305 protein-coding genes (2 of these 305 running past the window's edge) are annotated in these 461373 nt (G+C 70.1%); 149 read left to right on the forward strand and 156 right to left on the reverse strand.

Annotation, left to right across the window (positions count from 1 at the left end; all coding sequences use genetic code 11):
• A protein-coding gene (locus OV427_RS46230) for a 30S ribosomal protein S1 (RefSeq protein ID WP_267862635.1) crosses the window boundary here: on the reverse strand, positions 1-851 show its 5' portion. It extends 862 nt beyond the left edge of the window; only the first 851 of its 1713 coding nucleotides appear in the window; the start codon lies at positions 849-851; its stop codon lies beyond the left edge, outside the window.
• Positions 852-1489: 638 nt separating this feature from the next.
• On the opposite strand from OV427_RS46230, the gene OV427_RS46235 reads away from it, so the two are divergent.
• A complete protein-coding gene (locus OV427_RS46235) occupies positions 1490-2614 on the forward strand; it encodes a sterol desaturase family protein (protein WP_267862636.1) in 1125 nt (374 codons plus the stop codon).
• Between the two features lie 195 nt (positions 2615-2809).
• Here the strand turns inward: OV427_RS46235 and OV427_RS46240 are convergent, their stop codons facing one another.
• Positions 2810-3427, reverse strand: coding sequence for a hypothetical protein (locus OV427_RS46240; protein WP_267862637.1), 618 nt, complete (start codon positions 3425-3427; stop codon positions 2810-2812).
• A 229-nt stretch (positions 3428-3656) separates the two neighbouring features.
• Between OV427_RS46240 and OV427_RS46245 the strand changes: the two genes are divergently transcribed.
• From OV427_RS46245 to OV427_RS46265, 5 genes are all read left to right on the forward strand, one after another.
• Positions 3657-9362, forward strand: coding sequence for a type I polyketide synthase (locus OV427_RS46245; protein ID WP_267862638.1), 5706 nt, complete (start codon positions 3657-3659; stop codon positions 9360-9362).
• A 100-nt stretch (positions 9363-9462) separates the two neighbouring features.
• A complete protein-coding gene (locus OV427_RS46250) occupies positions 9463-28929 on the forward strand; it encodes a non-ribosomal peptide synthase/polyketide synthase (RefSeq protein WP_267862639.1) in 19467 nt (6488 codons plus the stop codon).
• 36 nt (positions 28930-28965) lie between these two features.
• The gene (locus tag OV427_RS46255; RefSeq protein ID WP_267862640.1) at positions 28966-30345 is read left to right on the forward strand and encodes an MFS transporter; all 1380 of its coding nucleotides are present in this window, start codon (positions 28966-28968) and stop codon (positions 30343-30345) included.
• Positions 30346-30436: 91 nt separating this feature from the next.
• A complete protein-coding gene (locus tag OV427_RS46260) occupies positions 30437-30643 on the forward strand; it encodes a hypothetical protein (RefSeq protein WP_267862641.1) in 207 nt (68 codons plus the stop codon).
• Between the two features lie 145 nt (positions 30644-30788).
• Positions 30789-31436 carry a hypothetical protein gene (locus OV427_RS46265; RefSeq protein ID WP_267862642.1) on the forward strand — a complete coding sequence of 216 codons (648 nt, stop codon included), beginning with the start codon at positions 30789-30791 and terminating at the stop codon, positions 31434-31436.
• A 21-nt stretch (positions 31437-31457) separates the two neighbouring features.
• Here the strand turns inward: OV427_RS46265 and OV427_RS46270 are convergent, their stop codons facing one another.
• From OV427_RS46270 to sppA, 13 genes are all read right to left on the reverse strand, one after another.
• Positions 31458-32603, reverse strand: a complete 1146-nt coding sequence (locus OV427_RS46270) for an acyl-CoA dehydrogenase family protein (protein ID WP_267862643.1) — start codon at positions 32601-32603, stop codon at positions 31458-31460.
• 10 nt (positions 32604-32613) lie between these two features.
• Positions 32614-33066, reverse strand: a complete 453-nt coding sequence (locus OV427_RS46275; RefSeq protein ID WP_267862644.1) for an AgmX/PglI C-terminal domain-containing protein — start codon at positions 33064-33066, stop codon at positions 32614-32616.
• 5 nt (positions 33067-33071) lie between these two features.
• Positions 33072-34214: an acyl-CoA dehydrogenase gene (locus tag OV427_RS46280; RefSeq protein ID WP_163996539.1), complete on the reverse strand. Its 1143-nt coding sequence runs from the start codon at positions 34212-34214 to the stop codon at positions 33072-33074.
• 36 nt (positions 34215-34250) lie between these two features.
• Positions 34251-34949: a hypothetical protein gene (locus tag OV427_RS46285; RefSeq protein WP_267862645.1), complete on the reverse strand. Its 699-nt coding sequence runs from the start codon at positions 34947-34949 to the stop codon at positions 34251-34253.
• Between the two features lies 1 nt (position 34950).
• Positions 34951-35727 (reverse strand): enoyl-CoA hydratase-related protein, encoded by a 777-nt coding sequence (locus tag OV427_RS46290; RefSeq protein WP_267862646.1) that lies wholly within the window; start codon positions 35725-35727, stop codon positions 34951-34953.
• A gap of 18 nt (positions 35728-35745) precedes the next feature.
• A complete protein-coding gene (locus tag OV427_RS46295; protein ID WP_267862647.1) occupies positions 35746-36594 on the reverse strand; it encodes a 3-hydroxyacyl-CoA dehydrogenase family protein in 849 nt (282 codons plus the stop codon).
• A 69-nt stretch (positions 36595-36663) separates the two neighbouring features.
• The gene (locus tag OV427_RS46300) at positions 36664-37086 is read right to left on the reverse strand and encodes a hypothetical protein (protein ID WP_267862648.1); all 423 of its coding nucleotides are present in this window, start codon (positions 37084-37086) and stop codon (positions 36664-36666) included.
• 2 nt (positions 37087-37088) lie between these two features.
• The gene (locus OV427_RS46305) at positions 37089-37583 is read right to left on the reverse strand and encodes a hypothetical protein (protein WP_267862649.1); all 495 of its coding nucleotides are present in this window, start codon (positions 37581-37583) and stop codon (positions 37089-37091) included.
• Positions 37584-37601: 18 nt separating this feature from the next.
• Positions 37602-38687: an Mrp/NBP35 family ATP-binding protein gene (locus OV427_RS46310; protein WP_267862650.1), complete on the reverse strand. Its 1086-nt coding sequence runs from the start codon at positions 38685-38687 to the stop codon at positions 37602-37604.
• A gap of 203 nt (positions 38688-38890) precedes the next feature.
• Positions 38891-39490, reverse strand: a complete 600-nt coding sequence (locus tag OV427_RS46315) for a hypothetical protein (protein ID WP_267862651.1) — start codon at positions 39488-39490, stop codon at positions 38891-38893.
• A 41-nt stretch (positions 39491-39531) separates the two neighbouring features.
• Positions 39532-40389 (reverse strand): sulfurtransferase, encoded by an 858-nt coding sequence (locus OV427_RS46320; protein WP_267862652.1) that lies wholly within the window; start codon positions 40387-40389, stop codon positions 39532-39534.
• The gene (locus tag OV427_RS46325) at positions 40386-40997 is read right to left on the reverse strand and encodes a hypothetical protein (protein ID WP_267862653.1); all 612 of its coding nucleotides are present in this window, start codon (positions 40995-40997) and stop codon (positions 40386-40388) included. Before OV427_RS46325 ends, OV427_RS46320 begins: the two co-directional genes overlap by 4 nt.
• A gap of 13 nt (positions 40998-41010) precedes the next feature.
• Complete coding sequence (gene sppA / locus OV427_RS46330; protein ID WP_267862654.1) at positions 41011-42789, reverse strand: signal peptide peptidase SppA; 1779 nt, start codon at positions 42787-42789, stop codon at positions 41011-41013.
• 103 nt (positions 42790-42892) lie between these two features.
• On the opposite strand from sppA, the gene OV427_RS46335 reads away from it, so the two are divergent.
• Positions 42893-43237, forward strand: a complete 345-nt coding sequence (locus OV427_RS46335) for a hypothetical protein (protein ID WP_267862655.1) — start codon at positions 42893-42895, stop codon at positions 43235-43237.
• Between the two features lie 10 nt (positions 43238-43247).
• Here OV427_RS46335 and rtcA read toward each other — a convergent pair whose 3' ends face one another.
• From rtcA to OV427_RS46365, 6 genes are all read right to left on the reverse strand, one after another.
• Entirely contained in the window at positions 43248-44324 is a 1077-nt protein-coding gene (rtcA, locus tag OV427_RS46340; protein WP_267862656.1) for an RNA 3'-terminal phosphate cyclase, read from the reverse strand.
• 163 nt (positions 44325-44487) lie between these two features.
• On the reverse strand, positions 44488-46428 hold the full coding sequence (locus OV427_RS46345; protein WP_267862657.1) for a CocE/NonD family hydrolase: 1941 nt from the start codon (positions 46426-46428) through the stop codon (positions 44488-44490).
• Between the two features lie 136 nt (positions 46429-46564).
• The gene (locus OV427_RS46350; protein ID WP_267862658.1) at positions 46565-47065 is read right to left on the reverse strand and encodes a response regulator; all 501 of its coding nucleotides are present in this window, start codon (positions 47063-47065) and stop codon (positions 46565-46567) included.
• 193 nt (positions 47066-47258) lie between these two features.
• The gene (locus OV427_RS46355; protein ID WP_267862659.1) at positions 47259-48704 is read right to left on the reverse strand and encodes a sigma-54-dependent transcriptional regulator; all 1446 of its coding nucleotides are present in this window, start codon (positions 48702-48704) and stop codon (positions 47259-47261) included.
• Entirely contained in the window at positions 48694-50037 is a 1344-nt protein-coding gene (locus tag OV427_RS46360) for a sensor histidine kinase (RefSeq protein WP_267862660.1), read from the reverse strand. The genes OV427_RS46355 and OV427_RS46360 overlap by 11 nt, the downstream gene beginning before the upstream one ends.
• Positions 50038-50067: 30 nt before the next feature.
• Positions 50068-50304 carry a hypothetical protein gene (locus OV427_RS46365; RefSeq protein ID WP_267862661.1) on the reverse strand — a complete coding sequence of 79 codons (237 nt, stop codon included), beginning with the start codon at positions 50302-50304 and terminating at the stop codon, positions 50068-50070.
• 444 nt (positions 50305-50748) lie between these two features.
• Between OV427_RS46365 and OV427_RS46370 the strand changes: the two genes are divergently transcribed.
• The 5 genes from OV427_RS46370 to OV427_RS46390 are packed head-to-tail and all read left to right on the forward strand — an operon-like array spanning position 50749 to position 55798.
• Positions 50749-51813 (forward strand): HlyD family secretion protein, encoded by a 1065-nt coding sequence (locus OV427_RS46370; RefSeq protein ID WP_267862662.1) that lies wholly within the window; start codon positions 50749-50751, stop codon positions 51811-51813.
• Entirely contained in the window at positions 51810-52571 is a 762-nt protein-coding gene (locus tag OV427_RS46375) for an ABC transporter ATP-binding protein (RefSeq protein ID WP_267862663.1), read from the forward strand. The genes OV427_RS46370 and OV427_RS46375 overlap by 4 nt, the downstream gene beginning before the upstream one ends.
• Entirely contained in the window at positions 52568-53506 is a 939-nt protein-coding gene (locus OV427_RS46380) for an ABC transporter ATP-binding protein (RefSeq protein WP_267862664.1), read from the forward strand. Before OV427_RS46375 ends, OV427_RS46380 begins: the two co-directional genes overlap by 4 nt.
• Before the next feature lie 7 nt (positions 53507-53513).
• Complete coding sequence (locus OV427_RS46385) at positions 53514-54644, forward strand: ABC transporter permease (RefSeq protein ID WP_267862665.1); 1131 nt, start codon at positions 53514-53516, stop codon at positions 54642-54644.
• A 17-nt stretch (positions 54645-54661) separates the two neighbouring features.
• A complete protein-coding gene (locus tag OV427_RS46390) occupies positions 54662-55798 on the forward strand; it encodes an ABC transporter permease (RefSeq protein ID WP_267862666.1) in 1137 nt (378 codons plus the stop codon).
• A gap of 2 nt (positions 55799-55800) precedes the next feature.
• Here the strand turns inward: OV427_RS46390 and OV427_RS46395 are convergent, their stop codons facing one another.
• Positions 55801-56481, reverse strand: coding sequence for a YdeI/OmpD-associated family protein (locus OV427_RS46395; RefSeq protein WP_267862667.1), 681 nt, complete (start codon positions 56479-56481; stop codon positions 55801-55803).
• Between the two features lie 128 nt (positions 56482-56609).
• Between OV427_RS46395 and OV427_RS46400 the strand changes: the two genes are divergently transcribed.
• Positions 56610-58040, forward strand: coding sequence for a M1 family aminopeptidase (locus OV427_RS46400; protein ID WP_267862668.1), 1431 nt, complete (start codon positions 56610-56612; stop codon positions 58038-58040).
• Positions 58041-58044: 4 nt separating this feature from the next.
• Here OV427_RS46400 and OV427_RS46405 read toward each other — a convergent pair whose 3' ends face one another.
• Positions 58045-59367: a hypothetical protein gene (locus OV427_RS46405; protein ID WP_267862669.1), complete on the reverse strand. Its 1323-nt coding sequence runs from the start codon at positions 59365-59367 to the stop codon at positions 58045-58047.
• A 118-nt stretch (positions 59368-59485) separates the two neighbouring features.
• Between OV427_RS46405 and OV427_RS46410 the strand changes: the two genes are divergently transcribed.
• A complete protein-coding gene (locus OV427_RS46410) occupies positions 59486-60160 on the forward strand; it encodes a DUF2267 domain-containing protein (RefSeq protein ID WP_267862670.1) in 675 nt (224 codons plus the stop codon).
• Positions 60161-60179: 19 nt separating this feature from the next.
• Here OV427_RS46410 and OV427_RS46415 read toward each other — a convergent pair whose 3' ends face one another.
• Together OV427_RS46415 and OV427_RS46420 are read right to left on the reverse strand one after the other, a co-directional pair.
• Positions 60180-60479 carry a hypothetical protein gene (locus OV427_RS46415; protein WP_267862671.1) on the reverse strand — a complete coding sequence of 100 codons (300 nt, stop codon included), beginning with the start codon at positions 60477-60479 and terminating at the stop codon, positions 60180-60182.
• Positions 60480-60505: 26 nt separating this feature from the next.
• Complete coding sequence (locus OV427_RS46420) at positions 60506-60898, reverse strand: hypothetical protein (RefSeq protein WP_267862672.1); 393 nt, start codon at positions 60896-60898, stop codon at positions 60506-60508.
• Between the two features lie 208 nt (positions 60899-61106).
• On the opposite strand from OV427_RS46420, the gene OV427_RS46425 reads away from it, so the two are divergent.
• The 3 genes from OV427_RS46425 to OV427_RS46435 all read left to right on the forward strand — a co-directional run bounded on the left by OV427_RS46425 (position 61107) and on the right by OV427_RS46435 (position 65518).
• Positions 61107-62927, forward strand: a complete 1821-nt coding sequence (locus OV427_RS46425; protein WP_267862673.1) for a GAF domain-containing sensor histidine kinase — start codon at positions 61107-61109, stop codon at positions 62925-62927.
• Positions 62928-62996: 69 nt separating this feature from the next.
• Entirely contained in the window at positions 62997-64241 is a 1245-nt protein-coding gene (locus tag OV427_RS46430; protein ID WP_267862674.1) for an MFS transporter, read from the forward strand.
• A 251-nt stretch (positions 64242-64492) separates the two neighbouring features.
• Positions 64493-65518: a hypothetical protein gene (locus OV427_RS46435; RefSeq protein ID WP_267862675.1), complete on the forward strand. Its 1026-nt coding sequence runs from the start codon at positions 64493-64495 to the stop codon at positions 65516-65518.
• 93 nt (positions 65519-65611) lie between these two features.
• On the opposite strand, the gene OV427_RS46440 is transcribed toward OV427_RS46435, so the two are convergent.
• Both OV427_RS46440 and OV427_RS46445 read right to left on the reverse strand, forming a co-directional pair.
• On the reverse strand, positions 65612-65806 hold the full coding sequence (locus tag OV427_RS46440) for a hypothetical protein (protein WP_267862676.1): 195 nt from the start codon (positions 65804-65806) through the stop codon (positions 65612-65614).
• Positions 65807-65918: 112 nt separating this feature from the next.
• Complete coding sequence (locus OV427_RS46445; RefSeq protein WP_267862677.1) at positions 65919-67151, reverse strand: threonine aldolase family protein; 1233 nt, start codon at positions 67149-67151, stop codon at positions 65919-65921.
• A gap of 409 nt (positions 67152-67560) precedes the next feature.
• On the opposite strand from OV427_RS46445, the gene OV427_RS46450 reads away from it, so the two are divergent.
• From OV427_RS46450 to OV427_RS46460, 3 genes are all read left to right on the forward strand, one after another.
• On the forward strand, positions 67561-68982 hold the full coding sequence (locus OV427_RS46450; protein WP_267862678.1) for an esterase/lipase family protein: 1422 nt from the start codon (positions 67561-67563) through the stop codon (positions 68980-68982).
• A gap of 106 nt (positions 68983-69088) precedes the next feature.
• Positions 69089-70525 (forward strand): hypothetical protein, encoded by a 1437-nt coding sequence (locus OV427_RS46455; protein ID WP_267862679.1) that lies wholly within the window; start codon positions 69089-69091, stop codon positions 70523-70525.
• A gap of 29 nt (positions 70526-70554) precedes the next feature.
• A complete protein-coding gene (locus OV427_RS46460) occupies positions 70555-71922 on the forward strand; it encodes an MFS transporter (RefSeq protein WP_267862680.1) in 1368 nt (455 codons plus the stop codon).
• On the opposite strand, the gene OV427_RS46465 is transcribed toward OV427_RS46460, so the two are convergent.
• The gene (locus OV427_RS46465) at positions 71876-72646 is read right to left on the reverse strand and encodes a 3-hydroxybutyrate dehydrogenase (protein WP_267862681.1); all 771 of its coding nucleotides are present in this window, start codon (positions 72644-72646) and stop codon (positions 71876-71878) included. The genes OV427_RS46460 and OV427_RS46465 overlap by 47 nt on opposite strands.
• An 89-nt stretch (positions 72647-72735) precedes the next feature.
• Here OV427_RS46465 and OV427_RS46470 point away from each other — a divergent pair, with 89 nt between their 5' ends.
• From OV427_RS46470 to OV427_RS46480, 3 genes are all read left to right on the forward strand, one after another.
• On the forward strand, positions 72736-73092 hold the full coding sequence (locus OV427_RS46470; protein ID WP_267862682.1) for an energy transducer TonB: 357 nt from the start codon (positions 72736-72738) through the stop codon (positions 73090-73092).
• Between the two features lie 70 nt (positions 73093-73162).
• A complete protein-coding gene (locus OV427_RS46475) occupies positions 73163-74971 on the forward strand; it encodes a hypothetical protein (protein WP_267862683.1) in 1809 nt (602 codons plus the stop codon).
• A gap of 83 nt (positions 74972-75054) precedes the next feature.
• Entirely contained in the window at positions 75055-76314 is a 1260-nt protein-coding gene (locus tag OV427_RS46480; protein WP_267862684.1) for a hypothetical protein, read from the forward strand.
• A gap of 97 nt (positions 76315-76411) precedes the next feature.
• Here the strand turns inward: OV427_RS46480 and OV427_RS46485 are convergent, their stop codons facing one another.
• Positions 76412-77350, reverse strand: a complete 939-nt coding sequence (locus OV427_RS46485) for a LysR family transcriptional regulator (RefSeq protein WP_267862685.1) — start codon at positions 77348-77350, stop codon at positions 76412-76414.
• Between the two features lie 146 nt (positions 77351-77496).
• Here OV427_RS46485 and OV427_RS46490 point away from each other — a divergent pair, with 146 nt between their 5' ends.
• The 3 genes from OV427_RS46490 to OV427_RS46500 all read left to right on the forward strand — a co-directional run bounded on the left by OV427_RS46490 (position 77497) and on the right by OV427_RS46500 (position 83261).
• Complete coding sequence (locus OV427_RS46490) at positions 77497-78372, forward strand: NmrA family NAD(P)-binding protein (protein WP_267862686.1); 876 nt, start codon at positions 77497-77499, stop codon at positions 78370-78372.
• Between the two features lie 501 nt (positions 78373-78873).
• Positions 78874-79743, forward strand: a complete 870-nt coding sequence (locus tag OV427_RS46495; protein WP_267862687.1) for a hypothetical protein — start codon at positions 78874-78876, stop codon at positions 79741-79743.
• 191 nt (positions 79744-79934) lie between these two features.
• Positions 79935-83261 (forward strand): carboxypeptidase regulatory-like domain-containing protein, encoded by a 3327-nt coding sequence (locus tag OV427_RS46500; protein ID WP_267862688.1) that lies wholly within the window; start codon positions 79935-79937, stop codon positions 83259-83261.
• Between the two features lie 127 nt (positions 83262-83388).
• Here OV427_RS46500 and OV427_RS46505 read toward each other — a convergent pair whose 3' ends face one another.
• Positions 83389-84834, reverse strand: coding sequence for a M16 family metallopeptidase (locus OV427_RS46505; protein ID WP_267862689.1), 1446 nt, complete (start codon positions 84832-84834; stop codon positions 83389-83391).
• Between the two features lie 491 nt (positions 84835-85325).
• Here OV427_RS46505 and OV427_RS46510 point away from each other — a divergent pair, with 491 nt between their 5' ends.
• On the forward strand, positions 85326-85637 hold the full coding sequence (locus OV427_RS46510) for a hypothetical protein (protein ID WP_267862690.1): 312 nt from the start codon (positions 85326-85328) through the stop codon (positions 85635-85637).
• A 597-nt stretch (positions 85638-86234) separates the two neighbouring features.
• Positions 86235-88298 carry a hypothetical protein gene (locus OV427_RS46515; RefSeq protein ID WP_267862691.1) on the forward strand — a complete coding sequence of 688 codons (2064 nt, stop codon included), beginning with the start codon at positions 86235-86237 and terminating at the stop codon, positions 88296-88298.
• A gap of 61 nt (positions 88299-88359) precedes the next feature.
• Here OV427_RS46515 and OV427_RS46520 read toward each other — a convergent pair whose 3' ends face one another.
• From OV427_RS46520 to OV427_RS46530, 3 genes are all read right to left on the reverse strand, one after another.
• Positions 88360-88794: a hypothetical protein gene (locus OV427_RS46520; protein WP_267862692.1), complete on the reverse strand. Its 435-nt coding sequence runs from the start codon at positions 88792-88794 to the stop codon at positions 88360-88362.
• A 251-nt stretch (positions 88795-89045) separates the two neighbouring features.
• A complete protein-coding gene (locus OV427_RS46525) occupies positions 89046-89726 on the reverse strand; it encodes a CHAP domain-containing protein (RefSeq protein ID WP_267862693.1) in 681 nt (226 codons plus the stop codon).
• Between the two features lie 231 nt (positions 89727-89957).
• The gene (locus OV427_RS46530) at positions 89958-90575 is read right to left on the reverse strand and encodes a GNAT family N-acetyltransferase (protein ID WP_267862694.1); all 618 of its coding nucleotides are present in this window, start codon (positions 90573-90575) and stop codon (positions 89958-89960) included.
• Between the two features lie 107 nt (positions 90576-90682).
• Here OV427_RS46530 and OV427_RS46535 point away from each other — a divergent pair, with 107 nt between their 5' ends.
• Both OV427_RS46535 and OV427_RS46540 read left to right on the forward strand, forming a co-directional pair.
• Positions 90683-91678 (forward strand): bile acid:sodium symporter family protein, encoded by a 996-nt coding sequence (locus tag OV427_RS46535; RefSeq protein ID WP_267862695.1) that lies wholly within the window; start codon positions 90683-90685, stop codon positions 91676-91678.
• A gap of 714 nt (positions 91679-92392) precedes the next feature.
• A complete protein-coding gene (locus tag OV427_RS46540; protein ID WP_267862696.1) occupies positions 92393-93325 on the forward strand; it encodes a bifunctional helix-turn-helix transcriptional regulator/GNAT family N-acetyltransferase in 933 nt (310 codons plus the stop codon).
• Between the two features lie 12 nt (positions 93326-93337).
• Here OV427_RS46540 and OV427_RS46545 read toward each other — a convergent pair whose 3' ends face one another.
• Complete coding sequence (locus tag OV427_RS46545) at positions 93338-94741, reverse strand: galactose oxidase-like domain-containing protein (RefSeq protein WP_267862697.1); 1404 nt, start codon at positions 94739-94741, stop codon at positions 93338-93340.
• A 231-nt stretch (positions 94742-94972) separates the two neighbouring features.
• Here OV427_RS46545 and OV427_RS46550 point away from each other — a divergent pair, with 231 nt between their 5' ends.
• The 5 genes from OV427_RS46550 (at position 94973) to OV427_RS46570 (ending at position 99362) form a co-directional block, all read left to right on the forward strand.
• A complete protein-coding gene (locus OV427_RS46550) occupies positions 94973-96412 on the forward strand; it encodes an ELWxxDGT repeat protein (RefSeq protein WP_267862698.1) in 1440 nt (479 codons plus the stop codon).
• A gap of 82 nt (positions 96413-96494) precedes the next feature.
• A complete protein-coding gene (locus OV427_RS46555; RefSeq protein ID WP_163996597.1) occupies positions 96495-97049 on the forward strand; it encodes a DUF2378 family protein in 555 nt (184 codons plus the stop codon).
• Positions 97050-97127: 78 nt separating this feature from the next.
• The gene (locus OV427_RS46560; RefSeq protein WP_267862699.1) at positions 97128-98195 is read left to right on the forward strand and encodes a hypothetical protein; all 1068 of its coding nucleotides are present in this window, start codon (positions 97128-97130) and stop codon (positions 98193-98195) included.
• Positions 98192-99100: a fumarylacetoacetate hydrolase family protein gene (locus tag OV427_RS46565; protein WP_267862700.1), complete on the forward strand. Its 909-nt coding sequence runs from the start codon at positions 98192-98194 to the stop codon at positions 99098-99100. Before OV427_RS46560 ends, OV427_RS46565 begins: the two co-directional genes overlap by 4 nt.
• Positions 99101-99110: 10 nt before the next feature.
• A complete protein-coding gene (locus OV427_RS46570; RefSeq protein ID WP_267862701.1) occupies positions 99111-99362 on the forward strand; it encodes a hypothetical protein in 252 nt (83 codons plus the stop codon).
• A gap of 24 nt (positions 99363-99386) precedes the next feature.
• Here the strand turns inward: OV427_RS46570 and OV427_RS46575 are convergent, their stop codons facing one another.
• The 4 genes from OV427_RS46575 to OV427_RS46590 all read right to left on the reverse strand — a co-directional run bounded on the left by OV427_RS46575 (position 99387) and on the right by OV427_RS46590 (position 106255).
• Complete coding sequence (locus OV427_RS46575) at positions 99387-100430, reverse strand: alpha/beta hydrolase (protein ID WP_267862702.1); 1044 nt, start codon at positions 100428-100430, stop codon at positions 99387-99389.
• A gap of 29 nt (positions 100431-100459) precedes the next feature.
• The gene (locus OV427_RS46580) at positions 100460-102010 is read right to left on the reverse strand and encodes a GMC family oxidoreductase N-terminal domain-containing protein (protein ID WP_267862703.1); all 1551 of its coding nucleotides are present in this window, start codon (positions 102008-102010) and stop codon (positions 100460-100462) included.
• A gap of 12 nt (positions 102011-102022) precedes the next feature.
• Positions 102023-104371 (reverse strand): GMC family oxidoreductase N-terminal domain-containing protein, encoded by a 2349-nt coding sequence (locus tag OV427_RS46585; protein ID WP_267862704.1) that lies wholly within the window; start codon positions 104369-104371, stop codon positions 102023-102025.
• A 162-nt stretch (positions 104372-104533) separates the two neighbouring features.
• On the reverse strand, positions 104534-106255 hold the full coding sequence (locus tag OV427_RS46590; RefSeq protein ID WP_267862705.1) for a hypothetical protein: 1722 nt from the start codon (positions 106253-106255) through the stop codon (positions 104534-104536).
• Between the two features lie 244 nt (positions 106256-106499).
• Between OV427_RS46590 and OV427_RS46595 the strand changes: the two genes are divergently transcribed.
• The 4 genes from OV427_RS46595 to OV427_RS46610 all read left to right on the forward strand — a co-directional run bounded on the left by OV427_RS46595 (position 106500) and on the right by OV427_RS46610 (position 110535).
• Complete coding sequence (locus tag OV427_RS46595) at positions 106500-106919, forward strand: type II secretion system protein GspG (RefSeq protein WP_267862706.1); 420 nt, start codon at positions 106500-106502, stop codon at positions 106917-106919.
• 149 nt (positions 106920-107068) lie between these two features.
• Positions 107069-107875 (forward strand): pilus assembly protein PilP, encoded by an 807-nt coding sequence (locus OV427_RS46600; protein WP_267862707.1) that lies wholly within the window; start codon positions 107069-107071, stop codon positions 107873-107875.
• 169 nt (positions 107876-108044) lie between these two features.
• Complete coding sequence (locus OV427_RS46605) at positions 108045-110156, forward strand: alkaline phosphatase D family protein (RefSeq protein WP_267862708.1); 2112 nt, start codon at positions 108045-108047, stop codon at positions 110154-110156.
• A gap of 97 nt (positions 110157-110253) precedes the next feature.
• The gene (locus tag OV427_RS46610) at positions 110254-110535 is read left to right on the forward strand and encodes a hypothetical protein (RefSeq protein ID WP_267862709.1); all 282 of its coding nucleotides are present in this window, start codon (positions 110254-110256) and stop codon (positions 110533-110535) included.
• An 89-nt stretch (positions 110536-110624) separates the two neighbouring features.
• Here the strand turns inward: OV427_RS46610 and OV427_RS46615 are convergent, their stop codons facing one another.
• Both OV427_RS46615 and OV427_RS46620 read right to left on the reverse strand, forming a co-directional pair.
• The gene (locus OV427_RS46615; protein WP_267862710.1) at positions 110625-112517 is read right to left on the reverse strand and encodes a methyl-accepting chemotaxis protein; all 1893 of its coding nucleotides are present in this window, start codon (positions 112515-112517) and stop codon (positions 110625-110627) included.
• A 22-nt stretch (positions 112518-112539) separates the two neighbouring features.
• The gene (locus OV427_RS46620; RefSeq protein ID WP_267862711.1) at positions 112540-113079 is read right to left on the reverse strand and encodes a PDC sensor domain-containing protein; all 540 of its coding nucleotides are present in this window, start codon (positions 113077-113079) and stop codon (positions 112540-112542) included.
• A gap of 171 nt (positions 113080-113250) precedes the next feature.
• Between OV427_RS46620 and OV427_RS46625 the strand changes: the two genes are divergently transcribed.
• On the forward strand, positions 113251-114486 hold the full coding sequence (locus tag OV427_RS46625) for an MFS transporter (protein WP_267862712.1): 1236 nt from the start codon (positions 113251-113253) through the stop codon (positions 114484-114486).
• Positions 114487-114489: 3 nt separating this feature from the next.
• Here OV427_RS46625 and OV427_RS46630 read toward each other — a convergent pair whose 3' ends face one another.
• On the reverse strand, positions 114490-115188 hold the full coding sequence (locus OV427_RS46630; RefSeq protein ID WP_267862713.1) for a type 1 glutamine amidotransferase: 699 nt from the start codon (positions 115186-115188) through the stop codon (positions 114490-114492).
• Positions 115189-115445: 257 nt separating this feature from the next.
• On the opposite strand from OV427_RS46630, the gene OV427_RS46635 reads away from it, so the two are divergent.
• Entirely contained in the window at positions 115446-115829 is a 384-nt protein-coding gene (locus OV427_RS46635; protein WP_267862714.1) for a hypothetical protein, read from the forward strand.
• 18 nt (positions 115830-115847) lie between these two features.
• Here OV427_RS46635 and OV427_RS46640 read toward each other — a convergent pair whose 3' ends face one another.
• The 4 genes from OV427_RS46640 to tesB form a co-directional block, all read right to left on the reverse strand.
• A complete protein-coding gene (locus OV427_RS46640; RefSeq protein WP_267862715.1) occupies positions 115848-117878 on the reverse strand; it encodes a DUF1592 domain-containing protein in 2031 nt (676 codons plus the stop codon).
• Between the two features lie 14 nt (positions 117879-117892).
• A complete protein-coding gene (locus OV427_RS46645; RefSeq protein WP_267862716.1) occupies positions 117893-119287 on the reverse strand; it encodes a DUF1552 domain-containing protein in 1395 nt (464 codons plus the stop codon).
• Positions 119288-119480: 193 nt separating this feature from the next.
• Positions 119481-120407, reverse strand: coding sequence for a DUF1963 domain-containing protein (locus tag OV427_RS46650; RefSeq protein ID WP_267862717.1), 927 nt, complete (start codon positions 120405-120407; stop codon positions 119481-119483).
• An 85-nt stretch (positions 120408-120492) separates the two neighbouring features.
• Positions 120493-121377 carry an acyl-CoA thioesterase II gene (gene tesB, locus OV427_RS46655; RefSeq protein WP_267862718.1) on the reverse strand — a complete coding sequence of 295 codons (885 nt, stop codon included), beginning with the start codon at positions 121375-121377 and terminating at the stop codon, positions 120493-120495.
• A gap of 171 nt (positions 121378-121548) precedes the next feature.
• Between tesB and OV427_RS46660 the strand changes: the two genes are divergently transcribed.
• The 3 genes from OV427_RS46660 to OV427_RS46670 all read left to right on the forward strand — a co-directional run bounded on the left by OV427_RS46660 (position 121549) and on the right by OV427_RS46670 (position 125243).
• Entirely contained in the window at positions 121549-123201 is a 1653-nt protein-coding gene (locus OV427_RS46660; RefSeq protein ID WP_267862719.1) for a M28 family metallopeptidase, read from the forward strand.
• Between the two features lie 132 nt (positions 123202-123333).
• On the forward strand, positions 123334-124248 hold the full coding sequence (locus tag OV427_RS46665) for a bile acid:sodium symporter family protein (protein ID WP_267862720.1): 915 nt from the start codon (positions 123334-123336) through the stop codon (positions 124246-124248).
• Positions 124248-125243: a hypothetical protein gene (locus OV427_RS46670; protein WP_267862721.1), complete on the forward strand. Its 996-nt coding sequence runs from the start codon at positions 124248-124250 to the stop codon at positions 125241-125243. The genes OV427_RS46665 and OV427_RS46670 overlap by 1 nt, the downstream gene beginning before the upstream one ends.
• Positions 125244-125338: 95 nt before the next feature.
• Here OV427_RS46670 and OV427_RS46675 read toward each other — a convergent pair whose 3' ends face one another.
• A complete protein-coding gene (locus OV427_RS46675; protein WP_267862722.1) occupies positions 125339-125836 on the reverse strand; it encodes an FKBP-type peptidyl-prolyl cis-trans isomerase in 498 nt (165 codons plus the stop codon).
• Positions 125837-126054: 218 nt separating this feature from the next.
• On the opposite strand from OV427_RS46675, the gene OV427_RS46680 reads away from it, so the two are divergent.
• Positions 126055-127035, forward strand: coding sequence for an RNA ligase family protein (locus OV427_RS46680; protein WP_267862723.1), 981 nt, complete (start codon positions 126055-126057; stop codon positions 127033-127035).
• Between the two features lie 28 nt (positions 127036-127063).
• Here the strand turns inward: OV427_RS46680 and OV427_RS46685 are convergent, their stop codons facing one another.
• Complete coding sequence (locus OV427_RS46685; protein WP_267862724.1) at positions 127064-128659, reverse strand: ribonuclease H-like domain-containing protein; 1596 nt, start codon at positions 128657-128659, stop codon at positions 127064-127066.
• Positions 128660-128674: 15 nt separating this feature from the next.
• A complete protein-coding gene (locus tag OV427_RS46690; RefSeq protein ID WP_267862725.1) occupies positions 128675-131092 on the reverse strand; it encodes a DEAD/DEAH box helicase in 2418 nt (805 codons plus the stop codon).
• Between the two features lie 84 nt (positions 131093-131176).
• Here OV427_RS46690 and OV427_RS46695 point away from each other — a divergent pair, with 84 nt between their 5' ends.
• A complete protein-coding gene (locus OV427_RS46695) occupies positions 131177-132424 on the forward strand; it encodes an SLC13 family permease (RefSeq protein ID WP_267862726.1) in 1248 nt (415 codons plus the stop codon).
• 6 nt (positions 132425-132430) lie between these two features.
• Here the strand turns inward: OV427_RS46695 and OV427_RS46700 are convergent, their stop codons facing one another.
• The gene (locus tag OV427_RS46700) at positions 132431-133270 is read right to left on the reverse strand and encodes a hypothetical protein (RefSeq protein WP_267862727.1); all 840 of its coding nucleotides are present in this window, start codon (positions 133268-133270) and stop codon (positions 132431-132433) included.
• 170 nt (positions 133271-133440) lie between these two features.
• On the opposite strand from OV427_RS46700, the gene OV427_RS46705 reads away from it, so the two are divergent.
• Positions 133441-134130 carry a general secretion pathway protein GspE gene (locus OV427_RS46705; protein ID WP_267862728.1) on the forward strand — a complete coding sequence of 230 codons (690 nt, stop codon included), beginning with the start codon at positions 133441-133443 and terminating at the stop codon, positions 134128-134130.
• A 9-nt stretch (positions 134131-134139) separates the two neighbouring features.
• Here the strand turns inward: OV427_RS46705 and OV427_RS46710 are convergent, their stop codons facing one another.
• The 6 genes from OV427_RS46710 to trpS all read right to left on the reverse strand — a co-directional run bounded on the left by OV427_RS46710 (position 134140) and on the right by trpS (position 144276).
• Complete coding sequence (locus tag OV427_RS46710; protein ID WP_267862729.1) at positions 134140-136425, reverse strand: cyclic nucleotide-binding domain-containing protein; 2286 nt, start codon at positions 136423-136425, stop codon at positions 134140-134142.
• Positions 136425-138551, reverse strand: a complete 2127-nt coding sequence (locus tag OV427_RS46715; RefSeq protein WP_267862730.1) for a HEAT repeat domain-containing protein — start codon at positions 138549-138551, stop codon at positions 136425-136427. The genes OV427_RS46710 and OV427_RS46715 overlap by 1 nt, the downstream gene beginning before the upstream one ends.
• 60 nt (positions 138552-138611) lie before the next feature.
• Entirely contained in the window at positions 138612-141161 is a 2550-nt protein-coding gene (locus tag OV427_RS46720; protein WP_267862731.1) for a pseudouridine synthase, read from the reverse strand.
• Between the two features lie 25 nt (positions 141162-141186).
• Positions 141187-142170, reverse strand: coding sequence for an SMC-Scp complex subunit ScpB (gene scpB, locus OV427_RS46725; protein WP_267862732.1), 984 nt, complete (start codon positions 142168-142170; stop codon positions 141187-141189).
• Entirely contained in the window at positions 142157-143026 is an 870-nt protein-coding gene (locus OV427_RS46730; protein ID WP_267862733.1) for a segregation and condensation protein A, read from the reverse strand. Before OV427_RS46730 ends, scpB begins: the two co-directional genes overlap by 14 nt.
• Positions 143027-143193: 167 nt before the next feature.
• Positions 143194-144276 carry a tryptophan--tRNA ligase gene (gene trpS / locus OV427_RS46735; RefSeq protein ID WP_267862734.1) on the reverse strand — a complete coding sequence of 361 codons (1083 nt, stop codon included), beginning with the start codon at positions 144274-144276 and terminating at the stop codon, positions 143194-143196.
• A 267-nt stretch (positions 144277-144543) separates the two neighbouring features.
• On the opposite strand from trpS, the gene OV427_RS46740 reads away from it, so the two are divergent.
• The gene (locus tag OV427_RS46740; protein ID WP_267862735.1) at positions 144544-145728 is read left to right on the forward strand and encodes a DUF4388 domain-containing protein; all 1185 of its coding nucleotides are present in this window, start codon (positions 144544-144546) and stop codon (positions 145726-145728) included.
• Between the two features lie 84 nt (positions 145729-145812).
• Here the strand turns inward: OV427_RS46740 and OV427_RS46745 are convergent, their stop codons facing one another.
• The 10 genes from OV427_RS46745 to OV427_RS46790 all read right to left on the reverse strand — a co-directional run bounded on the left by OV427_RS46745 (position 145813) and on the right by OV427_RS46790 (position 157625).
• Positions 145813-149361, reverse strand: a complete 3549-nt coding sequence (locus OV427_RS46745) for a VWD domain-containing protein (protein ID WP_267862736.1) — start codon at positions 149359-149361, stop codon at positions 145813-145815.
• Positions 149362-149701: 340 nt separating this feature from the next.
• Complete coding sequence (locus OV427_RS46750) at positions 149702-150964, reverse strand: RNA polymerase sigma factor (RefSeq protein ID WP_267862737.1); 1263 nt, start codon at positions 150962-150964, stop codon at positions 149702-149704.
• Positions 150965-150970: 6 nt separating this feature from the next.
• The gene (locus tag OV427_RS46755; protein WP_267862738.1) at positions 150971-151357 is read right to left on the reverse strand and encodes a YciI family protein; all 387 of its coding nucleotides are present in this window, start codon (positions 151355-151357) and stop codon (positions 150971-150973) included.
• 153 nt (positions 151358-151510) lie between these two features.
• Positions 151511-152440, reverse strand: coding sequence for a site-specific tyrosine recombinase XerD (gene xerD, locus OV427_RS46760; protein WP_267862739.1), 930 nt, complete (start codon positions 152438-152440; stop codon positions 151511-151513).
• Positions 152441-152588: 148 nt separating this feature from the next.
• On the reverse strand, positions 152589-153569 hold the full coding sequence (locus tag OV427_RS46765; RefSeq protein WP_267862740.1) for a hypothetical protein: 981 nt from the start codon (positions 153567-153569) through the stop codon (positions 152589-152591).
• Positions 153570-153588: 19 nt separating this feature from the next.
• On the reverse strand, positions 153589-154200 hold the full coding sequence (locus OV427_RS46770; RefSeq protein ID WP_267862741.1) for an L-threonylcarbamoyladenylate synthase: 612 nt from the start codon (positions 154198-154200) through the stop codon (positions 153589-153591).
• Between the two features lie 46 nt (positions 154201-154246).
• Positions 154247-155545: a cation:proton antiporter gene (locus OV427_RS46775; RefSeq protein ID WP_267862742.1), complete on the reverse strand. Its 1299-nt coding sequence runs from the start codon at positions 155543-155545 to the stop codon at positions 154247-154249.
• The gene (locus OV427_RS46780) at positions 155542-156759 is read right to left on the reverse strand and encodes a cation:proton antiporter (RefSeq protein ID WP_267862743.1); all 1218 of its coding nucleotides are present in this window, start codon (positions 156757-156759) and stop codon (positions 155542-155544) included. The genes OV427_RS46775 and OV427_RS46780 overlap by 4 nt, the downstream gene beginning before the upstream one ends.
• 31 nt (positions 156760-156790) lie before the next feature.
• A complete protein-coding gene (locus tag OV427_RS46785; protein WP_267862744.1) occupies positions 156791-157129 on the reverse strand; it encodes a hypothetical protein in 339 nt (112 codons plus the stop codon).
• A gap of 37 nt (positions 157130-157166) precedes the next feature.
• Positions 157167-157625, reverse strand: coding sequence for a general stress protein (locus OV427_RS46790; RefSeq protein ID WP_267862745.1), 459 nt, complete (start codon positions 157623-157625; stop codon positions 157167-157169).
• Positions 157626-157936: 311 nt separating this feature from the next.
• Between OV427_RS46790 and OV427_RS46795 the strand changes: the two genes are divergently transcribed.
• A complete protein-coding gene (locus OV427_RS46795) occupies positions 157937-158713 on the forward strand; it encodes a TVP38/TMEM64 family protein (RefSeq protein WP_267862746.1) in 777 nt (258 codons plus the stop codon).
• 49 nt (positions 158714-158762) lie between these two features.
• Here OV427_RS46795 and OV427_RS46800 read toward each other — a convergent pair whose 3' ends face one another.
• Positions 158763-159665, reverse strand: coding sequence for a LysR family transcriptional regulator (locus tag OV427_RS46800; protein WP_267862747.1), 903 nt, complete (start codon positions 159663-159665; stop codon positions 158763-158765).
• Between the two features lie 105 nt (positions 159666-159770).
• Here OV427_RS46800 and OV427_RS46805 point away from each other — a divergent pair, with 105 nt between their 5' ends.
• A complete protein-coding gene (locus tag OV427_RS46805; protein ID WP_267862748.1) occupies positions 159771-160421 on the forward strand; it encodes an NADPH-dependent F420 reductase in 651 nt (216 codons plus the stop codon).
• A gap of 12 nt (positions 160422-160433) precedes the next feature.
• Here the strand turns inward: OV427_RS46805 and OV427_RS46810 are convergent, their stop codons facing one another.
• Positions 160434-161192, reverse strand: a complete 759-nt coding sequence (locus OV427_RS46810) for a hypothetical protein (protein ID WP_267862749.1) — start codon at positions 161190-161192, stop codon at positions 160434-160436.
• 137 nt (positions 161193-161329) lie between these two features.
• Here OV427_RS46810 and OV427_RS46815 point away from each other — a divergent pair, with 137 nt between their 5' ends.
• Positions 161330-162163, forward strand: coding sequence for an AraC family transcriptional regulator (locus OV427_RS46815; RefSeq protein WP_267862750.1), 834 nt, complete (start codon positions 161330-161332; stop codon positions 162161-162163).
• A 94-nt stretch (positions 162164-162257) separates the two neighbouring features.
• The gene (locus OV427_RS46820) at positions 162258-163265 is read left to right on the forward strand and encodes an SMP-30/gluconolactonase/LRE family protein (protein ID WP_267862751.1); all 1008 of its coding nucleotides are present in this window, start codon (positions 162258-162260) and stop codon (positions 163263-163265) included.
• Positions 163266-163274: 9 nt separating this feature from the next.
• Here the strand turns inward: OV427_RS46820 and OV427_RS46825 are convergent, their stop codons facing one another.
• The gene (locus OV427_RS46825; RefSeq protein ID WP_267862752.1) at positions 163275-164219 is read right to left on the reverse strand and encodes a patatin-like phospholipase family protein; all 945 of its coding nucleotides are present in this window, start codon (positions 164217-164219) and stop codon (positions 163275-163277) included.
• Positions 164220-164403: 184 nt separating this feature from the next.
• Here OV427_RS46825 and OV427_RS46830 point away from each other — a divergent pair, with 184 nt between their 5' ends.
• From OV427_RS46830 to OV427_RS46840, 3 genes are all read left to right on the forward strand, one after another.
• On the forward strand, positions 164404-166056 hold the full coding sequence (locus OV427_RS46830) for a HEAT repeat domain-containing protein (RefSeq protein WP_267862753.1): 1653 nt from the start codon (positions 164404-164406) through the stop codon (positions 166054-166056).
• Positions 166057-166161: 105 nt separating this feature from the next.
• The gene (locus OV427_RS46835; RefSeq protein ID WP_267862754.1) at positions 166162-166950 is read left to right on the forward strand and encodes a hypothetical protein; all 789 of its coding nucleotides are present in this window, start codon (positions 166162-166164) and stop codon (positions 166948-166950) included.
• 75 nt (positions 166951-167025) lie between these two features.
• Positions 167026-167646 carry a nuclear transport factor 2 family protein gene (locus OV427_RS46840; protein WP_267862755.1) on the forward strand — a complete coding sequence of 207 codons (621 nt, stop codon included), beginning with the start codon at positions 167026-167028 and terminating at the stop codon, positions 167644-167646.
• Here OV427_RS46840 and OV427_RS46845 read toward each other — a convergent pair.
• The 5 genes from OV427_RS46845 to OV427_RS46865 form a co-directional block, all read right to left on the reverse strand.
• Positions 167609-169126, reverse strand: coding sequence for a phosphatase PAP2 family protein (locus tag OV427_RS46845; RefSeq protein WP_267862756.1), 1518 nt, complete (start codon positions 169124-169126; stop codon positions 167609-167611). The two genes, OV427_RS46840 and OV427_RS46845, sit on opposite strands and share 38 nt — an antisense overlap.
• Positions 169123-170112 (reverse strand): fatty acid desaturase, encoded by a 990-nt coding sequence (locus tag OV427_RS46850; protein WP_267862757.1) that lies wholly within the window; start codon positions 170110-170112, stop codon positions 169123-169125. Before OV427_RS46850 ends, OV427_RS46845 begins: the two co-directional genes overlap by 4 nt.
• Complete coding sequence (locus tag OV427_RS46855; protein WP_267862758.1) at positions 170096-171067, reverse strand: Rieske 2Fe-2S domain-containing protein; 972 nt, start codon at positions 171065-171067, stop codon at positions 170096-170098. The genes OV427_RS46850 and OV427_RS46855 overlap by 17 nt, the downstream gene beginning before the upstream one ends.
• A gap of 66 nt (positions 171068-171133) precedes the next feature.
• Positions 171134-171907, reverse strand: coding sequence for an SRPBCC family protein (locus OV427_RS46860; RefSeq protein WP_267862759.1), 774 nt, complete (start codon positions 171905-171907; stop codon positions 171134-171136).
• On the reverse strand, positions 171904-172482 hold the full coding sequence (locus tag OV427_RS46865) for a winged helix-turn-helix domain-containing protein (protein ID WP_267862760.1): 579 nt from the start codon (positions 172480-172482) through the stop codon (positions 171904-171906). Before OV427_RS46865 ends, OV427_RS46860 begins: the two co-directional genes overlap by 4 nt.
• Positions 172483-172631: 149 nt before the next feature.
• Between OV427_RS46865 and OV427_RS46870 the strand changes: the two genes are divergently transcribed.
• A complete protein-coding gene (locus tag OV427_RS46870; protein WP_267862761.1) occupies positions 172632-175541 on the forward strand; it encodes a carboxypeptidase regulatory-like domain-containing protein in 2910 nt (969 codons plus the stop codon).
• 136 nt (positions 175542-175677) lie between these two features.
• Positions 175678-176367, forward strand: a complete 690-nt coding sequence (locus OV427_RS46875; protein ID WP_267862762.1) for a hypothetical protein — start codon at positions 175678-175680, stop codon at positions 176365-176367.
• Positions 176368-176371: 4 nt separating this feature from the next.
• Here the strand turns inward: OV427_RS46875 and OV427_RS46880 are convergent, their stop codons facing one another.
• Positions 176372-177124 carry an alpha/beta fold hydrolase gene (locus tag OV427_RS46880; RefSeq protein WP_267862763.1) on the reverse strand — a complete coding sequence of 251 codons (753 nt, stop codon included), beginning with the start codon at positions 177122-177124 and terminating at the stop codon, positions 176372-176374.
• A 138-nt stretch (positions 177125-177262) separates the two neighbouring features.
• On the opposite strand from OV427_RS46880, the gene fdh reads away from it, so the two are divergent.
• The 3 genes from fdh to nrfD are packed head-to-tail and all read left to right on the forward strand — an operon-like array spanning position 177263 to position 182493.
• Positions 177263-180535, forward strand: coding sequence for a formate dehydrogenase (gene fdh, locus OV427_RS46885; protein ID WP_267862764.1), 3273 nt, complete (start codon positions 177263-177265; stop codon positions 180533-180535).
• A 3-nt stretch (positions 180536-180538) separates the two neighbouring features.
• The gene (locus OV427_RS46890; RefSeq protein ID WP_267862765.1) at positions 180539-181336 is read left to right on the forward strand and encodes a 4Fe-4S dicluster domain-containing protein; all 798 of its coding nucleotides are present in this window, start codon (positions 180539-180541) and stop codon (positions 181334-181336) included.
• A complete protein-coding gene (gene nrfD / locus OV427_RS46895; protein WP_267862766.1) occupies positions 181333-182493 on the forward strand; it encodes an NrfD/PsrC family molybdoenzyme membrane anchor subunit in 1161 nt (386 codons plus the stop codon). Before OV427_RS46890 ends, nrfD begins: the two co-directional genes overlap by 4 nt.
• Before the next feature lie 93 nt (positions 182494-182586).
• Here nrfD and OV427_RS46900 read toward each other — a convergent pair whose 3' ends face one another.
• Positions 182587-183867 carry a dicarboxylate/amino acid:cation symporter gene (locus tag OV427_RS46900; RefSeq protein ID WP_267862767.1) on the reverse strand — a complete coding sequence of 427 codons (1281 nt, stop codon included), beginning with the start codon at positions 183865-183867 and terminating at the stop codon, positions 182587-182589.
• A 244-nt stretch (positions 183868-184111) separates the two neighbouring features.
• On the opposite strand from OV427_RS46900, the gene OV427_RS46905 reads away from it, so the two are divergent.
• The 3 genes from OV427_RS46905 (at position 184112) to OV427_RS46915 (ending at position 189265) form a co-directional block, all read left to right on the forward strand.
• The gene (locus OV427_RS46905; protein ID WP_267863587.1) at positions 184112-184900 is read left to right on the forward strand and encodes a Uma2 family endonuclease; all 789 of its coding nucleotides are present in this window, start codon (positions 184112-184114) and stop codon (positions 184898-184900) included.
• A gap of 139 nt (positions 184901-185039) precedes the next feature.
• The gene (locus tag OV427_RS46910) at positions 185040-186146 is read left to right on the forward strand and encodes an isopenicillin N synthase family dioxygenase (RefSeq protein WP_267863588.1); all 1107 of its coding nucleotides are present in this window, start codon (positions 185040-185042) and stop codon (positions 186144-186146) included.
• Between the two features lie 521 nt (positions 186147-186667).
• Entirely contained in the window at positions 186668-189265 is a 2598-nt protein-coding gene (locus OV427_RS46915) for a response regulator (RefSeq protein WP_267862768.1), read from the forward strand.
• Here the strand turns inward: OV427_RS46915 and OV427_RS46920 are convergent.
• Positions 189257-190087, reverse strand: a complete 831-nt coding sequence (locus OV427_RS46920; protein WP_267862769.1) for a LytR/AlgR family response regulator transcription factor — start codon at positions 190085-190087, stop codon at positions 189257-189259. The two genes, OV427_RS46915 and OV427_RS46920, sit on opposite strands and share 9 nt — an antisense overlap.
• Positions 190080-191234 carry a sensor histidine kinase gene (locus OV427_RS46925; protein WP_267862770.1) on the reverse strand — a complete coding sequence of 385 codons (1155 nt, stop codon included), beginning with the start codon at positions 191232-191234 and terminating at the stop codon, positions 190080-190082. Before OV427_RS46925 ends, OV427_RS46920 begins: the two co-directional genes overlap by 8 nt.
• Positions 191235-191332: 98 nt before the next feature.
• Between OV427_RS46925 and OV427_RS46930 the strand changes: the two genes are divergently transcribed.
• Positions 191333-192655 (forward strand): hypothetical protein, encoded by a 1323-nt coding sequence (locus OV427_RS46930; RefSeq protein ID WP_267862771.1) that lies wholly within the window; start codon positions 191333-191335, stop codon positions 192653-192655.
• Between the two features lie 45 nt (positions 192656-192700).
• On the opposite strand, the gene OV427_RS46935 is transcribed toward OV427_RS46930, so the two are convergent.
• Positions 192701-194548 carry an SBBP repeat-containing protein gene (locus tag OV427_RS46935; protein WP_267862772.1) on the reverse strand — a complete coding sequence of 616 codons (1848 nt, stop codon included), beginning with the start codon at positions 194546-194548 and terminating at the stop codon, positions 192701-192703.
• Positions 194549-194848: 300 nt separating this feature from the next.
• On the opposite strand from OV427_RS46935, the gene OV427_RS46940 reads away from it, so the two are divergent.
• Positions 194849-196117, forward strand: coding sequence for an MFS transporter (locus OV427_RS46940; RefSeq protein ID WP_267862773.1), 1269 nt, complete (start codon positions 194849-194851; stop codon positions 196115-196117).
• A gap of 152 nt (positions 196118-196269) precedes the next feature.
• Positions 196270-199773: a pyruvate carboxylase gene (locus tag OV427_RS46945; RefSeq protein WP_267862774.1), complete on the forward strand. Its 3504-nt coding sequence runs from the start codon at positions 196270-196272 to the stop codon at positions 199771-199773.
• A gap of 58 nt (positions 199774-199831) precedes the next feature.
• On the opposite strand, the gene OV427_RS46950 is transcribed toward OV427_RS46945, so the two are convergent.
• Positions 199832-201079, reverse strand: a complete 1248-nt coding sequence (locus tag OV427_RS46950; RefSeq protein WP_267862775.1) for a hypothetical protein — start codon at positions 201077-201079, stop codon at positions 199832-199834.
• A 176-nt stretch (positions 201080-201255) separates the two neighbouring features.
• Here OV427_RS46950 and OV427_RS46955 point away from each other — a divergent pair, with 176 nt between their 5' ends.
• From OV427_RS46955 to OV427_RS46965, 3 genes are all read left to right on the forward strand, one after another.
• Positions 201256-204240: a serine/threonine-protein kinase gene (locus tag OV427_RS46955; protein WP_267862776.1), complete on the forward strand. Its 2985-nt coding sequence runs from the start codon at positions 201256-201258 to the stop codon at positions 204238-204240.
• Positions 204241-204288: 48 nt separating this feature from the next.
• Complete coding sequence (locus OV427_RS46960; RefSeq protein ID WP_267862777.1) at positions 204289-205893, forward strand: sigma 54-interacting transcriptional regulator; 1605 nt, start codon at positions 204289-204291, stop codon at positions 205891-205893.
• Between the two features lie 142 nt (positions 205894-206035).
• A complete protein-coding gene (locus OV427_RS46965; RefSeq protein ID WP_267862778.1) occupies positions 206036-206857 on the forward strand; it encodes a mechanosensitive ion channel family protein in 822 nt (273 codons plus the stop codon).
• A 35-nt stretch (positions 206858-206892) separates the two neighbouring features.
• On the opposite strand, the gene OV427_RS46970 is transcribed toward OV427_RS46965, so the two are convergent.
• Both OV427_RS46970 and OV427_RS46975 read right to left on the reverse strand, forming a co-directional pair.
• Positions 206893-208071, reverse strand: coding sequence for a bifunctional methionine sulfoxide reductase B/A protein (locus OV427_RS46970; protein ID WP_324290038.1), 1179 nt, complete (start codon positions 208069-208071; stop codon positions 206893-206895).
• A gap of 226 nt (positions 208072-208297) precedes the next feature.
• Positions 208298-209038 carry a hypothetical protein gene (locus OV427_RS46975; RefSeq protein ID WP_267862779.1) on the reverse strand — a complete coding sequence of 247 codons (741 nt, stop codon included), beginning with the start codon at positions 209036-209038 and terminating at the stop codon, positions 208298-208300.
• Positions 209039-209190: 152 nt separating this feature from the next.
• Here OV427_RS46975 and OV427_RS46980 point away from each other — a divergent pair, with 152 nt between their 5' ends.
• Positions 209191-209517 (forward strand): hypothetical protein, encoded by a 327-nt coding sequence (locus OV427_RS46980; protein ID WP_267862780.1) that lies wholly within the window; start codon positions 209191-209193, stop codon positions 209515-209517.
• Between the two features lie 276 nt (positions 209518-209793).
• Entirely contained in the window at positions 209794-211047 is a 1254-nt protein-coding gene (locus tag OV427_RS46985) for a DEAD/DEAH box helicase (protein ID WP_267862781.1), read from the forward strand.
• A 54-nt stretch (positions 211048-211101) separates the two neighbouring features.
• Here OV427_RS46985 and OV427_RS46990 read toward each other — a convergent pair whose 3' ends face one another.
• On the reverse strand, positions 211102-211332 hold the full coding sequence (locus tag OV427_RS46990; RefSeq protein ID WP_267862782.1) for a hypothetical protein: 231 nt from the start codon (positions 211330-211332) through the stop codon (positions 211102-211104).
• Between OV427_RS46990 and OV427_RS46995 the strand changes: the two genes are divergently transcribed.
• Complete coding sequence (locus OV427_RS46995) at positions 211331-212881, forward strand: esterase/lipase family protein (protein WP_267862783.1); 1551 nt, start codon at positions 211331-211333, stop codon at positions 212879-212881. The genes OV427_RS46990 and OV427_RS46995 overlap by 2 nt on opposite strands.
• A 434-nt stretch (positions 212882-213315) precedes the next feature.
• Here OV427_RS46995 and OV427_RS47000 read toward each other — a convergent pair whose 3' ends face one another.
• On the reverse strand, positions 213316-214212 hold the full coding sequence (locus tag OV427_RS47000) for a DMT family transporter (protein WP_267862784.1): 897 nt from the start codon (positions 214210-214212) through the stop codon (positions 213316-213318).
• A gap of 107 nt (positions 214213-214319) precedes the next feature.
• Between OV427_RS47000 and OV427_RS47005 the strand changes: the two genes are divergently transcribed.
• The 3 genes from OV427_RS47005 (at position 214320) to OV427_RS47015 (ending at position 216510) form a co-directional block, all read left to right on the forward strand.
• Positions 214320-215231 carry a LysR substrate-binding domain-containing protein gene (locus tag OV427_RS47005; RefSeq protein WP_267862785.1) on the forward strand — a complete coding sequence of 304 codons (912 nt, stop codon included), beginning with the start codon at positions 214320-214322 and terminating at the stop codon, positions 215229-215231.
• 89 nt (positions 215232-215320) lie between these two features.
• The gene (locus tag OV427_RS47010; protein ID WP_267862786.1) at positions 215321-215797 is read left to right on the forward strand and encodes a MarR family winged helix-turn-helix transcriptional regulator; all 477 of its coding nucleotides are present in this window, start codon (positions 215321-215323) and stop codon (positions 215795-215797) included.
• The gene (locus OV427_RS47015; RefSeq protein ID WP_267862787.1) at positions 215794-216510 is read left to right on the forward strand and encodes a hypothetical protein; all 717 of its coding nucleotides are present in this window, start codon (positions 215794-215796) and stop codon (positions 216508-216510) included. Before OV427_RS47010 ends, OV427_RS47015 begins: the two co-directional genes overlap by 4 nt.
• Before the next feature lies 1 nt (position 216511).
• Here OV427_RS47015 and OV427_RS47020 read toward each other — a convergent pair whose 3' ends face one another.
• Positions 216512-217348: an oxidoreductase gene (locus OV427_RS47020; RefSeq protein WP_267862788.1), complete on the reverse strand. Its 837-nt coding sequence runs from the start codon at positions 217346-217348 to the stop codon at positions 216512-216514.
• A 122-nt stretch (positions 217349-217470) separates the two neighbouring features.
• On the opposite strand from OV427_RS47020, the gene OV427_RS47025 reads away from it, so the two are divergent.
• The 5 genes from OV427_RS47025 (at position 217471) to OV427_RS47045 (ending at position 222265) form a co-directional block, all read left to right on the forward strand.
• Positions 217471-218376 carry a LysR family transcriptional regulator gene (locus OV427_RS47025; protein ID WP_267862789.1) on the forward strand — a complete coding sequence of 302 codons (906 nt, stop codon included), beginning with the start codon at positions 217471-217473 and terminating at the stop codon, positions 218374-218376.
• A gap of 168 nt (positions 218377-218544) precedes the next feature.
• Positions 218545-219585, forward strand: coding sequence for a pirin family protein (locus tag OV427_RS47030; RefSeq protein ID WP_267862790.1), 1041 nt, complete (start codon positions 218545-218547; stop codon positions 219583-219585).
• 139 nt (positions 219586-219724) lie between these two features.
• Positions 219725-220783, forward strand: coding sequence for a strictosidine synthase family protein (locus OV427_RS47035; protein ID WP_267862791.1), 1059 nt, complete (start codon positions 219725-219727; stop codon positions 220781-220783).
• Complete coding sequence (locus OV427_RS47040; protein ID WP_267862792.1) at positions 220780-221244, forward strand: hypothetical protein; 465 nt, start codon at positions 220780-220782, stop codon at positions 221242-221244. Before OV427_RS47035 ends, OV427_RS47040 begins: the two co-directional genes overlap by 4 nt.
• Positions 221245-221326: 82 nt before the next feature.
• Positions 221327-222265, forward strand: coding sequence for an FAD-dependent oxidoreductase (locus OV427_RS47045; RefSeq protein ID WP_267862793.1), 939 nt, complete (start codon positions 221327-221329; stop codon positions 222263-222265).
• A gap of 42 nt (positions 222266-222307) precedes the next feature.
• Here OV427_RS47045 and OV427_RS47050 read toward each other — a convergent pair whose 3' ends face one another.
• Positions 222308-223504, reverse strand: coding sequence for a beta-1,3-glucanase family protein (locus tag OV427_RS47050; protein WP_267862794.1), 1197 nt, complete (start codon positions 223502-223504; stop codon positions 222308-222310).
• Between the two features lie 466 nt (positions 223505-223970).
• Here OV427_RS47050 and OV427_RS47055 point away from each other — a divergent pair, with 466 nt between their 5' ends.
• The 14 genes from OV427_RS47055 to OV427_RS47120 all read left to right on the forward strand — a co-directional run bounded on the left by OV427_RS47055 (position 223971) and on the right by OV427_RS47120 (position 242216).
• Positions 223971-224819: an HpcH/HpaI aldolase/citrate lyase family protein gene (locus OV427_RS47055; protein ID WP_267862795.1), complete on the forward strand. Its 849-nt coding sequence runs from the start codon at positions 223971-223973 to the stop codon at positions 224817-224819.
• A gap of 51 nt (positions 224820-224870) precedes the next feature.
• The gene (locus OV427_RS47060; protein ID WP_267862796.1) at positions 224871-226103 is read left to right on the forward strand and encodes an aminotransferase class I/II-fold pyridoxal phosphate-dependent enzyme; all 1233 of its coding nucleotides are present in this window, start codon (positions 224871-224873) and stop codon (positions 226101-226103) included.
• Between the two features lie 31 nt (positions 226104-226134).
• Positions 226135-226665, forward strand: coding sequence for a MaoC family dehydratase (locus OV427_RS47065; protein ID WP_267862797.1), 531 nt, complete (start codon positions 226135-226137; stop codon positions 226663-226665).
• Positions 226666-226669: 4 nt separating this feature from the next.
• Positions 226670-227668: an NAD(P)H-quinone oxidoreductase gene (locus tag OV427_RS47070; RefSeq protein WP_267862798.1), complete on the forward strand. Its 999-nt coding sequence runs from the start codon at positions 226670-226672 to the stop codon at positions 227666-227668.
• Entirely contained in the window at positions 227661-227933 is a 273-nt protein-coding gene (locus OV427_RS47075; RefSeq protein WP_267862799.1) for an acyl carrier protein, read from the forward strand. The genes OV427_RS47070 and OV427_RS47075 overlap by 8 nt, the downstream gene beginning before the upstream one ends.
• Positions 227930-229324 carry an aminotransferase class III-fold pyridoxal phosphate-dependent enzyme gene (locus tag OV427_RS47080; protein WP_267862800.1) on the forward strand — a complete coding sequence of 465 codons (1395 nt, stop codon included), beginning with the start codon at positions 227930-227932 and terminating at the stop codon, positions 229322-229324. The genes OV427_RS47075 and OV427_RS47080 overlap by 4 nt, the downstream gene beginning before the upstream one ends.
• Positions 229321-229737, forward strand: coding sequence for an acyl-CoA thioesterase (locus tag OV427_RS47085; RefSeq protein ID WP_267862801.1), 417 nt, complete (start codon positions 229321-229323; stop codon positions 229735-229737). Before OV427_RS47080 ends, OV427_RS47085 begins: the two co-directional genes overlap by 4 nt.
• 41 nt (positions 229738-229778) lie before the next feature.
• The gene (locus tag OV427_RS47090) at positions 229779-230216 is read left to right on the forward strand and encodes a 3-hydroxyacyl-ACP dehydratase FabZ family protein (protein ID WP_420718388.1); all 438 of its coding nucleotides are present in this window, start codon (positions 229779-229781) and stop codon (positions 230214-230216) included.
• Positions 230210-231331, forward strand: a complete 1122-nt coding sequence (locus OV427_RS47095; RefSeq protein WP_267862803.1) for a beta-ketoacyl-[acyl-carrier-protein] synthase family protein — start codon at positions 230210-230212, stop codon at positions 231329-231331. The genes OV427_RS47090 and OV427_RS47095 overlap by 7 nt, the downstream gene beginning before the upstream one ends.
• Complete coding sequence (locus OV427_RS47100) at positions 231328-231912, forward strand: coronafacic acid synthetase (RefSeq protein WP_267862804.1); 585 nt, start codon at positions 231328-231330, stop codon at positions 231910-231912. Before OV427_RS47095 ends, OV427_RS47100 begins: the two co-directional genes overlap by 4 nt.
• Positions 231909-233318 carry a class I adenylate-forming enzyme family protein gene (locus OV427_RS47105; RefSeq protein ID WP_267862805.1) on the forward strand — a complete coding sequence of 470 codons (1410 nt, stop codon included), beginning with the start codon at positions 231909-231911 and terminating at the stop codon, positions 233316-233318. Before OV427_RS47100 ends, OV427_RS47105 begins: the two co-directional genes overlap by 4 nt.
• A 63-nt stretch (positions 233319-233381) precedes the next feature.
• Complete coding sequence (locus tag OV427_RS47110; RefSeq protein ID WP_267862806.1) at positions 233382-238205, forward strand: non-ribosomal peptide synthetase; 4824 nt, start codon at positions 233382-233384, stop codon at positions 238203-238205.
• A 409-nt stretch (positions 238206-238614) separates the two neighbouring features.
• Positions 238615-240492, forward strand: a complete 1878-nt coding sequence (locus tag OV427_RS47115) for a hybrid sensor histidine kinase/response regulator (protein ID WP_267862807.1) — start codon at positions 238615-238617, stop codon at positions 240490-240492.
• A 212-nt stretch (positions 240493-240704) separates the two neighbouring features.
• Positions 240705-242216 (forward strand): phosphatidylinositol-specific phospholipase C domain-containing protein, encoded by a 1512-nt coding sequence (locus OV427_RS47120; RefSeq protein ID WP_267862808.1) that lies wholly within the window; start codon positions 240705-240707, stop codon positions 242214-242216.
• Between the two features lie 81 nt (positions 242217-242297).
• Here the strand turns inward: OV427_RS47120 and OV427_RS47125 are convergent, their stop codons facing one another.
• The 5 genes from OV427_RS47125 to OV427_RS47145 all read right to left on the reverse strand — a co-directional run bounded on the left by OV427_RS47125 (position 242298) and on the right by OV427_RS47145 (position 248910).
• Positions 242298-243704: a LysM peptidoglycan-binding domain-containing protein gene (locus tag OV427_RS47125; RefSeq protein ID WP_267862809.1), complete on the reverse strand. Its 1407-nt coding sequence runs from the start codon at positions 243702-243704 to the stop codon at positions 242298-242300.
• A gap of 255 nt (positions 243705-243959) precedes the next feature.
• Complete coding sequence (locus OV427_RS47130) at positions 243960-244754, reverse strand: class I SAM-dependent methyltransferase (RefSeq protein WP_267862810.1); 795 nt, start codon at positions 244752-244754, stop codon at positions 243960-243962.
• Positions 244755-244770: 16 nt separating this feature from the next.
• A complete protein-coding gene (locus OV427_RS47135) occupies positions 244771-245931 on the reverse strand; it encodes a cytochrome P450 (RefSeq protein WP_267862811.1) in 1161 nt (386 codons plus the stop codon).
• Between the two features lie 596 nt (positions 245932-246527).
• Positions 246528-247979, reverse strand: a complete 1452-nt coding sequence (locus OV427_RS47140) for a serine/threonine protein kinase (RefSeq protein ID WP_267862812.1) — start codon at positions 247977-247979, stop codon at positions 246528-246530.
• A 223-nt stretch (positions 247980-248202) separates the two neighbouring features.
• Positions 248203-248910, reverse strand: coding sequence for a hypothetical protein (locus OV427_RS47145; protein WP_267862813.1), 708 nt, complete (start codon positions 248908-248910; stop codon positions 248203-248205).
• Positions 248911-249174: 264 nt separating this feature from the next.
• On the opposite strand from OV427_RS47145, the gene OV427_RS47150 reads away from it, so the two are divergent.
• Positions 249175-251604 carry an ABC transporter permease gene (locus tag OV427_RS47150; protein ID WP_267862814.1) on the forward strand — a complete coding sequence of 810 codons (2430 nt, stop codon included), beginning with the start codon at positions 249175-249177 and terminating at the stop codon, positions 251602-251604.
• A 62-nt stretch (positions 251605-251666) separates the two neighbouring features.
• Here OV427_RS47150 and OV427_RS47155 read toward each other — a convergent pair whose 3' ends face one another.
• The 4 genes from OV427_RS47155 to OV427_RS47170 form a co-directional block, all read right to left on the reverse strand.
• The gene (locus tag OV427_RS47155) at positions 251667-252413 is read right to left on the reverse strand and encodes a dienelactone hydrolase family protein (RefSeq protein WP_267862815.1); all 747 of its coding nucleotides are present in this window, start codon (positions 252411-252413) and stop codon (positions 251667-251669) included.
• A 197-nt stretch (positions 252414-252610) separates the two neighbouring features.
• Complete coding sequence (locus OV427_RS47160; protein WP_267862816.1) at positions 252611-254062, reverse strand: serine/threonine protein kinase; 1452 nt, start codon at positions 254060-254062, stop codon at positions 252611-252613.
• A 997-nt stretch (positions 254063-255059) separates the two neighbouring features.
• Complete coding sequence (locus tag OV427_RS47165) at positions 255060-256514, reverse strand: sulfatase-like hydrolase/transferase (protein WP_267862817.1); 1455 nt, start codon at positions 256512-256514, stop codon at positions 255060-255062.
• Between the two features lie 136 nt (positions 256515-256650).
• On the reverse strand, positions 256651-260829 hold the full coding sequence (locus OV427_RS47170) for an Ig-like domain-containing protein (protein WP_267862818.1): 4179 nt from the start codon (positions 260827-260829) through the stop codon (positions 256651-256653).
• Positions 260830-261103: 274 nt separating this feature from the next.
• Here OV427_RS47170 and OV427_RS47175 point away from each other — a divergent pair, with 274 nt between their 5' ends.
• The 5 genes from OV427_RS47175 to OV427_RS47195 all read left to right on the forward strand — a co-directional run bounded on the left by OV427_RS47175 (position 261104) and on the right by OV427_RS47195 (position 268887).
• Entirely contained in the window at positions 261104-261289 is a 186-nt protein-coding gene (locus tag OV427_RS47175) for a hypothetical protein (RefSeq protein ID WP_267862819.1), read from the forward strand.
• A 146-nt stretch (positions 261290-261435) separates the two neighbouring features.
• Positions 261436-264570 carry a hypothetical protein gene (locus tag OV427_RS47180; protein ID WP_267862820.1) on the forward strand — a complete coding sequence of 1045 codons (3135 nt, stop codon included), beginning with the start codon at positions 261436-261438 and terminating at the stop codon, positions 264568-264570.
• A gap of 192 nt (positions 264571-264762) precedes the next feature.
• Positions 264763-266994 (forward strand): mucoidy inhibitor MuiA family protein, encoded by a 2232-nt coding sequence (locus OV427_RS47185; RefSeq protein WP_267862821.1) that lies wholly within the window; start codon positions 264763-264765, stop codon positions 266992-266994.
• Between the two features lie 45 nt (positions 266995-267039).
• Positions 267040-267579 (forward strand): GFA family protein, encoded by a 540-nt coding sequence (locus OV427_RS47190; RefSeq protein ID WP_267862822.1) that lies wholly within the window; start codon positions 267040-267042, stop codon positions 267577-267579.
• A gap of 33 nt (positions 267580-267612) precedes the next feature.
• Positions 267613-268887: an MFS transporter gene (locus OV427_RS47195; RefSeq protein WP_267862823.1), complete on the forward strand. Its 1275-nt coding sequence runs from the start codon at positions 267613-267615 to the stop codon at positions 268885-268887.
• Between the two features lie 60 nt (positions 268888-268947).
• On the opposite strand, the gene OV427_RS47200 is transcribed toward OV427_RS47195, so the two are convergent.
• Positions 268948-269562: a hypothetical protein gene (locus OV427_RS47200; RefSeq protein ID WP_267862824.1), complete on the reverse strand. Its 615-nt coding sequence runs from the start codon at positions 269560-269562 to the stop codon at positions 268948-268950.
• Between the two features lie 167 nt (positions 269563-269729).
• Between OV427_RS47200 and OV427_RS50930 the strand changes: the two genes are divergently transcribed.
• Positions 269730-272150, forward strand: coding sequence for a protein kinase domain-containing protein (locus tag OV427_RS50930; protein ID WP_420718337.1), 2421 nt, complete (start codon positions 269730-269732; stop codon positions 272148-272150).
• A gap of 4 nt (positions 272151-272154) precedes the next feature.
• Here the strand turns inward: OV427_RS50930 and OV427_RS47210 are convergent, their stop codons facing one another.
• A complete protein-coding gene (locus OV427_RS47210) occupies positions 272155-272286 on the reverse strand; it encodes a hypothetical protein (protein WP_267862825.1) in 132 nt (43 codons plus the stop codon).
• A 156-nt stretch (positions 272287-272442) separates the two neighbouring features.
• Between OV427_RS47210 and OV427_RS47215 the strand changes: the two genes are divergently transcribed.
• A complete protein-coding gene (locus OV427_RS47215) occupies positions 272443-273213 on the forward strand; it encodes a DNA alkylation repair protein (RefSeq protein WP_267862826.1) in 771 nt (256 codons plus the stop codon).
• Between the two features lie 78 nt (positions 273214-273291).
• Here the strand turns inward: OV427_RS47215 and OV427_RS47220 are convergent, their stop codons facing one another.
• From OV427_RS47220 to OV427_RS47235, 4 genes are all read right to left on the reverse strand, one after another.
• Positions 273292-273804, reverse strand: a complete 513-nt coding sequence (locus OV427_RS47220; protein WP_267862827.1) for a hypothetical protein — start codon at positions 273802-273804, stop codon at positions 273292-273294.
• A gap of 412 nt (positions 273805-274216) precedes the next feature.
• Positions 274217-276676, reverse strand: a complete 2460-nt coding sequence (locus OV427_RS47225; protein WP_267862828.1) for an ABC transporter permease — start codon at positions 276674-276676, stop codon at positions 274217-274219.
• 97 nt (positions 276677-276773) lie between these two features.
• The gene (locus OV427_RS47230) at positions 276774-277925 is read right to left on the reverse strand and encodes an erythromycin esterase family protein (protein ID WP_267862829.1); all 1152 of its coding nucleotides are present in this window, start codon (positions 277923-277925) and stop codon (positions 276774-276776) included.
• 89 nt (positions 277926-278014) lie between these two features.
• Positions 278015-278968: a hypothetical protein gene (locus tag OV427_RS47235; RefSeq protein ID WP_267862830.1), complete on the reverse strand. Its 954-nt coding sequence runs from the start codon at positions 278966-278968 to the stop codon at positions 278015-278017.
• 882 nt (positions 278969-279850) lie between these two features.
• Between OV427_RS47235 and OV427_RS47245 the strand changes: the two genes are divergently transcribed.
• Complete coding sequence (locus tag OV427_RS47245) at positions 279851-280105, forward strand: hypothetical protein (protein WP_267862831.1); 255 nt, start codon at positions 279851-279853, stop codon at positions 280103-280105.
• Positions 280106-280280: 175 nt separating this feature from the next.
• Complete coding sequence (locus OV427_RS47250) at positions 280281-280877, forward strand: hypothetical protein (RefSeq protein ID WP_267862832.1); 597 nt, start codon at positions 280281-280283, stop codon at positions 280875-280877.
• On the opposite strand, the gene OV427_RS47255 is transcribed toward OV427_RS47250, so the two are convergent.
• Together OV427_RS47255 and OV427_RS47260 are read right to left on the reverse strand one after the other, a co-directional pair.
• A complete protein-coding gene (locus OV427_RS47255) occupies positions 280840-281283 on the reverse strand; it encodes a hypothetical protein (protein WP_267862833.1) in 444 nt (147 codons plus the stop codon). The two genes, OV427_RS47250 and OV427_RS47255, sit on opposite strands and share 38 nt — an antisense overlap.
• Positions 281284-281374: 91 nt before the next feature.
• Entirely contained in the window at positions 281375-281644 is a 270-nt protein-coding gene (locus OV427_RS47260) for a hypothetical protein (RefSeq protein WP_267862834.1), read from the reverse strand.
• Positions 281645-282875: 1231 nt separating this feature from the next.
• Here OV427_RS47260 and OV427_RS47265 point away from each other — a divergent pair.
• Positions 282876-284141, forward strand: a complete 1266-nt coding sequence (locus OV427_RS47265; RefSeq protein WP_267862835.1) for a cytochrome P450 — start codon at positions 282876-282878, stop codon at positions 284139-284141.
• Positions 284142-284182: 41 nt separating this feature from the next.
• Here the strand turns inward: OV427_RS47265 and OV427_RS47270 are convergent, their stop codons facing one another.
• From OV427_RS47270 to OV427_RS47290, 5 genes are all read right to left on the reverse strand, one after another.
• Complete coding sequence (locus tag OV427_RS47270) at positions 284183-285988, reverse strand: hypothetical protein (RefSeq protein ID WP_267862836.1); 1806 nt, start codon at positions 285986-285988, stop codon at positions 284183-284185.
• 75 nt (positions 285989-286063) lie between these two features.
• Positions 286064-287593 carry a caspase family protein gene (locus OV427_RS47275; RefSeq protein WP_267862837.1) on the reverse strand — a complete coding sequence of 510 codons (1530 nt, stop codon included), beginning with the start codon at positions 287591-287593 and terminating at the stop codon, positions 286064-286066.
• The gene (locus OV427_RS47280) at positions 287590-288306 is read right to left on the reverse strand and encodes a hypothetical protein (RefSeq protein ID WP_267862838.1); all 717 of its coding nucleotides are present in this window, start codon (positions 288304-288306) and stop codon (positions 287590-287592) included. Before OV427_RS47280 ends, OV427_RS47275 begins: the two co-directional genes overlap by 4 nt.
• On the reverse strand, positions 288303-288815 hold the full coding sequence (locus tag OV427_RS47285) for a sigma-70 family RNA polymerase sigma factor (RefSeq protein WP_267862839.1): 513 nt from the start codon (positions 288813-288815) through the stop codon (positions 288303-288305). Before OV427_RS47285 ends, OV427_RS47280 begins: the two co-directional genes overlap by 4 nt.
• A 72-nt stretch (positions 288816-288887) precedes the next feature.
• Complete coding sequence (locus OV427_RS47290; RefSeq protein ID WP_267862840.1) at positions 288888-289139, reverse strand: hypothetical protein; 252 nt, start codon at positions 289137-289139, stop codon at positions 288888-288890.
• 400 nt (positions 289140-289539) lie between these two features.
• Between OV427_RS47290 and OV427_RS47295 the strand changes: the two genes are divergently transcribed.
• The 4 genes from OV427_RS47295 to OV427_RS47310 all read left to right on the forward strand — a co-directional run bounded on the left by OV427_RS47295 (position 289540) and on the right by OV427_RS47310 (position 297819).
• Positions 289540-294534, forward strand: coding sequence for a non-ribosomal peptide synthetase (locus tag OV427_RS47295; RefSeq protein ID WP_267862841.1), 4995 nt, complete (start codon positions 289540-289542; stop codon positions 294532-294534).
• The gene (locus OV427_RS47300; protein WP_267862842.1) at positions 294531-296045 is read left to right on the forward strand and encodes a condensation domain-containing protein; all 1515 of its coding nucleotides are present in this window, start codon (positions 294531-294533) and stop codon (positions 296043-296045) included. Before OV427_RS47295 ends, OV427_RS47300 begins: the two co-directional genes overlap by 4 nt.
• A complete protein-coding gene (locus OV427_RS47305) occupies positions 296042-297241 on the forward strand; it encodes a cytochrome P450 (protein ID WP_267862843.1) in 1200 nt (399 codons plus the stop codon). The genes OV427_RS47300 and OV427_RS47305 overlap by 4 nt, the downstream gene beginning before the upstream one ends.
• A gap of 269 nt (positions 297242-297510) precedes the next feature.
• Positions 297511-297819 carry a hypothetical protein gene (locus tag OV427_RS47310; RefSeq protein ID WP_267862844.1) on the forward strand — a complete coding sequence of 103 codons (309 nt, stop codon included), beginning with the start codon at positions 297511-297513 and terminating at the stop codon, positions 297817-297819.
• Between the two features lie 146 nt (positions 297820-297965).
• On the opposite strand, the gene OV427_RS47315 is transcribed toward OV427_RS47310, so the two are convergent.
• From OV427_RS47315 to OV427_RS47345, 7 genes are all read right to left on the reverse strand, one after another.
• Entirely contained in the window at positions 297966-299885 is a 1920-nt protein-coding gene (locus OV427_RS47315; protein WP_267862845.1) for a hypothetical protein, read from the reverse strand.
• A gap of 13 nt (positions 299886-299898) precedes the next feature.
• On the reverse strand, positions 299899-301206 hold the full coding sequence (locus OV427_RS47320) for a trypsin-like serine peptidase (protein ID WP_267862846.1): 1308 nt from the start codon (positions 301204-301206) through the stop codon (positions 299899-299901).
• Positions 301206-301970: a hypothetical protein gene (locus tag OV427_RS47325; protein ID WP_267862847.1), complete on the reverse strand. Its 765-nt coding sequence runs from the start codon at positions 301968-301970 to the stop codon at positions 301206-301208. The genes OV427_RS47320 and OV427_RS47325 overlap by 1 nt, the downstream gene beginning before the upstream one ends.
• Positions 301971-302172: 202 nt before the next feature.
• The gene (locus OV427_RS47330) at positions 302173-304083 is read right to left on the reverse strand and encodes a hypothetical protein (protein WP_267862848.1); all 1911 of its coding nucleotides are present in this window, start codon (positions 304081-304083) and stop codon (positions 302173-302175) included.
• Positions 304084-304089: 6 nt separating this feature from the next.
• Positions 304090-304839, reverse strand: a complete 750-nt coding sequence (locus OV427_RS47335) for a hypothetical protein (RefSeq protein WP_267862849.1) — start codon at positions 304837-304839, stop codon at positions 304090-304092.
• Positions 304840-305021: 182 nt separating this feature from the next.
• The gene (locus tag OV427_RS47340) at positions 305022-307379 is read right to left on the reverse strand and encodes a hypothetical protein (RefSeq protein ID WP_267862850.1); all 2358 of its coding nucleotides are present in this window, start codon (positions 307377-307379) and stop codon (positions 305022-305024) included.
• A 58-nt stretch (positions 307380-307437) separates the two neighbouring features.
• Positions 307438-309804, reverse strand: a complete 2367-nt coding sequence (locus tag OV427_RS47345; protein WP_267862851.1) for a PAS domain S-box protein — start codon at positions 309802-309804, stop codon at positions 307438-307440.
• A gap of 293 nt (positions 309805-310097) precedes the next feature.
• Here OV427_RS47345 and OV427_RS47350 point away from each other — a divergent pair, with 293 nt between their 5' ends.
• Positions 310098-311096 carry a hypothetical protein gene (locus OV427_RS47350; RefSeq protein ID WP_267862852.1) on the forward strand — a complete coding sequence of 333 codons (999 nt, stop codon included), beginning with the start codon at positions 310098-310100 and terminating at the stop codon, positions 311094-311096.
• A gap of 85 nt (positions 311097-311181) precedes the next feature.
• On the opposite strand, the gene mtgA is transcribed toward OV427_RS47350, so the two are convergent.
• The gene (mtgA, locus tag OV427_RS47355) at positions 311182-312081 is read right to left on the reverse strand and encodes a monofunctional biosynthetic peptidoglycan transglycosylase (protein ID WP_267862853.1); all 900 of its coding nucleotides are present in this window, start codon (positions 312079-312081) and stop codon (positions 311182-311184) included.
• Between the two features lie 101 nt (positions 312082-312182).
• A complete protein-coding gene (locus tag OV427_RS47360) occupies positions 312183-314204 on the reverse strand; it encodes an Ig-like domain-containing protein (RefSeq protein ID WP_267862854.1) in 2022 nt (673 codons plus the stop codon).
• Positions 314205-314552: 348 nt separating this feature from the next.
• Between OV427_RS47360 and OV427_RS47365 the strand changes: the two genes are divergently transcribed.
• Together OV427_RS47365 and OV427_RS47370 are read left to right on the forward strand one after the other, a co-directional pair.
• Complete coding sequence (locus OV427_RS47365; protein WP_267862855.1) at positions 314553-316091, forward strand: chitinase; 1539 nt, start codon at positions 314553-314555, stop codon at positions 316089-316091.
• Positions 316092-316312: 221 nt separating this feature from the next.
• Positions 316313-317098 (forward strand): hypothetical protein, encoded by a 786-nt coding sequence (locus tag OV427_RS47370; protein ID WP_267862856.1) that lies wholly within the window; start codon positions 316313-316315, stop codon positions 317096-317098.
• Positions 317099-317158: 60 nt separating this feature from the next.
• Here the strand turns inward: OV427_RS47370 and OV427_RS47375 are convergent, their stop codons facing one another.
• Positions 317159-318376: a glycosyltransferase family 4 protein gene (locus OV427_RS47375; protein ID WP_267862857.1), complete on the reverse strand. Its 1218-nt coding sequence runs from the start codon at positions 318374-318376 to the stop codon at positions 317159-317161.
• 197 nt (positions 318377-318573) lie between these two features.
• Between OV427_RS47375 and OV427_RS47380 the strand changes: the two genes are divergently transcribed.
• The 5 genes from OV427_RS47380 to OV427_RS47400 all read left to right on the forward strand — a co-directional run bounded on the left by OV427_RS47380 (position 318574) and on the right by OV427_RS47400 (position 322794).
• Positions 318574-319113 (forward strand): GNAT family N-acetyltransferase, encoded by a 540-nt coding sequence (locus OV427_RS47380; RefSeq protein ID WP_267862858.1) that lies wholly within the window; start codon positions 318574-318576, stop codon positions 319111-319113.
• A gap of 47 nt (positions 319114-319160) precedes the next feature.
• Entirely contained in the window at positions 319161-320054 is an 894-nt protein-coding gene (locus tag OV427_RS47385; protein ID WP_267862859.1) for an alpha/beta fold hydrolase, read from the forward strand.
• Positions 320055-320174: 120 nt separating this feature from the next.
• Entirely contained in the window at positions 320175-321584 is a 1410-nt protein-coding gene (locus OV427_RS47390; RefSeq protein WP_267862860.1) for a WS/DGAT/MGAT family O-acyltransferase, read from the forward strand.
• Positions 321585-321756: 172 nt separating this feature from the next.
• Complete coding sequence (locus tag OV427_RS47395) at positions 321757-322440, forward strand: iron-containing redox enzyme family protein (protein WP_267862861.1); 684 nt, start codon at positions 321757-321759, stop codon at positions 322438-322440.
• A gap of 93 nt (positions 322441-322533) precedes the next feature.
• Positions 322534-322794, forward strand: coding sequence for a DUF3892 domain-containing protein (locus OV427_RS47400; protein WP_267862862.1), 261 nt, complete (start codon positions 322534-322536; stop codon positions 322792-322794).
• A 71-nt stretch (positions 322795-322865) separates the two neighbouring features.
• Here the strand turns inward: OV427_RS47400 and OV427_RS47405 are convergent, their stop codons facing one another.
• The 3 genes from OV427_RS47405 to OV427_RS47415 form a co-directional block, all read right to left on the reverse strand.
• The gene (locus OV427_RS47405; RefSeq protein ID WP_267862863.1) at positions 322866-323960 is read right to left on the reverse strand and encodes a helix-turn-helix transcriptional regulator; all 1095 of its coding nucleotides are present in this window, start codon (positions 323958-323960) and stop codon (positions 322866-322868) included.
• Positions 323961-324156: 196 nt separating this feature from the next.
• Positions 324157-325281, reverse strand: a complete 1125-nt coding sequence (locus OV427_RS47410; protein ID WP_267862864.1) for an alpha/beta hydrolase — start codon at positions 325279-325281, stop codon at positions 324157-324159.
• Between the two features lie 190 nt (positions 325282-325471).
• The gene (locus tag OV427_RS47415; RefSeq protein WP_267862865.1) at positions 325472-327814 is read right to left on the reverse strand and encodes a hypothetical protein; all 2343 of its coding nucleotides are present in this window, start codon (positions 327812-327814) and stop codon (positions 325472-325474) included.
• A gap of 146 nt (positions 327815-327960) precedes the next feature.
• Here OV427_RS47415 and OV427_RS47420 point away from each other — a divergent pair, with 146 nt between their 5' ends.
• Positions 327961-328344, forward strand: coding sequence for a VOC family protein (locus OV427_RS47420; protein ID WP_267862866.1), 384 nt, complete (start codon positions 327961-327963; stop codon positions 328342-328344).
• Positions 328345-328360: 16 nt separating this feature from the next.
• On the opposite strand, the gene OV427_RS47425 is transcribed toward OV427_RS47420, so the two are convergent.
• The 3 genes from OV427_RS47425 to OV427_RS47435 form a co-directional block, all read right to left on the reverse strand.
• Positions 328361-328870 (reverse strand): DUF1993 domain-containing protein, encoded by a 510-nt coding sequence (locus tag OV427_RS47425; RefSeq protein WP_267862867.1) that lies wholly within the window; start codon positions 328868-328870, stop codon positions 328361-328363.
• Between the two features lie 105 nt (positions 328871-328975).
• Complete coding sequence (locus tag OV427_RS47430) at positions 328976-330562, reverse strand: hypothetical protein (RefSeq protein ID WP_267862868.1); 1587 nt, start codon at positions 330560-330562, stop codon at positions 328976-328978.
• A 62-nt stretch (positions 330563-330624) separates the two neighbouring features.
• Complete coding sequence (locus OV427_RS47435; protein WP_267862869.1) at positions 330625-331461, reverse strand: SIR2 family NAD-dependent protein deacylase; 837 nt, start codon at positions 331459-331461, stop codon at positions 330625-330627.
• 214 nt (positions 331462-331675) lie between these two features.
• Between OV427_RS47435 and OV427_RS47440 the strand changes: the two genes are divergently transcribed.
• The 5 genes from OV427_RS47440 (at position 331676) to OV427_RS47460 (ending at position 379007) form a co-directional block, all read left to right on the forward strand.
• A complete protein-coding gene (locus OV427_RS47440; protein ID WP_267862870.1) occupies positions 331676-344680 on the forward strand; it encodes a non-ribosomal peptide synthase/polyketide synthase in 13005 nt (4334 codons plus the stop codon).
• Between the two features lie 42 nt (positions 344681-344722).
• Positions 344723-356359, forward strand: a complete 11637-nt coding sequence (locus tag OV427_RS47445; RefSeq protein WP_267862871.1) for a non-ribosomal peptide synthetase — start codon at positions 344723-344725, stop codon at positions 356357-356359.
• A gap of 34 nt (positions 356360-356393) precedes the next feature.
• Entirely contained in the window at positions 356394-358055 is a 1662-nt protein-coding gene (locus OV427_RS47450) for a class I adenylate-forming enzyme family protein (protein WP_267862872.1), read from the forward strand.
• 64 nt (positions 358056-358119) lie between these two features.
• On the forward strand, positions 358120-358830 hold the full coding sequence (locus OV427_RS47455) for a cupin domain-containing protein (RefSeq protein ID WP_267862873.1): 711 nt from the start codon (positions 358120-358122) through the stop codon (positions 358828-358830).
• A 23-nt stretch (positions 358831-358853) separates the two neighbouring features.
• Positions 358854-379007 carry a non-ribosomal peptide synthase/polyketide synthase gene (locus tag OV427_RS47460; protein WP_267862874.1) on the forward strand — a complete coding sequence of 6718 codons (20154 nt, stop codon included), beginning with the start codon at positions 358854-358856 and terminating at the stop codon, positions 379005-379007.
• 199 nt (positions 379008-379206) lie between these two features.
• Here the strand turns inward: OV427_RS47460 and OV427_RS47465 are convergent, their stop codons facing one another.
• Genes OV427_RS47465 through OV427_RS47480 form a run of 4 tightly spaced genes read right to left on the reverse strand, consistent with a single transcriptional unit; the run spans position 379207 to position 383836 of the window.
• On the reverse strand, positions 379207-380340 hold the full coding sequence (locus OV427_RS47465) for a type II asparaginase (protein ID WP_267862875.1): 1134 nt from the start codon (positions 380338-380340) through the stop codon (positions 379207-379209).
• A gap of 13 nt (positions 380341-380353) precedes the next feature.
• Positions 380354-381988: an aspartate 4-decarboxylase gene (gene aspD / locus OV427_RS47470; protein WP_267862876.1), complete on the reverse strand. Its 1635-nt coding sequence runs from the start codon at positions 381986-381988 to the stop codon at positions 380354-380356.
• Positions 381989-381998: 10 nt separating this feature from the next.
• Positions 381999-382844, reverse strand: coding sequence for a hypothetical protein (locus OV427_RS47475; protein ID WP_267862877.1), 846 nt, complete (start codon positions 382842-382844; stop codon positions 381999-382001).
• Positions 382838-383836, reverse strand: coding sequence for a hypothetical protein (locus tag OV427_RS47480; RefSeq protein WP_267862878.1), 999 nt, complete (start codon positions 383834-383836; stop codon positions 382838-382840). The genes OV427_RS47475 and OV427_RS47480 overlap by 7 nt, the downstream gene beginning before the upstream one ends.
• 241 nt (positions 383837-384077) lie before the next feature.
• Between OV427_RS47480 and OV427_RS47485 the strand changes: the two genes are divergently transcribed.
• From OV427_RS47485 to OV427_RS47495, 3 genes are all read left to right on the forward strand, one after another.
• The gene (locus OV427_RS47485) at positions 384078-385013 is read left to right on the forward strand and encodes a LysR family transcriptional regulator (RefSeq protein WP_267862879.1); all 936 of its coding nucleotides are present in this window, start codon (positions 384078-384080) and stop codon (positions 385011-385013) included.
• Between the two features lie 180 nt (positions 385014-385193).
• Complete coding sequence (locus tag OV427_RS47490) at positions 385194-386024, forward strand: pirin family protein (protein WP_267862880.1); 831 nt, start codon at positions 385194-385196, stop codon at positions 386022-386024.
• Between the two features lie 157 nt (positions 386025-386181).
• On the forward strand, positions 386182-387810 hold the full coding sequence (locus tag OV427_RS47495) for a hypothetical protein (protein WP_267862881.1): 1629 nt from the start codon (positions 386182-386184) through the stop codon (positions 387808-387810).
• 46 nt (positions 387811-387856) lie between these two features.
• Here the strand turns inward: OV427_RS47495 and OV427_RS47500 are convergent, their stop codons facing one another.
• Both OV427_RS47500 and OV427_RS47505 read right to left on the reverse strand, forming a co-directional pair.
• Positions 387857-389107 (reverse strand): MFS transporter, encoded by a 1251-nt coding sequence (locus OV427_RS47500; protein WP_267862882.1) that lies wholly within the window; start codon positions 389105-389107, stop codon positions 387857-387859.
• Between the two features lie 76 nt (positions 389108-389183).
• Positions 389184-390464: a hypothetical protein gene (locus OV427_RS47505; RefSeq protein WP_267862883.1), complete on the reverse strand. Its 1281-nt coding sequence runs from the start codon at positions 390462-390464 to the stop codon at positions 389184-389186.
• Positions 390465-390767: 303 nt separating this feature from the next.
• Between OV427_RS47505 and OV427_RS47510 the strand changes: the two genes are divergently transcribed.
• Positions 390768-391142, forward strand: coding sequence for a hypothetical protein (locus OV427_RS47510; protein ID WP_267862884.1), 375 nt, complete (start codon positions 390768-390770; stop codon positions 391140-391142).
• Positions 391143-391154: 12 nt separating this feature from the next.
• Here OV427_RS47510 and OV427_RS47515 read toward each other — a convergent pair whose 3' ends face one another.
• From OV427_RS47515 to OV427_RS47530, 4 genes are all read right to left on the reverse strand, one after another.
• Positions 391155-392171 (reverse strand): peptidylprolyl isomerase, encoded by a 1017-nt coding sequence (locus tag OV427_RS47515; protein WP_267862885.1) that lies wholly within the window; start codon positions 392169-392171, stop codon positions 391155-391157.
• Positions 392172-392365: 194 nt separating this feature from the next.
• Positions 392366-393409, reverse strand: a complete 1044-nt coding sequence (locus OV427_RS47520; RefSeq protein ID WP_267862886.1) for a hypothetical protein — start codon at positions 393407-393409, stop codon at positions 392366-392368.
• A 146-nt stretch (positions 393410-393555) separates the two neighbouring features.
• Complete coding sequence (locus tag OV427_RS47525) at positions 393556-394773, reverse strand: glycosyltransferase family 4 protein (RefSeq protein WP_267862887.1); 1218 nt, start codon at positions 394771-394773, stop codon at positions 393556-393558.
• 214 nt (positions 394774-394987) lie between these two features.
• Positions 394988-395626, reverse strand: coding sequence for a glutathione S-transferase family protein (locus tag OV427_RS47530; protein ID WP_267862888.1), 639 nt, complete (start codon positions 395624-395626; stop codon positions 394988-394990).
• Between the two features lie 137 nt (positions 395627-395763).
• Here OV427_RS47530 and OV427_RS47535 point away from each other — a divergent pair, with 137 nt between their 5' ends.
• The 6 genes from OV427_RS47535 (at position 395764) to OV427_RS47560 (ending at position 404893) form a co-directional block, all read left to right on the forward strand.
• Entirely contained in the window at positions 395764-397683 is a 1920-nt protein-coding gene (locus tag OV427_RS47535) for a lytic transglycosylase domain-containing protein (protein ID WP_267862889.1), read from the forward strand.
• Positions 397684-397963: 280 nt separating this feature from the next.
• Entirely contained in the window at positions 397964-399604 is a 1641-nt protein-coding gene (locus OV427_RS47540; RefSeq protein ID WP_267862890.1) for an alpha/beta hydrolase, read from the forward strand.
• Between the two features lie 198 nt (positions 399605-399802).
• Positions 399803-400636 (forward strand): DUF481 domain-containing protein, encoded by an 834-nt coding sequence (locus OV427_RS47545; protein ID WP_267862891.1) that lies wholly within the window; start codon positions 399803-399805, stop codon positions 400634-400636.
• 18 nt (positions 400637-400654) lie between these two features.
• Positions 400655-402247: an AbgT family transporter gene (locus OV427_RS47550; RefSeq protein WP_267862892.1), complete on the forward strand. Its 1593-nt coding sequence runs from the start codon at positions 400655-400657 to the stop codon at positions 402245-402247.
• A gap of 44 nt (positions 402248-402291) precedes the next feature.
• Positions 402292-403278, forward strand: coding sequence for a type II asparaginase (locus tag OV427_RS47555; RefSeq protein ID WP_267862893.1), 987 nt, complete (start codon positions 402292-402294; stop codon positions 403276-403278).
• Between the two features lie 58 nt (positions 403279-403336).
• Positions 403337-404893 carry a leucyl aminopeptidase gene (locus OV427_RS47560; RefSeq protein WP_267862894.1) on the forward strand — a complete coding sequence of 519 codons (1557 nt, stop codon included), beginning with the start codon at positions 403337-403339 and terminating at the stop codon, positions 404891-404893.
• Positions 404894-404904: 11 nt separating this feature from the next.
• Here the strand turns inward: OV427_RS47560 and OV427_RS47565 are convergent, their stop codons facing one another.
• The 4 genes from OV427_RS47565 to OV427_RS47580 all read right to left on the reverse strand — a co-directional run bounded on the left by OV427_RS47565 (position 404905) and on the right by OV427_RS47580 (position 409684).
• On the reverse strand, positions 404905-405597 hold the full coding sequence (locus OV427_RS47565) for a MarC family protein (protein ID WP_267862895.1): 693 nt from the start codon (positions 405595-405597) through the stop codon (positions 404905-404907).
• A gap of 11 nt (positions 405598-405608) precedes the next feature.
• Positions 405609-407405 (reverse strand): glutaminase A, encoded by a 1797-nt coding sequence (glsA, locus tag OV427_RS47570; protein WP_267862896.1) that lies wholly within the window; start codon positions 407403-407405, stop codon positions 405609-405611.
• Positions 407406-407501: 96 nt separating this feature from the next.
• The gene (locus OV427_RS47575) at positions 407502-408851 is read right to left on the reverse strand and encodes a DUF2254 family protein (protein WP_267862897.1); all 1350 of its coding nucleotides are present in this window, start codon (positions 408849-408851) and stop codon (positions 407502-407504) included.
• 17 nt (positions 408852-408868) lie between these two features.
• Positions 408869-409684, reverse strand: coding sequence for a hypothetical protein (locus OV427_RS47580; RefSeq protein ID WP_267862898.1), 816 nt, complete (start codon positions 409682-409684; stop codon positions 408869-408871).
• Positions 409685-409942: 258 nt separating this feature from the next.
• On the opposite strand from OV427_RS47580, the gene OV427_RS47585 reads away from it, so the two are divergent.
• The gene (locus tag OV427_RS47585) at positions 409943-410548 is read left to right on the forward strand and encodes an HdeD family acid-resistance protein (protein WP_267862899.1); all 606 of its coding nucleotides are present in this window, start codon (positions 409943-409945) and stop codon (positions 410546-410548) included.
• Between the two features lie 10 nt (positions 410549-410558).
• On the opposite strand, the gene OV427_RS47590 is transcribed toward OV427_RS47585, so the two are convergent.
• From OV427_RS47590 to OV427_RS47600, 3 genes are all read right to left on the reverse strand, one after another.
• Positions 410559-411110, reverse strand: a complete 552-nt coding sequence (locus tag OV427_RS47590) for a hypothetical protein (protein ID WP_267862900.1) — start codon at positions 411108-411110, stop codon at positions 410559-410561.
• 125 nt (positions 411111-411235) lie between these two features.
• Positions 411236-412723: an aspartate ammonia-lyase gene (locus tag OV427_RS47595; RefSeq protein WP_267862901.1), complete on the reverse strand. Its 1488-nt coding sequence runs from the start codon at positions 412721-412723 to the stop codon at positions 411236-411238.
• 126 nt (positions 412724-412849) lie between these two features.
• Positions 412850-415363, reverse strand: a complete 2514-nt coding sequence (locus tag OV427_RS47600) for an MASE1 domain-containing protein (RefSeq protein ID WP_267862902.1) — start codon at positions 415361-415363, stop codon at positions 412850-412852.
• A gap of 309 nt (positions 415364-415672) precedes the next feature.
• Between OV427_RS47600 and OV427_RS47605 the strand changes: the two genes are divergently transcribed.
• A complete protein-coding gene (locus tag OV427_RS47605) occupies positions 415673-416275 on the forward strand; it encodes a hypothetical protein (protein WP_267862903.1) in 603 nt (200 codons plus the stop codon).
• Between the two features lie 12 nt (positions 416276-416287).
• Here OV427_RS47605 and OV427_RS47610 read toward each other — a convergent pair whose 3' ends face one another.
• From OV427_RS47610 to mutS, 8 genes are all read right to left on the reverse strand, one after another.
• Complete coding sequence (locus OV427_RS47610; RefSeq protein WP_267862904.1) at positions 416288-418669, reverse strand: helicase-related protein; 2382 nt, start codon at positions 418667-418669, stop codon at positions 416288-416290.
• A 194-nt stretch (positions 418670-418863) separates the two neighbouring features.
• Positions 418864-421215, reverse strand: a complete 2352-nt coding sequence (locus OV427_RS50675) for a M4 family metallopeptidase (RefSeq protein ID WP_324290039.1) — start codon at positions 421213-421215, stop codon at positions 418864-418866.
• Positions 421216-421517: 302 nt separating this feature from the next.
• Entirely contained in the window at positions 421518-422507 is a 990-nt protein-coding gene (locus OV427_RS47620) for a fatty acid desaturase family protein (protein WP_267862905.1), read from the reverse strand.
• A 157-nt stretch (positions 422508-422664) separates the two neighbouring features.
• On the reverse strand, positions 422665-424086 hold the full coding sequence (gene hflX / locus OV427_RS47625) for a GTPase HflX (RefSeq protein WP_267862906.1): 1422 nt from the start codon (positions 424084-424086) through the stop codon (positions 422665-422667).
• A 92-nt stretch (positions 424087-424178) separates the two neighbouring features.
• Entirely contained in the window at positions 424179-425999 is a 1821-nt protein-coding gene (locus OV427_RS47630) for an N-acetylmuramoyl-L-alanine amidase (RefSeq protein WP_267862907.1), read from the reverse strand.
• A gap of 84 nt (positions 426000-426083) precedes the next feature.
• Entirely contained in the window at positions 426084-426848 is a 765-nt protein-coding gene (locus OV427_RS47635) for a DUF3592 domain-containing protein (protein WP_267862908.1), read from the reverse strand.
• Positions 426849-426998: 150 nt separating this feature from the next.
• Positions 426999-428027, reverse strand: a complete 1029-nt coding sequence (locus OV427_RS47640) for a DUF3616 domain-containing protein (protein WP_267862909.1) — start codon at positions 428025-428027, stop codon at positions 426999-427001.
• An 86-nt stretch (positions 428028-428113) separates the two neighbouring features.
• Complete coding sequence (gene mutS / locus OV427_RS47645) at positions 428114-430876, reverse strand: DNA mismatch repair protein MutS (RefSeq protein ID WP_267862910.1); 2763 nt, start codon at positions 430874-430876, stop codon at positions 428114-428116.
• A gap of 151 nt (positions 430877-431027) precedes the next feature.
• On the opposite strand from mutS, the gene nhaA reads away from it, so the two are divergent.
• Positions 431028-432383 (forward strand): Na+/H+ antiporter NhaA, encoded by a 1356-nt coding sequence (gene nhaA, locus OV427_RS47650; RefSeq protein ID WP_267862911.1) that lies wholly within the window; start codon positions 431028-431030, stop codon positions 432381-432383.
• 23 nt (positions 432384-432406) lie between these two features.
• A complete protein-coding gene (locus tag OV427_RS47655; RefSeq protein ID WP_267862912.1) occupies positions 432407-434104 on the forward strand; it encodes an ABC1 kinase family protein in 1698 nt (565 codons plus the stop codon).
• 14 nt (positions 434105-434118) lie between these two features.
• On the opposite strand, the gene OV427_RS47660 is transcribed toward OV427_RS47655, so the two are convergent.
• Positions 434119-434583, reverse strand: a complete 465-nt coding sequence (locus tag OV427_RS47660) for a DUF2267 domain-containing protein (protein ID WP_267862913.1) — start codon at positions 434581-434583, stop codon at positions 434119-434121.
• Between the two features lie 197 nt (positions 434584-434780).
• Between OV427_RS47660 and OV427_RS47665 the strand changes: the two genes are divergently transcribed.
• From OV427_RS47665 to OV427_RS47675, 3 genes are all read left to right on the forward strand, one after another.
• A complete protein-coding gene (locus OV427_RS47665) occupies positions 434781-434999 on the forward strand; it encodes a VOC family protein (RefSeq protein ID WP_267862914.1) in 219 nt (72 codons plus the stop codon).
• A 105-nt stretch (positions 435000-435104) separates the two neighbouring features.
• A complete protein-coding gene (locus OV427_RS47670; protein ID WP_267862915.1) occupies positions 435105-436193 on the forward strand; it encodes a M35 family metallo-endopeptidase in 1089 nt (362 codons plus the stop codon).
• 112 nt (positions 436194-436305) lie between these two features.
• A complete protein-coding gene (locus tag OV427_RS47675; RefSeq protein ID WP_267862916.1) occupies positions 436306-437700 on the forward strand; it encodes a DUF4157 domain-containing protein in 1395 nt (464 codons plus the stop codon).
• A gap of 253 nt (positions 437701-437953) precedes the next feature.
• Here OV427_RS47675 and OV427_RS47680 read toward each other — a convergent pair whose 3' ends face one another.
• The 4 genes from OV427_RS47680 to OV427_RS47695 all read right to left on the reverse strand — a co-directional run bounded on the left by OV427_RS47680 (position 437954) and on the right by OV427_RS47695 (position 445304).
• Complete coding sequence (locus OV427_RS47680; protein WP_267862917.1) at positions 437954-439279, reverse strand: amidohydrolase family protein; 1326 nt, start codon at positions 439277-439279, stop codon at positions 437954-437956.
• Positions 439280-439513: 234 nt separating this feature from the next.
• Positions 439514-442636: an efflux RND transporter permease subunit gene (locus OV427_RS47685; RefSeq protein WP_267862918.1), complete on the reverse strand. Its 3123-nt coding sequence runs from the start codon at positions 442634-442636 to the stop codon at positions 439514-439516.
• Complete coding sequence (locus OV427_RS47690) at positions 442633-443847, reverse strand: efflux RND transporter periplasmic adaptor subunit (protein WP_267862919.1); 1215 nt, start codon at positions 443845-443847, stop codon at positions 442633-442635. Before OV427_RS47690 ends, OV427_RS47685 begins: the two co-directional genes overlap by 4 nt.
• 5 nt (positions 443848-443852) lie before the next feature.
• Entirely contained in the window at positions 443853-445304 is a 1452-nt protein-coding gene (locus tag OV427_RS47695; RefSeq protein ID WP_267862920.1) for a TolC family protein, read from the reverse strand.
• A 201-nt stretch (positions 445305-445505) separates the two neighbouring features.
• Here OV427_RS47695 and OV427_RS47700 point away from each other — a divergent pair, with 201 nt between their 5' ends.
• From OV427_RS47700 to OV427_RS47740, 9 genes are all read left to right on the forward strand, one after another.
• Complete coding sequence (locus OV427_RS47700; RefSeq protein ID WP_267862921.1) at positions 445506-447458, forward strand: putative metal-binding motif-containing protein; 1953 nt, start codon at positions 445506-445508, stop codon at positions 447456-447458.
• Between the two features lie 2 nt (positions 447459-447460).
• Positions 447461-448159: an ABC transporter ATP-binding protein gene (locus OV427_RS47705; protein WP_267862922.1), complete on the forward strand. Its 699-nt coding sequence runs from the start codon at positions 447461-447463 to the stop codon at positions 448157-448159.
• A gap of 181 nt (positions 448160-448340) precedes the next feature.
• A complete protein-coding gene (locus OV427_RS47710; RefSeq protein WP_267862923.1) occupies positions 448341-449114 on the forward strand; it encodes an MlaE family ABC transporter permease in 774 nt (257 codons plus the stop codon).
• Positions 449111-449857 carry an MlaE family ABC transporter permease gene (locus OV427_RS47715; protein WP_267862924.1) on the forward strand — a complete coding sequence of 249 codons (747 nt, stop codon included), beginning with the start codon at positions 449111-449113 and terminating at the stop codon, positions 449855-449857. The genes OV427_RS47710 and OV427_RS47715 overlap by 4 nt, the downstream gene beginning before the upstream one ends.
• A gap of 8 nt (positions 449858-449865) precedes the next feature.
• Positions 449866-450618 (forward strand): ATP-binding cassette domain-containing protein, encoded by a 753-nt coding sequence (locus OV427_RS47720; protein WP_267862925.1) that lies wholly within the window; start codon positions 449866-449868, stop codon positions 450616-450618.
• Positions 450611-451621, forward strand: a complete 1011-nt coding sequence (locus OV427_RS47725; RefSeq protein WP_267862926.1) for an MlaD family protein — start codon at positions 450611-450613, stop codon at positions 451619-451621. The genes OV427_RS47720 and OV427_RS47725 overlap by 8 nt, the downstream gene beginning before the upstream one ends.
• A 17-nt stretch (positions 451622-451638) precedes the next feature.
• The gene (locus OV427_RS47730; RefSeq protein WP_267862927.1) at positions 451639-454389 is read left to right on the forward strand and encodes a phospholipase D-like domain-containing protein; all 2751 of its coding nucleotides are present in this window, start codon (positions 451639-451641) and stop codon (positions 454387-454389) included.
• A gap of 87 nt (positions 454390-454476) precedes the next feature.
• A complete protein-coding gene (locus tag OV427_RS47735) occupies positions 454477-455310 on the forward strand; it encodes a metallophosphoesterase (RefSeq protein ID WP_267862928.1) in 834 nt (277 codons plus the stop codon).
• A 160-nt stretch (positions 455311-455470) separates the two neighbouring features.
• Positions 455471-457198 (forward strand): DEAD/DEAH box helicase, encoded by a 1728-nt coding sequence (locus tag OV427_RS47740; RefSeq protein ID WP_267862929.1) that lies wholly within the window; start codon positions 455471-455473, stop codon positions 457196-457198.
• A gap of 21 nt (positions 457199-457219) precedes the next feature.
• Here OV427_RS47740 and OV427_RS47745 read toward each other — a convergent pair whose 3' ends face one another.
• The 3 genes from OV427_RS47745 to OV427_RS47755 form a co-directional block, all read right to left on the reverse strand.
• Positions 457220-457900 (reverse strand): Fe2+-dependent dioxygenase, encoded by a 681-nt coding sequence (locus OV427_RS47745; RefSeq protein ID WP_267862930.1) that lies wholly within the window; start codon positions 457898-457900, stop codon positions 457220-457222.
• A gap of 26 nt (positions 457901-457926) precedes the next feature.
• Positions 457927-460212 (reverse strand): TonB-dependent receptor, encoded by a 2286-nt coding sequence (locus OV427_RS47750; RefSeq protein WP_267862931.1) that lies wholly within the window; start codon positions 460210-460212, stop codon positions 457927-457929.
• A 203-nt stretch (positions 460213-460415) separates the two neighbouring features.
• A protein-coding gene (locus tag OV427_RS47755; RefSeq protein ID WP_267862932.1) for a PepSY-associated TM helix domain-containing protein crosses the window boundary here: on the reverse strand, positions 460416-461373 show its 3' portion. 449 nt of this gene lie beyond the right edge of the window; only the last 958 of its 1407 coding nucleotides appear in the window; its start codon lies beyond the right edge, outside the window — the gene reads right to left on this strand; the stop codon is at positions 460416-460418.

The raw sequence follows: 461373 nt of genomic DNA on the forward strand, positions 1-461373 counted from the left end.
TGCCACGGGTCCTCCTGGATCTGCTTGAGGCCCAGGCTGACGCGCTCCTGCGTCGGGTCGAACTTGAGGACGACGACGCGAACCTCGTCACCCACATTGAACATCTCGCTGGGGTGACCGATGCGGCCCCAGGACATGTCCGTGATGTGGAGGAGGCCGTCGATGCCGCCGAGGTCGATGAAGGCGCCGTAGTCGGTGAGGTTCTTGACCACGCCCTTGAGGACCGCACCCTCCTTGAGGTTCTTGAGGGTCTCCTTCTTCATCTCCTCGCGCTGCTTCTCGAGGAGGACGCGGCGCGAAAGCACGATGTTGCCGCGCTTCTTGTTGAACTTGATGACCTTGAACTCGAATTCCTTCGAGATGTACTGGTCAAGGTTGCGCACGGGGCGGATGTCCACCTGGGAGCCAGGGAGGAACGCCTTCACGCCGATGTCGACGGAGAGGCCACCCTTCACGCGGCCGACGATGGTGCCCTTGACGATCTCGTCGCGCTCGCAGGCGGCGCTGATCTCGTCCCAGATGCGCATCTTGTCGGCCTTCTCCTTGGAGAGGACGACCATGCCGGTGTCGTTCTCGCGGCTCTCCAGGAGGACCTCGACGGGGTCGCCGGCCTTGACCGAGACCTCACCGCGAGGATTGGTGAACTCGGAGATCGGGACCTGTCCCTCGGACTTGTAGCCGATGTCGACAATCGCGAAGTCCTTCGTCACCTGGACCACGGTGCCCTTGACGATCTCCCCTTCCTTCAGGATCCCGTCACCACCGCGCTCCTTGAGCGAGGCCTCGAACATTGCGGCAAAGTCTTCGTCGCCGCCGTCCATCCCGACCTGCTGGTTCACGTTCTGCTGCATGAAGTTGAAGTCCTTTGAAACGGTACAGCTGCCCCCTGATGGTGGGTAATACGGAGCAGCCTGCGGGGAGCAACGGGCCGCTGCGTTCGTCCTCCTCATTGAGGACTGGAATGTGATGGAAGCCGCGCACCCTAGACACCGATAATTCCGGGAGTCAAGCGAGGGCGTGCCCCATGTGCTGATCGGTGGATGGCCCACCCCGGGCATGTCAAGCCCCGGTGCCGGTGTCCGGCCGCAGGGTCACCAGGCGGACGGACGCGAATCCCGGCCGGATGGACCCTGCACCTACTTATGAACGGCCAGCCCCCCGTGCAGCCCTCCCGCCGCGAGCGCCCCCCCGAGCGCCTCGGTGGCCCGGCCGGTGTGCGGACGTCCTCCAGGTGCCCGAATCGGCTGTAAATCCCGGGGATTGCGACATGTTCCAGCCGCCTTCGTTCAGGACTCGGGTGGAGGCCCGCGAGTCCACTGACCGGCGTATGTCATGGGGAGGTGCGCCCGGGGGGGTGAACTGTTCCCGAACGTCGGCGGCCGCGGGCTCCTCCCCTCTTTGCCTTTCTTGAGACGGCGGGCACACGCGGCCTTCTGGTGGGCGGCCAACCTGCATAAGCTCACACGTCCCCGTTGAGCCAGGAATCACCGTGTCCACCCTCATCTCTCCCGCCGTCCGCACGGACCTCGGCAAGCGCGCCGGTGTCACGGCCGGCCTGCTCGGCGTGCTGTGCATCCTCGCCGAGTTCTGCTTCCTCTTCCCGCACCTGCTGGTGACGAACGACGCCCGGGGCTTCTACGCCGACCACATCGGCGTGTTCCGCGCCATCCTCCAGGGCTCCATCATCCTCACCTTCGCGCTCGGCATGCTGAGCGTGCTCACGCTGCGCTCCAAGGCGCACGGAGGCATCGCCATGGCGCTGGCGCTGGTGGCGCTGCTGATGGGCGGCGCGGAGGCCGAGCCCCTCACCCACCAGGCGCGGGGCTTCAGCGCGGGGCTGGACTACTTCATCCTCGAGCTGCTGGTGCTGGGCCTGCTCTTCATTCCCATGGAGCGGCTGTGGGCGCAGACGGAGCAGCCCATCTTCCGGGTGGGCTGGCAGACGGACCTGAAGCACCTCTTCGTCAGCCACATGGGCGTGCAGCTCATCGCCTTCGCCACGCTGATTCCGGCGCAGATGTTCTTCACCTGGGCGGTGAAGCTGGACTTCCAGGCCGCGGTGGCCGCGCAGCCGCTGTGGCTCCAGTTCTTCGAGATCCTCTTCGTCATCGACCTCGTGAGCTACTGGATCCACCGCGCCTTCCACCACTTCCCGTGGATGTGGAAGTTCCACGCCATCCACCACTCCAGCCTGCACATGGACTGGCTGGCCAGCTCGCGCTCGCACCTGGTGGACGTGCTGGTGAACCGGACGCTGGGCTTCGTGCCCGTCTTCATCCTCGGCTTCGCCCCGCCCGCCATCTACGCGTACCTGGTCTTCGTGTCGTTCCACGCCGTGTACATCCACGCCAACGTCAACCACCGCTGGCCGGTGCTGCGCTGGGTGTTCGCCACGCCCGAGTTCCACCACTGGCACCACACGTCCGACGACGAGGGCATCGACAAGAACTTCGCCGTCTTCCTCTCCTTCATCGACTGGATGTTCGGCACCGCCTGGCTGCCGGCCCACATGCCGAAGAACTACGGCACCACGAAGTTCCAGCCGCCGGAGACGTACCTGGGCCAGCTCGCCTACCCCTTCCAGAAGCACGAAGAGGAGACGCCGTACGGGTAGTACGGGTCGCTCGCACACAACCCGGATGTTTCACGGTTGAGACATTGAGCAGGGCTGAGCAACGCTTGTAGCCGCTGACGCCACAATCTCTGTCGCGGTGTTGCTCCGGAAGCAACAGCCACCCGGCCGTGCCAGGAAATCAGAAAGCAAGACCGGCCGGCGGGAGTTGCTGATCCGCCGGCCGGGCCCTTCGCCTCAGAAGCTGCCGAACTTGAAGAACAGCGTGCCGGCGAAGTTGCTGAGATCACTGCTCTTCAGCCCCTCCAGGTCCACGCCGCCCAGATAGCGGTAGCTGATCCCCGCGCCCACCCGGAAGAAGCTCAGGACGTTGACCTCGGTCGTCACCGTGGGCTCCACGGCGAAGAGGGCGTCGAACCCCAGGGTCTCCTCTCCGGGGAACTCCCCATGGCGTCGTCCCAGCCACCCTCCTCCGAGGAGAACGCCCACCGTGGAGTGCAGCACGCGGTGAGGCGTGAAGACGTACTCCAGCCACAATCCGCCATAGCCCAGGCGAAGATCGTAGCGCTCGCCCGTTCTGAGTGGGTACGCAGATTGCGTGGGGATCAGGCCATTGACCGCACCCCCCACGCCGAAGCGCCCATCGAGGAGCCATGCGCCGCGCCCACCCACGAGCAGCACGTTCGAGCCCAACATCCGTGAGTACGTCGCCGAAGGACCGCCGTATCCCCCGTGCTCAAAGTCGCCCCCCAGCAGCGTCTGCTGCTCGGGACGTGACCCGGGCGATCCATCACTGGCAGTTGGCACTGTCTCTGCATTGGCTGCGCTTCCAGCCAGCAGCAGCGCGGTCATCATCCCGTAGGAACCTACAACTCGATGTTTCATGACTGCCCCCTCTGTGAGCCAACTGAACACCGGGCGATTTCGAATCTGTCACCCGGAAATTACGAAAAGCAGTATTGACCTACTGTAAAGTTCTATTGTACTAAACATTTTTTGCGGGTTTAGAGCTGTCTATTAGGGGACCCGCAAAGCGACCTGTCAATCATTGGGGAAGGTCGCGATACACAGAGGGGGAATCACCATGGACGGGAGCACCGTCGAGAGCGGTATTGGTCTGTCTTCAGCTCAGAACCAGCAATCCCTGCTGGAGCCCATCGCAATCATTGGCATGGGCTGCCGGTTTCCTGGGGCGAGCCGGCCCGAGGCCTTCTGGAAGATGCTGACGGGCGGCGTGGATGCCGTCGGTGAGATTCCGAAGGACCGCTGGGACATCTCCACGTTCTACGACGCGTCACCCGACCGGCCGGGGAAGGCGACCACGAAGTGGGGGGGCTTCGTGAATCAGCCGCTGGGGGCGTTCGACGCCCTCTTCTTCGGAATGTCGCCGCGCGAGGCCGCCTACCTGGACCCGATGCAGCGGTGGCTGCTGGAGGTGGCGTGGGAGGCGATGGAGGACGCGGGCTTCAAGCCTGAGTCGCTGGCGGGCAGCAAGACGGGCGTCTTCGTGGGCGCCTTCACGGTGGACGCCTCCATCTTCCAGCTCCAGCCGAGCAACGCGGAGCTCCTCGGGCCCCACAGCGGCACGGGCACGGCGATGACCATGGTGTCCAACCGCCTGTCCTACTGGTTCGACCTTCGCGGGCCCAGCGTGTCGCTGGACACGGCGTGCTCGTCCTCGCTCGTGGCGGTGCACCTGGCCTGCCAGAGCCTCTGGAGCGGCGAGTCCACGCTGGCGCTGGCGGGAGGCGCCTCCGCCATCTTCCAGCCCGGCTACACCGTGTCCGAGTCCAAGGCGGGCATGCTGTCGCCGGACGGGCGCTGCAAGACGTTCGACTCGCGCGCCAACGGCTACGTGCGCGGTGAGGGCGCGGGCCTCGTGGTCCTCAAGCCCCTGTCGAAGGCGATCGCGGACGGCGACTCCATCTACGCCGTCATCCGCGGCACGGCGGCCAACCAGGACGGCCGCACCAACGGCATCACCGTCCCCAACGGGGAGGCCCAGAAGGCGGTGGCCCGCGAGGCGCTGAGGCGCTCCGGCCTGTCGCCGCACCAGGTGCGCTACATCGAGGCGCACGGCACCGGCACGCCGGTGGGCGACCCGATTGAAGCGCGCGCGCTGGGCGAGGTGTTCGGCCAGGGGCGTGGCGAGGGCGAGCGCTGCGTGGTGGGCTCGGTGAAGACGAACATCGGCCACCTCGAGGCGGCGGCGGGCATCGCCGGGCTCATCAAGGCGGCGCTGTGCCTCAAGCACGGGCAGATTCCGCCGCACCTGCACCTGCAGCGCACCAACCCCAACATCGACTTCGACGGGCTGAAGCTGCGCGTCCCCCGCGCGCTGGAGCCCATGCCCCAGGGCGAGGGGCCGGCGGTGGTGGCGGTGAACTCCTTCGGCTTCGGCGGCACCAACGCGCACGCGGTGCTCTCCGAGGCGCCGCCGGCGCAGCAGGCCGCGGCGGACACGGTGGCCCCGGTGCAGCCGGGGCCGTCCCTGATGACGCTCTCCGCGCGCAGCCCGGAGTCGCTGCGCCAGATGGCCTCGCGGTGGAAGGAGCTGGCCCAGGCGAACGCGCACGACGGCGCGCCCGCGCTGCGTGAGCTCGCGGGCGCGGCGGCCGCGCGCCGCCAGCACCACCCGCACCGGCTGGCGCTGGTGTCGGGCTCCTACCGCGAGCTGGCGGACACGCTGGGCGGGTGGCTGGAGGGCGCGGAGCGGGCGGGCCTGTCCTCGGGGCAGGCGTCGTCGAAGGCGCGCGGGGAGCTGGCCTTCGTCTACACGGGCATGGGCCCGCAGTGGTGGGGCATGGGCCGGGCGCTCCTGGCCGCGGAGCCGGTGTTCCGGCAGGCGGTGGAGCGCTGCGACGCCATCCTGGGCCAGTGGACGGATTGGTCGCTGATGAAGGAGCTGACGGCGGACGAGTCCGTCTCGAAGATGACGGAGACGCGCATCTCCCAGCCGGCCAACTTCGCGGTGCAGGTGGGGCTCACGGAGCTCTTGCGCTCCTGGGGCATCAACCCGTCGGCCATCGTCGGCCACAGCACGGGCGAGGCGGCGTCCTTCTGGGCCTCGGGCGTGCTCACGCTGGAGCAGGGCTGCAACGTTGTCTACCACCGCAGCCGGCTGCAGCACCTGACGGCCGGCCAGGGCAAGCTGGTGGCGGTCGGCATCCCCTACGAGGAGGCCGTGACGCTCATCGACGGCTGCGTGGGGGTGTCCATCGCCGCGGTGAACAGCCCCAGCTCGGTGACGCTGGCGGGCGACCCGGCGGTGCTGGAGAAGCTGGTGGCCCCGCTGTCCACGCGCGGCGTCTTCGCGAAGTTCCTCAAGGTGGACGTGCCGTTCCACAGCCACTACATGGACCCGCTGCGCGACGAGCTGCTGTCGTCGCTGGCGGACCTGCGCCCGGTGCGCGCGAAGGTGCCGCTCTGGTGCACCGTGACGGGCCAGCGCGCCGCCGGCCCGGAGCTGGACGCGCATTACTGGTGGCTCAACGTGAGAGACCCGGTGCGCTTCGCGCTGGCCGCGCAGAACATGATGGCGGACGGCTACCGCACCTTCCTGGAGATCGGCCCGCACCCGGTGCTCGGTGGCTCCATCACCGAGTGCGCCCAGCAGCGCAACTCGCCCGTGCGCACCCTGCCCACGCTCAAGCGCGGTGGGGATGACGTGCAGGGGATGCTGGGCACGGCCGGCGCGCTGTACACGCTGGGCGTGCAGCCGGACTGGGAGGGGATGTTCCCGGGCGCGGCGAAGCGCCCTACCCGGCTGCCCGCGTACGCATGGGACCGGCAGATCTACTGGCACGAGGCCGCGGAGTCCCGCGCCCAGCGCCTGGAGCCCATCACCCACCCGCTGCTGGGCAAGCGCCAGGTGGCCCCGGTGCCGACGTGGAAGGGCCAGGTGATGCGCAACGGGCCGACGTGGCTGGAGGACCATGCCATCCAGGGCGCGGTGGTGTTCCCCGGCGCGGGCTACCTGGAGATGGGGCTGGCGGCGCTGCGTGAGGCCACGGGGCGCGCGAGCGGCCCGGTGGAGCTGCACGACATCCGCTTCCGCAACGCCCTCTTCCTGCGCGAGCCCACGACGCTGCAGACCGTGCTGGACACGGACGAGCCGCGCTTCACCGTCTACAGCCGCGCCAGCGCGGCGGACCCGAACTGGCAGCCGCACACCGAGGGCCGCTTCCGCGCCATCACCGCCCAGCCCACCGCGCCCGGGAAGCTGGCGGCGGTCCGCGCGTCCTTCGCGGGCGCCCCGGAGTCCGGCACCGCGGAGTGCTACGAGCGGCTGCGCGCCCAGCACTTCGAGTACGGCCCGCGCTTCCAGGGCATCCAGAAGCTGTCCACGCGGGGCGACGAGACGCTCGCCCTGGTGGAGCTGAAGGACACGGCGGACCTGGCCGGCCTCGAGCTGCCCCCGCCCCTGCTGGACGTCTGCTTCCAGGTGCTCATCGCCGGCTCGCTGGCGTCGGGCGCGAAGGAGGCCTCGCTCCCCGTTGGGATTGATCGGCTCTCCCTCTTCGGGCCGCTGACCGGACGGGTCTGGGTGCACGGCCGGGTGCGCAACACCAGCCGGCGGGCGATGACGGGCTCGCTGGACGTGTACGCGGAGGACGGGCGGCTGCTGGTCGCGCTGGAGGGCATCCGCGTGCAGTCGCTGGAGGCCTCGGCCCGCTCGCACGCGACGCCGGAGATGTTCTACGAGATGACCTGGCACCCGCTGGAGAACGCCCCGGCCGCAGAGCCGGCGCGAGCCCCGGGGGCGTGGCTGGTGTTCGAGGACGGCCAGGGCCTGGGGGACAGGCTGGCCACGACGCTCGAGGCGGCGGGCGGCACCGTGGTGCGCGTGCGGCCTGCAACGGCCTACCGTGCGTCGCGGGACGGGCTGCGCTTCGAGCTGAACCCGGACAAGCGCAAGCACTTCGACCGGCTGCTGGACGACGTGGGCAGCCGCCTGCGGCCGGACGGCGTGCTGCACCTGTGGGGCCTGGATGCACAGGCCACGCGCGAGCTGACCACGGACGGGCTGATGGAGGCCCAGGGCCCCGGCCTGGTGGCGTTGATGCACCTGACGCAGGCGCTGCAGGCGGCGGCCTGGCCGAAGCCCCCGCGCCTGTGGGTGCTCACCCGGGGCGCGAAGCACGTGCCGGGTGACGTGCGCCCGCTGGAGGTCGCCCAGAGCCCGCTCTGGGGCTTCGCCAGCGCCCTCTTCCAGCAGGAGTTCCCGGAGCTGGCCGGCGGCGCGGTGGACCTGGACCCGTCCGCGCCCGTTGCGGAGGTGGAGCGGCTCCTCTCGCTGCTCCAGCGCCCGTCCACCGACTCCCTGGTGGCCATGCGCGGCGAGCAGCTCTGGGGCGAGCGGATGGTGCCGGCGCCGAAGGTGGCCTCGGGCTCGCTGCCGGCGCAGCTGCGTCCGGACGCCACGTACCTCATCACCGGTGGTCGTGGCGGCCTGGGGCTGGTGTTCGCCCACTGGCTGGTGAAGCGCGGGGCGCGCCGGCTGGTGCTGGCGGGCCGCACGGCGCTGCCCGACCGGCGCAGGTGGCACATGCTGGATGCGACGTCGTCCATCGGCCGGCAGGTGGCCGCGGTGCGCGAGCTGGAGGCACTGGGCGCGAGCATCCACCCGGTGGCGCTGGACGTCACCGACGAGAAGCGCATGAAGGAGTTCGTCGAGAACTTCCGCCGTGAGGGCTGGCCGTCCATCCGGGGCGTCATCCACGCGGCGGGCGTCGTCCAGCCCCGGCGCTTCGCGGACCTGGAGTCCTCCCAGCTCCGCGACACGCTGGCACCGAAGCTGGCCGGCGGGTGGAACCTGCACAAGCTGCTGGCGGAGGAGACGCTGGACTTCTTCATCCTCTGCTCGTCCGTCAACGCGCTCGGCTTCTCCATGGGCGTGGCGGACTACGCCGCCAGCAACTCCTTCCTGGACAGCCTGGCGCACTCCCGGCGCAACCAGGGGCTGCACGCGCTCTCCGTCAACTGGAGCGCCTGGGACGAGGTGGGCATGGCCAGCGAGGAGCAGGTGGCCCACGACTTCGAGCGGCGCGGCATCATCCCCATCCGCCCGGCCCAGGGCGTGGAGGCGCTGGAGCGCAGCCTGGAGCACGACCTCCATCAGGTCGTCGTGCTGGCGGCGGACTGGCAGCGCATCCTTCGCACCGGCTACCCGACGACGCAGCCACCGGCCATGGTTCTTCCCATCGTCGAGCAGCTCGCGGCGAGCACTCCGGCCCAGGAGGGCGAGGGACAGCAGGACGACGTGCGCGCGAAGCTCGCGGAGGCCGCGGACGACAAGTCCCGCCGGCAGGTGCTGGAGGACTTCCTGGCGGACGTGGTGGCTCGCACGCTGCGGCTGTCGAAGGAGCAGGTGGACCGGCAGCAGTTCCTCCAGGGACTGGGGCTGGACTCCATCGTCGCGGTGGAGCTGCGGCTCCAGGTGGTGAATGGCCTGGGCGTGGGCCCCACCCTCATCGAGCTGCTGCAAGGCGCGAGCGTCACGTCGCTCGCGGTCCTGCTGCTCTCGCGGCTGCAACCCGCCGCCGGAGCCACGGCCACTCCCGAGCCGGCCAAGGTGGTCCAGGCCCGGGTGGAGCCCGTGAAGGTCCAGCCCGTCGCCGCGATCGTCCGGGAGCTGCCGCCCGCGCCGCAGCCAGTCGCGGAGGTCGGTGACCTGGCGGCCACCCTGAAGGACCTGTCCCAGGAGGAGCAGGAAGCGCTCCTCCTCGCGGTGGAGCGGGAACTCGCGCAGCAGGCGGAGCATGCCGGCGTCGAGCGTGTGACCCACTAGCCGGGCCTTCCTGTCCCAATCCAGCAAGTCATCCACACATCGGGGGGGCCCCCTTGGGCCCCTGCCTTGTCTGTTCTTTTTTCCAGAGAGTGACGCGGACATGCAGAACTCGTTGAAGGATCGGTTGGCGGCGTTGTCTCCGGAGCAGCGGCAGCAGCTCGCGCAGCTCTTGAAGCAACAGGGTGCGCCGAGTTCGAACACGCTGTTCCCGCTCTCGCAGAACCAGTGGGGCCTGTGGTTCCTGTACCAGCTCGCCCCGGAGGCCGCCGCGTACAACGTGGCGCTGCCCATCCGCGTCCACGCGCCCGTCGAGCTGAGGGCCATGGAGCGCACCCTGGAGCGCATGGCCGCGCGCCACGCGGTGCTGCGGACGACCTACGAGACGACGGCCGAGGGCCCCCGCCAGCGGGTGAATGAGCGGCAGGGCATCGCGCTGGAGCAGCACGACGTGGCCGACGTGACGGATGCCCAGCTCTTCGTCCACATGCGCAAGAGCTACCTGCGGCCCTTCGACCTGCAGCATGGCCCGGTGGCGCGGCTGGACATCTTCTCCGTCGGGCCGGAGGACCACGTCCTGCTGCTCGTCATCCACCACATCGCCACGGACCTGTGGTCGATGGCGATGTTGCTCGAGGAGCTACAGCAGCTCTACCGCGAGGAGACGGGCGGAGCGAAGGCGGAGCTGGCGCCGCTGCCGGTGGACTATGCGGGCTACGTGCGCCAGCAGCGGGAGATGCTGGACGGGGCGCGCGGGGCGAAGATGGAGCAGTACTGGCTGGGCGAGCTGCAGGGCGGCCCCCAGCCGCTGGACCTCCCGGCGGACCACCCTCGCCCGCCGGTGTGGACGTTCCGGGGCGCGGTGCATGAGCTGAGCTTCGGCCCGGAGCTGTCCGCCAGCGTCCGGGCGCTGGCGCGCGCCGAGGGCAAGACGGTCTTCGCGGTGATGCTCGCGGCCTGGCAGGCGCTGCTGCACCGCTACACCGGGCGCACCGACATCATGGTGGGCACGCCCATGTCGGGCCGCACGCAGCCCGACCACCAGCGGCTGTCCGGGTACCTGGTCAACTTCGTGGTGATGCGCGGCGACCTGGAAGGTGACCCCACCTTCCGCGAGCTCACGGAGCGGCTCTACCGCAAGGTGCTCGGCGCACTGGAGCACCAGGACTTCCCCTTCCACCGGCTGTCCGAGCGGCTGGGGATGAAGCCGGACTCGAGCCGCCCGCAGTTCATCGAGGCGGGCATCTCCGTGGATGCGATGCTGCGCCTGCCCGGCCTGGGCGCGGGCTCGTCGCTGCCCGGCGAGCCGGTGCCCTTCTTCTCGCAGCAGGACGGCCAGCTCGACGTGCACCTGCACCTGGTGGACACGGGCTACGACATGATGGGCGCGCTGCGCTACTCGGCGGACCTGTTCACGCCGGAGACCGCGGCGCGCATGGTGACGCACCTGCGCCGGCTGCTGGAGGGCATCGTCCGCAGCCCCGGCATGCGTGTGTCCGAGCTGCCGCTGCTGGCCGAGGACGAGCGCCGCCGGCTGATGGTGGACTGGAACGCCTCCGCCGTGGCCCTGCCCGGCGATCCCCTGGCACACCACGTCTTCCACCAGCAGGTGGAGCGGACGCCGGACGCACTCGCCGTCGTCGCGGGGGACGTGTCCCTCACGTACCGCCAGCTCCAGCAGCGCGCGCGCCAGCTCGGCGGGCACCTGCGCTCGCTCGGTGTCGGCGTGGAGAGCCGCGTGGCGCTGTGCCTGGAGCGCGGCAGCGCCGACCTCGTGGTGGCCATGCTCGCCACCCTGGAGGCGGGCGGCGCCTTCCTGCCGCTGGACCCGGCGCATCCGCCGGAGCGACTGGCGTACCTGCTCCAGGACTCCGCCGCGCAGGTGCTGCTGACGCACCGCGCGCTGAAGGAGAAGCTCCCCGCGCACGGCGCGGTCGTCCTGTGCCTGGACGTCGAGTCCGAGGCCCTGTCGCGGCAGGCCGAAACGGCCGCGGCCCCCGCCCTCTCGCCGGACGACCTGGCCTACGTCATCTACACGTCCGGAAGCACGGGGCGGCCCAAGGGCACGCTGCTGCACCATCGCGGCCTGGTGAACACGGCGCTGGCGGCGGCGGCCAGCCTGCGCCTGGGGCCCGGGGAGCGTGCGCTGCAGCTCGCGTCGCCGGCCTTCGACGCGTCGGTGTGGGAGGTCTTCTCCGTCCTGCTGTCCGGGGCCACGCTGGTGCTGGCGTCGCGCGAGCAGTTGATGCCGGGCGACGAGCTCCAGGCCCTGCTGTCCGCCGAGCGCATCACCGCCATCACCTCCACGCCGACGGTGCTCTCACGCCTCCAGCCGGAGGCGCTGCCCGAGCTGCGCACGGTGGCCTCCGCAGGTGAAGCCCTGCCTCCGGCCCTGGCGCGCCGCTGGGCCGAGGGCCGCTTGATGCTGAACGCGTACGGCCCCACGGAGACGACGGTGTGCGCCTCGGTGACGCCGGGCCCGGTGGACCCGGACCGCATCACCATTGGCCGGCCGTTCGCGAACACGCGGCTGTACGTGCTGGACGCGCGGCTGCGGCCGCTGCCCGTGGGCGTGCCGGGCGAGCTGTACATCGGCGGCACGGGCGTGGCCCGGGGCTACCTGGGGCGGCCGGAGCTGACGGCGGAGCGCTTCGTCCCGGACGCCTTCGGCACGGAGCCTGGAGCGCGGCTGTACCGCACGGGCGACCGGGCCCGGTGGCTGCCAGACGGCGAGCTGGAGTACCTGGGCCGCCTGGACTTCCAGGTGAAGGTGCGCGGCATCCGCATCGAGCTGGGCGAGGTGGAGTCCGAGCTGGTGAAGCACCCCGCCGTGAGCGACGCGGTGGTGGTGGCGCGCGGGGACGCGGAGGACACGCGACTGGTGGCCTACGTCGTCGCCCCGAACGCGGACACCGCGGCCCTGCGCGCCTGGCTGCGCGAGCGCCTGCCCGAGTACATGGTGCCCACGGCCTTCGTGGCCCTGGAGCAACTGCCGCTGACGCCCAACGGCAAGCTGGACCGCAAGGCCCTGCCCGCGCCGGAGGCGGCCCAGCCGGTGTCCGTCGACCCGTCCGAGGCCCCGCGCTCGCCGGTGGAGCAGTTGGTGGCGGACGCCTTCGCGGAGGTGCTCGGCGTGCCACGCGTGGGCGTGAATGACGACTTCTTCGCGCTCGGAGGCCATTCGCTGCTGGCCACGCGCGTGGTGTCCCGCATCCGCGCCAGCCTGGGCCTGACGCTCACGCTGCGCAGCCTCTTCGAGTCGCCCACCGTCTCGGCGCTCGCCCGGAATCTGTTGGCCTCCGCGACGAAGGCGCAGGCGCCCGCCCTGGTCCGTGCCTCGCGCAACAGCACCCTGCCCCTGTCCTTCGCCCAGCAGCGCCTCTGGTTCGTGGACCAGCTCATCCCCGGGGACGCCGCGTACAACATCCCCGCCGCCCTCTGGCTGTCCGGCCGGCTGGACGTGGAGGCGCTGCGCCAGGCCTTCGAGGAAATCGTCCGCCGCCACGAGGTGCTGCGCACCACGTTCACCGTGAAGCACGGCGAGCCGGCGCAGCTCATCCACCCGCCCGCGCGCTTCGAGCTGCCGGTGGTGGAGCTCTCCGCCGAGTCCACGCCGGAGTCTCGTGACGAGGCGCTGCGCCGCTGCCAGGACGAGGCGCGCCAGGCCTTCTCCCTCTCCGAGGGCCCCCTGCTCCGCGCCTCCCTGATGCGGCTGGGCGACGAGGAGCACGTGCTGCTGCTCAACATGCAGCACATCATCTCCGACGGCTGGTCCGTGGGCGTGCTGGTGCGCGAGCTGGCCACGCTCTACGGCGCCTTCCAGGCCGGCCGGGCCTCCCCGCTGCCGGAGCTGCCGGTGCAGTACGCGGACTACGCGGTGTGGCAGCGCGACTGGCTGAAGGGCGAGGTGCTCGACTCGCAGCTCGGCTGGTGGAAGGAGCAACTCCAGGGCATCGCGCCGCTGGAGCTGCCCACGGACTTCGCGCGTCCCGCGGTGCGCCGCCAGCGCGGCGGCATGGTGGGCGTGGGCTTCCCGCAGGCGCTCGCCGAGAGCCTCAAGACGCTGGCCCGGCAGGAAGGGGCCACGCTGTTCATGGTGCTGGTGGCGGGCTTCCAGGTGCTGCTGTCCCGGTACTCCGGACAGAAGGACGTGACGCTCGGCACGCCCATCGCGGGCCGGGGCAGCCAGGAGCTGGAGTCGCTGCTCGGCGTGTTCGTCAACACGCTGGTGCTGCGCGGACGCATGGAGGACCGGCCGACGTTCCGCACCCTGCTGTCCCGGGTGAAGGACATGACGCTGGGTGCCTTCGCCCACCAGGACGTCCCGTTCGAGAAGCTGGTGGAGGAGCTGGAGCCCACGCGTGATTTGTCCCGCCAGCCGCTCTTCCAGGTGATGTTCGCCCTGCAGAACGCGCCCATGGGCGACCCGGCGCTCCCGGGCCTCTCCGTGCGCCTGCAGGAGATCGACAACGGCACGTCCAAGTTCGACTTCACGCTGTCCCTGGCGGAGACGGCGCAGGGGCTGGGCGGCTACCTCAACTACGACGCGGACCTCTTCGAGGCCGCCACCATGGAGCGGCTGGTCGCGCACTACCAGCGGCTGCTGGAGGGCATCTGCCGGACGCCGCAGCAGCGGGTGGACACGCTGGCGCTGATGACGGAGGCGGAGCAGCGCGAGGTGCTGGTGGAGTGGAACGCCACCGGCACGGAGTTCCCGCGCGAGGCCTGCGTGCACTCGCTCTTCGAGGCGCAGGCGGAGCGCACGCCGGAGGCCGTCGCCATCGTCGCGGGCGACGAGACGGTGACGTACGCGCAGCTGGAGCACCGGGCCAACCGGCTCGCGCGCCGGCTGGTGGGCATGGGCGTGGGGCCCGAGGTGCGCGTGGGCATCTGCATGGAGCGCTCGGTGGACCTGGTGGTGGCGATGCTCGCCATCCTCAAGGCCGGCGGCGCCTACGTGCCGCTGGACTCCGCGCACCCGTCCGAGCGGCTCGCGTACATGCTGGCCGACAGCGGCGTCCCCATCCTCCTGACGCACGGCACGCTGGGTGAGGGACTGGAGGCCCCCGGCATCCTCCCGCTGAACCTGGACACGGAGCAGTCCGTCCTCAACGCCCTGCCCCACCAGCGCGTGCGCTCGCACGTCACGCCGGAGGGGCTGGCGTACATCATCTACACCTCCGGCTCCACGGGCCGGCCCAAGGGCGTGGCCGTGCACCACCAGGCCATCGTCCGGCTGGTGATGGAGACGGACTACGTCCGGCTGACGCCCGAGGACCGGGTGGCGCAGCTCTCCAACACGTCCTTCGACGCGGCGACCTTCGAGGTGTGGGGCGCGCTCCTGTGCGGCGCGCGGCTGGTGCTGGTGCCACGCGACACGTCGCTGGTCCCCGCGGACCTGGCGAAGGCCGTGCGCGACAACGGCATCACCACCCTGTTCGTGACCACGGCGCTCTTCAACCGCATGGCGCGCGAGTACCCGAAGGGCTTCAGCACGGCGAAGCACGTGCTCTTCGGCGGCGAGGCGAGTGACCCGGAGGCGGTGCGGCGCCTGTTGGAAGTGGGGGCACCGCGGCGCCTGCTGCACGTGTACGGCCCGACGGAGACCACCACCTTCGCGACGTGGCACCGGGTGGAGTCGGTGGACGCCGGGGTGCGGAGCATTCCCATCGGCCGTCCGCTCGCGAACACGACGGGCTACGTCCTGGATGCGGCCCTGCGGCCGGTTCCTCGGGGCGTGGTGGGCGAGTTCTACCTGGGCGGCGACGGCGTGGCGCGCGGGTACCACGAGCGTCCGGACCTGACGGCGGAGAAGTTCATCCCGGACCCGTTCTCCAAGGTGCCGGGAGCGCGGCTGTACCGCACGGGCGACCTCGTGCGCCTGCGCGCCAGCGGGGACATCGAGTTCGTGGGCCGCGTGGACCACCAGGTGAAGCTGCGCGGCTTCCGCATCGAGCTGGGGGAGATTGAGACCGCGCTCCAGGCGCACCCGGACGTGACGGAAGCGGTGGTGCTGGTGCGCGAGGAGCACGGGGACCGCAAGCTCGTCGCCTATCTGGTGGCCCCGGACGGCAAGGTGCCCGCGCCCTCGGCGCTCCGTGAGCACCTGTCGCGCACGCTGCCAGAGTACATGGTGCCCGCGGCCTTCGTCACCCTCCCCGCCTGGCCGCTCAATGCGAACGGCAAGGTGGACCGCAAGGCGCTGCCCGCGCCGACGGGCGCCGACGCCGCGACGACGCTGACGGCCGATGATGCCCCGCGCACGCCGGTGCAGCAGTTGGTGGCGGACGCCTTCGCGACGGTGCTCGGCCTGCCCGCGGTGGGCCTGAGCGACGACTTCTTCGCGCTGGGAGGTCACTCGCTGCTGGCCACGCGCGTGGTGTCGCGCGTCCGCTCCAGCCTCGGCTTCGAGTTCCCCCTGCGCATGCTGTTCGAGGCCAGCACTCCGGGCCGGCTCGCCGAGCGCATCGAGACGCTCGGGCTGACGGGCACGCGGCTCCCGCCGCTGGTGACGACGTCGCGAGAGAAGCCCCTGCCGCTGTCTTTCGCGCAGCAGCGCCTGTGGGTCGTGGACCAGCTCATGCCGGGCGACGCCTCGTACAACATGCCGGTGGCACTGTGGCTCACGGGCACGCTGGACGTGGAGTCGCTGCGCCGGGCTTTCGAAGCGCTCGTCCACCGTCACGAGGTACTGCGCACCACCTTCGCGGTGGGCCAGGACGAGGGCCAGCCGGTGCAGGTCATCCATCCGCCCGCCCGCTTCGAGCTGGCCGGGGTGGACCTGTCCTCCCTGTCCGACGCCGAGGCTCGCGCGGAGGTGCAGCGCCGCGCCATGGAGGACGCACGCGCGCCCTTCTCCCTCGCCGAGGGCCCGCTGATGCGGACCTCGCTGCTGAAGCTGGGAGAGCACGCACACGTGCTGATGCTCAACACGCACCACATCATCTCGGACGGCTGGTCCGTGGGCGTGCTGGTGCGCGAGCTGGGCGCGCTGTACGTGGCCTTCCACTCCGGCCAGCCCTCACCGCTGCCGGAGCTGCCGGTGCAGTACGCGGACTACGCCGTCTGGCAGCGTGGCTGGCTCCAGGGCGAGGTGCTCGACTCGCAGCTCGGCTGGTGGAAGCAGCAGCTCGCCGGGCTGGAGCCGCTGGAGCTGCCCACCGACTTCCCCCGTCCCGCCGTGCGCCGCCAGCGAGGCGGCACGGTGGCCGCGCGGTTCCCCAAGGCGGTGACGGAGGGCCTCAAGACGCTGGCCCGTCAGGAGGGCGCCACGCTGTTCATGGTGCTGGTGGCCGGCTTCCAGACGGTGCTCAGCCGCTACTCCGGAAAGAAGGACCTGGCGGTGGGCACCCCCATCGCGGGCCGCCGCACGCAGGAGCTGGAGTCGCAGCTCGGCATGTTCATCAACACGCTGGTGCTGCGCGCCAGCCTGGAGGGCAACCCGACCTTCCGTGAGCTGCTGGCCCGGGTGAAGGACTCCACGCTGGGCGCCTACGCCCACCAGGACATCCCCTTCGAGAAGCTGGTGGACGTGCTGGAGCCCACGCGCGACCTGTCCCGCCAGCCACTGTTCCAGGTGATGTTCGTCCTCCAGAACGCGCCGACGAGCGCGCCCGAGCTGCCCGACGTCTCCGTGCGGCTCCAGGAGCTCGACAACGGCACGTCCAAGTTCGACCTCACCGTCTCCGTGCAGGAGACGGCGGACGGGCTGGAGGGCACGTTCAACTACGACGCGGACCTCTTCACGGCGTCCACGATCGAGCGCATGGTGCGGCACTTCGGGCGGCTGCTCGAGGGCGTGGCCACCTCCGCGGACCAGCGGCTGGCCGAGCTGCCGATGCTGGCGGACGCCGAGTGGAAGCAGCTCGTCGCCGGTGGCAACGCCCAGTCCGCTGACTACTTCAGCGACGCGTCGCTCTCGTCCCTCTTCGAGGCCCAGGTCGCGCGCACGCCGGACAACGTCGCCGTGGTCTACGAGGAGCAGCACCTCACCTACCGGCAGCTCGACGAGCGTGCCAACCGCATCGCGCACCACCTGCGCTCGCTGGGCGTGGGCCCCGAGGTGCCGGTCGGCCTCGCGGTGGAGCGCTCGCTGGAGCTGGTGGTGGGCCTGATGGCCATCCTCAAGGCCGGCGGCGCCTACCTGCCGTTGGACCCGGCCTACCCGAAGGACCGCCTCGCCTTCATGTGTGAGGACACCCGCGTGCCGGTGGTGCTCACCCAGCGCCACCTGCGTGACGAGGTGCCCACCGGAAACGCCCGGGTGCTCTGCCTGGACGACGCGTCCCCGGCCTGGGCCAATGAGCCGTCGCACACGCCGATCTCCGACGTGCAGCCGCACAACCTGGCCTACATCATCTACACCTCCGGCAGCACCGGCCGGCCCAAGGGCGCGCAGATCGAGCACCGGCAGGTGGTGCGCCTGTTCCGCGCCACGGATGCCTGGTTCGACTTCGGCCAGAAGGACGTGTGGACGTTGTTCCACTCGTACGCCTTCGACTTCTCCGTGTGGGAGCTGTGGGGCGCGCTGCTCTACGGCGGCAAGCTGGTGGTGGTGCCCTTCGAGGTGAGCCGCACCCCGGCGGACTTCCACGCGCTGCTGCGCCGCGAAGGCGTCACGGTGCTCAACCAGACGCCCTCCGCCTTCCGTCAGCTCATCCACCACGAGGAGCGCACGGGCGAGCACGAAGGGCTGTCGCTCCGCTACGTCATCTTCGGCGGCGAGGCGCTGGAGTTCGCCAGCCTCAAGCCCTGGTACGCGCGCCACCCGGAGGACGCGCCCCGGCTGATCAACATGTACGGCATCACCGAGACCACGGTGCACGTGACGTACAGGCCCCTGGCCGAGGTGGACTCGCGCGAGGCGCCGGGCAGCGACGTGGGCGTGCCCATCCCGGACCTGAAGGTGTACGTGCTCGACGAGCACATGCAGCCGGTGCCGGTGGGCGTGCCCGGAGAGATGTACGTGGGCGGCGCGGGCCTGGGCCGTGGCTACCTGGGCCGGCCGGAGCTCACGGCGCAGCGCTTCGTGCCGGACCCGTTCTCCACGGTGCCGGGTGCGCGGCTCTACCGCAGCGGCGACAAGGCGCGCTGGAGGGAGAGCGGCTCGCTGGACTACCTCGGCCGCCTGGACTTCCAGGTGAAGATCCGCGGCTTCCGCATCGAGCTGGGAGAGATTGAGACCGCGCTGCTCGCGTACCCGGGCGTGCGCGAGACGATGGTGCTGGCGCGCGAGGACGAGCCGGGCCACAAGCGCCTCGTGGCGTACGTCGTCCCCTCTCCCGTGGCGGAGGGGGCGGAGCCCGTCTCCCTGGATGTGACGGCGCTGCGCGGCCACCTCCAGCAACGGTTGCCCGACTACATGGTGCCGGCGGCCTTCGTCGTGCTGGAGGCCATGCCCCTCACCCACAACGGGAAGATCGACCGCAAGGCGCTGCCCGCACCGGACGCGTCCAACAACGCCCAGGTGGGCTCGAACTTCGTCGCGCCTCGCGACGAGGTGGAGCAGAAGCTGGCCGACATCTGGGCCGCCGTCCTGCGCCTGCCCCGCGTCGGCATCCACGACAACTTCTTCTCCCTCGGCGGCGACTCCATCCTCAGCCTCCTGGTCGTCTCTCGCTCGCGCCAGGCCGGCTTCCCACTCACCGCCCGTCACCTCTTCCAGCACCAGACCGTGGCGCAGCTCGCCGTCGCTGCCCGGACCGCCTCCGCCCTGGCCTCCATCGACCAGGGTCCCGTCACGGGCCCCGTCCCGCTGACGCCCGTGCAGACGTACTTCCTCCAGCACCAGGCCTCCCATCCGCACCACTTCAACCAGTCCCTGCTGCTGGCCGCGCATCAGCCGCTGCAACTGGACGTGCTGGACAAGGCCCTGCGCACCCTGCTCGTCCGCCACGACGCCCTGCGCCTGCGCTTCCGCAAGCAGGACGACGGCTCCTGGGCCCAGGACAACGCCGCGATCGATGAGGCTCCCCTCCGCCTGGAGCACCATGACCTCTTCGCGCTGCCGGCCTCCGAGCAGCTCTCCACGATGGAGGCTCACGCCACCCGCCTGCAGTCCTCCTTCCACCTGAGCCAGCCGCCCCTGCTCTGCGCGGCCCTCTTCCAACTGGCAGGCACCCAGCGGCTGCTCATCTGCGTGCACCACATCGTGGTGGATGCCGTCTCCTGGCGCGTGCTGCTGGAGGATCTCCAGACCACCTACCAGCAGCTGGTGAGAGGCGTTGAGCCCTCGCTGCCGCCCAAGACGACGTCCTTCCAGACCTGGGCGAACAAGCTCCAGCAGTACGCGCAGTCCGACGCGATGAAGAAGGAGGCCCGGACGTGGCTGCGGCATGTCGCCACGCCTCCGGCGCCCCTGCCCACCGACAGCGCTGGCCTCAACACCTACGCCTCCGCTCGCACCGTCACCCTCACCCTGGACACCGAGGAGACGCGGGCGCTGCTGCGCGAGGTGCCCACCGCGTGGCGCGGCAACATCCAGGACGTGCTGCTCACCGCCCTGGCCCAGGCCCTCTCCGACTGGACGGGCCAGCAGGACGTGTGGGTGAACCTGGAAGGCCACGGCCGCGAGGACTCCCTCATCGAGGGAGTGGACCTGTCCCGATCCGTCGGCTGGTTTACCAGCATCTACCCGGTGCACTTCCCCATGACTCGCGGCGGGACGGCGGGTGATGGCATGCGCACGGTGCGCGAGTCGCTGCGCCACATCCCCCACCACGGCGTGGGCTTCGGCATCCTCAAGTACCTGGGCCCGGACGAGGTCAGCGCCCCCCTGCGCGCACTGCCCACGCCGGAGGTGGCCTTCAACTACCTCGGCCAGCTCGATGCCTCCTCGGATGCCAACGCCATCCTCTCCCTGTCCAACGATCCGTCCGGCGCGCACTTCGCGCCGGAGGCGATCCGCATGCACCCGCTGGAGCTCAACAGCTCCGTGCTGGACGGGCGCCTGAGCCTCCTCTTCATCTACAGCGAGAACCTGCACGCGCGGACCACCATCGAGGCGCTGTCCCAGCGCTTCCTCACGCACGTGCGCGCCCTCATCACGGAGAGCCACTCCGACGATGCGAAGCGCCGGGGCACCGCGGACTTCCCGCTCGCCACGCTCACCCAGCCCGCGCTGGACGCGCTGCTCCAGCAGGAGGGCGCCGGTGTCGAGGACCTCTACCCGCTCTCCCCGCTCCAGCAGGGCCTGCTCTTCCACACCGTGCTCTCTCCCGAGTCCGGCGTGTACTTCGAGCAGCTCGCGTGGACCGTCAGCGGCGCCGTGGACATGGCGCACTTCCGTCGGGCCTGGCAGTCGCTCATCGACCGCACGCCCGTCTTCCGCACGAGCTTCGCCTGGTCGGACCTCGAGTCGCCGCTCCAGGTGGTGCACGCGCACGCGGAGCTGCCGTGGGAACAGCTCGACTGGCGCTCCCTGTCCGAGGCCGAGCAGAAGACCCGCTTCGCCCAGCTCCTGAAGGATGACTGCGCCCGGGGCTTCGACCTGCGCAAGGCGCCGCTGATGCGGATGACGGCGGTGCGCCTGAACGAGGACACGTGGCGCTTCCTGTGGAGCCACCACCACCTGCTGCTCGACGGTTGGAGCCTCAGCCCCGTGCTCCAGGACGTCTTCACCCTGTTCGACGCCTCTGCCTCGGGCCGTGAGCCCAGGCTGCCGGCCCGGCCGCCGTACCGCGACTACATCTCCTGGCTGCAGCGTCGCGACACGGAGGCGGATGACGCCTTCTGGCGGGCCGCGCTCCAGGGCTTCAGCTCGCCCACCCCGCTGCCGGCCGACACCCACGCCACCGTCCCCGAGGGCCAGCACGCCGCCCAGCACATGCTGGAGGTGGCGCTCACGCTGGAGCAGTCGAACGCGCTCCAGGCCTTCGCGCGCCAGCACCAGCTCACGCTGTCCATCCTGATGATGGCGGCCTGGGGCTTCGTCCTCGGCCGTCACGCCGGCGAGCAGGACGTCGTCTTCGGCAACACGGTGGCGGGCCGTCCGCCCGAGCTGCCCGGCGCCGAGGACATGGTGGGCCTGCTCATCAACACGCTGCCGGTGCGCATCCCGCTCCCGGACGCGTCCACGCCTGTGCCCGCATGGCTGCAGGGGCTTCAGGCGACGTACCAGCAGTCCCGCAACCACGAGCACACGCCGCTGGCGCGCATCCAGTCGCTGGCGCCGGTGCCCCGGGGCACGCAGTTGTTCGAGTCGCTGCTGGTCTTCGAGAACTACCCCATCGACGACTCGCTCACGCAGCGCACGTCGGCCATGTCGGTGCGGGACGTGGAGGGCGTGGAGCGCACCAACTACCCCATCACCGCCACCATCCTCCCCGGCCAGAAGCTGCGCCTGCGCCTCACCTTCGAGGAGCCCCGCTTCGCGCGGAACAGCATGGAGCGCGTGCTGGAGCAGTGGCGCCTGGCCCTGCTGTCCCTCGCGGCCCCGGAGACGAAGAACCTCGGGGACGTGACGATGATGGAGGCCGAGGAGCGGCATCGCGTCGTGGTGGAGTGGAATGCCACGGACGCCGCGCTCCCCGCGGACCCCTGCGTCCCGCAGGTCTTCCATCAGATCGTGGACCACATGCCGGACGCCACCGCGCTCGTCGCGGGGGACGTGTCCCTCACGTTCCGTCAGCTCCAGCAGCGTGCGCGTCAGCTCGCGCACCGGCTGCTGTCGCTCGGCGTCGGCGCCGAGGGCCGCGTGGCCCTGTGCCTGGAGCGTGGCAGCCCGGACCTCGTGGTGGCCATGCTCGCCGCGCTCGAAGTGGGTGGCGCCTTCCTGCCGCTGGACCCGGCGCACCCGCCCGAGCGACTGAAGTACTACCTGGAGGACTCCGCCTCGAAGGTGCTGCTGACGCACCGGGCCCTGGTGGATCGCCTGCCGGCGCATGGCGCGCAGGTGCTGTGCCTGGACGAGGAGTCCGAGGCCCTGTCCCGCCTGCCGGACACCGCTCCGGCGGCGAGCGTCACGCCGGAGAGCCTCGCGTACGTCATCTACACGTCGGGTAGCACGGGGCGGCCCAAGGGGACCCTGCTGCACCACCACGGCCTCGTGAACACGGCACTGGCCATCATCCAGGGCCTGCGCATCCAGCCGGGCCAGCGTGCCTTGCAGCTCGCGTCGCCCGCGTTCGACGCGTCGGTGTGGGAGGTCTTCTCCTCGCTGCTGTCCGGGGCCACCCTGGTCCTGGCCACGCGCGAGCAGCTCCTGCCCGGTGAGCCGCTCCAGGCGACCCTGGCGCAGCAGCGCATCGAGGTGCTGCTGGCGACGCCCACCGCCCTGTCCACGCTCCAGCCCGAGGCGCTGCCCGAGCTGCGCATGGTGGCGTCCGGTGGCGAGGCCTGCTCCCCCGCGCTGGCGCGAAGCTGGGTGAAGGGCCGCACGTTCGTAAATGCCTACGGCCCGACGGAGATCACCATCGTCGCGACGATGACGCAGGGCTCGATGAACCCGGAGCGCCTGAGCATCGGCCGGGCCATCCCGAACACGCGCCTGTACGTCCTGGACGCGGCGCTCCGGCCGCAACCCATCGGAGTGCCCGGAGAGCTGTACATCGGCGGCGTGGGCGTGGCCCGGGGCTACCTGGACCGCCCGGAGCTGACGGCCGAGCGCTTCATCCCGGATCCGTTCAGCACCGAGCCCAGAGCGCGGCTCTACCGCTCGGGAGACCGCGTGCGTTGGACGGAAGACGGCGAGCTCGAGTACCTGGGCCGCGTCGACTTCCAGGTGAAGCTCCGCGGCCTGCGCATCGAGCTGGGGGAGATCGAAGCCGCCCTGCTCGACCAGCCTTCCGTCCACGAGGCGGTGGTGCTGGTGCGCGAGGACGCCCCGGGAGACAAGCGCCTCGTCGCCTACGCAGTCCCGAAGCCCGGCGCCGAGCTGGACCTCGCGGCCCTGCGCGATGCCCTCAAGCAGCGGCTACCCGAGTACATGGTGCCCTCGGCCTTCGTCGTCCTGGCCGCGCTGCCCCTGAACGCGACGGGCAAGCTGGACAAGAAGGCCCTGCCCACCCCGGACGCCACGCAGCAGCTCCCGCAGGGTGAGTACGTCGCGCCCCGAGACGAGGTGGAGCAGAAGCTGGCCGACATCTGGGCCGCCGTCCTGCGTCTGCCCCGCGTCGGCATCCACGACAACTTCTTCTCCCTCGGCGGCGACTCCATCCTCAGCCTCCTGGTCGTCTCTCGCTCGCGCCAGGCCGGCTTCCCACTCACCGCCCGTCACCTCTTCCAGCACCACACCGTGGCCGAGCTGGCCGTCGCCGCCCGCTCCGCCTCCGCCCTGGCCGCCATCGACCAGGGCCCCGTCACCGGCCCCGTCCCGCTGACGCCCGTGCAGACGTACTTCCTCCAGCACCAGGCCTCCCATCCGCACCACTTCAACCAGTCGCTGCTACTGGCCGCACATCAGCCGCTGCAACTGGACGTGCTGGACAAGGCCCTGCGCACCCTGCTCGCCCACCACGACGCCCTGCGCCTGCGCTTCCGCAAGCAGGACGACGGCTCCTGGGCTCAGGACAACGCCGCGGTCGATGAGGCTCCCCTCCGCCTGGAGCACCACGACCTCTCCGCACTGCCGGCCTCCGAGCAGATCTCCACGATGGAGGCCCATGCCACCCGCCTCCAGTCCTCCTTCCACCTGAGCCAGCCGCCCCTGCTCTGCGCCGCCCTCTTCCAGTTGGCGGGCACCCAGCGGCTGCTCATCTGCGTGCACCACATCGTCGTGGATGCCGTCTCCTGGCGCGTGCTGCTGGAGGACCTCCAGACCACCTACCAGCAGTTGCTCAAGGGCGCTCAGTCCTCGCTGCCTCCGAAGACGACGTCCTTCCAGACCTGGGCGAACAAGCTCCAGCAGTACGCGCAGTCGGACGCGCTGAAGCAGGAAGCCCAGCGCCACTGGCTGAAGCACGCCGCCACGCCTCCGGCGCCCCTGCCGGTGGACCACGAAGGCCCCAACACCTTCGGCTCCGCCCGCACCGTCACCCTCGCCCTCGACTCCGAGGAGACGCGGGCCCTGCTGCGCGAAGTGCCCACGGCCTGGCGCAGCAACATCCAGGATGTGCTGCTCACCGCCCTGGCCCAGGAACTGGCGGACTGGACGGGACAGCCCGACGTGTGGGTGAACCTCGAAGGCCACGGCCGTGAGGACTCGCTCGTCGACGGCGTGGACCTCTCCCGCTCCGTCGGCTGGTTCACCAGCATCTACCCCGTGCACCTGTCCATGCCCCAGGGAGGCACGCCGGGCGATGGTGTGCGCGCGGTGCGTGAGTCCCTGCGCCACGTGCCCCACCACGGCGTGGGCTTCGGCATCATCAAGTGGCTGGGGCCCGACGCGCTCAGCGCTCCACTGCGCGCGATGCCGCTTCCGCAGGTGGCCTTCAACTACCTGGGCCAGTTCGACGGGGCCTCCGACACGTCGGCCATGCTCTCGTTCGCCAGGGAGTCCGCCGGCACCGAGGTCCCGAACGAAGCGCTCCGGATGCATCCGCTCGAGGTGGGCGGCTCCGTGCGCGAGGGCCAGCTGCAGCTCACGTTCGCGTACAGCGCCAACCTGCACCGCGAGGCCACCATCCAGGCGCTGGCTCAGCGCTTCCTCGCGCGGCTCCGCACCCTCATCACCGAGAGCCACACCGACGACGCGAAGCGCCGGGGCACCGCGGACTTCCCGCTCGCCACGCTCACCCAGCCGGCGCTCGACACGCTGCTCCACGCCGGCGTCGAGGACCTCTACCCGCTGTCCCCGCTCCAGCAGGGTCTGCTCTTCCACACCCTGCTGTCCCCCAAGTCCGGCGCCTACTTCGAGCAGCTCGCCTGGACGGCCAGCGGCTCCATGGACGTCGCCGACTTCCGGAAGGCGTGGCAGGCGCTCATCGACCGCACCGCCATCCTCCGCACGGGCTTCGTCTGGGACGGCGTCGATACGCCGCTCCAGGTGGTGCACGCGCACGCGGAGCTGCCGTGGGATCAGCTCGACTGGCGCGCCCTGTCCGTCCCGGAGCAGAAGGCCCGCTTCGCCGAGCTCCAGGCCGAGGATCGCCGTCGTGGCTTCGACCTGCGCCGGCCGCCGCTGATGCGGATGACGGCGGTGCGCCTGGCGGACGACACGTGGCGCTTCCTGTGGAGCCACCACCACCTGCTCCTGGACGGCTGGAGCCTCAGCCCCATCCTCCAGGACGTCTTCATCCTCTTCGACGCCTTCGCGTCCGGCCGCACCACGCCGAAGCTCCCCGCGCGCCCGGCGTACCGCGACTACATCGCCTGGCTGCAGCGCCGCGACACGGCGGCGGATGACGCCTTCTGGCGCACCACGCTCGAGGACTTCTCCGCGCCCACCCCGCTGCCCGCGGACACCCACGTCGGGCCGTCGGCGGGCGTCCAGGCCCGGCAGCAGACGCTGGATCTCCCGCTCACGCAGCAGCAGTCCGCCGCGCTCCAGGCCTTCGCGCGCCAGCACCAGCTCACGCTCTCCACGCTGACGATGGCCGCGTGGGGCTTCGTGCTCAGCCGTCACAGCGGTGAGCAGGACGTGGTCTTCGGCAACACCGTGGCGGGCCGCCCGCCCGAGCTGCCGGGTGCCGAGGCCATGGTGGGCCTGCTCATCAACACCGTGCCCGTGCGCATCCACGTGCCCGCCGCGGCCACGCCCGTGGCCACGTGGCTGGAGCAGCTCAAGGCCCAGCAGCAGCAGACGCGCAACCACGAACACACGCCGCTGGTGCACGTCCAGTCACTGTCGCAGGTGCCGCGCGGCTCCGCGCTGTTCGAGTCGCTCCTCGTCTTCGAGAACTACCCCATCGACGAGTCGATGGAGCAGCGCACCACTGCCATGTCGCTGAAGGACGTGGAGGGCGGCGAGCACACCCACTACCCCCTCACCGCCCTCGTGGTCCCCGGCCGCACCACGAAGCTGCGCCTCACCTACGAGGAGCCCCGCTTCGAGCGCGAGAGCATCCAGCGCGTCCTGGAGCAGTGGAGCCGCGCCCTGCTGTCGCTGGTCGCCCCCACGACGAGCACGCTCGCGGACGTCTCCATCATGGACGAGCAGGATCGCCAGCGCGTCCTGGTGGAGTGGAACGCCACCGACCTGGACTTCCCGCGCGACGCCTCGCTCGCCTCCCTCTTCGAGCAGCAGGCCACCCGCACGCCCGACGCCGTCGCTGTCATCGCGGGTGAGGAGTCCGTCACCTTCGCCGAGCTGGACGGTCGCGCCGCACGGCTCGCGAAGCTGCTGGGCTCGCTCGGGGTGCGTGAGGAGACGCCGGTCGGCGTCTGCCTGGAGCGCGGACTCGACCTGGTCATCTCGCTCCTGGCCATCCTGAAGGCCGGCGGCCACTACGTCCCGCTGGATCCGGCCTACCCGAGCCAGCGCCTGGGCTTCATCCTGGAGGACTCGCGGGCAGCCCTCGTGCTCACCCGCGCCGCCCTCGCGTCGGTGCTGCCCGAGAATTCGGCGCGCATGCTGTGCGTGGACTCGGACGAAGTGCAGGCCAGCGCCGCCGCACCGTCGGCCGTGCTGCCTCGGGTCTCCAGCAACCAGCTCGCGTACCTCATCTACACGTCCGGCTCCACGGGCCGTCCCAAGGCCGTGGCCATCGAGCACCGCAACGCGGTGGCCTTCCTGGCCTGGGCGCGCACCATCTTCCCGCCCGAGGTGCTCGCCGGCACGCTGTTCGCCACGTCCATCAACTTCGACCTGTCCATCTTCGAGCTGTTCCTCCCGCTGACCACGGGCGGCACGGTGGTGGTGGCGGACAACGCCCTGGCCCTGCCCACGCTGCCGGCCGCGAACCGGGTGACACTCGTCAACACGGTGCCCTCCGTCATGGCGGAGCTGCTGCGCTCGGGTCCGCTGCCCGAGAGCGTGCGGGTGGTGAACCTGGCCGGTGAGCCGCTGTCCACGACCCTGGTGCGCCAGCTCTACGCGCAGCCCAACGTCCAGAAGGTGTACGACCTCTACGGCCCGTCCGAGACGACGACGTACTCCACCTACGCCCTGCGCCAGTCGGACGGACCGGCCACCATCGGCCGTCCCGTCGGGAACACGCAGCTCTACGTCCTCGACGACCAGCGGCAGCCGGTGCCGGTGGGAGTGCCCGGAGAGCTGTTCATCGGCGGCGAGGGCGTCGCGCGTGGCTACCTCGGCCGGCCGGAGCTGACCGCCGAGCGCTTCGTCCACAACCCCTTCAAGCCCACGCCCGGTGCGCGCATGTACCGCACGGGAGACCGCGTGCGCTGGAAGGCGGACGGCACGATGGAGTACCTGGGCCGTGTCGACTTCCAGGTGAAGATCCGTGGCTTCCGCGTAGAGCCGGGAGAGGTGGAGACCGTCCTCTGCTCGCACGAGGACGTGCGCGAGGCCGTCGTCGTGGTCCGCGAGGACCACCCGGGTGACAAGCGCCTCGTCGGGTACGTGGTCCCCAAGGCCACCACCGCCAGCGTGGCGTCCATCCGGACCTTCCTCCAGGCGAAGCTGCCGGAGCACATGGTGCCCTCGGCGCTCGTCGTCCTGGACGCGCTGCCGCTGTCCCCCAACGGCAAGGTGGACCGACGGGCGCTGCCGGCGCCGACGCAGGTGGGCTCGGACGTGGCGCACGTCGCTCCGCGCGACTCGCTGGAGCTGGCCCTGACCCGGGTCTTCGAAGAGGTGCTCGGTGTCCCCTCGGTGGGCATCCACGATGACTTCTTCACGCTGGGTGGCCACTCGCTGCTCGCGGTGCGCCTCATGGGGCTGCTCCGCGAGCGCACCGGACGCAAGCTGCCGCTGGCCGCCCTCTTCCAGGCGTCCACGGTGGAGCAGCTCGCCGTCCTCGCCCGGCGCGAGCCCGCGCCCTGGATTCCGCTCGTCCCCATCCAGACGGGCGGAGACCTGCCGCCCTTCTTCTGCGTGCACCCGGTGGGCGGAGGCGTGCTCACCTACGCCGCGCTGGCGCGGGAGCTCGGGCCGCGGCAGCCCTTCTACGGACTGGAGGCCCAGGGGCTCGACGGCGCGGAGCCGCCGCTCGAGTCCATCCTGGAGATGGCCTACTTCTACATCGAGGCCATCCGCACCGTTCAGCCGCACGGCCCGTATCGACTGGGCGGCTGGTCGCTCGGCTCGGTCATCGCCTTCGAGATGGCCCGGGCGCTGCGCCTGCGCGGCGAGGAGGTGGAGGTGCTGGCCCTCATCGAACCCAGCCCCACGTCCTACGCCCGGGGCGAGCCCGTGCCGGACACCTCCGCGCTGGCGGGCCTCTTCGAGGCGGACCCCGCCCGGCTCGCGGCCGTGTCCGAGGAGCAGCGGCAGGCGCTGGAGCGCGTCTTCACCGCGAACCTCGGCGCACTCCACGCCCACACCCTGAAGCCGCAGGAGGGTGCGCTGACGCTGTTGCTGGGCGCGGACACGCAGGGCCTCCAGGGGGAAGGACCGACGCGTGGCTGGGATGTGCTCGTCGACACCGTGGACGTCGTCACGCTGCCCGGAGATCACCACTCCCTGCTGGCCGCTCCGAACCACGAAGCGCTCGCTCGCGCCCTGGCCTCCGTGCTGTCAAAAGCCAGCGCGGACGCGAACGACACCGAGACTCCGCGCCGGGTGGGCTGAGCCCCCGAGCGACCCACCCTTCACATGACTGCCTCCATGAACCCGACTCCACAGTCCGCAGCCCCCCGCCCGACGCGCGCGTTCGGCATCACCTGGCTGGGCCAGGTCGCCTCGCTCGTCGGCTCGGGGGTGACTCAATTCGCGCTCGGCATCGAGATCTACAAGCGCTCCGGCTCCGTCACGCAGTTCTCGCTGCTCACCTTCTTCTACCTGCTGCCCATGGCGCTGGTGTCGCCCCTGGCGGGCGCGCTGGTGGACCGGTGGGACCGGCGGAAGGTGATGTTGCTGAGCGACCTGGGGTCGGGCATCGCCTCGATCTGCATCTGGGCCCTGCTCCAGGCCAGTGCCGCGGGAGCCTGGAAGCTCGAGTCCTGGCACTTCTACGGCCCCATCATCCTCAGTGCGCTGTTCAACGCCTTCCGCTGGCCGGCCTTCCAGGCGAGCACGACGCTGATGGTGCCGAAGGAGCAACTGGCGCGGGCCAACGGCTTCGTGGAGCTGGCCTCGGGCGTGGGGCAGCTCGTGTCTCCGGTGCTGGCCGGCGTGCTGCTCCTGAAGATTGGCCTGGAGGGCATCGTCCTGATGGACCTGTCCACCTTCGCCTTCTCCATGGTGACGCTGCTGATGGTGCGCTTCCCGAAGCCGCCGGTGTCCGCGGAGGGCGCGGCGGCGCGTGGCTCGCTCTGGAAGGAGATGGGGCTGGGCTGGCGCTTCATCCGCACTCGGCCGGGGCTGCTGGGGCTGCTGGGGCTGCTCGCGGTGGTCAACATCGTCATGGGCATGGTGATGGTGCTCATCACCCCGCTCATCCTGAGCTTCACGGATGCGGCGACGCTGGGGAAGGTGATGTCCCTCTCCGGGCTGGGCATGCTCTTCGGCGGCATCGCCATGGGCGTCTGGGGCGGGCCAAAGCGCCGCATTCATGGCGTGATCGGCTTCGTGCTGCTGGCGGGCCTGCCGCTGATGCTGGCGGTGCTTCCGCCAAGTCCGTGGCTGATGGGCGTCTGCGCGGCGCTGTTCCTCTTCAACATCCCCATCGTGGCGAGCTGCGGGCAGACCCTCTGGCAGCAGAAGGTGCCGCCGGACGTGCAGGGCCGCGTGTTCTCGGTGCGGCGCATGGTGAACCTGCTCGCCGCGCCGCTGGCCTCGGTGCTGGCGGGCGTGCTGTCCGACACGCTCTTCGAGCCGTGGATGGCGAAGGACGGTGCGCTCGCGAACAGCCTCGGGCCGTGGGTGGGCACCGGCACCGGGCGCGGCATCGCGCTGCTCTTCGCGGTGCTGGGCGCCGTGCTCGTCGTGCAGGCCATTGTCGCCTGGCAGAACCCGCACATCCGCAACCTGGAGGAGGAACTGCCGGACGCGGAGGCTGGGGCCGCGAGCGCGGTCCCCGCGGCCGTGGTCCAGGCCTCCCACTGAGTCTGAAGTGGCCCGTTTGAACCGGCCTGACAGGAGTGATGTAGTCCGCGCGCCGTTCCCAACGGCGGACTACCCACCCTGAAAGGTCACAGTGATTCGTTCCGCGAAGAAGGCAGGACAGGTGCTGCTCGCCGTCGCCGCTGGTTTTGTCGTGTCGTTCGGTGCAACGCAGGCCTTTGCCGCGTCCCAGGCGGCGCCACTCAGTTATGACTGCCAGGCGTTCTGCGTTGACCCATGCATTGAAGCCGGATTCAACGGTGGCTTCTGCATCAACAGCAGGGAATGCGCCTGCTACTGAACCGCCTCGCCTGAGCTGAATGCCCCGCGGCTGAGCGCTGCCAGCGCTCACCGCGCGGGCCGGCCCCAGGGCATCAGCCCAGCAGCCTGGACGTCTCGCGGGCATTCACCATCCGCTGCACCTCGCTGGTACCCTGACACGAGGAATGGCCACGTTTGTCCACTGGAGCGGCGCCCTCCACTACCGGGAGCGCTTCTTCTTCATCGACGCTGTCAGGGGCTCAGGACTGTTCCAGCCCGAGCCGCATGGACTGCATCCCCAGGTTGTCTCCATCCCGGATGTCGGACGCTACCAATGCACCTACGGCGTCTCGGATGGGGCCCTGTACCTCGAACAATTCCGCCTGCGGCTTCCCTACGTCGAGCGGCTGCGCATCCGTACCGGACGTGGGCCCCGGCTGTTCGGCAGGGAAGCCTCGGTCGACCTCGATGAAAAGGAGCGTCTGCCCGTCCTATTCCAGGACCTGCACGCTCCCATTCCATTCACCGGGGGAATGCTGCTGGGCGATGGATACATCCACGCCCTCGACCTTCCCGAGCCCATGCGGGAGGTGCGGAGACACACCGCCCACACCGCCATCTGTTGGAACGAGGTCCACGAGCTGCGCTTCCAGGAAGGCTGCCTGACGGAAGCTCATGATGTGTCTGAGGCAACCGCCCGCCTGCGCGAGGAACTGGCCGTCGAGACGAGCGAGCCCGGCACCCCGGCCTGGAGCGAAGACCTCCAGCGCCGGCTCGGGGGCATCTTCCGCCTGGATTACGGTGGGCTGATGCCACCGCGCACCCTCCGGTGAACGAGGCCCGCGTCCCGCACTTCACCCCAGCAGCTTGAACGTCTCGCGGGCAATCACCATCCGCTGCACCTCGCTGGTGCCTTCGTAGATGGTCTGCACGCGGGCGTCGCGGAAGTACCGCTCCACCGGGAACTCGTCGATGTACCCGTAGCCACCGTGGAGCTGCACGGCCTTGTCCGCCAGCTTGTTGCTCATCTCGCTGGCGAACAGCTTCGCCATGGAAGCCTCGCGCGAGAACGGCTGGCCCTGCTCCTTCATGTACGCCGCGCGCAGCGTCAGCAGCTCCGCCGCCTCCAGCTGCGTCTTCATGTCCGCCATCATGAAGCGCGGGGCCTGGAACTCGCCGATGGCCTGACCAAAGGCCTTGCGGTCCTTCGAGTACGCCACCGCCGCCTCCAGCGCCGCCCGGCCCACGCCACACGCCTGCGAGGCGATGCCGATGCGCCCGCCGTCCAGCGCCGTCATCGCCAGCCGGAAGCCCTGCCCCTCCGAGCCCAGGAGGTTCTCCGCGGGAATTACACAATCCTCGAACGTCAGCGACACCGTGTTCGAGGAGCGAAGCCCCATCTTGTCCTCGTGCTTGCCGATGATGAGACCCTTCGTCCCACCCTCCACGATGAAGCACGACAGGCCCTTGTTCCCCGTCGGCGAAGTGCGCGCCCACACCACCATGACACCCGCGTACGCGCCCGACGTGATCCACTGCTTGCTGCCATTCAGGACGTACGTGTCCCCGCGCTTCACCGCCGAGGTGAGCATCGCGCCCGGGTCCGAGCCCGCGTGCGGCTCCGACAGCGCGAAGGAGCCGGCAATCGCCTCGCCGGAGACCAGCTTCGAGACGAACTTCTCGCGCTGCGCCTCCGTGCCGAAGGCGTTGATGAGCTCCGCGCACATGTTCGTCACGGCCATCGTCACGGACGTGGACGCGTCCGCCGCCGCCATCTCCATCATCGCCAGCGCGTAGGAGACGACGCCCGCCTCCGAGCCGCCGTACTTCGACGGAATGTTCACCCCGAGCAGGCCCAGTTCGCCCATCTCCTTGTAGAGCTCGGTGGGGAAGCGCTCTTCACGATCCAGCGTGCGGGCCTGCGGGGCCACGCGCTCGCGCGCGAACTTGCGGGCGGTGTCGCGGATCAGCGTCTGGGTCTCGGTCAGCTCGAGGTTCACGGCGGTCTTCCTACTCGATGGCCTTGAGGTTGAACGGATACTCGATGGGGTGGTCCGCGCCGTCCGGAGGCTTGGGGAACGTCATGGACGACAGCACCGCCACCACGCAGTCGTGCAGGCCCGAATCCTTCAGCGTGCTCGACTTCTTCACCACCTTCGCGCCCTTCACCAGGCCGTTGGCGTCGATGGTGAAGGACGTCATCAGCCGGCCCTCTACCTTCTTGTTCTTCTCCGCCAGGTGGTCCTCGTAGCACTCCTGGATACGAGGCTGGTTGTACGAGACGACCTCCTTGATGGAGTCCGGCGTGAAGGGCATGCGCTCGACATCCGGCCCCTCGCTCTTCGCGGGGGCCGTGGCCGGAGCCGAGGCGGGCTTCCCGCCGGAGGGCTTCTTCGCGGGCGTGCCCTGTGCGAGCGCCACCGCCGAAACAAGAAGGACCGCAGGGAAAAGGACCCGCTTCATCACGCCTACTCCTTCAACAGGTTGGCGGAGATGACGATGCGCTGAATCTCGCTCGTCCCCTCGTAGATTTCGGTGATGCGCGCGTCGCGCACGTGGCGCTCGGCGTCCATCTCCTTGCTGTAGCCCATGCCGCCGTGCACCTGGAGGGCCTTGTTCGCCACGCGGCTGGCCATCTCGCTGGCGTACAGCTTGGCCATGGCACTCTCCGGGCTGTGGCGCTGGCCCTTGTCCTTCATCAGCGCCGCGCGCCACACCAGCAGCCGGGCCGCGTCGATCTCCGTGGCCATGTCGGCGATCATGAACTGGATGGCCTGGTGCTCGCGGATGGGCTTGCCGAAGGACTTGCGCTCGCCCGAGTAGCGGACCGCCTCCTCGTACGCCGCGCGGGCGATGCCGAGCGCCTGGGAGGCGATGCCGATGCGGCCGCCGTCCAGCGTGCTCATGGCGACCTTGAAGCCGTCGCCCTCCTTGCCCAGCATGTACTTCGCCGGCACGCGCATGTCCTCGAAGAACATGGAGCAGGACCAGGCGGCGCTGATGCCCATCTTCTTGTCGGGCTCGGCGCGGATGAAGCCGGGGGTGTTGGTGGGAACGAGGAAGGCGGTGATGCCCTTGTTGCCCTTCTCCTTGTTCGTCATCGTGAAGAGGACGATGGCGTCCGCCTTCGGGCCGTTGGTGATCCAGTTCTTGGAGCCGTTGATGACGTACTCGTCACCGCGGCGCACCGCGACGGTCTTCTGGGCGGCGGCGTCGCTGCCGGCCTCGGGCTCGGTGAGGCCGAAGCAGCCGAGCTTGTCGCCTCGGGCGAAGGGCGTGAGGAACTGCTCCTTCTGCTCCTCGTTGCCGAACTTCATCACCGGGTCGCAGTAGAGCGAGTTGTTCACGCTCATGATGACGCCGGTGGAGGCACAGCCGCGGCTGATCTCCTCCATGGCGATGGCGTAACAGACGTTGTCCAGCCCGGCGCCGCCGTGGCTCTCGGGAACGGCGACGCCCAGCAGGGACAGCTCCGCGAGCTTCTTCACCGCGTCCGTGGGCCACGCGTGGGTCTCATCCCACTTGCGGGCGTTGGGGATCAGCTCCTTGGCGGCGAACTCGCGGGTCATCCGCTGGATCTCGCGCTGGACGTCGGTCAGCTCGAAGTTCATGAGGCTCCTCGACAGCGGGGAGGAAAAGAGAAAGGCCTACATAGTATGGGGGCTTCCCCTCGGGAACAGCGAAGAGGAAGGCCCCCACTGCAAGCGCGGGTTGACGTGCCGATTAGAGGACGACCGGGCGGCCGGCTCCCGGGAATCCAGGGGTGAGCCAAGGAACATGTTGAGTGGCACGGTGACGTCGAAGGTGACGTCCGTGCGGTCGCCCTCCCCCGTCCAGGCCCGCCGGAGGACCAGGGACAGGGTCCACGGCACGGTGTGCCGGTGGCGCTCGATGAGGTCGTACGTCAGCCCCACGCCCGCCACCCCGCCCGAGCCATCCTCGCCCCACAGCCCCGCGCCCTCCACGAGCACGCCGAAGCGCAGCGTGTCCGGGAAGGCATACACCCGCGCCCCGGCGAGCAGCCGGAAGACCGACGGCTTCAGCCGGAGCTGGGGCTCCAGGAAGGGCGAGACGATGAGCGTGGGCCCGGGAATGTCCAGGGGCGGCGAGGCCCAGGGATGGACGGGCCAGGACAGGAGCCACCGCTCCTTCGAGTCCGCGCCCCACTCGTAGCGAACATCCGGAATGAGCGGCTCGAGCGCGCACGCGGTGTAGAGGCAGAGCGTGCGCTTCCAGGAGACGAGCGCCGGAGCGCGCCCGTCCTCGTCCCCTGCTTCCGCGGCCCATGACGGCGCCGCGGCCAGGAGGCAGGTCAGCAGTCCCCCGGCCGCGAGCGTCCGTCGCACTTCACTTGCCGGTGAAGGAAGCGGGGCGCTTCTCCAGGAACGCCTTCATGCCCTCGCGCTGGTCCGCCGAGCCGAACAGCTCGCCGAACGTCTTGCGCTCCAGCCTGTTGGCGACGCGCAGGTCCTCGTCCGCGCCCTCGAAGATGACGTGCTTGGCTTTGGCGATGGCGAGCGGGCCGTTCTTCAGCATCTTCGCGGCCACCTCGCGGCAGTGCGGCAGGAGTGCCTCGGGGGCGAACACCTCCAGCACCAGGCCGATCTCCTTCGCCTTCGCCGCGTCGATGCGCTCACCAGTGAAGATGAGCTCCTTGGCGCGAGCGCGGCCCACCGCGCGGGTGAGGCGCTGGGTGCCGCCGAAGCCCGGGATGACGCCCAGGCCCACCTCGGGCAGGCCGAGCTTCGCCTTCTCGGACGCGTAGATGAAGTCGCAGGCCAGGGCCAGCTCGCACCCGCCGCCGAGCGCGAAGCCGTTGACGGCCGCGATGGTGGGGATGGGCAGCAGCTCCAGCGCGGCCATGACGCGGTGGCCGAGCTCGCCGAACGCCTGCGCCTCCGCCTCGCTCAGCGCCGCCATCTCCGCGATGTCCGCGCCGGCGACGAAGGCCTTCTCGCCACCGCCGGTGACGATGAGCACGCGCACGTCCGAGCCGATGGAGCCCAGCGCGGACTCCATCTCCTGCAGCGTCTTGCTGTTGAGGGCGTTGAGCGCCTTGGGACGGTCGATGAACAGTGTGGCGACCGCGCCGTCCTGCTCCAGCCGGATGTTCTCGTAGGCCATGTGCGTGGGCTCCTCGGGTTAGTACTTGTAGAAGCCGCGGCCGCTCTTCTTGCCGTACCAGCCGGCGTCCACGTACTGGCGCAGCAGCGGGCTGGGGCGGTACTTGGAGTCACCGAGACCCTTGTGGAGCACCTCGGCGATGTAGAGCACGGTGTCCAGGCCGATGAAGTCCGCGAGCTGCAGCGGGCCCATGGGCTGGTTGGTGCCCAGCTTCATCGCGGTGTCGATGTCCTCCACCGTGCCCAGGCCCTCCATCAGCGCGAAGCAGGCCTCGTTGAGCATGGGGATGAGGATGCGGTTGACGATGAAGCCCGGGTAGTCCTTGGACACCACCGTCGTCTTGCCCATCTTCTCGGCCAGGGCGCGCGTGGTGGCGTAGGTCTCGTCGGAGGTGGCGGCGCCGCGGATGAGCTCCACCAGCTGCATCACCGGCACCGGGTTCATGAAGTGCATGCCGATGACGGACTCGGGGCGCTTCGTGGACGCGGCGATGCGGGTAATCGGAATGGACGAGGTGTTGGTGGCGAGGATGCCGCCCGGGCGCACCACGGCGTCGAGGTCCTGGAAGATGCGGCGCTTGAGGTCCTCGTTCTCCGTCACGGCCTCGACGGCGAAGTCGACGTCCTTCGCCTCCTTCACATCCGTGAGGGTGGCGAGCCTGGCCTCGGCGGCGGCGCGCTTCGCCTCGTCGAGCTTGCCCTTCTCCACCAGCTTCTTCAGGCCGCCCTTGATGCGCTCCGCGCCCTTGGCGAGCCCTTCCTTGGACACGTCCGCCAGCGTGACGCGCAGACCGGCCTGGAGTGCCACCTGCGCGATGCCCGCGCCCATCTGACCCGCCCCGACGACGACGATATGCTCCGTTGCCATGGTGTTCGCGAACCCCTTGGTGGATATGTGAGTGACGTGGGGCGCCATTAGCCCACGCTCTGTGGTCGGTCAACGACCGGCGGGAGGCAACCGGAGCTGGCGGACGATGTAGACGTCCTCGCCTACAGACAGCGACTCCTCCAGGCGCACACGCGCTTCACGCCCTTCCACCTTCACGAAGAGCCGCGCGTGCCACGTCCCCTCGGGCAGGTCCATCTTGAACGTCTCTTCCGGCGGCGGGCCCGAGGCGTAGAAGCGCTCCTCGCGCTTGACCACCTTGCCCTCGTCGTCCACCACCTGGAGGTCCACGGCCCGCACCGCGCTCCAGCCCGGCCCGTCGAACTGGAGGTGCAGCTCGCGCTCGGGGACGGCCGTGCGTTGCCAGAGCCACAGCCCGAAGCCCGCCAGGATCAGCAGTGGCAGGCGCTTCATCAGCGGGCTCGAGCGCCAGTAGCCGCGCTCGGGCGTTGTCGCAGGAGGCGTGTCCGCCACCGCTACTCCTTCTTCGTCCGCTTGGCGCCGGGGCGCCGCGCGTTCAGCTCGGAGACGACCACGCGGGGCGTGCCGGACTTCTTCTCCTTCGGCTCACCAGGCGTCTCGTTCTCCGTGTCCGCCTTCTCCGGCGGCACGAGGCGGATCTGCGCCTTGATCTCCACCGTCATGCCGGACATGAGCTTGAGGAACTCGTCGCGCAGCTTCTCCGACTGGAGGAAGCGGCGCAGCTCGTCGGTGACGACGCGGGTGATCTCGTCCTTGGTCTTCTCCGCCTGACCGAGGATGAAGCCCAGCGCCTCCTTGGGCAGCTTGAGCTGGCCAGCGAGGTTGCGGATGCCCTCCTCCGTCATGAAGAGGGCACCCAGGCCGGCCACGGCCATGCGGCGCACGAATTCAGGCACGAAGCCGGCGGGCCCGCTGGGGCGCCCCGACTGCCGGTCGTCATCGTCGATCAGCGGGTCGGGCGGGAAGTCGTCGTTGCCGGCCGAAGCCATGAAGCCTCTCCTTGGGAGTTATCGGGCCTGCACCACCGGAAGCGGCACGCTCTTCATGCTCTGCGCGGACACCCGTCCCGCCACATTGCGAGCGACCTCCAGGAAGGCCTTCGCCTCCAGGCTGTCCTTCGCACCCAGCACCACCGGCACGCCCGAGTCTCCGGACTCGCGCACCTTCAGGTCCAGGGGGATCTCCCCGAGGAATGGGATGCCGAACATCTCCGCCGCCTTGCGACCGCCACCGTGGTTGAAGATGGCCGTGACGTGCGAGCAGTTCGGGCAGACGAACTGGCTCATGTTCTCCACGATGCCGAGCACGGGGATGTGGACCTTGTCGAACATCTGCTTGGCGCGCACCACGTCGGCCAGGGCCACGTCCTGCGGCGTCGTCACCAGCACGGCGCCCGCGGCGCGGATGGACTGGGACAGCGACAGGGCCACGTCACCGGTTCCCGGAGGCAGGTCGAGGACGAGGTAGTCCAGCTCGCCCCAGTTCACATCGCGCACCAGCTGCATCAGCGCGCCGTGGAGCATGGGGCCGCGCCAGATGAGCGCCTGGTCCGCCTCCACGAGGAAGCCGATGGACATCACCTTGAGGCCATGGGCGACGAGCGGGTCCAGGGACTTGCCGTCCGGGCTCACCGGCTTCTTGTCCGCAAGGCCCGTCATGAGGGGCACGGAGGGGCCGTAGAAGTCCGCGTCCAGCAGGCCCACCTTGGCGCCGTGCATGGCGAGCGCGGTGGCGAGGTTGAGGGCCACGGTGCTCTTGCCCACCCCACCCTTGCCGGCGCCCACGAGGATGACGTTCTTCACCTTGGGGAGCAGCGCGCCGCCGGGGACGCCACCGCCGGCCGCGCGGACCTGGGCGCCCCACTCGATGTCGAAGGTCTTGAGGCCGGGGACGGTCTTGAGCGCGGCCTCGGCGTCCGCCTGGATCTTCCCCTTGAGCGGACAGGCCGGCGTGGTGAGTTCGATCTTGAGCTTCACCGAGTCGCCCGCGATGCGGATGTCCTTCACCATCCCCGCCTTCACGAGGTCCACGTGAAGCTCGGGGTCCATGACCTTCGACATCGCCGCGAGGACTGCCGCCTCGGAAACGCTCATCTGAACACCTGAAACCTTTTGGAAAACGGGCGGTTGGGGGCCGCCAACGGGCGCGGAATCTGCCAGCCCCCCGGGGGCTGTCAACGTCGTTTAACGCCGCTGTACGTCAAGCGCACCCTGGCGGGCTGCCGCCCGGTGGAGCATGGCCGGCGGGCTGAAGGGGTCTATCAGGAGGACTGGAGGATCAGGGGGCGGGCGGGCCATCACTCGATCGATGCCACGCGGTACTCGCCGTCCTCCAGCACCAGGACCACCGCGCGGTCCTCTCCGAGGGGGAACAGCGCCTCCCCCGCGCCGACCCGGACGTTGGCGTTGAGGGCGAGCCGGGCCCGGCGCAGGCGCTCCTTCGCGAGGGGCTCGCGCTCGAAGTCCTCGCGCAGGCGCTCGGGGGTGTAGCGGGCGCGCAGCGGCGCGGCGAGCAGGCTCCAGGCCTTCTGCCACTCGCGGGCCTCCACGTTGTCTAGGAATCGCGAGAGGGCCGCCCGGGGCACGTCCGCCGGCCGGGCCTCCACCACGCGCCACCCTTGTGCGGTGTGGGCCAGGGTGACGGAAGGGGCACGGGCCTCCAGCACCGCGGTGCCCGAGCGCACGGCGGCGGCACGCTCGCGACGGGTGGCTTCTTCCGAGTAGCGGTCCAGGAAGGCGACCTCGCCCTCGGGCGCTCCGTTGGTGAGGGCGTAGGCGTCCTGGAGGCGCCCCTCGTCCAGGGCCCGGGCATAGGCCTCGGCGACGGAGACGGGCTCGCGCGGGGTGGTGGCGCAGGCGGCCAACAAGGGCAGGCAGAGGAGGACGGTGCGCTTCATGAGGGCGCGGAGGGTAGCACCCCTGGGCGTGCTCCACCGCTCTACGTGGTTTGAATTACGGGCCGGGTGGACGGTAGTGCCCACTCGCTCCACGAGCCGTCGTACACCTGGATATCGGAGTAGCCCGCGAGCGTCGCCGCGAGGGCATCCACGCAGGCCGTGACGCCGGACCCGCAGCTGAACACGAGCCTGCGGCGTGAGCCGATCCTGCTCTCGAACAGCGCCGCGAGCTCGCTCCCGCTCTTCGCGTACCCCTTCACCTGCACGTCCGTGAAGGGCAGGTTCACGGCGTTGGGCATGTGCCCCTGCCTCAGCCCCGCGCGAGGCTCCGGGTCGAGTCCCTCGAAGCGTCGTTGCGAGCGGGCGTCGATCACTGCACAGCTCGCATCTTCCAGGGCCCGTTCCACCGCCGCGGCGTCGCAGAACGCCTTCCCGGTTGGCGCCGCGACGAAATCGCCCTCGCGCTCGATGCGCTCCGGTTCCTGCGCGGTCGGATGACCGGCTTCAACCCACGCCGGTAGACCGCCGTCGAGCACGGCCACCTGCGCATGCCCCATCGCCCTGAACATCCACCAGGCGCGCGGGCTCGAATACAGCCCGACCCGGTCGTAGACGACCACGACGCTGTCGCGATTGATGCCGAGCTTGCGCACTTCGCGTTCGAAGTGCGCGGGCCCCGGCATCATGTGCGGGAGGGACTGCGCATGGTCGCTGAACGCCCCGTCGAGGTCAAAGATGCGAGCGCCGGGAATCCGCGCGGAAGCGCTCTCTGGCGCGGAGGCCGCGCTCGGGCCGACGGGCTTCAGCTTCACTTCCAGGATGACGAGGCGCGGCTCGCCGAGCATCGACTCAAGCTCGGACACGGAGAGGAGCGCTTCCGGAAATCTGGGATGAGTCATCGGTTCCTCCTGCGAGACACCCTCGTCCCGAAATATGCCTTCTCCTGGTCGAACGACTCGAAGGAGGAAGGCGCATCCGGGTAGAGCGCCCGCAGACTGGCCCCCGCCGCCTGGACGACATTGAGGCAGGCGTGGTCCAGGGAGCTCAGCAGGAAGGAGCCACCGGGCATGTATTGGCATTGGCCGACCAGGGACACGGTGGTCGCCCATTGCTCGCAGGCCGCTCGGATGCGGTACGGAGGCGCCACCAGCTTCGCGAGGGCCTCCCGATCACACAGCTTCACCCGGTAGTTCAGCGCGTAGTACGCAAGCTCCTCATCCCGGTCGCTGGAGAGCTTCCGCATGAGCCTCGCCACTTCCGGACTCGGGGGCAGGACGTACAGGGCGAACACCAGCACCCTGCGCTGAGCGCCGGACGCGCGTTGGATGCGAGCCGCGAGCACCGTGGAGTCGTAGCGACGCGCCAGTTCCCGAGCCAGGTCCCAGTCCGAGGCCTCGCACTTCAGGGCATCACCCGCGCAGGACAGGACCTGCTCGAGCTCCATCTGCTCGAGAGGCGGAGGGCCAGGAACCTCCGTCATCATGAGGACCAGCAAGAGTGTCAGCATGGCGATTCATCACTCATCCACGGCCATGCGCGAGACGGTCCCACAGCTCCGCCAGAAGGTCGCGGACCCTGTCGCCCAGGAGCCCGGAGACGTCATCGAATCCCTCCGTACCCCACGGCCCACCCAGCCTCCACGCCGTCGGGCACAGCGCATACGTCTGCGCCCGCGCCGCGCCCATCAGCAGCTTGAGCAACGAGAGCCTCCTCTTCGGCCCACCGTACGTAATGATGTCGAACCGCTCCGCGGACACCTTCGCCAACTCCAGCGCGCGGCCACAGGCCGCCTCGAAGCCGCCGACGTGGTCCACCAGGCCCACCCCCTTCGCCCGCATCCCCGAGTACACCCGACCCTCCGCCAGCGTGTGGATCTCCTCCGGCGTCCGGCCGCGTCCCTTCGCCACGTACCCCAGGAAGCCCTGGTAGATCTCCTCCACCTCCGCCTCCAACGTGGCGCGCTCGCGCGGCGTGAAGCCCCGTGAGTTGGAGTTCAGCGCCGCGTTCTCCCCCCGGACCAGCACCGTCTGGTGCACGCCCAACCGCTCCAGCAGCACGGACGCATCGAACTTCCCCGCGAACACGCCAATCGAGCCCACCACCGCGTGCGGCGTGGACCAGATCTCCTTCGCTCCCACCGCCACCATGTACCCCGCGCTGGCGCACACCCGGTCCATGAACGCGATGACGGGCTTCTTCCGCCCCACCCGCTGCACCGCCTCCAGCATCTGCTCCGACGCAATCGGCGCGCCTCCGGGGCTGCTGATGTAGAGCACCACCGCCTTCGTGCGCCTGTCCCTCCCCGCCGCCCGCAGAGCCCTCACCACCGCGCCCGACGACGCCATCCGCTCACTGCTCGCCCCCTGCCCGGGGACGATGACGCCCGACACCGGCACCAGCGCCACGCGTGGCGGCCGCTTCATCCTCCGCCAGCGCACCGGAGGAAAAGGCACCGTGGCCAGGTACGTCGCCATGGACTCCAGCTCCGTCTCGTCCTCGTGCGCCTCCCCGGTCTTCACCAGCCCCAGGTGCACCGGCAGGTCGGCCTCGCTGACCAGCGCGTCCACCAGCCCCGACTCCACCGCACGCCGCGCGCTGAAGGGCCCCTGGTCGATGAGCGCCCGCACCTCCTCCGGCGTCTTGCGGCGCCCCCGCGCCACCGCGTCCACGAGGTCCACGTAGCGCTCGTCCAGGAACGACTCCACCGTCCGCGCCTGGATGTCCGACACCGTCGCGTGGGTGAAGAGCTCCGGCGCCGTCTTGTAGTCGCCGCGCCGCACGAAGTGGGCCTGGATGCCCACGCGTGACAACCCCTCGCCCAGGGCCGTGGCCTCCGCCGCGTAGCCCACCACGTCCACCCGGCCCATGGGCGCCAGGAGCACCTCGTCCGCCGCGCACATGATGGGGTAGGCGTCCGTCTCCACGCTCACCGCCCAGGCCACCACCCGCTTGCCCGCCCTGCGGAACTCCGCCAGCACGTCCACCAGCGCGTCGCGTCTGGCCGGCGGCACGGCCAGGTTCTCCACCTCCAGCAGGATGCCCTTCACCCGGGCGTCCCCCGCCAGCAGCCGCAGTGACTCCCGGAAGCGCTCCACCGAGGTGACGGCGGCCGGCTCCGGGCGGGTACCTCCCAGTTGAAACCGGGACTTGCGCCGCTCGCGGTACGGAGGGTCCCCCGTCAACCGGAAGCGCACATAGGCCGGCCGGTGGCGGGCGGCGAGCAGCCGGAAGGGCAGTCCCAGCAGGCTCCGCAGCAGGAGGAAGAGGTTCGCGAGGGCGATGAAGGGTAGGCGCAGCATGGCGTCCAGGGGGGAAATGTGGGCGTTCCGGCCGTAACGGAGGGCCCACAACCGCGCAAGCCCTGTTCAGCCCGTCCGTTGGGTCGTGTTAGCCTCCACCCTCATGCGAAACGCCCTCCCCCGGCTCGTTCTCGTCCTCGCCCTCTGCTCGGGCGGTGCCGCGCTGGCCCAGCCCCGGCGCCAGGTGCAGGATTTCAAGGCCCAGCGTGAGCTGACGGCCGAGGAAAAGGAGATCGCCAAGCAGCGCGCCATGGGCAACAACCTCAACTCCTATGGCAAGGACATCCAGGTGAAGCAGCCGCCCGTCCCCTGGATGGCCATTGGCCTGGTGGGGCTCGTGTTCGCGGCCGCCGTGCCCTTCGGGTTCCGGGCCTACCGGAACACGACGAAGGAGATCTCCGGCGCAAACACCTTCGGTGCCAACCGGAGTGACGAAGAAGAGGCCTGAGCCTCGCTCGTCAGCGCGGGCGGACCTCCACGGCGCCGCTCGCATCCACGCTGACGTGCACCGGTAGGAAGCACTCCACCACGCGGGCATGCGTGGTGAGGTGGTCGGTGATGCGCGCCGCCGTGAAGCGCGTGGTGCCCGGTGTGGCAGGCCCCAGCCGTCCGGAGGCCAGCAGCGCCGCGGGCAGGAGGATCTGATCCGCGAGGTGCTCGTCGAGCGCGCCCCCGGTCTCCATGAAGTCCGCCAGCGCCACGGCGGCCTCGCGCCCCACCTCCTCCGCGGCACGGCCCCGCTCGCCCAGCGCGGTGAAGCCGGCGATGGTGTGCTCGAACTGGGCCAGCACGAAGGTGACGGTGCCCACCGAGCGCGTCACCGGCAGCGGCCGGTTCTCCGCCTCGGCGAGGATGCCCCGCTCGCGCAGGGCGGCCACCGCGGCGCGGGACTGGCGCTCGGCGATGGTGAACGGCAGCCCGCCGGTGAAGGACGACACGCGCACCTCGCGCAGCATGCCACGCGCGGGGAGCTCCACCAGCAGCGGCGGCTCCTGGGGCGGGCCCACCTCGGCGACAATCTCCCCCGCGCCCTCCGGGTAGAAGCCCGCGTGCGGCATGGTGAGCTGCACGGGCAGCCCGTATGCGCGAGCCACCGGCTGCCAGACGTTGGCGACGTAGTGGTAGCTGGGGCTGTGCGGCAGGTGCGTGCCGCCGCGCAGGGTGAGCTGTCCGCCGCCGGCCAGCGCCAGCGGGTAGACGAGACACTGGAAGAGCAGCGGCGTGCTCCCGGCGGTGCTCACTTCCAGCAGGTAGTCCCCCGCGCGCACGGGGCCGGGAGTGAAGGTGAGCTCGGAGGCGCCCACGGTGGCGCCCTCGCTGGAGCCGCCGCTCAGCGCCTCGGCGCCGCGCACGCAGGCCAGGTGCTGGGGACGCAGGCCCCGAGGGTCTCGCTTTTCGCGCAGTCGGCGGATGCGGAAGGGGCGACCGGTGATGAGCGACAGCGACAGCGCGGTGCGGAGAATCTGCCCTCCTCCCTCACCCTCACTCCCGTCGAGCTCCACCCGCCCGCTGTCGGGCCCCTCCGTGCCGGTCATGTCCCTCACGTCCAAGGCGTTACCGCGTGGCAGGTGCAGCGTAACAGGAACGCAGGGGGATCTCCCGTGCGGAACGGACGTCACACTTCGTCCGTCCGCCGGAGATGTCGGGCCGGAAGCACTGCGACTTCCGGCCCGCGCTTCGAGCCTTCGAGCTCGTGCCCTACTCGTCCGCGGACGGCAGCACGCCCACCTTCACGGAGCTGGGGTGCGCCGCGGACATGTACACGCGGTGGAACGCGCGCGTGAAGTCCGCGTCCTTCGCCTCGAAGATGTTGGGGACGAAGGTCTGCGGGTTGCGGTCGATGAAGGGGAACCAGCTCGACTGCACCTGGATCATCACCCGGTGCCCGCGCTGGAAGGTGTGGAACACGTCGTTGATGACGAAGCGCACCTTCGTCACCTCGCCGGGCTTGAAGGCCTTGGGCTCGCTGTAGCTGTCGCGGAAGCGGCCGCGGAACGGCTCACCGCGCACGAGCGTCTGCTGCCCGCCGCGGTTCTTCTTCCCCTGCTCGTCGTCGTTCTTCTTCCACCCGCGCAGCGTGCCCGGATTCACGTCCACCAGCTTCACCACCCAGTCCGCGTCCGTGCCGGTGGTGGACACCCACAGCTCCGCCTCCAGCGGGCCCGCCAGCGTCAGGTCATTCGCGAGCGGCTCCGTCTGGAAGACCAGCACGTCCGGCCGGCGCGACGCGAAGCGCTGGTCCTCCGTCATGTAGTTCTTGCTCCAGCCGGAGGTCAGCTCCTGCGTGTACGGCACCGGCTTGTCCGGGTCGCTCACGTACTCGGCGAAGGACTCCGTGGTGCCCGTGGGCGCCTTGTTGACCGACAGGACGCCCTTGGGCTGGAAGTAGAGCTTCGTCTCGCGCACGCCCTTGGGCGGCCAGCTCTCGAAGCGGCGCCAGCGGTTGGCGCCCGTCTCGAACACCAGCGCCTCTGGCAGCTCCGGCTTCTTGCCGTCCTTGAGGTACGACTTGAAGAAGTCGAGCGCCAGGTCCTGGTACGTCTCGCTCGTCTTGAAGCCGAACTCCGCGTCACCCAGCTCGTTGCCCTCCGTGCCCTGCCAGCCGCCGTGCCGCCACGGGCCCATGATGAGCGTGTTGGTGGTGCCCGGGTTCTGCTTTTCAATCGCCGCGTAGGTCCGCAGCGGCCCGTACAGGTCCTCCGTGTCGTACCAGCCGCCCACCGTCATCACCGCCGCCTTGATGTTCTTCAGGTGCGGCAGCAGGTTTCGCGCCTGCCAGAAGGCGTCGTAGTTGGGGTGCGCGACGAGGTCCTTCCAGAAGGAGATATCTCCCTTGAGGTGCTTCGTGTCCGCGTTGCTCAGCGCCCCCACGTCCAGGAAGAAGTCATACGCGTCCGGCGTGCCGATGTCGTACGGCTTCCACTCCTCGGCGTCCGTGGGCTGGGGCCGCGGCTTGCCGAACACGGAGAAGAAGCTGAACGCCATGCCCAGGTTGAAGGCGCCATGCCGGTGCATGTCGTCCCAGAACCAGTCGGCGATGGGTGCCTGCGGGGACACCGCCTTGAGCGCCGGGTGCGAGTCGATGGCGCCCGCCGACGTGTAGAAGCCAGGATACGAGATGCCCCACTGCCCCACGCGGCCGTTGTTGTTCGGCACGTTCTTCACCAGCCACTCGATGGTGTCGTACGTGTCGGTGCTCTCGTCGACGTCCTTCGGCCCGGACTTCTTCGGGTTGTGCGGGCGCACGTTGAGGTACTCGCCCTCGGACATGTGGGCGCCGCGCACGTCCTGGGCCACGAAGATGAAGCCCTCCTTCTCGAAGGCCTCGCTGGGCCCCAGCGAGTTCGCGTACCGGTCCACGCCATACGGCGCGACGGTGTAGGGCGTGCGAACCATCAGCATGGGGTAGCGCTTCGCCGGGGACGCGTCGACGGGCACGTAGACGGACGTGAACAGCCGCTTGCCGTCGCGCATGGGGATGCGGAACTCGTACTTGGTGTAGCGCGAGCGGATGCGGTCTACCCGCTCCTGGGACCAGCCGTAGGGCGGCTTCGGGGCTTGCGGGCCGGACTGCGCACCCGCGGGACCAGCAAGGGAGAACAACAGGAGTGCCGCGAGGCTGCGGGACACGGAGTGCATGCACGCTCCTGGAGGAGAGGGCGTCATTCAGGGGGAACACGACCGGCGTCGGAAACTCCGACTCCGGGGCGCCACCAACGCGGGGGCCGCCCTTTTGTTCCCCAGTCCGTGAAACGCCGCGGCGCGGCACACCGCCTTACTCCGACGGTGCCCCTTCCGGAAGCGGACGGGGCCCCGCGCGGAGGGAGCGCAGCTCGCGCTCGGCCTCTTCGAGCCGGGTGGACAATTCCTGCACGCGGCCTTCCTGCCGACGCAGCGCGGCCTCGGTCTGACGCAGCTCCACGAACAGGGCCACCCTGTCCCGCAGCACGTCCGACACCAGGGGCTTGCGCATGTAGTCCACGGCGCCCTGCTTGAAGGCCGGCTGCAGCTCCGGGGAGTCACCGTCCAGGCCCGTGAGGAGCAGGACGGGGGTACGCCGGTTGCGCTCGCGCTGGCGCAGCAGCGTCAGCACCTCCACCCCGTTCATGTCCCCCAGCCGCAGGTCCAGGAGGATGACGGCGAAGTCCTCGTCGAGCACCCGCCGCAGCGCTTCCTGCCCGGACGCGGCGCGCACCAGGCGCTGCCCGAGCGGCGCGAGGATGCACTCCAGGGCGAACAGGTTCGCGGGAAGGTCGTCGACCAGCAGGATGCTCACCTGCGCAGTCGCGGAAGTGGGACGTGGAGGCGTGGCGTCGGGCACGGGTCTCGAGCGGAGGGTCGCGGGCACGGTGCGGTCGAGAATGACCGGTTCCGCGCCGCTTCCATCGCACCCTCTCACGACAACCGCCCCGCGGTGCCGACAAGAAAACACTTCACCCGGGGAGTGGACGTTCCCCGGCCCGAGCGTCCTACCCCCGCCCTTCCCCGCCCTCGTCCGGGGCCGCGTCCAGCCCGTACTTGCGCAGCTTGTCGTGCAGCGTGGCGCGGCCGATGCCCAGCCTCCGCGCGGCCTCGCTGCGGTTGCCGCCGGAGATGCGCAGCGCGTCCAGGACGAGGCCCCGCTCGTACGCCTCCACGCGCTCCTTGAGGCCCGCGCCGTCCGGTGCATCCGCGCTGGCGCCGGGGCCCGGAGCGGTGGCTCCCGCCGGGGCACCGGAGGCCGGGGACTCGGGGACGGGCAACAGCCCCAGGTCCAGCTCACCGTCGCTGGAGAGTGCGACGAGGCTCTCCAGCGTGTTCTCCAGCTCGCGCACGTTGCCCGGCCACGGCAGCGCGCGGAGCTTCTCGATGAAGCCCTCGGGCACCTTCAACGGGCCCGTGTGGAAGCGGTCGCTGAAGCGGTCCAGGAACATGCGGGCCAGCACCGGGATGTCCTCCGGGCGCTCGCGCAGCGGTGGCACGCGGAGCTGCACCACGTTGAGGCGGTAGTAGAGGTCCTCGCGGAACGTCCCCTCCGCGGCCCGGCGGCGGAGGTCGCGGTGCGTGGCCGCGAGGATGCGCACGTCCACCTTGACGGGCCGGTCCTCACCCACCGGCCGCACCTCGCCCTCCTGCAACACGCGCAGCAGCTTGGCCTGGAGCGGCGGGGCCAGCTCGCCCACCTCGTCCAGCAGCAGCGTCCCTCCGTCCGCCTCTCGGAAGAGGCCCTGGCGCACGCGGTGCGCGCCGGTGAAGGCCCCCTTCGAGTGGCCGAACAGCTCCGCCTCCGCCAATTCCTCCGTGAGCGCCGCGCAATTGAAGCGCAGGTAGGGCCTGTCCGCGCGCGGCGAGGCCCGCACCAGTGCCTCCGCCACGCGCTCCTTGCCCGTGCCGCTCTCGCCGGTAATGAGCACCGTCACGTCTCGCGAGCCCGCGCGCTGGACGAGCTGTGCCAGCCGCCCCATGGCCTCCGAGGCGAACACCAGCGAGCGGGACAGGTTCAGCTCGCCCGCGAGCCGCTCGTTCTCGTCGCGCAGCCGCACCGCCTCCAGCGCGCGGGTGACGACGGCCAGCAGCTCGTCCACGTCGAAGGGCTTGCGGAAGTAGTCGTACGCGCCCGCCTTCACAGCATCCACCGCGAAGCGCTCCGAGCCGTGCGCGGTGACGACGATGATACGCGGCGCGTGGGGCTGGCCGTGCAGCCGCTTCACCAGCTCCATCCCGTCCACGCGCGGCATGCGCAGGTCGGTGATGACCAGCTCGTACGGCCGCGCCGCCAGCTTCGCCAGGGCGACCTCGCCGTCCTCCGCGACGTCCACCGAGACGCCGGGCAGGCTGCGCAACGTCTCCTTCAGCGTGAAGCGCACGCCCGCGTCGTCGTCCACCACCAGTACATGGTGGGTGGATTCCACTGCCGCGCCCGCGTCAGCCGGCATGGGCCACCTCGCCCGTGCCCACGGGCTTGAGGATGTCCGCGGGCAGCTCTCGCGGCAGCACCAGCTCCGCCACGCATCCGCCACCCCCACGGTTCGTCAGGGTGACTTCGCCCCCGTGCTGGCGCGCCAGCGCGCGCGCCACCGTCAGCCCCAGCCCGGAGCCCTTCGCCTTGCTGGTGACGCCTGCCTCGAAGGCGCGGTGGGCCACCTCGGGCGGCAGGCCCGCGCCCATGTCCTTCACGGACACCCGGGCCTCGCCGATGGAGTTGGCATCCACCTCCAGGAGGACCTGGCCTCCCCGGGGGCTCGCCTCGATGGCGTTGTGGAGCAGGTTCATCACCACCTGCTTCACCTTGCGCGCGTCGCACACGGAGAACACGGGCCCCTGCCCCACGCGCTCCAGCCGGATTTCGCCCTGGGCGGCGAGCCCCTCGTGCAGCACCAGCGCCTCGTCACACAGCGCCACCAGGTCCACCGCGCTCACCGACAGCGGGACGAGCGGCCGCGAGAAGTTGAGGAACTCCTCCAGGATGCCCTGCATGCGCACCACCTCGCTGGACAGCACCTCCAGGCGCTCGGTGGGCTGGGCGCGGCCGGCCTCGCGCACCATGAGCTGGGTGAGCCCCTTCACCGTGGCCAGCGGGTTCTTCAGCTCGTGGGCAATCTCCCCGGACATGGACTCCAGCGCGCGCGAGTAGGAGCGGTGGGTGGCCAGCAGCTCATCCCGCTGGTCCAGCGCCTCGCGGAGCATGTCGTCGAACGTCCCGCGGATGGCGGCGCCGGCCGTGTTGACCATGATGATGAACATGAACATCAGCAACGCGATGGCGAACATCCACGGCCGGGGCGGCGCCCCCAGATAGGACAGCGGGAGCATGGGCAGCCAGCCCGCGAGCTGGGGCAGCGCCATCAATGCCAGTGCCGCGAGCTCCGCCTTGAACACGCGCAGGTGCCACGTCCGCGGAAGCGTGGTGGCGCCCACGAAGGCCAGGGGGATGATCATGGGCAGCAGCGGGCTGGCGAGCCCTCCCGTCCCCGTCACCAGGCTCTGCTGAAAGAACACGCCGAGCAGGAGGTTGATGGGGACGCTTCGCCGGGTGAGCCCCTCGCGGCGGTAGCGGCGCAGCTCGTAGATGAAGAACGTCAGGGCACCCACCACCTGGAGGACCAGCCAGGTCATCCGCCACGGCGCGGGGTCCATCGCCGCCATCCACGCCACCGCCAGCATCAACCCCGCGCCGACGGAGGCGCGCAGCACCACCATGCGCCCGAAGATGCGGCCGATGTGCCGGAGCTGGATGTCGTCGAAGTTGCGCCGGGTCCTCGAGTCCATGTCCTGCCCCTTCCACTCACACCGCGCCGGTCATGGTACGCCGGCGCGGCCTCCATCAATCACCCGTAGCACGGGCCGGGCCACGCGCCGCTTCCCGCGCGTCCCCTTGCCGCCCTGCCCGCCTTCGTCCCCCTGGCGCGAGGGCTTCCGGTTACCGGGCGACGACTGCCTTCCGGCGCCGCCCCGCGCCCGTGGCGACGCCTTGGAGGTGGCGCGGGTCGGGCTCGGGAGTGGCAGACAGAAGAACAGGTACATGTCGAGCAGCATGGGGCGTCTTCCCTTTCCTCAAATGCGCACGGGATGTGGACCACGACTCGCTGAGCAATGGTGATGCCATCGTCCATGGCCGCCACCAGCGGCCCCTCTTCCCCGGGGAAAGAGGACGGGCGCAAGGTGCCACGCCGCCCTTTCCGCGAGCCCGTGAAGAAGCATGAAGATGCGGTAGCGAAGGACCCGCCCCCTCGGACGGAGCCCCGCGTGCGGCGCATGCGCAGCTTTCCTTCGGAGGGGGGTGTGACACACGAGGCACATGAGTGCCGGGCCAGGAGGAGACCCGTCGGCCTTCCGGCAGGGGTGCCGGGATTCCGACAGGGGGACCGCGCGGGCATCCGACACCCGGGCACTCCCTCCGACTGACGCGCTCACGGCATGGGGCTTGCCATGGGCTTCCCCGTCACCGCGCGACGTGCCGCGGCTTCGAGGGGAGAGTCCATGCGACGTGCCGTCCTGTTGTTCGTGGTCCTGGTGGGTGCGCTCGGCGCCCTGCTCGGGTTGCGCATCCTGAAGGACCGCCGGGCGGCGGAAGGGCCCGCGGGCGGCTCGGGCGTGGTGGAGGGCACCGGCGTGGACGTGCGCGCCCGCATCAACGCCCGCGTGCTGACGCGGCACGTGGAGGAAGGCGCACGGGTGGCCAAGGGTGCGCTGCTCGTCACGCTCGACTGCACGGAGCCCGAGGCGGGCCTCGCGGAGATGGAGGCCCGGCTGGCCATGGCCCGGGCGCAGGCGGACGCCGCACGGGCCGGCGCCCTGGCGGCCGGTCGCAACAGCGAGGCCGTCGCCGCGCAGGCCACCGGCAGCCAGGCGCAGATTGCCTCGCTGGCGGACCAGCAGGGGCTCGCGAAGCGGCAGGCGGAGCGTCTGCAGCAGATGGGCGCGGCCACCACCGAGGCCTTGCTGGACGAGGCGAAGGCCCGGGCCGCGTCGCTGGAGCAGCAACTGGAGGCCGCGCGTCACTCCAGCACGGCCGCCGGGCGGCAGGCCCGTGCCGCCACGGAGCAGGAGCGCGCGAGCCTGCAGCAGGCGGAGTCCGCCCTGCGCGGAGTGGAGGCCGCCGAGGCCACGCTGCGCCGCGCCCGCGTCACCGTGGCGGAGTGCGAGCTGCACGCGCCCATGGCGGGCACGGTGGAGACACTGGCGCTGGAGCCGGGTGAGTTGGCCCTGCCGGGCGCGGTGGTGGCGCGGCTGGTGGACACGGCCCGGCCCAAGGCCACCTTCTACCTGCCCAACGCGGAGCTGGCCGCGGCGCACCCCGGGCAGGAGGCCACGGTGCGCGCGGACGCGTACCCGGACCGCACCTTCCCCGCCCGCGTCGTCACCGTGGCGCGCGAGGCGGCCTTCACGCCGCGCAACGTGCAGACGCGCAGTGACCGGGACAGGCTCGTCTATCCCGTCGAGGTGCACATCGACGCGCCAGAGGGGCTGCTGCTGCCGGGCATGCCGGTGGAAATCACGTTGAGCCCCGGGCAGGCGCCGGCCGTGGCGGAGCAGCGGCCATGAGTGATGCGCCGGATGTCGCGCTCGAGGACGTGCGCAAGGGCTTCGGCGCCACCCAGGCCCTGCGGGGCGTGTCGCTGGCGGTGGGCCACGGCGAGGTGTACGGCCTCGTGGGCCCGGACGGCGCGGGGAAGACGACGGCCATCCGGCTGATGGCGGGCCTGCTGCGCGCGGACGGCGGCCGCGTGCGGATGCTGGGTGAGGACCCCACGAATCCGCGCTCCCAGGTGCGCGAGGGGCTGGGCCTGGTGCCCCAGCGCAACACCCTCTACGGCGACCTGAGCGTGGATGAGAACCTCCACTTCTTCGCGCGGCTGTTCGGCCTGTCGAAGGCGGACTTCGCCTCGCGGCGCGAGCGACTGCTGGACATCACCCGGCTGGGCCGCTTCACGGAGCGCCGGGCGGACGCGCTCTCCGGCGGCATGTACAAGAAGCTGGCGCTGGCGTGCGCCCTGCTCCACCGGCCGCGCGTGCTGCTGCTGGACGAGCCCACCAACGGCGTGGACCCGGTGAGCCGCCGTGAGCTGTGGGAGCTGCTCTACACGCTGGTCCACGACGGCATGACGCTGATTGTGTCCACGCCGTACATGGACGAGGCGGCGCGCTGCCACCGCGTGGGGCTGCTCTACGCGGGCGAGCTCATCGCCGAGGGCGGCCCCCGAGAGCTGGCGCGCCAGCACGGCGTGGCGGCGGCCAACTTCGAGGCGGTGTTCCTCGCGCTCGTCGAGCGGAGCAACGGCACCGGCGGGAGGGCCGCATGAGCACCGCCATCGAGGTGGAGCACCTGACGCGGCGCTTCGGCAACTTCACCGCGGTGAACGACGTGAGCTTCACCGTGGGGGCCGGAGAAATCTTCGGCTACCTGGGCGCGAATGGCGCCGGCAAGTCCACCACCATCCGCATGTTGTGCGGGCTCTTGAAGCCCACGGGCGGCCATGCCCGGGTGGCGGGCCACGACGTGAGCGAAGAGCCGGAGCGCGTGAAGGCCGGCATCGGCTACATGTCCCAGCGCTTCTCGCTGTACCTGGACCTGACGGTGCGGGCGAACCTGGAGTTCTTCGCCTCCGCGTACGGCGCACACGGCCGGGAATTGGCGACGCGCATCGGAGAGATGGTGGAGCGGATGCAGCTCACCTCCATCCAGGACGAGGTGACGGGCTCGCTGCCGGGAGGCATGCAGCAGCGCGTGGCCCTGGCCAGCGCGGTGCTGCACCGCCCGCGCATCGTCTTCCTGGACGAGCCCACCGCGGGCGTGGACCCGATGCAGCGCCGCTCCTTCTGGGCACTCATCCGCGAGCTGGCCGCGGGCGGCACCACCGTCTTCGTCACCACGCACTACATGGACGAAGCGGAAAACTGCGCCCGCATCGGCATCATGGTGGACGGACGGCTGGTGGCGCTGGACACCCCGGAGGGCCTCAAGCGCACGCACGCCCCGGGCCGCGTCCTCGAGGTGCGAGGCCCCAACCTGGCCCCCGCGCTGGACGCACTGCGCGGCCAGCCCGGCGTGCTGGACGTGAGCCGCTTCGGCTCGGGGGCCACGGTGAGGGTGGACCCGGAGCGGTTGACGGCGGAGTCGCTCGGGCACTGGCTGCGCGCGCGGGGCGTGGACCCGCTGGAGTTGGAGGAGTCCGCGCCCACGCTGGACGACGTCTTCCTGGCGCTCACCGCCGGGGCGCAACGAGGGGAGGACTGAAGCCACCATGGCCACTTCACACGCGCGCCGTACGGTGGGCCGCATCCTCGCCATGGCTGGCAAGGAGGTGCTGCACATCCGCCGGGACATCCGCACCCTCTACCTGGCGCTGGCCATGCCGGTGCTGCTGCTGGTGCTGTTCGGGTTCGGCATCAGCTTCGACGTGGACCACCTGGTCCTGGCCGTCGTGGACCAGGACCGCACCGCGCAGTCGCGCGAACTGGTGCGCAACGTGACGGCGTCCGAGGAGTTCATCCTCCAGTGGGAGGGCACGTCCCCTGAGGAAGGGCTGAGCGAGCTGCGGCGCGGAAAGGCCATTGCCGTGCTGGTGGTGCCCCGGGGCTTCGCCGAGGACGTGGCGGGGGGCGGGGCCCAGGTGCAATTGCTGGTCGACGGGGCGGACGGAAACACCGCCACGCAGGCGCTGGCCAAGGCCCAGGCGCTGGTGGAGATGGCGAGCAGGAAGCTCGCGGGTGCGGCGCCGAGGGCGCCTCCGCTGGAGGTGCGGGTGCGGACGCTGTTCAACCCGAACAGTCGCTCGGCGCTGTTCCTGGTGCCGGGGCTGGCGTCGTACCTGCTGGCCATCGTCGCGGTGCTCATCACCGCGCTCACCGTGGCGCGCGAGTGGGAGCGCGGCTCCATGGAGCAGCTCTTCGCCACTCCGGTGGGACGGATGGAAATCATCGTGGGCAAGCTGCTGCCGTACCTCGGCATCGGCCTGCTCCAGGTGCTGCTGGTGCTGACGGCGGGCGCGTGGATTTTCGACGTGCCGGTGCGCGGCAGCGTGGTGGCGCTGGGGCTGGGGGCGCTGCTGTTCCTCATCGGCATGCTGGGCCAGGGGCTGCTCATCTCCGTGGTGACGCGCAACCAGGTGGTGGCCACGCAGGTGGCGACGATGACGTCCGTGCTGCCGTCCATGCTGCTGTCGGGCTTCATCTTCCCCATCGCCAACCTGCCCCCGCCGCTGAAGGTGGTGAGCATGTTGATTCCGGCCCGGTACTTCGTGAGCACGCTGCGCGGGGTGCTGCTGCGCGGCAACGGCGTGGACGTGCTGTGGCCGCAGCTGTTGGCCATGGCGATTTTCGCAACGGTGATGCTGACGCTGGCCACGCGCCGCTTCCAACGACGGCTGGACTGAAGGGAGGGCCTGGACACATGCATCCCCTGGTCGTGCAGTACCGAGCCGTGGTGGTGAAGGAAGTCCGGCAGACGGTGCGGGACAAGCGCGTGATGGCGCTGCTCACCATTGCCCCGCTGATGCAGCTCTTCGTCCTCGGCTTCGCGGTGAACTTCGACGTGCGCCACGTGCCCACGGCGGTGGTGGACCGCGACAACACCTCGGAGAGCCGCGACTACGCGCGCACGCTCCTGGCCGGCGACACGCTGGATTTGAAGGCGGAGGTCCACGACGAGCGCACCGCGCAGGAATTGCTGGAGCGCGGCGAGGCCTCGGTGGCGCTGGTGTTCCCCCGGCAGTTCCAGGAGGACGTGCTGCGCGGAAGCGGAGCCCAGGTGCAGGCGCTGGTGGATGGCTCGGACCCGGTGCGCTCGGGCGTGGCGGTGGACGCGGTGGCACGGCACGCGGCGCAGCGGGCCGCGCGGCTCATGCAGACGGAAGCCGTGGCCCGGGGAGAGCTTCCACTCCGCCCACCGGTGGAGCTGGTGCCGCGCGTCCTCTACAACCCGGAGCTGTCCACGGCGGTGTACGTGGTGCCGGGCATCGCGGCGATGCTGCTGCTCGTCGTCACCACCATCATCATGGCCATGGGGCTGGCCCGCGAGCGGGAGAGCGGCACGCTGGAGCAACTCCAGGTGACGCCGCTCAAGCCCGGCATCCTGATGGCGGGCAAGGTGACGCCGTTCGTCCTCATCGGCCTGGTGGACGTGGGCCTGGCGCTGAGCGTGGGCGCCTGGGTGTTCAAGGTGCCGCTGCGGGGCAACCTGGGGCTGGTGGCGCTGGCCACCCTGCTCTACCTGCTGTCCACGCTGGGCGTGGGGCTCCTCATCGCCACGCTGAGCCGCACGCAGCAGCAGGCCTTCGTCGGAGGCTTCCTCTTCCTGCTCCCGGCGGTGCTGTTGTCCGGGGTGATGACGCCGATCAACGCCATGCCGGACTGGCTGGCGTGGGTCACGTACTTCAACCCCGTGCGCTACTACGTGGAGGTGCTGCGCGGCACGCTGCTCAAGAGCGCGGGCCTGGCCGACCTCTGGCGGCAGGTGCTGCTGCTGGGCGTCTTCGGCACCCTCGTGATGGCCATGGCCTCGCGCCGCTTCCGCAAGACGTCGACATGACGTCAGGGGTGCGGCTTCTCGTGCCGGGCGAGCATCGCCACGAAGTCGGCGATGCGCCGCGCCCGCGTCTCCGCCTTCTTCGCGTTATGGACGCGCCACAGGATGGCGTAGCGGTTGGCGGCGTTGAGCGTGGCGAAGAACGCGGTGGCGCGGGGATTGGCGGCCAGCGCCGCCGCCAGGTCCTCCGGGACGGTGGCCTTGCTCGGTGAGTCGTAGGCCGCTGCCCAGCGCCCGTCCTCCTTGGCGCGCTCCACCGCCGCGAGCCCGGAGGGCTGCATCTTCCCTGCGTCGACGAGGGCCTGAATCTTCTCGCGGTTCACCTTCGACCAGACGCTCTTCGCCCCGCGCGGGGTGAACTTCTGCAGCCACCACGCGTCGTCGAGGCTCCCCTTCTGGCCGTCAATCCAGCCCCACGCGAGCGCCACGTCCAGTGCCTCCGGATACGTGACGGACGCGACGCCCGCCGCCTTCTTCGCGAGCTTCAGCCACACCCCGCGCGACGACGCATGATTCGCCGAGAGCCACGTCTCCCACGCGCGCTGGCTCTCGAACGGGAGGGTGGGCAGTTCCCCCGCGGGCGAGGCCTTCGCCGTCGTCACGGGCGCCTTCTTCACCACGGCCTTCTTCGTGGGCGCGTTCTTCGCGGGCGTCTTCTTCACCACGGCCTTCTTCGTCGCGGGCATCGTCGTCGGGCTCCTGGCGGGAGCGGTCGGATAGCACGACATGCCGCGACCCGCGACGTCCTCAAACCCGGGCCGGAAGGTGTGCTAGGAGAGCCACGGGAGTTACGAGTATTTCCTGGAAAACACACATGATCCCTGTAGCGAGAAGAGTCGCCGTCCTGCTGTCCTTCACGAGCCTCTGGGCCTGCGGCCCCACCACGGAGCCCGCCGGCCCCGAAGCGTCCCCTGCCCCCGGAGCCGAGGTGCTGGGTGAGACGCAGGAGACCCTGTCCTGCCCCCCGCTTTCGGAGGGCTCGCAGTTCGGCTCGTGCCCCGAGCTGTGCACCGTCGTGAACCGGCTGCCGCTGCCGCTGCCCCAGGCGAGCCTGTCGCGCAACATCCTCGCCACCGCGCTGGACGTGAAGCTCGCCACGCTGAGTGCCACGGCCACCATCCAGGTGTCGCCGTCGGTCGCGACGGGCCTGTCGCTGAAGGTCGGCGACCTCGTCATCACCGGCGTGCGCAGCCGCTGCGGCACGCTGAAGTACACCGTGCAGGACGGACAGCTCGACATCGGCCTGCCGGTGTGGGCGAGCAGCGTCATCATCGACTACACCTTCTCCGAGACGCCCGACTTCGACGGCTACCTGCCCAACGGCAGCACCTTCACGTGGCCGTCCTTCTGCGAGAACCTCTACCCGTGCCACCCGGCGCTGGCGGACGGCGTGAAGTTCTCGCTGAAGGTGGGCAACCTGCCCGCGGGCAAGAAGGCCGTGTACCCCACGCAGATTCCCGGGGACGCCCCGGCCTACATGCTGGCGTGGGCGGTGGGCGACTACACCGAGCTGCCCCTGGGTGCTACCACCGCGGGGACGCAGGTCTCCGTCTGGCACCTGCCCGGTGAGGCGGCCGTCGCGACCTCGGGCACGCTCCACCTGAAGGCCGCGGTGGACTTCTTCGAGAAGCAGTACGGCCCGTACACCTTCGGCCGCAAGGTGGGCTCGGTGTCCGCCAACTGGGGCCCTGGCGCGTACGGCGGCATGGAGCACCACCCGTACTGGCACGTGGCGTCGGACGCCATGGACGACAAGTTGGTGCACCAGCACGAAGCCGCCCACGGCTGGTACGGCAACGGCGTGCGCATCCAGTGCTGGGAGGACTTCGTCCTCTCCGAGGGCACCGCCGAGTACCTCACCGCCCGCTCCGTGCGCGCCACCGAGGGCGCCGAGGCCGAGGCCGCCGTCTGGGTGCAGTGGACGGGCGAGCTGGAGCGCGCCGTCTCGCGCGGCGACACCCTCGCGTTGCCGGACTCCACCTGCAACGCGATTGACATCCTCACGCACCCGCTCTGGTCCAACATCCCCTACAAGAAGGGCGCGTTCTTCTACCGCGCGCTGGAGAAGCAGATCGGCACCGCGGCCATCGACCGCGTGCTGTCCCGCTTCTACCGCCAGCACGTGGGCGGCACCGCCCGCATGCAGGATCTGCTGGACCTGGTGAAGGCGGAGACAGGCCAGGACCCGACGCCGCTCGCCAACGCGTGGCTGCGCAGCCTGGGCATTCCCGCCGAGACGCCCTGAGCGTCTACTGGGGGCCGGACTCCGCGGTGGAGTCCGAGCCCCCACCCAGCTTCTTCTTCAGCGCCTCCAGCCCCTTGCCGCCGACCTCCTTCGCCGCGTTCAGCGTGTCACCGGCCTCGCGGGCCACCGTGTCCACCGAGACGGAGCTCATGCCCTGGCGCACGCGGTCCATCCAGGCGATGGGCGCGTAGACCTGCTTCGCCCGCTCCGGGCCGAGCACGGTGACGAGGATGTGCTCCACCCCGCCCGCCCGGGCGATGAGCGCCTGGCCCAGGATGACGGCCGCGCGCGCCTGCAGGAAGATGGGCAGCTTCTTGCCGTGCTTGCGCATCTCCTCCGCGCTCGCGTGGATCTCCTGCTGCTCGGCGGCGCCGAGGTAGGGGCTGGCGGCCAGCTTGTCGAGGTACTTCGCGGACTCCTCGTAGCGCTCGCGGCGGAAGTGGATGAAGGCCCAGCCCCACCACGTCAGCTCGTTCTCCACGCCCAGCTTCTCCAGCGAGCCCAGGCCGCGCTCGATGTCGTCCTCCGCGGCGCGCTCGCGCTTGAGCCCCATGCGGTTCCACGCGCGCGCGAAGTAGCCGGCGGCGAGCAGCGTCTCCCGGTACTGCGAGGACGTGACGCTCGCCGTCGCGGGGAACTCATCCAGCGGCAGCGTCTCCACCCCGGAGACGAAGGCGTTCAATTCCTCCTCGGCCGCGTAGTGGTAGCCCGCGCCGCAGAACGCGAGGCCGCGGTTGCCCTGGACGGCGGTGCGCAGGCCCGCGGGCCACGAGGGCTGGGGCGTGGAGCGCGCCAGCTCGTAGAACACCACCTCCGTGGCGGGGATGCGGTTGCCCCGGTCCGCGTTGTCGAGCACCAGCCAGAGGGCGGCGAGGACGGCGTGCTCCACGCCCGCGTCGTAGAACGGCAGGGGCGCCGGCGCCTCCGGCACGAAGCGGTTCCACAGCAGGGGGAACTCGTCCTCGTCGCGCTTCTCCAGCGTCTTCTTCGCCTTGTAGAAGGCGATGGCCAGGTCCAGGTACGTCCTGGCCATCTTGCGGGCGTCCTCCTCGCTGACGGCCTTCTCCGGCAGCTCCCGCGTCGCCGCGGCCGCCTTCCAGAGGGCGGCGACCTCCTCGGGCGCGTTCGGCTGGCCCTCGGCGCGCACGGTCAGCTTGAAGGCGCGGTACGGCACGAGCGCGTAGGAGTCACGGAGCTTCTTGTCGATCTCCGCCCGCTCCTCGGCGGCCCGCTCGGCGTCCGACTTGCGGCAGCCCGCCAGCACGGACAGGAGCACGAGGGAGAGAGCGGCGGTGGCGCGCAGGGTGATGGGGGTGTGGGAGTTCATCGGGAGCGGGACGGTAGCACGGGGCCCCTCCCCGCTCCTCGCGGAGCCACCGGGCGGCGGAGCCCGGGCGCAACGGCGCGGGCATGCACAACCTCTGCGGGAGCGGAGGACGGCGAACATGACGCACGACGAATTCCTGGCGCGAGTCGCCGAACGCGCGGGGCTGTCCGGCCCCGAGGAGGCCTCCCGCGTCGCGCGGGCCGTGCTCGGCGTCGTGGGTGAGCGACTCGGCCGGAGGGCGGTCTTGCGGCTGGCCGAGGACCTTCCCGGCCCGCTGGAGGGCATGCTGCGAAACGATGGCCCCGGCCAGGACTTCGACGAAGACGCGCTCTATGCGCGAGTCGCCGGCCGCGAGCACGTCCGTCCGGGCTTCGCGGTGGAGCACACGGGCGTCGTCTGTCAGGCGCTGGCCGAGGCGCTCTCCGAGGGCGCGCTGCACCGGCTCCACGAGGACCTGCCCGGTCCGCTCGGCGCCCTCTTCACGCCTCGCGAGGTACGCGAGCGCTTCGAATACGTCCACGTCGAGGCCACCCACCACTCCCTCGCCGAGGGCCACCCGGGAAGCCAGCACCCGCTGTCCGCGTCCCGGCTGGAGCGGGCGCACACGCACTCGGTGGTGAGGTCCGACAACCCGCACGGGGACACCAAGCTCTCCAGCGCCTCCGGACTCACCCAGGAACGCGAGCACTCGTCGCTGTCCAGCGCGTCCGGGCTCACGCAGGAGCGCCAGCACTCGACGCTGGCGACGGGCCACCCGGGCGCGAGGCTCGCGCGCGGCGACGACGAGGACTGACGCCGCGCGCTCTCGGGGCCTACCTGCAGAACCAGCCGTTCTGCACCCAGCCCCACTTGTTCACGTTGCCGTAGGCGAAGCCGTAGGCCCACTCACCGCTGGGCGAGTACTTCGTCACCTCCATCGTCTGCCCTTGATACAGCGTGCCGATGAAGATGCCCGCCGGGGCGTCGCGGACGTACAGGTTCTGCGCGCACACGGTCAGCCGCGGCCCCGCCCACGCGGGAGTCACCTTGAACGCCTGCCACGCGCCCACCGCGCAGAGTGCCACCAGCGCCACGCGCGCCACGTACGGCAATACGGTCCGATTCGTCGTCATCGTGTCCTCCTCGAAGCGCGGCGGGTTCAGAAGCAGCCCGCGATGGGGTTGTTGGGCCCGGCGCAGCGGGTCATGCACGAGCGGAGCAGGTAGCCCCAGTCGTCCGGCCCGTAGTCGAGGATGACGGCCCAGGACGCCGTGCCCGCGTCCTGGCGGATGCCGACCTTGTCGCCGTAGTACAGCGTGCGGATGGGATTCTGAGGCCCCGCCGTCGTCGAGTAGTTGCCGTACATCGTCGCGCTCTGACACGTGATGATGGCGTGGTCCGTGTAGGCCAGCTCCGTCACCGTGCCGCCCCGCTCGTCCGGGCCTTGCTCCACCGGGCGTTCCCCGGCCCCGGCCGACTCGCTTCCACAGCCCGCCATCACGGCCAGCAATCCCGAGACACCCACTACGACGGCGCTTCTCCTGAGGTTCATGGCGACGCGTCTCCCTGGAATGAATCCGACGACAGGAGATTTCTACCGCTTCCCTGGGAAGCCTCTCAATGTTTGATTTCCAGATTATTACAAAACAGCCAGACCTCCCGGACCCACCGGTTCGGGCAGGTGAAACCGGGCACTCCGGACCCGGGGTGATCACCATGTAGGTGAGAGGGAGGCGATTCCCTACGCGCGGGGGGCGGGCATGTACCCGGAGAGCAGCTCACACGAGGTCGGCACTCACGACGGTGCATCCCAGCGGGTGTCCGGGCGGTTGGAGAGCCACCTGGAGGAGCTTCAGCAGATCATCACCCGCCAGCGCCGGATGGAGGCCCTGCGGCGCACGGCCCTGCTGGACAGCCCCGCCGAGGAGGCCTTCGACCGGCTGACGCGGCTGACGACGCGGACGCTGCACGTACCGGTGGCGCTCGTCACCCTGGTCGACAGGGACCGGCAGTTCTTCAAGAGCTGCACGGGACTGCCCGCGCCCTGGTGTGACGTCCGGCAGACGCCCCTCACCTACTCCTTCTGCATCCACGTGGTGGCCAGCGGGCAGCCACTCGTCATCGAGGACGCGCGCAAGCACCCGGTGCTGAAGGAGAACCTCGCCGTGGATCAGCTCGGCGTGGTGGCCTACGCCGGCTTCCCCTTGAAGACGCCGAATGGCGAGGTTCTCGGCACCCTGTGCGCCATCGACACCGAGCCGCGCGCGTGGACGAAGAACGACCTGGCCATCCTCGCGGACCTGGCGACCTCGGCGACGACGGAAATCGAGCTGCGCGCCACGCGCGAGCTGGAGGGACAGGCCCGGGCCGCGGAGGCCGCGCGCGTGACGGCCGAAGCCGCGCGCCAGCGCTTCGCCCTGCTGGCGGAGCTGAGCGGCGCACTCGCGGAGCAGTTGGACCTGGGCCGCGCACTCACCCTCGCCGTGCGTTTGTCGGTGCCTCTGGTGGCCGACGGCTGCGTCCTCGACCTGCTCCAGGAGGACGGACGGCTGCAGCGCGAGGCGGTGGCGCACCAGGACCCGCGCGAGGAGCAGCGGCTGCGCGACGTCTCCGAGCCCCCCGGCCTCTTCCTCTCCGAGGCGGGCGACTCGTCGATGATGGCCGGCCACCTCCGCCTGGGAGACCCCGGAGGATCCTCCATCCGCCTGACGCTCATGGGGCGCGGCCGGGTGCTGGGCGCCATCAGCTTCACCACCATTCCCCCGCGCCGCCTGGGCGACACCGAGGTGGAGCTGGCGCGGGACGTGGCGCGCCGCGTGGCGCTGGCAGTGGACAACCACCGGATGAATCACGAGCTGCTCGAGGCGGTCCGCTCCAGGGATCGGTTCCTCTCCAGCGCCTCGCACGAGCTGCGCACGCCGCTGATGACGCTGCGGATCCAGTCCCAGCTCCTGCTGCGCATCACCCGCAATGAGAAGCCCTGTTCCTCCAGCGTGCTGACCTCCAAGGCGGACGTCATCGTGCGGCAGGTGGAGCGGCTGGGGCACCTGGTGGACGAGCTGCTGGACCTCGCCCGGGTGCGAGAGGGGCGGCTGCGCTATCACCTGGAGGAGCTGGACCTGGCGGAGGTGGTGCGGGAGGTGGCCATCCGCTTCCGCGAGGAGCTGTCACGCAGCGGCAGCACGCTGGTGCTGCGCACCGAGGGCAGCGCCCGTGGAAGATGGGACCGGGGCCGCCTGGAGCAGGTGATGACCCACCTGTTGGCCAACGCCATCAAGTACGGGCAGGGCCGCCCCATCAGCCTGCTGGTGACGAGGGATGAGCACACCGCGCGGCTCCTCGTCCGCGACGAGGGCATCGGCATCGCGGAGGCGGACCAGGCGCGCATCTTCGAGCGCTTCGAGCGCGCCGTGTCCGAGCAGCACTACGGGGGCCTCGGGCTGGGGTTATGGATCGTCCGGGAGGTCCTCGCGGGGATGGGAGGCACCATCGCCGTACACAGCCATCCGGGGATGGGCTCCTCCTTCACCGTGGAGCTGCCCCGGCACGGAGCCGCCGAGCAGACCCCGGTCCTCCACTGAGAGTGGGGGCTGGCGGGCCGCAACCAGGGTGGCGCGGGAGGGACGCGTGGGTTAGAGCCCCGTCCCAGCATGGCCGCCCTCGTCGACGACGCCTCCCCTTCCCGCTCGGTCTTCCGCCATCGTGACTTCCGCGTGTACCAGACGGCACGCCTGTGCGCGGTGCTCGCCATGCAGATCGAGTCCGTGGCCATTGGCTGGCAGGTGTACGAGCTGACGGGGAGCGCGCTGGCGCTCGGCTATACGGGCCTGGCCCAGTTCCTCCCCTTCCTCGCCTTCAGCCTGCTGGGCGGACAGGTGGCGGACCGGGTGGACCGGCGCGCCATCCTCGCGGTGTGCCAGGGGGTGATGCTGCTGTGCAGCCTGCTGCTGCTCATCTTCACCCTGGGGCACATCCGCGACGTGCGCTTCGTCTACGGCGTGCTGGTGCTCTTCGGCACCGCGCGCGCCTTCTATTCACCGGCGGGCTCCGCGCTCACGCCGCACCTGGTGCCGCGCGAGGAATTGACGAAGGCGGTGGCCGTCAACTCCACCACGTGGCAGGTGTCCACCATCGCCGGCCCGGCCGTGGGCGGCCTTCTCTACGGGTGGATGGGCGCCACGGGGGCCTACGTCGCGTCGGCTTCGCTGTGCGCGCTCACGGTGGGGTGGATTCTCTCGCTGAAGGTGCGCACGGGCAGCGCGTCCACGGAGAAGCTGTCCTTCGCCACGCTGGTGGCGGGACTGCGCTTCGTGCGACGGCAGCGGGTGCTGCTGGGCAGCATCACCCTGGACCTGTTCGCGGTGCTGCTGGGCGGCGCGGTGGCGCTGCTGCCCATCTATGCGCGGGACGTGCTGCACACCGGGCCGTGGGGCCTGGGCCTGCTGCGCTGCGCCCCGGCGGTGGGCGCCGCGTTGGTGGCCGTGTTCCTCGCCATGCGTCCGGTGGGTGAGCGTGCCGGGTGGAAGATGTTCATCGCGGTGGCCATCTTCGGCGCCGCCACGCTCGTCTTCGGTGTGAGTCGCTCCCTGCCGCTGTCGCTGGTGGCCCTGGCGGTGGCGGGCGCCGCCGACATGATCAGCGTGGTGGTGCGGCAGACCCTGGAGATGGTGGTGACGCCGGACGACATGCGTGGCCGCGTGGGTGCGGTGAACATGATGTGCATCGGCGCCTCCAACGAGCTGGGCGAGTTCCGCGCGGGCGCGCTCGCCGAGAGCGTGGGCGCCGTGCATGCGGTGGTGGTGGGCGCGGTGGGGACGCTGGTCGTGGTGGCGCTCTGGGCGTGGATCTTCCCGGAGCTGCGCGACGTGAACCGGCTGGACTCCGTCCGCGAATAGGCTCCCCCGGCAGGCCCGGCGAAAATAATCGTCCGCCGGCCTTGCCCGGATTTTCACCCCACGGGTCCAAGTTCGTGTGCCCCTCGGACCTTCAGGTGCTCATCGGCCGGTATGTCCGTGCGGAGGAGCTCCGCCAACCCCTTCAGCCTGACACCGTCACACCGAGCCTCCTGGGCGCTCTATCGAGGGGCGCGAAGCAAAGGGAGCGGTCCTCCCGAGCTTTGCCGAGCCGTCAACCCGAGGAGAGGTTCATGCGACGAGAGGCACCCCACGTTTTTCTCCACGTCGCAATCATGACGCTGCTGGCGCTGACAGCAGCCTCCGGATGCGGGCCCCCGTTGGAAGCAGAAGAGGCCGAAGTCGAGTCGGAGCCCCAAGCGATTCGATGCGACGACTGCGGCGACGACGACGACCCCCATGACCCCGGTGACCCTGAGCACCTTTGCGAACCCGGGCGCACCCGCTCGTGTCCGAACATCCATGGCTGCGTGGGGCAGAAGGTCTGCTTGGATGATGGTACGGACCATGGTCCGTGCACGGGCGGCGGAACGACCAATTGCAGGTGCGTCCCCGGCTCGGTAACGAGCTGCCAGCCCGAGGCGGGGGCGTGCGGCCAGAAGACCTGTAACTCCGACGGAAACACCTACGGCGCCTGCACCCAACTTCCGTGTGGAGTGTGTACGCCAGGGGAGAAGCGGGCCTGCGACTACCGGGGCTCGGCAGGCACTTCCCATTGTGCGCAGGGCGAGCAGACCTGCAATGCCTATGGCAGTGGCTTCGGTGCCTGTGCGGATCCCACGTATCAATGCGGCAGGTGGAGCAGCATCGACCCGAGGGAGTGCGCATTCACCGGCATTGCCAAGCATGCGGGCGTCCTCGCCGACATTCCGAGTGGTGACAGCAGGCAGGCCTACGTCATGAACCACCCGGCCAATGTCTACGGCATGCAGCTGTATGCGAAGGCCTACTCATCGGACATCTGGGGCAACGCGTGGGGTACCTTCGCGGTACCGAACTCCAGCTGCTTCGTCTACCGCTTGAGCTACCTGAAGACGTGCTCGAGCCCCTTCACCGGGAGCATTCTCTACAGGAATCCGGACACCGGCATGACCTTCAGGGAGAGCGCTGGTTTTCCCTGCATGAGCGCCTGCTTCGGATTCATCGATCGCAAGGTGTACGACCGCGAGCCCCAGTGGGGAAACGAGCCATTCCTGGGGGGTGGCTTCGGTGGACCGCCACGCTGCGAGACGATCGTCGGCACGACGTTTGAGTGGTGACCTGGAGCCGTTGGAGCTGAATGACAAGGGGCCTCCGCGCAGCTACTGCGAGCCGGGCTCGCAAGCTCCGGGGGAGCCCCAGCCCTAGGACGTCTAGGCCCGCTCTCCCTCGACGGAGACGCGGAGCCCGCCATGGGTGACGGTGATGGTGGGACGGCCGAACCACCCGCAGTGCTTGCAGACGGCGCTCGGCCCTGACGCGGACACTCGCACCGGTAGGTCCGCCGAGCACACCGGGCAGCCCTCCGGAATCTTGTAGTCACGCGATGTCGGCTGAACTTCGGTCATGCATCTGAGTTAACGCAGGACGAAGCCTCCGCAACCCACCGCGCCCGGGAGTGTCGGGCGCGCTTCGTTCCTTCCGTGAGCCTGGCTGCCTGCCCTCCACCCGGCCGGCCGCTCACGTCCCTTCGAGCAGCCGCGAGAAGGCGCGCGCGATGTCCGCGTCCTTGACGTTGCTCCCCACCACCTCCTCGCCCACCTGCAGCTCCGTCTCGACGACGCCGGGCACGCGCGTGGTGCTGAAGCCGCCGGCCACCCAGATCTTGTCCTCGCGAGCAATCCTGTCCCGCTGACGGGACAGCGCCCCCGGGTCGCCGCGCAGGTAGACGCGGAACATGTTGGTCTGCACCGGACGTGGCAGCACGGTGATGCGCGAGTCGGCGGCAATCGCCTCCGTCAGCGACTTCGCGCGCTTCGCGTACTCGGGGATGCGGGGCAGCACTTCGTCCAGGCGCATGGCGGCGGACGCCACGTAGGGCAGCATCTGGAAGAGGTTGCCGCCGTGCCGGTGCCGCCAGAGGCGCGCGGTTTTGACGAAGTCGGCGCTGCCCAGCACCATGGCCCCGCCGAGCGCGCCCACCATCTTGTAGAAGGACACGTAGACGGAGTCGAAGCCGCGGCAGATGTCCGCGTACGAGCGCCCGTAGAACGGCTGGCTCTCCCATAGCCGCGCACCGTCCATGTGGAGCTTCACGCCCTTCTCGCGGCAGGTGCGCTTCAGCTCCTCCAACTGCTCCCACGTCTGGAGCTGCCCGCCCAGCCACCGCACCGGCAGCTCGACGCTGACGGTCCCCAGCGGCTCCTTCGCGTCGAGCACGTCGCTGGCCAGCACCGGACGCGTCCACGGGCAGAGGATGACCTCGCGCAGCCCGTGCAGCACCGCGTGGGCGTCGTCCTCGTGCAGCACGTGGTGGGACGAGGGATGCACGCCCACGCGCCGGTTGCCGCTCGCGTCCGCGTACATGCGCAGCACGCACAACTGGCCCATGGTGCCCGTGGGCATGTAGCAGCCGTCCTCGAAGCCGAGCATGGCCGCGACGCGCTTCTCGAACGCCTGGATGAACTCACCATTGCCGTAGTAGTCGCGCGACACGCCCTGGCGCTTCACCCACTCGCCAATGCGGATGAGCTCCGCGCCCGCGTCAGTGGGGCCTCCGAGCGTCAGCGACGCGCGGCACTCGCGGCGGATCTTCTCGATTTCCGCCCGCGACGGCGGCGCGGCGGACGCACTCTTCGCCGGCGCGGGCGCGGGGGGCGTGGCGGCCTCCGCGGTGCCACGCAGCAGCGCCGAGCCGGACAGCAGGCCGGTGAGGGCGAGGAACTCCCCGCGGCTGAGATGACGTGGATTCATTCGGTGTGCGCCTTCCTGGTGACGTCGGAGTCCAGGGGCCAAACGTACACCCATGACGCGCCGCGATGGGTACCTGGCTTCGCAACACCTGACGCACCGCGACGCCCACCTCACGCCACCCAACCCCTGACGCACTGCAATACTGAATCAGGCTTCAACTCTGACTCGTGACGCGCCGCAATACTGAATCAGGCTTCAACTCGCGGCGGCCGAAAGATGAATCAGTCTTCAACTCCGGTTTGCTCCCGACGCTCCGGGTTTGGTACGAATCCTCTACTTGCGGCGCTGAGTGTCCACGCCGCAGGCCGGGGCTTCCCGCTATCCGGTGTGCTTCGCCGGCGGGAATCACCCGCACTTCCATCGAACCCTGTAAGCGATTGCAACGGAGCTACAAATGGCAACGCGTCGCATGAGTATTCGTGCTGTGGCGGTGGTCTTCGGGCTGTGCGGGCTGGCGTGTCAGAACCAGGATCCGGGCGAGGACAAGCCGCCCGTCGACGAGGCGTCGGCCGAGGTGAAGGCCTGTCGCGAGCGCATCGCGGCGAAGACGGCGGAGGTCCAGGCGGCGGGCATCGACATCTCCACCTGGTCCATCCAGGACGCGCCGGAGATGGCGGAGATCACCACCACCGCGCCGCAGACCCAGGACACCTACCGCACCTATGACGGCCACTACCGCCCGCTGACGAACCACCAGGGCTGCTCGGTGGACAACCTCTACTACGACAAGGCCAACACCGCCGGCACCACGCCGTACAAGGACGGCAACAACGACGGCAAGTGGACCGGCGCGGTGGCCTTCGGCGGCCCCAACGCGGCCACGGACTATATCGGCGGCGACAAGGCGAAGATCGACGGCTATCCCTGCGCGGCCAAGGAGTACACCCAGAACAACGAGGACAGCGCCAAGCCCATCATCATCCTCGTGCACGGCAACTCCACGCGCCCGCACACCTGGGAGAAGTTCGTCCTCCCAGCGGGCACCTCCGTCAACACCGCCACGGAGAACGTCCAGTTCACCGCGGACACCACCGCGCGGGAGCAGCTGGCGGAGAAGCTCATCGCGCTGCGCTACCGCGTCATCGCCGTGGACTTCCGCACGGACATCGTCACCACCATCGACCCGGCCGCCAACAGCACCACGCAGAACGCCGCGGGCAACATCGACCACGGCTGGGCCACGCCCATCCTCCAGTCGCTCGTGAAGGCGGTGATGAAGAACAACCCCAACCGCAAGGTGGCCCTCATCGGCCACTCGCTGGGTGTCACCGTCGTGCGCGACGCCCTGCGCCGCCAGTACGTGGAGTGGAGCTCCGGCCGCTCGGGCGGCGTCAACCCCTTCCCTCAGCTGAGCCACGTCATCCTCGGCTCGGGCGCCAACCACGGCGTGTCCACCTACGACACCCAGCCCAACTCGCTGTGCGCCGCCAACGACACCATGCGCGGCACCATCGTCTGCGAGATGGGCAGCCGCTCCAACTACGTGCAGACGTACTTCCACAAGCCGCTCAACGGCCCCCGCGACCTCTTCGCCACCCCCTGCGCGGACGGTGACTACGCCTTCGGCAAGACGGGCCAGTGCGGCAACAACGTCGTGAAGTACTTCACCATCACGATGACGGACAAGACGAAGGGCACCAACTACCAGGACTTCTACGTCTCCGAGGCCGCCTCGCGCATCGAGATGGAAGGCTGCGTGACGAACACGCTCACCACGCTGAGCGACTACGACACCAGCGGCTACTTCAACAAGGGCTTCATCGCGAACCACTTCGGCTCCATGCGCTCCAGCGCGGGCCTGGACCTGGTGCTGCGGTACCTGGCCCAGTAACGCGCGCATTCCCCCCTCCCCCCCAAGGCAGCAGGGCCGGCCCCGTCGCGTGAAGTCACGCGGCGGGGCCGGTCGTAGTCTCCCCTCTCCTTCCCGAGCACACCCAATGAAGCGACTCCCCTTCACCGCGACCCTGTGCGCGCTGGCCCTGGGCACCGTGCCGGCTGCCTGGGCCCAGACCCCCGCCCCCGCCAGCACCGAGGCCGCTCCGGCGGCGCCCGCCACTGACGCGCCCCAGGCTCCCAATGCCGCTCCCGCAGCCACCAGCGAGGCCCCCGCGCCCGCGCCGGCCGAGAAGGCCGACACGCCCGAGAAGGTCCCCACCCCCGAGGAGATGGCGGGCACGAGCGAGGTCATCGACACCGCGCCCCCGCCCGTCGTCCGGCCGCGCATCGCCGTGGGCAACGAGACCTTCTACGTGAAGCCGCTGCTCGCGCTCGCGGGCGGCATCCACGTGGAGAACCTCATCCAGACGCTCAACCGCAACCGCGAGAGCCGCGCGACGACGGTGGCCCTCACGCGCTTCGGCTTCGAGGGCCGTCTGGGCCCCTACGTCTCCTTCAAGAGCGAGTTCGAGCGCAACATCCGCGCGCACGGCTCGGGCGTCTGGGAGGGCACCGCGTCCTTCAGCGTCCGCGACCAGGTCATCCGCCTGCAGCGCTGGAATGCGACGGTGGAGGCCGGCATCGTCGTGGACCCGGCCAGCGTGGACTACATCTCCACCCACGTCGCGGACACGTTTCTCGCGGACAAGTACACGCGAGATCCGCTCCTCTACAGCGGCTTCAACCGCGGCCAGGGCGCGCAGGCGGCGTATGACTGGAAGGGCTTCCGGGTGGGCCTGGGCTTCACGGCCGCCAACCCGCTGAGCACGTCCAGCTCCTACCAGGTGGGCGGCTCGTTCGGCGGCGGCAGCCGCTTCTGGGAGCGGCCCCTGGGCAACTACCGCAACGGCCAGCCGGATGACGACCTGCACTTCCAGGTCCTCAGCCCGTCCATCGCGTACACGCACGAGCTGTTCGAGGCCAAGGCCATGGCCCAGGTCTTCGACGTGAACTACCAGACGACGTCGCGCACGGACCCGCTGCTGCACGGCAACAACCTGCGCGGCAACGTGCTGCTGAAGCTGCACACCAACGTGGGCATCCCCCTCTTCATCACCCCGTTCTTCAACATCGCCCGGGTGCAGAACGACGTCACCAACAGCACGCCGGGCTTCGCGGACCAGCTGCTGGGCACGCGCTACACGGCGACGTCGCTGTCGGCCGGCGTGGACTTCAACGTGCAGGGCCGCTCGGGCGTGGGCTTCCAGATTGCGCGCGTGTCGGACCGCTCGCCCAGCTTCGTGCCCCCCACCGGGGACTCGGCCGCCACCGAGCCCGTCACCCGCACGACGCAGACGTACCTCAACATCGGCGGCACCTACTGGTTCACCGAGGACGTGGCGCTGGGCGCCCGCTACGCGCGCTACCAGAAGAAGCAGGACAACGAAGAGGACGAGATTGACGCCTCGTACTTCATGACGCTCCGCCTGCTGCTGTAATCATGTCGTTGGAAACGGGAGGGGAAGGCATGGAACCCACGCAGCAGCGGCAGGACTCCATCATCAAGGTGGCGGTGGCGAGCTTCATCGGCACCGCCATCGAGTGGTACGACTTCTTCCTCTACGGGACGGCGGCGGCGCTGGTGTTCAACCGCCTCTTCTTCCCCTCCCTGGACCCGCTGGCGGGGACGATGGCGGCCTTCGGCACCTTCGCCGTCGGCTTCGTCGCCCGTCCGCTGGGCGGCGTGGTGTTCGGCCACTACGGCGACAAGCTGGGCCGCAAGGCCATGCTCAGCGCCACGCTGATGTTGATGGGCCTGGCCACCTTCGCCGTGGGCCTGCTGCCCACCTACGACACGCTGGGCATCTGGGCACCGGCGCTGCTCGTGCTGCTGCGGCTGGTGCAGGGCTTCGGCCTGGGCGGCGAGTGGGGCGGCGCAGTGCTGATGGCGGTGGAGCACGCGCCGCCGAATCGCCGGGGCTTCTACGGGAGCTGGCCGCAGATGGGGGCACCGGCGGGCATGCTGCTGGCCACGGCCGTGTTTTCCGTCTTCTCGCGCCTGTCGGAAGCGCAGTTCCTCGCGTGGGGCTGGCGCATCCCCTTCCTGCTCAGCTCGCTGCTCATCGGCATGGGCGTGTTCATCCGCCTGCGCGTGGCCGAGTCCCCCGTGTTCCAGAACCGCAAGCCGGAGGCCGCGGCCCCACGCATCCCGGTGCTGGACGCGCTGCGGACGTACCCGAAGCAGATCCTCCTGGCGATGGGGGCGCGCTTCGCGGAGAACGGCTTCTTCTACATCATCACCACGTTCGTCCTCTCGTACGGCACCGAGCGGCTGGGGCTGCCGCGCTCCACGTTCCTCAACGGGGTGCTGATCGCCATGTCGGTGCACCTGGTGGCGATTCCCGCGTTCGGCGCCGCGTCGGACCGCTTCGGCCGCCGGCCGGTATACCTGGCGGGCGCGGTGGGCTGCGGGCTGATGGCGTTCCCCTTCTTCTGGCTGCTCGACACGAAGGAGACGGGGCTCATCTGGCTGGCCATCTGCCTGGGCATCGTCGCGCACGCGGCCATGTACGGCCCGCAGGCGAGCTTCTTCTCCGAGCTGTTCGGCACCCGCGTGCGCTACAGCGGCGCGTCGCTGGGCTACCAACTGGCGTCGGTGTTCGCCGGAGGGCTGTCGCCCGTCGTCGCCACCGCGCTGCTGGCGCGCTCGGGCGGACAGGCGTGGCCGGTGTCGCTCTACATGGTGGTGCTGGCCGTCATCACCCTGGTCTCCGTCTGGCTGTCGGCGGAGACCTTCCGGGAGGAGCTCGCGGAGGCCCCGCCCCTCGCGAGCCCTGGCGAGACGGCGCTCAGCGAGCCGTCCAGCCGCAGTCCATCACCTGTGCCGCCCCGGTGATGCCGCCCGCGGCGTCCGAGCACAGGAAGGAGATGTAGGCGGCGACCTCGGAGGGCTCGAGGAGCCGCTTCACGGCGGCGGGGGCGAGCATGATCTTCTCGACGACTTCCGCCGCGGTGATTCCGTGGACGCGCGCCTGGTCGGCAATCTGCTTCTCCACCAGGGGCGTGCGCACGTAGCTGGGGCACACGGCGTTCACCGTCACGCCCTTGTCGGCGGCCTCGAGGGCCACCGTCTTCGTCAGCCCCATGAGGCCGTGCTTGGCGGAGACGTACGCGGACTTGTACGGCGAGGCCACGAGCCCGTGGAGCGAGGACACGTTGATGATGCGCCCCCACTTGCGCTCGTACATCAGCGGCAGGGCGTAGCGCGTGAGCAGGAACGGGCCGACGAGCATGATGCGGATGAGCTGCTCCCAGCGGTCCTCGGGGAACTCCTCCACCGGGGACACGTGCTGGAGGCCGGCGTTGTTGACGAGGATGTCCAGCCGGCCCCACTCGCGCTCGGCGGTCGCCACCAGGGCGCGGCAGTCCTCGCGGGACGAGACGTCCGCCCACTGGTAGCGAGCCCCCGGAAGCCGCTGCGCCGCCGCGGTGCCGGCGTCCTCGTCGAGGTCCGCCAGCAGCACGCGCACACCCTGGGACGCCAGGCTCTCCGCCACCGCGAGGCCGATACCATTCGCCGCGCCCGTCACGAGGGCACACCGACCTGAATCCTGATTCACGTTCCACCTCCGCGCGCCATGGTGGAGGAAGCCGGGACGGAGGGCAATGCCTCGGAGGCGGGAGCCGCGCCATGATATGCGGCGCCTACATGCACGCGTCTTTCTCCCGCAACCAGCTCGCCGGCTCCGGGCTGGCCGCCCTGCTCTTCCTCGCCCCTGGCTGCGCGGCCCACCGGACCGCCGAGACACCTCCAGCGCCTGCCTCCAGCACCATTCCCAGTTGCACGGACGAAGCGAAGGCGGCCCACGTCTCGGGCAAGGCGGTCATCCAATGCGTCATCAAGGCCACCGGTGATGTCAGGGACTGCGTCGTCAAGAAGCCGGTGCCGCTGATGACCGAGCACCTCGTGGACGCGCTGCACCGCAGCAAGTTCCCGCCCGTCGTGTACAAGGGCAAGCCCATCGATGTGGCCTACACCTTCACCATCACCCTGGACTGCAAGTAGCGCGGCGGCACGCGCGCATCCCTCTTCGGGGTAGGCTCACCTCCGCGGCACACGGAGACGAGCCACGTTCATGCCGGAGACCGGGGACGCAGCGGGCAGAAGCCCACGAACAGACGAAGCCACACGGACGCACTCCTGGTGGCGCTGGCCCCAGTCGCTGTACCTGGCCATGGGGCTCGGGGTGCTGGTGTCGTTGCCCTCGCTGAACGTGGGGCTCCTGCTCGATGACCTGCTCCACCGCATCATCCTCTCCGGGCAGCTCCGCGAGTACGGCGACTGGGGACCCCTGAGCCTCTACGAGTTCGTGGGCACGGCGAAGACCTCACCGGCGGCGCTCCGGGAGTCCGGCCTGCTGCCGTGGTGGACGTCCGACGTGCTGACGGTGCGGTTCTTCCGACCGCTGACCAGTGCGCTGATCACCCTGGACACCTGGCTCTTCGGCGACGCGCCCCTCCCCGCCCACCTGCACAGCCTCCTGTGGTTCCTGGGGATGGTGGCGGTAGTGGGCTGGTTGCACCGGCGCCTGCTGCCCGTGCCGCTGGCCGCGGTGGCGACCGTCGGCTACGCCGTGGCCGCGGCGCACCTGATGCCGGTGGCGTGGCTCGCGGCGCGGCATCCGCTCGTGTCCGGGGTGCCGGGCGTGCTGGCCCTGGCGTTCCACCTGCGCGCCCGGGAAGACGGCTGGAGGCCGGGACGCCTCCTAGCCCCGCTGATGATCGTGGTGTCGCTGCTCGCGGGGGAGCCGGCGATCGGTGCGGTGGCGATGCTCGGCGCCTATGAGGTGTTCGGCCGTCGCGAGGGCTGGCGTCGAGCGGCCGTGGCCCTGGCACCCTTCGCCGTCGTGGTGGCGGTGTACCTCACCTTCTACGCGGCCCGGGGCTACGGCGCGCGAGGCAGCGCCGCGTACCTGACGCCCGCGGGCGCGCCGGGGACCTTCCTGTCGAACGTGGGCCAGCGCGTGCTCGTCCTCCTGGGCGAATTGGTCGTGGCCACGCCCTCCGACGCCGTCGCGTCGGTGCCGCACCTGCAGCCCGTCTTCGCCGTGTGGGGTGGGCTCGTCACGCTTGGCGCATTGCTGCTGCTCCGTGCCCTGCGCGGACGTCTGTCGGAGCTGGAGCGGAACACGCTGCGCTGGCTGCTCCCCGGCGGGCTGGCTTCGGTCGTCCCTGGCGCGGTGGGCGTCGTCGGTGGCCGGGTGCTGGTGATTCCCCTGCTGGCGGGCACCGCCCTGGTGGCTGTGTTGCTCGTCCGGGGCTGGGAGGCCTCGCGAGAGCCGGGACGCACGCGGCTGACGCGCGTGGGGCTCCGGACGATGGTCGTCGTGCTCGGACTCGGGCACTTCCTCACGGGGCCGCTGTTCCGGGTGGTCATGGGCGTGGTGCTCGGCCAGATTGCCGAGGCCCAGTGGAGCATCGCTCGCGCGGCCCCACCGTGTGACGGCACCCTCGTCCTGGTGGCTGGGGCCGACCCCACCATCGCCAGCTTCGCCCCGGCGGCCATGATCCTCCTGGGCCGGTCGCCCCGGCACTTCCAACTGCTCAGCTCGGCGCCTCATGACCATGAGGTGGAGCGCACGTCTGACAGCAGCCTCGACCTCGTGGTGCGCACGGACGAGAGGAAGGTCGGCTTCTGGGAGCAGGTGCACCGGGACGTCTCGCCAGCGCCCGGGACGGAGGTACGGCTTCACGGGCTCCACGTCACCGTGAAGGAGTCCGTCGAGGCCGGGCCGATGCGCGTCCACTTCGACTTCGGTCGGCCCCTGGAGTCGCCGGAGCTGTGCTTCATGCGCTGGCACGATGGGGCGCTGCGGCTGCTGGCGCTGCCATCGCCAGGGCATGCCGTGGCGGTGCCTCACGAGCTGGGGCCCCTGAGGCTCTGACTCGACTTCCAGGTTGGAGATCTCCGCGCAAGCTCGACCCGAAGCGGTTGATAAACGCTGGAAGCCGCGTACGTTGTCCAGTCGTGACCCGACAACCCGAGCTCCCCTCACCCACAAGCACGATTCGCTTCGCAAGCCCCATCGGCCACGCGTCGCGGCTGCGCAACGGCGCGCTCTTCGTCGACACGAGTGCGGGCGCGCACATCGTCCGGGGGGACGCGGTTCAAGACCTTCCGCCGACCCCGTTGCGCTGGCCTGAATTGCCCCACCGCCGCTCAGCCAGCGTATGGGAGCTGACAGGGGGGCAGTTTCACTGTCACCGCGACTGGAAATCGACGAATCTCGCCTACGTTCTCGGCGCCGACGATGAAGTGACACTGGCAGGGACGGCGTTGCCGTCCGAGATCTCCGCTTCGGCGAATTTGAACAGGGCCCTTCCCGGGCTGCCGGGCGAGGCGATCTTCCCTTCCGGGAACAAGCTCGTGAGACTCAATGCGCTCACCGGCGCCTGCCACGTGATCCAGGTCGACGAGCGACCCGAAGGTCTTCGTCCGGAAGGTGCTCGTCTGGGCGAGTGGTACGTCGCGTGGACGCACCGGTTGGTCAAGGTGTTCGATCTCACGCTGAGGGAGCGGGCCAGCTTGTCGTTCCCGGCGGCGAACGTGTCGGGGGTCGCGGTGCTCGGCGAATGGGTGATCGTCCGATTGCAGAACGAGGTCCTCATTCTGGATTCGGCCCTCGAGGAGTATGGACGCGTCGCGTGTCGGGCCGCGCCGCGCTTCTACGAGCGCTCGGGCACATACGCAGCCGACGCCGACCACGGGTGGCTTCACCTGGCGGGCAACGGTCGCCTGTCGACGCTCGATGTCGCGGCGGGCAAGGTTCGATGGGAGACGGAGGTCTCCTCGGACGTCGAGGGGATCGTCGCTCTCGGGGACTTTCTTTGCGTGTACCCGCAGACGTCGGCGCACGCCTTCGCGAGGGCGGCCGCCAAGACCGGCTACGACCTGGTGCTCGGCAGCGTGGTGACGGCGCGGTTCGGCGGCCATGCCGGGCAGCTACGGGCCTGGGGCGTGGTGCAGCACGCCATCGCGCTGGGCGGCACTCGGCTCGCGTGCGTCTGGCACACGGTCACCCCTGCCGACGACCACCGCCGCACCGTTGCCGTCTGGATGGATCCTTCCGAAGAGGGCGACCCCGTCATCGTCGATGAATACAGCGGATTGTCGGGCGAAATATGCGAAGACGGCGACGGGGCCCTCGTTTCGTGGGGGTCCGGCACGCTCCTGAAGCGCTGGACGCTGAGTGCGCTCGAGTGTTGCGAGCCGACACGGCGCGACTGACGCTCCTCAGTAGGTCCGGGCAGAGCGCACTCAGTGGCGTAGAGGCGGGATGGAAGCCATGTGGAGGGTGCGGGCTGGAGTTGAGGCCAGTCTCGCTTCAGGCGCGACCCTTGTGGGCGACGCGGGCCGGGTCGGTGGCCGGCAGCTCTTCGAGGAAGTGGTCGATGCACGCACGGACCGCCGCGGTCAGCGAGCGATGGGCGCGATAGAGGAGGTGGACACCGCCCGACTCACCTTCGTAGCCGTCAAGGACGCGGACGAGCCGCTTCGCGGCGACGTCCTCGGCGCAGCGCACCTCCGGGAGCATCGCGATGCCGACTCCGGCGAGCACCGCACGGTGGGCGGCTGAGAACTCGTTCACATAGAAGCGTGGCGCCAGGGTGATTCGCTGTTTGCGGCGTCCCCGGGTCAATGTCCACGTCGCGAACCCATCGGTCGCGCGCGTCGCGATGCAGTCGTGGCGTGCCAGGTCTTCCAGCCGGCGCGGCGTGCCGCGCGCCTCGAGGTAACGCGGGCTCGCGAAGAGCAGCTTCCGGCTCGACCTCCACAGCTCGCGCGCGACGAAGTCGGTGCTGTCCACCACCTTCCCCGCGAGAATCGCGAGGTCGTAACCCTCGGCGAGCAGGTCGACCCGCCGCTCGTCGAGCTCGAGGTCGATGGACACGCCCGGATGCTTCGCGAGACAGGCGTAGACGACATTCGCCACGGCGGCGCCGAGGACGATGGGGGCCAGGATTCGCACGCGACCGCGCGGCTCCTTGCGGAGCTCGCGGACGTGGTCCGTCCCCTGCCAGACGTCGTCGACCGCCCGCTCGGCATGTTCGAAGTACGCGCGCCCCGCGTCGGTGAGGCGAAGGCTGCGCGTCGTTCGCTCGAGGAGCCGGATGCCGAGCACGGACTCGAGCCGCGCGATGCGCCGGCTCACCGTCGAGCCCGGGACACCGCGCTCGCGGGCGGCGGCAGTGAAGCTGCGCGCCTGGACGACGCGCACGAAAAGGGCGACGTCGTTCAGGTCCAGGTCGATTCGTGCATCCATGGCATCAATCGCTTTCCGCGAAGCATACTAATGCGCCACGGGAACACGGGCTACGTATCTGCGTGAAGACACCGGCGGAAGCCGGCGAGTCACCCGTGCGGCCTGGGACATTCCAACGCCGCCGAGGTGGAGAGGAGACCCAGTTCATGTTTCTCGTGTCAGGAATCACCGGCAAGGTCGGTGGCGCGGCCGCGCGGCGGTTGCTGGAAGAAGGGCACTCGGTGCGCGCGCTGGTCCGCGACCCGCTCAAGGCCTCGGAGTGGTCACGCAAGGGCGTCGACGTCCGCCGGGGAGACCTCAACGATGCCGCTGCCGTCGCCGGGGCCCTGGAAGGAGTCGAGGGGGCCTACCTGATGCTGCCCCCGGTCATCGCTCCGACGCCGGACTTCGCGGAGGTGAAGGCCATGATTGCCAGCTTCCGCGAGGCCCTGCGCCAGGCGCCTCCGCCGCGACTGGTGGTGCTGTCCTCGTTTGGCTCGCAGCAGCGCAGCGATCTCGGGCTCATCACCGCCACCCACCTGCTCGAAGAGTCGTTGGACGGCTTGCCCCTTCCCACCGCCTTCGTCCGGGCCGGCTCGTTCCTGGAGAACTACGCCCATGGGCTCGGGAGGGTTGCCTCCACCGGGTATCTCGACAGCTTCATGGCACCGACGGACCGATCCGTGCCGATGGTTGGCACGGCGGATATCGGCAACCAGGTCGCCCGGCTGCTGCTCGGCGGCTGGAGCGGCAGGAAATTCGTGGAGCTCGGCACCCGGTACAGCCCGGACGACGTCGCCCGCGCGATGAGCGAGGTGCTCGGCCGGCCGGTTCAGGCGCGGCCGATTCCCCGCGAGACGTGGGCGTCCAGCTTGCAGGCCATGGGCCTGGCGCCCGGCACCACCGGGGCCTACGAGGAGATGTTGGACGGCATCAACTCGGGCTGGATCGACTTCGGAGTGCCCGGCACCGAGCCGGTCGCCGCGACAGTGACTCCCGCCCAGGTGTTCGCGCAGGCGACGAAAGCCCGGGGCGCCGTCTGAGCCAGGGTGCGTCGCCTGAGTGACGGGCGATGCACCTGTTCCTCCGGTGGGTGGTTGGCCCGGCAAAGCCGGCGCGCCGCGCGTATAGGTGGCGGAGCGCAGGAAGACAATCTGCCGACGGCCACACCAACGGCCTCTGGACGCGGCTCAGGTGGCGGCGCGCACTCAATCGGGGATGAGGTTGCGCGGAGCGACACGGTGCGCGCGCCGCCGCGCAATGACCGTTTCGAAGCAGGGCTACCCGCGGTCACTCGGCGTGGCCGGCAGCTCTTGCCCTTCTCCATGGAGACATTCGGCCCGTGTTCCGCGGCTCCAGGGCGACATGGACGCGAGCCCCTGGACGCGGCTGCGTCCTGCCAGGAAGCAGCGGGAGCCCCGTGGCGCCTCATCAGAAGGGAGGCGAACGCTCGCGCCCGGTTGGCGCGCGATTTGCTCCTGAGCCGGCGCATGAGAGGGCCTGGCCGGCCTCCTTCCCCTCCACCCTGGAGAAAGTCCCCGTCCATGCCTGCCTATTCCTATGAGAAAGCCACGCTGAAGGTCGACGACTCCGTTCGCGCTGGCGCGAGCATCATGCAGGATGGGCTCGAGCATCTGCGGATGGTCGCCTTCGAGGGACCTCCCCGGGACTTCCGGCATCTCTCGGTCTATGGCGAAGAATGCCAGGAGTTGACCCGCATCGGAGCCTTGAGCATCCGCGAGGTGCGACGGCTCCTCAAGGCGGGGCCCACCAACAACACGATGCAGGGCAACGAGTTCATGTTCGGCGCGGACCCGACGATGGCGTACTCGCTGAACGTACTGGTGGACACGTGCTGGCAGGAACTGAAGGACAACAAGCCGCCGACCGCCAGGTACAGGCCCCTCTGGGATGGGGCGGCGTATGCGGCCGCCACCCGGGCCGCGGAGGGCGGCGTCTGCGCCGCCATCTCCTGGGTCACCCTCGGGGTCGTCACCCAGAAGGCCACCAACATCATGGCTTGTGTCTACTACGACAGCGCCCCGGATCATTCCTATGTACTCATCCGCAAGCGGGAGACGCCCTGGTTCGTCGTGGATCCCTGGGTGCGCGAACCCCGGCTCTGCCCCTGGAGGTACAATCACTTTCAAGGAAGCGCGGGGAATACACACTACTTCCAGATCACCCATCCCGTGGTGGACCCCTTCGGACAGCCCGTCCCGGGAGACCTGCTCCAGAGGGCCTTGTCGAAGGCGCAGCTCGTCGGCTACAGGACGCCCCACAAGCGCAAGGTCTGGGGTCATCAGACCAATGCCGCCGCCGGCCACGCGTCCACCTATGTGCCAGTCTGTGGCCCGGAGGAGTGGGGAACTGGGATCTCGCAGGACTTCCGCGTCGAACAACTGTGGGCCTGACGGCCAGCGTCTCCGCCCGAGAGGCTTCCGCGTGGGTCCGCGGTCGCGCAACCGGGCGACGCGCACTCAATCAGGTGTCAGATGATTTGTAGGGGGCATGGGGAGGCCCCTCGCGGCCATCCTGCCACCGCGTTGCACCTTCCAATGAACTGCGAGTGGTGGCCTCATCCGAAGTAGAGTCCGCCTCCTCCATGAACCTGTACCCATTGCGTCCCTGGACCTGCGCGCTGCTCGCGCTGTGCGCATGCGCCTCGGCAACCCGGTCTCCCCAGGCCCCCCAGACCTCCCAGGCCCCCCAGGCATCCGCGCCTGCCAGGCCCTTGCGCGAGCAGTGCCGCACGAACCTGGATGCCTGTTGGGAGCTCGACGAGTTTCACCCCACCTCCCCTGCCGAAGAGCAGGCCGGGTGCGAGCGCGGGGATGCCACCGACTGCTTCTTCCTCGGGCTGCACTTCGTGCATGGTGATGGGGAGGCCGAGGATAAGGCCCGGGGGTTCCAGCTGCTCGGTCAGTCCTGCCAGAAGCAGCACTTCGCGGCCTGTGAGCACCTGATGAGTTTGCGGTACGCCGGAATGGGAGGCGAGCAGGAGCTCTCCGCGGCGCGGCCCATGCTCGAGAAGGACTGCTCCGGCGACCAGCCCATGGGCTGTCTCCTGCTCGGTGAGCTCCACTGGCAGGCCGAGGGAGAAGCCCGCGACGTGACACGTGCACGCGCCTTCTACGAGCGGGCCTGTGAGCGCGGAGTGGCGAAGGGCTGCTCGAAGCTGGGCAGTTCACTGATCAAGAGAGGCGATGACGGTGAGGAGGTAGGTGAGGAGGTATCGGAGGCGGACCTCACCCGGGCGCTCAAGCTGTTCGAGCGGGGGTGCGCGGGAGGTGACGGAGAGGGGTGCGCGTCGCTGGGCTCGATGACCATGATCTCGCCGGACCCGCGCGCCGCTTGCGAGGCCTTCAAGAAGGGGTGTGAGGCGGATAGCCCCAGCTCCATCGCCTGCGAGGGCTACGGGGGCTTTTGCGACGAGGACTTCGGCAGCGACTACGTGATGCTGAAGGGCCAGGAGAAGGGCTGTAGGGATGGGAGCGGACAGGACTGCGAGTGGGCGGGCGAGGCCCATGAGATGGGCGAGGGCACGAGGAAGGCCCCTGAGCGCGCGGCGAGGCGCTACGCGCGCGGCTGCGAGCTCGGCTCCTTCCCGTCGTGCGAGCGGCTCGCGAACCTCGAGGCCCTTGGCTACCCGGGGGCGGCGCCCCAGTCGGAGAAGGCACGTCAGCGGCTGATCGAGGCCTGCGAGCGCAAGCTGCCAGGGGCCTGCGTCTCGCTGGGAAAGGCGCTGCGCGAGGGAAAGCCCTGGCTCCCCAGGGACCTGAAGGCCGCGTCCGGCTACTCCCTGCGCGCGTGCGAGCAGGAGGACGCGGAGGGGTGTGAGGCACTCGCCCTGGCCTACCAGGAGGGGCTCGGCGTGGAGCAGAGCGGCGAGCGGGCCTTCAAGCACCACCGCAAGGCGTGCGGGCTGGGCCGCATGGAATCGTGCGTCAAGACGGGCGCGAGCGCTGAGGCCCTGAAGCGACGCGAGGAGGCCGTGCGGGCCTACCAGCAGAGCTGCTTCCGAGGCACGGCCAGCGGCTGCGAGGCCCTGACCCGGCTGGGCGAGGCCGCCACCCTCGTCGAGCGCTCACAGTGGGTGGAGCTGTCCTCGTCGCGCCCTGGCGCCGAGACGTCCGACCTGCTCCTCCTCCCGGACTCGCCGCTGCTGCTCGCCAACGCCCGGGGGCAGCTCCAGCTCATCGATACCCGCACGGGCAAGCCCGTGGGGGCGCCGGTCAATCTCTCCAGCCGCGAAGTCCAGTGGAAGGCCCCGCACGGGATGAGCACGCTCATCCGCCACGCCCACGACCTCTCGCTGAGCTGGGATGCTCGCGCGAAGGAGCCCTTCGGCTTCTTCAACGACTCAGGCGGGCTGATGCTCTGGCGCCCGGGCCTCCCGAACCCGCCCTCTCCAGGGCCAGCGGTGAAGGAGCGGCGGTGCCTGCCGCTCGCGTCCCCTCCCTCCGGGCGCCGCGTGCTCCTGGCGATCTGCTCCGCGGACGCGTACCTCTCCCCGGTGCTGCAGGAGCTCGACGTGGAGACGGGCAAGCCCGTGGGTCCACGTGTGGAGCTCGAAGCCCCGGTGACGGCGCTCACGGTCTCCGCGGACGGCTCGCGGTATGCCGCGGGGCTGAAGGACGGAAGGGTGCGGCTCATCGACGCGGAGACCGGCAAGGTCACCGCGCTCCCCGGTGGGGACGCGAAGGAGGTGCGGTCCATCTCCTTCCACCCCACGCGGCCGTTGCTGGCCACGACGTCTACCGAATCGGATGGCGCGCTGTTGTGGGACACCTCCGGAAGCCAGTCCGCTCCGGTGAGGATTTCCGAGCAGGTGAAGCAGGTCCGCTTCAGTCCGGATGGGACGCTGCTGGCCGCGGCGGGTGCCCAGGAGGGGCTCCTGCTGCTCGATGCGAGCACGGGCCAGCGGGCCTCGCCCCCCATTCCCCTCGACGGCGGCACGTCCGAGTTGATCATCGTGTTCAGCCCGGATGGCAGGAGGCTCGCGGTGACGGACTCGGGGTACAAGGTGCTCCTGGTGACGCTCCGGGGAGCGGCCGCCAGCCGGAGCGCTGCGTCCGTGCCTCCGTGGTTCACGCGCATCCTCCCACTCGAGCCGCCCACGGTGCCGAAGCCGCCGCCCATCCTGATGGACGGCCGGCTCGAGGGGACGGTGCGCTTCGAGGGGAAGCCCGTGCCCGACGCGGTGGTGGAGCTGACTCCCAGTGATATCGAGTGGGATGACGCCAAGGCGCTCGGCACGAAGCGCTATCCGGTGCGGCCGGACGGTACCTTCGTACTCACGAAGGTGCCGCGCATCGGGTGGTGGCTCTCGGTCCAGGCTCCGGGGAAGAAGACCTGGACGGGCGGCTTCAAACTGCGCGAGCAGGCGCATCACACCGGCATCGACGTCTCGCTCGAGCGCGCGGCCACGCTGCGAGGCCGGGTGCTCTCCCCCGGCAAGAAGCCCGCCGCCGGAGTGCAGGTGTCCTGGCGGGGACCCTATTCGGAGGAGCGCTCCTCGGTGGTGACCGACGCGCGCGGTCGGTTCGTGATCGACCACCTCCACCCCCAGACGTACCGCCTCACGGCGCTCGCGCCCAACGGAGACATCCTCAGCCAGCTGGTGGCGCTCGACAAACCGGAGTCCCGGGAGGTGGAGTGGATCCTGCTCAAGCGCAGCGACCCCGCGGTGCTCCGCGTGCGCGTGGTCACCGAGGGAAGCAAGCCCGTCCCCGGAGCGAAGCTCCGCATGGAGCTGGGCATGCAGGGCGTCACGGACGCTCAGGGCCGATGGCACACCGACGAGCTGCACGGCACCCAGTATCACATCACGCCGACCGCCGAGTGGAAGGGGCGCTCCTACTCCGGAAAGACGGTGTCGGAGCCCTTTCCGGAGGAGGTGGTCATCACCATCCCGGACGCGCAGTTCTGAGTGCCCCCGGGGAAGATGCCTGGGCAGCCGTCTGCGCCAGACGGCTGCTCGGCCTCTCCACCGGTTCGGCGCACAGCCCCTCCCCCGCGGGTGCCGAAGCAGCCGGTGGAGAAGAATGGATCGGGCCTCAGGGCTTCATGAAGGGGCTCGCCGCGGCCCCGGGCTCGGGGAGGATGACCAGCGTCCGCATCCGCTCGGCGCGCACGTACTGCTCCAGATAGGCGGGCAGGACACCCTCGGCGAGGGCCCTGGCCACCTGCTCCTCGCGGACGCCACCGACGTCCACCCTGCCGGTGGCGCGCACCACCCGCGCGATGTCCATGGCGGAGACCGTGCGCGCCTGCAGCTCGAGCTCCTGGTTCAGCGTCGCCCGCACCCAGCCCTCGGTGTAGCTCCGGAACGGCATGGGCGCGTTGTACTTGCGCTGGTAGGGCCGGCGGGGCCCGTTGGCGGGCTCCCTCAGGCTCTCGGTGATGCCGTTGGCGAAGACCTCGAGCGAGCTCAGCAGGCTGGAGACGTGGTGCGGCGCCAGGCGCTCCGGCATCCCCGACCGCAGGACCACGGAACAGTGGAGCAGCGTCAGCCCATCCAGCTCCTGGAAGGTAACCGTAGCGGTCCTGCGAAAGGAGAGCGAGTCCAGCCCGAGGCTCAGGTCCAGCCACCGCTTCAGGACCTCCCGCGCCACCAATGACTCGGCGTATCTCCCCGAGTAGCGGCCCGGCACCGTCAGCAGGAAGTGGAGCTGCGCCGCGCTCACGGCCCCGTGCATCACCACCGGGGGCGCACGCTCGGGAAGGTCCGCGGGGGCGGGAGGCGGAGCGCGCTGGACGGGGGAAGTGGGGGCGCCGGTGCCCACGCCCATGAGGCCGGCGAGGCTCCTGGCCACCTCCGACTTCGCCTCCTCCAGCGGGAGGGGACCGGACACCACCAGCACCGCATGGGCCGGGGTGTAGTTCGCCTTCACGAAGGCACGGACGTCTTCCAGCGTGAGCCGGTCCAACGACTCGGGCGTCCCCTGCGCTGGGCGGCCATAGGCATGGCCCGCCAGCAGTTTTTCATGCAGCCACCTGCGCGAAGGCCCCTTGTCCATGGCCTCCTGGCTCACCCACAGCTCGTCGAGCTGCTGGGCGCGCACCTGGCGGAAGTCCTCCTCCGTGACGTGCGCCAGCGGGTCGGCCATGCGCTGGGCCTCCAGCGCCGCCGCCCGGGCGAAGCGTTCCGGTGACAGGGAGCTCCACAGCTCCGTGTCGTCGTAGGTAATCGTGCTCCGCGGCGTCACGTCCGCGGCCACCAGCCGCTCCTCCAGCGTCGGCGTGCCCGCGCCGCCGTGGCGGGCCCGCAACGACAGGCGCGCGGCCACCTCCGCCACGCCCTCCTTGCCCTCGGGCTCGTCCGTGGCGCCGGCGCGATAGGACACGTACATCGTCATCAGCTTCGCCCGCGAGTCCTCCCGCACCACCAGCCGCAGTCCGCTGGGGAAGACGTCGTTGGAGAGAGCCCCCGGCCGGGCGGAGCCGGGCCGCGGAGCCGTGGCACAGCCCCACAGCAGGACCAGGACGAGCAGGCAGGGCATGGAAGCATGGCGATGGGCACTTCGCATCGAGCCTGGTGATACCACGCCAGCAGGGACAGCGCCCCTACCGCAACCCTTGCAGCAACAGTAATCAAATCACCACGGCTTCATGCCATCGGGGTCTGCGGGAACGATGGTGTCTGCGACGAAGGCGAATCGCACGAGACCTGCCCGCTCGACTGTGATGGGCCCGCATGGCGAGCCCCGAGGGGACATCGAAGCTCCGCCCCTTGCCGACACCAGGGTGACCACGTGCCTCATCGAGGCCAGCCTGGGCGTCTCACCGTTCCGCCCCGCCGACTCCATGCACAGTCTGGTCAAAAACCAGGCGAACCCCTGCCCCATCGTCCACGTCTGACTCACGGCCCGGCTCCGAGAGCACCTGGCGCAGTCGCTGGGGGATGCGCTCGAACACCGCCGGTCGCGGAGTACGTCGGGTGGAGTTGCTAGCGTGGAAGGCTCAACCCGTAGCACCGACGTGAGGGAACGCGATGGAGAAGATATCGAGGCTGGTGGGCGCGGCGGCGATGGCGGCGTGGCTGGTGGGCTGTGGCGGAGTGGTGGCAGAGGACGAGGCGGCGCAGGCGCCGGTGGTGGAGACGCAGCAGCAGGCGGTGACGGATCCGCCGGGCTGGTACTACCGGTGTGTGGTGGACGCGAACGGCTACCAGACGGGGCAGTGCGCGCTCTGGTTCTCGCTCGGGTGCGGGACGGCGTCGACGCGGCACTGCACCGCGGGCGTCTACGCGCCAGCGACCGGCCAGCTGTGTGGCAAGCCGGTGAACGCCACGGTCTGCGACTAGAGAGTGTCCGCGAACGCGAGTTGACCGACGAGCAGTGGGAGCGGCTTGCTCCCCTGCTTCTGGAGTCGAGCCCCGCACCACAGTCGCCGCCAGAGAGCCGGGGCTCCTCCACCAGCGCATCGCCGAAGCAGACCGACAGCCTCGCGCGCAGGGGACTGCCAGCGAGCGCGTGCGTGAGCCGAGCCTCATCCGCCGCGCCCAGCCGGAGCTTCGAGTCGCTCTCCACGTAGCGCAGCACGGCGACGTCGCGGCAGCCGCGCTCATGCAGCGCCCGGAGCCGAGCGGGGCGCGCGCCATCCTGAACTCATGGTTTCGTTTTTGTCGCAGCGCGACATGAACAAGGCGTCTGGAATTGGACGGGGCCTTGTTGACGCGGCGCCAATAAGGGTCCATCATTCCCGCCAAACTTGAAAGGTGTGGAATCCGCGTTCAGCGAGACGCTCGGCGTTGACTCACCTCCGGGACTACCGCCTCGCCACGAGGCCTGGCTGTTGAGTCAGCAGCCTTGGCGGCCTGTCCCTCATGCGGACTTCACCTGCTTCCTGTCGCGCACCCGCGGCGGGGGTGTGGACACACGCAGCGAAAGAGGAGGAAGCCATGAGTGGAGTGAAGAAGTGGTTGGCGTCAGACAGGGCCACCGTGCCGTGGGTTCGAGCGTTGCTCGTCGCGGGAGCCCTGGTGTTTCCCGGCGTCTCGAGCGCGGGGGATCTGCTCGGCAGCAGCCGGGGCGGCTCGGTCCAATGGGACTTCTGCTACGGCAAGCCAGACAGCGCCTTGCTGCCCGTGGACCCGCGGACCCTGGTGCAGCCCGGCATCAGCAACGGCCGCGCGGTGCACTTCAATGCCTTCTGGAAGAACTGTCATGCCGACCCGGTGGCGGTGCAGGAGGTCGGCCCGGCGAAGACCTGTGGAGAGCTGCGTCAGCGCTTCAACCACGGCGCGGGGTTGCTGACGAACGGCCACCCTGGCGCGGGCGCGCTGTTCACCGGCACGGACCCCACGCGGCCCGAGTCGGGGCTGGGCATCGCCACCTTCACCGCGCCGCAGTACAACGAGCTGTGGCGAATCTGGGGCTTCCCATTCCGTCCCGACAACTTCGACAGCCTGGTGGCCCAGCGCTACGGGTCGGCGCTGAACTCCGAGCGCAATCCCTATCCGCTGCCCGGGCAGAACCCGAACTGGAGCAACGGAGGAAGTGGTCAGCTCCCGCAGATGCTCACGCAGCTGCGCAACCCGGATGGGAGCTGGAGTGGACGCATCGGCGTCACGTGCCACGCCTGCCACAGCGGCGCGGTGGGGACCCCGGCGGATGGTTCGGGGCTCGGGGTGTTGACGGGCGGTGGTAGCAGCCTGGCGGACCTGGACCTGTTCCTGAGCGACCTGCTGCCCCTGGGGTATCCAGCGTCACTGGCCACCTTCGCGAACCTCAACCGCACCCGGGGCACCAACAACGCCAGCGACATCAACCTCGCCTTCCTGTTCCCGGACGAGACGCTGCTGACGCCCGGCGAGGTCATCGGGCTCATCAACTCGGGGTCGACCGCCGGGATGGATACGCCCGCGTGGTGGAACATGGGACACCGGCCGGTGAAGTTCGTCGACGGCGTGTTCCCCATGGATGCGCCGCGCGTGGACATGGTGTTCTACACGCCGTTCTTCGGCCTGTTCGGTGGAGTCGGCGGGCCGGTGAGCGAAGCGGGACAGGACTGGATGCGCGCCAACGGCCCGCCGCTCAACACCTGGGTCGAGTCGCTCAAGTCTCCGCCCTACCCGCTTGCCATCAACACGACGCTGGCCGAACAGGGAGCCGTGCTGTTCCACACGCTCGACATGTGGGCTCCGGGGCGCAACAACACCGTGCCACGGCCCCAGGGCAACGGCTCCTGCGCGAGCTGCCATGGCGCGTACTCACCGCGCTACGTCAATGACTCCTCGTTCCTCGCGACCCCGGCGCTGGCGGGCATGGCGAGCTACATCGTTCCCCTGAACATCATCGGCACCGACCCGGTCCGGGTGAACACCAACAACCACGCGGTGCAGACCGCGGGCGCCAAGAACTTCTTCGGCTATCCGCAGACGGCCGGCACCGCCCAGGACTGCGGCCCGCAGAACCAGCCGCACATTCGCGGCAACCGGGAGCTCGGCTACCTCGCGCCGCCGCTGTACGGCGTCTGGGCCACCGCGCCCTACCTCCACAACGGCTCGGTCCCCAACATCTGGGAGGTGCTCAAGCCCGCGGACCGCAAGCCCATCTGGCGTCGTGTCTCCACGCCTCCGCGCTGGGATCAGCCGCTCGTCATCATGGGCTTCGACACGAACCTGCAGCGCGCGTATGACCCCGCGAAGCTCGGCTGGAAGTACGACACCATCGCCTGCCAGTGGCGCTCGCCGTTGAACCCCGCGGTGTCGCCGTACATCAACTGCGACCCGGGTGACGAGTTCCGCACGCCCCTGGCACAGGAGATGATGAACGTGCTCTTCAGCAACATCTTCCTCACCTGGAACATCCTCTATCCGCCAACACGCACGCGCCAGCAGCTCGAGGACCGGAAGATCTTCAACTCCCACGCCTTCGGGCAGGACAATGGCGGGCACGCGTTCAACTCCGTGCTCACCGACCCGGAGCGTGTGGCGTTGATCGAGTACCTCAAGACGCTCTAGGGCCACTCGGTACGCGGGGGGCGCGCTCCAGACCGTAGCGCGCCCCCCGAAGTGACATGCTTTAGAAATACGCCCAGGGATCGAACGTGTTCCAGTCTACCCATCCGTACGGGCGGCCCATGTAGACGAGGCCTTGAGCCGTCGGCTGTCCCGTGCTTGTGCCGAGTGCGAAGTAGATCGTATTGGCTTCGGCCTTTCTCGGACCCGCGCCCGCGCCACCCGCGTCTATGGCGATCGTGTTCAGCGCGCTCGCGTCCACGCCGTTTGCTACCAGCAGCGAGCGGATCACGTCGGGATTGTGGATCTTGACGGCATTGGTCAGCGTGGCATTCGCCGAGGACGACGTGCTGATTCTCTGCAACGCACCCTTGATCGACGCCTGCAGCTCCGCGGGGATCGATGATTCGCACGGAGAAGGTTCAGCGGCCTCCGCTGGAAGAGATGTCGCACTGCCTACCGCGAAGACGGACGCAAGGAACATCCACTTCAGGTTCATGGCGATCTCCGTGTTGAGGGACTTCCTTCGGGTGTGCGGCTCCGCCAGGCTCACCGCTCGATGACACTTGGCGCGACGATGCACCCTGAGCCTACGCCGAATTTCGTGTATTAGGGAAATGGCAGGTCTTACGGTGTAATCTGTCTATAGCCTGGTGGCACCTGCTCTCGTGCTCCTGCGATGGACGCAGACGCCCTTCTGGCGCTGTGCACCGTTGCATGCCGAAGCGGTGGTGACCGCACGGCGGGGCCTCATCGCCGAGGCGACGGGGTGAGTGCCTCCGGAGAGGCGAAGCCGGCGAAGAGTTCCCCGGTGACGTAGGCACGGTGTCCGTCAGAGGCGCGGCGGAGGTAGTCGTTGAGCACCTTGCGGCCCGTGCGGGCGCGGTGGGTGGCGGGCCAGCGCAGGTGCATGCGCGCGCGGGCAATGCCCTTGCTGCCGCGGTGGATGAAGGTGACGAGTCCTCCCGGGGACACGTGCTCGACGACGCCGACGTGGGTGAGCCCGTCATCCCGGCGCCCATCGCGGTCCCGGTCATACGTCTCGCGGAAGAAGACGAGGTCCCCCGGGCGCGGCTTCGCGCGGTGGAGGGCACCTCGGCGGCGCGCGGCACGGTAGATGTGGGTAACGCCGTTCTCGCCCGGGCGGCCGGGGACAGGCGCCATGAGGTCGATGCCGGCGTGGGTGTACGCCAGGCGAGCCAGCCCCGTGCAGTCGTCGGGCACGGTGTCGCTGACGGTGCGCAGGGAGGAGACACCGACGAGGCCGGTGGCCTTGTCGACGATGCGCTCACCGACGCGCGGGCGCGAGGCCGGCTTGCGGTGCGAGGATGGCTTCTTTTGCTTCGCGAAGGCGGCCTGCCCGGACGCAGTCCGAGCAGGCACGGGACGCCCGGCGTGCGTGGCGACATCCGTGCCTCCGTAAGCCATCATCGGAGCGACCACTGCGATAGCGACCACGAGGACGTGACGGAGCATTGTTTCGCCCGACGGGGCCCTCCGTGGGGCTATTCACTCCAGGCGTGTGCGCCGTCTGGCTTCCGCGCGCGCAGGCAGGCCCGCTGTCCACCTGCGCGCCGATCCACCGTCACGGGCCCACCTGCTCCGGACTCGCACCCGGGCCCCTGCGCCGCTGCCGCTCCCCTGCCCCCGCCCGCACGCTGTCTACCCGGGAGGACGCCACATGAACCACTGGGGCGGCCCGCCGTCGAAGCACGGCTCGATGCGCTGGGTGTCGAAGCCGAAGCCGCGATACCACTCCCGGTTGGACTCCTTCGCCGTCTCCAGGAAGCAGGGGTCGCCCTGCTCCGCCGCCAGCTCCAGTCCGCGCTTCATCAACCGCACACCCAGTCCGCGCCCCTGCATGGAGGGCTCGACGGCGATGGCGGCGAGGTACCAGTGCGGAGGCGTATGCGGATGGTAGCGCTCGAGCCGCGCGAGCGCCTGGAGCGCCAGCCGCGCGCGTCCCGGGAAGTGCCGGAGGCCCGCCCACACCGTCGGGAGGAATCGCGCCTGACGCCGGAGCGACTGCGGGAAGGCTCCCGGCCGCAGCCACGCAGCGACACCGGCCAGCCGCCCGTCCTCCACGAGGGCGTGGACGGTGCCGTGCTCCAGGCAGTCGATGACGGTGGCGCTGTAGAAGCGGGAGGACACCTTCGCGCGCGTCTCCGCGTCGCCCGGGAACAGCTCCGCGAGGAAGGGGTAGTCGTCGAAGGCGCGGGCGCACATCGGGCCCACCTGGTCGAGCAGCTCCGGGCCCAGCTCCTGGAGAGTCACGGTCATGGCGGCGTGGGACGGTAACACGCCCGCGGTGCACCTCCCGGCACGGGCCGCGTGTCGCAGCGGATGCCGGTGGAGGTCTCTCGCGGCACGGGGTATTGAGCCCCCACATGCCTCTGCGCCTCGTGAAACGGCTCGTACGGGATTGGTTCCTGGTCGGGATGGTTGCCGCCGTCGTGCTGGCCGCCCTCTTCCCCGACTTCGGCCGCACCGGGGGGACGCTGCACGCGGACGTCGTCGCCAACGTCGGCATCTTCCTCGTGTTCCTCCTGTATGGGCTCGGGCTGCCGCTGGCGAACCTGAAGGCCGGCGCCATGAAGTGGCGGCTGCACCTCGTGGTGCAGGCGTTCACCTTCGGGGTGTTTCCCCTGCTCTGGCTGCTGCTCAACCTCGTCGCGGGCCGCTGGCTTCCGCCGGACCTGATGTTGGGCTTCCTGTACCTGTGCGCGGTGCCGTCGACCATCTCCTCCTCGGTCGCGATGACGGGCCTGGCCCGGGGCAACGTGGCGGCGGCCATCTTCAATGCGAGCCTGTCGAGCCTGCTCGGCGTCGTGCTCACGCCGTTGCTCGTCAGCCTGCTGGCCACGACGACGGGACAGTCGCTCTCGCTGGGGGACGCCATCCTCAAGCTGGCGGGGCTGCTCCTGCTTCCGCTGGTCATCGGCCAGCTGCTCCGGCCGGTGCTGGGGGGATGGTTCGCGCGCTACCGGCGCTACACCAACATGTTCGACCGGGTGTTCATCCTGGTGCTGGTCTACGCCTCGTTCTGTGACTCGGTGAAGTCAGGGCTGTTCACGAACCATGGCGGCGGCGTCATCGCGGTGACGCTCGGAGGGGCGGCGCTGTTCCTCGCGCTCGTGCTGACGCTGAGCACCACGGTGACGCGGTGGCTCGGCTTCGAGAAGGAGGACGAGATTGCCGCGGTCTTCTGTGGCTCCAAGAAGACGCTGGCCTCCGGGGTCCCCATGGCCCGGCTCATCTTCGGCGCGCACCCGGCCCTGGGTCTCATCGTCCTGCCGCTGATGTTCTACCATCAGCTCCAGTTGCTGGTGTGCTCGGTGCTGGCCGAGCGCTACGCGAGCCGCGAAATACGGTCCACCACCTGAGCAGTACAAGGACACCCCCGAGCCCGAGCTTCGGAGTCTCGCATTCCCTGAGCTGGTCCGAAAAAGCCGGCCCGGCCAACTCGGAGTTGGGAAGGGGCGGCAAGCGGTTACCAGCACACCTCGCTGCGTGACCTCTTCGGCCACGCAGCGTCTGCTCGTCGCGGACCCTCCCGACGGAGGTTAGTAGCAGGAGCCACTGCAATAGACGCCGTCGCAGCAACTACTGCCGGTAATGCCACATCCCGTCGTCGGATAACGACTGAAGTCGCAGGCGGGGTAGCAACCACCACTGCCGGCGATTTCGATACCTACGCAGATGTGATTCGGGTTGCTGCACGGATAGTCATAATCACAGTACTGGACGGCCTGCTCAGTTTCCGAAGTGGAATCATCGACCTGAACGGTCGTGCCGCCACATCCGGCCAATGCGACTAGAGACGCTGCGGCTGCAAGGACCCATCCATGCGCTAGCTTGTTCATTGCATCCTCCGCTGGGTGAACCAGGTGCTGAGCACATGCTCTCAGAGGCCTGGCACCTGGAACAAGGTCGCAATGAGGGAGGTGCGCCGGGGAACGCTCAGAGCGATTCGGGGTGGGGCTGCTGGTGTTCTCGGCGCTGGCCGAGCGCTACGCCAGTCGCGGATCGCGGCCCCAGATAGTTGCCTCAGGCAACCAATTCGTTGACAATGGCAACGAATTCGGAGGAGCACGGACATGGGCGAGGCCAGGCACGAGCGGACCGTGGCGGCGGTGCGGCACTTCAATCGCTTCTACACACAGAGGATTGGCGTCCTGCCCGAGGGGCACCTGGAGAGTGACTTCTCCCTCACCGAAGTGCGGGTGCTGTACGAGCTGGCGAACCGGGAGCAGCCCACGGCGGCGGAGCTGAGCCGGGACCTGGGATTGGACCCGGGCTACCTCAGCCGCGTGCTGCGCGCCTTCGGCACCCGGGGCTTCGTGACACGGGAGCGCTCGGAGTCCGACGGCCGCCAGAGCCTCGTGCTGCTGACCCGGCGTGGTCAGGACGCCTTCTCCAAGCTCAACGCGCGCTCGAGCCAGGAGGTCGGCGCGCTGCTGTCCCGGCTGTCCCCGGCCCGGCAGAAGCGCCTGCTGGAGGCGATGCGGACCATCGAGGAATTGCTCGGAGACACGCCCGCGCGGGAGAAGGCACCCTACCTCCTCCGGCAGCACCGGCCGGGCGACATGGGCTGGGTCATCCAGCGCCACGGCCTGCTGTACTCCCAGGAGTACGGCTGGGACGAGCGCTTCGAGGCGCTGGTCGCGAGCATCGCCGCGAAGTTCATCCAGGAGTACGAGCCGGCGCGGGAGCGCTGCTGGATTGCCGAGCGGGACGGGGAGAATGTCGGCTCGGTGTTCCTGGTGAAGGAGTCGAAGACGGTGGCGAAGCTGCGCCTGCTGCTCGTGGAGCCGTCCGCGAGGGGGCTCGGAATCGGCTCACGGCTGGTGGACGAGTGCGTGCGCTTCGCCCGCGAGGCCGGCTACCGCAAGGTGCGCCTGTGGACCAACGACATGCTCCACGCGGCCCGGAAGCTCTACGAGCAGGCCGGCTTCGTCCTCGTCCACTCCGAGCCGCATGACAGCTTCGGAGACGGCCTCGTCGGGGAGACGTGGGAGCTGAAGCTGTAGCTCCCGATGCCATCACTGGGCGGTAATGCGCACCATCCGCCCCACCGACGGCACGCCCGTGTCGCTCACCAGGAACAACTGGTAGTAGCCCGGCGGCGCCACGTTGTTGTTCCGCGGCGCCGTCACCGTCAGGCTCCCCGAGCCTCGCGTGAAGCTCAGCGTAACGAGCCGCTGGTTCTGGTCGAACGCGTGTGTCACCGACGCGAGCGCCACCAGCGACACCCGCGTTATCTTCGCCGCGTCCGGCGTCGTCACCGTGAAGCTCGTCCCTGGCGCCACCGTGTCCGGTGCCCCGCTGACCCCGGGCCGCGCGCCCTTGAAGAGATAGGGCGGAGAGTAGACCTCCGCCGTGCGGCGCTTGCGTCCCCCCGCGCTCATCACCCTCCCGTCCGGCAGCAGCACTGCCGTCGCGTGGTAGCCCCGATACACCGTGTTGCTCGCCAGCCGCGTCCACCGGTTCGTCGCGGGGTCATACAGCTCCGCGTACAGGACGGGGGAGTCCGCGTTGTCGAAGCCGCTCCCCCGGCTGCCTCCCGTCACCAACACCCGTCCATCCGGCAGAATCGTCGCGTTGTGCTGGCGCCGCGCCGTGGACATCGATGCCACGAACTTCCAGGACGGCGAGGACGCATTCAGGTCGATGGTCTCCACCGTCGCAGTGGGCGGGTCTCCCCCACCGATGAGGAACACCCGGCCGTCGAGGATGACCGCGGGCCCGTAGCTCCGCGTGCCGAAGCTGCTGGAGGGCCCCGAGGACCATGAGCCCGTCCCCGACGTGTTCATCCACCGCGACGCGCGCTGCGGCCCCGCGTAGAAGAGCCGCCCGTCCGGCGCCAGGAACATGCGCGGGTAGTACGGCAGCTTGAGCCGGGCCCCCGTCATGTTCCGCCACGTCTTGCTGCCCGCCAGGTAGCGCTGCGGCAGTTCGTTGATGTCGCCCGAGCCGTTGATCTCGCCGGAGAGCACCATGACGTCCCCGTTCGCGAGCGTCGTGTTCGTCGGGTACCAGCGCCCCGCGTTCATGTCCGGCAGGTGCGTCCACGCCCCCGTGGCCGTGTTGTACAGGCTCGCATCCCTCAGTCCGACGTGGCTCTCGATGTGCCCGCCGGTGATGAGCAGCCGACCATCCGCGAGGTACGAGTGGCCCGCGCAGAAGATGTTGTACCCCGGGCGTGCCAACGACGTGACGGCATTGGTGGCGGGGTCCCATCGCCGGGGCGGGTCGTCCCCCTCGTCGAACTCGCCGAAGAACATCACCCGTCCATCCGGCTGCAGGCTCGCGTGCGTGGCGGTGATGGGCCATGACATGACGCTGGACCAGGCGCCCACGTCCGACGCCGCCGTCTGCGCCCGGGCCGGGCCGGCCAGCAGGAGGACTCCGGAGAGGACGGCCACGAGGCCTCGTAGCCAGGGCAAGGGAGTGCTCCACGACATTGCGGCCTCCAGGTCGGTGCTGCCAACGGCAGGGGGCAGAACCTAAGAGGCGTCTGGCGTGAGCCAATCGGTCCTCGCGTCCAGGGAACTGTCCGTCCCTGACGCCACGACTGTCGCGCGCAGGCGGGGCGTCCCCTCCTCCGGCACGGGTAGGCGTGGGCCCGAAGGCGGCCAGATTCCGCCTGTCCGTCCCCCCGCCTGTCGAGGTCTTCCATGAGACGCTGGCGTGCCCTCCCCCTGGTGCTGGCGTTGCTCCCCGGCTGCACCGAGCCCACGGCCTCCCCCCGGGACGAGACAGAAGCCGGAAGCGTCTCCGCGCAGGAGGCCTCGACGTGGGAGCCGTGTGACTTGACCCCCGTCTCGCTCGGCCCCGCCCTCGCGGACAGCGACCTGGACGCGCGCGAGCCCGTGCATGCCGGCGGGCGTCTCTTCTTCGTCGCGGGCGACGACACGACCGGGCATGCGCTGTGGGTGAGCAGCGGCACGCAGGGCACGGGGACGTTCAAGGTGAAGGACTTCCTCCCGGGGCCCACCGGCATGCCGCCCACGCAGCTCATCCGGGTGGGCGAGCGCGTCTTCTTCGCCGCCGAGGACGACGCCCATGGGCGCGAGCTGTGGACGAGCGACGGCACCGTCTCCGGCACCCACATGGTGATGGACGTCTGGTCCGGACCGACGGGCTCCTTCCCGGGCTCGTTCTTCGAGCACCAGGGCCGGCTCTACTTCGCCGCGGGTGACGAGGCGCACGGGCGCGAGCTCTGGACGAGTGACGGCACCGCCTCCGGCACCGTGCTCGTCGCGGACATCGAGCCGGGGCCCGAGGGCACCAACCCGGACCGGCTGGCGCGCGGCGGAGATGGCTCGCTCTACTTCATCGCCCAGGTCCAGATGTTCTACACGGCGGTGATGCGGCTCTCCTCGGGCGCCGCCCCCGTCGAGCTGATGCGCATGTCGAGCGAGGGCGCCGTCCTCGGGGGGCCCACGGCCGCGGGCCGCCGCGTGTACTTCGTCATGGGCGATCTGCACGGCCACAACGTCCACCTGATGGTGACGGACGGAGGCCCGCCCCTGCTCATCGCGGACTTCGCGTCCACGGGCGAGATGCGGGCACTGGGCGGGAAGCTCTACTTCGCGGCGTCCACGGACATGGAGGGCGAGGACGTGGAGTTGTGGCGGAGCGATGGCACCCGCAAGGGAACGTGGCGGGTGAAGGACATCCGCACCGGAGCCGGGGGCTCCTCGCCCGGCGAGCTCACCGTGCTCGGGAGCCACCTCTACTTCTCCGCGGATGACGGCCCGCACGGGCGCGAGCCGTGGGTGAGCGATGGCACCGTCGCGGGGACACGCCTCGTCACGGACCTGGAGCCCGGCGCGGCGGGCTCCTTCCCCGAGCGGCTGACGGCCCTCCAGGGGAACCTCTTCTTCAGCGCACAGACTTCAAAGCGCGGACGGGAGGCCTGGATGAGCAAGGGCACCACCGGGGTGACGGTGCCGCTCGACGACGTGGCGGCCGGGGCGCTCGATGCGTGGCCGAGGGGCTTCGTGCGCTCGGGCTGGGACCTGGCCTTCACGGCCGTCAATGGCCAGGGCACCCGGCGGCTGTGGGCCGTGCCCCTCAGGCCCGAGGGACGCTGTCCCACCAGCGCCAGGTAGGGCCTCCGGCCCCGTTCGAGCCGCACAGCCTCGTGTCCGTAGCACTTGACCCGACGGGGCGGGCCGGGGAGGAATGCCCCGCATGGCCGAGCGACTCGTCTTCCCACCCATCGTCGAGGGACTCTTCGTCCGGGGACTGACCGGGCGGGTGTCCCCGCTGCTCAAGGAGCAGCTGCGGATGGAGGGACTGGACCTGGACCGGCCGCTGCTCCCCGCGTACACGCTGGAGACGTGGATCCGCTGCGTGGCGCTGACGGCGAAGGCCCTGCACCCGGAGGAAACCGAGGCGGTGGCGTGGCGGCTGCTCGGCGAGCGGATGATTGATGGCTACCGCGACACCATGATGGGGCGCGCCCTGCTCGGGGTGATGAAGCTGTTGGGGCCCTGGCGGATGCTCTGGAAGGCCCAGCACGGCTTCCGTACGAGCAACAACTACACCGAGGTGCGCATCACCGAGCGCGGCCCGAACGAGGCCGAGGTGTGGCTCAACGAGCCCGGCGCGCTGCGGTACTTCAAGCAGGGGGTGATGCTGGCCATGGGACGCGCCGCGGGCGCCCCCGCGACCACGGTGGAGGTGAGCCGGTTCGACGCGGACAGCGCCACCTACCGGGTCATCTGGAACGAGGCGGGCCGCTGACACGGCTTGCCGGGAACACCGTGCCTCTGCGAGCGTTGGGCCTCGGCCGGCGCAGTGGCCGTCCATGAGGGGGACGATATGCCGTCGAGCGAGCGCGCCAACCTGCCGCGCTGGAAGGGCCAGCCAGGGTTCTTCGAGATCTGGTTCCTGGTGGTGCTCGACCTGAACGGGGAGCGCGCCTGGTGGCTGCGCTACACCCTCTTCACCCCCGCCCCCGGCGCGCCCGGGAAGCCCCGCGCCACCGTGTGGGCCGCCGCCTTCGACAGCGCCTCGCCCACGCCCACGGTGGCGCTGAAGTCCCTCCACCCCATCTCCGAGTTCAGCGCCGGCACCCCGGGGCGCTTCGGCATCCGCATCGGTGACTCGGAGCTGGGGCCGGGCCGGGTCCACGGACGGGTGGCGTCGGGCGGGCACTCCATCGACTGGGATTTGCGCTTCTCGCCGGAGACGTCCTCGGCGGTGCGCCGCGCGCCGAGGGGCACGGACCTGCTACCGCTCACCACGCACGTGGCGCACGCCTGCGACGACGTCGCGTTCACCGGCACCGTCACGGTGGACGGCCGGCGGTACGACGTCCGGGGTGCGCCGGGCCTGCAGAAGCACCTCTGGGGCCACCGGCGCATCGAGGAGCTGACGTGGCTGTACGTCCCCGTCTTCAACGAGGACCCGAAGGCCTCCCTGGAGGCGCTCTCCGTGCTGCCGAAGCGAGGCGGCTTCCCTCCCCGCCTCACGCCCATCTACCTGCGCACCGCGCAGCGCTCACACGCGTTCCACGAGGTGCCAGGACTGTTCTTCACCCGCATGGAGGTGCCTCGCGCGGGTGAGCTGCGCTTCGAGGCGACGTCCGCCACGGCCTCCATGAAGGGCCGCGCGTGGTGTGACCCGAGGACGCTGGCGGGGTACGCGTATCGGGACCCGACGGGCTGGGACGTCCACGTGGCGCAGAGCGACGTGGCCAACTGCGAGGTGGAGCTGTTCACCCGCCCCCACCCCTTCGCCGCGTGGCGCCCGAATGGCCGGCTCACCTCGGCGGTGGGCGCGGTGGAGTTCCATGCCCCCGAGCCACTGGAGGGCGTGCGCTACATCGGCTGGGATGGCACGTCGCTCGACGAGCCCGCGTCCCGTGGCGCCGTGGAGGGACTGTGAGGCTGCGCAGGCTTCCCGAGGCACAGCCCGCGATCATGCGGGCGCTGAATCCGAATCGGACGCCGGGGAGGCTCGTCCCGCTCGAGCTGGCGCCCCGGCACGTCCATGCGCTCGGCCTCACGTACGCGGCGCACATCAACGAGACGGGCGGCGAGGCGGACGGCCCGGCCATCTTCACCAAGGACCCGTCGTCGCTGCTGCACGAAGGCGACACGGTGAAGAGCCCCACGCACGACGCGCTGATGATGGCCGTGGAGCGGCTGGACGCGCGGCTGGTGGCCTCGCTGACGTCGCGGTCCTCCGCGCTGCCGCCGCTGCTGGACTATGAGGTGGAGCTGGGCCTGCTCCTGCTGGAGGACGCACGCGCCACGGACCTGGAGCGGCCCGGCTTCGCGCCGCCCATTGGATACTTCCTCGCCAACGACGTGACGGCGCGCTCGGTGCAGGTGCTGGGCGAGGGCCGGCCGGACCGGATGGCGTTCTGGTGCGCGGCGAAGAGCTTCCCGGGGTTCCTCGTGCCGGGGCCGCTGCTCTGGGTGCCGGAGACGCCCCAGCCAGCGGCATGCCTGGACGTGACGCTGTCCCTCACCGTGAATGGCGAGCCGCGCCAGCATGGCCGGACGATGGACCTCAGCCTGTCGCCGCGCGAGCTGCTGCTCCAGGCGGCTCGGGCGGCCTCCTCGGGTGTGCTGGAGAAGGGAGACGTCGTGCTCACCGGGACGCCGTCGGGCGTGGCCTTCACCGTGCCCTCGTGGAAGCGGAAGGTGGGCGCGCTGCTGCCGGCGGGCGCGAGGCTGTCCGCCGCGCTGAGGGCCCATGCGCGCAACCCGCGGATGCTGAAGCCGGGCGACGTGGTGGAGATGGACGGCGGGGTGCTGGGACGGCGGCGATTCGTCATCGGTTAGGATGGCGAGGATGAGACTCACACTCGCACTCGCGTTGCTGACGGGGGCGCAGCTCGGCTGCGCCACGCTGAACACGTCGGGCATGTCGGAGCCGTGCCGCAACGACTACAACGCCTGCCTCGACTTGTGTCAGCCGCCGCCCCGGGCCTCCAACCGCTTCCCGGAGGGGCCCGCCAGCAACAAGCCACAGAGCACCGAGACGGACTTCGACACGCCTGGCTGCGTCAACCAGTGCAACGAGCGCGCGAAGAGCTGCACCTGAGTGAGCCCCCCGCGCAAGGCCACCTCACCTCGTGGCCTCCAGCGCGTCCAGCACCAGCGGGTACGTGTCTCGCGCCGCCGTGCTGCCCATGAACGTGTCCAGGTGGCCGTACCCCTCCAGCACCTTGCGCTGGTACCACTTCGTCCCGTTCTCCTCGCGCAGCCACTCGTACGTCAGCTCCGTGGATGCGGGCAGGTACGTGCCGTTCTGCTCTCCGGACAGGAAGGTGATCGGCCGCCGCAGGTGCTCGGGCCGGAGGTAGGACGGCGGCTTCTCATGGCCGTACCGACGGAGGTTCTCCTCCTTGCCGTAATCGAACCCCACCGCGTGCCCTGCGCGCGCCATCTGCGCCAGGTGGCGGAACGTCAGCATGTTGCAGGGGCCGAACTGCTCCTCCAACCTGTCATGCGTCTCGCGGTTGAGCCGCGCGTGCTTGTACAGGTGCCCGTACATGAACGTCAGCCGGTGACACACCGTGCTGTCACACTCGTGGCTCAGCAGGTCCGAGAACTTCCCGAACGCCGCCTGCCACACGGGATTCTGAGGGTCCTCGTCCGGCGACAGGTAGTCGAGCGCCACGTCCAGCGCCTCCGGCAGCCGCAGCATCGCCTTGAGCTGCGTCGCCGGCGGGACGATGTGGTGCAGCGCCACCTGTGACGCCACCACGCTGCGCACGTCCGGCAGGTGTCCGGCCGCCATCGACATGAAGAACGCCCCCGAGCCCGCGCAGTGCACCACCGCCTGCACCGAGCCCGCCTTCGTCACCTCCAGCATCTTGCGCACCGCGGCCGGCATGTCGTGCTCGGCTGCCTCGTCCAGGGTGAACTGGCGCAGCGGCAGCTCCACGCTCGCGCGCCAGTCCAGCAGCCACGTGTCGTAGCCATGGCGCACCAGGAACTGGACGAAGTTCTCCTTCAGCGTGGGCAGCATGAACATGCCGCTCCACACCCCTGCCCCGTGCACCAGCAGCACCGGCCCCTTCGCCCCTCCCTGGTAGCGGGTGAGCCATAGCGGGACGCCGTCGCCCGTCTTGAAGTCGTGCCGCTGTGCCGGTGGAAGCGTGTCCATGGTCATCTCCTCGAAGTCACGAAACGGGGTCAGAAGCCGTGGGCCACGGCTTCGGCGATGCGCTCGGCCACCGCGCTGATGGTCATCACCGGGTGGAAGCCGATGGCCGTGGGAATGACGGAGCCGTCCGCGACATGGAGGCCCGGATAGTTGAAGACCTCGCCCTCGGTGGAGACGACGCCGCGCTCGGGCGAGTCCGCCAGGTGCGCCCCGCCCAGCGAGTGCACCGTGAAGGGCCGCTTGAACAACTGCCACGTCACCAGCGGCGCGTACGTGCCGCCGTACTGCGACGCCAGCTCCAGCATCGCCGCGGACATGCGCTTCACCAGCTCCGCGTTCTCCCCGGCGTAGTTCCACTCCACGTCCAGCCGGCCACCCTTGAGCCCCATGCGTCCGTTGGCGTTGTCCTGGCCGATGCCGAAGAGGTTGGACGTGCGCGCTGGATCCACGCGGTTGCTCATCGGCTTGCTGAGCAGCCCCTTCGCGAAGGCCTTGTGGACGAGCGGCCCCAGGAAGGTCCACAGGGGATAGCCGATGCCCTGGAACGGCCCCAACCGAGGCTGCCCCATGCCCGCCAGCACCCGCGTCGCGGGCTGGTTGAAGGTCGCCGTCACCAGCGTGAAGCGCGGCGCCTCGTCCGTGAAGCGCATCACCGTGGCCACGTCCGGGCCCACCCACGGGAGGATGTCCTCGCGCGCGTTCTGCAGCGAGCCCAGGAAGTCTCCATTGCCCGAGTACCCGTGCCCCAGCCGCTTGCTCACCCGGGGCAGGGTCTTCGCCCCGTCCCGGCTGCGCAGCAGCAATTCCACCGTCCCCAGCGTGCCCGCCGCCAGCACCACGCGCGAGCCCTCCACCGTCCGCCGCTCCCCCGTCGCCAAATCCTGGCAGTGCACCCGGTAGCCGCCACCCGGCGCCGGCTCCACGTGCGAGACGAGCGTGCGCGGCCACACCGTGGCCCCCAGCGCCTCCGCCCGCGCCAGGTACGTCTGGTCCATCGTGTTCTTCGCGCCGTGCTGGCAGCCGAACTCACACTCCGCGCACAGCTGGCAGATCTTCCGCCCCGGGCCGGGAGGCTCCGTCCAGGCCACCGCCTCTGGCGGGTCGAACGTCGCGCGGCCCATCCGCTGCGCCGCGCGCTTGAAGAGGTCGCGCTTGCGCAGGTCCAGCGACGCGGGCACGGGCTCCAGCCGCAGCTCCCGGGCCACCTTGTCGAAATACGGCTCCAGCGAGGCGCGGCTGTAGCGCGTCGGCCAGCGCGGGTCCTCGAAGATGGCGGCGTCCGGCCGCACGTGGATGTTGGCGTAGATGAGCGAGCCCCCGCCCACCCCGCTCGCCGTCACCGTGCCGATGCCGGACAGGAAGCGCACGTCGTACAACCCCTGCGCCTCCTGCCGCGACGGGTGGCGCCAGAGCAGCTCGTCCGCGCGAGTCACGTCGCGGGGGAACTCCCCGGGCCGGTACCTGCGGCCGCGCTCGAGCACCGCCACGGACTTCCCCGCCTGCGCCAGCCGCAGGGCGCTGATGGAGCCCCCGAAACCCGAGCCCACCACCACCGCGTCGTACCGCGTCGCCGTCGCCAAGGTGCGCTTCTCCTATTCCAGCTTCGTGCGGGCGAAGACGTCCCAGAGGTGGCCCATGAACATCTTCCCGAAGCGCCGCAGCGCGTCCGCCTTCGCCACGGGCGACTCCGTGCCCAGCACGGCGAAGGTCGTGAGTTGCTGCAGGAAGTCCGGCAGGTGCAGGCGGATGATGCCGCTGGACACCACGGGCGAGTCCCGCTCCGTGCCCCGACGGATGACGGTGTAGAGCGTGGAGGTGTCGTTCCACATGTCGAAGCCGTCGTCGTCCCGCACCTCCTTGTACCCGTCGAGGACGTACGCCTGGCCGTCCGCGCCGGTGAAGGGCAGCAGGTAGAGCATGCGCCGCTCATTGAAGCTGTCGGTGTCCACGAAGAGGTTGAAGACGCCGTTCACGACGTCCGCGCCCTCGGGTGGCGTGAGGCCGTTGACGTGCACCGTGCCCTGGACGATGCCGCCGTGGGCCTTCTCCGCGAGGAAGCGGTCCAGGCTCGGCAGGGTGATGGTGATGACGAACTCCGCCAGTTGCCCTGCCCGCTTCCCGGCCTTCTCCGCGCCCGTGAAGTCGTCCGCCGGTACATGCCCCGGCGCGTGGAAGCCGCGCATCCGCTCCGTGAAGCGCAGGCCCACCACCGGCGTGGGCGACGGCACCGTGCCACCCTCGGGAATCACCACCGTCCTCATCGGGTCCTCTCTTGGCACCACGCGTGCCGGTTGCGGTTCCGGGGAGAAGCGCAGCCCCGCGCGGAAGGGCTGCGGCTCCATGGGGGCGCGCTCCGGGGCCACCCAGCCGGGGTTGCCCAGGGCGTCGCGGATGGCGCGCTCCACGTTGCGCTCGGCCACCGCGGCGATGGTGGACGAAGGGTTGACGCCGGTGCTGGACGGCAGCGCGGCACCGTCGAGGACATACAGGCCAGGGTAGTTGTGAACCTGGCCGTCGGGCTTGAGCACGCCGTACGCGGGCGCCTCGGACATGGCGCAGCCGCCCAGGTTGTGCACCGAGACGGGGATGTGCAGCCGCTCCCACAGCGGGTTGTAGACGGCGCGCGCGCCCAGCGCCCGGGCGATGTCCTGGCAGAGCTGCTCCTGCGTCCGGTACAGCGGCAGGTTGGAGGGCACGTCCCAGCGCGCCTCCAGCTCTCCCGTGAGCGGGCGCAGCGCCAGCCTTCCATTGGCCCTGTCACGCCCCATGGCCAGGAACACGGCCTGGAAGCGCCCGCGCTCGCCCTCCATGGACGCCGCCGCCCGCGAGCGCTTGCGCAGCGCCTTCACCAATTCCTTCTGGAGCAGGTCCACCGGCACCTTCAGGTCCCGGCCCGGGTCCATCGCCTGGAGGATGCCGGCCACCTGTCCCGGGTGCCCGCCCTCCTGGAAGAGGAACCACGTCTTGTCCTTCCCCTGCCCCTGGTCCACCACCATGCTGGTGGTAATCGTGGGCCCCTCCGACGGGTCCCACAGCTCGCGCGTCTCCAGCGCGAAGGCGAGGAAGTCCCCGTTGGCCGAGTAGCGGCAGCCCAGCTTCTCGCCCAGGCGGGGCAGCGTCCCCCACTCGTCCCGGCAGCGCAGCAGCAACTCCGTGGTGTTCACCGCGCCCGCGCACAGGAAGACGCGACGCGCGTCCACGGTGCGCACGACGGCGCCCGCGCCATGGTCGACGAAGGTGACGCGGTAGCCCTCCGGCGACAGCGGCTCGATGCGCGTGGCCTCGGCCTGGGTGGTGACCTCGGCGCCGCGCTGCTCCGCGACGGCCAGGTAGTTGAGGTCCAGCGTGTTCTTCGCGCGGACGTTGCAGCCGATGTCGCACTCGCCGCAGTAGTTGCAGCCCTCCTGGTGCACGCCGAACTTGTTCGGGAGTGCCTCGCCCGCGGGAGCGAAGCGGACGGCGAGGTCCGGGTAGAAGAACTGCGCCTCCCGTCCGAGCTGGCGCGCCACGTCCTTCATCCGCTGCGTCTTGGTGGGCAGCCCCCGCGCGGACGCGGTGATGGGCTGCAAGTCGAGCATGTGCGCCACCAGATCGAAGTACGGATCCAACGACTCGCGGCTGTAGCCCTCGGGCCAGTCGGTGGCGAAGGTCTCCGCGGGCGGACGCAGGTGGACGTTGGCGTAGATGAGCGAGCCCCCGCCGTAGCCCGCCGCTTGAACGATGCTCATCCCCTGCATGAGCTTCACGTCGAACAGGCCCTGCCCGTGCTTCCACAGCCAGCCGTTGAGCGGGTTGTCCCAGTCGCGCGGAAAGCCGCCCTTGGGATAGCGCAGCCCTCGCTCCAGCACCCGCACGGAGAGCCCCGCCTGGGCCAGCCGGCAGGCGGCCACGGCTCCCCCGAAGCCGGTGCCGATGACCAGCGCGTCATACGTCGGCGCCATGTTCCCCCCCTCGTTGAAGACTAGACGCACGAGGTCCGGATTCTTGAAAGAACCCGTTAGTTGCTCAAGCCCCTCCCCTCAACCCCCTGGAATCGCTACGACCCGGCCCCGGTCCTCGCGGACCCGGGCCGGGCCGAGACATGTCTCATGTTTCAGCGGGGCCTACTTCTCGAAGATGACGCCGTACCTGCCGCCGTACGCGGTGACGTGGCGGACGCGGTAGTTGAACAGGCCCGCGTAGAGGTCGCGGTAGCTGCGGAACTGGTCCGGGGTGAGGTCGATGAAGGGAACCAGCGTCTTCGACGTGACGTGCCAGATGGCCTGGTAGCGCTCCCCCAGACCCGGGTGCCAGTACTTCTGCACACTGACCATCTTGAAGCCCGAGGCCTTCAGGGTGTCATCCGTGTCCCACAGGGAGGTCTCCGTCATGCCCTGGTAGGCGTACTGCGCCGTCACTCCCGGCTGCTTCACCCACGTGCCGGTGAAGAAGAGCTGGCCCGCGTCCAGGTACGCCGAGGCGTCCGTGATGAGGTAGCCCGCGTTGTAGTTGTCGTTGATCTGCGTGCCGAACCAGCTCGGCGTCATCTTGTGCCGGGCGATGAAGCCGGTGGTGATGGGCGCGTAGATGGCGGTGAAGCGGGCCTCGTCCGGCGCCGTCATGCCCACGACCTTGTCCGGGCGCCAGCCGAGCGGAATCCACGTGTCCGCGTCCGACTGGTGCTGCGCGAAGGTGCGGAAGGTGCGCGTGACGGGCGCGGACGGGTTGTATTGGAACGAGCCGCCCATCTTCCACGTCCAGCCGCTCGACTCGGTGGCGAGCGTGGAGGGGAACCAACCGAAGGACGCGAAGTAGTTGAAGCCCTGCTGGAACTTCCCCGAGTCCAGCCCGGCGAAGTCCTGGAAGAAGGGCGCATAGTGCGCGGCGTGCTGGTCGGCCTGGCCGCCCTGCCCCGTCGGGTACTCCGTCTGGTAGCAGGACGCGCTGAGCGCGTAGAGGCCGTACGGGTCGAAGAACGTCCACAGGTTCTTCTTCACTCCGCCCACCCAGTGCTCCGCGGGGCGCGCGAACATGATGTGCAGGTGCGTGTTGGTGATGGAGCTGTTCATCCCGTGCGCGCCGGTGAGCCCGGCCATGCCGATCTGCTGCCCCGCCTTCACCGTCTGGCCCTCGCTGACCAGAATGCCCTGCGACGGCGTGCCCCAGCGCGCTTCAATCGCGGTGAGCTGCGCGGACGTCACGCCGTTGGCCAGGGCCTTGCCGTCCGCGTCCGCCTGGTTCTGGTAGTTCTTCCACGCGGCGTCCGCCGTCGCGAAGGAGCCGGCGCCGTTGCCGTTCTCGTAATACGTCTTCGTCAGGCGGGCGCGGGCGATGTCCTCGTCCCGGCCGTCGCGCAGGTGGTGATAGACGGTGCGGAACTTGGAGCCGTCCTTCGCGGTGTGCTCGACGATGACGACGTTGCCCGGGCTGGGCATGTAGCCCACCCACAGCACCACGCCGTCCGCCACCGCGTCCACGCGGAAGCTGGCGCCGCCGTTGGCGTAGTCCAGCGCGTTGTGGCGCGAGTTGGCGCCGTACATCCAGCCCGTCACGGTCTGCACCGCGCTCTCGCGGAACGGCTTGTAGACGGGCATGCGCGCCACCGTCGCGTCGAGCCATGCGCCGCGGTTCACCATGCTGGCGGAGCTGATGGGGTAGTAGCCGTCCGGGTGCGAAGCGGCGACGTTCCCCGCCCCGTCGATGCGGTGGTACCAGTTGTTGGAGGTCGCCGCGGGGGCGGTCTGCGCCGCGCTGTCGATGTCGCAGGCCGCGTGGACGAACGAGGGCGCAAGGGTGCTCAGGGCCATCAGGCCGCTGGCGGCCGAGGCGAGGAAGTGGTTCTTCATGGGATTTTCCGAGGGAGGTGTGGTGGGGCTACGGCCATTGAACGAGAGCCGCCGCGGATATTCCCGGGCCTCTCGAAACGGCCGGGCACGCCGCCTGCACTGACGCACTCCCGGGCCCGCCACTGATGGCCGGTGGAGGGGTCCTCAGGCAGCGCCATGCGTCGGAGCCAGGGGGCTTCACGACAGCGCGACATCGGGGCGACGCGGTGGCCTGACAGAACGTCACGAGGGGTGCGGAACAGTCATGAACCAGAACAAGTCGAAGCAGCAGCGCCGTCGGAATCGCGGAATGACGCTCATCGAAATCATGGTGGTCATCACCATCCTCGGCCTCATCGCCGCGGCGGTGGGTGTCTCCGTGATTCCCATGTTGGAATCGGCCCGGAGGGATCGCGCCGCGCTGGACATCAAGAACATCCAGGGCGCGATGAAGATCTTCTACACGCAGAAGGGGAAGTACCCGGACACGGCCTCCGGGCTGAATGCGCTGGTGGAGTCGCAGGCGCTGGACGTGATGCCCAGGGACCCGTGGAACAACGACTACGTGTACATCAACGAGGGCGGCAAGCCGGTCATCATCTCCTACGGCGCGGACGGCACCGCGGGTGGTGAGGGCAACGACGCGGACATCTCCTCCGTGGACGAGCGCAAGGGCCGCTCGTAGCGCCAGCCTGGCTGCCCTCCCCCTTCCGGCGGTGGCTCCGAGTCAGGCGCCACCCCATGCAATCACCGGACGACTTCTCCATAATGAGCCCGTGCGGAAGCACACGCCGGCCGGAGACTCGCGCCGTGAAGGGGGAGGAGCTCCAACCGATGAAGAAGCTGCTCGTGTTTCTCGCGGTGGTGGTGGTGGCCGTCATTGCCGGCCGGCCGTTCGTGTCCCGATACGACGAGCTGGTGCGCCTGCGCGAGGACACCTACCGTGAGTGGGCGCAGATCGACGTGCTGTTGAATCGCCGGTACGACCTGCTCCCGCGCCTGGTCGCGACGGTGAAGGGCTACGCGGGCCACGAGAAGTCCACCCTGGAAGAAGTGGCGCAGGCCTACAGCGGATACACCCGCGCCTCCACCATTCCCCAGAAGATCCAGGCGTCCTACGAGGCGGAGCGGCAGCTGCGCAGCCTCTCGCTCTTCGGACAGCTCCACCCGAACCTCAAGGCCGACACCCACTTCACCGAGATGATGCGGCAGCTCGCCGAGACGGAGGACCGGCTCGCCAACCAGCGCATGCGCTACAACACCAGCGTCTCCGCGCTGAACAAGGAGGTGAAGAGCTTCTACGGACGGCTCATGGCCCGGCTGGCGAAGGTCGAGGAGGGCACCTACTACGAGCCCCCCGCCGAGACGAAGATGGCCCCTCCGGTCCGCTTCTCGCCGGTGGCGACCACCACACTCAGCGCGGGTGAGCTGCTGCTCAAGGGGACGCTCGCGAGCGGGAAGACGCGCCACGCCATCCTCCAGTTCCCGGACGGGCGCGAGCTGGTGGTGAAGCAGGGCATGGAGGTCAAGGAAGCCTCCGCCCGCGTCAAGCACATCGGTGACTCCGAGGTCACCTTCCAGGAGACCGTCTACGACAGCTCCGGCCAGCCGCAGACGCGCGAGATCCGAATCCGTCAGTGACTCGCCGAAGCCGCTGCCCGGCAGGGACTCCCCCTGCCCCGCCGCCGGGCCGTGCTGCCGGGAAGCGGACGGGACGGGCAGCCCCGCGTCCGATGGAGCGTGGCTCCGTGGCTCGTAACCTCGCGCGTTCTCCGGGAGCCATCCTCCCGGTGCGCCGAGGAGCCACGCCATGCCGCGAGTCCTGGACCGCCGTACCGTCCTGAAGTGCCTGGCCGCCGTGGCCGCGAGCACGGCCTTCGGGTGCTCCGACGATGACGACGACGACCTCCCCATCATCGAGGATCGTACCTTCTACCCGCAGTCCGTCGCGTCCGGGGACCCGCGCCCCACCAGCGTGGTGCTCTGGACGCGAGGCATGGACCCCGGCAACGCCGACGCGGATGTGACACTCACCCTCCAGGTCGCCACGGATGAAGGCTTCACCCAGCGCGTCCTGGCGCTGACGGGCGTCACCGTCACGTCGGCGCATGACCACGTCGTCAAGGTGAAGGTGACGGGCCTGGTGCCGCGCACGACGTACTTCTACCGGTTCCTCCAGGAGAAGAACGACCGGCGCGTCGCCTCGCCCGTGGGCCGCACCCGCACCGCCCCGGACGCCGGCACGGACACACCGGTGCGCTTCGTGGTGGCCAACTGCCAGAACTACAACGGCCGCTACTACAACACCTGGCAGCGCCTGGTGCAGCTCGACGAGGACCTGGACTTCGTCGTCTTCCTCGGGGACTACGTCTACGAGACCACCCTGGAAGCGGCCCTGCCCGGGAGCACGCGCCAGGTGAGCTTCACCGAGCCGGACGGTGCCCTGCGGCTGGCCAGCTCCGCGGGCACGGTGCTCGCGGCCGCGTCGCTGTCCAACTACCGCGACCTCTACCGGACGTACCGCTCGGACCCGTTCCTCCAGCAGGTGCACGAGCGCTACCCCTTCATCGTCACCTGGGATGACCACGAGTTCTCCGACGACTCGTGGGACGCGCACGCCAACTACACCGACGGGCGCCAGGACGAGAGCGAGCCGGAGCGCCGCCGCAACGCGGAGCTGGCCTTCTTCGAGTACGTCCCGCTGGACCCCGATGATGCGCCCGAGGGCGCGGTGAACCTGGACGCGACGCAGCTCTACCCGGACTCGCACATCTGGCGCAGCTTCGACTTCGGAACAGCGCTGCGCCTCATCGTCACCGACTACCGCAGCCGGCGCCCGGACCACCTCGTCCCGGAGGACGCCTGGCCCGCTACGGTGGCAGTGGACGCGGCGACGCTGACGGCCCTGGGCGTGGCGGGGGCCTTCACGGCGGACACCTTCGCGTATGTGGACATCAACGCGCCGGAGTACGCGGAGGCGAAGGGCATCCTCCGGCTGGCGTACACGCAGCTCGCGGTGGCGGCGGGGCTGACGCAGTCGGAAGCGGAGGCCCGCGCGGCGGCCGTGGTGCAGGGCCCCGCGGCGCTCGCGTACGTCAACCCGGTGCTCGCCCAGGCGGGCCGGGCGCCCATCTCCCCCACGGACAAGCCCCGGGGCCTCGGCTTCGTCCATATCGGGAAGACGGACCTCTTCTCGCGGCTGGGTTCGCGCTACGTGGTGGTGAAGGACACCTACGACGTGTACGCGGCGGCGCGCGACATCGCCACGGGCGGCGAGGCGCAGAACGCCCTGGGCGCCGAGCAGTCCGCCTTCGTGCTGGACGCGGCGGCCGGCGCGCAGACGTGGAAGGTGCTGGTCAGCTCCGTGTCGCCCACCTCCATGGTGTGGGACTTGAGCAACAAGCCGGACGTGGAGCCCGCGACGGTGCGCAACCGCTACTACTTCGACGTGGACCAGTGGGACGGCTTCCCGCAGGAGCGGGCCCGGCTGTTGGGAGAGTTGCGCGGACGCACCTCGGACCGGACGGTCGTGGTGTCCGGGGACATCCACGCGGCCTTCGCCTCCGTGGAGGTGGGCGTGCCCGCCCTCACCGCACCGGCCATTTCCTCCGCGTCGGTGAAGGAGGAGGCCGGCGAACAGGTGGCGGCCGCGGGCTTCCCTCCTGGCTCCGCGGTGTACCGGTACGTCGTCACCGAGCAGGACGCCACCCTGCGCGAGGGCAACCCGAACATCGCCTTCGTGGACACCGACTCCCACGGCTTCACTGTGGTGGAGGTGCGCGCCGACGAGGTGCGGGCCGCCTACCACCTCATCCCCAGCGCCGAGGCGGGCACTTCCTACGCCGACCAACCAGAGGCCCTGGCCGCGCGCTTCACGCGGCGGGACTTCGTCGTGCGCGGAGGCACCATCTCCGTGGGCTGAATGCCAGCCCACGGGGTGCCCGGTACCCGGCTCTGACAATGAACGTGCTATCCTGGAAAAGCCTTACAGCTCTGAAAACGTCTTCCAGGAGGTACGCATGCAGGCGAAGCGCTTCATCGGAAGTGCACTGGTGCTCGCGGGACTGGTTGCCGGGTGCGGTGGTGCCGGAGCGGACATGCAGGAGGAGTCCACCCTCGAGTCGCGCGAGGACGCGCTCCCCACGTGTGGGGGCCGCAGTTACGCGCGGATCTTCTACAGCGAGCCGGAGATGATCAACGAGGTGGGCAGGTGGTACTGCGAGTGCACCAGCGACTATGTCTATATGTACGGCCGGGCCACGGCGTACTTCGAGTTCACGGACGTCTCCCAATGTTTCTGAGCGGAAGGGCGTGCGCGCCTTTTCCGTAGACGGAGGCCCGTCACCCCACGCGGCCCGCTTCGGTGCTCCGGCGGGCCGCGCTGTGTCCTTCAGACGCGATAGGTGCTGGCCACGACGTCCATGCGCTGCGCCACGTCGCGCAGCAATTCGGTGGCGCGCTGGGTGCTCTTCAGGCCCTGCATCGTCTCGTCCATCATCCGGGAGAGGTCCGTCACCGCGGTGAAGATCTGCGCGACGCCCGCGTTCTGCTGCGTGACGGCGGCGGCGATCTGCTGAGCGGCGTTCGCGTTGTCCTGGATGATGCTCGACAGCTCGCGAAGGCTGTCGCCGCTGGCGCGCACCTGGGACAGGCCCGACTCGGTGCGCCGCTGCCCTTCCTCGGACAGGCTCACCGTCGTCTGGATGCCCCGGCGGATGTCCTCGAGGATCTCCCGGACGCGGCCGGTGGAGTCGATGGACTGGTCCGCCAGGCTGCGAATCTCGCGCGCGACCACGCCAAAGCCCTTGCCATGCTCACCCGAGCGCACGGCTTCAATCGCCGCGTTGAGCGCCAGCATGTTGGACTGGTCCGCCAGGTCCTTCACCGTCTGGGTGATGCCGTCGATCTGCAGCGTGCGCTCGGCGAGCTCGGAGATACTCCCGGCCACGCGGCCCACCTGCTCGCGGAGTTGCTCGAAGCCCTGGAGGCTGGCGCTGACGGTGGCCTCACCCGCCTGCCCCACCTCGCGAGCGCGCGAGCTGGCACCGAGCACCGTCTGCGAGCGGTCCGCCGCCATCATCGACGTCTGCTTGATTTCCTGCGCCGTCACCTGCGTCTCCTGGAGCGCGGCGGCCTGTCGCGTCAGGTTGCGCTCCTGCTGGGAGGCGGCGCTGGTGAGCTCGGACACCGTCTCTCCCAGCACGCGCGTGCCCTGCTGCAGGCTGGCGGTGGACTCGCGCAGGTGGCTCATCATCTGCGAGAAGGCATTCGCCAGTTCGCCCACTTCGTCACGGCGCGCGGGCACCTCCACCTTCTGCGTCAGGTCTCCGTCCCGGACGATGCGGCCCACCACCTCGCTCAGCGTGGAGATGGGCCGCGTCATTCCCCGCGCCAGCAGCCACGCGGCCACGCCGGCGACGAGCAGCGCCCCCACCATGAAGGCCACTGCCACCGTGGCGGCGCGCTGGAGCGGCGCGTAGGCCTCGTCCGGGTCCACCGTGGCCACGAAGCACCAGCCGTCGCCCACGTCCTTCACCGTCTCCTGATTGATGGCCTCCTCGTGGACGACATCCGCGGGACGCGACACCCCCGCCTCGTGCGAGTCGTACAGCGTCGTCCCACTGGCGGAGAGCACCTCCAGCGCGAAGCTCTGATGCCCCCGACCCTGGGAGCGCTCCAGGGCGGAGGACACCACGGTGCCCATCTGGTCCCAGTCGAAGGCGGCCAGCAGCACGCCGATGTGCGCCCCGCTGATGGGGCTGAGCACCGGTACCGCGAGCGGCAGCACCCGGCGGCGGAACACGGGGTCCACCTCGGTGAGGGCGCGGGTGTCCAGCCGGCCCTCGCGTGCCGCGCGGAACCAGTCCGACGCGAGCACGTCCTGGGTGCGGCCGGCGAAGGCCTCGCGCAGCGCGGGCTCGCTGGCGGAGACGGCGCGGCCGTCCTCGGTGAAGAGCACCAGCCCGGAGAAGGACGGGTGGCGCTTGTGGAGCGCGGCGAGCACCGCGTCGCTCTTCTCGAAGGTGTCGAACAGCAGCGCGCCGCGGAGGATGGCGTCCTCCGACCAGCTCCGCGCGTTGGCCTCGCGCTCGGCGAGCGCCGCCTCGACCAGGTCGCGCAGGCCCTCGGCCTCCACCTTCAGCATGGCGTGAATCTGGTGCTGGAGGTTCTCCGTCGTGGAGAAGCGCAGGAAGAGGTTGACGGGCAGCAGGGCGCAGAGAATCAGCAGGGACACCGCCAGCGTGAGGCGGGTGCGCAGCTTCATTCCGTCCAGGAGTCTCATCGGGGAGTGCGGAGGCAAGGGTTCAGAGGTCCAGGAGTGAGAGGCCGACGGTGATTGCGCCGATGGTCCGCGCGCCGTCGCGCACCGGGAGGGAGACCTGGATGACGTAGGCCTGGGAGGATTCGTCGAAGAAGGGCTTCTCGCGCAGCGGCTGGCCCTTCGCGTAGGGCACCTGGAACTTGGCCTCGTCCCCCTGCCAGTAGTCGGACGTGCGCCGCGTGGAGCCCACCAGCGCGCCCTGCTCGTCCATGGCGAAGGCCTCGGCCACGATGACGCCCAGCCGCTCACGGTACCGGTTCAGGACGCGAGAGCACGCGGTGTCCAGCACCCGCTGCTTGAAGGGAGTGAGCATGGGGCTGGCGCGCCACGTCTCGTCCTGCTCGCGGATGGTGGCCAGCGGGACGTGCCGCGCATTCTGGGCGAGCACGGCCTGGATGAGCTCGGGGTCCGCCGCCATCCGCCTCAGCGTCGGCATCACCCCGTCCACCTTCTGGAGCTGCGTCGCCCCATCCGCCGGGAGTTGCGCCAGCATCAACACCGCCAGACTGCTCAACCAGGCCATCCGTACTCCGCGTTCCCCCGGGTGCCAGCGCGACCGGGGCGGGGCCCCACCATGTCCCCACCTGAATGATACGGATTGTTGCACAGCCGACGTTGGAGGTTCGAAGGCGGCGGGGCGGCCTTGCCCTCCCCCACCTGTTCTGGATGGGCGCGAGTGGTGAATGATGGGCGCATGACTGCCACCTCCGTCCCGGTCGACCTCCAGCGGGCCGCCCGCCTGGCCATCGTCGTCGCCGCGCTGGGCTACTTCGTCGACATCTACGACATGGTCATCTTCAGCGTGGTCCGCGCGCAGAGCCTGGAGGCCATCGGCGTGCCGGCGGCCGAGCGGATGAGCGCGGGCGTCCGCCTGCTCAACATGCAGATGCTGGGCATGCTGGCTGGAGGCATCCTCTGGGGCGTGCTGGGAGACAAGCGCGGGCGGCTGTCCGTGCTGTTCGGCTCCATCTTCCTCTACTCGGCCGCCAACTTCGCCAACGGCTTCGTGCAGACGATGGAGCAATACGCGCTGCTGCGCGTGCTGGCGGGCATCGGCCTGGCCGGCGAGCTGGGGGCCGGCATTACCCTGGTCAGCGAGTTGATGTCCAAGGAGCACCGCGGATACGGCACGACGCTGGTGGCCACCAACGGGGTGATGGGGGCCATTGCCGCCGCCCTGGTGGGCAGCCGGCTGGACTGGCGCTCGGCGTACATGGTTGGCGGTGGCCTGGGCTTCGCGCTGCTGTGCCTGCGGATGACCGTGCACGAGCCCCGCCTGTTCACCGCGCTGAAGGACCAGGCGGTGCAGCGGGGCAACTTCCTTCGGCTGCTGAAGCCGGGCCCGTCCGCGCGGCGCTACCTGTCGGTGGTGCTGGTGGGCGTGCCCATCTGGTTCGTGATTGGCGTGCTCATCACCTTCGCGCCCGAGTTCGGCAAGGCACTGGGGATGAAGGAAATCCCGCTGGCGGCGCACGCGGTGCTGATTGGCAACGTGGGCACGGTGCTGGGAGACCTGGCCAGCGGCCTGTTCAGCCAGTTCACCCGGAGCCGCAAGCGCAGCGTGGCGCTGTTCCTGGGGCTGGGGGCCCTGGCCACCGTGGCGCTCTTCACGGTGGGGAGCACGTCGCTGTGGGCCTTCTATGCGTGCTGCGGAGCGCTGGGGTTCTCCGCCGGGTACATGGCGGTGCTCGTCACCATCGCCGCGGAGCAGTTCGGCACCAACCTGCGCGCCACGGCGGCCACCACGGTGCCCAACTTCATCCGGGGCTCCACGGTGCTGCTCACCTCGGGGTTGCAGCTCGCCACGCCGTCGCTCGGGCTGAAGGGCGCGGCGCTGGTGGTGGGTGGCGCCGCGCTGGTGGCCGCCTTCGCGGCCCTGCGCGGCATCGATGAGACGTTCGGCCGCGATCTGGACTTCGTGGAGGAGTGAGCGTCAGCGCCCGGCCGCCTCCGCGAAGTGCCGTGCGAGGCGCTGGAGCAGCTCGGTGTTCTCCGCCTCGGCAGCCTTGAGCTTGGGGAGCTGGGACTTCAACTCCTGGAGGTCCTTGCCACGCCGCTGGAGGTCCTCCGCCTCGATGTCGTACCAGCGCCCCAGCTCCGCGGCGGTCAGCTCCAGGTGGAACTGGAAGCCGTAGGACGTGCCGAACCGGAAGGCCTGCTGCGCGTAGCGGTCCGTGGAGGCCAGCAGCGTGGCTCCGGGCACCGGCTTGAAGGTGTCCCCGTGCCAGTGCGCCACCACCGTCTTGGGGCGCACGCCGGCAATCACCGGGTCCTTCAGCCCGTCCTGTGTCCAGCGGACGGGGGCGGCGCCCACCTCGAAGCCATTCTTGCCGGCGAAGACCTCGGCCCCCGCTGCGGACGCGAGGAGCTGCGCGCCCAGGCAGACACCCAGGCACGGGCGCTCGTTGGCGAGCCGCTCGGTGAGCAGCGCCAGCTCGTCGTGGAGGAAGGGGTGCTGGTCCGCCTCGTACACGCCCATGGGGCCGCCCATCACTACCACGAGGTCCGCGTCCACGTCCTCGCGGCGCACCGCGCGGAACCGATTCACGAGCGTGAAGCCCACCTCCGCCAGCACCGGCCCCAGCAGGCCGACTCCCTCATGCTCCTCGTGCTGGAACACCACCGCGCGCATCGTCGTGACCTCCGTCCGGGAATCGCGCGCGAGCCTAGCGGGATTCCTCGCGGAAGTGCGCCGTGGCATCCGCCATGCGTCACTCGCACCGTCCCCGAGGGCTTCGCGCAGCGGAGGCACTGCCGGGTCTGACGCAGCCGTCAGGGGCCCCGGAATTCACGCGGCGGGCCCTCGGAAATCCACGGCACTTCCAGGCACGACACGCACGCGTCCCGAGGCGCGCCGTCGGGAATGCTTCCTGCACAGTCACGCGTGACATGACTTCACGAAGCCTGATGCTGCTCCCGTTGTTGCTGCTGTCCGCCTGTGCCGCGGAGGACGACACGACCTGCGACAACGCCATCTGTCCGGCAATCTATTACCCGCCTGTGTCGCTCACCGTGACGTCACCGGCGGGCCGGGCCCTGACCGACGTCACCGTGACGGGAGCACAGAGCCAGTGCTCCCGAGTGGGGGACACCACCATCCTGTGCACCATCGGCTCGGGAGCAGGCGAGTACGTCCTCGACATCCAGGCGGAGGGCTTCCACCCGGTCCACCTGGAGGCGACGGCGGCCGCGCGTCCTCGGACCGAGTGTGACTGCTGTTCACCGGAATACGTGCCGCAGACCCTGGGGCTGAGGCTCGAGCCCGCGACCTGAGCGGACCCGAGCCTGGATTCACGGCTCCGCCGGCACGGGACAACGGTTGCGGAAGCTCTCGCTCATCGCGACGGCCACGAGCAGCTCCGGCAGCCGGTGTCCTCCCTGGGCGAAGCGCTCGTCCACGCTGCGCACCACGGGCCAGTCCGCGTCCGTCAGCTCGCGACCGAGCCCGTAGGCCAGGGCCTTGCGGCTCATGCACTTCGCGAACTCGGGGTCCTGCTTGAGGAGGGTGGCGAGCTGCCTCGGCCCCTGGAAGGCAACGCCCTGGAAATTGCCCGCCGCGTCCACCGGTGAGCCGTTGTCCACCTCGCGCCAGGCCCCGGCGGCGTCGTAGTTCTCCAGCCCGAAGCCGATGGGGTCCATCAGGTTGTGGCACCCCGCGCACGAGGGATTCGCGCGGTGCGCTTCCGTGATCTGCCGCAGCGTGGCCCCGGGAGGCAGCGTCGTGGGCAGGGCCTCCACGCCTGGAGGCGGCGGTGGCGGCTCCATGCACAACAGCCGCCCCAACACCCACCTCCCCCGGCGCACCGGTGAGGTCCGCGTGGCGAGCGACGACTGCGCCAGCAACCCCGCCTGTGCGAGCAGCCCTCCGCGCCGCCCGTTGGCAACGGCCACCCGCGAGGCCGACGCCGAGCCCGGCCGGGGCAGCCCGTAGTAGTCCGCGAGCCTGTCGTTCACGAAGGTGAAGTCCGCGTCCAGCAGGTCCAGCGCGCTGCGGTCCTCGCGGAGGAAGGTGCGGAAGAAGCTCTCGCCCTCCTCGCGCATCGCCTGCTTCAGCGCGGTATTCACATTGGGAAAGAGCGCCGGGTCCGGGCTGATGCCGTCCACCTGCCGCAGCCCCAGCCACTGTCCCGCGAAGTTCTGCACCAGCGCCTCGGAGCGCGAGTCCTTCAGCATGCGCCGCACCTGCGCCTCCAACACCACCGGGTCCTTCAGCCGGTCCCCGTCCGCCAGCTCGGCCAGCTCCGCGTCGGGCTGGCTGCTCCAGAGGAAGTACGACAGGCGCGAGGCCAGCTCTCGGCTGCTCAGCTCGCGCCTGCCGGAGTCCGGTGCCGGCGTCTCCACCACCTGGAAGAGGAAGTGCGGTGACAGCAGCACGCCCCGGAGCGCGAACTTCGTCGCCAGCTCGAAGCCATCTCCCGAGGTGCGCACGAGCGAGTACACGCCCATCAACTCCGCCACTTCTGCTTCCGTCGCGGGACGACGCCATGCGCGGCGCGCGAGCCGCTCCACCATCTGCCGCGCGCACGGCTGCTCGCCCACCTGGACCGGCTCACACACGCGCAGGGCCGGCTCGGCCGTGCCACCCGTCGGGGCCGGCGCCGTCACCTCCAGCCAGTCCACCAGCAGGTTGCGATCCGTGGACGTGTTCGGGTCATACGTGTCGTTGGTGAAGCGCACGGCGAAGCGCTTCTGCCCGGGCGCCGTCACCTTCACCTGCCGCGTATAGAGCGTAGGCGTGGTGGCGGGCACGTCGAGCGACGCCACCACCGTGCCGTCCAGCAGCCACTCCATCTTCACCGGGTCCGGCGGCGCCTGCGTGCCCCACGCGCGCACGGACAGTTGGTAGTCCCCTGCCCTCGCGAAGTTGAAGGTGGCCGTCAGGTCGCCGTTGGACCAGAGGTTCCACGCGGTGCCGTTCACCTCGGCCGCGCCCGTGGTGGCGCTGGCGGCCTCCGCTTCGATGCGCACCGCGGCGCCCGACGTGCTCGCGGCCACGTCGCGCGCCCACGCCTGGTCGATGAGGCGGCCCGCGGTGGCTTCGTACGCCTCCACCAGCGCGGGCGACACGCTGAGCAGGCTCGCCTCGTTGTCGAAGCCCGTGCCGGTGGGGTCCGCCGGGAAGGTGGACGCGGGGCGGCCCGTCTCGCCGAGCAGATCCCTCACGGTGTTGTCGTACTCAGCGCGGTTGAGACGGCGCAGGGCATGAGCCCCGTCCGAACAGTCGAGCGCGGCGGGCTCCTCCGTCGGGGGCCCGGCGGGCTTCTCGCCTGAGCAGGAGATCAGCAGCAGCGGCAGTCCGAACAGAATCGTGGATGAGCGCATGGTTCCCCTCCCCCTCACGCCAGTCCGGACAGCGGCCCCTGCGCGAGCGGACCGAAGCCGCCGCGCGGAATGCCGAAGGCCTGGAGGATGGACAGCAGGACGTCGCCACAGCGCTTGTCCTGCGCGCGCACGTGACGCCCGGTGCGGAAGGCGCCACCCGCGCGGCCCGCGAGGATGACGGGCATGTCGTAGTGGTTGTGCCAGTCGCTGTTGGAGATGTCGCTCGAGTAGTAGACCGCCACGTTGTCCAGCAGCGTGCCGTCCCCCTCGCGCACTGCCTTCAGCCGCTGCACGAGGCGCGCGAGCCTCGCCACCTGCCATCGGTCTATCTCCACCTTGGCGGCCTTCTTCACCGGGTCATTGCCATGGTGCGACGCGTCTCCGTGGTGCGAGAAGGCCCGGCCATTCACGGTGAAGGTCATCGGGCTCACGCACATGCCGAGCATCAGCGTGGCCACGCGCGTGGCATCGCACTCGAAGGACTTCACGATGAGGTCGCACATCAGGTCCGCGTACGCGGTGCGGTCCATGGGGATGCCCACTGGCTGCGCCCCGGGGCTGCACGCGGGCGCCGGATTGCCCTGCTCCGCCTTCTGGATGGACTGCTCAATCGCGCGGATGCCGGACAGGTACTCGTCCAGGCGGAGCTGATCCGCCTGGCCGAGCTTCCCCTGCAGCGACTTCGCCTGGGACGTCACGCGATCCAACACGCTGCGGCGGTACGTCCAGATGCGCCGCTCGGCGTCCGTGGGCCCCGTCGACGTCAGCGAGCCGAAGAGCCGGGTGAAGAGCACGCGCGGGTTGTAGACGTTGGGCAGGCGCTGGCCCCGGGCGAAGGAGACCATGCACTGCTCGCCGCCACTGCAATGGTCCTGCGTGTCGTCGTAGGACGACGTCTTCGGGTCGATGTACCCGTCACCATTCGCATCCTGGTAGCCCGGGTTGTAGTAGCCGTTGTTCTCCACGCTCAGCGTGAGCGACGGCACGCGCACCTGCGAGGCGGTGGCGCTGGCAATCACCTGGTCGATGGAGTCCGTGGCGCCCGCGGTGATGTGCTCGCTGGCGGTGAGCATCATCCAGAAGCCGCCCTCGTGCGTCTTTTCAAAGTAGTCCCACGCGCCGAGCCGCAGCCCGCTCAGCACCAGCACGTCGCCCTTCACCGTCTCCAGCGGGGAGAGGCTCGCGGGCAGCGCGTAGCCCGAGCCCTCCGCCGTAGGGAACCACTGATCCGGGATGACGCCCGCGGAGTGGAACATGCCCACGAAGCGCAGCGGGGGTTTGCCACCGGCGGCCTGCGCGCGCGCCACCGACGGCGCCATGGCCTCCAGCCACGGAAGCGCGAGCACGGCGCCCGCGGCGCCTCGCAGCACGCTCCGGCGGGAGAGCTCCCAGGATTTCGTTTTCGACACGCATTGCCTCGGGGGTGTGAGCCGACGACGCAGTGAGCAATGCGGGTGCCACGTCCGGAAAACCCCAAGAGTCCCAGAGAGTTGCAGCCTCTGTGGATTATCGGGTGTGGGTGGGTAGAGTCGACCCCACAGTCCGGTGTGGGGTGTCGACCCCGGGCGAGGAGGCGTGCGACGCCTCAGGGCCTACACGGCCTCACGCCGTCTGCCAGAACAGGGAGAACGCGTCGGGCGCGTGGCGTGCGGAGCAGGCGAAGACGTAGGCGCGGCCGGCGCCTCCGAGGTTGAGGTCGTCCTCGAACTCGGCGAACTGGAGCACCAGCTCACGCGGCGCTCCGCAGGAGCACGGGCCCGGGGTGGCCTCGCCCTGCACCCAGTCCGCGAAGCCGCCCACCTGGATGTCGAGCCAGCCGGACATGGCGGCATACAGGCTGTACTGCTCGGGCGTCGCGACACCGGCGGGCATCCGCACCGAGGGGCGCGACTCCCACGACTCCACCACGTGCGACTGCGCGAGCCGTGGACCCGTGGGCTCCACGGTGACGCCCAGCGGGCCGTCGGGCCGCGTCTGCACGAAGCAGCGCTCCGCACCCAGGTCCACGTCGTGGCAGGGACAGATGGCGCCCTCCATCGCATTCACGTCCACGCGCTGGCAGAGGAATACGTAGAGGAGCCCCTCCTGAGGGAAGCGCAGCGGCCGCTCGGGCCCCACCGCGACCTGCATGACGAAGGTGAGCGGCTGGCCACAGTGCCGGCAGCGCGGCCACTCCACGGGGGCGAGGAAGGCGGGCGGGCCTCCCAACCGCTCCAGCGTGTCGACGTGCGCGGGCGACGCCTCCAGCTTCGGCACCCACGCGTGGGCCACACCGTCGTCGCCAAAGGCCCGGCGCAGGTTCTCCTCGGTGAGCGCCTCCTCGGGCACGGGGGTGACGGTGCCGACGATGGGACGGCCCTCCTTGCGAGGCGCGCTCCGGAACCGCTCCACCATGAAGACGGCCACCGGGACGAGCAGACCCAGCAACAGATAGGGCATGGCCCGCTCGAGGGGGAGCAGCGTGACGAGCGCGGTGGAGGCCGCCGTCCACACGCCGAGGGCAATGAGCGTGACCCGAAGGTTCTTCACTGCGCGCATCGTGCCATGCCCCCAGGACACGCCGCCCGGTGATTTCGCGGGCTGCCCGTCAGCGCACGTTGTCGAGGCCGCGCCCTCAACCTCCGCGCTTCTTTCCGTCCTTCTCGACGATGCGCAGCAGTCCCTCTTGCGCCGCCGAGGCCACCAGTCGCCCGTCGCGGGTGAAGATGTTCCCTCGAGACAGGCCGCGCGCGTTGCCGGCCCAGGGGCTGTCCATGGAGTACAGCAGCCAGTCATTCACCTTCAGGTCCCCATGGAACCAGAGGGCGTGGTCCAGGCTGGCGCCCTGCATGTGCGGCTGGAAGAAGCTCGTGGCGTGCGGCAGCAGTGCGGTGCTGATGAGGTTGAAGTCGGACGCGTAGGCCATCACGTACCGGTGCACCTGCGGGTCATCCGGCAGGTCGCCGTCCGCGCGGAACCAGACGTGCTTGATGGGCTCGCGCTTGTCGGGATGGAACGGGTCCACGTACGCCACCGGGCGGATTTCAATCGGCTTGTCGCAGAGGAACTTCTCGCGCAGCCGCTCGGGGATGAGGTGGGCCTGTCGTCGCAGCAGTTCCAGATCCGTGGGCAGCTCTTCGGGCCCGGGCACCTGGGGCATGGCGGCCTGGTGCGAGAAGCCCGGCTCGTCGCCATGGAAGGACGCCATCAGCGTGAAGATGGGCTGGCCCTTCTGGATGGCGACGATGCGGCGGGTGGTGAAGCTGCCGCCGTCGCGCACGCGGTCCACCGTGTAGACCACGGGCAGGCTCGCGTCTCCGGCGCGCAGGAAGTAGCCGTGCAGCGAGTGCACGTGGCGCTCCGGCGTCACCGTCTGGCTGGCCGCCGACAGCGCCTGCCCCAGCACCTGGCCACCGAAGAGGTTGCGGAAGCCCAGGTCCTGGCTCCGGCCGCGGAAGAGGTTCTCCTCGATGGGCTCCAGCTTGAGGAGCTCCAGCAACTCATCCAGCACTCGGCTCATGGTCTCCCCTCCTAGTCGACCTCGGGTATCGATGTCTCGGGCGGCGGTGCCAGCCCTTCGTCGAGAATCGGACCCGGACCGGGGAGCCCGTCACAGCGGAATGCGGCGCGGTTTTCTATGTTCCCGCCGCGCGGCCACCGTCCCCGGCCCTACCCAAGCGAGCCCCACCTCATGCTCCGTCCCCCGCTCCTGCCCGTGCTTGCCCTCCTCGCCGCACCGGCCGTCCATGCCGGCGAACCCCCGGCGACAGCGAAGTCCGCGCCGGCCACTGCCCTCTCCCCCGAGGCGGAGCGCTGGTGGGGCCACGTCCGCTTCCTCGCCAGCGACGCCATGCAGGGCCGGGACACCGGCAGCGAGGAGTACCGCAAGGCCGCCGCGTACGTCTCCGAGCAGCTCGCCACCTTCGGGGTGAAGCCCGCGGCCGGCGACTCGTACCTCCAGCAGATGGAGCTGGTGTCGCGCACCCTGGTGGAGGCGCACTCGCGCCTGGCCCTCGTGCGCAACGGCAAGGAGACGCCCCTCGTGCTGGGCAAGGACGCCATCATCTCCTCGCGCTCGGGAGAGACGGGCACCGTGGACGCCCCGCTGGTGTTCGTGGGCTACGGCCTGTCCGTCCCCGAGGCGGGCCATGACGACTTCGCGGGCCTGGACCTCCAGGGCAAGGTCGCCGTCTTCCTCCGAGGCGGCCCGTCCGGCATCGCCGGCCCGGTTCGCGCCCACCATGCCTCCAGCGCCGAGCGCACGAAGGCGCTGATGAAGGCAGGCGCTGTGGGCGTCATCACCCTCCAGAATCCCAAGCACCTGGAGGTGCCCTGGTCTCGTGTCGCCGGGGCTCGCAAGAAGCCGTCGATGCAGTTCGCGGACCCGTCCCTCAACGAGGACCAGGGGATGAAGATTGCCGTCACCTTCAACGCCGAGCGCACCGAGCAGCTCTTCGCTGGCAGCCCGCACCGCTACAAGGACATCCTCGCGCTCGCGGACGCGGACAAGCCGCTGCCCCGGTTCGATCTGCCCGTGCGCCTCAAGGCCCGCGCCGAGTTCGTCAACGCGCCGGTGAAGTCCGCCAACGTGGTGGGCGTGCTGCCCGGAAGCGACCCGGTGCTGGCGAAGGAGTACGTCGTCCTCTCCGCGCACCTGGACCACGTGGGCGTGGGCGAGCCCGTGAAGGGCGACGGCATCTACAACGGCGCCATGGACAACGCGACGGGCGTGGCCGCGGTGCTGGAGGTGGCGCGGGCGATCCAGGCCGCGAAGCCGAAGCGCTCGGTGCTGTTCGCGCTGGTGACGGGCGAGGAGAAGGGACTGCTCGGCTCGAAGTACCTCGCCGCCCGGCCGCCCGTGCCCACCGAGAGCATGGTGGCCGACTTCAACCTGGACATGTTCCTGCCCCTCTTCCCGCTGACGCGGCTGATGGGCCTGGGCCAGGAGGAGTCCACGCTCGGCACGGCGCTACAGCAGGTGGCCGCGGCCCACGAGGTGAAACTCGTCGGGGACCCTGATCCCAATCAGATGCGCTTCATCCGCAGCGACCAGTACTCCTTCATCCTCGAGGGCGTGCCCGCGCTTGCCTTCAAGTTCGGCTTCGACAAGGGCTCGCCGGAGGAGAAGGCTTTCAAGACCTGGTACACGGACCGCTACCACGCACCGTCGGATGACCTGGCCCAGCCCATGGACAAGGAAGGCGCGGCGAGGTTCGTCCAACTGCTCGCGGGGCTGACCCGTACCGTGGCAGACGCTCCCGAGCGCCCGCACTGGAATACGAACAGCTTCTTCCGCCGCTTCGACACCACCGGCAGCCGCGGGGGGGCGGCCCTGACACCGTAGGCCCCACCTTCCGCCTCCGCGCCTGAAACACTGACGCAACGAGCCATCCATTGATTTCGGGGGGTGGCTTGAAGCGGGTCGCCTGATTTTGAGACGATCCTGCGTTCAACGCAGGACAGTGCAGGGGGGCGAATGCAGGCGAACGTCTTCACCGGGGTCCTGATGCCTGTAGCCCTGGGCATCATCATGCTGGGCCTCGGGTTGTCACTGACCCTCGAGGATTTCAAACGCGTCATCGTCTATCCGCGCGCGGTGATCGTCGGGCTGGTGTGCCAGATGTTGCTGTTGCCCGTGGTGTGCGCGCTGGTGGCCCACGCGTTCAACCTCCCTCCCGAATTGGCGGTGGGGTTGATGCTGCTGTCCGCTTCTCCGGGCGGGGCGACGGCGAATCTCTTCAGCCACCTGGCGCGAGGCGATGTCGCGCTCAACATCACGCTGACGGCGGTGAACAGCGCGCTCACGCTCTTCACCCTGCCCCTCATCATCAACCTGTCGATGACGCACTTCCTGGGCGAGGGGCGCGCGGTGCCCATGCAGTTCGCCAAGGTCGTCCAGGTGTTCGTCATCGTCCTGGGGCCGGTGTGCGTGGGGATGTTCGTCCGCTCTCGCCGCGCGGAGCTGGCGCAGAAGCTGGACCGGCCCATCCGCCTGTTGTCCGTCCTGTTCCTCCTCGCCGTCATCGGCGGCGCCGTGTACCAGGAGCGGGAGAACGCCCTCGGCTACTTCGCGCAGGTGGGCCCCGCCGCGCTCGCCTTCAACGTGGCCAGCATGCTGGTGGGCTACTGCGTGCCGCTGCTGATCCGGCTGCCGCGGAAGCAGGCGGTGGCCATCGGCATGGAGATTGGCATCCACAACGGGATGCTCGCGATGGCGATTGCCCTCAGCCCCACGCTGCTCGCCAATCCCACGATGGCGATACCGCCCGCCATCTACAGCCTCGTCATGTACTTCACCGCCGCCGCCTTTGGCTTCTTCGTCAGCCGCGGCCACGCCGAAGCGAAAGACCTCCCCGAAGTGTCGTCCCCCACGCCCGAGAAGGTGTCTTGATGAAGATGCTGCGCACCCCCATGTCGATGCTCACGCTGTCCCTGTGTCTCGGCCTCGCCGCCCCGGCCGTTGCACAGGAGGGCACCGCATCCCCGGAGACCCCGCAGTCGGCCACGCCGGAAGTCCCGCAGACGCCCGCGCCCACCGCCGACACCGCCCTGGCCGGTCCCCCCAGGGCGCCGGACCTCCGGCTCTACTTCGCGAACGCCAACTTCCTGCGCGCCAACCCCATCGGCATCGAGTCGCAGAATCGCCTCATCCTCCAGAAGCGGCTCTCCGACAGTGACTCGCCGCTGTTCCGCGACACGTTCATCAACGGCGGCGTGGCCGTGAAGCTCAACCCGGCCGCCACGCGCGTGGGAGCGGAGGTGGGTTTCCAGCCCATCGCCGTGTTCAACCTGAAGGCCACCGCCGAGTACGCCCGCTACTTCGGCCTGTTCGGCTTCCTCCAGTCCTATCCGAACCCGCTGGCGGACTTCTCGGACGACTCGCGCAGCACGACCGAGGACAACGCGTACAGCACCAACGGCATGCACTTCATGCTGGAGCCGACGCTGCAGGCGAAGGTGAGCAACTTCGTGCTGCGCAGCAAGGTGTCCATCGAGTACTGGAACGTGGACCTGAAGGAGGGAGACGGCGCGGCCTTCTACGACGCGTTCCTGGACACGCTCGTCCCCGGCAAGGGCTGGGTCTTCACCAACGACTCCGACCTGATGATGCTGGCGTCCCCGCAGCTCACCCTCGGCGCCAGGTTCAGCGCCGTGTGGCCGCAATACGACGAGGCGGCCGCGGGCGCCGCGCTGCCGGACAACAGCCACATGCGCATCGGCCCCATGGCCGCCTATGCCTTCCACACGCGTGAGGGCTCGACGTTCAACCGGCCCACGCTCTTCGTCAACGTCGCGTGGTACCTCAAGCACCCGAACCGCGAGGGCGCGATGCCGTACATCGCCACCGGCTTCGCCTTCACGTCCGACCTGCTCGGCGGAAGATAGCGTCCTGCCGTGCAGGTGTTCCCGTGGCCCGTTCCCTCAGTCCGGGGGACGGGCCACGGGCTTTTCGACTCTCCGGGCCTGGAAGGCCGCCCGAGTCAGTGGTCGTCGTGGTCGTGGTCGTCGTGCGGGCCGTGCGCGTGGCCGTGCTCGAGCTCCTCGGCCGTCGCGGTGCGCACGTCGCGCACGGTGACGTCGAAGTGGAGCGTCTTGCCGGCCAGCGGGTGGTTGAAGTCCACCAGCACCTTGTCGCCCTTCACTTCCTTGATGAAGAAGTCCACCTCGTCACCGTCCGGGTCGGTGGCGCTGAGGACGCCGCCGGCCACCAGCTCCAGGCCGTCGGGGAACTCGGTGCGGGGGACCTCCTCGAGGCCCTCCGGGTCGTAGTCGCCATAGCCCTCGTCGGGGGTGACGGTGACCTGGAGGGTGTCGCCCTTCGCCTTGCCCTCCAGCGCCTTCTCCAGGCCGGGGACGATTTCCTCGTGTCCTTGCAGGTAGACGAGCGGCTCGCCGGGCTCGCTCTCGTCCACCGCCTCGCCGTCACCGAGGTGGAGCCGGAAATCGATGGAGACGACGCTGTCCTTGGTAATTTTCATGGGGCCCTCATAGCGCACGGCGATGGCACATGCCTCAATGATGTGCCTGTCTGACAATGGAGCGAGCGTCCCTTCCCCGGCTTCTGTCCGATTCCGGCGAAGGAGGAATGCCGGACAGCCGCGCCCGCACTGGCGGAGGGAGTCAGCCTGCACAGGAGCCGCACGTCCGGAGGGCACGCGCGGCGCCCTCCCGGTGCCGGGTGTGCTCCGAGGGTGCCATGCGCTTCCGTCCCTTCCTGAAGATGCCCGCTTCCCGAGAGGTGAAGGACCGCGCCGGCCCGGGGGGGACCTGGGTCGCGCTGGAGAAGCTCCATGGCGCGCAGCTCGTCATTGGAGTCCGTGGTGTCCCCGGCGTGCGTGCGGGAGCGGTCCGGTTCGGCAAGCGGAAGGCCTGGCTGGCCGACGATGAGCCGTTCTTCGGCTGGCAGCTCCTGCGCGCGGAGCTGACCGACGGCGCCTTGCAGGTGGCCCGCGCCGTGGGCGGCGAGGGGCGAGACGTGTACCTGTACGGCGAGCTCTTCGGGGGCCGGTACCCGCACCCGGACGTGCCCGCGGTGCCCGGGATGGCGCCCGTGCAGACCGGCATCTGGTATGCGCCGGACCTGCGGTGGGCGGTGTTCGACGTGCTCGTGGCCGACTCCGAGGAGGACGAAGGCGTGCTGCTGGCCCATCACGAGGTGGAGGCGCTGGCGCGCGACGCGCGGCTGCTGACGCCACCGGTGGTGCGGCGCGGGCCGCGCTCCGAGATGGGCACCGTCCCCACCCGTGCGACGACACGAGTCCCTGCCCTGCTCGGCCTTCCGCCGCTCGCCGGCAACGTGGCCGAGGGCCTGGTCATCAAGGCGGACGCGCGCGCGGCGCCGGGCCAGCGCATGGCCTGGAAGCGGAAGATCGAGGAGTTCGACGAGGCGCGCTTCGACGAGAGCACCGCCTGGGACGCGGAGCAGCGGCTGTCGCCGGAGGAGCTGCGGGCCTGGGCGGAGCGGCTGGTCAACCCCGCGCGCATCGCGAGCGCGGTGTCCAAGTGCGGCCGGGCGTCGCGGGCGGCGGTGCTCGACGAGGTGGTGCTGGACGTGCGGGTGGACCTGGAGCTGGCGTTCCCCACCGCCTACCGCGCGCTCACGTCCGCCGAGGAGGAGCGGCTGGACGCCAGCCTCCGGGAGCGTGCCGCGCCCGAGGTGGACGCGGCGCTCCGGTAGGCGTCAGGTCGTGGCCCCGGTGCTCCGCTCACGCGTCGGAGCGCTGGGGCCGCCCGGCGAGGTCCAGCGGCCAGGCCCGGGCCAGGCGGGCAAGCCTTCCCTCCAGGCGTGCGACGCGGCGCTGATGGTCCTCGGGGAGCTCGGCCGCGGCGGAGAGCCTCGCGTGTTGGAGGGCTCGCGGCAGGTCCTTGAGGGCGTGCTCGTAGAGCTTCGTCAGCTCCAGGTGGAGGGTCGCCGCCTGGAAGCCCCGGGCGGAGTGGAGCGCCTGGTGCAGGTGCGTGGCCGCCGCGGCCGGGTCGCCCGCCTTGCGGGACAGGCGGGAGGCCAGCGCCAGTGCCTCGACACCCACCGCGCCCTTGTCCCCCGCGGCAGCCGCCTGGGCGAAGGCCTGCGCCCGCGCATAGTCGCGAGCACGGAGGGCCACGCCGGCGAACCCCAGCAAATCTCGCGGGTCCTCGCTCGCGGGCACCGAGGCGCCCGTGCCGCCCGCGCGGAAGCGCCGCACCAGCTCTCCGAGGAGCGCGGCCAGCAGCAGCAGGTCGTTGACGTTGTGCTCCAGCACGGGCGTCAGCGCCGAGCCGTCCCCTCCCCGCAGGAAGCGGAAGTACAAATCTGGGATGAGCGCGCCGTCCACGTCGCCGATGCGGCGGTGCCCGAGGACGGTCTCCTCCATGTGCACCAGCCGCGCGCCGGAGCCCCGGTGCTTGAAGACGCGGCGGGCGCAGTGCAGCAGGTCCAGGTGGGGCAGCTCCGCGGGCGTGGGCACACGGTTGAGCACGAAGCGCGTGCGGAGCAGCGGCCAGTCGAAGCTCTTGCCGTTGAACGTCACCAGGCAGGACGACTGCGCCATGCGCTCCGAGAGGACTCGGAGCATGGGGGACTCTTCTCCGAGCCGGCGCAGGAAGAGCTGATGCACGCGCAGCGAGCGCCCCTCGAACCAGGCGAGGCCCACGAGAAAGGGCACGGTGCCCGTGCCACCCGCGAGGCCCGTCGTCTCCGTGTCCAGGAAGAGCATCCGCTGGAAGTCCACGCCCGCGAGCTCCGCCTGCAGCGCGAGGCTGGCGACGAGCTCGCCCTCCACGTCCAGGGCTCCCGCGAGCGGGGCGCTGCCGTGGTGATGCTCGGGGGCCAGGAGGCGCTCGGAGACATGCACGGTGCCGAACGTCGTCGAGCGCGCCTCCACGGGCAGCGGGCCGGGAGGCGCCGGCGCCGGAGCCTGGGCCCGTCGCGCGGAGGAGGTCTCCTGTCGCTGCGACCAGTCCGCGAGCATCTGGCGCAGGTGGGCGATGCGCGGGTCCTGCGGACGCGAGGGCTCGGTGCCGGCGGATGATTCAGGGGCGGTGCTTCGCGTGCCGTCATTCGTGCGCGAGGCCGTGGCCGCGGTGACACCAGCGCCGCCCACGTTCCAGCGTGGCACACTCGAAGTCGAGGCAGCGTCGGACGCAGGGCTCGCGGAATGAACGTTCCTTCCGCCGCTGTCGGCCGCCGGAGGGGGGCTCCCTTCGAGCATGCCGTCCCCGGCTGGCACCTGTCCCTCAGGGACGACGTTGACGGAGGGCTTCGCCGGAGCCCTGCCCCCGGGACCCACGCCATTCAACCGAGCCAGCTTGCTCTTGAGGTCCATGGGCCCGCCCTCCGCCTACTGCATCCCCGCGACGCCGAGCGCCGACAGGACGTCGAGCCCCAGCCGCTTGCGGGAGAACGGCTCCACCGGTGCATTCCCGGGCGTCGCCCCCGTCGAGGGGCCGATGCACGCCGGACAGCCGTCCTCGCACGAGCACGACTCCAGCAGCCTGCGCGCGCGCAGCAGCAATTCGTCGCGCTGGTCATAGAGGCGCGCGGCCAGCCCCACGCCACCGGGAATGTTGTCGTAGAGGAAGATGGTCGGGTCGAAGCCCACGCCGCCGTCCTTGCGCGGCGGGCCCTCCGCGTCGTCACGACTGCCGAGCGTCTTGCCCACGTCCCTCGGGTCGATCATCAACCCCACGCACGCCACCGTGCGCAGCGCGGTGGCCACCCCGCGCAGCGCGTCGATGACCGAGGGCCGGGGCGCGCGCATCGAGCGCACCACGGACTCCGGCACCGTCAGCCAGAGCGACGTGGTGTGCATCTGCATCTCCGGCAGCGCCACGTCGCCGTAACCCACGTTCTCGTGCGTGTGGTACTTGATCTTCTTGTAGCCCACCACCTTCTCGATGACGCTGACCTCGCCCATGCCCGCGTGGAGGTCCGGCCCCATCGGCGCGGCCTGGTCCTCCTGGATGACGTGCACGCGCACGTAGGTCATCGCATCGGTGAAGTAGTCCGGCGCCACCTTGCGCACGAAGGCCTTGTGGTTCTCGTAGTCGAACTGCTCGACCTGGTACTGCTCGCCCTCGTGCTGGTAGATGGCCTGCTCGTGCAACATCGTGTGCGCCGAGCGGAAGTCCATCTCCGCCAGCGTCCGGTCCGTGCCGCGCTCGATGATGACGACGTTGTCCCAGCCCACGCTGCGCAGGGACACGTGGTTGGCCGGGTACGCATCCGTGGACCAGTGGAACACGCGCTTGCCCGCCTCGCCCACGGTGGGGTGCACCACCTCGTGCTGCGCGAGGAAGCCGAGCGCCTCCGCCGTGGACTCGGGCGGCACGTCTCCGAAGGGCTCGCCTTCCTCGAAGGGCAGCTCGAACGAGGCGCACTTGAGGTGCTGGACCAGAATCTCCACGTTGTCCGGGTCGATGCGCGCGTGCTCCACGGGGGCGCCGATGAGGAAGCGCGGGTCCGACGCCATGTACTGGTCCAGCGGCGCGCTCGACGTCACCAGGAGCGCCAGGCTTCCCGCCCCGCGCCGCCCTGCCCGGCCGAAGCGCTGCATCAGCGCGGCCACCGAGCCGGGGTAGCCCGCACACACCACCGCGTCCAGCGAGCCGATGTCGATGCCCAATTCCAGCGCGTTGGTGGCCACCACGCAGCGGACCTCGCCCGCGCGCAGCGCCGCTTCCGTGGCGCGGCGCGTGCCGGGCAGGTAGCCGCCGCGGTAGCCCTGGATGAGCGACGGGTCCAGCTTCTCCTCGACGAAGCGGTCGCGGAGGTACTTGAGCATCACCTCGATGTTGTTGCGCGACTGGCCGAACAGCAGCGTGGACACGCCCGCGCGTACCAGGTCCGCCGTCAGGCGCACCGCCGTCTTCAGGTAGCTGGCGCGGATGCCCAATTCCGCGTTCACCACGGGCGGGTTGAAGACCATGACGCGGCGCTCGCCGGACGGGGCGCCGCTCTCGGACACCAGCGCCACGTCGCGCCCGAGCATCCGCCGCGCATGCGCCTGCGGGTTGCCAATGGTGGCCGACGCGGCGATGAACACCGGGTCCGCGCCGTGGAAGCGCGCCACGCGCTGCAGGCGGCGCAGCACGTTGGCGAGGTGCGAGCCGAAGACGCCTCGGTACGTGTGCAGCTCGTCGATGACGACGTAGCGGAGGTTGGAGAACAGGCGCGCCCAGCTCGCGTGGTGCGGGAGGATGCCGGTGTGCAGCATGTCCGGGTTGGTGAGCAGCACGCCGCTGCGCTCACGTGCGGCCCGGCGCGCGTCCGCGGGGGTGTCCCCGTCGAACGTAATCGCACCGTGGGACAGGCCCGCCTCGCGCATCAACGCGCGGAGGGACTCCTCCTGGTCTCGGGAGAGCGCCTTGGTGGGGAACAGGTACAGGGCGCGGGCCTGCGGCTCGCGGGCGAAGCGGTCCAACAGCGGCAGGTTGTAGCAGAGGCTCTTGCCGGAGGCGGTGGGCGTGGCGATGACCAGGCTCTGCCCCGCGCGGGCCAGGCGGTAGGCCTCGGCCTGGTGGGAGAAGAGCTGCTCGATTCCGCGCTGGCGCAGGGCCTCGCGGACCTGGGGGGCGACGGCCTCGGGCACGGGCGCGAAGGTGCCGGCGCGCGCGGGCGTGGCCTCGTCGAGCACGAAGGAGGGCCAGAGCTGCCGGTCCGAGCGCCACCCCTGGAGGACGGCGTCCAGCCCGCGAGGCGCATTCCAGGGAGTGCGCCGGGGCCCGCCGAAGGCGTCGGTTTCCTTCTCAGGCTTCATGGGTCGGGCACTGTACAGGCGTACACCGGGGCGGACAACGCGCTTGCGGCGCGCCCGGCAACTCTCGGCTAGGGTGCCGCGCCCGTGGCCCTCGCCATCTTCCTGTTCACCTACGTTTTCATCGCCGGCGCGCGCCTTCCGTTCCTGAAGCTGGACCGGCCCGGCGGCGCGCTGCTGGGCGCCGTGCTCATGGTGGTGCTCGGCGTCGTCACGCCCGCCGAGGTCTTCAACCACAGCGAGAATCCCGCCCGGCATGCCATCGACGGGGACACCATCGTCCTGCTGCTGGGGATGATGCTGCTGGCGGCCTACCTGTCGCAGGCGGCCTTCTTCCGTACCGCCGGTGCGTGGGCCGTGCGCAGGGCGCACACGCCCCGGCTGCTGCTGGTGGCCGTGACGTTCATCTCCGCGGTGCTGTCCGCGTTCCTCGTCAACGACACCGTGTGCCTGATGCTCACGCCGCTGGTGCTCGTCACGGTGGACGACGCGAAGCTGCCGCCCGTGCCCTACCTGCTCGCCGTGTGCATGGGCAGCAACAGCGGCTCGGTGGCGACCTTCACGGGCAACCCGCAGAACATGCTCATCCAGGGCGCCTCCGGCCTGTCCTACGCCAGCTTCGCCGCGTACATGGCCCTGCCCGCCCTGCTCTCCACCATCATCGTCACCGGGGCGCTCGTGTACCTCTTCCGGTACGACCTGCCCTCGAAGCGCTTCGACCCGCAGCCGCCCCCGCCTCCGGTGGACCGGGGACTGCTGTGGCTCACTCTCGTCGTGCTCTTCGGGGTGGTGGCGGCCTTCTTCGCCGGCCTGCCCATGAGCTGGAGCGCCCTGGCTGGCGCCGCCGTGGTCATGGCCCTGTCCCGCCGCGAGCCGCGCGAGGCGCTGGAGCGCGTGGACTGGGTGCTGCTCCTGTTCTTCGCCAGCCTCTTCGTCGTGGTCTACGGCGTGAACAAGCACGGCTGGGCCGAGGAGATCCGCGTGCTCTTCGCTCCCCTCATGGTGGGCCCGCCCTGGCGCGAGACGCTCGGCTTCGCGGGGCTGACGCTCGTGGCGTCCAACCTCTTCAGCAACGTGCCCTTCGTCATGCTCGCGCGCACGTGGGTGCCCACGCTGCAGAACGTGGAGCTGGGGTGGCACGTGCTGGCACTGGGCTCCACGCTCGCGGGCAACCTCACCCTCATCGGCAGCGTGGCCAACCTCATCGTCTTCGAGGCCGCGCGCGGGAAGGTGAACATGACCTTCCTCGGCTATCTGCGCATCGGGCTGCCCGTCACCCTGCTCAGCTTCGTCGTGGGGCTGGCGGTGCTCCTCGCGGAGCACGCGCTCTTCTGAGCGTGCCTATTCCGGGTCCGGGTCCGGCAGCTCGCCCGCGGGCAGTTCCTTCTCGGGCGGCTTCGGCGGCTCGGGCGGAGACTTGCCGGCGGTGCCGGGGACGGTGTCCGGCGCGGCCGAGCCGGGCGGGTCCGCCACCGGTGGGCCGCCACGCCTGTCCCTGGGCGTGAGGTCCTTCACGAAGACACCGGCCACCTCGTCCAGCATCGTCGTCAGCGCCTGGCGGAACAGGTCCGGATTCTTGCCCACCTTGAACGGGTCCAGGTGCGCGGCTCCCGAGGCCACCTGGTCCACCTCGAACGGGCGGCGCCACACCTCCGAGCGCCCGTCCAGGGTGAACATGCGCCCGTAGCCGCGCACGTAGGCGCCCGCGTGGCCGCCCTTGCTGCGCATGCCGTACTCCTGGACGACGAACTCGACGATGGTGTCCGCGCCCAGCGGCGTCACCAGGTCGTAGTCCGGCGCGTTGGCGGGCACCTCCTCCACGAGGAAGCTCTCCAGCACCGACGCCACGCGCGCCGGGTCCACCACGCGCGTCCACGGGTACTCACGGGGAAGCTGCGTCAGCGTGTTGACGCGCAAGCGCTCGGAAATCTCGAAGCGCGTCACGGCGTGCTGCAGCTTCACCGTCAGCCGCCGGTCGGCCTCCACCGGCTCCAGCTTCTTGAGCTTGTCGCCGTACGCCGAGTCGTCGCGGAACACGACGCTCTTGGGCCCCGCACCGTCCTCGATGCGGGAGATGAAGGCGGGCCGCCGGACGCGGTCCAGGTCCGCGCCGGCCAGCCGCTGCGACGCACAGCCGGCGGTGAGCGCCAACGCGAGGAATGGAAGGACGCTTCGAGTCATTCACCCACAGTTGTATCCCAACTCGCGCCTTCATGCTCCTACCCGGCCGTACCCCTCCCTTTGGGGCATCCCATAACCGTCCGCTGGTATGCTCCCCCGCCGTGAGTTCCTCGCCTACCCCGCCCCCTGTTTCCTTCCCTGGTCGCAAGCGCCGGCTCGGGGAAATCCTGATGGACGCCGGCCTGCTCACGGAGACGCAGTTGCGCTCCGCGCTCGCCGAACAACGCAAGTGGGGCGGCCGACTGGGGCTCACCCTGGTGCAGATGGGCTTCGTGGACGAGAGCTCCATGGTCCACGCGCTGTCCCGGCAGCTCTCCATCCCCACGGTGGACCTGGAGGTATTCACACCGTCACCGGTGGCCCTGCAGGCGCTCCGGGTGGACATCGCCGAGCGGTACACCGTCTTCCCCACCGCCGCGGACCCGGCCAACAAGCTGCTCACCGTGGCCACCGCGGACCCCACCAACGTGGAGTCGCTCCAGGAACTGGCCTTCCACACCGGCCAGCGCATCCAGGTCGTCGTGGCGGCCGCGTCGTCCATCGAGCGCGCCATCCGCCGCAACTACCACCATGAAGTCACGTCCCCCACGGCGACGCCGCTGACGTTCGGCATGGACGAGCCCACCTTCGAGCTGGCCCCGCCCTCCGAGTCGGAAACCCTGCAGGCGATGTCGCGCATGTCGGCGCACCCCAGTCCCCGGGAGAGCGAGCTGCTCCAGCGGGTGGAGGAGTTGTCCCAGCAGGTGTCCACCCTGGAGCGCATGGTGGCCCAGCAGGCCCGCTCGCTGCGGGCGATGCTGGAGCTGCTGGAGACGCGGGGGCTGGTGACTCGCGACGACTACCTGGCGAAGGTGCGCTGAGCGCGCGCCTCACACCAGGATGAGCTCCTCGTCGACCTCTTCCGGCAGCTGGCCGGTGGAGGAGCGCTCGCCCAGCACGCGCTGGGTGCGTTGCAGGCGCTCGTCGCTCAGCTCGGAGATGAGCACCAGGATCTGCGGGTGGCTGGAGATGAGCGCGTCGAAGTCCGCGCGCGGCAGCCGCAGCAGCGTGGTGTGCCGCGAAACCGTCACTGTCGCGGTGGCGGGCGTCTTCTGCAGGAGGGAGATTTCTCCGAAGAGGTCGCCCTCCTTCAGCCGCGTCAGCAGGTGGCCGTCCTTGCTGACCTCCACCTCGCCGGACAGCACCACGTAGAGGCCGTCCGTCTGGTCGCCGTCGCGGATGATGACCTCGTCGCGCTCGACGTCGCGGGCCCGGAAGCGCTCCACCAGCGTGCGCCGGTCCTTCCGGTTGAAGGGCCGGAACAGCGCGGAGGTGTTCATCACGTTGGTCAGCAGCCGCTGCCGGCAGAACTTCTTCAGCGCCTGCGCTACCAGCGGATAGCTGCGTGACAGCTCGGCGAGCACCGGTGCGGAGATCTCCAGGAGCTGCGTGTCGTCGGACGCGCTCTCGACGGAGGCGGTGCGCGCCGCGCCGGACAGGAGCGCCATCTCACCGAAGCAGGCACCGCCTTCCAGCGTCGCGAGGTCCTGGCGCTGGCCGTCCTCCATCCGGAAGACCCGCACGGTGCCCTCGCAGATGACGTAGAAGGCGTCGCCGCGGGTGCCCTGGTCGATGATGCGCTCACCCGGGCCGAAGCGGCGCAGCGGGCAGCGCTCGAAGAGCTCGATGAAGGCGTCGCGGGGAAGGTCCGAGAACAACGGCACCGTGGGGAGGTCGCTCAGCGAGCGGCCGTCGGCGCCGACCTCCTCGGTGAGGCTGTAGACCTCTTCCTCCTCCGGGCTCGAGGGGATGGCCATGGCGGCGCGCTGGCTCAGCCCGGCCTGCGCGGCCAGCTCCACCGCGTGCAGGAGCGAGTCGCCCTCCAGCTCCAGCTCCGTGAACGACGATGCCCCCACCGCCTCCCGGAGCGACGCGCCGAGCTCTGGCGACAGCTCGCGCAACGGGAGCGCGGTGGCACCGGCGGGAGCCTGCGGCTCGGCACGGCGCGGGCGCAGGCCCGGAGGCGCGGAGGAGGCACTCGTGGGAGCGGGCTCCGAGGGGCTCACGGTGGACGCTGCCGAGTTCGAGTCACCGATGGGCGACGAGAGGGCCTTCCACTTCCCGCTGGGAGTCCGCGCGGACGGCGCCGCCTCCACGGGGGTATTGCTCGGCGTCGGCGGAGACTGGAGCGCGGTCGGAACGGCCACGCGCTGGGAGGTGCGCGGCGCGAGGCCCGGAGGCAGCGAAGACGTCGCGGGACGGGCCGCGACAGCGGGCTGAGCAGGCGTGCTCGCCGCGGCAGGCACGGTGTCCTTCGGCGAGGCAGCGACCGCCGCCGGGGCAGGCGCGCTCGGCGCACCCGGGGATGCAGTCACCTCAGGGGAAGCGGCCCGCGCCTCCTCGCGCGTGGGTGCCACTTCAGCTGCGGCAACCCCCTCCAGAACGCCACCGACCTCAGGCAACGGTTCCGCGGAGGCCTCGGCGTGCCCGGCGTCCTCCACCGGCTCGCCCACCAGGATGGGCTCGTCGTCAACCTCCCCTTCGGCGCGCGCCTCCCCGGCGTCATCCGACAGCCCCACGCTCACGGAGTGGAGGACCACTTCCTCCGAGCCGGACCGGGCCCCCGCTTCCGGTGCCTCCACGGAGAGCGACAGCTCCGCGGGCAGCTCGGAGGACAGGTCCACCGGCGTCCCCGTCGCCGCCAGCCCGTCACCCTCGACGTCCACCTCCAGGTCGATCTCCGCCACCGCCGCCCGGACCTCGGCGGGCAGCCGCGACGTCGAGACAGGCGCGGACATCGGCACCGGCGCCTCGGAGAGCGCGCTGCCCATGGGGCCACGGGCCCTCGCACCGGCGGGCGTCCCCCGGCGCGCGTACAGGTCCGCGAGCATCTGCTGCACGCCGCGATGCGCCGGGTCCAGCTCGAGGATCAGCTTGCTCGCGGCGATGGCGCGCGGAAGGAAGCCCTCCTTGGCGAAGCCCTCGGCGGCGGACTGGTACGCGGAGATGGCGCGGTCCCGCTGACCGGCCTTGGCCCAGGCGTCCCCCGTACGCAGACGCGACTGGAGGTCCTTCGGGTCGGCCCGGCAGTACTCCTCGTACAGCTCCGCGGCTTTGGAGAAGCGGCCCTTGGTGAAGGCTTCGGTGGCCTTGTCCTTGAGCTTGCGCAGCTCCATCAACGTGCCCCCCCGGCAGCGGTGCCGTCCTTCGTCAGCGCCGCGCCCGCGGACTCGCGGACGGAGCGGAAGTAGTCCCCCTTGAGCGCGGCCAGCGACTCGGCCTGCGCGGGGGTGCCAATCTTCTTCAGGGCCGATGCCGCGGCGGCGCGAATCTCCGGCAGGTCGTGGAACAAGTCCCTCGCCACCACCTCGGCCGCCTGCGTGTCACCGATGGCCCCGAGCGCCAGCAGCACGTCCCGCCGCGCCACGCTGTTCGGCTCGTCCAGCGCCTTGATGAGCGTGGGCACCGCGTCCTTCGCCTGCATCCGTCCGAGCAGCTCCGCCGCGAGCGCCGCCTCCGGGCCGCCCTCGCGCACCACCGTCTGCAGCGCCGCCGACGCCGAGGCCGCCGGCACGCCCGGGCCCCGCGTGAGCGCGTCCAGCACCAGCAGCTTCTCGCTGCCCATCTTCGGCAGCAGCTCCATCAGCGCCGCCTGACCGGCCTCGCCCGACTCCGCGAGCGCCTGGGCCAGCGACTTCTGCAGGTCACGCTCGGGCTCGAGCAGCCCCGCCTTCGCCACCTCCACGCCCTCGGGCCCCAGCCGGGCCAGCCCGACCAGCGAGGCCACTCGCAGGGGAGTGCTCGCGTCCTGGCTGTAGCCCTTGAGCAGCTCCAGTGCCCCCGGGGCCTTCAGCGCGCCCAGCGCGCGCAGCACCGTGGCCAGCGGCACCAGGCGCTCCGGCTCCACGTCGTCGTACAGCTCGGTGGGCACGCGGTGCTGCACCAGCGACTGCCCCGCCTCCTTCGCGCGGGCCGCGTTGAGCGCCTTCACGCGCTCGAAGAGCGTCGCGTGCTTGGCGGCACGATCCCCGTCGGCCGCGCCGTGGGCATGCGGCTCGGAGGGCGAGGTGGCCGGGTCGAAGCCCGGGCCGTAGCGCTCCGGCAGCTTCTGCGTCACCCAGTCGGCGCGCATCGCCTCCAGCCCCTTCACCTCCTGCTCGTACAGCTTCTGCAGCGCGGGGACGGAGGACGCGTCGCCCACCGCCGCCACGGCCTCCACCGCGAGGTTCCGCAGTGCGGTGTCCGGCTGGTTGAGCCACGGCGTTACCCTGGCCAACAGCGGCTGCGCCGTGGGCCCGAGTCCGATGACGGCCTGGAGCCCGCTGGCGGCCGTGGCCGGGCGGGCCAGCCGCTCGCCAATGGGGTCCACCGGGCAGCCACCGCGAGCGCGCATGCTCCTGCCGGCGTCCATCGCCTCGGCGGGAGCACCGTCCAGGACGATGGCGCACAGGGCGGCGTTCGTCTCCGGCGCGCGCGGGAAGGCGAGGATGGCGTCGAGCGCCAGCGGACTCACCGCGCTCTTCTCCACCGCCACCGCCTGGAGCCGCTGTGCGACGGCCGGGTCCTGCAGCTTCATCAGCGCGGTGATGGCGGACTCGCGCAGCTCGGGGAAGCTCTCGTCCAGCAGCAGGGCGATGGGCCCCACCGCCTGCCTGTCCCGGGCGTCGCCCAGGCCCCGCACCGCGGCGGCGGCGAGGATGACCTGGCTGTCGCGCACGAGCGGCAGCAACCGGCTCACCGCCTCCGGACGCCCGCTCTTGCCCAGCTCTTCCGCGGCGCCCACGCGCTCGGGGAGCACGCCCTCGGTGAAGGCGAGGAGGTTGCGGTCCCACTGGGCCTTGGCCTCGGCGGAGACGACCTCCGCCATGGCGTCGGGGACGTTGGCGTTCTTGAGGGCCTGGACGATGACCTGACGCGTGGCGCGGCCGCGGCGGCCGTACTGGAGCGTGAGGTACGCCTTGGCCTTGTCGTTCTTGACCTTGGAGAGCGCCATGGCGGCGCGCCCCTGGACGTCCTCGTCCGCGTCCTCGAGCAGCTCGCCGAGCAGGTCCACCACGCGGGGGTCCTGGCTCTCACCGAGTGCCACGGCGGCCTCGGCCCGGACGATGGCGGCCAGGTCCTTGGCCGCCCGGGTGAACAGGACGAGGTCGTCCGCGTTGCCCTGTCCCGCCAGCTTCTTCACGGCGAGGGCGCGGACCTCCGGACGGGGACTCTGGAGGTCGGCGAGCAGCTGGTCCCGGCTGCCGTTGCAGCCGAGGACCAGTGCCAGGACGAGGATGAAGGGGCGCGCGCCGGTTCGCATCGGTCTCCGCTGCGGGAAACGGTGGAAGATTCGGCGCCCGTTATACCACCGCGCAGGTTCTCAGCGGGGACGGCGGGGACCACCCTTCGGAGGGGGTCGGCCTGCACCGCCTCCTCGGGAGCCTCCCCGCTCGTCGGCGGGGCCACGGCGGCCGGCACGGACGACGCGCTCGTTGGGATTGCCGCGCGAGTCGGTCGGGCTCCACTCCTTGCGCTCAGGACGGCTGCCTGCCCCCCGAGCACCCGCGCCACCCCGGCCCCGAGGCGCTCCACCCTCGGCGCCTCGCGGCGACCACTCCTTGCGCTCCGGACGGCCCGCGCCGCCCGCGCGGGGACCGGACTCCCGGCGCTCGGGACGACCCGCGCCACGGGGGGCACGGCCTTCGTCACTACCGCCCCACGCCTTGCGTGCCGGACGGGCCGCGCCACCGGCACCGAAGCTCCGGCCACGCGGCCGGTCCTCGCCGCCCGCGCCGCGCTCGGGACGACCCGCGCCGCCGACGCCGTAGCCACGGGCGCGAGGCCTGTCCTCCCCCCCCGCGCCACGCTCCGGACGACCCGCGCCACCGAAGCTACGCGCACCACCGGCGCGCTCCGGACGACCCGCGCCGCCGAAGCCACGCGCACCACCGGCGCGCTCGGGACGACCGGCTCCACCGAAGCTGCGCGCACCACCGGCGCGCTCGGGACGACCGGCTCCACCGAAGCTGCGCGCACCGCCCGCGCGCTCCGGACGACCCGCGCCGCCGAAACCACGCGCACCACCGGCACGCTCCGGACGACCGGCGCCGCCGAAGCCGCGCGCGCCACCCTCGGGGCGGCTCCGGGGCGCACTGCCCTCGTCGCCGCCGCCAGACCACTCCTTGCGTTCCGGACGGCCCGCGCCACGGGGGGCACGGCCTTCGTCACCACCGCCCCACGCCTTGCGCGCCGGACGAGCCGCACCAGCCTCGTCACCACCGGCGCCCCACGTCTTGCGCACCGGACGAGCCGAGCCGCCCTCTTCGCCACCCCACGCCTTACGCGCCGGACGGGCTGAGCCACCCTCCTCGCCGCCCCACGCCTTACGCGCCGGACGGGCTGAGCCACCCTCCTCGCCGCCCCACGCCTTGCGTGCCGGACGAGCCGAGCCGCCCTCTTCGCCGCCGCTCCACTCCTTGCGAGCCGGACGGCCCGCGCCGCCCTCGCCACCACCGGCGCCCCACTCCTTGCGCACCGGACGGTCCGCACCACCCGCACCGAAGTTCTTGCCACGCGGACGGTCCTCACCACCCGCGCCCCTGGCACCGAAGCTCTTGCCACGCGGACGGTCCTCACCACCCGCGCCGAAGCTCTTGCCACGCGGACGGTCCTCGCCACCCGCGCCCCTGGCCGCGTAGCCACGACCACGCGACTTGTCCTCACCACCCGCGCCGAAGCTCTTGCCACGCGGACGGTCCTCACCACCCGCGCCACGCTCCGGACGCCCGGCACCGAAGCTCCGTCCACGCGGCTTGTCCTCCCCCCCCGCGCCCCTGGCACCGAAGCTCCGGCCACGCGGCTTGTCCTCACCACCCGCGCCGCGGCTCCGGGGCGCACCCTCGTCACCGCCCCACGACTTGCGCACGGGACGACCCGCGCCAGCGCCCTCTTCCGCCCCGCGCCCACGGCCGAAGCGAGCCAGGCCCGCACCACCGCCGGCCGCCGGCTTCCGCTCACGCTTCTCGGGACGCGCATCCATGGCACGCGCAGCCTTGGCCGCCGTGCGCGCCATCCCGGACTTCGCCTTGCGAGGCGCGGGCGACTCATCGTCCATCGACAGCTCTTCCTCGTCCCCTTCGAAGCCCGGCGCCGCGCGCCCGTGACGGCGCGGAGGCAGCTTCAGCTCCACGGCCGCGGGCTGCGCCCGGCCCTCGGACACCTCGTTCAACTGCTCCACCTCGCCCTTCTTCAGCGCGCGCAGCTCACCCGGGCGCATGCCCTCCACGCCGATGCCCGCGTACGCCGGACGGAACAGGCGCACCACCGGGTGGCCCACCGCCGCGCACAGGCGCTTGATGAGGTGCGGCCGCCCTTCGGCCACGACAATCTTGATCCACGTGTTCCGCTCGGCCGCCTCGAACACGTCCACCGACAGCGGCGTGGCCATGCCGTCTTCCAGCCGCACGCCACCGCGCAGCTTGTCCAGCGTGGCCGCGTCCGGCGCGCCCTTCACCTTCGCCAGGTACATGCGCGGCACCTGGAAGCTGGGGTGCGTCAGCTTGTGCGCGAGCGCCCCATCGTCCGTGAACAGCAGCGCGCCCTCGGCGTCGTAGTCCAGCCGTCCCACCGGGAACAGCCGCTTGCCCGTCTCCTCCACGTAGTTGGCCACCGTGGGCCGGCCCTGCGGATCCGACAGCGTCGTCACGACGCCAATCGGCTTGTAGAGCAGGTAGTACGAGGACTCATCCGGCGGAGTCACCAGCGTCCCGTCCACCGCGACCAGGTCCGTGCCCGGTTCCACCCGGCTGCCCAGCTCCGTCACCGTCTCGTTGTTCACCGTCACTCGGCCCGCGGTGATGAGCTCTTCTGCGTGCCGGCGCGAAGCCACTCCCGCGCGGGCCAGATACTTCTGCAATCGTTCGGCAGCCATCTATGCCTTCTTCCGTCATTGCCCGTTACTCGGGCTTGGGCCCCTCTTCGCCCGTCACGGGCTTCGGGGGCGTGTCCAGGACGCTGGAGCTGACCTTCTGTGTCCGGTCAGCGGCCTCCATGGCCTCCTCCAGCTCCTCCAGCGCGGCCTCACTCGCCGCCGCGCTCTTCTCCATCCGCTTCGTAAACCCGGGGTCCGCCAGGGTGTCCACGGTTCCTGCCGCAGCCGGCGCTGGCTGCGTTTCCTTCTCTACGATTTCCCGGTGCTCCTGCGTCAGCTCGTGGAACTCACGCAGCGTGGGCAGGGCCGACAGGTCCTTCAGGGCGAAGAACTCCAGGAACTCTCTCGAGGTCCCGTAGAGGATGGGACGCCCCACCTCTTCGCGCTTGCCCAATATCTTCACCAGCTTGCGGTCCATCAGCGCCTTGAGGACCGCACCGCAGTCCACGCCGCGGATGTCTTCAATCTCCGGCCGCGTCACCGGCTGCCGGTACGCGATGATGGCCAGCGTCTCCACCGCCGCGCGCGTCAGCCGCTGCGGCTTCACCCGCAGGTAGCGCCGCACGTACTCGCCCGAGTGCGGGTCCGTCCGGAACTGCCACCCCCCGGCCACCTCATACAGGACAATCCCGCTGATGCCGTCACGGTGGATGCCGGAGAGCTGGTTGATCGCCTCGGCGATGAGCGCCCGGTCGATGCCGGTGGCCATGAACAGCTCGTCCACCGACAGCGGCCGCTCCGCCACGAAGAGCACGCTCTCGATGACGGTGCGGATGCGGTCCGGCGACAGCTTCCGGCTCTTGGTGATGAGCTTCTCGAAAGACGTCTCGAGGTCCGGAACGGTGTCGTCCGAGTCCTCTTCAATCGCGACGGCTTCCACCTCGTCGAGGTCATCCGCCGGGCCGGGGCCGGTGACGGCGGCGATCTCGTCCTCGGAGAACGGGCCGGGGCCTCCGGGCGTGCCAGGGGCGGGCGTCTCGTCCTCGGGGCCGTTGCTACCGGTAGTCACTGTCGTCGACCTCCGTGGGGGCCAGCTTCTCCAGCGCGTCCCCGTTGGGTAGGAGCAGGATGGGGCCGAGCGGCTCGTCCTGCACCACCCGGATGAGCCGCCGCTTCACCATCTCCAGGATGGCCAGGAAGGTGATGACCACCTCCTGCCGCGTCCGCGTTTCCTGCTCGTTGAACAGGCTCTCGAAGAGGACCTGTCCGTGCGGCCGCAGGCGCTCGATGATGCGGAGGATGGCCTCGGAGAGCGTCACCCGCTCGCGCACCACCTCATGCTGCAGCTTGGGCGTCAATCGCTCCAGCACCCGGTCCAGCGCCTCGATCAGCTTGAGGACGCTGAACTCCTGGAGGCCCACCTCCTCCTCGGGGATGGGCACCGCCTCCACCGGCACGTTGCGGGTGAAGACGTCGCGGCCAAGGATGTCCTGCGTCGCGAGGTGCTCGGCGGAGTCCTTGTACTTCTGGTACTCCAGCAACCTGCGCACCAATTCCGCGCGCGGGTCGCCCGCCTCCTCGATGGCCGCGAGCGCCTCCGCGCCCTCCTGCACCGCCGCCGCGTCCTGCCGGGGCAGCAGCATGCGGCTCTTCAGGAGGGCCAGCGTGGAGGCCATCACCAGGAACTCACCGGCGATGTCCAGGTTGATCTCCCGCATCTTCTCCAGGTGCTGAAGGTACTTCTCGGTGATCAGCGCCAGGGGGATGTCGAAGATGTCGACCCGGTGCTCCTTGATGAGATGGAGCAACAGGTCCAGCGGACCCTCGAAGCTGGGCAGCGCGACGCGGAAGGCGTCACCCGGGCTGCGGGGCAACTCCCCATCACCGAGGCCCTCTTCGGCCGGTGCGCGGCGGCCCTCACTCACCGGAGGTCCTTGGGCTGCCTTCGAAGGTGTGTGAGGGACGGCTCGTCATCGCGCAAAGGCCCGACTTTCCTTGGCCTGAGGCGCGAGTCGGGGGGACACACCTCCTTAGCAGTGCCCCTCTGGTGGGTCAAACAATCGGCAGTGAAAGCCCGTTCAGTCACTCCACCTCAGGGGATGCCCACGGCGCGGCGGACCTTGTCCATCAGCTGGGTCGCCTCGGCGCGGGCGCGGGTGGCGCCGTCCTGGAGGATGCGCTCCAGCTCGGCCGGGTCGCCTGCCAGCTCGGCGTACCGCTTGCGCGCCGGGCCGAAGGTCGCATGGAAGGCCTCCAGCAGCAGCTTCTTGTACTCCCCGTAGCCCTTGCCGCCCGCCCTCCAGGACGCGTCCACGTCGCGGAACTCGGACTCGGGCAGCATCACCTTCATGAGGTCGTAGAGCGGCACCTCGGAGACGAGAGCCCCCTCCCCCGGCTGGGGAGCTCCAGGGGACTCGGACGCCACCTTCCCGTTGGCCCCGGGCACCGGCTTGGGCGCCTCCACCGGTGTGGAGTCCGTCTTGATGGACATGATGCGCTTCTTCAGCTCCTTGTCGTCCCCGAACAGGTCGATGGTGTTCCCATACGACTTGGACATCTTCCGCCCGTCGATGCCGGGCACCGTCTGGGTGGAGGACTGGATGCGCGCCGAGGGCAGCTTGAGGATGCCGGGCGCGTGGCCCCGCTCCTTGCCGTCCGGGTCGGCCGGGTCGTACCCCGGCACGTACTGCACGTTGAACTTCACCGCCCAGTCGCGGGCGAACTCGATGTGCTGGATCTGGTCCTTGCCCACCGGAACGGCGTCCGCGCTGTAGAGCAGGATGTCGGCGGCCATCAGCACCGGGTACGCGAAGAGGCCGAAGTCCGGGCTCTTCCCCTGAGCCACCTTGTCCTTGTAGCTGTGCGCCCGCTCCAGGTGGGCCACAGGCGCGACCACGCCCAGCAGCCAGTACAGCTCGAGCACCTCTTTCACGTCGCTCTGGCGGAAGAGCACCGCCTTCTTCGGATCCAACCCGAGCGCCAGATAGGACACCGCGGCGTCGCGCGTCAGCTCCAGGGCCCGCTTCGGATCCCTCACCTCGTTGAGCGAGTGGTAGTTCGCGATGAAGTAGTACGAATCGGCCTCGTCCTGGAGCTGCACGAACTGGCGAATCGCGCCGTAGTAGTTGCCGATGTGCAGCTTTCCGGACGACTGGACGCCTGAGAGAATCCGCATATCGATTCCAACTCGAGTGACGGGTGGTGGACGCGGCTGGTTCGCACACCCGCCGCGACCCTGCAACCTTCCGTTGCGGCTGCGGTGCTTCCGTCCGCTTCTGGAAACCCACCCCATCCTTTCGTGAAATTTTGCGGCGCCCTGGAAAATTCCCAGGAAATCCGGGCACTTGCAATGAGAAGGTGGTGGGTGGGACGATACCCTGGCAGCACCCCCTGCGAGCACGCGTGGGCACTTCGTTGAGCTACCTCGGGAGGATGCACCGGCATGGAGTCATTCAACGGGAGTCTCGCCAGCTATCGCCTGCAGATGGTGATGCCACCGCTCTTCACGGGGGCCGGCGTGGAGGGAACGCTGCGGGTGGAGCGAGGAGCCATCCGCCGGTGCTTCCAGGTGAAGGACGGCTTCCTGGTGGGCGAGAGCTCGAATGACGCGCGCGAGCACCTGGCGCAGGTGCTCGTGAATCTGCGCATCCTGGACGCCCCTCGGGCGGCGGCGGCCTTCGAGGCGGCCGAGGGAGCCGGCGTGCCCTACGGCACCTTCCTGGTGCAGCGCTGCTTCGTGGAACTGCCCCGGCTCATCGAGGCCATGGAGCACAAGGCGCGCGAGGCGCTCTTCGACTGCTACGACTGGGAGTCGGGCGAGGTGGAGTTCACCCCCGGGCTGCCGGTGATTGGCCGGGCGGTAGGGCTGAAGCTGCCCTTGTCCACGCTGCACCGGGACGCGGTGTCGCGGCTGCGCGAGTGGGGGGTGTTCCGGGACATCTTCCCCCGGCAGGACGTCACGTTCCGCGTGTTCCGTGAGTTCGCGGTGGAGACGTTCTCCGAGGAGGAGGACGTGCTGCTGGACCTGGCGTCGGGCGGGGCCACGCTGGGGGAGATGCTGGCGAACACGAAGGAGGGGCCGCTGTTCGCCGCGCGCTGGGTGCTGCACCTGTACCGGCGCGGAGCGCTGGCGCCGCAGCGGCCCAAGGGCCCGAAGGTGGGCGAGGCGGCGGAGTTGGCGGAATTGCTCAACCTGGTGAAGCGCTTCCTGGAGACGGGGAAGTACGACCACGCGGTGGCGCTGGCGGCGCAGGTGCTGGAGCGCGGCCCGGTGCCGGAGGCGCACGCGCTGTACCGCGAAGCGGAGGTGCGGCTGACGCTGGCGCTGAGCGACGAGCTGTTCGCGCTCGACGGGCGGCTCGTCTTCGAGCCGATTCCGCGCCCCACCCCGCCGGACCTGACGGCGGATGACCTGTACTTGTATTCGAAGCTGCGGGGCAGCCGGAGCATCCGGCAGGCGCTGCGCACGGCAGCCATGGGAGAGCTGGCGGCGTCGCGCTCGGTGCACCGGCTGATGGCGACCGGGCTCATCCGCGTGGCGTCCCTGCCCGGGAGCGAGTCGGCCTCCGCGACGCGGCGCGCGAGCACGGACCCGTACGGCATTCCGGTGGTCGGCGTGGGCACCTGAGCCCTGCCTGACGGGCGAAACGGAAAGGGCCACCCCCGCGTGCGCGGAGGTGGCCCTTCCTCACTCAGACTCCAGCGTTGGCGGCTACTGCTTCGCCGTCACACGCCACGTCACGCTCTCGGAGCTGGCACCCTTCCCGTCCTCGGCGATGACCTTCCAGAGGTAGTCCCTGCCGGACTCCAGCGTCACCGTCCTGGCGGTTTCGCGCGTCGGCTTCGACTCGCACGTCTGGAAGGTGAAGTCCTCATCCACACTCCAGACGCAGTGCCGGTAGAGGACGGTGTCCTGGTCCTTGTCGAAGGTGCCCTCCCACTGGAAGGTCATCGTCGCGGAGGCGATGGCAAAGTCCCTCGGGAACACCAGCCCCGGAATGCCGGGCGCGTTGTTGGCTTCAATCGTCTCGGACTCCACGAACGTGTGCGCGAAGATCGGGTCGCCCGTCCCCGCCACGTCCTGCGCGCACTGCAGGCGCCGGTCTCCGTTCACGACGGCGTGGCAGATCTCGAAGGCCTGCTCCATCGGAATCGACTTCAGCGCGTCCTTGACCGGAACCCCGACGGGCGGCTTGGTGACCTTGCACACGTCCGCCTTGTACTCCGGCCATTCCTTGATCGTGTACGAGTCGGTGGAGTACCCGGGCAGGTAGTCGAACAGCGACGTGGCGTTCGTCACCCGCCAGGAGTCCTCGAACTTCTCGTACAGCTGGATGTAGCGATCGTACAGGTTCGTCGGGCGAGGCCCCAGCTGCGTCCCGTCGGAAAGCGTCGGCAGCCAGTTGCCCTGGGCGATGGGACCGAGGATGCCCTCCGTGGCGCGCGCCTGCTGCACGCTGACGTTCATGTAATAGACCTGATAGTACGCCCAGAAATCGACGGTGATGATGATGCGCGTCCCACCCGGGCCTTCGATCTGGATGCCACCCTGCGAGGGCGTCCGGACGATGCGCCCGCCGCCGGCGAGCAGGAGCTCCGTGCCGAGCTGCACGGGCTTGCCATTGACGCGCAGCTCCAGCCCGTCTCGCCACTCGGGATTCAGGTGGTAGGTGATTCGGTTGTTGCCAACGCGTACCGCCACCGCCGTCATGATGCTCACGCACGAGGTCAGCCCGGTGTGCGCGTCCGGCCCCACGGGGCCTTCGGTCTGCACGGGCATGTGCCGCGCCTGGATCTCCATCCCCGGATCACGCAGCAGCACGAACTCGCCCGCGCTCTGGAAGTCGTAGCGCACGCCGTCGATGGTCGTCAGGTGCGGGTCACCCCACGTGGAGGGATTGCCACCCACGATCCAGCGGCGAATCGTGTCGATGTCCGCCTGGCTCAGCGCGGGCCCGCCACACGGCATCAAGCCGCCCGGGCAGGCTTCCGACGTGGCCGTGATGCGGCTGTACAGCGGTCCCGTCAGGGTGGTGGCCCGGGCCAGGGCATCGGCGTGCGGCGCCGTGAGCGGATTCACGAGCAGGCCGGACTGGTCCTCGGCGAGGTTCAGGGCCGTCCCGTAGTTGGAGTACGGCGGATAGTTGAGCCCGCCGTGGCACTCGACGCAGCTCTTGTTGAAGATGCGCTGCACGTCCGTGTACGTCGGCACGGCGTTCGCCGGAGGCAGCGACGCCAGCGTGGAGTTCACGTACGGAATCAGGCTGGCGCAGGCGTAGGGCGACGTGAGGCCGGGGATGGGGTCGGCGGTCAGGTTGGCCTGGATCGCAGTCTGGAGGGCGGAGTTGTACGTTGGGAAGATGTCGGCGAAGGCATAGGTGCGCGACCGGCCGCGCACGCCCATGGACCACTTGTCCACCGAGATACCGAGCGGCTCGAGGAGATAGCGGTACAGGGCCATGGGCGTCGTGTTCTGGCTGTAGATCTCACGGTCCACGAAGAGGCCGCCCATGTTCGTCGCGTCAGCGCCGCCGGCATCGATGATCCGGCGGAACACCTCGCTCCGCAGGCGGGGGAACGAGGCACTCGTCCCCGCGGTGGTCGCGGCGCCGTACTGCGGGACCAGACCGTTCACCGCGGGCCCGCTCGTGACCACGTACTGGTCTCCGTTCCGGTCGAGGTTGAACTTCTGGATGTCCACCTTCCGGCGCGGCACGCTCTTCTCGCGGATGTCCGTGTCGGTGCGGATGGCGTTGATGTTGTTGCCGCCGTGGCGCGACGTGAAGAAGGTCTGATCGAACGTCAGGGCCCCGTAGGGGCTGGTGACCGCTCCCGAGCCGATGGTGAGGCAGTTCTTCGCGATGGCCAGGGCCACCGGCCGGGGGTCGATGAACACGTTGCCGGTCGCCCAGCGGTGGCTCGCGATCTCATCCGCGACGCGCTGCTGGTTGAGGGTGCCGTCGAGGCCGCCGAGCAGGTCGAACAGCTGGACGCCGCGTCCCTCGCCCGCGGTGAATCCCGAGTGGTGGAACAGCGTGATGAACGTGCCCTGGCGGATGATGGAGCTGGTCGGACCCGAGGGGGGCGTGTTGTTGAAGTTGTACGCGGAGGAGACCGCCGGGCTGGAGCCCACCGGAGCCGGCTCGGCCGTAATCGGAGCCGACGCGTCGAACGAGAACTGGGGCGTGCCGTCGCCCGCACCACCGCGGAAGCGGGTGATCTTGTCGGCGGCGGGCAACCCGCCCAGCGGGGGCTGCAGGCGCAACTGCTCGATCAGGGAGCGGATGGCGTGGTTGTTGCGCCACGTCCAGGGGTTGTAGAGCTTGCGGTACGCGGCCGTGTCCAGCGAGCCCTGATACAGCCGGTCCCGGTTGAACGGCATCATGCCGCCCCAACTGTCATAGGGGTCCCAGTTGGGCTTGTTCTTCGTCTTGATGATACCCACGGGCAGGCCGTCCGTGCCCGGGAGGGTCGACCGGTTGAGCACGTTCCGCGTCGAGTGGCAGCTCGAGCACTTCAAGTCATCCACTTCGACCGTGCGCACGCGCGGCGGGATGGCGCCCATCGCGGGGATGGGCTTCAGGATGATTTCGTGGAAGCGGAAGTTCTTCGTGGCCGCGTCCCACTGCATGTATTCGATGACGTCCGGATGCGAGCCCGGGTAGGCGGTGTGCTGCATGGGTCCGATGGAGAAGACGGACTTCGCGTTGATGCTCGACAGGAGGATGCGCGGGTACTCGGCGGTGCCCGTCTGCAGGCTCTCCGAGCGCGTCATCATGATGGGGCTGTACTTGAACGGGGCGGGCAGCGCGGCGACGAAGCGGGCCACGGTGTCGACGCTGGGGTTGAGGGAGAGGTACGTCTGGATTTCGGCGGCCGTGATGTTGGTCGGGTCCGCGGCCGTGATGGTGGGGACGGGGGTCGTGAGGTTGAAGACCGGCCTCACCGACTTCGCCGTGGCCATGTTCAGGGTGCAGGTCAGCGCCATGCCCGTGCAGTCCGAGGGGGGCCCGGTGGTGGCTCCATCGGCGTCGGTGTCCCATCCACCGAAGGTGGACAACGCACCGGGCGTGGCGGTGAGCGTCACGGTGACGGACCCATAGGGTTCGTCACAGTCGGGGCCACCGGATTCATTGCAGTTGATGGTGCCCGACACGGACGAGGTGACCGTGCCCGTGCCGAGTCCCATGGTCACGACCTTGAGGGGGGCGGCCTCCGCGGTGAGCGCGAACAGCGAGGACGCGACGAGCAGTGCGCCCATGCCCGCTCGACGGTGGATGGGTGGGAAAGCTGGGAAGAATCTCTTGAGTCTCATGGTTGAGCTCCGTGGGGGTGTGCGCCCATGTCCCTGTCGTGCGTGCGCGTTGGGGCGGGCGTGAATGCTGCAAAGGCGCGGCCGTCCCGAACCGCGTGGAAACACCCTGCGACGCACGGCGGCATGTAGCCCCGAGGGTTACAGCGCCTCGTTCAGAGTGGCGTCGCGGGCCACAGGGGCCCGCCGCCACGTGCCGCGCGTGTGAAGGAAGCGCGCGGCGGCGGCGGATCATTCCGAGCGCACGGCACATGACCTGGCAGGGCACCCACTCCCGCAAGGCCGCGCTCTACGCCCCCGCGTCGCTCAGCCGCGCCGCCTGCGTGATGAGGTAGTTGCGCTCCGGAATGCTCGTCGTCCGGCCAGCCGCCTTGCGGTAGTTCGCGATGGCCGCCTCCGTCTCCCCTGCCCGCTCCAGCAGGTGTGCGCGAACGGCATCGAGCCGGTGATGCCCCGCCAGGCGCCCGTCGGCGTCGAGCGCCTTCAGCAATGCAAGCCCTGCTTGCGGCCCGTGCACCATCGCCGTGGCGACGGCGTGGTTGAGCGCCACCATGGGGTTGTCGGACATCCCCATCAGCACCTCGTACAGCGCCAGGATCTGCGGCCAGTCCGTGTCCTCGGCGCGCGCCGCCTCGTCGTGCACGGCGGCAATCGCGGCCTGCAATGGGTACTCCCCCGTCGAGCCCTTCGACAGCGCCGCGGTGACGAGCGCGATGCCCTCGGCGATGGCCTCCGGGTTCCACAGGCCCCGGTCCTGCTCGGGGAGTGGAATGGGCATCCCGTCCGGCGCGGTCCGAGCCGCGCTCCGGGCATCCGTCAGGAGCATCAGCGCGAGCAGGCCCATGACATCGCCATCGTCGGGCAGACGGGAATGCAGCATGCGCGTGATGCGGATCGCCTCGCTGGACAGGTCCGTGCGCTGCAGCTCGGGGCCGGAGCTCGTCGTGTAGCCCTCGTTGAAGATGAGGTAGAGCACGTGCAGCACCGCGCCGAGCCGCTGCGCGGTCTCCTCAGGCGTGGGCAACTGGAACGGGACGCCGGACGTCTTGATGCTCTGCTTCGCCCGGCTGATCCGCTGCGCCATCGTCGCCTCGGGCACGAGGAACGCCTTGGCAATCTCGGCCGTCGTCAGGCCGCCCACCGCGCGCAACGTGAGCGCGATGGCGGACGCCGACGTGAGCGCGGGATGGCAGCACATGAACAGCAGGACGATCGTGTCGTCCCGCCCCGCCGCCTCGTCGCTGTCGGCGCCGAACACCAACTGCAGCTCCGGTGGCACCAGGCTGACCACGAACTCCTCGCGGCGGCGACGCGCCGCCTCGGCCCGGACGTGGTCGGTGATGCGCCGCGCAGCGACTTGAATCAGCCACGCGCGCGGGTCATCCGGCACGCCGTCGCGAGGCCACTGCGTGGCCGCCGCGAGCAGGGCCTCCTGGACCGCGTCCTCCGACGCCGCGAAGTCACGGAACCGGCGGATGACCACGCCGAGCACCTGCGGCGCCAGCTCGCGCAGCAGGTGCTCGTTCCGGGGGTCGGGTGACGCGGGCCTCACGTGCACTCAGACTTGCGGCGCGCTCATCACCTGCCGCACCTCGATGGCCATGTTGATCGGCTTGCCGCCAGGGCCGGGCGCGGCGGACGCCTCGGCGGCGATGGCGTAGGCGCGCTCGGTGCTCTCGACGTCCACGATCCAGTAGCCGACGAGGAACTCCTTCGACTCGGCGAACACGCCGTCGGTGATGGGCTTGCCGTCGTTCCCCGCGCGGATGATCTTCGCCTGGTCGGGCCCGGCCAGGCCCTCGGCGGCCACCAGCTCGCCCGCCGCGCCAAGCTTCCTGGCGAAGCTCTTCATGAACTCGATATGCGCCTTGAAGTCAGCCTGCGACCAGCTGGAGATCTGGTACGGCCCCTTGCCCGGGTGGTTCATCATCAGCATGTACTTCATGGTCGACTCCCTTTCGGTACCAGCGACCCGTCATCGGGCGCGCTGTCATGGGTATGTCGAAGCCGGGCGCGCGCTCTCTACATGCCCCATGACGATTCTTTTTCGGCCGATTTTCCGCTGACACAACCCACTGGAATCATTGGGCTTCTGCACCTACGACGCCGTCTTCCGCTTCTTCGGCTTGGGGACGAACACGTCGCTGCGCGGGTGGAACTCGTCGTACACGGAGCGCAGGCGGGCGCTGTTCACGTGGGTGTAGATCTGCGTGGTGGCGAGGTCCGCATGGCCGAGCATCTGCTGCACGGCGCGCAGGTCGGCCCCCCGCTCCACGAGGTGCGTGGCGAACGAGTGCCTCAGCTTGTGCGGTGACAGCGGCTTGCGGATGCCCGCCTTCAGCGCGTAGCGCTTGAGCAGCTTCCAGAAGCCCTGTCGCGTGAAGCCCCCACCGCGAGGCGTGACGAACAGCGCCTTCGACTGCCGCTTCCCGATGACGGCCGGCCGGGACGCCTCCAGGTAGGCCTGCACCTTCTCGATGGCCACGCGGCCCAACGGGACGAGACGCTCCTTCGCGCCCTTGCCTTTCGCCACGAGGTAGCCCGCGGTGAGCTGGATGTCGTTGAGCCCCAGGCCGCACAGCTCGCTGACGCGCAGGCCGGTGGCATACAGCACCTCCAGCATCGCCTTGTCTCGCAGGCCCGTGGACGTGCGCTCGTCAGGGGCGGCCAGCAGTTGCTCCACTTCCTCCAGCGTGAGGAACGAGGGCAGCTTCTTCGCCGAGCGCGGCGTGTCCAGGTCCTCCGTCGGGTCCTTGTCGGCCATGCGCTCGGCGACGAGGAAGCGGTGGAAGCCCCGCAGCGCGGCCAGGTGACGCGCCTGACTGCGCTTGCCCACGCCCCGCTTGCCCAGCGCGGACAGGTGCGCGGACACGTCCTCCTGCTTCGCCCGCGTCACGTCGTCGAGGCCACGCGCCCGCAGGTCCTCGAAGTACGCGGTGATGTCCGCGGCGTAGGCGTCCACCGTCTTGCCGGACAGCCCGCGCTCCGCGCGGATGAAGGCGATGAACGCGTCGAGCAACCCTTCCATGGCCGCCACCGTACCGGAGGCCCGCGCCGAGGCAACTCAGCGTCCCACGGCCGGCGGCCTACAAGGCCCCCGGCCACACACCGGAACAGCCCACCGAGGCCCACCCGCCGCCCTACAGACCCCGGCACGCGGAGGCCCAGCCACCGTCTCAGCTCCGTGGCTCCGTCGCCCCATTCCCCGAGGCCGCCTCCAACGCCTGCACCACCCACGGCCACCCCACCAGGATGTTGCCCGGCGAGCGCAGGCACGCATCCGCCACGGCCAGCACCTCCGCCGGCCGCGAGCGCACCGCCAGCGCCAGGTGCCGCCCCAGGAAGGGGTGCGGCAGGTAGCTGAGGTTGTGGTGGCGCACCGGCACCCAGCTCAGCGTGGGCTTCCCGGTCCACCGCTCCACCGCGTACGCCACCGCCGACGCCAGCACCTCCAGCGCGTACAGCGGCAGCCGGAAGGCGCTCACCAGGAAGGCCACCAGCGAGCTCGCGGCCACCGCCCCCGCGAAGGACACGTTGGACGCGCCGCTCCACACCAGCATGGGAATCACGCTCGTGAAGATGGCCGCCACCTGCACCCGCACCACGGACGGGCCGCGCCCGCCGGAGATGCTCGCGATGCTGCCCGACGCCAGCCCCGCCACCACGCCCAGGCACGTGCCCACCGCCACGCCGGCCATGCCGCCCAGCAGCGGCCCGAAGGCGCCTCCCGCCGTGGCATGCAGCCCCACCAGCATGGACAGGCTCGCCAGCGAGCCCAGCAGCACACCCGACGCCAGCCCCGACACCAGGGCCAGCGTCAGTCCCGCCGCCGAGCAACACAGCGCCGACAGGCCCCACCCGCGCTGCAGCGGAATCCCCGCGCCGAAGAGCACCAGCGCCAGCACCCCCGTCATCAGCGGCGAGCCCACCACCAGCAACAGCAACAGGCGCTTCACGTAGAGGCCCGCGGCCCTGCCCCCCTCCGCCTGCTCACGCCAGAGCTGGCCGATACGGCCGCCCGGCACGCGGATGCCCGCGGCCCGCAGCCGGTAGTGCAGGTCCACCGGTCGGAAGAGTAACAACAGTAACAACTCGAGCAGCCCAGGTACCTGTTCCGGTACATCCACGGCTCCTGGCGCTGTTCCCCCCTGTGCCAAGACTTCCCCCCTTTGTCGGTCAATCCCCTAGCCTACCCTTGCCTTGCCTCAGGATTTCAAGCGTATCGCCGATGAGTGAAATCACGGTGGAGGGCTCGTTGAGTGTGACGCCCCCGTCAAGGATGAGGTCCAGGCCGTGTCCGAGCTCGGCCTTGATGTCCTTCGCGTCCGTGAGCGGCACACCCTCCGTGCTGGTCGCGGACGTGGTCACCAGAGGGCGGCCCAGCAACCGGGCCAGCTCGCGCACCAACGGAGCGTCCGGCACGCGGATGCCCACCTGCTTCTGCTTGGACATCATCAAATCCGGCACCAGCCGCGTCGCCTCCATGATGAAGGTGAACGCACCCGGAGTGAGTCCCTTCATGGTCCGGTACGCGAAGTTGCTCACGTGCGCGTACCGCGCCACGTCCGACAGGTCCGGGCACAGGAAGGACAGCGGCTTCTTCTTGTCGCGCCCCTTGAGCTGGTACAGCCGCTCGATGCCCTTCTTCGAGCTGAGGTCACACCCCAGGCCGTAATACGTGTCCGTGGGGTAGGCCAGCAGCCCGCCGCGCTCGAGCACCTCCACCGCGCGCTGCAGGTGGCGCGGCGACGGGTGCTCCATGTCCACCTCGAGGATGGGTGCGGCCATGATGTCTCCGTGGTTCCAGTAGCTGCCCGGTGAGATGCGGATCAGCCTATGCCGTTCCGGCCGCCTCGTCCGTGCGGATCTCCCCGCTGGCGGCCAGCGCCCGCCGCGTCAGCACCGGCCCCACCAGCTCGTGCGCGGTAATCATCGCGACGATGAGCACCTCCACCTGAGACCCGAACGTGGGGAACGTGCGGGACACCAGCGCCGCCAGCCCGAAGGTGACGCCTGCCTGGGAGATGAGCCCCATCCACAGGTGGCTCTTGAGGCGCGGGTCATCCACGGGCGCGAGCTTGCGGCACGAGAACCAGATGGCCCCGCCGCGCAGGCCCACCAGCAGCAGCGCCACCGGACCCACCGTCACCAGCGCGTCCAGCTTCAGCCCCGCGCCGGCCGCGGCGAAGAAGAGCGCGAACACCGGCAGGCCCGCCTGCTGAATCGCATGGTGGATGCGCTCGCCCGCGTGCTCGTCCAGGTTGGCGATGAGCGCCCCCGCCGCCAGGGACACCAGCAGCGGGGACAGGTGCAGCCGCGCGCCGCCCTCGGCCGCCGCGAAGGACAGGCCCACCAGGAACAGCGGCAGGTCCCGCTTCACCCCTCGCATGTAGACGAGCACCGCCACCGCCAGCACGCACCCCACGCCCACCGAGCCGAACAGCTCCCACCCCACCCCGCCCAGCAACTCCGCCACGTCCAGCCCGCCGCCGAAGCTCGCCTTCGTCACGCCCGCCGCCAGCGCGAAGGCCACCATGACGAACAGGTCGCCGATGATGACCAGCGCCATGAGGAACTCGGTGAAGCTGCCCCGCGCGCGCGTCTCCTGAACGATGGCGATGGTGACGGTGGGCGAGAAGGACACCACCACCGTGGACACCAGGGCGCTGACGGCCAGCGCCTGCGACACCGTCATGTCCGCCATGAATGGCAGGAGCGGCTTGAAGAGGAACGTGGCCCCGAAGCACACCACGAAGGTCAGCCCGCACACGCCCGCGCACAGGAGCGCCACCCGCGTGCCCACCCGGCGGATGAGCCCCAGCCGCAGCTCCGTGCCCGCCACCAGCGCGATGAGGCTCACCGCCAGCCCCTTCACCAATTCCAGCCCCTTCACGCCCGCGTTGGGGATGAAGCCCAGCGCGTACGGGCCCACCGCCACGCCCACCAACAGGTAGCCCGTGAGCCGCGGCAGCCCCAGTCCCTTGGCCACCTTCCCCGCGAACAGGCCGCACAGCAGCAGCGCGCCCGCGGCCAGCGTCACCGGCGTGCCCGCGTCCGCGCGCAGCACCTGCGCCCGGCTGATGATGGCCAGCAGCACCACCAGCAACCCCAGCCGGATGACGGCGCCCTTCATGTCGCCACCTCCACGCCCGGCTGTGCCCGCGCGGGCACCTGCGTGGGGCCCAGCACCTGGCGGAAGGCCTGGCCGGCGAGCAGCTCGTTCACCACCGCGCCCACCACCACCACGTCCAGCACGCGCTGCGACAGCCCGCCCGGCACCAGCATCCCGTACTCGGCGACGAGGCACAGCGCCAGGCCGCCCTGCGCAATCAGCGCGTAGCCCAGCCGCGGGGGCAGCTCCAGCGCGCTCCCCGCGAGCCGCTGCGCCAGCCTCCCGCCCAGCACCTTGCCCAGGAAGCGCAGCCCCACGAAGCCCGGCACCAGCGCCCACGCGCCCCAGTCCCGCGCGTGCACCCCGCAGCCCACCAGGAACACCAGCACCAGGAACGCGGGCCGCTCCACCCGGGCCAGCGCGCGCGACACCCGCTCCGCCGTGCGCCCGCCCACCAGCGCCAGCGTGGCACCGCACGCCACCCCCGCCAGCAGCGCGGACACGCGCAGGTACGCCGCCGCGCCCGCCACCAGCGCCACCCCGCCCAGCGTCACCGTGGTGAGCTCCGCCAGGTCCTTGAGTGAGTGCGTGAGGAAGGCCAGCAGCGCCCCGCACAGCACGCCCAGCAGCACCGCCAGGCACACCAGTCCCAGGCCCTCGCCGAGGTTGCTCGCCGCGCCCAGCACCAGCGCCAGCGCCAGCACGCCCATGCCCACCGCGTCGTCCAGCATGGTCAGCAGCGCCACGCCCAGCCCGCGCGCGCGGTCCATCCGCCCGGCGCGGTACGCCAGCACCGCGAAGTGGCCGGAGGACAGGCTCGCCGCGGCGCCCAGGAGCGCCGCCGCCCCCACCGCCGCCTGCGGGGACAGGTTGAAGGCGAAGAGCAGCGGCGCCACCAGCGGCAGCGCCACGAAGAAGAAGGCCGTGCCCGCGTGCGCGAGCGCCGCCGAGTACACCGGCCGGGGCAACAGCCGCAGCAGCCGGGGCTCCAGGTTGAGCCCGAGGATGACGCCCGCGATGCCCAGGCCGAGCGCCATCACCGGGCGCAGGCCCTCCAGGTTGCCCGGGGTGAGCAGCCCCACCACGGACGGGCCGAGGAGGACGCCCATGAGCAGGAAGAGGAAGCCGCTGGCCGCCAGCCTCGCCAGCGCCGGGAAGCGCCCGGGGTCCAGCACGCGGCTGGAGGCGAGCAGCGACAGCGCCGCGATGGAGAGGAGGACGAGCAGCGCTTGCACAGGATGTGCTTACACCGCTCCGTCCCTCACGTCACGAGCGCCGGTGCGTGGGCGCCGAGATCACCGGTAGGGCGACCAGGCGGCCCATGGGCGGGTCGTCCGCATCCATCTCCAGTTGTACGCGCTGCACCAGCCGCTCCATCTCCTCGGCGGAGATGGCGGGCAGCAGGCTCACCAGGAGGACGCGATCCTCGTCCGCGCCCAGCGCGAGGCTGCGAAGGCCCGCGAACACGGGCACCTCGGCGGACAGCGCAGCCGCCGCGCTCCGAGCACGAACCACCAACGGCTCCGGAATGCCAAACTCCCGGAGCCGGCGGATGGCCCGCTCGGTCCCCTCCAATTGTTCGAGGAACGTGATGACCAGGTACACGCGGCCGTCTTACCGGGTCCGCGCGCCTGACGCCACGCTACTCGTTGCCCTGGCCCTGACCGGTCGGCTCGGAAGCCGGAGGAGGCGCCACGGGAGCCGCGCCTTCCTGCGGGGCCTGGCCCTCACCGCCGGGGGCGGCAGCCATCGCGGCGCGAGCCGCGCGCTTGCCCTCTTCGATGAGCTTCTTCACCTTCTGCCCGCCCTTGCGGCCGATCTCCTCGTAGAAGTTCGGCCCGCGGGTGGCCTTGACGCGGTCACCACCCTTCTTGCCGATCTCCTCGTAGAACTTCGCGCCGCGCTCGGCCTTCACCGTCTCGCCGCCCTTGCGGCCAATCTCCTCGTAGAAGGAACGGCCCCGCTCGGCCTTCACCGTCGCGCCGCCCTTGCGGCCGATGGTCTCGTAGAACTCCCGGCCTCGCTCGTTGCGGACAGTCTCGCCGCCCTTACGGCCTGCCTCGGCCACCGTCATGCTGCCCTTGTTGTCCTTGTCCGACATGTCGCCATCTCCTCTCGTGACTGCCACCCGACCCTCGCCTCGGTGTCCCTTGCCTGAAACCTTGGGACGGAAGCGCCCCGATGCAAGCAAGCTCCGTACACCGCCAGCCGTTCGCGTCTGACACACCACACAAAAACCCGAGCAATTTCGGGGAGTTGGATGCGCTTGCCCAGCATTCGTGCCGGGCGGTGGCACGCCCGGCAGGACGCTTCATTGTTTGAAACACCGCACTGCACATTGCCGATTCCCGATCCACCTCCCACCTTCTGCCAACGGCGCGTCCGGCGATCGGGCCGCGGGGGAGGCACGGCGTGGCGCAGTCGGCGAAGAGTTGGCTCCGGGTCCTGGCACCGATGCTCGTCTCGGTGGGAGGCCTGGTGATGCTCCGGCTCCTCGGGCCGGACTTCATCGACCAGAAGCGCATCGCCTCCGTCCTGGAGCCGTTTGGCGACGCAGCTCCCCTGGCCTACGTCGCCTTTCTCGCGATCCGCCCGGTGACGCTGCTGCCCGGTCAGCTCCTGACCGCGGTGGGCGGGATGATGTTCGGGACGCTCGCAGCGACCCTCTATTCACTAACGGGCAGCTTCCTGTCTGCCATGTTGCTCTTCGGGGTGGCGCGCAAGCTGGGCACCCGGCCGATGAAGCGCCTGGCTGGCGGCAAATATCCGGCGCTGGTGCGGGCCGCGAGGCGGCACGACTTCCTCTTCGCGCTGATGGCGTGCATCAACCCGCTGTGCCCCACGGACGTCATGCTGGTGGCGGCGGCGGCCAGCGGCGCGCGGCTGTGGCCCCTGCTCGCCGGCGTCATGCTGGGCACCATTCCCGGCACCTTCCTCACCGCGCAGTTCGGCAGTGGACTGGCGCAGGGCCGCACGGTGATGACGGCCGTCTCGGCGGTGGGGCTGGTGGTGTCGCTGGTGCTGGGAGTGTTCATCGGCAGGCGCTTCTACAAGGAAATCAACGACGCGCCGGAAGAGGACCCGGACGCGCCGGCCCACGCCGCGTCGGGTGCCGCCCAGGACGACAGTCCCGGGACACCGGTGCGCCCGGGGCATTCGAAGCAGGATGGCGTACCCGCCACCTGGTAGGGCCCCGGCTCATCTCGTTGGACGCGCCTGACGGCTGAAAGGTTCCCGACTACGCGCGGCCCCCGGGTCGCAGCTCCTCCGACAGCAGGTGCAGGAGCGCCTGCACGCGAGGCACGGACTGCCTCCCGGGGAGGCACAACGCATGGACGGGAGGCCCCTCGGCGGAGTGCTCCGCGAGCACCTCCACCAGCCGCCCGTCCCGCGCGCGCTCATCGAGCATGAAGTCCAGCACCTGGCACAGGCCGGCTCCGGCCGCGGCGAGGTCCAGCAGCGCGGGGCCGTGATTCACGTCCATGGCCAGGTGCGTCCGCACGACTTCCGGCGGGCCTCCGGGTGCGCGGCGGAAGACCCACTCGCGCGCCAGGCCGCGCGGATCCACGAACTTCAGGCACGGGTGGCGCGCCAGGTCCTCCGGATGCGTCGGGGTGCCATGACGCGCGAGGTGCGCGGGCGCGACCAGCGTCACCCAGCGCGTGGACAAGAGCCGCCGCGCCACGAGGCTGGAGTCCTCCAACCCGCCCACGCGGATGGCCACGTCGATGTGCTCGTCCACCATGCGGCTGAAGCGATCATCCAGGCGGACGTGGAGCGTGAGCTGCGGGTAGCGGGCCTGGAGTCGCGCGAGCCGGGGCAGCACCACCGGCGCCAGGATGTGCGTCAGCGTCACCGTGAGCGGCCCCCGGGGGGCCTGCTGCGCCCGGGCCACCGTCTCCCTCGCCGCCCGCACCTGCGCCACCGCCTCGCGGGCGCGCTCGAGGAACTCCGCGCCCTCGGGCGTGAGGGCCACCTGCCGGGACGTGCGCTCCAGCAGCCTCGCACCCACGTCCTCCTCCAGCTTCCGCACCGCCTTGCTCACCGCCGCCGTGGTGACGCCGAGCCGCTCCGCCGCCTTCCGGAAGCTGCGCTCCTCGGCCACGTGGAGGAATGGGAGGATGCCCGCGAACAGGTCCATGGGCCGGATTGTCAACCTGGAGTTGATGATGGTTCAACTCCCGCGTGCTCGATGCGCGCCGGGTTGACGGTTAGGTTGGCCCCAACCACGAAGCAGGAGGACCTCATGAAGATTGCCATCCTGGGCACGGGCATCGTCGGCGAGACGCTGGGCAGCAAGCTGGTGGAGGTGGGCCACGAGGTGCGCATGGGCTCGCGCACGGCGAACCACGAGAAGGCGGTGGCGTGGACGAAGAAGGCCGGGGCCCGCGCGTCGCAGGGCACCTTCGCGGACGCGGCGGCCTTCGCGGAGCTGGTCTTCAACTGCACCTCCGGCACGGCCTCGCTGGAAGCGCTGAAGCTGGCGGGCGAGAAGAACCTGAACGGCAAGGTGCTGGTGGACGTGGCCAACCCGCTCGACTTCTCCAAGGGCTTCCCGCCCACCCTCTCCGTCTGCAACACGGACTCGCTGGGCGAGCAGCTCCAGCGCGCCTTCCCGGACGTGAAGGTGGTCAAGAGCCTCAACACCGTCACCGCCAGCGTCATGGTGAATCCGGCGAAGCTGCCCGCGCCGACGGACATCTTCGTCGCCGGCAACGACGCGGGGGCGAAGAAGCAGGTGACGCAGCTTCTCACCGAGGGCTTCGGCTGGAAGCGCGTCGTGGACCTGGGGGACATCACCGCGTCTCGCGCCACCGAGGGCCACATGTTCATGTGGCTCCGGCTCTACGGGGCGTTCGGCAACGCGGACTTCAACGTGCAGATCGTCCGGGCCTGAGCAGCGTCAGCTTTACGGAGTCCGCAACATCCGCCACGCCGTCAGGGCTCCCGCCGCGGAGACGAAGGCGCCCACCGCGGCGCCGGTGAAGTCCACCGCGAACTGCAGCGTACCCAGCACCAGCCCCAGCGCCGCGACGGCGGCGAAGCCACGGCGGACCCACGGCCGGGCCTTCCGGCCCCGGCCCAGGGTGACAGCGGAGACCCAACCCAGGCCGTTGGCCAGGAGCAGGCCCGAGGCCACGAACTCCGGGCCCAGTGCCCGGAACGCGAGCTCCAGTCCGGTGCGAGGCCTCGGCGCCTGGCCCGCCAGGGCCTCGGCGGAAGGGGGCCAGTGCCGCCCGGGCTCGTGTCCCATCGTCACGAAGGAGAGCTGCAGCAGGGCCGCGAAGAAGAGCGTGGCGGTGAGCGCCAGCCACGGCACCGGCAGCGACCAGAGCTCCCACCTGCGCATGGCGACCAGCCGCTCCGGAGGCACGCGCAGCGCGTGGGGGTAGCCCAGGTTCAGCAGGGTCCGCGTGGCCACGATGCTGGGCTGCTCCCCGACCTCGTCCATGAGCCCATCCAGGGCACCCGCCTCCAGCAGTCGCTGGAGCCCGGCCGAGGTCTCCTCCGTCCCCGCCTCCGCGGGCAGTCGCTCGATGAGCGCATTGATGGCCCCGGCCATGCCGGGCCGGCGCAGGTCCGGCGCCGTCGACGCCTCACGGGCGAGCGAGGTGATGAGGCCCATCAAGCCGCCGTGCGACGCTTCGACCTCGGACGCGGAACGCATGAACCGTGAGCGGCCCCCTCGCGCCGGGAGCGGCGCACCGCGCCATCCTACCGGGGCGCAACCACCCTCGCGCAACGCCGGTGCCCGGACCCTGGTGGAAACGCGGCGGGCCGGAGAACATCCCAGGGGCGACCGCCATGTCCCAGCCCCTCTGCGCCTACGAGACGCCCGACAGTCCCCACGCCCGGCCCCCGGGCATCGAGCGCTTCTTCATCCACGGCCGCCGCTTCGCCGCGGACATGCACGACCACCCCGTCTGGGAGATTGGCCTCCTGGAGGCCGGCGTCGTCACCACGGAGACGGACTCACGCCTGTACACGCAGGGCGCGGGCTCACATGGCGCCCTCTTCTTCGTCCCTCCTGGAGCGCCGCACGCGGCCTCGGCGGATCCGCGCCACCTGCCCATGCTGCGCAGCCTGCACCTGGAGCCCCGCGTCGTCACCCGGGCGCTGGAGGGCCTCTCCCGCATTCCCCTGCGGTTGCCCTCCGAAGTCACGGCCCTGGAGGACGCCCGCGCCGCGCACAGCTTCCTGCGCTTCCACCAGCGCCTGGGCGAAGGCGCGTCCGCGCTCGAGTGGGAGACGTGGCTGGTGGAGGCGCTGGTGGACCTCTTCGTCCTGCATGACGGAGAGGCCGTGCTCTATCCCGTGGGCCTGGAGGCCCGGGCCGTGCGCCGCGCCCGCGAGTACCTGCACGCCCACGCCAACGAGCGCGTATCTCTGGAGGACCTGTCCGGCGCAGTGGGGCTGAGCAAGTACCACCTGGCTCGCGTCTTCGCGCGGGAGACGGGCCTGCCGCCGCATACGTACGTGCAGCGGCTGCGGCTCGCGCGCGCCCTGCCCCTCCTGCGTCAGGGAGCGCCCGCGGGAGAGGTTGCATACGAACTGGGCTTCGCCGACCAGGCCCACTTCGCGCGCACCTTCAAGGACTCGTACGGCCTGACGCCCCGGGCCTATGCACGAGGCGCCTGAGCCTCGCGAAAACGAGGCAGCAAGATTCTTCAATAACGCCCGCGCCCCCGCTGACACCTTGCCTCCCGTTCGCTCATGAACGCGGAGGCAGACCATGAAGGCATCGAGTGTGAGCATCCTGGGCAGTGCGCTGTGCATCCTGGCGTGTGGCGGAGTCCTCGGGTGCTCGGAAAAGGAAGAGCCGCAGCCCACGCCGTCGCGCGACGGGGTGACGGAGATTGTGCTGCCGGGCAATGACTTCTACCCGGAGGGCATCGCCGCCAGCGCGGACAACACCCTCTACGTGGGCAGCCTGATGACGGGCCAGATTGTCCGCGTGCGCCCGGGCAGCAGCGAGGCGGAGGAGTTCGTCGCCCCGCGCTCCATCGTCACCGGCACCGTGGGCCTGCACGTGCAGGAGGACAAGCAGTACCTGTGGCTGTGCAGCAACGTCTTCGGCACCTCCAACGCGCCGGAGCTCATCGCCGTGAGCCTGTCCACGGGACAGGCCGTCCACCGGCACGTCTTCCCCGCGCAGGAGGGCGCCGGCTCCGGTTTCTGCAACGAGATTGCGCAGGACAAGGCCGGCAACCTCTACGCGACGGACAGCTTCCTCGGGCGCATCGTCCGCGTGCCCTCGGGGAAGCTGGACACCGACAACCCGGCGGAGGTCTGGGCTCGCTCCGATGCCTTCTATGGGCCGCAGGGACAGTTCGGCCTCAACGGGCTCACCTACGACGGAGCGTCCACGCTCTACGCGGTGAAGACGGCGGACGGGAAGCTGTTCCGCATCCCCATCGGCGCGGGCGGTGCGGCGGGCACCGTGCAGGAGGTGGTGCTGGACCGGCCGCTGGCGGGGCCGGATGGGCTGAAGTACTCCGCGTCGGCGGGGCTCGTGGTGTCCGAGCAGTACGCCACGGCCGTGTCGCGCATCGCCCTGTCGACGGACGGACGCGGCACGGTGACGAAGCTCCTGGAAGGGCTCAAGGACCCCACCTCCGTGGAGCTGGCCGAGGGCAGCGCGTGGGTTTCCGAGAGCCAGCTGACGCACCTCACCAGCGCCAACCCGCCGCCGCTGACGCTGCCCTTCTACGTCCGCCGCGTGTCCCTGCCCCAGCAGTAACGGAGACGGCTACGCATGCAGCGGGGGCACCGAGTACGGCCCCGGCTGCTGGGGCGCTCGCTCGCCCGGGCCCACACCCGTGGGCTGCATGGCGGAGCGGGCCATCTCCTCGCCGTGCCGCATGCGCATGCGAATCATCTCCGGCGAGAAGTCGAGCGTGTTCCCCAGCGGCTTCGCCGGCTCGATGACGGTGATGCGGCAGTACCGGTAGGGCGTGCCGTCGGGACGGCGCAGCGACACGCCCTCGTCGTACGCCTGGCGGACGATGTCGTTGATGCGGATGAAGGTCTCCACGTCGTTGAGGAGGATCTCGTTGATGGTGATGTCGGTGAGGGCGCGCACGGCCACATCGAGGATGTTGTTCGGGGCCTTCGCCGGCTCGACCTTCTGCGAGGAGCAGGAGATGACGACGATCTCCGTCGGGCCGTACTCCAGCGCGTCTCCCAGCGGCGTGACGTTGCGCAGGCCGCCGTCGACGAGGTAGGTGGAGCCGATGGGCTCCCAGATGACGGGCATGGTGGCGCTCTGCCACACGGCGTCCAGGAAGTCCTTCGCGTCACTGGAGACCAACTCGTACAGCCCGGACGTCAGCGACACGCGGCCCACGTGCGCGGGCACCACGTAGGGGCGACCCGTGGCGTTCTTCAGGATGAAGTCCCGCAGCGGCGTGCCGTCGTACAGCCCCAGCTTGCGCAGCAGCCCGATGCGGATCGCGATGACGGCCCAGGGAAACCGCCGGTACACGTCCGACTCGCGGATGTTGAGCCAGATGTCGTTCAGCTCCTTGTAGGCCTGCTGCGCCACCAGCGTGGCGTTGAGCGCGCCGACGGAGACGCCGAAGACGCGCTCCCACTGGAAGCCATGCACCTCGCGCAGGACGCGCTCGGCCCCCACCTGGAAGGCGCCCTTCGCGCCACCACCTGAGAGCACCAGCGTTGCGGGACGGTCCGTCATGGCCATGTGACACCTCCAACGAGTGGAGAAGGGATAGGCGCGGGGCGCGGGCGCGGAAATCGCCCCCGGGCGCGGCCTCGTGTCCACCGCGAACCAGGCGCCCCTCCCGGGGGCCCGGGGGTGCGATGCTGCGCGAGTCAGGACGGCCCCGACCGGACGTCCTGTCCGGCCGGTGGTGCCCCCCATGCGCGACGACGACGACCTTCACCAGCAGCGACACGGAGCACGGCCGGACGACCTCGCGTCCCTCCGGCGCCTGGATGCCGCGATGGTGCGCGCCGGCTTCCGGGTAGCGGGCAAGACGGTGCGCGAGTGGGTGGCCGACTTCGCCCGCGTGCGCGCGCGGTGGTTCGACAACGGCGAGGCCGTGAGCCACGTCATCGCAGCGGGCCTGGGCGCGGTGCCGGTGCTCGTGGACACCCTTCGGGCGAAGCGGCTGGACGTCCCTCCGAAAGCGGACTCGAGCGTCCGCGCGCAGTGCATCGAGGCTCTCGGGAGCATCGAGCCTCTGCCCACGTGCGCCATCCCCGCGCTCCTCGAGACACTGCGCACGCCGAGCGCCCGCGTGCGGTGGATGGTGCTCGCGGTGCTGGAGCGGATGCGCCCTCGGCCCACCGCCGCCGTCATCCGGGCCCTCCTCCCCTGCCTCCAGGACAAGCACGACGCGCAGTCGCGGAGCAGGGCCGCGCGGGTGCTGGCGCAAGTGGATGGAGCCCTCCCGGCGGAGGTCCGTCGCGCCGCGATGGCCCGCCTGATGGACTCCGACCGGAGCGTGCGCCGCCAGGCCCTCCAGGTGCTCGGCCGCTTCCCCGGAGACGCGGAGGTGCTCACCGCGCTGGAGGAGCAGGCCCTCCTGGATGACGTCAACCGCCTCGAGGCCCTGCGCATCCTCGCGGACCTGGAGCCTTCCCGAGCGTTCCCGCTGCTGCTGGACGTGGCGCGCAGGGCGGCGGAGGACCGGCCCGGGGACCAGCGCCTGGGTCAGATGGATGCCTTCGTCACGGTGCTGGCGCGGCGCGAGGAGGGCATGCGGGCGCTGCTCCTCATCGCCCGGCTGGGCGAGCGGGCCGTGTCCACGCTCCCGGAGCTCGTCGGATTGCGTTCGCTCACACCGATGGCGACCTACGCGAACGCGGCCATCGACGACCTCGCGAGAGACGTGCTCCGCCGCCGCGCTCCACCCCTCGCGCCCGAGCGGTTCCACGGCGCGCACGTCACCGCCCTGCTCCGGGATGTGCCACCCCCACGGGAGCCCGACGAAACCCCGGGGAAGGCGCTGGCGCGCTGGGCGGAGGACCTGCGGGAGCAGGGCCCCGACCTGATTGTCCGCGTCGCCCTGGCTGCCGCGCGACGGGTGCTGGGGCTGTGGGAATACCAGCAGCCGAACACCGAGGGAGTCCGGCGCGCCGTCATGGCCATGGACCGCTGGGTGTGCCAGCCCGCCGAGGCGCTCGTCCAGGACGCCCGGCTCGCGGGGTACACCGTCCCCAGTCAGTTCTCGTCGCCAGACGCGTTCTCCGCGGCCTGGTCGGTGACGTATGCCACGCGGTGCCTTCCCTCGGACGCGCCCGGGGATGCACAGCGGGAAGAGAACGAGGGCGACGCGCTCGGCGCATGTGTCAACGCCGCGTGCCGCGCCCTGAGCCGCCAGTCCGTCATCACCTGGGCCCTGGGCTCCAGCGAGGAGTCCCCCACACCGCTCCAACCCCGACAGGCGGCACAGGAGGTCCGGCGAGCCATCCTGGACGAGGTGCTCCCGTGGGCGCTGGGCACCTGGGACCCGGTCAAGGACGTCGTCCGGCTCGCGGACACACTGCGGGCCGGCGGCGCCCCCTGACTCAGCACCGGGCGGGCCTTGGGAGGAACGATGTGTCGCGTGGCCCGGCCCCCGCACTCGCTGCTGCTGGTCGGGGAGCCCTGCGACGGCTAGCGTGCGCGCTCAATGAAGTCCGCGCGTTCACCGCTGAGCATCCACCGCAACTCCCCCTGGGTCGTCGTGGGGGCCTTTTTCTTCTTCCTCTCCCTTTCGGCGGTCTACGCCTTCATCACGTTTCGGACTCCCTCGACGTGGCTCGAGGTCATCATCTCGGTAGGAGTGGCCGCCGTCGTGTGGGGAGGCTTCTTCGCCGTGCTCGTGCGCTTCCGTCAGGAGTGGGTGGAGTTGCACGCGGACGGCCTCGTCCACCACAAGCGGGACGGCGAGGTGCGACTGCCCTGGGAGCAGGTCACCCAGTACAAGGTGGACCTGTTGGAGAATCCCCATGCGGGAGGCAAGGTGCTCCAGTCCATCTGGTCGCGGCTGGCGGAGAACGGCAAGCGTCGCTTCTCCGGGGGGCCTTCCCTGACGTCGCTGACGCTGTACGGCCAGGACGGAGACGCCATCACGTTGCAGCCCCGGCTGCTCGGCTTCTTCGTCCTCGCGGAGAAGTCGCTGGACCGCGTCGACGCGGTGCTCACCCTGCGCCATGACGCGCAGCTGCGCGACGGTCGGCCGGTGGCGTTCGGCGAGGAGGTCCTCCTCACGGCGCAGGGGCTGTCGGTCCGCGGGGAGCTCCTGCCGCTGGCGGAGATTGCGCAGGTGCACGCCATTGACGGGCAGGCGCGGGTGCAGCGGCGCAGCGGCGGCTGGGTGGACCTGGGCCGCATTCCCAATGCCTACGCGCTGATGTCCACGCTGCGCGCCCTGCGCACGAGCAACCGGACCAAGACGTCTCCGGGCCTGCGCGGGTAGCGGCTTCCCGCGACGTCGTAAGGCTTCCTCCGGCGCTCCGCTTCGACGATGCTCCGGCCCCTCTCTGGAGGCCTCATGACGCGGACCCTCGGCGGTGTGGTGGCGGTGCTGCTCTCGTTGCTCGCGACACCCGTGTGGGCCCAGGACGCCGCGGCGGGCGGCGCTCCGGCGGACGTGGAGGCGACGCACAACGCGCTGCGCGCCCTCAAGCAGGACATGGAGGACGCGCTCAACACGCAGGACGTGGACCGGCTGGTGAAGCACCTGACCCCGGACGTCGTCTTCACCACCATGAACAACGACGTGCGCGTGGGCAAGGACGCCATCCGCGCCTACTACGACGAGATGATGCGCGGGCCGAACCGCGTCGTGGAGAAGCTCACCGCGAAGTTCGAGGTGGATGACCTCACCCACCTCTACGGCAACACGGGCGTCGCCTGGGGCTCGTCGAAGGACCACTACGTGCTCACGGACGGCACGGACATCGTCATCGACAGCCGGTGGACGTGCACCCTGGTGCGCCAGGGCGACCAGTGGCTGATTTCCGCCTTCCACTACTCCACCAACGTGTTCGACAACCCGCTGCTCTCGAAGCTGAAGTACTACGGGGCCATCTTCATCTCCGTCGCGACGCTCGGTGCGCTCCTGGCGGGCTTCGTCATCGGCCGGACACGGCGCCCGAAGGCCACGGCTTGACCTCGGCCGGCTCGCGGAGGAACGGCAGGCGGCGTGGCAGCCGCCTCGCCCGGAAGCCCTCGATGGAGCGGTGAAACAGGCGCAATAGCGGCATCCCGGTGCGCCCTTCGAGGGCGGACAGCTCCTCGGCGGAGCGCTCCAACAACACACGGGCGCGGCCGTACTCCGCGACCACCCAGGCCCGCCCCGCGTTCGAGCCCAGCAGGGCGTCGTAATCACCCGGTTCCGCGCCCTCTCCCCTCACCTCTTCCGCGACCTCGGCCGGCACGTTGTAGAGCCCCGCTTCCAGGTCCTCGCGCAGGTCGCGCAGGGTGGAGCACCAGCCGAACGCGTCGATGAGCGACGGCACGTCCGAGGCGCGCACGTCGGCGCTGGCCACATGCAGCATCAGGTCCACCGACAGCCGGAAGGTGTCCCGGTGCTGCGCGAGCAGCGCGTCGGCGGACAGCCACCGCCGCGCGCGCACCCGCTCCCGGTCCCTTCGCATGGTGCGCATGAGCGCGAAGACGTGCGCCCGCGCCTCCGGAGCCTCCAGGCTGTCGAGCAGCTCGCGCCCGAGCGTGGCCGCCGTCCCGGTGTCCTTCCCCTGCCCCGTCTCCAGCTCCGCGAGCAGCGCGTCCACCCAGTCGAGTGGCTCGCCCTTCACGGCCCGGTCTCCGTCCAGCACGTCGTCCACGAGCTGGAGGAAGCAGAATCCCACCCGGGCCACGCGGGCCTGACGCCGCCAGCGGCCCAGCGAGTAGCGATAGAGCACCAGACCGATCAGCGCATAGCGCAGGTGCCTGCGGGAGAAGCGGAACAGCTCGCGGGCACAGAGCGCCTCCACGCGGAGCGCGGCCAGGAAGTCTTCACGGCGGGCCCGGGGGGCGACGAACCGCCACGTGCCCCAGGCGAGCAGCGCGCCCGCCACCACGTCCACCACGTGGTGCTCGTGGATGAGCAGTGTCGACGCGGCGATGGCCGTGGCCCAGAGGCCCCAAAGCGCCCGCGCCCACCCGCCCGAGCGCTCCGCGTACGCCAGCGCGGCCGTGCACGCGAAGGCGACGTGGAGCGACGGCAGGTAGTTGCGCTCCAGGTTCAGGGTGTCGGCCACGAAGAAGATGTCGGCCCAACCGCCCTGCACGACGCGCGTGGGCCAGGCGACCTCCACGGGCAGCACCAGGTAGCCCACCGCGCCCACCACCGTCTCCGCGCAGAGCGCGAGCGCGAAGGGCACCATGTCCCTCCAGGTGCGGAAGACGAACAGGGACAGCAGCAGCAGCACGTCCATGCTCACGTAGACCGCTGCCCACGCTGGGACGAACGGGATGTGCCGCTCGAAGGGCAGGTCCACGCGAAGGCCGCCGGAGTAGAAACCCGTCACCCAGCTCGCGCCGCCGTACACGGCGAGGAAGAACAGCGCGAAGCCGAGCGCGAGCGAGCCCGTGAGCAGCAACTCCCCGCGCCGGGGCAGACCGAACAACGCCGGACGCCCGCTCATCGCGCCTCCACGGTGAGGGGCAGTGGCTCCTCGCGCGGCTGCGTACCGAACGATGCGGGCCCGCTCGTCGCATCCTCCACGGTGGCGGGCAGCGGTCGGGGCCCACGCCACATGGACAACCAGACGCGCAGGAACGACGGCCGGGGAGCGCTCGAATCCACGAAGCGGCCCAGGTGGAGCCAGGGCACGTGCGGGTGTCGGTGATGCGCGCGGTGGTAGTGGTAGTTGAGGAACAGCCAGCGCACGGGCGCGGCCACGCGCAGATCCCACGCCCCGTCGCGCACGTGTAGCGGAGACCACGCATGGTCCGCGTACTGCAACCCGCTCCAGTTGACGGCGAAGGCCGCGTAGCACAGCGCCTGGCCCGTCACGGTCAGGTCCAGTGCAGAGACGAGCCCGGCCTGCACCGCCACTGCCAGCAACACCTCCCACCGGATGGCCGCCCCCGGGGCGACCTCCAGCCGGCCCAGGTACGCATCCGCGCCCGTCTGCTCCCCATAGTGCGTACCCGTGCCGCGCAGTCGGTGCAGCAACCCGGGGATGAGGGCGAAGGCCACCGCGCCCACCGGCACGAAGAGCCAGTAGAGGCCACTGAGGATGGAGTACCACTGCGCGCGCTTGAGGAAGCGGTTGTCCCCGGGCCGGAAGTAGTCGAACTGCTCCAGCCGCGTCCGGTTGTGGCGGTGGTGGTTGAGGTGGAAGGCGCGCTGCATGGTGAAGGACGTGGGGAACAGCGTCGCCGCCACGCGCCCGAGCCCATCATTCACGCGGCGCGACGGGTGCAGCACCCCATGCGTCGCCTCGTGCAGCAGCGAGAAGACGGTGTTGTTCACGAACGAGAACACCCCCGCCGCCATGAGCCGCACGGCCCATGCGTCCGCATGAGAGGCCAGCCAGAGACACCCGGCGCACGCGGTCATCGCGGAGGCCAGGAGCACGACATTGAGGGTGGCCGGGATGGGCGTGTCCCTACCCTCGCTCGTCATCGCGGTCCTCGGGCAGGCTGGCGGTGAAGGCCATCAACTGGCGCAGGATCGGGTCCTCCGCGGCGCCGGCCGGGTTGAAGCGCATGCCGTGGAGCACGGACAGGTCCCTGCGCAGGAACGACGTGAAGAGCCACCGGGACACCGCGAGCGACAGCCGCTCCAGGCCCGGGATGCGGCCCCGGCGCGCGGCGAAGGCTAGCCGCACCGCCATGCCCGCCTCGGTCTTCCGGATGCCAGCGACGAGGGCGCTCCGCGTCCGGCCGAGGTCGCTCTCCACGGAGAGCAGCGTTCCGCCATGCACGGTGATGGTGACGCGGATGTGGTTGCCGGACAGCGTCTTCATCAGCCAGTCACTGGCCCCGGTGCCGGTGACGCGCGAGGTGTAGCGCAGGCGCAACGTGAACGGGTCCGGCCGCTCCACCACGGGCGCGTCCCGCAGTTCGCGGTGGTGCACGGTGCGCAGGTGCTCGATGTCGAACGAGTTGGCCACCAGCGGCAGCCAGTCACAGCGCACGGTGACTTCGCGTCCGGTGCGCCAGGACAGGTCCGCGGCACCCACCTCCGGCGGAGGACAGAGGACCACGGGTCCGTTGAAGACGAGGATGGCGCCGTAGCGCTCCACCACGGGGAACGGCCGCTGTCCGGGCCTGCCGCCCACGTCCGCCTGGCAGGCGCCGCTGCCGTCGAAGCGCCAGTGGTGCAGCGGGCAGCGCAGACAGTCACCGACGACGGTGCCGCCCGCGAGGTGCGTGCCCATGTGCGCGCAGTGCGCGGACAGCGCGTGCGCGCCGCCGCCCTGTCCCCGGAAGAGCACCAGCTCCCTTCCGCCGAGGCTGAAGCCCATCACCTGTCCGCGCCGGAGCGACTCGGACGGGCACACGAGGTGCCACGCCCGGAGCCGGCCCGGCTCGGGTTGACGGACCGGGTCCGCCCACGCCACGACATTCACCGCCATGGCGCGAGGCTAACGGACGGTACGGCCCGCTCGCCACCCGCCCGAACACCGTCTGTCACCGCGCGCTCACGCCGCCGGAAGGAACATTCCTTCCAGCCGGGGCTGCCACCGGGCCCGGAGCGCCTCGACGGCGGGCGCGTCCAGCCCCCAGGTGAGCAGGCAGACCCAGGCCTGCACCTCGCCATCGCAGCCGTTGATGTCCACGGTGATGCGCGCGTCGTTCCAGTTCTTCACGGTGATGCCGAGCGCGCGCGGAGGCATCCACAGGTCCACATTCCCTTCCAGCGCCTCGCCCGTGACGGCGCGGGCCTGGAAGGTCCGCTCTCCGGTGCGCTCCAGGCCGAGCACGCCCGGCCCCAACAGCCGCTGCCACGCCTGCTCCAACGACACGCTCCCCACCGGCACGGGCACCATCACCTGCTGCCCGGGGACGCCCGGGTGCCGCTCCAGCATGTGCTTGAGGTTCTGGAAGAACACCTCCCAGCCGCGGTCCAGCGCGTCGTACTCGGCCTCCCAGTCCGCGCCCTCGCCAAAGCCCGAGTGGACGAGCCGCAGCGTCGTCTCCCCGCCCTCGCCTTCGACATACCAGTCGGTGGCGACCTGCGGTCGCCCGGGGCTGCGCGTCTGGAAATGCTTCCCCTGCTCCCAGACCTCGATGCGCGACTGGTCCGCCATGCCGGGCCAGCTCAGCCACACGTAGCCGCCGACGCCTGGCTGCACCTTCGCGTCGAGCGCGAACCAGCGGACGATCTGGTCCGCCTCGGTGATGGCGCGCCAGACGGCATCGCGAGGGGCGTTGATCTTCACCTGCTTCTCGAGGCGCGTCTTGTCCTGGCTCACTCGGGGCTCTCCTTCTCGGGTGCGGCTGCGGGGTGAACGCCGAGGAAGAGGCGGTAGTGGCGCCCTCCCTCGGCCCTGTCGTCGTGGTAGCGGGTGACGAGCCGGGCGACGGTCTCCGCCAATTCCTCCGCGAAGGCATGTCGCGCCTTCGCGTTGGGGAAGCGCACGTCGGCCTGCAGGGAAAAGGTCGGCAGCGTCTTGCCCGCCGCCTGCGCGCGCTCGCGCAGGGAGGCCACCTCACGCACGCTGCGCGCGGCGACGGCGATGAGGTACGCGGACGAGAAGCGGTCCACCGCCGCGGCGGGGTCCGGGGCCAGCGAGGCCAGGGCCTCGGCGGACACGAGGTAGGCGCGCGAGCTGGCCTTCACCAGCCGCTCCACCACGTTGCCCTTGCGGCGCTCCTCGACCAGCTCGACCAGGCCCTGCTGCTCCAATTCGCGCAGGTGGTACCCGACCTTCTGCCGCGAGGTGTCCAGCTCGCGCGCGAGCGCCGCCGCCGTGATGGGCGTCGCGAGCCGCTCCAGGATGCGCGCCCGCATCGGCCGGGCCTTCGCCGCGCTGCTGTCCTTCGCCATGCCCGCCTTGTAGCTCCGACAAACTTTCCAGGTCAAGACAAAGAAAGTTTGTCGGTGGCCAGGAGGTTTTGTCGGCGCCAGGCTGGAACCCGTCCGGCGGCCCTGCTGTCCTGCGCGCGGACACGAAGAGGCTGGCTCCGGGAGATGGAATGAAGCGGAACGCACTCGTGCTGGTGGCAGTGCTGGCGGTCCTCGCGGTGAGCGGACTCTGGTGGGCCGGCAGGTCGGACGACGCCGGGCCGACTCCGTCCCGGGACACCGCTCCATCCACGACGGCCCCCGTCCCTGGCGGCGCATCGTCGCCAGGCGGAACGGCGACCACGGAGTCCCGAGGCGCGACTCCCGGCGAGAGCACCGTGGGCGGGACGCCCCTCGTCGACGAGCCGATGCGTGAGGAGGAAGGCACCCTGCGCGCCGAGGTGCACACCGCCTCGGGGCCGCGCTCGGGAGCGCGCGTGACGCTCTACTTCCGGGGGCTCGGTGCCTCCGGCGTGGGGAAGCCCGGTTGGTTCGTCGCGGGCAGCGGCGTCACCGACGCAGCGGGCGTCGTCGTGCTGCCCGCGCGGCCGGGCAACTACCTCGTCACGGCGCAGGCGGAAGGCCTCGCCAGGGCCCGCGCCTACGTCACCCGCCCGCGAGGTGAAGCCACGACGGCGGTGCGGCTCACGCTCGACGCGGGCGGCACCCTTGAAGGCGTCACGGTGGAGCGGGGCTCGAAGACGCCGGTTCCACTCACGGAGATCACGCTGACGCCTCGCACGTCCGCCGATGGCCTCGTGCTGCCCCCCACCCTCTCGGCGGGTGCGTCGGTGCCGGAGGAGGAGCGTTCCACCACCACCAGCGACGGGCGCGGCGACTTCCGCTTCCAGGGACTGGCACCCGGTGAGTACCAATTGGACGCCCGCGCACCGGGGCATGCACCCAAGCGACTCGGACGCGTGCACGTGCCCACCTCGGGGCTCACCGTGGAATTGGAGGGCTCGGCCTTCATCGAGGGCTTCGTCGAGCGGCCCGACGGCAAGCCCGCCCCAGGAGCGCAGGTCATCGCCTCGGGCACGGGAAACGCCGTGGAGACCGACACGAGCGAAGGAGGCGCGTTCTCGCTCGACGTGCCGCCGGGCGTGTACCAGGTCGCCGCGCGCCAGGGAGAGCTGACCGGCGCATCCCCCGCGCGCATCGTCGTAGGCGCGGGCATGACGGTCCGCGACGTGCGCATCCGCCTGGGCTCCCAGGCCTCGCTCGTCGGAGTCGTCCGGCGCAAGGACACGGGCGAGCCCATCAGCGGAGCGAGGGTCTCCGTCGCACCGGGCGCCCTCACCTTCAACTTCGATGAAGACCCGACCGAGGTCGCCAGCGCCACCTCCGGAGCGGATGGCCGGTTCGAAGCGGGCGCGCTCGCGTCGGGGATGTACGCGGTGACGGTGCGAGCGAAGGGCTTCAAGAAGTGGTCGCGAAGCGGCGTCAGCGTGCTGGACGGCCAGCGCTTCGACCTCGTCGCCGAACTGGACGCCCACGGCCGCATCGAGGGAACGGTGGTGGACGGAGCCGAGAAACCGCTGGCGGGCATCCACGTCACGCCCGAGTCGCGCTGGCGGATGGCGCCGCTGGAGGGCGCGCTCGAGACGGTGACGGACGCGCAGGGCGCCTTCGTCCTCGAGGGGCTCCCACCCGGAGACATCTACGTCGCGGCCCGACGCCCCGGCAGCGAGACGAACACCCGCGAAATGGTGAAGGTCGCCCCGGGCGAGACGAGTCGGGTCCGCATCCAGCTCCAGGAAGAGGGGCAGCTCGAAGGCACCGTCCGGCTCCAGGGAGGCCGCGTTCCCCCCAGGCCCGTCACCGTCTCCGCGCTGCGGGTCGGCGCGCCCTACTCCGAGTCCTTGAAGGTCGCGGCCACGCCCGACGGCGCATGGTCGATGAAGGTTCGCGCGGGCCGCTACCGGCTCACCGCGTGGATGACGGACACCGGCAACCAGAACGGCGACCAGGAGAAGGTGGTGGAGCTGGAGGCCGGCGGCTCGAAGCACGTGGACCTCGAAGTGCGCGAGGCGAGCCGCCCCATCGTCGTCACGGTGCTCGAGCCCAACGGCGCGCCCAGCGTCTCCGCCACGGTGATGGGCAGCGAGCCGGGCAAGAACGAGGTGCTGCTGGAGGACACCACCGACGCCTCCGGCCAGGTGACGATGGTGGCGGACGCGGTGGGCGGCCCCTCCGTGCACTTCTGGGCCACCAACGGCGGACGCCGGGGAGACCTGCCCTCGGTGCCGTCGTCTCGCACGGCCGTCACGCTCCAGCTCGTCGCGGGCGGGCGGCTGACGGGCACCGTGCGCTCGGCGGGAGGCCGCGCCGTCGAAGGCTTCCGCCTGGTGGTGACCTCCCTTCGCACCGACGACGACTTCCTCACCCGGCAGGAGCTGGACTTCGCGGGGGACCGGTTCGTCGTCGAGGACATGCTGGCCGGGAGGGTCGCCCTCACCGCCACGCTCCCGGATGGCCGCGCCGGCAAGGCGGAGGCCACCGTCACCGCTGACGGCGTCACGCAGGTGGACGTCGTCGTGGAGGCCGGAGGCGCCCTGACGGGCCGGCTGGTGGATGTCTCGGGCGCGCCGCTCGCGGGCGGGTTCGTGGACGTGGACGGCGTCTTCTCTCCGACGGCGGGAGCGGATGGCCGCTTCCGGGTGGAGGACCTCGCGCCGGGCCCCCACCGCGTCATCGCCTGGGGACGACGCGGACAGCTCGCGGACCGGCAGGTGACGCTCGTGTCCGGCAAGCCGGTGGACCTTGGTGACTGGCGAATGGGGCCCGGCCGCGTGGAGCCCGGGCGCCTGGGGCTCTACTTCGGCATGAGTGGTGACGACGTCACGGTGAGCCTGCTCGCGGAGGGAGGCCCCGCGACGTCACTGCGCGTGGGCGACGTGGTGCGGTCCATTGACGGCGCCACCGTGCGCGACGCGGGAGAGGCCCGCCAGCGAGAGCTGGGCGCACCGGGCAGCCCGGCCACGCTCGTCATCCTCCGCGAGGGGCGCACGTACCCCGTCACCCTCACCCGCGCCCTGTAACGCGTCGCACCGCGCCCGCGGGACGATGGACGGACGACCAGCCCGCGTGGCCGGCTCCGAATGATGTGAAGGGGAATTCACCCGGCCGCTGGGGCCCGGAAGGGGCCGCTGGCGGCGCCACGTCACAGGAGCCGTCATGACCGCCAGCACCCTCTCCGCGCCACAGCTCGTCACCAACAGCCGCATGCTCTATTCGAGCTGGATTCCCGCGGACCCGAAGGCCGCCGCCGCGCTGCTGCCGAAGGGCCTGTCGCCCGCGACCAATCGCGCCCTCTTCATGAACCAGTACGTCGTGGACTCGGCGGACCAGACGTCGGGCTTCGGCGCGTACTCGCTGACGTACATGGGCCTGGACCTCGAAGGTCACAAGGCGCCGGACGGCGTGACGCCGGGCCGCTTCTTCACGCACTACCTCAACTCCTCGCAGACGGTGCGCGACTACGTGAGCGAGCGCGGCGTCCCCGCGTCCGCGGGCACCACCACGCTGGAGCTGGAGGACGGAAAGCTGGTGGCGACGACACGCGTGGACGGTATCCCCATCATCCGCACGGTGGCGCGCGTGGGCTCGCAGGTGGCCTCGGTGGCGCGCGGCCAGCTCATGTACGTGACGCAGGTGAAACACAAGCTGATGGCCGGCAACTATCCCTACGTCGGCGACATCGCCTCCGGCTTCGAGCTGCTGTCCCTGGAGTTCCTCGCGCCGGACCACCCGGTGTACGCCCTGCGCCCGGAGAGCACGCTGCGCAAGGTGGAGGCCTGGTGCTGGTATGCACCCCGCGACTCGTTCGTCTACCCGGGCGGTGAGTACGAGCTGAAGGCGAAGTAGCCCCTCACCGCGCCCCCGCGACGAAGCGGGCCATCCACTCCACCGCGCCGCGGATGGCCTCTTCCCAGTCCTGGAGCGGCATCATGTGCCGGGCGCCGGGGAACTCCCGGTGCCGCAGCCGCCCGGGTGCCGCCGCGTAGACCGGGGCCAGCCGCGCGTGGAAGTTCCGGGCGCGCTCAGCGGGCACCAGCTCGTCCGCGCCCGCGTTCTGGCTGAACAGGGCCACCGGGAAGAAGCGCTCGCCGTGCAGGTGCGGGCTCTCCGGCAGCGGCAGGTTCCACTCGGGCGAGCCGAGCAGCGGCGCGGCGGCCGCCAGGCGCCGGTCCTCGAGCACGGCCGCGTAGGTGATGAAGCCGCCCAGGGAGACACCGCAGATACCCAGCCGCTCGGGCGCGGCCCCCTGCCCCACCAGCGCATCCAGGAGGGCCGGCACCTCCCGCGCGCTCGCGCGGACCACGGTCAGGAACTCCTCCTCCCGGCGCTGGAAGTCGGCGTAGCTGAAGCGCACGTCGAAGTCCGGATAGCGCCGCGCGCCGTGCCCCACCGCGTCCACGCCCACCGCGTAGAGCCCGCGCGCCGCGAAGGCGGACAGCTCCGCCGTGTTCACCTCCTTCGACACGCCGAGGCCGTGGAAGAAGAGCACCGCGCCCCGGCGCAGCGCCTCCTCGCGCGAGTCCACGTGGACGGCCAGGGCGGGCGCGCCCGCCAGCGAGAGTTCATGCGTGTGGAAGTGCACGAAAGCAGTCTGCCTGCCCATGCACGTCCCATCCACCCGGCAACACCCCGCGCGCCTCGAGCGTTGTCAGGTTGACGCCGCGCATCGCGCGCGCCCCCATGCCTCCAGTCCGGCCCCATCTTCCCCGCGCTGACGTGTGACTCACGCGGGAGGCCCACCTTGGGAGTGCTCGACCTGCTCGGCCGCTGGCCCGTATTCCGGCAGTTGCGGAAGGGAGACGCCACCGCGCTCGGGGACACGGCGATGAGCGAGCGCAGTCGTACGCTCGAGCCGCGCACCGTGCGGGCCGACCGCGTCGTGAAGTCCGTCTGCCCCTACTGCGCGGTGGGCTGTGGGCAGGACGTGTACGTGAAGGACGGCCGCATCCTCGACATCGAGGGCGACTCGGACTCGCCCATCTCCCGTGGCCGCCTGTGCCCCAAGGGCGCGGCCACCTTCCAGCTCGTCACCGGCAACCACCGCGTCCGCGACGTGCTCTACCGCCGGCCCGGCGGCACCGAGTGGGAGAAGCTCCCGCTGGAGCAGGCCATGGACATGGTGGCCGAGCGCGTGAAGCGCACGCGCGACGCCACGTGGGAGGCCAAAGACGTCAACGGCCTGGACGTGAACCGCACCCTGGGCATCGCCCACCTGGGCGGGGCCACGCTGGACAACGAGGAGAACTACCTCATCAAGAAGCTCTTCACCGCGCTGGGCATCGTGCAGGTGGAGAACCAGGCTCGAATATGACACTCGTCCACGGTGCCCGGTCTGGGCATCTCGTTCGGTCGAGGCGGCGCGACGACGTTCCAGCAGGACCTGCGGAACGCGGACTGCATCGTCATCCAGGGCTCCAACATGGCCGAGTGTCACCCCGTGGGCTTCCAGTGGGTGATGGAGGCGAAGGAGCGCGGGGCGACCCTCATCCACGTGGACCCGCGCTTCACGCGCACCAGCGCCATGGCGGACCTGCACGTGCCCATTCGCGCGGGCTCGGACATCGCCTTCCTGGGCGGGCTCATCCACTACGTGCTGGAGCACGAGCGCCACTTCAAGGAGTACGTCCTCCACTACACCAACGCCGCGAACATCATCCGTGAGGGCTTCCAGGACACGGAGGACCTGGACGGGTTCTTCAGCGGCTACCAGTCGGAGGACGGCAAGTACGACATCGCCACCTGGCAGTACGAGGGCGTGGGCGGCACCGTGCCCGCGGGAGGCCACAAGGAGCTCTACGCCGAGCCCGGCGCCGGCAAGGGCGGTGACGAGAGCGGCTCCGCCCGGTTCGATGCAAAGAAGGACCCGACGCTCCAACACCCGCGCTGTGTCTTCCAGCTCCTGAAGCGCCACTTCCGGCGCTACACGCCGGCCATCGTTGCGAAGGTGTGCGGCGTGCCGGAGGAGCAGTTCCTGAAGGTGGCGGAGGCGCTGTGCGCCAACTCGGGCCGAGAGCGCACCACCGCGTTCTGCTACGCGGTGGGGTGGACGCAGCACACGGTGGGCGTGCAGTACATCCGCACCGCGTCCATCCTCCAGCTCCTGCTGGGCAACATCGGCCGGCCCGGCGGCGGAATCATGGCGCTGCGCGGCCACGCGTCCATCCAGGGCTCGACGGACGTCCCCACCCTCTACAACCTGCTGCCCGGCTACATGCCCATGCCGCACGCAAAGCAGGGCCTGGACCTGGACGAGTACCTGGAGGACCACTCGGCCAGCACCGGCTGGTGGAGCAACCTGCCGAAGTACGCCGTGTCCCTCCTCAAGGCCTGGTTCGGCGACGCCGCGACGAAGGAGAACCACTTCCTCTTCGGCCACCTGCCCCGGCTCACGGGGAACCACTCACATATGCAGACGGTGGCGGACATGGCGGACGGCCGCGTGAAGGGCTACTTCGTCATGGGAGAGAACCCCGCCGTGGGCTCCTCCCACGGCTCACTCCAGCGCAAGGGCCTGCGCGAATTGGACTGGCTCGTGGTGCGGGACTTCACCCTCATCGAGACGGCCGAGTTCTGGCGCCGCGCACCCGAAATCCAGCGCGGCGACGTGAAGATGGAGGACATCCGCACCGAGGTCTTCTTCTTCCCCGCCGCCGCGCACACGGAGAAGGAGGGCACCTTCACCAACACGCAGCGCCTGCTCCAGTGGCGAGACAAGGCGGTGGAGCCGCCCGGCGACGCGCGCAGCGAGCTGCACTTCGTCTACCACCTGGGCCGCAGGCTGAAGACGCTCTACGCCGGCTCGAAGGAGCGCAAGGACCAGCCGCTTCACGACGTGACGTGGGACTACCCCACGCGAGGCCGGGACGCGGAGCCGAGCGCCGAGGCGGTGCTCCAGGAAATCAACGGCTACACCGTGGCCGACCGGAAGCCGGTGAAGGGCTTCTCCGAATTGAAGGACGACGGCAGCACGGCCTCGGGCTGTTGGATCTACTCGGGCTGCTACGCGGACGGCGTGAACCAGACGGCGCGCCGCAAGCCCGGGCGCGAGCAGACGTGGGTGGCGCCCGAGTGGGGCTGGGCGTGGCCGGCCAACCGACGCATGCTCTACAACCGCGCGTCGGCGGATCCGGACGGCAAGCCGTGGAGCGAGCGGAAGAAGTACGTCTGGTGGGACGCGGAGCAGCAGCGGTGGACCGGCGAGGATGTGCCGGACTTCATCGCGGACCGGCCGCCCGACTACCGCCCCCCGGAGCACGCGCGGGGCGTGGATGCGCTCGGTGGGACGGACCCGTTCATCATGCAGGTGGACGGCAAGGCGTGGCTCTTCGCGCCCAGCGGAATGATGGACGGTCCGCTGCCCACGCACTACGAGCCGCAGGAGTCCCCGGTGGAGAACGCGCTCTACGGGCAGCAGTGCAACCCGGCGCGGCTGGAGTGGCGTCGCCGGGACGTGCCGCTGCACCGTGCGTGGGCAGACCCGCGCTACCCCTTCGTCATCACCACCTACCGCGTGACAGAGCACCACACGGCGGGAGGCATGAGCCGCTGGCTGTCCTGGCTGAGCGAGCTGCAGCCCGAGCAGTTCTGTGAGGTGTCCCCGGAGCTCGCCGCGGAGCGCGGCCTGACGAACGGCGGCTGGGCCACGGTGCGCACCGCGCGCGGAGACCTGGAGTGCCGGGTGCTCGTCACCGAGCGCCTGCGCCCGCTGAAGCTCAACGGGACGTGGGTGCACCAGCTTGGCCTGCCCTACCACTGGGGCGTGACGGGGCGCATCCGCGCGAGCGGGGCCAATGACCTGCTGCCCATCGTGGCGGACCCCAACGTGGAGATTCAGGAGTCCAAGGCCTTCACCGGCGACATCGTCGCGGGCCGGCACGCCACCGGCGAGCGTTCCGCCACGAGTGCCGTGACGCCGGCGCTGCCGGCGGGAACGCCCGAAGCGCGGCGCGACAGCCTCCGCGTTTCCGAGCACGCGCACGACACGCAGCAGGAGAAGCTGGAACAGGAGCGGTAGGCCATGGGACAGAAGGGCTTCTTCACCGACACCTCCCTCTGCATCGGCTGCAAGGCGTGCGAGGTGGCGTGCAAGCAGTGGAACCAGCTTCCGGACGACGGCTTCCACTTCACCGGCATGTCCTACGACAACACCGGCGCGCTGGGCTCCTCGACGTGGCGGCACGTGGCCTTCGTGGAGCGGCCGGTGCCGCTGCAGGGGCAGACGACGGGCGTGGGGGACTTCTCGTGGCTGATGATGTCGGACGTGTGCAAGCACTGCCAGCACGCCGGGTGTCTGGAGGCGTGCCCCACGGGCGCCATCATCCGGACGGAGTTCGACACGGTGTACGTGCAGCCCGACGTGTGCAACGGCTGCGGCTACTGCGTGGTGGGCTGCCCCTTCGGCGTCATCTCCCGACGCGAGGACGACGGGCGCGCATGGAAGTGCACCCTCTGCTACGACCGGCTCGGCGAGGGCATGACGCCGGCCTGCGCCAAGGCGTGCCCCACCGAGTCCATCGTCTTCGGGGACCTGGATGAATTGCACGCGCGTGCGGAGAACCGCGTCCGCGCGCTGCACGAGCGGGGCGTGACGGACGCGTACCTGTACGGGAAGGACGCGAAGAGCCAGCCGGGCACGGGCGGGCTCAACGCCTTCTTCCTGCTGCTGGACAAGCCGGAGGTCTACGGCCTGCCGCCGGACCCGGTGGTGCCGACGAAGAAGGCGGGACGGACCTGGGGTGCGGTGGCGCTGGGCGCGCTGGGCATGGCGGCGGTGGCGCTGGGCTCCGTGCTGCTCGGACGGGAGGCGCGCCCATGAGCCCTCCGCCCATCGGAAACGAGCCGACGTTCCTGGACCGGCTGCAGCGCAAGCGCGACGGCCGCAACGTGGACCCGGCGCTGGGCGTCCTCTCCGGCGAGGCCGCGCAGCAGCGGGTGAAGGACCCGGAGGACCCGCACCCGGAACGGCGGCCCATGCCCACCCTGCCCTCGCAGCTCGCGACGGAGCGCGAGGCGGCACCGAGCTACTACGGGCTGCCGGCCGTGAGGGAGCCGGTGTGGATCTGGTCCATCCCCACGTATCTCTACGTGGGCGGCGTCGCGGGCGCGGCGAGCCTCCTCGGCTTCGCGGCGGACGTGGCCGGCGGCCCGGAACTGGCGCGGCTGGGGCGGCGCGGCCGGTGGGTGGGCACGGTGGGCGACATGCTCAGCGCGGGGCTCCTCATCAACGACCTGGGCCGGCCTTCCCGCTTCCTGAACATGCTGCGCGTGTTCCGCCCCACGTCGCCCATGAGCATCGGCTCGTGGGTGCTGGCCACCTCGGGCGGGCTGAACACGCTGGGGCTGCTGCTGGGCCAGCGGCGCGGCTGGCCAGGGGTGGTGGGACGGTGCGCCACGGCGGGCGCGGGAGTGCTGGGCATGCCGCTGGCGGGTTACACGGCGGTGCTGCTGTGCAACTCGGCGATTCCCGTGTGGCAGGCCACGCACCGCACGCTGCCGCTGTTCTTCATGTCCTCGGCCACGGCGGCCGCCGGCAGCCTGCTGTCGCTCCTGCCGCATGGGCCCGCCGAGGCGCGAGTGCTGCGGCCCTACCGCCTGGCGGGCAAGGTGGCGGAGCTCGTCACGGGCGTCGCCGTGGCGCGCGACGCGGCACGGGCGCCCGAAGTGGCGCGTCCGCTGCACGAGGGCTTCTCCGGGACGCTGTGGAAGACGTCGCGCGTGTGTTCGGCGGCGGGGCTGGTGCTGGACGCACTGCCCGGCCGGGCGCGGTGGAAACAGGTGACGGCGGACGTGCTGACCACGGCGGGAGCACTGGCGGCACGCTTCGCCATCTTCCACGCGGGCAAGGCGTCCGCGCGCAATCCCCAGGCGACCTTCCAGGGACAGCGCCAGGGGCTCGGCGCCGCGGAGGTGGTGGGCAACACCGTGGCCTCCGACGGCAGGCCGCTGAAGTTCCCGCTGCCCGTGCTGCGCTGAGCGACTCCCCTACTCCTTGCCGCCCTTGTGCGGCAGGAGCGTGTCCACCATGCCCTTGAAGGACTGCTCGAGGATGCCGCCCGGGTCAGGCAGTCACTCCGCCTCCGCCACGTCCTTCTCGAGGCCCACGTTGGTGGCGGCGCGGTTGTAGACGGCTTCGTCGAGCAGCCCCTCCTCGCGGGCCACCAGCACCGGCACGAGCATCTGCCCGGTGACGTTGGTGAGCGTGCGCATCATGTCGAGCACGCGGTCGATGGCGAGGAGGTAGCCCAGGCCCTCCAGCGGCAGACCGGCGGAGCTGAGCACCACGGTGGCCATGACCACCGCGGTGCCGGGCACGCCCGCGGTGCCGAAGCTGCCCAGCACCGAGGCGAGGAGGATGATGAAGTACTGCGACGCGGACAACTGCAGGCCGAAGTACTGCGCGACGAAGAGCGAGGCGATGGCCGGGTAGATGGCGCCGCAGCCGTCCATCTTGATGCTCGCGCCCAGCGGCACGGCGAAGGCCGCGTAGTCCTTGTTGACGCCCAGGTTGTGCGTGACGCTGCGCAGGGCCACCGGCATGGACGCGAAGCTGGACGAGCTGACGAAGGCCACCTGCATGCCGGGCGCGGCGCCGCGGAAGAAGCGCAGCGGGTTGAGCCCGTGCGCGAGCAACAGGCCGCCGTAGACGAAGAGGACGTGCAGCGCGCACGCGAGGTACAGCGCGAACACGAGGCGACCCAGGGGCAGCAGGCGCTCGAAGCCGTAGGTTCCGACGAGGGCGGCGATGAGGCCGAAGGTGCCCAGCGGGGTCAGCTCCAGCACGAAGCGGGTGACCTGAATCATCGCGTCGCTGGCCTCGCGGACCAATTCGCGCAGGCGCGCCGTCTTCGCGCCCAGCTTGACGAGGGCGAAGCCGAGCAGGCCGGCGAAGAAGATGACCTGGAGGATCTTCCCACCGGCGAGCGCGGCGAAGGGGTTGGTGGGCACGACGTCGAGGAGGACCTGCACGGGGCCGGGGACTTCGCGAGGGGTATAGGACTCGGCGAGCTGGAGCTGGCCCACGCCGACGCCGGGCTTCAGCAGGGTGCCGGTGCCGAGTCCCACGCCGACGGCGAGCGCGGCGGTGATGGCGAACCAGAGGAACGTCTTCCCGCCGAGCGCGGCCACGCTCTTCTGCCCGTGGAGCGCGGCCACCGCGTTGATGACCGCGAAGAACACCAGCGGCGTGGCGATCATCTTGATGAGGTTGACGTAGAGCGTGCCCAGCGGCTGGAACCACGGCCCCGCGGGAGGCCCCACCAGCCAGCCGACCAGCGCCCCGAGCACGAAGCCCCCGAGCACACGCTGCCAGAAGGGAATACGGAACCAGGCGGAGAAGAGCGTCTTCACGGTGGGCACCTCGGCGGAGCGACGGCGGACGATAACGGAGTGCTCCGAGGCGCGCAGGGGTTCACGGGCGAGCTGGAGTTGAAGTGTCCGTGGACGGGGACACCGCCTCTGAATCTGGATGGAGGCTGGGCCCGGAAAGCGCGAAGTGCCCGAGTGAAGCGGGCCACGGTGGCCCGGCCCGTCGCTTGCTGAGGGAGCCGTGGGGGCATTGACGACCGTGGCCGTGCACAGCACGCTTCAGGGCATGGGACGGCACGCGAACGAACGTGGAGAGGCCTTCCCCCGGGCCCCCACGCAAGCGGAGTGGGATGTGATGGGACCGGAGGAGCGGGCACGGGTGGTGGAGTCCCTGCCCGATGAGGTGACGGACGCAGAGCTGGCGATGCCGGAGGGAGACCTCCACTACTACGCCAAGGCGGAGACGCGGGACGCGCTCCTGGGCTACTTCGGCCGGCAGAAGCGCAAGGTCTATATCGGCTCGGAGCTGCCCATCTACTACCCGGGGGAGCGACGCTTCGCCCCGGACCTGCTGGTGGTGCTCGATGCCGAGCCCCACAAGCGAGGCAAGTGGATGGTCAGCAAGGAGGGCAAGGGCCTGGACTGGGTCATGGAGGTCCACGTCGGTGGCGACCGGAAGAAGGACGCCGAATACAACGTGGAGCGCTATGCCCGGCTGGGCATCCCCGAGTACTTCATCTACGACCGCTCGAAGGAGGCGCTGCTGGGGTATCGGCTCGCGACCCCCGATGCGCGGACGTACACGCCCGTAATGCCCAGGCAGGGGCGCTTCGACTCGCAAACGCTGGGCCTGGAGCTGGAGGTCGTGGACGAGAAGCTGCGACTGTGGGCGGGAGACGAGCTGCTGCTCGAATCCGCGGAGCTACTGGAGCAGATGCAGGGGATGATGGAACAGGTCCAGCGCCGCGCGGATGAGGCGGAGCGCCGCCTGGCAGAAGAGGCCCGCCGCCGCGAGGACGCCGAGCGGCGGCTGGCCGAGCTGGAAGCCCGGCTGGGCCAGCGCCCGCCGCACTGACCTCCCCGGCTGAGCCGGTTTTTCCCCCTGCCCTCCCACACCGGGGGCAGGTAGGAGGCGGTCGCCTCCCTGGCTGTTGGGGCCCATCCCCCACCAGGGTCTCCCCTTCGGGCCCGAGGAGCGATACACCTTGGCCACCATGGCCGAGACCTCTTCGCTCAACATCCCCACTGTCGACCTCGCCGACCTCGCGTCGGAAGACCCGGCGCGCATCGAGCGCGGCGCCGCGGCGCTCCGTGAGGCGTTTGGCGTCTTCGGTCTCGTGTACCTGAAGAACCACGGCGTCGACACGCAGGCCCTCAACCGCTACTACGACGCGTTCGCCGAGTTCATCGCCCGCCCCGCCGAGGCCAAGAAGCCCTACGGCCGCGCCGACATCTGGTACCAGCGCGGCTGGACGCCGCCGAACACCGAGGTTGCCGTCGCGGGCAACGGCCAGCCGGACTTCAAGGAGTGCTACTTCGTCGCGCCGTACCCCAACGACGAGCAGGCCGCCCTGGAGTTCCCCGAGCTGTACCCGGAGAACGTCTGGCCCCCGGACGCGCCCGCCTACTTCCAGGAAGGCCTGCTGCAGCTGGGCCGCTCGCTCCACGAGGCCGGACTGAAGCTCCTGCGCGGCGCGGCCCTGGCGCTGGGCCTGCCGGAGACGGTGTTCTCCGACTACTGCCAGCGCGCCCCGCACGTCACGCGAGCGCTCCAGTACCTGCCGCTCACCGCGTCGCAGGTGAACACGGACATCGTCTGGGGCGAGGAACACACCGACTTCAACCTGCTCACGCTGCTGCCCGGGGGCCGGTTCCTCGACCCGACCGGACGCGCGGCACCGGGCCCCGACAACAAGAGCGGCCTGTACCTTCGCACGCGCGCGACTGCGGAGGACCCGAAGGGGCAGATGGTGCGCGGCACCGCGCCCGCCGGCTGCATCGTGGCCCAGGTCGGCCAGCAGCTGGAGATCCTCACGGGCGGCACCTTCCTGGCCACGCCCCACGTCATCACCGCCCCGGGTGCGCCGGGCTGGCAGCGCCAGTCCGCCGCGCACTTCATGCACGTTCACACGAGCGCGGTGCTCTACCCGCTGCCGAAGTTCCGCACCCCCGACGCGGTCCGGAACTACGCGCCGCCGGTGCTCGCGGGCACGTACGACATCAAGACGCTCGTGGACATCGGCCTCGCGCCCCCGAGCGCGCTCGACAAACTGGGCTACCGCCACTACGACCGCCTCAACCGCCAGCGCTCCGAGTCGTAGGCGTCACTGATACACGAAACACAATCACAGCTCACGCAATCACAAACACAGACATTTTACGTCTGTGTTTTTGATTGCGTTTGAGCTTCGCTGCGTCCGGCGTGCCCCCATCCGGGGCACCTGTCGCTCGCGAAATTGACTGATAATCCGTTCATGTAGGCATTGCCACTCTCCGTGCCGCGCCAGCGCCGGTGCACGCTCGCGGCCCGCCCACCAGGACTAACTGAATATTCGTTCATGTAGGCGTTGCCCTCAGGGAGCCCTCTCCGGACCACGCCGCGCCCCCCGGAAAAATGGCTGAAGACTCGTTCATGTAGGCACGCCACTTACTGCATGGACGGCGGTGGGCGGTGGCGACTGTCATTGAGGCAACAGGTCCCTACGTCTTCAGGGCCTCCTGCTCAACGGTTCGAGCCATCTCGACTGTTCACCGTCGCATCGTGTGGCGCCCCCACGCTAAGGAGCCCCACGCCCGGCCGGCGCGGTCAGCAGCGGGACGACGAGCGCCACCTCCCAGCACGATGCCCGACCTCATCGACTTCAAGTCGCTCTTCGACGCCTCGCCGAATCCCTACATGCTGCTGGACCGCGAGCTGAGGTACGTCGCGGCCAACGCCGCCTACCTGCGGGTGACGGCGAGCCGGCTCGATGACCTCCTCGGGCGCTACGTCCTGGATGCGTTCCCGAACGATCCGGACGACCCCGAGAACGCCAGTGCGCGCCTGCTGCGGGAGTCCTTCAACCGGGTTCTCACGGAGCGTGTCCCCGACAGCCTCGCGCTGATTCCCTACCGCGTGCCCCGGGAAACGGACCAGGGCACGGTCCTCGAGGAGCGGTACTGGAGCGCCACCCACACGCCCATCCTCGATGCGGCCAGGGAAGTGGCCTTCATCCTCCAGCACACCGTGGAGGTCACCGAGCTGCAGCGGCTGAAGCAGGCCGTGCGGGATGCGGAGCAGGCGCGAGACCTAGCCCACGCCTCGCGGGAGCAGGACGAAGCGGGCGTCCTCCAGCGCGCCCGGTTCGTCCAGGAGGCCAACCTGACGCTGGACGCCGAGCGGCGCCACCTGCGCCGCCTCTTCGAGCAGGCCCCCGGCTTCATGTGCTTCCTCCGCGGTCGGGAGCACGTCTTCGAACTCGTCAACAAGGCCTACTCCCAGCTCGTCGGGCACCGGGAGATCATCGGCCTGCCCGTCCGGGAAGCGCTACCCGAGGTGGAGGGCCAGGGCTACTTCGAGCTGCTCGATGGCGTCATCACCACGGGCAAGGCCTTCGTCGGCCATGGCCTGAAGGCCCTCCTCCAGCGGCAGCCCGGCGCCCCGCTCGACGAGGTCTACATCGATCTGATGTACCAGCCCGTCATCGAGCCGGACGGTCGCATCTCCGGCATCTTCGTCCAGGGCCACGACATCACCGAGCAGAAGCGCGCGCAGGACGAGCTGCGCCGCTATCGCGACCACCTGGAGGACCTGGTCCGCGAGCGCACCCGCGCACTCGAGGACAGCGAGGCCGAGCGCCGACAGACCGAGGCCGCGTTGCGGCAGGCCCAGAAGATGGAGGCCGTGGGCAAGCTCACCGGCGGTGTGGCGCACGACTTCAACAACCTGCTCCAGGTCATCGGCGGCAACCTCCAGCTCCTGGACCGGGAGCTGGGCGGAAACGGTCCGGCCCGGCGGCGCGTCACCACCGCCATGGGCGCCGTCGAGCGCGGCGCCAGGCTCGCGGCCCAGCTGCTCGCCTTCGCCCGGCAGCAGCCGCTGGAGCCCACCGTCGTCAACCTCGGGCGCCTGGTGCGCGGCATGGACGACCTGCTGCGCCGCGCGCTCGGGGAGGACGTCGAGCTGGAGACCATCATCGGCGGCGGTCTCTGGAACACGTTCGCCGACCCCAACCAGCTCGAGAACGTCATCCTCAACCTGGCCATCAACGCCCGCGACGCCATGGAGAGCGAAGGCAAGCTGACCCTCGAGGCTGGCAACGCGATGCTGGATGACCACTACGCCCAGCTGCACCCGGAGGCTGCGGCCGGCCAGTACGTACTGCTGGCCGTCTCCGACACCGGCTGCGGCATGACGCCGGAAGTGATGGAGCGCGCCTTCGAGCCCTTCTTCACGACCAAGCCCGAGGGCCGGGGTACGGGGCTCGGGCTGAGCATGGTGTATGGCTTCGTCAAGCAGAGCGGCGGCCACATCAAGATCTACAGCGAGGTCGGCCACGGGACGACCATCAAGATCTACCTCCCCCGCTCGCTCCAGGTCGAAGTCGCGCGCACCGATACCGTCGTGGAACAGGTGGAGGGAGGCACGGAGACGCTGCTCGTCGTCGAGGACGACCCCGAGGTGCGCGCCACGGCCGTGGAACTGCTGATGGAGCTGGGCTACCACGTGCTCAAGGCCTCGGACGGCGTCAGCGCGCTCGCGGTGCTCCAGAGCGGCATCCCCATCGACCTGCTCTTCACCGACGTGGTGATGCCGGGCCCGCTGCGCAGCCCCGAGCTGGCGCGGCAGGCCCGGGCGCTGCTGCCGGATATCGAGGTGCTCTTCACGTCGGGCTACACGGAGAACGCCATCGTCCACGGCGGTCGGTTGGACCCCGGCGTCCACCTGCTGAGCAAGCCCTACCGGCGGGAGGACCTGGCCCGCAAGGTGCGCCAGTTGCTCCGGCCCCGCCAGCAGCGGCTCGCGGACCGCGAGGCGCTCGCGGCGGCGGCCGGGCGCACCGGGCCGGAGCGTGCTCCCTCGAAAGCGGCGCCGCTGCGCATCCTCTTCGTGGAGGACGACGAGCAGATCCGCCTCCCCGCGAGCGAGCTGCTGGAGAGCCTGGGGTACGACGTGCTGGCCGTCGCGACCGCGGAGGAGGCCCAGGAGGTGCTGGCCAGCTCGCACGTCGACGTCCTCTTCACCGACGTGAGCCTGCCCGGCATGTCGGGCGTTGAATTGGCGCGCCGGGCCCTCACCGCGGAACCCGGCCTGGGCGTCATCATCGCCTCCGGCCACGGCGGCGCGGTGACGCAGGCGAGCGGAGACGTGCTGGCGCGGGCGGTGGTGCTGCCGAAGCCGTACGACATCGCCCGGCTGGAGCGGGCCCTCGAGAAGATGGGGCGCTCGCGCTCAGAATGACTGTCGCAGCAGGGCCTCCACCGCGGCCTTGCGGCCGGGGCTCAGCCGCAGGCGCGTGTTGTCGCGCAGCACCACCACCCAGCCCTTGTCGACGTCCGGCTCCAGCTCGCGGATGCGCTCGACGTTGACGAGCGTGGAGCGGTGCACCCGCACGAAGCGGCGCGGGTCCAACCACTGCTCCACCTGGTTCAGCGTCTCGCGCAGCATGGGGCTGCGGCTGCCCGCGTGCAGCACCACGTAGTTGCCCTCCGCCTCGCACCAGTCCAGCTCGTGCACCGGTAACAGCAGCACCTTGCCGTTCGTCTTCACGGCGATGCGCTCGATGTAGCCGCCCTCGGGTGGCGCAGGCACCGTGCGCTCGGGCTCCGGCGCGTGGCCCCGGTGGAGGTCGAGCAGCGCGGACAGCCGCTCCAGCAGCGCCTTGTCCCGGCCCTGGGCGCGCTGGCGTCTCGCGCGCTCCAGCGCCTCCTCGAAGCGCCGGTCGCCGAAGGGCTTGAGCAGGTAGTCGAGCGCGTTCGCCTCGAAGGCCTTCACCGCGTACCGGTCGAACGCCGTCACGAAGATGACCGGCGGCATCCGCTCCGGCCCCACCTCGCGCAGCACGCCGAAGCCGTCCACCTCCGGCATCTGCACGTCGAGGAAGACGAGGTCCGGCCGGTCGCGGAGGATGACCTCCACGGCCTCGCGTCCTCCCTCGCACTCGCGCACGTCCGTGACGTCCGGCGCACGGGCCAGCAGGTGCTTGACGTTGTCGCGCGCCAGCGGCTCGTCATCCACCACCAGCACGCGCCAGCCGGCCTGCTCTCCATTGCCCTCACGCACGGCTCCGCACCTCCTCGTCCGTCATGTCTTCACGGGACTGCACGAAGGGCAGCTCCACCCTCGCGAGCACGCCTCCCTCCGCCAGATCCTCCAGCGTCAGACCGTAGGGCGCACCATAGCGCTGACGGATGCGGTCTCGCGTGTTGGCCACGCCGATGCCCGTGCCCCCTGCCCCACCCGCCCTGAGCCCCGGGCCGTCATCGCGCACCTCCAGGCGCAGCACGTCGCCAACGCGCACGCTGCGCACGAGGATGTGGCCCCGGCCGGCGCGGCGCGCGGTGCCGTGCTTGATGGCGTTCTCCACCAGCGGCTGGAGGATGAGCGACGGCACGAGCGCGCGCAGCGTCCCGGGCTCCGGCTCCAGGCGCACCTCCAGGCGGCCGCCGAACCGGAGCTGCTCGATTCCCAGGTAGCGCCGCACCAGCTCCAGCTCCTCCTCCAATGGCACCTCGTGGTCGCCGCGCCCCTCCAGGCTCGCGCGCAGCAGGTGTCCCAGCTCCACCAGTGCCTCCACCGCTTCCGGGTTGCGCTGCTGGCGCACCAGGCCCGTGACGGCGTTGAGCGTGTTGAAGAGGAAGTGCGGGTCGAGCTGCGCGCGCAGGGCCCGCAGCCGGGTCTCCGCGAGCTGCACCGCGAGGCGCGACTCCGCCAGCTCCCGCTCGCGCGCCCGCCTCGCGGCCCGGAGCGCGGCCCAGGCGGCGAGGAAGAGCAGGTACTCGAAGTAGCCCACCGCACCGCGCGCCAGGAGCACCTCCCACAGGCCCGCCGCGAAGGACAGGCCGCGCGCGCTCCACTGCTGGAGCACGGCCATGACGGGCGCGAGGAGCAGCACGTGGAGCTGCGCGAAGCCCGCGCCGGCCACCAGCAACACGCCCAGGTGGCGCCCCAACCTGGGCCCCTCCGGAGGCACGCGTTGGAAGACGGCCAGCACCAGCGGGCCCAGGAGCGCCCAGGCGCTGTAGGGCACCAGTTCCAGGGCCAGCTTGAAGAGGAAGTCGCGCGGCTCCTGGGCATACGCGCGCATGGCATGTGGCAGCGCGCCCAGGGTGCCCGCCGCCATGCCGAGCGCCCACACCTTCAGCGTCGCGGACCACCGCGCCTGGCGCTCCGGGGCCTCCACCGTCTCCCATGCGCCGCCGTGGCTCATGACCTCTCGCACCCTCGATGGACCCAGCGTAGCGGACGAACCACCTCACGCGCCGTTCTCAAGAAGGGGGCTCCCTTGCGCTATGCTCTCGCGGCGCTGTGACTACCGGTACCCTGGGCTCCGAGCCCGAAGACGACCCACCCGCCCCGCCCACGCCTCCGTCCCGGGTGCGAGGAGGCACGCTGTACGTGGTGGAAGAAGAGGACGCCCCGGAACCGCCGTCCGGCCACCGAGCCACGCGCGGACTCCGTCCCTCCACGGTGCTCACCGCACTGCTGGTCGCGGCGGGGCTGGCACTGCCCGGAGTCGGCGCCTTCCTCCTGCGCCCTGAACCCGTGCCAGCCCCGGAGACGGCCGGCACCGGTGCCACCGGTGAATCTCCGGCGCGTCTCGCAGCCGCTCCTCCCAACAGCGCTGGCATGACCGGCGCGTCGCCTTCTCTTCCCGCGTCCTCGCCCATCAACAGTCCCGGCATCACCGGCGCGTCGCCTTCTCCCCTCGCGCCTGGTCGCACCAACGTCGGCGGCACCACGGGCGACTCCCGCGTCCCCAGAAACCGCCCCGCCACCAGCGCGTCGCCGGCTCCCCTCGCGCCTCCTCCCGCCAGACGACAGGACCTGGCCCGGCTCGACACACCCCGCACGGGACATGCGAGCGAGATGCTGCCCACCCACGACTTCCAGGAGGCGGAGCTGCGCGCCCTGCTCGACGACCCGAGCCAGCCCGCCGAGGAGCGCTCGGCCGTGGCGCTGGAGCTGATCGACGGCTACATCATCCGCAGACGCCCGCGCTCCCTGGCGCGGGAGGCGGAGCGCATCTTCCGGATGGACCTGCCCCGTCACCTGGGTCGGCTTCCCGCCGCGGAGGCCGGGTGGCAATGGATGAACGCGCTGTACACGCTGGGCCAACCGGAGAAGGTGCCCGAGGTGGGAGAAGCCTTCCTCCGGCGCTTCCCGGACAGCCCCCTCGCTTCCGCCGTCGACAGCCTCGCGAGGACCACCGCGATGAGGGTCGCCACCGAGCAGCGCGACCGGCAGGAGCAGGAGGCCTCGCTGCGCGAACTGGAGGCGAAACTGTCGATGGAGCGCGTCCGTCTCGAGAGCCGCGGCGAGCCCACCACGCGGGTGAGCTGGGAGCTCGCCTATGCACGCTGCGACAGGCCGGCGCATTCGCGCTTCCATGATGTCTCCGCCGTGACGTGTCGCGCCTTCTTCGACGCCTGGGCCCCCGGAGAGACCCGGGAGGAGCGCGTCGCGGTGCGAAAGGCCCGGGAGGCGGAGATCATCGCCCTCGTTGGCCTGCGCCGCTACGCCGCGGCCCGCGAACGACTGGCCGCGTTCCGCGCCGCCGACCCCGAGGGCGAGCGGCAGACCATCGCCAGCAACATCGTGGCCACCATTCCTTCCGGCGAGGAGGAATGACGGCGCGGCGAGCCCCGTGTTCCAGGCCGCCGCGCCGCGCTTCCACTACGGCTTCGGAATCTTCGTCACGAAGCCGTCGGGGTCTCCCATCACCGTGTTCCCACCGAAGTGCCCGCTGGTGAAGCCGCCGATGTAGAGGTTCCCGTCCCAGTCCACGGCCACCCCGTTGCTGTACACGCCCTCGTCCGTCCCGTTGAGCCGCGCCGCGTCCTGCTGGGCGACCCACGCCCGGGTACCGGCCACGTCGAACTTCGCGACGAAGTTGTGCACCGGTGCGCCAGCGCCCGCGACGTTGCCGATGTCACCCGAGCCGCTGCCCGTCAGGTACACGCCGCTGTCGTCGATGAAGAGCCCCGTGCCCCAGGTGTTGCCCGAACCGCCGACCTCCCGCGTCCACTGCCGCACGCCGGACGGGTCGTACTTCGTCACGTAGGCATCCCCGCTGGCTGTCGGGTTCGGATTGCCGTCCAGGCCGCCGCCGCTGGAGCCCGCGAGGTAGACGTTGCCCGACACGTCCACCGCCGAGCCGTACAGCGACACGCCCGCGCCGGCCAACCCGAGCTGCCGGGTCCACTGCTTGACGCCAGCGCCGTTGTACTTCACGACGAACATGTCCTGCGTCCCCATGCGCACGTTGCCGTCCAGGGCCGCGTCCGTCCAGCCAGAGACGTACACGTTCCCCGCGACGTCCGCGGAGGCCCGCCGCCCGTGCGTCCGCGTGCCCGCCGCGCCACCCACCTTCCGCGTCCACAGCCGGTTGCCGGCGGCGTCGTACTTCGCGACAAAGGCGTCCGACGCGCCGATGGCGGGATTGCCGTCCAGGGCGCCCTCCACCGTCCCGGCCACGAAGGCGTTGTCCAGGCCATCCACCGCCACCGCATACCCCTCCGTGCTGGAGCCCACGTTTCCGAGCTGCCGGGTCCACTGCCTCACGCCGGTGTAGCGGTACTTCGTCAGCAGGGCCTCCCGGTAGCCCGTCGTCGGAGTCCCGTCCACGGACCCGTCCGCGAAGCCGGCCACGTAGATCTCCTCCCACGTCCGGTTGCGCGCGACGCCGTAGCCCAGGGCGATGCCGCCGGGCGCGCCAATCTGCACCGACCAGAGCTTCGCCCCGCTCGTGTCCCGCGCCTGGAGGAAGGCGTCCATCAGCCCGATGAGCGGAGCGCCGTCCAGGCCCGGCTGCGTCATGCCCGTGACGTAGGTGCGCCCGGCCGGGTCGCCGACGATGTCATGCACGCGGGTGAAGCCCGCCGGCGCGCCGGTGGTCCGCGTCCACGCGGCCTGCTTCGTCGGGTAGGTCGCGGTGGTGCAGTTGAGCAGCTCCAGCTTCCCAATCGACACCACGACGATGCCGGAGCGCGTGTCGTTGTCGTCCGTGACGTTCAGCCGGTAGCGGGTGTACGCGCCGGGCGAGGGCACCGCGTACTCGCGCCGCTCGAAGCCCGCCCAGTTGACCTGGTTCGTCCGGGTATCCAGCACCACCCAGGCGGAGCCGTTCCAGCCCTCGAACGTCCACTGCTTGGGCGACCGCGTGGTGATGGAACCGTTGGTGTAGGTGATGGCGTAGCGCTGGATGGTCTTCGCCCCATTGAACCACTGGTAGCCAATCCACGCCGGCGTCTGATTCTCCAGGGAGAGCCACATGGAGTTGGTGCCGTCGAACGCCTGCCAGGCCTCATACGACGTGCTGAAGACCCCGGAGCGCGACACGAGGCCAGAGGGCGTGGAGGCCCCCGTCATGACAGGAACCATGTTCTCACAGGCCAGCGCCTGCTCCTGGCTGCCCAGCGCGGCCTCGGGGGACGGGGACGTCTCACCCCCGCAACCCGGCGCGGACACCAGCACCAGCGCGGACGACAGAAAGATGCTTTGGATGGACTTCAGGACTCTCACGATGCCTCCTCGGAGTCCGTGCGTGAATGCACGGAAACGCCCGAAGGCATACCGACGCCTGCCCATACGCCCGGTATCAATGTGATGAAACAGCCGGAGCCAGGGACGAAGCCGCCCCCAGAGGGGACGAAGCCCTGACGCCGCGCCGCGTCTTGACCCGCAGGGCGTCCCGGGCGGATAGCCTGTCTGTCCGGACCTGAATGCTGATTCATATCTCACGCGCCCTCGCAAGGGGCGGCACCCTCCCCGGCACGGTGCATGGCCCTTGCTCCACGACCCGTTAGGTCCCTTAATCCCCCTATGAAATTCCTGAGAGATCTCCGCTCGGTCCTGAATCTGACCGTCGTGGTCGCCGGGCTTGGGTACTTCGTCGACCTCTTCGACATCACGCTGTTCGGCGTGGTGCGCCGCGCGTCGCTCATCGACCTCGGCATCACGGACCCGGCGGAGATCCTCCAGAAGGGCCTGCTCATCTACAACGCGCAGATGGTGGGCATGATGTTCGGCGGGCTCATCTGGGGCGTGATCGGCGACAAGCGCGGGCGCCTCTCGGTGATGTTCGGCTCCATCCTCCTGTACTCGTTCGCCAACCTGGCCAACGCGTTCGTCTGGGACGTGAATGGCTACGCCATCTGCCGCTTCCTCGGCGGCGTGGGCCTCGCGGGCGAATTGGGCGCGGCCATCACCCTGGTCGCCGAGTCCCTGCCGAAGGACAAGCGCGGCCTGGGCACCACCGTCGTCGCCACACTGGGCATGCTCGGCATCGTCGCCGCCGCCTTCCTCGGCCAGCACCTGAGCTGGAAGACGGCCTACATCTCCGGCGGACTGATGGGCCTCGCGCTGCTGTTCACGCGCTTCAAGGTCTCCGAGTCGGAGCTGTTCACCAAGAAGATGGACCCGTCGCGCGCCAACCCCTTCCTCCTCCTGCAGGGCGGGCGCTTCCTCAAGTACATCTGCTGCATCCTCATCGGCGTGCCCATCTACTTCACCACGGGCATCCTCTTCACCTTCGCCCCCGAGCTGACGGCGGGCCTGGGCGTGCAAGGCACGGTGACGGCCGGCAACGCCATCCTCTACGGCTCCATCGGCCTGACGGTGGGCGACCTGCTCGCGGGCGTCTTCAGCCAGTGGCTCAAGAGCCGCAAGCGCGCGGTGGCCCTCAACCTCCTCGCGGGCTTCTCGCTGATGCTCCTCTACGGGCTCGTCCCCGGGCTCACCAGCACGATGGTGTACGTCCTCAGCTTCTTCATGGGCATCACCGTGGGCTACTGGGCGGTGCTGGTGACGATGGCGGCCGAGCAGTTCGGCACCAACATCCGCGCCACCGTGGCGACGACGGTGCCCAACTTCGTGCGCGGCTCGGCGGCGCTCGCGGCCACCGGCTTCGCCTGGCTCAAGGGCCTGGAGGGCCTCACCGTGGCGAACGCGGCCCTCATCGTCGGCAGCCTCTGCTTCGGCCTCGCGCTCCTCGCGCTGCTGCGCATCGAGGAGACCTTCCACCGCGACCTCGACTACGAGGAGACCGCCGGCAGCCCGCAGCCCGCCGCCCAGTCGCACTCCAGCACCTGACGCGGGCCGGGCACGCAGGTGCCCTTGCGTCCGATATCCGCCTGCCGCGCGCACCCCGGCCGGGCCACCCGTCGCGGATCAGCGCCCTAAAGGCGACGTTCCGTCCGTGAACGGTTGCGCCCGGGTGTGGGGAGTGACTAACAGCGCGCGATATGGCCCTCCCTCTCCTGAAGCCCATCCAGAAGGTGCTGTGCGCCAACCGCGGTGAGATTGCCATCCGCGTGTTCCGCGCGTGCAACGAGCTGGGCATCCGCACCGTCGCCATCTACAGCGACGAGGACCGCACCCACGAGCACCGCCACAAGGCGGACGAGGCGTACCTCGTGGGCCGCGGCAAGCGCCCGGTGGAGGCGTACCTCGGCATCGACGAGATTCTCGACGTGGCGCAGAAGGCCGGCGTGGACGCCATCCACCCGGGCTACGGCTTCCTGTCGGAGAACGCCGACTTCGCCGAGGCGTGCGAGCGCCGGGGCATCCGCTTCATCGGCCCGCGCTCGCCGGTGGTGCGGACCATGGGTGACAAGGTGGCCGCCAAGACGCTCGCCCAGAAGGTGGGCGTGCCGGTGGTGCCCGGTGTCACCCTGGAGGGCAACGACGCCCGGGTGCTGGAGCAGGCCCGCGCCTTCTTCACCCAGCACGGCGGCCCCGTCCTGGTAAAGGCCGCGCATGGCGGCGGCGGCCGCGGCATGCGCGTGGTGCGCGAGGAGAAGGAGTTGGAGGCGGCGCTTGCCTCCGCGCGCTCGGAGGCGAAGAGCGCCTTCGGCTCGTCGGCGGTGTTCCTGGAGAAGTTCCTGGAGCGCGTGCGCCACATCGAGGTGCAGCTGCTCGGCGATTTGCACGGCAACCTCGTGCACCTGCACGAGCGTGACTGCTCGGTGCAGCGCCGCCACCAGAAGGTCATCGAGATTGCCCCCGCGCCCAACCTGTCCCCGGTGCTGCGCACCGCCATCTGCGACGCGGCGGTGCGGCTGGCGCGCGAGGCGGGCTACTCCAGCGCGGGCACGGCCGAGTTCCTCGTCTCCGGCGACACGTACTACTTCATCGAGTGCAACGCGCGGCTCCAGGTGGAGCACACCGTCACCGAGCAGGTGACGGGAGTGGACCTGGTGCAGAGCCAGATTCGCATCGCGGAAGGCTACCGGCTGGACTCGCCGGAGGTGGGCATCCCCTCGCAGGAGGCCATCGTCCCGCGCGGCTACGCGGTGCAGCTGCGCGTCACCACCGAGGACCCTGCGAACAACTTCATGCCGGACGCGGGCGTCATCACCGCGTGGCGCGCGGCCCATGGCTTCGGCATCCGGCTGGACGGCTCCAACGGCTACACGCAGGCTCACATCTCGCCGTACTACGACTCCATGCTGGTGAAGGTCATCGCCTACGCGCCCACGTTCCAGGGCGCGGTGATGAAGGGCCAGCGCGCGCTGCGCGAGTTCCGCATCCGCGGCGTGAAGACGAACCTGCCCTTCCTGGAGAACGTGCTGCACCACCCCGCCTTCCAGAAGGGCGAGACGTACACGCGCTTCATCGACGAGACGCCGGAGCTCTTCCAGCTCGCGCCCCGGCGGGACAGGGCCAGCAAGCTGCTGCACTACCTGGGTGACGTCATCGTCAACGGCCACCCCACCATCAAGAAGCACCAGCGACTCAAGCCCACGCAGTTCCTGGAGCCGCGCCTGCCGGTGACGCCGTCCGAGCCCGTGCCGCGCGGCACCGCGCAGATCCTCGCGGAGAAGGGCCCCCGGGGCCTGGCCGAGTGGGTGCTCGCCCAGAAGCGCGTGCTGCTCACCGACACCACCATGCGCGACGCACACCAGTCGCTGCTGGCCACGCGCATGCGCACCCGCGACGTGCTGCGCGTGGCGCCGGCCACCGCGCACCTGGCATCGGACCTCTTCAGCCTGGAGAGCTGGGGCGGTGCGACGTTCGACACCGCCTACCGCTTCCTCAACGAGGACCCGTGGGCCCGCCTGCGCGCGCTCAAGGCCGCGGCGCCAAATCTCCTGCTCCAGATGCTCCTGCGCGGCGCCAACGCCGTGGGCTACACGAGCTACCCGGACAACGTGGTGGAGGCCTTCATCGACGAGGCGGCCGAGGCGGGCGTGGACGTCTTCCGCATCTTCGACAGCCTCAACGACCTGGGCAGCATGGAGGTGTCCATCCGCCGCGTGCTCAAGACGGGAAAGGTGGCGGAGGTGGCCATCTGCTACACGGGCGACGTCGCCAACCCCAAGCGCAAGAAGTACACGCTGGACTACTACGCGGACCTGGCGAAGCGCATCGAGGACTCGGGCGCCCACTTCCTGTGCATCAAGGACATGGCGGGCCTCCTGCGCCCGCGCGCCGCGGCCATGCTGATGGACAAGCTGCGCGAGGTGACGCGCCTGCCCATCCACCTGCACATGCACGACACCGCGGGCAACGGCATCGCCAGCTACCTGGAGGCCATCGAGCACGGCGTGCACATCGTCGACGTGGCACTTGGCAGCATGGCGGGGCTCACCAGCCAGCCCAGCCTGAACGCGCTGGTCAGCGCGCTGCGTGGCCACCCGCGCGAGACGGGGCTGGCCAACGCGCGCCTGCAGCCGCTGGCCAACTACTGGGAGGACGTGCGCGAGTACTACGCCCCCTTCGAGAGCGGCCTCAAGAGCACGACGAGCGAGGTCTACTACCACGAGATTCCGGGCGGTCAGTACTCCAACCTCCGGCCCCAGGTGGCGGAGATGGGGCTGCTGGGCCGGTGGAACGACGTGAAGGACGCCTTCGCGCTCGTCAACGCGCTGGTGGGGGACATCCCCAAGGTGACGCCGTCATCGAAGATGGTGGGCGACTTCGCCATCTTCCTCCTGAAGAACGACCTGGCCGTGCGCGGCGCGGACATGGGTGACAGCGCGGCGCTCACCCGCGCGAAGCTCATCGCCGAGGCGCCGCGCCTGGACTTCCCCTCCAGCGTGGTGGGCTACTTCCGCGGCGAATTGGGCCAGCCGCCCAATGGCTTCCCGGAAGATTTGCGCGCCGCGGTGCTCAAGGGCCTGCCGCGCGTGGAGGGCCGGCCGTCCTCCAACATGCCGCCGCTGGACCTGGGCAAGCTCCAGCAGGAGCTGTCCCAGAAGGCGGGCCACCCGCTCACCCGCGTGGATGCCATCTCCGCCGCGCTCTACCCGCGCGTCATGGCGGGCTTCCTGGAGGACCAGGCGAAGTACGAGGACGTGTCCATCCTCGACACGCCCAACTACTTCTACGGCATGGAGGTGGGTCAGGAAATCTGGGTGGACATCGAGCCGGGCAAGACGCTGGTCATCAGCCTGTCGGCCGTGGGCGAGCCAGACGATGACGGCTGCCGCACCGTCTACTTCGCGCTCAACGGGCACAACCGCTCGGTGCTGGTGAGGGACCGCAGCCTCGCGGCGAAGGTGGAGGCCCGCCGGCAGGCGGACCGCTCCAACCCGAACCACGTGGCGGCGAGCATGCCGGGCACCGTCATCGCCCTGCACGTCAAGCCGGGCGCGCGCGTGGAGGCCGGCGCGCCGCTCGTCACGCTGGAGGCGATGAAGATGGAGACGGTGGTCCGCGCCCCTCGCGCCGGCACCGTGGCGGAGGTGGTGCCCTCGCTCAAGGGCGCGGTGCAGGGCGGTGATTTGCTCGCGGTGTTGCAGTAGCCGTCACGGCCGCCGCCCCCCACGCACAGGCGTCGGGGGCGGCGCGAGCCTCCGGCCGTCAGCAGTCCTGGCCGTACTGCTCCTCGAACACCAGCACGCGGTGCGACTCCGGGAAGAAGATGACGTCCAGCTCCCAGATCGTGCACGCGTCCGGCCACGTCATGTACCCGAACCGGTAGCCGCCCACCTGCACGCTCTCCGTGCCGTTGCTGTACTCATTGAGCAGGTCCGGGGCCAGCGAGTTGAACTGGGGCCGCAGGTGAAAGCGCGTGAAGTCCGCGTAGCTCATGGCGTCGAACTGCGAGCCGTAGAGCGCATAGCTCTGGGAGATGGCGGCCACCGCCTCCACGGCCTTGTCCAGGCTCGGCGGCAGGGCGTGGTTCCACGGGAAGGAGTAACCGTGGGCCGCGCCCTTGCACATCTCGTTCTGGCCGCAGGCGGTGTTGATGGACGCCAGCTCCGCCTGGAGCCCCGCGCTCAACGGCTGGGCGCTGAGGGATAGCGAGTACAGGCCGTAGCCCACCGTGTAGTGGTTCAGGCACTTCGACCACATCCACTGCGTCCACTGCGCCTCGCCACCCGCGCACCACGCGGGCTTGAAGGGGTTCGCCGCGTAGCAGTTGTTCTCGTAGATGGTGTGCGAGTCATCCGCGCCGAAGCACCGGCTGAAGGCCTCGTCGGTGGGGACGCCCTCGGCGTTCCAGTGGGACATGCAGTCCTCGACGTAGGGCCCCACGCGGGCCGTGTCGCACGTGGCGTACACGGCCGGGTCCACCGCGTTGCAGGTGCCATTGAGACAGTCGAGCTGGAGGCGGAACTGCTTGCCCACGCCCGTGCCGGTGCTGACGACGACGAGGTACTCACCGCCCTGGGCGAAGGTCACGGACGCGAGCTTGCTGAGCTGGCCGTAGCCGGACTCGTCGTCCTGCGCCAGCACGGTGGTGCCATAGCTGCCGCTGGTGTTCTTCGGGCCGTACACGAAGAGGCCCGTGTCCAGGTACATGCTGCTGCCCAGGTGCGTCACCTCCAGCTTCGCCTGCGCGCCGGCGCTGACGTTGATGCCGAAGGAGAAGTACTGCGGGTTCATCGTGAAGGTCGTCTGCACCGCGCCGGGCACGGGCACCTGGCCCATGTACGTGGTGCTGTCGAGGATGTTGCCGCTGGCTGGCGCGGGGGGCGCGTAGAGCACGCCCTGCGTCACGGTGTCGACGGTGGAGGACTCCGCGTCCACGGGGGCTTCGGTGGGAGCGCAGGCGCCCAGGAGGAGCGCGGAGAACAGCCAGAGGGACTTCGGGGAACGGCGCATGAACGAGCCTCGTTGATTGGGGTGTCGGGGTAGGCCCACTTCCGCCCCACGCCGCCGCCCTACCCGCCCGGAGCAGGCCGCGCGCAGCATAGGACGGCAACCATTGAATTCCCGACAACCGTGTCAGCCCTTACGCGGGGTATGGCCGCACGCAGGGGCGATGTACAGTCGTGGACATGAGTCCTCTTCGGCCCAGGGGGGCGACCGACGTCAACGCTCCTGAAGAGACGCTCACCCTGGGGGGGCCACCCTCCGCCCCGGGTCGGGAGGGATCCGCGCACCCGACGCCGGGCGACACGCACGACACCGTCCGCCCGGGGGGCGCCATCGCCTCGCCGCCTCCGGGGCGGGTGCTGGCGGAGCGCTACACCGTGCTGGACATGCTGGGCCATGGCGGCATGGGGCTCGTCCTCTCCGCCTACGACGTGCGGCTCAACCGGCGCGTGGCGCTCAAGGTGCTGCGCCCCGTCTGGGGCCTCGACACGAGCGAGGACGCCCAGGTGCGCCTGCTGCGCGAGGCCCAGGCCATGGCGCGGCTCAACCACCCCAACGTGGTGCACGTCTACGACTCCGGCCGGCTGGAGGACGAGTCCGTCTTCATCGCCATGGAGTACGTGGAGGGGCGGACGCTGCAGCAGTGGATCCGCCAGCAGTCGCGCCCCTGGCGCGAGGTGCTGCGCGCCTTCCTGGACGCGGGCCGGGGCCTGGTCGCCGCACACGCGGCGGGCCTGGTGCACCGCGACTTCAAGCCGGACAACGTGCTCGTCGGCGAGGACGGCCGCGTCCGGGTGACGGACTTCGGCCTCGCGCAGGCCGTGCACGGCGCCGGCCTGGAGGACGCGGCGCCGGAGGCCCCCGCGGCGCCGTTGCCGAGGACGTTCATGGAGCCGCTCACCGAGTCCGGGAAGGTGCTCGGCACGCCGCGCTACATGGCCCCCGAGCAGCTCCAGGGCCACGCCGTGGACGCGCGCAGTGACTTGTACGCCTTCTGCGTGGCCCTCTACGAGGCCCTCTACGGCGTGCGGCCCTTCGCGGGTGACACCTTCATCGCGCTGCTCGACGCCCGCGCCGCCGAGCGCATCATCCCCCCACCGCCGCACAGCGACGTGCCCGCCTGGGTGGCGCGCGCCGTGCTGCGCGGACTCAAGGCGGACCCGCTCCAGCGCCCGGGCTCCATGCGCGAGCTGCTGGCGGAGCTGGAGAACGACCCGGAGCAGCGGCGGCGGGCCCGCTTGCGCGCGGGGGCGCTCGCGGGCGGCGTGGCGCTGCTGGGCGTGGCGGCCGTCTGGGGCTGGGTGCGCCAGGAGACGCCCGCCTCCGCCTGCGTCGGCATGGACCAGCGCCTGGAGGGCATCTGGGACGCACGCCTGGGTGCGCAGCTGGAGCAGGTGATGGTGGGCACGGGGCTGCCGCAGGCGAAGGACACCGCCGCCCGCGTGGCCCGGATGCTGAATGCCTACTCCGAGGAGTGGGTGAAGCAGCGGACGGAGGCGTGCGAGCTGGCGCGGCAGGACGGCGCGGCGCAACCCCAGCGGCTCGCGGCGCTGCGCGAGTACTGCCTGGAGCGGCGGCGCGGGCAGCTCGGCGCGCTCACCGACCTGCTCGTCAAGGAGTCCGACGCGAAGCTGGTGGACACGGCCGCGCAGGCCGTGCAGTCGCTGCCGTCCTTGAGCGACTGCGCGGACACGCGCCTGCTCACCGCCGCCGTGCCGCCGCCCGAGGACCCGGCGGTGCGCGCCCGCGTCGAGGCCTTCCAGCCCCTGGAGGACCGGCTGGAGGCGCTCCACCGCGCCGGCCGGTACAACGAGGGCCTGGCCCTGGCGGAGGAGCTGCGGCCCCGGCTGGTGACGCTGGGCTACCCACCTGCCCAGGGACAGGCGCTCTTCTGGCACGCGATGCACCGCGACGGGGCCGGCGACTACAAGGGCGCGGAGCTCCTGCTGCGCGAGGCGCTCATCCAGGCAGCGCAGGGCCGGGACGCGGTGCTGGAGTCGCGGGCCTGGAGCTTCCTCGTCACGGAGGTGGGCGCGCGACAGTCCCGCTACGCCGAGGCCGCGTGGCTGGAGCTGGCGATGATGGCGTCCGCGGAGCGGCTGGGAGACGAGCAGCTCCTCGCACTGGCGCTGGAGACGGTGGGCAACGTGCGCTGGATGACGGGCGACTACGCGCACAGCCGCGAGTCCTACGAGCGCGCATTGACGCTCCTGGAGCGGTCCCCGAAGCCGGAGCGCCTCAACCTGTCGCGCGTGCTCAACGGCCTGGGCAACGTCCTCATGGACCAGGGGCGGTACGCGGAGGCCCGCGGGCACTTCGAGCGGGCCCTCGAGCTGAAGGAGGAAGCGCTCGGCGCCGAGCACCCGGCCATCGCCGTGACGCTGAACAACCTGGGCATCATCCACGAGGAGCTGGGCGAGTACGCGCAGGCCCAGAGCCTGTACGAGCGCTCGTTGGCCATGCGGCGCAAGCTGCTGGGCCCCGAGCACCCCATGGTGGCGTCCTCGCTCGCCAACCTGGGCGACGTCCTGCTCGCCCGCGGCCGCCTGGAACAGGCGCTGGAGCACCACGAGCGCGCCCTCGCCCTGAGGCGCGAGACACTGGGCGACGCGCACCCCAGCGTCGCCCACTCGCACGCCAGCATCGGCGAGGTGTGGGCCGCGATGGGGCAGGACGCGCGGGCGCGCGAGGAGCTGGAGCGCGCCCTGGCGCTGCACGAGAAGGTAGCGGGTGGAGACCCCTCCGACGCCGCCCAGGTGTCCGCGCTGCTGGGCCGCACGCTGGTGAGGCTGGGCCGCTGGGATGACGCCGCCCGCCAGCTCCAACGGGCCCGCGACACCGGAGAGCGGCAGGCGGCCGCCGACCCCCGACTCCTCGCCCTCGCGCGGCTCGGGATGGGCGAGCTGAGCCTGGCCCGCCACCAGCCCGCCGTGGCAGTGCCCCTGCTGGAGCAGGCTCTCGAGCACATTCCCATCCGCGCGCGCACCGAGGCCCGGTGGGCGCTGGCCCGGGCGCTGTGGGAGGCGAACGCCGACCGCGCTCGCGCTCGCGAGCTGGCTTCCCAGGTCCGCGAGGATTACGGAAATATTGGTCAGGAGCGGAAGGTCACCGAGATATCTCAGTGGCTTTCGTCACATCCCCCCTCCACGGCCGCGGAGATCCGATAAGCCGTCGTAGGGATTGCTGATACAGGACGAGGAGCCTCGGGAAGGACCATGCAGCAGAAGATCTCCGACGACATGTCGCAGACCGCCGAGCACTCGCATGGACGGGAGACTCCCGCCCAGCGCGTGATTCCTGCGCTGACCGTCATGTCCCATCCGCATCCCCAGCGCATCGGCGAGCAATTGCTGCTGGAGACGCTGGCCTCCTCCGGGAGGACGGCGTCCCTGTCGCGCAACGCGCCGGAGTTCACCCGTCCGGGCGGGCTGGTGACGCAGCCGCTGGGGGACCCGTTCATCAGCCGCACGCCCATCCAGCTCGAGCCGGGGCCGCGGGGTGCCCTGCGCCTCGTGGTACCGGAGGGCGGGACGCGGGTGTGGGTGGCGGATGCGCCCGTGCAGGGCGTCCGGGAGTTCTCCCTCGAGGAGCTGACCGCGGGCGTGCCGCTGGTGCTCGCCGAACGCGTGGTGCTGCTGCTCCACCTGGCCGCGAGCCACCGCGAGCTGACGAAGGCGGACCTGGGCATCGTCGGCCAGGGCGAGGGCATCCGCCAGGTGCGCGAGGACATCGCCCGTGTCACCGACCTGAACGTCCCCGTGCTCATCCGCGGCGAGACGGGCACGGGCAAGGAATTGGTGGCGCGCGCCATCCACGAGCAGGGCCCCCGCCGCGCGGGTCCCTTCGTGAGCGTCAACCTGGGCGCGCTGGCCAAGGAGCTGGTCTCCGCCGAGCTGTTCGGCGCGCAGAAGGGCGCGTACACCGGCGCCACACGGGACAGGGAGGGCTTCTTCCGCGCCGCCCAGGGCGGCACCCTCTTCCTCGACGAGGTGGGCGAGGCTCCGCCCGAGGTCCAGGCCGCGCTGCTGCGCGTGCTGGAGACGGGCGAGGTGTACCCGGTGGGCGGCCACACGCCGGTGCCCGTCGACGTGCGGCTCGTCTCGGCCACGGACTCGGACCTGGAGGCGCGCATCCAGGAGCGGCTCTTCAAGGCACCGCTGCTGCACCGGCTCGCGGGCTACGAAATCCACATGCCGCCCCTGCGCGCGCGCCGCGAGGACATCGGTCCGCTGTTCATGTACTTCGCCCGGCAGGAGCTGGAGACCACCGGGGACTCCGGGCCGCTGTCGGCCACGGACCCGCGTGCGGAGCCGTGGCTGCCCGCGACGCTGGCCGTGCGGCTGGTGCGCTACGGGTGGCCCGGCAACGTGCGCCAGCTTCGCAACGTCGTCCGGCAGCTCATCATCGGCAGCCGGGGCCTGCCGCACCTGCGCGTCGACGCCCGCCTGGAGCAGACGCTCGACGCGGACGCCATGCCCGTCCCCGGGCGGGAGCCGGCCTCCACGCCAGACGGCGGCGAGGCGAAGGCCCCGCGCCGCAAGCCGTCCGAGGTCAGCGAGCAGGAATTGCTGGAGGCCCTGCGCGCCTGCTCCTGGGACCTCAAGGCCACCGCGGACTGGCTGGGCATCCCCCGCCCCTCCGTCTACGTGCTCATCGACAAGAGCTCCCTGCTGCGCACCGCGAGGGACTTGAGCCCGGAGGAAATCACCCGCTGCTTCCACGAGTGCGAGGGCGACCTGGACAAGATGGTCCAACGGCTGGAGGTCTCCAAGCGCGCCCTCCAGCGCCGCCTGCGCGAGCTGGGGCTGGGCGGCTCCTGACGCGTCAGCCCACCCGGTGGGTGAGAGACCGGACACGTCAGCCCGGGCCGCTCCTGGCCGGGTGATGAGGCCCGGCTCCTGGAATTTCGGGGGCTTGCGGGATTGGGCGTCGTGGCCCGGGGCCTGCAAATATGGCCGGCCCATGGACGCCATCATCGCTCAATTGCAGTCATTGGCCCTGACCTCGGCCCTCCCCTACCTGCTCAAGGCGGTGGGAGCGCTGGTGCTGTGGTTCGTGGGCCGTACCGTCATCAACGGGTTCCGGCGCGTGCTGAACCTGGCCCTGCAGAAGCGCCAGCTCGACGCCACGCTCATCCGCTACATCGAGTCGCTGTTCGCCGGCTCCCTCACGCTGCTGCTGCTGCTCGGCATCCTGGGGATGATGGGCGTGGAGACGACGTCCTTCGCCGCGCTGCTGGCGGCGGCGGGCATCGCGATTGGCACGGCCTGGTCCGGCCTGCTCTCCAACTTCGCGGCGGGTGTCTTCCTGCTCGTGCTGCGCCCCTTCCGCGTGGGCGATGAAATCTCCGCCGCGGGCGTCACCGGCGTGGTGCAGGAGATTGGCCTCTTCGCCACCACGCTCGACACGTCGGGCAACCTGCGCATCTCCGTGGGCAACAACCGGCTGTTCGGCGACAACATCATCAACTTCACCCACCACCCGCATCGGAAGATCGTCGTCAATCTGCCGCTGCTCTACGGCGGTGACCTGCGCCTGCAGATGCGCGCGCTCCTGGAGATGGTCTCCACGCAGCCTGGCGTCCTGCAGCAGCCCGCGCCCGCCATCGAAGTGGCGGAGTTCACCGCCCTGGGGCCGGTGCTCGGCATCGGCGTGCACTGCAAGCCGACCCAGGCCACGGCGGTGCATGCCGCCGTCGCGGGCGCCGCCGCGGACTTCCTCGTCGCCTCCGGCTACTCCGTGGCGGTCGACACGGCCCGCCAGCTCACGGCAAAGGTTGGCTGAACCGCCCGCGCACGGCCCGAGCGGCCCAGGTCAGCTCAGTCCCGCAGGTAGTGGCAGGTGTAGCCGCCCGGGTTCTTCTCCAGGTAGTCCTGGTGGTACTCCTCGGCCGGGGTGAACTCGCCGGCCGGGGTGATTTCGGTGACGACGGGGCGCTTCCACTTGCCGGAGGCGTTGACGCGGGCCTTCACCGCCTCGGCCACGCGCCGCTGCTCGTCGGACAGGTAGAAGATGGCGGAGCGGTACTGGGTGCCCATGTCGTTGCCCTGGCGGTTGAGCGTCGTCGGGTCGTGCATGCGGAAGAACCACTTCTCCAGCAGCGTCTCGTAGGTGAGCACCTTCGGGTCGAACACGACGCGCACCGACTCCGCGTGCCCGGTGTCGCCCGAGCTCACGTCCTCATAGCTCGGGCGCTTGAAGGCGCCGCCGGTGTAGCCGACGTCCGTCTTGAGGACGCCCGGAATCTTCCGGAGCAGGTCCTCCATTCCCCAGAAGCAGCCTCCCGCCAGCAACGCCGTCTCCGTGGCCGCCGCGGGGGCGGTGAACTTCGCCGCGCCGGCCGCCGCCTTCGGAGCCGCGGCCGCAGCGCTCGCCGCCGCCGTGCGGCCGAAGTGCGACAGCCACGCTCCGTAGCCCTCCTTCTCCAGGTCGGTCACCGGGATGAAGCGCAGCGACGCCGAGTTGATGCAGTAGCGCAGCCCCGTGGGCTTCGGCCCGTCCTCGAACACGTGGCCCAGGTGGGAGTCCCCGGCCTTCGAGCGGACCTCCACGCGCACCATGCCGTAGCTCACGTCCCGCTTCTCCACGACGCGCGTGCCGTCGACGGGGCGGGTGAAGCTGGGCCAGCCGGTGCCGGAGTCGAACTTGTCGCGCGAAGAGAAGAGCGGCTCTCCCGTGGCGACGTCCACGTAGAGGCCCTCGGCGTGGTTGTCCCAGAAGGCGTTGTGGAAGGAAGGCTCGGTGGCGCCCTCCTGGGTGACCTCGTACGCGAGGGGCGAAAGGGTGCGGCGGAGCTCCGCGTCCGCGGGCTTCTCGTAGCGGCGGGTGTCGTTCACGGTGGACCTCGGGGTGGGGGCCGCGCTGGCGCCGGGGGCGGCCCCGCGTGCCTCGGTGCACGCGGCCAGCACGGCGAAGAAGGCCAGGGCGACGGGAAGGAGCCGGCGCGCCACCGGCGGAGCGCGGCGGGACGGGGGGGGGATGGCGGCAGCGGGCGACATGGATTCGGCCTCCGGGCACGCCGGGTGCGTGCGGGTTCTCCCGCCTGTACGCGCGAGGTCCGAATCAGGTTTCAGCGGTTGGCACCGCCCACACTGCCCGCGTGGGTCCGTGCGACCTGCCCTCCGGAAGGCCGTCTACTGAACAGGCGGCCCTGGTAGAGCAGGAGTCCAGCCACGCACGGCCATCAAGGAACGAAGCCCCATGGACTACGGCGCTTCGGAGTAGCTACGGCGCCACCGCCGCCTGGACCGGGGCCACCTTGCTGAACACCGAGCCGGCGGCCTTGAGAGAGATTCGCTGGTAGCGCGCATAGGACTCCACCAGGGCCACGCGGATGGCGACGGGCTCCGTGGGCCCATGCCGGGCCACCGCCGTCGCCAACGCTTCGAGCAGGTAGGCCTCGGGCGCCATGAAGGTCCGCGTGAGCGCAATGGGCCGCGCGCCCAGGGACTTCAGCACGGGCCCGAAGTACCGCTCACTCACACAGGCGAGGACCACGACGGGACGCGGTGTGGCGCCCGCCATGGCCGCGAGCTTCGGCGGCTCCCGGTCCATGAGCCGGTCATGTCCAGCCCACACGACGAGGTCCGCCGCGCTTCCTCCCGCCGCCGCCCGAAGAAAGTCCTCCAGAGCATCGTCGATGCGATCTCCCGCGTAGGCGTGGAGCCGGAGCCGCACGGCCCGCTCTCCTGGCGCGGCGTCCCGTTCGACCACCAGTTCGCGCAGAACCGGACCGCCAGCAGCCCCCTCGCTCCGACTCCGGACCTTGAACCCGGGCGCGCGCCCCAGGAAGCGCTCCGCGCCATACGCCGCTCCCCAGTAGAGGTTCGTCTCCAGCGCGCGTGGGTCCCCCGCGGCGGCACGGCCACAGGCAATCTGCGCGTTGTCGCACAGCGGAACGAAGACCTCGACGTCAACCGTTTCCACGGCTGCGAGCAGGCTCAACAGTCCAAGCACGGGCACCATGGGACTCCTCCGAAAGGGGCCCGCTTGAGACAACCGGAGGGTCCGCCAGGGTTCCACCAGAACGACGCGGCCCCTACCTACTCATGAATGCTGTTCATCATGAGCAACCTTGTTGCATGATTCATGGGTTCCCCCAACCCATGGAGTCCCTGATGAACACCTCACGAATCCTTGTCTCGCTGACCGCCTGTCTCACCCTGTCTCTCACCGCCTGTGGAGGCGCGGAGGAGCCCCTCGCGGAGGCGCCGGATACCGGTGACGTGCTCGTGAGCACGGAGCAGGGCGTCGGGCTGCCGCCGAACTGTCCGAACGGGGACCTCATCTACTGGTTCGAGAACATCCAGGGGTGCCTGACCTGCGGCACGGTTCGCAATCCGGGGCAGCTCGCCACCCAGTACGCGGCCTGCCAGTCCAACGTGCAGGGGTCGAGGAAGCTCATCAACGCGAAGTACTGCATCGCCGGCTGCAACCCCCTCTAAGTAATCACTGCAAGCCCCGGGGCGTTGTTCCCGCGCCTGTCCGGCCTCAAGCTGCTTCTGGCCCAGCGCCACGCTGCCGAGAATCAGCGTCCCGGCGATGAGCATGGAGTCGGTGAGCGGCTCGTCCAGGCGCAACCACGCCCACGTCACGGCGAACAGAGCCACGTCGGGCCCCGGAACGGACGGCGTGTGCCCTGCAGGGGGGCAGGCCTGCCCCTCGGCCGAGCCGGCAGTCCGCGCGCCGCGTGGGCCCGCGCCGGGATATAGGGCCCCTCCATGACCTTCTCTTCGCTCGGCCTCTGCGAGCCGCTCGTCCGCGCCGTCGCCGACCTGGGCTACGACGCCCCCACGCCCGTGCAGCGCGCCGCCATCCCCGCCGTGCTGCGCGGACAGGACGTGTGGTCCTCGGCGCAGACGGGCTCGGGCAAGACGGCCGCCTTCCTCCTGCCGCTGCTGCACAGGCTCAGCGCCATTGCGCCACGCTCGCCGCGCCCCGTGCGCGCGCTGGTGCTGGTGCCCACGCGTGAGCTCGCGGCCCAGGTGCTGGAGGCGGTGGGGCAGTACGGCAGGCACCTGCCGCGGGCCCTGAAGAGCGTCCTCGCGGTGGGCGGCGTCTCGGCGAACCCGCAGATGCTTGCGCTGCGCGGCGGCGCGGACCTCGTCGTCGCGACCCCAGGGCGCGCGCTGGACCTCGCGGAGCAGAACGCGCTGCGTCTCGGCGCGGTGGAGATGCTGGTGCTGGACGAGGCGGACCGGCTGCTCTCGCTGGGCTTCTCGGAGGAGCTGGACCGGGTGCTCGCGCTGCTGCCCGCGCGAAGGCAGAACCTGCTCTTCTCCGCCACCTTCCCGCCGGGCGTGCAGGGCCTCGCAGCGGGGCTTTTGCACGAGCCCGCTCGCATCACCGTGGAGGCGAGCGAGGCGGCTCCCCCGCCCGACATCCAGCAGCGGGCCCTCGTGGTGGACACCGACAAGCGCACGATGCTGCTGCGCCACCTGCTGGACACGCACCCGTGGTCGCACGCGCTCGTCTTCGTCGCGAGCCGCTACGGCGCGGACCACGTCGCGCTGAAACTGCAGCGCGCGGGCTTCGCGGCGCTCGCACTGCACGGGGAACTGAGCCAGGGCGCGCGCACGCAGGCGCTCGAGGACTTCAAGGCCCGCCGCGTGCGGGTACTGGTCGCCACGGACGTCGCGGCGCGCGGGCTGGACATCGCGAGCCTGCCGGTGGTGGTGAACTACGACCTGCCCCGCTCACCCACGGACTACCTGCACCGCATCGGCCGCACAGGCCGCGCAGGGGAGCCCGGCACGGCGCTGAGCTTCGTCACCGCGGACACCGAGGCCCACTTCCGCGTCATCGAGAAGCGCCACGGGCTGCGCCTCGAGCGCGAGCGACTCCCGGGCTTCGAGCCCACGGAGGTGGCCGCGCCCGTGCTCGACCCGCGGGGCGGCGTGAAGGGCAAGCGCAAGAGCAAGAAGGACAAGCTGCGCGAGGCGGCGGCCGCCAAGGGCCCTGCACGCAAGCCCTAGCCCGGATCGCTCACACCGGGCACGGAGACAGGCCCGGCTTCGAGGGCTGGGGACCTACCGTCCGGCGCCCGAGGCCAGCACGCCGGCCCCCGCCAGCTCGACGATGCTGGCGGAGAACTCACCCTCCAGCCAGGCCTCGAAGGTGCCGGGCTCGCTCCGGGCGCGGATGCGCCCCTTGGCCGTGCCGCCGGCGCAGTGGGTGTGACTGTAGGAGAAGACGGGATTTGCGGTTTGTCCTAATCTCAGGGGAACGCATTCCGCTTTCTCCTCCCAGGACCTTCTCATGACGGTTTTCTCTCCGCCCTCACGCCGGACCGCCCGCGCCCCTGTTTCGCGCGTGGTCATGCTGGGCGTGCTCGCTCTCACGTTTGGCCTCTCGGCCTGTCTGGCCCAGGACGATGGCTCCGGAGGCATGGAGGACGCGCTCATGGCCGCGTCCACCGGAGAGGGCGAAGAGCCCGACTACTGCACCATGGAGTGCGATGGCGGCACCGATGCCGGGGATGCCGGCGACGCCGGCGATGCGGGCTGTCCCGACGAGGAGGAGTTCTCCGAGACGCCCGTCTGCGGGGATGCGGGAACCGACGGCGGCGCCGACGCTGGCGGCGACGCGGGTGCTGATGCGGGGAGCGATGGCGGGGCCGACGCGGGTCGGGATGGAGGAGGAGGCGGGGGAGATGGAGGCGATGGTGGTGCCGACGCGGGCCGGGACGCCGGGTCGGACGCGGGGGCGGATGGTGGCTCCGGAGGGGCGACGCCTCCCTCGGATGGCGGCGCCGATGGTGGCGTGGATGGTGGCGCGGTGGCCCTGGCCGAAGAGCCGGAGGAAGCGGAGCGAGAGGTGCTGGCCTCATTCGCCCCGCAGGCCGCGCCCGTTCCGACGCCCGTCCTCAACACCACCCCGAGCACGGCGGCTGACCGGACGAATGCCGCGGAGAATCAACGGATGAAGGAGCGCTGCGGCCAGTGCGAGGTCCGGCCCAGGGGACCCATCGACCCGAACAAGGTTCCCTACATCGCGGTGCATGGCATCAATGATGGTCCCAGCTCGATGGACCCGGTCATCAACAACATGCCGGCCAACGCACAGGTCTACGACTTCTCGTACCCGGACGATCGGCACCCGATGGAGACGGCGGACTGCCTGCGCAACGCCATCGCCCAGGTGTTGAAGCAGCACAACGGAACGACCGTGAACGTGGCGGCCCACTCACTTGGCGCGGCCATCGCGGCGGGCGCGGACCACTCGCTCGCGGACTACGACTGGATGCCGACGGTGGTGCCGACCACCTGTGGTCCGAAGACGGTGAACGGACGGCATCGCCCTGGCTTCGTGCCCGAGCCGGCGCCTGGCGCCAATGACCTCGACCTCCGCATGACCCTGATCGACCCCATCTTCCAGGGGTTCGGGGACTACCCGCTGTTCATCGCCGATTGCATGCCTGGACGTGGAGATCTCATCGCGGGCAGCGCGTTCCTGCGGACGTTGAATACGAAGCCCACCGCCTCGAAGAAGAAGAGGGTGGTCTACGCCGACGACGCCAACCTCCCCAAAGGTGACACCGCGCGCGGGCTCAACGAGTTCTCACCCAATGAGCTCGAGCTGATCTGCAAGATGCTTCGAGGTGAGCGTGTGCGGACTCGCAACTTCGAGCTCATGAACGCGTGGAACGCCGCCAAGAACCTTCCCGTCGGAGCCACGGGGAAGACGCTGATGGGCACGCTGAGCTGTGGCGGCGACTGCTCGGCGCAACGGCTCAAGGACCTCGCGGGCCAGACCACGCCCCTGTTGCCCGGCACCCACACCGGCATCCTCCCCAACGTCCACTTCTGATCCCGGCCAGGTGCCCAGCCGGGCGCGTGGACGAATCCGGGCCGGGTTCTGTTGCCTTGCGCCCGCGGAGTCCCCTCGCCTACAGGTTGGGCAGCCGACGGCTTGTCTCCCGGGGCCACGAATCACCCACGCGGTGCGGCACTGCCCACGGTAGGGTCCGCCACGCTGACGTACCCCTCTCCGGAGAAGACGATGCCCCAGGACAAGAAGACCCCGGCCGCGACCAAGGTTCCGACCGAGAAGAAGGCCCCGGCAGTGCCCACTGCGAAACCGGCGCCGGCCGCGACCGAGAAGCCCGTGCGCCGGGCAGGCAAGCCCAGCAACTCCTTCCTCGTACAGAACCCGCCCTCCAAGAGGTTCCCCTCCCGCTAGGTGGGGAGCCCCAGGCGCGCCGTGACCCCGGAGCAGGCTTCCGGGGCCGGAAGTCCGCTTCCCTACGCCGGCTGCTTCTGGCTCAGCGCCACGCTGCCGAGAATCAGCGTCCCGGCGATGAACATGGGCACCGTCAGCGGCTCGTCCAGGAGCAACCACGCCCACGTCACGGCGAACAGCGGGACGACATACGTGACGGTGGAGGCACGCGCCGCGCCGATGCGCTGGATGAGTCGGTAGAAGATGGCATATGCCACACCGGTGCAGAGCACGCCGAGCGCCCCGGCGCACAGCCAGGACCGCAGGGGAATGGCATGCTCCGGCCACGACGCGGCGGCGAACGGGAGCATGAGCAGCGCCGAGCACACGAGCGTGGCCGCCGCCACGGCGCCGGCCGGAAGGCCCGTGAGGTTGCGCTTCACCATGTTCCCGCCGATGCCATACAGGAACGCGGCCGTCGTACCCGCCGCCACCGCCCAGCCGATGCTCGCGCCCGCCGTCTTGCCGCTGGCCAGCACCACCACGCCCGCGAAGCCCGCGAACAGCGCCACCGCGCGCCGCGAGCCGATGCGCTCGCCGTAGAACAGGAACGCCACCAGCGCGGTGAACAGCACCGCCATGCTGTTGCAGATGGCACCGATGCCGGCCGGCGCCCGCTGCGCCGCCCACGCGAACAGGGCGAACGGCACCGCCGAGTTGATGGCCCCAATCAAGGCCAGCCTCGGCCAGAGCTTCAGCGGAAAGGACGCCCGCGCGCGCCACAGGAACGGCATCAGTACCAGCGCCCCCAGCGCCAGCCGCAACTCCACCAGGGGCATCGCGCCGAAGTCCTTGGCCGCGACGCGCATGAACATGAACGACGCGCCCCAGATGGCGCCCAGCAGCCCCAACTCCAGCGGCGTCTGCCAGGTGACCGCGAGGGAGGGAACGGAGGGACGGACCAGCGTGGTTGAGCTCATGGCGAGGCTCCAAAATGGCTGTTGGCTGCCCTCTAGATGTCGCCGAGCGCCCTTCCCCACAAGCGCATGTTTTTCCAGGCAGCCACAAATATGATTTGAGGCTCGTCATGCCTCTTCCCTCCGACTGGCTCCCGGCCCTGGCGGCCTTCGAGTCCGCCGCCCGTCACCAGAACTTCGCCCACGCGGCGGAGGAGCTGCACCTCACGGCCAGCGCGGTCAGCCACCATGTGCGCAAGCTGGAGGCGCAGCTCGGCGTCGCCCTCTTCCAGCGCCACGCGCGCGGCGTGTCCCTGACGGCGGAGGGACGCCAGCTCGCGGACACGGCCAGCAGCGCGATGGCGGACATCGACGGCGTGCTGCGGGGCCTCAGCGCCGCGCGCGACGAGCGCAACCGCGTGCGCATCAACACGCTGCACTCGCTGACGTACACCTGGCTGCTGCCGCGCCTGCCGGCCTTCACCACCCTGCACCCGCACATCCGCATCCAGATTGACACGGAGGCCTCGCTGGCACGCTTCGACGAAGGCGGCCCCGACCTGGCCATCCGCCACGGAGAGGGCCACTGGACGGGGCTGACGGCGCACCACCTGATGGACGACGCCCTCTTCCCCGTGGCCTCGCCTCGACTGGCCGGCCTCCAGGACGTCCGGGACGCGGCGGATGTCGCGAAGCTGCCGCTGGTGCGGGACTTGTCGCGCCAGGGCTGGGCGGACTGGTTCCGCGCGGCGGGAGTACGCGACGCGCAATTCGACGAGCGCCACGGCTTCAGCGACACCACGGACGCGCTGAAGGCGGCGGTGCACGGGCTGGGCGCGGCGCTCGGGCGCGAGCAGATTGTGGCGCCGTACCTCGCGGATGGGAGTCTCGTGCGCCTGCCCGGCCCCACCCTGCCCGCGCGCTTCGGCTACTTCGTGGTGTACCCGGCGCACCGGCGGCTGCGGTCGGCGGCGCGGACCTTCGTCGACTGGGTGCTCCAGCAACCCGCCCGTCCGCCCGCGGAGCTTCCCCGGACCCGGTAGGCGCGAAGCGCGCGGCCGCCGGCCCTCGGACGCGGCAACGGCCTCCGCCCGCATTGACAGGACCCTGTCGAATTGGCAGAAGCCTGTCCATGGCGAAGCTCACGGCAGCGGGAGAGCTCCTCACGGAGCTGGTGCTGGAGGTATTCCGAGTCAACGGCCTGGCGCTGGAGGCGGGCGACGCGCTGACGGAGTCCCTGGGACTCAGCAGCGCCCGCTGGCAGGTGCTTGGCGTGGTGGACCACGAGCCAGCGCCGGTGGCGAATGTCGCCCGCGTCATGGGGCTTGCCCGGCAGAGCGTGCAGCAGACCGCCGACGCGCTGGAGCGCGATGGCTTCATCGAGTACCGGGAGAATCCGCACCACCGTCGCGCGAAGCTCATCGCGTTGACGGCCCGGGGCCGCGAGGCGCTCCAGAAGGTCGAGGCCCGCCAGGCGACCTGGGCCAACCAGCTCGCCGCGGGAATGGACGCGAAGGCGCTGCGGTCAGCGGCGGAGGGACTGCGCCAGGTGCGGCAGCGCCTGGAGGAAGACACCGCCGCCGACAGCCGGGCGGGAGGCGCGCGATGAGCGGCACGTCGACGATTCCCCTCCTCCCCTGTGTCTCGCTCGACGAGACGCTGGACTTCTACCGGGCCCTCGGCTTCGAGGTGACCTATCGGCAGACCTCGCCCAATCCCTACGCGGTGATCCAGCGCGACGACTTCCAACTGCACTTCTTCGGCCTCAAGGGGCTGGTGCCCTCGGCCGCGTACAGCACGTGCCTGGTGGTGATGCCCGAGGTGGAGCCCCTGCATGCCACGTTCGCCGAGGCCCTGCGGCGCACGCTCGGCAGGCTCCCGGTGGCAGGCATCCCCCGGCTCACGCGGATGAAGCCGGGCCAGGGGCGGTTCACCCTGGTGGACCTGAATGGCAACTCCCTCATCTTCGTCCGGAGGGAGAAGGCCGGCGCCTCCAAGCCCCGCCCCGCGCCGGAGCCCTCCTCCCGGCTGGCGAAGGCGCTCGCCGCGGCCGCCCGCCTGCGGGACTTCAAGACGGACGACGCCGCGGCGGCGAAGGTCCTCGACGTGGCGCTCGCCCGGAACGAGCCCGCGGCGCCCATGGACCGGGCCCGCGCCCTGGCGGCCCGGGCCGAGCTGGCGGTGGCCCTGGATGACCCGGAGCGCGCGAAGGCCCTGCGCGCCGAGCTCCAGCAGGTTCCCCTGTCCGCCGAGGAGCGCGAGCACCTCCAGGTGGAGCTGCGCGCCGTGGACCACCTGGAGCGCATGCTCGGGCGGCGGTAGCTCACACCGTCGCGTCGAACCCGTCGGTGGACACGGCCAGCTCGCGCCATGCGGCGAGCTCCTCGGCGACCTGCCGGTTCTTGGCTTCGACGACGGCGACCGTGTCGCTCCCCAGGGGCAGCCGCAGCGGCGGCCGCTCCGCGTCCACCAGCGTGAGCATGGCCTTCGCCAGCTTGTGGGGGTTGCCCGGCTGCGCGTGGTTCAGCGTCGTGGCGGAGGAGCGGGTGACACCGGACGACGCGGCGTAGTCGGCGATGGGCTCGGACACGGAGAGGGACTGCCCGTCGAGGAAGTCCGTGCGGAAGTAGCCGGGCTCCACCACCGTCACCTTGATGCCGAGCGGCGCCAGCTCGGCATGCAGCGCTTCCGTGAGCCCCTCCACCGCGAACTTGGTGGCGCAGTAGACGCCCCAGCCCTGGGAGGAGGCGTAGCCGCCGACGGAGGACATGTTGATGACGTGGCCCGAGCGCTGGCGCCGCATCTGCGGCAGCACCGCGCGGGTGACGGCGAGGAGGCCGAAGACATTGGTGGAGAACACGCGCTCCACGTCGCGAGCGCTGGCCTCCTCCACCGCGCTGAGCAGGCCGAAGCCGGCGTTGTTCACCAGCACGTCGATGCGGCCGAAGCGCGCCACGGCCGCCTCCACCGCGGCGCGGGCCTGCACCTCCTGGGTGACGTCGAGCGCGGCGGCGAGCAGGCGCGGGTGCTCGCCGAACTTCGCGGTGAGGCTCCTGGGGTCCCTCGCGGTGGCGACGACGGCGTCGCCGGCGGCCAGGGCCTCGGCGGTGATGAGGGCGCCAAGACCACGGGAAGCTCCAGTGATGAACCAGACGCGCATGGCGGATTCCTTTCGGGTGCGTCGCCGGGCAGTGCGACCGGCTGACGATTCAGAAGGTACCGGCCGCACTTCATTGAGAGAATCTCTTGAGTCTTCATCGAGCTGATGAATTCATCTCAGCAATGAAGCGCATCGACCCGGCGGCCCTGTCCCCCTTCCTGGCCATCGCCACGCACCGCAGCTTCCGGAAGGCGGCGGTGGAGTTGGGAGTGTCGCCCTCGGCGCTGAGCCACGCGCTGAACGGCATCGAGGAGCGCCTGGGCGTGCGTCTGGTCAATCGCACCACGCGGAGCGTGGCGCTGACGGAAGCAGGCGAGCGCCTGTTCGAGCGCATCCGTCCCGCCTTCCGCGACATCACCGACGCCCTCGAGGACCTGAACAGCTTTCGCGGCCAGCCCATGGGCACGCTGCGCATCAACGCGGCGCTGCAGTCCGCCCAACTGGCGCTCATGCCCATCGTCACCCGCTTCCTGCGGGCGTACCCGGACGTGCGCGTCGACCTCGTGGTGGAGGACGCGCTGACGGACATCGTCGCCGCGGGCTTCGACGCCGGGGTGCGCCTGGGCGAGAGCCTCGAAGCGGACATGCTCGCGGTGCCCATCGTTCCCCGCATCCGGTCCGCCGTCGTGGGCTCGCCGGAGTACTTCGAGCGGCATGCCCGGCCGAAGGTGCCGCAGGACCTGCGAGCCCTGCCCTGCATCCGCTACCGCTTCCTCAGCGGCGCCCTCTACCGGTGGGAGTTCGAGCGGGGCACCGAGGAGGTCAGCATCGAGGTCGACGGCCCGCTGAGCGTCACCGAGCAGAACCTGATGGTGGACGCGGCGCTGGAGGGCGTGGGCCTGGCCTATGTCTTCGAGCCGAGGGTGACCGAGCTGATTGCGCAAGGCCGCCTGGTGCGCGTGCTGGAGGACTGGTGCCCCTCCTACCCGGGGTTCTTCCTCTACTACCCCAGCCGCCGCCAGCTCCCGGCCGCGCTCCGCGCCTTCGTCGACTTCGCGAGGGCGCCCGCGCCGGGCCGGGCGGGCTGAGCGGCGGGAAAGGCACGTTGTTAGGATGGAGCGGCCCCAGCGGAATCAAACGCGAGGTGGACCGTGGACGAAGTGAGCCGGAGAGCGGCGTTGAAGCTGATCGCGGCGGCGGGAGTCACCACCGCCGCGGGGTGTTCGCGCGGCTCCGGAAAGGCAGAGGAGCAGGGAATGAGTCAGCAGAAGAGTCCGCAGCAGCAGGAAGCCGTCCTCCGTGTCGAGCCGCTCGGGATGCCGTGGCGGACGCCGGACCCGTTCCTCTTCTGCGTGCACCACGACGACCGGTACCCGGCGGGCAACGAGCGCCTGGGGCCGTCCGCATCGCTCGCGGGCCGAAACCTGGGCCAGGACTTCGACGGGCGGGACGGCTGGAACATGTACCACGGCACGGTGGTGCCCGGGTTCCCCCAGCACCCGCACCGGGGCTTCGAGACCGTCACCGTCGTCCGTAACGGACTGCTCGACCACTCCGACTCGCTCGGCGCGGCGGCGCGCTTCGGCGGGGGTGACGTGCAGTGGCTCACGGCCGGCGCGGGCATCAACCACTCGGAGATGTTCCCGCTGCTGAAGCGTGACACGCCGAACCCGGTGGAGCTGTTCCAGATCTGGCTCAACCTGCCGCGCGCGAACAAGCTCGTGGAGCCGCACTTCTCCATGCTGTGGAATCACGTCATCCCCAAGCATGTCGCGAAGGACGAGGCGGGACGCACCACGGAAGTCACCGTGGTCGCCGGCCGGCTCGGGGACACGAAGGCGCCACCGCCGCCGCCGAAGTCCTGGGCGGCGCACGCGGACGCGGACGTGGCCATCTGGACTCTCAAGCTGGCGCCCGGCGCGCGCTGGACGCTGCCGGCGGCGGCGCGTGGCAGCAACCGCATGTTGTACTTCTTCCTCGGCTCTGGGCTGCGTGTGGCGGGGCGTGCCATCGCGCCGTCGCACAGCATCGAATTGCGCGCGGATGTGGACGTGGAGCTGGAGAACGGCGCGGACGTGACGGAGCTGCTGCTCCTGCAGGGGCGTCCCATTGGCGAGCCCGTCGTGCAGTACGGCCCGTTCGTGATGAACTCGCGGCAGGAAATCCAGCAGGCCTTCGCGGACTACCAGCGCACGGGCTTCGGTGGCTGGCCCTGGCCGAGCAACGACCCCGTCCACGCGAGGGAGGAAGGCCGCTTCGCGCGGCATGCCGACGGCCGGCTCGAACGGCCGGTCTGAGGACACGCGACGCTCACGGAGACGCCGCGCACCGGGCCTGACGGCTGAGTCTGCCTGGGGCGTGGCCTCCCGTGATTGCGCTTCCATCCCCCACCGGACGACGGCATCGGACTTCCGGGGGAGGCGCTAGACTGACCTCATGAGAAAGAAGTTTTTCGCAGGGCTCGGCGTACTGCTCCTCGTGCTGTCCGGTTTCATCGTGAAGACGCTCGCGGACGCGGGCCAGTTCAAGCACCTCGTCCCCCACTTCGCCGGCCGCTGCACCCCGGTGTCCGGCATGCCCGGCGCCGAGGACATCACCTTCCATCCAACGCTCGGCTACGCCTACGTCTCGTCGGATGACCGCCGCGCCACGCTGGCCGGGCGCCCCGTGCAGGGAGGCATCTATCGCCTCGACCCGGCGAGCTCCGCGCCCCCCGTGCTGCTGACGGGAGCGTTCAAGCAGGCCTTCCACCCACATGGCCTCAGCCTCTTCGTCGCCCCGGACGGCGCGCAGACCCTGTTTGTGGTCAACCACCCGGAGCCGGGCCAGCATCAGGTGGAACGGTTCCAGGTTGGTGCGGACGGGATGCTCATCCACCGTCAGACGCTGCGAGACGCGGCCCTGGTCTCCCCCAATGACCTGGTGGCGGTGGACGCCGAGCGCTTCTACGTGACGAACGACCACCACTTCCCGCCGGGCGCCCCGCGGGTCGTGGAGGAGTACCTGCAGCTCGCCATCGGCAACGTGCTCTATTTCGACGGCCAGGGCTTCCGGGAGGTCATCAGCGGCACGTCCTACGCCAATGGCATCAACCGCTCCGCGGACGGGCGGACGGTGTACCTCGCGCAGGTGGTCGGACGCTCGCTGTCCGTCTACGCGCGGGACGCGGACTCGGGCGCACTGACGCATCGGCAGACGTTCCCGCTGGGGAGCGGGCCGGACAACATCGAGGTGGATGCGAGAGGCGACCTGTGGGTTGCCTCCCACCCGAAGCTGCTCGACTTCGTGGCCCACGCGAAGGACGTGTCCGGGGCGACGCGAGCTCCCGCGCAGGTGCTGCGGCTGAAGTCCTCGGGAGACACGTTCGAGATGGAGGAGGTGTTCCTCGACGATGGCCGACAGACAGCCGGCAGCGCCGTCGCGGCGGTCTCCGGGAAATGGATGCTGCTCGGCCCCGTCTTCGAACCGGACCTGCTCCGCTGCGAGCTGCCATGACGTCGCACCGCTCGCGCCGGATGTTGCTCGGCCTCGCCGCCGTCCTCCTCGCCGCGAGTGCTTGCGGGCCCCGCCGCCACCCGGCCTTCCCTTCCGAGAAGCACGGACTGCCGCCGGGAACGCCGCTCACCTTCGCCCAACTGCGTGACAGGACGCTGCCGGCGGGGGACCGGTTCCAGATCGACGCCTACGTCGCGGGCTTCAGCGACTGTCCGCCGTGCCCACCCCGGGCCAACTGCAAGCCCTGTGAGCGACTCTCGACGGTCCTGCATCTGAGCGAGGGGCCTCCGCCGTACCAGGCGGAGTCGGCGGTGCTGAGCGTCGATATCGGCGTCCATGACGGCCACGTGTTCGTGCCCGGCCGCAGGTATCGCTTCGAGATTGGCCCACCGACGCCCGACGACACCCCGGGGTTGCTGTCGTACGAAGCTTCCCTGCTGCGTTACACGCCGCTCCCCTAGCGCCAACCCATTTGCAGGAACAGCAACCTTGAGTGCCGGGTTCGTCGGCCTGGTCACGGCAGGAGCCAGCTATGCTCGGGGCATGTTCATCATCGTCCTGGGCTGCGGGGTGTCGGGACTTTCCTGCGGCATCCGCCTGGCCGAGGCCGGGCACGCGGTGGAAATCCGGGCGCGGGAGCTGCCGCCGCACACCACGTCCGATGTCGCGGCCGCCGTCTGGTATCCGTACCGGGTCTACCCCCAGGCGCTCGTCAACGCATGGGGGCGGCGGACCTACGAGGTCTTCCAGCAACTGAGCCGCGAGCACTCCGAGGCGGGCATCGTCATGGTCTCTGGAGTCGACGCGTTCCGGACACCCGTGCCAGACCCGTGGTGGCGGGACGGCGTGCCGGACTTCCGCCGGGCCGCCGCGGAGGAACTGCCTCCGGGCTTCGTGGACGGCTACGGCTTCAGCGCTCCCGTCGTGGAGATGCCCCGCTACCTGCGCTTCCTGATGGACCGCTTCCGGACGCTGGGCGGGCGCATCGTCCAGCGCGAGGTGCGCTCGCTGGAGGAGGCCTGGGCGGACGTGCCGCTCGTCATCAACTGCACGGGCCTGGGCGCCCGCGCGCTGGTGGGCGACGAGACGCTGTACCCCGTCCAGGGCGAGGTGCTGCGCGTGGAGCCCTCACCGGTGGACCGGTTCGTCTTCGACGCGGACGAGACGGAAGGCGTCGCATACGTCATCCCCCGCGCCACGGACTGCATCCTTGGAGGCACGACGGTGGAGGGGAGCTGGTCGCTGGAGCCCGACCCGGCGCAGGTGGAGGGCATCCTGTCGCGCACCGCGCCGCTGCTCCCGCCGGGGACTCGGGTGCACGTCGTCGAGCACAAGGTGGGGCTGCGCCCCGGCCGGCCCGCCGTGCGGCTGGAGGCGGAGGACGTGGGTGGGCGCAGGGTCATCCACAACTACGGCCACGGCGGCGCGGGCGTGACGCTGTCGTGGGGCTGTGCCGAGGAAGTGGTCTCGCTGGTGCGGTGAGCCGCGAGGGAAGAGGCCCCGCGCCTGCCTTTCGCTGCCAGGCTAGAAGGCCTCGAGCGTGATCGTCGCCCCCGTCGGCTGGCGCGAGACGATGAACGAGCTGCCGTCGCAGTTGTCGTCGTTGCCGAGCGCGTACGCGCGGCCGTCGATGGCGTTGGCGTGCACCACCTTGGCGTAGTAGTTCGTGAGGCCCTTCCACGGCTGGAAGCTGTTGCGCATCGTCGATTTGCACGCTTCGGTTCCGCTGATGACGCCCAGGTGGTCCTGCGACATCAGCACCGTTCGATTGAGCGCCGGTGCGAGAGCACCTTGAATCTCGGAGCCGTGGATGCCTCCGCCCGCCTTGGCGTTGACCTGGTTGGCGAACACCTGGAAGGTCGTCGGCTTCGAGAACTCCGGCGTCGGGGACTCGGCGTCGGATACGCCCTTCCTCTCAAAAACGAAGTTGCCCGAGGCATCGACGGACCCGACGAAGAATATCCCGGTCTCGACCTCCGCCCAGAGGCGATTGGAGCCGCTGGCTGCGTAGTGCGCCCACACCGCGTCGATGTACGGATCGAGGTACGTCATGCTGAACGTACCGTTCTCGATGCCGTGAAACGGCGCGATGGCGACTCCGTCCTCACCGCCGTGCTGGATGACGAGACTGCCCCAGCCGGGGGTGTGTTTGAGTTGCGATAGGATTTTGGAGCGCGCGCCAGCTTTGAAGCCAACCACGTCTCCGCCGGGCGTGTCCTTGCCGTCCACACGCAAAGACATCGGAATTCCGACCATGTCGACCTGCGTGAGATTCGCGTTGAAGCCCGTCTTCGGATCCATCGGAAGGTTGACGAACTCCCACCAGTCGAAAAGCGTGCCGAAGTTGTCGCCGTTCGTGTTCCATCCGTTCGGCGTCGTGTTGTTGAAATAGGGCGAGCCAACGATGCCGGCCGCCTTCATCTTCAACTTGTTCTTGACGGAGAAGTACATGCGCGCGCCGCCATCGAGCGCCGGCAGCAGCATCTTCCCGCCATCGGTGCCGGTCCCCAGATTGATGCTGTAGTCGAGGAGTCCGTTCTTCTCGTCGCTCGGGAGGATCTGCTCGAGCGTGCCGGCCTTCGCGTCGGTGAGATGGTACCAGGGAAAGAAGCGCTTCCCTCCCGGCATGTCGGGCTGCTTCTGCCCGGTGATGACGAACCAGATATCGCTGTCCGCGTAGGGCGTCTTGTTGACGATCTGGATCGGAAGTGTGTCTGACACAGCGAAATCCTCCGCGAGAATTGAACCCGGTATCTCCAGGACGCCCGACGACTCAGGGTGTGAATCTGGATGGGGCCGAGGCCGGGCCTGATCCAGGGTCGGCGGGTTGCGCTGGCGAGTGCTCCTGACGCGACGCGCGACCCCTGACCCACCCGTCAGCAGCTCGCCCCACCCCTCCGCCCCGGCACTCCACCGCGCCCCACTTCCGGGCTGTAAATCTCCGGGCACGTCAAACCACATATCAAAACGTAGAGCCACGTATGTCTATGTTCAAATACATATCAATGACTTGCACATATTCAGCAGCCATGGAACTGCAATTCTTTGCATGTCTTTCTTGACGACCCGAAATGACAGGAGTACTCAGGCGCTCACCTGGTCATCGCGCCTCGAGCAGGCCGCCCGTGTCTCAACGAGCGGTACCGCTACGGGTGCGCGCAAGGCAGGCCCTTTCCCGGAGGCAGCCATGATGTTCACCCGGTATTGCCGCTCCATCCTGTTCACCCCGGCGCTGGCCGTGGACCGTTTCGCACGGGGGCAACAGTCCGGCGCGGACATCAGTCTGGTGGACCTGGAGGACTCCGTGGCGGCCAGCCACAAGGACGCGGCGCGGCAGCACGCGGAGGCGTTCTTCTCCGCCCCGCGCAGCTCGTCCAGCCGCCTGGCCGTCCGCATCAACGCCGTCACCCGTCCCGACGGGCTGCGGGATCTTCTCGCCCTGCGCAACTACGCCGTCAAGCCCGAGGCGGTGCTCGTCCCCAAGGTGGAGTCGCCACGAGACCTGGAGATCGTCGAGCAGGTGCTCGGCCCCGCGTGCGCGAAGGTGGACCTGCTCGCCCTGGTGGAGACACCTCGAGGGGTGGAGAACGTCCACGCCATCGCCTGCGCGACGCCGAGGCTCAAGGCGCTCGTGTTCGGCTCGGCGGACTTCTCCTTCAGCATCGGCGCGTCGCTCTCCTGGGATCCCCTGCACTACGCACGCTCCCGGCTCGTCACCGCGGCGCGCGCCGCCAACGTGCAGGTCGTGGACTCGCCGCTGTTCGACATGGCGGACGTGGAGGGCCTGCGCCACGAGTGCCAACTGGCCCGGAGCATGGGCTTCAGCGGCAAGGCCGCCGTCCACCCGCGCCAGGTGGAGATCATCAACCAGGCCTTCTCCCCGGACGAGAACACCCTGCGCAAGGCGCGGAAGATCGTCACGGAGAGCCAGGCCCGCGACTTCAACATCTGCGTGGTGGAGGGGACCATGATGGGTGCCCCGTTCGTCGAGGCGGCGAAGCGCACCCTCGAGGAGTTCGGCCCCCAGGAGGGCTGAACCCCGAACGTCCCCCCACATCGCAGCCCACCTGCCCCAGGAGGAGTCCACATGGAAGCAAGCAGCCCGCAGAGCGTCTTGGGTCCCCGGCGCTACCGCAACAACGAGAAGCTCATCGCCGTGGGTGACCGTGGCTGGCAGCACGCCGCGGAGAACGGGCTCATCGGCATCAAGGTGGACTTCGAGTCGAACAACCGGCTCGTCGACACCCGGACGGGCCACGAGTTCATGACGCTGTGCTCATGCTCGTACCTGGGCCTCAACCACCACCCGAAGATCCTCCAGGGCTCCATCGACGCGCTGCGGGAGGCCGGCACCAACAGCCTGGCCATGTCCACCCTCCGCATCCGCCTGAACCTGATGGCGCGCATGGAGGAGGGAATGCGCGACTTGTACGGCTGCCCCACCCTGCCGGGCGCCACGTGCAGCGCGCTGACCGCGGGCATCCTCCCGCTGCTGGCCTCCGGCCACGTCACCGAGGACGGCCAGCCGCGCGTCATGGTGTTCGACCGCTTCTGTCACTTCTCCATGGCCTACATCAAACCCATCTGCGGCGATGAGAGCCTGGTGCTGACGAGCCCGCACAACGACCTCAACTACCTGGAGGACGTCTGCAAGAAGTACCCCCGCGTGGCCTACGTGGCGGACGGGGCCTACTCCATGGGCGGGCTGACGGCGCTGGAGGGGCTGCTCCAGCTCCAGGAGCGTTACGGGCTGTTCCTCTACATCGACGACTCGCACTCGCTGTCCATCACCGGCGAGCGCGGCGAGGGCTACGTGCGCTCGCGGCTGAAGATGAACCCGCTGACGATGATCGTCGCCTCGCTGGCCAAGGCGTTCGGCAGCTCGGGCGGCATCGCCATGCTGGGCAGCGAGAAGATCTTCGACTTCCTCTACCGCAACGCGGGGCCGCTGGCCTGGTCGCAGAACCTCCAGACGCCCTCGCTGGGCGCGTCGCTGGCCAGCATCGAGCTGCACCGCTCGCCGGAGCTGCGCCAGCTCCAGGACCAGCTCCAGCGCAACATCCAGCACTTCGACAGCCAGTTTCCCTCGCCGCACGCGGGCAACGGGATGCCCATCCGCCTCATCCAGGTGGGCGAGGAGGAGCGCGCCATCCGGCTGTCCTCGGAGCTGTACCAGCGCGGCTACTACTGCTCGGCGGTGTTCTTCCCCGTGGTCGCCCGGGGCGAGGCGGGGGTGCGCGTGATGATGCGCGCGGACATGACGCTCGAGCAGGTCCGCACCTTCTGCGACGACGTCAAGGACATCCTCTCCCACTTCTGATGCCCCCCACCCGGGCCACGAGGACGCCACCATGGAGGGCACCGGAATCACCGGCTACAAGCAGCTCGGACCGCAGCGGTACCGGGAGGTCCTCGGTTTTCACTACGAGGACTTCACCGTGGGGGACGTCTTCGAGCACCGGCCCGGCAGGACGGTGACGGAGGCCGACAACGTCCTGATGAACACGCTGAGCATGAACCCGTCACCGCTGCACCTGGACGCCGCGTACTGCGAGCAGACGGTGTGGGGCCGGCCGCTCATCTCCAGCCTGGTGACGTTCAGCATCGTCTGCGGGATGAGCGTGCGCAGCACGAGCGGCAGGGCCACCGCCAATCTCGGCTGGGACAAGATCCGCCTCACCCACCCCGTCTTCGCGGGCGACACGCTCTACGCGGAGAGCCGCATCCTGGCGAAGCGGCTGTCCACCCGCCGGACGGGAGAGGGAATCGTCACCTGCGAGACGGTGGGCCTCACGTCGAAGGGCGAGGTCTTCCTCTCCTTCGAGCGCAGCTTCCTCGTGCCAACCCGCGAGCGGGCCGTCGAGGAAAGGGCCAGGTACTGACGCCATGCGGGCCGTCATCTACGAAGGCTCCGGCGGGCCGGAGGTGGTGAAGCTGCGCGAAGTCGCGAGGCCCGTGCCCACGCGGGAGGCGCTGCTGGTGAAGGTGCAGGCCACCGCGCTCAACCGCGCGGACCTGCTGCAGCGCCACGGCGAGTACCAGGTCCCCGAGGGCCAGTCCCCCATCCCCGGCGTGGAAGTCGCTGGCACCGTGGAGGCCTGGGGCGAGGACGTGAAGGGCTTCACCCGGGGGCAGCGCGTCTACGGCGTGGTGGAGGGTGGCGGGCTGGCCGATTACTGCCTGCTGGACCAGGGCATGGCCAACCCCATCCCCACCGGCTTCGACTTCGCGGAGGCCGCGGCCACCGCGGAGTCCTGCCTCACCGCCAACGAGACGCTCTTCACCCTCGGCCAGCTTCAGCAGGGACAGGCGGTGCTCATCCACGCGGCGGCAAGCAGTATCGGCACCACCATGGTGCAGATGGCCCGGCACGTGGGAGCCACCACCTTCTGCACCGTGGGCACACCGCGGAAGGTGGAGGCCCTGCGCGCCCTGGGTGCCGACGAGGTCTTCAACTACCGGGAGCAGGACTTCGTCAGCGAGGTCCTCCGCCTGACGCGCGGCGAGGGCGTCCCGCTGGTGATGGACTTCATTGGCGGCGCCTGGCTGGAGCGCAACCTCGCCGTGCTGGGGCATGAGGGGTGCCTGGTGATGGTGGGGCTGCTCGACGGCATGACGGCCCAGGTGGACCTGCTGCGCATCGTGCAGCGCCGCTTGCAACTCAAGGGCTCCTCCCTGCGGCTGCGGCCCATGCGCGAGAAGCGCGAGGTGAATGCGCGCTTCCGCCAGCGCTGGCTGGAGGTGCTCGCCCGGGGCGAGCTGCGCCCCGTCATCCACGCGCGCTACCCGCTGGAGGACGTGGGGGTGGCGCTGGCGGACATGGAGGCGAACCGCAACATCGGGAAGCTCGTACTCACACTCGAAGGGAAATCCAGCCATGCATGAAGAGCTGACGACAAACATCAAGAAGATCCTGATCAACAACCTGTTCGTCGAACTTCCCCCGGAGCAGATCGGCGCGGATGACGGCCTGCAGTCCGTCATCGGCCTGGACTCGGTGGGCTTCCTCGAGCTGCGCGTCATCTGCGAGGACGAGTTCGGCGTGCGCATCTCCGACGAGGACTTCAACGCGGACAACTTCCGGACGTTGAACCAGCTCGTGTCGCTCATCGTGGGCCTGAAGACCCGGGCCCAGGGAGGCGCGTGGTGAAGGTGCCCGCTCCAGGAGGAAGACTGGACCCCGCGGAGCTGGACCGGCTGCGTGCCGGACTGGCGCTGCACATGGACCACTACGGCGGCGGGCGCCTGCCCTTCGCCTGCCTGCAGGCGCGCGGGCTCGTCCAGCAGATGGTCCCGCTGGAAGGCGAAGGCGCGGGCCGGGTGCTGGAGGTGCTGGACGCGAGCGGCGGCTACGCCAGCGCCTGCCTGGGCGCGGGCCACCCCTGCCTCCATCAGGCGCTGCGGGACGGCCTGGAGCGCGGCTACGTCACCGACGAGCTGGGCTCGCTGGAGCGGACGCTGCTCCTGGAGGAGCTGTTCGGCCCCGGGGGCCGCTGGGCGGATCGCTTCCCGGGAAGTGACTACCACGCGAGCGGCCGCAACTCCGGCTCCGAGGGACTGGAGCTCGCGCTGCGGCTGGTGTTGGAGTCGGGCTTCGACCGGCGGCGCCTGTCGGTGAAGGCGGGCCGTGAGGCGCGGCGGACCGTGCTGGCCTTCGAGGGCGCCTGGCATGGGTGGACGGGCGGCCTGGTGCCCCTGCTCAACCGCCGGCACTACCGTGTCGGCCTGCCTCCACCGACCACCGAGCGTCCCTTCGGCCTGGACGTTGCGTTCCTGCCCTTCGGCCAGGTGGAGCCGCTGGAGCGCTTCTTCGCCGAGCAGGGCTCGAAGCTGTCCGCGGTCTTCGTCGAGCCCATCCAGGGCGACGCCGGCATCCTCGTGCCACCGCCGGGCTATCTGCGGAAGCTGGCCGGGCTGTGCCGTGAGCACGGCGTGCTCCTGGTGGCGGACGAGGTGCTCACCTTCGCGAAGACGGGCCGCTTCTTCGCCATGACGGACGAGCAGGGGCCCATCCCCACCGACATCACCGTCATCGGCAAGAGCCTGGGCATGGGAGCCGTCTCCACGTCCATGGTCATCGCGCGGCGCGAGCTGACCGTGCGCTCCAGCGGCGCGGTGTCCACGTCGGACCTGCGGCCCCTCACCTGCGCGCTGATGCGCGCCGGCCTCCGGTACGTCGAGGAGGAGCGCCTCGTCGAGCGCGCCGGCCCCCTGGGCGAGGAGCTGCGTGCCCGGCTCCAGCGGGACGTGGTGGAAGCCTTCCCGGAGCTGTTCCTGGAGGTCCGGGGCCTGGGCTACATGAACGGCATCGAGCTGACCGAGCGCGCCGCCAGCAGCCTCACCCGCCTGCGCCACCGGCTCCTCGAGTCCGGCGTCTTCGTGGAGTTCATGGCCGGGGCGGGCCGGCGCTCCCACGGGCTGCGCTACCTGTTCCCCGCGATGCGCATCGCCCCGCCACTCATCGCGGGCGAGGAGGATCTGCGGCACATCGTCGAGCGCATCCGCGAAGGCACTCGGAGGTTCGTGGAGGCGGGGCCATGACGCCCCTGCGCCACCGCGTGGAGCACGTCGACACCGATGCGTCCGGGGTCGTCCACTTCTCGCGCTACGCCTCGCTGCTGGAGACCGCCGCGCTGGAAGAACTGGAGCGCAAGGGCTCGGGGCTGGTGGCGCTCGAAGGACAGGGGTTGGATTTGCGCGTGCGGGAGCTGCGCATCAGCTACCGCGCCGCCGCGCGCTTCCAGGACTGGCTGCGATTGGTGGCCAGCGTGGAGCACGTGGGCCCCGCGAGTCTCAAGTTGGGCGTGAAGGTCTACCGCGAGGGCCAGGAGCCCGAGCCGGTGCTGCTCGCCTCAGGAAGTCTGGACATGGCAGTCGTCAACCGCGAGAGCGGAGGTCCCTCGTGCATTCCCCAAACACTCAGCGCCGCCCTCAAGCAATCCCTCTCCCAGTAAGTGAAGAAGCGCGGCAGCCCAGGCCCCTGGGCTTCACCGCCCTGCGCCAGTGGCTCCGCCACCGGCACCCGATGATTCTGCTGGACCGCATCGTGGACCACGAGCCCGGGAAGTTCCTCGAGGCCCTCATCTCCATCTCGGGGAACCTGGACTGCATCGCGGGCCACTTCCCCGAGCGCGCCATCTACCCCGGCAGCAACCTCATCCAGGCCTTCGCCCAGGCCGGCATCATCCTCTACCAGATGAGCACGTCGCTCCTGGCGGAGGACGAGCTGACGCTGATTGGCTCGGTGGAGAGCCGGTTCCTCCAGGTCGTCGTCCCGGGCGACCAGGTGCTGCTGCGCGTCCAGGTGAGCCGCCTGGCCGGAGGCCTCTTCGTCTACTCGGGCAAGGCGACGGTGGGCACCCGCCGCGTGGCGGCGTTCCGCGCCAGCCTCGTCCGCACCAAGGTCTCGGAGCTGGGCTCGCCGCTATGGTAGCGCCCGTCGCTGTGACGGGGGCCGCGTGGAGCACGGCCCTCGGCCACGGACTCGGCGACGTGTGGCGGCGGCTGCTGGCCGGCGAGCACGGCTTCGTCGAGGTGGACTCCCCGCACCGGCTGAGGAACGCGCTGGCCGCGGCCATTCCTCCACCCGGTGACGGCCCCGCGCGCCGGCTGCGGCGCCTGGCAGAGGAGACGCTGCGCCGCGCGCTGGCCGAGGCGGGACTGGACGCGGGCGGCCCCGGCACGCGCTTCGTGCTGGGGACGAGCCTGGGGGCCTGGCTCGACGAGGCGTGCGAGCGCGAAGCGCCGCTCCACGCCTGGGCGGACGAGGTGGCCCGCACGGTGGGCGCGCGCGAGGCGCCGGTCTGCCTGTCCACTGCGTGCTCCTCGGGCTCCGATGCCATCCTGGTGGGCGCGGAGCTCATCCGCGCCGGGGCGGCGGAGGTGTGCGTCTGCGGCGGCGTGGATGTCCTCACCCCGAGCAAACGGCTGGCGCACTCGGCGCTCTCCACCATGTCCCCCACCCGGCCGCGCGCCTTCGACGCGCGGCATGACGGCATGCTGCTGGGCGAGGGCGCCGGCTTCCTCGTGCTGGAGTCCCTGGCCCATGCCCGGGAGCGCTCAGCGCCGCTGCTCGCCGTCTTCCGGGGGGCGGGCTCGGCCAACGACGCGGCGAGCATGACGTCTCCGGACCCCGCCGCCATGGGGGCCCGGCTGGCGATGGAGCGCTCTCTCTCGGACGCCGGCGTGGCGGCGGGAGACATCGGGCTCGTCAACGCTCACGGCTCGGCCACGCCCGCCAATGACCGCGCGGAGACGGAGGCCTTCCGCGCCGTCTTCGGGGCGGGGCCACGTCCGCTGGTCTTCGCGACGAAGGGCGCCTTCGGCCACACCCTCGGCGCCACCGGCGCCATGGAGGCGATTGCGCTCATCCTCGGGCTGCGCGAGGGCGTGGTGCCGCCCATCGCCGGCCTGGAGCAGCCCGACGCGGACTTCCCCTGCCCGCTCCCCATGGGCCGGCCGGTGCGGCACGAAGAGCGAATCGGCCTGAGCCTCACGCTCGGCTTCGGAGGCTTCGACACCTCGCTCGTCTTCGAGGTCCCTCGATGAGCCTGTCTCCTCACACCAAGACGTCCCTCGTGATCCGTGGCAGCGCGGCGGCATGGGGCGGTGGGCCCAATCCGTACGCGGCGCGGGTGAAGACCTCCGTGCGCTACGCGGACCCGATGGCCTGGGCCCTCGTGCTCGCCATTGGCGAGGCCACCGAGCCGCTGGGCGAGGACTTCCGGGGCGCGGTGGATCGCTGCTCGCTCATCCAGGTGGGCCCCGAGGCGCCAGCGGAGGCCTTGTCCCAGGCCGCGAGCGAGGCGCTGCGCGGCTTCGCCTCGCCCATCCGCTTTCCCGCGGCCACCCCGAGCGCGCCCACGGGCCTGGCCTGCATCGTCCATGGCCTCCGCGGACCGACGCTCGCCCTGACCCTGCCCGTGGCGGAGGGAGCCGCCATCGCCCTGGCGCTCTCCGCCGCATGGCTCGCGCGAGGCGTCGTCGACTACGCGCTCATCGGGACGGCGGCTTCCGTGCCCGGCGGCCCGCCCCGCGCCGCCTGTGCGGTGCTCTCGCGAGGCGAGGGCCCGGGCGTCGCCCCGGCGCTCCTGGTGAAGACCCTTCTCCCCCGAGCCTCGCACCCATGAATGAAACGACCACGGACGTGGCGGGCATCTCCCTGCCGACCATTCAAGCGTTTCTGGACCGCGTCCGGGACCTCACGGAGTCCGGAGCCCCGGCGCAGCACCCGGTGGCGCGGCTCGCGGCCTCCTGGCGGACGCACGGCCTGCGGCCGGGAGATGTCGTCCTGCTGGCCCTCCCGAACGGAGCGGAACTGCTGGCCCAGGTCTTCGCGACTCTCGCCGCGCGTGGGGTGCCCGCGCTGGTGTCTCCCTCCGCGCCCGCCGCGCGACAGCAGGCGCTCGTGGAGGCACTCCCAGCGCGCGCGCTGGTGACCATGCGCCGTCCCGCCCCCCAGGCCCTGGAGGTGGACCGTTTCACTCTCGGCGGAGCCGAGGTGGCCCTGTTCCCCGAAACGCAGACGCCGGCCGCCCGGCCCGGAGAGATGGTCCTGCTCACCTCGGGCACCTCGGGCTTCGCCAGTGGCTGCGTATTCGACCTCGATGCGCTCTTCCGGAACGCGAGCCGTCACGCGGACGCCGTCGGTCTGCGCGCCGGGGACACCGTGCTGGTGAACCTGCCGCTCTACTATTCGTACTCCATGGTGGCCCAGGCCTTTGGCTCGCTGCTGCGAGGCGCGGACCTGGTCATCAGCGGGCCCCCCTTCCAGCCCGCCGCGTACCTGCGGCTGCTGGCCGAGCACGGCGTCACCGTGTCCGCCCTGACGCCGCTGCTGGTGCGCTCGCTGCTCCAGCAGGGCGGCGCCTTCCCCGAGGGGCTGCGCTCCCTGGGCGTCGGAGGGGACGTCCTCTCTCCAGAGCACGTGACACGGCTGCTGCGCCAGCGGCCCCGGGGCGAGCTGTACATCACCTATGGCCTGTCCGAAGCCGGACCTCGAGTCGCCACGCTGGCAGCCCACGCCGAGCCGGCCCACCGCTTCGCCTCCGTGGGCCTGCCGCTCCCGGGGACGCAGGTGTCGCTCGTCCCCCGGGGCCCCGGCGGCCAGAAGGAGCTGCTGGTGTCCTCGGACACGCTGATGAAGCGGCGCATCGGCTTCGTGGAGGGCGAGAAGCTGAACGCCTGGCGTGGCCCCCACCTGCTGGCCACGGGGGACATCTTCGACATCGACGCGGAGGGCTACCTGTACTTCCAGGGACGGCTCTCCGACTTCATCGTCCGGGGCAGCGAGAAGATCTCCATGGCCTCCGTGCGCCGCCTGGCCACCACGCTTCCCGGCGTGCTCACGGCGCGCACGCAAATCGTCCCCGGCGTGGAGGGCGACGACTACGAGATGATCCTCACGGTGGCGGACGAGGGGCGCTCGATGGACCACGTGTCCGAGGCGCTCTCCCGCCTCCTGCGGCTCGCGGAGCGCCCACGACGCATCCAGGTCGTCTCCGCGGACGGAGCCACCGCCGCGCTTCACAAGTGAGCCGGTGACGCCACGCGTGCCGCGGTCTCCCCAAACCTGTCTCAAACAGTGAAGGACTCCTCGATGACACTCGCCTCGCTGAATGCCAGCTACCAGCCCCCGCGCACGCCGACGGAGGAGGTCCTCTGCGAGCTCTGGAAGGTGATGCTGGAGGTCGAGCGCGTGGGCATCCACGACGACTTCTTCCAGCTCGGAGGCCACTCCCTCATCGCCACCCGGCTCGTCTCGCGGCTCAACGAGCTCTTCCACCTGCGCTTCCCCCTGCCCACCCTCTTCGACGCGCCCACCATCGCGGAGCTGTCAGAGGCCATCGAGTCCGCGCGGGGCGCCGCGGTTCCGGAACAGGACCTCGAGCTCCGCCCCGGCTCCCACGGAAGCGACGCCTCGCTCTCCTTCTCGCAGGAGCGCCTCTGGTTCATGGAGCATCTGCATCCCGGGACGGCCACCTACAACATCCCCATCTTCTACCGCATCACCTCGCGGCTCGACGTCGGCGTGCTCCAGCGCGCCCTCGACGAAGTGCTCCGCCGTCACGAGTCGCTCCGGGCCACCTTCACCTCCACGGCTTCGGGCCCTGTCGCACGCATCTCGCCACCGCATCCCTTCCCCCTGTCGGTCGTCGACCTGGGCCATCTCCCCGTGGACGCCCGAGACGAGGAGGCCTCGCGCATCGCCACCGAGCAGGCGCACCTGCACATCGACCTCCGCACGGGTCCCATCATCCGCGGCACCCTGCTGCGGGTCAGCGCACAGGAGCATCGGCTCCTCCTCGCGGTCCATCACATCGTGTTCGACGGCCAGTCCCTGGGCATCCTCATGCGCGAGCTCCGGACGCTCTACTCGGATTTCGCCGTCGGCCGGCCTGCGTCCCTCCCCGCCCTGCCTCTCCGGTATGCGGACTTCGCCACGTGGCAGCGCCAGTGGATGCCGGGACAGGCCCGGGAGCGGCTCCTTCCCTACTGGCGCAAGCGCCTCGCCGGAGCCCCCACGCTCCTCGCGCTTCCCACCGACCGTCCCCGGCCGTCCGTCCAACGGTTCAAGGGCACCCGGCGGACCTTCCACATCCCCGAGGAGACGGCGCTGGCCATCGACGCGCTCAGCCGCAAGGAGCGCACGACGCTCTTCATGACGCTCCTCGCGGGCTTCTGCGCCGTCCTCCACCGCTACTCCGGGCAGGAGGACGTCGTCGTCGGCTCCCCCATCGCCGGACGCATCCGGCCGGAGTTGGAGGGGCTCGTCGGCTTCTTCGTCAACACGCTCGTCCTGCGCAATGATTTGTCTGGCAACCCCCGCTTCGTCGAGCTCCTCGCCCGGGTGCGCGAAGTGACGCTCGGCGCCTTCGCCCACCAGGAGCTCCCCTTCGAGAAGCTGGTCGAGGCCCTCCAGCCGGAACGCACCCTCAGCCACGCGCAGGTCGTCCAGGTGATGTTCGTCCTGCAGAACGCGCCCACGCTGGAGGCGGCCCCGTCCGCCGCGCTCCAGCTCACCGCCACGGCGGAGTCCTGGGAGGTGAACACCGGGACGACGAAGTGCGACCTCGTCCTCTACATGGCGAGGACGCCCGAGGGCCTCCGCGCCACCTTCGAGTACGACACCGACCTCTTCGACGACGCGCGCATCGAGCGCATGGCCGGGCACCTCCAGGTGCTGCTCGAGGCCGCGGCCTTCGACTCGCACCAGCCGCTCGCCGTGCTTCCCCTGCTCACGCCCACCGAGCGCCACCAACTGCTGCACGAGTGGAACAGCGCTTCCGCCGACTTCCCCCGCGACCTCTGCGTCCACGAGCTGTTCTCCCAACAGGCTGCTCGGACTCCGGACGCCGTCGCCGTCTCCTACGGCGCCCACGCCCTCACCTACCGGGAGCTCGACGCACGCTCCAACCAGCTCGCCCGCCACCTGCGCTCGCTCGGCGTCGGCCCCGAGGTCCTCGTCGGCCTGTGCGTCGAGCGCTCCGTGGACCTCATCGTCAGCATGCTCGGCATCCTCAAGGCGGGGGGCGCCTACCTTCCGCTGGAGGCGTCCTACCCCGCCGAGCGTCTGGCCTTCATGCTCCAGGATGCCCGTGTCGGGCTCCTGCTCGTCCACGACGCCAGGCTCCAGCACCTGCCGCCATTCCCAGGCCCCATCGTCCGCATCGACGCCGATGGGGACGCCCTCTCCCGGCACTCCACGCTTCCACTTGCCTCCACCGCCTGCCCCGACAACCTCGCCTACGTCATCTACACCTCGGGCTCCACCGGCAGGCCCAAGGGCAGCGCCATCCTCCATCGAGGCATCGCGGCCCTGCTCTTCCACACCAACTTCGTCCGCTTCTCCCCAGGGGACCGCGTCGCCCAGGCCTCCAACGCCTCCTTCGACCCGAGCACCTTCGAAATCTGGGGCGCGCTGCTGCATGGCGCCCGCCTCGTCGGCATCACCGCCGACCCGGCGCGCGAGCCCCAGGAGCTCGCCGCGCAGATCCGGAACGAGGCCATCACCGTCATGTTCGTCACCACCGCCGTGCTCCACCTGCTGGCGCGCCAGGTGCCGGACGCCTTCCGAAACGTCCACACCCTCGTCTTCGGAGGTGAGGCCGCGGACCCACTGGCGCTGCGCGAAGTGCTCCGGCACGGCCCGCCCCGCCGGCTGCTCAACGGCTACGGCCCCACCGAGTGCACGGTCTTCTCCACCTTCCACGCCATCGACGCGCCTCCGTCGCTCGGCCAGCCCGTGCCCATCGGCCGCCCCATCACCAACGGCCCCGTCTACCTGTTGGACAAACACCTGCGACCGGTGCCCATCGGAGTCCCCGGAGAGCTCTACGTCGCGGGCGAGCGCCTGGGCCGCGGCTACTTCAACCGCCCGGAGCTCACCGCGCGGACCTACGTGCCCGACCCCTTCAGCGCCCGGCCCGGCGCCCGCCTCTACAAGACGGGAGACCTGGGCCGCTACCTGCCCAACGGCCGCATCGAGTACCTGGGCCGCGCCGATCTGCAGGTGAAGATCCGCGGCTTCCGGGTGGAGCTGGGGGAGGTAGAGGAGTCACTGCGCCAGCACCCGGCCGTGGAGGACTGCACGGTGGTGGCGCTGGAGGTCGGGGGGGATCGCAAGCTGGCCGCCTACGTCGTCGCCAGCGGGCAGGCGCCCGCCCAGGCCTCACTGCGCACCTGGCTGCGAGAGCGACTGCCGGAGCACATGGTGCCCGCCTCCTTCACCCTGCTGCCCGCGCTGCCGCTGACGCCCAACGGAAAGGTGGACCGCCGCGCCCTGCCCTCGCCCGAGCCGGCCCAGGGGGATGCGTCCAGCTACCAGCCTCCGCGCACCTTCACGGAAGAGGCCCTGTGCCGGATGTGGGGCGCGCTCCTGGAGATGGAGCGCGTGGGCATCCACGACAACTTCTTCCACCTCGGCGGCCATTCGCTCCTCGCCACCCAGGTCGTCTCACGGGTCCGCGCCGAGCTCGGGGTGGAGGTCTCGCTGCGCACGTTGTTCGCGGGGCCCACGGTGGCCGACCTGGCGCGACACGTCTCCCGGGCGGAGCCACCGGTGGTGCTCTCGCGTCCGGTGCCGCCCCTGCGCCGGGTGCCTCGCGAGGGGCCGCTGCGCGTGTCCTTCGCCCAGGAACGCCTGTGGCGCTTCTTCCAGCGGGCGCCCGAGTCCAGCGCCTACAACATCCCCCGCGCGTTCCGGCTGAGCGGCCGGTTGGAGCCACGCCATGTCGAGGCGGCGCTCCAGGCCCTCATCGCCCGGCACGAGTCGCTGCGCGTCACCTACTCCGAGGAGGAGGGCGTGCCCGTGCAGCGCCTTCAGCCACCGGGCGACTTCCAGCTCCGGGAGGTGGACCTGCGCGGAAGGGAGGACCGCGAGGAGGAGGCGATGCGCGACATGCTGGCGTCCGCGCTGCGCCCGTTCGACCTGACGCGAGGCCCACTGATGCATGCGTCGCTGCTGCGGCTGGGGGACGAGGAGCACCTGCTGTTCCTCTGCATGCACCACATCACGGCGGATGGCTGGTCCATGGGCGTCCTCGCGCGCGAGCTGGGTCGGCTCTACACGGCCATCGTCAATGGTGGAGAGGCCGGGCTGGCTCCGCTGGCCATCCAGTACCCTGACTATGCGGCGTGGCAGCGCAACTGGCTGTCCGGCGAGGAGCTGCGGGAGCGGCTCGGCTTCTGGCAGAAGGCGCTCGCCGGGGCGCCCACGCTGCTGAACCTTCCTACGGACCGGCCTCGGCCCGCGGTGCGCACGTTCAACGGACTCCAACTGCAGGTCCAGCTGGGTGGGGAGCGCAGCCGGGCGTTGCACGCGCTCTGCCGCGGCGAGCAGGTGACGCCCTTCATGGCGCTGCTGGCGGTCTTCGGCATCGTGCTGGCCCGACGCGCGGGGCAGGAGGAGGTGGTCATCGGCTCGCCCATCGCCAACCGCCTCCGGCCGGAGCTGGAGCCGCTCATCGGGATGTTCGTCAACGGGCTGTGCCTGCGCATCAACCTGCACGGGAGCCCGGGCTTCCGCGAGCTGCTCCAGCGGGTGCGCGAGGAGACGCTGGCGGCCTATGCCCACCAGGAAGTCCCCCTGGACCTGGTGATGTCGTCGCTCGGAGTGGAGCCGCCGGCGAACCGGTCGCCGGTGTTCCAGGCCATGTTCGTCCTGCAGAACGCTCCCACCGCGCCGCTGGAGCTTCCGGGCCTCTCCGTGACGCCGGTGGAGGTCAGCCGTGGCTCTGTCACCTACGAGCTCACCCTGGCGCTGACGGAGACACCCGAAGGCTTCTCCGGCGTGCTGGAATTCAACACCGACCTGTTCGAGCCAGCTACCGGGGAGCGGCTCCACGCGGAGCTGGTGGAGCTGCTGGACGCAGTGCTGATGAACCCGGACCTGCCCGTGGGCCTGGACGCGCGGGCCGGGTGAGCCAGCCGCCCCACGCGGAGGCACTCCTCGTTGACGAGCTTGTCCTTTCCATGCTCGCGTGACCTCCGCAGTCTGGAGCACCATCTCTCGCCACGAAGCACGACGATCACGATTCTGTCCCTCGCGTGACGCCGCGCTCCAGCTCCTCAGAGGGTGCCAGGTCCTGGTCGCCGGCGGCCGCGTCCGCGCCTTGAAACCGCGCTCCCAGTCCTGGCCGTCATGCACCTCCTGACTGGGTGCTCCGCCACTCCCCACCGAGTTGTCACCGACCCGATGGGGCCTCGCGTGCACGCGTGTCCCGCGTGCGGTGGTGGGCGAAGTGGCTGAGCGGGATTCGTGGAATATTGCCAGAGGAACCGTGCTGGACTTCGGGAGCGGATGGAGGCGCCGGTCCCGAGGAGGCATCGTTTTGACCCTGGCGGCATTGATCTCCATCGTCAGCACCTGTCTGGGGCTCGTGGTGGCTGCGCTTGGCTTCGGCTTCTCGAGCGCGCCTGGCTGGAGGGACCAACGGCTGCCCGCCTGGAGCGCGCTGATGCTGAGCGGCTACTCGGCCACCAACTCCGTCGGCTCCATGTCCGGCACGTCCGACGCCCTGGTGGTGCTGTGTTCCCGCGGGTCCATGATCTTCGCCACGCTGTTCTGTGCCTGCTGGGTGGCGCACGGCGCGCTGTCCATGGAGGGGCGCTACAAGGTGCTGGACCGGGTCCTGCTGGTCCTGCTGGGGCTGGTGGCCCTCCTCACCCCGTGGCCGGGCATCGTCTACACCTCGGAGGTGGTCTTCTTCGAGGAGCCCTGGCTGAAGCTGATCTACCGGACGCTCAAGCCTACCTTGCTGGGCAACGCGGCCCTCGTCTTCCTCTGCGTCTGCCTCCTCGTTCCCCTGGTGCGCTTCGGGCGCGCCTGGTGGCGCGGGACGGCCGACGTCGGCCCGGTGTTCCTGGGCCTGGCCCTCAACCTCCCCGCCGCCGTCAACGACAGCCTCGTCGTGGCGGGAGTCATCACCACCCCGTTCCTGACGGAGGTCAGCCTCATGACCCTCGTGGCGCTCCTGGGTGTGCAGATGACCCGTCGCTTCGTGGCCAACGCGAAGTCGCTGGCGGAGCTCCGGGTGGCGCTGGAGGAGAAGGTGTCCCAGCGCTCGACGGAGCTGACCCGGATGCAGGCGGACCTGATGCGCCACGAGAAGCTCGCGGCCATCGGGCAGCTGGCGGCGGGAGTGGCCCACGAAATCAACAACCCCAGCGCCGCCGTGGCGGCCAACCTCCGTTACCTGCGAGAGGAGCTGGCCGGTGGCCGGCTGCCGGAGGACAGCGGGGTGTGCATCGAGGAGTCGCTCGCGAGCGTGCAACAGATCAGCCGCATCGTGCGCCAACTGCTCGACGCGGGAAGGGCCGCGGCCGCTCCCGTGCCCACCGGCTCCCACGAGGTCGCCAGCGCGGCGGACGCGGCCCTGGCCACGGTGCGGGCTGCCAACACGCGGCCCATCACCTTCTCCATGAAGGTGCCCCGAGGGCTGTACACCGTGGGCAGCCAGGACCTGCTCGAGCAGGTTCTCGTCAACCTCATGTCCAATGCCATCCAGGCCATCTCCCCCGACAGGATGGATGGAGAGGTCCGCGTGGAGGCCCTGCGCGACGGGGCCACGGTCCGCATCCGGGTGTCCGACAACGGCGTGGGCATGTCCCAGAACGTGCAGCAGCGCCTCTTCGAACCCTTCTTCACCACCAAGGGACCGGGGATGGGAACGGGGCTGGGGCTGTCCGTGTCGCTGGGTCTGCTGCGCACGATTGAAGGCACCATCCACGTGGAGAGCACGCCAGGTCAGGGGAGCACCTTCACCGTCGAGCTGGGCTGTGCCTCCCCGCCGCTGGCACCGCCCGCTCCCGTGGCGGTCTCGGAGCCCCGGGCCCGACCGAGACTGCTGCTGGTGGACGACGAGCGGAGCGTGCGCGAAGCACTGCGCCGTACGCTGCGGGGCCACTTCGAGGTGACGCTGGCCAGCAGCCCCTCGGAGGCACTGCGGCACGTGGAGGGGCCGGGCGGCTTCGACGTGGTGCTCTGCGACATGACGATGCCGGAGGGCGGAGGGCCGGCCTTCCACCGCGAGCTGTGCGCGCGGGACGTTTCGCTCGCCCGGCGCACCGTCTTCTACACGGGGGGCGTGACGTCCACGGAGGCGCGCGACTTCGTCGCCCGCTACCCGCTCCCGGTGCTGGAGAAGCCCCTCGACCTTGGCGCCTTCCTGAAGCTGGTCAACGAGGTGATGCCCGCCGGCTCCTCATGAGGTCAGGGCTGCGTATCCCGCCATCTTGCGGAACGCGGGGGGCTGCCCCCGAACTCCACGTTCGCGCGGGACGCGCCGCGTGCGCCCGGAACGCACGGGCGCCTTCCCTCACGACGTAACCCCTTGGACTGTCGTGGCCGGGAGGCCGGTACGGCTCGTGCACTGGCGCGGGCGCACCAGGCACCCGCTGTTCCCGAATCGGAGAAGACCTCATGGAACTCGACTCGCTGCGCGGCGGCGTCTCCGCCACCACCCAGGCTACCGCCCCGCTCGACATCTCGAAGGCCGCCACGGGTAACTATTATTATGGCGAGCTGTATTACGTGAAGGTGCGGTCCATCCATGGCACGTCAGGGGACCGGAAGTTCTTGGGCTGGCTGGGGCTCGGCTCGAAAGATGGCTACTCGAGCTATATCGACCCGAATGCAACCCCGCCGCACGACAGGGTATTGGCGGTTCAGTGGGTGGGCCTGGCCACGGATGGCACTTCACCGAATCACGAACAACCCAACAGCGGCGCGGCACAGGCGTCCACACCGAGATACCTGCGCGCCCTCAACTACCCCGGCGGAGCGCGTTTTCTGGGCGGCTCGGGAAACAACGGCTTCTATTGCTACTGGCAGGAAGGCGACGGCACCGGTGGGCCGGGCGGAACCTATGAGTTGACGCTGATCCCCGTGCCCGACTCCAACGAGTTCCTCGTCCGCCGCCACAGTGACAATGGCCCCGTCTATACCTATGACGACTACTACATGGGGTACTGGAAGTCCGGCAACGAGTTCGAAATAACGTTTGAGTTCATTCCGACCGCCGCCTTCAGTGCAAAGCATGAAAACTGGATGGGCGACCACAACGCCACGATTGGCGCGCGTCACCTGTCGGAGATTGTCATCCCCGGGAGCCACGATGCTGGCTGCAGCCGTATCCGCCGAACTCTGGGCAATGTGACGAGCCAGACCCAGGGGCTGGAGATCTACGATCAGCTGATGGCAGGATCACGCTACTTCGATCTGCGGGCCTGGCAGGACACGGACAACATCTGGAAGATCTATCATGGCAAGGACTGGTCAACCGTCACCTTGCAGGATGCGGTCGACCAGTTGAGCACCTTCCTGGGGAAACACCCCCGGGAGGTCGTGATGGCCTCGCTGTTGCTCGAGGACCAACCCGGCGTCTTCGATAACAAGCTGAAGGCCGCCTGGGAGCTGGTGTTCGACAAGCTCCACCCCTACCACCTGAACAGCGAAGATCAGAACGGCGCACCGCGGGACTTCTCCAGGCTCACTCCGAACTTCCTGCAAAGCCTCGGCAAGAATCTCCTGCTCTTCTCCTGGGGGCAGGCCCAGTCCTGGACCTACACGAACAGCGCCAGGCAGCAGATATTGGCGTCCCCCTGGAGCTCTGGACCCGGAACGCACATGGATCTCGACGGGGTGTTCCTCGACAACGCAGCGGCCACCGCGCAAGACATCTATGCCGCCTACCAGAATTACACCCGGCCGCAGGGCGCCTGCTGGATCCTGCACACCAATACGCCCTGGCAGTTCAAGCTGGCCGCTGACTCGCTCTACGCGAAGCACTTCAGGAACACCCCTCCGTTGGTCGCCTATTTCAAATCCGGAAACATCGCCCGGCCCAAGGCGAACATCATCAACATCGACTATGTCGGCGACGTCGTGAATGGCTCCAATCTGGTTGAAGCCGTCATCATGAGCAACCTCTGAGTGACCAACGGGGGGAGCGTGCTGACCATCGGTCTCGGTTTCTCGCGCAGGAGGAACGAGGACCGAGAGCAGGGACAACGCTCAGCCCTGGGGCGTCGGCGCCACTGCACCCGTGGGCGTCGGCGTCTCCGTCCCGGATGCCTGAGGCACAAACCATCCCGTCGCATTCACCGTCTCGAGCTCGTTGAGTTCCGAGAGCGTCATCTCCTGCACGCCGTTGATTTCGTACGTTCCGTCGTCCTTGAGCTCGCCGAAGCCGGTGGTGGTCAGCAGGAGGTAGTCGTCCCCCTGCTTGCCGATGACGATGGCGGCGTGTCCCTCGCCCTGATTTGCCTCCGTGGGAGGCCAGAAGACGACCGTGCCTTCGGGCACGTTATTGAAATCCGAATACAAGACACCCTCGACCAGGGCCGCCTCCAGCGCAAAGGCTGCGCTCCGCTCGCTCAGGATGGGGTCATTCGTTTCCCACCCGAGAACCTGCCCTGTGACGATGGCGACGTATTCGAGGCATTTCCCGTTGTATTTCGTCTCTTCGGACTGTCCCTCGCCATAGACCGAAATGCTGTCGTTCGCCGTTTTCACGATGCTTTGGGCGGTATCAGGGTCGACGATGCCGTTGGGCGCAAAGGGAAGGGCCTGCGGCGGCGCCGTTGGGATGTTGAGCTTCTGGCCGACGACGATGTACCCCTTCCTGTCTGGGAACAGTCCGTCCGCATCCGGGTTTTCGGCGCGCAGAGCGCCGACGCTCACATCGAGCTTCTCGGCGATGATCTCGGCGCTGTCGTCCCCCACCACGACCGTGTACTTCGCGGGCGCCGACGTGGCGGTGGGCGTCACGGTGGCCGTGGCTGTCGCCGTGGGGGTGCCGGTGCCCGCGGTGTCCTGCGCCACGAGCATGCCAGCGCTTCCCTCCGGGAGTCCCGAGCGGGCGATGGCGGCCTCCCGCTCGGCCGAGCCGGGAGGCGCATTCAGGATCTTCAGCGCGTCCATCCCGTTCACCGCGCCACCGATGCGGTACTCCCCTCCCGTGCTCGCGTTGAGCGCTTCCAGGCTCGCGTAGCGCTGGCCGGAGAGCGGGTCGAAAAGGGAGTCTCCCTGGCGGATGACGGCGTGTCCCGGCATCCCCGGGCGGCGGTCATCCAGCAGGACCAGCTCCGAGCGGCCCCGCTGCGCCGGAGGCAGCATCGTCAGGTAGTCACCGGCCGCGTCCAGGCAGTTGCGCTGGCCATCGCGGATGTCCTCCGTGAAGAGGTTGGTCGCTGGCGGAGTGCCCGCCCCACCGTCGAGCGCCACCGGCGTCCGGGCGGCTTCCCCGGTGAAGCCGTCCAGCTGCCCCTGGGGCCTGACGGGCACCCGGGCCGGCGCCGCCTGCTCCATGGCGCGCTTCAGGGCCTCGCGTCTGGCGGCCTCCTCGGCCTGACGGGCGGCCAGTTCTGCTGAGAGACGTACGGCGTCGGCGCCGGGATTCGGCGGGATGGTGTTCCCCATGGTCTTCCCCCTCTGATGAAGCGGCGTTGCGTAATGGATACGCCGGATTGTCGGGAGCCTTGGGTGGCGGATGAATTAAGCCGAATTAAATGGCCCGAGCCGTGGGCCCGGGCGGCTCCCCCAACCGCTGCGAAGCCGGGGCCCTGCTTCCGAGCGAGCCCGGGAGCAGAGTCGGGCTTCCCTCACACATGGGCGAAACCTAGGTCCTGTTTGTCTCCACCATGTGCGTCAGTTGTCCCCAGCATGTCGTTCCGCTCAAGGCGCGGCGCGGGCCCGCCAGATGAGCTCGCCGCCCGGGCGGACCGGGCCGCCGTCGAACGACCCCTGGAGCGCCTCCTCCGTGAAGCCAGACCGATGCAGCAGGTGCTCGAACTCCGAGCGGAAGATGAAGCGGCTGGTGATTCTCCGATACATCCGCCCCACCACCCGCCCGGACGGCTCCAGCTCGTCGTACACGAGACAGCGGGTGAAGCACTGGCTCACGGGGTCTCCCGTCACGCTGGCCCACTCGACGAGCAGGTTGCCCGTCACCGGATGCGAGACGACGCCCCCCGTCTGCTTCAGCAGCCCCCGGGACGGGCCGTCATTGCCGAGCAGCTCGGCCAGCAGCCGCGACGGCTCGAAGAAGTCGAGCACGAGCCGCCCGTCTGGCAGCAGGTGCCGGCGGATGTTGGTGAGCGCCGCGAGCTGCTCCTCCACGGTCAGCAGGTGGAGGAAGGTGCGGAACGGCACGGTGATGAGCGCGAAGCGCGCTTCGAGCGAGAACGACACCATGTCGCCCTCGCGCAGGTCGACCCGCTCCCGGAGCGGCGGCGGGAGGGCCTGGACCCTGTCTCGGGCCCGGGCGAGCATCGCCGCCGAGCGGTCCAGGCCCGTGACGCGCGCGCCGGCCTCCACCGCCGGAATGAGGAGGCGCCCGGTGCCGCAGCCCAGCTCCAGGCAAGGCCCTCCCGCGCGCCTGGCCTCCTCCACGTAGAAGGCGACGTCCTCCCGGTAGCCCTCGCATACGACGTCATAGAGGGCTGCGTCGTCGGTGTAGTCGAAGCTCACGGGACACCTGGCGCGCTCACGCGCCGAACGTGACGGGAATGAGGTGCGGGCACCGCTGGGTGGCCTGGGGTTTGTGGACGACGTCACCGCTCAGGCTCAGGCGCGGTGCGTGCTCGATGAGGCTGGACAGGGCCAGCCGCACCACTGCCTTGGCCAGCAGACCGCCCACACAGGCATGAATGCCCCAGCCGAACGCCAGGTGCGGGTTGGGCTGGCGATCCAGGACCAGCGTCTCCGGCCGGGAGAACGCCTCCGGGTCCCGGTTGGCGGAGCCGAGCAGCAGCACCAACCCCTGCCCCCGGGCGATGCGGACCCCGCCGAGCTCCACGTCCTCGGTGCACACGCGGCCGGTGGCCTGCACCGGACCGTCATACCGGAACAGCTCCTCCACCGCCGTCTCCAGGAGCGCCGGGTCGCCCAGCCGGGGCAGCTCCACGCCGTGGCGCAGCAGGGAGAGGATGGAGCTCCCCACCGCGCTGTACACGGAGGTGTAGCCGGCATGGAACACGACGCGCATGCTGTTCATCAGCACGCCGCGAGGCACCCCGGCGGCCGACTCGGAGCGCGCCAGGAACCCGAGCATTCCACCCGCCGGAGGGGGCTCGAACCAGCTCGCGATCAGCGCGCTCAGGCCCGCCCTGGCGGCGGCGCCGGGGGCCGCTCGCTCCGGTGCGAGGCCCGCGTCCATGCCGCGGATGATGGCGTCCGACATCTCCCCGAAGGTGGCGGGGTCCGGCGCGGGGACGCCGAGGAAATCACAGACAGCATGGAGCGCGAGCGGCGCCGCGAAGCGGGTCATCAGCTCTCCCCCACCCTCCGCGCGAAGCCCGGCGAGCAGGCGGTTCGCGTGCAGGTAGGCCCTGCGCTCCACCGCCGCCATGTCCTGGGCGCGGTAGGCACTCACGAGCAGCCCGCGCAGCTCGCCGTGCTCGGGCGGGTCCATGGATTGGATGCTCACGCTGTGCTCGGGCACCGCCGCGCCAACCCGGCGCCAGTCGGCGGCGAAGCGGCGCGAATCCTTCAGGACCTGGAGACACTCCGCGTGCCGGGTGAGCAGCCAGGAGTTGAGCCGCTCATGCCACATCACCGGCGCCAACGCCCTCACTCGGGCATAGACGGGGTACGGGTCTCGCAGCGTCTCGGGGTGCAGGGGCTCGAACTCTGCGGCAATGGGCATGGGGGACTCCTCGCGGGGCGTCCAGGCGGAATGTCAGGCATTGACCGGAGGGGACCCGGACCCAGCGGCAGCGCCGGGCCCAAGTCTTTGCGGTATTCCACTATCAGTGCAGGTAGTTCATTGCCGTTCTCCTTTCCTTGCACTCGCTTGTGGAGCGCAATGCAAAGGAAACAAAAGACAATCAATATGTCAACGCGCCATCCAGGCATTTCTTGATAGGCCATTTGTTTCGGGCTTGCTGCACGTCAATCTCTGGCTCCGCACCAAAATTCCACCACCGCTGATGCAAGTAGATTGCATATGCCATAGAACGTCCGAAGTCGGACAGTCGTAGACGTTACGGGCTGGGGATTGGGCAGGCTCTCTGGCGCGATGACGAACTCGGAGATTCCGAAGCCTGTCGTGATGTGGAGTGGCTGCGCCGAGCCACTCTGGGCGACGAAGCGGGTGGCGATGAGTCCCGCGGACTCTCCGGCGGACCGTGAGTAGAGGTCGACGCAGCTGTCCAGGACACGGTGCTCCCTACGCTGGCGAGCTGCTGGGTGTAGCCGCTGTTCCCCAGGAAAGTTGCAATGCGGCCCGATTGGAACAACTGGCTATGGACTGTCGTCTCGCTCTGCGGGACCCGAGGTGGAAGGGCGCGTCGGAGTCAGGACGGGTTGGTAGCACTCGCCCTTGTATTCAAAGCCGTCCCAATCATCACATTCCTTCAGCTCCACGGGCACCTTCCGCCAACAACCGCCGTTGATTGCGACGTGCACCTTGCCGGGACAGTGACCCTTGCCATCCGGCCGCCGCTGCCCCGGGATGGGTTTCGGGGGCAGCTCTACCGCGATGGATGCCCACACGGAGGGAGCTCGCTCGGGCGCCACAGGCGCCGTCAGTACGGAGTCCCCCACGGCCACGGTGCCGGCATCCTTCGACTCTTCCTGCTCCGCAACGTGGGACGTCGCGGGTTCCTCGGAGTGGCTCACGCTCAGCAGTCCCCCGGCGCTCAGCGCCAGTGCTCCTCCCAGCCCGGCGGCCGCCAACCAGGGCCACCTCCGCATGCGAGGCGGGGGCAGCACCGCGACGCGCCGAGGGATGGGAATCAGGCCCGCGGGCCTCGGCTCTTCTCCCTTGAAGAGCGGCACCTCCGCTTCGCGTCCTGCGCGGCGCGCGGCCTTCTCCAGCGCTTCCGCCACCTCCCTCGCGCTCCCTCTCTCCTCCGGGCGGGGCGACAGCATCCGCGACACCAGCGCGCTCAGCTCCGCGGTGCACCGGGGGTTGCTGACTCGCGCCGTCCAGGACTCCAACTCCTCAGGGCTCCACCTCCACTCCTCCTCCTCCCACGGGTGCGCAGACGGTGGGTACTTCTCCGTCACCAGTCGATAGGCCGTCACTCCCAGGGCGAAGACGTCATCCGCCGGCCCCGGCGGATACGCGACAGCCGGGAGCCTGGCCGGGGGCTTGCTCGAGCCCAGGGCGAAGCGCCACGCCTCGGGCGAGCGGTAGGCCGGCGTGCCGGGTGGAAATGGCTTCGGCGTCAGCGTGGCGGCCCCCAGGTGGTGCCCGCAGCCGAAGTCCAGGAGGAAGGGCTGGCCGTCCGCACGCCGGACGCGGACATTCTCTCCCTTCACATCGCGGTGGAGCCCTCCGGCCGAATGAGTGGCATCCAGCGCTCGCGCCAGCCGCGCAAGCAGCTGAAGCACCTGCCGCGAAGTCGGGCGCTGGGCCTGGGCCCACTCATAAAGCGACAGGCCCTCCACCCACTCCATGGCGAGCCAGGCGTACGTCACTCCCTCCCGGGGCTGCCAGTGGCCATGGTCCAACAACCGCGGGACGGCGGGGTGGTGGATGCGCGAGAGCAGCTCCGCCTCACGCGCGAAGCGCGCATCCCTGGGGTGCAGCGCCAGCTTGAGGGCCACGGCTTCCGCGGCCAGCTCCTCGGCGGGCACCGCGCGGTAGACGACGCCGTAGGTGCCACGCCCGCGCTGCTCCAGCACTCGCCACGGGCCGACTCGCGTCCCAGGAGGCAGTCTTGCCGGATTGAGCTCGTCAGACTCCATGAGGTCCCTCGTGGGGCGGTCCGCACCGCGCACGCGGAGCCTACTCCCGAGGTAGTTGAACTCCAACGTCATCCAGCAGGTGGACGACAGCCCTCCACGTGCGCGCCTACCCCCATGGAGACGAGCGCGCACCGTGGCGGGCGCCGCATGTCCACCCAAGTGGGTCAAACGTAAGGTCGACGCGCTACAGCTTGCGCCCCAGCGCACCTGCCCGCATTGCGAATCATTTGTCGGCCACGTGCCCATTCAGCCAGGGCACGATGCGACCCAGCACCTCGGGGCGCGGGTTCTCCAGGGTGATGGGGCCCTCGCTCTTCGTGGGAATGGGGACCGGCGCGGGGGGCGTGTAGATCCGGCCTTCTACCTTCAGCGCGGAGGGCAGCGTGAGGCAGTACGTCTGCGGCGTGAACGCGCCGAAGGTCTTGTACACGAGGACGTACTGGCGCCCCGCTGCGACTGGGTAGTCGATGATCGCCGTCCCGGTCTCGAGCGCGTCCTTGACGTAGCTGCCGCCGTAGGCGGTGAAGGTGACGCCGTCCTCGATGGACGCCATGCTGAGCGGATACCCGTAGCCATAGCGATAGCCATTGGGGTTGGCTGAAATCACATCGCCCTGGATGACCACCGTTCCGGTCTGTTGGGCGGTGAGGACGAAGGCGTCGTAGCGGAAGTCCAGGATGCCCAGCGCGGAGTCGGTGGTGAGCAACCCATTGAGTGCGCAGCCCTCGGGTACCGGCGTGCGGGGGTCGGGGGCCCGGGCCGAAGACGTGAGGGAAAAGGGAGAGGTCTGGGTCTGCGGAGTGCCTGTGGATGAATCCGGGGTGGTGTCATCCGGCGCAGGCCCGGGACTGGGCTCCGACTCGGGTTGGCAGGCGGTCACCTGGGCCAGGAGCACGAGCAGCACGGGGACACACCGGTACGAACGCTTCATGGAAATCTCTCCCATCAGTCCGGCCCCGCGCGCATGCTCCGGAAAGTCCGCTGCGACGTCAAGGCGGCCTGGCTCGAGGCTCCCCACCAGGGTGTGCGCTGTCGTCTGGGTGATGCTCGGCCCGCGCCCGAGTGTGCCGCCTCCGGACACCCGTCGTCCCACAGCCGTACAGCGCCCGAGGCTCCTGGCGACGGCACGTGTCGTCACTTCGCCCACTTGAGTCCCGGGCTGCGTTGGCACGCATCTGGCTAAAGGAGTCCGGCAATGCCCTCCTTCCTCCAGGACCTGCGCTACGGCGCCCGCTCGCTGCGACGCAGCCCCGGCTTCACGCTGGCGACCGTGCTCGCACTGGGCCTCGGCATCGGGGCCAACGCCATGCTCTTCAGCGTGGTGAGCGCACTGCTGCTGCGCCCGCTGCCCCTCCCCCAGCCGGAACAGCTCGTGTCCGTGTGGGGGATGAGCCGGGACGAGGGCGACGCCAATTCGGGCCTGGCGCGCCCGGACCTCGAGGACCTGCGCCAGGAGGTGAAGTCCTTCGCCGGACTGGCTGCGTTCAATACCGCGGGCGTCACCCTCACCGGCCCGGGCGTGGACCCCGAGCGCGTGGAGGGCGCGATGGTGAGCGAGGACTTCTTCCGCGTCGTGGGCGTGGCGCCCCTGCTGGGTCGCTGGCTGTCCGCCGAGGAGCAGTTGCTCAACGGCCCGCGCGCGGTGGTGCTGTCCCACGGGCTCTGGGTGCGCCGCTTCGGGGGCGACGCCCAGGTGCTGGGGCGCACGCTGGAGCTGGAGGGCCAGTCCTACTCCGTGGTGGGAGTGATGCCCCCGGGCTTCGACTTCCCCCGAGAGGGCGCCAGGGACGCGGTGCTGCTCTGGGCCCCGCTGCACGCCAATGCCTTCCTCCGCGCCAACTGGGACAACCGGGGCGCGCATAGCCTGAACGCGGTGGCGCGGCTGGTTCCCGGTGCCCGCCTCACGCAGGCCCAGGCCGAGGCCGATGCCATCACCACCGCGCTCGCCCAGGAGCACCCGGACAGCAACAGCCACCGCTCCGTGAGCCTCCTGGGCCTGCAGGCGCGGCTGTCCGCCGGGACGCGCCGCCCTGCCCTGCTGCTACTGGGCGCGGTGACGCTGCTGCTGCTCATCGCCTGCGTCAACGTGGCGCAGCTCCTGCTGGCCCGCGCGCTGGCGCGGCAGCAGGAGTTCGCGGTGCGCACCGCCCTGGGCGCGGGGCGGGGCGCGCTGGTGGGACAGCTCCTCGCCGAGGGCTCGCTGCTCGCCTTCGCGGGAGGGGCGCTGGGGTTGCTGCTGGGCGTGTGGGGCGTGGACGCGCTGAACGCGCTGCTGCCCGAGGCGGCTCACCAAGTGCAGCCGGTGCGGGTGGACGGGCTGGCGCTGGTGTACACGGCGGGGCTGTCGGTGGCGGTGGCGCTGCTGTGTGGCCTGGCGCCGCTGCACACCGCCGCGAGCGCCAGCCTGGGCGGGCTGCTCCAGAGCACGCGCGGCACCAGCGCGGGACGCGGGGCGCTGCGCTGGCGCGCGGTGCTGGTGTCCACGCAGGTGGCGCTCGCGCTGGTGCTGCTGGCCGGCGCGGGGCTGTTGGTGCGCAGCGCGCAGCGGCTGGCGGCGGTGGACCCGGGCTACCGGCCGGAGAACATCACCCTGCTTCGGGTCAGCCTGCCGGACGTCCGTTATGCCGACGACGCCATGGCCCCCTTCTTCAACCGGCTGCTGGAGCGCACGCGCTCGCTGCCCGGGGTGGAGTCGGCGGCCCTGGTGACGCCGGGGATGGTGTCGGGCGGCGCCGTCTCGCTCAGCATGGACATCCCCGGCCGTCCCACCTCGCCGGGCGAGCGTCAGTCCGTGGCCTACCGCGCGATGAGCGACGGCGTCTTCACCACGCTGGGAATTCCCCTGCGGCGCGGGCGCGACATCACGTCCCGGGACGATGCCAGCGCTCCAGCGGTGGTGGTGGTGAACGAGGCCTTCGCGCGCCGCTTCTTCCCGGGGGAGGAGGTGCTCGGCAGGAGCATCGTCATCGGCTATGGAGACCCGCTGCCGCGCGAGGTGGTGGGCGTGGTGGGCGACGTGCGCGCCCGCTCACTGGACGTGGCAGCCCAGCCGGAGGTGTATGCGCCGCAGCAACAGACGCCCTGGCCCTTCTCCACGCTGGTGGTGCGCAGCCGCCTTTCTCCTGACCAGGTGGCGGCCGCGGTGAAGGCGGAGCTGCACCAGCTGGACTCTCAATTGCCCCTTCCGCCCCCCACCACGCTGGAGCAGAGCCTGGAGCGCTCCGTGGCGGACCGTCGCTTCCAGCGCGTGCTGTTGCTGGCCTTCGCGCTGACGGCACTGGCGCTCGCCTCGCTGGGCATCTACGGGCTGATGGCCTACAGCGTCGCGCAGCGGCGGCGGGAGCTGGGCATCCGCCTGGCATTGGGGGCGATGCCGCGCGACGTGGTCCGGCTGGTGATGCGTCATGCGCTGCGGATGTGCGCGGTGGGCCTGGGTGTGGGGCTGGTGCTGGCGCTCGCGCTGTCGAGGGTGTTGGAGGGACTGCTGTACGACGTGAGCGCCACGGACCCGCTGACCTTCGCCGTCGTGCCGCTGCTGCTGCTCGGCGTGGTGGCGTTGGCGAGCTGGCTGCCCGCGCGGCACGCCTCGCGTGTGTCTCCGGGTGAAGCGATGTCGGCCGACTGAACCGTATCAGTCGCCGCCCCACGCTGCTCGGGTGGGGCGGCCGGCTTCCTCTTCGAGCACCGTCAGAGCGAGTGGCTCAACATCCACGTGTAGATGTCATGGCCCGCTGAACCGCTGTAGGTCCGGGACCAGGAGTCATGCCCCACGCCCTGATACAGCGTGAGCTGGGCCGGCGGGTTCGCCGCGGGATTGCAGACGGTGTTGAGCTTGTTGACGGGGTCGATGGACCCCCACTGGGACACGGTTCCATCCGCGGTGCCATGGAAGGCCCACACCGGGACGTTCCACATGTTGCAGATGGCAATCCCGTTGCCATTCCCCGCGATGGGAACGATGGCCGCGAGCTTCTGGGGAAAGGCCACCGCGTAGGACCAGGTGACGATGGCCCCCGCAGAGAGCCCCGTCAGATAGATGCGGTTCGGGTCGACGCGATAGCGGCTCTTGGCGAACTCGATGATGCCGTCGATCTCACTGTTCCCCCACCAGGCATTGAACCGCTGGGGCGAAATGAGGATGAACGGGAAGTGGCGTCCATTCCGGATGAGGCTGGGCGGAGCGGTGACCCCCATGAGCTTCTCGAGGCCCGCAGCCGTCCCATCACCCTCCTGCCCCTGGCCTCCCAGGAAGATCACCAGCGGATGGGTCGCCTCGGGATTGTCGTCATAGCCCTGCGGCAGGTACTCCCAGTAACCGTAGTTGATGCCCGGTACGGTGGTCCTGGGACGCGCCAGGATCTGCCCCTGCGCGGCCAACGAGCCCTGCGCCAAGAGCAGAATCCAACCCAACAGGATGCGCTGCGATGTCGACATGGCGACTCCTCTCCAACCACGGGGGGAGTCGCTACTTTAGTTACCAAGTTGCATGTTTGCCATGAATTGCCTGAATTGTAGCCCGGACAGATAAATGGAGAGCTGGTGGAGACCCCGGCGCCATGTGCAGGCGTGTCCCCCATGCATGGCCTCTTCTACGCCGGCCGGGAGCACAACTCGGGCTCTGGAGCAGCTTGCTATGGACCGCCGTCCCGAGCCGCGGGGCCCGAGGTGGAAGGGCGTGTCGGGGCCGGGACGGGGATGTAACACGCGCCCCTGTATTCATAGCCGTCCTCATCGTCACAGTCCTTCACGTCTACAGGCAGCTTCCACCAACAACCGCCGTTGATTGCGACCTGCACCTTGCCGGGACAGCGGCCCTTGCCATCCGGCCGCCGCTGCCCCGGGAAGGGCTTCGGTGGCAGTTCTACCGCGATGGATGCCCACACGGAGGGGGCTCGCTCCGGCGCCACAAACGCCGTCAGTGCTGAGTCCCCCACTGCCACGGTGCCGGCATCCTTCGACTCTTCCTGCTCCGCAAGCTGGGACGTCGCGGGCTCCTCGGAGCGCCTCACGCTCAGCAGCCCCCCAACGCTCAGCGCCAGTGCGCCTCCCAGCCCGGCGGCCGCCAACCAGGGCCACCTCCGCATGCGAGGCGGGGGCAACACCGCGACGCGCTGGATGATGGGAACAAGGCCCGCGGGCCTCGGCTCTTCTCCCTTGAAGAGCGGCACCTCCGCTTCGCGTCCTGCGCGGCGCGCGGCCTTCTCCAGCGCTTCCGCCACCTCCCTCGCGCTCCCTCTCTCCTCCGGGCGGGGCGACAGCATCCGCGACACCAGCGCGCTCAGCTCCGCGGTGCACCGGGGGTTGCTGACTCGCGCCGTCCAGGACTCCAACTCCTCAGGGCTCCACCTCCACTCCTCCTCCTCCCACGGGTGCGCAGACGGTGGGTACTTCTCCGTCACCAGTCGATAGGCCGTCACTCCCAGGGCGAAGACGTCATCCGCCGGCCCCGGCGGATACGCGACAGCCGGGAGCCTGGCCGGGGGCTTGCTCGAGCCCAGGGCGAAGCGCCACGCCTCGGGCGAGCGGTAGGCCGGCGTGCCGGGTGGAAATGGCTTCGGCGTCAGCGTGGCGGCCCCCAGGTGGTGCCCGCAGCCGAAGTCCAGGAGGAAGGGCTGGCCGTCCGCACGCCGGACGCGGACATTCTCTCCCTTCACATCGCGGTGGAGCCCTCCGGCCGAATGAGTGGCATCCAGCGCTCGCGCCAGCCGCGCAAGCAGCTGAAGCACCTGCCGCGAAGTCGGGCGCTGGGCCTGGGCCCACTCATAAAGCGACAGGCCCTCCACCCACTCCATGGCGAGCCAGGCGTACGTCACTCCCTCCCGGGGCTGCCAGTGGCCATGGTCCAACAACCGCGGGACGGCGGGGTGGTGGATGCGCGAGAGCAGCTCCGCCTCACGCGCGAAGCGCGCATCCCTGGGGTGCAGCGCCAGCTTGAGGGCCACGGCTTCCGCGGCCAGCTCCTCGGCGGGCACCGCGCGGTAGACGACGCCGTAGGTGCCACGCCCGCGCTGCTCCAGCACTCGCCACGGGCCGACTCGCGTCCCAGGAGGCAGTCTTGCCGGATTGAGCTCGTCAGACTCCATGAGGTCCCTCGTGGGGCGGTCCGCACCGCGCACGCGGAGCCTACTCCCGAGGTAGTTGAACTCCAACGTCATCCAGCAGGTGGACGACAGCCGCCGTGTGACCGGGCCGAGCCGAACGCTGGCGCGTCCGCGATGAGGCGGCGCGCTTCCTCCAGCCATGCACGCAAGGCTGGCAACAGTGCCGAGCTTCGAGGGGACTTCGGTTGAATACAGATTTCGCTGGCTCGTCACGAGTCTCGCCTGAGGGCCCAGAGGTGGTGCCATCAGGATTCAACTGGTTCCCACTCCAGAGGCCCCCATGCCATCACTCCGTTTCCTGTTGCCCGCTTGTGTCTTCGTCATCTTGTCCGGCTGTGCGGCATTGACCCAGCAGTGGCGAGAGACCTATTGCAGCCGCGAGGGCGGCTACCGGCTCGGAGTGGAGCATGCAAGCACGGGGTTCCCCCTGCAGCCCCAGGCGGCCTACAACTGCGATGAGTCGGTTCGGTCCGCGATGGGCGAGGGTTACCGCGAGGGTTATGCCTCTGTCGCGCAGAGCGCGCCACCTCCCACCCAGAGCGCGCAGACCGCGTCACCTCCCACCCAGAGCGCGCAGGCCGAGCCGCCTCCAGCGGAATCGGCGAGCGTGAGCCCTCCTCAGGCCTCGTCTTCCGCCGCGCCGGCCGAGGAGATCAGGTGCTGCGTGAACGGCGTCTACTATGGGTGCCCCGATGCCGCGACGCTCGATCGCTGCGGAGGGGCTTTCTCGCGGTGCATGATGGGCTGCATGTCCTCCTCGGACATGAAGTGCCCTGACCGCTGCTTCGCGTCGCATCCGCCTGATCCGTCCGCCTGTCGGCGGGACTCTGACCGCGACTCGCTCTGTCGCTGAAGGGCACCCGCTCCGAGTCTGGAGAAGGGGTCCTCCTCCCTCAACACGCCTCCCATTCGCACGATGCGTCACAGACCCGCCGGCCCGTCTTCTCGCGCGAAGGCGGGCGTCCGGGCCGCCGGGGCGTCACACCGCTGGCTCGGTGGGCCAGGCAAAGCCGCTCGGGGTGGTGCCGCTGGCCTGCATCTTCCGGATGAGGTCATGGTTCATCTTGACGAGCTGTTTCCTGCTGTCCGGCGTGATGTTCCGGGGGGCGGCGAGGTTGGTCAGCTCGTCGGGGTCCTGGGTGAGGTCGTACAGCTCGTACTCGAACGCGCTGCCGGTCTCCGTGAAGTAGGCCGCGTACAGCCAGTCCTTCGAGCGCAGCGCCCGGATGTGGCCCGGCGTCGTGGCGGGCATCCCCTGAGCCAGCGCCACGTCGTCGAAGGTGAAGTGGATCGACTCCTGTCGTGGCGCGTCCGGAGCGGTGAACAGCGGGCTCAGATCGATACCTTTGAACTGCCCCGTGTACTTGTCGAGCACCCCCGCCACCGACGCGAGCGTGGGCAGCAGGTCGATGTGCCCCGCGAGCTCCTTCGTCACCAGGGGCGTGGGGAAGAGTCCCGGGTTGGAGACGATGAGGGGGACGTTCACCGTCTCATCGTAGGCATTGAAGGTCTTCTCCACGAGCCCGTGTGACATCGCCATCTCCCCGTGGTCCGCCAGGCGGAAGATGACCGTGTTCTCGGTGAAGCCACACGACTCGAGCGTGTCGAGCAGGGTCATGATGTCGCGGTCGACGAGCATCTGGAGGTAGGCGTAGAACCGGGCGTAGCTCGTCCGGTCCGCGTCGCTCCACTGGGGCACGTTCCAGTTCTTCCCGCTGCCCTGGAACCAGGCCTGGACGGAGGGCTTCGTCGACAGGTCCTCGTTCCAGGAAGCGGGAGGCTGGATGGGGAGATCCTCCCAGTCCTTGGGGTCATACCCCGCGGGGCCGTACTGGAACGGCGCCACGTAGACATCGTGCGGGTTGACGAACGAGGCGACGAGGCAGAACGGCTTGCTCGGATCCACGGTCCGCAGGAAGTCGATCATGCTGGGGCCCGTACCCGTGGGCTTCTCCGAGCTTCCCGCGACGGTGCCGAGGTAGCGGGCGTCGTTGTTGTACGCGCCCGCGCCCTGGGTGTTGCCTGGGGACAGCGACGTCCCCGCGTCCGGAGGGTCCCACGGCCCGAAGCCGAGCGCCGTGGGCATGTCGTCGGACGAATCCCCCAGGTGCCACTTGCCCCGGTAGCCCACCTGGTAGCCGGCGCTTGTCATCACCTGCGCCAGCGTCGTGAAGCCGGTGCCCAGCGGCTGTGAGCCCGTGCTCTGCACACCCGTCTGCGCCGGAAAGAGGCTCGTCCAGAGCGTCGCCCGGCTAGGCGAGCACATGCACGTATTCGTGAAGGCCCGCTCGAAGGTGAGCCCGGTCTTCGCGAGCCGCTGGAAGGAGCGCAGATGCTGCTCCGCCCAGCCCTGGGGCCAGTGCCGGAACTGGCGCTGCTGGTCCGTGAGGATGACGAGGATGTTCGGGGGCGTGGACGCGCTGCCAGTCCGCATGGGCACTCCGGGCGACGGGAAAGATCGAGCCTACCCCGGCTCCCGAGCTCTCACACGGGGCCGAGACTCCGATCACCCGCGCGTCCAGAGCAAGGGCCCGTTGTCGGCCGGATTCTAAAGGCAGCGCTACGGCGGCTCAGTTGCCGGCGTAGGCGGACATATTGCTGCCCGGGTAGCCGCCGGTGCCGGACCAGGTGGAGGGCAGCGTCGCGAGGCCCGGCTGCACCTTGTAGGAACCGGTGCCGCTGGTCTGTCGCCAGTAGATGTCTCCCCCGCCGGTGGGGCTGAGGACGGCCAGCCAGTACGTCGTGCCCGACGTCACCGCCTGTGACGTGACGGTACAGACGTTCCACGCGCCGGGAGTGACTGTCGCGACGGTGCAGCTGCGCAGCAGCGCGCCGGGCGTCCCGCTCCCATTCGCATACAGGCCGAGCTGGAGCGTGGTGGCCGCCGTCTGTCCATCCACGTAGATGCGCAGACGCGTGACGTTGCCGGTGGCGCTCGCCACGTAGTTGAACGCGGCCGCGACGCCCGCGTGCTCGAAGTCGGACGTCGTCAGCACGGTGCTGTTCCCGACGAGGGCCGTGGGCGCGGCGAGGGTCGTCGCGCTGGCGTTGGCCGTGAAGGCCGAGCTTCCCACGGCGTTCGTGGCCCGGACCCGGTACCAGTAGCGCGTGCTCGCGGCCAGGCCCGTGTCACTGAACGTCGTCACGTTGGCACCCGGCGTCCCGACCTGGGCGAAGGTGCCCGGGGCCCCGGCGACGTCCGGCGCCCGCTCGACCTGGAAACCGCTCTCGTTGGTCGAGGCATCGGTCCACGTCAGGTCGATCTGCCCCGACGACACCGCCGTGGCCGCCAGCCCGGTGGGCGCCGCGGGCGCGGTGGCGGCACTGTTCACGGTGATGGAAACGGTGCCGGAATTGGTACTGGCGGCGGGGTTGCCGGTGTCCACGGCCACGGCGCTCACCGTGTGGCTTCCCTGGGAGGGATTGCTCCAGGTGCAGCTGTAGGGGCTGGTGTTGCCGGAGCAGATGAGCGACGTGCCGTCCGCGTAGAAGTCCACCCGCGCGATGCTCCTGCCATGACCCGCGGTGGCCGTCGCCGCGAGCGGCACGGGGGCTGGCGCCGTGTACGTGGCATTGGCGACGGGCGAGGTGAGGCTCACCGTGGGCGGGTTGGACAACGTCAGGGGCACCGCGGCGGAGGTGGTGACCTGGAGCGTGTCGTCGGTGGCCTTCGCCGTCACGCTGTGCGCGCCGTCCTGGAGCGAGCTGACCCCGCAGCTCACGGACGTCGTGGTGGGTGCACTCACGGTGCAGAGCAGCACCGTGCCGTTGTCGAAGAACTCGACCTTCGTGAGCGTGCGGCCCGGTCCCGCCGTGGCGGTGGCCTGGAGGTTCAGGTTGGCGGGCGCGGTGAAGTTGGCGTTGGCGGCCGGCTGGGTGATGGACACCGTCGGCGCGGTGGAGCTGCCCGCGGAGAGGCCATACATCGAAGCGCTGGACGCGCCCGCGTACACGGTGGAGGTGCCGAACGTGGGGCCTGGCAGCGCAGAGAGGCCCGTGGGCGAGTAGCGCATGGAGCCGGTGGGCAGGTCCATGTAGCGGAACACCCCTCCCCCGTTCACGCCCAGCAGGGCCAGCCAGTAGACGGTGCCCGTAGTGAGCGTCACCTGCGGCGAGGCGGTGCAGCCGTACCACTGGCCCGTCACCAACGGCAGCGGGTCCACCACGGTGGTGGTGCAGGAGGAAAGCAAGGTGCCCGGAGCGCCCGAGGCATCGCTGTAGACGCCCATGGACAGCGAGGCATTGGCATTGCCCGGCGCCGCGAAGACCTTGAGCGTCCCCAGCGTCCCCGTCGCGACGGCGGTGTACTGGAAGGCGTTCACCGAGCCGCCATTGTCGAAGTCGTTCTGCGTCCCCACGGTGTCGACACCCACGAGCCGCACGCCGCCCACGGACGGGCTCACCGTGAAGCTCACCGGCGCGGAGTTCGTGACGAGCGCCGGGTTGCCATTGTCGGTCGCACGGGCGAAGACGTTGGAATACGTGCCGGCCGTCGCGTTCCAGGTGCAGCCCGTGCCGGTGGTCGTGAAGCAGAGCGACGTGGTGCCCTGGAAGAACTCCACGCGCGTGAGGGTCCGCCCCGCGCCCGCGCTGGCCGAGGCGCTGAGCGTCATGCTCCCCGTGGGCAACGTGGCGCCGGAGGTGGGGCTGAGGATGCTGACCGTGGGCGGGCCAGCGACCGTGATGGCCACCGACGCGGAGCCGCTCTCTCCCTGGTTGTCCACCGCCTCCGCGCTCACGGAGTGGCTGCCATTGCCCAGGCTGCTCGTGGCCGTGCAGGTGACGGGGTTGGAGACCGGGGCGTTCACGGTGCAGAGCACGGTGGCGCCCGCGCGGAACGTGACGCTGGCAACCGTGCGGCCCGTACTGGCGGTGGCCGTTGCGCCCAGGCTGAGCGTCGCGGGCGCGGTGAAGTTCTGCCCGGTGGAGGGCGTGGTGATGGCGACGGTGGGGGCGGTGGGAGGCGCCCCGGAGATGACGATGACCCCGCTGGTCGAGTGGCGGATGCGGAGCGCGTTGTTGCCGGTGTCGAAGGTCCACCCGTCCGCGGCCAGGTCCGTGCGCTGGGAGAGGGCGGTGCCACCCACCGTCACCGTCGAGGGCACGAAGGCGAGGCGGAGCACCTCCGTCGCGCTGGCGTCGTAGGTGGTGTAGCGGACCTCGTTGCCGGGCCCGTAGGTGACGCTCTTCACGACGGAGGTGGAGCGCAGCAGGTGGTTCTGTCCGGCGGGCGCCCAGTCCGGCTGCGCGCCCATGCCGATGACGAAGTGACGGATGAAGTCCCCCCAGCCATCCGTGAACCAGACGTTGTTGGGGTACGGCCCGTCGATGGTCAGCCCGCTGTTGCGCACCATGTACGTGGCCCAGTTGAACGCGCGGAAGGCCTTGTCCTTCGCCGCCGCATCCCCGGTGAGCTCCGCGTAGCGAGCATTCACCGCGGCGTAGCGCGCGGTGTGGCTGCCCATCTTGTAGTGGAAGGCGTACTGCTCCTTGATGGGCCGCGCGCCGAACTCGAGCGTGTCCCCGAAGTTCGTCTCGATGAAGGCGATGATGTTCTGCACGTGCGACTGCCAGCTCGGGTCCAGGGTGGGGTTGTCCATGAGGAACTTGGCCGTCTCCCCGGGGACGAGCTGGTTCAGGTTGTTGGTGGCGTCCGAGCCCACGTCCTCGAAGTACTGGGTCCAGTTCTGCGTCGCGATGGGGCCGTTGGCTCCGAGCAGCCACGCGAGGACCGTGGCCTGGGTGCTCTGCCATTGGGACAGCCGCGTGGGGGTGTAGCCGGGTGCGCCGTCCAGGGCGCCCGCCTGGCCCAGCCGGATGAGCTCCTGGAAGAGCTTGAGGGGCTCGACGACGTTGGACGCTTGGTTGTCGACGATGTTCGCGCCGGTGCGCACGGCGTTGTCGGAGGCCCGCACGCGGTAGGGCCACGGCGACACGGTGGCGCTCGGGGTGCGCAGGTGGCTGGTGAGCTGGTTTGCCGCGTTGATGGCCATGTCGCGGTAGGCCGTGTTGCCATTGAACTTGAAGGCCTGGACGGCGGCCCATGCGAGCGCGCCCACCTTCTCCGGCTGGAGGTAGCCCACGCCGTCCCCTACTCCCACCGAACTGCCCGCCTGCGTGCCGGCGTACGTCAACGTGCCGCTGGCGCCGCTCGCGTAGGGCACCTGCGACCAGTGGTCCCCCACGGCCGTCATTCCGTGCGCCAGGTGCCAGTCCAGCAGCGCCAGCGCGGCGTTCCGCAGGCGCGGGTCGTTCTTGTAGGGCGAGTACGCGAGGCCGGACTCGATGAGCATCGCGTTCAGGCCCGCGGGGTTGTGGGGCCAGCCCACCGGCGCGCCGGCGGGAGAACACCCGGGCGCCGTGCCGCTGCACAGGTACGAGTGTGCGTAGTAGGCGGGCTTGGGCACCGACGGGTTCGTGAGGTTGGACAGATCGGGCAGCGCGAGCAGGTAGTTCTGGTTCAGGTCCAGCACGTAGTCATACGCGGCGGCGGAGCCCGGGTTCGTGGGTGGCGCCCAGGAGAGGAGCTTCCCCGTGCCGTCGCACTGCGCGGCGTGCTGGTCGATGCTGCCTCCCCCGCTGCAAGCGAGCGCCTGTCGCACGGTGGTGGCCCCGGGCGCTTCGATGGGCTCGGGGCTGCCGGAAGGTGCGACGCAGGCGGTGAGGAGGACGCAGGCGAGCGCACCGATGAGGCCCGGACGCGACGTGAAGAGGGAGCGGACGGGCCGCTCCGGCGGAGGGGAATGCATGGGGTGGGTCCTTCAGGGGTGACGTGCGACAGGCCGTGCGCGCGCGAAAGGCCACGGCCCCCGGAGACTGCTCTCTCCAGGGCCGGCGGGAACTGCCTGGGTGGGGGGAATTCGTGGAGGGGGTATTCGTGGCGGGATTATCGCCGCGCCCGCTCGCCGGTTGCGTCGCGCCCGGACCGGCCCTGGGTGAAGTGGTATCGCCCCAAGGCGGGCACATCCGGGGCGATTTAGCTGGCGCCCAGCGGCGTACAACTGGGGGATCATCGCGGAGAAGGTGACGAAGATCGACCCGGTCTTCGACAAGCTTGAGCGAGCCAGACGCGATCTCAAACGAGAGTCCTCCTCGATGGGCGGCGACTCGCAGATGCTCGAGCTCCTGGCGCTCAACGCTGGCTTCGTCGCACTGTTTCTCGGCTCCGCCTGGCTGCTCCAGCGCGGTGCGCACGGGCGACCCGCATGAGGGGATGACTGTCTTTTGAGATTGCGAAGCTCGGATGCTCGTTGGCACCTCGGCCAGCTGAACAGGCGCTCTGTCTCAAGCCTCGACCGTTGACATCCCGAGTGACGCCCAATAGACGGGCCGCCACCGAGTGGAGGATACAAAACATGCGAACAGTGTGGACGATGGTAGCCGCATTCACCGTCCTGGTGGCGACAGGTTGCCGGGTTGACGTCGAACCGGGTGACAGCGTGAAACAGAATGAGGGTGTCACCGGTGTCGTGAGCCAGGCGATCGGGCCGACCGCGCCGATCGGCAACCATGAGGGTATCTGGGCGAACGTATCGACGAGCCGGTACTTCAGCGACGGCTGGACGTGCGATCCCGACGGATGGGCGTCGCCAATCACGATGCACTTCTACATGGACGGCACCTACGCGACAGGAGTCATCGCGGGAGGTGTATCGGCCAATCTCTCACGGCCGGACGTCGTCAACGTCTGCGGCGGCACGACGATGCACGGCTGGCATTGGGACATCCCGGACGACCCGCGCTGGCAGTACGGTACGCACTCGCTCTACGGCTACGCGCTCAACGACAACGACGTCGGTCCCCACCCGATGCTCGGCTCGCCGTCATTCACCTACTACAAAATCAGCGGCAACGTGGGTGCGGCCAGCGTCACCGTGTCGGTCGGCCCGCGTTCGGCCGTGTCCGACGCAAGCGGCAACTATACGATCTATAGCCTCGTTCCGAACACGTGGACGGTCACGCCGTCGAAGGGTGGTTGCACGTTCTCCCCGTCGTCGATGGCGGTCACTGTCGCGCCTGACGGTCTGGGTAAGAACTTCACGATCAATTGCGGCGGTACGAGCACCTATTCGATCTCGGGCAACGCGGGCACCGCGTCGGCGACCCTCACCGCCACCGGCGGCTACTCGACGACCACGGGTTCGGGCGGAGATTATACGCTCAGCTCGCTACCGACGGGCACGTATACGGTGACGCCGTCGAAGTCGGGCTGCACGTTCTCACCGACCTCGCGCACCGTGAGCGTCGGTCCGAACGCGACCTCGCAGAGCTTCACGGCCTCGTGCCCTGGTGGTGGCTGGAGCGGCCCGACCGTGACCGTCACCTCCGACTCCGAGCGCAAGAAGGTTCGCATCTGCCCGCAGGGCGGCGGCACCTGCACCGAGGGCGTTCCGCTCTTCCTCGCACTCAACGCGCAGACGACCGACGTCGGGAACGGCAATTGGAGCGACTTCGACACGCAACTCGCGGCGATGGATTCGCATTTGTACGGCGTTGCCGGTGCGGTTCCCATCGTCGAGGTACACCTCCTCAATACGCAGACGTACTTCCTGAACCAGCTCATCTCGCACCTCAACGCGATGGCGCATCCACCGTACCTCCTGGTCCGGTGGTTCATCGAAGCGCCGAGCAGCGAGCTCCTCCGCGGTGTGAACATGGCGGGCGCATACGAAAACCAGACGCTTCCTGATGTCAACGCGGCATGGATCACTGCGGCGAGCACCGAGATCCAGAACGTGCTCGGGCATATCGACCAGAACTACCAGGGCAAGGTCGTCGGATTCATGCCGACCTTCCTTTCGAGCGGTGAGTGGTTTCTCGAGCCACTGGCTGCCGGCGGCATCCCCGCGGGTGGTTCGTCCGGCCTGCCGTGGTCGGTCGCGAGCATGGCGAATTTCTACTATCCAACGGTCACCAACGCGGCGAGCTCGGAATTCTGCGCGTGGAGCGGACTCCCGAGCGATCTCGTGACGGGCTGTCGCGTTCCGACCCTCGCCGAACGCAACGGCGGCGCCGCCAACGGTTCAACGCTTCCGAACTTCGTGCTCGACCCGACGAACATCAACTCCAAGCGCGCGGCGTACTTCAACCAGCACCAGTCGATTCGTATCGCGAGCGCGATCCGCGACCTGTGCAGCACCGCCAAGACGCTCACCGGAAACCGCATCCTGACCGTCGCGTTCTATGGCTACTTGTTCGGTCGTGAGTGGAACCTGCCGGCCAGCGGTCACCTCGGGCTGAAGACGCTTCTCGCCAGCAGCTCGATTGACGCGATTGCGGCGCCGCTCAGCTACGCGTGGGGGCGCGATACGGGCCAGCCGTTCATCCCGCAGGGGCCAATGGACTCGCCGAACAACTACAGCAAGCTGTGGATCCACGAGGACGATACCCGCACGGTCCTGGCGCCCGCATCTGCCGGCTACAAGTTCGCCAACACGGTTGCGAAGACCCAAGCGGTTCTCCGCCGCAATGCGATTGCGACCGCGATCCACGGCAACGGCCTCTACTGGCTCGATCTCACTGGCGGTTGGTTCGGAGATGCTGCCTACCCGAACGAGACCGATCAGCTGTGGGACGCGCTCGCCGACATCGTGGCGCAGGCGAACCGCGTATCGACGAACGTGACCAACCCGGTGACACCGCAGGTTGCGGTCATCGTCGACGACCTGTCGCCAGCGTACATGCCCGCCATCAACCCGGCGGGTGAGTCGAGCTACGACTACGCGAACAGGGTGTATGGCAGTGCCCTCGACACGATTGCGCGCATCGGTGCACCGTTCCGCATCTACCGCCTCGACGACCTGCAGAGTGCCAATTTCCCGGCGTCGAGCATCAAGCTGGCAATCTTCCTCAACGCCTTCAATGTGACGACGGAAAACCGCACGGCGATCGCGAACAAGCTGAAGGTCGCGGGCAAGACGCTGCTCTTCATCCAGGGGGCAGGTTACCTCAACGGCGATGTCGCCCCCTCGGTGAGCAACATCACGAACCTGACGGGCATCACGACGAATCTGGGGACCGGCACGCTCCCGACGCTGCAGGTCGATCCGACGATCACGGCCAGCACCAACTACGGTCTCGAGTACCCGTTGACCCCGTGGTTCTATTTCGATGGGACGTCGACCAACCTCGGGTCGTACATCTACGACACGGCGAAGCCCGCGCTCGCGAAGAAGGTCTTCACCGTCACTGGCGGCAGCTACACGGTGATCCACTCGGCCTCGCCGGGTCTCACCAGCGAGCTCTATCGCCAGTTCGCGAGTGATGCGGGTGTGACACTGTTCACGGCTCCCGGCGACATCGTCGAAGCACGCGGCAACACGCTCATGGTTCACGTGAAGACCGCGGGCACGCGCACGGTGACGCTGCCGTTCACGCCCTCGCAGCTCTACATGAACACCGGCACGGGCGAGGTGCTGTGCTCGCCGCAGTCGGCGTGCCTGACGCGCTACTTCAGCAACGACGACGTCGCCGTGTACCGGTGGCAATGAGGTAGGAAGCCGACGTCTGGTCGGAACCGACGGCCCGGTGGTGAGACCCATCGGGCCGTGGGTCTTCTTCCCTCGCCAACGCCGTCCCTGTCATGGCTGACGTCGAGCGCGCTCGAAGGAATGAGCCTTTCGTGCGCGCACCATGATGGCTCCGTGAAGATGCCCCCGCGCCCCACTGGATAGCATGGCGCCATGCTTCTTCTCGGACTCCCGAGCCTGCTCCACGCCACCACCGAAGCGCCCATCAGCGCCGTCACCGTCTACAGCGACAGGGCCCGCGTGGTGCGGACCGCCACCCTCACCGTCTCCGGCACCCAGCGGGTGGAGCTGCCCCGGCTGCCGGACTTCGTGGACCCCGACTCCATCCGCGTCGAGGCCCAGGGCGCCGAGGTCTCCTCGGTGGACGTGCGCCCCGCCGACGCCCCGCCCTTCCCCCAGCAGGAGGCGCGCAAGCTGCTCGACGCGCTGGACACGCTGGATGACGACCTCGCCCGCGCCGAGGCCGAGCGCGCCGCCGTGGGGCTCCAGCTCGAAGCGCTTCGCCAGGTGCATCCGAAGGTCAACCCGTACTCGATGAACCCCGCCACCGGCGAGCGGCCGCCCTCCCCGGCCGCGACGTGGAGCGCGTCCGCCGGCTTCCTCGTCGACACCGCCGCGAAGCTGGAGGCGCGCATGCTTGAGCTGGAGGACCGGGCGCTCGCGCTGAAGGACCAGCGCGGGAAGCGACTCGAAGAGGCGGGCCAGCTCGGCACGTGGCCCCGGAAGCCGGGCATCGAGGTGGCCGTCACCCTCTCCGGCACGGGGCTCACGAAGGTGCAGCTCTCGTATCTCGTCCCCCAGCGTGTCCGCTGGTACCCGCGCTACGAGCTCCAGCTCCAGCCGGAGAAGCAGCGCGTGCAGGTGGCCTTCTCCGGCCGCGTCAGCCAGGACACGGGCGAGAACTGGGAGGGCGCGAAGCTCACGCTCAGCACCGCCCTGCCCTCCACCGCCACGTCGCTGCCCCGGTTCGCCACGTGGAAGCTCGGCACCCTGGAGCGCTTCATCCCCGAGCCACGAAGGCAGGAAGAGCGCGCCAGCGCACCTCCACCCCTGCCCTCGCGCGCACCCGAACCGGACCCGGTGTTCTCGCTGCGCCAACAGCTCCTGACGCGCGCGGGCAGGCCATTCCCTTCCGAGGCCGCGCAGACGCCGTCCTCCGGGACGCCCGAGTCCTCCCCGGAGCGGATCTCCCGCCCATCCCAGAGCGGAGATGCCAGCAGCACCTTTGTGGGTACCGTCGTCGACTCCCTGAGCCGGCAGCCCGTGCCCGACGCCGTCGTCACCGCGACCTCGCCTGGTCTACAGGGCGAGCAGACCGTGGTGACGGACGCGCAGGGCAACTACCGCATCCCGTCCCTTCCTCCTGGCGTCTACACCCTGAGGTTCGAGGTGGAGCAGTTCCGGCCCTACGCCCGGGCCGACGTCCAGTTGCGCCCCAACCGCACCATCCGCGTCAACGCGAACCTGCTCCCCGAGTCGCACGATGAGACCGTGGAAGTCACCGGCACTGCATCGAGCATCGACGTGGGCTCCACGACCACGGGCGTCGCCGTGGACGAGGAGTTCATCAAGCGCATCGCAGTGGCGCGTCCGGGCGGCAAGGGAGGCGCGGCCCGCTCCTTTGAGTCGCTGGCCGAGACGGTGGATGGCCTCTCGAGCGGCGGTGCGGTCTCGCCCGAGCCCGGCGTGGACTCCTACGTGGGCCTCGCGCCGCCGCCCGGCTGGCAGCCGCCACGGCTGTCGGAGGACCTGCCCGCCTCGCTCGCCGGCGGCTACGACCTGGCCTTCACCGCGCCGCGTCCGGAGACGGTGCGCAGCGGCCAGGGCGAGCGCGTCGTCCCCCTCCTCATCGAGTCCTGGCCCGTGCAGGTGGAACGCCACGTCTTCCCCGCCCTCGCGGAGGACGCCTTCCTCGTCGCCCAGCTCAAGAGCCCGTCGCGCACCGTGCTGCCGGGCGGCGACGCCGCCCTCTTCGTCGGGGCAGACCCGGCCGGCACCGCGGTGCTGAAGCTCGTCGTCCCTGGCGAGTCCTTCACCCTGCCGCTCGGCGTCGACCCCGCCGTGCGCACCGCCCGCAACGTGCGCCTGGTGCAGGCCAGTGAGGGCTTCATCTCCAAGGACGACCTCAACACCTATGAAGTCACGCGGGAGGTGCTCAATCCCTATCCGTTCCCCATGCAGGTGCGCGTGGTGGACCAGTGGCCCCTCAGCCAGGACGGCAAGGTGGAGGTGAAGCTGGTGCGTACCTCGCCCGCCGCCCGCCAGGACGAGAAGAAGGGCGAGCTGCAGTGGGACCTGGTGGTGCCGCCCACCAGCAAGAGCACCGTGTCCTTCGAATACACCCTGCGACGTCCGCGGCACTGGCGCCTGACCCAGCGCCCGTGAGAAACCGCTCCTCTTCGGCTACCCTCACGAGAAGAAAGCGCGTCCATGACCCAGACCCCTCGGCTCGGCTGCATTTGCGGACAGGTGCATCTCCAGGTGGAGGGAGCGCCCATCCTCAGCGCCGAGTGCTGTTGCAACAGCTGCCGTGCGGCCGGCACCAGGATGCAGTCCCTCACCGCGGCCCCGCCGGTCCTGGAAAAGCACGGCGCGACGCGCTTCGTGCTCTACCGCAAGGATCGCGTCCGCTTTCTCGAAGGCACCGACCTTCTCAAGGAGTTCCGCCTCACGCCCGACGCCAAGACCCGCCGGGTCGTGGCCAGCTGTTGCAACACGCCGGTGTTCCTCGAATTCGAGAACGGCCACTGGCTCAGTCTCTATGGCTGTCTCTGGCCCGTTGGAACGCTGCCCCCGCTCGAGATGCGGACGATGACAGGTGACCTTCCGGCCGGCTCGGCGCTTCCCGATGACGTCCCGAACGCCAGGCGGCAATCCGTCTCATTCTTCATCAAGCTCCTGGGCGCGTGGGTCGCCATGGGCTTTCGGAGCCCGAAGATCGCCTTCGTCAACGGGACTCTCCGTATCTGACGTCGACGCCAGGATCACGGCTACAGTCCCGACATGCACGCCTCCTGGAAGCGCAACACGGCCCTCTTCCTGGGCAGCCAGGCCCTCTCGCTGCTCGGCTCATCCCTGGTGCAGTACGCGCTCTTGTGGCAGGTGACGCTGCAGACGCGCTCGAGCGTCATGATGACGCTCTACATCGTGGCCGGCTTCCTGCCCACGTTCCTCCTCTCGCCCTTCGCAGGGGTCTGGGCCGACCGGTACGATCGCCGCAAGCTCATCGTCCTCGCCGATGCGCTGATTGCGCTGGTGACCCTGGCGCTGGCCGTGGTGTTCACCCTGCGCGGCACGGAGCTGTGGCTCTTCTTCCTGGCCGCGGCGGTGCGCTCCCTGGGCACCGCCATCCAGCAGCCGTCGGTGGGTGCGCTGCTGCCGCAGCTGGTGCCCGAGGACCAGCTGATGCGGGTGAACGGCATCCAGGGCACGCTCACCTCGGTCAACATGCTCGGGGCCCCGGCGCTCGCCGGCTTCCTCATGTCCGTGGCCCCCCTGCAGGTGCTCTTCTACGTGGACGTGGTGACGGCGGCCCTGGCCATCGGCCTCGTGGCCTTCTTCGTCCGGGTGGAGGCGCGCCCCCGTGCGCCGGTGCAGGAGGGGGCCTCGCAGTTGCGGGAGCTTCGCGACGGCTTCGGGTACATCCGCGGCCACGCGCACCTGGTGCCGTTCTTCCTCTACCAGGGGGGCATCCTGGTGCTCATCACCCCCGCCGCGTTCCTCCCGCCACTGCAGACGGCGCGCAGCTTCGGGGTCGAGGTGTGGCGGCTGACGGCCATCGAGATGGTCTTCTCGGTGGGCATGATGCTGGGAGGCGCCGCGCTCGCCGTGTGGAAGGGCTTCGACAACCGCATGCGGACCATCGTCGCCTCCACCCTCATCATGGGGGCCTGCACCCTGGCCCTCGGCGTGGTGCCCCACTTCGGGGTGTACCTGGCGTTCATGGCGCTCTTCGGCGTGGCGATGCCGCTCTACAACACCCCCGCCATGGTGATGCTCCAGGAGAAGGTGGAGCCGGCCTACCTGGGTCGGGTCTTCAGCGTGATGACCATGCTCTCCACCGCGCTGATGCCGCTGTCCATGCTGCTCTTCGGCCCCCTGGCGGAGTCGGTCTCCATCGAGCGGATCCTGCAGGTCACCGGCGCGCTCGCGCTCCTCCTCGGCCTGCTCGCGCCGCTGCACCGCCGGCTGATGTCCTTCGGCGAGCCCAGGCATGCCCTACCCGAGGCCCAGCCGGCACGGGCCTCCGGGGGTGCTGTGGAGGAGGAGGGAGGGTAGCGAAGGGGCCGAGGACAACCGCTGACGGGGCCACCCACTCGTTTGACCGTTACGCGCGCGTCAGTCGCGCAGTAGCGGCTGGCCCGCCAGTATGTGCTCGCACAAGGTCAATGGGAGGTTTCCGCGCGGGTCGAGCGTGGGGGCGAGCCGCACTGCGAGCGCCTCGCCCTCGATTGGATCGGGTATCGATGCCGGGAGGTAGAGCGCGCCACGGTGGCCTGGCCGCAGCCATGCGCCGACCTGCGCCTCGCCGTGGACGACCAGGTGGGTCGCGTCCGTGCCGTACGTGACGAGGTTGCCGGTCAGCTTGAGGTCGCCCTCGATGAACACCTGGGCGTCGAGGCTGAGCAGGAGATCACGGGCGAGCAGCGAGCCCTTGATCCACAGCGGCACGTAGAGGTCGAGGTCGCGGATCACCAGCGGGCCGTCGACGATCAGATCGCCTTCGACGACGCAAACCATCGGGTCTTCATTCTGTACGTAGATCGGTCCGCTCAGCGTGAGCGTGCCTTCGTGGACCACAAAGTCGACGTCGCGGCCGCCGAACAGGTCCTCGTAGTTGACCGAGTCGTAGCTGACGTCGAGCAGATTGTAGCGCGCGAAGCCGAGCTCGCGTGCCAGGGGTTGAAACCGCGCACCGGGCAGGGAGGGATAGGGCTGGGGCGTGAGGGCCATGCGACGTGATAACGCAGCGTCCACACGCTGGCCAGTGCAGCAGTAGCACGGTTGCCCCAGGCCCTGCCGGCGTCACCCCTGGGCCGGGCCGCATCGTCAGCCGCCGGGTGCTGCTCCGTGGGTAGGGATTCGCAACCACCCCGCCAGGGCAGTACCATACGCGAGCAATGGCAACCGACCAGGGGAAGCATTTCGGCCGATACGAGCTGCAGGACCCTATCGGTCGGGGAGGAATGGCGGAGACCTGGCGCGCCCGGCTGATGGGCGCGGCCGGCGTCACCAAGTCCGTGCTCATCAAGAAGGTGTTGCCAGAGTTCGCCGACGACGAGGCGTTCATCTCCATGTTCATCAGCGAGGCGCGCATCTCCGCCACGCTGTCGCACGGCAACGTGGCCCAGGTCTTCGACTTCGGGCAGGTGGACGGCAACTACTTCCTGGCCATGGAGTTCGTGGACGGCCAGCCGCTCCACCACATCCTCAAGCGCGCTGCCCGGACGGGCTTGTCCGCGCTGCCCATTCCCATCGCCACGCTCATTGCCCTGGAAATGTGCCGGGGGCTGCACTACGCGCACACACGCACGGACGAGAAGGGCCAGCCACTGGGCATCGTCCACCGGGACATCTCCCCGGACAACGTGCTCATCAGCTACGAGGGCCAGGTCAAGATCGTCGACTTCGGCATCGCCAAGGCGCGCTTGCAGCGCAACTTCAATACCGAGCCCGGAGTGGTGAAGGGGAAGTACCTCTTCTTCTCGCCGGAGCAGGCGCGCGGGAAGGAGGTGGACGCGCGCACCGACGTCTGGGCCACCGGCGTGGTGCTCTTCGAATTGCTCTGCGGCCAGAGGCCTGTCTCCGGGCCGCAGCACACGGTGATGATGCGGCTGGCGAGCGGTGATTTCCCATCACCCCGGCAACTGCGCAAGGACCTGCCCGCCGAGCTGGATGAGATTGTCATGCGCGCGCTGGCGGTGGATCTCGACTCGCGCTTCGAATCCAGCCACGCCTTCGGTGATGCGCTGGCGGGATTCCTCTACAGCTTCGCCCCCCGGTTCTCATCCATGAACCTGGCGCACCTCGTCCGGGAGTTGTTCCGGGAGGATCTGGCCCGGGACGGCCGAGAGCTGCCGGTGCCACCCTCGTTCCGTGAGGAACTGGCACGCTGGCGCAGTACCGCTCCCACACCCTCGACAGCCCGGGAGCAGGTCCAGGAGACGCCCGCCCCACGGCCGACGCCGCGGACCCCGGTCCCGGGCGTTCCCACGCCCGGGGAGGACCTCGAGACGGTACCGGTGCCCGTCCGCTCGCCGAGCCTCCCGCGGGGAAGCCTCATGGCCGGAGCAGGCCTCATCCTGACTCTCGCGGTGGTCGCTGTTCTGATGCTGGATGGGAGTTCGGCCCCTCCGGTCGGGCATGACCCGTCGTCGCCTCAACCTCTGCGAGAGACAAACTCGGAATCGCGCTCTGCGCTTGTAGCTCCGAGCCAATCCGAGCAGGTTGTCGCGACCACGACGACCTCCGCGAGCGAGGCACTGGAAGCGGGCGCCGGGGCGGAACGGCCTTCCGAAATCTCCCTCCGCCTGGACGCCCAGCGGGATGTGATCCTGGTGCCGCGAAGCCTCGTCGCCTTTTCGGGGCTGAAGCCGGCCGTGATCTATTCAGTCTCGAAGTTCTCCGACTCCCAGCCCCCAGATCGGCCGAGCATCGAGGAGCCGTCTACCTCGAACGTGCCGCCTCTCCTCTACCTGCTTTCGGGGGAGCAGGTGTCCGGAGATGCCGAGCTGGGACGGGTGACCCACACCCCGCAGAGCTTCCGGGGCGTCTCGGCCATCTCGTTCTTCACGCTGGGCTTTCCCCCCCAGCACTCGACGCCCGAGCAGATGCTCCAGATCTGGAATTCGCGGCCAGGCTCGGAGAAGGAGTTCGCCTTCCGTCCGGAGTCGATGGGGGTGTCCGTGGAGAATGCCGCCCTGCTCGAGGGGCTGAGTCGAGCGGCCACCTATTCCCTGACGCTGACGCCCTTGGGGGCGGGGGCGTTCATCTATGGATTGAAACGGGGCCCCGTGCGCCGGGTTGCCTGTGTCCAATGGAGTCCTCCCCACCCGGCGAGAGCGTCTGCTGCGGGCGGGCCTGTTGCGTTCCTCCTGGTTCAGGGTACGGAGGTGCGGGTACGGGGGATTGAAGCGCTGAAGTGCGGTTTCGTTGATGATGACCCCTCGGACAACCACGGCCACATGCAGGTCAGAGCCGTTCCGGTAGTGGCCGACGACGCCCCGGACAGACCCCTGCAAGGCGTGCAATCCGACCAGTTGGAGGCGGCCGATCGCCTGGTCGTGCTCAGCAGGGAGTCGTTGAAGCTGAAGTCCGAGACGGGCTACAGGGAGGCACTCAAGACAGCTACGAGCTGCCTGACGCTCGTCCCCGATCATACGGAGTGCCTCTTGTTGGCAGGGACGGCCCAGGCCCGCCTGGGCAATATCGGCGAGGGCGCGAGGAATTACCGCCGCTTCCTCCAGGTGGCCCCCCCGAACCATCCGATGGCAGCGGGAGTGCGAGAGCGGATACGCCGATACGACGAGGCACGTCCGTAAACCGTCAGGTCCGGGCCTGCCAGGTCAGCCACTCCCCCGGACGTGCCAACTCCACGTTCACCTTCCGCGTGCGCGCGGCGGCCAGGAGCATCACCCGCGCATCCCGCCAGCGCCCCGCGCCACTGAGCCACTGCATCCAGCTCCTCCGCGAGCGCTTCTCCACCCACGGCACCCGTCGTGCCACCCTTCCGTCGCCGTCCCCCCTCATCGTCCGCCGAGGTGTTCCCGAATGCCGAAACCGATGACGCTTTCCCAGGTGATGAAGCAACTCGAGAGCCAGGGAGACGAGAAGGTGCGCCAGCGCTACGTGCGCGACGGTGCGGGCGACAACGTCTTCGGCGTGCTGCTCGGCAAGCTCCGTGGCCTCGCGGCGGCGCTTGGGACGAACCACGGGCTCGGCCTGGAGCTGTGGGCGACCGGCAACCACGAGGCGCGCATCCTCGCGTGCATGCTGCTCGAGCCCTCGGCGCTCACCGAGAAGGAGGCGCGCGGGCTCCTCGAGCCGCTCTCGAACCCGACCCTGGTCGACGAGCTCGTCGGACGCGTGCTCGTGCATGCGCCCATCGCCCAGGCGTTGCAGGTGCGGTGGATGGAAGGCAGCGCGGAGCTCCCTCGCCGCGCAGGATGGAAGCTCCTCGCCGGGCGCATCGCACGCGGGCTCGCGACGGAGCTCGACGTTGGCGCGACGCTCGCGCGCATCGAGCGTGAGCTGCCGGATGCACCGTACCGGGTGAAGGAGGGCATCAACTTCTGCCTGGTCTGGATCGGCCTCCACCTGCCTGCGTACACCGCGGAGGTCATCGCCATCGGCGAGCGCCTCGGCCGGTGGGACCCGCGACCGATCCCGAAGGGCTGCACGTCGACCTACGCGCCGGAGTGGATCGCCGCGGCGCTCGCGCTACGGAAAGGCGAGAAGACCGCGGCCCGAAAGACGATGGAGGCGGCCGCAAAGGCGAAGACGACGCGCGGAGAAGGAAAGCCGGCACCCTCGAAGGCGAAGGCCGCTTTGGCCAGGAACAAGAGCGCGGGAAAGAAGCCCTCCGCCGGGAGGCGGGCGCGCTGACTTCGGCCATGTCGGAGCAGCGTCTGCATCTGCCCCGGTTCCACGGCGCTTCCGCGGAGCCGGGGCAGCAACAGACGCCTACTGGCAGTTCGCCGGCTCCTTGCAGGAGTAGGTCCGGGTGATGGTGATCCGGAAGCCGTCCAGGCGACTGGGGCCAAGCGGCACACAGGTGCCAAAGCTGTCAGAGATGTTGCAGCCGCCGGCGGGGCACTTCGCGGCCACCATTTCGGAGAGGAAGCCGCGCGCCTGGAAGGCGGCGGCGCCGCAGGTCTCACCCTCGCCATACCGGGAGGCGGTGTAGCGCGTGGTGCCGCAGGTACAGGCCGGCGGGCAGTAGGTGCGGGCACCGTCACACTCCACCCAACCGCCGCCGTCCGCACCCGAGGTACACACGCCCGACGCGGAGCTGCAAGTGACGGAGATACCGCTCGCGCAGGTCTGGGACACCTCACAGACCAGCGACGACTCGGCCGATTCGAGCGAGGTGCCCTCCCCTCCCTCCTCGCTCACCTCACCCGCGTTGCAGGCGGCCAGTCCCACGGCCACCACGACGACTCCACAGCGCCAGAGCCAGCTCGTTCGAAGGTCCATCCAGTAACAGTAGTATCAAGAGTGAATCTTCATCAACGCCCAGCCTCCGTTCGATGAAGAGGCCGCTCCGCGTCAAGTCCCAGCACTGCCCCCAAGCCGAGTACCTCTCGAGAGACCTCTCCGCCACGCGGCTGAAAAGAGCTGGCCGCGCGGTTCACCACATGGAAGCAGGTGCAATACAGATACGGGAAATCCACAGGGTCATGGATGTCCCTGGCGGGCGTGACGTCGCGGGTCGAGGAGAGGAAGCCTCCCCACACACGACGACTGCACCACGGATTGTTGGGGCCCGGGCGGGGACGGGCCGTACGCCTCGCACTCTGATTTCTTCTACTGCACCTACTGCCCCTGACGGGCGGCGGGGCCGAGCGCTTCCACGGCGCTCGGTGGTGAAAACCCCTGGTGCCAGGGTTCAACCTTCCGAGCGCAGCACCGACATCGGGTCCACACGCGAGGCTCGTCGGGCCGGCAGCCAGCTGGCGAGCAGGGCCACGCAGAGCAGGAGGAGCGCCACCCCCGCGAGGACGAGCGGGTCCGTGGTGCTCACTCCGTACACGAGCCCCGCGAGCACACGGCTCAGCCCCAACGCCGCCACCACGCCGAGCACCACCCCGAGCCCCGCGAGCAGCACCGCCTGGCGGAGCACCAGCCCCAGCACGTCCCCCGCTGTCGCCCCCAGGGCGAAGCGGATGCCGAACTCCCGCGTGCGCTGCGCCACCGCGTAGGACACCACGGCCGCGAGCCCCGCCACGGAGAGCAGCAACGCCACCGCGCCGAAGGCCCCCAGCAGCAGGAGGCTGAAACGTCTCGAGGCCAGTGAGCCCGTGAGCAGGCTCTCCATCGTGCTCAGCCGCATTGGCAACTCGGGAGCAAGCTCGCGCAGCACCGGCCGCGCCGCGGCAACCAGGGCCGTGGAGCCCACCGGGCCGTACACGGCGAGGTGGAAGCGGGAGAAGGCCCGCGTCCGCTGCCGGGAGCAGCCATAGAACATGGGCCTGGGCTTCTCATCCAGGCCGCGCTCGCGCACGTCCGCCACCACGCCGACGATGGTGAAGGGACGCAGGTCTCCGTCCATGTTGCCGAACTGGATGAGCTTGCCCAGCGGGTCCTCGTGGGGCCAGCGGGCCTTCGCGAGCGACTCGCTGATGACCGCCACGTGCGGCGCATCGAAGGTGTCGCGCTCATCGAACAGGCGCCCACGCACCCGCGGGATGCCGAGCGCGTGGAAGTAGCCCTCACTCGCCACGCGGAACTCGGCGGAGCCCGTGCGCTCGGGCTCCCTCGCCAGCCGCCCGAAGTCCTCGAAGCTTCCCACCTCGTCGGGGCGGTTGAGCACGAGGAAGGTGCCATCGCCCCCCTCGCCTCCCTCGAGCGGGAAGACGCTCACGGCCCCCACCGCGCGCACGCCGGGCAGCGCGCCCAGCCTCGTGAGCAGCTGCTCCTGCAGTTGGACGTTGCGCAGCCCCTGCGCCGTGCCCTCGGCCGGAGGAAGCACGAGGCCGACCACCGCGACGTCCTCGGTGCGATAGCCCGGGTCCAGCGAGAGCAGGCTCATCATGCTGCGTCCGAGCAACGCCGCCCCCACCAGCAGGACCAGCGCGAGCGCGAGCTGCCCCACGACCAGGGCACGGCGCATGCGGTCGGCGCCCCCTCCCCCCGTCTGCGTGCGCCCCGCCTGCACCAACGCGGCCCACGGGCTCTGGCGCGCCGCGCGCAGCGCCGTCACCAGTCCCAGTCCCATCGCGAGCAGCAGCGACAGCCCCAGCGCGAAGAGGAGCGCCGTGGCGTTCACCTCCACCTCCCCCACGCGCGGCAGGTGGCCCGGCTCCAGCGCGAGCAACGCGCTCACACTCCAGGTGGCGAACACGGCTCCGAGCGCTCCCCCCGCCAACGACAACAGCAGCGACTCCGTGAGAAACCGCCACACCAGCGCGCCGGGCCCCGCGCCCAGCGCCACGTGGACGGCGAGCTCGCGCCCGCGGGAGGCAGCGCGGGCGAGAAGCAGGTTGGTGACGTTGGCGCCCGCCACCAGCAGCAGGAAGGCCGCGGCCCCCAACAGCATGTAGAGCGTGGGCCGGACATGTCCCACCAGGCTCTCCCGGAGGGGCACCACGGCGATGTCACGCATGCGGGTGTCCTGGCCGTGGAGCTCCGCGAGCTCCCGGGCGATTCCAGTCAGCTCCGTTCGCGCGGCCGCCACGGTGACACCCTCCGCCAGCCGGCCCACCACCCGCCAGTTGTGCGCGGTCCGGCTGGGCAGGCGCGCCTCCAGCTCGCGTGGAATCCACAACTGAGTGCCCACCGGGTAGTCGAAGGACTCGGGCATCACCCCCACCACCGTGTAGGCACGCCCCTCGAAGGTGAGGGTTCGAGCCAGGGGAAGCGGCCGCGAGCCCAGGTACCGCTTCCAGAAGGCCTGGCTCACCACCACCACGGGAGCGCCTCCCGCCTGCTGCTCGTCCCTGGCGAACAGACGCCCTTGGACCGGCTGCACGTCGAAGGCGGGGAAGAAGTCGCGAGAGGCGAGCGCCAGCGTGGCGAAGGCAGGCTCGTCTGCGCCGGTGACGGCGACACTCGCCGTGTCCGAGACCTGGGCCAGCGCCGCGACGGTGCGGCTCCGGGCCTGCACGTCCTCGAAGTTGGGGTCCGAGAACCGCATCGAGTGGCCGTCGGCCGCCACCTGGGAGAGCTGCACGAGGCGCTCGGGTCGTGGATAGGGCAAGGGGCGCAGCAGCACCCCTTCCACCACACTGAAGAGCGCGGTGCTTGCCCCGATGCCCGATGCGAGCAACAGGATGCACCCCAGCGTGAACCCCGGGCTGCGCCGCAGTGCGCGCAGCGTCTGACGCAATCCACCCCAGTGGATGTCCACGCGAGAATCCTCCCGGCGCCGGAGTGGGCGCCCGGGGGGGCTACGCCCGCGGCGTCGGATGATTGCATCGCCGCGCGGAGTCTCCCGCTCTCCCCCGCTATTCGCCAGCCGGAGCCTGTCGGGTCACCGGGCGCGGCGGCCTTTCCTCCCGGAACACGAGCAGTCCATCCATGACCGTTGCCCAGGGGGCCGTCATCCACGTGTAGTTCACGGGACGGGCCGCCCTGGACCCGAGCTCACGAAGCTGACGCTCCTCCACATACCGGGTGTCCGAGGTGTGGCCCGAGAACGCCCAGGCCTCCAGGGAGTCGGCGCGCGCGGGCTCGAGGGTATACGTGCGCGCCGTGCTGGCGAGGGAATAGCTCCCCGCGAGCGCCGAGAAGCCCAGCACGAAGGACTGGTCCCCGAACTTCGCCTGGACATGGGAGCCGAAGGGAATCCGAGGTCCGCCGCCATCATCCAGACGCTGGAGGTCCCTGGCCGCATGAATCGTGGCAAGCCAGACGATGGCCTTCCTGGGCGTGGGTGACTGGGACAGGTGCCATTCCAGGTTCGTGAACATGGAATGGTCACGGTCGTTGAAATCGCTCCAGTCCGTGGGACCTCCGGTCGGCGCCGGGGAGCGGGACATCACGGCCACCAGACGCGCGAAGAACCGCTCCAGGTTGCGAGCCATCCGCAGGTGGTCCCTCGTCCCGGAGGTCGCGGCGCCTCCGCGACTGGAGAGCACCGACTCCAGCTCCTTCCAACAGCCCTGGATGAACTTCGCTGTCTGCACCGTGTACGGGTGGGCGTCGTCGTACCGCCAGGACATGTAACGCTCGATTTCCGCGCCACATTCGGCCTGCCTGGGGCCCGCCAGGGCGGGGATGAGCTCACGCGGCATCTCCCGCTGTGCGTAGGTCCCCCGGTTGACCTGGTCATCGATGCCTCCAGCGACGAGGGTTCCCGCCTCGAGCCACCGGGTCAGGAGCGGAATCAGGGGCGCCACCTCCTGGTTCGCCCACATTCCGCCCACCGCCGCGGCGACCATGTCCTCGCTGATGGGCTGGCCCGCCGCCAGCCGCTCCTGGATGCGGAGGAAGTCGTAGATGCCCGACTCGATGAAGAAGGCGTCGTAGTGGCACTCCTCCACGAGCCGGCGGGTCAGCTCCACCTTGAAGGCGAGCGTCCTCGCGCTTCCATGGTGGGACTCCTCCCCGAGCAGCGCGAGGCGCTTGTCGCAGAGGTCGCGGACAACCCGGTCCATGTCGGAGACCTCCCCTCCTCCTGGCGCCGGTATTTCGCGGGAGGACATGGCACAGCTCGACAACAAGGGGAGCAGGAGCAGGAGGTATCTCATGGCCAGACTTTCTCGGAAGCAGGACCGCCACGCGGTAACGCTCGCGGCGGCTCACATTCCTCACCCTCCCCGTCGGGCGGCTTCGATTCCCGCCGCCTCCACTTTTTCGAGGACGAGCTCCTGCTGGTGTGCATGCGCACCGTGTTGGCGTAGGACCACGTGTCGCCCTCGGCCTCACACCACTGGAGCGCGCACCGGACGCGGAAGCCCTCCCACTGGACGTCGAAGGCCAGCGGCTCGGGATGGCGGCGCGGCACGTCCGCGGTGAGCTCCAAGAGCCGCTCGGCCACGCCTCCGGCGTAGTACAGCCGCGTGCTTTCGCCCGTCCGGTGGTCCGTGAAGTGGGCCCGCACCCCGGGGACCAGGAACGCCAGCTCCCTGCACCGGCGCGAGAGATTCTCCGCGTCGAACACCGTCGTCTCGAAGAGGGTGGCATCGGGGACGAGACGGATGCGGATGCCCTTCTCGGCGGCGATGGGCAGCGGCTCCGCCGGCTGGACCTCCCGGGCCTCCCTCGTGGAATGCCCCTCGACTCCGGACAGGTGCCACTGGCGCGTCCCTTCCCATGTGTCCACCTCATAGCGGGACGAGAGCACGAGGGAGCTGGGCACGCCGATGCTCCAGCTCCAACGACGAAGCATGCTGTCCCTGCCCCACTCGGGCTCCAGTTGCCTGAAGCCGCGTCCGCGCACCACCTCGGCCAACTCCGCCGGGGGCGCGAAGCGGCCGGTGGAGAAGAGGGAAACGGCCCCCTCCGTGCCCACCTCCAGCGCGAAGTCCCGGCACGCGCCCCGCCGCGCGTCCCAGTAGACCGCGTTCAGCATGAAGTGGACGAGATGGTGCAGCCCGCCGGCGCCCGTGTCCCCGACGAACGCCGCCGGCCGCCCGCGCACGACAGGCAACGTGAGCTCCCTGACGTCGTCAGCCGTGTACGTAGAGCTCTCAGCCACCCTGGCTCCCTCCCAACGACAGTCTACCCGAGGGCCGCCTGCTTCCCTTCTGTTTGCGCGCCTGTCCGCATGCCCGGTGGCATGCCTCCGACGTGACGCTGACCGTTTCCCCATCACGGTGACATGACGTGCCCCTGCGCACGCCCGGTGACAGGCCTCGGACGTGGCGCTGGCCATCCCCGCGCCCTGGTAGCGAGCGTGCGCTGAAAAGGGGGCTGCAACGGGCCCCAACCCGATGGACCGAGCGAAGGCGGGTAGCAAGCATCATCTTCTCGTGGACCGCCGAGGACACCCGTTAGCGGTGCGCCTGAAGGGGCCAATCGCCCGGACGTCAACGAGTTGCTGCCGCTGGTCGACGCCGTGCCACCCATCCGTGGGCGCAGCGGACGTCCAAGACGCAGGCCCGAAAAGATGTACGGCGACAAGGGCCGTGCCTCTCGTGCCAACCACCGTGGCCTGCGTCAGCACGGTATCTCTCCGCGCATTGCACGGCCCGGAATCGACCCCTCCGACGCTTCCGCATGCGTGACAAGCGGCGGGCCGACATTCACGAAGCACTCCTCCTGCTCGCCTGTGACCTCATGCAGCTACCGCGCTTGGACGGTTTTGTTAGGAACTCTAAATCCCAGGAACAAACGCGATTTCCTGGATTGTGAAGCATTGGAATCCAATCAGCACTCCAAGTGTGGCTGCGTCCCCAGGGCCTGGACTGCACGATGGTAGCAGCCACGTCATCGGGCAGTCCTCCTCATCAAAAGGAGTGCGTGGAAGAAAGAGACCGAATCGAAGTCCGCCAACCCCAAGACCAACGAGAACGAGGAGACCGCGCGGGCGCCTGAGGGCTCGCTGAAGAATATCTCCAAGGCCGTCACCGCGCTGACCGTGGCGGCACCCCTGCTGCTGGCGCCCCCGGCCACCGCCTCCGCTGAGCCCCTCAACCAGCTGGCCATCCTGAAGGGAGCCGCGGCCTCGTCCGTCTCCGTCGAGCACCCCATCCTCAATGAGGCCATCATCCTGGCCCAGCAAACTCCTGATGGGTCGGACGATTTGGCGCAGCAATACGGCCAGACCTACAACCAGACCTACACGGAGAGCTACACCCAAGCCCATACGGCCGACGAGACAGAGGAAGCATAGTCCCAGGTGTCTCCGCTGGTGCCGTAGTTGGACAACCTCATGAGTGCGTGTCTCCCGGGGCTGCTTCTTGGGGGAATAGTTTGACGCACTTGGAGAGTGGGAACATTGGCCTGGGGCCCTCCGCTGCGCGGAGGGCTCCATCTTCATCGTCCTTGGCTTTGAAGACGAGGCAGTAATGACCACTGCGATCAACAACTACATCCTGAAGAGCACTTCGTTCTGCAACATCAATTGCTCTTACTGCTACATCTTCAACCTGAAGGACACTACCTTCCGCACCAAGGCGAAGGTGATGCCACTGGATGTACTGGATGCCGCCGCCGCCCAGATTTCGGAACTGGCGGTGCAGCAGAAGGTCAAGAGCGTCAGCGTCACCTTCCACGGCGGCGAGCCGATGCTGGCGGGCCCGGAGCGGTTCGCGGGCGCGCGAAAGGGCACGGACGCCGCGCGCCAACAGTGCGGGCGGATTTGCGCCGACGCCGTGAGACGAGGGCCGGGCTACGCGCCACTCGTGGTGCGCGCGTTAGGGGCTCGTGGCGCGTGTCCAGGCCAGACGAGCGGGCCACCGTCGACGCACGGCTCGTGGCGAGTGCTGGGGCTCGTGGCGAGCGTCCAGGCAAACTGGACGAGGGCCACATCGACGCGCGCCTCGTGGTGCGCGCTGGGGGCTCGCCGCGAGCATCCAGGCAAGCTGGACGCGGGCAACAGGACCCGTCGACGTTGCCGCCCAGGTATCAGCGGCCCGTATCAATCCGGAGGACGACCGGATTGAACTCCATGTACATGCTCGCGAATCCGACGTCAGGACCGTTCCGGTCGCCCTGAATCACCCAGCGGGCCACGAGATCGTTGGGCTGACCGTGGAACACGTCCTTCTCCCAGGTGGTATCCCGGTAGCGAACCTCCGACTGCTTCGTCAGGACATCTTTGATCACCCCGGGGCCAGGCAGCACATACTCCGGCGTCACAGCCGAGCCAACGACAGTCGTGTAGTCCCACCCCGCCTCGGTTGCGGACATTCCGTATTCAATCCGGAACGCTCGCCGGTCGTCCCTGACGTGCACGCGCGCCCAGACATGGATATCGACCTTGCCCCAGAAGTCGTTGTCTCCCTGCCTGTGTTCCCTAGGCACGAACGTAATTGGCTTTACAGGCACTGTATGATCGACGATTGGCATTGGCCCCTCCGAGCCGGCAAAACCACCGGCTCATAGACGGTACACGGCCGCCAGGGCGTTTACAATTCAACGGCGAGGACGCTTCCCTGGGTCAGCGGAGGGAAATGCCCTTGATGCGCACGACAGGGCGGCGTCGGGAGACGCCGCCCTGGACGATCTGCGCGTTCATCGCAACGCGCCGGTCCTGGAAGTTCCGGATGTCCGGCACCGGCGTCACCTCCAACGTGCGACCAATGAACTGGCGCGCATTCGGGGACGCGTTCTCCACGCGGATGTGCCACTCGGAGCCCAGCTCGCCCCCTGCGGCCATCTTGTTGGTGTTGCTCTCCCAGTAGATGACTCCAAACAGGTCTGCATCCATCGCGGTCTCCAGGCTGAGCAGACGACCCTAGCACCGCTCGTGCTTGGTGGCGTAACGCCAACGCGGCGCCCACCGACGAGATGTAACTGATCGCCGTGCCCCGTCTGGAGAAGCGAAGAGGGAGCGGCCTGCCGAGCTGGTGGAGCACACCAGACGGACACCGCGTCAGAGTCCTGCGCGCTCCGTCCCCACTGCGAATGGAGCGGAGCTGCCCGGCTGCGGGCCCATGAACGGTGGACACCCCGTCACCACGGGGCACGGCGAACATGTACGAAGCGCATGGATGCGTCGCCTCGTGCGGCGTGCGTCCGTCCTCAGTCCGCGCGCAGTGCGCACGCTGGCGTTGGTTGCGGCCAACATGCAGCCCGGAGCGCGGAAGAAGCGGGCGCGGTAGCTCCGACAATTCACGGCCCTGAGGTGGCGCTCGGCAGGGGCGCTCGCGGCTGCCGCACACTGGGCGGGCACCCCGGCTCCGAGGTGGTGCGCGGCCCGAAACGTCTTGCCCAACCTGGGCAGGCGCCATGCCCCGAGGTACGCAGCGTGGGCGAAACCCTGGGCCGCGCTGATGTGCAGTGTGCGGACGGTCGCTACAGCCCGAGGTGGTGCTCGGCGCGGGCAGGCACGACGGCCCCAAGGTGGTGCTCGGCACGCACCCTGGCCGTCACCGCGCGCCGGGCACGCTCCACGGCCTCCGAGGTGGCGCGATGTTGGCCGCTGCTGCGCACCGGCAGGCTCCACGCGCTCCGAGGTGGCTCGGTATGAACAGGCGCAACGGCCCCGAAATGACGCGGTGCTCGGGTGCTGGCTGATGCTGCGCACCAGCAGGGTTCCAAGGCCCCGAAGCGACGCCCGGCAAAGTCCTGGCTTACATCGCGCATCGAGTGGCGGCACCCCGCAGCGCTTTTGCAGCGCGCGGACACACTTCGCAAGGGACCACAAAAAAGGACCAAACCGAGCGGACGCGCTTGGACGCTCCCGGACGGGAGGGCACCCCTGTTTTCATAGGGGAAACCGGGTGGGCGGCATGTGGCCCGAGTAGGGACCAAATCCGCCCGTGCGGCTTCGATTCCCGCCGCCTCCACTATTCAAGGGCACCAGGTTCTCTGGAACCTGGGACCTTCCTATCCTGGGTGATGAGCTCCTCGGCGGAGCCGAAATGCCGCGCGATGCCGTCCTCGTGCGGCCCGCTGTCCCGCACCCCACCCCACGAACCGTTGAGGTCAGCGCACGTATGTCCAATCCCCATGCCCCTTCAGGACTCGGTGCCGAGTACCACCCGCTCGACTCTCCGCACCTCGAGAATCCCCACCCGTTCCTGGCGCGTGCACGACGGGAGGAGCCGGTGTTCTTCAGCCCGGCGCTGGGGTCGTGGGTGGTGACGCGCCATGCGGACATCAGCGCGGTGGTCGCCGATACCGCACGCTTCTCGTCCGCCGAGTCCATCACGGTGGGCGCCGCGACGACTCCGCCGGAGGTGGTCTCCGCGCTGATGGACGGCTATCCCCTGGTGCCCAGCCTCGTCGACAATGACGCTCCAGCGCATGCGCGCTTCCGGAGCCTCGTCAGCAAGGCCTTCACCGGGCGGCGCCTCGCGGAGAAGGAGCCGTTCATCCGCACCCTCGTGGACGAGCTCATCCACTCCTTCCGGCATGAGGGGCGGGGGGACCTGTTCCTCCGGTTCGCGCATCCACTGTCGTCCAGCATCATCGCGGAGATTCTCGGAATCCCCCGCTCGGACATCCACAGGTTCCGGCGCTGGTCCGACGAGCTGACCACGGTCCTCGCGGCACATGGCCCCGTGGAGCACCAGGTCGTGTGCGCGCGAGGCGTGGTCGAGTTCCAGCGCTATCTCGCCGCGGCGCTCGAGGAGCGGAAGACCTCTCCCCGGGAGGACCTGATGAGCGACATCGTCACCGGGGCGCAGGAGATGACGCCGCCCATGAGCATGGCGGAGCTGGTGAGCCTGCTGATGCAGGTGCACTTCGCGGGACACGAGACGACCGCGGGCCTCATCGTGGGCGCGGTGGAGCTCCTGCTCGAGAATCCGGCGCAGCTGCGGGCACTCCGGGACGACCCGGGCCTCATCGCGGGTGCGGTCGAGGAGGCGGTGCGGATGATCTCCCCCGTGCATGCCATGTTCCGTACGGCGCTGGAGACGGTGGAGCTCGGCGGAGTCTCCATTCCCAGGGGAGCCCACATCCGAATCATCTACGCGTCGGCCAACCGCGACGAGGCCCGCTTCCAAGAGCCGGAGCGCTTCGACATCCGGCGGCCTGACGTCAAGAAGCACCTCGCCTTCGGGCAGGGCCTCCATTTCTGCATCGGCGCGCCGCTGGCACGGCTCGAGGCACGTCTGGCATTGGAGGCCCTGCTCCGGAGTCTGCCGGGGCTCCGGCTCGTACCGGGGCAGAAGCCGGGCTTCCTGAAGAGCGTCACCGTCCGCAGGCACGAGAGCCTCGACGTCGCGTGGGACGTCCAGGCGCTCCAGGCCCTCTGACGTGAGGTCACAGCCCGCGAGGCCGCACTGGCGGCCTCTCCTCATTTCCGGGCAACGGTGACGACGCCGCCAGTCGACCAGGCCAGCACCGTCCGGCCCTCCGCGTCCACCACCAGGGCGGCGGGCCCGGCTTGCGTTTCTTCCGCCACGGCCTCCTCCGGGTCGTTGTGACTCACGTCCCGGATCTTGAGCCTGCGGTTCGTCCACGAGATCCACTCGCGCCCGCTCGTGTCGACCGCGACCGCCGGAGCAACCTCGGGCCTGACGTTGTACCCGCTGGCATCCGCGTCGAAGGAGCTCGTGAGCCAATCCGAATCAAGGGCCGAGACCCGTGCTGAGCAGATCCATCCACGGCTGTCTCCGGGGCCATAGGTATGGTGCTCGGCCCACACCACCAGCGGTTCTCCCGACGAATCAATGGCCACCCTGGGGGCTTCGAAGGTCATGTCCGGCCCGAAGTCGTGCTCCCGGATGGGCTCTCCCGTCTTCACTGGCGCCCAGCCGGTGTCCTCCTGCCAGCGCCGCACGAAGAGGCCCGTTTCGGATTGCGCGTCCACGGCTCCGACCCAGGCCACGATGACCCGTCCCTCCGGGTCGACCGCCAGTGCGGGCGCGAGCGCGGCGGCATGCGACGGAAGCGCACCCCCCAGTTCCTTCCATTGGTCCGTCTCGAAGCGAGCAGCGTGAATGCCCCGTGGCGTGCTCCACGCCACCACGGGTCTTCCCAGGCGGTCGAGGACCAGTGCCGCACCCAGGACCTCACCGTCCTCGGGGGCATCCACCCGATCCCCCACGGAGAGCCACTTCGTCGAGCTCCAACGGAAGACGTGGAGCGCGAATCCCACGTCGTCCCTTTCCCGCTGGAGGAATGCCACGATGGGCTGGCCATCCGAGCCCACCTGCACCACGGGGTCGCGCACGCTGGTGGTGTCCGTGCTCGTTCCCGCCACGAGTGGCCCTCCAATGTCGCCTCCCCCCTTCTCGGTCCACTGCCGCACGTGGATATTCCTTCCCCGCGAAATCTCCCCGCTCGCGAAGGCGATGACGTGAGCACCACCTGCGCCCGCCGCCATGGCCACGCGACCGGCGGCCGACCCGACGACGTGATGATGCGAGTACGCCAGCACGTTCCACGACCAGGAGAGATCCGCTCCTCCAGGCATCACCAACGGATTGCCCGCGAGGTCGGTGAGGCCTTCCGCGTGAAAGACGGCGGAGCGCGTATGCGCGTATCCACTCGATTCGAGGGCTGGATGGGTTGCGTTCAGGATGTACCCGAACTCATCCTGCGTTACCGCGGAATTGATGAATCGATCGTTACTCTGATACTTGATCTGGGAACCCGGCAGGCTCGAAGGCAGGATCGCCTCGGAGAAGTACACTCCGAAGTTTTGGTTGTTGAAGGGGACCGAGGAGACGGAGCCAGGGAAGGCCCCGAAGAACACGGGGGGAGTGCGGTCCACCACCACGGTGTGGACCTTGCTCGTGAACGTCACTTCACTCCACTTCGCGCGTGCCGTGAGTGGGTGGGCGCCCTCCTCTTCCGAGGTCGTATCCCAGGTGAACTGGAACGGAGGCAGCATCGTTGCCAGCGGCTTCCCACGGTGGAGCAACTCCACCGTGTCGGGAGTGGGGCCGGTCGTCTGCACGGTGATGAGGACCTGACCCCGAGCGTATTCCCACTCCTTCTCTCCATTGATGTCGAGGACCAGCGTGTCCGGAGCGAGCGGCTCGGGTGTGGGAGGAGGCCCGCCCTCGGAGAGCGACCCGCAACCGGACAGGGCGAGCAGGTGAGCGGCGGCGAGCGGTGCGAGGATTCGGTGCCGGAGACGGGGCAGGCGGTACATGAGAGCTCCTTGTGGCGGGTGCCTCGGATCATCCTCTTGGACACATGACCCGGATCCGCTGGGAACCCGCACCGGTCAGAATCGCCAACCGAGGCCCGCGCCGCCGGCGAAGCGCGTCGTGAGGCGAGTACCCGCCGCCTCGGGAATCGCCGCCACGCCCAGCGCACCGGTAGCCACGAAGGTCAGCCGTCCCGGGCCGACCCAGGCTGAAGCACCCACGCCGCCGTAGGGCGCAAGGCCCGACTTCGAGATGCCTCCTCCCTGCTGGTCGATGAGGACCGCGCCCGCTTCCGGGCCGAAGACGAGGACGGCACTCGGATTGCTGATGCGATGTCCGAGGCCCAGGCGAAGCTCGTACTCGCGCTGACGGAGGGACGCATCCTGTATGGAGTCACCCATGCGCCAGACCGCCGTCGCGGAGAAGGCATTGAAGAAGCCTGACTCGGAGGGGCCACGCAGCACGGCCAGGACCTGGGCGCCGAGAGCCTCGGAGAAGTTGCGGCCCGTCCCATTCGCGAGCACGGGGCCCACGTGCACCCCGCCACGCCAGGTGTCTCCAGCTCCCTTGTCACGCATGGCGATGAGCGTGCCCTGGCGGAGCACTGACGCATCCACCGTCGCAACGCCTTGCGCCGGTACGGTGACACGCGTCTCCAGCCAGGACGCCTCGCGCCGCACGCGCAGGCGGTAGCCTCCCGGTGGCACCGCGAGCATCACCGGCCCGCTGCCCTTGGAGAAGATGCCCATCACCACGCCGCCCTCTTCCGAGGCCACCACCCACTCGCCGGGCTCTGGCACGGTGATGATGAGCCGGCTGGACGCGGAGACGGGCGCGGTGAGGACCAGCTCGCCCTGCCCCTTCAAGTCGAAGAGGAAGGCCGGGTGCTGGCTGCCGGCGCGCGTGAGGAGCGTGGACTCCACCGTGCGCCCGTACGCATACGCATAGGCCTCCTGCAGTGTGACGCGCCCGTCGCGCGAGACATCCCCCGCGCCGCGCAGCCCCGCGAGCAGGTGGTGCGTGAAGAACGAGCCCTGGATGTCGTCTGACTCCTGGGACAGCTCGTCCGCGCTCGACGAGGTGACGATGACGCGGCCCTGGAGGGCGGGCGCGGACCAATGCACGAGCCGCTCCTCCACGGGCTGCAGGCCCTTCACGCGCGTGGCCCGCCCGGAGCGGCACGAGTCGATGAACATCACCGCCACGCCCACGGGGGCCTGCTCCATGAACTGGACCAACTCCTTCACGGGGAGCTGCGTTCCGGACAGGTGCAGGGAGTCTCCATCCGCGTGGCTCGACACGTAGACGAGGAGCTGGTCCGCCGGGCCGGCCTCTCGGGCCATGCGCTCGCGCAGCACGCCCAGCGCGGCCTTCACCCGCTCCGCATTCGCCCCGACGACGAGCTGGGCATCATCCGCGACGAGCCCACCCGCGTCGCGGAACACCGTCATCACGCGGCGCGCGTCCGCATCCGCGAAGCGCAGGGGCTCGTCCGCGCCGAGTCCCTCGTTGGCCCCCACCAGCAGCGCGTAGCGCCGGGGGAGCGGCTCCGCCTGCTCGGGAGCCTGGGACAGCAGCACGGCGGTCAGCAGCGTGACGAGCATCATGGGGAGTCCACGGAGACGGCGAGGCGGTGGTGGCGCGCCGCGCCCTCCACCGGGGAGGGAGGCTCGCAGTCCGGAGGTTGGTGCCGGGCAAGACACATGGCGGCCGCGCTCGCGAGGCCCTCACGTACCCGGACGAGCGCAAGGGGCGCGTCGGAGAAGTATGCGTCGAGGGTGAAGCTGCCCGGGGTGACGACGAAGGTGGGCGTCGCGGGGAGCGCGAATGGCTCTCCGCTCCTGTCGCCGCGCGCGGGCCAGAGCGCGGACACCCTCCCCGCCGCATCGGTGACGAGCACGAGCGCGTACCGGTGCGGCGCCGCGTGCACGGAGAGCGTCACCACGTCCCCGGGCACGAGGCTCGCGTCCACGGCGCCGTCGCGTTGTCGCACGAGCGAGACGAAGGGGCCGCCCTTCACACGCACGCCGTCGTCCGGCTCACGGAGCAGCACCACCGTGGCGAGGCCCGCGGCCACGGCGATGGGCGCGACGTACCGAAGCCAGTGGAACCCGGAGCGCTCGGGCGCGGCGGGCTTCGCGCCCTCCAGCACGTTCGCCAGCGTGCGAGGAAATTCTCCCGAGGCGCTGAGGGCCGCGCCCGCTTCGCGAAACCGGTCGAGCCGAGCACGGCACCGTGCGCAGGCGTCCACGTGCGCCGGGAGGGGCCTGCCTCCCAGGGCCAGCTCATCCAGCACGAGGTCGGACAGGTGCTCGCTCATGACACCGCTCCGCGCTGGGGCTCCACGGCGAGCTCGCGCGCCCGCGCTCGCACCTGCTCCAGCACCTTGCCCACCGTCTTCCGGGACAGCCCCACCACCTCCACGATTTCCTCCTGGGTGAGCGAGTCCATGAAGTGGAGCGTGGCAATCTGGAGTGCGCGCGCATCCAGTTCCCGCGACAGGGCCCGCAGGAGGTTGCGGGCCTCCACTTCTCCGGGCTCCGCTCCCACTTCGTCCCAGGGCAGGGCTCCACCCACGACCACGTCCCTCAGTGCGCGGGACCTGAGCAGGTTGAGGCTGACATTCGTGGTGACGCGGTAGATGTAGGTCATGGGGCGTGCCTCCGCGCGGAACGCGGCCCCGGACTCCAGCAGGCGGCAGAAGACCTCCTGCACGGCATCCCACGCATCCGAGTCACGGCCGAGCAGGGCCCTGGCCCGACGGTGGACCGTGGACGCGTAGATTTCATAGATGGCTTTGAGCTCCGAGGCGCTCAGTCCTCGTGCCATTTGGGCTCCACGCGACTTGGACACGCGAGCGGGCCAGCGTGGGAACCTGCCCGGCGAAAAAAGAGTGACGTGTTACTCGTACGTCGGCAGACAGCGGCCCGCGGTCGCCGTGGCCGACTGCCAGTAACAGTGCCAGCCATTGGGCGAGGACGCCTGGGTGCACGTCGCCTGCGTCTTGTACGTGGCACAGAAGCACTCCCACGTATTCCCGGTGCAGAGTTCCTGCCCTGTCTCGGAGAGGGCCGCCTGCTCGCTCTCAGCGGACTCGACACCACCACACGCGGATAGCCCCAGCAGAGAAACCAGCACGACGAAGCGACGCATGATGTGAACTCCGGCGCAAAGAGGGCGACAGCCACCCTCGGGGAACTGGACCTTGCATCAGGCCTCGGAGCGGTGTCCAGGTTTCCAGGGAAGTATGAATTTCCCAGTAGCAACAGTGCCTCGCGAGAGGCACCACCTCCTGGACACCCCGAGCCACACGCGCCCGCGTGCTACGGTCCGCGCCCCCCCGGACCGCCGAGTCGATGCTCGCCGCGGCAGTCGCGATCCAGATTGCCCCCAGGAGACATCGTTGCCTTCCACCCCCCCGCCCTCCCTGGTCACAGGAACAGAATACGAGCGTCTGCTCACCAGCCTCCGACTGAAGAGTCCCTGGGCGCTCGAATCCCGCACCCCGATCGCCCCCGAAGCGGGCCCGAACGAAAGGCGAACGGAGGCCTCCGTGCGCGAGGGCGGGGGCGCCCCGGGTCCCTGGCGGTCGGCGGTGGACTGGATTGACGAGCAGTCGCGACTGCATGGCGAGCGCATCGCGCTCTCGGACGCCTCCGTCGAGGTGACCTACGCGCGGCTGCGGTCGCGCACGCAGGCCCTGGCTGAAAGGCTCCGGGCACATGGGCTGGGGCGTGGAGATGTGGTCGCGCTCGTCCTGGATCGAGGCCCCTCCTTCATCGAGCTCGTGCTTGCCGTCTGGCGGGTCGGCGCGGCCTACCTTCCGCTGGCCCCAGCACATCCGCCCTCCTGGCGGCAGGACATCATCCAGCGGGCCGGGGCCAGGCTCGTGGCCGGCCTGTCACGTGACAACGCCGTTCCAGGCCTGCCCTTCCTCGACCTCGGAGAGGCGTCCCCTGCTGTCGCGCCAGGACCCGAGGAGGTCGTGCTCGCACCGGAAGACCTCGCGTACATCATCTGCACTTCCGGCTCGACCGGTGAGCCCAAGCTCGTCATGACCGAGCATCGTGGCGTCGCCAACCTCATCCACGCCCAGCGCGACTTCCTCGGCACGCTGGGGCCGGACGCTCGCGTGCTTCAGTTCTTTCATCCCTCCTTCGATGCCTCCTTGTTCGACCTCTTGATGGCGCTCCCCAACGGAGGGCGCCTGGAGACCATCGACGAGTCGCGCATCTCCGGCGAGCCCCTGGCCGAGGTCCTGCTGAATCGCCGCATCACCCATGCGGTGCTTCCCGCGACCGTCCTTCGCACCCTGCAACCCGGCCGATTCACCGACCTTCGGACGGTCATGAGCACCGGCGACGTCTGCCTCCCGGAGACCGCTCGGCAGTGGGGCGCATTCCACCACTTCGTCAACGGCTACGGCCCGACCGAGGTGACGGTGGCCAGCACGCTCCACTCCGCGGGCCCCCAGGACTCCGAGCGCGTCTCCATCGGCCGGCCCATCTCCCACTGCCACGCCGTCATCCTCGACGAGCACCTGCGGCCCGTCCCCGATGGGACTCCCGGAGAGCTGTGCCTGGGTGGCGAGGGCGTCGGACGCGGCTATCTCGGACGCCCCGCGCTCACCGCCGAGCGCTTCATCCCGGATCCCTTCTCCCCCCTTCCAGGACGTCGCCTGTATCGCAGCGGCGACATGGGCAGGGTGCTCCCGGACGGCAGCCTCGAGTTCCTCGGCCGGCGCGATGACCAGGTGAAGGTCCGCGGTGCGCGTATTGAACTGGGTCAGATTGAATCAGCGCTCATCACCCTCCCAGGCGTGCGTGACGCGGTCGCCCTCATCGACCGCACGGGAGAGCGGCTCCTGGGCTACGTGCTCCCGGTCGACGGGGCGGTGCTCCGGGTGGACACACTGCTCGCGGAGCTCCGGCGTCGGCTCCCTGGCTACCTGGTGCCAGATGTATTGGTTCAAGTCGATGCATGGCCCCTGACCACGAGTGGCAAGGTCGACCGTGCCCTTCTGCCACGACCGCGGCGCTCGGAGCGCACCGACTACCAGCCGCCCCAGTCGCCCGTGGAAGTCGCACTGGCGGCAATCGCGGCGGCGCTGCTCGGGATGGAGCGGGTGGGACGCCACGACAACCTGTTCGAGCTGGGAGGACACTCCCTCTTCGCCACCCAGCTCGTCGCCCGGGTGCGGCGCGAGATGCGGGCGCACATCGAGTTGAGCGCCGTCCTCCAGGCGCCCACGGTCGCGGAAATCGCCGCGCGGCTGGGTGAACGGCATGACGTGGGGGACCCGGGCCCCCGGGTGGCGGAGGCCGGGACCGCGCTCGTTCCCTCCTTCGGCCAGCAGCGGGTGTGGCTGATGCACAAGCTCAACCCAGACGCCCGGGCCTATCACTCCCAAGCGGTCCTTCGTCTCGAGGGCGACCTGGACCTCGCCGCGCTTCACGCCAGCCTCACTGACATCGTCCGCCGCCACGACGTGCTCCGCTCCCGCTTCCCGGAGGTCGACGGAGAGCTGCGCTGCGAGCTGGAGCCGCCCTGGGAGGTACGGGTCCCTCTCCAAGACCTCAGCGCAGTGAGCGCGGAGCAGGTGGCCTCACGGGTGGGTGAGGCCATTCGCGACGGAGTCCAGGCCCATTTCCCCCTCGCCGAGGGCAGGCCGTTCCGCTGGCTCCTCCTCAAGCTCGGCCCCCAGGAGCACGTCTTCGTCCATGTCGAGCACCACGTCGTCCACGACGGCTGGTCCTTCAACCTCTTCGTCCGCGAGCTGCTCAACGGCTACACGGACCACGTTCGCCACGGACAGGTGCGGCGCCCCGACCTCGTCGTCCAGTACTACGACTATGCCCGCTGGCAGCGGGAGTGGTGTGCCACCGAGGCCGCCGACGCCCAACGCCGCTTCTGGCGTCAGGCACTGGAGGGCGCCGAGACGATGCTCCAGCTCCCACGACGCTCGGCTCCGGAGGCGAGACGGTTCCGGGGCGTGGGGCCTCGAATGGAGCTCGACGGCGAACTCTCGCGGAGTATCCAGGCGCTGGCGGACCGGAATCACACCTCGCTCTTCACCACCCTGCTCGCCGCCTTCTTCGTCCTGCTTCACCGCTACACCGGCTCGCGCGACCTGCTCGTCGGCTCCGCCGTCGCCAACCGCCGCTGGCAGGACACCGAGAGCGTGCTCGGCATGTTCGTCAACACGGTCGTCATGCGCGGCCAACTGCACGGAGATCCTTCCTTCGAGGAGCTCCTGGCGCGGGTGAAGCGCAATGCCCTGGAGGTCTATGACCACCAGGAACTGCCCTACGAGATGATCTTCGCGGAGTCACCCGCGCGTCACCAGGGTGGGCTCAATCCGTTGATCCAGGCCATGTTCAACTTCCACGACACGTCGGTGGGCGCTCTCGATGCGGCCCCGCTCGATGTCACCATCGTCGAGGGACTCAGCAACGGCTCGGCCAAGTTCGAGCTGTCCGTCGTCGTGGTGCCCCGCTACGCGGAGCCAGGGCACATCAGCAAGCTGGCTGGAGACATCGTCCACATCCCCCGTTCCGACACGCCGCTGCGCTCCAGCCCCCGCTCGTCCCTGAGCGGCCTCCTGCTCGCCTGGGAGTTCGACTCCGACCTCTTCGACGACTTCTTCATCACCGGCATGCTCTCCGCCTACCAGGAGTTGCTGCACTCCATCGTCGCCGCCCCGGAGACCCGCGTGTCCAGGCTGGCGATGCTGGACGCGGCGGCCCAGCGAGCCCTCATCGTCGCGGGGCCCCGGCGGGATGCCCCCCCGCGATGGGTTCCAGACCTCGTCGACCTCCAGGCTCGGCGCACGCCCGATGCGCTCGCGGTGACCTCGTGTCAGCCGCCCATGACCTACCGCATGCTCACGCACGAGGCGGAGCGACTGGCGCGCCACCTTCGAAGGATGGGCATCGACCGTGAGGATCTGGTCGCGGTGTGCGTGCCCCGCTCCGAGCAGCTCGCCGTGGCACAACTCGGCGTGCTCAAGGCCGGAGCGGCCTTCCTCCCGCTGGACCCCCACCATCCCCTCCCCCACATGGAGCGGCTCGTCCGGGAGGCCGGAGCCCGCGCCCTGGTCACCACGGAGAACCTGTCCGGAAGGCTCATGGAGCTCCCGGTCATCGTGATGGAGGAAGTCACCGACGCGCCCGAGCTGCCCCTTCCCTCGGGAAGTCCTTCCGACATCGCGTACGTCATCTACACCTCCGGTTCGACGGGCAGGCCCAAGGGCGTCCAGGTCGAGCACCAGTCGGTCGTGGCACTGCTGCACGAATCGGACACGCTCGAGCTGGAGCCGGGCAAGACGGTGTTGGCCCTGACGTCGCCTTCCTTCGACCCCTCCGTGCTGGAGATCTTCGGGGCGCTGATGAACGGCGCGGCGCTCCACTTCCTGCCACAGGGATGGGACGTGCGCGGCCTGGCGCGCGCCCTCACCGGCACGTCCATCACCCACGTGGTGATTCCCCCCTCGGTGATTCCCCAGTTGGTGGCCGAAGCGCCCGAAGCCTTCGATGCCCTGGAGCGGGTGATCATCGGAGGGGATGTCTTCTCCCCGGACGTGTTCCGCGCGCTGAAGCACAGGGGCTTCACGAAGGCGACCAACGTCTACGGCCTCACCGAGACGACCATCATGGCCAGCGGCCACCGGCTCGAGGACTGGCGCGACACGGGCGCCGCCAGCGTGCCCATTGGCCGCGCGCTGTCCGACGTCCACCTCGTGGTGCTCGATGAGCACTCACAGGTGGTGCCGCCGGGCGTGGTCGGGGAGATCCACATCGGTGGGCCCGGCATCGCGCGAGGCTATCGCGGCCTGCCGGAGCTCACCGCCGAGCGGTTCGTGGCGGACCCGTTCGGGCCGGTGCCCGGCGGACGGCTGTACCGCAGCGGAGACCTGGGCCGGTGGCTTCCCGGAGGCGTCCTCGAGTTCGTGGGGCGCGCCGACGAGCAGGTGAAGATTCGCGGCTTCCGCGTGGAGTTGGCCGAGGTGCGGGCTGGACTCGCCGCGCATCCCGGGGTGACCGATGCCCTCGTGGTCGTCGACCGGACGGGACTGGAGCCCCGGCTCGTCGGCTACGTGGTGGCCACACCGGAAGCAGCGGTGACAGGGCAGGCCGTGCGAGCGGACGCGGCACACCGATTGCCAGGACACCTCGTGCCCTCGGAAGTCGTGGTCCTCGACGCGTGGCCCCTGAACGCCCATGGGAAGATCGACCGGCGCCTCCTGCCAGCGCCCGGCAGGGTCCCTGACGCGGTCTTCACCGCACCGAGAACCGAGGCCGAGACCCGGATCGCGGAGATGGTCGCGGAGTTGTTGAACGTGGCCCGGGTTGGCGTCCACGAGAGCCTGCTCGCGCTGGGCATGCATTCGTTGCAGGCCATGAGGCTCGCCTCGCGACTGAGCAGGATGGTGGGTCGGGAGGTCGGTCTCGCCACGATTCTCGTGGGTCCGACCGTCGCGCAACTGGCCGAAGCACTCACCGCGCTTGCGTCCGCGCCCACCCCCATCAAGCGGCTGCCCCGCGCATGACGAACGCGTTTCCCATGTCGTTCGCGCAGCAGCGCCTGTGCTTCCTGCACCGGGTCGACCCGACGGGAGCCGCGCACAGCTCGGCCCGCTGCTTCCGCGTGACGGGGCCGCTGGACACCGAGGCCCTGCGTACAGCCCTGGAGGCGCTGGTCGCCCGGCACGAGCCCTTGCGGACCGTCTTCCCGCTCGGGACGCACCAGCACGTGTTGAAGGAGGCCCGGGGGGACATGAGGGTGGTGGACGTGGCGACCGAGGCCGAAGCGCTGCATCACGCCGAAGCACTGGTGTCCCAGCCGTTCGACCTCGAGCACGGGCCGCTGCTGCGGCTCGCCGTGCACAGGGCGGATCCGGAGACGCACCTCCTCGTGTTCTTCGTTCACCTGCTGGTGGCCGATGGCTGGTCGCAGCAGGTCTTCTTCGAGGAACTGGCCATCGCCTATCAGGCGGCCGTCACCGGAGAGCCCACGACGCTGCCCGAGCTTCCCGTGCAGTACGCGGACTGGGCGGCCTGGCAGCGCGAGCAACTCACCGAAGCGCGGCGCGCGGAGTTGTCGCGTTGGTGGCGGCAGCGACTGTCCGGGATTCCCCTCGTGCTCGACCTGGTCCCGCCCCGCCCCGCGCTGGGACGAGGACGGCGCATGCACCGGGTGCTCTCCGCCGAGCTCACCTCGGCGGTACATGCCTTCGCGAGCGCCGAGCGGCAGACGGTGTTCACGGTGCTGTCCGCCGCCTGCGGCGTCGTCCTCGGGCGCCACGCGGGCCGGCAGCAGGTGTTGCTGGGCCTGGCCGTGGCCAACCGGGGCCTGCCCGAGGTCGAGCGAGTGCTCGGCTTCTTCGTCAATACCGTCGTGTTCCAGGTCGACCTGCGCGGCGACCCGACCTTCCGCGAGCTGCTCGCGCGGGTATCCGAGGCCACGGTCGCCGCGTACGCCCACAAGGACCTGCCCTTCGAGCAGCTCGTCGCCGACCTCGCCCCCCCGAGAGATCCGACGCGGTCGCCCGTCGTCCAGGTCAACTTCGCCTACCATCCGACCGGTACGGCCGGCGTGCTGGGATTGCATGGCTGCACGGTCACCGAGCCACGATGGGATCTCCCCACGGCGAAGTTCGAGCTCACCCTTCGCGTCGAGGACCGCGGCGACAGCACGTGCACCGTCTGGGCCGAGTTCGACGAGAGCCTGTTCGACGCTCCCTTCATCGACGACCTGCTGACCTCGTATGAGGAGGTCCTGCGCGCCGCGGCTCCGGAGGTGCCTCTGTCGAGCCTGCGCCCGGCTCACACCACGACCGAGCAGCGCCTCACCCGCATCTTCGCCGACGTGCTGGGGGTCGCGGCGGTCGACCCCCACGACGACTTCTTCCGCCTCGGCGGCCATTCCCTACAGCTCATCGACGTCGCGGCCCGGGTCCGTACCGAGCTGGGTCGCGACCTCGGGCTGCGAGAGCTGTACCAGAACCCCACCGCGGCGGGAGCCGCCGCTCGGCTCGAGCGAACTGGAGCATCCCGATGACCGATTCCTATCCATTGCCCAAGGACTGGCAGCATCCCCTGGATCCTCCCCCCGAGTACAAGCGACTCAGGAAGGAGGCTCCGGTGTGCCCCGTTCGCACGTGGGACGGCAACACGCCGTGGCTCCTCACCCGCTACGAGGACGTCCTCGCGGCGCTGGGTGACCCGAGGCTGAGCCTGGACTCCTCGCTGCCCGGGTTTCCGCACACGTCGCCCTCCTCCGCGGCCCGCCAGGGTCGACCCCTCCCCTTCCCGTTCCTTCCCGACGCGGAGTACCGGGCGCAGCGGGCCATGCTCGTACCGGAGTTCGCGCCACGACGGATGGAGGCCCTGCGCCCGCGAATCCAGCAGACCGTCGACGAGGTCATCGACGCGATGCTGGCCGGGCCCCGGCCGGCCGACCTGGTCTCCGCCTTCGCACTTCCCGTGGCCATGCGTGTCATCTGCGATCTGCTCGGCGTGTCCCGAGAGGACGCGGACCGCCTGCACGTCATCAGCCGCACGATTGGCTCTCGCTCCTCGTCGCGCGAGGTGGCCGAGAAGGCCCTGGACGAGCTGGATGCATACTTCCAACAATTGGTGGAGGCGAACCTGCGCGAGCCCACCGACACGCTCGTGGGTCGCGTCGTGGCCGAGCACGTGCTGCAGGGAAAGCTGAGCGTGCCGGACGCCACCGCCATGTTCCACGCGCTGTTCTACGCCGGGCATGGGCCGTCCGGGTACATGGTGGGAATGGGCGTGCTGGCCCTGCTGCTCCACCCGGACCAGCGCGACAGGTTCCGCGCCCTGGAGACGCCCGACGCCCTCTCCGCCGCCGTCCAGGAACTCCTGCGCTACGTCACCGTGTCCCATATGGGTCGGCAACGCGCCGCCATGGAAGATGTCACCATTGGTGGCCAGCTCATCCGCGCCGGAGAAGGCGTCCTCGCCCAACCGGATTCGGCCAACCGCGATGAGACGGTCTTCCCGGAGCCGGACCGCCTGGACCTCCACCGCGAGCCCTATCGCAATTTCGCCTTCGGCCACGGCATCCACCTGTGCACGGGTCGCACGCTCGCCATCGTCGAGCTCGAGGTGACATTCCACACCCTGTTCCGGCGCATCCCGAACCTGCGACTGGCTGTGCCCCTGGAGCAGATTCCCTTCAAGAAGGACGAGAACCTGATCGGCGCCCACGAATTGCTTGTCACCTGGTAGTCAGAGAAGCAGGCCCGGCACAAGATGGCGCTCGTCTTCCGGTGGCCAACGCCATCAAAATGGCGCGGGGATTCCGCACCTGGAGTCGACCCGATTCCACTGGAGAATGCAGGAGCCTTCGACGGATTGGCCTGGTCACACTCGCTTCCCTCACCACCGCAACGGGCTGCATGCAGGCCCAGCGCCCCTATCAATTCAGCGTCGGCTCAACGGCGGAGTCGCCCACCAGCGTGGTGGCTCGGACGCTCGCCGCGAACGGACAGGAGCCCATGAATGTCGACGAGAAACTCGGCCTCGTCCAGACGCGGTGGCAGGACACCGCCTTTTTCTACGGCACCGTCGGTAACGTCCAGGCCACCATCATCCGGCGATACACCGTCACCGTGGTCCCGAACACCAGCGGGAACGCAGTGAGCCTCCGCGCCGATCTCAAGAAGTGCCCACAGGGCGGCTTCACCATCGGCGACACAGCGGTGCGCGGCCTCTGCGAGGCCATCGACGGGGTACCCGAGTCCTTCCAGCAGGACGTCGACGCGCTCGGCTCGAAACTACAGCAGTCGCTCGCTGCGACGCACTGAGCCGGGGAATCCGAACCCGGGGAAGGTGTCAGCGGAACAGGCCCTCGCCGCTCGTCATCTGCTTGTTGATGACCTCGAAGAGCTGCTTCATCGTCTCGAGGGGCAGGTGTCAGGGATTGACCCTCTGACTTCAGCGGCGGGCCTTGTCATTTCGGTTCCCGTATCCAGACCACGACGGTGAGGGCATGGTAGCCGTCCTCTCCATCGACGCTGCTGCGTTCGAGCTCCACCTCCAGGGGCAACCCCTGCTTCGTCAGTGACGTCTTCCTCTGGCGGCTGACGGCGTTATCTTCAGCCTCCTCTTTCGAGGTGACGCCCGCGAGACACGCCTTGGCCGCGGTGATGGCGCGCTCGTATTCGGCCGTCAACGCCGCCTCGCTCTGAAAGGAGTCGTAGTCGCATGACACCCAGGCGGAACCATGGCCGTGGATGACATGGCACTCCGACGCGCCCGGGAGCAGCAGGCGGGTCTTGAAGACCTTGAGCCCGGGATTCCGGGTGAGGTTTGGCGCGCCCTCGGTGAGCGGGCTGAAGCGCGTCCCGGCGGTCTGGACCAGCTGCTGGAGCGGCCCGCACCAGGCCTCGTTCCACGTCTCGGCCTCCTCCTCCCCCACCGGACCCGAAAATTCGCATGAAGCCAGCCCCCTGGTGGGGGACCCGGGGATGGCATACCGGACGATGGGGAAGCGGTCCTGCGTCCGGGTCCAGCCGACCGTCGCGTCGATGCGGTGGAACCGGCTTGGGGCCAGGTCGAACTCGCGCGCCACCGCGTTCACCGGCAGCCAGCGCGGCTGGCCCTCCTCCTTCCCTGGCATAGGCCTCGTCCCCGTCTCCACCCGGACCTCACACCGGACGGGGCGGTTGCAGGTGTTCTGGTAGCCCGTGGTGACCTTCACGATAGGCGGGTCGCCGTCCCGAACCCAGGACATGCTCGTCCGGCCATCGGCGAGCCGGAGGCAGGCGGCCGCCGCCGGGTCGGGCACGAGCGCCGCCCGCGCCTGCCGGGGCTGCGAACCACAGATCCCAGGGAGCGGCTTCAGGAGATAGCCGCGCACATGGTCGACGAGCTGCCGCCATAGCTTGCAGGTGCGGTCATGTCCGCGCTTCTCCTCGAAACACTGTGTCTCCCAACGGTTGGTGAGGATTTCCGCCCGGAGGTGCCACTGCGAGGCGACGAACTCGTCCGAGAACAGCTTCCCTTCGGGCAACCCCTGTTCCCGGGCGAGGAGCGGATCCAGTAGAGCCTGATGATGGCTCAAGGCCACCATCGGTATCAGCAACGTCACCGGAGCGCGCTCATTGGCGCTGCCCAGGAAGTCGAATGCCCTCTCGTCACAAGCAATCTCCCGCGTGAGGGAGTCCGCATCAACGCCGGCGCCACAGTCGGCGCCGTGCTCGACATGGACCAACTCGTGGAGCATGACGAAGGTATAGAAGAGCTGACTCATTTCGAAGAGTGGGTTCACGTCGTCCAGGCTCAGCTTCATGTCCCTGGATGGCCGTCCTATCGAGACGCATGGCTTGCCTGAATGCGCTGCGAGCTCCGCAAGCCACTGCGTGAACAGGGCCTCATCCTCCTGCCCGTTGGCCCTCAACTCAGCCAGGTACGTACGCACGGAGGACTCGACCAGGTCGATGAGCGCGGTGCTCATCCGGATTTCGATGCGCTCCTCATCCGTCGTGTTGCTCAGCCACGGCACCTGCCCCCGGGTGACATAGAAGCGGACCGCTCGGCCCTTCGCCGCGCACTCCGCCTCGCCACACATCCGCACCTCGGCGTCGATGAAGGCCAGCCGGAGCCGGTCCACGAACCACCGGTAGCGGATGCCGATGTCGTCCGGATCCACCTGGTCGCAGGCGTCGTCCACCCACTCGACCCCCTCCTTCTTGAGGTATTCGACGATGATGCAGCGCCCCCGGGCGACGTACTCGGTGCCAAGGGCCGCCTTCAGTCGCTGCACCTTCTGTGTGCTGACCGGCGGGGCTGCTGGCACATCGGCGCGTGCGGGAACGCTCAGGGCGCACACGAACAGCACCAGGCATGACAACATCCATCGGAACGTCATCAGGCCGCCCCCATCACGGAATGCCGGCGGCGCGCAGCCGCTGCCGGATTTTGTGGATGGGAATTCCCTCGTTGTAGACAGGCCTGAAGCCGGGGTCTCCACTGTGGTGCAGCGCGAGCAGCGTCCTCATCGACAGGTCGAAGCAGGGCGAGCCCGACGAGCCCGGCTCGGTGTTGGTGCGGTAGCGGACGCGGTTGTCGCTCCTGTTCACCGCCAGGATGGCTTCCGTGTCGACCGCCACGTGGAGCGGCTGCCCCCGGGGATGCTGGAGGATGACCAGCGGATCTCCCTGCTGCACGAAGAAGGTGTCCGGTAGCTCCACCCAGCCGCGAAGGCCCGCGGGGCCCGTGTCGTCTCCGGCCGGCTCCGCGAGACGCACCACGGCGAAGTCCAATTCGTCCGCTCCCGGGTCCGCTGTCTTGGGGTCGGCCAGCAGGTCCACGCCGCTCGGGGGTGAGTGCGCCACATCCCAGTGGGTGGCGAGCGCGCATGAGCGCTGGGCTGCCGCGCTCTCGGGGCCGATGGCGTCGAAGACGCACCGGACCTGGGCGGGAGGGACTCCACCGCTGAATACCGCCGAGAGGACATGGTGGTTGGTGAGCACCAGGTCCCTTCCAATCAGGAACCCCGTCCCCATGGGAGCGTGGCCGAACTGGATGCGGCACACACGCCGGCTGTGCGCGGCGAGCAGGCGCTGGAACTCGGCGAAGTCGACGAGGGGATTGCGGGCGCGGACGACCTTTTCGAAGACGCGCGGGGGCTCCACCACGTCGGCCTGGAGGACGCGGGTCCGCTCCAGGGCCCTGGCGAGCACGAGCAGGCTCACCAGCGCCGCCGCGCACACCGCCATGGCGGAGACCGACGTGGCCGACAGCGCGGAGACCGCGTAGACCTGGGTCTCACCCCAGCACGCGAGTACATTCTCCGGGGTGGACTGGTATTCCACGCAGTCCGCGCGGTTTGCCGGGCAGACACAGGTGGGAAGAGGCGCCCCGAAGCCGACGGCCATGGGAAATGGCCTCTCCTTGTAGCCGGGATGCGGCACGACGTTCGCGCTTGCGACGCCGAAGGCCGCCAGCGCGACGCCGCCGGCGATGAGCAACCGTGTCGCGAGGGCGCGTCTCCAGGCCGGGGTGTCACGGCCGAAGGCATAGAAGGGAACGAGCATTCCGGCGAGGGCGCCAAGGGCGACACAGGTCCCCACCGTCCAGCGGTCCACCCTGGGCGCCTGGGGAAGCTGCGCCTGGGCCAGCTTCCACACGACCCAGCCCACGGCCACGCCGGTGGCCAGGCCCCAGAGGACTTCCGTGTTGCGCCGCATCAATCCCTCACCGCGCACCGTGACGCTTCCGCGGCGCCGCTCGCTGCGAGGATGCAGTGAATCGTCACGGCATCCGCCGCCAGCACTCCCAATTCCGCGTCGAACGACTTGTACCCGTCCTTGCCCACCTTCACGCGATAGACGCCCCGGTACAGCTGGCCGAAGGAGCACTCCGTCCACTTCGGCGCCGGGAGGTTGTTGTTCGCGGTGGGGTAGACCTGCGCGGTCGCCTGCGGAGGCGAGGTGGTGACCGTCACCGTCATCGGCTTCGAGGCAGTGGCCGCGAAGCCGAGGAACTCGACGAGCTTCTTCCAGAGCGCTTGCGCTTCGACGCGGTCATAGACCCGGGTCGCCTGGAAGCACTCCGTGGTCTTCGCCTTGGGCAGCGGAGGAAACATCTTCAGGAGCAGGTCCCTGAGTGGCGCCGCGGCCGGGTCTTTCAACTTGTCGAAGACCTCCTTCCAGAGCTCACTGTGGACGCGTTCGACAGAACTCCGGTTGTACGCCGTGGCGCTCTTGCACCCACCATTGAGGCCGGACGACTTGATGACGGAGAAGCCCTGCTGCGGTGGTCCCTGCAGAAGTCGCGCTCGCATCTCCTCGAAGGACTTCGAGAGCTCGGGGTCTGGAGCGGAATCCTCCCCGGGCGGCGTCTCGGGGTCCTGCGGCGACGTTGGCGCGGGAGCGCTCTCGATGCCCGCATCCGCTGGAGGCACCTGCGCCCGGGCAGGAAGAAAGGCCCCCGCCGCGAGCATGACTGCCATCAGCGTTCCCCCGAAGCGCTGCATCCGAACCATTACCAAGCCCTCCCTGTCGGCGTGCCGCAATCTATCCGAGGAGCCAACCCGCTGACAGCCGTGCCCTCACGAGGCGAAGAGGTAGGTCATCGACCCGAACACGGAGTGCTGCTTCCTGAGCCTGTCCCTCCCGCGAAATCGCCCTGACTTTCTTAAGCTCCAGGCGCAATCACTCCGGCGCTCGCAGCCAGACGTCGACCTCGAGGGTGTGGTAGCCGTCGTCTCCCTCGACGCTGTCCCGCTCGAGCTTCACCTCCATGGGGAGGCCCTTCCGCGTCAGGGACGTCGCCCGCCTGCGCCGGTCGTCCTCATCGTCGACCTCCTCCTCCGCGGTCGCTCCTACGAGGCACGCCTTCGCCGCGGTGACGGCGCGCCCGTATTCGCGTGTCACCGCCGCCTCGCTCTGGAAGTAGTCGTAGTTGCAGGACACCCAGGCGGAGTCCTCGTCCTGGTTGATGTCGCACTCGGAGGCGCCCGGCAGCAGGAGGCGCGTCTTGAAGACCTTGAGCCCCCTCTTGGTGACGTGCGGTGTGCCCTCGGCCAGGGGGCTGAAGTGCTGCGCGGCGGCGTCCTCCATCCTTCCGAGCGCCTTGCACCAGGCGTCGTTCCACGCCAGGTCATCCTCCTTCGCCTCGAGGCCTGTGAACTCACACGTGGCCAGCTCCCGGTCCGGGGAGCCCGGGATGGCATACCGGACGCTGGGGAAGCGGTCCTCGGTCCGGGTCCAGGTGACGGTCGCGTTCATGCGGTGGAGTTGGCCGGGCGGCACGTCGAACTCGCGCGCCACCGCGTTCACCATCAGCCAGGGTAATTGACCCGCCTCCTTGCCCTTCACCGGCTTCGTCCCCGTCTGCACCTGGGCCTCACACCGGACGGGGCGGTTGCAGGTGTTCTCGTAGCCGGTGACGACCTTCACGATAGGCGGGTTGCCATCCCGGACCCAGGACACGTCCGTCCGCCCGTCGACAAGTCGGAGACAGGCGAGCGCCGCCGGGTCGGGCACGATGGCCGCTCGCTCCCGGCGGGGCTGGGTACCGCAGCTTCCGGGCAGCGGCTTCAGCAGATAGCCCCGGACGTGGTCGACCAGCTCGCGCCACCACTTGCAGGTGAGGTCATCGGCGCTCTTGCCCTCGAAGCAGTGGGTCTCCCAGCGGTTGGTGAGGACCTCCGCCCGCAGGTGCCACTGAGAGGCGATAAACTCCTCCGAGTACAGCCGGCCCTCCGGAAGCCCCTTCTCGCGAGCGAGGAGCGGGTCCATCAGCGCCTGGTGGTGGCTCAGCAGGATCATCGGGACGAGCAGTGTCGTCGGGAAGCGCGCGTTGGGGATGTTCCCCAGGTCGTCGAAGGCCAGCTCGTCACAGGCAAGCTCCCGCGTGAGCTCGTCCGCGTTGAGGCCCGCACCGCAGTCCCGCCCCCGGACGATGTGTTCCAGCTCATGCAGCATCGTGAAGACGTAGACAGGCTGGCTCATCCGCAGGACGTTCTCGATGTCCTCCTGCTGCAGCTTCATGCCGCGCTCCGGCCGATCCATGGGCACGCACGCCTTGCCCGCCTTCGCGGAGATGTCCTCGAGCCACTTCGTGAACCGGGCCCCGTCCCCCTGTCCGTTCGCCTTCGCCTCCGCGAGGTACGTGAGCGCGGTGGACTCGATGAGCTGGACGAGCGCGGTGCTCATCCGGATTTCGATGTGCTCGTCATCCGAGTTGCTCGTCAGCCAGGGCACCTGGCCCCAGGTGACATAGAAGCGGACGGCTCGGTCCTTCGCCGCGCACCCGGGCTTCCCGCACATCAACTGCTCGGCGACGCCGAAGGCGTTGGGCAGGCGGTCCACGAACCAGTTGAAGGCCTCGCCAATGTCGCCCTGGACGTTCTTGTCGCACCCGTCATCTACCCACTCGACGTCGGGGTTCGAGCGAGGCTCGATGATGAGGCAGTTCCCCCGGGCGAAATACTCCGTTCCGAAGGGCCCCTTCAGCTTCTTCACCTGGGGCTGTGGGGGCGGAGAAACCTCGGTCCGCGAGGGCTTGGAGGAAGCACACGCGAGCAGCACGAAGCACAGCGGAAGGCACCTGAGCCTCATTGGATCTCACTCCTTCACCGCGCACCGCGAGGGCTCCCGGGTGTCCTCCGCCGCGAGGACGCAGTGGACCGTCACGGCGTCCGCCGCCAGCACGCCCAGTTCCTGGTCGAAGGGCTTGTACCCGTCCTTGCTCACCTTCATGCGGTAGACGCCCCGGTACAGCCGGTCGAAGGAGCACTCCGTCCACTTGGGCGCGGGGAGATTGACGCTCGCGGTGGGGTACACCTGAGCGGTCGCCTCCGCGGGGATGGTGCTGACGGTCACCGTCATCGGGTTCGCTGCCCTGGCCGCGAACCCGAAGAACTCCGCGAGCTTCGTCCACAGGGAGCTCACGTCATCGCGCTCGTAGACCCGCGTCGCCCCGAAGCACTCCGTGATCTTTGCTTCTGGCAGAGGGGGAAACTCCTTCTCGAGCAACTCCCGGAGCGGAGCCGCGGCGGGGTCGCTCACCTTCTGCAACACCTCCGCCTGGATTTCCTTGTAGGTCTTCTCCACGGACCTGCGGGTGTAAGCCGTGGTCCCCCGGCATCCGCCCTGGAGGCCGGCCGACATGGACTCGGAGAGCCCCTGCCGTCGCTTCGTGAGCTGCTGCTCCAACTCCTGGAAGGACTTCGACAGCTCTGAGTCCGGCGTGGAAGGTTGCTCGGGCTGCGGTGGCGACTGCGGCAGCGGCCCCTGTGCCCGCGTCGAATGGCAGGCCATCCCCCCCAATGTGAGCACCACCAGCGCTCCCCCGAATCGCTGCGTCCGCGCCATCGGCCCTCCCGTTGCTGGACTGAATCTATCCGATTCGGATGCACCTCGAACACAGCCACAAAAAACGCCTCGACTTCGACTTGTCTGCGAATTCGATTCCCGCCGCCCCTACCCAGTCAAATGCTGCCGGGCTCATGGGCTGGCGCCCTGGTACCTCCCTTGCGAGCCACACCCCAGGCGCGTCAAGGGGCCGACTGCAGCGGCTTGCGCTCCTTCACGCAGACCTGGATCAGCTCGAGCACGCTCATGTGGGTGCCGCCGACGTCGAACTTCTGATCCTTGAAGTCGGGATACCGGTTCTCCAGGATCCGCCCCTCCGCGATGCACTCATTGAGCTGCGCGAGCGCCTCGCTCTTGCGCCCCTTGGAGAGGAGCGCCTTCGCCGAGTCGTAGGCCTTCCTAGGGCCTTCGTTGAACCGAAGCTGCACGTCGGCCCTCTTCTGTGGCTCCTGCAGCGCCTCTGCCATCTGGGCGCACTGAGCCATCACCTCCTGGGGCCGGGTGGGGACACCGCCAACGAGCACGTCCACCGTGGCGAGGCTGGCGTTCTCCTTCACCATCCTCGCACCATCGTCCTGGCAGGCCTTGAGCTTCTCCAGCGCGCTCGCGTACAGCGCATTCCTCTTGCGAAGGTCCGAGGAGGACGCGGCAGCCTCCGCCGCTGTGTTGGCGGCAGCCAGGGCCTCACCGGTCGTCCGACGCAACGCCCGCGCCTGCTTCGCGAACTCGAGCGCCTCGACCAGCTTCAGCCACTCGGCGCGCGCCCGCTCCGCGTACGCCGCGTAGCCCGCGTCCTGCCGCTCCAGCTCCGCGCGCGCCTCGAACATCTTCATGACCTCGTCCACGCTCTTCGAGGCGGTCTCCACGTCTCCGTCGGTCGCTGAGACGCGCTTCGCGGCTTCGACCTTCTCCTTCGTCGTGGCCAGCCGCTCGGTGAGCTGCGCGCGGGCGTCCGCCGCGGCCAGCATGATCTTCCGCCGGTTGATGCGCTCGCTCAGCTCCGCCATGCGCTCCTTCGTCTCCCGGGCGTACAGCGCGTAGTCGCGGTCCTTCTTGACGAAGGCGGCGCCAGCCTCCAGCACCGCGCCGATCTGCTTGACCGCGTTCTCCGCCTCCTGGAGCTGCGCCTCCGAGGGCGTCTCCTTCTGGATCTGGGTGACCAGGGCCGCCGCGTTCTTCCGAGCCTCGTCGACCTTCACGCGCTGCTGCTGCAGGTCGACCTCGTACCGGCGCCGCTCCATCGTCGCCCGCCCGTCCTTGAGCAGATGACGCGCCTCGGCGGCGGCCGGGCTGATGGCGGGGTTCTTCGCGTGAACCGTCTCGAGCGTCTTCTCCAGGACGACCAGCGCCGTCTTCGCCTCCTCGAACTGCTCGTTGGTCACCGCCCGCTTCTCGAGATTGCGCAAGGCCTGCACGACGTCGGCGCGAGCTGCATCGAGGCTGCGGACCTGGAGTGCCACCTCCACCTCGACGAGCGTGTTCTTCACCTCGGCGAGGTACTGGCCAATCGCCTGGCTCCGCGCGGCCTGCGGCTCGTACTTCTCCACCAGCTTCCGGGCGACGAATGCCGCCGTCTTGGCCTCGGCGAGCTGCTCGGGCGTGGGCTTCCTCGCGCGGAGCGCCTTGGCGGCCGCGACGAGCTCCTCACGGGCAGGCTCCAGCTCCACCTTGACCCGAGAGACCCCCGCCTGCACCACGAGCTCGTCCATCCGGCGCCGGGCCTGCGTGATCTCGGCTCGTCCCTTCTCCGCCTCCGCGCGATACGCCTTGTCGCGCCCCTCGAGCGGCTTGCCCTCCTCGAGCTGCTTCTGCAGCGCCGCCGTCGCCTTGTCGGCGGCTGCGAACTTCTCGTCCGACCAGGCCTTGTCCAGCTCGGCGAGCGAGGTGGACAGTGCCTTGCGGCTCTCGTCCAGGAGCCCTCGCTGCTTCTGTGCCGACTGCTGCAGCCACCGCTCGTCGATGGTCTTCTCGTGACGGGCGATGGTCGCGTCGACCTCGGTGAGGTACGCGGCGAACTTCGCATCCTGGCTCGTCAGGGGCCGGCCCTCCTCCGTCAGCTTCTTGAGCGCCGCCACCGCGGCGCGGGCGTCGTCCAGCGCCTTGGGGCCGGGGTCCCCCTCCCCGAGCTTCGCCATGCGCTCGTTCAGCGTCACGAGCGCGCCGTCGATGCGCCGGCGGAAGTCGTGGATGTGGACCTTGGCCCGGCGCTCTTCGACGTACTGGCGCTGCGTCCGGAGCTCCTTCCGTGCAGCCAGGACCGTCTTGGCGTATTCGAGGTCCTCCGTCTCGAAGCTCGCTCCTGCATTGAGCGCATCTTTCAGCGCTTCCACCGCCGCGAGGGCGGCGTCGAGGTCGGCGTTGCTCGGCGGCTCCTTCTCGATCCGCTGAACCGCCGTCGCGAGGGCAGCGCGAGCACGCTCCACCCGCTTCGATGCCTCCTCGACGGACCTCGCGGTGCCCGCATCTGGAGACGCGGCAACTGCTTCGGCGGAGGCGAAGAGGAAGAACCCGATCAACACCAGCACTGGAGTCCGTACCATTCACGCCTACTTACTACAGCGAGGCTGTGGGACGGTGCATTCTGGTGTTCGCTTCGAATCAGGCGCTGCGGACCGCGCCGCCCTGCAGCGGAAGTTCGACGGTGAACGTGGCGCCCTGGCCGAGCGTGCTCTCGGCCTTCACCGTGCCGCCCAGGGCCTCGACAATCTGCCGGGAGATATAGAGCCCCAGGCCCAGTCCTCCGTAATGGCGCTCGGACACCGCGCGCTCGAACTTGCCCCAGATGCGCTGGAGGTTCTCCGGTGCAATGCCGATCCCCACGTCGCTGACCGTCAGCCGCGCGCGCCCGCCAACGGCCTCCACGCTCAGCGTCACCGGGTGGCCGGGGCCGTACTTGACGGCGTTCGCCAGCAGGTTCGTCACCACCTGCTCCAGCCGCGAGCTGTCCCAGGTGCCCTGCACCGGCGCGGGAGCGTGGAGGCGGACCTCGCAGCCCGCGCGCTTCACCTCGGTGTCGAAGCGCCCGGCCACGTCTCGCACCAGCGCCGCGAGGTCGCACTGCTGGGGGTTGAGCGTGAGGGCCAGCCTTCCGGCGCGAATGCTCGACACATCCAGGAGGTCGTTCACCAGGTCGGCGAGCCGCTTCACCTGCCGCCGCATGACTTCCACGTGGGGCGCGATACGCCGGGCCATGGGGGACTCCGGCTCGGCTCCGGCCGCACGCGCGAGCGACTCGAGCTTGAGGGCCAGGGGCGTCAGCGGCGTCTTGAGCTCATGGCTGGCGATGCCCAGGAACTCGTCGCGGGCGCTGACCGCCAGCTTCAGCTCCTCGAGGAGCCGCTCCCGCTCCTGCTCCGCCTCCCTTCGCGCGGTGACGTCCACGCCCACCACCACCCCGTGGGTGATGTGGCCCTGCGCATCGCGCACGGGCGTCGCGCTGTACTCGATGATGCCCTGGCTGCCGTCTCCCCGGATGACGTGGATGGCCTCGGCCATGACAGGCACCCCGGAGGCCATGGCACGAGGGAGGGGCCACTCATGGGGTTCGTACGGCCGCCCGTCGGCATGGAAGCCCGGATAGGCGCGGTACTCCTCGACGTTGCTGGCGGGTCGGGCAGGGCCGCGAATCTGTGCCTCCGCCTGAGCGTTGGCGAGGAAGAGCTTTCCGGTGGGCGCTTCGGCAATGTAGACGGAGTACGGGAGTTGCTGCAGTACGGCCTGGAGGATGCTCCGCTCGTGCATCAACTGGCGGATGAGCTCCTCCCGCTCGGCCTCCACCCGGACGCGCTCTGTCACGTCCAACGATGCGATGCTGAGGGTGGTGACGCGGCCGGCCTCGTCCAGGACGGGCTGGTAGAACACCTCGAAGGTGAGGCCGGCGGTCTGGACGATGGTGGAGAAGGTCTCTCCCCGGAGTCCGCGGAGGAGGAACTCCAGCACATTGGGTTCGTTCGCATACATCTCGAGGGCGGACCTTCCCACCACCTGGCCTGGAGAGAGGCCCAGCCCCCGGAGTCCCTTGCCCTCGGACACGACGAAGCGGCCATCGGCGTCGAGCACGGCGAGGACGAGCGGCCCGCTGTTGATGACGGTCCGCAGCCGCTGCTCCGCCAGCGCGCGCTGCTCCTCGGCCTTCCGCTGCTGGGTGACGTCGCGCGCGGAGGCATAGATGAGGCCCGTCTCCGGCACGGGCACGGCGGTCCAGTTGAGCCACCTCCACCCGCCATCCCTGCACGCGACGCGGACGGTGAGGCCCGTGCCGATGTTTCCCTGCTTGAGGGAGGCCAGCGTCTCCTCTCCCCTGCCGCGGTCCTCCGTGTGGATGAAGTCCAGGAAGGGCCGGGCGCGGAGTTCCTCCTCGCGCCATCCCAGGATGCGCGTGAAGGCCGGATTCACCCGCTTGAAGAAGCCGTCCATGCCGGCGATGCAGAACATGTCCGGCGCCAGGCGGAAGAAGCGCTCGCGTTCCGCTTCGGCCTCCTTGCGCTCGGTCAGGTCCAGCACCCTGCGGAGGAGCGCATCCCGTTCCCGCTCGGCGCGCAGGAGGGAGTGCGGATGCTCGCATTCCTGGCTGGCGCAGGGGTTCCGCTCCATGCGCACCATCAAGCACCGCAGCTCGGGCGCATGGCCCTCGCCGTGTTCGAGCGTGAGCACCTTGGTGAAAAAGGAGAGCGCCTGCCCGTCCGCATCCAGGAACCGGAGCACGCCGCTGCGCTCGGTCCGGCGGCGTGCGCCGTCCCGGAAGAGCGCCAGCGCGTCGTCACGGTCCTCGGGGTGGAGGTGCCTGGCGAGAAAGTCCTCCTCGGTCCACCACTGCTCCAGTGGATAGCCGAGAATCCCCGCGGCATTCGGACTCACGTGCATGAGCTGGAGCGTCACCGCGTCGGCGGCCCAGACGATGACATCGAACTGCCGGGTCCAGTCGGAGCGGCCGCGCTCTTCGGTCCTGGCCTCCGCTGTCATCATTCCCGCATCCCCTTTGAGGCGCCGTGGTCAGGGCTCTCCGTTGATTCTAGGAATGGTCGACAGGGGGGGATGGAGGGGCAGGGAGGGGGCCCCTGCGTGGGTGGGTCGCCGGGTGGCACGCCACAGCGCAAGAGGGGGTTGCTCACTGAAACGTGACACGAACACGGCGGGCCCGGAGTGAAACAGGCTGGGTGTGTCAGACCATTCTGATGTATTGCGCCGTGTCACACCGCTGTTTCCCCCTCCAGGAGTCCCTGATGCGTCGTGTTGGCTCAGCCCTTCTTGCTGTAAGCATGTTCGCCGGTTGCGGCGGTCTCGAAACCGAACCGTCCTCCGAGCCGCTCGCGTCTCCGTCCATCGAGTCGCAGCAGTCGCCGATCCTCACCACCACGGACGTGGACGTCGCCCCGGAGTGCGAGGGCATCCTCACCTTCGTGAACACGGCGTCGTACCAGACGCTGGACGTGTACCTGCCCAGCAACGTCGTCACCAACCTCGTCAACCGGCGCGCGCTGGCGCCCTTCACGTCGCTGGCGGACGTGTCCTCGGTGTCGCTGGTCGGCGAGGCGCGCCTCAAGCAGATCGAGGGCGGCGCCCGCACGCTGGACTACATCGACGCGGATTGCACCGGCATCTTCGACGGGCTGGCCATCTCCCATGACGACGCGGCCGCCATCGTGTCGCTGGTGAACACCATCGACGACTCGGAGCTGCACGACGTCCTGCCGGACGCGTGGAACGGCGCGGCGAATCTCCTCGGCCTGCGCCCGTTCACGTCGGCCCAGGCCATCTCCAACGTGGCGGGCATCGGCGAGGTGAGCTTCCGGAACATCCGGAACTCGGCCACGCTGAGCCGGCCGTTCGAGGCGCTCGCCGCCGCGGTGAACGCGCTGCCCAGCAACGGGTCCTCCGGCGCGCAGCTGAAGCGCCACTTCGACTGGTGGAATGAGGTGACGGCCAACCACCCCTACTCCCGGGGCGGTCCGACCTGCTTCGGGCTCGAGCCCAGCAGCGTCCCGTCAGGCGCGAGCATCCGGCCGAACCTGGCCAACGCCGCCGAGGTGCGCTCCGCGGTCGACAACACGCTGGCCTACGTCAATGCGAACACCCGGATCTCCGCCAGCGTGCGCACCGCGGGCCTGGCGAACCTCGACGCGCGGCTCGCGGGGCGTTCGTTCAAGGGCTGCATCTTCACCTACGCGGATGACCCGTGGAGCAGCCACACCGTCTCCATCTTCGTCGACACCGTGAACGGCTTCAGCGTGCTGACCGAGACCTGGTGGGCGGAGTAGTCCGAAGCTGACGTTCCGGAAGCAAGAAGCCCCAGGTTCCACGAGGAGCCTGGGGCTTCGTCCTGCCTGGAGCGGGGCGTGCGGCTCAGCTCTCCGTGGGCTGCCGGGCCATGGCCTCCGCCACGGAGCCGGGCGCGGGAGGTCCGCCGAAGAAGCGCGAGAGCTCCGCCTGGGCCTCGCGGGCTTGCGCCCCGCTGATGCGCCCCTCGCGCTCCAGCCTCCCGATGATGACGCCGGCGCGGATGCGCAGGGCCTCGGGCCGCCGGGCGGGCAACCAGCGGCGCGGGGCGGGGAGCATGCCCGCGAGCATCGCGCCCTGCGCCACGCTGAGCGCCCGCGCGGAGGTGCCGAAGTGCTCGCGTGCCGCCGCTTCGATGCCGTACACGCCCTCCCCCCACTCCACGACGTTCAGGTACAGCGTGAGGATGCGCTGCTTGGACAGGTGCTCTTCCAACCGGCGCGCGAGCAGCAGCTCCTTGCCCTTGCGCAGCAGGCTGCGGTCCGTGGAGAGGTAGAGGTTCTTCGCCAGCTGCTGGGTGAGGGTGGACGCGCCGCGGCCCAGGCGCGCCACGCGCACCGACTGCTCGAGGGCATTCTCCACCTCGGTCCAGTCCACACCTTCGTGCTGGTAGAAGCGCGCGTCCTCGGAGAGCAGCACGGCGTCCACCCCGTGCGGGGCCACCGCGTCGAGGGACACCCAGGACTGACGCGCACGGGGCTTCTTGCCCGCCTCGCGCGCCTCCTCGGCCCGCTGCGCCATGAGCGCGGTGGTGCGCGGGTTCTGCGTCCGCAGGAGGCTCACGTCGGGCAGCCGCGCGTACTCCACGCTGAGCCAGACGACGAGCAGCAGCCACCCGCAGAGCGCCCAGCGACCCCAGCCCGGGCCGGAGTGCGTCCCCACGACGCGCCGGGCGCTGGAGGGGAGCTGCTTCGTCTTCTGCGTCCGGACGGAAGAGGCTCGCGCGGAGGGCGGACGGGAGGCCATCGGTACGGGCACATCTGCCCCGGTAGACGGCCGCTGTCCAGAAGACGGCCGGGGATGCCGGCGCCGGGGCCCGTCGAGGCCCGGCGCCGGCGACCGCCGGGCTACTGGTGGAAGTAGATGTTGTCGACGAACATCGTGCCGCCGTTGGGCGCGATGAGGAGCATCTGGGACAGGTGGTGCAGGCCCGCCAGCCCCTGGAAGTCGCTGGCCAGCGACAGCTCATAGGTCAGCCAGGCCCCGGTGGCGAGCGGCGGCGTCGAGGTGGCCGTCATCGTGGCAACACCCTCGGTGTCGTCGCCGCCGCCATAGGCGCCGTTGGCCCCGAAATCGACCAGCTTCACCTGGAAGTTGCTCGCGTTGTCCGGCGTCCACACGTCCACGCGCAGCGTGGTGAGTCCCAGCCCCGCCGCGTCGATCTGGTTGACACCGGCGGCGCCGATGAACTCGATGCCGATGTAGTTGGCCCCGCTGGTGAAGGCGTACTTGCGGGGCGCGGCGCTGTTGGCGCCAACGGTGATGGCGAACGGCGTCCCACCCGTCCCGGCGCTCCAGTCCGTCCGCCACGTGTCGACCTTGGCGCTCTTGTCGGAGGCGGTGCCCGTGTAGCCGCCCGTCACCGAGCTGTAGAGCGAGTACACGGCCGCCCCCGGCGCCAGGCCAGGCACGGGCGGCAGCGTGGTCGGCTCGCCCAGGATGCCCGTCACGCTGACGGCGTAGGAGCCGGTGACCTCCGCGCCGCCCAGCGTGGCGGAGACCGTCACCGGGCCACCGGCGCTGACTCCGGTGATGACGCCGCTGTCGTTGACCGTGGCGACCGCCGTGTTCGACGAGGAGAAGTCGAAGAAGGCGTTGGCGACCGGCTTCAGCGTGACGGGGCTCCCTGAATCGCCGGGGATGGTGAAGACGGCCTGGTTCTGGCCCTGGTCGACGGTGAAGGTCCCCGCCGTCGCAAGCGACACCGCGGTGGCGGCGGTGCCGTTGGCGATGGAGGCCGTGCCCTTGACGAGGGCTTCCGCGCCGAGGTGCTCGTACAGGACGTCGGCGAGGTAGAGGGTGTAGCCGTCGGGTGCATCGGCGATGTGGAACAGGCCGGCCACGTTCTTGAACCTGGCCGGGTTGGCAACGGGGATGGTGAACTTCTGCCAGGTCGTGGTGAGCGCGATTGCGGCGCGCTCGGTGGGGTAGCCGGTGCCGACGCCGGAGCCGGCGTCGTTGCCGAAGCCGGACACATTGAGCGTCTCGGCCTTGCTCGCCTTCGCCCAGAAGGTCAGCGCGTTGTAGGCGGAGAGGTCGCGGGGCGTCGTGGTGACCCAGGCGCCGCCGGAGTACCCGCCGGTGCTGGTGACCTGGAAGTTGATGACCTTGCGGCCGTTGAAGGTCTCGGTCGCGTCGACGGTGACGTTGTTGGCGGAGCCGCCGAAGTCCCGGAACGTCACGTCCGTGCCGTTGCTGTCGTAGAAGACGATCTGGTTCGCGTCAGGCTGGACCGCCACGCTGGTGACCGTCACGTTCAGCGTGGCGTTCTTGCCGCCCGCCGTGGCGGTGATGGTGGCGCTGCCGGCCTGCACGCCGGTGACGACGCCGGAGGCGCTGACCGTCGCGGTGCCGGTCGCGCTGGAGCTGAAGGTGACGTTCGAGGTCACCGCCCGGGTGGAGCCGTCGCTGAAGGTGCCAGTCACGGTGAGCTGGAGCGTGGCCCCCTGGGCCACCGAGGCCGGAGTCGGTCCGAGGGCGATGGACGAGAGCGTCGCCTCCGCCGCGCTGACCGTCACGGTGGCGGTGGCGCTCTTGCCGGAGACCGTGGCGGTGACCTTCGCCGTCCCGGCGGCGACGGCGGTGACCAGGCCGCCCGAGTTGCTCACCGTCGCGTTGGCGGGCGTGTCGGAGACGAAGGTCGCGGACGAGGTGACGCTCTTCGTGGTGCCGTCGCTGTACGTGCCGGTGACGGCGAGCTGCTGCGTGGCGCCGATGGCGAGCGTGAAGCTGGCCGGAGTCACGCTCACGCTGGTCAGCGTAGCGGGCGTGGGGTCGGGGTTGGGCTCTTCCTCCGGATCACAAGCCGTGTGGACCAACACCGTCAGCAGCAGCAAGGAGGTTGCGAACAGTCGACTTTGTAGGGGCATCACTCACGCTCCAGCGAGGATGGGGTTCTGCGAAGGCTGCCGTGCAGCACGGGGCGGGCTCCTTGAGGGTGCCCTGGATTCCCGTGGGGACTTAGTTTGTTTCCCGAACAAAGTAACAATCTGATTGTCGGCACGTCAACGTGGGTTCCCCAGCACGAACATGACTGGGTGCGTCGTCCGGGTGCATCGGATGCCACGCGCCCCAGGGGCTCGGGCAGGAAGCCCTGGAGCGGAGGACTTCGCTCAGGCGTCGCCCTCCCCCGCTTCGTTGCAAGGGGTTTGACCCGATAGACGGGCCGCGTCGCTCTCTTGGCGTGGGCACCTCACCGTTCCTGAAAGGCAACCCCCATGCCGCTTCGTCACCTCCACCGGGCGGGCTTCTCCGCCCTGGTGGTCCTCGCCGCCCTGCTGTTGTCCCTGCTCCCCACGCCGGCCTCCGCCGCGGACCGCGGGGAGTGGGCTCCCTACGTCGCCTATGTCACGGGCGACATCGCCTCGTATGCGGGCAAGGCCTATGACTGCCGCCAGTCCCATACGTCCCTGCCCGGGTGGGAGCCGCCCAATGTCCTGGCGCTGTGGCTGGAGCGCTCAGGCCCGCCTCCGGTGGACACGCAGGCGCCGTCCACTCCGTCGCAGCTCACCTCCCCGGCGAAGACGTACGACAGCGTCTCGCTGTCCTGGGGCGCATCCACCGACAACGTGGGCGTCACCGGCTACGAGGTCTTCGTCAACGGCGGCACGGCCGCGTCCGCCAGCACCTCGGGGGCCACGAGCGTCACCGTGGCGGGCCTGACGGCGAACACCACGTACACCTTCACCGTGAAGGCCCGGGACGCGGCCGGCAACCGCTCGGTGGCGAGCAACACCGTGTCCGCGACGACGAGCGGCACCCAGCCGTCGGGGAGCAAGGTCCTCGTGGGCTACTGGCACAACTTCGACAACGGCTCGACCAACATCCGGCTGCGTGACGTGTCCCCGAAGTTCAACGTCATCCAGGTCGCGTTCGCCGAGCCGGTGGCTGGCGCGGGCTCCGGCAACATGGCGTTCTCGCCGTACAACGCGACGGTCGCCGACTTCAAGGCGGACATCGCCTTCCTGAAGGGCCAGGGCAAGAAGGTCCTCATCTCCATCGGCGGGGCGAATGGAACGGTGCACCTGGATGACGCCACCGCCCGGCAGAACTTCGTCAACAGCATGCAGTCGCTCGTCGACACGTATGGCTTTGACGGCCTCGACCTGGACCTGGAAGGCAGCTCGCTGTCGCTCAACGGCGGGGACACCGACTTCCGCAATCCCACCACGCCACGAATCCTCAACCTCATCCAGGCCACGCGGGAGCTCCTGAACCGCAACGGGGCGAACTTCATCCTCACCATGGCTCCCGAGACGGCCTATGTGCAGGGTGGCATGGCCGCCTACGGCGGGCCCTGGGGCGCCTACCTGCCCGTCATCCACGCGCTGCGCGACCGGCTGACGTACCTGCACGTGCAGCACTACAACACCGGGACGGTGACGGCGCTGGATGGCCGGGCCTACGCGCAGGGCACCGCGGACTTCCACGTGGCCATGGCGGAGATGCTCCTGCGCGGCTTCCCCGTGGGAGGAAACACCAGCGCGATGTTCCCAGCGCTGCGGCCCGAGCAGGTCCTGATTGGCCTGCCCTCCTCGCCCCAGGCGGCGGGCGGCGGATACACCACGTCGGCCAACGTGCAGAAGGCGCTGGACTACCTCATCAAGGGCCAGTCCTTCGGCGGCGCCTACGTCCTGCGCAACACGGCGGGCTACCCCGGGTTCAAGGGGCTGATGACCTGGTCCATCAACTGGGACAAGTTCACCAACTTCGAGTTCTCCAACAGCCACCGCGCGTACCTGGATACCTATCCCTAGGCACGGCTCATGAAACACAGACGAGAACCGTGACGGTTTACGTCACAAACCACCCTGGCTTGTAACAAGAATGGCCACAGCCACTCCTCCGTGAGTCATTTTTGAAACCCACTCTCAGAGTGAAAACCCGACTTCCCCGGTGGGTGGCCTGGTCGGTGCAATGTCCAGCGCCGCCTTCCAATGAAGCGAGACGTCGGCCATTCACTGACATGAGGTTTCGTATGCGAAGCAAGTGGGCAGGTTCTCTGTTGGCGGTTGCGTTCCTGGGCCTGACGGGTTGCCAGGGTGAGTCGCTTGCCGACGGCAGCGATTCATCCCTGGACACCCAGGCGGCGAAGGCTACGTCGACGTGTGTCAATCAATTCGGTGGCATCCAGAGCTGCGCCCTGGGCGCGGCGACGCTCTCCCCGACGACGGAGGGACTCGAGGTCTCCGGACTTCGAGACCCGAAGAGCGACGGTGTCTCCAGCAACTTCGACGGGGCCGTGAGGTGGTCGCAGCGAGCCGCCATCGAGGAGTTTGGCACCTTCGCGCTCGCGGCCCGTGACGGTGACCAGGTCGTCAGCACCCTCCAGGTTGCTCACAGCAAGACCGATAACCGGTTCACCCTGACGCCGGGCTTCACGGGTTCGTCGAACTCCACCTTCACGGTGAACGTGTATCGGGATGGCGTGATCCAGTCATCCTCGGGCCCGTTCAATCGCTGGATCCAGGTCAAGGGAGAGTGGATCTACATCAGCTGGACCGCCTGGTCCTTCTGGCTGGTCGTCCCCACCCCGAACAACCCCAACCCGAGCAACGTGGGCGCGTGCGGCTGGGGTATCTCCGCCGCGCGGGGCACCACCTTCACGGTGAATGTCGGAGGCAAGGACGTGGTCGGAGACTCCATCGAGTTCGTCGAGAACATCGGGGCTGGCGCCTACGCGTATCACGAGTTCACGGGCATCGACGTGAGGGGTTCGGCCACGGGCTATACGGTCCTCAGCGAGTCCTTCAGCCGGGAGTAGCCACCGCGGGCCTGGCAACGCAGTGTCGGTTGCCAGGCCTTCTTCACACGGGTGCCGTCTTCACGCGGCCTGACGGCGAGGCGCGCGCGACTCCTGGATGGCATCCAGCAGTCGCCGGCTCGTCTCGCGGTAGTCGAAGGTGCGCACCGCTCGTTCCCGGGCGGCCCGCGACATCCGCTCTTGCAGCGCCCGGTCCTGCCCCAGCCTCAGGAAGGCGTTCGCCAATCCCTCCTCATCTTCCTGCGCCACCAACAGCCCGTCCGTCCCGTCCTCAATCATGTCCGGCGTTCCTCCGATGATGGAGCACACAGGCGGCACTCCACACGCCATCGCCTCCATCACCGCCACCGGCGACGCCTCTCCCAGTCCCACGCTGGAGAGCACGAACGCATCCGCCCGGTGCAGCAGCTCCATCACCGCCGCTTCTCCCAGCGGCCCCACCAGCTCCACGTGTGACTCCAGCCCGAAGCGCGCAACCGCCTCGCGGATTTCCTTCTCGTGCGGTCCCCTTCCCCCCACCGTCATGTGCGCCTTCAGTCCCCTGTCCAGCGCCTTGCGCAGCCCGGAGAAGGTGTGCACGTGCCCCTTGCACAGGTGCAGCCGTCCCACGGACACCAGGTGCAGTCCCCGGGGGTCCTCCGCCCGCTTCGCCGGGGGCTGGAAGCGGTCCGTGTCCACACCCATCCACAGCGTGTACGTCCGCTCCGCCGCCAGTCCCGCGTCCTCGATGAGCTGGCGCTGCATCGGCCGCGCCGCCGCCGCGACAAACGTCGCGTCCCACGCCTTCGCACCGTGGTCCGTTCCGTACACCGGCAGGTCCCCGTGCAGGTGGAAGCTGTAGCGCGGTCCTCCCAAGAGCCGGCACAGCGCCAGCACGTGCGCCGCGTCCGCGGCCGAATGGCCATGGACATGGTCCAGCTTCCTCTCCCTCGCGTAGTGCAGCAGGTCCACCGCGCACGCCAGCATCCCCAGCGCTCGCGCCTTCTGCTTCGCCCCCACCGACAGCCGGGCGATATACGCCAGCGCCTGGGCCATCCCCGGGAAGTCCCGCGGCGACACCAGCGCCGACGACAGTCGCGGCGGGTACAGGTACGTCGTCTCCGACGCCGCTCGCTCCGCCCATTCATGCGGGCAGTCCTCCACCGGCCGCCTCGTCGAGAAGACGTGCACCTCCACGCCAGCGGCGCGCAGTGCGGTGATTTCCCGCCAGAAGAAGGCGTGGGTCTGCGTGGGGAACTCTGGGATGAGCATTCCCAGGCGAAAGGGAGCGACGGTCATGGCGTGTGTTCTATCCAAAAGTGTCCGGGCCGTGAACCCGCCAAAGCGCGGCAGGCCGGATGAGGTGCCTGGGTCAGCGAGCAGCGTAGTCCAACGATAGACCGCCTTGGCTGCGCTCGCGATGAGGCCGCGCCCCCAGCCCATGTCGGTGTAGAACACGGGGCAGCGCTCCAATAGCGCAGACAGGAGTGAAGTCCATGCCCGCCACCGTCATCCCCGCCGTCGACACCGAGCGCCTCACGCTGCGCGGCCATCGACTCGAGGACTTCGAGGAGTCCTTCGCACTGTGGAGGAACCCGGAGGTGACCCGCTACATCGGCGGCAAGCCGTCCACGAGCGAGGAGTGCTGGGCCCGGCTGCTGCGCTACGTGGGCCACTGGGACGTGATGGGGTACGGGTTCTGGGTGGTACGCGAGAAGGGCACGGGCCGGTTCATCGGCGAGGTGGGGCTCGCGGACTTCCGGAGGGACATCCAGCCGTCGTTCGAGGGCGCGAAGGAAGCCGGCTGGGCGCTCGTTCCGGAGGCGCACGGAAAGGGGTACGCCACGGAGGCGATGCGCGCGGTGCTGGCGTGGGCCGAGGGACGGTTCGGCCCGGAGCGCATCGTGTGCATCATTGACCTGGGGAACACGGCGTCCACCCGGGTCGCGAGCAAGTGCGGCTTCCGCGAGTTCGCGCGCGCCACGTACAAGGGTGAGCCGACGCAGGTGTTCGAGCGCGTCCCCGGGGCTCGCTGAGGGCTGTCACTCGACCTCCACGGATGAAGCGTGCGAGCCTTTGACGCATGCGCTCAAAGACGGTCGACCTGGGCGGTCCGGTTCACTACGTGGAGTTTGGAGGCGAAGGCGCTCCACTCGTGCTGGTGCACGGACTGGGTGGCAGCCACGTCAACTGGACAGGAGTGGGCGCGCGCCTCGCCCGCCATGGTCGGGTGCTGGCCCTGGACCTCTCGGGCTTCGGGCGCACACCCCCGGCGGCCCGCGGCGCGGGCGTGGAGGCCAATGAGCGGCTGCTGGAGCGGTTCCTCCGTGACGTGGTCGGGGCCCCCGCCGTCCTCATGGGCAACTCGATGGGCGGCTTCCTGTCGTTGAGGACGGCCGCGCGGGCTCCCGAGCTGATGCGGGCGCTCGTGCTGGTCAACCCCGCCCAGCCCCACGTGAAGGGCGTGGCGCGAGACCCCGAGGTGGTCCGCCGCTTCGCCATCGCCTCGATACCGCTGCTGGGGGAGTTCCTGGCGGCCCGCAAGGCAAAGCAGTTGGGCGCGCGCAGGCTCACGGAGGACATGCTCGAGCTGTGCTGCCGGGACACCGGCACCGTGGCGACGGAGCTGGTCGAAGCCCACGTGTCGCTCTCCACCGAGCGCCTGGCCTCGATGCCCTGGAGCTCCGCGGCCTACCTGGAGGCGGCGCGCACCCTGATGGGCGCGCTGCGCCGGACCGAGGACTTTGCCCGGCACGTGAAGGGGGTGCGCTGCCCCACGATGCTCGTGCACGGGGTGCATGACCGGCTGGTGCGCTTCGCCTATTCGGAGGCGCTCGCGAAGCTGCGACCAGACTGGCGCTTCGAGGTGTTCCCCGATGCCGGCCACGTGCCCATGATGGAGGACCCCGAGGGCTTCACCGCACGGGTCGGCGCCTGGCTCGAGCGGGTTGCCCCGTCTCCCCGAGCGGCAGGCTGACGAGGCGGCAGGCGCGGTGCGGGGCGCTCACCGCCAGTACCCGATGTGCGCAGCTCATCACCTCATTCAGTGGCGGCCCCCTCGACGATGCACCCGGGGCCCAGGAAGGCGATGTCAGCGATGAAGATCCTCAGCCCGATGGACGCGGTCTGGTTGTATGTCGATGGCCCCCAGACACCGATGCACGTGGGGAGTCTCTGCATCTACTCGCTCCCCGAGGATGCTCCGAAGGGCTGGCTTCAAGGCGTCATCGAGCGGCTGCGCGACTGCCATCAGTTCACGCGCCCCTACACCCTCAAGCTGGCCGCGCCAAAGCTCAAGTCGGTCTTCCCCACATGGGTCGAGGCCGATGACATCGACCTCGACTACCACTTCCGCCACTCGGCGCTCGCCCAACCCGGGGGAGAGCGCGAGCTGGGGGTGCTCATCTCCCGCCTCCACTCGCACCCGATGGACTTCACGCAGCCGCTCTGGGAGGTGCATCTCATCGAGGGGCTCGAGAATGACCGGTTCGCGGTCTACACCAAGATCCACCACTCCCTGGTGGACGGAGTCGGCGGCATCCGCCTGCTGGTCAAGGCCCTCTCTCCAGACCCGGACGCGCGTGACGTCGTGGCGCCCTGGTCGGTGGGAGCGCGCGGCCCGGGCCCGCGCGCCGCCGTGGCACCGAAGCGCTGGTCCGGCTTGTCCGGCTTGAAGGACCGGGCCGCGGCGATGCCGGGAGTGACGAAGGCCTTCGCCCGGATGGCCCGCGAGGCCGTCAGCCGGTCCCAGGACATCGCCCTGCCCTTCGCGACGCCGAAGTCCATCCTCAACCGCTCGGTGTCCGCGCAGCGCCGCTTCGCCACCCAGCACTACGAGCTGTCCCGCCTCAAGGCCGTCGCGAAGGCGGCCGGTGTCACCGTGAACGACGTCTTCCTGGGGCTCGGCGCCAGCGCGCTCCGCCGGTATCTGGGCGAGCTCGACGCACTGCCCGAACAGCCGCTGACGGCGGGCGTGCCCGTCTCGGTGCGGCCCAAGGGGGATGAGGCCACGGCCAATGCCCTCAGCTTCATCTTCGCCAACCTCAACACCCACCTCGAGGAGCCGGTGGCGCGACTCAAGGCCATCGCGGAGTCGACCCGGCTCGCCAAGGAGCGGCTCCAGGAGCTGCCTCGGACTGGCGTCGCGGACTACACGTCGGTGTTGATGGCGCCCTACATCGTCCAGCTGCTCTCGGGGCTGGGGGGCCACACGCGCCCGGTGTTCAACCTCATCATCTCCAACGTCCCGGGTCCGGAGCGTCCGCTGTACTTCGCTGGCGCCCGCCTGGAGCAGTTCTACCCCGTGTCGGTGCTGCTCCATGGCCAGGCCCTGAACATCACCAGCGCCAGCTACGCGGGGCAGTTCAACATCGGCTTCACCGGCTGCCGCAGGACGCTGCCCCACATGCAGCGGCTGGCGGTCTTCACCGGCGAGGCGCTGGAGGATCTCGAACACTCCCTGCATGGGAAGGGCTTCGACGCACGGGGCAGCAGCGTCCCTGCATAGGTGCCCATGCAGCGGTGAGCGGTCGGGGAGGCCCCGCCAGGAGCGGAAATGAAATAGGCGGCGCTCGCACTCGGCGCCCCGGCGCCGAAAGAAAGGATGAGGACGGCGAGACGCCGGGCCTGCTCAAACCCTCAGCCGCCGGGAACGCCAAGGACCCGGCTGGGAGACCGACGTGCAGACGCAAACGGAGAGCCAGTTGAAGATGGATTGGGTGGCGCTGCTGGACCAGGAGGCGCGTGCGCTCGTGGGAGTGCTGGATGCGCATCCCGACGCCAGGCGCCTCTTCGACGGCACCATCGACGCGGAGGGCTACATCCACTATCTCATCCAGACGTATCACTATGCCCGCTGGAGCACGCCCATGCTGGCGGAGGCGGGGAAGCGGCTGAAGCGGCTGGGCTGGCATCCCCCGCTGGCGGAACTGCTGCTGCAGAAGGCGGGCGAGGAGCGGGGGCACGAGCGGTGGCTGCTCTCGGACCTGAAGAACCTGGGGTGCTCGGAAGCGCAGGTCGAAGCCGCGGCGCGGACCCCGGCGGTCGACGCGTACACGGGCTGGAACTTCTTCACCTCCAGGTCGGGCGTTCCCACCGCGGTCCTGGGCACGTCGTACGTGCTGGAGTACCTGTCCCAGACGCGCGCGAGCGGGGCGGTGGAGCACCTGCTCCAGGTGGACGCCATCCCGAACATCCGCAAGTCCGTGACGTTCCTGCGCAGCCACGGCGCCCTGGATGAAGGCCATGTGGCGGAGATGGCCTCGGTGCTGCAATCACTGACGGACCCGGAGGAGCAGGCGGCCGTGATTCTCTCGGCACACACCACGCGCGTGGTCTACCCGGGCATCTTCCGCGAGGCTTGAAGATTGTCATACCCCGCCAGGGGTAGAGACAGTCCATGCCGCGAAGGCGATTCTCCTGTTCGAACCGTGGCAGTCGAACCGGGAGGCGTCTTCATGCGCTACATCACCCACATCCATCTCGAAGGCGGGGCGCTTCACGAGCACATCACCCGCCTTCGCTGGAAGGCAGACACCGCGACGGGTGAGGCCAGCCGGATGGAGATGGTCCAGTGGGTCCGGAATGGAGGGGATGCGCGGGTGGAGGCCCGGCCCGGGAATGTGAAGGTCGAGGTCGTCAACGCCACTTCGCCGTATCTGCGGACGAAGGCGAACGGCATCCTCACGGACAACCTGCTCGAGCTGCCGAGATTCTGATGGGGCGCGAGAGGGTCCGTCGACGCGAGCGGGCTCGGAGCAAGGAAGGCGGCGAGCCCGCTCGTGCCCGCTCAGACGGGCTTGTTGAGGTGGGACGCCTGGTAGAGGAAGTCAGCCCGACTGTCGACCTTCAGCCGTTCGAAGATGGCCTTCACGTGCACCTTCACCGTCTCCTCGGAGAGGGCGAACTCGCTGGCGATGTCCTTGTTGGACCAGTTCCTGAGCATGCCCCTGGCGATGTCGGCCTGCCGCGTCGTGAGCGCCCGTCTCATCGTCTCGGGGAGGGGAATCGACACGGGAATCTCGTTCAGGACCAGGGCCCACGAGCGGGGCCCTTCCGTTGCGGGCAACTCGATGAACCTCACGACCCGGTACGCGTCACCCCGGAGCGAGACCCAGAGGCTGGCTTCGACGCGCGCGTCCGCATCCATGCGGGTCAACGCCTCCAGGCGCTCCTGAAGCACGCGCGGGATTCCCGAGGAATGGAGGTCGGAGGGGACGAACCACCGCTCCAACAGCGCTGCGGCACGTTGCGAGCGCAGCACCTCGTGCGAGGGGGGCGCCACCACGAGGAAGGCGGAGTCGGGCCGGCTGTAGAGCTCTTCCAGGAGGCTCGCGCCAGTCGTGGCGGCCTGCACGTCACGGCAGTTGCGCACCGCATTCACCAGGTGGCGCGTGAGGCTGGTCAGGAGGGTGGCGTCCTGCTCGGAGAACGGGAGCCGGCGATCCCGGTACAGCGTGAAGGCGCCGCAGAGCCCCGGCGGCACGGGCAGGAGGACCGCCATGACGTGCTCCAGGCTCAGGTCCAGCTCCCGGCTGCGCTGGTACAGCGGGCTGCGCTCCAGCTCCTTCCGGGTGAGCATTTCCGAGTCGCGAAGGGCCACATTGGGCTGGGCGAAGATGGGGGCCCGGATGAAGTCGGAGTCAACCCACTTGGAATACTCATCCAGCAGCGCGAGGCGGTGGCCTGGCACCAGCCACTTGAACTCCACGTGTGGTCCGAGGGTGATGAGGCACAGCCCCATGTAGTCCGCGGGCATCAGCTCGAGGAGCGGCGCCCGGGCGGCTTCGAGGGCCTTGGGGAGGGACAGGTTGCTGTTGAGGGCCTCGATGACCCGGTCCCTGAGCAACCATTCATGCAAGCTGAGGTTCATCGACGCGAGCATTCGTCCTCCCTGAGCAGACAACCCCGTGGGTCCATACCGCTGTTCGGGCATTCAATAGGCACGTGCTGAAAGTCTGTCCCTCACCCTCCAGGGGTAGGCCCCGGGCTTGACCGCAGAATCCCTTTCTGGGCTCACGCAATGCAAGACGGGGCAAGCTCGAACGTTGAGCATCGCCCTCCACCGGTGACTCGCCGCGCTACGCGCCCGGAGTCCAGCGCATCGCCAGGAATCGCAGCATGCGCAGGTGCCGCTCCTGGAAGTCGTCCGCGTGCCCGCCTTCGAACACCTGGTGCCGGAAAGGAATCCCGAAGCTCTCGAGCGCGCGGTCGAACGCCTCCGCCCCGAGAAGGGTCTCCTTGCTGCCCCGGTCCATGTAGAGCGTGTCGAGTGTGCCCAACGCGGCATGGCGCGTGGTCAGCAGCGTGAGCGGGTCCTCTTCCAGCCAGCGCTTCCACACCGGGTCGTCGTCGCGGCCGCTCTGGAACGGCAGCTCGAGGAAGAGCGGGGGGCGCTTCGGGTTGGAAGAGAATGCTGCGGCCTTCGCGTAGATGGACGCCACCGTCCAGGCGCCATCGAACGGGTACAGCTCCGCGAGCTCTCCGGCGTTCCTCGCCACGGGCTGGCGCGCCAGTGCGTTCCGGTACAGCGCCCTGCGCTGGTCGATGGCCAACGGACTCGCACTCAAGGTGCCAACGCTGGAGAACACGCCCGGGTACTTCATGGCCAGCTTGATGGCGCCGTGCCCACCCATCGAAAAGCCGGCAATCGCGCGCCACGTCGCTTCGGCGCGCGTCCGGTACCGTGCATCCACCGCACCCACGATTTCACGCACCACGTAGGTTTCGAAGTCACCAATCGCCGGCGAGCGCGCGTAGTAGCTCCCGCCCAGGGAGGTCGTCCCATCCACCGCGACGAGGATGAGCTCGGGCATCGCGCCCTCCTCCATCTGGCGAAACGCGGCGCGCTGTACACCCACGGCACCCAGGTGCCCGTCCTTCCGCGCCCCCAGGCCATGGAGCAGGTACACCACGGGGTACCTGCGCTCGGGGGCGCTGAAATACGACGGCGGAAGCAGGACACCCAGCTCCCGCGTCGGCGAATCGCCCAACAGATTTCCGTCGAGGGCGCGGCTGTCGAGCCGCACATATTCGAGGTGCTGCGGCAGCTCGGCATCTCCCCGGACGAAGTCCAGGGACAGTGCGCCCAGACCCGGGAGCTGCTTCGAAAATGCCCTCGCGCCGACGCCACGGGCCAGGGCGAAGGGCACCACCACGAGCGCCAATCCGGTGGCGATGAGCGCAAGTGCGATGTGGCGTGACATGCGGACCTCCCCTGCTCGGGAGGTGTCGAATGCGAAGCGCGTGCCGCCATCGTGACCACTCTACCGACCCGCGCATGATGCGCCGCGGACGCGGCGGAATGCCACGGGGCGTTGCACGTTGCGTCCACGGCGGTGTGGATGCCGCCGCGTCAGCGTGTCGAGCGCCTGTCTGCCTGCCTGCTGTTCATGGTCAGCGGCCGAGGATGGAGCGCCAGGCGTCGCCGTTGCTGCCGTTCATGTAGTTCTGGACGTCCGCCTCGGAGAGCACGCCCGTCTTCAACGCGGCGTCGAGGGCGGCCTTGGCGCCGCTGCGGTCCATGTCCAGGCCGTTCTGGTCGATGAACCGCACGAAGTTGTCCAGGTAGCCGTTGTCCTTCATCCGGTGGATGAACTCGCTGGTGTACGCCTCGTCGCCCTTGTTCTTGTCGCACAGGCGCGCGTACACGAGCGGGAAGTCCATCTGCCCGGCGTTCTGCTCGAAGTCGCGGTCCGCCCTGAGGCGCGACTCCGCGCTCTGGCCGAAGAGGTCCGGCGCGTGCTGCTGGGCATGCGCGTAGGCGTCCGGGTAGCGGCCCTGGACGTAGGCGCGCCACGAGTCGTCCGTGGACGTCGGGTGTGTGCCGTCGCCCTGAATCATCGGCTTCACGCCCAGCAAATCCCACGCGAAGTCCGGGTTGCCCTTCGACAGCGCGTCGATGAAGCCCACCGCGTCCTGGCCCTTCATGCCGCACGCCTTGGCGGCGTCGATGACCGACTGTCCCAGGCCCGGGGCATCGAACATCGTCGGGTAGCGCTTCGCGAGGTCCTGGATTTGCGCCGGAGACAGGCCCAGATCCTTGGACAGCCGCTCGGGCTGGTCGTCGCCGTGCGCGAGCGTCTTCGCCACGTCCGAGTCGACGCCCATCTCCTTGAGGATGCCCTCGGACTCGTTGTCCAGCGCCTCCTGCTTCTCCTTGCCGACGAGCAGGCCGCCGAACGCGGAGAGCACCAGGCCCACGCCCTCGACAATCTGTCCGACACCCGGGAGCACCGTGCCCAGGCCCGCGCCCACCACGGCGACGGCGTCGCCGAAGGCCTGGACGCCACCACCGACGGACGGATCGTCCAGGAAGTCCTTGAAGTGGTCCGCGAGCACAATCGAGTTGGCCACCACGCCGAACGCGGGCGCCAGGCGCGAGAGGAACGCCGCTGCCTTCTCGCCCGTCTGCGCGGCGATGCGGCCCGACTCGCCGAGGGTGCGCATCACGGAGGCCGCGGCCTGCGCGCCGCTGCGGCCCGTGTTGGCCAGGTCCTTGACGAAGTTGCCCCACTCTCCCCGCTTCGCGTCGCTCGTCGCGCTCGCCAGGCCGAAGGCGACACCCACGCCCGCCAGCGCCGTGCCCAGCTTGCCGCCCGACTGCGAGAGCTGGCGCAGCGGGTTCGGGTCGCCCGACGCGAGCGCGGCCTTGATGGTCTGGATGCCGTTCTTGATGGCCGCGCCGCCCTTGGAGAGCGTGACGAGCGGCTTCGTGATTTCCGTCAGCTGCTTCAGCGCCGCCTGGGCGTCACCGTCGTTCTCCGCCAGGAGCTGGCCGGAGGCGGTGGTGAGCGCCGGCGACACGACGTCGTCGTCAATCTGGTCCTTGAGGCCCTCGAAGGCGGTGCCCGCCGGGCCGTTCGGGTCCAGGGCCTTGCCGGCCCACTCGAGCGCGCCCTTGGCCTGCGAGGACTCCCCGAGCGACTTCGCCGCGTCCACGCTCTCCTTGGCGACGTCCGGGTTGTTCTTCGCGGCCTCGAGCAGCTTCGGGTCGTTGAGCGCGTCGTTGAGCTTCTTCGCCGCGGCCTCCTCGGCGGCGTACTCGTCCGGGTGATTCTCCCGGAACTCCTGCACGTACTGCTGCTTCTGCGCGTCGGTGAGCGCCGGGCCGAGCTTGGCGAGCTCCTGGTTCAGCTTCTCGTTGAGCTCCTGCGTCTTCTTGTGCGCGTCGTCGTAGGCCTTCTTGGCGTCGACGAGGTGGGTGCGGGCCTCGTCGGTCGACTTCGCGCCGCTGGTGGCGGCCGTCTGCGTGACGACGGGTCCGGAGAGGGCGCTGACGGCCGGCTCCGGGCGGAAGCTCGCGGGGAAGGCGCCGAGCGCGGGGTCGCCGAAGAGCGAGGCCTGGGGACGGCCGGAGAAGTCTCCGCTGTCCTTCAGCAGTGAGTTGCGGATGGTGTTGGTGGCGGGCGCCGTGGAGAAGGGCTGCGGCTGCCCCGCGGCCAGGGCCGCGGTGTTGGCGCGCTGCGTTGCCTTCTCGGCAGCCGTCGCGAGCTGCTTCGCCTGGGTGTCCGCGGCGACCACCTGCGGGTCCTTCTTCGCGTCCTGGAGACCCTTGGAGACCTGCGCCTGCGCGCGCGCCCGCTCCGCCGCCTCCGCCGCTTCCTGGGCCCTGCGGCGAGCCTCCTCGGCGGCGCGACGGGCCTCTTCCGCCGCGCGCCGAGCGGCCTCGGCCGCCTCGTTGCTCGCGGAGGTCGAGGCTGTCGAAGGGACACCACCGCCAGTGACGCGCGTCGTCATGCTGATGCTCCAGAAGTCGCGGACGGAGAGGGGTGTGAGTCCGCTCCTGGATTATGGGAAAGAGAGCCCCCAAAGTTTCCGGGCAACAAGGTTTCACAGCCGGGCTCTGTCGAGTTCCCTCGCGGTGCGCGGAGAGAGTCAACGGCATGATCGACCACACGGGTATTGGTGTCGCGGACGTCGCGCGCTCCGCCGCGTTCTACGATGCGGCACTGGGCGCGCTGGGCCTTCGCCGGGTCATCCAGCTTCCCGAGAACGATGGGGCGGATGGCGTTGGCTATGGCGTCGAGTATCCGGTCTTCTGGATCGACCGCTTCCATCCGCACGGCGTGAAACAGCACACGGCCTTCAAGGCGCGGAGTCGCGCCGAGGTCGATGCCTTCCACGCCGCGGCCCTGAAGGCGGGCGGAACCGACAATGGCCCGCCCGGGCTACGCGGCACTGCGACGGGGTACCCGCCAGGCTACTACGCCGCCTTCGTGATCGATCCGGACGGCAACAACATGGAGGCGGTCTTCCGCGAGACCTGAGGCGCGAGTCCGAGGCTCAGCGCGCGCCGAGAAAGTCCGACTTGCCCAGGTCCACGCCGTTGTGACGCAGCAGCGCGTAGGCGGTCGTCACATGGAAGAAGAAGTTCGGCAGGGCGTAGCTCTTCAGGTACTGCTCCCCGGAGAACAGCAGCGGGTCTCGGCCGCGCCTCGGCACGCTGACCTGCTTCTCCTCGGTGCCGTCCAGCTTCTCGCGAGGCACCGACTCCAGGTAGGAGATGGTCTTCGCGATGCGCTCCTCGAGCTCGGTCAGCGTGGCCTCGTTGTCCTCGTAGCTCGGCGCGTCAGTCCCGGAGAGGCGCGCCACGCAGAACTTGGCCGAGTCACAGGCAATCTGGATCTGGGTCTTGAAGGGCAGCATGTCGGGCGCAAGCCGCACCGTCGCCAGCACGTTGGGGTCGAACTTCTTCGCGTCCGCATGGGCCCGGGCCTTGCCCAGACACTTCGAGAGGTTGCCGAGCATCGAAACGAAAATCGGCACGCTGGCCGAGGACATGGAAATCGTCATGGAAGGGCTCCGGAATTGGGAGCCCTGCTCTAACCCATGGCGGCGGCCGGTGCACCTCCTTCGGCAACCACCCCCAGTCCCTCCAGTGGAGTCGCGCAGCCGGGGCTACTTTCTCCGGAAGATGGAGCGACCCTCGCGGAGGCACGCGATGAGCGCGTCGCGGCGGAGCCCGTTTGCGTCGACGACCGCGTCCACGAGCCACAGCCGCACACGGGCGAGGAGCTCGTCGTTCCGGAAGAAATCCTCGTCGGAGCCCAGCTCGGTCTCCAGGTCGCCACCGAATCTGATGTCGTGGTCCTCGCCGAGGAAGAGTCGCGCGCGGATGCCACCGGCGACCATCAATGACTTGTCATTGCGGAAGCCGTGGATGAGGTCCTTCGCGACGAGGTCCCCGCCGACGAAGAAGGCCCCATCCGTGACGAGACTTCCACACCGCAGCGCCCCGGCGATGACGACCCGGGAGTCCGGGTCACAGTCCCGGACGAGCCCGGTGACTTCGGCATCCCCCAGCACGAACAGGGTGCCGACGATGCGCAGGTGGCCTTCGACGCGGAGGTCGCCAGGGATGACGCGGACCTCGCCGGGCCCCACCTCCAGATCGCCGGAAACGACCTCCGTGGGACGTGGGGTTGGAGCCGCTTCGCGCAGCAGCCACGCGGCGGCGTAGAAGCCCCAGGGCTCCACGTTGCGCTTGCGCAACTCGCGAACCCACTCCTCGGCGGTGGGCGGGAGTGGCTCCATCCAGCTGTCCAGGGCCTCGACCTTGCCGTCCTCGAAGGCCGTGTCCGACCGCAGCCGCTCCGCGACGCGGGCCTTCACGTCCTGCAGCGCCGCCAGGGAGATGCTCATCTCGTGCGAACCCCTGGGCGACTCTTCGGCGAGGGCCTTTGCGATTCCTGTGGGAGGCCTGGTGGGACGGCGGCGTGCACCCAGGAGGTCCACGACCGAGCGCAGTGCGATGCACGTTCGGTCATTCGGTGGGTAGCGTTCCGTCGCGAGGCGATGGAGGTCCTGCCACGTGAGCTCGGCACCCGTGCCCTCATCACCGATCCTGACCACGGACACAGAAGGAGGAGAGGTGTACCCGAGGTAGCCGTGGAGAAGACGCGAGGCCCACAGCCGCGCGAGCAACCCGGTGCGCTCGAGCTGCTCGGTATCAAAGGCCTCGGTCAGCTTTGCCTCGAAGACGAGGAGCCTCGAGGGAAGCACGAGCGCGAGGTCCGGCTTCGCATTGAACACGCCCTGGAGCGCGCCGTAGACAGCGCGGTTCTGCACGTCCAGCGCACTCTCCCGGAGGGTGCCCTCGGGCCCGACCCCGATGGAAAGGCGGTCTGCCTTCGTGCGGACCTGGGCCGGGTAGGTCTGCTTCGGGTCTCGGAGGATCGGCGCCAGTTGCGACCACCGGGTGTGCGGACGTCCCTCGGCAACGAGCCCGACCAGTTCATCCATGCGGCTGGAGACGTCACTGCCCTTCCACGTCTCGTACGCATCCCGGATGAGGGCGACTTCGGTCAGGACCACGGCGCCAGCGGCCTCGCCGGGAATGTCCACGCCACGCCCACGGAGGACGGCCAGCACCTGTGCCATAGCGCTCGCCTGCGGCGCGGTGGCAAGCCCCTCATGGAGGAGTCGAAAGAGGTGCGAGCAGGCCGCGCGCTCCTCCCGATTGAAGCTGTCGAAGGGAATCTCCATTCGCGCAATATGCCCCTACTTCCTGCCTGGTGGGACGGGCAACCTGCGCGCCCAGAAGATCCTCAGGCCCGCTCCAGTTCCTCTCCAATCCCCTTCAGGGCCTCCAGGGCCTTGAGGGGAAGACTGATGCCGCCCGTGGGCACCTGAGGCTCGCGGACGTTGATGCGGATGAGCGTTCCGCCGTGGTCCGCCGCGGCGTCCTCGCAGAATTCGCGCACGGAGGGGATGGCCGTCCCGGCGCCGCACTCGACGATGGCCAGCCTGCCGGGCCGCACGGCCGCCAGCCACTCGTTGAGCCGCTGCCTCTGGGCTCGCGAGCGGGAGCCATCCCATCCCCAATCCCCGAACATGAGGATGTTGGGCCGCAGGAGCGAGCCGCAAGTCGGGCACCTGGGCAAGGGCGGCCGGGCCCGGAAGGTCTCCGCGTCTACCTCCACGGAGTAGGGCCCCGCGGAGGTGATGCCCGAGCACGAGCCGCCCAGGCACTGAACGAAGTGGATGGAGCCATGCACTTCGAGGATGCGCGCGTCGGTGAAGCCGGCCTTCTGGAACTGGCCGTCCACGTTGGAGGTGAAGACGAAGGCCCCGTGGCGCATGCGTGAGGCCCAGGTGCGCAGCAGCTCGAAACCCGGGTGGGGCACAGTGGCCCGGTACAGCCCGAGCCGGTGGCCGTAGAAGCCCCATGCGAACTCAGGGTCGCTCTCGAACCACGCGGGGTTGGCCATCGAGGCGAACTCCAGACCGAGCTTCGCGTAGGCGGGGTAGGCCTTCCAGAAGCCCTCGGTCCCGCGAAAGTCGGGCAGGCCCGAATCCACGCCCATGCCCGCGCCCGCACCGATGATGAGCGCGTCGGCGGAGCGGAGCACCTCGGCGGCACGACGGAACTCCGACTGGAACATGCGAACCTGCCTTCTACCTGAAGGGCTTCTGCGTGAACGACAGACAAAGCACTGCAAGTTCCAAATCCTAGCCGGAGATCTCCACGGAGAGTGGAATCCACCAACATCGATTGGAGGAAGGACACGACTCACCTAAGTTCCGGATTCGTAGGAACAACCGAACTCCAAGGTGCTTGGCCGAATCGGTCCGGGCAATGCAAGAGGAAGCCTGGGAATGGAGCCCTCTGTTGCTGCCGCTGGCATCTCGACACTGCTGACCCTGCTCGAGGCACGCACGGAACAGGGCCCCACCACGCCCCTGTTCACCTTTGTCGGTGACGAGGACAGCGCGCAGGAGTCGATGGACAGGGCCACGCTCCTGCTGCGGGCACGGGCCATTGGCGCGGACCTCCAGCATCACGCAAGGCCCGGCGCGCGAGCGGTGCTCATCTACCCTCCAGGATTGGAGTACGTAGCCGGCTTCTTCGGCTGCCTGGCGGCGGGCCTGGTGGCAGTGCCTGCATATCCACCGGATCCGCTCCGACTCGAGCGCACGCTGCCACGACTGCAAGCCATCATTCAAGATTCCCAGGCCACGGTGGTGCTCACCACCTCCTTCATCGCCTCCATGGCAGAGGCCCTCTGCGAGTTGGCGCCGGAGCTGCGGGCGCTGCGCTGGATCGCCACCGACGCGCTACCGGAGGGAGCGGAGACGGGCTGGCGGCCGCCGCCACCGCGAGCGGATTCGCTGGCCTTCCTGCAGTACACCTCCGGCTCCACCGGGACGCCCAAGGGGGTGGAGCTCACCCACGCCAACCTCCTCCACAACCTCGGCCTCATCCACGGCGCGTTCCGCATGCGCGGAGACAGCGCGGGCGTCATCTGGCTGCCGCCCTACCATGACATGGGGCTCATCGGCGGCATCCTCGGCCCGCTGTACGGAGGCTTCGCCACCACCCTCATGTCGCCGCTGACCTTCCTGCGGCGGCCGATGCGCTGGCTGGAAGTGCTCTCTCGCACCCACGGCACCATCAGCGGCGGGCCCAACTTCGCCTTCGACCTGTGCGTGCGTAAAACCACCGAGGCCGAGCGTGCCGCCCTCGACCTGAGCCACTGGGAAGTCGCCTTCTGCGGCGCCGAGCCCATCCGCCCGGAGACGCTGGAGCGCTTCGCCCGGGCCTTCGCCCCCAGCGGCTTCCGCCGCGAGGCCTTCTACCCCTGCTATGGCCTGGCCGAGGGGACCCTCATCGTCTCTGGCGGCGAGGTGAGCGCGCTCCCCGTGCAGCAGTCCCTGGACATGCGCCGGTTGCGCGACGGCCGTGCCGAGCCGGCTCAGCCCGGGCAGCCGCACAGCCAGACGCTGGTGGGCTGCGGGCGCTCGCTCCAGGAGCAGGAAGTGCGCGTGGTGAACCCGGAGACGCTCGTGCCGTGCGCTTCCGGCGAGGTGGGCGAGGTGTGGGTGAAGGGCCCGAGCGTGGCCCTGGGCTATTGGGGCCGTCCCGAAGACACCGCGCGCGACTTCCAGGCGCGGACCTCCGACGGCGCCGGGCCCTTCCTGCGCACCGGGGACCAGGGCTTCCTCCAGGGCCAGGAGCTCTTCATCACCGGCCGCATCAAGGACCTCATCATCGTCCGTGGCCGCAACCACCACCCCCAGGACATCGAGCTGACGGCGGAGCAGGCCCACCCCGCGCTGAGGCCAGGGTGTGGAGCGGCCTTCTCGGTGGAGGTGGAGGGCGAAGAGCGGCTGGTGCTGGTGTACGAGGCAGACACGCGCCGGCAACCCGTGGCGGTGGAGGAGGTCTCGCGCGCCATCAGCCAGCAGGTGGCCACGGCGCATGAGCTGCGGCTGCATGCGCTCACCCTCATCGCTCCTGGCAGTCTGCCCAAGACGTCCAGCGGCAAGATCCAACGCCGTGCGAGCCGTTCGGCCTTCCTCTCGGGCGAGCTGCAGGAGGTGGCGTCCTGGCGCGAGCAGCAGACCGAGGTGCCCGAGGTGTTGCCTGCCTCCAGCGCGCCCCACACGACCACGCCCGAGGCACGTCCGGCGACGCCGGAAGCCGTGGAGGACTGGCTGCGCATCCGGCTGGCCCGCCGGCTGAATGTGGCCCCGCGAGAGCTGGAGCGGGATGAGCCGCTCACCCGCTACGGCATCGACTCGCTGGCCGCGGTGGAGCTGACGTACGAGGTGGAGCAAGGCCTCGGCGTGGCGCTGCCCCTGCATGTGCTGCTGAGCGGGCCCACGTTGGCCGAGCTGGCATGGCGGCTGGCCGGTGCGCCCCGGGCCTCCGCCGGCCCCCTGCCTCGCGCCTCCCGCGAGCAGCCGCTGCCGCTGTCCTTCGCCCAGCAGCGCCTCTGGTTCCTCGATGAGCTGGAGCCGGATAGCGCGCTCTACAACATCCCCGCGGCAGTGCGGCTGCGCGGCGCACTGGATACCTCCGCCCTGGAGCGCACCTTCGCCGAGCTGGTCCGCCGCCACGAGTCGCTTCGCACCACCGTCCACTCCGAGCAGGGACGGGCCTCTCAAGTCATCCACTCCGAAGTCCACGTAGCGCTGGCCCGGGTGGACCTGGCCACGCTTCCTCCCCAGCAGCGGGAGGACGAGGTGCTGCGCCTGGCCTACGAGGAGGCTCTGCGCCCCTTCGAGCTGACGCGCGGCCCGCTGTTGCGCACCACGCTGCTGAAGCTCGATGCGCGGGAGCACGTGCTGCTGCTGACCCTGCACCACATCGTCTCCGACGGTTGGTCCATGGGCGTGTTGGTGCGCGAGGTGGCCTCCCTCTACGAAGCCTTCTCGCTGGGCAGGCCCTCGCCCCTGCCCGAGCTGACTGTGCAGTACGCCGACTACGCGGTGTGGCAGCGTCAGTGGCTGCAGGGCGAGGAGCTCGAGCGCCAGCTGTCCTGGTGGAAGCAGCAGCTCACCGGGGCTCCCGCTCACCTGGACCTGCCCACCGACAAGCCTCGCCCGCCCGTAAGGGACCACCGCGGCGCCAGCATCCCGGTGCGACTGCCCGTCGCCACGTGGGAGGCGCTCAAGACCCTGGCCCAGCGCGAGGGCGTCACCCCCTTCATGCTCCTGCTGGCCGCCTTCCAGGTGGTGCTGCACCGCCACTCGGGAGAGGAGGACATCAGCGTCGGCTCGCCCATCGCGGGCCGCTCCCGCGCCGAGACGCAGGGCCTCATCGGCTTCTTCGTCAACACGCTCGTGCTGCGCACGCGACTGGAAGGCAACCCCTCCTTCCGCGAGCTGCTGCAGCGGGTTCGAGAGACCACGCTGGGCGCGTTTGCCCACCAGGATGTGCCCTTCGAGAAGCTGGTGGAGCAGCTTCGGCCCGTGCGCGACCTGGGCCGCAGCCCTCTCTTCCAGGTCCTGCTCGTGCTCCAGCCGGACCCCCTGCCGGCCCTCTCTCTCCCCGGGCTGACGCTGGACCCCGTGAAGCTGGAGAGCCGCACCTCCCAATTCGACCTCAAGCTCTCCCTCGCCGAATCCGCGCAGGGGCTGGCGGGCTCGCTGGAGTACGCCACCGACCTCTTCGAGCCCGCCACCATGGTGCGCCTCGTGGGCCACCTGCGGCAGTTGCTGGAAGGCGTCCTCGCCCGGCCCGAGCAGCGCATCGCCGAGCTGCCCCTGCTCACCGAGGCCGAGCGCCACCAGGTGCTCGCGGCGTGGAACGACACCCGCGCGCCCCTGGCCACCGACACCTGCATCCACCACCTCTTCGAGGCCCAGGTGGCTCGCACTCCGGAAGCACCGGCCCTGGGCTTCGAGGGCACCTGGCTCTCCTACCGGGAGCTGGAGGAGCGCTCCAACCAGTTGGCCTGGCACCTGCGCTCGCTCGGCGTCGGCCCCGAGGTGCGCGTCGGCCTGTGCTCGGAGCGCTCCCTCGAGTTGGTGGTGGGCCTCCTCGCCATCCTCAAGGCCGGCGGCGCCTACGTCCCCCTCGACCCCGCCTACCCCCGCCAGCGCCTGGAGTGGATGCTGGACGACGCGCGTCCCGCCGTGCTCCTGGCCCAGCCCGCCCTGATGGCTCACCTGCCGGAGGCGCCGGGGGCCTCCGTGGTGCCCCTGGCCCTCGGGGACGCGTCGCTGCGCGGCCTGCCCACGCACCCGCCCGCTGCCCTGGCCACTCCTGACAACCTCGCCTACGTCATCTTCACCTCGGGCTCGACCGGCCGCCCCAAGGGCGCCATGAATGCCCACCGCCCCGTCTGCAACCGCCTGCTCTGGTTGCAGCAGGTCGATGGGCTGGGCACCGACGACGTCGTGCTGCAGAAGACGCCCTACAGCTTCGACATCTCCGTCTGGGAATTCTTCTGGCCTCTCATCATGGGCGCGCGCCTCGTGGTGGCCCGCCCCGGTGGCCACCAGGAGCCCGACTACCTGCTGCGCCTCATCCGCGAGCAGCGCATCACCACCACGCACTTCGTGCCCTCCATGCTCCAGCCCTTCCTGGAGCAGCCCGGCCTGGAGGGCTGCTCCAGCCTGCGCCGGGTGGTGTGCAGCGGTGAGGCGCTCTCCCCCGAGCTCACGCAGCGTTGCCTGCAGCGGCTGCCCTCCGCCCGGCTGTACAACCTCTACGGCCCCACCGAAGCCGCCGTCGAGGTCACCTTCTTCCACTGCCAGCCCCAGCACGTCCGGCGCTCCATCCCCATCGGCCGCCCCATCTCCAATGCCCTCATGCGCATCCTCGATGCGCACCTGCGGCCGGTGCCCGCGGGCGTGCCCGGCGAGCTCTTCATCGGCGGCCTCCCGGTGGGTCGCGGCTACCACTCCCGCCCCGAGCTCACCGCCGAGCGCTTCATCCCCGACCCCTTCTCCTCCGAGCCGGGGGCCCGCCTCTACCGCACCGGGGACAAGGCGCGCTGGCTGGCCGATGGCAACATCGAGTACCTGGGCCGGCTCGACTTCCAGGTGAAGGTGCGCGGGCTGCGCATCGAGCTGGGGGAAGTCGAAGCGGCGCTGGAGCAGCACCCCCAGGTACGGCAGGCCGTGGTGGTGGTGCATGAGGGTTCCTCGGGCGACAAGCGTCTGGTGGCCTACGGGGTGCCGCCCTCGGGTGAGCAGCCGCCCTCCACCACCGACGTGCGCGACTTCCTCAAGAGGAAGCTGCCCGAGTACATGGTCCCCTCGGTCTTCGTGGCCCTGGCGGCCCTGCCCCTGACAGCCAGCGGCAAGGTGAACAGGAAGGCCCTGCCCGCTCCGGACCTGTCCCGCTCCGAGCCGCGCTCCGCCTACGTCGCGCCTCGTAACGACGTGGAGCAGCGCCTGTGTGACAGCTGGGCCCAGGTGCTCGGTCTGAAGCAGGTGGGCATCCACGACAACTTCTTCGAGCTGGGTGGCGACTCCATCATCAGCCTCCAGGTCGTCGCGCGTGCGCGCCAGGGCGGCCTCGCCCTCTCCGCCCGCCAGCTCTTCCAGCATCAGACGGTGGCTCGGCTCGCACTGGTGGTGGCGTCCGCCTCCGAGGCGCTCAGCGAGCAGGGCCCCATCACCGGCCCGGTATCGCTCACGCCCGTCCAGCTCCAGTTGCTGCGGCACGACGCGGCCCACGCCCACCACTTCAACCAGGCCGTGCTCCTGACCTCGCGTGAGCCGCTGGAACCCGCTCGCCTGCGGAAGTCCCTCGCGCAGGTGGTGGCCCACCACGATGCCTTGCGCCTGCGCTTGCGTCAGCACGAGGGCGAGTGGCTGCAGGACAACGCCGCCCCCGACGAGACATCCGTCCACCTGCTCCAGGTGGACCTCTCCTCCACGCCCGCCTCCGAGCAGCCCGCCGCGCTCGAAGCCGAGGCCTCGCGCCTGCAGGCCAGCTTCGTCCTGGCGCAACCACCCCTGCTGCACACCGCCCTCTTCCAGCTCGGCAACGGTCAGCAGCGCCTGCTGCTGGTCGCGAACCACCTGGTGGTGGACGCCGTCTCCTGGCGCGTGATTCTCGAGGATCTCGAGTCCGCCTATCTCCAGGCGATGCTCCCCCCCAAGAGCACCTCTTTCCAGTCCTGGGCTCGCCGCCTGCAGGCCCATGCCCACTCCGAGGCCCTGCTGGCCGAAGCGCCACTGTGGCTGGACGAGGCCCGCGCTCAGGTGGCTCCGCTGCCCACCGACGCCGCTGGCCCCAATACCCACGCCTCCGAGCGCTCCGTCTCCATCTGCCTCGATGCCGAGGAGACGAAGCTGCTGCTCCAGGAGGTGCCCTCCGCCTGGCGCGCCCACATCAACGACGTGCTGCTCACCGCCCTGGCCCGCGCCCTGGGCGAGTGGACCGGCCAGTCCCAGGTGCTCATCCACCTGGAGGGCCACGGCCGCGAGGAGCTCTTCGACGGCGTGGACCTGTCACGCACCGTGGGCTGGTTCACCTCCTTCACGCCCGTGCTGCTGCCGGTGCCCTCGGGCGGCTCGGCCGGTGAGTGCCTGCGTGCCGTGCGCGACTCGCTGCGCCGCCTGCCCCACCATGGCATCGGCTCCGGCCTGCTGAAGTGGCTCGGTCCGTCCGACATCGCTCAGCGGCTCCAGGCCCTGCCCGTGCCGCAGGTCGCCTTCAACTACCTCGGGCAGCTCGATGCCACGATGGCCTCCAGTCGCCTGTTCGCCCTGAGCAACGAGCCCTCGGGTCCTTCCGCCGCTGCCTCGGGCACGCGTCTGCATGCCCTGGAGATCAACGGCTCGGTGCTCGGAGGGCAGCTCCAGCTGGCCTTCGGCCACAGCACCCACCTGCACCACGCGGCCACCATCGAGTCGCTGGCCGGGCGCTTCCTGCACCACCTGCGCGCCCTCATCTCCCTGCGCGCCTCAGAGGATGCCTGCCGCTTCTCCCCGGGCGACTTCCCCCTCGCGGGCCTCTCCCAGCAGTCGCTCGACTTGCTGCTGCAACGGACCGGGCCCGACATCGAGGACGTCTACCCGCTGTCTCCCACCCAGCAGGGCATGCTCTTCCATGCCCTGCTCTCTCCGGAGTCCACCGTCTATTTCATGCAGCACTCCTGGGCCATCCACTCCACCCTGGACTCCGCTGCCCTCCAACAGGCCTGGCAGTCCACCTCCGAGCGCCTTCCCGTCCTGCGCACCTCCTTCCACTGGCAGGGCCTCGACGCGCCCCTCCAGGTGGTCCACTCGCGCCCACCCCGCGCCTTCGAGGTGCTCGACTGGCGCTCCCTCCCGGCCGCCGAGCAGCACGAGCGCTACCAGCAATTCCTCCTCGAGGAGAGACAGCGCGGCTTCGAGCTGCGCCGCGCGCCCCTCATGCGCATGGTGGCCTTCCACCTCCAGCAAGACGTCTGGCGCCTTCACTGGAGCCACTCCCACCTGCTGCTGGACGGCTGGAGCCTGGGCCTGGTGCTCCAGGAGTTCTTCTCCCTCTACGACTCCTGCCGCTCCGCCCGGTCCGCGCCTCCCGCCGCGCGCCCGCCCTTCCGCGACTACATCGCCTGGCTGCGCCAGCGTGACGACTCCGCCGACGCCTCCTTCTGGCGCGCCTACCTCTCCGACTTCTCCTCGCCCACGCCCCTCCCGACCGACACCCATGCCTCGCCCCCGCCGGGACAGGCCCCCTCCCACCCCTTCCACGAGCTGCTCCTGTCCGCCGAGGCCACGGCCTCCCTGAAGGACTTCTCACGCCAGCACCAGGTCACCCTCAATACGCTGGCCGTCGCCGCGTGGGCCCTCGTCCTCTCGCGCTACTCCGGCGAGCACGACGTCGTCTTCGGCACCACCTTCGCAGGCCGTCCTCCAGAGCTGCCCGGCTCCGACTCCATGGTGGGCATCTTCATCAACTCGCTGCCCGCCCGCGTCCGCATCCCCCCGGGCAGCTCGTCCCTCCTGCCCTGGCTCCAGTCGCTCCAGGCCCAGCAGCTCGAGCTGCGCCAGTACGAGCACTCTCCGCTCGTCCAGGTGCAGTCCCTCAGCCAGTTGCCTCGCGGCGCTTCCCTCTTCGAGTCCCTGCTCGTCGTCGAGAACTACCCCATCGACGCCTCGCTGCGTGAGCGCACCGCCTTCCTCGACGTGCGCGACGCCATCGCCGCCGAGCGCTCCAACTATCCTCTCGCCCTCGCCGTCATCCCCGGCACCTCGACGGTGCGGCTGTTGCTCTCCCACGACGAGCCCCGCTTCCCCGCCCCCGCCATGCAGCGGCTGCTGTCGCACTGGCGCACCGTCCTGGAGTGCCTCGTGGCACGGCCCCAGGCCCGCGTGGACGACCTCTCCCTGCTCTCCGACTCGGAGCGACTCCTCCTGCTGGAGCAGTGGAGCCACACGCCCGGCACCCTCCCCCAGCAGCCCGTCCACCGCCTCATCGAGGCCCACGCCCGCCTCACTCCAGACGCCCCCGCCGTCTGCTTCGGCGAGCAAACCCTCTCCTACGGCGAGCTCAACTCCCGCGCCAACCAGCTCGCACGCCACCTGCGCCGCCTCGGCGTCGGCCCTGAAGTCCTCGTCTCCCTCTGCCTCGAGCGCTCCGTCGAGCTCGTCGTTTCAATGCTTGCCACCCTCAAGGCCGGTGGGGCCTGGCTCTCGCTCGACCCGTCTCTTCCCTCCGAGCGCCTGGACTTCATCACCTCCAACGCCCTCGCCCCCGTCCTCCTCACCCACTCTTCCCTCGAGCACCTGCTCGACCGCCGCGGCTACGTCTTCCTCGTCGACGAGCACTCCGAGCGCCTGGAGCGCGAGTCCACCGATATCCTCGACTCCGAGGCGGACGCCAGCAACCTCGCCTACGTCATCTACACCTCCGGCTCCACCGGCCGCCCCAAGGGCACCCTGCTCACCCACGGAGGCCTGGCCAATACCGCGCTCCAGGCCGCCCGGGCTCACGGCTACCGGCCCGATAGCCGCGTGCTCCAGTTCGCCAGCACCAGCTTCGATGCCTCCGTCTGCGAGGTGTTCTCCACCCTCTCCGCCGGCGCCTGCCTCGTCCTGGCCTCCCAGGAGCAACTGCTGCCGAGCCAGCCCCTGCGCTCGCTTCTGCTCGAGCAGTCCATCTCCGCCGTCACCCTCACCCCTTCGGTCCTGGCCCAGTTTGAGCCCGAAGGCCTTCCCCTGCTGCGCACCGTCATCTCCGCCGGCGAGGCACTCTCGCCCGAGCTGGCGCGGCAGTGGAGCCAGGCACGCACGCTGCTCAATGCCTACGGCCCCACCGAAGTCACCATCTGCGCCACCATCAGCGGCCCGGTGGACGCCCAACGGCTGAGCATCGGCCGGGCCCTGCCCAACGCCCAGGTGTATGTGCTCGATGAGCGCATGCGGCCGGTGACCGTGGGCGTGGCCGGGGAGCTGTACGTGGGCGGCGCGGGCCTGGCGCGCGGCTACCTCGGCCTGCCCGCACTCACCGCGGAGCGCTTCGTCCCCCACCCTTTCGCCACGCACCCCGGCCAGCGCCTCTACCGCACCGGCGACAAGGTGCGCTGGCTGCCCCACGGCGAGCTGGAGTTCCTCGGCCGCCTGGACGAGCAACTGAAGCTGCGCGGCTTCCGCATCGAGGCGGGCGAAGTGGAGACGGTGCTGCGCGAGCAGCCCTCCGTGCGCGAGGCCCTCGTGGTGCTGCGCGAGGACGTGCCCGGCGATAAGCGTCTGGTGGCCTACGTGCTGCCCCGGCCCGGCACCGCGCTGGAGCCCCAGGTCCTGCGCTCCGCCCTGCTCTCGCGGCTGCCCGAGTACATGGTGCCCTCGGCCTTCGTCCCCCTGGAGGCGCTGCCCCTCAACTCCAGCGGCAAGGTGGACAAGCGGGCCCTGCCGGCCCCCTCCGGCGGCGCCGCCGCCTCGGCCTCCGAGTACGCGCCTCCTCGCACCGATACCCAGGTGCGCCTGGCCTCCATCTGGCGCGAGGTGCTCCACGTCGAGCAGGTGGGCCTGCACGACGAGTTCATGGCCCTGGGCGGCCACTCGCTGCTGGCCACACAGGTCGCCTCCCGCATCCGCACCACCTTCGGTGTGGAGCTGCCCCTGCGCACCCTCTTCGAGGCCACCACCCTCGAAGCGCTCGCCCAGGCCATCGACTCCTCCTCCCGCTCCACCCCAGCTCCTGCCCTGCCGCCGGTGCGGTCCGCCTCCCGCGAGCAGTCTCTGCCCCTGTCCTTCGCCCAGCAGCGGCTGTGGTTCCTCGACGAGCTGGAGCCGGGCGGCGCGCTCTTCAACATCCGCGCGGCGGTGCGGCTGCGCGGCGTGCTGGATACCTTCGCCCTGGAGCGCACCTTCGCCGAGCTGGTCCGCCGCCACGAGTCGCTTCGCACCACCATCCACTCCGAGCAGGGACGGGCCTCTCAAGTCATCCACCCCGAAGCCCACGTGGCGCTGGCCCGGGTGGACCTGGGCGCGCTTGCACCCCAGGAGCGTGAGGCCGAGGTGCTGCGCCTGGCCTACGAGGAGGCCCTGCGCCCCTTCGAGCTGACGCGCGGCCCGCTGCTTCGCACCACGCTGTTGCGCCTGTCGGACTCCGAGCACGTGCTGGTGCTGTGCATGCACCACATCGTCTCCGACGGCTGGTCCATGGGCGTGCTGGTGCGCGAGGTGGCCTCCCTCTATGCATCCTTCAGCCAGGGGCAGCCCTCGCCGCTGCGCGACCTGCCTGTGCAGTACGCCGACTACGCGGTGTGGCAGCGCCAGTGGCTGCAAGGTGAGGAGCTCGAGCGCCAGTTGTCCTGGTGGAAGCAGCAGCTCGCCGGCGCTCCCGCCCACCTGGACCTGCCCACCGACAAGCCTCGGCCGCCCGTCAGGGACCACCGCGGCGCCAGCGTCTCGGCGCAACTGCCCGCCGCCACGTGGGAGGCGCTCAAGACCCTGGCTCAGCGCGAGGACGTCACCCCCTTCATGGTCCTGCTGGCCGCCTTCCAGGTGGTGCTGTACCGCCACTCGGGGGAGGAGGACATCAGCGTCGGCTCGCCCATCGCGGGCCGCCGTCTCGCCGAGCTCGAGGGCCTCATCGGCTTCTTCGTCAACACGCTCGTGCTGCGCACGCGACTGGAAGGCAACCCCTCCTTCCGAGAGCTGTTGCAGCGGGTGCGAGAGACGACGCTGGGCGCGTTTGCCCACCAGGATGTGCCCTTCGAGAAGCTGGTGGAGCAGCTTCGGCCCGCGCGCAACCTGGGCCGCAGCCCTCTGTTCCAGGTCCTGCTCGCGTACCAGCCCCATCCCCTGCCTGGCCACTCCCTGCCCGGGCTGACGCTGGACCCCGTGGAGCTGGAGAGCCGCACCTCCCAGTTCGACCTCGCGCTCACCATCAACGAGATACCCGAGGGCCTGGCCTGGATCTGCGAGTACAGCGCCGAGCTGTACGAAGCCGCCACCCTTGTCCGGATGCTCGAGCACCTGAGGGTGCTGCTGGAGGGCGTCCTCGCCCGGCCCGAGCAACGCATCGCCGAGCTGCCCCTGCTCACCGAGGCCGAGCGCCACCAGGTGCTCGTGGCGTGGAATGACACGGCCGCCGATTTCCCGGCCGACTCCTGCATCCACCACCTCTTCGAGCAGCAGGTGGCCCTGCGTCCTGACTCCATCGCCATCGAGTTCGGTGACGCGCGCCTCTCCTACCGACAGCTGGATGCGCGCGCCAACCAGCTCGCGCACCTGCTGCGCGCGCACGGCGTCGGGCCGGATGACCTCGTCGCGCTCTGCCTGGAGCGCTCCGTGGAGCTCATCGTCTCGCTCCTCGCCATCCTCAAGGCGGGCGGGGCCTACCTGCCGTTGGATGCCTCCTACCCGGCGGAGCGCCTGGCCTTCATGCTGGAGGATGCGCCTCCCCGGCTGCTGCTCACCTCGCGCGCGCTGAGCACCCAGCTCCCCGTGTCCGCGCAGCTCCCCCTCCTGCGGGTGGAGGAGCTGGCGATGGAGGACCAGCCCACCACGGCACCGGACTCGGGCGTCTCCTCTCGCCATCTGGCCTACGTCGACTTCACCTCCGGCACCAGCGGCCGCCCCAAGGGCGTTGCCATCGAGCACCGCTCCGTCCTTCGCCTCTTCCACGGCATCGACTACGCCCACCTCGGTCCCGAGGAGATCTTCCTCCTCATTGCCCCCATCTCCTTCGACGCCTCCACGCTCGAGGTCTGGGGTCCGCTGCTCTCCGGCGGCAGGCTCGTCGTCTTCCCGTCCCAGTCCCCGAGCGACCTGAAGCTGCTCGCCCACGTGCTGCGCCATCACCGTGTCACCACCCTGCACCTCACCGCGGGACTCCTCGCGCAGGTGGTGGACCTCGAGTTCGACTGCCTGCGGGGCCTGCGGCAGTTGCTCACTGGCGGCGACGTCGTCTCCGCGCCCCATGTCCGCCGCGCCATCGAGGAGCTGGGCATCCCCGTCACCGCCTGCTACGGCCCCACGGAGAGCACGCTCTTCACCTCCTGCTTCCGCATGACGCGGCCGGAGCAGGTGGGCTCCTCGGTGCCCATCGGCCACCCCATCGCCAACACCCAGGTGTACCTGCTCGACGCGCGGCTGCAGCCCGTGCCCGTGGGCGTGCCCGGTGAGCTCTTCATCGGTGGCGACGGACTGGCGCGCGGCTACCTCTCGCGCCCGGAGCTGACCGCGGAGCGCTTCATCCCCGCCCCCTTCTCCTCGATGCCCGGAGCGCGCCTCTACCGCACGGGAGACCTGGCGCGCTGGCGGCCGGACGGGGTGCTCGAGTTCCTCGGCCGCATCGACAATCAGGTCAAGGTGCGCGGCTTCCGCATCGAGCTGGCCGAGGTGGAGGCCGCGCTGCGCGCCCACCCGGCCCTCCGCGAGGCCGTGGCCTGGGTGCGCGAGGACGTTCCGGGCGACAAGCGGCTGGTGGCCTACGGTGTGCCCCACCCGGGCCAGCCGGCCCCGGAGGCCGAAGCGCTGCGCGCCTTCATCTCGCAGAGGCTGCCCGGCTTCATGGTGCCTTCAGCCTTCGTGGCACTGGAGGCCATGCCGCTCACCTCGAACGGCAAGGTGGACCGGGCCGCCTTGCCGGTGCCGCAGGCCCTCCGCAGCGAGGAAGGCTACGTCGCGCCCCGGACGCCCCTGGAGCAGGAGCTCGCCGCGATCTGGGCGGAGGTCCTCGGCCTGGACAAGGTCGGCATCCACGACAACTTCTTCAGCCTCGGCGGCCACTCGCTGCTGGCGACCCAGGCGATCTCCAGGCTGCGAGTGCGCTTCGGGGAGGAACTGCCGCTGCAGGCGCTGTTCGAGGACCCGACCGTGGCGAAGATGAGCCAGCGAATCGAGCGGCTGTCAGCCCCGACGCCGCAACCCGATGAACAAGCGCGGGAAACACAGGACTGGACCGAAGAGCTTCTCTAGTCCCTTTCCTCCCGCACCTCGCCTCTTACGAAAGACTTCTCCGTGTCACCGTCCGATACCGCCATCCGCACCACGATCGACGACATCCTGAACGAAATCGCCGAGGTCGGCGCAACGATCGCGGTCGATGGGTCGAACCTCCGGCTGGGGTCGCCCAAGGGCCGCATCAGCAGCGAGCTGCGCGAGCGCATTCGCGCGAACCGCGAAGCGCTGATTGCCTTCCTGGGGGCGCGCAACGCAAGGAGCGGGGGGCGAGCGCCGCTGGTGCGCGTGGCGCGCGACAAGCCGCTGACGCTCTCGTTCGCTCAGCAGCGGCTGTGGTTCTTGAATGAGCTGGAGCCTGGGAACCCGTTCTACAACATCCCGGTGGCCGTGCGGCTGCGCGGCTCGCTCGACATCGCGGCCCTGCATGCGAGCCTGAATGAAGTCGTGCGGCGCCATGAGGCCCTGCGCACCCGCTTCGTCGTCATCGACGGCACGCCGTTCCAGCAGATCGTGCCGCACCTGACGCTGACCCTGGCGCAGGAGGACTTGAGCGCGCTGTCAGGCGACCTGCGGGAAACCCAGGCGCTGGCGCGGATGCAGGAAGAAGCACGCACGCCGTTCGACCTGGTCGAAGGACCGCCGATCCGCGTCAAGCTGCTGCGGCTGGAGGCGGCGGAGCATCTGCTGCTGCTCACCCTGCATCACATCGTCGCCGACGGCTGGTCGATGGGCGTGCTGGTGCGTGAGATGGGCGCGCTCTACGCGGCGTTCGCGCAGCACCGTCCTTCGCCGCTTCCCGAGCTACAGATCCAGTACGCGGATTTTGCCCAATGGCAGCGCGAGGTGTTGTCCGGCGAGGAGCTGGACAGGCAGGTGGCGTACTGGAAGGCCCGGCTGGACGGCGCGCCCACGCTGCTTTCGCTGCCCACGGACCGCCCGAGGCCGGCGACGCAGAGCTACCGTGGCGCCACACACTCCTTCGAGGTGCCGCCCGCAATCACCGCGGGCCTGCGCGCGATGGGCCTACGCTCCGGCGGGACGCTCTTCATGCCGCTGGCCGCCGCGCTCAATGTCCTGCTGGCGCGCTACAGCGGACAGCGCGACGTCTGCATCGGCACGGCCATTGCCAACCGCACGCGCGGCGAAATCGAGCCGCTGATTGGCTTCTTCGTCAACACCCTGGTGCTGCGCACGCGCATGGAGGACGACCCGAGCTTCCTGGAGCTCGTGGAGCAGGTGCGGCGCACAGCGCTGGAGGCCTATGCCCACCAGGACCTGCCCTTCGAGCAGTTGGTGGACGTGTTGGCGCCGGAGCGGCACTTGAGCCACACGCCGCTGTTCCAGGTGATGCTGGGCCTGCAGAACGCGCCCATGGGACAGCTGGCCCTGTCGAATCTGGTGTTGGAGCTCGACGAGGCGCACAGCAAGACCGCCAAGTTCGACCTCACCTTCTTCTTCACGGAGGCGGGCGAGCGGCTGCAGTCCATCATCGAATACAGCACCGACCTGTTCGACAGCTCGACCATCGAACGCATGGCGCGGCACTTCCTGGTGCTGGTGGAGGCCGCGGTCGCGCGGCCGCAGACGCCCATCTCGCGGCTGCCATTGCTGGATGGCGCGGAACGCGGGGCACTGCTGGCGGCGTGCAACGAGGCGTCACACTACGAGGTGGAAGGCACGCTGCACGGGCTGTTCGAGGCGCAGGCGGCGCGCCGGCCACAGGCGGTGGCGCTCACCCACGAAGGCCGCTCGCTGGGCTACGGCGAGCTCAACTCGCGCGCCAACCGACTGGCCCATCACCTGCGCTCCCAGGGCGTGGGGCCCGACGTGCTGGTGGGCCTGTGTGCCTCGCGCGGCATCGACATGCTCGTGGCCATGCTGGCCATCCTCAAGGCCGGCGGTGCCTACCTCCCGCTGGACCCGGACTACCCAGCCCAGCGGCTGCTGAGCATGCTGGACGACGCGCGGCCCGCTCTGGTTCTCACCCAGGAAGCCTTCCTGGAGCGGCTGGCCGGTGCTCGCCAGCCCCTGTGGTGCCTGGACCGGGATTCGCAGACGGTGGCGGGCTTGCCCGACTCCAACCTCACGCCGCTCAGCGGTGCCCAGCACCTGGCCTACGTCATCTACACCTCCGGCTCCACCGGCAGGCCCAAGGGCGCGCTGCTGCAGCACGGCCACGTGCTGCGCCTGTTCCAGGCCACTTCTCAATTCGCCTTCACCGAGCGCGACGTGTGGACCTTCTTCCACTCCTTCGCCTTCGACTTCTCCGTGTGGGAAATCTGGGGCGCGCTGCTGTACGGCGGCCGGGTGGTCATCGTTCCCGAGGCGGTGCGACGCTCTCCGTCCGCATTCCTGGAGCTGCTGTCGCGCGAAGGCGTGACGGTGCTCAACCAGACGCCCTCGGCCTTCTACCAACTGCTCGAGGCGGACGGGCAGCGGCCGCTACCGCTGGCGCTCAGAAGCGTGGTGTTCGGCGGCGAGCGGCTGGACTTCCTGCGACTCAAGCCCTGGTACGAGCGCCACGCAGCGGACAAGCCGCTCTTGGTGAATATGTACGGCATCACCGAGACCACGGTGCATGTGACGTACTACGCGGTGGGCCCCCAGGACGTGGAGAAGAGCGCGAGCCTGATTGGCGTGCCGATTGGAGACCTGCGCGCGTACGTACTGGACTCGCGGTTGGAGCCGGTGCCGCCGGGAGTGGCGGGAGAGTTGTACGTGGCCGGGGCCGGGCTGGCACGCGGCTATCTGAGGCGGCCGGAGCTGACGGCGGAGCGCTTCATCCCCAACCCTCACGCAGCAGCGGGCGAACGGATGTACCGCACGGGGGATGCGGCGCGCCGGTTGGAGGGCGGAGGGCTGGAGTACCTGGGGCGCCTGGACGAGCAGGTGAAGGTGCGCGGCTACCGCATCGAACTGGGGGAGATTGAAGCGGCGCTGTCCTCGGTGCCCGGGGTGCGGCAGGCGCTGGTGATGGCTCGCGAGGACCGCCCCGGCGACAAGCGGCTCGTCGCCTATGTGGTGCCGAGCGCGCAGGAGGAGGACGCGCGGGACCGCTACGCGCTGCCCAACGGCATCCGCATCGCGCACCTCAACCAGCACGAGACGCGCGCCGTGTTCGAGGAGATCTTCGAGGAGGAGGTCTACCTGCAGAACGGCATCACGCTGGAGGACGACTGCGTGGTGTTCGACGTCGGCGCCAACATCGGCCTGTTCACGCTGTTCGTGCACGACCGCTGTGCCCGCCCCCGCGTCTACTCCTTCGAGCCGGTGCCACCGGTGTTCGACGTGATGGCCCGCAATGTGGCGCTCCACGCGCCGGGCGCCACCGCCATGCCGTTCGGCCTGTCCAACCGCGCGCAGACCACGCAGATCCACTACTACCGCAACATGTCCGTCAACTCGGGCCTGTATGCGGATGCCCGGACCGAGCGGGCGCTCACCGAGCGGTTCCTGAGGAACCAGTCGGCGGAGGCGGGCTCCTACCTGGACGAGTTGCTGGAGGGCAAGTTCGAGGCCGAGGTCTATCCCTGCCGCATCATCACGCTGTCGCAGGCCATCCGCGACACCGGCGTGGAGCGCATCGACCTGTTGAAGCTCGACGTCGAGAAGAGCGAGCTCGACGTGCTGTCGGGCATCGAGCCCGGCGACTGGCCGAAGATCCGCCAGCTGGTCATCGAGACGCACGACATCGACGGACGCGTCGACACCATCCGCCGTCTGCTGGCCGGCCACGGTTTCAGCTGCGTGGTGCACCAGAAGCGCGCCATGCAGGGCACGGGCGTCTACCAGCTCTATGCCGTGCGCGAGCGCGACGCGCGGGCACACGCCAACGGGCGCTCCGCGCCCCACGTGGGCCTGCTCCAACGCCGCGCGGAGGCGCCGTCCGACGAAGCCGAGCAGGTTGCCGGCATGAACCAGGTGTTCGACCAGATCTACGGCCAGGAGGCCACGCCGGACGACCTGACCTTCGACCTCTCGGGCTGGACCAGCAGCTATGACCGCCAGCCCATCCCGGCAGCGCAGATGCACGAGTGGGTGGACCAAACGGTGGCGCGCATCCGTGCGCTCGAACCCGAGCGGGTGTTGGAGCTCGGCTGCGGCACCGGCCTGCTGCTGCACCGCCTGGCGCCGTCGTGCACGCGGTACTGCGGCACCGACCTCTCGGGCGTGGTGCTGGACAAGCTGCGCCGCGGCCTGGCCGGGCGCGAGCCCATGCCCTGTGAGATCTCGCTGCTGCAGCGCCCGGCGGATGCACTGAGCGACCTTCCCGGCGGGCCCTTCGACACCGTGGTGCTCAACTCGGTGGCACAGTACTTCCCGAGCCTGGCCTACCTGACCACCGTGCTGGAGGGCGCGATCAGGCAGATTGGCGCGTCCGGCCACGTGTTCGTGGGCGACCTCCGGCACGCCGGGCTGCTGGAGCTGCTGCACGCCTCCATGGCCCTGCACCAGGCCGAGCCGGACGCCCGCGTCGGCGAGCTGCGACAGCTCGTGACGCAGAACGCGCGCCGCGAGGCCGAGCTGCTGGTCGACCCCGCCTGGTTCTTCGCGCTGCGCCAACGCTTCCCGCGCATCAGCGGCGTCACGGTGCTGCCCAAGCGCGGCCAGGTGGACAACGAGCTGACGCGCTTCCGCTACGACGTGGTCATCTCCGTCGGCCAGGGGGTGGACGCACTCGCGCCCGACTGGCAGGCCTGGGAGAGCGAGGAGGCCGTGCGCCAGCGGCTCGCGCGCGAGGCGCCGCCTTACCTGGCCGTGCGCGACATACCGCAGGCGCGGCTCGCCTCCATGCGCGCGGCGCAGGGGCTGCTGCACCGGATGGCCGATGAGGCGACGGCGGCCGAGCTCGCGCGCGAGCTGGACACCCAGCCCCTGCCGAGCGTGGACCCGGCGCGCCTGGAGGCGCTGGCCGCCGAGCGCGGCTACACCGTGCGCTTCGCGCTCGCCTCGGGCAGCGAGGGTGGCCTGCACGCGGTGTTCCTGCGCACGCCGCGCGCCCTCGACTGGTCGGCCCTGTACCCGGCGGCGGGCGCGGACGACGCGTCGCTGCGCGCGCTGGCGCACGAGCCGTACTCAGAGGAGCGGCAGGCTGGGTTGCAGCAAACGGTGCTGGAGCGGCTGCGCGAGCAACTGCCGGCCTACATGGTGCCAGCGCACGTGGTCGTGCTGGACGCGCTGCCGCTCACGCCCAATGGCAAGGTGAACAAGAAGGCACTGCCCGCGCCCGACCTCACGCGCGGCGAGGCCGGCTACGTCGCGCCGCGCACGCCCATGGAGGAGGCCACGGCGCGCATCTGGGCGGAAGTGCTGGGCCTGGACCGCGTGGGCATCCACGACAACTTCTTCGACCTGGGCGGCCATTCGCTGCTGGCCACGCGAGTGATCTCCAAGGTGCGCGCGCAACTGGACGTGGAGCTGCAACTGCGCGCCCTGTTCGAGGCGCCCAGCGTGGCCGCGCTGGCCGCGCGCATCGAGGCCGAGCGCGGCACGCGCAAGCGCGCGACGGAGCGCATCGAACCGGTGCCGCGCCAGGGCACCGTGCCGCTGTCCTACGCGCAGAACCGCTTCTGGTTCCTGGAGCAGTACCAGCCCGGAGTCCTGTCCTACAGCATGCCGGTGGCGCTCACGCTGTCCGGTGCCTGGGACGCGCGGCGCCTCGCACGCGCCTTCGACATGCTGGTGGCGCGCCACGAGCCGCTGCGCACCACCTTCAGCCACCGCACCGGCGTGCCCGAGCAGGTGATTGCGCCGCCGGCGCCCCTGCGCGTGGCGGTGGAGGACTTCAGCGGGCTCGGCGCGGCGCAGGCGAACGACGCCGTCACGCGCGCGATTCGCGAGGAGGCGGCCACGCCCTTCCACCTGGAGCAGGGCCCGCTGTTCCGCGTGCGCCTGCTCGAGGCCGCCGAGGGCGAGCACGTGCTGCTGCTCACGCTGCACCACATCCTCTACGACGCCTGGTCGCTCCGGGTGCTGCTGGAGGAGGTGCTGCGGCTCTACGACGGCCTGCCGCTCGCGCCGCTGCCCATCCAGTACGCCGACTACTGCGATTGGGAGCGCCGGCAGCTCACCGGTCCAGCGTTGCGCGAGCAGCTCGACTACTGGAAGGAGCAGCTCGCGGGCGCCCCCGACCTGATGCCGCTGCCCACCGACCGGCCGCGTCCGGCGGCCATGACCTATCGCGGGCGGACGCACCGTGCCGCGCTGTCGCCCGAGCTGACGCGGCGCCTCACGGCTCTGGGTGGCGCTTCGCGCGCGACCTTGTTCATGGTCATGGCCTCGGCGTTCAAGGCGCTGTTCCACCGCCTGACGGGGCAGCACGACCTGTGCCTGGGCAGCCTGTCGGCCAACAGGCCGTATGGCACGGAGAACCTGATCGGCATCTTCGCCAACATCGTCACGCTGCGCAGCACGGTCAGCGCGGACAGCTCGTTCGCCGAGGTGCTGGACGCCACCGCGCGACAGGTGCTCTCTGTGCACGACTACCCGCTGCCGTTCGAGCTGGTGCTCACGCATCTGGTGGCCAGCCGCGACGCCTCGTACATGCCCTATGCGCAGGTGGTGCTCAACTTCTACGACGACGCGGAGCTGGGCGGAGCGCTCGATGACTTCACCTCCGCCGAGGGCCTGCGCATCGCGAACCGGCCGAGCGAGGTGGGAGTGCAGGCCGACTTCGAAATCAAGGTCGAGATGCGCATGACGGGCGACCGGCTCTCGGTCGACTACGTCTACAACACCGACCTGTTCGACGCCGCGACCCTGGCGCGCTGGCACCACCACCTGGAGTGTCTGGCCGAGGCCGCCTGTGACGCGCCGGCCACGCGCATCTCGCGGCTGCCACTGCTGGATGGAGAAGAACGGGGCGCGCTGCTGGCGGCGTGCAACGAGGCGTCACACTACGAGGTGGAAGGCACGCTGCACGGGCTGTTCGAGGCGCAGGCCGCGCGCCGGCCTCAAGCGGTGGCGCTCACCCACGAGGGCCGCTCGCTGGGCTACGGCGAGCTCAACTCGCGCGCCAACCGGCTGGCCCATCACCTGCGCTCCCAGGGTGTCGGGCCTGACGTGCTGGTGGGCCTGTGTGCCTCGCGCGGCATCGACATGCTCGTGGCCATGCTGGCCATCCTCAAGGCCGGCGGTGCCTACCTCCCGCTGGACCCGGACTACCCAGCCCAGCGGCTGCTGAGCATGCTGGACGACGCGCAGCCCGCTCTGGTTCTCACCCAGGAAGCCTTCCTGGAGCGGCTGGCCGGTGCTCGCCAGCCCCTGTGGTGCCTGGACCGGGATTCGCAGACGGTGGCGGGCTTGCCCGACGCCAATCTCACGCCGCTCAGCGGTGCCCAGCACCTGGCCTACGTCATCTACACCTCCGGCTCCACCGGCAGGCCCAAGGGCGCGCTGCTGCAGCACGGCCACGTGCTGCGCCTCTTCCAGTCCACTTCGCAATTCGCCTTCAGCGAGCGCGACGTGTGGACCTTCTTCCACTCCTTCGCCTTCGACTTCTCCGTGTGGGAAATCTGGGGCGCGCTGCTGTACGGCGGCCGGGTGGTCATCGTCCCCGAGGCGGTGCGACGCTCTCCGTCCGCATTCCTGGAGCTGCTGTCGCGCGAAGGCGTGACGGTGCTCAACCAGACGCCCTCGGCCTTCTATCAACTGATGGAGGCCGAAGGGCAGCGGCCGCTACCGCTGGCGCTGCGGACGGTGGTGTTCGGCGGCGAGCGGCTGGACTTCCTGCGACTCAAGCCCTGGTACGAGCGCCACGCAGCGGACAAGCCGCTCTTGGTGAATATGTACGGCATCACCGAGACCACGGTGCATGTGACGTACTACGCGGTGGGCCCCCAGGACGTGGAGAAGAGCGCGAGCCTGATTGGCGTGCCGATTGGTGACCTGCGCGCGTACGTGCTGGATGCGCGGCTGGAGCCGGTGCCGCCGGGAGTGGCGGGAGAGCTGTACGTGGCCGGGGCCGGGCTGGCGCGCGGCTATCTGAGGCGGCCGGAGCTGACGGCGGAGCGCTTCATCCCCAACCCTCACGCAGCAGCGGGCGAACGGATGTACCGCACGGGGGATGCGGCGCGGCGGTTGGAGAGCGGAGGGCTGGAGTACCTGGGGCGCCTGGACGAGCAGGTGAAGGTGCGCGGCTACCGCATCGAGCTGGGGGAGATTGAGGCGGCGCTGTCCTCGGTGCCCGGGGTGCGGCAGGCGCTGGTGATGGCTCGCGAGGACCGCCCCGGCGACAAACGACTGGTCGCCTACGCGGTCTGCGAGCCCGAGGCGCGCGACGCGGCGCGGCTGCGCGTGGCGCTGCAGGGAACGCTTCCGCACTACATGCTGCCCTCGCACATCGTGCTGCTGGAACGCCTGCCGCTCACGCCCAACGGGAAGATCGACCGCAAGGCGCTGCCAGCGCCCGACATCTCGGGTGAAGAGCGCGTCTACGTCGCGCCGCGCACGCCCACCGAGGAAGCCGTGGCCGCCATCTGGTCGGACGTGCTCCAGGTCGCGCGTGTGGGCGCGGGGGACAACTTCTTCGAGCTGGGTGGCCATTCGCTGCTGGCGACGCAGGTGGTGGCGCGGCTGCGCGACACCTTCGGCGTCGAGCTGCCGCTGCGCACCCTGTTCGAGACGCCGCACCTGGGTGCGCTCAGCGCGGCCCTGAACGCGGCCCTGCGCGAGGGCCAGGGGCTGGACGTGCCACCGCTCGCCGTGCAGCGCCGCCCTACCCGCCTGCCGTTGTCCTATGCGCAGGAGCGGCTGTGGCTGCTGGAGCAGATCGAGTCGCTGGGCGCGGCCTACAACATCGCGGGCGCCGTGCGCTTCGTCGGCGCGCTTGACGGCCAGGCCTTCGCGAGCACGCTGGCGGAGATCGTGCGGCGCCACGAGGCGTTGCGCACGCGCTTCGCGGCCGACGACGAGACCATCGAGCAGATCATCGATCCGCCCGGCCGCTTCGCGCTGGAGCGCATCGACCTGTCCGCGCTGCCGGCGGCCGCACGCAAGGAAGAGGCGCAGCGCACGATACACGCGGCGGTGGGCAAGCGCTTCGATCTCGCCAAGGGGGCGCTCTTCCATGCCGTGCTGCTGCGCCTGGCGCCGGAGGAGCACATCGTCGTGGTGGTGATGCACCACATCGTCAGCGACGGCTGGTCGCTGGGGGTGCTGATCCGCGAGCTGGGCGCGCTGTACACCGCGTATGCCCAGGGCCGGGAGTCGCCGCTGCCGGAGCTGCCGGTGCAGTACGCCGACTACGCCCTGTGGCAGCGCGGCTGGCTTCAGGGCGAGTCGCTGGAAAAGCAGGTCACCTACTGGAAGCAGCGGCTCGCGGGCGCTCCCGCCGCGTTGGACCTGCCGCTGGACCATCCACGCCCCCCGGTGCAGAGCTTCCGCGGCGCGAGCGTGTCGTTCGCGCTCCCCAAGGCGCTGACCGGGCAGTTGCAGGCGCTGGCGCGCGCGGAGGGGGCAACGCTGTTCATGGTGCTGCTGGCGGGCTTCCAGCATCTACTTGCCCGTTGGAGCGGGCAGGAGGACATCGTGCTGGGCACGCCGGTGGCCGGCCGCACGGACCGGCGCACCGAAGGGCTGATCGGCTTCTTCGTGAACATGCTGGTGCTGCGCACCGATGTGTCGGGAGACCCCAGCTTCCGCACGTTGGTGACGCGGGCGAAGGAGACGGCGCTGCAGGCCTATGCGCATCAGGACCTGCCGTTCGAGAAGCTGGTGGAGGAGCTCAATCCGGTGCGCGACCTGTCGCGCCCTCCCCTCTTCCAGGTGATGATCAACTCCTTCCTCACCGAGAACCAGCAGGGCTTCCTGGAGCTGCCGGGCCTGCGCGCCGAGGTCCTGGAGAGCGACGAGGTGAGCGCGCGGTTCGAGCTGATGCTGCGGCTGCATGGGCATGACGACGACGTCGGCTGCCAGTTCGAATACGCCACCGACCTGTTCGACCGCGCAACCATCGAGCGCTTCGGCACGCACTACGTCGCATTGCTCTCGGAGGCCGTGGCCAGGCCAGACCAACCGGTGTCCGGCTTCGCGCTTCTGGGCGATGCGGAGCGACACCAGCTGCTGGTCGAATGGAACGCCACCGCTTCGGGGTCGGAAGCCGACTGTCTCCACCGGCGGGTCGCACGTCAGGCCCCGGATGCCGTCGCGCTGGCCTGGGACGACGAATCCTTGACCTACGGCGAGCTGGACGCGGGGTCGAACCGGCTGGCCCGGTACCTGGGCACGCTGGGCCATGCGCCCGAAACCGTGGTGGGCCTGGTGATGCAGCGGTCTCCGGCCACGCTCGCGGCCTGCCTGGGCATCCTGAAGGCGGGCCTGGCCTGCCTGCCGCTGGACCCGGCCCATCCTCCCGAGCGCCTGAGCGACCTGCTTGCCGACGGCGCGGCGGCGCTCGTGCTCGGCGCGGACGGCTACGCCGATGCGCTGGCGCGAGACGGCTGCCCGGCGCTGGACCTGACCGGGCTGGCGGAGCGCATCGCGGCCTTGCCGGACACGCCCTTGGACAGGGTGACCGGCCCCAGCCAGCTCGCATGCCTGGCCCTTGCCTGGGATGCGTCCGATGCCCCCTGCCTGCTGATGCTCACGCACCGCGGGCTGGCGAACCAGGTGTCCATGATGGCGCGGCACCAGGGCGCCACGGGCGAGCCGCGCCAACAGGCGTTCGGCTTCGAGCCGTCCGTGCAGGGCCTGCTGCAGCCTCTCACTGCCGGCGCCCGGGTGCTGCTCACGCCGCGGGAGGCGGCGGAGGCGGCCGTGCCCGAGGACGTGAGCCTGTACGGCCTGGCCCGGCTGCCGGCCGATGCTCAAGGGTCCCGACTCGGCCTGCTCGCACCGGGCCTGCGCGCCTACGTACTGGACCGGCGGCTGATGCCGCTGCCGGCGGGCGTGTACGGCGAGCTGTACCTGGGCGGTGCCGAATGGGCACGCGGCTACGCGGCACGGCCGGACCGCACGGCACGAGACTTCCTGCCGTCGCCCTTCGTGGAGGGCGAGTGCCTCTACCGCACGGGTGAGCTGGCGCGGCGGCGCGCCGACGGCGCCCTGGAATTCCTGGAGCCGCCGCGACGGACGCGCGTCGCCGGCAGTTGGGTGGAGCTCGGCGAGATCGAGGCGGCGCTGCGGCTGCATCCGCGCGTCGCGCAGGCGGTGGTGGCCGTGCGCGCGGACGCCCAGGGCCTGCCACGGATGATCGCCTACGTGGTGGCGGATGCCGCCATGTCCGCCGATGCGGCGGAGGGCGGCGCCGAATGGCACGACTCGCTCGCGCGGCGGTTGCCGCGGCACATGCTGCCATCCGCGGTGGTGGTGCTGGACGCGCTGCCGCGCACGCCGCGAGGCACCGTCGACTGGAACGCCCTGTCAGCGCCGGGCGGCGGCGCGGAGTACGTAGCGCCGCGCACGCCCGAGGAGGAAAGCCTGGCCGCAATCTGGGCCGAAGTGCTGGGCGTGGAGCGCGTGGGCGCACAGGACAACTTCTTCGACCTGGGCGGCCATTCGCTGCTGGCCACGCTGATGGTGGCGCGGCTGCGCGAGGTGTTCGGCGTCGACGTGCCGCTGCGCACCCTGTTCGAGCTCCGCACGCTCGCGGCGCTGGCCGAATACGTCGCCAACGTGCGCTGGTCCGTGCAGGGGGGGCCGCAGCCGGGCGCCTCCGCGCAGGACGCGGACGACGAGGAGATGGGCGTCATATGACCTCTTGGAGGAACGCAATGTCGGGAGGAAACCCGTGAGCGATGTCGCATCGACCATCCCGCCGCTGTCGCGCCACGCCGCCGCGCGTGGCTACCGCGGCGGCGGCCCGGAAGACCGGTTGATCGAGAGGACCACCCTGCCCCAGGTACTGGCGGGCATGCCGGCACACGGCGGGCCGGCGCTCACCTGGTACGAGGCGGAACGGCGCGCGCTGCATTTCGACGCCGCCGAGCTGCGCAGCCAGGTCCGTGCGCTCGCGCAGTGGTTCGCGCGGGGGCACGGCATCACGCGCGGCGACCGCGTCATCGTGCTGTCCGCCAACAGCCCGGAGGCCTTCGCCACGCACCTGGCGCTGATGTCGCTGGGCGCGGTGACGGTGCCGGTGAGCAACACCGAATCGCCGCGCGTGCTGCAGCTCATCGCCGACAAGGTCACACCCCGGCTCGTGGTCACCGGCCGCGAGGTGTCGGCGGAGCTGCTCGCGGCCAGGCCGGGCGGCATGGTGGCGCTGCCGGCCCTGCCGCTCGCGGCCGACGTCGACGCGGGCTTCGAGTGGCCGGCGCGCGACGTGATGCCCGACGACCCGGCGGTCATCCTGTTCACCTCCGGCACCACGTCCGCGCCCAAGGGCGTGTGCCTGAGCCACTACAACCTGCTGGTCAACGCGGAGGGCCTGGCGCGGGTGCATGACCTGGCGCGGCGCCGGGTGCACATGTGCGTGCTGCCGCTGTTCCACGCCAACGCCTTCGGCTTCTCCATGGTGGCCTCGCTCTACGCGGGCAGCCATGTCGTGCTCAGCGCCGGCCTGCCGGGCGCGGCGGTCTGGGACATCCTGCGTGCGGAGCGCGTGGACGTCATCTCGCTCGTGCCGGAAATCATCCGCGTGCTCTCGCGCATGCCGGTGCCGCGCACCACGCTGCCCGACCTCAAGTACGTGACCTCGGCCGCCGCGCCTCTGCCCAAGACGGTGGCGCGCGAGTTCGTCGACAAGACGGGCATCCCCATCCACCAGGGCTACGGCCTGAGCGAATGCGTGAACTTCGCCGCCACCATTCCCTGGGATATCCCGGACGCCGACCTGGAGCGCTCCATGGGCCACTGGGCGGTGCCGAGCATCGGCCCGGCCCTGTTCGGCTGCGACATCGGCATCCGCCGCGCGGACGGCTCGCCCGCCGGCACCGAGGAGGAAGGCGAGATCGTGGTGACAGGCCACACCCTGATGCGCGGCTACTGGGATGCCGAGGATGCGACCGAGGCGGCCCTGGGCGAGGGCGCGCTGCGCACCGGCGACCTGGGTTTCTTCGCCCTGGTCGGCGGCGAGCGCTACATCTTCGTCACCGGCCGCAAGAAGGAAATCGTCATCCGCTACGGAGAGAACCTCTCGCCGCTGGCCGTCGAGGCCGAGCTGGAGGCGCTGCGCGCCGTCGGCCGCTTCGCCGTGACGGGGTTTCCCAACGAGGCGGCGGGCGAGGAAATCGGCCTGTACCTCGTGGTGCCCCGCACGCCCGACAACGAAAGAAAGGTGCTGGACGCGGTGAAGGCCTGCTCCGTCCGCTACCGACCGCGCGTCGTCCTGTTCGGCGCCGACCCCATCCCCGCGACGCCGACCGGCAAGGTCAAGCGCGCCGTGCTGGCGCAGCGGTTCCAGGCCTACGCCAGGCGCAACTTTGGCAATGACCCCATCGTGGGCACCTGACACCCCAGACCCTCCCGGCGCAATCCGAAACACCGCCCCCGTGTCTCAACCGGAGCACCACCTCATGCACACCCTTCACCAAGACAGCTTCATTCCCTTTCCGCTTTCGCACGGCCTGCTGGCGGACATGAAGGACGACACGTTCTCCACCCAGCTATGGGCCTGGTCGGAAGACCGGCTGCAGCTGCCGGCCGGCGCCACGCACATCGGCTACGTCTACGACGGCACGCTGACGCTGGAGCATGCCGCCGGCACGTTCAAGCTGCGCGGCGGCATGTATTTCTCCGCGCCCGGAGAGGCCGTGGTGCACGGCAGCGGCCGGGGCATCGCCATCTCCCGGCTGGGCTACAACGGCTTCTTCCAGGTGGGCGGCCCGGTGGAGGCGCGCGGGCGTCTCAAGTACATCGACGGCTGCACCGACTCGCTGCTGATTCCGCCGGTGATGATGGGCGACGCCTGCTTCAACCTGCTGTACTTCCCGCCCGGGGTCGACCAGACGCAGCACACGCATCCGTCGATGCGCGTGGGCATGGTGATTCGCGGGCACGGCGCCTGCGTCACGCCCACCGAGGTCATCCCGCTCATGCCGGGCCGTGTGTTCGTGATTCGCGCCGAAGGCCCGCACGCCTTCCGCACCACGGACTCCGAAATGGCCGTGGTCGCCTACCACCCGGATAGCGATTTCGGCCCCACGCACGAAGCGCACCCGATGATCAACCGGACCATGGTCAATGGCCTGTCGGCCCGCCTGATCGACGAGATCCGGACCAAATGACACACGTGGTCCCTGGGGCAGACATGCGCGCGGTGCAGGCACTGCTGGCCGCGCTGCGGCAGGACGGCGTGCGGCTGTGGCTGGAAGGCGGCGAGCTTCGCTACCAGGCGCCCAGGGGCGCGATGACGCAGGAGCGCCTCGCGCAGCTGCGCGCGTGCAAGGCCGAGCTGGTGGACTTCCTGCGGCAGGCGGCGGGTGCGCAGGCAGCCCCGCTGGTGAGCGCGCGGCCGCGGCCCGAACACCTGCCGCTTTCGTACGCGCAGGAGCGGCTGTGGCTGCTGGACCGCCTCGAGAATCTGGGCACGGCCTACCACATCGCCAGCGGCCTGCGTCTGACGGGCCACTTCGACGACCGCGCCTTCGCGCGGGCGCTCGCGGAAATCGTGCGCCGGCACGAGTCCCTGCGCACGCGCTTCGTGGCCGGGCAGGACACAGTCACGCAGGTGATCGACGCGCCCGGCGATTTCGTGCCGCAGCGGCAGGACCTGTCCTCACCAGGTGAGACGGAGCGCGAGCGGGCTGTACTGGAAAAGGCGAGCGCCTTCGTGCGCCAGCGCTTCGACCTGGCGCAAGGGCCGCTGTTCCGCTCACTGCTGCTGCGGCTGGCGCCGGAGGAGCACGTCGCGGTGGTGGTGATGCACCACATCGTCAGCGATGGCTGGTCGATGGGGGTGCTGGTCCGCGAGCTGGGCCTGCTGTACGCCACATATGCCCAGCGCCGGGAGTCGCCGCTGCCGGAGCTGCCGGTGCAGTACGCCGACTACGCCCTGTGGCAGCGCGACTGGCTGCGGGGCGAGGCGCTGGAAAGGCAGGTCACCTACTGGAAGCAGCGGCTCGCGGGCGCGCCCGCCGCGCTGGACCTGCCGCTGGACCATGCACGCCCGCCGGTGCAGAGCTTCCGCGGCGCGAGCGTGTCGTTCACCCTGCCCAGGGCGCTGACCGGGCAGTTGCAGGCGCTGGCGCGCACGGAGGGAGCCACGCTGTTCATGGTGCTGCTGGCGGCCTTCCAGCACCTGCTTGCCCGCTGGAGCGGGCAGGAAGACATCGTCATCGGTACGCCAGTGGCCGGCCGCACGGACCGGCGCACCGAAGGGCTGATCGGCTTCTTCGTGAACATGCTGGTGCTGCGCACCGACGTGTCGGGAGACCCGACGTTTCGCACGCTGGTGGCGCGGGCGAAGGAGACGGCGCTACAGGCCTACGCGCACCAGGACCTGCCGTTCGAGAAGCTGGTGGAGGCGCTCAACCCGGTGCGCGACCTCTCGCGCCCTGCCCTCTTCCAGGTGCAGTTCGCGCTGCAGAACTATCCCGAGGAGGGCTTGCAGCTGCCGGGCCTGCAATTGAGCCGGCTGGACGGCGGCGCTGTCGCGTCCCGGGCCTCCAAGCTGGACCTGTCGCTGTTCCTGATGGAAAGCGCGGGGGGCCTCGAGGCAGTGGTCGAGTACGCCAGCGACCTGTTCGAGGCCGGCACCATCGACCAGCTCGCCGGCCACTATCGCGCGCTGCTCGAAGCCGCGGCGGCCGAGCCGGACCGGCCACTTGCGGACATCTCGCTGCTGAGCGAGGCACAGCGACGCCACATCCTGTTCGAGTGGAACGACACCGCACGTGACTTTCCACAAGGCGGCACGCTGGCGCAGTTGTTCGAGGACCAGGTGATGCGCACGCCCGAGCGCGTGGCGCTCGTCTTCGAAGACCGCAACCTGACGTATGCCCAGCTCGATGCGCGCGCCAACCAATTGGCCCACGTGCTGCGCGTGCACGGCGTCGGCCCGGACAGCCTGGTTGCGTTGTGCGTGGAGCGCAGCCTCGAGATGGTGGTGGGACTGCTCGGCATCCTCAAGGCTGGCGGCGCCTATGTGCCGCTGGACCCCGGCTACCCGGCCGAGCGGCTGGCCTTCATGCTGGAGGACTGTGGTGCGCGGCTGGTGCTGACGCAGGCGAGCCTGCGCGACGCATTGCCCGCGACCGCCATCCCCAGGCTCCTGCTGGATACCGACTGGCCGCGCATCGCAGGAGAACCGGCCACGCCCGTAGCGTCCGGCGCCGGCCCGTTGCACCTGGCCTACGTCATCTACACCTCCGGCTCCACGGGCCGGCCCAAGGGCGTGGGCATCCCGCACGCGGGCATCGTCAACCGCCTGCAGTGGATGCAGGAGGCCTACGGCCTCGGCGCCGACGACCGCGTGCTGCAGAAGACGCCGTTCAGCTTCGACGTGTCGGTGTGGGAGTTCTTCTGGCCGCTGCTGTACGGCGCGCGGCTGGTGATGGCCCGGCCCGGCGGCCACCAGGACTCGGCCTATCTCCGCGAGGTGATCTCGAGCGAGGCGATCACCACCCTGCATTTCGTGCCACCGATGCTGGAGGTGTTCCTGGGCCAGGGCCGCGCCGCGCAATGCGCCAGCCTTCGCCGCGTGGTCTGCAGCGGCCAGGCCCTGCCCAGGGAGCTACAGGAGCGCTTCTTCTGGCTGCTGCCCGGCGTGGAGCTGCACAACCTCTACGGCCCCACCGAGGCCTCGGTGGACGTGACCTTCTGGGCCTGCCGGCCTGGATCGCCGCTGGCTCGCGTGCCCATTGGCAGGCCCATCGCCAACACGCAGATGCACGTGCTGGACCGGCACCTGAACCCGGTGCCGCCGGGCGTGGCGGGCGAGCTCTACATCGCCGGCATCGGCCTGGCGCGCGGCTACGTCAACCGGCCGGAGCTGACCGCCGAACGCTTCATCGCCAACCCCTTCGGCGCGCCCGGCAGTCGCATGTACCGCACCGGGGACCTGGCGCGGTACCTGCCCGACGGCAGCATCGACTACCTGGGGCGCATCGACCACCAGGTGAAGCTCCGGGGCTTTCGCATCGAGCTGGGTGAGATCGAGGCGGCGCTGGCCACCCGGCCCGGCGTGCGTGACGCGGTGGTGCTGGCGCGCGAGGACACTCCCGGCGACCAGCGCCTGGTCGCCTACGTGCTGGCGCAGCCGGGAGCGCGTCCAGCGCCGGCGGAGTTGCGTGACGCGCTGGCGAGCCGCCTGCCGGAGTACATGGTGCCGGCGCACTACGTGCTGCTGGAGGCCTTGCCCCTGAGCCCGAACGGCAAGGTGGACCGCAAGGCCCTGCCAGCGCCCGATATCGGCGCCGTGTCGCGCCGTGCCTACGAGGCACCGCGCGGTGTGGTGGAGGAGAAGATCGCCGCCGTCTGGGCCCGGTTGCTGGGCATGGAGCGCATCGGCCGCGAGGACAACTTCTTCGCGCTGGGTGGCCACTCGCTGCTGGCGGTGCGCATGATCGATGCGCTCCGGCGCGACGGGCTGGCTGTGGACGTGCACGGCATCTTCGCCTCGGCGACGCTTGCGCAGCTGGCCGCGCGGGCGAACGCGGCAGCCGGCGATGACAGCGTTCCGCCGAACCGCATCACGCCGGACAGCGAGGCGATCACGCCGGAGCTGCTGCCGCTGGTGTCGCTGTCACAAGACGAGATCGACGCCATCGTGGCGTGCGTGCCTGGCGGCGTGTCCAACGTGCAGGACATCTATCCGCTGGCGGCGCTGCAGGAAGGCTTCCTGTTCCATCACCTGATGGCGCAGCAGGGCGACGCCTACCTGCAGCAAGCCATGCTGGCTTTCGCGGAGCGCAAGGAGCTGGAGCGCTTTCTTGCCGCGTTCCAGGAGGTCGTGGACCGGCAGGACATCCTGCGCACCGCGGTGCTGTGGCAGGGCTTGCGCGAGCCAGTGCAGGTGGTGTGGCGGCGTGCTCGCCTTGCCGTGGACGAGCTGGAGCTGGCGGGTGCTGAAGGCGATATCGCCGGGCAATTGCGTGCGCGGCACGATCCGCGGCACTACCGGCTCGACCTCCGGAAGGCGCCGCTGCTGCGCTGTGCGGTCGCGCACGATGCGGCGAACGGGCGCTGGCTGTTGCAGGTGCTGTTCCACCACTTGATTGACGACGCCACCTCGCTGCGGCTGATGGTGGCGCAGATCCTGGTCATCCTCGCGGGCCGGCGCGAGCTGCTGGCGCAGCCCGTGCCCTTTCGCAACTACGTGGCCCTTGCGCGGCGCGTGCCCCAGGCCGAACACGAGGCGTTCTTCAAGGCCATGCTGGGGGATGTGGAAGAGCCCACGGTGCCGTTCGGCCTCATCGACACGCGGGGCGAAGGTGTCGGCATTACCGAGGCGCGGCTGATGCTGGAGCCGGACCTGGCGCGGCGCGTGCGGCAGCAGGCGCGGCATGCAGGTGTCAGCGCAGCCAGCCTGATGCACCTGGCGTGGGCCCAGGTGCTGGCGCGCGGTTCGGGGCGAAGCGCCGACGTGGTGTTCGGCACGGTGCTGTTCGGACGCATGCAGGGCGGCGCGGGGGCCGAGCAGGCCCTCGGCCCATTCATCAACACCTTGCCGATCCGCATCTGGCTGGGCAGAGAAGGCGTGCGCGAGAGCCTGCTGCGCGCCCACCGCGGTCTCACCCGGTTGCTGGAGCATGAGCATGCCTCGCTTGCGCTGGCACAGCGGTGCAGCGCACTGCCGGCGCAGGCGCCCTTGTTCACGGCGCTCATGAACTACCGGCACAACGTGGTTCAGGACGGTGCTGGCCAGCCCGAAGAGGGCGGGCTGCGGGTCCAGGTGCTGGAGACCGAGGAGCGCACCAACTACCCGTTGACCCTGGGGGTCGATGACCTCGGCGAAGGCTTCGGCCTGATCGCGCAGGTGGCGTCGGGGGCGGTGATGCCGCAGCGCATCTGCGAGTCCATGCAGATGGCCGTACAGAGCCTGGTGGCACTGCTGGAGGCTTCCCCCGAAACGCCAGTCGACCAGATGGAGGTGCTGCCCGCTCAGGAACGCCGGCGGCTCCTGGTGGAGTGGAACGCCACCACCACCGAGTACCCGCGCGACTCCACCCTCCCCGAGGTCTTCTCCCGGGTGGTGGCACTCAACGCCGACAGGGTGGCCGTGGAATTCGGTGACGTGAAGCTCACCTACCGGCAGCTCGACGCGCGCGCCAACCAACTCGCGCATCACCTGCGCAGCCTGGGTGTGTCCACGGACTCGCGCGTGGCCATGGCGCTGGAACGCTCGGTGGAGCTCATCGTCTCACTGCTGGCCATCCTCAAGGCCGGCGGCGCCTACGTGCCGCTGGATACCGCTTACCCGCGTGAGCGGCTGGCGGCCATGATGGAGGACTCGCGCCCGCGCGTGCTCATCACCACCCGCGCGCTGCTGGAGAAGCTTCCCGCCAAGGGCCTGGCCACCGTGGTATTGGACGAGGTCTCCCTCGCGGGTGGGCCGGTGCACGCGCCGCCCCTGGCGGCCCTGCCCCAGAGCCTCGCGTACATCGACTTCACCTCGGGCAGCACGGGCCGCCCCAAGGGCGTGGGCACAACCCAGGCCTCCGTGCTTCGCACCCTCTTCGGTGTCGACTACGCGCACCTGGGGCCCGACGAGACGTTCCTGCTCATCGCCCCCATCTCCTTCGACGCCTCCACCCTGGAGCTCTGGGGTCCGCTGCTGCATGGCGGCCGCCTCGTCGTCTTCCCACCGCATTCGCCCTCCGACGTGCAGGAGCTGGAGTCGGTGCTGGTGAAGCACGGGGTGACGACGCTGCACCTGACGGCGGGCCTCTTCACCCAGGTGGTGGACAGCCACCCCGGGGCCCTTCGCGGCGTGCGCCAGTTGCTCACCGGCGGCGACGTCGTCTCCGCCCCGCACGTCAAGCGGGTGCTGGAGGAGCTGCGCATTCCCGTCACGGCCTGCTACGGCCCCACCGAGACCACCCTCTTCGCCTCCTGCCACCGCATGTCGGACGTCGCCCACGTGGGCACCTCCGTGCCCATCGGCAAGCCCATCGGCAATACCCAGGTGTACGTGCTGGACGCCTCGGGCCAGCCGGCGCCCGTGGGCGTCACCGGGGAGCTGCTCATCGGTGGTGATGGCGTGGCCCGTGGTTACGTCGAGCAGCCGGCCCTCACCGCCGAGCGCTTCATCCCCAACCCCTTCAGCGCCGCTCCAGGCGCGCGCATGTACCGCACCGGAGACCTGGCGCGCTGGCGCGGGGACGGAGTGCTGGAGTTCCTCGGCCGCGCCGATGCCCAGGTGAAGGTGCGCGGCTTCCGTATCGAGCTGGCCGAAGTCGAGGCCTCGCTGCGTGCGCACGCATCCGTGAAGGACGCGCTGGTGGCGGTGCGCGAGGACGTGCCCGGTGACAAGCGCCTGGTGGCCTACGTGGTGATGGGCGGCACCTCCATGCCGGACACCGCCGCGCTGCGGGTGCACGTGCAGCAACTCCTGCCCGAGTACATGGTCCCCGGGGCCTTCGTGGTGCTGCCCACCCTGCCGCTGACGCCCACCGGCAAGGTGGACCGCAAGGCCCTGCCCGTGCCGGATGCCGCGCGGCCCTCTGCGCCCGCGCGAGAGGAGGAGCCGCCGGCCAGTCCCATGGAGCAGCGGCTGGCGGAGCTGTGGCGTGACGTCCTGCGCGTGCGCACCGTGAGCCGGCGGGACGACTTCTTCGAGCTGGGAGGCCACTCGCTGCTGGCCATGCAGTTGGTGGCCCGCATCCGTGTCGCCTTCAACGTGGAGCTCCACGTGCGCACCCTCTTCGAGGCGCCCACCGTGGCCGCCCTCGCGGAGCGTCTCCAGGGCTCCACCTCTGGCACCCGCGTGCCCGCGCTGGTGCGGGCCCGCCGGGAGGGTCCGCTGCCGCTGTCCTTCGCGCAGCAGCGCCTGTGGTTCCTCGACCGACTGGAGCCGGGAAGTCCCTTCTACAACATGCCCGCCGCGCTCTGGCTGGAGGGCACGCTGGACGCGGGCGCGCTGGAGCACGCGCTGACGGAGCTGATGCGCCGCCATGAGGTGCTGCGCACCACCTTCCAGACGGAGGCCAGCGGTCCCGTCCAGGTCATCCATCCTCCCGCGCCGTTCCACCTGCCGGTGGTGGACCTGTCCGCGCTCCCCGGGGACACACGCGAGGCCGAGGCCCGGCGCCTGGCCCACCAGGAGGCCCGACGTCCCTTCGACCTCGAGCAGGGCCCGGTGCTGCGCGCCATGCTGCTGCGGGTCTTCGATTCGCGGCACCTGCTGCTCCTCAACCTGCACCACATCGCCTCGGACGGCTGGTCCATGGGCGTGCTGGTGCGCGAGCTGGCGTCGCTCTACGCGGCCTTCCAGGAGGGCACACCCTCCCCGCTGCCCGAACTGCCCGTGCAGTACGCGGACTACGCGGTGTGGCAGCGCGGCTGGCTGCGCGACGAGGCGCTGGAGGAGCAGCTGTCCTGGTGGCGCGAGCACCTCACCGGCGCGGCCTCCATGCTGGAGCTGCCCACCGACTTCCCACGGCCCGCGGTGGCGAGCCTGCGGGGCGCCATCCACCGGCGCGTACTGCCGCGCGAGCTGGCCGGGGCGCTCCAGGCGCTGTGCCGCCACGAGGGCACCACCCTCTTCATGGCCCTGCTGGCGGGCTTCCAGGTGGTGCTGTCGCGCTACTCGGGCCAGGAGGACTTCGTCGTCGGCACGGACATCGCCAACCGCAACCGGGCGGAGACCGAGGGCCTCATCGGCTTCTTCATCAACCAGCTCGCCCTGCGCGCTCGGGTGGGTGGCAACCCGTCCTTCCGCGAGCTGCTGGGCCGCGTCCGGGAGGCCACGCTCGGCGCGTACGCGCACCAGGACCTCCCCTTCGAGGAGCTGGTCAAGGCGCTCAACCCCAAGCGCGGCCAGGAAGGAGCCCCGCTGTTCCAGGTGAAGCTGGTGCTGCAGAACCAGCCCGCCACCGAGCTGACGGTGCCCGGACTCACCCTGCGCGGCGAGTCCGTGGACTCGGGCACCTCCCGCCTGGACCTCACCCTGAGCGTCTCGGAGACGGCGCGGGGCCTGGAGTGTGGCTGCGAGTACCGGACGGACCTGTTCGAGGCGGCCACCATCGACCGGTTGGTGCGGCACCTGGGCACATTGCTCCGGGCCGCGGCGGCCTCGCCCGAGGCCCCACTGTCCGCGCTGCCCCTCATGGACGAGGCCGAGCAGCGCCAGGTGCTGGTGGAGTGGAACGCCACCTCGCGCGACTTCCCGCGTGAGGCCTGCGCGCACCAGCTCTTCGAGGCCCAGGTGGCACGCACCCCGCACGCCACCGCCGTGCGCTTCGAGGGCAAGGAGCTCACCTACGTGCAGCTCGACACCCGCGCCAACCAGCTCGCGCACCACCTGCGCGCGCTGGGCGTGCGGCCCGACGTCCCCGTGGCGCTCTGCGTGGAGCGCTCGCTGGAGACGGTGGTGGCCATCCTCGGCATCCTCAAGGCCGGCGGCGCCTGGGTGCCCCTGGACGCGAGCTACCCCGTGGAGCGGCTGACGTACATGCTGCGCGACAGTGCCGCCCCGGTGCTCGTCACCACCGAGGCCCTCGCGGATGAGCTGCCCTCCGGCGGCGGGCAGCTCGTGCTGCTGGACGTGGATGCGCCCCTCATCGAGGCGCAACCGGGCACCGCGCCCGAGAGCCTCACCCACGCCGGCAACCTGGCCTACGTCATCTACACCTCGGGCAGCACGGGCCGGCCCAAGGGCACGCTGTTGCAGCACCGGGGCCTGTGCAACACGGCGCTCAACGCCGCGCGCGCACAGGGCTTCCACTCCGGCAGCCGCGTCCTCCAGTACGCCGCCTTCGGCTTCGATGCGTCGGTGTTCGAGATCTTCGGCGCGCTGATGGCCGGAGCCACGCTGGTGCTCGCGCCGCGCGAGCGGCTGATGCCCGGCGCGCCCCTGCGAGGGCTGCTGCGGGAGGAGGCCCTCACCGCCGTCACCCTGACGCCCTCGGTGCTGGCACAGCTGACGCCGGAGGACTTCCCCTCCCTTGAGACACTCGTCTCCGCGGGCGAGGCCTGCACGCCGGAGCTGGTGCAGCGCTGGGGATCCCGTGTGCGGATGCTCAACGCCTACGGCCCCACGGAGGTCACCGTGTGCGCCACCGTCTCCGAGCAGCTGCGGCCCGGGGAGCGGCTCACCATCGGCCGGCCGTGGGCCAACGTGTGGGCGTACGTGCTGGACGCGGCGCTGCGGCCGGTGCCTCCCGGCGTCCCTGGCGAGCTGTGCGTGGGCGGCGTGGGCGTGGCCCGGGGCTACCTGGGCCAGCCGGAGCTGACGGCGGAGAAGTTCACTCCCGACCCGTTCAGCCCCGAGCCCGGCGCCCGCCTGTACCGCACCGGGGACCGGGCGCGGTGGCTGGCGGACGGCACGCTGGAGTACCTCGGCCGCCTGGACGCGCAGGTGAAGCTGCGCGGCTTCCGTATCGAGCTGGGCGAGGTCGAGTCCGCGCTCCTCCAGCACCCGTCGGTGCGCGAGGCCGTGGCCACCGTGCGTGAGGACGCACCCGGGGACATGCGGCTTGTCGCCTACGTGGTGGCCGAAGAGGGCGAGACGCTGGACGTGGCCGCGCTGCGCCAGGCCCTCAAGCAGCGGCTGCCCGAGCACATGGTGCCTGCGGCCATCGCCGTGCTCCCCGGCCTGCCCCTGACGCCCAACGGCAAGGTGGACCGCAAGGCCCTGCCCACGCCGGACGTCTCACGGCTCCAGTCCGAGCATGAGCATGCGCCTCCAGCGACTCCCGTGGAGGAACAGCTGGCGGAGCTGTGGCGCGAAGTCCTGCACGTGCCCGCCGTGGGCCGGCACGACGACTTCTTCGACCTGGGAGGTCACTCACTGCTGGCCACGCAGGTGCTCTCCCGCATGGGTGCCACGTTCGACGTGGAGCTGCCCCTGCGCTCCCTCTTCGAGGCCCCCACCCTCGCCGCCCTGGCCGAGCGGGTGGATGCCGCGCGCCGGGCCCACGGACAGCCTCGCGTCCCGGAGCTCGTTCCCGCGCCCCACCAGGACGCGTTCCCGCTGTCGTTCGCCCAGCAGCGGCTGTGGTTCATCGACCAGTTCGAGCCCGGCAGCGCCCTGTACAACATGCCCGTCGCGCTGCGCCTGGAGGGTGCACTGGACGTGGCCGCCCTGGAGTACGCCATTGCCCAGGTGGTGACGCGCCACCAGGCACTGCGCACCACCTTCGCCTCGAGCGAGGGCCAGCCCGTCCAGCGCATCCATCCGCCCCCGAGCCTCCCCCTGTCCGTGGTGGACCTGGAGGCGCTGCCCGCCGGAGGGCGCCACGACGAGGCCTGGCGGCGGGTCCGCGAGGAAGCGTCGCGCCCCTTCAACCTGTCCACGGGCCCCATCTTCCGCGTCATGCTGTTCCGGCTCGCGGAGCAGGAGCACGTGCTGCTGGCGGCGATGCACCACATCGTCTCCGACGGCTGGTCCATGAGCGTGCTCGTGCGCGAGCTGGGAGCGCTGTACTCGGCACGCGTCACGGGCACGCAGGCGCACCTGCCTCCGCTGCCCGTGCAGTACGTCGACTACGCGACCTGGCAGCGAGGCTGGCTGAGGGGTGACGCGCTCACGCTGCGGCTGGACTACTGGAAGCGCCAGCTCGGCGGCGCCCCGGCCCTGCTGGAGCTGCCTGGCGACAGGCCCCGCCCCTCCGTCCAGTCGCGCAACGCCGGCTCGCGGCCCGTCGCCCTCCCCGCGGAGCTTTCCGAGGCGCTCAAGGCCCTCTCACGGCGTCATGGCGCCACGCCCTTCATGACGCTGCTGGCCGCCTTCCAGGCCCTGCTCTCCCGCTACTCCGGCCAGGACGACGTCGTCATCGGCTCTCCCGTCGCCGGCCGCAACCGCGCGGAGACGGAGGGCCTCATCGGCTTCTTCGTCAACACCCTGGCCCTGCGCTCGCGAATCGATCCGCGAGCCTCCTTCACCACGCTGCTGCGGGACGTGAAGGAGACGACGCTTGCGGCCTACGAGCACCAGGACATCCCCTTCGAGAAGCTGGTGGAGGAGCTCAAGCCCGAGCGCAGCCTGAGCTACTCGCCGCTCTTCCAGGTCCTGTTCTCCCTCCAGAACCTGCCCGAGGAAACGCTGGAGCTTCCGGGCCTGCGCCTCCGGCCGTTCGAGGCCGCCGACCCGCAGCTCAAGTTCGACCTGGACCTCACCCTGTCGGAGCGCCCCGAGGGCTTCGTGGGAAGCCTCACCTACAACGCGGACCTGTTCGAGGCGGCCACCATCGACCGCATGGTGGAGCACCTGGGAATCCTGCTCCAGGCGGCGGTGACCCGGCCAGAGCAGTCCATCGCCTCGCTGCCGCTGATGGGTGAAGCCGAGCAGCATCGGCTGCTGGTGGAGTGGAATGCCACCGCCACGGACTTCCCAGCGGACACCTGCGTCCACCACCTCTTCTCCTCCCAGGCCGCGCGCACCCCCGAGCTACCCGCCGCCGTCTATGGTGAAGGCCTGCTCACCTATGCGCAGCTGGAGTCGCGCTCCAGCGCGCTGGCCGCGTACCTGGCCTCGCTGGGCGTGCATCCGGGCACCCTGGTGGCGCTGTGCATGGAACGCTCGCTGGAGCTGCCGGTGGCCCTGCTCGGCGTGCTCAAGGCCGGCGCCGCCTACGTGCCTCTGGACCCCGCCTACCCGCGCGAGCGCCTGGCCTTCATGCTCCAGGACACCGCCGCCCCCGTGCTGCTCACCCAGCAGCACCTGCGCGACCTGCTGCCCGAGGGGCCCACGGTGCTCTACCTCGACGCCGGGTGGGTCGCCCCCTCCGGCGGGAGCGCGCTGAGCGTCCCGGTTCCCCCACAAAGCGCCGCCTACGTCATCTACACCTCCGGCAGCACCGGCCAGCCCAAGGGCACCGTCCTCTCCCACCGCTCGCTGGCCAACCACGCCACGTGGATGCGCACGACCTACGCCCTGGGCCCCGGCGAGCGGATGCTCCAGCTCAGCTCCCTGAGCTTCGATGCCTCCGTCGCCGAGCTCTTCGGCGCCCTGCTCACCGGTGCCACGCTGGTGCTGGCTCCCGCCGACGCCCAGCGCAATCCACCCGCGCTGGTGGAGTGCCTGGTTCGCGACGGCATCACCGCCATGCAGTTGGTGCCTTCGCTGCTGCGGGTCCTGCTGGACGAGCCCGGCCTGCGTCAGGCCGCGAGCCTGCGCTGGCTCATCCCCGGCGGAGAGGCGCTGCCCGCGGACGTGCTGCCGCGCGTGCGCCAGGTGTTGCCCACCGTGCAGCTGGTCAACACCTACGGCCCCACGGAGACCACCATCGACGCCACCTTCTGGCGGGTGGAGGGCACGGTGTCCGGACCCGTCGCGCCCATCGGCCGGCCCGTGGCCAACACCCAGGCGTACGTGCTGGACACGCACCTGAGGCCGGTGCCCACGGGGGTGCCGGGCGAGCTGTACCTGGGCGGCGAGGGCCTGGCGTGGGGCTACCTGGGCCGGCCGCACCTGAGCGCGGAGCGCTTCATCCCCAACCCCTTCAGCGCCACGCCGGGAGCGCGCCTGTACCGCACCGGAGACAAGGTGCGCTGGATGGAAGGCGGCGTGCTGGAGTACCTGGGCCGCACCGACTCGCAGGTGAAGCTGCGCGGCCTGCGCATCGAGCCGGGCGAAATCGAAGCAGCCCTCCAGCAGCAGACCGGTGTGAAGGACGCGGCCGTGCTGGTGCGCGAGGACGTGCCCGGCCAGCAGCGCCTGGTGGCCTATGCCGTCGCGGCCACACCGGGCGGGCTCGACACCCAGGCCCTGCGTACCGCGCTCGCCGCGCGGCTGCCCGGGTTCATGGTGCCCTCCGCCTTCGTGGAGCTGGAGGCCCTGCCCCTGACACCCAGCGGCAAGCTGGACCGCAAGGCCCTGCCCACGCCGGACGCCAGCGCGGCGGACCACTACCAGGCGCCCCGGACTCCCACCGAGGAGCTGCTGGCCGGCCTCTTCGCCCAACTGCTGCGCGTGGAGCGCGTGGGCGCGGAGGACAGCTTCTTCGCCCTGGGCGGCCACTCGCTGCTGGTCACCCAGCTGGCCTCCCGCATCCGATCCACCTTCGGGGTGGAGCTCCCCCTGCGCGACCTCTTCCAGGAGCCCACCCTGGCGGGCCTGGCGCGCCGTATCGACGTCGCGCTGCGCGTGGAGGGGCCCAGGGCGTCCGCCATCGTCCCCGTGCCCCGCACCGGCCCGCTGCCGCTGTCCTTCGCCCAGCAGCGGCTGTGGCTCATCGACCAGCTCGAGCCGGGCAGCTCCGTCTACAACCTTCCCACCGTCCTGGGCCTCCGCGGGAACCTGGACGTGAAGGCGCTGGAGAAGGCCTTCACCGCGCTCGCGGAGCGCCACGAGTCGCTGCGCACCGTCTTCACCGCTCACGACGACGAGCTCATGCAGTGCATCCTCCCGGCGACGGAGCTGCCGCTGCCGGTGGTGGACCTGGGCTCCGTGCCCCCCGGGGAGCGTGAGGCCGAGGCCCGTCGTCTGGCTTCCGAGGAGGCCCAGCGCCCGTTCGACCTGACGAACGGGCCGCTGCTGCGGACGGTGCTGTTCCGGCTGGACGCGCGGGAGCACGTGCTGGTGCTGACGATGCACCACATCGTCTCGGACGGCTGGTCCATGGACGTGCTGGTGCGCGAGGTGGCCGCGCTGTATGGCGCCTTCACCTCCGGGAGCGAGCCCCGACTGCCGTCCCTGCCCATCCAGTACGCGGACTTCGCCGCGTGGCAGCGCGGCTGGCTGAAGGGCGCAGTGCTGGAGCGGCAGCTCGGCTACTGGCGCCAGAACCTCGCCGGCACCGCGCCCGTGCTGGAGCTGCCTGGCGACAAGCCGCGACCGGCCGTCCAGTCGTCCCGCGGGGCCTACCAGCCGGTGGTGCTGTCCGGAGCGCTGACGCAGGCGCTCCTGGACCTGTGCCAGCGCGAGGGACTCACGCCCTTCATGGCCCTGCTCGCCGTCTGGCAGGTGCTGCTGGCGCGCTACTCGGGGCAGGACGACTTCGCCATCGGCTCGCCCATCGCCGGCCGCACACGTGGCGAAACGGAAAGCCTCATCGGCTTCTTCGTCAACACCCTGGTGCTGCGCGCGCGCGTGGCACCTCACGCCTCCTTCCGCGAGTTGCTGGCCCACGTGCGCGCCACCACCCTGGCCGCATACGAGCACCAGGACGTCCCCTTCGAGAAGCTGGTGGAGGAACTGCAGCCCCGGCGCACCCTGAGCCACTCGCCCCTGTTCCAGGTGATGTTCTCCCTGCAGAACACGCCGGACGAGGCCGTGCGCGTGGAGGGAGGACCGGGCAGCACCGCGCCGCTGGAGCTGCGCCCGGTGGTCGCGGCGCTTCAGACGGTGAAGTTCGACCTCAATCTCTCCCTGGCCCAGACGCCGCGGGGGCTGGCCGGTACGCTCGCCTGGCGCACGGACCTGTTCGAGCAGCCCACCATCGTCCGGATGGTGGAGCACCTGCGCACGCTGCTGGAGGCCGCCGTCTCCGCGCCCGGCACCCTCGTGGGTGATTTGCCCCTGCTACCCGCCTCCGAACGCGAGCAGCTGCTGGTGCGGTGGAACGACACGCGCCGTGAGCTGCCCTGGGACGGCGCCCTGCATGAGCGCTTCGAGGCCCAGGCGGCACGCACGCCGGACGCGCTCGCTGTTCTTGATGACGCGGCCTTGCACTCCTTCGGTCCGCTCAACCGCCGCGCCAACCAACTCGCTCACTGGCTGCGCGCGCACGGCGTCGGCCCGGAGGTGCGCGTCGCCCTGTGCATGGAGCGCGGCGTGGACATGGTGGTGGCCGTGCTCGCCATCCTGAAGGCCGGTGGTGCCTACGTCCCCATGGACCCCGCCTACCCGCGTGAGCGTCTGGCCTTCATGCTCCAGGACTGTGGTGCGCGACTGGCCCTCACCCAGAGCCACCTGAAGCCGCGGCTCGAAGGCGCTTCCGTGGAGGCCGTGGACCTGGATGACTCGCACGTGAGCGAAGCACTCTCACGCGAGTCCGAGGCCAACCCGTCTCGCGTCACCGCGCCCGCGCACCTCGCCTACGTCATCTACACCTCGGGCTCCACCGGCCGGCCCAAGGGCGTCATGGTGCAGCACGCCTCGGTGATGAACCTGCGCGCCGCGCTCGCCTCCGCCGTGTACTCCGACGTGGAGGGTGCGCTGCGCGTCAGCCTCAACGCGCCGCTGTCTTTCGATGCCTCCGTGAAGCAGCTCATCCAGGTGGCCGACGGCCATGCGTTGTGCGTGGTGCCCCAGACGGCACGCGAAGACGTCGCGATGCTGAAGGCGTGGGTGGAGAAGCACGGCGTGGACGTGCTGGACTGCTCGCCCTCGCACCTGCGCCTGCTGCTGGAAGAGGGCCTGGGCTCCAGCCGTCCGCTGCGCGTGCTGGTGGGCGGCGAGGCGGTGGACGAAGCGATGTGGGCGAAGCTGTCGGCCCACCCGTACATCCGCTGCTTCAACGTGTATGGCCCCACCGAATGCACCGTGGACACCACGGCGCGTGCGGTGCACGGCGCTCCGGGCCAACCCACCCTGGGCGGCCCGCTGGCCAACGTGCAGGTGTACGTGGTGGACGAGCGCATGCAGCCGGTACCCACCGGTGTCCCCGGTGAGCTGCTCATCGGCGGCGCCGGCGTGGCTCGCGGCTACCTCGGCAGGCCCGAGCTCACGGCGGAGAAGTTCATCCCCCACCCCTTCAGCTCCACCCCGGGCGAGCGCCTCTACCGCACCGGCGACAAGGTGCGCTGGCTGGCCCATGGCGAGCTGGAGTACCTGGGCCGCATCGACTTCCAGGTGAAGCTGCGTGGCTTCCGCATCGAGCCAGGTGAAATCGAAGCCGCGCTGGAGGAAGTGGCGGGAGTCCGTCGCGCCGTGGTGCTCGCCCGCGAGGACGCGCCCGGCAACCCGCGCCTCGTCGCCTGGCTCGTCACCGCCGAAGGCCAGGCGGTGGACACGGCCGCGCTGCGCTCCACGCTGCTGAGGAAGTTGCCCGAGTACATGGTGCCCTCGGCCTTCGTCGCCCTGGAGGCCCTGCCGCTCAACACCCACGGCAAGGTGGACAGGAAGGCCCTGCCCGCTCCGGACACCTCCACTGCCTCCGTTACCGCCTTCGTGGCCCCGCGTACTCCCACCGAGGAGGCGCTGGCCTCCATCTGGGCCGAGGCGCTGCGGCTTCAGAAGGTCAGCGTCGAGGAGGACTTCTTCGCGCTGGGCGGCCACTCGCTGCTGGCCACGCAGGTGGTCTCCCGCGTGCGCAAGGCCTTCTCGGTGGAGTTGCCCGTGCGCGCCCTCTTCGAGGCGCCCACCATCGCCGCGCTCGCTCCTCGCATCGACTCCGCCTGGCGTGCCCGGGACGGCGTGCAGCTCCCGCCGCTGGTGCCCGTGCCTCGCACCAGCCCACTGCCGCTCTCCTTCGCCCAGCAGCGCCTGTGGCTCATCGACCAGCTCCAGCCGGGCTCCCACGCCTACAACATCCCCACCGCCCTGCGCCTGGAGGGCACACTCGAGCTGTCAGCACTCCAGCGCGCGTTCGAGGCGCTGGTGCTCCGCCATGAGGCGCTGCGCACCACCTTCCAGTCCGAAGGCGACGAGCCCCGGCAGGTCATCCACCCCACCGCGCTGCAGCCCATGCAGGTGGTGGACCTGAGCGCGCTGCCCTCCGAGCAGCAAGAGGCCCGGGCCCGGCGCCTGGCCACCGAAGACGCCTTGCGCCCCTTCGACCTGGCAGCGGGCCCGCTGCTGCGCGCCACGGTGCTGAAGCTGGCGCCCGGCGAGCACGTGCTGCTGCTGTGCATGCACCACAGCATCTCCGACGGCTGGTCCATGGGCGTGCTGGTGCGTGAGCTGGCGGCCCTGTACGAGGCCTTCCTCCACAACCAGCCCTCGCCGCTGCCCCAGCTGCCCGTGCAGTACGCCGACTACGCGGTCTGGCAGCGCTCCTGGCTACACGGCGAGACGCTCCAGGCGCAGCTCGGCTGGTGGAAGCAACGGCTCGCCGGCGCTCCTCACGCGCTGGAGCTACCCACCGACAAGCCGAGGCCCGCGGTCCTCTCGAACCTGGGCGCCTCGGTGCAGGTGGCGCTACCGTCCGGGCTCAGCGAAGCGGTGGAGTCCCTCGCGAAGCGCGAGGGCGCCACGCCCTTCATGGTGCTGCTGGCCGCCTTCCAGGCCCTCCTGCGGCGCTACTCGGGCCAGGAGGACGTGGTGGTGGGCTCGCCCATCGCCGGCCGCCGTCACGCGGAAACCGAGGGCCTCATTGGCGTCTTCATCAACACCCTGGTGCTGCGCGCCCGCTTCACCCCGGAGCTCACCTTCCGCCAGCTGCTGGCCCAGGTGCGTGACACCACGCTCAGCGCCTACGAACACCAGGACGTGCCGTTCGAGAAGCTGGTGGAAGAGCTGCAGCCCGCCCGAGACCTGAGCCGCGCGCCGCTGTTCCAGGCGATGTTCGTCCTGCAGAACACGCCGCGCACGGAGCTGGCGCTGCCCGGCCTCACGCCGCGGAGCGTGGAGGTCGACGCCGACGCCGCCCAGTTCGAGCTGAGCCTGAGCCTGACGCGCACGGCGGACGGCTACCGCGGCGGGCTCGTCTTCAGCACCGAGCTGTTCGAGCGCTCCACCGCCGAGCGCCTCATGTCGCACCTCCGGCTCCTGCTGGAGGGGACCCTGGCCGCACCGGACGCGGCGCTGTCCGCCATTGCCTTGCACACGGCCGAGGAGCACCAACGCCTGCGGGTGGAGTGGAACGCAGCCACGGCCAGCTTCCCGCGCGAGGCGTGCCTCCACACCCTCTTCGAGCAGCAGGCGGTCCGCACGCCGCGGGCCCCGGCCGTCCAGCTCGGGGACCTGGCGCTGTCCTTCCACGAGCTCAACGCCCGCGCGAATCAGCTCGCCTGGCACCTGCGCTCACTGGGAGTTGTCCCCGACATGCGTGTGGGCCTGTGCCTGGAGCGCACGCAGGACGCCATCATCGCCCTGCTGGCGGTGCTCAAGGCCGGTGGCGCGTTCGTGCCCATCGACCCGGCGGCGCCCGCGCAGCGCAGGTCCTTCGTCCTCGAGGACTGCGGAGCCTCCGTGCTGCTCACCGTGCAGCACCTGGCCGACGCATGGCAGCCCCAGGTGAAGCATCGGGTGTGCCTCGACACCCAGGCGGCAACGCTGGCAGCCCTGCCTCGGGACAACGTGCCGGCGTCGGCCACCGCGGACAACCTCGCCTACGTCATCTACACCTCGGGCTCCACCGGCAGGCCCAAGGGCGTCATGGTGCAGCACCACTCGTGGCTGCACCTGCGAGCGGCCACCGCCCAGGCCCTCCATGCAGGCCAGACGGAGACACTGCGCTTCAGCGTCAACGCACCGCTCTTCTTCGACGTCTCCATGGAGCAGATACTCCACGTGGTGGACGGCCACTGCCTGTGCCTGGTGCCCGAGGACACCCGCAAGGACCCGGAGGCGATGCTGGCGTGGCTGGAGCAGCAGAAGGTGGACGTGCTGGACTGCACGCCCGCCCAGCTGACGCTGCTGCTGCAGGCGGGCCTGCTGGAGAAGGCCTACGTGCCGCGCATGGTGGTGTGCGCGGGCGAGGCCATGGGCGAGGGACTGTGGCAGCCGCTGTCGCGCACGGCCCGCACGAAGACCTTCAACGCCTACGGCCCCACCGAGTGCACGGTGTACGCAACGAGCTGGTGCGTGCAGCAGTCCGCGGTGCCGGTGCCCGTCATCGGCCGGCCGCTGCCCAACCTCCAGGCATACGTGCTGGACGAGCGGATGCAGCTGGCGCCGCTGAGCGTGCCGGGAGAGCTGTACCTCGCGGGTGAAGGCCTCGCGCGCGGCTACCTGGGCCGGCCGGACCTCACCGCCGAGCGCTTCGTGCCCAACCCCTTCGGCACCGAGCCCGGCGCACGGCTGTACCGCACCGGAGACAAGGCGCGCTGGAGGCAGGACGGCACGCTCGAGTACCTGGGCCGGCTGGACTTCCAGGTGAAGGTGCGCGGCTACCGCATCGAGCCGGGCGAAATCGAAGCCATCCTGCGCACGCACGCGTCGGTGAAGGACGCGGTGGTGATGGCACGCGAGGACGTGCCGGGCGACCAGCGGCTGGTGGCGTACCTGGTGGCCTCCGGCACGTCCGAGCTGGACACCTCCGCCCTGCGGACGGCCCTCAAGGAGCGGCTGCCGGAATACATGGTGCCCTCGGCCATGGTGGTGCTGCCGGCCCTGCCGCTGAATGCCAACGGCAAGGTGGACCGCAAGGCGCTGCCCGCACCGCAGCGGGCCGAAGTGCCTGCCGCGACCCTGCTGGCGCCCCGAGACGCACTGGAGTTGCAGCTGGTGCGGCTGTGGGAGTCGGTGCTGGGCGTGCAGCCGGTGGGCGTGCACGGCAACTTCTTCGAGCTGGGAGGCCACTCGCTGCTGGCCGTGCGGCTGATGGCCGCGGTGCGGGAAGCGACGGGCCGCCATCTGCCGCTGGCCGCGCTCTTCCAGGCGCCCACGGTGGAGCAGCTCGCCGCGCTGCTGCGCCGGGAGGACCCGGGGGTCTTCTCGCCCCTGGTGCCCTTCGGAGTGCCAGCCACCGGTGACGCCAGGCCCTTCTTCTGCGTGCACCCGGTGGGAGGCAACGTGCTGTGCTACGCCGAGCTGGCTCGGCTGCTGGGGCCGCAACAGCCCTTCTACGGCCTGCAGGCGCGAGGTGTGGATGGCAGCAGCCAGCCGTTGGGCTCCATCGAGGAGATGGCCTCCGAATATGTGAAGGCCCTGCGCTCGGTGCAGCCGTCCGGGCCCTACCACCTGGGCGGCTGGTCCATGGGTGGCGTCATCGCCTACGAGATGGCGCGACAGCTGCGCGAGCGCGGCGAGCAGGTGGCCCTGCTGGCACTCATCGACTCCTACGTCCCGACGGCAACGGTGGCGAAGGAGCCAGAGCCGGACCGGGTGCGGTTGGCGGCGATGTTCGCGAGAGACCTGCTGGGGACGTCCCTGGCTGAGCTGAGCGTGGACCTGACGCCGCTGGCGGGCCTGGAGCCGGAGGCGATGCTGGAGCGGCTGCTGGAGCTGGCGGCGGGCGCGGGAGTCCTGCCTCCTGGGAGGAACTCCGAGCACGTGAGGGCGCTATTCCGCGTCTTCGAGGCCAACCTGCACGCCTCGCGGCACTACATGGCTCCAACCGGCGAAGGCCGGACGGTGCTCTTCAAGGCAACGGACAGCGCGGAGGGATTGCCCGAGGACGGTGGCTGGACGGAGCTGGTGGGTGAAAGCCTCGAGCGGCATCTGCTGACCGGCGACCATTACACCCTGCTGCGGGCTCCGGCGGTGCGCGAGCTGGCCGGGTGGCTCCGCGATGCGCTGAAGGCCTCGCGATAGAGGAGCGAACGTGCGCCCGCGTCCCCGCTCGTAAGCCGTAGCCCAGGCAGTACGAGCCGTACCCATCGTGCCGATTCTCGTCCCCTTGACTCAGGCGTCAGGCGTCAAAGGACCCTGGCGCGCGCGCCCAACCGGGCCTCCATCCTCCTCATGCTCCACTCCGGGGGCCTGGCCGTCGAGGCACGCCAGGGAGCGTCCCTCAGTACGTGTTGAACATCTGCTGCACCCGCTTCGGGTCGTTCGTCTCTGTCAGCGCCAGCTGGGCCAGCACCCGGGACTTGGCTGGATTGAACTCACCGGAGGCCACGAAGCCTGTCTTGTCGTCATTGACCTCGTTGTTGCGCAGGACCATGCCGGTGGGCACGCGCGTGCTCCGCACGACGAGGAGTCCCTTCTGTCTGGCCCACCGCTCGAGCGCCGCCAGGGCGCCCTCCGTCATGTTGCCGTCCCCCACGCCGGCAATGACGATGCCCCTGGCGCCGCCGCGCACCGCCGCGTCGATGAGGTCCGCGGACATGTTCGCGTGGGCGTAGAGGATGTCCACGCGGGGCAGCTTCTGGAGCTTCTCCACGCTGAACTCCGAGCGCACGGTGTTGCGTTTGTCCATGCGCTCGAACCAGGCAATCTTGCCCGTGTTCACGAGGCCCTGGGGACCCCGCTCGGGGCTGCTGAAGGCCTCGACGTTGGTGGTGTTCATCTTCTCCACGTTTCTCGCGGCGTGGACCTCATCGTTGATGACGACCAGGACTCCGCGGTTGCAGGCCCCCGGGTCCGCCGCCACCGCCACGGCGTTGTAGAGGTTGGCCGGGCCATCCGCGCTCACCGCGGTGGCCGGTCGCATGGAGCCCACCAGGACCACCGGCTTGGTGCTCTTGACCACGAGGTCGAGGAAGTACGCCGTCTCCTCCATCGTGTCCGTGCCGTGGGTAATCACCACCGCGTCGACGTCATCGGACTGCAGCAGCTCGTTGACCCGGTGGGCCAGGCGCAGCCAGATCTGGTCGTTCATGTCCTGGCTGCCGATGCTGGCGACCTGCTCGCCCGACAGCGTCGCCAGCTCCTGGAGGTTCGAGACGGCGGCAATCAGGTCCTCGACCTTGAACGCGCCCGACTTGTAGCCGTACTCCGTCTGGCTCGCCTGGGCGCCGGCGATGGTTCCTCCGGTGGCGAGGATGTGCACGCGCGGCTTGGGCCTGGGCCTGGACTCGGTCGCCGCGGGCGGCGTCGCGGTGGTGGGTGCCGCGGGGGCCTGGGGTGCGGCGTACGCGACGCAGGCCAGGGCGCACAGCGCGACCGGCAGGGCCCTCAGGACAGGGGAAGGGAAAGCTCGCATGACAGGGTCCTCCTCAGTGGATGGGGTCCTTTTCTCGCTTCCACCGCTCGACGGCGGTCTCCACCAACTCCTTGAGGTGCCGCCCTATCTGCGGGTACGCCTCGTCCTCGAGGTTGGCCAGGGAGACGCGCGCGGACCACGGTGGCCCATGGAAGCCGCTCCCGTTCAGGAGCACCGTGCCGTAGCGCCGGGCCAGCGCGAAGACGACGTCCAGCGGGTCCCGGTGCCGCTGCACGTAGTCCATGAAGTCTTCCCCGATGTACTTGCGGCACCAGGCCTCGAGGTCCAGCGTCTGGTAGTACGCCGTGCCCAAATCGTTGGGCTTGAGCTCCACCCCCAGCCCCCGGAACAGCGCCGCGAGGCGCTCGTGGCAGATCTGCCTGCAGCGCTTCTTGTAGGCGTCGTCCTTGTCCAGGAGCGCGAACGCGGAGAAGAGCATCATCATCTGTTGCTGGGGCAGCGACAGCCCCGCGGTGTGATTCAGCGCGACCGAGCGGCTGTCGGCGACCAACCGGTCGATGAACGGAAGCTTCTCCGGGTGGGTGGAGATGGAGCGGTAGCGGGCGTGCACCTCGGACGCCGCCCCCGCGGGCAGTTGGGCGAGCAGCGTGTCGGCGACGTGGTGCTCGTGCATCGCCACCACGCCCAGCCGCCATCCCGTGCACCCGAAGTGCTTCGAGTACGAGTAGACCAGGAGGGTGTTGTGCGGGAGCTCCGCGGCGAAGGAGCGGAAGCCCTCGACGAAGGTGCCATAGACGTCATCGGTGAGGATGAGCAGGTCCGGGCGCCGGGTGCGGACCAGCTCCGCCACGCGGGCGAGCGTCCGGGGACGGATGGCCACCGCCCCCGGGTTGGCCGGGTTGACGAGGAAGAAGGCCTTGATTCGCGGGTCCGCGAGCTTGTCTATCTCCGCGTCCGGGTACTGCCAGGTGTGTCTCCCGTCCGAGTCCATCTCGCTCTGCTCGATGGGCACCACGTCGAACTGGTACTCGGAGAGGTGCGGTATCTCCAGATAGGGGGTGAAGATGGGCGTGCCCAGGGCGATGGTGTCGCCCTTGTTCAGCAGCTTGTTGGCGCAGAGGGACTGGAACAGGTAGCTCATCGCCGCAGTGCCACCCTCCACCGCGAACAGCTTGAAGCGGCCCGGGGGAGGACGTCCGGCGCACAGCTCCCGGGCCAGGTAGGCCTCGACGATGCGCTCGGCGTGCACCAGCATCCGGTCCGGCACGGGGTAGTTGTCACCGGTGAGGGAGTCCACCATCTCCCAGACGAACGCGTCCGCCTCGAAGCCCAGCTCCCGCACGCCGAGCTCGAGCGTTCCGCGCAGGAGCTCCACCCCGGGCCCGGGTGGGCAGGTGTCCAGGAAGCGTTGGAAGCGCCGCGCGATGTCCACCGAGTGGGGCATGCCGGCGAGCCCCACGTCCGGCTCGTTCCAGGTGCGCCGCGCCTCCGACATGGCGAAGGAGCCGAGCAGGAAGAAGGACTCCCGCGGCGTGGTGGCAATCCAATTCGGGTTGCCGCGCCCGGCGTTGAGCATCACCGCCGCTCGGGTGCGGATGGACTCCTCGGCAATCTCGATGAGCAGGTCCTTCAGCTCGAAGGGGCTGAGCATTTCGAGCGGCTTGTCTTCTGCCTCATGCGCTTGCATGTCGGGCTCCTCAATCCAGGCTGGCCAGCAGGTAGCAGCCGAGCGTGACCACGATGTTGCTGATGGCGAAGGTCACCGGATAGGAGAGCGCGGGGACGGTGCTCTCCGTGTCTTCCTGCGCGGTGCGCAGGCCGGGGCTGCTGCACCGCGCTCCCGCGATGGCGCCCTCCAGCAGCCCCGCGTTCATGTGGTAGCGGTACTGGCCCACCACCCACCCGACGACGGGAGGAATCAGTCCCGCCACCAGCGTGCCGATGGCGATGGGCCCGAGCACCCCGGCGCGGACGGACTGAATCACGCCCGCGCCGGCATTGAGCGCGGTGACGGCGATGAAGACGTTCAGCCCCAGGTCCTCCAGGAGCTGCCGCGCGGGCTCGGGAAAGGGGCCTCCCAGGCGCGGGTCTCGGGTGCGGAGCGTGGACAGGACGATGCCGGTAAGGAGCAACCCCACGGCCGAGCCGAGGCTCAGCTTCAGGCCGAAGAGCGGAATCGGCAGGGTTCCGAGGAACGCGCCGACGGACAGTCCCAGCGCCAGGGTGACGATGTCCGTCGCCATGCTGGGGCGAACCACGCGGCCGCCCAGCGCTTCCGCGAGCTGGTGGATGCGCAGCTGGCTGCCGGTGATGCGGAACACGTCGCCCCGCCGCACCACCGTCTCGGGGCCGTGGGGAATCTCCGCGCCGCCGCGGAAGAGCGCGTTGAGGAAGAAGCCGTGCCCCACCGTCCGCATGAGCTCCCCCACGCGCTTGCCGACGGAGCGCTCCGTCTGGGCCACTACCTCCACGGTCTCCAACCCCACCGCACGGAGCACGGCGTCGGGGACCTCGGGCCCCACCACCTGGGGGGCCTTCACCATGGCCGCCAGCGGGCCGCTGACCACCACCAGTCGCCGGGCCGCAGCCGCAGCGAATCACTCAAGTCGAGCGGCTGCCCTCCACGCTGCACCCGCTCGAGGGCCACCTGCGGGAAGCGCTCCCGCAATTGCGCGAGCGTCTGCCCCGCTCCCTCCGGGTTCTCCAGCCGGAACGCGCGCACCTCCAGCGACTCGGCGTCCGGCGCCAGCGCGAGGGCCGTGCCGGGGAGCGGATGCGCCTCTCCTGCTTCGAGTTCTCGCTGATACGCCTGGGCCTCCCGCTTCACGTCCCGTCCGAACCAGCGTGGGAGGACCTTCATCATCAAGACGAAGAGCACCAGGCTCACGCAGTAGCCGAAGGCGAACGCGGTGGACAGGTTGGCGAGCACGGTGGGGTCGCCCGCGTGCTCGCGCAGGTACACGTCCTTGGCGGCGCCGAGCCCCGGGGTGGCGGTGTTGGCGCCAGCGAAGATTCCGGGCGCAAGCCCCGGGGCGAGGTGGAGCACCGCGCCCAGGCCCACCATCAGTCCCGCTGAGAGCAGGGGGACGAGCAGCCCCAGCACGATGAAGGCACGCGCGTCGCGCCGCAGGCCGGAGAGGAACTGGGGGCCGACCTTCATGCCCACGGCGAACATGAAGAGGTTGAAGAAGAGCGTGCTGGCGAAGTCCGGCACGGAGAAGGTGACGCCGCGGAGGCTGGCCCACAGGCTGAGCCCCAGGCCCAGGATGAGCGTGGACGCGGTGGCGCCCAGGTTGAAGCGCCACAGCGTGACGCGGCCCAGGGCGTAGCCTACGGCGACCGTGGCGAACAGGAGCACGAAGGGTTGGTTGGCCAGGAACGCGAAGACGGGGCCGAGCAGGCCCGTGGCCTTCGCGGCGCTCGGGAGGTCTCTCGCCAGCAGGCGCACCAGCAGGATGCCGCTGAGCGCGAGCCCGGCCCACGCGGCCAACCGCAGTGCGTGGGCACGGTCGCGCATGGGGGTGGCGCTGGGCATCCGGGGGCTCGGGAGTTGAAGGCTCGATTCGTCCTACAGGCTGGGCATGGAGGGCCCCGCGCGCCATGTGCCAGTACGCGCGGTCCCGGCGCCCGGCTGGCTACGACTCCAGGGCAGCTCCCTCCAGTCCAACCCGGCGCCAGCGATGGCGCGGCCCTCCGCGTCGGAGCGTGGAAGCGCTGCCACCGCGAGCCATCCCAGCGCACGTGCGCCCGCGTCCCCGATGTGATGCACTTCCGGGGTGCTCGAAAGCGTCACCATCGATCAGCTCCGGACGCTCCGTGCGGTCGCGGAGGAAGGAAGCTTCACCGCGGCGGCCCGCCGGCTCGGACAGGGACAGCCCGCGGTCAGCCAGGCGATGAAGCGGCTCGAGAAGCAGCTCGGCCTGCGCCTCTTCGACAGGAGCAGCCGGGTTCCCCGGCTGACCGCGAAGGGCGAAGCCGTCGTCGCCGCGGCGGAGCGGCTTCACGATGACCTCGCCGTCTTCCAGACGTTGATTGGCCGCATCAAGAGCGGAGCGGAGACGAAGCTCTCGCTCGCGGTCGACGCCATGTTCCCGACGAGCGCGCTGCTGGCCTTCATCCACGAATTCGCCAAGGCACACCCCGGCGTGGAGCTGGCGCTCGAAATCGAGTTCCTCGCGGCCGTGACGGCGCTCGTGCGGGAGCGGCGGGCCACGCTCGGCATCGCGGGGACGGACCTGGACCTCTCGGGGCTGGAGCAGCGTCCCATCGCCCATCTGCGGATGATTCCGGTCGCCGCGCCGTCACATCCCCTGGCTGCGGGGAAGGACGTCATCACGGATGAACGACTCGCCTCCGCCGTGCAGATCGTCCTCACCGAGCGCACGCCGGCGGGCCAGCCCGGCTCCTCGGACCGGGGCGTCTTCTCGCCCCGGACGTGGCGGGTCGCCGACCTGATGACCAAGCATGCGCTCATCGTGGGCGGGCTTGGCTGGGGCCACGAGCCCGAGCACCTCGTGCGTGAGGACCTCGCGGCGGGGCGGCTCGTGGAATTGCGGCTCGCGGCCTGGGAGGGCGGACCACCCCCACGGCACTCGCTCTCCCTCGTCCGTCGCAAGGGCTCGCCGCTCGGGCCCGTGGCGACCTGGGCCTCCAATCGCCTCACGAGCCTCTGCCAGGAGGCGCTGGGCGCCGCGGCCCATCACACGCGGTGATGAAAACCATCATGCGCCCGGCGGATTCCAGTCGGGGCACGCGCTCTTACTGTACTTGTCATGAAGACCGCGACGCATGGCATTGCCCCTTCCACTTCTCCCCTTCCCCGCGCCCGCGCCCGTCCCCTCGAGAGCGTCCACGGCGGAGGTCCGCTTCACTGGGTCGGTGACGGCTTCCGGGTGAATACCCTCGTCCCGAGCAGGAGCCTCTCGCAGGAGCGGGCCAGTCCCTTCCTGTTGCTCGACTACCATCCTCGCCAAGACTACCCGGCGCTGGCCGAAGGTCAGCGCGGCGTCGGCTGGCACCCGCACCGGGGCTTCGAGACGGTCACCCTGTCTTTCGAGGGGTCCGTCGCGCACCGGGACACCGCGGGCCATGCGGGCGTCATCGGGCCGGGCGACGTGCAGTGGATGACGGCCGCGTCCGGCATCCTCCACGAGGAGTACCACGCGCGGGACTTCTCCCGTCGCGGAGGCGCGTTCCACATGCTGCAGCTCTGGGTCAACCTTCCTCGCGCGAGGAAGATGGACGCGCCGGGCTACCAGCCCATCACCGCGGGCCAGATTCCCATCGTCCCGGTCGGAGGTGAGGACAACCCCAGCACGGTCCGGGTCATCGCCGGTGCGTACGGAGACGCCCGGGGACCCGCGCGGACCTTCACGCCCATCACGATGCTCGACGTGAAGCTCACCGCGGGCACGGTGCTCGAGGTGCCCGTGCCCTCACATCACAATGCCTTCGTGCTCGTCGCCGGTGGCCGGGTCTCGACCGACGGTGACTCGCTCACCCCGGGCTCCCTCGCCGTCTTCGCCAACGAGGGCGAGCAACTCGCGCTGCGCGCCGAAGAGGACGCGCACTTCATCGTCCTCGCGGGGGAGCCCATCCGTGAGCCCATCGCCCATATGGGGCCCTTCGTCATGAACACCGAGCGCGAAATCCTCCAGGCCATTCACGACTTCGAGGCGGGACGCTTCGGTGAGGTCCCCGCGGACGAGGCGCCGCGGAGCTGAGCCCTCCGCGCCTGTGCGCCCCCATCCAGTCCAGTGGATGGGGGCGGGCTGGGCCTGTCGCGGATTTAATCCGGCTTAATTCATCCCCCCTCGGGCGCCTCCCGATAATCCCGGGTGCACGCAGCAGGTGCGAACCAACTCCTGGGGAGGCAGTGTCATGGGGGACAACACGATTCAGTCGGTGAACAGCCAGGTCGCCGCGCGGCTCGCGGCCGAAGCCGCGGCGCGTCAAGCGGAGGAGGCCGCGAAGCGCGAGGCCGCGAAGCTGGCGGCGCTCCAGAAGCAGGCGTCGACCCCGAAGGGCAACGCGCCCGTGAAGGACACCTTCGAGGCGCCGCGCGCCAAGGGCGGAGTGAACCTGTTCGGAGGCAACACCCCCGCGACACCCGTGGTGGCGCAGACGCTCACGCCCGAACCCGAGGTCGCCCGGTCGGGAGGCGCGAGCGGGTCCACGGACATTCCGCCCACCGGGCCGCTGACGGTGGAGCAGGCGACGGCGGAGGTGAAGCGGCTCCTGTCGTCGAACCTCATCGACGATGTCACCCACGGCGACCTCATGGACATCGAGGCCATCCTGCGCCGGGTGCCGGCGGACCAGGTCAGCCAGGTCGTCGCCAACCTCTCGGACGCCGAGCTCGGGCAATGGGTGGAGGACCTCAACGACCCCGGGCTCCTGGGCGGCGGGCCGTTCCGGGGGCTGAACACCGAGGAGCGGGGCACGCTGTTCACCTTCCTGGTCGACAACCTCGCCCCGTCGCAGGCGGGCCGCTTCTTCACCGCGCTCGACAAGCCGGAGCAGATGGTCGAGTTCGGGGAGGCCTACATCCAGCGTGGTGACGTCCATGAGCGCCTCGGCTTCCTCATGTCGGTGGGACAGACCTCGTTCCCCGAAAGCGAGCGGGCCGCGTCGGGCCAGGTCATCGCCTCGGCGATGGACTCGCTCACGTCGGATCCCGGTCGCCTGGCCCTCGGCGTGCGGATGCTGTCCGAGCAGAACCTGCAGGACGGGCTCCTCAAGGCGGCGGGCGTGGCGTGGAACGGGATGGGCCCGTTTGGCGGGCAGCTCCAGTACACCAACATGGGCCGGCTGCAGCGCATCACCGACGCGCTGGCCAGCACCGAGGACCACCAGGCGCGTGCCGCGATGTTCGACGGCATGGGGTACGTCCTCGGAGAGATGGTGCGGGGGCAGGATGCCGTCCAGGACAAGGAGGCCGTCGCGGATCAGATGTCGGGCATGATGACGAACCTCCTCTCGGATGACCTGGGCCTGGTCATCAGCCACCTCAGCGGCGCCAACGGCTACGACCCCTCGGGCTCGGCGCTCACGACCTACGCGCGAGAGCAGATGCGCGACGGCGGTGGCACGCTCGGCGGGCTCGCCGAGCAGATTCGCGGGCTCGACCTCCAAGCCCCCGGCCCCGACGGGCGGTACGACAACGCCTTCCTGGCGGGCTACTTCGCGGGCTCGGTGATACGCGCGGCGGACTCGCTCACGTCCACGGACCTGATGGGACCCGACGCCGCGGCCCTGTTGAGCATCGCCAACCTCGTCGTGTCCTTCCGGACGGACCCCGCTACCGGCATGCTGCTGTCGTCCGCGCTGTCGGAGGCCGAGCGCGCGTCGATTGGCCAGGCCATGAGCCAGGGCGCCGAGGCGGTGCGGAACACCCTCCTGGACCTGCTCGGGGTGAAGCTCTCGCCCGGGAACGACAACGGCACCTCGGTGGGCGCCTTCGAGCAGGGCCTGTTCGCCGTCTACGGCGCAGAGCTGTACGGCAACTGACGAGACGAAGGGACCTGGAATCTCCGCTCGATTCCAGGCCCCTTTCCTATGCGCCCTGCCGGGGTTGGCGGAGCAGCAGCAGGCCCGCCACCACCACGAAGGCCAGGGCGGACAGGGCGAGCGAGATGTGGATGTTCGTCACGCTTCCCAGGAGCCCCACCGTCACCCCGCTGAACGCCCGCAGGCCCAGGGCCGACATGCTGAAGAGCCCGAGGACGCGGCCCCGGATGGTGTCCGGAGCATTCAACTGCACGATGGCCTGGGTCATGCTGCTGAAGGAGAGCTCGAGGAACCCGGCCAGGAACAGCACGCAGATCGCCGCCGGGTACCAGCTCATGAACGAGAACGCGAAGAGCGAGCATCCCCACAGGAACGCCATCTTCAACGCGGAGGCAGCCGTCGTCGGCAGCCAGGTCCCGCGCGTTTCGAGCAGGACGCCCGCGAGCAGCGCACCGGCCGCATCCGCGCCCAGCAGGAGCGTATAGGCCAGGCCGGGGTCTCCATGGCCCAGCTCGGTTGCGAAGCCCGGCATCTGCGCCTGGTAGCTGTTGCCGATGAAGAAGGAGGCGGCCCCCGCCAGCAACACCATGGGCGCGACCACGGGCATTCCGCGCACGTCGCGGAGCGTCTGCACGATGTCGGCGAAGCCCCGGACGGCACGCTTGGGGCCCGTCGTCAGTGCGCGAAAGTGCCGGCCGTAGGGTGCGCTCACCAACCAGAGCAGGAGGGGCAGATAGAACAGCGTGTTGACGAAGATGGCCCGGGTCGGCCCGAGCGTCCGCATGATGATGCTGCCCACACCGGGGCCCACCAGGACGCCGAGGTAACGGGCCGTCGCGTTCAGGCGCACCGCGCTGGTCAGGGAGCCCGGGCCCACGATGTCGTAGAGCAACATCTGACTGGAGGTGCTCCAGAGCACCCCCGCGCAGCCATGGAGCGTGAGGAGCACCATCGCGTGCCACATCCGCAGGGAGTCCGTGACGAAGAAGTATCCCCACCCCAGGGAGGCGGTGATGAAGAGCACCATGCCGGCCTGGATGAGGCGCCTGGAGTCGAACCGGTCATTGAGCGCGCCCACCGGCACCGAGAACATCAGGAAGGGCAGCCAGTGGGACACCACCGCGAACCCGCCCAGCGCCGGTGAGTGGAACTTCTGGAACGCCACCCAGTAGCTGATCACGTGCTCGATGTTGTCGGCCATCATCGCCAACATGAACGTGATGAGAAACGTCCTGTAGCCAGGGATGCGGAGCGCGCTGGTTGCAACAGGCGGAGCGGCCACGGTGGAGGTCGTCATGGATGTTCACGCACGGGGCAGTGGGACGTCCGCCTTATCTCAGGCCTCCTCTTGAACAGCCAGTGTCCCCGCTCCTTCAGCCCGGAGGCTTGCGCACGGTGACATCGCCCGTGCGAGCTCCCGGCACCTGCTCCCAGCCCGTGGCCAGCTCGAGCTCCCAGCCATCCCCGGAAAGCGTGTTGCCGTGGGTCTTCAGGGGGAGCGGCACCGTGGCGCTCTTCCATTTCTCATCCACCAGCACGCCCGCGCTCACCGTCAGGCTTCCCCACGCGTCCACGATGCGCCCACTCGGGTACACCGTGCCCACGCCGTCGATGGGCACCAGCTCCCCGGGCTTGAACTCGATGCGCATGCGCTCGAGCGACAGCCGCAACACCGGCCCTTCCACGAAGCGCTGACGCAGAATCGCGAGCCGGGCCTGGGCCACGCGCTCGCGCTCGGCCTCGCGCTGCTCCAGCTCCGGCGCGCCGTACGCCTTGCCGCGACTCGCGAGCAGCTCCTCTGACGGGGGCTTCGTGTCCAGGGACAGCGCGCGGGCCAGGAGCTCGCCCAGGTCGGCCCGCTCCAGGGCCTCGCGTCGCCAGCCTGCGCCGGCCGCGTCGTCGAGGAGCACCCCGTACGCGGGGCCGGAGGCGCGCACGAAGGTGCGCACCAGGGTGGGCTGCCCGGGGGTTTCCGCGAGCACGGTCTTCACGAGCGCAAGGCGCGCGGCGGCCTTCGGGGCTCCCAGCCGCACGCCGGTGTACTCGGCGAGGCCCTCGTTCTGCTCGAGCGCACGTTCCTCCTCCGTGGCTTTCGGGAAGAGAGCGCGGCGGGCCGAGCGGAAGCCGAGCGCATCCTGCACGGCGGCGCTCCGTGCGGCGCCGCGCGACTCCAGCGCCCGCGCGAGCGCCCGCCACTCGAGCTGCAGGAGTGTCCGGCCCCGGGCCGATTCGAGGTGCGCATTGGCCCGGTCTCCCGTGGTGAGTCCCTTGCGGCGCTGCAGGTGGTGGAAGGCCTCGTGCGCCAGCATCACCCGCAGGGCCGTAGGGTCTTCCGGCAGGGGCCAGATCAGCTGCACCCAGAGCGTGCCCGCCCATTCCGTGGCGGTGTTGGCGACCGTCACCTCCGACGGCAGCTCGCCGGTGAAGGGCGGGCCCGGGTACTTCCCCTCTTTCGGCGCCTCGCTCACGATGAAGCGCCGGCTCTGCGGGTCCACCACCATCACGGGCGCGCAGAGGGAGTCGCCCCAGAGGGCGCCCGCATCCGCGCGGCACATACGCTCGAGCGCCTTGAAGGCGCGGGTGACCGCTCCGGCCTCGGGCCCGGGTGCCGCCGCGTGGGCCGATGCCGTGAACACCAGTGCCAACGACAGCACGAGACCTTGGATATGAGGGCGGGCAACCATGCACTCTCCCTGGCGAGGAACATTTCAGCCTTGCATGGTACGCGCGCGCGCAGACGCAATTTCCTGCCAGGTACAACCGGATGACACGTGTCCACCTGAACCCACCGTGGCCGGCGTCGGACATTTCGCGGAGGCGAAGACGCCCTCGCGGTCTCCCACCAACATGCGGACGATGTTCTCGTGGTCCAGATGCGCGATGGCGCGGGCCTCCCGCTGCATCAGCGAGCCGTCGCCTCCTTCAAATAGGCGCCGGGCTGCACTAGAAGACGTTCCATGGCGCACCGACCCCTCGCTCCGCGTGAGCCACCGGAGCCCCCCCGCTCCTGGTGGTGGCGGTTCCTGGACTTCATGGACCTGTCCAGTCCCGAGTCGTTGAAGGGGCTCGGACTCGTGCTCGTCCTGCTCGTCATCGGCTTCGGGCCGCTGTTGCTGCTGGCGGTCCTGGACGTGAGCGGGACGGCGCGCAAGGCGCTGGTCGCCCTGGGGCCCGTGTCCATCTGCCTGGGGTTCGCCGGCCTCGTGCTGGTGTGTGGCTACCGGTACGGCGAGCTGCTCAAGTGGTCGCGCCGCCAGACGTGGACGCTGGCAGCGCTGTTCGTGGGCCTGGGCCTCTTGGGCGGCCTGGGGCTGTGGTTCAGCGAGAGCTGACGGCGAAGCGCCTCAGCCCTGCTCGGCACCCTCGAAGGTGACCTTCGCCTTGTTCATGACGTGCTCCACGGCGAACAGGTACCAGCCCAGCTCGGTCAGGCGCTTCGTCGTCTCCGGCGACTCGCGCAGGGCGGCGTGGACCTCCTCCGCGCTGAACCCGAAGGGCTCCATGTGGTCGCGAATCAGCTCCTCGAGCTTCTCCGGCGTGAGCTGCAGCTTCTCGGCCTCGGTGACGGCCTTCAGCACGATGCCGATGTGCAGCCGGCGCTCGGCGTCCGCGCGCGTGGTGGGGTCCGTGAGCCAGCCCTGGAGCGCCTCCTGCTGCTCATCGACGTCGAACTGGTATTCGACCATGGCCTTGCCCTCGGCCTGGACCCAGCGGCGGCGGAGCTCCTCGTCTACCAGCGCCCGCGGCAGCTCCACCGGAGCGCGCCGGGCCAGCTCGTCCAGCACCATGTTCTGGGCCTGCACCCAGAGCTGCCCCGCGAGCTCGTCCTCCAGCTCCTCGCGGAGGTTGTCCATGACCTCTTCCAGGGTGCTGCCCATCCCGAGCTTCTCCAGGAACTCGGGGGCGTTGTCCGGCAGCATCGTCACCTGGCGGGCGGCCACGATGTCCACCAGGAAGCGCGCCGGCTTCCCCTGGAGGGGCTCCACCGGGTAGTTCTCCGGCAGCTCGAGGGCAATCTGCATGGACTCGCCCACCTTGCCACCCTCCGCCACGGCCTCGCAGAACCCGGGCAGCGCCTCGATGGGCGCCAGCTCCGTCGTCATGCCGAAGCGCGCGGAGAAGGGAATGAGCTTCCCATCGCAGTAGCCCACGATGTTGAGCTGGACGTCGTCGCCCAGCTCCAGCGACTCGCCCGGCTGACGCTCGCGCGACGTGGCCAGGGTCCGGCGCTTCTCGTGGAAGGCGCGCAGCAGGTCCTCCTCGGTCAGGTCGTCCGGGGTGGGCACGCGCACGGCGATTCCCTCCAGGGAGGGGGCCTGCACGCTGGGGAGCTTGAGCGCCTCGGCGGAGGCGGTGCTCACCACCGGGCTCATCTTCAAAAGGCGCTCGACACCGCGACCTGGTCCTTGAGTCCCTTGATTGCTGCTCACGAATGCTCCCGGGAGATAGGCCTGCCAGCGTCCGCGCCAATGGGGAGAAAAGCGACGGCTCGGCATGGACCTAGGCATAGTCCAGCCGAGCCGCTCTGACAAACCACGAAAGGGTTGTCGCTGATTTAGAAGAAGGCGCCCACGATGCTGGACACCGTGGAGACCGCGGCGCCCACCTGGCTGACGATGGGGATGTTGGTGGCCGCGGCGATGGAGCCGACCGCGGTGATGACCGACGTCACCTTCTTGCCCGTGCTCGCGTTCTTGTCCATCAGCGTCGCGCCCGCGTTGGCCACGTCGACGGCCGCGATGGCCACGTTGACGCCCGGAGCGAAGCGGCCCAGCGCCTTGGCGGCGGTGCCCGCGGCGGCCTTCGCGCCCGCCTTGACGGCGGCCTCACCGGCCTCGCGGCCCACCGTGGCCAGCGCGGCCTTGGCGGCCGAGCGCGTGCCGCTGCCCAGGATGCCCTTGGCCAGGGTGCTGCCCGCCTTCGCGGCGTCGCCAGCGGCGGCGCTGACGGCCCGACCCACGGTCTTCGCCGTGCCGGCCTCGAAGATGCCCTTGGTGGCGGCGCCCTTGACGGCCTTGAGCACGTCGTCGCTGGCGTTCGGGAGGGCCTTCTTGAAGGCGTCGACGGCCGTCTTCGCGGCGTCGAGCTTGCCCTTGAAGATGCTGCCGCCGAGCACGCCGCCCATCACCTTGCCGCCGACGATGCCGCCCGTCGCGGCGCTGATGCCGGCCTTGGTCGCGTCCAGGGTGGAGCGCGTGGCCGAGATGATGTCGTCCTTGCTACCCGTGCGGATGGCCTGGCGGATGTCCTTGACGGCCGTGGCGCCAGCCGAAATCGCACCGGGGATGCCCGCGTAGCGCATGGCGGCGCCCATGTTCGCGCCGAGCTTGGACAGGCCCTTGAACCCCTGCGAGTAGGTGGGGCTGCGGATGAAGTCCAGGTTCGTCTTCCCGAGCAGACCCTCGGCGCCCTGCTTGATGTTCTTGATCTGCTGGAAGGCGTCCTTGCCGAAACCGATGGCCTTCGAGGCCTTGGTCGCGACCGCGATCCCGCCCGAGATGAGGCTCTTGTTGTCCTGGACCGTCTTCTGGACGTCCTGGACGGTCTTCTGGACGTTGGTGCGGACGGTGTTGAAGGTCTTCTTGATGTCGAAACCCATGGGGGGCCTCACGAAGAAAGAATGGGATGGAACCTGCCTGGATTATCGGAGTCCGCGTGCGGGAGTTGCGTACACCAGGCGCCTTTTTCCGTTCAGCGCGGGTGAGGCACGGGGGAATCTCCAAGCCATCGAAACTATTGGGCTTTTTACGCGGCCTGGCGATGAGGCGCGCGCGATTCCTGGATGGCATCCAGCAGTCGTCGACTCGTCTCGCGGTAGTCGAAGGTGCGCACCGCTCGTTCCCGGGCGGCCCGCGACATCCGCTCTTGCAGTGCCCGGTCCTGCCCCAGCCTCAGGAAGGCGTTCGCCAATCCCTCCTCATCCTCCTGCGCCACCAGCAGCCCGTCCGTCCCGTCCTCAATCATGTCCGGCGTTCCTCCGATGATGGAGCACACCGGCGGCACTCCACACGCCATCGCCTCCATCACCGCCACCGGCGACGCCTCTCCCAGTCCCACGCTGGAGAGCACGAACGCATCCGCCCGGTGCAGCAGCTCCATCACCGCCGCTTCTCCCAGCGGCCCCACCAGCTCCACGTGCCCCTCCAGCCCGAAGCGCGCAACCGCCTCGCGGATTTCCTTCTCGTGCGGTCCCCTTCCCCCCACCGTCATGTGCGCCTTCAGTCCCCTGTCCAGCGCCTTGCGCAGCCCGGAGAAGGTGTGCACGTGCCCCTTGCACAGGTGCAGCCGTCCCACGGACACCAGGTGCAGTCCCCGGGGGTCCTCCGCCCGCTTCGCCGGGGGCTGGAAGCGGTCCGTGTCCACCCCCATCCACAGCGTGTACGTCCGCTCCGCCGCCAGTCCCGCGTCCTCGATGAGCTGGCGCTGCATCGGCCGCGCCGCCGCCGCGACAAACGTCGCGTCCCACGCCTTCGCACCGTGGTCCGTTCCGTACACCGGCAGGTCCCCGTGCAGGTGGAAGCTGTAGCGCGGTCCTCCCAAGAGCCGGCACAGCGCCAGCACGTGCGCCGCGTCCGCGGCCGAATGGCCATGGACATGGTCCAGCTTCCTCTCCCTCGCGTAGTGCAGCAGGTCCACCGCGCACGCCAGCATCCCCAGCGCCCGCGCCTTCTGCTTCGCCCCCACCGACAGCCGGGCGATATACGCCAGCGCCTGGGCCATCCCCGGGAAGTCCCGCGGCGACACCAGCGCCGACGACAGTCGCGGCGGGTACAGGTACGTCGTCTCCGACGCCGCTCGCTCCGCCCATTCATGCGGGCAGTCCTCCGCCGGCCGCCTCGTCGAGAAGACGTGCACCTCCACGCCAGCGGCGCGCAGTGCGGTGATTTCCCGCCAGAAGAAGGCGTGGGTCTGCGTGGGGAACTCTGGGATGAGCATTCCCAGGCGAAAGGGAGCGACGGTCATGGCGTGTGTTCTATCCAAAAGTGTCCGGGCCGTGAACCCGCCAAAGCGCGGCGGGCCGGACGAGGGGCTCAGGCGGGCGATCAGCGAAGTCCACCAATGCCCCTTCAGCGGTGCCGGGTGTCACGAGGCCGTGCCGGCCTGAAGCCCCCTGTCCCGCGTCGGCGGCTCCGCTCGGAGGGTCGCCAGCGGGCCTGGCGAGCGCACGCACGAGCCGTCACCGCTTGCCTATGCCGCCCATGTCCAGGGGGCCGCCACGCTGGATGGCGCGCTGATAGGCGGGGCGGGCGTGCAAGCGTTCGAGATAGGCACCGAGGTTGGGAAGGGAGTCCAGGGCGCCCGTGGGCCGCGCCGCTTCCAGCACGAAGCTCATCTGGATGTCGGCGGCGCTGAAGCTGTTGCCGACGAGGTAGTCCCGCTCCCCGAGCGCTCCCGAGATGTAGCCGAGGTGGTTCTTCACCTCGCTGGAGATGCGGGGCTTGAGCGGCGCGCCCGCCTCGCCCAGCCGTCCCACATACAGGCCGAGCATGAGGGGCAGCATGGCCGAGCCCTCGGCATAGTGCAGCCAATGCACGTAGGTGTCGTACTCGGCCGAGTCCGGCGCGGGCGCGAGCCGCCCCCGACCATGGCGGCGCAAGACGGAGTCGATGATGGCTCCGGACTCGGTGAGGACCCGCCCATCGTCCTCGAGGACCGGGGACTTGCCGAGTGGATGGATGGCCTTGAGCTCGGGAGGCGCGAGCTTCGTCTTCGGGTCGCGCGGGTAGATGACGAGCTCGTAGTCGAGCCCCAACTCCTCCAGGAGCCAGAGGATTCGCTGCGAACGGGAGTTCACCAGGTGGTGCAGTTTGAGCACGGAGCCACGCTATCCCCCGGACGCGTCGTTGTCCTTGTACCGCGGTGTATTCTCGCCCACGTCCCGGAGCGCCCCATGCGGCGCTCCGGCGCGGAGCGGGGATGCCGGTGACTCGCGGTGCTCGGAACGGAGGCGGGATGCGCGCGGGGAAGCTCGTGGGGTGGGTCGCCTGTCTCGTCCTCCTCGGAGGCGTGGGGCCGTGGGGTGCGCCTCCGCCCGCCGGGGCCTGGCAGCTTCCGCCCGCCAGCGATGGAGGCAGTGACGCCCTCCCCCCCGAGCGCTCCGTCGAGGAATTGCGCGACGCGGTCCAGACACGCCGCTCACCGGCCGCGCGGCAACTGCGGCTCGCCCTCGAGGCCGTCCCGCGCCAGCCCGCGGAGGTCCTGCGCGTCGCGGCGCTGCTGCAAGAGGACCCGCTCTTCCTCCCCTACGGCCTCCAGCTCGAGGCCGCGAGCTCACGCACCGTGGCGAGGGAGCTCCTCGCCGGAGGCAAGCGCGTGGAGGCGCTGGAGGCGGCGAACAGGGCCCTCGCGCTCTACCAGCGTGCCGCGGAGAGCTGCCCCTCCCCTGTCGCGGCAAGGAAGCTGCCCGAGGAGCTCGGGCGGACCGAGGCCCTGGCGGGCGAGGCCCATCACGGGCAGCAACAATGGGCGGAGGCCCAGCGGCTCTACGAGAGCGCCTTCGCGCACTTCGCCACCGCCGAGCTGCTGCGGAGCTTCCTGCCGGAGACGCTCGGCCGCTACGCGGAGTCCTGCGCGCGGCAGGCGAAGCCCTCCATCTCCCCCACCTGCGTGGAGTGGCTCCGCCGCTTCGTCCAGATGGAGGAGCGAGGCTCCCCCAAGAGCCTGGCCATCACGAAGCACGTCTCCCTCGAGTCGCTCGGCCCCTTCCCTCCCCCGGAGCCCCGGACACCCGCCGCGTCCGGCGTGGCCGCGGACACCCAGGCGTTCGCGAAAGCGATGGCGCTCTACCAGGCGCGGAAGTTCGGGGCCGCCGCAGCGGGGTTCCAGGCCCTGACGGAGACGTACCCCACGTCGGCCCATGTCCTCCGTGCCCGCTACTGGCGGGGACGCGCGCTCGGCCGGAGCAAGCAGCAGAAGGAGTCCAGGGCCGTGTTCAAGGCGCTCGTGGAGGACGCGCCCCTCACCTGGTACGGCCTGCTCGCGGCGGGGGCCCTTGGGGAGAACCTCCAGGCGCGGATTTCCCCCACCCCGGCGAAGGCGGCGACGCGAGACGCGGCGCTCGTCCCGTGCGAGCAGCAGCGCGTGGAGCGGGCCGAGCACTTCCTGGCCGAGGACATGGCCCCGCTCGCGGCGGAGGAACTCCAGGGGCTGGCGACGCGAGAGCCGGCGCGGCTCGGCGCGCCCTTCCTGCTGTACGTCGCGATGCTGCACTCGGAGGCCGGAGACGACCCGGCGGCGTTCCAGGTGGTCAGCGAGCTGCTCCGGAGAAAGCATCCCGACGCGCTCACGCCGTTCGCGCTCCGGCTGCTCTTCCCGCCAAGGCACCTGGAGCTGGTCCAGAAGTACGCGGCCGAGCACGGGCTGGAGCCCGCCCTGGTGCTGAGCGTGATGAAGCAGGAGTCCTCCTTTCGCACCAACGCCGAGTCCGGGCAGGGCGCGCTCGGGCTGATGCAGCTGCTGCCCGGCACCGCGGAGGGGCTGGAGAAGGGCGCGGGCGGGCAGCTGCTCCAGGTGGAGCCCAACATCCGGGTCGGGACGAAGTACCTGCGCTATCTCCTCGACTACTTCTGCGGCAACCGCGCCCTCGCGCTCGCCAGCTACAACGCGGGGATGGGGCGGGTGAACGGCTGGAAGAAGCAGGGGCTCCTGGGGACGGACCTCATCGACTTCGTCGAGTCCATCCCCGTGCGAGAGACGCGCGACTACGTGGCGCAGATCATCCGCAACCACTACTGGTACTCGTCGCGGGTCATCGACACGAAGGCGCGGCCGCTGGACCACTTCTGGAGCTCGGGCGCGAAGGCCAAGACGGGGCGCTGCGCTCCCAAGAAGGCCCAGAAGGCGCCCGCCAGGAAACAGTCCTCCAAGAAGTAGCTCGCGGTGCGTCGCGGCCGGCAGCCTCCGACTCCAGGGAGGGGAAGGCAGGCGTGAGCAGGGCCCGGCAGGGGCCCCGGTGCAACCGGATGGCAATACCGGGAATGGACCTTCGTGCCGAGCGCCCGCTGCCGGTCGCGAACCGAGAGCCTACCCTCGAGTGTGTGCCTCGATGACGGGGCGGCACCTTCGTCGGCCTCGAGCTCCGCTTCCGGAGGTTCGTATGGAACGCCTTCTCACTCGCGCTGGGCGGTCCGCGCCGGCGCACGGAGCCTGGCGTGTGAGCCGCCCCACGCCGCGCTGGCTGCGTTGCACGCTGTCGGGGTCGTGGGTCGCGCTGGTCTTCGCCTGCCTGTCCTTCACCCCATCCCTGCTGCCCCGCAGCGGGCTCTTCCAGGGGTTCGTCAGCGGCATCAGCGCGGTCATCGGCTACGGGCTGGGAGTGCTCGGCGCCTGGCTGTGGCGCGAGTTCGCCAACCGACCTCCAAGGACGCCCCGCCCGCGCGCATGGCACACCCTCTTCGTGATGGGAATCGTGGCGCTGGCCGGCGCGCTGCTGCTGGGCTGGCACTGGCAGCGGCGCATCCGGGAGCTCATGGACGTCCCCCACCCCGACAGCGCGGACTACCTGCTCGCGCCCCTCGTCGCGGCGGCTGTCTTCTTCGGGATCCTCACCCTGGGGCGGGGCCTGCGGGCGGTGTACCGCCGGCTTGACGCGCTGCTCTCCCGACACATCGGTCCTCGCGCGGCCCGCGCGATGAGCGGGCTGGCGGTGGTGGTGGTCACCGCCCTGGTGGCCAGCGGACTCCTATGGGACGGCCTCATCGCGATGGCGGACCGCACCCTGGCCGTGCAGGACACGACGACCGCGGAGGGAGTGGTCCCGCCCCGCAGTGCACTGCGCTCCGGCGGCCCCGGCTCCCTGGTGGCCTGGGACTCGCTGGGACGGGAGGGGCGCAACTTCGTGGGACGAGGCCCCACGGTGGACGAGCTCTCCGCCTTCAGCGGGACGGCCGCGAAGGAGCCGATCCGCGTGTACGCCGGCTACGCGTCCGCACCGGACGCCGAGGCCCGGGCCGAGCTCGCGGTCAAGGACCTGGAGCGCGCAGGCGGCTTCGAGCGCGCCCATCTGCTGGTCGTCACCACCACGGGCAGTGGCTGGGTGGTGCCAGAGGCCGTGGCCGCCTTCGAGTACGTGACGGGCGGTGACTCCGCGATTGTCGCCACGCAGTACTCGCACCTGTGGTCGTGGCTGTCCGTCCTCGTCGACCAGGAGCGGGCGCGTGACGCGGGCCGCGCGCTCTTCGATGCCGTCTATGAGCACTGGTCGAGCCTTCCCGCGGGCCAGCGCCCGAAGCTGCTGGTGTTCGGAGAAAGCCTGGGTTCCTACGGAGGCGAGACGGCCTTCAGCGGCGAGCGCGACCTGGCCAACCGCACTGACGGGGTGTTGTTCGTCGGGCCGCCCAACTTCAACACCCTCTACCGCGAGTTCACCGACCACCGTGACGCCGGCAGTCCCGAGGTGGAGCCCATCTACCGGAACGGCCGCATCGTGCGCTTCAGCCGCAGGCCGGGCGTGGAGATTCCTCCGGTGTCCGCCCCGTGGGGGGACTCCCGGGTGCTGTACCTGCTCCACCCTTCCGACCCCATCATCTGGTGGAGCCCCTCGCTCCTGCTGCGACGGCCGGACTGGCTGCGGGAGCCCCGAGGCGACGACGTCCTGGGACGGATGGTGTGGCTGCCCTTCGTGACGTTCTGGCAGGTGACAGCCGACCTGCCGCTCGGAATGGCGGTGCCGCCTGGTTACGGCCACGTGTACACCGGCGAGCACGTGGATGGCTGGGTGGCGCTCCTGCGGCCCCAGGGCTGGACCGAGCAGAAGTCGGCGCGGCTGAGGGAGCTGCTGGAGCCGGCCCCGTGACGCCTCCACTCGTCATACCGCCATGCGATTGCACGTACCGAAGTACGTGCCGAAGGTTGTGCGGAACCCGAGCCGCCCTGCCCCAACCCGAGGGCGCCACCGGCTTCAGCACGCGGCTGCTGATCGACCTGGCGCTGAGCTTCATGCCCCCGTGTCCCGGATCTGATCCACGCAAGCCCCTCATTCCACGAGGCAAGCATGAGCCCTCTCATCCTCCTCTTCACGGTCGTCTCCCAGACTCCCACGCCTCCTCCCGCCGAAACGGCGGAGGACGCTCCCCCGCCAGCTCGCGTCGAGGCTGAGACCGAGGCCGAGGAGGATGATGAGGACGAGGGACCCTGGACGGGCTCCGCCGGGCTCGGCCTCTCCTTCTTCAGCGGCAACACCCGCGCATTCACGGTGACGGGCGACGCCCTGGCGGAGCTCGACACTCCGAAGTGGGCGGCCACCCTGGAGGCGGACGGTGCCTACGGTGAGGCCGCTGAAGGCGAGGACGCGGAGCGCGAGGTCACGGCCAAGACGCTCGGTGGGTGGGCGCGCGGTGAGTACCGCATGAATCCCCTGCTCAGCGCCTACTCGTTCGTGGGCGCGGAGGCCGACCACCCCGCGAGCCTCGAGCTGCGCACCGAGGTGGAGCTGGGCATCGGCGTCACCTTCCTGGAGGAAGAGGAGGATGAGAACGAGCTGTTCCTGCGCGGCTACGTCGGTGGGAGCTATGCCAGGGACCGCAGGTTCCAGTACATCCCCACGCGCGAGAACCTCCCCGATGTAACGCTGTGGTCTCCCGCGCTCGGCCTCGCCTTCCGCTACGACGTCAACGAGCACGTGGAGCTTCGGGAGGACGCCCTGCTGCTTCCGGACGTCTTCGGCGACACACGCGTGCTGTTCGACTCCACCACGAAGCTCGCCGTGCACCTGACGGAGCGCTTCTCGCTCACCACGTTCTTCGAACTGCAACACGACAGCTCTCCCGCGGAGGGAAAGGTGCGCACGGACACCTCTCTTTCGCTGGGGGGCGAGGTATCGCTCTGAGAAAGGATTGGGACTCCCATGAGTAAGGCGGCGCATTTCGACGACATCCACCTCGAAGACGAGGCGAAGAAGAAGCAGCCCGCGAAACCGCCGAAGAAGAAGGGCATGGCGCGGGTGCTCGACACGGTCGAGCGGGTGGGAAACAAGGTCCCTCATCCGGCGATCATCTTCGTCGTGCTGATCGGCGTCGTGATGGTGCTCTCCCACGTCTTCTACCTGATGGGAGCCAGCGTCACCTACGAGACCATCAACCCGGAGACCCACGCGGTGGAGCAGACGACCACCGTCGCGCAGAGCCTGCTCACGGGAGAGGGCCTGCGCTTCATGTTCGCGGGAGTCGTCCAGAACTTCATGAACTTCAACGCGGTCGGCGTCATCATCGTCGCCATGCTGGGCGTCGGTGTCGCTGACTCGGCGGGCCTGGTGGGCGCCTTGATCCGCAAGCTGGTGGCGGTCGCGCCTCGCAAGGCCCTGACGTACATCCTGGTGTTCGTCGGCATCCTGTCGAGCATCGCGGCGGACGCTGGCTACCTGGTCCTGATTCCCCTGGCGGCGGCGGCCTACCTCACCGTGGGCAGGCATCCCCTGGCGGGCCTGGCGGCGTCCTTCGCCGGTGTCGCCGCGGTCTTCACCGTCAACATCCTGATCAAGCCGCTGGATGGCATCCTGACCGAGATCACCAACGACGCCATCCACATCATGGCGCCCGACCGCTCCATCGACCTGACGGCGAACTTCTGGTTCTCCGCCGCGTCGGTCGTCATGCTGACCGTCGTGGTCGCGCTCATCAGCGACAAGATGATCGAGCCCCGGCTGGGTGAGTACAAGGGAGAGAAGCCAGCCGAGACGGGAGCGAAGCTGTCCGCGGATGAGTCGCGAGGGCTGAAGTTCGCGTTCTGGGGGCTCATCGGGGTCCTGGTGTTCTTCGGCCTGCTGACGCTGCCCCCGGGAGCGCCCCTGCGGAATCCGGAGACGGGCGCCATCGTCGGAGACTCGCCGTTCATGAACGGCCTCATCGTCGCCATCACCGTGCTGTTCCTGGTGACGGGCGCCGCCTACGGCATCGGCGCGAAGACCATCAAGAACAGTGTCGACGTCATCAAGGCCATGGAGAAGGCGGTCGCCGGGCTGGGCGGCCTCATCTTCCTGCTCTTCATCATCAGCCAGTTCATCGCCTTCTTCACCTACTCCAACATGGCGACGCTCGCGGCCGTGAAGGTGGGTGATGCCCTGGAGCATGCGGGGCTCGGCGCCGTTCCGCTGCTCGTCGGGTTCGTCGTGGTCGTCGCCCTCCTCGACCTCATCATGACGGGCGCCATCCCGAAGTGGGCCATCTTCGCGCCGGTCTTCGTGCCGCTGCTGATGAGGCTGAACGTCGACCCCGAAGCCGTGCTGGCCGCCTACCGGGTGGGCGATGGGCCGTTCAATGCCATCTCCCCGCTGAACGCCTACTTCGCGCTGATCGTCACCTTCGCCCAGAAGTACCAGAAGGACGCAGGCGTGGGGACGGTCGTCGCGCTGATGCTGCCCTACGTCATCATCGTCTTCGCCATCTGGATCGTCATGCTCGTGGGCTGGCACCTCCTGGGGCTTCCGTGGGGACTCGGGTGAGCCACGGCTGATTCCGGAGACGTTCCACTGGAGGCGAGACAGCCATGTCGAGAGTGCATCTTCTGGCCACGGGCGGCACCATCGCGGGGAAGGCCGGGTCCGAGGTGGACCCGGGCTACCGCTCCGGCGAGGTCGCCGTGGAGGGGCTCATCAACGCCGTCCCCGGGCTGCGCGCGCTGGCGCAGCTCCAGGGCGAGCAGGTGGCCCAGGTCGGCAGCCAGGACATGAACGACGCCCTCTGGCTGCGTCTGGCGGCCCGGGTGGGCGCCCTCTTCGCCGCCAACGAAGCGGATGGCGTCGTCATCACGCACGGCACGGACACGGTGGAGGAGACCGGCTACTTCCTCCACCTGGTGGTGAAGAGCCACCGGCCCGTGGTCCTCACGGGCGCCATGCGGCCGGCCACCGCACTGAGCGCGGACGGGCCGCTCAACCTCTACAACGCGGTCGCCGTCGCCGCGGATCCCGAGGCGCGCGGGCGCGGGGCCATCGTGGTCCTGAACGACGACCTCCACTGCGCGCGCGACGTGACGAAGGCCAGCACCACGGACGTGCACACCTTCATCTCACCGGGCCCGGGCCTCCTGGGCAGCGCCAGCTATGGGCGCATCCGCTACTTCCGCCAGCCCCCCCACCCCCACTCCGCCGCCTCCGAGTTCTCGGTGGACGGCCTCGAGCGCCTGCCCCGGGTCGACATCCTCTACGCGTACTCCAACATGCCCGCCGACCTGGTGCGCGCCAGCGTCGCGGCGGGCGCGCGCGGCATCGTGATGGCGGGAATGGGCAACGGCAACGTGTCCACGGAAGCAGCGCGTGCGCTCGCCGCGGCGGTGAAGGCGGGCGTCGTCGTCGTGCGCAGCACCCGCGTGGTGAGCGGCGACGTGGGCCGGAACATCGAGGTGGACGATGACGCGCTGGGCTTCGTCGCCGCCGACCAGCTCAACCCGCAGAAGAGCCGCGTGCTGCTCCAGTTGTGCCTGGCCAGGGGCCTGGGCCGAGGCGCCGTGCAGGAGGCGTTCTACCGCTACTGACTGTAACTCCGTTGCACCCTCCCGAAGTCGTGTCCAGTTCATGCAAACAGGAGGCTCCATGCTGTCTTCATTTCATTCGCGTTTGCAGGCCGCGTTCCATCCCGCCCCTTCCATCGAGAAACCCGAGGCAATCAAGCTCGGCGCGTCGATCTCCCTCCCAGCCAACGTCGACAGCATCGGCACGCTGGTGGGCGTCGACGAAGAGCCGAAGGACTTCGGCTTCGACCGCGCGTCGCTGAAAGCGGCGGGCTTCGAGGGCAAGGCAGGGCAGACGCTGGTCGTTCCCCGCACCAGCGGCCCTCCGCTCGTCGCCGTCGGCATTGGCGAGCGTGGGAAGCTCGATCCGGGCAAGCTCCGGGATGCCGCTGCCGCCTTCGCGCGGGCCGTGGGTCAGCAGACTCGCGTGGCCCTCCGCCTGCCCGACACGGGTGCGGTGCCGCCGGCTGTCGCCGCGCAGGTCATCACCGAGGGAGTCCTCCTCGCCCGCTACCGGTACAGGCCCTACAAGCGGACCGCGGTGCAGGAGCCGCCGCTCGAGGCCCTGACGCTCGTCACGACCAAGGAGAATCTCGAGGAGGTCGAGCAGGGAGTGGTGCTCGGTGGCGTCACCGCCCGCGTCGCCGGGCTCGCGAGAGACCTCGCCAATGCCCCCGCCTCCCTCCTGACAGCCTCCCGGATGGCCGAGGTGGCCGAGGTGCTCGCGAAGGGCTCCGGACTGGAAGTCGAGGTCTTCGATGGAGAGGCATTGTCCGAGCTCGGCTGCGGCGGCCTGTTGGGCGTCAATGCGGGGAGCGCGGAGCCGCCGCGGATGATCAAGCTGACGTACCGCCCCAAGGGGAACCGGGGGAAGGCGGTCGAACCCGTGGGCCGCATCGCCCTGATTGGCAAGGGCATCATGTTCGACGCGGGCGGCCTGGGCCTGAAGCCGAACGACCTCGTCCACGCCACCATGAAGGGCGACATGTCCGGCGCGGGGGCCATCCTCGCGGCGATGACGGCGCTGTCGCAGCTCGGCTGCAAGACGGAGGTGACGGCCTACCTGATGTGCACCGACAACATGCCCTCCGGCACGGCCATGCGGCTGGGAGATGTCCTGACGGTTCGCGGTGGAAAGACGGTCGAGGTCATCAACACCGACGCCGAGGGACGGCTGGTGATGGCGGATGGGCTCGTCCTCGCCACCGAGCAGTCACCGAGGCCCGACGCCATCGTCGACATCGCCACGCTCACCGGGGCGTGCCAGCGAGCACTCGGCGTCCGCAGCGCGGGAGTCATCGGCAACCACCAGGCACTCGTCGAACAGGTGAAGGCCTCGGGTGAGCGGACCGGCGACACGGTGTGGCAGCTCCCGCTGGACCAGAGCTACCGTCCCGAGCTGGAGTCGGATATCGCGGACATGAAGAATGTCGGCGGCGACAACGCCGGCGCCATCACCGCGGCCCTCTTCCTCGAGGAGTTCGTGGATGGCGTGCCCTGGGCGCACATCGACATGGCGGGCACGGCGAGGGCGGACAGCGATAGCGGGTGGCGCAGCAAGGGCGCCACGGGTTACGGCGCGCGCCTGCTCCTCGACTTCCTCATGGGGTTCACGCCACCTACCGCCAGTCGCCACTGATACGCCCGCGCTCAGAAGACCTCCGTGGCATTCAACGCAGTGACCACCATGCGGGGAATGCCACGGGCCAGGAGCGACACGGCGATGGCCGTGAGCAGGATGCCGGCAATCCGCTCGAGGAAGGACCGTGCCCTCGGGCTGACGCGGCGCTCGATATGCCCGGAGAGGTAGACGGTGAGGCCGGTGACGGCGGCGTAGGCGAGCCCAGCGACTGACAGCGCGATGACGTCGGGGAGGCTGGCGGCCTGGGCGCGGAACGAAACGAGGATGGCGAAGGTGGTCCCGCCCACCGTGAGCGGGAAGGTGGTGGGCATGAAGAGGACCGCCCGCCAGATCTCGACCCTGGCGCCCGCTTCCGCTGCCTCACCCGTCCCGTCGCCCTGGGGGGCGGCGGGCTTTTCGGGCACCGCTACCGCCTCGTCCACGCCGCGCATCAACGGGACGCCCACGAAGATGAGCGCGATGCCGCCCGTGACGGTCAGCGCATCGGTCGTGATTCCGAGCAGCGTGAGGAGCGGCTCTCCCACCCAGAGGGCCGTCATCGCGAAGACAGTCACGTAGGTGAAGACCCCCAGGGCGAGGCGGAGCTGCTCCGCCGGCCGGAGCTTGCTGACGATGGGGAAGTAGGACGACAGCGTGGCCAGGGGGCTGTACAGGGTGAACAGCGCCATGAACATCAGCAGCGGATTGTCGAGCGACGGCATCGCGCGCCCCCCTACTCCTGCTGGGAGGCGAGCTGCCTCCAGAGCCGGGCCAGGACCCGGGGGTGCTCCCGCTCCAGCCGCTCCTGCTGCACCCGGCGCAGCAACCTGCCCGAGCAGGGCAGCTCCGCGACGAGCGTGGGAGACACGCGTCCGTCGTCCAGGGGCCGCCACCGGCTGACCGCCGTACCGGCACCCACCGAGCCGAGCCTTCGTGCCGCGGCGTCCGGGGCCTGGCCGCTCGCGTACGCGCCCAGGCGCCCCGAGAGCAGCAGGAGCAGGACCTCGTCATCCGCGGCGAGCACCCTGTCACCGCGCCCCCAGGCCTGGGCCGGCATGGCCGCGCCCAGCACGGTGCGCGCCTCTTCATCCAGCGAGGCGAGCACGTCATGCGCCTCCGGCTTCAGCGCGGCGTCCGGCGCCAGGGAGGCGCCGTGGCTTTCGAGCAGGGCGTCCTCGCACCACTCGAGCGCCTCCTCGGGTGAGGGCAGCTCGACGGCGGCATGCGGGAGGAGGCCGCGCCGGTGCGGGTCCCCGACGGCCACGACGACGCCGCGACTCCCGAGCTCGAGCACGGCGGCATCCAGCATCCGCGCCGCGCCGGGATGGAGCCGGGAGACGCCTTGCAGGTCGAGCACCCGCCAGCGGGCGCCCGCGGGCACCGTGCCCAGCGACTGGAGGACGACCTCGGCGGCCGCGAACTCGATGTCGCCCTGGAGGCTCCGGACGTCGATGGCGTCCCCATGCGCCTGGAGCACGTCACGCTCCGCGCGGCGCCGACGCCGGCCCGACTGGAGCGTCAGCGCGCTTCCGGTGCGGGTGATGACGGGTGCGGAGCGGCCGGGGTGGTGCATCAGGTGGAGCTGGAAGCGCTCGGCGAGCCTGCGGCTCGCGGCGGCGGCTCGCACGCTGTTGCCCCCCGCATCGAGCAGCGGACTGAAGAGACCGATGCCGAACTGTCCCGGGCTCGCGGCCACCAGTCCGCCGGAGACGCCGCTCTTCGCGGGCAGCCCCACGCGCAGCAGCCATTCTCCGGCGGAGTCGTACATCCCGCAGCTCGCCATCACCGCGAGCACGTGCTCGGCAACCGGCTGCGGGACGACCACGGCCTTCGTGCATGGGTTGACACCGCCATTGGCCAGGGTGGCCGCCATGACGGCGACATCCGCCGCCGTGGCCAGCAGCGCGCACTGGCGGAAGTAGACGTCGAGAGTCTCGTCGACACCGCAGCGCAGCGAGCCCGCGTTGCGCATCAGCCAGGCCAGCGCGCGGTTGCGGTCCCCCGTCTCCAGCTCCGAGGTGAACACCGCCTCGTCCATTTCGAGGCGACGGCCGGCGAACGCCGAGAGCACCACCCGGATGCGCTCGAACCGCGCCACCGGGTCCGAGGCCCGGACCAGGGACGTGGTCAGGATGGCTCCGGCGTTGATCATCGGATTGAGCGGACGGCCGCTGCCCGGCTCCAGGCTGATGGCGTTGAAGGCCTCGCCGCTGGGCTCCACGCCCACGCGGGAGAGCACCTCGTCCAGCCCCAGGTCGGCCAGGGCCAGCGCGTAGACGAACGGCTTGGACACGGACTGGAGGGTGAAGGGCACGTCCGCGTCGCCAGCCTTGTAGAGGCGCCCGTCCATCGTCGCGAGTGCCAGGCCGAACAGCCCCGGGTCCACCTTCGCCAACTGGGGGATGTACGTGGCCAGGGCGCCGCTCGAGTCGGACGCGAGGCTGTCGCGAATCTCCTTCAAGGCGGCCGTGATGGGGTCGGACGCCCCCTTCGGGGTTGCCGCCTCGAGCGTGGGTTTCCCCCTACGCATCGGCGCCTCCGGTGCTCGTGGTGACCTTGGCCATCCCACAACGCTCACCACGCACCGCGAGGCGTGCAATCGCACGCCGGGGCAAGATGGGGCCACTCAGTCGGGGCGCCAATGGGCACGCGTGCGTTCGACTGTCGTACGCCGGCCACCCTGGAAGATCGCGCTGACGCGCTCCGCCTCGGTGAGCAGCCGGCGGAAGCACTCTCGCTCCGGAGCGCCGTGGGCCCTGGCGTCGGCGAGCACGCGAGCGAGGAGCGCGTGTGCCGCCGCACGGTCTTCCTCGTCGCGCGCGGCCAGCCCCACGACGAGCGCTATCTGGAGCACCTCCTCGAGCACCTCGGGATTCCCCATCCCGTAGTGGAGGGGGCCGTCGACGGCGAGGAAGAGGAAGTCGCGCAACCGCGTGGCCACGACGGAGACGCGCGCACTGCCGTCCGGGTCGACCACGTTCCAGTCCCCCAGCGGCAGGCACGCCAGGCGGCGCATCACCGAGCGGACCTGCTGCAGCGCCTGCCGGGCCGTGTAGGGGTCGTTCGCGGACGAGGACAGCGCACGGTTCGCGACGTCGACGAGGATGCGGATTCCGAGGGCGGGGTCGCAGCCGGGATCGCGCGCCGCGGTGATCCTCAGGGCGGCGGCGAGAGCTCTCAGGGTGCGGTCGTCCACCGGCCCCCCACCGTCCGCCACCACCCATCCGACGACCTCGCCCTTGTCGACGTATTCGCCCACGGTGAGGTAGACGCGTGCCCGGACCCCCCACTTCCGCGCACGAAGCGCGAGCCTCCGGAGGTCGATCTCCGCGAGGTAGCCCGACTCCGGAGCGCCGAGCGCGGTGGCATCCGCTGGCAGCACCAGGGTCGCCGCCGGGTCGAGTGGGAGCCGCCTCAAGCGCGCCCGGATGCGGCGCTCCGTCGCCGAGACGATCAGTTCCTGGACGAGCCCGAGGACACGCTCCACCCGCATGAAGCGGAAGGTGCGGATCATGCAGAAGACGAGGGCGAAGAGCGCCCCGAAGACCAGGACGAAGGCGCCCGAGAGCACGGGGCGCGGCCGCACTCCCGTGTCCGCGATGAGACCCAGCTCGCGGGTGGCCGCGATGAGGTACCCCATGGAGAGGGCGAAGAGCGGCATGGCGCGGCGCAACGGCGCCTTCTTCAGGTAGATGGGGACCAGACGGGGTGAGTACTGGTTGGCCGCGGATTGGATGACCGGCGCGTTCAGGGACAGCACGAGGGTGAGGACGGTGAACTGCATTCCGAACAGGGTCGTGAGCGCGGAGCGTGTCTCACTGGGGTCACCCTTCCAGGCCAGCCCGAAGTAGCCCGGGGCGGTTTCTGTCTGCTGGCGGGCGAACCAGACGCCCATCACCAGGCCGAGGGCGAGCAGACCGAGCAGGAGCAACCAGTACGGCTCACGGAGGTGCTTGCCCAGGCGGCGGATGAGCATGGGATTCCTGGGGGCCCTCAGCGCACGAGCTTCACGGCGGAGACCACCAGGCCCACGAAGAGCGAGACGCCGCACAGTACCAGGCCCCCTCGCGCCATGACCCGGGTGGTCGCCAGCTCCACGTGCCGCGCGGCCGCGTCCGCCTGGTACCGGGAGTCGAGCAGGTTCTGCTTCAGGTCGGAGAACAGGTCGTCGGCGACCACGCGGGCGTGGAGGCCGAGGAGCTGCGGAAGCCGCCGTCCCAGGTAGAGCGCGCGGTCCCCCAACAGCCGCGCCGACTCGGCGGTCTGCATTCCCCGCCGCATGTCCCCCAGGAGTCCCCGCGCCGCGTCTTGCGACTGCTGCACCCTCGCGCCCGCGAGCGGGCTGAAGGCCGACAGGCGCACGGTCTCGACGTGGATCTGCTCCGGGTTGGCCTCACGCCAGTCCGCCAGCACCCGCGCGAAGCGCGCGGTCTGCGACGGCGTCATGTACTTCGCCGCGACCTCCCGGATGTCCTCGACGGCGTCTTGGAGCGCCTCCTCGACGGGGCGGCCGGAGTCGCCGAAGACATTCGGCCGCCAGTGCTCCTCGAAACGCTCGCTGCTGAGCTCGACGAAGGTGAGCATGTCGAGCAGGTTGGCGACCGGGTTGTCCCCCGCGGCGATGTCCAGCGCCGCTGAGAGCCAGGCGAGCTCGCGCTCCAGCGCGCTCCTCCGGGCGGCCGGGCTGCCGGACGCCTCGAGGGGAGCCAGCACGTGGCGAAGGCGGTCGGCGAAGCGGCCCTCGAAGCGCATCACGTCGTCCTGGAGCTCGGCCTGCGTCGTCGTGTCCGGCAATGCGCTGGTCGTCATGCGGTGGGCCCCCCGCCAATGGTGCGTTGCTCCTGAAGGCCGTCAACGGGCTCACAGGCATGCGGCGCAGGGACTCCCGACCCGGGAGCGCCCTTCCTGGAAAGGGGGCCGAGCGCCCGCTGCCGGGTGCATTCCGAGGGCCTACCCTCGGGTGAGCGCCTCGAGGACGGGGCGAGCACCGCGGGCGCGGCCCGAGGGGCCTGCTGGGAGCTTCCGGACAGGCGGTCCCGCCCATGCGCCGTCGCCAGGGAGGCCGTCATGGAGCCATTGCAGGCAGCACCGCGCCCGGACCCCGTTGCCCACCTGATGGAGGGGGCGGAGGAGCTGCGGCGCCACTGGGGGTGGTTCCTGGTGCTCGGGATGGCGCTCGTACTCGTGGGTGGCTTCGCGCTGAGGGCGTCGGTGGCCACGAGCCTCGTCTCGGTGGTGATGCTCGGCGTGGCGGTCATCATCGGCGGGGTCGCCGAGGTGGTTCACGCCTTCGGCGGGCGTCACTCGCGTGGATTCACCCTGCACCTGCTCGCCGGGGTGCTGTCGGTGGTGGTGGGCGCGCTGATGGTGCGCTCCCCCGTGCAGGGCGCGGTGTCCATCACCCTGCTCGTCACCGGCTGGCTGGCCGCCTCGGGGCTCTTCCGCATCGTCACCTCGATGACCACGCGCCAGGAGGGCTGGGGCCTGGAGCTGGCGAATGGCGCCGTCTCGCTGTTGCTGGGCGTCATCGTCTGGGGACAGTTCCCCGGCTCCGCGATGTGGCTGATCGGCACCTTCGTGGGCATCGAGATCCTCTTCCGGGGGTTCGCGTGGATCACCTTCGCGGTCACCCTGAAGGGGCTGCACCGGCGCATGGCGCCGGGTGCCCGGTGAAGGCAGGCGCTCAGCGGCGCTGGTCGCGCCGCGTCTGGGTCCGCCGGCCGCGAGCGGACGCATGGGCCTGGCGCTTGACGGAAGCGAAGCGCTGCTGCTTGAGGGCCCCACCCTTCTTCTGACGCGAGGCCGCGCCCGACACCTTCGCGGTGCGCCCCGCGGTGCGCGTGCGCCGGGCGGGCTTGCGTCCTCTCGTGGCCACGCGAACCGTCGTCCGTCGCGTCGCCCGCCCGGTGCGCGTCCCACTCACGACGCGGGTCCTGCTGACCGTCGTCGCCTTCCTTTCGAGCTGGGCGAGCCGCTTCTCGAAGCGCGCGAGCGTGAGCGCGAAGTACTCGGCCTTCTGGCGGGTGTTGAGATTGCCCTCGGCGCGCCGGGTCCGGGTGGGCGTCTTCCTGCCAAGCGCCACCCGGCGCTGCAGCCTCGCCTGGTCCTGGTATTTCTCCATCAAGCGGCGCGTGCGCAGGATGCGGCTGCGCAGCTCTCGCGGCGACAGCTCGGCCAGGTTGCGTGGAGCGCTGGACAGCACGAGCTGCGCCTCGCGCTCGGTGAGAAGGGACATCCTCTTCGACGGGATTGTACGCATGGAACTCGACCTCTACTCATGGGATTGCCTGGCGGAACATCAACACCCTCCTCCGGGAAGCAACCTGCTCCAGGGGGCACTTGCTCTGTTCCCGAAGCGGCTCAATGCGGGCCCTCTTCGTCGCCCTGCTCCAGCGCCTGGCCGCGGGTCAGTTGCTCCGCGGTGAGCAGCGCGGAGACCTGCTCCCGCGTCAGCAGCCCGGAGGCCACCACCAGGTCGGAGATGTTGGCGTTCGTGGCGAGGGCCTCCCTCGCCAGCCGCGTCGCCGGGGCATAGCCGATGTGCGGGATGAGCGCGGTGATGACACCCACGAAGGAGCCGACCTGGTTCGCGAGCCGCTCCTTGTTGGCGGTGATGCCCGTCACGCAATTCGAGCGCAGCGTCTCCATGGCGGCGGTCATGAGCTTGAGGTTCTCGAACAGCACGTGGGCCATGACGGGCCCGAAGGCGTTGAGCTGGAGCTGACCCGCCTCGGCGGCCATGGTCAGCGCCACATCCCCCCCGGCGACCATGAACGCCACCTCGTTCACGACCTCCGGAATGACGGGGTTCACCTTGCCCGGCATGATGCTCGAGCCCGCCTGCCTCGGCGGGAGGTTGATTTCGTTGAGCCCCGCCTGGGGGCCCGAGCCGAGCAGGCGCAGGTCATTGCAGATCTTCGACAGCTTCATCGCGCTGCGCTTGAGCGTGGAGGACACCTCCATGAAGACGCCCACGTCGGTGGTCGCCTCAATCAGGTTGGGCGCGGTGAAGATGGGGTGTCCGGTGATGGCCGCCAGATGCTTGCGCGCAGCCTCCGCGAAGCCCGGGGCCGCCGCGATGCCGGTGCCAATCGCCGTCGCCCCCAGGTTGACCTCCGCCAGGCGCCGGATGACGCCCTCCAGGCTCGCGTGGTCCTCGGCCAGCGTGACGGCGAAGCCCTCGAACTCCTGTTGGAGCGTCATGGGCACCGCGTCCTGCATCTGCGTGCGGCCAATCTTCACGATGCCAGCGAACTCCCGCCCCTTGTCGTGAAACGCGCGCTCCAGGTGTTGGAGCTCCGTGAGCAGCCGCTCGAGGGACAGCATCAGCCCGACCTTGAGCGCCGTCGGATACGTGTCGTTCGTGCTCTGACTCCGATTCACGTGGTCATTCGGGTCGAGGTGCTCGTAGCTGCCCTTGGAATGGCCGGCCAGCTCCAGGCCGCGATTGGCGATGACCTCGTTGAAGTTCATGTTCGTGGAGGTGCCAGCGCCTCCCTGCATGACGTCCACGATGAACTGCGCGTGCAGCCTGCCGCCCTTGATTTCCTCACAGGCACGGTCGATGAGCCCGGCCCGCGTCTCATCGAGCGCACCGATTTCCGCGTTCGCACGCGCCGCGGCCTGCTTCACGCAGGCGTAGCCGAAGAGGAAGTCGGGATACACGGAGATGGGGCGTCCGCTGATGGCGAAGTTGTCGAGCGCACGGCTGACATTGATTCCCCAATAGGCGTCGGCCGGAATCCGCTTGGAGCCGAGACTGTCGGTCTCGACCCGGAAGGCCGCGCCGTTCGAGCTCTGCGTGTGGATGCTCTTCTGGAACGTCTGCTCCGCGCGGGGGTCGGCCATCGTCGGGGTTCCTCGGAAGCTCGGGACACACTGAGCGGCGCCCTATGTGGTCATCGCCGCGCGTGCTGGCCATGGGACGAGGGGGCGGTGTCCAGGCGGGCCCAGGACAGTCCGCGCGGACGGGAGTCAGCTCGCCCAGTGGGCCTCGACCGCGTCGTGCTCTGTCGGTGCCCGGGTGGCCCGCAGCAGGGGCAGCGCGAAGGTGAAGGTGGAGCCCCGCCCCATCTCGCTGTCCACCCAGATGCGCCCACCGTGGGACTCCAGGATGTTGCGGCACAGGTACAGCCCCAGCCCGAGCCCGCCATAGGACTGCACGGGGGTGTTGCTGCCCCGGAAGTAGCGGTCGAACACGTGCTCCCGCTGCTCGGGAGGAATGCCCACGCCCGGGTCCGACACGGACACGTGGACCTCGTCTCCCGCCACGTCGAGCGTCACCCGGAGGGTGCCTCCCTCCGGGCTGTACTTCACGGCGTTCTCCAGCAACGTGAGCAGCACTTCTTCCAGGCGGAGCCGGTCTCCCAGCACCCAGACCTCGCGGCCTCCCGTCTCCATGTCCAGCCCGTGCGAGGCGCCCAGGCGCGAGAAGCTCGACGCCGTCGAGCGCACCATCGAGTGGAGGGCCACGGGCGCCAGTCGGATGGAGAGCTGCCCCGTGTCCACCTGGGCCGCCTCGAGCAGGTGCTCGATGAGGCGCTGGAGGCGCCGCACATGGGAGCGGAGGCCCTCCAGCGTCCTCGCCTCCGCCGGGTGGTCCGAGCGCAGCCGGCTCGCGAGCGACTCCATGCGAATCGCCAGCGGGGTGAGCGGCGTCTTCAGTTCGTGTGCGGCCAGGGTGAGGAACTCGTCGCGCGCGCGGATGGCGGTCCGGGCCTCACGCAGAAGCCGGGTGTGGACGCCCTCCACGCGCTTGCGGTCGGTGATGTCATGGACGAGCACGCCGGCACCGAACGGCACCAGTCCCTCGGCGGACCTCATCGGAAACACACTGGCCAGCAGGTGCCGCTCCTCTCCGAATGAGCGCCTCTCCAGCTCCCACCCCGTCACCGGTGCTCCCAACTGGAGCGTCCGGCGCAGGAGGGGCACCAGGTCGGAGCAGATGTCCGCGGCCGGGCGCTCCGTGAGCCGGGTCTCCCCCAGGCCGAGCAGATGGAGGAAGGCGGCGTTGGCCCTCAGACACTTCAGGTCGGAGTCGAAGAAGGCGAAGCCGATGAGCGCCGTCTGGAGCACGGTGTCGAGCTGGGCCAGGGACTCGCGCGCGCGCCGCACCGCGCCCTCGAGCTGGTCGTGGAGCTGGGCGCGCTCAATCATCAGCGAGCAGCGTCGGGCGAGCTCCTCGGCGAGGGCGCGGTCTTCCCGCTCGAAGGTGCGCCCCGGCCGGGTCCGGAAGAGCGCGAGCTGCCCCAGCAGGTGGCCCTGGCTGTCGAGCGGGAGCGTGAGCTGCACGCCCCCGCGTGGCGCCCCCGTGTCCGCGGCGGCGGCCAGGGTCCTCCGGGCCGTCTCGGGAGGATGCGTGGGCAACAGCCCCTCCAGCGCATCCCGCGCGCCCGCCACGCCCACGGGGACCAGCTCCTTCGGGCCGCCATGGCGGAGCGACAGGACGCACGCATCCGCCAGCTCGGGCACCACCCGCCGCGCGACGCGTGCGAGCGCCCTGTCATCCAGCGACTCGGCGAGAATCGCGCTCGCGTCCGCGAGCAGCCGCTGTCCCCGCTCCACCCGGCGCCGCTCCCGCAGTGCAGCGGCGAGCATGAGGGTCAGGATGCTGAGCACGGCGAGGAGGGCCTGGGTGGCCACAAGCGCCTCGTGGGGCGTGGCCGCGCTGAGCTGGAACGGGCCCTGTCCCCGGCCCGCGTTCCAGCCCGCGATGAGGGCCAGCACCCCCGTGGCGGTGGACACGCCGAGCACGCCGAAGCGCAGCGCCGCCCACACGAAGAAGCCGAAGGCGGCATACAGCACGATGAAGCCGGTGGTCATCGGCCCGCGGGCGCCGTGCACACTGGGAATGTGGAAGACCCAATGGCTGAGCACCGCGATCAGCAAGAGCAGCACCGCCGCCTCCACGCGACGCCAGACGTGGAGGCGGGGAAACGGGAAGGCGGTGAGGAAGAAAGGCCCCACCAGCACCACGCCGAGCGCATCTCCCAGCCACCAGCTCGTCCACCACGTCAGGAAGGGGACGTCGGGAGCCAGCCACCGGGCGGCCGCGGCTCCGGCCAGGAGCCCGCTCACCATGGCGGGGAGCAGGGCCCCGAGCCCCACGAGCGCGAGCACCTCGCGAGGGTGGCTGAGCGTCACCGGGCGCCGGAGGACGGTGCGCATCAGCGAGGCGCCCAGGAGGGGCTCGATGCTGTCGGCGGTCGCCCAGGCCAGGGAGAGCCCCACGGGACGCCCGTGGAGGAAGATCTGGATGAGGGTCTCCGCGAGGAAGATGGCCGCGAGCCAGACGGGCCACGTGCGCGTCGGCGTGCGTAGCAACAGGGCGAGGGTGAAGCCGGCGGGCAGCCAGAACGCCAGGAACCGGGCGGGGTCTGAATAGAAGTACTGGTCGCTGAGCGCCGCGAGCGTGGCATAGGCGAGGCCCACGATGACGGCCCGCGGAAGAAGCCGGGCCGCCGTGCGGACGAAGTTTCCGTGGGCCATCGCACCACCGCCTTCCCCTCCTCTCGCGGCCGGATCCGCGAGGCCCCGCCGGGAGGAGTGCCCCCGGAAAAGGTAGGCACCTTCGCGCCCGCCCGCGAACACGGTGCCTTGCGGTGCCCCGTGACGAGCACCATGGCCCCCGACGACGTGCTGCGCGGCAAGGCGCCGGTGCCCGGGCCGCCGCCCCAGGGCTCCAGGGGGGCGGCTCACTTCCGACGGCCTGTGCAGGTCTCACCACGGTCGTCCTCATCCATCACCTGACCTGCACAGAGCCGCGGCCGAGAGGCGCGGCGAAGGGAGCCGGCAGCCATGACGGAGCAAGAGGCGTACGTGAAGAAGATGGAGGCGGAGAAGCAACAGCTCGACGCGCGGCTCGCCGCGGTCGAAGCCGAAGCCGACATCCGCAAGGCGGAGGCCGACATCCAGGAGCTGTCCGGGGCGAAGCGCCGTGCGGAGAACTTCCGCCGCAAGCTGGAGGAGATTCGCAGGCGGGGGACCGAGGACTTCGAGAGCGGCAAGGTGGAGCTGCGCCGGGCCTACGAGGACGTCGACAAGGCCGTCGCCGGAATGGAGACGAAGGTGGAGGTCCTCCGCGCGGGTTATGAGCGCAAGCGGGAGGCGGAGCTGGAGAGCCTGGGCGCCCAGTTCGCTGGCTGGGAGGCCTCCAGGGACCGGACCCGTGCCGAGGACTCGCTGCTGACGCGCGAGGAGTTCGTGTTCCTGCGCCGCTCGCTCCAGAACACCCAGGCGGTGCTCAAGGACCTGATGAAGAGCAAGGGCAAGGAATGGCCCCGGCTGAAGAAGGAATACGAGGCCGCCTGGAATGACCTGTGCGAGCGCTCCGAGAAGATTCGCGCGGACACGGTGAAGGCAGAGCAGCCCGCTGGAGAGCAGCCGTCTCCCCAGACATGAGCTGGGGCCTTCCTAGAGACGCCGATTGGCGCCAGCCTGGTCACGCCCTGGCGCCAGCGGCTTCCCTCCCCGCCGTCGCCGCCGCCGCTTCGACGAAGCGCTCCCGGACGGGCCTCCCAGCTCACGCAGCACCCGCGCGCGCGCGCCACTCTCCAGCCCCAACTCCTGCATCAGCACATGCACCTGCCGGGACCCGTGTGGATGGCGCAACGCCTCGCTGAGCCGCTCGACGATGTCGATGCGCAACGCAACGGGGCCGAACACCGCATAGCCGAAGGCTCGCGCGTCCCGGCCGCCCAGCTCGGCGACCGCGAGCACCGGGTCTCCGGGAGCGCCCCTGGGTGAAGGACTCTGCTGGAACAGCGCCGTCAGCATGCAGCGCCGCTCGAGCGCATGCGGTGTGAGCGCCTCGTCGACGTAGAGGAAGCGCTGTCCCTCGCGGACCCCCAGCGTCCCCAGGTGCGCGCGTGCCGCGTCGTCCAGGAGCCGCCACTGCTCGCGCGCCTCACCCTGGGAAATCACCCCCAGCCCCTCGGCCAGACGGTAGGCGACACCCCGCATCGCCGCGGAGCGCCCCGCTCCGGTGAGGGCCTCGGCGGGAAAGCCTCCCATCGCCTCGGTGACGAGGTCTCTCGCCAGCGCCACCAGGCGGCGCTCGAGCCGCTGCCGCGCGCCTCCGGTCCACACCTCCGGCTCCGCCAGCGCGAGCTGCGGGGTGCGCCGATCCCGCCCGCGCACCAGCCGGCCCAGCGGCTGCCCCTCGAACGAGATGCTTCCCGACGCGTCCACCTGGAAGGCGTCGTGCGTCGCGTCGACCACCCGTTGGACGAACTGCTCCTCCGTCAGCGCCGCGCCGTCGGCGTCCGGCATCTCCCCCAGCAACTGCCCCAGCCTGGCGAAGGGACTGTCCGACCCGGGCGCGGGCTGTGCGGTGGCTCTCACGAAGCGGCGCGCACTCCTCCGTGCGGCCCGCTGTACGAAGCGCTCCACGAGCCGCTCATGGAGCGCGTCGCCCAGCGCGTCCTCGATGTGACGGGTGCGCTCCTGCCACTGCTCGGCGTCGTGCAGCCAGCTCGAACGGTGACTGATGTACGTCCAGATGCGGATGGCGGCCAGCCGGTCCATCAGCGTGTGGATGTCTCCGGAGACATCGTCGAGCGGAGAGATCTGCCTGGCCAGCCAGTCGTGTTCCAGCTTCCCGTCGCCCTCGGTGAGCTGGAGGAAGGTCTCACGCAACAGCGTCACGTGCTGGCCGAAGAGCCCCTTGCGGAAGTCCGGAATCTGGCAGACCTGCCACAGCAGCTCGACCCTGGCCCTGTCCGTGGCGACGTCGCGAATGGCCGGGACGTGCGAGAGGTCCTTCAACGCGTCGAAGTCGTCCGCGCGCTCCACCCGCACGAAGGCATTGTGCTGCGGAGCCCGGGACAGGGAATCCAGCAGGGCCTCCGGGCTCGCGAAGTCGAGCGCGGCGTTGCGCCAGATGAGGCTGCGCACCGCGGGGAAGCGGTGGGACTCGATGGCGGAGACGACGCGCGGATGCAGCTCGGGCAGCGTGTTCAGGGTGCCGAAGCTCCCGTCATTCAGGTGGCGCCCCGCGCGGCCGGCAATCTGCGCCAGTTCGTCCGGGAAGAGGTCTCGCTGCTCGGCGCCGTCGAACTTGGAGAGCCCCGCGAAGGCCACGTGGTTGAGGTCGAGATTCAAGCCCATCCCGATGGCGTCCGTGGCCACGAGGTACTGGACCTCCCCTGCCTGATACATCGCCACCTGGGCATTCCGCGTCCTCGGAGAGAGCGCTCCCAGCACCACGGCGACTCCACCCCGCAGGCGGCGCAGCGCCTCGGCGAGCTCATACACACGGTCCGCGGAGAACGCGACCACGGCCGAGCGCGGAGGCAGGCTCTTCAGGGAGCGCCGCCCGGCATAGCGAAGCTGCGACAGGCGGGTGGCGCGCTTCACCGACGCGTGCGGGATGAGCCCCTGCACCATCGGCCGCATCGTGTCCGCGCCGAGGAACCAGGTCTCCCGGCGCCCGCGCGCGTGGAGCAACCGGTCCGTGAAGACGTGCCCGCGCTCGCGGTGGGCGGCGAGCTGGATTTCATCCACGGCGAGGAAGTCGACCTGCTTGTCGGTCGGCATCGCCTCGACGGTGCAGATCCAGTAGTCGGGGCGCGGCGGCAGGCGCTTCTCCTCGCCCGTCATCAGTGCCACCCGGCCCTCGCCCACCCGAGCGGTCACCCGGTCGTAGACCTCACGAGCGAGCAGGCGCAGCGGCAGGCCCATCATGCCCGTGTCGTGTTCGAGCATGCGCTCGATGGCGCGGTGCGTCTTCCCTGTATTCGTAGGCCCCAGCTCCGCCACGACGACGGACGACCGGCTGGATGGGCTGGAATGCATTCGCGAAGTCTAACCGCAGGGACGCCCCTCCGCCCTGGGGCTGACGCTCCGAGTGGCCGAGCACGGCGCCCCGTGCACCGACCCGGCGCCCGGCCGTGCTGGCCCCTTCGATGGCCCTTTCGCCTGACGGTGACAGGAGGGCCCCCCGAAGGCAGCCCTCCTGTCCACGGCATACCCGCCAGGGCCGCGAACGCCTAGAACGCGCGAAGGCCGATCGCGTAGCCGGAGATGGAAGCCGGCGAGGACTTGATGTGGTCCTTCGACGCGACCGCGCAGCCCGAGTTGACCGGCTTGATCCGCCACAGCAGGTTGCCTTCCCCGCTCCAGTTCACGAATGCGCCGCAGCCGCTGAGCGCATAGCCCGTGCTCATGCTCGCCGTGAAGCTCGGGTGCGAGGTGACCGCCGAGGTACCGCTGTTGATGACGCTGCCGATGGTACCGACGCCCGGAATCGAGCTGTTGATGCCAATCGCATACGCCTGCGCCGTCGCGGGCGCGGACTCGATATGGTCCTTCGAGCGCACGCGCCAGGCGCTCACGCCGGAGGGCGCGGACGCGGTGGCGAGGTTGCCTGAGCCGCTCCAGTTCACCTTGACCCCTCCGCCCACCAGCAGGTAGCCGGCCGGCAGGGTCGCGGTGACGTCGGGATGGGCGACAGAGGCGCTCGTCGCCGAGCTCACGGTCAGGTAGCTGCGCAGCTGCGCCGGGGTCAGCCCCGTGACCTTCAGCCCGATGGCCCAGGCGCGCACCTGCACCGGATCAGCCTCGATGTGGTCCTTGGTGGAGACCAGCCACGAGGCCAGCCCGGAGTCCGGATACGAGGCGGTCAGCATGTTGCCCGACGGGCCCTCCTTGCCCTCACCGCCACCGCCAATCACCACGAAGTCGCCAGGCACGCTCACCGCGAAGTTGGTGTTGTGACCGGCGCTCGTCGTCGAATAGCGCTCGAACACGGCGATGGTGAGCTTGCCGCTGGCGTCCGTCTGGCGGAACAGCTCGACCGCGCCGCCGCAGCTGACTCCGACCGCGGCGAAGGCAGCAGAGACGTCGGAGACGCTGTAGCCGTAGTCCTGCGCCGCGGTCTGTACGCCGCACGCGCCCTGGTTGAAGTTCGTGCTCGGGGTCCAGTACAGGTCGTTGGCGCGGGCGAAGACCTGGAAGGCCTTCTGCGTGTTCCAGCCCGCCGTGGTGGCAATCAGGTAGAAGGCCTTGTTGTACACGCCCGACGAGTAGTGGACGTCCAGGCCTTCGTAGTAGTTGGAGGCATGGCCGATGGAGGCACCGTCCTGCGGCGGGTTGGCCATGTATCGCAGCGCACCACTGCTCTTGAAGATCTCGGCGCCGACCAGGAAGTCATTGCTGCCGCGCATGTAATACTCGGCGGCTTCGCCAGCGATGTCGGAGAAGGCTTCGTTGATGCCGCCAGACTGGCTGGAATAGATGAGCCCCGAGTTCTGCTCGGTGAAGCCGTGTGAGACTTCATGTGAGGAAACGTCGAGGCTGACCAGCGGGTAGAACGTCGTGTACCCGTCGCCAAACGTCATCGCCGAGCCGTTCCAGAAGGCGTTCTCGTAGTTGCTGGAGTAGTGCACCCGCATGGTCAGCTGGAAGGTCAGCGGAGCCTTGCCGATGTAGGACTGATACATGTTGAAGATGACGCCGCCGAAGTAATGCGCGTCATTGAGCGGCGAGTACGCCCCATTGATGTTCTTCACCGTGTTGCGAGGACAGGTGTAGGAGAACGGGGTGGAGCCGGACGTGCCGTGGTTGAGGTTGACCGTCGCCACGTTGGCGTTGCTCATCGTGCACGTGGTGCCCGACTGGGCCACGTCCAGGTAGCCGAAATTGGTGCCGTACTCGTACTGGCCCGTCTTGAGGTTGCCGCCAGGGCCGGTGCCGACCAGCACGTGCTGCAGATTCTCCCACTGCTCGAGCACCCGGCCGCTGTCCGCGTCGACGATGACCATCGGGCGGGTCGGCGAGCCACCGCCGAAGGTGTCGGCGAAGTAGCTGACGACATAGGCCTTGTGGGCGCGGCCCTCGTTGTCGATGAAGATCATCAGCTGGGACTTCTCATCGGAGAGGAGCATGGCCCCAACGCGGTTGCCGAGGCCGACGCCCCTGGCGACGTCCAGCGCCTGCGCGGCGGAGAGGCGAGGGGTGACGTCCGGGATTTCCCTCTCCAGCCCGGTGACCTTGCGCCCGAACAGCGCGCGGAGCTCGCCGTTGGCGTCCTCGTTGACGATGACGTGCTCGCCGAAGATGGGGATGCCGCGGAACGTCTGCTGGTAGCGGTGATTGCGCACGCCGTGGTCGCTGACACGGTCGATCAGGAGCAGGCCCGAATCAGCGTCGAGGCCGAGGGCCCGGGCATGGCCGGCAGGGCCTCCAGTGGCGGCGAGGGCCGCGCTCTGCTGGCGGAGGGCACCGACGTCCTGCAGATGCAGGTCGACGCGGCTCGCCGCGGAGGCAGTGCCCGCGGCGAGGAACAGGGTGGTGGCCAGGGCAAGGGAGGACGGGCGGTGTTGGAGATGAAGGTGTTTCATGAATCGGGCTCCACTCGGTGTGACAGGGACAGCCGCATTGCGCGGCCGGAGCTGAAGCGGTGCCGTCAGGGACGGCACCCTGCTGCGCGCAACGAAACATCGCGCGCTACAGGCCGTGCACGGTCATCGCACTGGCAGAGCAACTCTGGGAGCGGAAGTCAGGAAAGTCAAGGATTAACAGATACTCAGAGTGCGTGAAACACCGGGATCCTGCACGAAGCGGATCCACCGGATGTATCGCCTCTGGGCGCCGTCACGTCACAGCGGGCCCGCCCTGCATGACCGGGGCGGGCCGCCGCATTTCACGCTCCGGGGTAGCGGACCATCCGCCCCTGCTCCGGGTCCCACAGGTTCTGCCGCAGGCACGCAACGACATCCCCCAGGCGCAGCGTCGTGACGCGAGGGTTCTGCAGCTCGGGAAGCGCGGCCATCGCCTCCGGCAGCCGGTAGAAGGGAATGCGCGGGTTCAGGTGGTGCACGTGGTGGTAGCCGATGTTGCCGGTGAACCACGCCAGCACGGGCCCGCAGGCCAGGTAGCTCGACGCCTCCAGCGCCGAGCCCGCGTGAGTCCACTGCTCCTCCGCGCGAATCGCGACGTCCGGGAAGTTGTGCTGCGAATAGAACAGGTAGACGCCCAGCGCATACGCGGCCACGAGCGGGCCGAGGAACGCGGAGAGGTAGACGCCGGGACCGAACACGCGCCACACGATGACCGACAGCGTGAGGTGCACGAGCACCGCGAGCCCCGACGATGCGTACCGGCGCGGGTTCTTCAGGAACGGCACCACGCACAGGCTCAGCAGGAACGCGGTGAAGTAGCCGGTGACGAACGTCAGCGGATGCCGCTCGACGACATACGCGAGCCGCTGCCAGCGCGAGGCCTTCTTCCACGTGTCCGTGGTCCACGTCGTGAACGTGCCCGCCGCGGAGGCCGCGAGACGCGCGGTGTTGGCGTGGTGGTGGTTGTGCGTGTCATTCCAGATGCGCGCGGGCGTGAGCGTCAGGATGCCCTGCACATGGAAGAGCCACCGCGTCACGCGCGAGCCGGGCAGCAGGGCCCCGTGCATGAAGTCATGGAAGAGGATGAAGGAGCGGACGAGGACGAGCGCCTCGAGGAACGTGCCCAGGATTCTCAGCGGCCACCACGGCGCGGCGGCGGCGATGGCGACGGCCGCGGCCAGCGCGCCATAGGTCGCCGCGATGTTCCACCCCGCCCTCGCGGTGTCCTGCACGGCGAAGGGGCGTGTCCGCGCAAGGAGCTCCTTGTCGGCAATCTGGGGTGTCCGGTCCATGGATGAGGGGCTCCGAGGGGTGCGGGTGCGTCGAGTCACGACGCAACACCTCGGGTTTGTGCCATGCCCATGTCATGGGCCCGTCAGCCGGAGGGACGCTCCTGCCTGCCCGCGGAGCCGCAGTGCGTCGAGGCGCCCGGCCGTGCGGCCGCTCGCGTCACGCCTGGAACGCCTGGGTGAGCCGGGCAATCGCGCCTGGAAGGCCGCGCACCCGGAGCCTGCTCCCGCTCTCGTCGTACTCCTGGGAGAGCACCGTGGTGTGCTCGTACACCTCGCCGATGCGCCCCTGGTTGGCGTACGGAATCACCAGGTCGGCTTCCACCATCGACGCCTCGAAGAACTGGAGGATGCTCCGCCGCAGCGCCGCCACGTCTTCCGGCCGGTGGGCCGACAGCAGGATGGCGTCCGGGTGCCGGGCCCGCAGTGCTTCGCGCGCCGCGTCATCCAGCCGGTCCACCTTGTTCAGGAGCAGCCGGCTGGGGACGGCATCCGCGCCAATCTCCCGGAGCACCGACCGCGTGACTTCGAGCTGCGCGTCCCACGTCGGGTCGGACGCGTCCACCACGTAGAGCAGCAGCGACGCCTCCAGCGCCTCGTCCAACGTGGAGCGGAAGGAGGCGACGAGGTCGTGCGGCAGCTTCTGGATGAAGCCCACCGTGTCGGAGACGAGCACGCGGGGCCGCGTCTCCGGGTGCAGCGCGCGCACCGTGGTGTCGAGCGTGGCGAAGAGCTGGTCCGCCACCAGCACCTCGCTGCCGGTGAGCGCGCGCATCAGCGAGGACTTGCCTGCGTTGGTGTAGCCGACCAGCGCCACGCGGAGTTGGTCTCTCCGGGCATACCGGCGGTGGTCCTGCTCCCTTTCGATGGCGGCGAGCCCCTCGCGCAGCTCCGCGAGCCGGTCTCGAATCTTGCGCCGGTCGAGCTCCACGGCGGAGTCTCCGGCGCCACGGCCCTGCTGGCGCTCACTGCCCCCCGAGGACTCGCGCAGCCGGGGCGCGAGGTAGTTGAGCCGGGCAATCTCCACCTGCATGCGCGCCTCGTGGCTCCGCGCGTGCCGGTGGAAGATGTCCACGATGACGCCGGTGCGGTCCATCACCAGCGCGCCGGTGGCCTTCTCGAGGTTTCGAAGCTGGCTCGGCGACAGCTCGTGGTCGACGACGACCACGGTGGGGCGCGGCCCGGCGGTGGCGGCTTCGACGTCGGAGGGCTCCTCGGGCGGCTCGGCCTCTTCCTCCTCGGCGTCACCCTCCTCCGCTCCGGACGCCTCCGCATCGGGAGCGTCCTCCTCCTCGGCTTCCCACTTCGCGCGGGCCTTGGAGGTCTGGTTGCGAGCTCCGGACGTAATCACGCCGGGCCCACCGGTGAGCGCGGCCAGGTCCTTGAGCTTTCCCGTGCCGAGCACCGTCCCGGAAGCCAGCCCCGAGCGGCGCTGGGTCACCGTCGCGACGGCGTCGTACCCCAGCGTGTGCACCAGCCGACGGAGCTCAGCGAGGTCCGCGGCGTGCTCCGTGTCCGAGACGCTGGGGAACTGGACGCCGACGAGGACGGCGCGAGGGCGTGCGGGTAGGTTCTTCGACATGCGGATGCTCGTAACACGTCGAGGTCCGCGAAGGACGTCCTGAGTTCGAATCAGCCAGCCGGGAGAGCTGCCGCTGCGCTCCCCTGCTTCCCTCAGTCCACCTTCGCCACGCGGCCGCGGTCGTCGAGGAAGTCCTCGACGCCCTGCGAAATCGCCTGCGCCACCTCGGACTGGAACGCGCCCGAGGCCAGGCGCTCCTCGTCCTCCGGGTTCGACAGGAAGGACGTCTCCACCAGGATGGCCGGCATCTTCACGCCCAGCAGCACGTAGAACAGCGCCTCCTTGTGGCCCAGGTCCTTGATGCCCGTGTACTTGCGCGACAGGCCCGTCACCATGTTGCGCTGCACCTGGTTCGCCAGCCGCGACGACTCCTCGGTGTTCGCCTTCGTCGCCAGGTCGGCCAGGATGAACTGCAGGTCGCTGATGCCCTTCTCCGACGACTGGTTCTCCCGCGCCGCCAGTCGGATGGAGTAGCGGTCCGCCGACGTGTTCAGCGTGTACGTCTCCACGCCGCGCAGCTTGCGGCTCGCCGCCGCGTTGCAGTGGACGGAGATGAACAGGTCTCCGTGCTCCGCGTTGGCGAACTTCGCCCGGTCCTCCAGGCGGATGAACCGGTCGTCATCGCGCGTCAGCACCACCTCCAGGCCCTTCTCGCGCAGCTCCTCCGCCAGCTTCTTCGCGATGGACAGGGCCACGTCCTTCTCGCGCGTCCCCTCCTTGCCGATGGCGCCCGTGTCGTGCCCGCCGTGCCCCGGGTCGATGACCACTCGCCGCACCTTCAGCCCGAGCTGCTCCGCCAGCGTCAGCTCCGCGCCGCGCGACTGCTTGGACACCGCCTTCAGCCGCGCCTGCGCCACCTTCTCGTCCACCGGACGGGTGATGGGCTTCGGAGGCTCGGGCGGCGCGACGACGATGGTGTACGGCACCTCGGCGTCCTTCGCGCTCCCCTTCGCCTCGGCCTTCTCCGCTGCCGCGACGACAGGGGCGGGCTCGGCCGCGGGCTTCGGCGCGGAGGCCCTGGTGTCCCGGACGGGCTCCTTCTCCGTGACAGGCTTCTTCGGCGCGGCGGCCACGGCCAGCGGCTCCGCGGCGGCCGACTGCGACTCCAGCTCATCCGAGGGCTTCTTCGGAGCGACAGTCGCGGCCCGGGCCTCCTTCGCCGCGAGCGCCGCCGCCACCGCTCCGTCCAGCCCCTTCTCCTCGTCCTCGTGGTTGGCCGCGGGCGCGCTGGGGTCCAGCCGGGGAATCATCGGCGACGGCTCCCGCGCGAGCTTCTCGATGGCGCCCACCAGCGACGAGCCCGGGCGCTGGGCCGGCGGGGACACCTGGGCCACCGCGGTGGCGCGCTCTTCAGCGGCCGGGGACGCGGGCTTCGCGGGCGCGGGCCTGCTCGCCGGGGCGGACTTCGCGGGCGCGGGCAGCGTGGCCAGCAGCGCCTTCATGTCCTTCGCCTGGTCTCCCTTGCCATTCTTCGCGAGCGTCTCCGTCAGGATGCGCCGCGCCACGTCCGGCTGGTCCATCCGATTCACGTAGATGCGCGACAGCGCCAGCGCCGCGTCATCCGCGAGCCGGTGCTTCGGGTAGTCCTCGCGGACCTGCTTGTAGTGGGAGATGGCCGCCTTCAGGTCGTCCTCGACGAAGGAGACGCGGCTCAACTCCTGGAGCAGCTCGGCCGCGGTGAAGAGCGCGTCCGGGGCGCGGTCCGACTTCGGGTGGCGCGTGGCCACCGCCTCGAACTTGCGCACCACGTTGAGCCAGTGGTGGCGCAGCTTGCGCCGGGACGCGTCGTCCTTCAGCGCGTAGTAGGAGCGCCGGGCGCCCTGGTAGGCCTCCTCGGCCTCATTGCGCTTCGCTGCTCCCACCGCGCCCGGGACGAGCAGCAGCAGCACGGGCAGCACGAGAGCGAGGCGCATGGATTCCTCCGGCGGACAGGGAGCTACAGGCGTGTGTCACACGGCCTCATGTCACCGGCAAATTTTCGGCCCCCACGATTCCCGTCAGCGCACCCAGCCCAGCTCCTTCGCCAGGTCCTGGTCGATGACGCGCGCCCAGCCGGGCTGACGGGGCACCACCGCCGCCAGCACCTTCTCCGCGTTGCGCACCGGCGCCCGCCCCGGCCGCACCCGCGCGCGCACCGCGTGCTTCACGTCCTGTCGGAAGTAGTGCGCCGGGAAGGACACCTCGCCCCGCGTCTCCGGGAGCGGCCCGTCCGGCGTCAGCCACACCAGCGCGCCCAGCCGCAGCGGCTCCACCTCCGCGCGCCAGAGCCGCCGCACCTCCCATGCGAAGAGGCCCACCGCCACCAGCGCGCCCAGGCCCAGGCCCCAGGGCAGCAGCCCCACCCGCGTGGCCCGGGCCCTCGCGAAGCCCGCCTCGCGCGGCCGGTCCGGCACGGCCGGGTCCACCAGCAGCTTCACCTTCGCGCCCCGCCCCAGCCCTTCCGCGTACTCCGCGTAGGTGCGCACGCCAGAGACGGAGTGCTCCCGGTCCTGGTACGTGTAGAGCACCTCCAGCGCGCCTTCCGCTCCGTCACGCGCGTCGGGCGGCGGCAGGCGGGAGGCCACCACCAGCCCGTCGATTTCCTCCGCGCGCGCGGCGAAGCCCTGCTCCTCGACGAAGAAGCGCCCGGCCCAGGCGCCCCCGGTGCCGAGCAACGCGATGAAGGCGAGGCCCAGCACCACGCCTCGCACGAGGCGCACCACCGCGCCGGGCACCTGCGTCAGTCGCACCTTCCGGGGAGCATGGGGAATGGCCAGCTGCATGCGGCGGCCAGCCTACCCCACCTGCGTGCCGTCCCGTGGGGGCCTGTCCCGCGAGGGCCCGAGGCGGACCGGCTCGCCTGCCATCGCCGCCCGGAAGTTGCTGCACAAGGTGCCCCGCCCTTCCTCAGGGGCGACGAAGCGTGAGGCGTGTCACGTCGGCTCGGGCGGCAGCCGCACCCACACCCCGCGGAAGCGCTTGCGCGCCGGGTCCTTCAATCGCTTGCACTCCACTCCGTCGAGCTGAACCGTCCCGTCGTCGCTCAGGAGCAGGACTTCGTCCGCCTGCTCCGGCGTGAAGAAGGCCTCGGGGTTCAGCCCGGTCAGGTCCACCTCCGAGGCGAGCACGGGCGCATCGTCCCCGCCGCGCCAGGTGAACAGGCGGGACGTCGCCTCGCTCGCGGTGCCGCCGCTGATGATGAGGTAGCGCCCGTGCCACCACGACAGCGAGCGGATGCCCAGGCCGCCCAGGTCCAGCAGCCTCGGCTCGCCCAGGCGGGCCCGCGCGCCCTCGCGCACCACCTCCGTCGGGTTCAGCAACGGGACGATCAGCGCCCGGCCCCGCGGGACGGGGCTGCGGAAGCCGATGAGGAGCGACGTGCCATCCGCCATCGCCGTCAGTCCCTCGATGTTCAACCCGCCCGGCGATTTCGGCGCCAGCCCCTCGGCGTGCTCGAGCGCGAAGGGGGCCATGCGCGGGTCCGCGAGCAGGTCATCCAGGAGGTGCGAGTACGGCTGCCCCACCACCTTCGGGCCCCCGTCCGTCTCCTCCGTGGCGAAGAAGCGCAGGCGGCTCGGTTGCTTCTTGCCGGAGCTGTTCCGGCCATGTGACGTAATCCAGAAGGACAGCGAGCCCAGCCCCGTCGCCGCCTCGATGTCCGCCTCTGGAGGCTTCTTCTTCGCGGGCAGCTCCAGGTCCGGAGACAGGTCCACGCTCCGCACCGGGGCGCCGCCGCGCCGGGCGTCGTAGACGCGGAGGATGTTGTCCTCGTCGTCCCCCACCACGAACTTGTCGCCCCCGAGCGCCACCGCGCCCGAGGCATCACACATTCCCTCGAAGATGACGGAGGCTCGCGAAGCCGCCGCCGTGCTCGCGGAGGCGGCGACGGACTGTTGCTCGGACACACCCCGGGCGGCGCAGCCCGTGGCCAGGAATCCCACACAGATGAAAACCAGCCTCATGGGCTCCCTTCTTGGCACGAAGGGAGCCTCCGGGAAGTGGCGGTAAACGCTCTGTAATATGACCGACAGCCGGAAGCCGAACCTGGCTACTCCAGCTCCCGCTGCAGCCGCGCCAGGAGGTTCAGCGCGTCCAGCGGCGTCATCCGGTCGACGGTGACGGCCTTCAGCGTGTCCAGCGCCTTCTGCTGCGCGGGCGACAGCGCCGGGGACGCCTGGAGCACGGGCGCCGGCTCCGCCACGAACAGCCCGAGCTGCCCCGCCGACGTGCCCTTCTTCCCCGACTGCCGCACCGCCACCCGGGGCCGGCCCGCGTCGTCCAATTCGCCCGACTCCAGGTTCTGCAGGAGCTCGCGCGCCCGGGACACGACTTCCGGCGGCAGGCCGGCCAGCTTCGCCACTTCGATGCCGTACGAGCGGCTCGCCCCGCCCGGCACCAGCTTGCGCAGGAAGATGACCTTGCCGCCCTGCTCCTTCACGGCGATGCACAGGTTCTTCACCCGGGTCCGCTCGCGGGCCAGGTCCACCAGCTCGTGGTAGTGCGTGGCGAACAGCGCCCGCGCCCCCACCGTGTCGTGCAGGTGCTCCGCCACCGCCCAGGCGATGGAAAGCCCGTCGAAGGTGGACGTGCCACGGCCAATCTCGTCCAGGATGATGAGGCTCCTGCGCGTGGCGTGGTGGAGGATGTGGCTCGTCTCCGTCATCTCCACCATGAAGGTGGACTGCCCGCGCGCCAGGTTGTCCGCCGCGCCCACGCGCGTGAAGATTCTGTCGCACAGGCCGATGCGCGCCGCCTTCGCCGGGACGAACGAGCCCGCCTGCGCCATCAGCGCCGTCAGCGCCACCTGCCGCATCACCGTGCTCTTGCCCGCCATGTTGGGGCCGGTGATGACGAGCAGCTGCGCGTCCTCCGGGTCCATCCGCACGTCGTTGGGGACGAAGGACTCGCCCGCCCCCAGCATGCGCTCCACCACCGGGTGCCGGCCGGACGTGATTTGCAGCACCTCCGACGCGTCCACCTCCGGCCGCGTGTAGCCGTACTCCGCCGCGCAGCGCGCGAAGGACAGGAGCGAGTCACACGCCGCCACCGCCTCCGCGGCAGAGCGGATGCGCGGCGCCTCCGCCACGACCTTCGCCCGCAGCTCCTCGAAGAGCTGCAGCTCCAGCACGCACCGCTTCTCCTCCGCGGTGAGCACCTGCTCCTCGTACTCCTTCAGCTCCGGCGTGACGAAGCGCTCCGCCCCCACCGTCGTCTGCTTGCGGATGTAGTCCGAGGGCACGAGGTGCAGGTTCGCCTTCGTCACCTCCAGGTAGTACCCGAAGACCTTGTTGTAGCGGACCTTCAGCGAGGAGATGCCCGTGCGCTCCTTCTCCCGCTGCTCCACTTGCAGCAGCACGTCCTTGCCGGACGTGGACAGCGCCACCAGCCGGTCGAGCTCTGCATGGAAGCCCGGGCGGATCATCCCGCCGTCCTTCAGCGTCACCGGCGGCTCGTCCGCCACCGCGCGCCCGAGGAGCTCCGCCAGTTCCGGCAGTGCGGTCAGCGGCCCGGACAGCGACTGGAGCAATGCGGACTGGCACCGCGCCAGCGCCGCCCCCAGCCGCGGCAGCCCCACCAGCGACACGCCCAGCGCGCGTAGATCCCGCGCATTGCCCGCCCCCAGCGACAGCCGACCGCACAGCCGCTCCAGGTCGCCCACCTCCTTGAGGATGGTGGCCAGCTCCTCGCGCCACACGCTGCGCCCGGAAAGCTCCTCCACGGAGTCCAGCCGCGCGTGGATTTCCGGCAGCGAGCCCAGCGGCGACGCCAGCCAGCGCGCCAGCTTGCGCGCGCCCAGGCTCGTCACCGTCCTGTCCAGCACGCCCAGCAGCGAGCCCTTGCGCCCGCCGTCCCGCAGGGAGCGCAGCACCTCCAGGTTGGCCCGGGAGGACTCGTCCATCAGCAGATTGCCGGCGCGCTCCTGGCGACTCAACCGGTCCACGTGCGCCGCGGGCGTCTTCTGCGTGTCCTTGAGGTAGCGCAGCGCCGCGCCCGCCGCCCCGGTGGCCAGGGGCGCGTCGTCCAGTCCGAAGGCGGACAGCGACTGCACGGAGAAGTGGCTGCGCAGGTAGCCCGCGGCCCGCGTCGGCTCGAAGGCCGCCGCCTCACCCTCCGCCACCGCCGGCGTGCGCGACAGCCGGCCGCACAGCTGGGCGACTTCCGGCGAGTTGCGCTGCCCCTGTGGCACCAGCAGCTCCCGGGGCTCCACGCGCGACAGCGCCTCCGCCAGCTCCGCGGACGTGGCCGCCTCCAGCGCCATGAACTCGCCGGTGGAGGCCTCCAGGAGCGCCGCGCCCCAGCCCCGCTCGCCCCAGCACACGGCCGCGAGGAAGTTGCTGGCCGCGGGCTCCAGCACCTCGTCGTCCAGCACCATGCCGGGCGTAATCACCCGCGTGACGTCCCGCCGGACGATGCCGGGCCCGCTGCCGGCCTCCTCCACCTGGTCGCAGATGGCGACCTTCAGGCCCTCATTGATGAGCCGGGCGATGTAGCGGCGCGCCGAGTGGTACGGCACCCCGCACATGGGAATCTTGTCCGCGCCCTTGGCCCTCGCGGTGAGGGTGATCTGCAAGAGCTCCGAGGCGCGCACCGCGTCCTCGAAGAACATCTCGTAGAAGTCCCCCAGCCGGAAGAAGAGCACCGAGTCCGGGTGGAGGGCCTTCAGCTCCAGGTACTGCCGCATCATCGGTGTCAGGGAGGCGATTTCCCGCGCGCCCGCTCCCTCGCCCGTCCCCTGGCCGACGTCTGGAGTCACGTCCCCGGGGAGGTCCACCGCTGCCTTCACTGCCTTCGCCTGCTGCGTCACGGCCATCCCTGCCCTTCTCTCACGACCCGACCTGCGGATCAACGAACGCGCCACCCTACCTGCCGCGTTCCCTTACCATCCGCCACCGACACCCACCGACACCCTCCGGCCGAAAACGGATGCGCCCGTCCGCCCGGCCGTGCATGGTGCCCGGGCCATGGAGACGCCCCCGACGACGCCCCCGCCGCGCGCCTCGCCGCCGCCCCCCGTGCCGGCCCTCTTCCGTGCCGCCCTGTTCCCCCTCCAGGCGTTCTTCCGGCTGGAGGCCAGCAGCGGCATCCTCCTGGCACTCTCGGCCGTGGCCGCCATGGTGTGGGCCAACTCCCCCTGGGCGGGTGCCTACAACGCCCTGTTCGACGCGCACCTGGAGCTGGGCCTGGACGGTGCGCGGGCGGGCTTCAGCTTCCGCGAGTTCGTCAACGACGGGCTGATGACGCTCTTCTTCTTCGTGGTGGGCATGGAGATCAAGCGCGAGCTGACCTCCGGCGAGCTGCGCACCTTCTCCCGCGCGCTGCTGCCGCTCATCGCCGCGCTGGGCGGCATGGTGGTGCCCGCGCTGCTCTACATCGCCTTCAACCACGGCACTCCGTCCATGGCGGGCTGGGCCATTCCCATGGCCACGGACATCGCCTTCGCCATTGGTTGCCTCACCCTGGTGCAGGCCCGGGTGGGCCACGGGCTGGTGGTGTTCCTCACCGCGCTGGCCATCTTCGACGACATCGGCGGCATCCTCGTCATCGCCCTCTTCTACGGCACCGGGTTGCACGTGGACTGGCTGCTCGTGAGCGCGGGCGTGCTGGCGGCGCTGCTCGTGCTCAACCGCTTCTACGTGCGCAGCGGCATGGTGTACCTGCTGGCGGGGGCGGCGCTCTGGTACGCCATGCACCACGCGGGCATCCACGCCACGCTGTCCGGGGTGGCGCTGGGGCTGTTCATCCCCGCGCTCCCCACCCGCGGTGGCCGGGAGGTGCTGGAGGAGCTGGCCGGCTTCGCGTCCCAGTGCGTGCGCGAGGTGGGCGACGAGCAGGTGCGTGGCGCGCAGATTCTCTACATCGAGGAGCGCTTGCAGGACCTGGAGCCGCCGCTCAACCGCTTCGTGCACCTGTGGCACCCGTACGTGGCCTTCGGCATCGTCCCGCTGTTCGCGCTGGCCAACTCCGGCATCTCCCTGGAGGGCATGGGCTGGGGGGACCTCCTGAAGCCCCTGCCGCTGGGCATCATCGTCGGCCTCTTCGTCGGCAAGCAGCTGGGCATCTTCCTCTTCACCTGGGCGGCGGTGAAGGCGCGGGTGTCCGCCATGCCTGGGGGCGCGGGCCTGGGGCAGTTGCACGGCGTGGCGGTGGTGGCGGGCATCGGCTTCACCGTGGCGCTCTTCGTCGCGGGGCTGGCCTTCCTCCAGGAGCCGGACCTCTTGAGAGAGGCCAAGCTGGGCATCCTGGTGGGCTCGCTCCTGTCCGCGGTGGTGGGCTACGTGCTCCTGCGGTTCGTGGCGAAGCCGGTGGTCCCGGCGTAACGTAGGGACAAAGGGCGGCGTACGTGATTCTCCAGGACCTCAACCGCGTTCGGCAGATCTCCGTCATCGCGGCGCGCCACGGCTTTGGCGAGCTGGCCGAGCGCGCCGGCCTGTGGCGCATGCTGGGCCGCAAGGAGAAGGTGGAGGTCGCCCCGGAGACGCAGCGCGCGTCCACCGCCCGGCGCTTCCGCATGCTGCTCAGTGACTTGGGCCCCACCTTCATCAAGCTGGGCCAGGTGCTCTCCACCCGCGCGGACCTGCTGCCCGCGGAGTTCATCGACGAGCTGTCCCTCCTCCAGGACCACGTGGTCCCCATCCCCCTGGAGCAGGTGCACGCGCAGATTCGCGACTCGCTGGGCAAGGAGGTGGAGGAGCTCTTCGCGCAGATAGACCCGACGCCGCTGGCCGCCGCGTCCATCGCCCAGGTGCACCGGGCCGTCACGCTGGAGGGCGAGGAGGTGGTGGTGAAGGTGCAGCGGCCGGGCATCGCCGCGAGCATCGACTCGGACCTGGGGGTGCTGCGCAGCCTGGCGCGCCTGCTGGAAGCCGTGGTGGAGGAGACGGGCGTCTACACACCCACCGGCATCGTCGACGAGTTCGACCGGGCCATCCACGAGGAGCTGGACTTCCTCAACGAGGCCGACAACGTCCGCGCCTTCCTGGAGACCCACCGCGAGCGGCCGTACCTCAAGATTCCGCGCGTCTATGCCTCGCTGTCCAGCCGCACGGTGCTGACGCTGGAGTTCATCCGCGGGGTGAAGATCAACCAGGCGCAGCTTCCCGAGGAGGACCGGAAGGTCATCGCGAAGCACATCCTGGAGGCGAGCTTCCGCCAGCTCTTCACGGACGGCCTGTTCCACGGAGACCCGCACCCGGGGAACATCCTCCTGCTGGAGGACAACCGGCTGGCGCTGCTGGACTTCGGCGTGGTGGGGCGGCTGACGCGGCCCATGCAGGAGACGCTGGTGATGTTGTGCCTGTCGGTGGCGCTGAAGGACAGCGACTCGGTGGCTCGCATCCTGTACCGGGTGGGCGTGCCGGACGCGCGCGCCAACCTGGTGGGCTTCCGCAACGACATCGACGCGATTCTCGGCCAGCACCTCGCCACCACGCTGGGGCAGGTGGACACGCGCTCGCTGCTGCGGGACTTGCTGGACCTCGCGGTGAAGTACCGCATCCGGATTCCGAAGGAGTACGCGTTGCTCAGCCGCGCGTCCGTCTCCACGGAGGGCATGCTGCGCAGCCTCTACCCGGAGATGAACATCATCGAAATCGCGCTGCCCTACGCGAAGGAATTGCTCGCGGGGCGGTATGACCCGTCGCAGCTTCAGGGCGGGCTGATGCGGACGCTCCTGCGCTTCCAGTCCATGGCGGCGGACCTGCCCACGCAGCTGTCGCAAATCCTCCTGGACATGGAGTCCGGCAAGTTCACCGTCACGGTGCGCGCGGACCAGTTCGAGAAGCTGAACGAGAACATCCGCAGCGCGGCGGTGATTGCCTTCCTGGGCCTGTGCGCGTGCGGCTTCATCGTGGGGGCGTTCATCGCCTTCGCGCCCAAGCCGTGGATGTACGGCAACGTGCCGGTGCTGGGCGTGGTGGGCATCGCCTTCGCGGCGGCGCTGTTCGGCGCCGTCTTCACCTGGTACCTCTTCGGCGGGCGGGGGCTGGGCAAGGTTCGCCTGAGCCGCTGGCTGAAGAAGCCGCAGAAGAAGCGCAGGTAGCGCCCCGCGCGCGGTTACACCGGACGGCGGAACAGGTCCGCGAGGTCCGCCGGGAGCTGCGAGGCCACGGCCGCCACCTCGTCCTCGGGGATGCGATCCCGGATGGCGGTGAACACGACCGTCGTGATGCGGAAGGCCTGGTCCGCCGGGATGTGCAGGTGGTCCGCCACGTCGCCCATGAACTCGACGCGGTCCATGCGCCTGGCGTGCGACGGCCCCCGGTGGATGGTGCACGCGCCGAGCAGCTCGCCGATGCCTCCAGGCAGCGCGCGCATCAGCTTCACGTCCTCGCCGTCGGACAGGCGCCGGGCCAGGGTGCAGAACACGGCCTCGGCCGCCTGGCGCGCCTCCACGTTGTTCACCCGCAGCTCCTGACTGTTCTGGAGCTCGTCCAGGAACGGCTGGAGCTCGAGGGATTCGTCCCGCTCCTTCACCGGCACCTTGGAAACGTCGCGAGGGGGTTCGGTGTGCTGCGCCATGGGGTCGTCTCCTTGCTCGCGGTGGCTGCGTGTGCCCACGCCACCCGACGTCCGTCATGGTGGCCATGCCGCGCGCGGGCATCAGCGGAAGGAAGACGGCTCCTCCCGCCGCGAGCTCCGGGACGGGAGCCCGGACGGACGCCCGCCCCGTCCTGGAGGACCGGTTCGGGGTGTCCTGGTAGATCATCCTGGAGCCCATGGGCTTCGCGCCCGCGCGCATGTATCAGAAGGCGCTGTTCGACGCGGGCATCCCGCTCACGCAGTTCGGCGTGGATGACTGTCAGGCGGAGTACGAGCGGTTGGTGAAGCTCGGCGTGGTTTTCCGCAGCCCGCCTGTGTCCATGGGGCCGGTTGTCATCGCCTCGTTCGAGGACACCTGCGGCAATCTCATTCAGATGGCGCAGTTCCGTGGCTGAGCGGCGCGTCACCTGTGAGGGATTGTCGTCGCGCGTCGCGGCTGGACGGGTTTTCCTGGGATGGATAGGGTTTGGCCTCCCTCGTCATCCCATGGAGTCTCCGCGATGAGCCTCGTCAGAAGAGGTTGTGAGAGTCGCTGGCTGGGCGCTGCTCTGGGCCTGTTGCTTCTGGGCGCCTGTGGTGCGCCGGAGTCTCAGCCCGCCAGCACATCCGAGGTCGCGCGAGACGCGGTCGCGGGCGATGTGGCGGTGGCCTTGTCGGTGCCACACGCCGCGCTGGCGAGCAGCGAGTCGGTGTGGGTGACGGTGACGCTCACCAACGTGTCCAGTTCGCCGCTCCGCGTGTTGAAGCGGCACACCGTCATCGAGGGGCTTCGCGAGGACCTGCTCTCCGTGACGGTGGACGGCGCGAGCGTGCCGTATCAGGGACGGCGCTACCACTGGGCGCCGCCTCGGGAGACGGACTCCCTGCGCTTGGAGCCGGGCGAGCAGGTGTCGCACGTCGTGGACATCGGCGCGGTCTATGACCTGTCCCGCACGGGGCGCTACCGCCTGCGCTACCAGGCTCCTGCGGTGGATCCCGCGGACATCGCGGCCCTTCGCTCGGACGACCTGGAGGTGGACATCGCGGGCCGTCCCTTCGTGCCACCCTGGCGCGAAGCCCCTGGCACCATCTCCTCGCAGGCGCTCACCACCAGCCACTGCGTGGAGCCGACGCATCCGACCGCCACGCTCAATGCGGCGTTCTCCGCAGCGCGCGTCATGGCGGCGGATGGCCTCCAGTACTTCACGGCCTTCATCCCTCCCTCGCGTTACACGAACTGGTTCGGGACCCCCACCAGCTCTCGGGTCGCGACCGTGAAGCGCCACTTCCAGGCCATCTCGGGCGCCTTCGAGACCCAGTCGGTGGTCATCGATTGCAGCTGCACCGATGCGGATTCCTATACCTACGTCTACCCGAGCGACCCGTATCGCATCTTCGTGTGTGGCCTCTTCTGGGCCGCGCCGACGTATGGCACGGACTCCAAGGGCGGGTTGCTCGTCCACGAGATGAGCCACTTCATCGTCGTCGCGGGGACCGATGATTGGGCCACCGGGCAAGCCGCCTGCAAGTCCTTGGCGACGTCCAACCCCACCAAGGCCATCGACAACGCGGACAGCCACGAGTACTTCGCGGAAGACCTCTCGCAGTAGCGCCGCGCGGGACCGGCGCGCTCACGGGTCGAATCGGAACGCGGTCTCCGTGAGGGAGGCGCGCGGCAGGTGCCTGGACCACTGCTTGCGCACAGAGTCGAGGAACCGGTCGATGTTCGGTATGCGCGCGTTCGTATCACACGTCCTCGGCGGGGAAACCCGCGGCGCGCGCCACGCAATGCTCTCCAGAGAGGGGCCGATGGCCACGCCTGCCAGCGTGGGCCAGGGTCTCGCCAGTCCCGGCACGCCGCTGGAGCCGGCTGCTGGGGCCCGCGCCGGCCGGTCTGTGCCAGGACGCCTCCAGCGCAAGCTCGCCGTCGGGCGCACGGACGACCCGCTCGAACTCGAGGCCGACCGCATCGCCGATCAGGTGATGGGCGCGCCGGCCGCCGAAGTTGCGGTCACGCCCGCACCGGTGACCCTCAGCCGCAAATGCGCGGCCTGCGAGGAGGACGAGCGCCTCCACAGGAAGGAAGCAGACGCCGCGGCACCGACGCCCGCGGAGGCCCCTTCCGTCGTCCACCAGGTCCTGCGCTCGCCGGGCCAGTCGCTGGATGCGGCGACCCGGGCCTATTTCGAGCCGCGGTTCGGGCGCGACTTCGCGCAGGTCCGCGTTCATGCCGACGCGGAGGCCGCGGCGTCGGCGCAAGCCGTGCAGGCGCGGGCCTACGCCGTCGGATCGGACATCGTCTTCGGCTCCGGCCAGTACGCGCCCTCGACCGGGCCCGGGCGGCGCCTGCTGGCCCATGAGCTCGCCCATGTCGCGCAGCAGGAGCGCGGCGCCCCGTCATGGCTTCGCCGCGAGCCGCAGCTGCCCCTGGCCGCGCCCGAGCCGCAGTCCCTGCATAGGGATCTGGACCCTGCCGGCTTCGAGACCTCCGACCTCGAGCTCGAGGTCCAGCTCCTTCGACAATGGCTCGGCGCGCACGCCCAGGACCCCCGCGCCGACCATCTCCGGTCCGAGCTGACACGCCTCGAGCGCGCTCTGCAGATCAAGGAAAGGCCGTTCTCGCTCCGCTTCTCGGCGGCCTGGTACAAGGCCGAGAAGGCGATCGGGCGGGAGGTGTTCAAGATCCACGAGCAGTCGATCCTGCGCGGCGCCATGGAGATCAAGGAGCACGCCGTTCCCGCCGACGAGGTCTGGAAGCACGGCCTCGCCGCCGGCCTCTTCCTGGAGGGAGAGCGGCAGCTGGTCGAAGAGTGGACGCGATCCTGGGCAGACCAGAGGGGGTGGAGGCGCTGTACGTCGCGGCCGACATCCACAAGGCCTACGAGAAGTACCTCCCGGAGGTCCGGGCCAGCGGCATGTCCGTCCGGGCGCGATGGGACGAGTGCATGCGGCGTCGGGGCTTCGACGGGAACAACCTCGAGGCCGCCGCGTACGACCCCACCTGCTTCCACTCGGAAGCCGAGTTCGCAGAGGGCGCGATGCCCACGGGCGCCGCCGTCCAGCGCCCGAGGTTCGACGGATCGGCCAGCAGCAGGGGTGCGAGCACCAGCGGGGTGAAGGCGGCGTACATCACCGTCAGCAGAACCGCCGCCAGCCGGGCCTGCACGCTCGTCGCGATCGCCACGCCTGCGGCGATGTGGGCGACCCCGGTCGCATAGCCCCAGAATTCCTGCGACGGCGGCAGCCATCTCGGAACCAATGGGGCGGTGAGGCTCCTGTAGAAGAAGTGCGCGCCCCCGAACAGAGCGGCGAGGTGGTGCTGGAACAGCGCGTGCGCACCCAACGGGAGCGGTTGAGGGAGCTGAGTCCCCTACTTCGAGGGCGGAACCGAGGGGCCCTTCGGCGCCTCTCGGGTCAGCTCGTCACGGACCACCACCCCACCCTTCATGACGAACCGGACGCGCTGGAGCTCGGTGACGTCCGCCAGCGGGTCCCCGGTGACGGCGATGAGGTCTCCATAGCGCCCCGCCTCCAGCGTGCCGACGTGCTCCTGGAGGCTCAGCAACTCCGCCGCCCGCGAGGTGGCCGAGCGCAGCGCCTCCAGCGGCGGCAGGCCTGCCCGGTTGAGGGCCACCAGCTCCGTGGCGTTGCGCCCCTGCTGCCAGGCCGTGGCCGCGTCGAAGCCGCTGGCGAGCTTCACGCCGAGCTGATGCGCGAGCGCCACCGTCTTCCGGGCTGACGCCAGGCGTGTCTCGAAGTGGCTGCGCATGGCCGCGTCCGGGGCGCGCTCCACCAGGGCCTCGAGGATGCCGACCGTGGGCACCAGGAAGGCCCCCTTCTGGCGGATGAGCTCCAGGGCCGCGCGGTCCGCGTTGTGGCCATGTTCGATGGAGTCCGCGCCCGCCGTGAGCGCGTTGCGGATGCCCTCGGGCGTCATCGCGTGGACGGCCACCTTGCGCTTCGCCCTGTGCGCCTCGTCGATGATGACTCGCAGCTCGTCGATGGTGAGCGTGGGCGTGGCCCAGTCCGCATAGATTTTCAATAGGTCCGCGCCCTGGCCCAGCTGCTCGCGCGCGGCGCGACGGGCCTCCTCCACCCCGCTGACGAACTGCGCCCCCGTCGGCAGGTCCTTCACGTCGGGCGACGTGCCGAACGGGTGGTACGCCCCCACCGCCGCGATGCCCTTCGTGGCCACCAGCATGCGCGGCCCCTCCACCAGTCCCTGGCGGATGGCGTCGCGCAGGGCCACGTCGGCGAAGCCACTGCCCTCGTTCTCCACGTCGCGCACGGTGGTGAAGCCGGCGCGCAGCGTGGCCCGCGCATTCGCCGCGCCCTCCAGCGCCCGGGTGGCCTGGGACTTGGTGAGCAGCGCCAGCTCGTAGCCGTTCGGCACCTCCGACTCGCGCGCCATCAGGTGCGTGTGGCAGTCGATGAGCCCGGGCAGCACCGTGGCCGCCCCCAGGTCCACCACCTCGGTGCCCTCTGGGACTTGCAGCCCGGGGCCCACCTTCACGATGCGGTCGCCCTCGATGAGGATGACCGGCTGGGCCACGTACTTCCCGCTCTTCACGTCGAGCATGCGCGCGGCGCGCACGGCCACGCGGCGGGGCGCCTCGGTGGACGCGGCGGACTGGGCCATGGCGACAGCGCCCAGGACGAGGGTGAGCAGGGACAACACAGGGGCAAGCCGCTTCACGAAGCCTCCGAGGGAATCAGGAACGCGGCGGAGCGTAGCGCGCGTTCAGCACACGACACACTCTCCGGTCGTGGGCCTCAGCCCCATGTACGTGCAAACGGGTGACATCCGCTACAACGTTGTCGAGGGCCTGGGGCTCGTGACCTCCTGAAACGCGCAACGCCGCCAGCCCCACCCGGTTGGACTCACGGGGGCGCTGGCGGCGTGCGTGGAACGGAAGTTCCGTTCCGCCTCTCAGCCGTGCGTGGCCGGCCGAGGCTCGTCGGTGCGCGGCGGGTGCGGGCCCGACTCGGCGTCCGGCTTCTTCCCCAGCCTCGCCCCCACCCGCGTCTTCATCCGGTCCGCGATGACGTAGAAGGCGGGCACCACCAGCAGGCTGAGCACGGTGGACACGGACAGGCCGCCGAGCACGGCGATGGACATGGGCGCGCGCGTCTCCGAGCCCGCGCCCAGCGCCAGCGCCGCCGGCACCGCCGCCATCATCGTCGCGGTGGACGTCATCAGGATGGGCCGCAGCCGCACCGGGCCCGCGCGCAGCATGGCGTGGAACGCATCCGCCCCGCGCTCGCGCTCCTGCAGCGCGTAGTCCACCAGGATGATGGAGTTCTTCTTCACGATGCCCATCAGCAGCAGCAGGCCAATCATGCTGAAGATGTTCAGCGTGGAGCCCGTGGCCAGCAGTGCGAAGGCCGCGCCCGCCACCGACAGCGGAAGAATGGTGAGCACCGTGACGGGGTGCAGGAACGAGTTGAACTGCGCCCCCAGCACCATGTACGCCACGCCAATCCCGAGGAAGAGCGCGAAGAACAGGCTGCTCATCGAGTCGCGGAAGGCCAGGCTGGCGCCGCCGGGCACCAGGCGCACCCCGCCCGGCAGGTCCTTGGAGAGCCCCTCCACCGTGGCCAGGGCCTCCTCCTGGTTGGAGCCGGGCGCCACGTTGGCGAAGACGCTGATGGCGCGCTCGCGGTCTCTCCGCGTAATGGCCTGCAGCGCCGGGCGCTCCTCCTGCGACACCAGCGAGGACAGCGGCACCAGCGCGCCGCTGGCGGTGCGCACCTTGAGCAGCGACAGGTCCTCGGGCCGCGAGCGCTGCCCGGCCAGCAGGCGCAGCCGCACGTCGATACGCCGGCCGCCCGTGCTGTACTTGCCCACCCGCAGGCCGCCCACCAGCGCGTTGATGGACGAGGCCACCGACTCAATCGGCACGCCCAGGTCCGCCGCGCGCGCCCGGTCTGGCGTAATCCGCAGCTCCGGCATGCCGAGCTGGTAGTCGGTGTCCACGTCCACGACCTTGCCGCTGGCCTGGAGCTTCTCGCGCACCTCCTGGCTGGCCGTCACCAGCGCATCCCAGTCCGAGCCGCGCACGCTGAACTCCACGGGGAAGCCGCGCTGCGCGGTGAAGCCCGACTGCGACATGTCCTGCACCACCGCGCGCAGGCCGGGGATGCTGTTGAGCTCCTTGCGGAAGATCTGCTGGAGCTCCGCCTGCGGCATGCGCTGGTCCGGCGGCGTCAGCGTGAGCATCAGCATGCCCGCGTTGACGCTCGAGGCACCGCCGCCTCCGCCGACCGTCGCGAAGACGCTCTGCACCTCCGGCCGCGTGCTGGCGAAGGCCTCCGCCTTCTGGAAGATCCGGTTCGTCTCCTCCAGGCTGCTGCCCACCGCCGTCTGCAGGCGCACCATCAACCGGCTCTGGTCCTGCGAGGGGACGAACTCCCCCGGCAGCGCGCGGAAGGCGAACACGCTCGCGGCCAGCAGCGCCGCCGCCACGCCCAGCACCCACCAGGGGCGCTTCAGGCCCCAGCCCAGCGCCCGCTCGTACGCGCGCTCCAGCCGCGAGAAGGCCCGGTCCACGACCAGGCCCACCTTGCTGCGGCCCTCGCGCGACGTCTTGAGCAGCTGCGCGCAGCGCGCCGGCGCCAGGGTAATGGCCTCCACGTAGGACAGCAGCACCGCCACGCACAGCGTGACGCCGAACTGGAGGAAGAACTTGCCGATGATGCCCTTCATGAAGATGACGGGCAGGAAGATGGCCACCACCGCCAGCGTCGCCGCCAGCGCGGCGAAGGTGATCTCCGCGGTGCCCTCGCGCGCGGCGCGCACCCGGTCCTTCCCCTCCTCCGCGTGCCGGAAGATGTTCTCCAGCACCATGATGGCGTCGTCCACCACGATGCCCACCGCCAGCGCCAATCCCAGCAGTGTGAAGGTGTTGAGCGTGAAGCCCAGGAAGTAGATGACGGCCACCGTTCCCAGCAACGACATGGGAATGGCGAGCACCACGTTCAACGTACTGGACAGCGAGCCCAGGAACACCCAGCACACGAAGGCGGTGAGGATGCAGGCCAGCATCAGCTCGAACTCGATTTCGTGGACGCTCTCCTCGATGAACTTCGTCGAGTCGAAGCGGATGCCGACGTCCATGCCTTCGGGGGCGTCCTTCTGGATCTTCGTCAGCTCCTCGCGCACCGCCTGGGCCACGGCGACAGCGTTGGCGCCGCGCTGCTTGCGGATGCCCAGTCCCTGGGCTGGCTGGCCGTTGACGCGCGTCATCCGGCGGACGTCCTCGAAGCCGTCCTCGATGAGCGCCACGTCGCTCAGGTACACCGGCTTGCCTTCGGCCTCGCGCACCACCAGGCCGCGCAGCGTGTCCAGGTCCAACGCCTCGCCCATGACGCGCACGTTGACCTCGCGGCCCTCCGTCTCGATGCGGCCCGCGGGCAATTCCACGTGCTCGCGCTGGAGCGCGGCGATGACGTCCGTGACGGTGAGCCCGCGCGCGTCCAGCTTCTGCGCGTCCACCCAGATGCGCACGTTGCGCTCCAGCGAGCCGCCCAGTTGCACCTCGCCCACGCCCGGCACCGTCTGCAGGCGCTCCTTCACCCGGTAGCGGGCGAAGTCACTCACCGCCTGCTGGGAGAAGGGCCCGGACACGCCCGCCCACATGATGGGCTGGTCCTCCGGGTTCGTCTTGGAGATGACGGGCGGGTCGATTTCGCGCGGCAGCGAGCGCTGCGCCTGGCTCACCTTCGCCTGCACGTCCTGCAGCGCGAGGTCCACGTTGCGCGACAGGTCCAGCTCCACGGTGATGCTGGCACCGCCCTGGCGCGCGTTGGAGGTGATGCTCTTGACGCCCTCCACCTGCGTCACGGCCTCTTCAATCGGCTCGATGAGGTCGCTCTCCACGGCTTCGGGGTTGGCGCCCTCCCAGTTGACGGAGATGTTGATGGTGGGGAAGTCCACGTCCGGGAACTGGCTGATGCCGATGCGCTGGGCCGCCACCAGTCCGAAGACGATGGTGGCCGCCATGATCATCCAGGCGAAGACGGGCTTCTTGATGCAGGCTTCCGTGAGGCTCATCTGCGAGCACCTCCGCCGTTGGCGCCTTCATTGCTGGCTTCGGGCTTCGGGCCCGGCTCGCCGCCGAGCGTGGGCCTGGGTCCCTGCGCCACGCGCACTGCCACCCCGTCACGCAGCGCCTCGGCGCCGCGCACCACCAGCGTCTCGCCGGCCTTCACGCCGCCGAGCACTTCCACCAGACCGTCCGCCGTGCGCATGCCCAGGTCCAGCACGCGCTCGCGGGCCTTGTCGCCCTCCACCACGAAGGCGAGGAACCCGCGCTCGCTGGGGCGCACCGCCGTCTGCGGCACCACCGGGCTGCCGCCCCGCGTCTCCACCGGCACCGTCACCGTGGCGAACGTCCCCGGGCGCAGCGCCTTCGCGTCCTCGCCGGACACCTCGCCCGTCACCGGCACCATGCGGCTGGCGTCGTCCGCGGCCTCGGCCACGTGCGTAATCTTCGCGGTGAACTTGCCGCCGCCGTTGCGGATGGTGAAGCGCGCCGCCATGCCGGGGGTGATTCGCGCCACGTCCGCCTCCGGCACCGTGAAGCGCAACAGCAGCGGCTCGCGGCGCACCAGCGTGGCCATGACGAGGCCCGGCTGCACGTACTGGCCCGTCTGCACCGTGCGCGTCTGCAGCACTCCGTCCATGGGGGCGCGCACGTAGGCGTCACGCTGGTTGAGCTGCGCCTGGTCCAGCATCGCCTTCGCCGAGGCCACCTCCGCCTCCGCGGTGCGCGCGCGCGTCTGGTACGTCTCCAGCTGTTCGGCGGGCAGCAGGCCCGGCTTCGCCTCGTTGACGGCGGCACGGCGCTCGGCGCCCGCCTTCGCCTCCTCGAGCGACGCCTTCGCCTTGGCCAGTGCGGCCTCCGCGGAGCGCACGGCGATGGCGTAGCGCGCGGGTTCAATCTCCGCGAGCGCGTCGCCCTTCTTCACCGTCTGCCCCTCCGAGAAGAGCACCCGCTCCACTGCGCCCGGTACGCGCGCGGTGATCTGCACGCGCTCGAAGGCCTCCACGGAGCCCACCGCGTTCACCACGTACTCCACGTCGCGTGCCTCGACCCTGGCGACCTCGACGGGGAACTGGATGGGCCCGCGGCCACCGCCGCGCCCGCCCGGGGCCGCAGCCGCCGTGCCCGGTCCACCCTTGGGGGCCTCCGCGTCCTTCTTGCATCCGGCACCCAGGGCCAGCACGGCCACGGCCAACGTCAGCGTTCCTGCGCGTCGCATCACCTTCACGGTTCCTTCCCCAGCGGATCGAGTCCCACAGCCGCCCTGAGTCCCAGCAATGCCACGCCCAACGCATAGCGGCTGCGCGCCTGGGCCACTTCCGTCTCGAACAGGCTGACGGCCGCGTCCGCCACCGTCAGCGCCGTGGACAGGCCCTGGCGGTACAGAATCCCCTGCTCCTCGGCGTTCTGCCTCGCCGCGCGCACCGCCAGGTCGCTCTGTGAGAGCGCGGCCTGCGCGTTCTCCAACCCCACCCTCGCCCGCTGGATGTCCACGTCCACGCGGCGCGTGCTCGCCTGCTCCTCCAGCTTCGCGGCCTTCGCCAGCGCCACCCGCTCACGACGCTCTGCATAGCGCTCGCCACCGTCGAAGAGGTTCCAGGTGAGGTCCACAGTGAAGAAGCCGTCACCGGTGCGCCCGGTGAGGCCGGACTCATTGGTGAGCCGGTAGGTGTACGACGCGCCGAGCGCCGGCAGCAGCCGGGCCAGCGGCTCCAGCGCGTTGGCCTCCAGCGACTCCACCCGCAGCCGCGCGGAGAGGATGTCCGGGCGCCGGTCCGCCGCCCCCTGCACTACCCCTTCATGGGAGGCCAGCGGCCGCGCCGCGTCCGTCAGCAGCGCGTCCGGCGGAGCCAGGCCGCCCTCCACGGGCTCCACGAGCAGGTAGCCCAGCTCCAGGCGGCTCGTCTGCGCGGTGTTGCGCGCGCTGGTGCGCTGCACCTCCGCGCTGGCCACCTCCAGCTCCGCGCGCGTCACGTCGTTGGTGCTGGCGAGGCCCGCCCCCGCGCGAGCCTTCGCGTCCTCGAGCGACTGGCGCGCGAAGGCGAGGCGCTGCTCGGCGGCCTGGAAGACGTGCTGGTCGGCCAGGGAGACGAGGAAGGCATTGGCTGCCTCGAAGGACACCTGGCGGCGGGCCTCCACCGAGTCCAGTCCGGAGGCCTCTCCCTCCAGCCGCGCGGCCCGGTACAGGGGGAACCCGCGTGCGTCGAAGAGCGTCACGCGCGCGACGAAGCTGGCGCCCAGGGCGTTGTAGCGCTGGAGGATGACCTCCTGACCGCCCACCTCGCGCGTCGACTGGTTGGAGCGCCGCGTGTAGGTGCCCGTCGCCGTCAGCTCCGGGAAGAAGAAGGCGCGGGCCCGGGCCACGCGCGCCTGGGACGCCTCGGCGCGCTGCTGGGCCGCCAGCGCGGACTCGTTGCGCTCCGCGGCCAGGGAGACCGCGCGCTCCAGCGTCAGCGACGCCGCCTCCGCTCCGGGAGGTGCCGATTCCGCGCGGGGGGGTGCGGAATCCGCACCGGGCGCTGCGGATTCTGCACCCGGCGCGGGGGCCTGCCCCGAAGCAGCGGGGGCGTCAGAAGCCGAGCCGGGAGTGCCCGCGTCCTGGGCCAGGGCCTGGGGCGCGGCAAGCGCGAGCCAGGCGCAGAGGGGCGTGGCGAGGACGGAACGGACGTTGGACATGGGCGGGCGGAGGGGATTCGAGCCGGGGGATGCGATTCGGCGCGCCATATAACGAAGGTTACGGAGGGGAACCATGGCCATTCGCGCGTCTGGACGGTGGCCAGTACGGCGGTCTATTGGGTCTGTTCAGGGTCTCCGGAGTTTCTGACCTCACTGCGTCAAAACGGTGGGCGCCTCGGCGCGCCCGGGAATGCACCAACGATGCGTTTATTCCTTCTGGGTGTACTGCTGGTGGCGGTTTCCATGTCGGGCTGCAAGAAGGAGGAGGCGCCTCCGGCCGCGGGGGCCCTGCGGGTATCCCTGGCCTATGCAACCTTCCAGCCCAGGTGCCTCACGCTGACGGTGGTGGACCTGGCGGACGCGTCCCGCACCGAGTCGACGGAGGTGCAGGTGGTGCAGGGCGTCCGCAGCGACACGCGGACGGTGGCCATCCTCGGCCGTGCCGGCTGGAGCCGGAACCTGCGCCTGACGGCCACCGCGCACGAGCGCTCCTGCAACGGGGCGCTGGTGGCGGAACAGTCCGTGGAGGCCCAGGTGCCGGAGGTGGGCATCGCCGACGCGCGGTTGGATTTGCGCGCCGAGGACCTGGACAACGACAGCTATGTCTCCGACAAGGGCACGCATCCCGGCACGGACTGTGACGACTCGGATGAGGACATCCACCCGCAGGCGACCGAGCTGTGTGACGGAATCGACAACAACTGCGCGAATGGCGAGCGCGACGCGCCCGAGGCCCAGGAGTACTACGCGGACCTCGACGGAGACGGCTACGGGAACCGGGACGCCCTGGCCATTCCCTCGTGCGTCCAGCCCGCCAACACGGCCACGCGCGGTGGCGACTGCAATGACGGTGACGGCACCATCCACCCCGGCCAGCAGGAGTCCCGCTGCGACGGCGTGGACGAGGACTGCGACGGCAACAGGGACGACGATGCCTTCGCGGTGGGCGCAGCGTGCACCACGGCCCTGGGCTGCCAGGGCCAGAATGCCTGTCAGAGCGTGTCGAGCGCGGCGTGCGTCAGCGCCGAGCAGCCGGTGACCTGGTACCTGGACGACGACCTGGATGGCAGCGCGGGCACGGAGACGGCCGCCCGGTGTTCGTCCCCCGCGCCGGGGGCCAGCACCACGCGCACCGACTGTGACGACGGCACGAGCCGCGCGTCCAGCACCGGCACCGAGGTGTGTGACCGGCTGGACAACGACTGTGATGGCTCGACGGATGAGGACCTCACCGGGTGCAGCGGGACGCCGTGGGCCGCGGACACGGGCGTCGGGGCCGGCGGTGCGAGGTGGAACGCGGTGGCTCCATACGGTGGCGACCGGGGCTGGCTGGCGGGCGATGGGGACCGGGTGCTGCACGTCAACGGCGACACCTTCACAGCCGTGGGCAGTTGCGACGGTGACTGGAAGGCGGCCTGGGTCGCGAGCACCGGGCGCGTGTTCGTCGGCTCGAGCGCGGGGAAGCTGGCCACGGTGTCGCCGGGAGCGCTGGACACCTGCGCGCAGGTGGATGGCGTCGCGGGCAGCAGCATCAACGGCATGGTGGGTTTCGAGCAGGGCACCAACGTGCAGGTCTTCGCGGTGGACAGCCAGGGCCGCGTCATCCGCTGGGAGTACGTCGAGGGCGCTTCGAGCCAGGCCGCACCCACGCTCGTCACCCAGGTGACCGCCAACCTGCGCGCGATTCACGGGCTGGGCCCGGGGACGCTGCTCGCGGTGGGCATGGAGGACGTCAGCGGAACGGAGCGTCCCGTCGCGTGGCGTGCTCCCGCGAGCGGGAGCACGTGGACGAAGGAGGACCTCGGCAACACGGGCACCACGGGGTTCCTGCGCGCGGTGCGGGTGCTGACGCCCGGGCTCGCGTATCTGGCGGGTGACAAGGGTTTGCTCCTGGAGCGCACGGGCACGACGTGGACGAAGAAGCCCGTGCTCACGGTGTCCGGAAACCCGGTGGACCTGCGTGGGATGGTGGCGTTCGGACGCACCGCCGTCTACGCGGTGACGTCTGCCGCCAGGGACATCCAGTTCTTCGACGGCGCGAACTGGACCACCGTCAACGTGCCGCCCAACACGCTGAATGCACTGGAGGCCACCGGCCCGGGTGACATCTGGGGCGTGGGCAACAGCGGCACCCTGGTGCGCTGGCAACCCTGAACATGGACCTGCGCGCGGACGGCCTCACGGTGCGGTACGGAGCGCGCACGGTGCTGGCAGCGGTGGACTGCGCCCTGCCGCCCGGGACACAGGCGCTGGTGCTGGGGCGCTCGGGCGCGGGGAAGACGACGCTGCTGAAGGCGCTGGCGGGGCTGGTGACTCCGGCGGACGGACGCGTGCTGTGGGACGGGCAGGAGGCGGCGCGCCTGTCCTCCGCCGAGCGCCGGACGCGGCAGGCGGCGTTCGGGATGGTGTTCCAGACGGATGCGCTGTTCGACTCGCTCACCGTGCGCGACAACGTGCTGCTGCCCCTCACCCGCCGCCGTGTACCGGAGGCAGAGGCCCGCGCGCGGGCAGACGAGGTGCTGCGCGCGGTGGGCCTGGCGGAGGCGGCGGACACGCTGCCCGAGCGGCTGTCGGGAGGCATGAAGAAGCGCGCGGGGCTGGCGCGGGCGCTGGCGGCGCGGCCTTCGGTGTTGCTGGCGGATGACCCGTTCGCGGGGCTGGACCCGGGCACGGCGCGGCAGGTGGCACGGGTGCTGCTGGAAGTGTCCCAGGGCGGCACGCTGCTCGTCGCGGCCCCGGAGGCCCCGGTGGACCTGCCCCTGCCCCGCTGGCTGTATCTGCGCGGCGGGAAGCTGGTCCATGACGGGCCACCCGCGCCGGAGCTGGAGCACGCACCGGACGAGGTACTGGCATGAAACCGCCAGCTGGGTCGGGGCGCGGGTGCGGCCTGCACGAAGTGAGGCGCCCCCCGGTGGCCGGCAGCCGTGGAAGGAACGTTCATTCCGCGGAGGTTCCGGCCCGGGAGGGGGTGGGAAGGAACGTTCATTCCGCGAAGGCTCCGGCCCGGGGGGTGGAGTGGAGCGCGAGGGTGCTCGCATGAAGCCACTGCTCTGGCTGGGGCGCACCGGCCTGGACGCGGTGCGCGGCGCGGGAGCCCTGGGGCTCGTGGCGGGGCGCACGGTGCTGGGGCTGCCGAGGCTGGAGCGGCGCGAGCTGTCGCGGGCGCTGGTGCAATTCGGTTTCGACTCGCTGCCCCTGGCGCTGGCCACGGCGGCGCTGGCGGGCGTCATCGTGGTGCTGCAATCCGGCCTCTACATCCAGCGCTTCGGAGCGCGGGCGTTCCTCGGTTGGGCGGCGGGGTACGGCGTGCTGTGGGAGTTCGGCCCGCTGCTGCTGGGGCTCATCATGTCGGCGCGCATCGGCGCGAGGAACGCGGCGGAATTGGCCACCATGCAGGTGGGTGGGCAGATTGAGGGGCTGCGCGGAATCGGCCTGGACCCGTTCGCCATCCTCGTGGCGCCGAGGGTGGTGGCGATGGAGCTGAGCATGCTCGCGCTGAGCACCTTCACGTTCCTGGTGGCCATCCTCTTCGAGTCGGTGGCGGCGCTCCTCACGCTGGGGCTGCCGCTGCGCGTGTTCTACGGGACGTTCGCGGACATGCTGAGTCCGCTCGACATCCTCGGAGGCGTGTTGAAGACGGGAAGCTACGGCCTCGCCATCTCGCTGGTGTCCACGGCGGTGGGCCTGTCCGCGCGAGGCGGCGCCAGGGCCGTGGGCCAGGCGGCGGCGAGCGCGGTGGTGCGAGGCTGCGCGGCCATCTTCGTGCTCGACTTCCTGCTCACCTCGCTGCTCGCGGGGTGGATGAAATGAGCGCGGTGCTGTCCTTCTTCGGAGCGCCCGCGGTGATGCTGGCGCGCACCGTGCGGGCCTCGCTGCGGGACGGAGTGCCCTGGCGCGAGTCGCTGGCACAGTTGCACGAGCTGGGAGGGCGCAGCGTGTGGCTCGTCATGTCCGGCATGGCCTTCTTCGGCGCGGTGCTGGTGACGATTGCGAACAGCCAGGCCACGCGCTTCGTGGGCAACGTGGCGGTGCTCGGGCCCGCGTACTTCGAATTGCTCATCCGCGAGCTGGGCCCGGTGATGTCCGCGATGCTGACGGCCTCGCGAGCGGGAGCCAGCCACGCGGCGGAGCTCTCCACCATGAGCGTCAACGAGCAGGTGGAGGCGCTGGAGATGTCCGCGGGAGACCCGTACGCGGACCTGGTGGCGCCGAGGGTGATTGCCGGGGTGCTCGGAGTTCCGATGCTGAGCGCGCTGGGGACGGTGGCGGCGACGCTGTCCGCGGCGACGGTGGCGAGCCTCGCCTTCGGAGTGGATGGGCGGGCCTTCATGGACCCGCGCTACGTGGACGGGTGGGATTTGCTCGCGGCGGGGCTGAAGGCGGGAGGCTGCGGGCTGTACATTCCCCTGGCTGCGGCGGTGGCGGGCCTGAATGCGAAGGGCGGCGCCGAGGCGGTGGGCGAGGCCACCACCTCCGGCGTGGTGGCGGCGAGCCTGGGGTGCCTGTTGATCGACTTCGCCGTGTCCCTCGCCTTCCAGTTGCTGCGCCTGTGAGCCCGAGTGTGAGCAAGAGCCCCTCCCCCGCCGACGACACGCTGCGCTTCACGGAGGTGCGCGTCACGTTCGAAACGGGGCGGCAGGTGCTGCAAGGGCTGACGGCGGAGGTGTCCACGCGGGAGCTGACGTTCATCGCGGGGGCGAGTGGCTCCGGGAAGAGCGTGCTGTGCAGGATGGCGGTGGGGCTGCTGCGGCCGGACGCGGGACAGGTGGAGCTATGGGGGGAGCGGGTGGACACGCAGCCCGAGCGCGAGCTGGTGCGCCTGCGACGGCAAGCCCCGTACCTGGTGCAGGGCCCCGCGCTGCTGGACTGGCGGACGCTGCGGGAGAATGTGCGGCTCGCGGACCCCGAGGCTCCCGCCGAGGCGGTGGAGGCAGCGCTGGCACAGGTGGGCTTGCAGGAGTGGGCGGACCGGCTGCCCCCGGAGCTGGGGCCTGGAGCAAAGAAGCGCGCGGCGATTGCGCGAGCCCTGGTGCTGAAGCCACGCTACCTGCTGCTGGACGAGCCCACCACGGGGCTGGACCGGAGGGCGGCGTCGCAGGTGGAAGAGGTGCTGGCATCGCTGAAGGCGCGGGGGCTGGGTGGGTTGGTGGTGACGCACGACTACCGGCAGTTGAAGGGATTGGCGGACCGGGTGCTGGTGGTGGCGGGAGGACGCTGTGCATACCTGGGCCCGCCGGACGGGTTCCTGGAGTCCGCCGCGCCCGAGCTCCGGGTGCTGACGGCGCCATTCATGGAGGGCGCGACGGATGGATGAGCGACGGTTGGAGCTGAAGGTGGGCGCCCTGGTGCTGGCGACGGTGGTGGGCGTGTTCGTGCTGCTGTGGCTGATGGGCGAGCTGTCCGTGGGCTCGAATGCGGGGCTCGCGGTGGACTTCGGCCACACGGGCAACGTGGTGGAGGGCGCGCCGGTGAAGCTGGGTGGCGTGCAGGTGGGGCGCGTGCAGGCCATCCGCCTGCTGCCCGAGCGGAGGGATGCGCAGGGCAAGCCGATGCCGGTGCAGATGGAGCTGGCGGTGGCGCCGGAGGCCCTGGGGGCGCTGCGCACGGATGCACGGGTGACGGTGGCCACGGTGGGCCTGCTGGGCGAGCCGTACCTGGAGCTGAATCCGGGGGCGGCGGAGAAGGCACTGGGCGCGGGGCAGGCGGTGCGGGGGACGGATGCGCCGAGGCTGGACCTGCTCGCGGAGCAACTCTCGCGCTTCGTGGAGATTCTCTCCGCGATGCTGGAGAAGGACCCGGAGGCGGTGACGGACCTGGCGGCGAACGTGTCGCGGCTGACGAAGACGCTGGACCGGATGCTGACGGAGAACGAGGGCGACGTGAAGGTGCTCGCCTCGGAGCTGGCGGCGACGTCGAAGGACCTGCGCCAGTTGGCGGCCTTCGCGCGCGAGTCGTTCCAACCCGGAGGCAAGGGGGCGCGGCTGCTGGATGACGCGGCGGCCACGGCGGCGGTGATGCGCAGCGAGCTGCCCGGGTTGACGAAGTCGGCGGGGACGACGCTGGACGGACTGGCGGCGGTGACGGGAGCCCTGGGCCCCGAGGACGGTCAGCGCGTGAAGTTGGCCCTGGAGCGCTTCACGAACGCGGCGGGACAACTGGAAGGCATTGCCGCGCGGGCGGACCGGGTGCTGGCGAAGATTGAGGGCGGAGAGGGCACGGCCGGTGCCGTGCTCCAGGACCCGACGCTGTACAACGAGCTGCGCACGCTGGTGACGGACCTGCGCAAGCATCCGTGGAAGATTCTCTGGAAGGATTGAAGACTCACCGCTCCGCCATGTTCCGACGCCTGCTCATCCTCTTCGATGCCAGCGCGAATCCGGAACAGGTGCTGATCGCCGCACGGCGTCTTGCACCCGCGCCGGAGAGCGTGCACCTGTACGGCCTGTCGCCCGAGCGCAGGGACCTCGAAGCGCCCCGGCCTCCCAGCCTCACCTCGCTCGACCGGCTCTGGGAAGGCGTGCGGGAGTGGCACGTCGAGACTGGCGTCGGCCATCAGCTCGAAGACCACCTGTCGACGGATGCCGTCACCCGCACGGCCCGGCAGCACGGCTCCGAGCTCATCGTCGTCGGTCCACTGCTCGCCACGTCACCACGGGCCCGCGTGAGCGCCATCCTGGCGCTCGCCATCCGTGAGCGGCTGCACGTGCTCTCCGTCGGCGCTCATTGTCCCGCAACGCCCTCCCCCACTTCGCGCCTGGCCATCGCGGCGGCGCCAGATGGCAGAGGGCTCGCCTCGGTGGCGGCCTTCCTCGCGAAGCATGCCCCACCCTCCGAACTCATCGCCCTCACCACCCCCGAGGAACCCGAGAAGGCCGGTGAGCTCCAGACCCTCTCCCGGGCGCTCGGCGTCGCGGAGACGCTGCGCATCGAGTCCCTCACGCGTGGCCCCATGGACCGGGCCGAGGCCTTCGAGGAGGCCTCGCGGCGGTGGGGCGCGGACCTGCTCCTCGTCGCCACGGATGCGGTCGATGACATGTACGCGCGCCTGCTTGGCGTCTTTGGAGCCAGGGCGCTGCAGGACGCGCACGTCCCCACGCTGCTGCTGCCGCGCACGCTCCCCGCCGCCCCACTGTTCGAGGAACGCTACGCCGTCTCCGACTCGCTGGTCTTGTCAGGACAGGCGCCCCGTTTCGCGGTCGAACAGGTCGGGCTCCTGTCGAATGTCACGGTGCCTCCACCCGGCGTCCTGACCGCCTTCGAGGGCGGCGCCCCCCTCGGAGGCGCCCAGCACCAGGGCGGCGCGGTCGCCCTGCCCGCCTCCTGGTTCTCGCACATCCAGGCAGGGCACAGCCGGGCCCTCGCCTTCGCCTTCGACTCGGCCGCGAGGCAGCTCGCACCGTGTCACGTGCTCGCGCCCGAGCGTCCGCTGTTGCTCATCGACAGCCACGTCACCTCGTCCGCGCTCCAGGAGACCCTGACGAGCCTCGCGGACACGTGCCATCCCGTCTTCATCCGATTGCGCGACAGCGAGCCGCTCGACGCGCATCGGGAGCGACTCCACAAGCTCATGCCCGGCCTCGGAGCACCGATCCTCATCGATGCCAGTGCCTGGCTCGAAGACGCGCGCGCCGACGATGTCCCGCGCCAGGTGGATGCCCAGCGGCTGCTTCGCGTGGCCATACGCCTCGCCATGGCGGGTGTCTCCATCTCCGCGGTCGTCACCCGTGACGAGCACAAGCCCGTCCACCCCTTCCTTCGCACCCTGACTCCAAGCGAGCTGATGCTCCTCCCGGATGGGCTCGCACCAACTCCCCTGCCGATACCGGACGAGCCAGACACCTTCTCCCGTGAGCTGACGCTCGCCGGAGGCGGCCGCTGCGTCGGAGGCCACACTGTCGACTTCGAGCTCGACAACGCGAGTGCGCGGGAGACGGTGATTGCCGCCATCGAAGGCGCCCGGAGCACCGTCCACTGGCAGTGCTACATCGTCGAGGACGACGCCGTGACGGCCCGCTTCGCGGAGGCACTGAAGCGCGCGGCGGCGCGGGGCGTGCGCGTGCGACTGCTCGCCGATGCGCTCTACAGCGGGCATGACTCCTTCGGCACGATGAACCCCGCGCTCGTCCACCTGTCCGAAACACCCAACGTCGAGGTCCGCGCCATCGCACCGCTGTCGGGGCTGCCGAACCTCCAGGCGCTGAAGCAGCGCAACCATCGGAAGCTCATTCTCATCGACACGGAGCAGGCCTTCATCACGGGGCGCAACATGGGCGCGCCCTATTACACGAGCTTTGACGAGGTCACCCTCCGGAGGACTTCGGACTACCGCGAGGTTCCGTGGCTGGACTGCGGTGCGCGGCTCTCGGGCCCGCTGGTCTCCGATCTGGAACGCGCGTTCCTCGCGGAGTGGACACGCGCGGGCGGAGCTTCCTATCCGGTGCGCGACACGCCCTCCACGGGCACCCTGTCGGCGCGGCTCGTCCTACATGAGGGGCTCAAGGACACGCACACGCTGGACACCCAGCTCGCACTCATCCGGCATGCGCGGTCGAGCCTGGTCCTCGTGAACACGTTCCCGCTGCTCCTCGAGTTGCAGAACGCGCTCGTCGCCGCGCTTCATCGCGGCGTGCGCGTCGAGGTCCTCTTCGGCAGCGTCCGCCCCCACTACGGCCAGCAGGAACACTTCCCGGGCGGCACCTTGCGAGAGGTCGCGGACCGCTATGTCCGCAGTCGCCTGGATGCGGTCATCGACGCGGGCGGAATCGCCTACGAGTTCGCGATGCCCCCGGCCCCGGGGTGGGAGCCCGCGCTGGAGCGGGTCTTCCCCCACGTCCACGCCAAGCTCCTGGTCTGCGACACGACGGCCGTCGCCGTGGGCAGCGCCAACCTGGACGTCACCGCGGCCTACTGGGAGAGCGAGGCCCTGCTCGTCGTGCATGACGCCCCCTTCGCGGACCGCATGCTCACGGCGCTGGCACCGTTGCTCGCCCGCTCACGGAGGATCCACCGCGAGGACGCCCAGTGGCGCACCGAGGCCGAGCAACGCGCATGGGTCGGCCGCAACTGGCCCTCGCTTGTCGGCTGAGGCGCCCGTCCCATCTCTGCCCTGAGAGCACCCACCGGTCAGCCCCGCCTCCACAGCCCCGTCCCTGCGCGGAAAACAGGAACCGCCATGCCCGCTGACATCAACGAGGTCTTCTTCGCCGCCGTGGGGGACGTCCACGGGCACATGAACCGCATGGTGAACGACCTCCGGCACGCGACGGAGGTCTTCCACCGGCAGTTCGACTTCGTCCTCCAGGTCGGCGACTTCGAGCCGCACCGCGACGAGGCGGACCTCGCCACCATGGCCGCGCCCGCGAAGTACCGGCACCTCGGCGACTTCGGCGCCTACCACAAGGTCCGGCGAGGCTTCCCCTGGCCCCTCTACTTCATCGGCGGCAACCACGAGCCCTACGGCTACCTCGACACCCACCCCGAGGGCTTCGAGCTGACCCGCCACTGTCACTACCTCGGCCGTGTCGGCGTCATGGACCTGCACGGCCTGCGCGTCGTGGGCCTGTCCGGCATCCACAGCGAGGAAGCCTTCCGCGACTCGCGCCCGCCCCTCTCCGCACTGGGCTCCGCCTCCAACAAGGACTTCACGTACTTCAACGAGCGGGACGTCGAGCAGGTCCTGGAGCTCGGCCACGCGGACGTGCTCCTGCTCCATGACTGGCCCTCCGGCATCGTCGACCCGAAGGACGCCGCCGACTTCCAGGGACAGCGCCGCAGCTTCAGCCACGACACCGTGGGCAACGAGTACGCGCGGCTGCTCGTGGACGCGCTGCAGCCGAAGCTGGTGCTCTGCGGGCACCTGCACCGGAGCTACGCCACCGAAATCCAGCACCCCTCCGGGAAGAAGACCTCCGTCCGCTGCCTGGCCAGCGTGGAGCAGGGACGGGATGCCTACGGCTACTTCGGCATCAGCGGCGGCTCGCTCCTGACCTGGGGCATCACGGACTGAGCCCCCGGCGGGCCTCAGCCCCGCCAGACTTTCAAGCCATGCACTCCATGACATCCCCGCCCTGGCCCATGGCCCCACGGCACGGGCTGTTTTCAGGTGTGGGACAGAGCCGACAATCTTCGCGGCCATTCGGCGAGTGCAGGTGGTACAAGCCCCGGCCGTGAAAGCCTCGCCTCCTCCCCCCGAAGCCCCCGTCAACCCCACCTTCGACTCCCTGGGCCTCAAGCCCGCGTTGGTCGAGGCGCTCAGCGCGCTCGGCTACGAGGAGCCCACGCCCATCCAGGCCGCCGCCCTCCCGCCGCTGCTCGCCGGCAAGGACCTGCTCGGCATCGCCGCCACGGGCACCGGCAAGACGGCCGCCTTTGCCCTGCCCCTCCTCCAGCACCTGACAGCGGGCAAGAGCCGCCCCAACACCACCGCCGCGCTGGTGCTCGTCCCCACGCGCGAGCTGGCCATGCAGGTGTCCGAGGCCATCCACCGCTACGGGCAGAAGCTCGGCGTTACCGTGCTCCCCCTCTACGGCGGGCAGGTCATCGGCCAGCAGCTGCGCGTGCTCAAGAGGGGCGTGGACGTCGTCGTCGCCACCCCGGGCCGCGCGCTGGACCACCTGCGCCGCGGAACGCTCCAACTCGACGACGTGCGCACCGTCGTGCTGGATGAGGCCGACGAGATGCTCGACATGGGCTTCGCCGATGACCTGGAGGCCATCCTCTCCGGGACGCCCGAGGACCGGCAGACCGCCCTGTTCTCCGCCACCCTCCCCCCGCGCATCGCCGCCATCGCCGAGCGTCACCTGCACGAGCCCGTGCGCGTGAAGATTGCCCGCGAGAAGGTGGAGCAGGGCGAGATGCCCCGCGTCCGTCAGACGGCCTATGTCGTCCCGCGCGCCTTCAAGATCGCCACGCTGGGCCGGCTGCTCGACGTGGAGTCGCCCACCGCGGCCATCATCTTCTGCCGCACCCGCACCGAGGTGGACGACCTCACCGTGTCCCTCAATGGCCGCGGCTGGCGCGCCCACGCCCTGCATGGCGGCATGACGCAGGAGCAGCGGGACAGGGTCATCAAGCAGCTCAAGTCGCAGGGCACGGACCTGCTGGTGGCCACGGACGTCGCGGCGCGCGGCCTGGACATCCCCCGGCTGTCGCACGTGGTGAACTTCGACGTGCCCAACGCCCCGGAGGCCTACGTGCACCGCATCGGCCGCACGGGCCGCGCCGGCCGCGAGGGCGTGGCGATTACCCTCGTGGAGCCCCGCGAGCACCGGCTGCTGCGCAACATCGAGCGCGTCACCGGCCAGCGCATCGAGGTGTCCACCGTCCCCACCGTGGCGGACCTGCGCGAGAAGCGGAAGGAGATGCTCCGCTCGTCCCTGCGCGAGACGCTGGTGGCCGGAGAGCTGGACCCGCTGCGCAGCGTGGTGGAGGACCTGGCCTCCGAGTTCGACGCCATGGACATCGCCGCCGCGGCACTGAAGCTCCTCCAGGACTCGCAGGACGAAGGCCGCGAGGCCAAGGAGGAGGAAATCCCCACCGTCGCCCCGCCGAAGGACCGGCCCGAGCGCGGCAAGTTCGGCCCTCCCGGCGCGCCGGGTGGCCGGCCCGGCGGACGTCCGGACCGGGGCCCCAAGTCCCGAGGCGGCCCGCCGTCGTGGGACATCACCCGGCTGTGGATTGGCGCGGGGCGGCGCGCGGGCATGCGGCCGGCGGACCTGGTGGGCGCCATCGCCGGTGAGGCGGGGCTCGACTCGTCGCGCATCGGCGCCATCCAGATTGGCGACAGCTTCTCCCTGGTGGAGGTGCCGGAGCCGGACGCCAACCGCATCATCGCCGCGCTGAAGGAGACCACGCTCCGCGGCAAGAAGGTCATCGTCCGCAAGGACAAGGGCTGAGCGACGAACGGCGGGCGGTGCCTACGGCTCCGCCCACTGCCTCAGCAGGTTGTGGTACGCGCCCGTCAGCATCACCATGGCGGGGCTCTTGGGCACCTCCTGGTTGAGCTGCGTAATCGCGGTGTCCATGTCGAAGAGCAGCGCGCGCTTCGACACGTCCCGCACCAGGCTCTGCACCCAGAAGAACGACGCCAGCCGCACGCCGCGCGTCACCGGCGTCACGTGGTGCAGGCTCGTCGCCGGGTAGATGATGAGGTCCCCCGCCGGCAGCTTCACCGCGTGGTTGCCGTAGGTGTCCTCCACCACCAGGTCCCCGCCGTCGTAGCTGTCCGGCTCGGAGAGGAACAGGGTGGCGGACACATCCGTGCGGATGCGTCCCCCCATGCCCGGCAGCCCGCGGATGGCGTTGTCCACGTGCGAGCCGAAGGTCATCCCCGGCTCGTAGCGGTTGAACAGCGGGGGGAACACGCGCTGCGGCAGCACCGCCGAGACGAACAGCGCGCTGCGCTCCAGCCCCGCCAGCACCAACGCTCCCAGCTCGCGAGCCTCCGGCCCGCCCTCGGGGAGCTGCAGGTTCTTCTTCACCTGTCCGGACTGGTGCCCGGCGGTGACGCGGCCATCCGTCCAGGCAGCCCTCTCCATGACGGCGCGGCAGTGAGCCACCTGCTCGGCGCCGAGGACATTGGGGATGTGGACCATCATGGAGAGGACTCCGGAGGACGGGGCCGCTAGAAGCGGTAGCGGGCGGTCAGCAGCGCGGAGACGCCCTCCGCGGGAACGGCCTGACCAGCGTAGTACTGGTCGTAGTAGAGCGCGTCCGTGAGGTTGTACAGGTTGAGCTGCAGCTGCGCCTTGCCCCACTGGTAGTTGGCGAACGCGTCGAAGCGCCAGAAGTTCGGCACCTTGTTCGTCACCGCCGTGGCCGCGGTCGGGTTGTTGACGCTCGTCACGTCCTGGTAGACGGCGCCGCCGCCCACGGACAGGTTCTCCAGCACCTGGTACGTGGACCACAGCGAGATGCTGTGGCGCGGCGTGTTCGGCAGCCGCTGGCCGACGAGGAACGCGTTGGTGTGCTCGGTGATGGCGGAGTCCATCAGCGTGTAGTTCGCCAGCAGCTTCAGGCCGCTCGTAATCGTACCCGCCACGCCCATGTTGAAGCCCTGCACGCGCTGCTCACCGGCGAGGATCTGCGGCGGCCCGTCCGGGTCCGTGTTGGGCACGCGCGCGTCCGTCTTCGTGATGCGGAACACCGCGCCGCTCAGGCCCAGCCGGTCGCCGAGGAACGAGCCCTTGGCGCCCGCCTCGACGATGATGTTCTTCTCCGGGTCCAGGCTCACCGTGTCCACCGACAGCGTGCCCACCTCGGCGGAGGGGTTGGCGGACGTGCCGTACATGCCGTACACGCTCGTCTTCTCGGTGGGCTTCAGGACGACGCCCGCGCGCCAGTTGAGCAGGTGGTCGCTGTTCTGGAACCGCGTCTTCACGCCCGTGGCCGCCGTGGTGACGTAGTCCGTGTTGAACACGTCGTAGCGGAGCGAGCCGAGCACCTCCACGTACTTGCCGACCTCCACCTGGTCCGCGACGTAGAGGCCCATCGTCCGCTGCACGCTGGTGTTGGCGGTGGAGAAGACGCGCTCCACGGAGGACAGGTCCGGCTGCGGATCCGGGTCGAACAGGTCCGCGGGGAGGTTGGTGCCGGTGGGCAGGCCCACCGCGTTCAGGTTGAAGCGGCCCTGGCCGCGCTTCTCCCACGTCAGCTCGAGGCCGGCGTTGGTGGTGTGCTTCAGGAAGCCCGTCTCGAAGTTGCCGCGCACGTCCGCGAGGTTGGCGAGGTAGCTGTTGTCCGTCTCCGTCTCGAAGCGCTGACGGCCGATGGTGGTGGGGTCCGTGACGGGCGTCAGGCCACGCGGCGCCGTGGGCCGCGAGAAGCGGTCCACCCGGCCGTAGCGCAGCGTGTTGGTGAAGAGCACGGCCTCGCCGAAGCGCTGGAGCAGCCGGCCGCTGGCGACGTGCGCGTCCACGCGCGTCTTGTCCGAGCCCTCCACGCCGTAGAACGACTCACGCGGCACGTCGAGCGTCGTGGAGACGGGGTAGCTGTTGAAGTACGGCTGGCCGTAGTCGGGGACGCCGGACTCGCGCTGGAAGAGGTAGTCGGCCTCGAAGGCGGTGTCGTCGCTCAACTGGTAGCGCAGCGAGGGCGCGACACCGGCGCGGTTGTCGGTGACGACGTTGCGGGCCGCGGCGCTGCCCAGCTCGCCCATGGCGTTGAGGCGGATCTGGAACTTCTCGTTGACGGCCTCGTTGAGGTCCACCTCGAGGCGGCCGGAAGGCGCCGTGCCGCCGCTCAGCGCGACGTCCTGGAAGGAGACCTTCTTCGGCTTCTTGGTGACGAGGTTGACGGCGCCACCGGTGGAGCCGCGGCCGAAGAGGACGGCGGACGGGCCGAAGTAGGCCTCCACGCCCTCCAGGTTGAACGTGTCGCGCGAGTACCAGCCGAGGTCGCGGGCCCCGTCGCGGGAGATGTCGTTCTGCGCGGAGAAGCCGCGAACGATGAAGGCGTCACCCTGGCGGCCGCCCTCGCCCGCGCTCATGGTGATGCCGGACACGTTGCGCAGCGCCTCGCGCACCGTCGTCACCTGCTGCTCCTCGAGCACCGCCTCGGGGACGACGGTGACGGACTGCGGCGTGGTGACCAGCGGCTTCGGCAGGCGCGTGAGGCTGCTGGCGGGGGCCACGTAGCCCTTCTCCGCCTCGCCCTCCACCTTCACCGTGGGCAGCACGAAGGTGTTCTCCGTGCCCTGCTCCGACGGCTGCGCGGCCGTGTCCGTGCCGGACTGGGGCGCGGCCGGAGTGGCCTCGGTGGCGCCGCTCTTCTCCGTCCCCTCCACCACCGCAGGCGGGCTGGCCGGCGTCACGGGCGCGGCAGCGGGCTCCTGGGCCATGGCGCCGCTGGCGGCGAGCGCCGACGCGAGGCCGACCGCGGCCTGCCCCCAGGGACGCAGCGCGGCGCGCACGCCTCCGGAGTGACCGACTGCCGAACGAATGCCTGGGGTGCGGGGGTTCTTGGGGGACATGGCTGCTCTCGTGCTCCTGGCCGGGGAGGCCTGTTCAACGTTTTCGTCTGATACCGATTTTGATACGCAAACTCAACTTGAGGACACAAGGGAGGCCGGAGCGGATGCTCGCGCCCGGCAGGCCCTCGTGATGGATGCTGGGGTTACGCGGTGGTCTCCGGCTCCGCCTGTACGGAGGCGGCTTCGGAGGCAGAGACGGTGCGGGTGCTGCGGCGCGGGAAGAAGCGGCGCCACGCGAGGGCGAAGCCCGTGTACACGAGGACCGAGCCCCCGAGCGAGGCGATGGCGGCGACGAGCTGCCCCAGCCACCCGAGCGCCTCGCCCGTGTGGAGGAAGCGCAGCCACGTGCGCAGCTTGCGGCCGCTGTTGTAGTCCGCGTAGCCCTCCTGTTTCGCCACCTGGCCGGTGAACGGATCCAACGACACCTGCGTCGACGCAAAGAGCGGCCACGCCCCCTGCTCGCGCACGGTGAAGGTGAGGGCCTCCACGCCGCCGCCACGCGACTCACCACCGCCACGCGACTCACCACCGCCACGCGACTCACCGCCGCCACGCGACTCACCGCCACGACCGCCACCCGCCGGCGGCTGACCACGGGGGCCGTCCTGCCCCGGAGCTCGCTCAGCGGCCTGCGCCTGCGGACCCTGGCCACCCTCGGCGGTGCGGGCCTGCGCGCCCTGCGGACCCGCGGGGCGCGGCGCGCCACCCAGTCGCAGCGAGACGGACTTCCACTCGGGAGTGCCCTTGCGCGCCTCGGCGAAGAGCGCGTCCAGCTTGAGCTTCTCCGCACCCGGGGGCGGCGTGGGCAGCTTCACCCCTGCCTGTGCTCCCGGCGGGCCCTGGTTCGCGGGCGGCGGATTGCCCGTCATCTTGAACACCAGGTCCGACGCCCACCGGTACGAGATGACCATGCCAGACGTGGTGAGGACGATGATGACCGGCAGCGACCAGAAGCCGATGACGTTGTGCCAGTTCCAGTCGCGCGCCTTGCCCTTGAGCCCGCGCCGGAACCACAGCGACGGCCGCATGGCGCGCAGCGTCCACTTTCGCGGCCACCACAGATACAGGCCGGACACGGCGAGGAAGAGGAACACGATGTTG

Origin of the sequence: Pyxidicoccus sp. MSG2 (genome assembly GCF_026626705.1) — a bacterium.
GTDB lineage: Bacteria > Myxococcota > Myxococcia > Myxococcales > Myxococcaceae > Myxococcus.

Bases quoted from the DNA above. Each gene is read 5' to 3' on its own strand.
- OV427_RS46240 (WP_267862637.1), bottom strand. From the start codon at position 3,427: ATGATGACCGCGCTGCTGCTGGCTGGAAGCGCAGCCAATGCAGAGACA.
- OV427_RS46245 (WP_267862638.1), top strand. From the start codon at position 3,657: ATGGACGGGAGCACCGTCGAGAGCGGTATTGGTCTGTCTTCAGCTCAG.
- OV427_RS46250 (WP_267862639.1), top strand. From the start codon at position 9,463: ATGCAGAACTCGTTGAAGGATCGGTTGGCGGCGTTGTCTCCGGAGCAG.
- OV427_RS46255 (WP_267862640.1), top strand. From the start codon at position 28,966: ATGAACCCGACTCCACAGTCCGCAGCCCCCCGCCCGACGCGCGCGTTC.
- OV427_RS46265 (WP_267862642.1), top strand. From the start codon at position 30,789: ATGGCCACGTTTGTCCACTGGAGCGGCGCCCTCCACTACCGGGAGCGC.
- OV427_RS46275 (WP_267862644.1), bottom strand. From the start codon at position 33,066: ATGAAGCGGGTCCTTTTCCCTGCGGTCCTTCTTGTTTCGGCGGTGGCG.
- OV427_RS46280 (WP_163996539.1), bottom strand. From the start codon at position 34,214: ATGAACTTCGAGCTGACCGACGTCCAGCGCGAGATCCAGCGGATGACC.
- OV427_RS46290 (WP_267862646.1), bottom strand. From the start codon at position 35,727: ATGGCCTACGAGAACATCCGGCTGGAGCAGGACGGCGCGGTCGCCACA.
- OV427_RS46295 (WP_267862647.1), bottom strand. From the start codon at position 36,594: ATGGCAACGGAGCATATCGTCGTCGTCGGGGCGGGTCAGATGGGCGCG.
- OV427_RS46305 (WP_267862649.1), bottom strand. From the start codon at position 37,583: ATGGCTTCGGCCGGCAACGACGACTTCCCGCCCGACCCGCTGATCGAC.
- OV427_RS46310 (WP_267862650.1), bottom strand. From the start codon at position 38,687: ATGAGCGTTTCCGAGGCGGCAGTCCTCGCGGCGATGTCGAAGGTCATG.
- OV427_RS46315 (WP_267862651.1), bottom strand. From the start codon at position 39,490: ATGAAGCGCACCGTCCTCCTCTGCCTGCCCTTGTTGGCCGCCTGCGCC.
- OV427_RS46320 (WP_267862652.1), bottom strand. From the start codon at position 40,389: ATGACTCATCCCAGATTTCCGGAAGCGCTCCTCTCCGTGTCCGAGCTT.
- OV427_RS46325 (WP_267862653.1), bottom strand. From the start codon at position 40,997: ATGCTGACACTCTTGCTGGTCCTCATGATGACGGAGGTTCCTGGCCCT.
- sppA (WP_267862654.1), bottom strand. From the start codon at position 42,789: ATGCTGCGCCTACCCTTCATCGCCCTCGCGAACCTCTTCCTCCTGCTG.
- OV427_RS46335 (WP_267862655.1), top strand. From the start codon at position 42,893: ATGCGAAACGCCCTCCCCCGGCTCGTTCTCGTCCTCGCCCTCTGCTCG.
- rtcA (WP_267862656.1), bottom strand. From the start codon at position 44,324: ATGACCGGCACGGAGGGGCCCGACAGCGGGCGGGTGGAGCTCGACGGG.
- OV427_RS46345 (WP_267862657.1), bottom strand. From the start codon at position 46,428: ATGCACTCCGTGTCCCGCAGCCTCGCGGCACTCCTGTTGTTCTCCCTT.
- OV427_RS46355 (WP_267862659.1), bottom strand. From the start codon at position 48,704: ATGCCGGCTGACGCGGGCGCGGCAGTGGAATCCACCCACCATGTACTG.
- OV427_RS46360 (WP_267862660.1), bottom strand. From the start codon at position 50,037: ATGGACTCGAGGACCCGGCGCAACTTCGACGACATCCAGCTCCGGCAC.
- OV427_RS46365 (WP_267862661.1), bottom strand. From the start codon at position 50,304: ATGCTGCTCGACATGTACCTGTTCTTCTGTCTGCCACTCCCGAGCCCG.
- OV427_RS46370 (WP_267862662.1), top strand. From the start codon at position 50,749: ATGCGACGTGCCGTCCTGTTGTTCGTGGTCCTGGTGGGTGCGCTCGGC.
- OV427_RS46375 (WP_267862663.1), top strand. From the start codon at position 51,810: ATGAGTGATGCGCCGGATGTCGCGCTCGAGGACGTGCGCAAGGGCTTC.
- OV427_RS46380 (WP_267862664.1), top strand. From the start codon at position 52,568: ATGAGCACCGCCATCGAGGTGGAGCACCTGACGCGGCGCTTCGGCAAC.
- OV427_RS46385 (WP_267862665.1), top strand. From the start codon at position 53,514: ATGGCCACTTCACACGCGCGCCGTACGGTGGGCCGCATCCTCGCCATG.
- OV427_RS46390 (WP_267862666.1), top strand. From the start codon at position 54,662: ATGCATCCCCTGGTCGTGCAGTACCGAGCCGTGGTGGTGAAGGAAGTC.
- OV427_RS46395 (WP_267862667.1), bottom strand. From the start codon at position 56,481: ATGCCCGCGACGAAGAAGGCCGTGGTGAAGAAGACGCCCGCGAAGAAC.
- OV427_RS46400 (WP_267862668.1), top strand. From the start codon at position 56,610: ATGATCCCTGTAGCGAGAAGAGTCGCCGTCCTGCTGTCCTTCACGAGC.
- OV427_RS46405 (WP_267862669.1), bottom strand. From the start codon at position 59,367: ATGAACTCCCACACCCCCATCACCCTGCGCGCCACCGCCGCTCTCTCC.
- OV427_RS46410 (WP_267862670.1), top strand. From the start codon at position 59,486: ATGACGCACGACGAATTCCTGGCGCGAGTCGCCGAACGCGCGGGGCTG.
- OV427_RS46415 (WP_267862671.1), bottom strand. From the start codon at position 60,479: ATGACGACGAATCGGACCGTATTGCCGTACGTGGCGCGCGTGGCGCTG.
- OV427_RS46420 (WP_267862672.1), bottom strand. From the start codon at position 60,898: ATGAACCTCAGGAGAAGCGCCGTCGTAGTGGGTGTCTCGGGATTGCTG.
- OV427_RS46425 (WP_267862673.1), top strand. From the start codon at position 61,107: ATGTACCCGGAGAGCAGCTCACACGAGGTCGGCACTCACGACGGTGCA.
- OV427_RS46430 (WP_267862674.1), top strand. From the start codon at position 62,997: ATGGCCGCCCTCGTCGACGACGCCTCCCCTTCCCGCTCGGTCTTCCGC.
- OV427_RS46435 (WP_267862675.1), top strand. From the start codon at position 64,493: ATGCGACGAGAGGCACCCCACGTTTTTCTCCACGTCGCAATCATGACG.
- OV427_RS46440 (WP_267862676.1), bottom strand. From the start codon at position 65,806: ATGACCGAAGTTCAGCCGACATCGCGTGACTACAAGATTCCGGAGGGC.
- OV427_RS46445 (WP_267862677.1), bottom strand. From the start codon at position 67,151: ATGAATCCACGTCATCTCAGCCGCGGGGAGTTCCTCGCCCTCACCGGC.
- OV427_RS46450 (WP_267862678.1), top strand. From the start codon at position 67,561: ATGAGTATTCGTGCTGTGGCGGTGGTCTTCGGGCTGTGCGGGCTGGCG.
- OV427_RS46455 (WP_267862679.1), top strand. From the start codon at position 69,089: ATGAAGCGACTCCCCTTCACCGCGACCCTGTGCGCGCTGGCCCTGGGC.
- OV427_RS46460 (WP_267862680.1), top strand. From the start codon at position 70,555: ATGGAACCCACGCAGCAGCGGCAGGACTCCATCATCAAGGTGGCGGTG.
- OV427_RS46470 (WP_267862682.1), top strand. From the start codon at position 72,736: ATGCACGCGTCTTTCTCCCGCAACCAGCTCGCCGGCTCCGGGCTGGCC.
- OV427_RS46475 (WP_267862683.1), top strand. From the start codon at position 73,163: ATGCCGGAGACCGGGGACGCAGCGGGCAGAAGCCCACGAACAGACGAA.
- OV427_RS46485 (WP_267862685.1), bottom strand. From the start codon at position 77,350: ATGGATGCACGAATCGACCTGGACCTGAACGACGTCGCCCTTTTCGTG.
- OV427_RS46490 (WP_267862686.1), top strand. From the start codon at position 77,497: ATGTTTCTCGTGTCAGGAATCACCGGCAAGGTCGGTGGCGCGGCCGCG.
- OV427_RS46495 (WP_267862687.1), top strand. From the start codon at position 78,874: ATGCCTGCCTATTCCTATGAGAAAGCCACGCTGAAGGTCGACGACTCC.
- OV427_RS46500 (WP_267862688.1), top strand. From the start codon at position 79,935: ATGAACCTGTACCCATTGCGTCCCTGGACCTGCGCGCTGCTCGCGCTG.
- OV427_RS46505 (WP_267862689.1), bottom strand. From the start codon at position 84,834: ATGCCCTGCCTGCTCGTCCTGGTCCTGCTGTGGGGCTGTGCCACGGCT.
- OV427_RS46510 (WP_267862690.1), top strand. From the start codon at position 85,326: ATGGAGAAGATATCGAGGCTGGTGGGCGCGGCGGCGATGGCGGCGTGG.
- OV427_RS46515 (WP_267862691.1), top strand. From the start codon at position 86,235: ATGAGTGGAGTGAAGAAGTGGTTGGCGTCAGACAGGGCCACCGTGCCG.
- OV427_RS46520 (WP_267862692.1), bottom strand. From the start codon at position 88,794: ATGAACCTGAAGTGGATGTTCCTTGCGTCCGTCTTCGCGGTAGGCAGT.
- OV427_RS46525 (WP_267862693.1), bottom strand. From the start codon at position 89,726: ATGATGGCTTACGGAGGCACGGATGTCGCCACGCACGCCGGGCGTCCC.
- OV427_RS46530 (WP_267862694.1), bottom strand. From the start codon at position 90,575: ATGACCGTGACTCTCCAGGAGCTGGGCCCGGAGCTGCTCGACCAGGTG.
- OV427_RS46535 (WP_267862695.1), top strand. From the start codon at position 90,683: ATGCCTCTGCGCCTCGTGAAACGGCTCGTACGGGATTGGTTCCTGGTC.
- OV427_RS46540 (WP_267862696.1), top strand. From the start codon at position 92,393: ATGGGCGAGGCCAGGCACGAGCGGACCGTGGCGGCGGTGCGGCACTTC.
- OV427_RS46550 (WP_267862698.1), top strand. From the start codon at position 94,973: ATGAGACGCTGGCGTGCCCTCCCCCTGGTGCTGGCGTTGCTCCCCGGC.
- OV427_RS46555 (WP_163996597.1), top strand. From the start codon at position 96,495: ATGGCCGAGCGACTCGTCTTCCCACCCATCGTCGAGGGACTCTTCGTC.
- OV427_RS46560 (WP_267862699.1), top strand. From the start codon at position 97,128: ATGCCGTCGAGCGAGCGCGCCAACCTGCCGCGCTGGAAGGGCCAGCCA.
- OV427_RS46570 (WP_267862701.1), top strand. From the start codon at position 99,111: ATGAGACTCACACTCGCACTCGCGTTGCTGACGGGGGCGCAGCTCGGC.
- OV427_RS46575 (WP_267862702.1), bottom strand. From the start codon at position 100,430: ATGGACACGCTTCCACCGGCACAGCGGCACGACTTCAAGACGGGCGAC.
- OV427_RS46585 (WP_267862704.1), bottom strand. From the start codon at position 104,371: ATGGCGCCGACGTATGACGCGCTGGTCATCGGCACCGGCTTCGGGGGA.
- OV427_RS46590 (WP_267862705.1), bottom strand. From the start codon at position 106,255: ATGAAGAACCACTTCCTCGCCTCGGCCGCCAGCGGCCTGATGGCCCTG.
- OV427_RS46595 (WP_267862706.1), top strand. From the start codon at position 106,500: ATGAACCAGAACAAGTCGAAGCAGCAGCGCCGTCGGAATCGCGGAATG.
- OV427_RS46600 (WP_267862707.1), top strand. From the start codon at position 107,069: ATGAAGAAGCTGCTCGTGTTTCTCGCGGTGGTGGTGGTGGCCGTCATT.
- OV427_RS46605 (WP_267862708.1), top strand. From the start codon at position 108,045: ATGCCGCGAGTCCTGGACCGCCGTACCGTCCTGAAGTGCCTGGCCGCC.
- OV427_RS46610 (WP_267862709.1), top strand. From the start codon at position 110,254: ATGCAGGCGAAGCGCTTCATCGGAAGTGCACTGGTGCTCGCGGGACTG.
- OV427_RS46615 (WP_267862710.1), bottom strand. From the start codon at position 112,517: ATGAGACTCCTGGACGGAATGAAGCTGCGCACCCGCCTCACGCTGGCG.
- OV427_RS46620 (WP_267862711.1), bottom strand. From the start codon at position 113,079: ATGGCCTGGTTGAGCAGTCTGGCGGTGTTGATGCTGGCGCAACTCCCG.
- OV427_RS46625 (WP_267862712.1), top strand. From the start codon at position 113,251: ATGACTGCCACCTCCGTCCCGGTCGACCTCCAGCGGGCCGCCCGCCTG.
- OV427_RS46630 (WP_267862713.1), bottom strand. From the start codon at position 115,188: ATGCGCGCGGTGGTGTTCCAGCACGAGGAGCATGAGGGAGTCGGCCTG.
- OV427_RS46635 (WP_267862714.1), top strand. From the start codon at position 115,446: ATGACTTCACGAAGCCTGATGCTGCTCCCGTTGTTGCTGCTGTCCGCC.
- OV427_RS46640 (WP_267862715.1), bottom strand. From the start codon at position 117,878: ATGCGCTCATCCACGATTCTGTTCGGACTGCCGCTGCTGCTGATCTCC.
- tesB (WP_267862718.1), bottom strand. From the start codon at position 121,377: ATGAGCCGAGTGCTGGATGAGTTGCTGGAGCTCCTCAAGCTGGAGCCC.
- OV427_RS46660 (WP_267862719.1), top strand. From the start codon at position 121,549: ATGCTCCGTCCCCCGCTCCTGCCCGTGCTTGCCCTCCTCGCCGCACCG.
- OV427_RS46665 (WP_267862720.1), top strand. From the start codon at position 123,334: ATGCAGGCGAACGTCTTCACCGGGGTCCTGATGCCTGTAGCCCTGGGC.
- OV427_RS46670 (WP_267862721.1), top strand. From the start codon at position 124,248: ATGAAGATGCTGCGCACCCCCATGTCGATGCTCACGCTGTCCCTGTGT.
- OV427_RS46675 (WP_267862722.1), bottom strand. From the start codon at position 125,836: ATGAAAATTACCAAGGACAGCGTCGTCTCCATCGATTTCCGGCTCCAC.
- OV427_RS46680 (WP_267862723.1), top strand. From the start codon at position 126,055: ATGCGCTTCCGTCCCTTCCTGAAGATGCCCGCTTCCCGAGAGGTGAAG.
- OV427_RS46685 (WP_267862724.1), bottom strand. From the start codon at position 128,659: ATGGACCTCAAGAGCAAGCTGGCTCGGTTGAATGGCGTGGGTCCCGGG.
- OV427_RS46690 (WP_267862725.1), bottom strand. From the start codon at position 131,092: ATGAAGCCTGAGAAGGAAACCGACGCCTTCGGCGGGCCCCGGCGCACT.
- OV427_RS46700 (WP_267862727.1), bottom strand. From the start codon at position 133,270: ATGACTCGAAGCGTCCTTCCATTCCTCGCGTTGGCGCTCACCGCCGGC.
- OV427_RS46705 (WP_267862728.1), top strand. From the start codon at position 133,441: ATGGACGCCGGCCTGCTCACGGAGACGCAGTTGCGCTCCGCGCTCGCC.
- OV427_RS46710 (WP_267862729.1), bottom strand. From the start codon at position 136,425: ATGGAGCTGCGCAAGCTCAAGGACAAGGCCACCGAAGCCTTCACCAAG.
- OV427_RS46715 (WP_267862730.1), bottom strand. From the start codon at position 138,551: ATGCGAACCGGCGCGCGCCCCTTCATCCTCGTCCTGGCACTGGTCCTC.
- OV427_RS46720 (WP_267862731.1), bottom strand. From the start codon at position 141,161: ATGGCTGCCGAACGATTGCAGAAGTATCTGGCCCGCGCGGGAGTGGCT.
- trpS (WP_267862734.1), bottom strand. From the start codon at position 144,276: ATGCGGATTCTCTCAGGCGTCCAGTCGTCCGGAAAGCTGCACATCGGC.
- OV427_RS46740 (WP_267862735.1), top strand. From the start codon at position 144,544: ATGGAGTCATTCAACGGGAGTCTCGCCAGCTATCGCCTGCAGATGGTG.
- OV427_RS46745 (WP_267862736.1), bottom strand. From the start codon at position 149,361: ATGGGCGCACTGCTCGTCGCGTCCTCGCTGTTCGCGCTCACCGCGGAG.
- OV427_RS46755 (WP_267862738.1), bottom strand. From the start codon at position 151,357: ATGAAGTACATGCTGATGATGAACCACCCGGGCAAGGGGCCGTACCAG.
- xerD (WP_267862739.1), bottom strand. From the start codon at position 152,440: ATGGAAGGGTTGCTCGACGCGTTCATCGCCTTCATCCGCGCGGAGCGC.
- OV427_RS46770 (WP_267862741.1), bottom strand. From the start codon at position 154,200: ATGGCCGCACCCATCCTCGAGGTGGACATGGAGCACCCGTCGCCGCGC.
- OV427_RS46775 (WP_267862742.1), bottom strand. From the start codon at position 155,545: ATGAAGGGCGCCGTCATCCGGCTGGGGTTGCTGGTGGTGCTGCTGGCC.
- OV427_RS46790 (WP_267862745.1), bottom strand. From the start codon at position 157,625: ATGTCGGACAAGGACAACAAGGGCAGCATGACGGTGGCCGAGGCAGGC.
- OV427_RS46800 (WP_267862747.1), bottom strand. From the start codon at position 159,665: ATGGACCTGTTCGCGGGCATCCTCCCATTCCTCCACGTGGCCGAGGAG.
- OV427_RS46805 (WP_267862748.1), top strand. From the start codon at position 159,771: ATGAAGATTGCCATCCTGGGCACGGGCATCGTCGGCGAGACGCTGGGC.
- OV427_RS46810 (WP_267862749.1), bottom strand. From the start codon at position 161,192: ATGCGTTCCGCGTCCGAGGTCGAAGCGTCGCACGGCGGCTTGATGGGC.
- OV427_RS46815 (WP_267862750.1), top strand. From the start codon at position 161,330: ATGTCCCAGCCCCTCTGCGCCTACGAGACGCCCGACAGTCCCCACGCC.
- OV427_RS46820 (WP_267862751.1), top strand. From the start codon at position 162,258: ATGAAGGCATCGAGTGTGAGCATCCTGGGCAGTGCGCTGTGCATCCTG.
- OV427_RS46825 (WP_267862752.1), bottom strand. From the start codon at position 164,219: ATGACGGACCGTCCCGCAACGCTGGTGCTCTCAGGTGGTGGCGCGAAG.
- OV427_RS46830 (WP_267862753.1), top strand. From the start codon at position 164,404: ATGCGCGACGACGACGACCTTCACCAGCAGCGACACGGAGCACGGCCG.
- OV427_RS46835 (WP_267862754.1), top strand. From the start codon at position 166,162: ATGAAGTCCGCGCGTTCACCGCTGAGCATCCACCGCAACTCCCCCTGG.
- OV427_RS46840 (WP_267862755.1), top strand. From the start codon at position 167,026: ATGACGCGGACCCTCGGCGGTGTGGTGGCGGTGCTGCTCTCGTTGCTC.
- OV427_RS46845 (WP_267862756.1), bottom strand. From the start codon at position 169,126: ATGAGCGGGCGTCCGGCGTTGTTCGGTCTGCCCCGGCGCGGGGAGTTG.
- OV427_RS46850 (WP_267862757.1), bottom strand. From the start codon at position 170,112: ATGACGAGCGAGGGTAGGGACACGCCCATCCCGGCCACCCTCAATGTC.
- OV427_RS46855 (WP_267862758.1), bottom strand. From the start codon at position 171,067: ATGGCGGTGAATGTCGTGGCGTGGGCGGACCCGGTCCGTCAACCCGAG.
- OV427_RS46865 (WP_267862760.1), bottom strand. From the start codon at position 172,482: ATGGCGAAGGACAGCAGCGCGGCGAAGGCCCGGCCGATGCGGGCGCGC.
- OV427_RS46870 (WP_267862761.1), top strand. From the start codon at position 172,632: ATGAAGCGGAACGCACTCGTGCTGGTGGCAGTGCTGGCGGTCCTCGCG.
- OV427_RS46875 (WP_267862762.1), top strand. From the start codon at position 175,678: ATGACCGCCAGCACCCTCTCCGCGCCACAGCTCGTCACCAACAGCCGC.
- OV427_RS46880 (WP_267862763.1), bottom strand. From the start codon at position 177,124: ATGGGCAGGCAGACTGCTTTCGTGCACTTCCACACGCATGAACTCTCG.
- OV427_RS46890 (WP_267862765.1), top strand. From the start codon at position 180,539: ATGGGACAGAAGGGCTTCTTCACCGACACCTCCCTCTGCATCGGCTGC.
- nrfD (WP_267862766.1), top strand. From the start codon at position 181,333: ATGAGCCCTCCGCCCATCGGAAACGAGCCGACGTTCCTGGACCGGCTG.
- OV427_RS46905 (WP_267863587.1), top strand. From the start codon at position 184,112: ATGGGACGGCACGCGAACGAACGTGGAGAGGCCTTCCCCCGGGCCCCC.
- OV427_RS46910 (WP_267863588.1), top strand. From the start codon at position 185,040: ATGGCCGAGACCTCTTCGCTCAACATCCCCACTGTCGACCTCGCCGAC.
- OV427_RS46915 (WP_267862768.1), top strand. From the start codon at position 186,668: ATGCCCGACCTCATCGACTTCAAGTCGCTCTTCGACGCCTCGCCGAAT.
- OV427_RS46925 (WP_267862770.1), bottom strand. From the start codon at position 191,234: ATGAGCCACGGCGGCGCATGGGAGACGGTGGAGGCCCCGGAGCGCCAG.
- OV427_RS46940 (WP_267862773.1), top strand. From the start codon at position 194,849: ATGAAATTCCTGAGAGATCTCCGCTCGGTCCTGAATCTGACCGTCGTG.
- OV427_RS46945 (WP_267862774.1), top strand. From the start codon at position 196,270: ATGGCCCTCCCTCTCCTGAAGCCCATCCAGAAGGTGCTGTGCGCCAAC.
- OV427_RS46950 (WP_267862775.1), bottom strand. From the start codon at position 201,079: ATGCGCCGTTCCCCGAAGTCCCTCTGGCTGTTCTCCGCGCTCCTCCTG.
- OV427_RS46955 (WP_267862776.1), top strand. From the start codon at position 201,256: ATGAGTCCTCTTCGGCCCAGGGGGGCGACCGACGTCAACGCTCCTGAA.
- OV427_RS46960 (WP_267862777.1), top strand. From the start codon at position 204,289: ATGCAGCAGAAGATCTCCGACGACATGTCGCAGACCGCCGAGCACTCG.
- OV427_RS46965 (WP_267862778.1), top strand. From the start codon at position 206,036: ATGGACGCCATCATCGCTCAATTGCAGTCATTGGCCCTGACCTCGGCC.
- OV427_RS46970 (WP_324290038.1), bottom strand. From the start codon at position 208,071: ATGTCGCCCGCTGCCGCCATCCCCCCCCCGTCCCGCCGCGCTCCGCCG.
- OV427_RS46975 (WP_267862779.1), bottom strand. From the start codon at position 209,038: ATGGTGCCCGTGCTTGGACTGTTGAGCCTGCTCGCAGCCGTGGAAACG.
- OV427_RS46980 (WP_267862780.1), top strand. From the start codon at position 209,191: ATGAACACCTCACGAATCCTTGTCTCGCTGACCGCCTGTCTCACCCTG.
- OV427_RS46985 (WP_267862781.1), top strand. From the start codon at position 209,794: ATGACCTTCTCTTCGCTCGGCCTCTGCGAGCCGCTCGTCCGCGCCGTC.
- OV427_RS46995 (WP_267862783.1), top strand. From the start codon at position 211,331: ATGACGGTTTTCTCTCCGCCCTCACGCCGGACCGCCCGCGCCCCTGTT.
- OV427_RS46990 (WP_267862782.1), bottom strand. From the start codon at position 211,332: ATGAGAAGGTCCTGGGAGGAGAAAGCGGAATGCGTTCCCCTGAGATTA.
- OV427_RS47000 (WP_267862784.1), bottom strand. From the start codon at position 214,212: ATGAGCTCAACCACGCTGGTCCGTCCCTCCGTTCCCTCCCTCGCGGTC.
- OV427_RS47005 (WP_267862785.1), top strand. From the start codon at position 214,320: ATGCCTCTTCCCTCCGACTGGCTCCCGGCCCTGGCGGCCTTCGAGTCC.
- OV427_RS47010 (WP_267862786.1), top strand. From the start codon at position 215,321: ATGGCGAAGCTCACGGCAGCGGGAGAGCTCCTCACGGAGCTGGTGCTG.
- OV427_RS47015 (WP_267862787.1), top strand. From the start codon at position 215,794: ATGAGCGGCACGTCGACGATTCCCCTCCTCCCCTGTGTCTCGCTCGAC.
- OV427_RS47020 (WP_267862788.1), bottom strand. From the start codon at position 217,348: ATGCGCGTCTGGTTCATCACTGGAGCTTCCCGTGGTCTTGGCGCCCTC.
- OV427_RS47025 (WP_267862789.1), top strand. From the start codon at position 217,471: ATGAAGCGCATCGACCCGGCGGCCCTGTCCCCCTTCCTGGCCATCGCC.
- OV427_RS47030 (WP_267862790.1), top strand. From the start codon at position 218,545: ATGAGTCAGCAGAAGAGTCCGCAGCAGCAGGAAGCCGTCCTCCGTGTC.
- OV427_RS47035 (WP_267862791.1), top strand. From the start codon at position 219,725: ATGAGAAAGAAGTTTTTCGCAGGGCTCGGCGTACTGCTCCTCGTGCTG.
- OV427_RS47040 (WP_267862792.1), top strand. From the start codon at position 220,780: ATGACGTCGCACCGCTCGCGCCGGATGTTGCTCGGCCTCGCCGCCGTC.
- OV427_RS47045 (WP_267862793.1), top strand. From the start codon at position 221,327: ATGTTCATCATCGTCCTGGGCTGCGGGGTGTCGGGACTTTCCTGCGGC.
- OV427_RS47055 (WP_267862795.1), top strand. From the start codon at position 223,971: ATGATGTTCACCCGGTATTGCCGCTCCATCCTGTTCACCCCGGCGCTG.
- OV427_RS47060 (WP_267862796.1), top strand. From the start codon at position 224,871: ATGGAAGCAAGCAGCCCGCAGAGCGTCTTGGGTCCCCGGCGCTACCGC.
- OV427_RS47065 (WP_267862797.1), top strand. From the start codon at position 226,135: ATGGAGGGCACCGGAATCACCGGCTACAAGCAGCTCGGACCGCAGCGG.
- OV427_RS47070 (WP_267862798.1), top strand. From the start codon at position 226,670: ATGCGGGCCGTCATCTACGAAGGCTCCGGCGGGCCGGAGGTGGTGAAG.
- OV427_RS47075 (WP_267862799.1), top strand. From the start codon at position 227,661: ATGCATGAAGAGCTGACGACAAACATCAAGAAGATCCTGATCAACAAC.
- OV427_RS47085 (WP_267862801.1), top strand. From the start codon at position 229,321: ATGACGCCCCTGCGCCACCGCGTGGAGCACGTCGACACCGATGCGTCC.
- OV427_RS47095 (WP_267862803.1), top strand. From the start codon at position 230,210: ATGGTAGCGCCCGTCGCTGTGACGGGGGCCGCGTGGAGCACGGCCCTC.
- OV427_RS47100 (WP_267862804.1), top strand. From the start codon at position 231,328: ATGAGCCTGTCTCCTCACACCAAGACGTCCCTCGTGATCCGTGGCAGC.
- OV427_RS47105 (WP_267862805.1), top strand. From the start codon at position 231,909: ATGAATGAAACGACCACGGACGTGGCGGGCATCTCCCTGCCGACCATT.
- OV427_RS47110 (WP_267862806.1), top strand. From the start codon at position 233,382: ATGACACTCGCCTCGCTGAATGCCAGCTACCAGCCCCCGCGCACGCCG.
- OV427_RS47120 (WP_267862808.1), top strand. From the start codon at position 240,705: ATGGAACTCGACTCGCTGCGCGGCGGCGTCTCCGCCACCACCCAGGCT.
- OV427_RS47125 (WP_267862809.1), bottom strand. From the start codon at position 243,704: ATGGGGAACACCATCCCGCCGAATCCCGGCGCCGACGCCGTACGTCTC.
- OV427_RS47135 (WP_267862811.1), bottom strand. From the start codon at position 245,931: ATGCCCATTGCCGCAGAGTTCGAGCCCCTGCACCCCGAGACGCTGCGA.
- OV427_RS47140 (WP_267862812.1), bottom strand. From the start codon at position 247,979: ATGGAGTCTGACGAGCTCAATCCGGCAAGACTGCCTCCTGGGACGCGA.
- OV427_RS47145 (WP_267862813.1), bottom strand. From the start codon at position 248,910: ATGAAGCGTTCGTACCGGTGTGTCCCCGTGCTGCTCGTGCTCCTGGCC.
- OV427_RS47150 (WP_267862814.1), top strand. From the start codon at position 249,175: ATGCCCTCCTTCCTCCAGGACCTGCGCTACGGCGCCCGCTCGCTGCGA.
- OV427_RS47155 (WP_267862815.1), bottom strand. From the start codon at position 252,413: ATGTCGACATCGCAGCGCATCCTGTTGGGTTGGATTCTGCTCTTGGCG.
- OV427_RS47160 (WP_267862816.1), bottom strand. From the start codon at position 254,062: ATGGAGTCTGACGAGCTCAATCCGGCAAGACTGCCTCCTGGGACGCGA.
- OV427_RS47165 (WP_267862817.1), bottom strand. From the start codon at position 256,514: ATGCGGACTGGCAGCGCGTCCACGCCCCCGAACATCCTCGTCATCCTC.
- OV427_RS47170 (WP_267862818.1), bottom strand. From the start codon at position 260,829: ATGCATTCCCCTCCGCCGGAGCGGCCCGTCCGCTCCCTCTTCACGTCG.
- OV427_RS47180 (WP_267862820.1), top strand. From the start codon at position 261,436: ATGCGAACAGTGTGGACGATGGTAGCCGCATTCACCGTCCTGGTGGCG.
- OV427_RS47185 (WP_267862821.1), top strand. From the start codon at position 264,763: ATGCTTCTTCTCGGACTCCCGAGCCTGCTCCACGCCACCACCGAAGCG.
- OV427_RS47190 (WP_267862822.1), top strand. From the start codon at position 267,040: ATGACCCAGACCCCTCGGCTCGGCTGCATTTGCGGACAGGTGCATCTC.
- OV427_RS47195 (WP_267862823.1), top strand. From the start codon at position 267,613: ATGCACGCCTCCTGGAAGCGCAACACGGCCCTCTTCCTGGGCAGCCAG.
- OV427_RS47200 (WP_267862824.1), bottom strand. From the start codon at position 269,562: ATGGCCCTCACGCCCCAGCCCTATCCCTCCCTGCCCGGTGCGCGGTTT.
- OV427_RS50930 (WP_420718337.1), top strand. From the start codon at position 269,730: ATGGCAACCGACCAGGGGAAGCATTTCGGCCGATACGAGCTGCAGGAC.
- OV427_RS47210 (WP_267862825.1), bottom strand. From the start codon at position 272,286: ATGCAGTGGCTCAGTGGCGCGGGGCGCTGGCGGGATGCGCGGGTGATG.
- OV427_RS47220 (WP_267862827.1), bottom strand. From the start codon at position 273,804: ATGGACCTTCGAACGAGCTGGCTCTGGCGCTGTGGAGTCGTCGTGGTG.
- OV427_RS47230 (WP_267862829.1), bottom strand. From the start codon at position 277,925: ATGGACCGGGTTGTCCGCGACCTCTGCGACAAGCGCCTCGCGCTGCTC.
- OV427_RS47250 (WP_267862832.1), top strand. From the start codon at position 280,281: ATGACCACTGCGATCAACAACTACATCCTGAAGAGCACTTCGTTCTGC.
- OV427_RS47255 (WP_267862833.1), bottom strand. From the start codon at position 281,283: ATGCCAATCGTCGATCATACAGTGCCTGTAAAGCCAATTACGTTCGTG.
- OV427_RS47260 (WP_267862834.1), bottom strand. From the start codon at position 281,644: ATGGATGCAGACCTGTTTGGAGTCATCTACTGGGAGAGCAACACCAAC.
- OV427_RS47265 (WP_267862835.1), top strand. From the start codon at position 282,876: ATGTCCAATCCCCATGCCCCTTCAGGACTCGGTGCCGAGTACCACCCG.
- OV427_RS47270 (WP_267862836.1), bottom strand. From the start codon at position 285,988: ATGTACCGCCTGCCCCGTCTCCGGCACCGAATCCTCGCACCGCTCGCC.
- OV427_RS47275 (WP_267862837.1), bottom strand. From the start codon at position 287,593: ATGATGCTCGTCACGCTGCTGACCGCCGTGCTGCTGTCCCAGGCTCCC.
- OV427_RS47280 (WP_267862838.1), bottom strand. From the start codon at position 288,306: ATGAGCGAGCACCTGTCCGACCTCGTGCTGGATGAGCTGGCCCTGGGA.
- OV427_RS47285 (WP_267862839.1), bottom strand. From the start codon at position 288,815: ATGGCACGAGGACTGAGCGCCTCGGAGCTCAAAGCCATCTATGAAATC.
- OV427_RS47290 (WP_267862840.1), bottom strand. From the start codon at position 289,139: ATGCGTCGCTTCGTCGTGCTGGTTTCTCTGCTGGGGCTATCCGCGTGT.
- OV427_RS47300 (WP_267862842.1), top strand. From the start codon at position 294,531: ATGACGAACGCGTTTCCCATGTCGTTCGCGCAGCAGCGCCTGTGCTTC.
- OV427_RS47305 (WP_267862843.1), top strand. From the start codon at position 296,042: ATGACCGATTCCTATCCATTGCCCAAGGACTGGCAGCATCCCCTGGAT.
- OV427_RS47310 (WP_267862844.1), top strand. From the start codon at position 297,511: ATGAATGTCGACGAGAAACTCGGCCTCGTCCAGACGCGGTGGCAGGAC.
- OV427_RS47315 (WP_267862845.1), bottom strand. From the start codon at position 299,885: ATGACGTTCCGATGGATGTTGTCATGCCTGGTGCTGTTCGTGTGCGCC.
- OV427_RS47320 (WP_267862846.1), bottom strand. From the start codon at position 301,206: ATGCGGCGCAACACGGAAGTCCTCTGGGGCCTGGCCACCGGCGTGGCC.
- OV427_RS47325 (WP_267862847.1), bottom strand. From the start codon at position 301,970: ATGGCAGTCATGCTCGCGGCGGGGGCCTTTCTTCCTGCCCGGGCGCAG.
- OV427_RS47330 (WP_267862848.1), bottom strand. From the start codon at position 304,083: ATGAGGCTCAGGTGCCTTCCGCTGTGCTTCGTGCTGCTCGCGTGTGCT.
- OV427_RS47335 (WP_267862849.1), bottom strand. From the start codon at position 304,839: ATGGCGCGGACGCAGCGATTCGGGGGAGCGCTGGTGGTGCTCACATTG.
- OV427_RS47340 (WP_267862850.1), bottom strand. From the start codon at position 307,379: ATGGTACGGACTCCAGTGCTGGTGTTGATCGGGTTCTTCCTCTTCGCC.
- OV427_RS47345 (WP_267862851.1), bottom strand. From the start codon at position 309,804: ATGATGACAGCGGAGGCCAGGACCGAAGAGCGCGGCCGCTCCGACTGG.
- OV427_RS47350 (WP_267862852.1), top strand. From the start codon at position 310,098: ATGTTCGCCGGTTGCGGCGGTCTCGAAACCGAACCGTCCTCCGAGCCG.
- mtgA (WP_267862853.1), bottom strand. From the start codon at position 312,081: ATGGCCTCCCGTCCGCCCTCCGCGCGAGCCTCTTCCGTCCGGACGCAG.
- OV427_RS47360 (WP_267862854.1), bottom strand. From the start codon at position 314,204: ATGCCCCTACAAAGTCGACTGTTCGCAACCTCCTTGCTGCTGCTGACG.
- OV427_RS47365 (WP_267862855.1), top strand. From the start codon at position 314,553: ATGCCGCTTCGTCACCTCCACCGGGCGGGCTTCTCCGCCCTGGTGGTC.
- OV427_RS47370 (WP_267862856.1), top strand. From the start codon at position 316,313: ATGCGAAGCAAGTGGGCAGGTTCTCTGTTGGCGGTTGCGTTCCTGGGC.
- OV427_RS47375 (WP_267862857.1), bottom strand. From the start codon at position 318,376: ATGACCGTCGCTCCCTTTCGCCTGGGAATGCTCATCCCAGAGTTCCCC.
- OV427_RS47380 (WP_267862858.1), top strand. From the start codon at position 318,574: ATGCCCGCCACCGTCATCCCCGCCGTCGACACCGAGCGCCTCACGCTG.
- OV427_RS47385 (WP_267862859.1), top strand. From the start codon at position 319,161: ATGCGCTCAAAGACGGTCGACCTGGGCGGTCCGGTTCACTACGTGGAG.
- OV427_RS47390 (WP_267862860.1), top strand. From the start codon at position 320,175: ATGAAGATCCTCAGCCCGATGGACGCGGTCTGGTTGTATGTCGATGGC.
- OV427_RS47400 (WP_267862862.1), top strand. From the start codon at position 322,534: ATGCGCTACATCACCCACATCCATCTCGAAGGCGGGGCGCTTCACGAG.
- OV427_RS47405 (WP_267862863.1), bottom strand. From the start codon at position 323,960: ATGCTCGCGTCGATGAACCTCAGCTTGCATGAATGGTTGCTCAGGGAC.
- OV427_RS47410 (WP_267862864.1), bottom strand. From the start codon at position 325,281: ATGTCACGCCACATCGCACTTGCGCTCATCGCCACCGGATTGGCGCTC.
- OV427_RS47415 (WP_267862865.1), bottom strand. From the start codon at position 327,814: ATGACGACGCGCGTCACTGGCGGTGGTGTCCCTTCGACAGCCTCGACC.
- OV427_RS47420 (WP_267862866.1), top strand. From the start codon at position 327,961: ATGATCGACCACACGGGTATTGGTGTCGCGGACGTCGCGCGCTCCGCC.
- OV427_RS47425 (WP_267862867.1), bottom strand. From the start codon at position 328,870: ATGACGATTTCCATGTCCTCGGCCAGCGTGCCGATTTTCGTTTCGATG.
- OV427_RS47430 (WP_267862868.1), bottom strand. From the start codon at position 330,562: ATGGAGATTCCCTTCGACAGCTTCAATCGGGAGGAGCGCGCGGCCTGC.
- OV427_RS47435 (WP_267862869.1), bottom strand. From the start codon at position 331,461: ATGTTCCAGTCGGAGTTCCGTCGTGCCGCCGAGGTGCTCCGCTCCGCC.
- OV427_RS47440 (WP_267862870.1), top strand. From the start codon at position 331,676: ATGGAGCCCTCTGTTGCTGCCGCTGGCATCTCGACACTGCTGACCCTG.
- OV427_RS47455 (WP_267862873.1), top strand. From the start codon at position 358,120: ATGCACACCCTTCACCAAGACAGCTTCATTCCCTTTCCGCTTTCGCAC.
- OV427_RS47460 (WP_267862874.1), top strand. From the start codon at position 358,854: ATGCGCGCGGTGCAGGCACTGCTGGCCGCGCTGCGGCAGGACGGCGTG.
- OV427_RS47465 (WP_267862875.1), bottom strand. From the start codon at position 380,340: ATGCGAGCTTTCCCTTCCCCTGTCCTGAGGGCCCTGCCGGTCGCGCTG.
- aspD (WP_267862876.1), bottom strand. From the start codon at position 381,988: ATGCAAGCGCATGAGGCAGAAGACAAGCCGCTCGAAATGCTCAGCCCC.
- OV427_RS47475 (WP_267862877.1), bottom strand. From the start codon at position 382,844: ATGGTGAAGGCCCCCCAGGTGGTGGGGCCCGAGGTCCCCGACGCCGTG.
- OV427_RS47480 (WP_267862878.1), bottom strand. From the start codon at position 383,836: ATGCCCAGCGCCACCCCCATGCGCGACCGTGCCCACGCACTGCGGTTG.
- OV427_RS47495 (WP_267862881.1), top strand. From the start codon at position 386,182: ATGGGGGACAACACGATTCAGTCGGTGAACAGCCAGGTCGCCGCGCGG.
- OV427_RS47500 (WP_267862882.1), bottom strand. From the start codon at position 389,107: ATGACGACCTCCACCGTGGCCGCTCCGCCTGTTGCAACCAGCGCGCTC.
- OV427_RS47510 (WP_267862884.1), top strand. From the start codon at position 390,768: ATGGCGCACCGACCCCTCGCTCCGCGTGAGCCACCGGAGCCCCCCCGC.
- OV427_RS47520 (WP_267862886.1), bottom strand. From the start codon at position 393,409: ATGGGTTTCGACATCAAGAAGACCTTCAACACCGTCCGCACCAACGTC.
- OV427_RS47525 (WP_267862887.1), bottom strand. From the start codon at position 394,773: ATGACCGTCGCTCCCTTTCGCCTGGGAATGCTCATCCCAGAGTTCCCC.
- OV427_RS47535 (WP_267862889.1), top strand. From the start codon at position 395,764: ATGCGCGCGGGGAAGCTCGTGGGGTGGGTCGCCTGTCTCGTCCTCCTC.
- OV427_RS47545 (WP_267862891.1), top strand. From the start codon at position 399,803: ATGAGCCCTCTCATCCTCCTCTTCACGGTCGTCTCCCAGACTCCCACG.
- OV427_RS47550 (WP_267862892.1), top strand. From the start codon at position 400,655: ATGAGTAAGGCGGCGCATTTCGACGACATCCACCTCGAAGACGAGGCG.
- OV427_RS47555 (WP_267862893.1), top strand. From the start codon at position 402,292: ATGTCGAGAGTGCATCTTCTGGCCACGGGCGGCACCATCGCGGGGAAG.
- OV427_RS47560 (WP_267862894.1), top strand. From the start codon at position 403,337: ATGCTGTCTTCATTTCATTCGCGTTTGCAGGCCGCGTTCCATCCCGCC.
- OV427_RS47565 (WP_267862895.1), bottom strand. From the start codon at position 405,597: ATGCCGTCGCTCGACAATCCGCTGCTGATGTTCATGGCGCTGTTCACC.
- glsA (WP_267862896.1), bottom strand. From the start codon at position 407,405: ATGCGTAGGGGGAAACCCACGCTCGAGGCGGCAACCCCGAAGGGGGCG.
- OV427_RS47575 (WP_267862897.1), bottom strand. From the start codon at position 408,851: ATGCTCATCCGCCGCCTGGGCAAGCACCTCCGTGAGCCGTACTGGTTG.
- OV427_RS47580 (WP_267862898.1), bottom strand. From the start codon at position 409,684: ATGACGACCAGCGCATTGCCGGACACGACGACGCAGGCCGAGCTCCAG.
- OV427_RS47585 (WP_267862899.1), top strand. From the start codon at position 409,943: ATGGAGCCATTGCAGGCAGCACCGCGCCCGGACCCCGTTGCCCACCTG.
- OV427_RS47590 (WP_267862900.1), bottom strand. From the start codon at position 411,110: ATGTCCCTTCTCACCGAGCGCGAGGCGCAGCTCGTGCTGTCCAGCGCT.
- OV427_RS47595 (WP_267862901.1), bottom strand. From the start codon at position 412,723: ATGGCCGACCCCCGCGCGGAGCAGACGTTCCAGAAGAGCATCCACACG.
- OV427_RS47600 (WP_267862902.1), bottom strand. From the start codon at position 415,363: ATGGCCCACGGAAACTTCGTCCGCACGGCGGCCCGGCTTCTTCCGCGG.
- OV427_RS47605 (WP_267862903.1), top strand. From the start codon at position 415,673: ATGACGGAGCAAGAGGCGTACGTGAAGAAGATGGAGGCGGAGAAGCAA.
- OV427_RS47610 (WP_267862904.1), bottom strand. From the start codon at position 418,669: ATGCATTCCAGCCCATCCAGCCGGTCGTCCGTCGTCGTGGCGGAGCTG.
- OV427_RS50675 (WP_324290039.1), bottom strand. From the start codon at position 421,215: ATGAAACACCTTCATCTCCAACACCGCCCGTCCTCCCTTGCCCTGGCC.
- OV427_RS47620 (WP_267862905.1), bottom strand. From the start codon at position 422,507: ATGGACCGGACACCCCAGATTGCCGACAAGGAGCTCCTTGCGCGGACA.
- hflX (WP_267862906.1), bottom strand. From the start codon at position 424,086: ATGTCGAAGAACCTACCCGCACGCCCTCGCGCCGTCCTCGTCGGCGTC.
- OV427_RS47630 (WP_267862907.1), bottom strand. From the start codon at position 425,999: ATGCGCCTCGCTCTCGTGCTGCCCGTGCTGCTGCTGCTCGTCCCGGGC.
- OV427_RS47635 (WP_267862908.1), bottom strand. From the start codon at position 426,848: ATGCAGCTGGCCATTCCCCATGCTCCCCGGAAGGTGCGACTGACGCAG.
- OV427_RS47640 (WP_267862909.1), bottom strand. From the start codon at position 428,027: ATGAGGCTGGTTTTCATCTGTGTGGGATTCCTGGCCACGGGCTGCGCC.
- mutS (WP_267862910.1), bottom strand. From the start codon at position 430,876: ATGGCCGTGACGCAGCAGGCGAAGGCAGTGAAGGCAGCGGTGGACCTC.
- nhaA (WP_267862911.1), top strand. From the start codon at position 431,028: ATGGAGACGCCCCCGACGACGCCCCCGCCGCGCGCCTCGCCGCCGCCC.
- OV427_RS47660 (WP_267862913.1), bottom strand. From the start codon at position 434,583: ATGGCGCAGCACACCGAACCCCCTCGCGACGTTTCCAAGGTGCCGGTG.
- OV427_RS47665 (WP_267862914.1), top strand. From the start codon at position 434,781: ATGGGCTTCGCGCCCGCGCGCATGTATCAGAAGGCGCTGTTCGACGCG.
- OV427_RS47670 (WP_267862915.1), top strand. From the start codon at position 435,105: ATGAGCCTCGTCAGAAGAGGTTGTGAGAGTCGCTGGCTGGGCGCTGCT.
- OV427_RS47675 (WP_267862916.1), top strand. From the start codon at position 436,306: ATGTTCGGTATGCGCGCGTTCGTATCACACGTCCTCGGCGGGGAAACC.
- OV427_RS47685 (WP_267862918.1), bottom strand. From the start codon at position 442,636: ATGAGCCTCACGGAAGCCTGCATCAAGAAGCCCGTCTTCGCCTGGATG.
- OV427_RS47690 (WP_267862919.1), bottom strand. From the start codon at position 443,847: ATGCGACGCGCAGGAACGCTGACGTTGGCCGTGGCCGTGCTGGCCCTG.
- OV427_RS47695 (WP_267862920.1), bottom strand. From the start codon at position 445,304: ATGTCCAACGTCCGTTCCGTCCTCGCCACGCCCCTCTGCGCCTGGCTC.
- OV427_RS47700 (WP_267862921.1), top strand. From the start codon at position 445,506: ATGCGTTTATTCCTTCTGGGTGTACTGCTGGTGGCGGTTTCCATGTCG.
- OV427_RS47705 (WP_267862922.1), top strand. From the start codon at position 447,461: ATGGACCTGCGCGCGGACGGCCTCACGGTGCGGTACGGAGCGCGCACG.
- OV427_RS47710 (WP_267862923.1), top strand. From the start codon at position 448,341: ATGAAGCCACTGCTCTGGCTGGGGCGCACCGGCCTGGACGCGGTGCGC.
- OV427_RS47715 (WP_267862924.1), top strand. From the start codon at position 449,111: ATGAGCGCGGTGCTGTCCTTCTTCGGAGCGCCCGCGGTGATGCTGGCG.
- OV427_RS47725 (WP_267862926.1), top strand. From the start codon at position 450,611: ATGGATGAGCGACGGTTGGAGCTGAAGGTGGGCGCCCTGGTGCTGGCG.
- OV427_RS47730 (WP_267862927.1), top strand. From the start codon at position 451,639: ATGTTCCGACGCCTGCTCATCCTCTTCGATGCCAGCGCGAATCCGGAA.
- OV427_RS47735 (WP_267862928.1), top strand. From the start codon at position 454,477: ATGCCCGCTGACATCAACGAGGTCTTCTTCGCCGCCGTGGGGGACGTC.
- OV427_RS47745 (WP_267862930.1), bottom strand. From the start codon at position 457,900: ATGATGGTCCACATCCCCAATGTCCTCGGCGCCGAGCAGGTGGCTCAC.